Source organism: Bacillus sp. TH30 (assembly GCF_016650875.1).
In the GTDB taxonomy this organism is placed as follows: Bacteria; Bacillota; Bacilli; order Bacillales; family Bacillaceae_G; genus Bacillus_A; species Bacillus_A mycoides.
Window position 1 is genome coordinate 3,318,195 of record NZ_JAEKEY010000002.1, and the last position, 461,373, is coordinate 3,779,567.

At 36.5% G+C, this 461,373-nt stretch carries 480 protein-coding genes, 3 tRNA genes, 11 pseudogenes, 2 riboswitches and 11 other annotated features (2 of these 507 running past the window's edge); of the genes and pseudogenes, 386 read left to right on the top strand and 108 right to left on the bottom strand.

Features of this window, described 5'->3' with window-relative positions; translation table 11 throughout:
* Both JFU20_RS19260 and megL read left to right on the top strand, forming a co-directional pair.
* Nucleotides 1-672: the 3' portion of an RNA-guided endonuclease TnpB family protein gene (locus JFU20_RS19260; RefSeq protein WP_201038844.1), read on the top strand. The gene continues 441 nt to the left of window position 1, outside the view; the window shows 672 of its 1,113 coding nt (coding positions 442-1,113); its start codon lies beyond the left edge, outside the window; it ends in the stop codon at nt 670-672.
* A gap of 260 nt (nt 673-932) precedes the next feature.
* Nucleotides 933-2,111: a methionine gamma-lyase gene (gene megL, locus JFU20_RS19265; RefSeq protein ID WP_002015566.1), complete on the top strand. Its 1,179-nt coding sequence runs from the start codon at nt 933-935 to the stop codon at nt 2,109-2,111.
* A 199-nt stretch (nt 2,112-2,310) separates the two neighbouring features.
* Here megL and JFU20_RS19270 read toward each other — a convergent pair whose 3' ends face one another.
* Nucleotides 2,311-2,790 (bottom strand): GAF domain-containing protein, encoded by a 480-nt coding sequence (locus JFU20_RS19270; protein ID WP_002015565.1) that lies wholly within the window; start codon nt 2,788-2,790, stop codon nt 2,311-2,313.
* A gap of 147 nt (nt 2,791-2,937) precedes the next feature.
* On the opposite strand from JFU20_RS19270, the gene refZ reads away from it, so the two are divergent.
* Nucleotides 2,938-3,576: a forespore capture DNA-binding protein RefZ gene (refZ, locus tag JFU20_RS19275; RefSeq protein WP_002164973.1), complete on the top strand. Its 639-nt coding sequence runs from the start codon at nt 2,938-2,940 to the stop codon at nt 3,574-3,576.
* Nucleotides 3,577-3,587: 11 nt separating this feature from the next.
* On the opposite strand, the pseudogene JFU20_RS19280 reads toward refZ, so the two are convergent.
* Nucleotides 3,588-3,903 (bottom strand): annotated as a pseudogene (locus tag JFU20_RS19280) (EamA family transporter); the annotation flags it as partial.
* Between JFU20_RS19280 and JFU20_RS30215 the strand changes: the two are divergent.
* The 8 genes and pseudogenes from JFU20_RS30215 to JFU20_RS19320 form a co-directional block, all read left to right on the top strand.
* Nucleotides 3,892-4,432 (top strand): annotated as a pseudogene (locus JFU20_RS30215) (LysR family transcriptional regulator substrate-binding protein); the annotation flags it as partial. The pseudogenes JFU20_RS19280 and JFU20_RS30215 overlap by 12 nt on opposite strands.
* Nucleotides 4,433-4,680: 248 nt before the next feature.
* Nucleotides 4,681-6,390 (top strand): septation ring formation regulator EzrA, encoded by a 1,710-nt coding sequence (gene ezrA / locus JFU20_RS19290; RefSeq protein WP_002164974.1) that lies wholly within the window; start codon nt 4,681-4,683, stop codon nt 6,388-6,390.
* Between the two features lie 426 nt (nt 6,391-6,816).
* The gene (locus JFU20_RS19295) at nt 6,817-7,959 is read left to right on the top strand and encodes a cysteine desulfurase family protein (RefSeq protein ID WP_002015559.1); all 1,143 of its coding nucleotides are present in this window, start codon (nt 6,817-6,819) and stop codon (nt 7,957-7,959) included.
* 6 nt (nt 7,960-7,965) lie between these two features.
* Nucleotides 7,966-9,180 carry a tRNA uracil 4-sulfurtransferase ThiI gene (gene thiI / locus JFU20_RS19300; RefSeq protein ID WP_002067574.1) on the top strand — a complete coding sequence of 405 codons (1,215 nt, stop codon included), beginning with the start codon at nt 7,966-7,968 and terminating at the stop codon, nt 9,178-9,180.
* A gap of 79 nt (nt 9,181-9,259) precedes the next feature.
* Nucleotides 9,260-9,454, top strand: coding sequence for an alpha/beta-type small acid-soluble spore protein (locus JFU20_RS19305; RefSeq protein ID WP_000168891.1), 195 nt, complete (start codon nt 9,260-9,262; stop codon nt 9,452-9,454).
* A gap of 221 nt (nt 9,455-9,675) precedes the next feature.
* Entirely contained in the window at nt 9,676-11,262 is a 1,587-nt protein-coding gene (mbcS, locus tag JFU20_RS19310; protein WP_002015556.1) for an acyl-CoA synthetase MbcS, read from the top strand.
* A gap of 102 nt (nt 11,263-11,364) precedes the next feature.
* Nucleotides 11,365-11,796, top strand: a complete 432-nt coding sequence (locus JFU20_RS19315) for a VOC family protein (RefSeq protein ID WP_002015555.1) — start codon at nt 11,365-11,367, stop codon at nt 11,794-11,796.
* An 88-nt stretch (nt 11,797-11,884) separates the two neighbouring features.
* Nucleotides 11,885-13,453, top strand: a complete 1,569-nt coding sequence (locus JFU20_RS19320) for an amidohydrolase (RefSeq protein ID WP_002164975.1) — start codon at nt 11,885-11,887, stop codon at nt 13,451-13,453.
* A 261-nt stretch (nt 13,454-13,714) separates the two neighbouring features.
* Here JFU20_RS19320 and JFU20_RS19325 read toward each other — a convergent pair whose 3' ends face one another.
* On the bottom strand, nt 13,715-14,518 hold the full coding sequence (locus tag JFU20_RS19325) for an NAD kinase (RefSeq protein ID WP_002015552.1): 804 nt from the start codon (nt 14,516-14,518) through the stop codon (nt 13,715-13,717).
* A gap of 205 nt (nt 14,519-14,723) precedes the next feature.
* On the opposite strand from JFU20_RS19325, the gene JFU20_RS19330 reads away from it, so the two are divergent.
* The 5 genes from JFU20_RS19330 (at nt 14,724) to ackA (ending at nt 19,097) form a co-directional block, all read left to right on the top strand.
* Nucleotides 14,724-15,362 carry a DUF2953 domain-containing protein gene (locus JFU20_RS19330; RefSeq protein ID WP_002067581.1) on the top strand — a complete coding sequence of 213 codons (639 nt, stop codon included), beginning with the start codon at nt 14,724-14,726 and terminating at the stop codon, nt 15,360-15,362.
* Nucleotides 15,363-15,374: 12 nt separating this feature from the next.
* On the top strand, nt 15,375-15,770 hold the full coding sequence (gene ytfJ / locus JFU20_RS19335) for a GerW family sporulation protein (protein WP_000350005.1): 396 nt from the start codon (nt 15,375-15,377) through the stop codon (nt 15,768-15,770).
* Between the two features lie 135 nt (nt 15,771-15,905).
* A complete protein-coding gene (gene tpx / locus JFU20_RS19340; protein WP_002015549.1) occupies nt 15,906-16,406 on the top strand; it encodes a thiol peroxidase in 501 nt (166 codons plus the stop codon).
* A gap of 211 nt (nt 16,407-16,617) precedes the next feature.
* Nucleotides 16,618-17,604 (top strand): class I SAM-dependent methyltransferase, encoded by a 987-nt coding sequence (locus JFU20_RS19345; protein WP_002015548.1) that lies wholly within the window; start codon nt 16,618-16,620, stop codon nt 17,602-17,604.
* 299 nt (nt 17,605-17,903) lie between these two features.
* On the top strand, nt 17,904-19,097 hold the full coding sequence (gene ackA / locus JFU20_RS19350) for an acetate kinase (RefSeq protein WP_002015546.1): 1,194 nt from the start codon (nt 17,904-17,906) through the stop codon (nt 19,095-19,097).
* A gap of 27 nt (nt 19,098-19,124) precedes the next feature.
* Here ackA and JFU20_RS19355 read toward each other — a convergent pair whose 3' ends face one another.
* On the bottom strand, nt 19,125-19,559 hold the full coding sequence (locus tag JFU20_RS19355) for an NUDIX hydrolase (RefSeq protein ID WP_002164977.1): 435 nt from the start codon (nt 19,557-19,559) through the stop codon (nt 19,125-19,127).
* A gap of 71 nt (nt 19,560-19,630) precedes the next feature.
* Nucleotides 19,631-20,266 carry a DUF1796 family putative cysteine peptidase gene (locus JFU20_RS19360; protein WP_002164978.1) on the bottom strand — a complete coding sequence of 212 codons (636 nt, stop codon included), beginning with the start codon at nt 20,264-20,266 and terminating at the stop codon, nt 19,631-19,633.
* A 137-nt stretch (nt 20,267-20,403) separates the two neighbouring features.
* On the opposite strand from JFU20_RS19360, the gene JFU20_RS19365 reads away from it, so the two are divergent.
* Nucleotides 20,404-21,237: an EcsC family protein gene (locus JFU20_RS19365; protein WP_002112252.1), complete on the top strand. Its 834-nt coding sequence runs from the start codon at nt 20,404-20,406 to the stop codon at nt 21,235-21,237.
* Between the two features lie 31 nt (nt 21,238-21,268).
* Here the strand turns inward: JFU20_RS19365 and JFU20_RS19370 are convergent, their stop codons facing one another.
* Complete coding sequence (locus JFU20_RS19370; protein WP_002015542.1) at nt 21,269-21,931, bottom strand: YitT family protein; 663 nt, start codon at nt 21,929-21,931, stop codon at nt 21,269-21,271.
* An 855-nt stretch (nt 21,932-22,786) separates the two neighbouring features.
* Between JFU20_RS19370 and JFU20_RS19375 the strand changes: the two genes are divergently transcribed.
* The gene (locus JFU20_RS19375; RefSeq protein ID WP_002015541.1) at nt 22,787-22,981 is read left to right on the top strand and encodes a hypothetical protein; all 195 of its coding nucleotides are present in this window, start codon (nt 22,787-22,789) and stop codon (nt 22,979-22,981) included.
* A gap of 28 nt (nt 22,982-23,009) precedes the next feature.
* On the opposite strand, the gene JFU20_RS19380 is transcribed toward JFU20_RS19375, so the two are convergent.
* Nucleotides 23,010-23,327: a hypothetical protein gene (locus tag JFU20_RS19380; RefSeq protein WP_002015540.1), complete on the bottom strand. Its 318-nt coding sequence runs from the start codon at nt 23,325-23,327 to the stop codon at nt 23,010-23,012.
* A gap of 167 nt (nt 23,328-23,494) precedes the next feature.
* Here JFU20_RS19380 and JFU20_RS19385 point away from each other — a divergent pair.
* Both JFU20_RS19385 and argH read left to right on the top strand, forming a co-directional pair.
* A pseudogene (locus tag JFU20_RS19385) lies at nt 23,495-24,701 on the top strand (argininosuccinate synthase).
* The gene (gene argH, locus JFU20_RS19390; RefSeq protein WP_201038845.1) at nt 24,698-26,095 is read left to right on the top strand and encodes an argininosuccinate lyase; all 1,398 of its coding nucleotides are present in this window, start codon (nt 24,698-24,700) and stop codon (nt 26,093-26,095) included. The pseudogene JFU20_RS19385 and the gene argH overlap by 4 nt, the downstream one beginning before the upstream one ends.
* A 42-nt stretch (nt 26,096-26,137) precedes the next feature.
* Here argH and JFU20_RS19395 read toward each other — a convergent pair whose 3' ends face one another.
* Nucleotides 26,138-26,704: a DinB family protein gene (locus JFU20_RS19395; RefSeq protein WP_002015537.1), complete on the bottom strand. Its 567-nt coding sequence runs from the start codon at nt 26,702-26,704 to the stop codon at nt 26,138-26,140.
* A gap of 97 nt (nt 26,705-26,801) precedes the next feature.
* Nucleotides 26,802-26,981 (bottom strand): hypothetical protein, encoded by a 180-nt coding sequence (locus JFU20_RS19400; protein ID WP_002015536.1) that lies wholly within the window; start codon nt 26,979-26,981, stop codon nt 26,802-26,804.
* Between the two features lie 95 nt (nt 26,982-27,076).
* Between JFU20_RS19400 and JFU20_RS19405 the strand changes: the two genes are divergently transcribed.
* Nucleotides 27,077-27,781, top strand: a complete 705-nt coding sequence (locus tag JFU20_RS19405) for a hypothetical protein (protein WP_033715937.1) — start codon at nt 27,077-27,079, stop codon at nt 27,779-27,781.
* A 41-nt stretch (nt 27,782-27,822) separates the two neighbouring features.
* On the opposite strand, the gene JFU20_RS19410 is transcribed toward JFU20_RS19405, so the two are convergent.
* Nucleotides 27,823-28,281 (bottom strand): universal stress protein, encoded by a 459-nt coding sequence (locus JFU20_RS19410; protein ID WP_002164984.1) that lies wholly within the window; start codon nt 28,279-28,281, stop codon nt 27,823-27,825.
* A 147-nt stretch (nt 28,282-28,428) separates the two neighbouring features.
* Here JFU20_RS19410 and JFU20_RS19415 point away from each other — a divergent pair, with 147 nt between their 5' ends.
* Together JFU20_RS19415 and ald are read left to right on the top strand one after the other, a co-directional pair.
* A complete protein-coding gene (locus JFU20_RS19415; RefSeq protein WP_002015530.1) occupies nt 28,429-29,220 on the top strand; it encodes an SDR family oxidoreductase in 792 nt (263 codons plus the stop codon).
* A 213-nt stretch (nt 29,221-29,433) separates the two neighbouring features.
* Entirely contained in the window at nt 29,434-30,567 is a 1,134-nt protein-coding gene (gene ald / locus JFU20_RS19420; RefSeq protein ID WP_002015529.1) for an alanine dehydrogenase, read from the top strand.
* A gap of 51 nt (nt 30,568-30,618) precedes the next feature.
* On the opposite strand, the gene JFU20_RS19425 is transcribed toward ald, so the two are convergent.
* Together JFU20_RS19425 and JFU20_RS19430 are read right to left on the bottom strand one after the other, a co-directional pair.
* Nucleotides 30,619-31,044: a hypothetical protein gene (locus JFU20_RS19425; protein WP_002164985.1), complete on the bottom strand. Its 426-nt coding sequence runs from the start codon at nt 31,042-31,044 to the stop codon at nt 30,619-30,621.
* On the bottom strand, nt 31,041-31,304 hold the full coding sequence (locus tag JFU20_RS19430; protein WP_002015527.1) for a helix-turn-helix transcriptional regulator: 264 nt from the start codon (nt 31,302-31,304) through the stop codon (nt 31,041-31,043). Before JFU20_RS19430 ends, JFU20_RS19425 begins: the two co-directional genes overlap by 4 nt.
* Before the next feature lie 131 nt (nt 31,305-31,435).
* Between JFU20_RS19430 and JFU20_RS19435 the strand changes: the two genes are divergently transcribed.
* The 6 genes and pseudogenes from JFU20_RS19435 (at nt 31,436) to JFU20_RS19460 (ending at nt 33,941) form a co-directional block, all read left to right on the top strand.
* Nucleotides 31,436-31,858 carry a hypothetical protein gene (locus JFU20_RS19435; RefSeq protein ID WP_002164987.1) on the top strand — a complete coding sequence of 141 codons (423 nt, stop codon included), beginning with the start codon at nt 31,436-31,438 and terminating at the stop codon, nt 31,856-31,858.
* Between the two features lie 44 nt (nt 31,859-31,902).
* Entirely contained in the window at nt 31,903-32,235 is a 333-nt protein-coding gene (locus tag JFU20_RS19440; protein WP_002015525.1) for a cupin domain-containing protein, read from the top strand.
* Nucleotides 32,232-33,026: a GNAT family N-acetyltransferase gene (locus JFU20_RS19445; protein ID WP_002143366.1), complete on the top strand. Its 795-nt coding sequence runs from the start codon at nt 32,232-32,234 to the stop codon at nt 33,024-33,026. Before JFU20_RS19440 ends, JFU20_RS19445 begins: the two co-directional genes overlap by 4 nt.
* A gap of 3 nt (nt 33,027-33,029) precedes the next feature.
* Nucleotides 33,030-33,374 carry a DUF6176 family protein gene (locus JFU20_RS19450; protein ID WP_002034307.1) on the top strand — a complete coding sequence of 115 codons (345 nt, stop codon included), beginning with the start codon at nt 33,030-33,032 and terminating at the stop codon, nt 33,372-33,374.
* 50 nt (nt 33,375-33,424) lie between these two features.
* A pseudogene (locus JFU20_RS19455) lies at nt 33,425-33,671 on the top strand (anti sigma factor C-terminal domain-containing protein); the annotation flags it as partial.
* A 63-nt stretch (nt 33,672-33,734) separates the two neighbouring features.
* Nucleotides 33,735-33,941 (top strand): hypothetical protein, encoded by a 207-nt coding sequence (locus tag JFU20_RS19460; RefSeq protein WP_002164988.1) that lies wholly within the window; start codon nt 33,735-33,737, stop codon nt 33,939-33,941.
* A 13-nt stretch (nt 33,942-33,954) separates the two neighbouring features.
* On the opposite strand, the gene JFU20_RS19465 is transcribed toward JFU20_RS19460, so the two are convergent.
* Nucleotides 33,955-34,782, bottom strand: coding sequence for a DUF2785 domain-containing protein (locus JFU20_RS19465; RefSeq protein WP_002015521.1), 828 nt, complete (start codon nt 34,780-34,782; stop codon nt 33,955-33,957).
* Nucleotides 34,783-34,886: 104 nt separating this feature from the next.
* Between JFU20_RS19465 and JFU20_RS19470 the strand changes: the two genes are divergently transcribed.
* Entirely contained in the window at nt 34,887-35,261 is a 375-nt protein-coding gene (locus JFU20_RS19470; protein WP_113766078.1) for a DUF3221 domain-containing protein, read from the top strand.
* A 30-nt stretch (nt 35,262-35,291) separates the two neighbouring features.
* Here JFU20_RS19470 and pepQ (JFU20_RS19475) read toward each other — a convergent pair whose 3' ends face one another.
* The gene (gene pepQ / locus JFU20_RS19475) at nt 35,292-36,389 is read right to left on the bottom strand and encodes a Xaa-Pro dipeptidase (RefSeq protein WP_002015518.1); all 1,098 of its coding nucleotides are present in this window, start codon (nt 36,387-36,389) and stop codon (nt 35,292-35,294) included.
* A 149-nt stretch (nt 36,390-36,538) separates the two neighbouring features.
* Here pepQ (JFU20_RS19475) and JFU20_RS19480 point away from each other — a divergent pair, with 149 nt between their 5' ends.
* Entirely contained in the window at nt 36,539-37,222 is a 684-nt protein-coding gene (locus JFU20_RS19480; protein WP_201039237.1) for a metal-dependent hydrolase, read from the top strand.
* Between the two features lie 40 nt (nt 37,223-37,262).
* On the opposite strand, the gene JFU20_RS19485 is transcribed toward JFU20_RS19480, so the two are convergent.
* Nucleotides 37,263-37,421, bottom strand: a complete 159-nt coding sequence (locus tag JFU20_RS19485) for a hypothetical protein (protein ID WP_201038846.1) — start codon at nt 37,419-37,421, stop codon at nt 37,263-37,265.
* A gap of 247 nt (nt 37,422-37,668) precedes the next feature.
* On the opposite strand from JFU20_RS19485, the gene JFU20_RS19490 reads away from it, so the two are divergent.
* Together JFU20_RS19490 and JFU20_RS19495 are read left to right on the top strand one after the other, a co-directional pair.
* The gene (locus tag JFU20_RS19490) at nt 37,669-38,982 is read left to right on the top strand and encodes a DRTGG domain-containing protein (protein ID WP_002015514.1); all 1,314 of its coding nucleotides are present in this window, start codon (nt 37,669-37,671) and stop codon (nt 38,980-38,982) included.
* 215 nt (nt 38,983-39,197) lie between these two features.
* Nucleotides 39,198-39,461: a DUF3949 domain-containing protein gene (locus JFU20_RS19495; protein ID WP_002034294.1), complete on the top strand. Its 264-nt coding sequence runs from the start codon at nt 39,198-39,200 to the stop codon at nt 39,459-39,461.
* Between the two features lie 8 nt (nt 39,462-39,469).
* On the opposite strand, the gene JFU20_RS19500 is transcribed toward JFU20_RS19495, so the two are convergent.
* Nucleotides 39,470-39,775, bottom strand: a complete 306-nt coding sequence (locus JFU20_RS19500) for a YtpI family protein (protein WP_002088950.1) — start codon at nt 39,773-39,775, stop codon at nt 39,470-39,472.
* A 315-nt stretch (nt 39,776-40,090) separates the two neighbouring features.
* On the opposite strand from JFU20_RS19500, the gene JFU20_RS19505 reads away from it, so the two are divergent.
* Nucleotides 40,091-41,023: a DHH family phosphoesterase gene (locus JFU20_RS19505; protein WP_207198979.1), complete on the top strand. Its 933-nt coding sequence runs from the start codon at nt 40,091-40,093 to the stop codon at nt 41,021-41,023.
* A 52-nt stretch (nt 41,024-41,075) separates the two neighbouring features.
* Here JFU20_RS19505 and ytrI read toward each other — a convergent pair whose 3' ends face one another.
* Both ytrI and JFU20_RS19515 read right to left on the bottom strand, forming a co-directional pair.
* On the bottom strand, nt 41,076-41,579 hold the full coding sequence (ytrI, locus tag JFU20_RS19510) for a sporulation membrane protein YtrI (RefSeq protein WP_002088948.1): 504 nt from the start codon (nt 41,577-41,579) through the stop codon (nt 41,076-41,078).
* Nucleotides 41,576-41,989 (bottom strand): YtrH family sporulation protein, encoded by a 414-nt coding sequence (locus JFU20_RS19515; protein ID WP_002015507.1) that lies wholly within the window; start codon nt 41,987-41,989, stop codon nt 41,576-41,578. The genes ytrI and JFU20_RS19515 overlap by 4 nt, the downstream gene beginning before the upstream one ends.
* A 42-nt stretch (nt 41,990-42,031) precedes the next feature.
* On the opposite strand from JFU20_RS19515, the gene dnaE reads away from it, so the two are divergent.
* From dnaE to JFU20_RS19555, 8 genes are all read left to right on the top strand, one after another.
* Nucleotides 42,032-45,364: a DNA polymerase III subunit alpha gene (gene dnaE, locus JFU20_RS19520; protein ID WP_002129365.1), complete on the top strand. Its 3,333-nt coding sequence runs from the start codon at nt 42,032-42,034 to the stop codon at nt 45,362-45,364.
* Between the two features lie 133 nt (nt 45,365-45,497).
* Nucleotides 45,498-46,706 (top strand): NADP-dependent malic enzyme, encoded by a 1,209-nt coding sequence (gene ystJ / locus JFU20_RS19525; protein ID WP_161793975.1) that lies wholly within the window; start codon nt 45,498-45,500, stop codon nt 46,704-46,706.
* A gap of 14 nt (nt 46,707-46,720) precedes the next feature.
* Complete coding sequence (locus JFU20_RS19530) at nt 46,721-47,365, top strand: FadR/GntR family transcriptional regulator (protein WP_002015502.1); 645 nt, start codon at nt 46,721-46,723, stop codon at nt 47,363-47,365.
* 185 nt (nt 47,366-47,550) lie between these two features.
* A complete protein-coding gene (accD, locus tag JFU20_RS19535) occupies nt 47,551-48,420 on the top strand; it encodes an acetyl-CoA carboxylase, carboxyltransferase subunit beta (RefSeq protein ID WP_002015500.1) in 870 nt (289 codons plus the stop codon).
* Nucleotides 48,408-49,382 carry an acetyl-CoA carboxylase carboxyl transferase subunit alpha gene (gene accA / locus JFU20_RS19540; RefSeq protein ID WP_000818787.1) on the top strand — a complete coding sequence of 325 codons (975 nt, stop codon included), beginning with the start codon at nt 48,408-48,410 and terminating at the stop codon, nt 49,380-49,382. Before accD ends, accA begins: the two co-directional genes overlap by 13 nt.
* A 128-nt stretch (nt 49,383-49,510) precedes the next feature.
* A complete protein-coding gene (gene pfkA, locus JFU20_RS19545) occupies nt 49,511-50,470 on the top strand; it encodes a 6-phosphofructokinase (protein ID WP_002015498.1) in 960 nt (319 codons plus the stop codon).
* A gap of 53 nt (nt 50,471-50,523) precedes the next feature.
* The gene (gene pyk, locus JFU20_RS19550; RefSeq protein WP_002015497.1) at nt 50,524-52,281 is read left to right on the top strand and encodes a pyruvate kinase; all 1,758 of its coding nucleotides are present in this window, start codon (nt 50,524-50,526) and stop codon (nt 52,279-52,281) included.
* A gap of 231 nt (nt 52,282-52,512) precedes the next feature.
* The gene (locus tag JFU20_RS19555; protein ID WP_002015496.1) at nt 52,513-52,902 is read left to right on the top strand and encodes an FxsA family protein; all 390 of its coding nucleotides are present in this window, start codon (nt 52,513-52,515) and stop codon (nt 52,900-52,902) included.
* Between the two features lie 474 nt (nt 52,903-53,376).
* Here the strand turns inward: JFU20_RS19555 and ytvI are convergent, their stop codons facing one another.
* Nucleotides 53,377-54,495: a sporulation integral membrane protein YtvI gene (gene ytvI, locus JFU20_RS19560; RefSeq protein WP_002129361.1), complete on the bottom strand. Its 1,119-nt coding sequence runs from the start codon at nt 54,493-54,495 to the stop codon at nt 53,377-53,379.
* Between the two features lie 563 nt (nt 54,496-55,058).
* On the opposite strand from ytvI, the gene JFU20_RS19565 reads away from it, so the two are divergent.
* The 5 genes from JFU20_RS19565 to JFU20_RS19585 all read left to right on the top strand — a co-directional run bounded on the left by JFU20_RS19565 (nt 55,059) and on the right by JFU20_RS19585 (nt 60,156).
* Entirely contained in the window at nt 55,059-55,520 is a 462-nt protein-coding gene (locus JFU20_RS19565) for a DUF441 domain-containing protein (protein ID WP_000625507.1), read from the top strand.
* Nucleotides 55,521-55,939: 419 nt separating this feature from the next.
* The gene (gene citZ / locus JFU20_RS19570) at nt 55,940-57,055 is read left to right on the top strand and encodes a citrate synthase (RefSeq protein WP_012261808.1); all 1,116 of its coding nucleotides are present in this window, start codon (nt 55,940-55,942) and stop codon (nt 57,053-57,055) included.
* A gap of 160 nt (nt 57,056-57,215) precedes the next feature.
* Nucleotides 57,216-58,508, top strand: coding sequence for an NADP-dependent isocitrate dehydrogenase (gene icd / locus JFU20_RS19575; RefSeq protein WP_002088934.1), 1,293 nt, complete (start codon nt 57,216-57,218; stop codon nt 58,506-58,508).
* Nucleotides 58,509-58,527: 19 nt separating this feature from the next.
* Nucleotides 58,528-59,466, top strand: coding sequence for a malate dehydrogenase (mdh, locus tag JFU20_RS19580; RefSeq protein WP_002015490.1), 939 nt, complete (start codon nt 58,528-58,530; stop codon nt 59,464-59,466).
* A gap of 216 nt (nt 59,467-59,682) precedes the next feature.
* Complete coding sequence (locus JFU20_RS19585; RefSeq protein WP_002015489.1) at nt 59,683-60,156, top strand: MaoC/PaaZ C-terminal domain-containing protein; 474 nt, start codon at nt 59,683-59,685, stop codon at nt 60,154-60,156.
* A 54-nt stretch (nt 60,157-60,210) separates the two neighbouring features.
* Here the strand turns inward: JFU20_RS19585 and JFU20_RS30455 are convergent, their stop codons facing one another.
* A complete protein-coding gene (locus JFU20_RS30455) occupies nt 60,211-60,342 on the bottom strand; it encodes a hypothetical protein (RefSeq protein WP_002015487.1) in 132 nt (43 codons plus the stop codon).
* Between the two features lie 91 nt (nt 60,343-60,433).
* On the opposite strand from JFU20_RS30455, the gene JFU20_RS19590 reads away from it, so the two are divergent.
* The 19 genes from JFU20_RS19590 (at nt 60,434) to JFU20_RS19680 (ending at nt 80,860) form a co-directional block, all read left to right on the top strand.
* The gene (locus tag JFU20_RS19590; protein WP_002015485.1) at nt 60,434-60,670 is read left to right on the top strand and encodes a hypothetical protein; all 237 of its coding nucleotides are present in this window, start codon (nt 60,434-60,436) and stop codon (nt 60,668-60,670) included.
* Nucleotides 60,671-60,834: 164 nt separating this feature from the next.
* Entirely contained in the window at nt 60,835-61,554 is a 720-nt protein-coding gene (gene phoP / locus JFU20_RS19595) for a two-component system response regulator PhoP (protein WP_002015484.1), read from the top strand.
* Entirely contained in the window at nt 61,547-63,310 is a 1,764-nt protein-coding gene (phoR, locus tag JFU20_RS19600; RefSeq protein WP_002164994.1) for a sensory box histidine kinase PhoR, read from the top strand. The genes phoP and phoR overlap by 8 nt, the downstream gene beginning before the upstream one ends.
* A 284-nt stretch (nt 63,311-63,594) precedes the next feature.
* Nucleotides 63,595-66,228: a DNA polymerase I gene (gene polA / locus JFU20_RS19605; protein ID WP_002164995.1), complete on the top strand. Its 2,634-nt coding sequence runs from the start codon at nt 63,595-63,597 to the stop codon at nt 66,226-66,228.
* Between the two features lie 12 nt (nt 66,229-66,240).
* Nucleotides 66,241-67,071, top strand: a complete 831-nt coding sequence (mutM, locus tag JFU20_RS19610; RefSeq protein WP_002015480.1) for a DNA-formamidopyrimidine glycosylase — start codon at nt 66,241-66,243, stop codon at nt 67,069-67,071.
* 72 nt (nt 67,072-67,143) lie between these two features.
* A complete protein-coding gene (gene ytaF, locus JFU20_RS19615; RefSeq protein ID WP_002164996.1) occupies nt 67,144-67,776 on the top strand; it encodes a sporulation membrane protein YtaF in 633 nt (210 codons plus the stop codon).
* 51 nt (nt 67,777-67,827) lie between these two features.
* Nucleotides 67,828-68,430, top strand: a complete 603-nt coding sequence (gene coaE / locus JFU20_RS19620; protein ID WP_002164997.1) for a dephospho-CoA kinase — start codon at nt 67,828-67,830, stop codon at nt 68,428-68,430.
* Nucleotides 68,431-68,539: 109 nt separating this feature from the next.
* Nucleotides 68,540-69,568 carry a glyceraldehyde-3-phosphate dehydrogenase gene (locus tag JFU20_RS19625; RefSeq protein ID WP_002164998.1) on the top strand — a complete coding sequence of 343 codons (1,029 nt, stop codon included), beginning with the start codon at nt 68,540-68,542 and terminating at the stop codon, nt 69,566-69,568.
* Between the two features lie 385 nt (nt 69,569-69,953).
* Nucleotides 69,954-70,337 (top strand): adenosylmethionine decarboxylase, encoded by a 384-nt coding sequence (gene speD / locus JFU20_RS19630; RefSeq protein ID WP_002003660.1) that lies wholly within the window; start codon nt 69,954-69,956, stop codon nt 70,335-70,337.
* 196 nt (nt 70,338-70,533) lie between these two features.
* Nucleotides 70,534-70,995, top strand: coding sequence for a transcriptional regulator NrdR (gene nrdR, locus JFU20_RS19635; protein ID WP_001203686.1), 462 nt, complete (start codon nt 70,534-70,536; stop codon nt 70,993-70,995).
* Between the two features lie 145 nt (nt 70,996-71,140).
* Nucleotides 71,141-72,547, top strand: coding sequence for a replication initiation and membrane attachment family protein (locus tag JFU20_RS19640; protein ID WP_002015474.1), 1,407 nt, complete (start codon nt 71,141-71,143; stop codon nt 72,545-72,547).
* 33 nt (nt 72,548-72,580) lie between these two features.
* Nucleotides 72,581-73,519: a primosomal protein DnaI gene (gene dnaI, locus JFU20_RS19645; RefSeq protein WP_002015473.1), complete on the top strand. Its 939-nt coding sequence runs from the start codon at nt 72,581-72,583 to the stop codon at nt 73,517-73,519.
* Between the two features lie 389 nt (nt 73,520-73,908).
* Entirely contained in the window at nt 73,909-74,790 is an 882-nt protein-coding gene (ytxC, locus tag JFU20_RS19650; RefSeq protein WP_002164999.1) for a putative sporulation protein YtxC, read from the top strand.
* A 31-nt stretch (nt 74,791-74,821) separates the two neighbouring features.
* Nucleotides 74,822-75,049 (top strand) — a binding site (T-box leader).
* A gap of 48 nt (nt 75,050-75,097) precedes the next feature.
* Nucleotides 75,098-77,035 (top strand): threonine--tRNA ligase, encoded by a 1,938-nt coding sequence (gene thrS, locus JFU20_RS19655; protein ID WP_002165000.1) that lies wholly within the window; start codon nt 75,098-75,100, stop codon nt 77,033-77,035.
* Nucleotides 77,036-77,241: 206 nt separating this feature from the next.
* Nucleotides 77,242-77,362: a sequence feature (ribosomal protein L20 leader region), on the top strand.
* A gap of 63 nt (nt 77,363-77,425) precedes the next feature.
* Nucleotides 77,426-77,929 (top strand): translation initiation factor IF-3, encoded by a 504-nt coding sequence (gene infC / locus JFU20_RS19660; protein ID WP_002015470.1) that lies wholly within the window; start codon nt 77,426-77,428, stop codon nt 77,927-77,929.
* Between the two features lie 21 nt (nt 77,930-77,950).
* Entirely contained in the window at nt 77,951-78,151 is a 201-nt protein-coding gene (gene rpmI / locus JFU20_RS19665) for a 50S ribosomal protein L35 (RefSeq protein ID WP_001125945.1), read from the top strand.
* A gap of 38 nt (nt 78,152-78,189) precedes the next feature.
* Nucleotides 78,190-78,546 (top strand): 50S ribosomal protein L20, encoded by a 357-nt coding sequence (rplT, locus tag JFU20_RS19670; RefSeq protein WP_001138364.1) that lies wholly within the window; start codon nt 78,190-78,192, stop codon nt 78,544-78,546.
* 667 nt (nt 78,547-79,213) lie between these two features.
* A complete protein-coding gene (locus JFU20_RS19675; RefSeq protein ID WP_002015469.1) occupies nt 79,214-79,705 on the top strand; it encodes a dUTP diphosphatase in 492 nt (163 codons plus the stop codon).
* 69 nt (nt 79,706-79,774) lie between these two features.
* Nucleotides 79,775-80,860: a M42 family metallopeptidase gene (locus JFU20_RS19680; protein ID WP_002088917.1), complete on the top strand. Its 1,086-nt coding sequence runs from the start codon at nt 79,775-79,777 to the stop codon at nt 80,858-80,860.
* 41 nt (nt 80,861-80,901) lie between these two features.
* On the opposite strand, the gene JFU20_RS19685 is transcribed toward JFU20_RS19680, so the two are convergent.
* A complete protein-coding gene (locus JFU20_RS19685) occupies nt 80,902-81,519 on the bottom strand; it encodes a TetR/AcrR family transcriptional regulator (protein ID WP_002015467.1) in 618 nt (205 codons plus the stop codon).
* 296 nt (nt 81,520-81,815) lie between these two features.
* Here JFU20_RS19685 and JFU20_RS19690 point away from each other — a divergent pair, with 296 nt between their 5' ends.
* On the top strand, nt 81,816-82,469 hold the full coding sequence (locus JFU20_RS19690; protein WP_002129345.1) for an HlyD family secretion protein: 654 nt from the start codon (nt 81,816-81,818) through the stop codon (nt 82,467-82,469).
* A 12-nt stretch (nt 82,470-82,481) separates the two neighbouring features.
* The gene (locus JFU20_RS19695) at nt 82,482-84,275 is read left to right on the top strand and encodes a DHA2 family efflux MFS transporter permease subunit (RefSeq protein WP_002015465.1); all 1,794 of its coding nucleotides are present in this window, start codon (nt 82,482-82,484) and stop codon (nt 84,273-84,275) included.
* Nucleotides 84,276-84,296: 21 nt separating this feature from the next.
* On the opposite strand, the gene JFU20_RS19700 is transcribed toward JFU20_RS19695, so the two are convergent.
* From JFU20_RS19700 to sspI, 5 genes are all read right to left on the bottom strand, one after another.
* Complete coding sequence (locus tag JFU20_RS19700) at nt 84,297-84,653, bottom strand: hypothetical protein (protein ID WP_002015463.1); 357 nt, start codon at nt 84,651-84,653, stop codon at nt 84,297-84,299.
* 24 nt (nt 84,654-84,677) lie between these two features.
* Complete coding sequence (locus tag JFU20_RS19705) at nt 84,678-85,049, bottom strand: hypothetical protein (protein WP_002165001.1); 372 nt, start codon at nt 85,047-85,049, stop codon at nt 84,678-84,680.
* Between the two features lie 142 nt (nt 85,050-85,191).
* Nucleotides 85,192-85,905, bottom strand: coding sequence for a CPBP family intramembrane glutamic endopeptidase (locus tag JFU20_RS19710; RefSeq protein WP_002129340.1), 714 nt, complete (start codon nt 85,903-85,905; stop codon nt 85,192-85,194).
* A gap of 139 nt (nt 85,906-86,044) precedes the next feature.
* Nucleotides 86,045-86,602 (bottom strand): HD domain-containing protein, encoded by a 558-nt coding sequence (locus tag JFU20_RS19715; protein WP_002129339.1) that lies wholly within the window; start codon nt 86,600-86,602, stop codon nt 86,045-86,047.
* A gap of 178 nt (nt 86,603-86,780) precedes the next feature.
* Complete coding sequence (sspI, locus tag JFU20_RS19720) at nt 86,781-86,990, bottom strand: small acid-soluble spore protein SspI (RefSeq protein ID WP_201038848.1); 210 nt, start codon at nt 86,988-86,990, stop codon at nt 86,781-86,783.
* 82 nt (nt 86,991-87,072) lie between these two features.
* On the opposite strand from sspI, the gene JFU20_RS19725 reads away from it, so the two are divergent.
* From JFU20_RS19725 to JFU20_RS19745, 5 genes are all read left to right on the top strand, one after another.
* Nucleotides 87,073-87,870, top strand: coding sequence for a TrmH family RNA methyltransferase (locus tag JFU20_RS19725; RefSeq protein ID WP_002015458.1), 798 nt, complete (start codon nt 87,073-87,075; stop codon nt 87,868-87,870).
* A gap of 92 nt (nt 87,871-87,962) precedes the next feature.
* Nucleotides 87,963-88,191 (top strand) — a binding site (T-box leader).
* Between the two features lie 43 nt (nt 88,192-88,234).
* Nucleotides 88,235-89,269, top strand: a complete 1,035-nt coding sequence (pheS, locus tag JFU20_RS19730; RefSeq protein WP_002015457.1) for a phenylalanine--tRNA ligase subunit alpha — start codon at nt 88,235-88,237, stop codon at nt 89,267-89,269.
* Between the two features lie 18 nt (nt 89,270-89,287).
* The gene (gene pheT, locus JFU20_RS19735; protein ID WP_002015456.1) at nt 89,288-91,708 is read left to right on the top strand and encodes a phenylalanine--tRNA ligase subunit beta; all 2,421 of its coding nucleotides are present in this window, start codon (nt 89,288-89,290) and stop codon (nt 91,706-91,708) included.
* Nucleotides 91,709-91,862: 154 nt separating this feature from the next.
* Nucleotides 91,863-92,114: a binding site (T-box leader), on the top strand.
* A gap of 52 nt (nt 92,115-92,166) precedes the next feature.
* Nucleotides 92,167-93,558, top strand: a complete 1,392-nt coding sequence (gene asnS, locus JFU20_RS19740) for an asparagine--tRNA ligase (RefSeq protein ID WP_002015453.1) — start codon at nt 92,167-92,169, stop codon at nt 93,556-93,558.
* A 92-nt stretch (nt 93,559-93,650) separates the two neighbouring features.
* Complete coding sequence (locus JFU20_RS19745; RefSeq protein ID WP_000039594.1) at nt 93,651-93,785, top strand: YuzL family protein; 135 nt, start codon at nt 93,651-93,653, stop codon at nt 93,783-93,785.
* Nucleotides 93,786-93,827: 42 nt separating this feature from the next.
* Here the strand turns inward: JFU20_RS19745 and JFU20_RS19750 are convergent, their stop codons facing one another.
* From JFU20_RS19750 to rnhC, 3 genes and pseudogenes are all read right to left on the bottom strand, one after another.
* Nucleotides 93,828-94,079 (bottom strand): hypothetical protein, encoded by a 252-nt coding sequence (locus tag JFU20_RS19750; RefSeq protein WP_002165003.1) that lies wholly within the window; start codon nt 94,077-94,079, stop codon nt 93,828-93,830.
* 13 nt (nt 94,080-94,092) lie between these two features.
* Nucleotides 94,093-94,346, bottom strand: a pseudogene (locus JFU20_RS19755) (hypothetical protein).
* A 137-nt stretch (nt 94,347-94,483) separates the two neighbouring features.
* Entirely contained in the window at nt 94,484-95,419 is a 936-nt protein-coding gene (gene rnhC / locus JFU20_RS19760; RefSeq protein WP_002088903.1) for a ribonuclease HIII, read from the bottom strand.
* A 123-nt stretch (nt 95,420-95,542) separates the two neighbouring features.
* Between rnhC and zapA the strand changes: the two genes are divergently transcribed.
* The 13 genes from zapA (at nt 95,543) to srtB (ending at nt 111,533) form a co-directional block, all read left to right on the top strand.
* Nucleotides 95,543-95,812: a cell division protein ZapA gene (gene zapA, locus JFU20_RS19765; RefSeq protein WP_002112165.1), complete on the top strand. Its 270-nt coding sequence runs from the start codon at nt 95,543-95,545 to the stop codon at nt 95,810-95,812.
* Between the two features lies 1 nt (nt 95,813).
* Entirely contained in the window at nt 95,814-96,353 is a 540-nt protein-coding gene (locus JFU20_RS19770) for a CvpA family protein (RefSeq protein WP_002015450.1), read from the top strand.
* A 55-nt stretch (nt 96,354-96,408) separates the two neighbouring features.
* Nucleotides 96,409-98,127 carry a DNA polymerase/3'-5' exonuclease PolX gene (gene polX / locus JFU20_RS19775; RefSeq protein WP_002165004.1) on the top strand — a complete coding sequence of 573 codons (1,719 nt, stop codon included), beginning with the start codon at nt 96,409-96,411 and terminating at the stop codon, nt 98,125-98,127.
* A gap of 19 nt (nt 98,128-98,146) precedes the next feature.
* Nucleotides 98,147-100,507, top strand: a complete 2,361-nt coding sequence (locus tag JFU20_RS19780; protein ID WP_002165005.1) for an endonuclease MutS2 — start codon at nt 98,147-98,149, stop codon at nt 100,505-100,507.
* Between the two features lie 196 nt (nt 100,508-100,703).
* Nucleotides 100,704-101,393 (top strand): 23S rRNA pseudouridine(2604) synthase RluF, encoded by a 690-nt coding sequence (locus JFU20_RS19785; protein ID WP_002165006.1) that lies wholly within the window; start codon nt 100,704-100,706, stop codon nt 101,391-101,393.
* Nucleotides 101,394-101,500: 107 nt separating this feature from the next.
* Nucleotides 101,501-101,751: a binding site (T-box leader), on the top strand.
* Between the two features lie 113 nt (nt 101,752-101,864).
* Entirely contained in the window at nt 101,865-103,190 is a 1,326-nt protein-coding gene (brnQ6, locus tag JFU20_RS19790; protein WP_201038849.1) for a branched-chain amino acid transport system II carrier protein BrnQ6, read from the top strand.
* A 459-nt stretch (nt 103,191-103,649) separates the two neighbouring features.
* A complete protein-coding gene (isdC, locus tag JFU20_RS19795; RefSeq protein WP_201038850.1) occupies nt 103,650-104,384 on the top strand; it encodes a heme uptake protein IsdC in 735 nt (244 codons plus the stop codon).
* A gap of 23 nt (nt 104,385-104,407) precedes the next feature.
* Nucleotides 104,408-104,866 carry an NEAT domain-containing protein gene (locus tag JFU20_RS19800; protein ID WP_002167601.1) on the top strand — a complete coding sequence of 153 codons (459 nt, stop codon included), beginning with the start codon at nt 104,408-104,410 and terminating at the stop codon, nt 104,864-104,866.
* A 32-nt stretch (nt 104,867-104,898) separates the two neighbouring features.
* The gene (locus JFU20_RS19805) at nt 104,899-108,015 is read left to right on the top strand and encodes an NEAT domain-containing protein (RefSeq protein WP_201038851.1); all 3,117 of its coding nucleotides are present in this window, start codon (nt 104,899-104,901) and stop codon (nt 108,013-108,015) included.
* 69 nt (nt 108,016-108,084) lie between these two features.
* The gene (gene isdE, locus JFU20_RS19810; protein ID WP_201038852.1) at nt 108,085-108,966 is read left to right on the top strand and encodes a heme ABC transporter substrate-binding protein IsdE; all 882 of its coding nucleotides are present in this window, start codon (nt 108,085-108,087) and stop codon (nt 108,964-108,966) included.
* Nucleotides 108,967-108,993: 27 nt separating this feature from the next.
* A complete protein-coding gene (locus tag JFU20_RS19815; RefSeq protein ID WP_002034255.1) occupies nt 108,994-109,977 on the top strand; it encodes a FecCD family ABC transporter permease in 984 nt (327 codons plus the stop codon).
* Nucleotides 109,967-110,737: an ABC transporter ATP-binding protein gene (locus tag JFU20_RS19820; protein ID WP_002088890.1), complete on the top strand. Its 771-nt coding sequence runs from the start codon at nt 109,967-109,969 to the stop codon at nt 110,735-110,737. Before JFU20_RS19815 ends, JFU20_RS19820 begins: the two co-directional genes overlap by 11 nt.
* Before the next feature lie 31 nt (nt 110,738-110,768).
* Entirely contained in the window at nt 110,769-111,533 is a 765-nt protein-coding gene (gene srtB / locus JFU20_RS19825; protein WP_002129321.1) for a class B sortase, read from the top strand.
* 68 nt (nt 111,534-111,601) lie between these two features.
* Here srtB and isdG read toward each other — a convergent pair whose 3' ends face one another.
* Nucleotides 111,602-111,925: a heme oxygenase gene (isdG, locus tag JFU20_RS19830; protein WP_002015426.1), complete on the bottom strand. Its 324-nt coding sequence runs from the start codon at nt 111,923-111,925 to the stop codon at nt 111,602-111,604.
* A gap of 256 nt (nt 111,926-112,181) precedes the next feature.
* Here isdG and JFU20_RS19835 point away from each other — a divergent pair, with 256 nt between their 5' ends.
* Both JFU20_RS19835 and JFU20_RS19840 read left to right on the top strand, forming a co-directional pair.
* Complete coding sequence (locus JFU20_RS19835) at nt 112,182-113,972, top strand: cation:proton antiporter (protein WP_002165011.1); 1,791 nt, start codon at nt 112,182-112,184, stop codon at nt 113,970-113,972.
* Between the two features lie 90 nt (nt 113,973-114,062).
* Nucleotides 114,063-115,262, top strand: a complete 1,200-nt coding sequence (locus JFU20_RS19840; RefSeq protein WP_002015430.1) for a class I SAM-dependent rRNA methyltransferase — start codon at nt 114,063-114,065, stop codon at nt 115,260-115,262.
* Nucleotides 115,263-115,305: 43 nt separating this feature from the next.
* Here JFU20_RS19840 and JFU20_RS19845 read toward each other — a convergent pair whose 3' ends face one another.
* Together JFU20_RS19845 and JFU20_RS19850 are read right to left on the bottom strand one after the other, a co-directional pair.
* On the bottom strand, nt 115,306-115,500 hold the full coding sequence (locus JFU20_RS19845) for a YwbE family protein (RefSeq protein ID WP_001014315.1): 195 nt from the start codon (nt 115,498-115,500) through the stop codon (nt 115,306-115,308).
* Entirely contained in the window at nt 115,501-115,674 is a 174-nt protein-coding gene (locus JFU20_RS19850; protein ID WP_002015431.1) for a hypothetical protein, read from the bottom strand.
* A gap of 170 nt (nt 115,675-115,844) precedes the next feature.
* Here JFU20_RS19850 and JFU20_RS19855 point away from each other — a divergent pair, with 170 nt between their 5' ends.
* The 6 genes from JFU20_RS19855 to JFU20_RS19880 all read left to right on the top strand — a co-directional run bounded on the left by JFU20_RS19855 (nt 115,845) and on the right by JFU20_RS19880 (nt 120,216).
* On the top strand, nt 115,845-116,537 hold the full coding sequence (locus JFU20_RS19855; protein WP_002015432.1) for a response regulator transcription factor: 693 nt from the start codon (nt 115,845-115,847) through the stop codon (nt 116,535-116,537).
* A 1-nt stretch (nt 116,538) separates the two neighbouring features.
* Nucleotides 116,539-117,474 (top strand): HAMP domain-containing histidine kinase, encoded by a 936-nt coding sequence (locus JFU20_RS19860; protein WP_002015433.1) that lies wholly within the window; start codon nt 116,539-116,541, stop codon nt 117,472-117,474.
* Nucleotides 117,475-117,599: 125 nt separating this feature from the next.
* On the top strand, nt 117,600-118,523 hold the full coding sequence (locus JFU20_RS19865; RefSeq protein ID WP_201038853.1) for an ABC transporter ATP-binding protein: 924 nt from the start codon (nt 117,600-117,602) through the stop codon (nt 118,521-118,523).
* Nucleotides 118,516-118,677, top strand: a complete 162-nt coding sequence (locus JFU20_RS19870) for a hypothetical protein (protein WP_002143307.1) — start codon at nt 118,516-118,518, stop codon at nt 118,675-118,677. The genes JFU20_RS19865 and JFU20_RS19870 overlap by 8 nt, the downstream gene beginning before the upstream one ends.
* 34 nt (nt 118,678-118,711) lie before the next feature.
* Nucleotides 118,712-119,416, top strand: a complete 705-nt coding sequence (locus JFU20_RS19875; protein ID WP_002165013.1) for an ABC transporter permease — start codon at nt 118,712-118,714, stop codon at nt 119,414-119,416.
* A 104-nt stretch (nt 119,417-119,520) separates the two neighbouring features.
* Complete coding sequence (locus JFU20_RS19880; protein WP_002165014.1) at nt 119,521-120,216, top strand: ABC transporter permease; 696 nt, start codon at nt 119,521-119,523, stop codon at nt 120,214-120,216.
* A gap of 63 nt (nt 120,217-120,279) precedes the next feature.
* Here the strand turns inward: JFU20_RS19880 and JFU20_RS19885 are convergent, their stop codons facing one another.
* Both JFU20_RS19885 and JFU20_RS19890 read right to left on the bottom strand, forming a co-directional pair.
* On the bottom strand, nt 120,280-120,612 hold the full coding sequence (locus JFU20_RS19885; RefSeq protein WP_002165015.1) for a YfjL-like protein: 333 nt from the start codon (nt 120,610-120,612) through the stop codon (nt 120,280-120,282).
* Between the two features lie 134 nt (nt 120,613-120,746).
* Entirely contained in the window at nt 120,747-121,250 is a 504-nt protein-coding gene (locus tag JFU20_RS19890) for a DinB family protein (RefSeq protein ID WP_002015442.1), read from the bottom strand.
* A gap of 185 nt (nt 121,251-121,435) precedes the next feature.
* Between JFU20_RS19890 and JFU20_RS19895 the strand changes: the two are divergent.
* Nucleotides 121,436-121,989, top strand: a pseudogene (locus JFU20_RS19895) (sigma-70 family RNA polymerase sigma factor).
* Nucleotides 121,982-122,652: pseudogene (locus JFU20_RS19905) on the top strand (septation ring formation regulator EzrA). Before JFU20_RS19895 ends, JFU20_RS19905 begins: the two co-directional pseudogenes overlap by 8 nt.
* Nucleotides 122,653-122,692: 40 nt before the next feature.
* On the opposite strand, the pseudogene JFU20_RS19910 reads toward JFU20_RS19905, so the two are convergent.
* Nucleotides 122,693-123,121: pseudogene (locus JFU20_RS19910) on the bottom strand (ABC transporter substrate-binding protein); the annotation flags it as partial.
* Nucleotides 123,122-123,382: 261 nt separating this feature from the next.
* On the opposite strand from JFU20_RS19910, the gene JFU20_RS19915 reads away from it, so the two are divergent.
* The 8 genes from JFU20_RS19915 (at nt 123,383) to uvrC (ending at nt 132,490) form a co-directional block, all read left to right on the top strand.
* The gene (locus tag JFU20_RS19915) at nt 123,383-124,798 is read left to right on the top strand and encodes a BclA C-terminal domain-containing protein (protein ID WP_201038856.1); all 1,416 of its coding nucleotides are present in this window, start codon (nt 123,383-123,385) and stop codon (nt 124,796-124,798) included.
* A gap of 193 nt (nt 124,799-124,991) precedes the next feature.
* A complete protein-coding gene (locus JFU20_RS19920) occupies nt 124,992-126,677 on the top strand; it encodes a long-chain-fatty-acid--CoA ligase (protein ID WP_002165019.1) in 1,686 nt (561 codons plus the stop codon).
* Between the two features lie 106 nt (nt 126,678-126,783).
* Entirely contained in the window at nt 126,784-127,371 is a 588-nt protein-coding gene (locus tag JFU20_RS19925) for a fatty acid metabolism transcriptional regulator FadR (RefSeq protein ID WP_012261773.1), read from the top strand.
* An 11-nt stretch (nt 127,372-127,382) separates the two neighbouring features.
* Nucleotides 127,383-128,159, top strand: coding sequence for an enoyl-CoA hydratase (locus tag JFU20_RS19930; protein WP_002088868.1), 777 nt, complete (start codon nt 127,383-127,385; stop codon nt 128,157-128,159).
* A gap of 78 nt (nt 128,160-128,237) precedes the next feature.
* Entirely contained in the window at nt 128,238-129,011 is a 774-nt protein-coding gene (gene etfB / locus JFU20_RS19935; protein WP_002088867.1) for an electron transfer flavoprotein subunit beta, read from the top strand.
* 36 nt (nt 129,012-129,047) lie between these two features.
* A complete protein-coding gene (gene etfA, locus JFU20_RS19940; protein WP_002015402.1) occupies nt 129,048-130,025 on the top strand; it encodes an electron transfer flavoprotein subunit alpha in 978 nt (325 codons plus the stop codon).
* Nucleotides 130,026-130,236: 211 nt separating this feature from the next.
* Complete coding sequence (gene trxA / locus JFU20_RS19945; RefSeq protein ID WP_000974757.1) at nt 130,237-130,551, top strand: thioredoxin; 315 nt, start codon at nt 130,237-130,239, stop codon at nt 130,549-130,551.
* 154 nt (nt 130,552-130,705) lie between these two features.
* Complete coding sequence (gene uvrC, locus JFU20_RS19950) at nt 130,706-132,490, top strand: excinuclease ABC subunit C (RefSeq protein ID WP_002015404.1); 1,785 nt, start codon at nt 130,706-130,708, stop codon at nt 132,488-132,490.
* Between the two features lie 115 nt (nt 132,491-132,605).
* On the opposite strand, the gene JFU20_RS19955 is transcribed toward uvrC, so the two are convergent.
* A complete protein-coding gene (locus tag JFU20_RS19955; RefSeq protein ID WP_002015405.1) occupies nt 132,606-133,055 on the bottom strand; it encodes a YslB family protein in 450 nt (149 codons plus the stop codon).
* A gap of 296 nt (nt 133,056-133,351) precedes the next feature.
* Here JFU20_RS19955 and sdhC point away from each other — a divergent pair, with 296 nt between their 5' ends.
* The 4 genes from sdhC (at nt 133,352) to JFU20_RS19975 (ending at nt 137,076) form a co-directional block, all read left to right on the top strand.
* On the top strand, nt 133,352-133,978 hold the full coding sequence (gene sdhC, locus JFU20_RS19960; protein WP_002015407.1) for a succinate dehydrogenase cytochrome B558: 627 nt from the start codon (nt 133,352-133,354) through the stop codon (nt 133,976-133,978).
* A 13-nt stretch (nt 133,979-133,991) separates the two neighbouring features.
* Nucleotides 133,992-135,785: a succinate dehydrogenase flavoprotein subunit gene (gene sdhA, locus JFU20_RS19965; RefSeq protein WP_002165022.1), complete on the top strand. Its 1,794-nt coding sequence runs from the start codon at nt 133,992-133,994 to the stop codon at nt 135,783-135,785.
* Nucleotides 135,778-136,539, top strand: a complete 762-nt coding sequence (gene sdhB / locus JFU20_RS19970; protein ID WP_002088861.1) for a succinate dehydrogenase iron-sulfur subunit — start codon at nt 135,778-135,780, stop codon at nt 136,537-136,539. The genes sdhA and sdhB overlap by 8 nt, the downstream gene beginning before the upstream one ends.
* Before the next feature lie 93 nt (nt 136,540-136,632).
* Nucleotides 136,633-137,076, top strand: a complete 444-nt coding sequence (locus JFU20_RS19975; protein ID WP_002015410.1) for an acyl-CoA thioesterase — start codon at nt 136,633-136,635, stop codon at nt 137,074-137,076.
* Between the two features lie 36 nt (nt 137,077-137,112).
* Here the strand turns inward: JFU20_RS19975 and JFU20_RS19980 are convergent, their stop codons facing one another.
* Entirely contained in the window at nt 137,113-137,892 is a 780-nt protein-coding gene (locus JFU20_RS19980) for a M15 family metallopeptidase (RefSeq protein ID WP_201038857.1), read from the bottom strand.
* A gap of 264 nt (nt 137,893-138,156) precedes the next feature.
* Here JFU20_RS19980 and motA point away from each other — a divergent pair, with 264 nt between their 5' ends.
* Complete coding sequence (gene motA, locus JFU20_RS19985; RefSeq protein WP_002088856.1) at nt 138,157-138,951, top strand: flagellar motor stator protein MotA; 795 nt, start codon at nt 138,157-138,159, stop codon at nt 138,949-138,951.
* Nucleotides 138,941-139,726 (top strand): flagellar motor protein MotB, encoded by a 786-nt coding sequence (gene motB, locus JFU20_RS19990; RefSeq protein ID WP_002165023.1) that lies wholly within the window; start codon nt 138,941-138,943, stop codon nt 139,724-139,726. Before motA ends, motB begins: the two co-directional genes overlap by 11 nt.
* Nucleotides 139,727-139,754: 28 nt before the next feature.
* Here the strand turns inward: motB and JFU20_RS19995 are convergent, their stop codons facing one another.
* Entirely contained in the window at nt 139,755-140,582 is an 828-nt protein-coding gene (locus JFU20_RS19995) for a 5'-nucleotidase, lipoprotein e(P4) family (RefSeq protein ID WP_002015415.1), read from the bottom strand.
* A 351-nt stretch (nt 140,583-140,933) separates the two neighbouring features.
* Here JFU20_RS19995 and JFU20_RS20000 point away from each other — a divergent pair, with 351 nt between their 5' ends.
* From JFU20_RS20000 to JFU20_RS20010, 3 genes are all read left to right on the top strand, one after another.
* Nucleotides 140,934-141,818 carry an ABC transporter ATP-binding protein gene (locus JFU20_RS20000; protein ID WP_002015417.1) on the top strand — a complete coding sequence of 295 codons (885 nt, stop codon included), beginning with the start codon at nt 140,934-140,936 and terminating at the stop codon, nt 141,816-141,818.
* A 2-nt stretch (nt 141,819-141,820) separates the two neighbouring features.
* Nucleotides 141,821-143,047: an ABC transporter permease gene (locus JFU20_RS20005; protein ID WP_002015418.1), complete on the top strand. Its 1,227-nt coding sequence runs from the start codon at nt 141,821-141,823 to the stop codon at nt 143,045-143,047.
* A 272-nt stretch (nt 143,048-143,319) separates the two neighbouring features.
* The gene (locus tag JFU20_RS20010) at nt 143,320-143,751 is read left to right on the top strand and encodes an Rrf2 family transcriptional regulator (protein ID WP_002088848.1); all 432 of its coding nucleotides are present in this window, start codon (nt 143,320-143,322) and stop codon (nt 143,749-143,751) included.
* Nucleotides 143,752-143,810: 59 nt separating this feature from the next.
* Here the strand turns inward: JFU20_RS20010 and JFU20_RS20015 are convergent, their stop codons facing one another.
* Together JFU20_RS20015 and JFU20_RS20020 are read right to left on the bottom strand one after the other, a co-directional pair.
* The gene (locus tag JFU20_RS20015) at nt 143,811-144,476 is read right to left on the bottom strand and encodes an MIP/aquaporin family protein (RefSeq protein ID WP_002015331.1); all 666 of its coding nucleotides are present in this window, start codon (nt 144,474-144,476) and stop codon (nt 143,811-143,813) included.
* 142 nt (nt 144,477-144,618) lie between these two features.
* Entirely contained in the window at nt 144,619-145,584 is a 966-nt protein-coding gene (locus JFU20_RS20020; RefSeq protein ID WP_201038858.1) for a DMT family transporter, read from the bottom strand.
* 101 nt (nt 145,585-145,685) lie between these two features.
* Here JFU20_RS20020 and JFU20_RS20025 point away from each other — a divergent pair, with 101 nt between their 5' ends.
* Nucleotides 145,686-146,258, top strand: a complete 573-nt coding sequence (locus JFU20_RS20025) for a helix-turn-helix domain-containing protein (RefSeq protein WP_002015333.1) — start codon at nt 145,686-145,688, stop codon at nt 146,256-146,258.
* Nucleotides 146,259-146,352: 94 nt separating this feature from the next.
* Here the strand turns inward: JFU20_RS20025 and JFU20_RS20030 are convergent, their stop codons facing one another.
* Nucleotides 146,353-146,538: a PspC domain-containing protein gene (locus JFU20_RS20030; RefSeq protein ID WP_002112091.1), complete on the bottom strand. Its 186-nt coding sequence runs from the start codon at nt 146,536-146,538 to the stop codon at nt 146,353-146,355.
* A 213-nt stretch (nt 146,539-146,751) separates the two neighbouring features.
* Here JFU20_RS20030 and JFU20_RS20035 point away from each other — a divergent pair, with 213 nt between their 5' ends.
* From JFU20_RS20035 to JFU20_RS20080, 10 genes are all read left to right on the top strand, one after another.
* Nucleotides 146,752-147,993, top strand: coding sequence for an amidohydrolase family protein (locus tag JFU20_RS20035; protein WP_002165026.1), 1,242 nt, complete (start codon nt 146,752-146,754; stop codon nt 147,991-147,993).
* A gap of 112 nt (nt 147,994-148,105) precedes the next feature.
* Nucleotides 148,106-149,401: a purine/pyrimidine permease gene (locus JFU20_RS20040; protein WP_002015336.1), complete on the top strand. Its 1,296-nt coding sequence runs from the start codon at nt 148,106-148,108 to the stop codon at nt 149,399-149,401.
* Nucleotides 149,402-149,566: 165 nt separating this feature from the next.
* Nucleotides 149,567-149,791, top strand: a complete 225-nt coding sequence (gene gerE, locus JFU20_RS20045; protein ID WP_000659484.1) for a spore germination transcription factor GerE — start codon at nt 149,567-149,569, stop codon at nt 149,789-149,791.
* A 371-nt stretch (nt 149,792-150,162) separates the two neighbouring features.
* Nucleotides 150,163-150,987 (top strand): glutamate racemase, encoded by an 825-nt coding sequence (racE, locus tag JFU20_RS20050; RefSeq protein WP_003191613.1) that lies wholly within the window; start codon nt 150,163-150,165, stop codon nt 150,985-150,987.
* Nucleotides 150,988-151,117: 130 nt separating this feature from the next.
* Nucleotides 151,118-152,167 carry a GerMN domain-containing protein gene (locus JFU20_RS20055; protein ID WP_002015339.1) on the top strand — a complete coding sequence of 350 codons (1,050 nt, stop codon included), beginning with the start codon at nt 151,118-151,120 and terminating at the stop codon, nt 152,165-152,167.
* 131 nt (nt 152,168-152,298) lie between these two features.
* A complete protein-coding gene (gene rph, locus JFU20_RS20060) occupies nt 152,299-153,036 on the top strand; it encodes a ribonuclease PH (RefSeq protein WP_002015340.1) in 738 nt (245 codons plus the stop codon).
* Nucleotides 153,037-153,047: 11 nt separating this feature from the next.
* Entirely contained in the window at nt 153,048-153,656 is a 609-nt protein-coding gene (locus JFU20_RS20065) for an XTP/dITP diphosphatase (protein WP_002143277.1), read from the top strand.
* 13 nt (nt 153,657-153,669) lie between these two features.
* Nucleotides 153,670-154,173, top strand: a complete 504-nt coding sequence (locus tag JFU20_RS20070) for a metallophosphoesterase (RefSeq protein ID WP_002015342.1) — start codon at nt 153,670-153,672, stop codon at nt 154,171-154,173.
* 108 nt (nt 154,174-154,281) lie between these two features.
* Nucleotides 154,282-154,355 (top strand) — tRNA-Gly (locus JFU20_RS20075).
* Between the two features lies 1 nt (nt 154,356).
* Nucleotides 154,357-154,430: transfer RNA gene (locus JFU20_RS20080), tRNA-Arg, on the top strand.
* A 51-nt stretch (nt 154,431-154,481) separates the two neighbouring features.
* Here the strand turns inward: JFU20_RS20080 and JFU20_RS20085 are convergent.
* Nucleotides 154,482-155,096, bottom strand: coding sequence for a PH domain-containing protein (locus tag JFU20_RS20085; RefSeq protein ID WP_000473869.1), 615 nt, complete (start codon nt 155,094-155,096; stop codon nt 154,482-154,484).
* 315 nt (nt 155,097-155,411) lie between these two features.
* Here JFU20_RS20085 and JFU20_RS20090 point away from each other — a divergent pair, with 315 nt between their 5' ends.
* The 7 genes from JFU20_RS20090 to yihA all read left to right on the top strand — a co-directional run bounded on the left by JFU20_RS20090 (nt 155,412) and on the right by yihA (nt 164,855).
* Complete coding sequence (locus JFU20_RS20090) at nt 155,412-155,660, top strand: hypothetical protein (RefSeq protein WP_001983650.1); 249 nt, start codon at nt 155,412-155,414, stop codon at nt 155,658-155,660.
* 198 nt (nt 155,661-155,858) lie between these two features.
* Entirely contained in the window at nt 155,859-156,857 is a 999-nt protein-coding gene (locus tag JFU20_RS20095; RefSeq protein WP_002034206.1) for a hypothetical protein, read from the top strand.
* A gap of 310 nt (nt 156,858-157,167) precedes the next feature.
* Nucleotides 157,168-158,445, top strand: coding sequence for a trigger factor (gene tig, locus JFU20_RS20100; RefSeq protein ID WP_002015345.1), 1,278 nt, complete (start codon nt 157,168-157,170; stop codon nt 158,443-158,445).
* A 264-nt stretch (nt 158,446-158,709) separates the two neighbouring features.
* A complete protein-coding gene (gene clpX, locus JFU20_RS20105) occupies nt 158,710-159,969 on the top strand; it encodes an ATP-dependent protease ATP-binding subunit ClpX (RefSeq protein ID WP_000472285.1) in 1,260 nt (419 codons plus the stop codon).
* Nucleotides 159,970-160,075: 106 nt separating this feature from the next.
* Nucleotides 160,076-161,746, top strand: coding sequence for an ATP-dependent protease LonB (gene lonB, locus JFU20_RS20110; protein WP_002015346.1), 1,671 nt, complete (start codon nt 160,076-160,078; stop codon nt 161,744-161,746).
* A gap of 185 nt (nt 161,747-161,931) precedes the next feature.
* Entirely contained in the window at nt 161,932-164,262 is a 2,331-nt protein-coding gene (gene lon, locus JFU20_RS20115; RefSeq protein ID WP_002192456.1) for an endopeptidase La, read from the top strand.
* Nucleotides 164,259-164,855, top strand: coding sequence for a ribosome biogenesis GTP-binding protein YihA/YsxC (gene yihA, locus JFU20_RS20120; protein ID WP_002088829.1), 597 nt, complete (start codon nt 164,259-164,261; stop codon nt 164,853-164,855). The genes lon and yihA overlap by 4 nt, the downstream gene beginning before the upstream one ends.
* 35 nt (nt 164,856-164,890) lie before the next feature.
* Here the strand turns inward: yihA and JFU20_RS20125 are convergent, their stop codons facing one another.
* Both JFU20_RS20125 and JFU20_RS20130 read right to left on the bottom strand, forming a co-directional pair.
* The gene (locus JFU20_RS20125; protein ID WP_201038859.1) at nt 164,891-165,307 is read right to left on the bottom strand and encodes an organic hydroperoxide resistance protein; all 417 of its coding nucleotides are present in this window, start codon (nt 165,305-165,307) and stop codon (nt 164,891-164,893) included.
* A gap of 2 nt (nt 165,308-165,309) precedes the next feature.
* Entirely contained in the window at nt 165,310-165,762 is a 453-nt protein-coding gene (locus tag JFU20_RS20130; protein ID WP_002015350.1) for a MarR family winged helix-turn-helix transcriptional regulator, read from the bottom strand.
* A gap of 418 nt (nt 165,763-166,180) precedes the next feature.
* On the opposite strand from JFU20_RS20130, the gene hemA reads away from it, so the two are divergent.
* The 32 genes from hemA (at nt 166,181) to pheA (ending at nt 199,633) form a co-directional block, all read left to right on the top strand.
* Nucleotides 166,181-167,512 (top strand): glutamyl-tRNA reductase, encoded by a 1,332-nt coding sequence (gene hemA / locus JFU20_RS20135; RefSeq protein WP_002015353.1) that lies wholly within the window; start codon nt 166,181-166,183, stop codon nt 167,510-167,512.
* 17 nt (nt 167,513-167,529) lie between these two features.
* Nucleotides 167,530-168,363 carry a cytochrome c biogenesis protein gene (locus tag JFU20_RS20140; protein WP_002015354.1) on the top strand — a complete coding sequence of 278 codons (834 nt, stop codon included), beginning with the start codon at nt 167,530-167,532 and terminating at the stop codon, nt 168,361-168,363.
* 15 nt (nt 168,364-168,378) lie between these two features.
* The gene (gene hemC / locus JFU20_RS20145; protein ID WP_002015356.1) at nt 168,379-169,308 is read left to right on the top strand and encodes a hydroxymethylbilane synthase; all 930 of its coding nucleotides are present in this window, start codon (nt 168,379-168,381) and stop codon (nt 169,306-169,308) included.
* A gap of 2 nt (nt 169,309-169,310) precedes the next feature.
* A complete protein-coding gene (gene hemD / locus JFU20_RS20150; RefSeq protein ID WP_002015357.1) occupies nt 169,311-170,063 on the top strand; it encodes a uroporphyrinogen-III synthase in 753 nt (250 codons plus the stop codon).
* Between the two features lie 20 nt (nt 170,064-170,083).
* Nucleotides 170,084-171,073: a porphobilinogen synthase gene (hemB, locus tag JFU20_RS20155; protein ID WP_002015358.1), complete on the top strand. Its 990-nt coding sequence runs from the start codon at nt 170,084-170,086 to the stop codon at nt 171,071-171,073.
* On the top strand, nt 171,073-172,362 hold the full coding sequence (gene hemL, locus JFU20_RS20160) for a glutamate-1-semialdehyde 2,1-aminomutase (protein ID WP_201038860.1): 1,290 nt from the start codon (nt 171,073-171,075) through the stop codon (nt 172,360-172,362). Before hemB ends, hemL begins: the two co-directional genes overlap by 1 nt.
* Nucleotides 172,363-172,441: 79 nt before the next feature.
* Complete coding sequence (gene spoVID / locus JFU20_RS20165; RefSeq protein ID WP_002015360.1) at nt 172,442-173,449, top strand: stage VI sporulation protein D; 1,008 nt, start codon at nt 172,442-172,444, stop codon at nt 173,447-173,449.
* A 72-nt stretch (nt 173,450-173,521) separates the two neighbouring features.
* The gene (ysxE, locus tag JFU20_RS20170) at nt 173,522-174,547 is read left to right on the top strand and encodes a spore coat protein YsxE (protein ID WP_002165030.1); all 1,026 of its coding nucleotides are present in this window, start codon (nt 173,522-173,524) and stop codon (nt 174,545-174,547) included.
* Between the two features lie 134 nt (nt 174,548-174,681).
* Nucleotides 174,682-174,913: a binding site (T-box leader), on the top strand.
* Nucleotides 174,914-174,951: 38 nt separating this feature from the next.
* Nucleotides 174,952-177,597: a valine--tRNA ligase gene (locus tag JFU20_RS20175; RefSeq protein ID WP_002015363.1), complete on the top strand. Its 2,646-nt coding sequence runs from the start codon at nt 174,952-174,954 to the stop codon at nt 177,595-177,597.
* A 94-nt stretch (nt 177,598-177,691) separates the two neighbouring features.
* The gene (locus JFU20_RS20180; protein ID WP_002015364.1) at nt 177,692-178,993 is read left to right on the top strand and encodes a bifunctional folylpolyglutamate synthase/dihydrofolate synthase; all 1,302 of its coding nucleotides are present in this window, start codon (nt 177,692-177,694) and stop codon (nt 178,991-178,993) included.
* 164 nt (nt 178,994-179,157) lie between these two features.
* Complete coding sequence (locus JFU20_RS20185; RefSeq protein ID WP_002165031.1) at nt 179,158-180,120, top strand: hypothetical protein; 963 nt, start codon at nt 179,158-179,160, stop codon at nt 180,118-180,120.
* A 219-nt stretch (nt 180,121-180,339) separates the two neighbouring features.
* Complete coding sequence (locus JFU20_RS20190; RefSeq protein ID WP_002165032.1) at nt 180,340-180,915, top strand: Maf family protein; 576 nt, start codon at nt 180,340-180,342, stop codon at nt 180,913-180,915.
* 50 nt (nt 180,916-180,965) lie between these two features.
* Entirely contained in the window at nt 180,966-181,643 is a 678-nt protein-coding gene (radC, locus tag JFU20_RS20195; protein ID WP_002015368.1) for a DNA repair protein RadC, read from the top strand.
* 158 nt (nt 181,644-181,801) lie between these two features.
* Nucleotides 181,802-182,821: a cell shape-determining protein MreB gene (gene mreB, locus JFU20_RS20200; protein ID WP_002015369.1), complete on the top strand. Its 1,020-nt coding sequence runs from the start codon at nt 181,802-181,804 to the stop codon at nt 182,819-182,821.
* Between the two features lie 41 nt (nt 182,822-182,862).
* Complete coding sequence (gene mreC, locus JFU20_RS20205) at nt 182,863-183,714, top strand: rod shape-determining protein MreC (RefSeq protein WP_002138478.1); 852 nt, start codon at nt 182,863-182,865, stop codon at nt 183,712-183,714.
* Nucleotides 183,715-183,728: 14 nt separating this feature from the next.
* On the top strand, nt 183,729-184,274 hold the full coding sequence (gene mreD / locus JFU20_RS20210) for a rod shape-determining protein MreD (RefSeq protein WP_002015371.1): 546 nt from the start codon (nt 183,729-183,731) through the stop codon (nt 184,272-184,274).
* Nucleotides 184,275-184,309: 35 nt separating this feature from the next.
* Nucleotides 184,310-184,996, top strand: a complete 687-nt coding sequence (gene minC, locus JFU20_RS20215; protein ID WP_002015372.1) for a septum site-determining protein MinC — start codon at nt 184,310-184,312, stop codon at nt 184,994-184,996.
* A 2-nt stretch (nt 184,997-184,998) separates the two neighbouring features.
* Nucleotides 184,999-185,796, top strand: a complete 798-nt coding sequence (gene minD, locus JFU20_RS20220) for a septum site-determining protein MinD (protein WP_000503308.1) — start codon at nt 184,999-185,001, stop codon at nt 185,794-185,796.
* 133 nt (nt 185,797-185,929) lie between these two features.
* Complete coding sequence (locus JFU20_RS20225; protein WP_002165033.1) at nt 185,930-186,676, top strand: M23 family metallopeptidase; 747 nt, start codon at nt 185,930-185,932, stop codon at nt 186,674-186,676.
* A complete protein-coding gene (locus JFU20_RS20230; RefSeq protein ID WP_002088816.1) occupies nt 186,669-187,529 on the top strand; it encodes a M50 family metallopeptidase in 861 nt (286 codons plus the stop codon). The genes JFU20_RS20225 and JFU20_RS20230 overlap by 8 nt, the downstream gene beginning before the upstream one ends.
* Nucleotides 187,530-187,571: 42 nt before the next feature.
* Nucleotides 187,572-188,981 carry an Rne/Rng family ribonuclease gene (locus tag JFU20_RS20235; protein ID WP_002015376.1) on the top strand — a complete coding sequence of 470 codons (1,410 nt, stop codon included), beginning with the start codon at nt 187,572-187,574 and terminating at the stop codon, nt 188,979-188,981.
* A gap of 77 nt (nt 188,982-189,058) precedes the next feature.
* Nucleotides 189,059-189,137, top strand: a sequence feature (ribosomal protein L21 leader region).
* A 14-nt stretch (nt 189,138-189,151) separates the two neighbouring features.
* The gene (gene rplU, locus JFU20_RS20240) at nt 189,152-189,460 is read left to right on the top strand and encodes a 50S ribosomal protein L21 (protein WP_000270907.1); all 309 of its coding nucleotides are present in this window, start codon (nt 189,152-189,154) and stop codon (nt 189,458-189,460) included.
* Between the two features lie 11 nt (nt 189,461-189,471).
* Nucleotides 189,472-189,816, top strand: a complete 345-nt coding sequence (locus JFU20_RS20245) for a ribosomal-processing cysteine protease Prp (protein WP_002138477.1) — start codon at nt 189,472-189,474, stop codon at nt 189,814-189,816.
* Nucleotides 189,817-189,819: 3 nt separating this feature from the next.
* Nucleotides 189,820-190,110 (top strand): 50S ribosomal protein L27, encoded by a 291-nt coding sequence (gene rpmA, locus JFU20_RS20250; RefSeq protein ID WP_000944957.1) that lies wholly within the window; start codon nt 189,820-189,822, stop codon nt 190,108-190,110.
* 63 nt (nt 190,111-190,173) lie between these two features.
* Complete coding sequence (locus JFU20_RS20255) at nt 190,174-190,722, top strand: sporulation initiation phosphotransferase B (RefSeq protein WP_003191647.1); 549 nt, start codon at nt 190,174-190,176, stop codon at nt 190,720-190,722.
* Entirely contained in the window at nt 190,722-192,005 is a 1,284-nt protein-coding gene (gene obgE / locus JFU20_RS20260; protein WP_002015378.1) for a GTPase ObgE, read from the top strand. The genes JFU20_RS20255 and obgE overlap by 1 nt, the downstream gene beginning before the upstream one ends.
* Before the next feature lie 171 nt (nt 192,006-192,176).
* A complete protein-coding gene (locus tag JFU20_RS20265) occupies nt 192,177-192,884 on the top strand; it encodes a response regulator transcription factor (RefSeq protein WP_002034150.1) in 708 nt (235 codons plus the stop codon).
* Nucleotides 192,874-193,956 (top strand): HAMP domain-containing histidine kinase, encoded by a 1,083-nt coding sequence (locus JFU20_RS20270; RefSeq protein ID WP_201038861.1) that lies wholly within the window; start codon nt 192,874-192,876, stop codon nt 193,954-193,956. The genes JFU20_RS20265 and JFU20_RS20270 overlap by 11 nt, the downstream gene beginning before the upstream one ends.
* Nucleotides 193,957-194,049: 93 nt before the next feature.
* The gene (locus JFU20_RS20275) at nt 194,050-194,826 is read left to right on the top strand and encodes an ABC transporter ATP-binding protein (RefSeq protein ID WP_002190773.1); all 777 of its coding nucleotides are present in this window, start codon (nt 194,050-194,052) and stop codon (nt 194,824-194,826) included.
* Nucleotides 194,801-196,723: an ABC transporter permease gene (locus tag JFU20_RS20280; RefSeq protein ID WP_201038862.1), complete on the top strand. Its 1,923-nt coding sequence runs from the start codon at nt 194,801-194,803 to the stop codon at nt 196,721-196,723. Before JFU20_RS20275 ends, JFU20_RS20280 begins: the two co-directional genes overlap by 26 nt.
* 49 nt (nt 196,724-196,772) lie before the next feature.
* The gene (locus tag JFU20_RS20285; RefSeq protein WP_201038863.1) at nt 196,773-198,686 is read left to right on the top strand and encodes an ABC transporter permease; all 1,914 of its coding nucleotides are present in this window, start codon (nt 196,773-196,775) and stop codon (nt 198,684-198,686) included.
* A 95-nt stretch (nt 198,687-198,781) separates the two neighbouring features.
* The gene (gene pheA / locus JFU20_RS20290; protein ID WP_002015384.1) at nt 198,782-199,633 is read left to right on the top strand and encodes a prephenate dehydratase; all 852 of its coding nucleotides are present in this window, start codon (nt 198,782-198,784) and stop codon (nt 199,631-199,633) included.
* 102 nt (nt 199,634-199,735) lie between these two features.
* Here pheA and JFU20_RS20295 read toward each other — a convergent pair whose 3' ends face one another.
* The 3 genes from JFU20_RS20295 to JFU20_RS20305 all read right to left on the bottom strand — a co-directional run bounded on the left by JFU20_RS20295 (nt 199,736) and on the right by JFU20_RS20305 (nt 202,148).
* The gene (locus JFU20_RS20295; RefSeq protein WP_201038864.1) at nt 199,736-200,383 is read right to left on the bottom strand and encodes an MOSC domain-containing protein; all 648 of its coding nucleotides are present in this window, start codon (nt 200,381-200,383) and stop codon (nt 199,736-199,738) included.
* A gap of 80 nt (nt 200,384-200,463) precedes the next feature.
* Nucleotides 200,464-201,006: a transcription repressor NadR gene (locus JFU20_RS20300; protein ID WP_002015386.1), complete on the bottom strand. Its 543-nt coding sequence runs from the start codon at nt 201,004-201,006 to the stop codon at nt 200,464-200,466.
* Nucleotides 201,006-202,148: an IscS subfamily cysteine desulfurase gene (locus JFU20_RS20305; protein WP_002034158.1), complete on the bottom strand. Its 1,143-nt coding sequence runs from the start codon at nt 202,146-202,148 to the stop codon at nt 201,006-201,008. The genes JFU20_RS20300 and JFU20_RS20305 overlap by 1 nt, the downstream gene beginning before the upstream one ends.
* 153 nt (nt 202,149-202,301) lie before the next feature.
* Here JFU20_RS20305 and nadB point away from each other — a divergent pair, with 153 nt between their 5' ends.
* The 5 genes and pseudogenes from nadB (at nt 202,302) to JFU20_RS20330 (ending at nt 208,889) form a co-directional block, all read left to right on the top strand.
* Complete coding sequence (gene nadB / locus JFU20_RS20310; RefSeq protein WP_002015388.1) at nt 202,302-203,831, top strand: L-aspartate oxidase; 1,530 nt, start codon at nt 202,302-202,304, stop codon at nt 203,829-203,831.
* 19 nt (nt 203,832-203,850) lie between these two features.
* Nucleotides 203,851-204,684, top strand: coding sequence for a carboxylating nicotinate-nucleotide diphosphorylase (gene nadC / locus JFU20_RS20315; protein WP_002015390.1), 834 nt, complete (start codon nt 203,851-203,853; stop codon nt 204,682-204,684).
* Nucleotides 204,685-204,714: 30 nt separating this feature from the next.
* A complete protein-coding gene (gene nadA, locus JFU20_RS20320; protein ID WP_002015392.1) occupies nt 204,715-205,821 on the top strand; it encodes a quinolinate synthase NadA in 1,107 nt (368 codons plus the stop codon).
* Between the two features lie 224 nt (nt 205,822-206,045).
* Nucleotides 206,046-206,202 (top strand): annotated as a pseudogene (gene safA, locus JFU20_RS30765) (SafA/ExsA family spore coat assembly protein); the annotation flags it as partial.
* 2,039 nt (nt 206,203-208,241) lie between these two features.
* Nucleotides 208,242-208,889, top strand: coding sequence for a YhcN/YlaJ family sporulation lipoprotein (locus JFU20_RS20330; protein ID WP_002015328.1), 648 nt, complete (start codon nt 208,242-208,244; stop codon nt 208,887-208,889).
* A 32-nt stretch (nt 208,890-208,921) separates the two neighbouring features.
* Here JFU20_RS20330 and JFU20_RS20335 read toward each other — a convergent pair whose 3' ends face one another.
* Nucleotides 208,922-209,356: a hypothetical protein gene (locus JFU20_RS20335; RefSeq protein WP_002165040.1), complete on the bottom strand. Its 435-nt coding sequence runs from the start codon at nt 209,354-209,356 to the stop codon at nt 208,922-208,924.
* A 433-nt stretch (nt 209,357-209,789) separates the two neighbouring features.
* Here JFU20_RS20335 and JFU20_RS20340 point away from each other — a divergent pair, with 433 nt between their 5' ends.
* The gene (locus tag JFU20_RS20340; RefSeq protein ID WP_002015325.1) at nt 209,790-210,305 is read left to right on the top strand and encodes a BofC C-terminal domain-containing protein; all 516 of its coding nucleotides are present in this window, start codon (nt 209,790-209,792) and stop codon (nt 210,303-210,305) included.
* Nucleotides 210,306-210,316: 11 nt separating this feature from the next.
* Here the strand turns inward: JFU20_RS20340 and JFU20_RS20345 are convergent, their stop codons facing one another.
* Nucleotides 210,317-211,261, bottom strand: a complete 945-nt coding sequence (locus JFU20_RS20345) for an iron-hydroxamate ABC transporter substrate-binding protein (RefSeq protein WP_002015324.1) — start codon at nt 211,259-211,261, stop codon at nt 210,317-210,319.
* A 189-nt stretch (nt 211,262-211,450) separates the two neighbouring features.
* Between JFU20_RS20345 and ruvA the strand changes: the two genes are divergently transcribed.
* The 6 genes from ruvA to yajC are packed head-to-tail and all read left to right on the top strand — an operon-like array spanning nt 211,451 to nt 215,784.
* Nucleotides 211,451-212,068 (top strand): Holliday junction DNA helicase RuvA, encoded by a 618-nt coding sequence (gene ruvA, locus JFU20_RS20350; RefSeq protein WP_002088786.1) that lies wholly within the window; start codon nt 211,451-211,453, stop codon nt 212,066-212,068.
* Nucleotides 212,069-212,073: 5 nt separating this feature from the next.
* Nucleotides 212,074-213,075, top strand: coding sequence for a Holliday junction branch migration DNA helicase RuvB (gene ruvB / locus JFU20_RS20355; protein ID WP_000344470.1), 1,002 nt, complete (start codon nt 212,074-212,076; stop codon nt 213,073-213,075).
* Complete coding sequence (locus JFU20_RS20360; protein WP_000138161.1) at nt 213,072-213,272, top strand: DUF2905 domain-containing protein; 201 nt, start codon at nt 213,072-213,074, stop codon at nt 213,270-213,272. The genes ruvB and JFU20_RS20360 overlap by 4 nt, the downstream gene beginning before the upstream one ends.
* Before the next feature lie 19 nt (nt 213,273-213,291).
* Nucleotides 213,292-214,344, top strand: a complete 1,053-nt coding sequence (queA, locus tag JFU20_RS20365; protein WP_002088783.1) for a tRNA preQ1(34) S-adenosylmethionine ribosyltransferase-isomerase QueA — start codon at nt 213,292-213,294, stop codon at nt 214,342-214,344.
* 12 nt (nt 214,345-214,356) lie between these two features.
* Entirely contained in the window at nt 214,357-215,496 is a 1,140-nt protein-coding gene (gene tgt / locus JFU20_RS20370) for a tRNA guanosine(34) transglycosylase Tgt (RefSeq protein ID WP_002015319.1), read from the top strand.
* 27 nt (nt 215,497-215,523) lie between these two features.
* Nucleotides 215,524-215,784: a preprotein translocase subunit YajC gene (gene yajC, locus JFU20_RS20375; RefSeq protein ID WP_002034132.1), complete on the top strand. Its 261-nt coding sequence runs from the start codon at nt 215,524-215,526 to the stop codon at nt 215,782-215,784.
* A 38-nt stretch (nt 215,785-215,822) separates the two neighbouring features.
* Here yajC and JFU20_RS20380 read toward each other — a convergent pair whose 3' ends face one another.
* Entirely contained in the window at nt 215,823-216,206 is a 384-nt protein-coding gene (locus tag JFU20_RS20380) for a TIGR04086 family membrane protein (protein ID WP_002165041.1), read from the bottom strand.
* 103 nt (nt 216,207-216,309) lie between these two features.
* Here JFU20_RS20380 and JFU20_RS20385 point away from each other — a divergent pair, with 103 nt between their 5' ends.
* On the top strand, nt 216,310-216,966 hold the full coding sequence (locus tag JFU20_RS20385; RefSeq protein ID WP_002165042.1) for a DUF421 domain-containing protein: 657 nt from the start codon (nt 216,310-216,312) through the stop codon (nt 216,964-216,966).
* Between the two features lie 29 nt (nt 216,967-216,995).
* On the opposite strand, the gene spoVB is transcribed toward JFU20_RS20385, so the two are convergent.
* Nucleotides 216,996-218,555: a stage V sporulation protein B gene (spoVB, locus tag JFU20_RS20390; protein ID WP_002015313.1), complete on the bottom strand. Its 1,560-nt coding sequence runs from the start codon at nt 218,553-218,555 to the stop codon at nt 216,996-216,998.
* A 186-nt stretch (nt 218,556-218,741) separates the two neighbouring features.
* Between spoVB and JFU20_RS20395 the strand changes: the two genes are divergently transcribed.
* The 12 genes from JFU20_RS20395 (at nt 218,742) to JFU20_RS20450 (ending at nt 233,862) form a co-directional block, all read left to right on the top strand.
* Complete coding sequence (locus tag JFU20_RS20395; RefSeq protein ID WP_002112000.1) at nt 218,742-219,026, top strand: post-transcriptional regulator; 285 nt, start codon at nt 218,742-218,744, stop codon at nt 219,024-219,026.
* Between the two features lie 282 nt (nt 219,027-219,308).
* Entirely contained in the window at nt 219,309-221,573 is a 2,265-nt protein-coding gene (gene secDF, locus JFU20_RS20400) for a protein translocase subunit SecDF (protein WP_002015310.1), read from the top strand.
* Nucleotides 221,574-221,880: 307 nt separating this feature from the next.
* The gene (locus JFU20_RS20405; RefSeq protein WP_002015308.1) at nt 221,881-222,774 is read left to right on the top strand and encodes a cation diffusion facilitator family transporter; all 894 of its coding nucleotides are present in this window, start codon (nt 221,881-221,883) and stop codon (nt 222,772-222,774) included.
* Nucleotides 222,775-222,875: 101 nt separating this feature from the next.
* Nucleotides 222,876-225,197 carry a single-stranded-DNA-specific exonuclease RecJ gene (gene recJ, locus JFU20_RS20410; protein WP_002015306.1) on the top strand — a complete coding sequence of 774 codons (2,322 nt, stop codon included), beginning with the start codon at nt 222,876-222,878 and terminating at the stop codon, nt 225,195-225,197.
* Nucleotides 225,198-225,262: 65 nt separating this feature from the next.
* Nucleotides 225,263-225,775, top strand: a complete 513-nt coding sequence (locus JFU20_RS20415) for an adenine phosphoribosyltransferase (protein ID WP_002015305.1) — start codon at nt 225,263-225,265, stop codon at nt 225,773-225,775.
* Between the two features lie 211 nt (nt 225,776-225,986).
* A complete protein-coding gene (relA, locus tag JFU20_RS20420) occupies nt 225,987-228,170 on the top strand; it encodes a GTP diphosphokinase (protein WP_002015304.1) in 2,184 nt (727 codons plus the stop codon).
* 17 nt (nt 228,171-228,187) lie between these two features.
* Complete coding sequence (locus JFU20_RS20425) at nt 228,188-228,628, top strand: D-tyrosyl-tRNA(Tyr) deacylase (RefSeq protein ID WP_002015302.1); 441 nt, start codon at nt 228,188-228,190, stop codon at nt 228,626-228,628.
* Nucleotides 228,629-228,744: 116 nt separating this feature from the next.
* Nucleotides 228,745-229,077: a YrdB family protein gene (locus JFU20_RS20430; protein WP_002015301.1), complete on the top strand. Its 333-nt coding sequence runs from the start codon at nt 228,745-228,747 to the stop codon at nt 229,075-229,077.
* An 82-nt stretch (nt 229,078-229,159) separates the two neighbouring features.
* The gene (locus tag JFU20_RS20435; protein WP_002015300.1) at nt 229,160-229,336 is read left to right on the top strand and encodes a hypothetical protein; all 177 of its coding nucleotides are present in this window, start codon (nt 229,160-229,162) and stop codon (nt 229,334-229,336) included.
* A 54-nt stretch (nt 229,337-229,390) separates the two neighbouring features.
* Nucleotides 229,391-229,621: a binding site (T-box leader), on the top strand.
* A 69-nt stretch (nt 229,622-229,690) separates the two neighbouring features.
* Nucleotides 229,691-230,962, top strand: a complete 1,272-nt coding sequence (gene hisS, locus JFU20_RS20440) for a histidine--tRNA ligase (RefSeq protein ID WP_033710149.1) — start codon at nt 229,691-229,693, stop codon at nt 230,960-230,962.
* A gap of 12 nt (nt 230,963-230,974) precedes the next feature.
* On the top strand, nt 230,975-232,750 hold the full coding sequence (gene aspS, locus JFU20_RS20445; protein ID WP_002015297.1) for an aspartate--tRNA ligase: 1,776 nt from the start codon (nt 230,975-230,977) through the stop codon (nt 232,748-232,750).
* A gap of 344 nt (nt 232,751-233,094) precedes the next feature.
* A complete protein-coding gene (locus JFU20_RS20450; RefSeq protein WP_000903181.1) occupies nt 233,095-233,862 on the top strand; it encodes a tRNA threonylcarbamoyladenosine dehydratase in 768 nt (255 codons plus the stop codon).
* Between the two features lie 157 nt (nt 233,863-234,019).
* Here the strand turns inward: JFU20_RS20450 and JFU20_RS20455 are convergent, their stop codons facing one another.
* Both JFU20_RS20455 and JFU20_RS20460 read right to left on the bottom strand, forming a co-directional pair.
* Nucleotides 234,020-234,661, bottom strand: coding sequence for an RsfA family transcriptional regulator (locus tag JFU20_RS20455; RefSeq protein ID WP_002015296.1), 642 nt, complete (start codon nt 234,659-234,661; stop codon nt 234,020-234,022).
* Nucleotides 234,662-234,698: 37 nt separating this feature from the next.
* Entirely contained in the window at nt 234,699-235,985 is a 1,287-nt protein-coding gene (locus tag JFU20_RS20460; RefSeq protein WP_002015295.1) for a replication-associated recombination protein A, read from the bottom strand.
* A 394-nt stretch (nt 235,986-236,379) separates the two neighbouring features.
* Here JFU20_RS20460 and cymR point away from each other — a divergent pair, with 394 nt between their 5' ends.
* The 7 genes from cymR (at nt 236,380) to JFU20_RS20495 (ending at nt 242,786) form a co-directional block, all read left to right on the top strand.
* Entirely contained in the window at nt 236,380-236,796 is a 417-nt protein-coding gene (cymR, locus tag JFU20_RS20465; RefSeq protein WP_000704117.1) for a cysteine metabolism transcriptional regulator CymR, read from the top strand.
* 35 nt (nt 236,797-236,831) lie between these two features.
* Complete coding sequence (locus JFU20_RS20470) at nt 236,832-237,977, top strand: cysteine desulfurase family protein (protein WP_002015293.1); 1,146 nt, start codon at nt 236,832-236,834, stop codon at nt 237,975-237,977.
* 16 nt (nt 237,978-237,993) lie between these two features.
* A complete protein-coding gene (mnmA, locus tag JFU20_RS20475; RefSeq protein ID WP_002088752.1) occupies nt 237,994-239,109 on the top strand; it encodes a tRNA 2-thiouridine(34) synthase MnmA in 1,116 nt (371 codons plus the stop codon).
* A gap of 110 nt (nt 239,110-239,219) precedes the next feature.
* Nucleotides 239,220-239,879, top strand: a complete 660-nt coding sequence (locus tag JFU20_RS20480; RefSeq protein WP_002088750.1) for a tetratricopeptide repeat protein — start codon at nt 239,220-239,222, stop codon at nt 239,877-239,879.
* A 107-nt stretch (nt 239,880-239,986) separates the two neighbouring features.
* The gene (recD2, locus tag JFU20_RS20485) at nt 239,987-242,323 is read left to right on the top strand and encodes an SF1B family DNA helicase RecD2 (RefSeq protein WP_002015289.1); all 2,337 of its coding nucleotides are present in this window, start codon (nt 239,987-239,989) and stop codon (nt 242,321-242,323) included.
* Between the two features lie 127 nt (nt 242,324-242,450).
* Complete coding sequence (locus tag JFU20_RS20490) at nt 242,451-242,639, top strand: hypothetical protein (RefSeq protein WP_002015288.1); 189 nt, start codon at nt 242,451-242,453, stop codon at nt 242,637-242,639.
* An 18-nt stretch (nt 242,640-242,657) separates the two neighbouring features.
* Entirely contained in the window at nt 242,658-242,786 is a 129-nt protein-coding gene (locus JFU20_RS20495) for a YrzQ family protein (RefSeq protein ID WP_002015286.1), read from the top strand.
* A 36-nt stretch (nt 242,787-242,822) separates the two neighbouring features.
* Here JFU20_RS20495 and JFU20_RS20500 read toward each other — a convergent pair whose 3' ends face one another.
* Nucleotides 242,823-243,035 (bottom strand): hypothetical protein, encoded by a 213-nt coding sequence (locus JFU20_RS20500; protein ID WP_002015285.1) that lies wholly within the window; start codon nt 243,033-243,035, stop codon nt 242,823-242,825.
* A 176-nt stretch (nt 243,036-243,211) separates the two neighbouring features.
* On the opposite strand from JFU20_RS20500, the gene JFU20_RS20505 reads away from it, so the two are divergent.
* Nucleotides 243,212-244,279, top strand: a complete 1,068-nt coding sequence (locus JFU20_RS20505) for an AI-2E family transporter (RefSeq protein ID WP_002165045.1) — start codon at nt 243,212-243,214, stop codon at nt 244,277-244,279.
* 38 nt (nt 244,280-244,317) lie between these two features.
* Here JFU20_RS20505 and JFU20_RS20510 read toward each other — a convergent pair whose 3' ends face one another.
* Nucleotides 244,318-244,662, bottom strand: coding sequence for a PH domain-containing protein (locus tag JFU20_RS20510; protein ID WP_002165046.1), 345 nt, complete (start codon nt 244,660-244,662; stop codon nt 244,318-244,320).
* A gap of 211 nt (nt 244,663-244,873) precedes the next feature.
* Nucleotides 244,874-245,092: a binding site (T-box leader), on the top strand.
* A 41-nt stretch (nt 245,093-245,133) separates the two neighbouring features.
* On the opposite strand from JFU20_RS20510, the gene alaS reads away from it, so the two are divergent.
* The 12 genes from alaS to JFU20_RS20570 all read left to right on the top strand — a co-directional run bounded on the left by alaS (nt 245,134) and on the right by JFU20_RS20570 (nt 257,262).
* On the top strand, nt 245,134-247,776 hold the full coding sequence (alaS, locus tag JFU20_RS20515; protein ID WP_002015283.1) for an alanine--tRNA ligase: 2,643 nt from the start codon (nt 245,134-245,136) through the stop codon (nt 247,774-247,776).
* Nucleotides 247,777-247,859: 83 nt separating this feature from the next.
* Nucleotides 247,860-248,126: an IreB family regulatory phosphoprotein gene (locus JFU20_RS20520; RefSeq protein ID WP_000348591.1), complete on the top strand. Its 267-nt coding sequence runs from the start codon at nt 247,860-247,862 to the stop codon at nt 248,124-248,126.
* 3 nt (nt 248,127-248,129) lie between these two features.
* Nucleotides 248,130-248,543 (top strand): Holliday junction resolvase RuvX, encoded by a 414-nt coding sequence (ruvX, locus tag JFU20_RS20525; protein ID WP_001221204.1) that lies wholly within the window; start codon nt 248,130-248,132, stop codon nt 248,541-248,543.
* Between the two features lie 12 nt (nt 248,544-248,555).
* Nucleotides 248,556-248,834 (top strand): DUF1292 domain-containing protein, encoded by a 279-nt coding sequence (locus JFU20_RS20530; protein WP_002015279.1) that lies wholly within the window; start codon nt 248,556-248,558, stop codon nt 248,832-248,834.
* A gap of 241 nt (nt 248,835-249,075) precedes the next feature.
* A complete protein-coding gene (gene mltG, locus JFU20_RS20535; RefSeq protein WP_002015278.1) occupies nt 249,076-250,146 on the top strand; it encodes an endolytic transglycosylase MltG in 1,071 nt (356 codons plus the stop codon).
* 215 nt (nt 250,147-250,361) lie between these two features.
* The gene (locus JFU20_RS20540) at nt 250,362-251,003 is read left to right on the top strand and encodes an O-methyltransferase (protein ID WP_002129210.1); all 642 of its coding nucleotides are present in this window, start codon (nt 250,362-250,364) and stop codon (nt 251,001-251,003) included.
* 7 nt (nt 251,004-251,010) lie between these two features.
* Nucleotides 251,011-251,940, top strand: coding sequence for a peptidase U32 family protein (locus JFU20_RS20545; RefSeq protein ID WP_002015276.1), 930 nt, complete (start codon nt 251,011-251,013; stop codon nt 251,938-251,940).
* A gap of 18 nt (nt 251,941-251,958) precedes the next feature.
* A complete protein-coding gene (locus tag JFU20_RS20550) occupies nt 251,959-253,239 on the top strand; it encodes a peptidase U32 family protein (RefSeq protein WP_002015275.1) in 1,281 nt (426 codons plus the stop codon).
* Between the two features lie 17 nt (nt 253,240-253,256).
* Nucleotides 253,257-253,895 carry a uridine kinase gene (gene udk, locus JFU20_RS20555; RefSeq protein ID WP_002015274.1) on the top strand — a complete coding sequence of 213 codons (639 nt, stop codon included), beginning with the start codon at nt 253,257-253,259 and terminating at the stop codon, nt 253,893-253,895.
* 276 nt (nt 253,896-254,171) lie between these two features.
* On the top strand, nt 254,172-254,648 hold the full coding sequence (gene greA, locus JFU20_RS20560) for a transcription elongation factor GreA (RefSeq protein WP_078213491.1): 477 nt from the start codon (nt 254,172-254,174) through the stop codon (nt 254,646-254,648).
* A gap of 92 nt (nt 254,649-254,740) precedes the next feature.
* Entirely contained in the window at nt 254,741-256,495 is a 1,755-nt protein-coding gene (locus JFU20_RS20565) for a peptidoglycan D,D-transpeptidase FtsI family protein (protein ID WP_033715924.1), read from the top strand.
* A gap of 116 nt (nt 256,496-256,611) precedes the next feature.
* Nucleotides 256,612-257,262 (top strand): YrrS family protein, encoded by a 651-nt coding sequence (locus JFU20_RS20570; RefSeq protein ID WP_002138429.1) that lies wholly within the window; start codon nt 256,612-256,614, stop codon nt 257,260-257,262.
* 36 nt (nt 257,263-257,298) lie between these two features.
* Here JFU20_RS20570 and JFU20_RS20575 read toward each other — a convergent pair whose 3' ends face one another.
* A complete protein-coding gene (locus JFU20_RS20575) occupies nt 257,299-257,514 on the bottom strand; it encodes a YrzA family protein (protein ID WP_002015268.1) in 216 nt (71 codons plus the stop codon).
* 137 nt (nt 257,515-257,651) lie between these two features.
* Between JFU20_RS20575 and JFU20_RS20580 the strand changes: the two genes are divergently transcribed.
* The 4 genes from JFU20_RS20580 (at nt 257,652) to JFU20_RS20595 (ending at nt 261,143) form a co-directional block, all read left to right on the top strand.
* The gene (locus JFU20_RS20580; protein ID WP_002015267.1) at nt 257,652-258,290 is read left to right on the top strand and encodes a class I SAM-dependent DNA methyltransferase; all 639 of its coding nucleotides are present in this window, start codon (nt 257,652-257,654) and stop codon (nt 258,288-258,290) included.
* A 14-nt stretch (nt 258,291-258,304) separates the two neighbouring features.
* Nucleotides 258,305-259,000, top strand: coding sequence for a 5'-methylthioadenosine/S-adenosylhomocysteine nucleosidase (gene mtnN / locus JFU20_RS20585; protein WP_002015266.1), 696 nt, complete (start codon nt 258,305-258,307; stop codon nt 258,998-259,000).
* A gap of 82 nt (nt 259,001-259,082) precedes the next feature.
* A complete protein-coding gene (locus tag JFU20_RS20590) occupies nt 259,083-260,006 on the top strand; it encodes an O-acetylserine dependent cystathionine beta-synthase (RefSeq protein ID WP_002015265.1) in 924 nt (307 codons plus the stop codon).
* Between the two features lie 3 nt (nt 260,007-260,009).
* On the top strand, nt 260,010-261,143 hold the full coding sequence (locus JFU20_RS20595) for a bifunctional cystathionine gamma-lyase/homocysteine desulfhydrase (RefSeq protein WP_001201926.1): 1,134 nt from the start codon (nt 260,010-260,012) through the stop codon (nt 261,141-261,143).
* Between the two features lie 288 nt (nt 261,144-261,431).
* Here JFU20_RS20595 and JFU20_RS20600 read toward each other — a convergent pair whose 3' ends face one another.
* Nucleotides 261,432-262,787, bottom strand: coding sequence for an RNA-guided endonuclease TnpB family protein (locus JFU20_RS20600; RefSeq protein WP_002165049.1), 1,356 nt, complete (start codon nt 262,785-262,787; stop codon nt 261,432-261,434).
* Between the two features lie 597 nt (nt 262,788-263,384).
* Between JFU20_RS20600 and adhE the strand changes: the two genes are divergently transcribed.
* The 9 genes from adhE (at nt 263,385) to JFU20_RS20645 (ending at nt 271,474) form a co-directional block, all read left to right on the top strand.
* On the top strand, nt 263,385-265,988 hold the full coding sequence (gene adhE, locus JFU20_RS20605; RefSeq protein ID WP_201038866.1) for a bifunctional acetaldehyde-CoA/alcohol dehydrogenase: 2,604 nt from the start codon (nt 263,385-263,387) through the stop codon (nt 265,986-265,988).
* Between the two features lie 126 nt (nt 265,989-266,114).
* Complete coding sequence (locus tag JFU20_RS20610) at nt 266,115-266,351, top strand: YrhC family protein (RefSeq protein ID WP_002034123.1); 237 nt, start codon at nt 266,115-266,117, stop codon at nt 266,349-266,351.
* A 147-nt stretch (nt 266,352-266,498) separates the two neighbouring features.
* Entirely contained in the window at nt 266,499-267,446 is a 948-nt protein-coding gene (locus JFU20_RS20615) for an ABC transporter substrate-binding protein (protein ID WP_002015260.1), read from the top strand.
* Nucleotides 267,447-267,451: 5 nt separating this feature from the next.
* The gene (locus tag JFU20_RS20620) at nt 267,452-268,480 is read left to right on the top strand and encodes a FecCD family ABC transporter permease (RefSeq protein WP_002015259.1); all 1,029 of its coding nucleotides are present in this window, start codon (nt 267,452-267,454) and stop codon (nt 268,478-268,480) included.
* Nucleotides 268,467-269,285: an ABC transporter ATP-binding protein gene (locus JFU20_RS20625; RefSeq protein ID WP_002088736.1), complete on the top strand. Its 819-nt coding sequence runs from the start codon at nt 268,467-268,469 to the stop codon at nt 269,283-269,285. Before JFU20_RS20620 ends, JFU20_RS20625 begins: the two co-directional genes overlap by 14 nt.
* Complete coding sequence (locus tag JFU20_RS20630) at nt 269,252-269,647, top strand: ankyrin repeat domain-containing protein (RefSeq protein WP_002165053.1); 396 nt, start codon at nt 269,252-269,254, stop codon at nt 269,645-269,647. The genes JFU20_RS20625 and JFU20_RS20630 overlap by 34 nt, the downstream gene beginning before the upstream one ends.
* A gap of 294 nt (nt 269,648-269,941) precedes the next feature.
* Nucleotides 269,942-270,469 carry a GNAT family N-acetyltransferase gene (locus JFU20_RS20635; protein WP_002015253.1) on the top strand — a complete coding sequence of 176 codons (528 nt, stop codon included), beginning with the start codon at nt 269,942-269,944 and terminating at the stop codon, nt 270,467-270,469.
* Between the two features lie 58 nt (nt 270,470-270,527).
* Nucleotides 270,528-270,986 carry a GNAT family N-acetyltransferase gene (locus JFU20_RS20640; protein WP_002015252.1) on the top strand — a complete coding sequence of 153 codons (459 nt, stop codon included), beginning with the start codon at nt 270,528-270,530 and terminating at the stop codon, nt 270,984-270,986.
* Nucleotides 270,987-271,096: 110 nt separating this feature from the next.
* Nucleotides 271,097-271,474: a hotdog family protein gene (locus JFU20_RS20645; RefSeq protein ID WP_002015250.1), complete on the top strand. Its 378-nt coding sequence runs from the start codon at nt 271,097-271,099 to the stop codon at nt 271,472-271,474.
* Between the two features lie 39 nt (nt 271,475-271,513).
* Here the strand turns inward: JFU20_RS20645 and JFU20_RS20650 are convergent, their stop codons facing one another.
* The gene (locus tag JFU20_RS20650) at nt 271,514-272,059 is read right to left on the bottom strand and encodes a helix-turn-helix domain-containing protein (RefSeq protein ID WP_002015249.1); all 546 of its coding nucleotides are present in this window, start codon (nt 272,057-272,059) and stop codon (nt 271,514-271,516) included.
* A 154-nt stretch (nt 272,060-272,213) separates the two neighbouring features.
* Between JFU20_RS20650 and JFU20_RS20655 the strand changes: the two genes are divergently transcribed.
* Together JFU20_RS20655 and JFU20_RS20660 are read left to right on the top strand one after the other, a co-directional pair.
* A complete protein-coding gene (locus tag JFU20_RS20655) occupies nt 272,214-272,618 on the top strand; it encodes a DoxX family protein (protein ID WP_002015248.1) in 405 nt (134 codons plus the stop codon).
* A gap of 21 nt (nt 272,619-272,639) precedes the next feature.
* A complete protein-coding gene (locus JFU20_RS20660; protein WP_002015247.1) occupies nt 272,640-273,497 on the top strand; it encodes a VOC family protein in 858 nt (285 codons plus the stop codon).
* Nucleotides 273,498-273,513: 16 nt separating this feature from the next.
* On the opposite strand, the gene JFU20_RS20665 is transcribed toward JFU20_RS20660, so the two are convergent.
* The 3 genes from JFU20_RS20665 to JFU20_RS20675 form a co-directional block, all read right to left on the bottom strand.
* A complete protein-coding gene (locus tag JFU20_RS20665) occupies nt 273,514-273,828 on the bottom strand; it encodes a 4a-hydroxytetrahydrobiopterin dehydratase (RefSeq protein ID WP_002143198.1) in 315 nt (104 codons plus the stop codon).
* A complete protein-coding gene (locus tag JFU20_RS20670; protein WP_002015245.1) occupies nt 273,809-275,563 on the bottom strand; it encodes an aromatic amino acid hydroxylase in 1,755 nt (584 codons plus the stop codon). Before JFU20_RS20670 ends, JFU20_RS20665 begins: the two co-directional genes overlap by 20 nt.
* A 162-nt stretch (nt 275,564-275,725) precedes the next feature.
* Nucleotides 275,726-275,953, bottom strand: a binding site (T-box leader).
* 51 nt (nt 275,954-276,004) lie between these two features.
* Nucleotides 276,005-276,233: a binding site (T-box leader), on the bottom strand.
* A gap of 70 nt (nt 276,234-276,303) precedes the next feature.
* The gene (locus JFU20_RS20675) at nt 276,304-279,051 is read right to left on the bottom strand and encodes a S8 family serine peptidase (RefSeq protein ID WP_002165054.1); all 2,748 of its coding nucleotides are present in this window, start codon (nt 279,049-279,051) and stop codon (nt 276,304-276,306) included.
* A 230-nt stretch (nt 279,052-279,281) separates the two neighbouring features.
* Between JFU20_RS20675 and JFU20_RS20680 the strand changes: the two genes are divergently transcribed.
* Nucleotides 279,282-280,520 carry a TolB family protein gene (locus JFU20_RS20680; protein WP_033715921.1) on the top strand — a complete coding sequence of 413 codons (1,239 nt, stop codon included), beginning with the start codon at nt 279,282-279,284 and terminating at the stop codon, nt 280,518-280,520.
* 43 nt (nt 280,521-280,563) lie between these two features.
* On the opposite strand, the gene JFU20_RS20685 is transcribed toward JFU20_RS20680, so the two are convergent.
* Together JFU20_RS20685 and JFU20_RS20690 are read right to left on the bottom strand one after the other, a co-directional pair.
* Nucleotides 280,564-280,686 carry a DUF4023 domain-containing protein gene (locus JFU20_RS20685; protein WP_000071861.1) on the bottom strand — a complete coding sequence of 41 codons (123 nt, stop codon included), beginning with the start codon at nt 280,684-280,686 and terminating at the stop codon, nt 280,564-280,566.
* A gap of 72 nt (nt 280,687-280,758) precedes the next feature.
* On the bottom strand, nt 280,759-281,097 hold the full coding sequence (locus JFU20_RS20690) for a hypothetical protein (protein WP_002015241.1): 339 nt from the start codon (nt 281,095-281,097) through the stop codon (nt 280,759-280,761).
* A gap of 169 nt (nt 281,098-281,266) precedes the next feature.
* On the opposite strand from JFU20_RS20690, the gene JFU20_RS20695 reads away from it, so the two are divergent.
* From JFU20_RS20695 to JFU20_RS20705, 3 genes and pseudogenes are all read left to right on the top strand, one after another.
* The gene (locus tag JFU20_RS20695; RefSeq protein WP_002015239.1) at nt 281,267-281,842 is read left to right on the top strand and encodes a histidine phosphatase family protein; all 576 of its coding nucleotides are present in this window, start codon (nt 281,267-281,269) and stop codon (nt 281,840-281,842) included.
* Nucleotides 281,843-282,235: pseudogene (locus JFU20_RS20700) on the top strand (hypothetical protein); the annotation flags it as partial.
* Between the two features lie 216 nt (nt 282,236-282,451).
* Complete coding sequence (locus JFU20_RS20705; RefSeq protein WP_002015237.1) at nt 282,452-282,952, top strand: DoxX family protein; 501 nt, start codon at nt 282,452-282,454, stop codon at nt 282,950-282,952.
* 36 nt (nt 282,953-282,988) lie between these two features.
* Here JFU20_RS20705 and JFU20_RS20710 read toward each other — a convergent pair whose 3' ends face one another.
* Nucleotides 282,989-283,873: an alpha/beta fold hydrolase gene (locus JFU20_RS20710; RefSeq protein ID WP_016092341.1), complete on the bottom strand. Its 885-nt coding sequence runs from the start codon at nt 283,871-283,873 to the stop codon at nt 282,989-282,991.
* Nucleotides 283,874-283,888: 15 nt separating this feature from the next.
* On the bottom strand, nt 283,889-284,728 hold the full coding sequence (locus JFU20_RS20715; protein WP_033715919.1) for a GNAT family N-acetyltransferase: 840 nt from the start codon (nt 284,726-284,728) through the stop codon (nt 283,889-283,891).
* 269 nt (nt 284,729-284,997) lie between these two features.
* Between JFU20_RS20715 and JFU20_RS20720 the strand changes: the two genes are divergently transcribed.
* Both JFU20_RS20720 and JFU20_RS20725 read left to right on the top strand, forming a co-directional pair.
* Complete coding sequence (locus tag JFU20_RS20720; RefSeq protein WP_002015232.1) at nt 284,998-286,383, top strand: alkaline phosphatase; 1,386 nt, start codon at nt 284,998-285,000, stop codon at nt 286,381-286,383.
* Between the two features lie 54 nt (nt 286,384-286,437).
* Entirely contained in the window at nt 286,438-286,902 is a 465-nt protein-coding gene (locus JFU20_RS20725; RefSeq protein ID WP_002165057.1) for a hypothetical protein, read from the top strand.
* 75 nt (nt 286,903-286,977) lie between these two features.
* Here JFU20_RS20725 and JFU20_RS20730 read toward each other — a convergent pair whose 3' ends face one another.
* Nucleotides 286,978-287,628, bottom strand: coding sequence for a GTP pyrophosphokinase (locus tag JFU20_RS20730; protein ID WP_002015229.1), 651 nt, complete (start codon nt 287,626-287,628; stop codon nt 286,978-286,980).
* Nucleotides 287,629-287,932: 304 nt separating this feature from the next.
* Between JFU20_RS20730 and JFU20_RS20735 the strand changes: the two genes are divergently transcribed.
* The 3 genes from JFU20_RS20735 (at nt 287,933) to JFU20_RS20745 (ending at nt 291,406) form a co-directional block, all read left to right on the top strand.
* On the top strand, nt 287,933-289,429 hold the full coding sequence (locus tag JFU20_RS20735; RefSeq protein ID WP_002015228.1) for a YcdB/YcdC domain-containing protein: 1,497 nt from the start codon (nt 287,933-287,935) through the stop codon (nt 289,427-289,429).
* Nucleotides 289,430-289,612: 183 nt separating this feature from the next.
* Entirely contained in the window at nt 289,613-290,326 is a 714-nt protein-coding gene (gene sigK / locus JFU20_RS20740; protein WP_000051382.1) for an RNA polymerase sporulation sigma factor SigK, read from the top strand.
* Nucleotides 290,327-290,617: 291 nt separating this feature from the next.
* On the top strand, nt 290,618-291,406 hold the full coding sequence (locus JFU20_RS20745; protein ID WP_002129166.1) for a phosphatidylserine decarboxylase: 789 nt from the start codon (nt 290,618-290,620) through the stop codon (nt 291,404-291,406).
* A 152-nt stretch (nt 291,407-291,558) separates the two neighbouring features.
* Here the strand turns inward: JFU20_RS20745 and sda are convergent, their stop codons facing one another.
* Nucleotides 291,559-291,714, bottom strand: a complete 156-nt coding sequence (sda, locus tag JFU20_RS20750; RefSeq protein WP_002015226.1) for a sporulation histidine kinase inhibitor Sda — start codon at nt 291,712-291,714, stop codon at nt 291,559-291,561.
* A gap of 246 nt (nt 291,715-291,960) precedes the next feature.
* Between sda and JFU20_RS20755 the strand changes: the two genes are divergently transcribed.
* From JFU20_RS20755 to JFU20_RS20790, 8 genes are all read left to right on the top strand, one after another.
* Nucleotides 291,961-292,473 (top strand): YqeG family HAD IIIA-type phosphatase, encoded by a 513-nt coding sequence (locus tag JFU20_RS20755; protein WP_002015225.1) that lies wholly within the window; start codon nt 291,961-291,963, stop codon nt 292,471-292,473.
* Between the two features lie 3 nt (nt 292,474-292,476).
* Nucleotides 292,477-293,583: a ribosome biogenesis GTPase YqeH gene (gene yqeH, locus JFU20_RS20760; RefSeq protein WP_002015224.1), complete on the top strand. Its 1,107-nt coding sequence runs from the start codon at nt 292,477-292,479 to the stop codon at nt 293,581-293,583.
* A 15-nt stretch (nt 293,584-293,598) separates the two neighbouring features.
* Nucleotides 293,599-294,432: a shikimate dehydrogenase gene (aroE, locus tag JFU20_RS20765; RefSeq protein ID WP_002015222.1), complete on the top strand. Its 834-nt coding sequence runs from the start codon at nt 293,599-293,601 to the stop codon at nt 294,430-294,432.
* 4 nt (nt 294,433-294,436) lie between these two features.
* Nucleotides 294,437-294,730 carry a ribosome assembly RNA-binding protein YhbY gene (gene yhbY, locus JFU20_RS20770; RefSeq protein ID WP_002015220.1) on the top strand — a complete coding sequence of 98 codons (294 nt, stop codon included), beginning with the start codon at nt 294,437-294,439 and terminating at the stop codon, nt 294,728-294,730.
* Nucleotides 294,731-294,865: 135 nt separating this feature from the next.
* Nucleotides 294,866-295,435, top strand: a complete 570-nt coding sequence (locus tag JFU20_RS20775) for a nicotinate-nucleotide adenylyltransferase (protein WP_002015218.1) — start codon at nt 294,866-294,868, stop codon at nt 295,433-295,435.
* The gene (gene yqeK, locus JFU20_RS20780) at nt 295,425-295,994 is read left to right on the top strand and encodes a bis(5'-nucleosyl)-tetraphosphatase (symmetrical) YqeK (protein WP_002129163.1); all 570 of its coding nucleotides are present in this window, start codon (nt 295,425-295,427) and stop codon (nt 295,992-295,994) included. Before JFU20_RS20775 ends, yqeK begins: the two co-directional genes overlap by 11 nt.
* Nucleotides 295,991-296,347: a ribosome silencing factor gene (gene rsfS, locus JFU20_RS20785; RefSeq protein WP_000653209.1), complete on the top strand. Its 357-nt coding sequence runs from the start codon at nt 295,991-295,993 to the stop codon at nt 296,345-296,347. The genes yqeK and rsfS overlap by 4 nt, the downstream gene beginning before the upstream one ends.
* A complete protein-coding gene (locus tag JFU20_RS20790) occupies nt 296,344-297,093 on the top strand; it encodes a class I SAM-dependent DNA methyltransferase (protein ID WP_088040167.1) in 750 nt (249 codons plus the stop codon). The genes rsfS and JFU20_RS20790 overlap by 4 nt, the downstream gene beginning before the upstream one ends.
* Before the next feature lie 172 nt (nt 297,094-297,265).
* On the opposite strand, the gene comER is transcribed toward JFU20_RS20790, so the two are convergent.
* Complete coding sequence (gene comER / locus JFU20_RS20795; RefSeq protein WP_002015213.1) at nt 297,266-298,093, bottom strand: late competence protein ComER; 828 nt, start codon at nt 298,091-298,093, stop codon at nt 297,266-297,268.
* Between the two features lie 77 nt (nt 298,094-298,170).
* Between comER and JFU20_RS20800 the strand changes: the two genes are divergently transcribed.
* The 3 genes from JFU20_RS20800 to JFU20_RS20810 all read left to right on the top strand — a co-directional run bounded on the left by JFU20_RS20800 (nt 298,171) and on the right by JFU20_RS20810 (nt 301,727).
* The gene (locus tag JFU20_RS20800) at nt 298,171-298,770 is read left to right on the top strand and encodes a helix-hairpin-helix domain-containing protein (protein WP_002015211.1); all 600 of its coding nucleotides are present in this window, start codon (nt 298,171-298,173) and stop codon (nt 298,768-298,770) included.
* Between the two features lie 63 nt (nt 298,771-298,833).
* On the top strand, nt 298,834-299,391 hold the full coding sequence (locus tag JFU20_RS20805) for a ComE operon protein 2 (RefSeq protein ID WP_002088698.1): 558 nt from the start codon (nt 298,834-298,836) through the stop codon (nt 299,389-299,391).
* 14 nt (nt 299,392-299,405) lie between these two features.
* Nucleotides 299,406-301,727, top strand: a complete 2,322-nt coding sequence (locus JFU20_RS20810; RefSeq protein WP_201038867.1) for a DNA internalization-related competence protein ComEC/Rec2 — start codon at nt 299,406-299,408, stop codon at nt 301,725-301,727.
* Nucleotides 301,728-301,758: 31 nt separating this feature from the next.
* On the opposite strand, the gene JFU20_RS20815 is transcribed toward JFU20_RS20810, so the two are convergent.
* The gene (locus JFU20_RS20815; RefSeq protein ID WP_000997609.1) at nt 301,759-301,893 is read right to left on the bottom strand and encodes a YqzM family protein; all 135 of its coding nucleotides are present in this window, start codon (nt 301,891-301,893) and stop codon (nt 301,759-301,761) included.
* A 348-nt stretch (nt 301,894-302,241) separates the two neighbouring features.
* On the opposite strand from JFU20_RS20815, the gene holA reads away from it, so the two are divergent.
* The gene (holA, locus tag JFU20_RS20820) at nt 302,242-303,252 is read left to right on the top strand and encodes a DNA polymerase III subunit delta (RefSeq protein WP_002034073.1); all 1,011 of its coding nucleotides are present in this window, start codon (nt 302,242-302,244) and stop codon (nt 303,250-303,252) included.
* A gap of 84 nt (nt 303,253-303,336) precedes the next feature.
* On the opposite strand, the gene rpsT is transcribed toward holA, so the two are convergent.
* Nucleotides 303,337-303,594, bottom strand: a complete 258-nt coding sequence (rpsT, locus tag JFU20_RS20825; RefSeq protein ID WP_002088694.1) for a 30S ribosomal protein S20 — start codon at nt 303,592-303,594, stop codon at nt 303,337-303,339.
* 180 nt (nt 303,595-303,774) lie between these two features.
* Here rpsT and gpr point away from each other — a divergent pair, with 180 nt between their 5' ends.
* From gpr to JFU20_RS20985, 32 genes are all read left to right on the top strand, one after another.
* On the top strand, nt 303,775-304,878 hold the full coding sequence (gene gpr, locus JFU20_RS20830) for a GPR endopeptidase (protein WP_002088693.1): 1,104 nt from the start codon (nt 303,775-303,777) through the stop codon (nt 304,876-304,878).
* A gap of 20 nt (nt 304,879-304,898) precedes the next feature.
* Entirely contained in the window at nt 304,899-305,240 is a 342-nt protein-coding gene (locus JFU20_RS20835; RefSeq protein WP_002165060.1) for a DUF3679 domain-containing protein, read from the top strand.
* Between the two features lie 208 nt (nt 305,241-305,448).
* Nucleotides 305,449-307,272 (top strand): elongation factor 4, encoded by a 1,824-nt coding sequence (lepA, locus tag JFU20_RS20840; RefSeq protein WP_002015204.1) that lies wholly within the window; start codon nt 305,449-305,451, stop codon nt 307,270-307,272.
* 189 nt (nt 307,273-307,461) lie between these two features.
* Nucleotides 307,462-307,836: a winged helix-turn-helix transcriptional regulator gene (locus tag JFU20_RS20845; RefSeq protein WP_002015203.1), complete on the top strand. Its 375-nt coding sequence runs from the start codon at nt 307,462-307,464 to the stop codon at nt 307,834-307,836.
* 51 nt (nt 307,837-307,887) lie between these two features.
* A complete protein-coding gene (gene hemW, locus JFU20_RS20850; protein WP_002015202.1) occupies nt 307,888-309,027 on the top strand; it encodes a radical SAM family heme chaperone HemW in 1,140 nt (379 codons plus the stop codon).
* 133 nt (nt 309,028-309,160) lie between these two features.
* Nucleotides 309,161-310,177, top strand: coding sequence for a heat-inducible transcriptional repressor HrcA (gene hrcA / locus JFU20_RS20855; protein WP_002015201.1), 1,017 nt, complete (start codon nt 309,161-309,163; stop codon nt 310,175-310,177).
* A gap of 114 nt (nt 310,178-310,291) precedes the next feature.
* Nucleotides 310,292-310,858, top strand: coding sequence for a nucleotide exchange factor GrpE (gene grpE / locus JFU20_RS20860; RefSeq protein WP_002165061.1), 567 nt, complete (start codon nt 310,292-310,294; stop codon nt 310,856-310,858).
* A gap of 26 nt (nt 310,859-310,884) precedes the next feature.
* Nucleotides 310,885-312,720 (top strand): chaperone protein DnaK, encoded by a 1,836-nt coding sequence (gene dnaK / locus JFU20_RS20865; protein ID WP_002015198.1) that lies wholly within the window; start codon nt 310,885-310,887, stop codon nt 312,718-312,720.
* 202 nt (nt 312,721-312,922) lie between these two features.
* The gene (dnaJ, locus tag JFU20_RS20870; protein WP_002015197.1) at nt 312,923-314,029 is read left to right on the top strand and encodes a chaperone protein DnaJ; all 1,107 of its coding nucleotides are present in this window, start codon (nt 312,923-312,925) and stop codon (nt 314,027-314,029) included.
* A gap of 28 nt (nt 314,030-314,057) precedes the next feature.
* The gene (gene prmA / locus JFU20_RS20875) at nt 314,058-314,996 is read left to right on the top strand and encodes a 50S ribosomal protein L11 methyltransferase (RefSeq protein ID WP_002015196.1); all 939 of its coding nucleotides are present in this window, start codon (nt 314,058-314,060) and stop codon (nt 314,994-314,996) included.
* 145 nt (nt 314,997-315,141) lie between these two features.
* On the top strand, nt 315,142-315,891 hold the full coding sequence (locus JFU20_RS20880; protein WP_002015195.1) for a 16S rRNA (uracil(1498)-N(3))-methyltransferase: 750 nt from the start codon (nt 315,142-315,144) through the stop codon (nt 315,889-315,891).
* 6 nt (nt 315,892-315,897) lie between these two features.
* On the top strand, nt 315,898-317,250 hold the full coding sequence (mtaB, locus tag JFU20_RS20885; protein WP_002067163.1) for a tRNA (N(6)-L-threonylcarbamoyladenosine(37)-C(2))-methylthiotransferase MtaB: 1,353 nt from the start codon (nt 315,898-315,900) through the stop codon (nt 317,248-317,250).
* A gap of 395 nt (nt 317,251-317,645) precedes the next feature.
* Nucleotides 317,646-317,819, top strand: coding sequence for a 30S ribosomal protein S21 (rpsU, locus tag JFU20_RS20890; protein WP_000048061.1), 174 nt, complete (start codon nt 317,646-317,648; stop codon nt 317,817-317,819).
* 15 nt (nt 317,820-317,834) lie between these two features.
* The gene (locus tag JFU20_RS20895) at nt 317,835-318,278 is read left to right on the top strand and encodes a GatB/YqeY domain-containing protein (protein WP_000054578.1); all 444 of its coding nucleotides are present in this window, start codon (nt 317,835-317,837) and stop codon (nt 318,276-318,278) included.
* Nucleotides 318,279-318,385: 107 nt separating this feature from the next.
* Complete coding sequence (gene yqfC, locus JFU20_RS20900) at nt 318,386-318,679, top strand: sporulation protein YqfC (protein WP_002067170.1); 294 nt, start codon at nt 318,386-318,388, stop codon at nt 318,677-318,679.
* 249 nt (nt 318,680-318,928) lie between these two features.
* On the top strand, nt 318,929-320,128 hold the full coding sequence (gene yqfD, locus JFU20_RS20905) for a sporulation protein YqfD (RefSeq protein ID WP_201038868.1): 1,200 nt from the start codon (nt 318,929-318,931) through the stop codon (nt 320,126-320,128).
* A gap of 3 nt (nt 320,129-320,131) precedes the next feature.
* Nucleotides 320,132-321,091: a PhoH family protein gene (locus JFU20_RS20910; protein WP_002015189.1), complete on the top strand. Its 960-nt coding sequence runs from the start codon at nt 320,132-320,134 to the stop codon at nt 321,089-321,091.
* Nucleotides 321,092-321,287: 196 nt separating this feature from the next.
* Entirely contained in the window at nt 321,288-323,432 is a 2,145-nt protein-coding gene (locus JFU20_RS20915) for an HD family phosphohydrolase (RefSeq protein WP_201038869.1), read from the top strand.
* Nucleotides 323,429-323,899, top strand: coding sequence for an rRNA maturation RNase YbeY (ybeY, locus tag JFU20_RS20920; RefSeq protein WP_002088675.1), 471 nt, complete (start codon nt 323,429-323,431; stop codon nt 323,897-323,899). The genes JFU20_RS20915 and ybeY overlap by 4 nt, the downstream gene beginning before the upstream one ends.
* Entirely contained in the window at nt 323,896-324,249 is a 354-nt protein-coding gene (locus JFU20_RS20925; protein WP_002143170.1) for a diacylglycerol kinase family protein, read from the top strand. The genes ybeY and JFU20_RS20925 overlap by 4 nt, the downstream gene beginning before the upstream one ends.
* Nucleotides 324,250-324,348: 99 nt before the next feature.
* Nucleotides 324,349-324,747: a cytidine deaminase gene (locus JFU20_RS20930; protein ID WP_002015184.1), complete on the top strand. Its 399-nt coding sequence runs from the start codon at nt 324,349-324,351 to the stop codon at nt 324,745-324,747.
* Nucleotides 324,740-325,645: a GTPase Era gene (gene era / locus JFU20_RS20935; RefSeq protein WP_002088672.1), complete on the top strand. Its 906-nt coding sequence runs from the start codon at nt 324,740-324,742 to the stop codon at nt 325,643-325,645. Before JFU20_RS20930 ends, era begins: the two co-directional genes overlap by 8 nt.
* A gap of 176 nt (nt 325,646-325,821) precedes the next feature.
* Nucleotides 325,822-325,965 (top strand): YqzL family protein, encoded by a 144-nt coding sequence (locus tag JFU20_RS20940; protein ID WP_000883924.1) that lies wholly within the window; start codon nt 325,822-325,824, stop codon nt 325,963-325,965.
* A 33-nt stretch (nt 325,966-325,998) separates the two neighbouring features.
* On the top strand, nt 325,999-326,745 hold the full coding sequence (recO, locus tag JFU20_RS20945; protein ID WP_201038870.1) for a DNA repair protein RecO: 747 nt from the start codon (nt 325,999-326,001) through the stop codon (nt 326,743-326,745).
* A 106-nt stretch (nt 326,746-326,851) separates the two neighbouring features.
* Entirely contained in the window at nt 326,852-327,484 is a 633-nt protein-coding gene (ccpN, locus tag JFU20_RS20950; RefSeq protein ID WP_002015181.1) for a transcriptional regulator CcpN, read from the top strand.
* 29 nt (nt 327,485-327,513) lie between these two features.
* Complete coding sequence (locus JFU20_RS20955) at nt 327,514-328,326, top strand: pyruvate, water dikinase regulatory protein (RefSeq protein ID WP_002015180.1); 813 nt, start codon at nt 327,514-327,516, stop codon at nt 328,324-328,326.
* A 664-nt stretch (nt 328,327-328,990) separates the two neighbouring features.
* On the top strand, nt 328,991-329,134 hold the full coding sequence (locus tag JFU20_RS20960) for a hypothetical protein (RefSeq protein WP_162836445.1): 144 nt from the start codon (nt 328,991-328,993) through the stop codon (nt 329,132-329,134).
* 81 nt (nt 329,135-329,215) lie between these two features.
* Nucleotides 329,216-331,018, top strand: a complete 1,803-nt coding sequence (gene dnaG, locus JFU20_RS20965) for a DNA primase (protein WP_002015179.1) — start codon at nt 329,216-329,218, stop codon at nt 331,016-331,018.
* 59 nt (nt 331,019-331,077) lie between these two features.
* Nucleotides 331,078-332,205 carry an RNA polymerase sigma factor RpoD gene (rpoD, locus tag JFU20_RS20970; protein ID WP_000764062.1) on the top strand — a complete coding sequence of 376 codons (1,128 nt, stop codon included), beginning with the start codon at nt 331,078-331,080 and terminating at the stop codon, nt 332,203-332,205.
* Nucleotides 332,206-332,590: 385 nt separating this feature from the next.
* A complete protein-coding gene (gene cccA / locus JFU20_RS20975; protein WP_002129130.1) occupies nt 332,591-332,947 on the top strand; it encodes a cytochrome c550 in 357 nt (118 codons plus the stop codon).
* A 166-nt stretch (nt 332,948-333,113) separates the two neighbouring features.
* On the top strand, nt 333,114-333,821 hold the full coding sequence (locus JFU20_RS20980; protein WP_002034049.1) for a tRNA (adenine(22)-N(1))-methyltransferase: 708 nt from the start codon (nt 333,114-333,116) through the stop codon (nt 333,819-333,821).
* Nucleotides 333,818-334,939, top strand: coding sequence for a Nif3-like dinuclear metal center hexameric protein (locus JFU20_RS20985; RefSeq protein WP_002190694.1), 1,122 nt, complete (start codon nt 333,818-333,820; stop codon nt 334,937-334,939). Before JFU20_RS20980 ends, JFU20_RS20985 begins: the two co-directional genes overlap by 4 nt.
* 40 nt (nt 334,940-334,979) lie before the next feature.
* On the opposite strand, the gene JFU20_RS20990 is transcribed toward JFU20_RS20985, so the two are convergent.
* Together JFU20_RS20990 and vrrA are read right to left on the bottom strand one after the other, a co-directional pair.
* Complete coding sequence (locus tag JFU20_RS20990) at nt 334,980-335,930, bottom strand: 4-hydroxy-3-methylbut-2-enyl diphosphate reductase (protein ID WP_002015175.1); 951 nt, start codon at nt 335,928-335,930, stop codon at nt 334,980-334,982.
* Between the two features lie 89 nt (nt 335,931-336,019).
* The gene (vrrA, locus tag JFU20_RS20995; RefSeq protein WP_002184950.1) at nt 336,020-336,745 is read right to left on the bottom strand and encodes a VrrA/YqfQ family protein; all 726 of its coding nucleotides are present in this window, start codon (nt 336,743-336,745) and stop codon (nt 336,020-336,022) included.
* Between the two features lie 179 nt (nt 336,746-336,924).
* Between vrrA and JFU20_RS21000 the strand changes: the two genes are divergently transcribed.
* Nucleotides 336,925-338,235: a DEAD/DEAH box helicase gene (locus tag JFU20_RS21000; protein WP_002015172.1), complete on the top strand. Its 1,311-nt coding sequence runs from the start codon at nt 336,925-336,927 to the stop codon at nt 338,233-338,235.
* 250 nt (nt 338,236-338,485) lie between these two features.
* On the top strand, nt 338,486-339,382 hold the full coding sequence (locus JFU20_RS21005) for a deoxyribonuclease IV (protein WP_002088660.1): 897 nt from the start codon (nt 338,486-338,488) through the stop codon (nt 339,380-339,382).
* A 19-nt stretch (nt 339,383-339,401) separates the two neighbouring features.
* On the opposite strand, the gene JFU20_RS21010 is transcribed toward JFU20_RS21005, so the two are convergent.
* A complete protein-coding gene (locus JFU20_RS21010) occupies nt 339,402-339,656 on the bottom strand; it encodes a DUF2624 domain-containing protein (protein ID WP_002088657.1) in 255 nt (84 codons plus the stop codon).
* Between the two features lie 151 nt (nt 339,657-339,807).
* Here JFU20_RS21010 and JFU20_RS21015 point away from each other — a divergent pair, with 151 nt between their 5' ends.
* The 4 genes from JFU20_RS21015 (at nt 339,808) to JFU20_RS21030 (ending at nt 342,897) form a co-directional block, all read left to right on the top strand.
* The gene (locus JFU20_RS21015) at nt 339,808-340,686 is read left to right on the top strand and encodes a YitT family protein (RefSeq protein WP_002015168.1); all 879 of its coding nucleotides are present in this window, start codon (nt 339,808-339,810) and stop codon (nt 340,684-340,686) included.
* Nucleotides 340,687-340,866: 180 nt separating this feature from the next.
* Nucleotides 340,867-341,637, top strand: coding sequence for a metal ABC transporter ATP-binding protein (locus JFU20_RS21020; protein WP_002015167.1), 771 nt, complete (start codon nt 340,867-340,869; stop codon nt 341,635-341,637).
* Nucleotides 341,637-342,470 carry a metal ABC transporter permease gene (locus JFU20_RS21025; protein WP_002015165.1) on the top strand — a complete coding sequence of 278 codons (834 nt, stop codon included), beginning with the start codon at nt 341,637-341,639 and terminating at the stop codon, nt 342,468-342,470. Before JFU20_RS21020 ends, JFU20_RS21025 begins: the two co-directional genes overlap by 1 nt.
* A gap of 13 nt (nt 342,471-342,483) precedes the next feature.
* Nucleotides 342,484-342,897 (top strand): Fur family transcriptional regulator, encoded by a 414-nt coding sequence (locus tag JFU20_RS21030; RefSeq protein WP_002015164.1) that lies wholly within the window; start codon nt 342,484-342,486, stop codon nt 342,895-342,897.
* Between the two features lie 84 nt (nt 342,898-342,981).
* Here the strand turns inward: JFU20_RS21030 and ispG are convergent, their stop codons facing one another.
* From ispG to yqgB, 3 genes are all read right to left on the bottom strand, one after another.
* Nucleotides 342,982-344,091, bottom strand: coding sequence for a flavodoxin-dependent (E)-4-hydroxy-3-methylbut-2-enyl-diphosphate synthase (gene ispG, locus JFU20_RS21035; protein WP_162208025.1), 1,110 nt, complete (start codon nt 344,089-344,091; stop codon nt 342,982-342,984).
* Between the two features lie 165 nt (nt 344,092-344,256).
* Nucleotides 344,257-344,628, bottom strand: a complete 372-nt coding sequence (locus JFU20_RS21040) for a hypothetical protein (protein ID WP_002088653.1) — start codon at nt 344,626-344,628, stop codon at nt 344,257-344,259.
* Nucleotides 344,629-344,693: 65 nt separating this feature from the next.
* Entirely contained in the window at nt 344,694-345,461 is a 768-nt protein-coding gene (gene yqgB / locus JFU20_RS21045) for a protein YqgB (protein ID WP_002034056.1), read from the bottom strand.
* 239 nt (nt 345,462-345,700) lie between these two features.
* Here yqgB and JFU20_RS21050 point away from each other — a divergent pair.
* The 14 genes from JFU20_RS21050 (at nt 345,701) to glcK (ending at nt 360,116) form a co-directional block, all read left to right on the top strand.
* A tRNA-Ile gene (locus JFU20_RS21050) sits at nt 345,701-345,774 on the top strand.
* 223 nt (nt 345,775-345,997) lie between these two features.
* Nucleotides 345,998-346,609: a superoxide dismutase [Mn] gene (sodA, locus tag JFU20_RS21055; protein ID WP_001052029.1), complete on the top strand. Its 612-nt coding sequence runs from the start codon at nt 345,998-346,000 to the stop codon at nt 346,607-346,609.
* Nucleotides 346,610-346,731: 122 nt separating this feature from the next.
* Nucleotides 346,732-348,009 (top strand): MFS transporter, encoded by a 1,278-nt coding sequence (locus JFU20_RS21060; protein ID WP_201038871.1) that lies wholly within the window; start codon nt 346,732-346,734, stop codon nt 348,007-348,009.
* 109 nt (nt 348,010-348,118) lie between these two features.
* On the top strand, nt 348,119-350,245 hold the full coding sequence (locus tag JFU20_RS21065; RefSeq protein WP_201038872.1) for a peptidoglycan D,D-transpeptidase FtsI family protein: 2,127 nt from the start codon (nt 348,119-348,121) through the stop codon (nt 350,243-350,245).
* Between the two features lie 522 nt (nt 350,246-350,767).
* Nucleotides 350,768-351,685, top strand: coding sequence for a PstS family phosphate ABC transporter substrate-binding protein (locus JFU20_RS21070; RefSeq protein ID WP_002138359.1), 918 nt, complete (start codon nt 350,768-350,770; stop codon nt 351,683-351,685).
* Nucleotides 351,686-351,712: 27 nt separating this feature from the next.
* Nucleotides 351,713-352,663, top strand: coding sequence for a phosphate ABC transporter permease subunit PstC (gene pstC / locus JFU20_RS21075; RefSeq protein ID WP_002165065.1), 951 nt, complete (start codon nt 351,713-351,715; stop codon nt 352,661-352,663).
* A 1-nt stretch (nt 352,664) separates the two neighbouring features.
* Nucleotides 352,665-353,531 (top strand): phosphate ABC transporter permease PstA, encoded by an 867-nt coding sequence (pstA, locus tag JFU20_RS21080; RefSeq protein ID WP_002088645.1) that lies wholly within the window; start codon nt 352,665-352,667, stop codon nt 353,529-353,531.
* 28 nt (nt 353,532-353,559) lie between these two features.
* Nucleotides 353,560-354,375, top strand: coding sequence for a phosphate ABC transporter ATP-binding protein (pstB, locus tag JFU20_RS21085; RefSeq protein WP_002088644.1), 816 nt, complete (start codon nt 353,560-353,562; stop codon nt 354,373-354,375).
* Between the two features lie 172 nt (nt 354,376-354,547).
* Entirely contained in the window at nt 354,548-355,204 is a 657-nt protein-coding gene (phoU, locus tag JFU20_RS21090; protein WP_002015145.1) for a phosphate signaling complex protein PhoU, read from the top strand.
* Between the two features lie 345 nt (nt 355,205-355,549).
* On the top strand, nt 355,550-357,904 hold the full coding sequence (locus JFU20_RS21095) for a sugar phosphate nucleotidyltransferase (protein ID WP_002165066.1): 2,355 nt from the start codon (nt 355,550-355,552) through the stop codon (nt 357,902-357,904).
* A 70-nt stretch (nt 357,905-357,974) separates the two neighbouring features.
* Nucleotides 357,975-358,124, top strand: coding sequence for a 50S ribosomal protein L33 (gene rpmG / locus JFU20_RS21100; protein ID WP_001265616.1), 150 nt, complete (start codon nt 357,975-357,977; stop codon nt 358,122-358,124).
* Nucleotides 358,125-358,229: 105 nt separating this feature from the next.
* Entirely contained in the window at nt 358,230-358,808 is a 579-nt protein-coding gene (locus JFU20_RS21105; RefSeq protein ID WP_002015142.1) for a 5-formyltetrahydrofolate cyclo-ligase, read from the top strand.
* A gap of 104 nt (nt 358,809-358,912) precedes the next feature.
* Nucleotides 358,913-359,113: a YqgQ family protein gene (locus JFU20_RS21110; protein ID WP_002015140.1), complete on the top strand. Its 201-nt coding sequence runs from the start codon at nt 358,913-358,915 to the stop codon at nt 359,111-359,113.
* Between the two features lie 19 nt (nt 359,114-359,132).
* Nucleotides 359,133-360,116, top strand: coding sequence for a glucokinase (gene glcK, locus JFU20_RS21115; RefSeq protein ID WP_002015139.1), 984 nt, complete (start codon nt 359,133-359,135; stop codon nt 360,114-360,116).
* 80 nt (nt 360,117-360,196) lie between these two features.
* Here the strand turns inward: glcK and JFU20_RS21120 are convergent, their stop codons facing one another.
* On the bottom strand, nt 360,197-360,370 hold the full coding sequence (locus JFU20_RS21120; protein ID WP_002015138.1) for a DUF2759 domain-containing protein: 174 nt from the start codon (nt 360,368-360,370) through the stop codon (nt 360,197-360,199).
* A gap of 170 nt (nt 360,371-360,540) precedes the next feature.
* Between JFU20_RS21120 and JFU20_RS21125 the strand changes: the two genes are divergently transcribed.
* Both JFU20_RS21125 and JFU20_RS21130 read left to right on the top strand, forming a co-directional pair.
* Nucleotides 360,541-361,170, top strand: coding sequence for an MBL fold metallo-hydrolase (locus JFU20_RS21125; RefSeq protein ID WP_002015137.1), 630 nt, complete (start codon nt 360,541-360,543; stop codon nt 361,168-361,170).
* Nucleotides 361,171-361,179: 9 nt separating this feature from the next.
* Nucleotides 361,180-362,292, top strand: a complete 1,113-nt coding sequence (locus JFU20_RS21130) for a class I SAM-dependent methyltransferase (RefSeq protein WP_002015135.1) — start codon at nt 361,180-361,182, stop codon at nt 362,290-362,292.
* Nucleotides 362,293-362,443: 151 nt separating this feature from the next.
* On the opposite strand, the gene JFU20_RS21135 is transcribed toward JFU20_RS21130, so the two are convergent.
* The 4 genes from JFU20_RS21135 to JFU20_RS21150 form a co-directional block, all read right to left on the bottom strand.
* A complete protein-coding gene (locus JFU20_RS21135; RefSeq protein ID WP_000894375.1) occupies nt 362,444-362,734 on the bottom strand; it encodes an ArsR/SmtB family transcription factor in 291 nt (96 codons plus the stop codon).
* A gap of 433 nt (nt 362,735-363,167) precedes the next feature.
* A complete protein-coding gene (locus JFU20_RS21140; RefSeq protein WP_201038873.1) occupies nt 363,168-363,680 on the bottom strand; it encodes a cysteine hydrolase family protein in 513 nt (170 codons plus the stop codon).
* Nucleotides 363,681-363,851: 171 nt separating this feature from the next.
* On the bottom strand, nt 363,852-365,015 hold the full coding sequence (gene metC, locus JFU20_RS21145) for a cystathionine beta-lyase (RefSeq protein ID WP_002165069.1): 1,164 nt from the start codon (nt 365,013-365,015) through the stop codon (nt 363,852-363,854).
* Nucleotides 365,012-366,124 (bottom strand): methionine biosynthesis PLP-dependent protein, encoded by a 1,113-nt coding sequence (locus JFU20_RS21150; protein ID WP_002015129.1) that lies wholly within the window; start codon nt 366,122-366,124, stop codon nt 365,012-365,014. Before JFU20_RS21150 ends, metC begins: the two co-directional genes overlap by 4 nt.
* Nucleotides 366,125-366,213: 89 nt before the next feature.
* A riboswitch (SAM riboswitch) is annotated at nt 366,214-366,327 on the bottom strand.
* A 202-nt stretch (nt 366,328-366,529) separates the two neighbouring features.
* Nucleotides 366,530-366,639: riboswitch (SAM riboswitch) on the top strand.
* A 70-nt stretch (nt 366,640-366,709) separates the two neighbouring features.
* Here JFU20_RS21150 and JFU20_RS21155 point away from each other — a divergent pair.
* The 6 genes from JFU20_RS21155 to JFU20_RS21180 all read left to right on the top strand — a co-directional run bounded on the left by JFU20_RS21155 (nt 366,710) and on the right by JFU20_RS21180 (nt 374,427).
* Nucleotides 366,710-368,542, top strand: coding sequence for a bifunctional homocysteine S-methyltransferase/methylenetetrahydrofolate reductase (locus JFU20_RS21155; protein ID WP_002015127.1), 1,833 nt, complete (start codon nt 366,710-366,712; stop codon nt 368,540-368,542).
* Nucleotides 368,542-371,940 carry a methionine synthase gene (gene metH / locus JFU20_RS21160; protein ID WP_201038874.1) on the top strand — a complete coding sequence of 1,133 codons (3,399 nt, stop codon included), beginning with the start codon at nt 368,542-368,544 and terminating at the stop codon, nt 371,938-371,940. Before JFU20_RS21155 ends, metH begins: the two co-directional genes overlap by 1 nt.
* An 18-nt stretch (nt 371,941-371,958) precedes the next feature.
* A complete protein-coding gene (locus JFU20_RS21165; RefSeq protein WP_002015124.1) occupies nt 371,959-373,017 on the top strand; it encodes an undecaprenyldiphospho-muramoylpentapeptide beta-N-acetylglucosaminyltransferase in 1,059 nt (352 codons plus the stop codon).
* Nucleotides 373,018-373,112: 95 nt separating this feature from the next.
* On the top strand, nt 373,113-373,355 hold the full coding sequence (locus JFU20_RS21170) for a DUF3966 domain-containing protein (RefSeq protein ID WP_085960924.1): 243 nt from the start codon (nt 373,113-373,115) through the stop codon (nt 373,353-373,355).
* Between the two features lie 97 nt (nt 373,356-373,452).
* Nucleotides 373,453-373,830 carry a nucleoside 2-deoxyribosyltransferase gene (locus JFU20_RS21175; protein ID WP_002034029.1) on the top strand — a complete coding sequence of 126 codons (378 nt, stop codon included), beginning with the start codon at nt 373,453-373,455 and terminating at the stop codon, nt 373,828-373,830.
* A 108-nt stretch (nt 373,831-373,938) separates the two neighbouring features.
* Nucleotides 373,939-374,427: a hypothetical protein gene (locus JFU20_RS21180; RefSeq protein ID WP_002015119.1), complete on the top strand. Its 489-nt coding sequence runs from the start codon at nt 373,939-373,941 to the stop codon at nt 374,425-374,427.
* A 36-nt stretch (nt 374,428-374,463) separates the two neighbouring features.
* Here JFU20_RS21180 and JFU20_RS21185 read toward each other — a convergent pair whose 3' ends face one another.
* Entirely contained in the window at nt 374,464-374,775 is a 312-nt protein-coding gene (locus JFU20_RS21185; RefSeq protein ID WP_002165070.1) for a hypothetical protein, read from the bottom strand.
* A gap of 252 nt (nt 374,776-375,027) precedes the next feature.
* Between JFU20_RS21185 and JFU20_RS21190 the strand changes: the two genes are divergently transcribed.
* Both JFU20_RS21190 and JFU20_RS30220 read left to right on the top strand, forming a co-directional pair.
* On the top strand, nt 375,028-375,243 hold the full coding sequence (locus JFU20_RS21190) for a DUF3912 family protein (protein ID WP_002015115.1): 216 nt from the start codon (nt 375,028-375,030) through the stop codon (nt 375,241-375,243).
* Between the two features lie 87 nt (nt 375,244-375,330).
* Nucleotides 375,331-375,723, top strand: a pseudogene (locus tag JFU20_RS30220) (hypothetical protein).
* 80 nt (nt 375,724-375,803) lie between these two features.
* On the opposite strand, the gene JFU20_RS21205 reads toward JFU20_RS30220, so the two are convergent.
* The 3 genes from JFU20_RS21205 to JFU20_RS21215 form a co-directional block, all read right to left on the bottom strand.
* Nucleotides 375,804-377,198 carry an L-cystine transporter gene (locus tag JFU20_RS21205; RefSeq protein ID WP_002138338.1) on the bottom strand — a complete coding sequence of 465 codons (1,395 nt, stop codon included), beginning with the start codon at nt 377,196-377,198 and terminating at the stop codon, nt 375,804-375,806.
* Nucleotides 377,199-377,305: 107 nt separating this feature from the next.
* Complete coding sequence (locus JFU20_RS21210; protein WP_002015110.1) at nt 377,306-377,548, bottom strand: DUF2626 domain-containing protein; 243 nt, start codon at nt 377,546-377,548, stop codon at nt 377,306-377,308.
* 278 nt (nt 377,549-377,826) lie between these two features.
* Nucleotides 377,827-378,522 carry a helix-turn-helix transcriptional regulator gene (locus tag JFU20_RS21215; RefSeq protein WP_201038876.1) on the bottom strand — a complete coding sequence of 232 codons (696 nt, stop codon included), beginning with the start codon at nt 378,520-378,522 and terminating at the stop codon, nt 377,827-377,829.
* Between the two features lie 205 nt (nt 378,523-378,727).
* Between JFU20_RS21215 and comGA the strand changes: the two genes are divergently transcribed.
* The 10 genes from comGA (at nt 378,728) to JFU20_RS21265 (ending at nt 384,372) form a co-directional block, all read left to right on the top strand.
* Nucleotides 378,728-379,771, top strand: a complete 1,044-nt coding sequence (gene comGA / locus JFU20_RS21220; protein ID WP_201038877.1) for a competence type IV pilus ATPase ComGA — start codon at nt 378,728-378,730, stop codon at nt 379,769-379,771.
* The gene (comGB, locus tag JFU20_RS21225) at nt 379,758-380,795 is read left to right on the top strand and encodes a competence type IV pilus assembly protein ComGB (protein ID WP_002138336.1); all 1,038 of its coding nucleotides are present in this window, start codon (nt 379,758-379,760) and stop codon (nt 380,793-380,795) included. The genes comGA and comGB overlap by 14 nt, the downstream gene beginning before the upstream one ends.
* Nucleotides 380,796-380,806: 11 nt before the next feature.
* Nucleotides 380,807-381,106: a competence type IV pilus major pilin ComGC gene (comGC, locus tag JFU20_RS21230; protein ID WP_002088623.1), complete on the top strand. Its 300-nt coding sequence runs from the start codon at nt 380,807-380,809 to the stop codon at nt 381,104-381,106.
* On the top strand, nt 381,103-381,558 hold the full coding sequence (comGD, locus tag JFU20_RS21235; protein WP_002088622.1) for a competence type IV pilus minor pilin ComGD: 456 nt from the start codon (nt 381,103-381,105) through the stop codon (nt 381,556-381,558). The genes comGC and comGD overlap by 4 nt, the downstream gene beginning before the upstream one ends.
* On the top strand, nt 381,551-381,847 hold the full coding sequence (locus JFU20_RS21240) for a hypothetical protein (protein WP_002088621.1): 297 nt from the start codon (nt 381,551-381,553) through the stop codon (nt 381,845-381,847). The genes comGD and JFU20_RS21240 overlap by 8 nt, the downstream gene beginning before the upstream one ends.
* Nucleotides 381,831-382,292 carry a competence type IV pilus minor pilin ComGF gene (comGF, locus tag JFU20_RS21245; RefSeq protein ID WP_002088620.1) on the top strand — a complete coding sequence of 154 codons (462 nt, stop codon included), beginning with the start codon at nt 381,831-381,833 and terminating at the stop codon, nt 382,290-382,292. Before JFU20_RS21240 ends, comGF begins: the two co-directional genes overlap by 17 nt.
* A complete protein-coding gene (gene comGG, locus JFU20_RS21250; RefSeq protein ID WP_201038878.1) occupies nt 382,289-382,660 on the top strand; it encodes a competence type IV pilus minor pilin ComGG in 372 nt (123 codons plus the stop codon). Before comGF ends, comGG begins: the two co-directional genes overlap by 4 nt.
* A 173-nt stretch (nt 382,661-382,833) precedes the next feature.
* The gene (locus tag JFU20_RS21255) at nt 382,834-383,484 is read left to right on the top strand and encodes a 2OG-Fe(II) oxygenase (RefSeq protein WP_098167363.1); all 651 of its coding nucleotides are present in this window, start codon (nt 382,834-382,836) and stop codon (nt 383,482-383,484) included.
* Nucleotides 383,485-383,635: 151 nt separating this feature from the next.
* Complete coding sequence (locus JFU20_RS21260) at nt 383,636-384,133, top strand: shikimate kinase (protein ID WP_201038879.1); 498 nt, start codon at nt 383,636-383,638, stop codon at nt 384,131-384,133.
* Nucleotides 384,134-384,171: 38 nt separating this feature from the next.
* Complete coding sequence (locus JFU20_RS21265) at nt 384,172-384,372, top strand: YqzE family protein (protein ID WP_002015009.1); 201 nt, start codon at nt 384,172-384,174, stop codon at nt 384,370-384,372.
* Between the two features lie 66 nt (nt 384,373-384,438).
* On the opposite strand, the gene JFU20_RS21270 is transcribed toward JFU20_RS21265, so the two are convergent.
* The gene (locus JFU20_RS21270; protein ID WP_002015010.1) at nt 384,439-385,074 is read right to left on the bottom strand and encodes a VC0807 family protein; all 636 of its coding nucleotides are present in this window, start codon (nt 385,072-385,074) and stop codon (nt 384,439-384,441) included.
* A 317-nt stretch (nt 385,075-385,391) separates the two neighbouring features.
* On the opposite strand from JFU20_RS21270, the gene JFU20_RS21275 reads away from it, so the two are divergent.
* Nucleotides 385,392-385,619, top strand: coding sequence for a hypothetical protein (locus JFU20_RS21275; RefSeq protein WP_000032698.1), 228 nt, complete (start codon nt 385,392-385,394; stop codon nt 385,617-385,619).
* A 98-nt stretch (nt 385,620-385,717) separates the two neighbouring features.
* Nucleotides 385,718-385,849 (top strand): hypothetical protein, encoded by a 132-nt coding sequence (locus tag JFU20_RS30460; protein WP_002129080.1) that lies wholly within the window; start codon nt 385,718-385,720, stop codon nt 385,847-385,849.
* Nucleotides 385,850-385,898: 49 nt separating this feature from the next.
* On the opposite strand, the gene JFU20_RS21280 is transcribed toward JFU20_RS30460, so the two are convergent.
* Both JFU20_RS21280 and JFU20_RS21285 read right to left on the bottom strand, forming a co-directional pair.
* Nucleotides 385,899-386,693 (bottom strand): YqhG family protein, encoded by a 795-nt coding sequence (locus JFU20_RS21280; protein WP_201038880.1) that lies wholly within the window; start codon nt 386,691-386,693, stop codon nt 385,899-385,901.
* Nucleotides 386,680-388,362 carry a DEAD/DEAH box helicase gene (locus JFU20_RS21285; protein WP_016120803.1) on the bottom strand — a complete coding sequence of 561 codons (1,683 nt, stop codon included), beginning with the start codon at nt 388,360-388,362 and terminating at the stop codon, nt 386,680-386,682. The genes JFU20_RS21280 and JFU20_RS21285 overlap by 14 nt, the downstream gene beginning before the upstream one ends.
* Nucleotides 388,363-388,753: 391 nt before the next feature.
* Here JFU20_RS21285 and gcvT point away from each other — a divergent pair, with 391 nt between their 5' ends.
* The 12 genes from gcvT (at nt 388,754) to JFU20_RS21345 (ending at nt 397,804) form a co-directional block, all read left to right on the top strand.
* Complete coding sequence (gcvT, locus tag JFU20_RS21290) at nt 388,754-389,854, top strand: glycine cleavage system aminomethyltransferase GcvT (RefSeq protein WP_002034013.1); 1,101 nt, start codon at nt 388,754-388,756, stop codon at nt 389,852-389,854.
* A gap of 20 nt (nt 389,855-389,874) precedes the next feature.
* Nucleotides 389,875-391,218, top strand: a complete 1,344-nt coding sequence (gcvPA, locus tag JFU20_RS21295; protein WP_002015020.1) for an aminomethyl-transferring glycine dehydrogenase subunit 1 — start codon at nt 389,875-389,877, stop codon at nt 391,216-391,218.
* Entirely contained in the window at nt 391,215-392,690 is a 1,476-nt protein-coding gene (gcvPB, locus tag JFU20_RS21300; protein WP_002122485.1) for an aminomethyl-transferring glycine dehydrogenase subunit 2, read from the top strand. The genes gcvPA and gcvPB overlap by 4 nt, the downstream gene beginning before the upstream one ends.
* Nucleotides 392,691-392,974: 284 nt before the next feature.
* Nucleotides 392,975-393,178, top strand: a complete 204-nt coding sequence (locus JFU20_RS21305; protein WP_000262495.1) for a DUF3929 family protein — start codon at nt 392,975-392,977, stop codon at nt 393,176-393,178.
* Between the two features lie 70 nt (nt 393,179-393,248).
* Nucleotides 393,249-393,440 (top strand): hypothetical protein, encoded by a 192-nt coding sequence (locus JFU20_RS21310; RefSeq protein WP_002088608.1) that lies wholly within the window; start codon nt 393,249-393,251, stop codon nt 393,438-393,440.
* 118 nt (nt 393,441-393,558) lie between these two features.
* A complete protein-coding gene (locus JFU20_RS21315) occupies nt 393,559-393,933 on the top strand; it encodes a GntR family transcriptional regulator (protein ID WP_002184968.1) in 375 nt (124 codons plus the stop codon).
* A gap of 3 nt (nt 393,934-393,936) precedes the next feature.
* The gene (locus tag JFU20_RS21320; RefSeq protein WP_002015025.1) at nt 393,937-394,809 is read left to right on the top strand and encodes an ABC transporter ATP-binding protein; all 873 of its coding nucleotides are present in this window, start codon (nt 393,937-393,939) and stop codon (nt 394,807-394,809) included.
* The gene (locus JFU20_RS21325; RefSeq protein WP_002165078.1) at nt 394,790-395,458 is read left to right on the top strand and encodes an ABC-2 transporter permease; all 669 of its coding nucleotides are present in this window, start codon (nt 394,790-394,792) and stop codon (nt 395,456-395,458) included. The genes JFU20_RS21320 and JFU20_RS21325 overlap by 20 nt, the downstream gene beginning before the upstream one ends.
* A 14-nt stretch (nt 395,459-395,472) precedes the next feature.
* A complete protein-coding gene (locus tag JFU20_RS21330) occupies nt 395,473-396,105 on the top strand; it encodes an ABC-2 transporter permease (RefSeq protein WP_002165079.1) in 633 nt (210 codons plus the stop codon).
* Nucleotides 396,106-396,136: 31 nt separating this feature from the next.
* A complete protein-coding gene (locus JFU20_RS21335; protein WP_002165080.1) occupies nt 396,137-396,760 on the top strand; it encodes an ABC-2 transporter permease in 624 nt (207 codons plus the stop codon).
* Nucleotides 396,761-396,774: 14 nt separating this feature from the next.
* Complete coding sequence (locus JFU20_RS21340) at nt 396,775-397,371, top strand: ABC-2 transporter permease (protein WP_002015031.1); 597 nt, start codon at nt 396,775-396,777, stop codon at nt 397,369-397,371.
* A gap of 247 nt (nt 397,372-397,618) precedes the next feature.
* Nucleotides 397,619-397,804 (top strand): hypothetical protein, encoded by a 186-nt coding sequence (locus JFU20_RS21345; RefSeq protein WP_002143118.1) that lies wholly within the window; start codon nt 397,619-397,621, stop codon nt 397,802-397,804.
* A gap of 66 nt (nt 397,805-397,870) precedes the next feature.
* On the opposite strand, the gene JFU20_RS21350 is transcribed toward JFU20_RS21345, so the two are convergent.
* The 5 genes from JFU20_RS21350 to JFU20_RS21370 form a co-directional block, all read right to left on the bottom strand.
* Entirely contained in the window at nt 397,871-398,128 is a 258-nt protein-coding gene (locus tag JFU20_RS21350) for a DUF3975 family protein (RefSeq protein WP_002015032.1), read from the bottom strand.
* Between the two features lie 15 nt (nt 398,129-398,143).
* Complete coding sequence (locus tag JFU20_RS21355; protein ID WP_002015033.1) at nt 398,144-398,458, bottom strand: DMT family transporter; 315 nt, start codon at nt 398,456-398,458, stop codon at nt 398,144-398,146.
* Between the two features lies 1 nt (nt 398,459).
* Complete coding sequence (locus JFU20_RS21360) at nt 398,460-398,792, bottom strand: DMT family transporter (RefSeq protein ID WP_000312339.1); 333 nt, start codon at nt 398,790-398,792, stop codon at nt 398,460-398,462.
* Nucleotides 398,793-398,863: 71 nt separating this feature from the next.
* Nucleotides 398,864-399,445: a TetR/AcrR family transcriptional regulator gene (locus tag JFU20_RS21365; RefSeq protein WP_002015035.1), complete on the bottom strand. Its 582-nt coding sequence runs from the start codon at nt 399,443-399,445 to the stop codon at nt 398,864-398,866.
* A 97-nt stretch (nt 399,446-399,542) separates the two neighbouring features.
* Entirely contained in the window at nt 399,543-400,520 is a 978-nt protein-coding gene (locus JFU20_RS21370; RefSeq protein ID WP_201038881.1) for a LacI family DNA-binding transcriptional regulator, read from the bottom strand.
* 317 nt (nt 400,521-400,837) lie between these two features.
* On the opposite strand from JFU20_RS21370, the gene JFU20_RS21375 reads away from it, so the two are divergent.
* Nucleotides 400,838-401,374 (top strand): hypothetical protein, encoded by a 537-nt coding sequence (locus tag JFU20_RS21375; protein ID WP_002165082.1) that lies wholly within the window; start codon nt 400,838-400,840, stop codon nt 401,372-401,374.
* 37 nt (nt 401,375-401,411) lie between these two features.
* Here the strand turns inward: JFU20_RS21375 and JFU20_RS21380 are convergent, their stop codons facing one another.
* Complete coding sequence (locus JFU20_RS21380; RefSeq protein ID WP_002015038.1) at nt 401,412-401,795, bottom strand: rhodanese-like domain-containing protein; 384 nt, start codon at nt 401,793-401,795, stop codon at nt 401,412-401,414.
* A gap of 170 nt (nt 401,796-401,965) precedes the next feature.
* Here JFU20_RS21380 and JFU20_RS21385 point away from each other — a divergent pair, with 170 nt between their 5' ends.
* Nucleotides 401,966-402,802 carry a lipoate--protein ligase family protein gene (locus JFU20_RS21385; protein WP_002015039.1) on the top strand — a complete coding sequence of 279 codons (837 nt, stop codon included), beginning with the start codon at nt 401,966-401,968 and terminating at the stop codon, nt 402,800-402,802.
* A 28-nt stretch (nt 402,803-402,830) separates the two neighbouring features.
* On the opposite strand, the gene JFU20_RS21390 is transcribed toward JFU20_RS21385, so the two are convergent.
* The 3 genes from JFU20_RS21390 to JFU20_RS21400 all read right to left on the bottom strand — a co-directional run bounded on the left by JFU20_RS21390 (nt 402,831) and on the right by JFU20_RS21400 (nt 404,865).
* Nucleotides 402,831-403,670, bottom strand: coding sequence for a hypothetical protein (locus tag JFU20_RS21390; RefSeq protein WP_002015040.1), 840 nt, complete (start codon nt 403,668-403,670; stop codon nt 402,831-402,833).
* Nucleotides 403,671-403,870: 200 nt separating this feature from the next.
* On the bottom strand, nt 403,871-404,542 hold the full coding sequence (locus tag JFU20_RS21395; RefSeq protein WP_002015041.1) for a DUF1129 family protein: 672 nt from the start codon (nt 404,540-404,542) through the stop codon (nt 403,871-403,873).
* A 5-nt stretch (nt 404,543-404,547) separates the two neighbouring features.
* Nucleotides 404,548-404,865, bottom strand: coding sequence for a PadR family transcriptional regulator (locus JFU20_RS21400; RefSeq protein ID WP_000556081.1), 318 nt, complete (start codon nt 404,863-404,865; stop codon nt 404,548-404,550).
* A 156-nt stretch (nt 404,866-405,021) separates the two neighbouring features.
* On the opposite strand from JFU20_RS21400, the gene splB reads away from it, so the two are divergent.
* The 3 genes from splB (at nt 405,022) to JFU20_RS21415 (ending at nt 407,310) form a co-directional block, all read left to right on the top strand.
* Complete coding sequence (gene splB / locus JFU20_RS21405; protein WP_002015042.1) at nt 405,022-406,047, top strand: spore photoproduct lyase; 1,026 nt, start codon at nt 405,022-405,024, stop codon at nt 406,045-406,047.
* Nucleotides 406,048-406,180: 133 nt separating this feature from the next.
* Nucleotides 406,181-406,609: a transcriptional regulator MntR gene (mntR, locus tag JFU20_RS21410; protein ID WP_001143080.1), complete on the top strand. Its 429-nt coding sequence runs from the start codon at nt 406,181-406,183 to the stop codon at nt 406,607-406,609.
* A gap of 53 nt (nt 406,610-406,662) precedes the next feature.
* Nucleotides 406,663-407,310 (top strand): HAD family hydrolase, encoded by a 648-nt coding sequence (locus JFU20_RS21415; protein WP_201038882.1) that lies wholly within the window; start codon nt 406,663-406,665, stop codon nt 407,308-407,310.
* Between the two features lie 78 nt (nt 407,311-407,388).
* Here JFU20_RS21415 and JFU20_RS21420 read toward each other — a convergent pair whose 3' ends face one another.
* Nucleotides 407,389-407,790, bottom strand: coding sequence for an SA1362 family protein (locus tag JFU20_RS21420; protein WP_002015046.1), 402 nt, complete (start codon nt 407,788-407,790; stop codon nt 407,389-407,391).
* Between the two features lie 79 nt (nt 407,791-407,869).
* Nucleotides 407,870-408,790: a DUF1385 domain-containing protein gene (locus JFU20_RS21425; protein ID WP_002015047.1), complete on the bottom strand. Its 921-nt coding sequence runs from the start codon at nt 408,788-408,790 to the stop codon at nt 407,870-407,872.
* Between the two features lie 244 nt (nt 408,791-409,034).
* Here JFU20_RS21425 and JFU20_RS21430 point away from each other — a divergent pair, with 244 nt between their 5' ends.
* Genes JFU20_RS21430 through efp form a run of 4 tightly spaced genes read left to right on the top strand, consistent with a single transcriptional unit; the run spans nt 409,035 to nt 411,661 of the window.
* Nucleotides 409,035-409,520 carry a YqhR family membrane protein gene (locus tag JFU20_RS21430; RefSeq protein WP_002015048.1) on the top strand — a complete coding sequence of 162 codons (486 nt, stop codon included), beginning with the start codon at nt 409,035-409,037 and terminating at the stop codon, nt 409,518-409,520.
* A gap of 55 nt (nt 409,521-409,575) precedes the next feature.
* Complete coding sequence (gene aroQ / locus JFU20_RS21435) at nt 409,576-410,016, top strand: type II 3-dehydroquinate dehydratase (RefSeq protein ID WP_002015049.1); 441 nt, start codon at nt 409,576-409,578, stop codon at nt 410,014-410,016.
* Between the two features lie 4 nt (nt 410,017-410,020).
* The gene (pepQ, locus tag JFU20_RS21440) at nt 410,021-411,082 is read left to right on the top strand and encodes a Xaa-Pro dipeptidase (RefSeq protein ID WP_002015050.1); all 1,062 of its coding nucleotides are present in this window, start codon (nt 410,021-410,023) and stop codon (nt 411,080-411,082) included.
* A gap of 21 nt (nt 411,083-411,103) precedes the next feature.
* Nucleotides 411,104-411,661, top strand: a complete 558-nt coding sequence (efp, locus tag JFU20_RS21445) for an elongation factor P (protein WP_002015051.1) — start codon at nt 411,104-411,106, stop codon at nt 411,659-411,661.
* 35 nt (nt 411,662-411,696) lie between these two features.
* Here the strand turns inward: efp and JFU20_RS21450 are convergent, their stop codons facing one another.
* Both JFU20_RS21450 and JFU20_RS21455 read right to left on the bottom strand, forming a co-directional pair.
* Nucleotides 411,697-412,017: a hypothetical protein gene (locus tag JFU20_RS21450; protein WP_002015052.1), complete on the bottom strand. Its 321-nt coding sequence runs from the start codon at nt 412,015-412,017 to the stop codon at nt 411,697-411,699.
* The gene (locus tag JFU20_RS21455) at nt 411,998-412,579 is read right to left on the bottom strand and encodes a GNAT family N-acetyltransferase (RefSeq protein ID WP_002067098.1); all 582 of its coding nucleotides are present in this window, start codon (nt 412,577-412,579) and stop codon (nt 411,998-412,000) included. The genes JFU20_RS21450 and JFU20_RS21455 overlap by 20 nt, the downstream gene beginning before the upstream one ends.
* Nucleotides 412,580-412,757: 178 nt before the next feature.
* Here JFU20_RS21455 and JFU20_RS21460 point away from each other — a divergent pair, with 178 nt between their 5' ends.
* From JFU20_RS21460 to JFU20_RS21500, 9 genes are read left to right on the top strand one after another with little or no spacing between them, the layout of a single operon-like run.
* Nucleotides 412,758-413,039 (top strand): YqhV family protein, encoded by a 282-nt coding sequence (locus JFU20_RS21460; RefSeq protein ID WP_000816054.1) that lies wholly within the window; start codon nt 412,758-412,760, stop codon nt 413,037-413,039.
* 27 nt (nt 413,040-413,066) lie between these two features.
* A complete protein-coding gene (gene spoIIIAA / locus JFU20_RS21465; protein WP_002165083.1) occupies nt 413,067-413,993 on the top strand; it encodes a stage III sporulation protein AA in 927 nt (308 codons plus the stop codon).
* Nucleotides 413,987-414,502 carry a stage III sporulation protein SpoIIIAB gene (gene spoIIIAB / locus JFU20_RS21470; RefSeq protein ID WP_002088574.1) on the top strand — a complete coding sequence of 172 codons (516 nt, stop codon included), beginning with the start codon at nt 413,987-413,989 and terminating at the stop codon, nt 414,500-414,502. Before spoIIIAA ends, spoIIIAB begins: the two co-directional genes overlap by 7 nt.
* Nucleotides 414,503-414,516: 14 nt before the next feature.
* Entirely contained in the window at nt 414,517-414,720 is a 204-nt protein-coding gene (gene spoIIIAC, locus JFU20_RS21475; RefSeq protein WP_000020914.1) for a stage III sporulation protein AC, read from the top strand.
* 23 nt (nt 414,721-414,743) lie between these two features.
* Nucleotides 414,744-415,127: a stage III sporulation protein AD gene (spoIIIAD, locus tag JFU20_RS21480; RefSeq protein ID WP_078172833.1), complete on the top strand. Its 384-nt coding sequence runs from the start codon at nt 414,744-414,746 to the stop codon at nt 415,125-415,127.
* Between the two features lie 10 nt (nt 415,128-415,137).
* Nucleotides 415,138-416,310 (top strand): stage III sporulation protein AE, encoded by a 1,173-nt coding sequence (gene spoIIIAE / locus JFU20_RS21485; protein ID WP_201038883.1) that lies wholly within the window; start codon nt 415,138-415,140, stop codon nt 416,308-416,310.
* A gap of 12 nt (nt 416,311-416,322) precedes the next feature.
* On the top strand, nt 416,323-416,955 hold the full coding sequence (spoIIIAF, locus tag JFU20_RS21490) for a stage III sporulation protein AF (protein ID WP_002015059.1): 633 nt from the start codon (nt 416,323-416,325) through the stop codon (nt 416,953-416,955).
* The gene (gene spoIIIAG, locus JFU20_RS21495) at nt 416,945-417,607 is read left to right on the top strand and encodes a stage III sporulation protein AG (protein ID WP_002088572.1); all 663 of its coding nucleotides are present in this window, start codon (nt 416,945-416,947) and stop codon (nt 417,605-417,607) included. The genes spoIIIAF and spoIIIAG overlap by 11 nt, the downstream gene beginning before the upstream one ends.
* 15 nt (nt 417,608-417,622) lie before the next feature.
* Nucleotides 417,623-418,237 carry a SpoIIIAH-like family protein gene (locus tag JFU20_RS21500; RefSeq protein ID WP_201038884.1) on the top strand — a complete coding sequence of 205 codons (615 nt, stop codon included), beginning with the start codon at nt 417,623-417,625 and terminating at the stop codon, nt 418,235-418,237.
* 58 nt (nt 418,238-418,295) lie between these two features.
* On the opposite strand, the gene JFU20_RS21505 is transcribed toward JFU20_RS21500, so the two are convergent.
* Nucleotides 418,296-418,493 carry a hypothetical protein gene (locus JFU20_RS21505; protein ID WP_012261697.1) on the bottom strand — a complete coding sequence of 66 codons (198 nt, stop codon included), beginning with the start codon at nt 418,491-418,493 and terminating at the stop codon, nt 418,296-418,298.
* 471 nt (nt 418,494-418,964) lie between these two features.
* Here JFU20_RS21505 and accB point away from each other — a divergent pair, with 471 nt between their 5' ends.
* The 15 genes from accB to JFU20_RS21580 all read left to right on the top strand — a co-directional run bounded on the left by accB (nt 418,965) and on the right by JFU20_RS21580 (nt 434,359).
* On the top strand, nt 418,965-419,453 hold the full coding sequence (gene accB / locus JFU20_RS21510) for an acetyl-CoA carboxylase biotin carboxyl carrier protein (RefSeq protein WP_002192509.1): 489 nt from the start codon (nt 418,965-418,967) through the stop codon (nt 419,451-419,453).
* 16 nt (nt 419,454-419,469) lie between these two features.
* Nucleotides 419,470-420,822, top strand: coding sequence for an acetyl-CoA carboxylase biotin carboxylase subunit (gene accC, locus JFU20_RS21515; RefSeq protein ID WP_002015065.1), 1,353 nt, complete (start codon nt 419,470-419,472; stop codon nt 420,820-420,822).
* 22 nt (nt 420,823-420,844) lie between these two features.
* The gene (locus JFU20_RS21520) at nt 420,845-421,237 is read left to right on the top strand and encodes an Asp23/Gls24 family envelope stress response protein (protein ID WP_000807630.1); all 393 of its coding nucleotides are present in this window, start codon (nt 420,845-420,847) and stop codon (nt 421,235-421,237) included.
* 347 nt (nt 421,238-421,584) lie between these two features.
* Nucleotides 421,585-421,977, top strand: coding sequence for a N utilization substance protein NusB (gene nusB, locus JFU20_RS21525; RefSeq protein ID WP_002067080.1), 393 nt, complete (start codon nt 421,585-421,587; stop codon nt 421,975-421,977).
* Between the two features lie 23 nt (nt 421,978-422,000).
* Nucleotides 422,001-422,861, top strand: coding sequence for a bifunctional methylenetetrahydrofolate dehydrogenase/methenyltetrahydrofolate cyclohydrolase FolD (gene folD / locus JFU20_RS21530; protein WP_002067081.1), 861 nt, complete (start codon nt 422,001-422,003; stop codon nt 422,859-422,861).
* 26 nt (nt 422,862-422,887) lie between these two features.
* Nucleotides 422,888-424,246: an exodeoxyribonuclease VII large subunit gene (gene xseA, locus JFU20_RS21535; protein ID WP_002015068.1), complete on the top strand. Its 1,359-nt coding sequence runs from the start codon at nt 422,888-422,890 to the stop codon at nt 424,244-424,246.
* Entirely contained in the window at nt 424,236-424,466 is a 231-nt protein-coding gene (gene xseB, locus JFU20_RS21540; RefSeq protein WP_000428422.1) for an exodeoxyribonuclease VII small subunit, read from the top strand. The genes xseA and xseB overlap by 11 nt, the downstream gene beginning before the upstream one ends.
* On the top strand, nt 424,466-425,359 hold the full coding sequence (gene ispA, locus JFU20_RS21545; RefSeq protein ID WP_002015072.1) for a (2E,6E)-farnesyl diphosphate synthase: 894 nt from the start codon (nt 424,466-424,468) through the stop codon (nt 425,357-425,359). Before xseB ends, ispA begins: the two co-directional genes overlap by 1 nt.
* Before the next feature lie 308 nt (nt 425,360-425,667).
* Nucleotides 425,668-427,560 carry a 1-deoxy-D-xylulose-5-phosphate synthase gene (gene dxs / locus JFU20_RS21550; RefSeq protein WP_002165084.1) on the top strand — a complete coding sequence of 631 codons (1,893 nt, stop codon included), beginning with the start codon at nt 425,668-425,670 and terminating at the stop codon, nt 427,558-427,560.
* A 3-nt stretch (nt 427,561-427,563) separates the two neighbouring features.
* The gene (locus JFU20_RS21555; RefSeq protein WP_002015074.1) at nt 427,564-428,403 is read left to right on the top strand and encodes a TlyA family RNA methyltransferase; all 840 of its coding nucleotides are present in this window, start codon (nt 427,564-427,566) and stop codon (nt 428,401-428,403) included.
* A gap of 142 nt (nt 428,404-428,545) precedes the next feature.
* Nucleotides 428,546-428,995 (top strand): arginine repressor ArgR, encoded by a 450-nt coding sequence (gene argR / locus JFU20_RS21560; RefSeq protein ID WP_002015076.1) that lies wholly within the window; start codon nt 428,546-428,548, stop codon nt 428,993-428,995.
* A 270-nt stretch (nt 428,996-429,265) separates the two neighbouring features.
* Nucleotides 429,266-431,005, top strand: a complete 1,740-nt coding sequence (gene recN, locus JFU20_RS21565) for a DNA repair protein RecN (RefSeq protein WP_201038885.1) — start codon at nt 429,266-429,268, stop codon at nt 431,003-431,005.
* A gap of 119 nt (nt 431,006-431,124) precedes the next feature.
* Entirely contained in the window at nt 431,125-432,417 is a 1,293-nt protein-coding gene (spoIVB, locus tag JFU20_RS21570; protein ID WP_002015079.1) for a SpoIVB peptidase, read from the top strand.
* A 286-nt stretch (nt 432,418-432,703) separates the two neighbouring features.
* Nucleotides 432,704-433,498, top strand: a complete 795-nt coding sequence (gene spo0A / locus JFU20_RS21575; protein WP_002015081.1) for a sporulation transcription factor Spo0A — start codon at nt 432,704-432,706, stop codon at nt 433,496-433,498.
* A gap of 297 nt (nt 433,499-433,795) precedes the next feature.
* Nucleotides 433,796-434,359 carry a PRK06770 family protein gene (locus JFU20_RS21580; RefSeq protein ID WP_002033955.1) on the top strand — a complete coding sequence of 188 codons (564 nt, stop codon included), beginning with the start codon at nt 433,796-433,798 and terminating at the stop codon, nt 434,357-434,359.
* 240 nt (nt 434,360-434,599) lie between these two features.
* Here JFU20_RS21580 and JFU20_RS21585 read toward each other — a convergent pair whose 3' ends face one another.
* Nucleotides 434,600-434,746, bottom strand: a complete 147-nt coding sequence (locus tag JFU20_RS21585; protein ID WP_001247671.1) for a YycC family protein — start codon at nt 434,744-434,746, stop codon at nt 434,600-434,602.
* A gap of 50 nt (nt 434,747-434,796) precedes the next feature.
* Here JFU20_RS21585 and JFU20_RS21590 point away from each other — a divergent pair, with 50 nt between their 5' ends.
* Nucleotides 434,797-435,525 (top strand): glycerophosphodiester phosphodiesterase, encoded by a 729-nt coding sequence (locus JFU20_RS21590; RefSeq protein WP_201038886.1) that lies wholly within the window; start codon nt 434,797-434,799, stop codon nt 435,523-435,525.
* Between the two features lie 49 nt (nt 435,526-435,574).
* On the opposite strand, the gene JFU20_RS21595 is transcribed toward JFU20_RS21590, so the two are convergent.
* Nucleotides 435,575-435,808, bottom strand: coding sequence for a DUF2627 domain-containing protein (locus tag JFU20_RS21595; RefSeq protein ID WP_001190193.1), 234 nt, complete (start codon nt 435,806-435,808; stop codon nt 435,575-435,577).
* 137 nt (nt 435,809-435,945) lie between these two features.
* On the opposite strand from JFU20_RS21595, the gene JFU20_RS21600 reads away from it, so the two are divergent.
* The 19 genes from JFU20_RS21600 to JFU20_RS21690 all read left to right on the top strand — a co-directional run bounded on the left by JFU20_RS21600 (nt 435,946) and on the right by JFU20_RS21690 (nt 454,570).
* On the top strand, nt 435,946-438,018 hold the full coding sequence (locus tag JFU20_RS21600; RefSeq protein ID WP_201038887.1) for a sigma 54-interacting transcriptional regulator: 2,073 nt from the start codon (nt 435,946-435,948) through the stop codon (nt 438,016-438,018).
* 195 nt (nt 438,019-438,213) lie between these two features.
* Nucleotides 438,214-439,113: a phosphate butyryltransferase gene (gene yqiS / locus JFU20_RS21605; RefSeq protein ID WP_002033959.1), complete on the top strand. Its 900-nt coding sequence runs from the start codon at nt 438,214-438,216 to the stop codon at nt 439,111-439,113.
* A gap of 35 nt (nt 439,114-439,148) precedes the next feature.
* Nucleotides 439,149-440,249, top strand: a complete 1,101-nt coding sequence (locus JFU20_RS21610; protein ID WP_002015088.1) for a leucine dehydrogenase — start codon at nt 439,149-439,151, stop codon at nt 440,247-440,249.
* Between the two features lie 87 nt (nt 440,250-440,336).
* Nucleotides 440,337-441,440: a butyrate kinase gene (gene buk / locus JFU20_RS21615; protein WP_201038888.1), complete on the top strand. Its 1,104-nt coding sequence runs from the start codon at nt 440,337-440,339 to the stop codon at nt 441,438-441,440.
* A gap of 4 nt (nt 441,441-441,444) precedes the next feature.
* Nucleotides 441,445-442,866 (top strand): dihydrolipoyl dehydrogenase, encoded by a 1,422-nt coding sequence (gene lpdA, locus JFU20_RS21620; RefSeq protein WP_002015090.1) that lies wholly within the window; start codon nt 441,445-441,447, stop codon nt 442,864-442,866.
* Nucleotides 442,867-442,893: 27 nt separating this feature from the next.
* Nucleotides 442,894-443,895: a 3-methyl-2-oxobutanoate dehydrogenase subunit alpha gene (bfmBAA, locus tag JFU20_RS21625; RefSeq protein ID WP_002033961.1), complete on the top strand. Its 1,002-nt coding sequence runs from the start codon at nt 442,894-442,896 to the stop codon at nt 443,893-443,895.
* A gap of 13 nt (nt 443,896-443,908) precedes the next feature.
* Nucleotides 443,909-444,892: a 3-methyl-2-oxobutanoate dehydrogenase subunit beta gene (gene bfmBAB / locus JFU20_RS21630; protein ID WP_000290070.1), complete on the top strand. Its 984-nt coding sequence runs from the start codon at nt 443,909-443,911 to the stop codon at nt 444,890-444,892.
* Between the two features lie 15 nt (nt 444,893-444,907).
* Entirely contained in the window at nt 444,908-446,224 is a 1,317-nt protein-coding gene (locus JFU20_RS21635; RefSeq protein ID WP_201038889.1) for a dihydrolipoamide acetyltransferase family protein, read from the top strand.
* Nucleotides 446,225-446,564: 340 nt separating this feature from the next.
* A complete protein-coding gene (locus JFU20_RS21640) occupies nt 446,565-447,743 on the top strand; it encodes an FtsW/RodA/SpoVE family cell cycle protein (RefSeq protein WP_201038890.1) in 1,179 nt (392 codons plus the stop codon).
* Nucleotides 447,744-447,849: 106 nt separating this feature from the next.
* Entirely contained in the window at nt 447,850-448,554 is a 705-nt protein-coding gene (locus JFU20_RS21645) for a DUF421 domain-containing protein (RefSeq protein WP_002165088.1), read from the top strand.
* Between the two features lie 73 nt (nt 448,555-448,627).
* Nucleotides 448,628-449,092 carry an NUDIX hydrolase gene (locus JFU20_RS21650; protein ID WP_002015095.1) on the top strand — a complete coding sequence of 155 codons (465 nt, stop codon included), beginning with the start codon at nt 448,628-448,630 and terminating at the stop codon, nt 449,090-449,092.
* A 122-nt stretch (nt 449,093-449,214) separates the two neighbouring features.
* A complete protein-coding gene (locus tag JFU20_RS21655; RefSeq protein ID WP_201038891.1) occupies nt 449,215-449,622 on the top strand; it encodes a YjdF family protein in 408 nt (135 codons plus the stop codon).
* Nucleotides 449,623-449,765: 143 nt separating this feature from the next.
* Entirely contained in the window at nt 449,766-450,179 is a 414-nt protein-coding gene (locus tag JFU20_RS21660; protein WP_002015097.1) for a BrxA/BrxB family bacilliredoxin, read from the top strand.
* Nucleotides 450,180-450,429: 250 nt separating this feature from the next.
* Nucleotides 450,430-451,209 carry a transporter substrate-binding domain-containing protein gene (locus JFU20_RS21665; protein ID WP_201038892.1) on the top strand — a complete coding sequence of 260 codons (780 nt, stop codon included), beginning with the start codon at nt 450,430-450,432 and terminating at the stop codon, nt 451,207-451,209.
* A 36-nt stretch (nt 451,210-451,245) separates the two neighbouring features.
* Complete coding sequence (locus JFU20_RS21670) at nt 451,246-451,905, top strand: amino acid ABC transporter permease (RefSeq protein WP_002067073.1); 660 nt, start codon at nt 451,246-451,248, stop codon at nt 451,903-451,905.
* Nucleotides 451,898-452,620: an amino acid ABC transporter ATP-binding protein gene (locus tag JFU20_RS21675; RefSeq protein ID WP_002088545.1), complete on the top strand. Its 723-nt coding sequence runs from the start codon at nt 451,898-451,900 to the stop codon at nt 452,618-452,620. The genes JFU20_RS21670 and JFU20_RS21675 overlap by 8 nt, the downstream gene beginning before the upstream one ends.
* Before the next feature lie 100 nt (nt 452,621-452,720).
* Nucleotides 452,721-453,689, top strand: a complete 969-nt coding sequence (locus tag JFU20_RS21680) for an aromatic acid exporter family protein (RefSeq protein ID WP_002033971.1) — start codon at nt 452,721-452,723, stop codon at nt 453,687-453,689.
* Between the two features lie 16 nt (nt 453,690-453,705).
* On the top strand, nt 453,706-454,266 hold the full coding sequence (locus JFU20_RS21685; RefSeq protein WP_002165090.1) for a L,D-transpeptidase: 561 nt from the start codon (nt 453,706-453,708) through the stop codon (nt 454,264-454,266).
* A gap of 64 nt (nt 454,267-454,330) precedes the next feature.
* Nucleotides 454,331-454,570 (top strand): DUF3894 domain-containing protein, encoded by a 240-nt coding sequence (locus tag JFU20_RS21690; protein WP_002088543.1) that lies wholly within the window; start codon nt 454,331-454,333, stop codon nt 454,568-454,570.
* Nucleotides 454,571-454,660: 90 nt separating this feature from the next.
* On the opposite strand, the gene prli42 is transcribed toward JFU20_RS21690, so the two are convergent.
* Nucleotides 454,661-454,753 carry a stressosome-associated protein Prli42 gene (gene prli42 / locus JFU20_RS21695; protein WP_000549036.1) on the bottom strand — a complete coding sequence of 31 codons (93 nt, stop codon included), beginning with the start codon at nt 454,751-454,753 and terminating at the stop codon, nt 454,661-454,663.
* 188 nt (nt 454,754-454,941) lie between these two features.
* Here prli42 and JFU20_RS21700 point away from each other — a divergent pair, with 188 nt between their 5' ends.
* Both JFU20_RS21700 and JFU20_RS21705 read left to right on the top strand, forming a co-directional pair.
* Nucleotides 454,942-455,487: a GNAT family N-acetyltransferase gene (locus tag JFU20_RS21700; RefSeq protein WP_002015105.1), complete on the top strand. Its 546-nt coding sequence runs from the start codon at nt 454,942-454,944 to the stop codon at nt 455,485-455,487.
* Between the two features lie 127 nt (nt 455,488-455,614).
* Nucleotides 455,615-456,733 (top strand): tripeptidase T, encoded by a 1,119-nt coding sequence (locus tag JFU20_RS21705; RefSeq protein ID WP_002015107.1) that lies wholly within the window; start codon nt 455,615-455,617, stop codon nt 456,731-456,733.
* Between the two features lie 51 nt (nt 456,734-456,784).
* Here JFU20_RS21705 and JFU20_RS21710 read toward each other — a convergent pair whose 3' ends face one another.
* Entirely contained in the window at nt 456,785-456,985 is a 201-nt protein-coding gene (locus JFU20_RS21710; protein ID WP_002138267.1) for a hypothetical protein, read from the bottom strand.
* Nucleotides 456,986-457,129: 144 nt separating this feature from the next.
* On the opposite strand from JFU20_RS21710, the gene JFU20_RS21715 reads away from it, so the two are divergent.
* Complete coding sequence (locus JFU20_RS21715; protein ID WP_002088539.1) at nt 457,130-458,368, top strand: DNA polymerase IV; 1,239 nt, start codon at nt 457,130-457,132, stop codon at nt 458,366-458,368.
* Nucleotides 458,369-458,409: 41 nt separating this feature from the next.
* Here JFU20_RS21715 and JFU20_RS21720 read toward each other — a convergent pair whose 3' ends face one another.
* Together JFU20_RS21720 and mgtA are read right to left on the bottom strand one after the other, a co-directional pair.
* The gene (locus JFU20_RS21720; RefSeq protein ID WP_033710032.1) at nt 458,410-459,111 is read right to left on the bottom strand and encodes an MgtC/SapB family protein; all 702 of its coding nucleotides are present in this window, start codon (nt 459,109-459,111) and stop codon (nt 458,410-458,412) included.
* 230 nt (nt 459,112-459,341) lie between these two features.
* On the bottom strand, nt 459,342-461,373 hold the 3' portion of the coding sequence (gene mgtA, locus JFU20_RS21725; protein WP_002165091.1) for a magnesium-translocating P-type ATPase. Its footprint extends 674 nt past the window's final position; only the last 2,032 of its 2,706 coding nucleotides appear in the window; its start codon lies beyond the right edge, outside the window; its stop codon occupies nt 459,342-459,344.

Consider the following 461,373-nt stretch of genomic DNA (forward strand, 5'->3'; position numbering starts at 1 on the left):
AAACATATCATCAAATCATGCACGATTTCGATGACACCAACTGGTAAATATTACGTGTCTGTCTTGACTGAATATGAAAAAGAAATCGTTCAAAAAGAAGTAGAAAGTGTGATTGGATTAGACTTCGCAATGGCTGAATTGTACGTGAGTAGCGAAGATGAGAAAGCCAATTATCCTCGCTTTAATCGTCAGATGTTAGGTCAATTAGCAAGCGCACAACGAGTATTAGCAAGACGTGTGAAAGGTTCAGCACGCTTTAATAAACAACGCATCCGTGTAGCGAAGTTGCATGAAAAGGTCGCAAATCAACGTAAAAATTTCCTTCATCACAAGTCTAGAGAATTGGCCACTCATTTTGACGTTGTAGCAATAGAAGACTTAAATATAAAAGGAATGTCACGAGCACTTCGCTTGGGTAAAAGTGTTGCGGACAACGGTTGGAGGATGTTCACGACATTTTTAGCATATAAGCTACAAGAACAAGGAAAACAGCTTGTAAAAATAGATAAATGGTTTCCTTCTACAAAGATGTGTAGTCGTTGTGGAAACAGAAAAGAAATATCATTATCTGAACGCACGTATGAGTGTTCGTGTGGACTAACAATAAGTCGTGACTATAACGCAGCTATCAATATCAAAAAGGAAGCCATACGGTTATTAGCGTGGATATAAATAGTAAGAAACAACCTTTGGAACAAGGGGGATAGCTCGGCTGTCCTAAGACAAATTCGTTAGCTATCAAAAGTAACGAGTAACCGAGAAGCCCTCACTTCAAGTAAGCTCGCAAGAGATGCTAAGTGGTGGGTAGTTCACAACAATATAAAAGAAAAGATAGAAACACAAATAAAACGCTTACATAAAATGTAGTAAAGACGTTCATCAGATTTTTCCTGGTGGATATGTGGAAATAAAGACATAAGGGGGATGTTTTTATGAAAAAGAAACATATAGAGACAGCATTAATTCATCACGGATATGAATCAAATGAAAATAAAGGGAGTTTAACACCACCTTTATTTCAAACTTCTACATTTACGTTTGAGACAGCACAGCAAGGAGAAGCGAGTTTTGCGGGAGAAGATCCATCTTATATTTATTCAAGGCTTGGGAATCCAACTGTGAAATTATTTGAAGAACGTATGGCTGTTTTAGAAGGTGGAGAGGAAGCGCTGGCGTTCGGTTCAGGTATGGCAGCCATTTCAGCAACTTTAATTGGCTTTCTAAAGGCTGGAGATCATATTATTTGTTCAAATGGATTATATGGATGTACGTACGGTTTTTTAGAAGTGTTAGAAGAGAAATTTATGATTACTCATTCGTTTTGTGATATGGAGACAGAGACTGATATTGAAAATAAAATTCGTCCAAATACAAAGCTCATTTTCGTTGAAACACCGATTAATCCAACGATGAAATTAATTGATTTAGAAAAGGTGATCGGGGTAGCGAAGCGCAATGATTTGCTTGTTATTGTTGATAATACGTTTTGTTCACCTTATTTACAAAGACCTCTTGAACTTGGTTGTGACGCCGTCGTTCACAGTGCGACAAAATATATTGGTGGTCACGGGGATGTTGTAGCGGGTGTAACAATTTGTAGAACGAAAACGTTAGCTGACAAAATCCGTCCGATGCGAAAAGATATCGGCGGTATTATGGCGCCGTTTGACGCGTGGTTATTGTTACGCGGATTAAAAACATTAGCAGTAAGAATGGATCGTCATTGTGATAATGCGGAAAAAATTGTATCGTTTTTGAAAAATCATGAAGCAGTAGAAGGTGTTTGGTATCCGGAGGGAGAATTAGCATCTCGGCAAATGAAACGAGGTGGGGGCGTTATTTCTTTTTCAATTAAAGGTGGAAAAGAGGAAACACAGTCGTTTATCAATGACCTCCATTTTATTACAATTGCCGTAAGTTTAGGTGATACAGAAACGTTAATTCAGCATCCAGCGACGATGACACATGCAGCTATTCCGGCTGAACTAAGAAAAGAAATGGGTATTTTTGATAATTTAATACGCCTATCTGTCGGCTTAGAATCATGGGAAGATATCGTTTCTGATTTAGAACAGGCACTAAAGAAGATATCTACTGTTAGTAATCAATAAAGTGAAACTTTAATCAGTGGGGGTTTTGTCCATCCCCAGCTGATTATTAGCCCTCACCAATCGGGCTTTTACGGGCAGTTATCTCCCACTTAACTTCCTTGTATTCGCCGAATTTACTGCCCGTTAATGCGGGATAAAAAAGAGTGAGTTATCGGTCTCGTACGTTACGTACGTAATCGATAGCTCACTCTTTTTTTTATTAAATATGTTTTAGGAGTGTTTCCACAAACTTTTCTAAATAGTGCTGATCTACTTCATCGAAACGATTTTTTTCAGGACTATCAATATCAAGCACACCAATGATATTTCCTTCTTTCATAATCGGTACAACGATTTCAGAATTAGAGGCACTATCGCAAGCGATATGTCCTGGGAATAGGTGAACATCTGCTACAAGTTGCGTTGTTTTTGTTTCAGCTGCAACTCCGCAAACACCACGTCCGAACGGAATACGCACGCAAGCTGGCATCCCTTGGAATGGTCCAAGAACAAGCTGATTTCCTTCTGTTACATAAAAGCCAACCCAATTAACGCGATCTAAAAATTGATTTAATAGTGCGGACGCATTTGATAAGTTTGCGACTACGTTCGGTTCGCCAGTTAATAATGCATCCAGTTGTTTAATTACTGTCTCATATTGCTCTTCACGAGATCCTGCATAACTTTCTTTTGTAAACATGGAAACAACTCCCTTTTTAGCGAGATATGTAAAACGATAGCAAAATACGATGTATTTCACATGACTTTGTCGATAGAAAATTAAAGGAATTTGTCTTAAAAGTCAAGAAATTTAAACTATAGCTGTTCAGTGAGAGGAAGTGAGCGCATGAAACAGACGAAACAAAAAGTAATTGATGCGGCAATATCGTTGTTTAACACGAAAGGTTATGATGGAACGTCGGTGCGAGAAATTGCAAAGCGAGCGGATGTGAATGTAGCGAATATTTCATATTATTTTGCTGGAAAGCAAGGGTTATTAGAACAGCTTATTACTGATTTTTTAGAAGGATATATTCACGTAATTGAAACGTCATTTGAACAGAGAGAATATTTATCGGCTAAAGATGTGATGGTGCAAATGGTGCGCGGGATTTTACGATATCAATTTGATAATAGAGAACTGACACGTTTTTTTTATAGAGAGCTTTCGCTTGATACGACATTAATTCGTGAAGTGATGACCGTTTATTTTTCTAGAGAAAGATATTATATAGAGCAAATCATTAAACAAGGACAAATGAATCAAGAATTTAAAAAGGTATCTTTTACAATGTTTATGACGCAATTAAAAGGCATGATGAATATGCCGTTTTTATATCCACAATATATATCAGAGGTGCTACACTCATTTCCGTCTGAGACGTTTTTCTTAGAAATGTATACGAAGGAAATTGAGCAATGGATGGAACGAACATTATATAAAGCGAGTATGTATTATGAACTACCAAGAGCTGTTCATATGTGAAAAATCCCCACCTAACGAACTGAGGTGGGGATTTTTATATGTTGTTTTCTTTGCCATAAATTGTTGCATACTAGCGCAATAATTGTTAATGAGGCGCTGACAATTTCTATGTTATCGACAGTATAACTTTGAAACATAGAACCGATAAGTGCAAGTACAGGAACTAAATTCATAAATAATATGCCGTTAATAGATGAAATATATCGATTTCCCGTGTTCCAGCAAAATATAGCGATACCCCCCCGCAACAATCGACATATAAAGGAGTTCAAAACGAACGCTCATAACTGTATGTAGTGACGGTACAGAAATTATATTTGTGTAGGTATATTACCGAGTTTAGCGGCTCATTACATATCAAAGTGTAAAGACTTATTAGAGGATACATATGAAAGTATTAATAGAGTTATTTAAAGAGTGAAAAGTTGAAGCGATGTTCATCGATTCAGTAGTAGAAGGCGCTACATATATAAAAGAAATGCGGGAAGAAAAAATCGTTTGTGCTGTTTCAAATGATCATCCGTATAGAGTGAAAAAGGTAATTCGAATGGAAGAGTTGCAAAATGAACAGCTAATTGTATACCCAGAAATATGTGATGTAAGGAAAATGATTATGAATGTGTTTCAATGTATGGGCGCGAAACCAATAATTGCGGTTGAAACATCTTATGCAGAACCGATGATTGCGATGGTAGGAGCTGGACTTGGTATAACATTGCTTCTGGAAACCGCTTTACAGTAAGCTGTAATGCAAGGTAACGTGCGTGCGATTTCTGTAGAACCACCACTAATGCGAAAGATTTATTTCATCTCTCATATGAAAGAGAGCTCGTTATCCTGCATTAACTGCCCGTAAAAGCCTTACCTTTATTGCATTCATTTGAGGACGGATAATGGAATAAGTGGAATATTAAGAAATATTACAATCACATGTAAAGAAACATGAAATTTTAAAAAAAACTAGGTCAAAAACACGTCATTACATGGTATGATTAGAACATTGTTAGTTGTTAAATATAGGGGAATTCCCTTTTTATACATAATGCCTTCCATTTCATAAACGGAACGGACAAAAAAAGAGATATAACTAGGAGGCTTTTTTGCATGGATTCTATCCTGACGATCGTTATCATTGTAGTAAGCTCTATTCTAGTGCTGCTCATGATAGAGCTTGTGATAAGAAATCGTTCATATAAAGATATTGAAGCACTGGAGCAGTGGAAACAAGAGATAAAAGATAAACCTGTGGCAGATGAACTAAAGCGGGTAAAAGATTTAAATATGACAGGTCAAACAGAAGAGCTGTTTGGTAAATGGCGTGAAGAGTGGGATGAAATTGTATCAACAACTCTTCCGAAAGCTGAAAAAGATTTAGGGCAAGCGCGAAAATTCGCCTCGCAATTCTCCTTCCGCAAAGCAAAGCATGCGATGAAAGAATCCATAGGTGGTTTAGATGACGCTGATAATCGTATTACAGACATTTTAAATGAATTACAGCAACTGTTAGAAAGCCATGAGAAAAATAGCGCGGAAATTGAAGGGTTACGTGATACATATCGTAGTATGAAAAAGAGCGTTCTTGCTCATCGACACATGTATGGAGCAGCTGAGCAAAAAATTGAAGAGATGTTAGATGTTGAATCCGAGAAGTTCAAAACTTTTGAAGAGGCAACAGATAATGGTGATTATTTAAAAGCGAGAGAAATTGTTATTAGTTTAGAAGAAGGTTTAGCAAGTTTAGAAATCGTTATTCATCAAATTCCGGATTTATTGGTAGAGTGTCAAGCGACATTACCAGTTCAGCTGGAAGATTTATTACAAGGCCATGATGATATGATAAGACAAGGCTATGTATTAGAGTATTTGGAAATCCCTAAAGAAGTCCGCGATATGACGACACAACTACACACATGTTTAATGGATATACAGGAACTTCATATAACAGAAGCAGCAGAAAAAGTAGAGAACTTAAAAACTCGTTTAGACAGTTTTTATGATCAACTTGAACAAGAAGTGCATGCGAAACATTATGTGGAGCAAAAAACACTGTCTGTTTATGAAGATTTAGAAGAAATTCGTACAGAAACAATTGAAACGAAAATAGAAACACAACTTGTGAAACAAAGTTATCAATTACAAGACAAAGATATTGAGTCACAAAAAGTAATTGAAAAGCAAATGCATATTTTAATGAAACGTTTTGAAGTGTTACAAATACGCGTTGCTGAACAAGATATTGCATTCTCTATCATTCGTGAGGAACTAGAAGAGGTTTATGAGCAATGTGAAACTTTAAAAGTACTTCATGCAGAATATAAAGAAATGCTGCAAACGATGCGCAAAGAAGAATTTGAAGCACGTGAGAAATTACAAGAAATGCGAAATACAATTTTTGAGACGAAACGTTTTATGCAAAAGTCGAATTTACCAGGTCTTCCAGAGAGTATTATGGAAGATTTACAAAAAGGGCAAATGGCGATGCAAGCTGTATATGAGCAATTAGAAGTAAAGCCGTTAAATATGAATACTGTAAATAGCAGTTTAGAAGAAGCATACACAGTTGTGAATGGTGTATCTGAAATGACAGAAGAATTAATTGGACAAGCTTATTTAGTTGAAAAACTAATTCAATACGGTAACCGATACCGCAGTCATGATGAGAATCTTGCAGAAAGCTTAAATTATGCGGAGAAATTATTCCGGGAATATCAATACGATGCAGCTTTAGAACAAGCGGCTTCTATATTAGAGCAACTTGAACCTGGTGTTGTTCAAAAAATAGCTGAATATGTAGACAATGAGCAAACCCTTTAATAAAGGGTTTGTTTTTTTGTGTAATTTTGAAGTCGATGTTGCTATAATGAATAGCGGAATACAGTAAGGTTGTTCGTTTCAAAATAAAGTGAAACTTTAATCAGTGGGAGGGGGGCCATCCCCCCGCTGATTATTAGTTGAACCAATCGGGCATTTACGGGCAGTGGATTTCCCACCTAACTTCTTTGCTCCAGCTGAATTTTGAGGTGGGAGTCTTACTGCCCGTTAATGCGGGATAAAGTGAAACCATAAGTGATGGGGTTTCATCCACCACTGATTATTAATCTTCACCACTCAGTATGCCTGCAAATGGCCGGGGGAAATGTACACTTTTATATAAAAACGGAACCTTTGAGTAGTCTTAGCGTAATTACACGTATTTGTGATATGATTATATGATGTGATAGCGCTGAAAGGGGAAGAACGATGATCTATTTTGATAATAGTGCGACGACGAAGCCATATCCAGAAGCGCTTCAATCGTACGTAACGGTTGCAGGGAAATATTTTGGTAATCCTTCTTCTATTCATTCGCTTGGAGGAGAGGCAGAGCGTCTATTAACACAATCGAGAACGATTGCGGCACAGCTCCTTCACGTTAAACCTGCTGAAATTATTTTCACATCAGGTGGAACGGAAGGGAATAACCTTGCGATTAAAGGGATAGCGATGAGGAATCGTTCGCGCGGCAAACATATCATTACAACAAATATTGAACACGCGTCTGTGTTTGAAGCATATAAACAATTAGAAGATCTCGGTTTTGATGTAACGTATTTACCGGTTAACGAGCACGGTGTTGTATCGGTAGAAGATGTAAAACGAGCACTTCGTGAAGATACGATTCTTGTGTCAATTATTCACGTGAACAACGAGACTGGAGCGATTCAGCCCGTTACTGAAATTGGAACATTATTAACGAACTATCCGAAAATAAGATTCCACGTGGACCATGTACAAGGGATAGGAAAAGTACCACTTGATTTATACGCTTCTCATATTGACCTTTGTTCAATATCTGGACATAAATTTCATAGCGTAAAGGGGACAGGTCTTCTTTACGTACGTGATGGTGTAAGATTAGATCCAATCTTATCAGGTGGTCAACAAGAGCTCAAGTATCGTTCAGGTACAGAAAATTTACCTGGTATTGTAGCGATGGTGAAAGCACTTCGTATGACGATGGAACAAGTGAAAGAAAAGATAGTTCATTTGCAAAATTTACAAACAGAGCTGGTCCGTTTCTTTAAAGAGATGGAAACTGTAACGATTAATACATCACTTGAATATGCGGCACCGCACATTTTAAATGTATCATTTGTCGGTTTAAAACCAGAAGTAGTCGTTCATGCTTTAGAAGAGCATGGTGTATATGTATCGACGAAGTCTGCTTGTTCTTCAAAAGCAAATGAAGTGAGCAGAGTACTAGTGGCAATGGGAGTACCGCACGCCGCAGCTACAAGTGCGATTCGCATTAGTCTAGCACCAGACAACACGATGGAAGAAGTAAAACAATTTGAAGGTATTGTTAAAGAGACGATGCCAAAATTATATGAAGTGATGAGGTAAAGAAATATGATGACATATGAATATATTTTAGTTCGTTATGGAGAAATGACGACAAAAGGAAAGAACCGTTCTAAGTTTGTAAGTACGTTAAAAGATAATGTGAAATTCAAATTAAAAAAATTCCCAAACATTAAAATTGATGCAACACATGATCGTATGTACATTCAGTTAAATGGTGAAGACCATGAAGCAATTTCTGAAAGATTGAAAGATGTATTTGGTATTCATAAGTTTAACTTAGCAATGAAAGTACCATCAGAATTAGAAGATATTAAAAAAGGTGCATTAGCAGCTTTCTTACAAGTAAAAGGTGATGTGAAAACATTTAAAATTACAGTGCACCGCTCTGATAAGCGCTTCCCAATGAAGACGATGGAGTTACTTCCAGAAATCGGTGGGCACATTTTAGAAAATACAGAGGATATCACAGTAGATGTTCATAATCCAGATGTGAATGTACGTATAGAAATTCGCAGTGGTTACAGCTATATTATGTGTGGTGAGCACATGGGAGCTGGCGGTTTACCAGTTGGCGTTGGCGGAAAAGTAATGGTACTTCTTTCTGGTGGTATCGATAGCCCGGTAGCAACTTACTTAACGATGAAACGCGGCGTATCTGTGGAAGCAGTTCACTTCCATAGTCCACCTTTCACAAGCGAGCGCGCGAAACAAAAAGTAATCGATTTAGCACAAGAGTTAACGAAATACTGTAAACGTGTAACACTTCATCTTGTTCCATTTACTGAAGTGCAAAAAACGATTAATAAAGAAATTCCATCTAGCTATTCTATGACAGTTATGCGTCGTATGATGATGCGTATTACAGAGCGTATTGCAGAGGAGCGTAATGCACTTGCAATTACGACTGGTGAAAGTCTTGGACAAGTAGCGAGCCAAACGTTAGATAGTATGCATACGATTAACGAAGTGACAAACTATCCTGTTATTCGTCCGCTTATTACGATGGATAAATTAGAAATTATTAAAATTGCAAAAGAAATTGGAACGTATGATATTTCAATTCGTCCATATGAAGACTGCTGTACAGTATTTACACCAGCAAGTCCATCGACGAAACCGAAGCGTGAGAAAGCAAATCGTTTTGAAGCGAAGTACGATTTCGCGCCGTTAATTGAAGAGGCTGTAGCGAACAAAGAAACAATGGTATTACAAACAGTAGAAGTAGTGGCTGAAGAAGAAAAATTCGAAGAACTTTTCTAAACCCATAAATTACCACATTCAAATGTGCATGAAGTCATGTTGTTTATCACACTCTATACTCACAAGGAGGTGATACAACATGGCAAGCACAAATAAATTAGCAGTATCTGGTGCTCAAGCAGCATTAGATCAAATGAAATACGAAATCGCTCAAGAGTTTGGTGTTCAACTTGGAGCTGATGCAACATCTCGCGCTAACGGATCTGTTGGTGGCGAAATTACTAAACGTCTAGTTTCACTAGCTGAGCAACAATTAGGCGGTTACCAAAAATAATCCCATATACGATGGCTTAGAAAGAGCGGGTTCTCCCGCTCCTTCTTTTTGTCGTTTTCGTCGTTATTTGCCGGTGAATCGTTATGTTAAAAACATCGTCGCTATACATTCATACATCAATTCGACATAAATATAAAAAAATTGTCAAAAGAAGAGGGTTCAAAATTTACTGAAAATTCTTTATTATATAAGGGAGGCATAGAAATAAAGGAGGATGTTATATGAAGAGAGAGGAATTGTTAGCGCCGCCGTCTTATAATTTAGTTTCGGAAATAGAGAAATATACGAGTGATAAAGAGAAGCTTGCTTTAATTTGGCAAGATGATAAAGGGAATAGACGAGAGATTACATATTTTGAATTAATGCAAGGTGCGAATAGAATTGGAAACGCTTTTATAAAAAGTGGCTTACAAAAAGGGGACAAGCTCCTTATTATGATGCCGCGCTTAATTGAAGCTTACATGACGTATATTGCTGCGATTAAAGCAGGATTTGTCGTTATTCCAAGCTCAGAAATGTTGCGTAAAAAAGATATCGAGTATCGTATTGGGCACGGAGAAGTAAAGGCTATCGTAAGTTACGAACCGTATATTGGACAATTTGACGGCGTAGAAGCGGTGGAATCTCTTCAAAAATTCGTCCTGAGCGAGCGATCAGTAGATGGATGGACGAATTTAAAAACAGCATTAGAAACGGAAAGTGATACGCTAGAAATGGCGAAGACGGATAAAGAAGATATGGTCTTTTTATCTTATACGTCAGGGACGACAGGAAATCCAAAAGGAGTTGTTCATACGCATGCATGGGCATACGCTCATTTACGTACAAGCGCCCCGAACTGGCTCGGAATCGAAGAAGAAGATGTTGTATGGGCAACGGCTAGTCCAGGTTGGCAAAAATGGATTTGGAGCCCGTTTGTAGCGACTCTCGGTTCAGGTGCAACAGGATTTGTATACAATGGTAAGTTTGAACCAAAAACGTATTTAAATTTATTAGGCGATAATAAGGTGAATGTGCTTTGTTGTACGCCGACTGAGTATAGATTAATGGCAAAGGTAGAAAATTTAAGTGAGTACAATTTAGAAGCGTTACATAGCGCTGTATCGGCAGGTGAGCCGTTAAACAGGGAAGTCATTGAAACGTTCCAAAGGCATTTCGATATTACAGTAAGAGACGGCTATGGGCAAACGGAAAATACACTACTTGTTGGAATAATGAAAGGGATGGACATTAGACCAGGATCAATGGGAAAACCGACGCCAGGAAATCATGTTGATATCGTAAATGAGGAAGGTATTCCGGTGCAGGTAGGAGAAGTTGGCGATATTGCAGTTCACATTGAAACACCAGCCCTCTTTAAGCAATATTATAAAGATGATGAGCGCACAGCGATGCAATTCCGTGGTGATTATTATATTACGGGTGATAAAGCGAAAAAAGATGAAGAAGGCTATTTCTGGTTTGAAGGGCGCGGTGACGATATTATTATTAGCTCTGGCTATACAATCGGCCCGTTTGAAGTAGAAGATGCGCTTGTAAAACATCCTTACGTAAGAGAATGTGCGGTTGTCGCAAGCCCTGATGAAATTCGCGGAAGTGTCGTGAAGGCATTTATCGTATTAAGAGAGAATATAGACAAGAACGAAGAAACATTAATTCCAGTGCTCCAACAACACGTCAAAGAATTGACTGCACCATATAAATACCCTCGCAAAATTGAATTTGTAGATGAACTACCAAAAACGATTTCCGGAAAAATTCGCCGTATTGAACTTAGAAAACAAGAAATGGAGCTTCCTTCAAAATAATTTTGAAAATAGGGAAGTAAATAGTTGAATGAAATGTAAAACGATGATATTATAAAAACGAACACAAGTTCGATTTTATAAACTAAAAAAAGAGGTGTCCGTATGATTTTAGGTATTAATCCGTACTTAGTTTTAGATGGTAGTGGGCAAGAAGCTATACAGTTTTACAAAGAGGCGTTAGACGCAAAAGTAGAAGTAATGCAAACTTTTGGTGACATGCCTGAAAATCCAGAATACCCAATTCCAGCTGAAGCGAAAGAGCGCGTTTTACATGCTACTTTAAAAGTTGGTAATACGGACCTTATGATTTCTGATACATTCCCAGGTCAAGGGCATGCAATCGGATCTCAAGTAACAATCGCAATTCAAATTAATAATGCAGAAAAAGCGAAAGAAGTATTCGATAAGTTACAAGAAGGTGGAGAAGTTATTATGCCACTTCAAGAAACTTTCTGGAGCCCAGCATACGGACAAGTAAAAGATAAATTTAGCATTGAATGGCAAATTACAACGAATCCTACTGAACAAAATTAATTTTTGGAAAAGTACCATTTTTAATCGAAATGGTGCTTTTTTTATACGAATGAATTTCGTAGACTAAAGGGAAAAGGGGGATGAGTATATGGGAGAAATTTGGTATGGCGGCACCATTTACACTATGCGAGAAGAGAATGAAAAAGTAGAAGCTATTTACGTTGAAAATGGCGTCATTGTTCATATAGGGAATAAAGAAGAGTTAGAAAACCGATATTCAGAAGTGAAGTTATATGACTTAAAAGGGAAAACGATGATTCCAGGGCTGGTTGATAGCCATATGCATCTTATTGGGCATGGGGAGAGGTTGCTTCGTCTAGATCTATCGAATTGCAAATCTTATAGCGAAGTACTTACTCTTGTTCAGAAGCGCGTAGAAGAAGCGCCAAAAGGATCTTGGATTATCGGAGAAGGATGGAATGAAAATAATTTTACAGATACAAAACAAGTTCATGTACGTGATTTAGATGAAATCTCTAAAGAACATCCGATTTTATTAAAGCGTGTTTGTCGTCACGTGACATGGGTGAATTCATACATATTGCAAGAAGCGAACATAACAGAAGCGACGCAAGATCCAAAGGGCGGGAAAATTGGCCGTGATGCGTCAAATAATTTAACAGGACTTTTATATGAGCAAGGACAAGAGTTAATTAAACATGTTCAGCCCGAAATAGATGGAGTGTATTTGCAAAGTGCTCTGCAAACAGCGATTTCAGACTGCTGGCAATACGGACTCGTTGGCGGACATACGGAAGACTTAAATTATTATGGCGGCTTTCAAAAAACGTACAATGCGTTTTCACACGTTATAAAAGAAATGCGGTTTAAAGCGCATTTACTCGTTCACCATGAAGTAGCGAATGAACGAAAAGAATATGAAAATGAGCACTATATTGAATTTGGTGCGATGAAAATTTTTTCTGACGGCTCTTTTGGCGGAAGAACAGCTTTATTAAGTGAACCGTATGAAGATGCGAAGGAAACAAATGGAGTTGCCATTTTCTCACGTGAAGAGCTTGCAGGTTTAGTGAAAAAAGCACGAGATTTACATATGCCAGTTGCGATTCATACAATTGGTGATTTATCGCTTGAATATGTCATTGATGCGCTTGAATTACATCCACCAGCAGAAGGATTACGTGACCGTATTATTCATTGTCAGCTAGCTCGTGAAGAGTTGATTGAAAGAATGAAACAATTGCCAGCTATTATTGATATTCAACCAGTCTTTGTTTCATCGGATTTTCCATCAGTGATTGAAAAACTAGGAGACCATCGTCTTCGTTATGCGTATGCTTGGAAGACGTTACTGGATGCAGGATTACACTGTAATGGAGGCTCTGATGCTCCAATTGAACAAGTGAATCCGTTTTTAGGTATATATAGTGCTGTTACACGTAGAAGCTTTATTGATGGTGTATGTTATATCCCAGAAGAAAGATTAACGGTATATGAGGCTGTTTCTTTATTTACAACAGGAAGTGCGTATGCAATTGGAAAAGAAGGAAAGCGAGGACAAATTACAAAAGAATATGAAGCAGACTTTACGATATTAGACCGCAATATTTTTGAAATTGAGGCGGAAGAAATAAAAGAAGTACAGGCAGAAATGACCGTCATTGATGGGAAGATTGTTTATAGAAAAGACGTCTAAAAATTTGAGGGAGCGGCTCCGAAAATACATGTTGGTGATGCTTCCTCTTTTTAGGTAGGCTGATGATGTCGTAAATTGATATTTTGGGTAAAATCGTTGATATATTTTGACTTGTGATAGATACATTCGAAAAATCGTTGATATAATTTCATATACTGTTGTCCTGTTCCAAAATGTTTTGTGAAACAGCATCAAGTTGCATTTGATAAATAAAAAACCCTCGAATTATGGAAATCCCATAATTCGAGGGTTTTTTGATTACTATAAAAATGTTCTCTGTACTTTTTCCCAGAAAGAGTTGTTTTTTAATTTAACAGTTTTAATTTGTTTATCGCTTAAACGAACAACGGCTTTTTCCACTTGTTTAATGCTAAGTGCTTCGTTATCCATTCCGATAACAGGATAATCATTTCCATCTGGTTTAAGTGTTAAAGTTAACGTACGCTCGTGATTTAAAAGGAACGGTGACCCGAGTGTACGGTATGTGTTGTTATTTAAAGATGCTAGTTCGCTTACTTGGAAACATGGGATAAGTGGATCGACAACTGCACCATGTAATGATTTATTGTAAGCGGTACTTCCTGTTGGTGTGGAGATAACTAATCCATCACCTCTAAAGGTTTCGAAATGTAAATTGTCGACGTGTACATCTACGACAAATGTTTTAATGATACTAGAGCGTAATGTGAATTCATTTAAACAATGGAAAGATGTACCGTGATCTACATCTACTTTAATTGTTGGATATTTTCGCACTTCAATTTCGTTTTTTGTAATTTCTTGAAGGGCTGTATCAACGTGATCGATGTGGAAATCGCAGTAGAAAGAAATTTCATCTTTCGTAGAAATACCTGCGTATAAGCAATCTTCTCTAAAGCCGGTTTTACGAACGGCTTGTAAGAAAGTCCCATCATCTCCAACGCTGACGATAGCGTTTGCATTTTTTGGATGATCTAATATGGTAAATCCATTCTCCTCTAAAATACGATATACTGGTTTCATTTTTTCAACGAGCGTTACTTTGTCATCACCATAAAAGAAAAATAAATTGCGACGATTTGCCATTATGTATCCCTCCACTGCAGTTAAATTTTCTAGTCTTAGTGCTACATATCGTCAGAGTATGTTTCTGGATGATATGTTCAAATAGTATATTTCGATATAAATTGTCAAAATTCCTTTTTATTTTTAGAAAAATTTTTATATTCAATTTTATCAAAGGCTGTTTAATGATGAATAAACTTGTCGATAATGGGTATGGAGTGAAAGGATGGTACGAATGAAGTGGCTCGTAATTGGAATGATAATTCTTCTACTTTTTATTTTGCTTATACTATTATCGAAAATATCGCTTAAGGTGACGTTTTTATATTCAGAAATGGAAAAACAATGTTTATTTCAAGTGAAAATATGGATGATTCGATATACGTTTGATGTATTGGAAAGAATTGAAAAACAGCAGAAGAAGACAGGACAAAAAATTAAAAAAGCTGAAGAGGACGGCGGAATAGATAATAAAATTATGGCACAACTCGATAGTATAGGGGAACTGATAAAAAAGCTTCAAGACGTTCATACTATTGTTAAAGATTTTCTCAAAAGAGTGAAAATCAATGGTTGGAAATGGCATACGCAAATTGGAGCAGGCGACGCGGCTAGTACTGGAATTGTCACTGGATATGCATGGGGGACAAAAGGAATGGCTGCTGGAGTTGTAGGACAATATATGCATATTGTCGACGTACCAGAATTTGAAATTACTCCTGTTTTTCAAGGAAAGGGATTTGCATCAAGATGCGAGTTAACAGCATCTTTTCGTATATTCCGTACTGTAAAAACAGCGATAAAATTACTCATGTTTATGAGAAAGCAAAGATCTGGTATGACAGAAAAATCTGTTCAAGCATAGGGGGGATATAGAATGGACCATCCAATTCAAGGTTTAATGACAACCGCAATGCAGCATTTAAAACAAATGACTGATGTAAATACAATTGTTGGTGACCCAATTAAAGCGGCAGATGGAAGTGTAATTCTTACAGTTTCGAAAGTCAGTTTTGGATTTGCTGCTGGTGGAAGTGAATTTGGTAAAGTAGAACATTCAGGCCGTCATCCATTTGGCGGGGGAAGTGGTGGAGGAGTTTCTATTAATCCTGTTGCCTTTCTTGTTATAAATGGAGAAGGTGTGAAAGTATTACACTTAGATAAGCAAACACACGTCATCGATAAAATAATTGAATTAGCGCCACAAGCTGTTGATAAAGTGAAAGAAATGATGGATAAACGAAAAGAAGATGATCCTGAATTTCAAATTTAACGAATAAAGAAGCTGATCAGTGGATTAGCTTCTTTAATTTTTTTGTAAATAAAGCGATTTTATTTGCATTATCGATAGGGACAAACTATCATTTACATTGTACATATTTAGTTTAAAATAAGGGAGGATTTTTAAGTGGCAAATGTAACTTTTAAAGGTAACCCAATGACTTTAGTTGGAACAGAAGTTAAAGTTGGCGATCAAGCGCCTAACTTCCAAGTATTAGCAAATGACTTATCTCCAGTAAGTTTAGAAACATACAAAGGTGAAGTGAAATTAATTAGTGTTGTACCTTCAATCGACACAGGTGTATGTGATGCACAAACTCGTCGTTTTAACGAAGATGCAGCAGGTATTGAAAACGCGAAAGTATTAACAATTAGCGCTGATTTACCATTCGCTCAAAAACGCTGGTGTGCAGCAAACGGTTTAGAAAATGTTGTAACACTTTCTGATCACCGTGACCTTTCATTCGGTGAAGCTTACGGCTTAGTAATGAAAGAACTTCGTTTACTTGCTCGTGCAGTATTCGTAGTAGATAGCAATGACAAAGTAGTTTACGCAGAATACGTAGGCGAAGGTACAAGCCATCCAAACTATGAAGCAGCATTAGAAGCAGCTAAATCTGCGAAGTAATGTAAATGAAGACGACCTCTCATTAAAGTTTTACTTTAGAAGAGGTCGTCTTTTCTCATGTATTGTTAACTGAACCAATATATGAGAAAAGACGTTACATCATAAACAACTTGAAGGGGAGCTCTTTGCAAGAGGTCGCTTTTTCTTTTGGGAAAAATTTAGATTATGGTATGATATAAGTTATGTGTAAAAGAGAGAAGGAGGAATGTACGTGAGTCAGGCAGTAGAAACATTATTTTCTATTTTTGATTCTTCTACGGTAGTTTTACGTAAAGAATTAGATGTAACATATTTAGAGGCGCTTGTAGAAACAGGTGATAACTTGTTTGAAGGAGCGATTTTACAAGAGGAATTATCCGAATCAACAATTGAACGGTTGAATCGTGAATATAGTACGTTTAATGAAGAAACATATAAAGGGGAAGAAATTCGTAAAGCATTTCAGCTAGCCATTTTAAAAGGAATGAAAGAGGGCGTACAAGCGAATCACGAAATGACGCCAGATGCAGTTGGAATGTTCATGAGCTACTTATTCCATAAGTTTATGCAAGGTCAAAAAGAAATTACTGTTTTAGACCCTGCAATTGGAACTGGTAACTTAATGACTACATTGTTTAATAGCGCCAAAGAAGAACTAACAATGAGTGGATTTGGTGTAGAAGTGGATGAGGTGTTAATTAAACTTGCTTTAGTAAATGCAAATTTACAAAAGCATGCAATCGAATTCTTCCACCAAGATGGACTAGCACCACTTTATATTGATCCAGTTGATGCAGTCGTTTCAGATTTACCAATTGGTTATTATCCAAATGAAATTGTTGCAAGTGAATATACATTAAAAGCAAATGAAGGAATGTCATATGCACATCACTTATTTATTGAACAAAGTGTGAAACATACGAAAGAAGGCGGGTATTTATTCTTCTTAGTACCAAACTTCATTTTTGAAAGTGATCAAGCGCCAAAGCTACATGCATTCATTAAAGAGACATGTTTTATTCAAGGATTATTACAGCTTCCTGTTTCCATGTTTAAAAACGAGAAAAATGCAAAAAGTATATTTGTTCTCCAAAAGAAAGGCCAAGGTGTAACAATGCCGAAACAGGCACTACTAGTGGAATTACCGAAATTCTCTAACATGAAGGCTATGGAGAACATTATGGATCAATTGAATACTTGGTTTGCAACACATAAATAATACGATATATATGTAACAGGGTTAGTAATTAATGTAGTACAGTTTTATAGGATATGTAATGTTTTTTAATATATACAAGATTTAACTGAATTTTTTTGAAATCTGTAATATATTTTTTTTCTTGGTGTTACAATTTTTTCACTTGAAATATATGTCGGACGATGTTTAAATTAAAATCGTGAGTATAAAATTTACTAATGATGAAACGTTTTCATAATGAGTGAATTTAATTAGATAAAATCGAGCGGTTTGTGGAATGATCCACACAACTACCAAGAGAAAAAGGGGCGAAAGACTAGATGTCAAAAATCATCGCGATTAACGCAGGAAGCTCTTCGTTAAAGTTCCAATTATTTGAAATGCCAAGTGAAACAGTATTAACAAAAGGTTTAGTAGAACGTATCGGTTTAGAAGATAGTATCTTCACAATTACTGTAAATGGCGAAAAACAAAAAGAAATTACAAACATCCCAGATCATGCAGTAGCAGTTAACATGCTTCTTAAGAAATTAACTGAAAACGGAATCGTAAAATCTCTTGATGAGATTGGCGGTATCGGTCACCGTGTTGTACACGGCGGCGAAAAATTTGCTGATTCTGTTTTAATTGATGCTGAAGTATTAGCTGATATCGAAGAATTAAGCGATTTAGCACCACTTCACAACCCAGCAAACCTTGTTGGTATTAAAGCATTCCAAGAAGTACTACCAAACGTACCAGCAGTAGCAGTATTCGATACAGCATTCCACCAAACAATGCCGGAATCTGCATTCCTATACAGCTTACCATATGAGTACTATGAGAAATTTGGTATCCGTAAATACGGTTTCCACGGAACTTCTCATAAATATGTAACTGAGCGTGCGGCTGAATTATTAGGTCGTCCAATTGAAAGCTTAAGCCTACTTTCTTGTCACTTAGGTAACGGTGCAAGTATCGCAGCAGTAGAAGGCGGTAAGTCTATCGATACTTCTATGGGCTTCACTCCACTTGCTGGTGTAACAATGGGTACACGTTCTGGTAACATTGACCCTGCGTTAATTCCATACATCATGGAAAAAACAGGCCAAACTGTAGAAGAAGTAGTTAGCGTATTAAACAAGAAGAGTGGTATGTTAGGTCTTACTGGTTACTCTAGTGACCTACGTGACATCATTGCGAAAGAAGAAGAAGGCGACCACCGTGCGAAAGTAGCACTTGACGTGTTCGTGAGCCGTATCCATAAATACATCGGTTCTTACACAGCTCGTATGAAAGGCGTTGACGCTATCATCTTTACAGCTGGTGTAGGTGAAAACAGTGCAATTATTCGTGAGCGCGTATTAGAAGGCCTTGAGTACATGGGCGTATACTTCGACGTAAAACGCAATAACGTATTCGGTGAAGAAGCATTCATCAGCTTCCCACACTCTCCAGTAAAAATTATCGTAATTCCAACTGACGAAGAAGTTATGATTGCTCGTGACGTATTACGTCTTGGAGATATTGGTTAATATACTATATGAAAAAAAGACGAGATCCTATAGGATCTCGTCTTTTTTCTTTTGGATATATTTCAAAATTCCATCCGGATATAGTAATTTTTCTTTTTGAATGAATGCAGTGAGGGAAATCCATTTTGCATATGACAGTGTTTGTTCATCTGGTATATTCAGTATTTCCATTTCATATAGTGACATGTCTAATAAGCGTAAAGAATATAGCTGAATGATTTCATGACCAATTTTTCCATCTAGATGAAAGATGTTTTCTAAGCAGCCTAAATAATTGGTGATTTCCACTTCTGTGTGAAGCTCTTCTTGAAATTCGCGAATAACAGTATGTGCTGATTTTTCACCAAGTTCAATTGATCCGCCAAGAGGTCGGTAATATGTTTCATCACCTGTATGATATTCTTGTACGAGAAGGCGACCATGATGTATAGCAATGCCAAAAGCTTTTGCACGTGGATACATATATAATCACTCCTTATTTATTTTGTATAAGGATGATTATAAGGCAGGGTGTGATAAAAGGTGACGTGTATTTAAGCGTTTGGCCGAATTGTGATGCCATTAAATAAGTCATTCCAAAATGCTTCATTGTACTGGTATATATCCATCACTGGGCATTTTATAACACAAATATTTTGTAATCCCCAATCTTCTTGGGCGATAGTTGGTACATCGGCAGGAAGTAGTAAAAGGACGGAGAAGTTGTGTTTGACTATTTGAGATAAAATTTGTTCAAGAGAAAGTGCTTCTTCATATGTTCCTCCAGTTCGAATAAATAATATTGATTCTTCCATTTCAAGTGTAGTTAAAAAACGATTAATCCGATGCTCATAATTTAATTTAATATCTGTATAGGAAGGCCAAGAAGTTGGTGTGTTTACATCGGTTTTAAAATCATGGCAGGAGTCGATTTCATAAAGATTGTCTCTTAGTCGTAACTTAGCATCATCATCCCAAAATGAGATGAAAGACAAATTTTCTAATTCTAAAAAACGGTGAAAGCGATTTTGTAATAATAAATTCACTTTCTCTAATGAAGGACTTAGCATAAAATCAATAACACCAAAAAATGGTGATAATTCGAATTGAAATAATGCCCAAGCAGGCCAACAGTTTTGTCCTAAGCTGAATACTGCATTATAATTTTGTTTTATATTGGATAAATTCATGTGAGGCATCTCATCCTTTTTGCTAATATTTTATGTCATTAAAAAATGGTATGTGAATAGAGATAGACAAGCATATTTGCAAAGAAAAAGCGGAAATATGTTACAATAGGAAAAAATCGAACGAGGTGGTTGTTGTGATGCGATCGAAGCGAGAACAAGCCATTTTAGAAAATATAAAAGAGTGGGAAGGGCAATTAGTAGAGCAAGAAGCGACCGATTTTCAAAAGATGTTTGATAAGTGGTTGCATACTACAGTTGCAAAACTACCTGAGAAAAAACGAAAAGACTTTTTTACGAAAGCAGATGGATGGCTCTTTCATTTGCATGCACTTATTCAAAGTTCACAATCACAGTTAGATGCACGTAATCGTATTTTAGGAACATCGAGATTATTTGATGAATCAATTGAGCAACTTGAAGATTTGAAGGCGTTATCTATTGATCAATTAACATACATAGCAGAGCAGCAAACAGCACGTCATCGTCTATATTCATTCGTACAAGGCGGAGCAACAGGTGCTGGCGGTTTATTATTATTAACGGCTGATTTTCCGGTTATGATTGCGTTAAATGTGAAGGCTGTACAACTTATTGCGACATCATTTGGGCATGATGTGAACAAGCCGTATGAAATGATGCTTGCGTTAAAGGTATTCCATGCAGCATTATTGCCGGCGAGACTTCAGCAATACGCATGGTACAATTTACTGAGAGAACTTGAGCAAGAAGATTCATTTTTTTATGAAGGAGACGAAGAGGTGTTAAAGCCAGCTTCTACTGAGGTTGTGTTAAAACAAATTTTGAAGACATTTTCGATTTATGCTCTCCGTCGTAAATTATTCCAAGGCATTCCTGTACTTGGAATGGCAATTGGCTCTACAGTGAACTACCGCTTAACGAGGAATGTTACTGAATTTGCAAATAAGTTTTATCAAGTACGCTACATATTAGAAAAAGAAAAGAGAGCATGAAAAAAAGCGAGAGGCCGAAGCCTTTCGCTTTTTAGTTTGTCGCATGTTTTTTGGATATTGGAATAGAAACGGGTTGCTTTGCTGCTTTCTTTTCTGTTTTTGGATAGTAAATTAAATCCAATGTTTTTGCCTGTACGGCAATCGAAAGAATAGTAAAAGCAATTTCTGTCCAATTTAAATAATATAATGAAAGCGCAAGAACAATCGCGTCAAAGACGAAGAAAATTTGCCCAATTGTAAACCGAGTTCGTTTACTTAATATAATTGTTAAAATATCGTCTCCACCGGTTGCACCGCCAAATCGCAATATAAAACCGAGTCCAATACCAGCTAACGCACCGCCAACTACTGCAGCTACAAATAAATTATTTGATAAATCTACCGTAAAAGGAGAATAATTTTCCATAAGGGAATAAAATACTCCGAATGAAAGTGAACCTAAGAATGAATAGCCAACCATTTTTCTACCTAAAAATGAAGCACATAGTAAAATAATAGGGATATCCATTACTACAGTTGAAATAGATGGTGAAATATCATAAAAATTTTGGATGAATAGTGCAATACCTACAAAGCCACCTTCTGTTAAGTGGTTTTGGAAGTGAATGTGATATAGCGCTGCTGCTAATATAAATGAACCGATTAAAACCATAAAAACTTCTTTAATAATTTGTCGACTTTGGATGTTCCTCATCGTTATTCCTTCTTTCCGTAGTTAGTAGTCCTTTTGTGTTGTAAACTAACTACGAGCTCACATGTAGCTTTCAGTTAGTTTACGAAAAAAACTAACTACGCTATATGTCGCTGAAGAAATAACGAATAATCCTCTCGTCCATCAATTCTCCCTACCTTCGTTTTAGTTTAAGTCTTAAAGCGACTAAACAAAACGGGGAGTAGGATTCTTCATTTAGCAATCCTGCTCTTCTTTGTTTTGTTTAGCTAGTAACAATTAAGTCCTAAACAAAACGCTATGTGTAAGAAGAGTCTTTTTTTTGCCAAATTATCCTTCGGGCAATCATAATTTCCCCACTCTCGTATTTTTTTCGCTAGACTAAAGTATCTGAGCTGAAAAATACGCTACGTGTATGATTCGTCAATACGATGCCACATGCTCCTTCGAGCGATCATGATATCAAAATCCCTTCCTTCAAGATTTATATTATTATATCATACTTTCAAAAAATACATGCGGATGGAAACCGACAATAACCGGAGAGAATCTACAAAAAATGTTATGTTTAAATATTTTTGTAGAAAAGCCTAAGTTATTTCGTAGAACTGGACAACTTTTAGAAGTTTGTCCAATAAGTAAGAAAAGAAGGGTTTTTATTCAATTGTATTGTTCTCATCACTTTTATCTTTAAAAAATGCATCCCAGCTAATGATACTTAAAAAAGTTAAAGCGATAATAATGAAAGCTCGCATAAGTTTGAGACCTCCTTTTGTACATAGTATATGAATAATTTGTTTCGGAATGTGTCATTTTTTTACAAGCTCTAACTATTATGAGAGTATATTAATATAGATAGATGAGGGGGAGAATGGAGATATGCTAAAAGACATGTTTAAAAGAAAAGAATTAAAATGTGTTTCATGTCAGAAAAAGATTCAATATGAAGAAGAGCTAGTTGCTTTTGTGAAGTTGCCGAAAGAAAGAAGTGTATTAGTAGGCCCGTTTGATGTATGTTTAGCAAAAACGGCGCAAGAAATATATTGCAAAGCTTGTTACGACAAAAAAGCATGACCCGAATTAATTGAGGGGCATGCTTTTTTCATTGGTGTGCTTTTCCCTCAGATACGTTTTGGGTTAGACGATACCAAAGCCAAAGATCGTTAATAATTGAAGCAAGATCGGCAATTTCTGAATTTAGCTTGCAAGAAATTTCGAAGTCTTCTTCGTTATTTAAGTGGTGTTGTTTAGCGTTAATATGGTGCTCAAGTTCTTTTATGCGATCAGGTATTTTTCCGCGAACTTGCTCCCATTTTAATAAAATAGAATGCTGCGCTTGTTCAGAGATGTCTTCCCATTTTTTTTGTATGTTCGGTACTTCAATTCCTAGATGTTCATTGTATATAAAATACTTTTTCATAGACACCCCTCCATTTTCCTTTCTCTATTTTACATAAAAAAAGAAAGAAGTTCGACGAAATTGTTTGAAAAAATTTTATAAATTCCCCTTGATTCATTTTATGAAAGGTGATAAAGTTTGGATTATTATAAGAAAAGATGAATATTTATTCTTTAGGGGGATGCAAAATGGAGAAGAAAAAAGTTGTATTAGCATATTCCGGAGGTCTTGATACTTCCGTTGCAATTAAATGGTTACAAGAGAAGAATTATGATATTATCGCGCTTTGCTTAGATCTAGGGGAAGGTAAAGACTTAGCGTTTGTAAAAGAAAAAGCACTTTCAGTAGGTGCAATTAAATCATATATGATTGATGTTCAAGAAGAATATGCGAATGAATATGCATTGATAGCGATGCAAGCTCACACGTTATACGAAGGGAAATATCCTCTTGTCTCTGCATTATCTCGTCCGCTTATTGCAAAAAAACTAGTAGAAATTGCAGAGCAGGAAGGCGCAAGTGCAGTTGCACATGGATGTACAGGGAAAGGGAATGACCAAGTTCGTTTTGAAGTTTCTATTCAAGCGTTGAATCCATATTTAGAAGTTATTGCGCCTGTACGTGAATGGAAATGGTCACGTGAAGAAGAAATTGCATATGCAAAAGAAAATGATATACCGATTCCAATTAATTTAGATAGCCCGTTTTCAATCGATCAAAACTTATGGGGACGCAGCAACGAATGTGGAATTTTAGAAGATCTTTTGTTATTTCAAGCAGAAGACGGCATACGAGATGACGTTGGCATTAGAAGATACACCGAATAAACCAGAGTTTGTAGAAATCGGATTTGAAGCAGGAGTACCGACGACTTTAAACGGCACTGCATATTCACTTTCAGAACTAATTAAAACGTTAAATGCCTTAGCTGGCAAACATGGCGTTGGACGTATCGATCATGTAGAAAATCGCCTTGTCGGTATTAAATCTCGTGAAGTATATGAATGCCCAGCAGCAATGACATTAATAACAGCGCATAAAGAACTTGAAGATTTAACACTTGTGAAAGAGGTTGCTCATTTCAAACCGATGATTGAGCAAAAACTAACAGAATTAATTTATAACGGTTTATGGTTCTCACCTTTAAAACAAGCGCTCAATGCTTTCTTACAAGAAACGCAAAAAAATGTAACAGGTACAGTGCGTGTGAAATTATTTAAAGGTCATGCGATTGTAGAAGGGCGTAAATCTGAGTACTCTTTATACGATGAAAAATTAGCAACGTATACTGCCCAGGATGAATTTAATCATGATGCAGCAGTTGGATTCATTTCATTATTCGGTTTACCTACGAAAGTATACAGCCAAGTGAATCAAAAGAAGGTGGAAGCGTGAGCAAACTTTGGGGCGGACGTTTTACAGAAGAAGCGGAAGCGTGGGTAGAAGAATTCGGAGCTTCTATTTCCTTTGATAAGCAATTGGTTAGCCAAGATATAAAAGGGAGTATCGCACACGTAACGATGCTAGCAAAGCAAGGCATCGTTACGAAAGAAGAAGCTGAGAAAATAAAGATAGGGCTTCAATATTTACTAGAGGAAGCGAAACAAAATAAATTGAATTTCTCAGTCGAGGCTGAGGACATTCATTTAAATATTGAAAAAATGTTAATTGAAAGAATCGGTGAAGTAGGAGGGAAACTTCATACAGGCCGAAGCCGTAACGATCAAGTAGCGACAGATATGCATTTGTATTTAAAAGAAAAAGTAGAAGATATTATAAAAGCTACAAAACAATTGCAAACTGTTCTTGTTCATCAAGCGGAAAATAACATTGAAACAATTATGCCCGGCTATACGCACTTGCAACGTGCACAGCCGATTTCATTTGCGCATCATATTCTTGCTTACTTTTGGATGTTAGAGCGCGATGTGAATCGTTATGAAGATTCGTTAAAGCGTATTAACATTTCACCATTAGGAGCAGGAGCACTAGCTGGTACAACATTCCCGATTGACCGAGAGTATAGTGCGGAGCTTCTTGGATTTAATGGAATCTATGAAAATAGTTTAGATGCGGTAAGTGATCGTGATTTCATACTGGAGTTTTTAAGTAACTCATCTATGCTTATGATGCACTTATCACGCTTTTGCGAAGAACTTATTTTATGGAGTAGTCAAGAATTTCAATTTATTGAAATGAGCGATCAATACGCAACAGGAAGCAGTATTATGCCCCAGAAGAAAAATCCGGATATGGCGGAACTTATTCGTGGTAAAACTGGCAGAGTATACGGTAATTTATTCAGTTTACTTACAGTAATGAAAGGATTGCCGCTCGCTTACAATAAAGACTTACAAGAAGATAAAGAAGGAATGTTTGATACAGTGAAAACAGTAGAAGGATGCCTTCATATTATGGCAGGCATGCTTGAAACGATGACTGTAAACAAAGAAAAAATGGGGCAAGCTGTGACGCAAGACTTCTCTAACGCAACAGAAATTGCCGACTATTTAGCAAGCAAGGGACTGCCGTTCCGTCAAGCTCATGAAATTGTCGGGAAACTAGTTCTTCATTGTACGCAAAAAGGAATCTATTTATTAGATGTACCACTTGAAACGTATAAAGAAATGAGTCCGTTATTTGAAGAAGATTTATATGAAGTTCTTTCACCTTATGCAGCTGTAAAGCGTCGTAACAGTGCTGGTGGGACAGGGTTTGAGCAAATTGAAAAAGCTTTGGAGAAAGCGAAGGGGTTAGCAATAGAGTTTGTTGGAAGTTATATGATATAGAAGGTAAGGTGCTTTTTTAGAAAGTACCTTACCTTTTTGTATTTAGATTTTTAGGTATGTATCTATCATTTCATAATTGTTTTTCATAATCATAAAATGATGCTTCTCATGAATCGCTAATAGTTGGATAGATTGAATAAGGTTAGGGTAGTGAGCAATTGGATCTAAAAATACGATATGTCCTGCAATATTTTCTTCTATATTTTGAACTAGTTTTTTTATTTCATCTGTTTCACTTGAAAGTAATTCTTCTAATTCGTTTACATTCATAGAGTAATAGACTTTTTTTGAAGGGATTAAAATCCAAGGAGCTTTCATTCCTTTGCCGTGTTTTTCTTTATATTCGGCATAAATGTCATGTATGTCAGTTGCAAATGGGGCGTTTTTTCTTAGTTTGGCATAAGGAATAAGAGTGAAAGAGAATTTAATCGCTACTTTTAGCATTCTTGCAATTAAATATAAGTGATAAAAGTGTTCACCAATAGACCATTTTCCGTCCTCTTTCCTGTACCATAGTTGTTCGTGTGAAAGTGAATGAAGCTTAGGAAGGAACTGGTTTCTTTGCACATGTAATGTATGAAAATGTTTTGAAATATTTTCAGATTTCATATTTTGGTATCCTCCATTCTTTTTCCTAATTATAACATTTTTCGTATAGATTTAATTAAGCCTAGAACAATATGTTCTAGGCCTAAAGCTTCATCGATTAATCATACTTATGTCGACCTTCCGTAATTCGAATATACTCAATATCCATCAAATCTCTAAGTAATGCACCATTACTTACTTCCACACCATGTTTCTCTTTAAAATGTGTGCGGATCGTATCTAACATTTCGAGTTCTGTACCGTTCACATCTAAAATAATACGTTCATAATCATCCATGTAGCATCCTCCTTTTCTAAACACATATATTTTGTCCGTCTATTTCTAAAAAATGTATGTTAACCTAATGTTAGGAAATGAGAAAGGAATGGAAGATGAGACGTATTTATTTTGTAGGGTTAATTTTGTACACGCTAATTGTATTACACGTTGCATTCCCAGAAGTATTTTCATTTGAGAATATAACAACAATGCATATAGCAATCTTTATCTTTACTTTATTTGTAGTAGATTGCTGTACTTCTGTATGGCTGTCTAGAAAAAAGAAAGTACAAGAAGTAAAAGATAAAAAAGAAATAGAACGGAAAAAGAGAAAACGTTCATTTTGGATGACAACGTATTGTTTTTCTTTAGTGATTGCTGCTGCATTTTTTAGTGAGCATATTCCACTAGAAAGATTGGATATTGAATTTTGGGCAATTGTATTTGCATGTTATTTTTTCATGCACTTTCTTCCTTATATGAAAGAAAAGCGAGGAGAAGAGGAAGATCCGATTGAAGAAGAAGCGAGAGAAAAAGAGAGTAAGAGAATAGAAGAAGACATAAAGAAACTTGGCGAACAAAAGTGGTATTTAAAATCAAAAATTATATATGTTCTTTGCTTCATTACGCCGCCAATCGGTTATGTGTATGTTTTCTTACTTCGTAAAAAAATGACAGAAGATGCAAAGCAAACGTACTTAACTGTTGCCACGATAATGATGGCGCTATGGTCTTTGAAATTTCTTCCGCCGTATGTGTTGGCAGGTACCGTTGTTGTTGTGGCTTGTCTTGTATTTATAGTGAAGTTTGTGAAATGAAAAACACCAAGCCCATATGGACTTGGTGTTTTAATTATAAATTAAAGATCACCTTGCTCCTCATCACCACGAACAACAAGGACATCGCATTTCGCATAGCGAATAATATGTTCAGAGACGCTACCAATTAGGAAACGTTCTACAGCATTTAAACCAGTTGCACCACACATAATTAAATCCACTTTATTGTTTGGAGCGATTTCTTTTGAAATTTTAGATTTAGGATTACCAAATTCTAATACAGTTTCTACTTTTTCAAGACCAGCTTCAAGCGCAGTTTTTTTGTAGTCTTCTAATAAGTCTTCTGCAAATAGATTTGCACGTTCAGCAATTGCGCGGCTATAAGCCTCTACTGCTGAGTATGCTTTTACATCAACGATATGAGCAATTGTTAATGTTGCGTTGTTTCGTTTTGCAACTTGAATTGCTTTTTTAAAGGCTTTTTCTGCTTCTTTAGAACCGTCCACCGCAATTAAAATATTTGTATATGTATTATTCATAGTAAATTCCTCCCAATCATTTTTATTACCGTTTACAACTTTATTATAAAACAAATTTTGGTAATGTGCTTGTCGGAAACGTTACAGAATTTTGAAAACTTTGCCTTAATTCATTTTAGTTGTAATTGAAGCGAGAACTTGTTACATATGGAGTATAGCAATTTAAAAGGAGGCATGTTTGTGAGACACGCGCTCATTACAGCCGGTACGAAAGGTTTAGGAAAGCAAGTAACAGAAAAGTTATTGGATAAAGGATATTCAGTAACAGTAACATATCATAGCGATACAAGTGCTATGGAAACAATGAAAGAAACATATAAAAATATGGAAGAACGTCTACAGTTCGTGCAAGCTGATGTCACGAAAAAGGAAGATTTACATAAAATAGTAGAAGAAGCGATGAGCCGTTTTGGCAAAATTGACTTCTTAATTAATAATGCTGGTCCTTACGTATTTGAAAGGAAAAAATTAGTCGATTACGAAGAAGACGAATGGAATGAAATGATCCAGGGTAATTTAACAGCGGTGTTTCATTTATTAAAACTTGTCGTACCGATTATGAGAAACCAGCAATTTGGCCGTATTATTAACTATGGATTTCAAGGGGCAGATAGCGCGCCTGGATGGATTTATCGTTCAGCCTTTGCAGCTGCGAAAGTCGGACTTGTTTCTTTAACGAAAACAGTCGCATACGAAGAAGCTGAATACGGTATTACTGCGAATATGGTATGTCCTGGTGATATAATTGGTGAAATGAAAGAGGCAACGATTGAAGAAGCACGAAATCTGAAAGGTAGTAACACACCAATTGGTAGATCTGGAACAGGGGAAGATATCGCAAGAACCATTTCGTTTTTATGTGAGGACGATTCTGATATGATTACTGGCACGATTATTGAAGTAACAGGCGCTGTTGATGTTATTCATAGACATCGATAGAATTAAATAAAGTGAAGTTTCGAATAATTGGACAGTTTATCCTTTATACTGAGAGGTACGGATAATACTGTCCTTTCATGTAAGATTAAGTCTATCGGAAAACTTGTATTATTTTTTGTCAAATATTGAGATATTATGTTAGAATATAAGAGTATAGAAAGCGCTTTAAAAAATGATTCAGGGGTCATTTCATAACTCAAGGGGGAACTAATAATGCGTATCGGTATTCCAACAGAAATTAAAAACAATGAAAACCGCGTGGCAATGACGCCAGCGGGAGCTGTACATTTAGTACAAAATGGTCATGAAGTTTTTGTTCAAAAAGGATCAGGTGTAGGATCAGGCTTTACAGATGAAGAATACGTACAAGCTGGTGCGAAACTTGTTGAAACTGCTGAAGAAGCATGGAATCAAGATATGGTTATGAAGGTAAAAGAGCCAGTTGAAAGTGAATACGGTTATTTCCGCGAAGGTTTAATTTTATTCACATACTTACACTTAGCTCCAGAGCCAGAATTAACAAAAGCATTAATTGATAACAAAGTGGTATCAATTGCATACGAAACAGTACAATTAGACAATCGTTCTTTACCATTACTTGCACCAATGAGTGAAGTAGCTGGTCGTATGTCTGCGCAAATCGGTGCACAGTTCCTTGAGAAAAACAAAGGTGGTAAAGGTATTTTACTTGCAGGTGTTCCAGGGGTGAAACGCGGTAAAGTAACAATTATCGGCGGTGGTCAAGCTGGTACAAACGCAGCGAAAATTGCAGTAGGTTTAGGTGCAGATGTAACAATCATCGACTTAAGTGCAGAACGTCTTCGTCAATTAGATGACATTTTCGGAAACCAAGTAAAAACGTTAATGTCTAACCCGTATAACATTGCAGAAGCTGTAAGAGAATCTGATCTTGTAATCGGTGCAGTATTAATCCCAGGTGCAAAAGCGCCAAAACTTGTAACAGAAGAAATGATTCAATCAATGGAACCAGGTTCTGTCGTTGTAGATATCGCGATTGACCAAGGTGGTATTTTCGAAACAACTGACCGTATTACAACTCATGATAACCCAACTTATGAAAAACACGGCGTTGTTCACTATGCAGTTGCAAACATGCCAGGTGCGGTTCCACGTACATCAACTCTTGCATTAACAAACGTAACAGTACCATATGCAGTACAAATTGCTAACAAAGGCTACAAAGAAGCTTGCCTAGGCAACACTGCATTATTAAAAGGTATTAATACATTAGATGGCTACGTAACATTCGAAGCAGTTGCAGAAGCGCACAGCTTACAATATGCAGATGCAAAAGAGCTTCTTGAAAAAGCTCCTGCTTTATCATAATAGAAATAAAATAAAGACCTTTCCTTTGTAGGAAGGGTCTTTTTATTTAAACTAATTATCTAATTTCTTCACAATTTTCAAGCCGAACATCATTGTGAAGAAAAGAATTCCAAACAAGTAATACAGGGCATACTCTACTCGTATCGTCGAATTTTTGTCAGTAATATATAAAATAAATAGTATCGCAGAGCCAATTAAATGAGAGAGACCGAAAATTTGCGCCATAAGCTTTAAACTCATTTTCTCAATTCGTTCATCTATCTCAGGTAATGGGTATTTCTCGGACTCTTTCTTTTTCTTCTTAAAGAATATTCGTTTCACTACAAATAGTACCAAGGCTAAGAGTATGTATACGCCAGCGAATAGAAGGACAGAACGAATCTTTTCTTCATCACTACTATTGAAATAAAGGAAAATCGATCCTAACATTAAAATGGTAAGATGTGAAATGGATTCTTGATTAAAAGTATTTTTCATTCTTTTTCCTCCCCAGTTTTGTCTAATTGAAATAAATCTTCTACTTTACAGCCGAAAAACTCACATAATTTCAATGCTAATTCTAAACTTGGGTTGTATTTATTCTTCTCGATAGCGATGAGGGATTGTCTAGTGATTTGAACAGAGGAAGCTAATTGCTCTTGGGTGATGTCTCTAACGACGCGGAATTGTTTCACTTTATTTTTAATCAAATATACAAAGTCTCCTTTTTGTAAATTTGTTACTTTCATAATATCCATTTATAGGTAAAAAGCAAATAAAACTTTACAAAAAGTAAATAAAACTTTACGAGAAATATTGCTTGTTATGATGTTGTTTTTTGTGATAATTTGGAATTAAATGAAAAATGAAAGTCGATAGAGGAGATTCAATGGGGAGCAAAAAGAGTAAGAAAAAGCAAGCTAAAAGACAAAAGTATATAAAGAAAAAACAGGAACAGAACATACCTCTTTCAAAAAAAGTAGTCATTATGATAGAAAAAACATTTCGGTATATTTGTATGGCTCTGTATGTGATTTTTTGCGTGTTTTTATGTGGGATGGTTAAAAATTTTGGGATAACCCCTAATGTTATTGAAGGTATTTTTGGCGTTACACTTGTTATGGTAGAAGGATTCTTATTCTTTATATTATTTGATAAAGTGTGGCCTAGTCATGAAAGTAAAAAAGATAGAAAAAGAAGAAAAAAATCTTCATCCGATTCAAGCTCATCAAGCGGATTTGGTGATTACAGTAGCAACGATTGTAGCAGTTCAAGTGATGGTGGAGGAGATTGCGGAGGTGGAGGAGACTAAATTAGTTTTTCAGAAGAACGACTAATGAAAGGGTGGGACGAAAGATGGAAACTGTGAATTTATTAGAATTAACAAAGGACATTCAAGAACAACATAAAAACTTCGTCGTTTCAAATGTAAATAATCATTGCTTACGAATCGCCGTATTTACTGGTGAATATGATTGGCACTATCATTCTAATTCGGATGAATTATTTATTGTGCTAGAGGGAGAACTACTTATCGATTTTGAAGATGGAGAGACGGTGGTTTTAAAGCCAAATGATTCTATCTTAATTCCAGCATGCACGATCCATAGAACGAGAGCATTCAAGAGAACGGTAAATCTTTGTTTTGAAAATATAGAGGCGGATACGATTAAAGTGGAGCAATTATGAAAAAATTATCTGTAGCCCAGTATAGAAAAATCCTTCCGATTTTAGAAGGTCATACAAGGACAACAACCTTTGCTCATGCGGTATGTGATCAAATGATAGATGGTGAAGTTTTTGCAAACGAGAAGTTAACAGCAGGACTAATTCGTACAGCTAATGGTATCTATTATTTATTTGGTGATACGGATGATCAAAATTATAACGAATATTTATTTGCGTATTTAAAAATGGCTATTGAAAAAACAGAGAAACGATTTACACTGTTCACTTCGAGTGAAGAGTGGGAAATGATGATTGAAGAGTACTTTAGTAATGCATTTCGGAACATCCCACGAATGACATTTCAATTTCAAAGAGAAGTTTTTGAAGACAGAAGAATAGAATTAAACAAAAATACATATGAAATTAAACGTATTGATAAAAGTGATATAGAACGAAGTAATGAATTTACAGAGGATTATTACAAAGAATATTGGGGATCAAAAGAAGTATTTTTAAATAACGGCTTTGGTTTTTGTATAGAACAAGATGGGATGATTGTAGCCGAATGCGTCTCAATATTTAGAGGGAATGGTTTTGCTGAAATTGATATTGCAACACATGAAGCACATCAAGGGAAAGGGTTAGCTCAAGCTGTCGCAACACGTTTCATTGAACAGTGTATACAAAATCATATTACACCATGCTGGGATTGTAATGTAGATAATATTCCCTCGCAAAAATTAGCTAGTAAATTAAGCTTCCATAATCCAGTAGAATATGTTTTGTTTGTCCGCAAGAAAATGGGGGAATAAAAGATGAACGTAGAATTAACAAGATTCAAAGTCAAGCCAGGTAAAAGTCATCGCGTAGATGAATGGATGCAGCTTCTTAATGATAATATGAAAGAAGTGCTTTTGACATTAAACGACGAAAAGATGTATGTAGAGACAATTTTCCGGGAAATAAGAGATGGAGAAGAGTACTTATATTGGTATTCTGTGCAAGGAGAAGGCGGGGCTCTTGTCGAAAATTCTCATCATGAAATTGATAAAAAGCACTTAGCGTTTTGGTATGAATGTATTGATGAAGAAACACCGTCTGTTGATATGAAAACAGAAGTTGTTATGATTCAAGATGTTGTGAAGGAAGTAATGAAATAATAGAATAGTATGTTGGAGAGAAGCGCATCAAAATAGATGTGTTTTTTATTTTGAAAAACGATTTAACAATAAACTCAAAAGAATTTCTATACCAAATGAAGTCTTTAGCAAAAAAATAGTGAAGGTATACCAAGTGATTATTTTGAACAATATTATAAAGCAATAAAAAACACCAAACCAAAAGACCTACCAATATATGGTGTAGTCGTAACAGGAAAAATAGAGAATTTACAAGGTTTACAAGGAGCACCATATATTAAGGCGGCTGTAAGAGGCGTAACAGTTGAGAAATATTGATTACAATTAATTAATGTGAATAATCAGAAAATTTATGTTATAATATGGGAAAAGGAGGCTTATATGAGGCAAATACATGGAGCAATTTATATTTACATAACAATGTTTTTCGTAGGAGCATCTTATGGATTAGGGCATGTGTATTCGCATCCTATATTAACTTTTTTAAGCGGAGCATGTATGGTGTTTGCGCTTCTTGTCCACCTTTTCTCAGTTTGGATCGTGAAATTTCAAATTAATATTAGTGAAATAGAAGAAGGCACTTTTTGAGTGGCCTTCTTTTTTAATAATATTGGCGGAGCCCCTGCAGTAATTTTTCAATTTCGCATTCAGTTTCTTTACATATAGACATTGTGCGTAATCTGAAAAATAAACTACGTAAGAAAGATTTTATATTTCCGTGTAGAAATTCGTACGAGTCAATATGTAGTGTCGGTTTTTGAACTTGCAATTGAGCTACTAGATCACGAAGGGCTAATATGAGTACTTCTTCCGCTAGGCCATTTTGCAGCATTACGACAATTGGACAAACGATACGTTCATCTTCTTCATACTTGTAATAGATGGAATGGATACAAACTTTATTTAATAAAGTTGTTAGTATTTCTTCGTAATGTGAAGCTCCTAGTTTAGGATTATTAACAAGCGCTTCAAATGTATCGGAAGCATGAGCGATACTATGTGCCCAGCCATGGTCTTGCACATAGCCTCGTAAGTCATGTTCTTTGTTCATATATAGAATTAATTTATCTTTTACATTTAAAATATCAGCCTGTGATAAGAAATTATGTTTTGTATCAGCATCGATAATGAGTGCGATTAATAATGTTGTAAATGCACGGGTAAATACAGCATCGTCGTCATCTGAATGAATCTTGTAAAATAAATAGTTTTCATTGATGCTTTCTGATAATAGTTTCTGTAAGTGTGAGTGTGAAAGGTAGTCCTTTTTAATGAGATGATAAAAAGTAGAGTAAATGAGTTTGTCTCTTAAATAGCTATCAGTAACACCGATATGTTGAAGCATACTTGAACTTAAAGAATCAATATGAATTGTGTTATCTAGTATGTAATTATTATTACGAATTTCTTCTAACTGTTGTTGTAACATATAAACCTCCTATTTTAGAAAATTCTGTATATTAATAGTATAATAAGAGGAAGAAATAGACAAGAAATAAGTGCTTTTAAATGAACCGATATGGGGGAATCGTTATGAGGAAAGTCATGTTCTTCTTCATTAATATTTTATTTTTAGGTGTGTTTCTAATAATATTACCAGCGTGTACTACTAAAACAGTAGAGCAAGTAGAAGTAAAAGAAGAACCTAAAGAAGGGTATGTAATATTGAGAAATGGCACAATATTTTTTGACAGTGATAAAACTTTTAAAACAAAAGTAGAATTGCAAAATTATATGGAACAACAAATGAATAAAGAGCATCCATCAGATACAGTCTTGAGCTTTAAGGATAAAAACGCATATGATCAATTAAAAACAGGGGATAAAATAAATGTATGGTCTTCTCAGATACTTGAAAGTTATCCAGCAAAAATGATTGTAGAGAGACTTGAAATAGTAGAGAAATAGAAAAAGGTAGCGATCACGCTACCTTTTTTATTATTTCACAAATTGTAATTCTTTCGGGAATTTCGTTAAGATTTCTGATCCGTCTTTTGTGATGTAAATATCATCTTCAATACGAACGCCGCCTACGTTTGGTACGTAAATACCTGGCTCGATTGTGAAGACCATGCCTTCTCTTAATAGAGACTCATTGCCTTCTTTTACATCTGGATATTCGTGTACGCTAATTCCAAGTCCGTGACCAAGGCGGTGTGGGAAGAAGTCTCCATAACCTGCATCTGCGATAACAGAGCGAGCAGCGTTGTCAATTGCACCAAATGTAACGCCTGGTTTACATGCTTCAACTGCTTGTAGTTGTCCAGCAAGTACAGTGTTGTAAATGCGAGTTTGTTCTTCAGAAATATCACCAAATGCTACTGTACGTGTAATGTCAGAGCAATAACCTTCAATGATTACACCTAAATCAAATAGTACGAAATCACCGCGTTTCATTTTGTTTGCACCTGGAATACCGTGTGGAAGAGCAGAGTTTGCACCTGCTAATACCATCGTATCGAATGACATTTTATGGATGCCTTTTGTTTTTAATTCATGCTCAATAATTGCTAATACTTCTAGCTCGCTGCGATTTTCTTTAATTGCATTTACACCAACTTCAACAGCATAATCTGCCATTTTAGCTGCTTCACGTAAAATAGAAAGTTCTTTTTCATCTTTAATTAAGCGAAGCTCGCGAACTTTCTCTTCAGCTGATTTGAAAGCTGCATTTGGGAATAATTTTGTTAATTCTTCGTAGCGCTCTACGTTTAAATGTTCTTTTTCAATTGCAACTGCATTTGCATCAATACCACGATCTTTAATTGCTTTTGCAATCATATCCCATGGTTTGTCCGTATCAGTAAATCCGATAATTTCATGTGCCCAGCCAGCGTTACGCGCTTGGCCTTCTTCCATTTTAGGACAAATTAAAATAGGCTCTTTTTCTTGGAATACAAACATACCAAGTAGTCTTTCATGTGGTTCACAGTGGAAGTTTGTCATGTAGAAAACGTTTGGTGTAGAAGTTAAGAACGCAGCTTCTACGTTTTTTTCTTTTAGCCATTGCATTAAATTTTCTAATCTAGCATTCATCGATTGGCACCCCCGAGATATTTAATTACAAATATAACTTTACATCGGACGAAAGCGTTATGACAAGTAAATAGATGTTAGAAAAGACAGGGAATTAAGAAATCATGTAGAATAAAAAGTGTGAATGTGAATAGGGGAGGAATGTAATGATGAAAGTATCTTATCACGGGCATTCAGTTGTAAAGATTGAAACGAATGGCAAAGTTATTTTAATTGACCCATTTTTAATGGGAAATCCGAAAACAGATTTAAAGGCTGAAGATGTAAAAGTTGATGCGATTATTTTATCGCACGGACATGGTGATCATGTTGGGGATACAGTAGAGCTTGCGAAGAAAAATAATGCAGTTGTAGTAGCACCGTTTGAACTAGCAACATTTTTAGGATGGCAAGGTGTAAATACACATCCAATGCATATTGGTGGTTCACATGAATTTGACTTTGGAAAAGTGAAATTTACTCAAGCATTCCACGGCTCTAGTTATATTGATGAAGAAAATAAGACGATTACATATACAGGTATGCCAGCTGGTATTTTGTTTACAGCAGAGGAGAAAACGGTATATCATGCAGGAGATACTGCTTTATTCTCTGATATGAAGTTAATTGGAGAACTGAATAATATTGATTTAGCATTTTTACCAATTGGCGATAATTTCACAATGGGGCCAGAAGATGCTGTGTTAGCATCAAAATGGATAGAGGCGAAAACAGTTGTACCGATGCATTACAATACGTTCCCAGTTATTGAACAAGATCCATATCAATTTGTAGGAAAGCTACAAAATTGTACAGGGAAAGTATTAGAAGCTGGAGAAAGTATTACACTATAAAAAAGAAACCCTTCATTTGAAATGACAAGTGAAGGTTTTTTTATGTGTGTAGTACAGTTTTTAAAGTCTGTATTTGTTTAGCTGATTCTTCTTGTTTTGTACGTGGCTGTTCGGGTGTTTCATTCAACTCCATTGCAACTTTTTTTCCATCTATGAAAGCTAAAAATACAGCACCTACAACCTCTAAAAATTTTTTCATAATGTATTCGCTCCTTTGTTTCATTTCTTGTCTTAATTGTATATTGAAGCGTCTGGACAAACTATCGAACGAGATGACAATACCATTACATTGTTGTAATAGAATGACTGGTGGAATGTAAGGGGTATTTTGTTATAAAAAAAATGGTACAGGCATATAAAGAGAGAGTGTAACAGTTTTGAAAATATAGTATACTGAAAATACAACACATGAAGAATTTAGGGAAAAGAAAGTATGGTGAAACCATTTGGCTACCAAACATAATCAAATTTTAGAACATATTAATAGCCTGCCGGTAGGGCATAAAATTTCTGTGAGGCAAATTGCGAAAGATTTGAGTGTAAGTGAAGGGACAGCTTACCGTGCAATTAAAGACGCAGAAAATAAAGGATATGTTAGTACAATTGAACGTGTCGGAACAATTCGAATTGAACAAAAGAAGAAAGAGAATATCGAAAAACTGACATATGCAGAAGTCGTTAACATTGTCGATGGTCAAGTACTTGGAGGCAGAGAAGGACTACATAAAACATTAAATAAATTCGTAATCGGGGCTATGAAATTAGAAGCGATGATGCGCTATACAGAAGCAGGGAATTTACTTATCATCGGTAACCGTACGAACGCACATCAATTAGCATTAGAAACAGGGGCTGCTGTATTAATTACAGGTGGATTTGATACAGAAGAGCATGTGAAAAAGTTAGCAGATGAATTGAAATTGCCAATTATTTCGAGTAGTTATGATACATTTACGGTCGCAACGTTAATTAACCGTGCAATTTATGATCAACTTATTAAGAAAGAAATTGTACTAGTTGAAGATATTTTAACACCAATTGAAGAAACACTATATTTAAATCCTAGTGACATAGTGCAGAAATGGCATGAGTACAATGAAGAGACGATGCATGGACGTTATCCAATTGTGGATGAAAATAAAAAGGTGTTAGGTATCGTAACTTCGAAAGATATGATTGGTGTTGCGAAAGAAACACCGATTGATAAAGTTATGACGAAACACCCTATTACGGTAAACGGAAAAATGTCTGTCGCAGCTGCAGCACGTATGATGGTGTGGGAAGGTATTGAATTACTTCCTGTTGTGGAGGATGGAAATAAATTGCAAGGTATCATTAGTCGTCAAGATGTACTTCAGGCGCTGCAAATGATTCAGCGTCAACCACAAGTTGGTGAAACGATTGATGACATTGTAACGAATCAATTTATGACGCCGAAAGAAGCAAAAAATGAGCATTTATATCAATTTTCAGTGACACCACAAATGACGAATTCAATCGGGACGTTATCTTACGGTGTATTCACAACAATTGTGACAGAAGCAACAAACCGCGTCATTCGTGCGCAGAAGAAGAGCGATTCAATTGTTGAGAACTTAACAATTTATTTCGTAAAACCGGTTCAAATTGATAATGTTGTATCGGTTCATCCGAAAGTATTAGAAATTGGCCGTAAATTTGGTAAGGTTGATGTAGAAGTACATCATGAAGGTAATGTTGTCGGGAAAGCATTACTTATGGTGCAGTTAATCGATAAATAAAAAGGTGGAACAAATCGCTTTGGTTTGTTCCATCTTTTTTGTTTTATTGGGTTTGGAAGCTGTTGCTAAAGATGTGGAGGAGTTTTAGCTGGAAATATATATATATAAGGAGAGATGATTGTATAATTAGAAAAAACAGAATATTAATCCATTTAGAGTGTATACTATGATATAATTAGATTGTAAGATAATGGATGTCGGAAGGGGGATGCAATATGTCATCAGAATTACTCTTTTTTGGTGGTATCGCACTCTTTTATTTCCTTGTGATGATACCAATTCAATACTTATACTTACAAGGATTAAATGAAAAAAAGAAACGAACAGGATTATCTCAGCAAGAACTATACAAACAGATGTCTTTTGGAGAAGAACAATTACATTTTCACGTGCAAGGTAATCCCTTTAATATACCATCTGCGTTTGTTGCATATATGATTTTGAAAGTGAAGGGACGTAAAAAAGCATCACAATGTTGATGCTTTTTTTACGTTGTTTTATAAGATTCGGCTTCTTTGACTGCTAATGGTAGAAAATGTTTATATTGGCGGAATCCATTAAATGTACTCGCGCTGCCAAGTAAAATAAACAAAACACCAACGATAATGCGTGCAGTTGAAAGTTCTAAAAAGAATTGGTTTATCCCAAAGAATAGGACGAATAAGCCGAGTGCCATTGCGGATTTTCCTGAGAGCCAACCTTTCTCCATTGGACGGTTTGTACGAAAGAATTTTGTTTTATAGAAGAGGTACAACACAAATGAGATGATAATACAAAAGACGAATACTGGCATAATACACGCTCCCATCGATTGGTATAAAAATAACAATTTAGAAAAAAGAAAAATCTAAACTTTCTAACTTTTATTATAAAGCAATTGTTCGCATGTATGAAATGTTTTCCGTTATAATGGGGGATAAAGTGAAACTTTAATTAGTGTGGGGAGATCCCACGTGCTAATTATTAGCCCTCACCAATCGGGCTTTTACGTGCATCCAGGCTCCAAATTAATTTTGCCCCATTGTTTTTAATACTTTTGAGGTGGGAGTCTTACTACACGTTAATGCGGGATAAAATGAAGAAGTTGAATAAAAAGGAGATTATACATATGCATGAGCAAATTTTAGGAGCAATTAAAGAGTTTGATACAATTATTATTCATCGTCATGTACGTCCGGATCCAGATGCGTTAGGTTCTCAGTGCGGACTTGGTACAATTCTGCAAGAATCGTTTCCAGAGAAAAATATTTATATGGTTGGGTACAACGAGCCTTCTTTATCATTTTTACGAGTAATGGATGATATTGAAGATAGTGTATCTGAAGATGCACTTGTTATCGTTTGTGATACAGCAAATCAAGAGCGTGTTTGTGATCAGCGTTATGCAAAAGGAAAGATGTTAATTAAAATTGATCATCATCCGAATGAAGACCCGTACGGAGATATTACATGGGTGGATACGACAGCAAGTTCTACAAGTGAAATGATTTATGAATTTTACAGTTATGGAAAAGATAAAGGATTAACGATTTCAAAGGAAGCAGCTCGCCTTATTTTAGCGGGTATTGTTGGAGATACAGGTCGTTTCTTATTCCCAAATACAACAGCGAAAACACTTCGTTACGTAAGTGAGCTCGTTGACATGGATGTAAAATTCACAGATTTATACAATGAAATGTATAAAACGAAAGAAAAAATTGCTCGTTTAAACGGTTATATTTTACAAAACTTTACGATGGTAGAAGAAGGTGCAGCGTACATTAAATTAACGAAAGAGGTACTAGAAGAGTTTGATGTACTTTCTACTGAAGCATCTGGTGTTGTCGGAGCACTTGGTAATATTGATGGATTAAAGGCATGGGTTCTATTTTTAGAGGAAGATGATGTTATTCGTGTTCGTCTTCGTTCAAAAGGACCAGTTATTAATAAGTTAGCAATGCAATATAATGGCGGAGGACATCCGATGGCTTCTGGTGCAAAAGCATCTTCTTGGGAAGAAGCAGATCGCCTGTTTGCTGATTTACGTGAGCTGTGTAGATAAAAATTGTATGTTGAACGAAAGAGAAGGAGAGGCACTGAAGCCCTCCTTTTTTTTATTTTTCTTTCTCTATATCAATACTAATTTCAAGTACGGTATCAAAAGAGACTGTGTCTACTTTAAAGCGGTATATACGATCGTAATGTTTGTACGTTTTATTTTCGATGACTTTTTTGAGCAGGTCTTTATTTTTTGCGATGCTTTGAATGTTTTTCGTTAAAAGATGCTGGAGATCATTATGGATAGAAGTGGTCATGTTTTCAAGTGTAAGATTGTCTAAATCGTATTTTTTTCGATTTATAATTTTTATTTTGATTTCTTGAATTGTTAAGAGCCGTTTATTTTCTGTGTTCAATTTCTCTTGGTCTTCGAGAAGGACGTGGAGTTTTGCTTCTTGTTTTTCGATAATTTCTTTTTGTTCTGCTATTTTACTAGTTTGTTCTTCTTGAAAAACACCGTATATGTACAAAAAAACAAACCAGCTCAACACTCCTCCAACAGCAGCGCCAGCTAAAACTAAATACCACCTTTTGGCTGTATTGGCACTGGGTACTCTCATACATGTTCCTGTGTAAGCCATTTAATAATAATAAGACCAGTTTGCATACCGCCAGTTGCAAAAAAAATAAGGAGAATTTGTTTTACGATATCTTTCATATCTCCGCCAAAGAAGCTTCTTTCAAAGCTATAAAAGGTATCGAACGTTCCGCCAATTGCTGCAACGAGTGCCCAAATTCTTAAATTTTGGGCGAATTGATTAATATAAGTTAGAGTTGGTTTTCCGATGAGAAATGCACCAAACCCGCCAATTAATGAACCACCAAGTATAACTCCAAAGGCAATAAAATAACTAATAATAAGCAGAGAGAAAAAAGTATGTTCTCTTACATCCATCGTCATTCCCCTTTCTTCTTCATATATATGGACAAAGTATGAGAAGTATGTTTTGATTTCCGCTTTCCTCATCACCTATAATAAAAGTAGTCACATAGGTAAAGAGAGGGTACAACAGTGAAGTTTGTGCATTTACAATGTCAAACCGTTTTTAGTTTATTAAAAAGTGCTTGTAAAATTGATGAGCTTGTCATTCGGGCGAAAGAGCTTGGATTTTCATCGCTGGCCATTACAGATGAAAATGTTATGTATGGAGTTATTCCGTTTTATAAAGCATGCAAGAAAAATGGTATACAGCCTATTATCGGCTTAACAGCTTCTATTTTTAGTGAAGAAGAAGAAAGGTCTTATCCACTTGTCTTACTTGCTGAGAATGAAATAGGCTATCAAAATTTATTAAAGATCTCTAGCAGCATTATGACGAAGTCAAAAGAAGGTATCCCGAAGAAGTGGCTTGCTCATTATGCGAAAGGGTTAATTGCAATTTCACCAGGGAAAGACGGAGAGATTGAACAGCTATTATTAGAAGACAAAGAGAGTCAGGCTGAAGAAGTAGCTCATACGTATCAAAATATGTTCAGCAATTTTTATATAAGTTTGCAGCATCATGCAATTCAAGATGAACTGCTTTTACAAGAAAAACTGCCTGAATTTATTAATAAGGTAAACGTTCCAGTCGTTGCAACAAATGATGTTCGCTATATTAATCAAAGTGACGCACTTGTTCATGAATGTTTATTATCTGTTGAAGGCGGAACGAAAATGACTGATCCAGATAGACCGAGAATGAAAACGGATCAGTATTATTTAAAGTCATCGGATGAAATGGGAGCACTATTTTCTCATGCTGAGGAAGCGGTTCAAAATACAATAACAATCGCGGAACGTTGCCAAGTAGAAATTCCTTTCCATGTAAATCAATTACCGAAATTTCCTGTTCCATCTAACGAGACGAATGATACGTATTTGCGCCGTGTTTGTGAAGAAGGCTTGCAGAAACGCTATGGTACGCCGAAAGAAGCGCATATAGGACGTTTGGATCATGAATTAAATGTTATTTCTCGTATGGGATTTAGCGATTATTTCCTCATCGTATGGGACTTTATGAAATATGCACATGAAAATCATATTTTAACTGGGCCAGGCCGTGGATCGGCAGCGGGTTCACTCGTTTCTTACGTATTGGAAATTACAGATATTGATCCGATTGAATATGAATTATTATTTGAAAGGTTTTTAAACCCTGAACGTGTGACACTTCCAGATATTGATATTGATTTTCCAGATATAAGACGTGATGAGATGATTCGATATGTGAAAGATAAATATGGTCAGCTTCGTGTTGCTCAAATTGTAACGTTCGGAACTCTTGCAGCGAAAGCCGCAATTAGAGACATTGCTCGTGTAATGGGGCTCCTGCCAAGAGATATTGACATATTTTCAAAACTTATCCCATCAAAGCTTGGTATAACGTTAAGAGATGCATATGAGGAATCGCAATCGCTCCGTGAGTTTATACAAGGGAATCTGTTACATGAGCGTGTGTTTGAAATTGCAAAACGTGTAGAGGGATTACCGCGTCATACGTCTATTCATGCAGCTGGCGTTATTATGAGCCAAGAACCGTTAACGGGAAGTGTAGCGATTCAAGAAGGGCATAACGATGTTTATGTTACGCAATATCCAGCTGATGCATTAGAAGAACTTGGATTGCTCAAGATGGACTTTTTAGGCTTACGTAATTTAACGTTACTTGAAAATATTATAAAATTTATTGTTGAAAAAACTGGGAAACAAATTGATATAAGAAATTTACCTCTGCAAGATGAAAAGACGTTTCAATTGTTAGGAAGAGGGGATACAACAGGTGTATTCCAGCTTGAATCAGGTGGTATGCGAAATGTACTTCGTGGGTTAAAACCGAATGAATTTGAAGACATAGTCGCTGTTAACTCGTTATACAGACCAGGACCGATGGAACAAATTCCAACCTTTATTGAATCGAAGCATGGGAAAAGACAAATTGAATATTTACATCCGGATTTAAAGCCGATTTTAGAAAGAACATACGGCGTAATTGTATACCAAGAACAAATTATGCAAATCGCATCGAAGTTAGCTGGATTTTCGCTTGGAGAAGCGGATTTGCTGCGCCGTGCAGTGAGTAAAAAGAATCGTGATATTTTAGATCAAGAACGTAAGCATTTTGTTCAAGGTTGTTTGGAAAACGGATACGATGAGACATCTTCAGAACAAATTTATGATTTAATTGTAAGATTTGCGAATTACGGTTTTAACCGAAGTCACGCTGTAGCTTACAGTATGATCGGATATCAGCTTGCATATTTAAAAGCAAATTATACGCTGGAATTTATGACTGCGTTATTATCAAGTGCAATTGGAAATGAAGATAAGATTGTGCAGTATGTACGAGAAACGAAGCGGAAAGGTTTTCACGTTTTACCGCCGTCTCTTCAGAGAAGTGGTTACAACTTCCAAATAGAAGGGAATGCGATTCGATATAGTTTACTTTCGATTCGGAATATCGGAATGGCTACCGTGACGGCATTACTCGAAGAACGAGAGGAAAAAATGTTCGAAGATTTATTTGAGTTTTGTCTTCGTATGCCATCAAAATTTGTAACAGAGCGAAATTTAGAAGCGTTTGTCTGGTCTGGTTGTTTTGACGGTTTTGGTGTTTCGAGGACGACGTTATGGAGAAGTCTTAAAGGAGCGTTGGAGTATGCAAATCTTGCACGTGATTTTGATTTAGGGGATGCTGTTCCGAAATCAAAATACGTACAAGGAGAAGAGCTATCCTTTATTGAACAGTTAAATAAAGAGAAGGAAGCACTCGGTTTTTATTTATCTAGCTATCCGACAGCGCAGTATGCGGAACTAGGAAAAGAATTAGAAATTCCATCTCTTGCTCAGGCGATGCGACATAAGAAAAAAGTACAAAGAGCGATCGTATATATAACAAGTGTGAAAGTTATTCGTACGAAAAAGTTGCAAAAGATGGCGTTTATTACATTCTGTGATCAAAATGATGAAATGGAAGCCGTTATTTTTCCAGAAACGTATATACATTTTTCAGACAGGTTACAAGAAGGTGCAATCGTTTTAGTTGATGGTACGATCGAGCAAAGAAATCATAAGTTGCAATGGATCGTGAATGGACTATATCCGCTAGAAGAAATGGATGTTTATGAAGGGATGAAAGAAGCGTCTGTTTACGTGAAATTGCCGTCTCAATATGAAAAAAAGCTTGTAAATCAAGTTACGAAAATATTGTTTGATTATTCAGGTTTTACGAAAGTACTAATTTATTATGAAAAGGAACATAAAATGGTACAATTATCTCGAAGTTTATCGATTCATCCAAGTGAAGAATGTCTAGGGGCACTTCGTGAAATTGTCGGTGACGAAAATGTCGTTGTGAAAATATAATGGACAATCTCCCTACACTTCGATTATTATAGTAGTAGTGTTCGTGGTCAGACCACTTGGAGAAATTGATATCAGCAAGCATAATTTGAGGAGAGTGGATAGTTTGTCAACACTTCGTGAAGAAGCACTTCACATGCATAAAGTGCATCAAGGAAAATTAGAAACTGTATCAAAAGTAAAAGTAGAAAATGCAAAAGATTTAAGTCTTGCATATTCTCCAGGGGTTGCAGAGCCTTGTAAAGAAATTTATGACGATAAAAGTAAGGTATATGAATATACAATGAAGGGAAATATGGTAGCAGTTGTGACAGATGGAACGGCTGTACTTGGTCTTGGTAACATTGGACCTGAAGCATCTCTTCCAGTAATGGAAGGTAAAGCTGTATTATTCAAGAGCTTTGCTGGTGTAGATGCATTCCCGATTGCCTTAAATACAAACGATGTAGATAAAATTGTTGAAACTGTAAAATTAATGGAGCCAACTTTTGGCGGTGTAAACTTAGAAGATATCGCAGCGCCAAACTGCTTCGTTATTGAAGAACGTTTGAAAAAAGAGACAAACATTCCAATATTCCATGATGATCAACACGGAACAGCTATCGTAACAGTAGCAGGCCTTGTGAACGCGCTGAAGTTAGTTGGAAAGAAAATGTCTGACATTAAAGTTGTCGCAAATGGTGCAGGTGCAGCAGGTATTGCAATCATTAAACTTTTATATCGCTATGGTGTACGTGACGTTATTATGTGTGACCGTAAAGGTGCAATCTATGAAGGTCGTCCTGTCGGTATGAATCCGGTGAAAGATGAAGTTGCAAAATATACAAATAAGAGTCGTATAGAAGGTTCTTTAGCTGACGTTTTACAAGGTGCGGACGTATTCATTGGTGTATCTGCAGCAGGTGCATTAACTGAAGAGATGGTTCGTACAATGAATGACGATGCAATTATTTTTGCAATGGCGAATCCGGTTCCAGAAATTATGCCAGAATTGGCAAAAGCAGCGGGCGCAGCTGTTGTTGGAACAGGTCGTTCTGACTTCCCGAACCAAGTAAATAATGTACTAGCGTTCCCAGGTATTTTCCGCGGTGCACTTGATGTACATGCGACACAAATTAATGAAGAAATGAAGATGGCAGCTGTACAGGCCATTGCAGAGCTTGTATCAGAGGATGAGTTGAATGCAGATCATATCATTCCAGCGCCATTTGACGCGCGTGTAGCGCCTCAAGTAGCGGCTTACGTTGCGAAAGCAGCAATGGAGACAGGAGTAGCTCGCCGTCAAGTAGATCCAAATGAAGTCGCTGAGAAAACAAAACAATTAGCGCTGATTGGTAAAGAATAAGCGAGGAATTTCCATTGACATCATCAAATACAAAAGTATATCTCGAAATTGTAAAAAAAATCCGTTCCATTATGGAAGAGGATTGTTTAGTAGCAGGGGATCGTTTGCCATCTGAGCGTGAGTTAAGTTCACGCTTAAATGTTGGACGTTCCTCTGTAAGAGAAGCATTACGTGCGTTAGAACTGGTAGGATTAATTGAAACGAGACGTGGTGAGGGAACGTTTATTCGAAACTTTTACGATAACGGTCTTGTACAATTAATTGCTCCGTTCTTGCTGCAAGATGAGAAAACAATTCGTGATTTATTACAAACAAAACGATTGCTTGAGAAAGATATGATTCGACTTGTATGTAATTTACCGAAAGAAACGTTTTCTGAAGTGCTAAGTAAATTACACCAAGTGCTTGAAGAAAATGAAAGCTCAATTCCGGTGCTTCATCAAACGTTCTTTAAAACACTTATTGAACAATTCGATAATTATTTACTCTATCGCATTTGGATGATCGTAAATGATTACGTTGCAACTCTTTCTTGTGAAGTTTCAGGAGATTCTATCGAAATGTATAGAAAGCTTTATGCTACTTTGGAAGTGAAACAAGAAAATGATGCATTAAAAATTTACGATGAATTAGTAGAGAATATACAGTTTCACTCGTAATGTATAAAATTTGTCGAAATGACCATGACACGTTATGACAAACATTCTACCGCATAGCGGTTAAAGTTAAACGTAAAGAGAGAGGTTATTAGACAGATTGAGAAGATAAGGCTAACATCAAACATTGGTGTTAGCCCCATTTTCTTCTTACGCTAACCTTAGCTCTCAATGAAGGGGGTCAAATTGTGCTAAGAGATTTATTCGTGAAAAAGAAAAAGTACGCTGCAATACCTTCAGAACAAGTACGAAAAGATGTACCAGATGGCGTTATGACAAAATGTCCGAAATGCAAAAAAATCATGTATACGAAAGAGCTTCTTAAAAATTTAAAAGTATGCGTGAATTGTGGATATCATCATCCGATGAATGCATGGGAACGCCTTGATAGTATATTGGACGAAGGTTCATTTCGTGAGTATGACAAAGAGATGGTTTCACTAAATCCACTTGAGTTTCCGGGATATGAAGAGAAACTAGAAAACGATCGTAAGAAGACTAAATTGAATGAAGCGGTTGTAACTGGTGAAGGAACAATTGATGACATGCTTGTTGTTGTTGCAGTAATGGATTCTCGTTTTCGAATGGGCAGCATGGGCTCTGTTGTAGGAGAGAAAATTGCCCGTGCGGTTGAAAAGGCATACGACTTACAAGTTCCATTTATTATCTTTACTGCTTCGGGTGGTGCTCGTATGCAAGAAGGGATATTAAGTTTAATGCAAATGGCAAAAACAAGCGTAGCTTTGAAAAAGCATAGTAATGCAGGAGGGTTATTTATTTCTGTTATGACTCACCCAACGACGGGCGGGGTTTCAGCGAGTTTCGCTTCACTTGGTGATTACAATCTTGCAGAGCCAGGTGCACTTATCGGATTTGCTGGTAGACGCGTAATTGAACAAACAGTGCGTGAGAAACTACCGGAAGATTTCCAAACGGCAGAATTTTTATTAGAGCACGGTCAATTAGATGCTGTGGTGCATCGTGATGATATGAGAGAATCACTCCGTAAGATTTTAGAAGTTCATCAAGGGGGGGAAATGGCTGTATGGCAGAGCTAGAATTTGAAAAACCAGTTGTTGAGCTAAGAAATAAGATTCGTGAACTGAAAGACTATACGAAAAACAGCCAGATGGACTTCAGTGAGGAGATTCGTATTTTGGAAGACAAGCTAGAAAAACTAGAGGAAGATATATACGGCAATATGAAAGTATGGGACCGTGTTCAAATTGCTCGTCATGCAGAACGACCGACAACGCTCGATTATATTGAGCACTTATTTACTAATTTTTTTGAATGTCATGGAGATCGCCTATTTGGCGACGATGCAGCGATTGTCGGCGGCATTGCGAAATATAAGGGGATGCCCGTAACTGTAATTGGGCACCAACGCGGAAAAGATACGAAAGAAAATATTCGTCGTAATTTTGGGATGCCTCATCCAGAAGGATATCGAAAAGCACTGCGCCTAATGAAACAAGCGGAAAAGTTTAATCGTCCCATTATTTGTTTCATCGATACGAAGGGAGCTTATCCTGGTAAAGCAGCTGAAGAACGTGGACAAAGTGAGGCAATTGCCCGTAATTTATTTGAAATGGCGGGTTTAACTGTACCTGTTATTTGTATCGTTATCGGTGAAGGTGGTAGCGGTGGTGCGTTAGGTCTTGGAGTAGGAGATTACATTCATATGCTGGAAAATTCCACTTATTCTGTTATTACACCAGAGGGTGCGGCGGCGATTCTTTGGAAAGATGCTGGTAAAGCAAAAGAAGCTGCAGAAGCGATGAAAATTACAGCATTAGATTTGAAAGAATTAGGTGTAATTGACGAAATTATTCCAGAGGCAAAAGGCGGAGCACATCGTAATGTTTTGAAACAATCAGAAAATATAGATTTAATGCTTAAGAAAACTTTTGAACAATTAAGCGGAATTTCGAAAGATGAATTAATCGAAAAACGTTATGAAAAATATATGAAAATTGGGCAAGTTTCGTTTTCAAACGCTTCCATTGGGATAAAATAAGAAAAGCGTGCGTTCCTCTTCGCGAATGCACGTTTTTATTATGAAAAGACACATCTTCTCCATTGTGTTTTTGTATTTTTTCGTGTTATTTTATTATAAGGCAAATAATCTTTATGAGGTGAGTACAAATGAAACGTATTGGTGTATTAACAAGTGGTGGAGATTCACCTGGTATGAATGCTGCCATTCGTGCAGTTGTTCGTAAAGCGATTTTCCATGATATTGAAGTATATGGTATTTACCATGGATACGCTGGTTTAATTTCTGGTCATATTGAAAAATTAGAACTTGGTTCTGTTGGCGATATTATCCACCGTGGTGGTACAAAATTATATACAGCAAGATGTCCTGAGTTTAAAGACCCAGAAGTACGACTAAAAGGAATCGAGCAATTAAAGAAACATGGTATTGAAGGACTTGTCGTTATTGGTGGAGATGGTTCGTACCAAGGCGCAAAAAAATTAACTGAGCAAGGATTCCCATGTGTAGGTGTACCAGGTACAATCGACAATGATATCCCTGGAACAGACTTCACAATTGGTTTTGATACAGCTTTAAATACTGTTATTGATGCAATTGATAAAATCCGTGATACAGCTACATCTCATGAACGTACATATGTTATCGAAGTAATGGGACGTCACGCTGGAGATATCGCATTATGGGCTGGTTTAGCTGATGGTGCAGAAACTATCTTAATTCCAGAAGAAAAGTATGACATGGAAGATGTTATCTCTCGTCTGAAACGCGGTAGTGAACGTGGTAAAAAGCACAGTATTATCGTTGTAGCTGAAGGTGTTGGAAGTGCAATTGACATCGGTAAGCACATTGAAGAAGCAACAAGCTTTGATACTCGTGTAACTGTATTAGGTCACGTACAACGTGGTGGATCACCAAGTGCACAAGACCGTGTATTAGCTAGTCGTCTTGGCGCAAGAGCAGTTGAATTATTAATTGCTGGTAATGGTGGACGTTGTGTTGGTATTCAAAATAATAAACTTGTTGATCATGACATTATCGAAGCGTTAGCTCAAAAGCATACAATCGATAAAGATATGTATCAATTATCTAAAGAATTATCTATCTAATCGGCTTAATGCCTTGTATTTGGGAACGGTTTCATAATTTTCGGAGGTGCAATATGCGTAAAACTAAAATTGTATGTACTATAGGTCCTGCTAGTGAAAGTATTGAGAAATTAGAGCAATTAATGGAAGCGGGTATGAACGTTGCTCGTTTAAACTTCTCTCATGGTAGCCATGAAGAGCATGGAGCTCGTATTAAAAATATTCGTGAAGCTTCAAAGAAAACTGGTAAAACAGTTGGTATCTTACTTGATACAAAAGGTCCAGAAATCCGTACACATGACTTCGTAGACGGACAAGCTGAGCTTGTAACAGGTGCAGAAGTAATTCTTTCTACTGAACAAGTATTAGGAACTGCAGAGAAGTTCTCTGTATCTTATGCTGGTCTTTATGATGATGTTGATCCAGGTTCTCGTATTCTAATCGATGACGGTCTTATCGAACTAGAAGTAATCGAGAAAGCTGACGGAAACATCCGTACAAAAGTATTAAACAGCGGAACTGTAAAAAATAAAAAAGGTGTTAACGTACCAAACGTAAGCATTAAGCTTCCTGGTATCACTGAAAAAGACGTGCAAGATATCGTTTTCGGTATCGAGCAAAAAGTTGATTTCATCGCAGCATCTTTCGTACGTAAAGCATCTGACGTATTAGAAATTCGTGAATTATTAGAAGGGCATAACGCTCAATACATCCAAATCGTACCAAAAATCGAAAACCAAGAAGGTATCGACAACATCGATTCAATCTTAGAAGTTTCTGACGGTTTAATGGTTGCTCGTGGTGATATGGGTGTAGAAATTCCACCAGAAGAAGTACCATTAGTACAAAAACGTCTAATCAAAAAATGTAACGTATTAGGCAAACCAGTTATTACTGCAACACAAATGTTAGATTCTATGCAACGTAACCCACGTCCAACTCGTGCGGAAGCAAGTGACGTAGCAAACGCAATCTTCGATGGAACAGATGCAATCATGCTTTCAGGTGAAACTGCTGCGGGTCAATACCCTGTAGAAGCTGTAACAATGATGGCTAACATTGCGGTACGTGTTGAAAAATCATTACAATATGAAGATATGTTCAAAAAACGTATTAAAGAGTTCACACCAACAATTACAGATGCAATTAGCCAATCTGTTGCGCACACAGCACTTGCTCTTGATGTAGCTGCAATCGTAGCTCCAACAGAAAGTGGACATACTGCGAAAATGATCTCTAAATACCGTCCGAAATCTCCAATCGTAGCTGTAACATCTGACGAGCAAGTAGGACGTCGTCTTGCACTTGTTTGGGGTGTTCAAGCATTTATGTCTGAGAAACGTGCAGCTTCTACTGACGAAATGTTAGATACAGCAATTCAAACAGGTATGGATGCGGGTCTAATCGGACTTGGAGATACTGTAGTAATCACTGCTGGTGTTCCAGTTGCTGAAACTGGTACAACAAACTTAATGAAAATCCACGTTGTTGGTGAAAAAGTTGCTAAAGGGCAAGGAATCGGTCGTAAATCTGCAAAAGGTAAAGTAGTTGTAGCGAAAACAGCTGCTGAAGCTGTAGCGAACGTAAACAAAGGTGATATCCTTGTTACAACAAGCACAGATAAAGATATGATTCCTGCAATTGAAAAAGCTGCTGCTCTAGTTGTAGAAGAAGGCGGTCTAACAAGCCATGCAGCTGTTGTAGGTGTATCAATCGGTATTCCTGTTATCGTTGGTGTAAACGGCGTAACAACAACTTTAAAAAATGGCCAAGAAGTAACAGTTGATGCAGCACGCGGAATTGTTTATAATGGACATGCGGAAGTGCTATAAGAAGTAATACGGAGAGAAGGATCGGAGTCCTTCTCTTTTTTTTACACAAAAAAGGATAGAGATAGCTTTAAATACCTGAAATCGCTTTGAAAAACGTTTATTATAATGTTTAGTGGAAGAGGGTTATTTGTCCTTTATGAAGCTTGTATGAGCGTTTTAAGGGGCTTATAAGGGGTTTTGCAAGGGTGATACTTTCAAACCTTTTAAATGAAATATGAAGGAGTGTGAGCTATGAAGTGGTTACTGTTCTTACTTATTTTAGTGCCGGCGATTGAGATTACGGTGTTAATAGGGTCGAGTCATGTAATAGGTTTATGGTCTACGTTCGCTATGATTGTATTTACGGGTATTGTGGGTGTATATTTGGCGAAACGACAAGGGTTTAAAGTACTTAGAGAGATTCAATTTAGGCTAAATAGAGGAGAAATGCCGGGTGATGCGGTTCTAAATGGTATTTTTATATTCGTAGGAGGTATTCTTTTAGTACTGCCTGGATATGTGACGGATATAATAGGTTTTATCTTTGTTGTTCCTGTAACGAGGGCTTTATTGAAGCCGGCTGTTATGAAGTGGATTGATTGGAAATTTAGAAAGAGAACTACTATTATTGTTCAGAAATAACGCGTAGATTATAGCGATCTACGCGTTATTTTTTTATTTGCCACTTATAGTCAATTGTTAGCTTCCTGCTCGGGTTGGATTTTTGTTAGTTATTAAACGATAGGATGCAGAGGGTTCTTGTGAATGAAAAGTGTTACGTTAGGATGATGTTTTTTGCTTGTAGTAAGATTCGACTAGTGAGCAGAAGTTAGACAGGAAAAGAAAAATTACTGATTAAAGGGTTCATCTGCCTCGTTTTGTATATTTATTCGTTTACATAAAAAGTAATAAATGTAAGTAATAATTATAAATTATATAGAATAAAAATGTATTTTCGTCCTAAAATATGCGTTTTTATGCAAAAAAATAAGAGGATTATCCTTTTTTAGGAAATTCTCTTATAGATGTAGGTAGTACAAAAAAGTACAGTGAGTAATCAGTGGGAATTTCCCACTGATTACAGTTGATTTTTTATTGTGTATGAATTAGGAAATATTATTTTGATGGTGAACCCTTAATGAATTTCCATAAGTCGTGGAATACATGAGCTTTGTGTAATGTATTAAGTAGTACTAATATGACTGGACCGATGATTAATCCTAAAAAACCAAAGAGCTTAAAGCCGACAAATAGAGCGATGAGTGTCGCTAATGGATCTAGTCCAATATTAGATGAAAGTACTTTTGGCTCCATGATTTGTCTTTGGACAATCACGACGATGTATAGGATGAGAAGACCGATGGCGAATGCAGTATCGCCTGTGAAAAATACGTATATAACCCAAGGAACGAATACGGCTCCAGTTCCTAAATACGGGAGTAAATCTACAACCCCTGTAATAATCGCGATAGTAATTGCGTATGGCACGCGTAATATTAAAAGGCCGATTAGTACAATGATAGTTGTCATAGATACGAGTGTAAGTTGCGCTTTAACAAAACCAAACAAAGCTTTTCTTAAATCGACAAAAATAGTTTTTCCGTATCCATGCAAACGATTAGGTAGAAGTTTTCTTACTTTATGAGCAAGACGGTGCCAATCGTAACTAATGAAGAAGGTGGCTAATAAGACGAAGACAAGGACAGTTAAAGTTGTTGGTAATGCACTAATGAAATTTGTTAACCCACTTATAATGGCGGTTAAAAGTTCTTTCATTTGTGTCGTTGCTTCGGTGCCTAAGTTTTGAATGTTTTGTGTAATAGTGTATCGCTGTGGTTCTCCGAGATGATTAAATTTAGAGATTAAATCATCATAGAGAGGCATAATATGATTAAGTGCAAATTGTTGGGCGAATGCAACGATATCTGGAAACTTAACTGTAACAATTTGTAGTAAGTACGTTGTGGCAGATATTGCTTCAGTTACAAGGTATGTAACAAGTCCAACGATAGCTCCGAATACGAGAATTAAGCTAACGAGTACCGCTAATGCGCGAGGGAATTGTAGTTTTTGATTAAGGAAATTGACGACAGGATTAATCAAATAAGCGAATGCAAAAGCGATAATAAAAGGGTAGATAAGGCCTGACATGTACAGCAATGCATAGAACCCAACTACCGTTGCTACAATGACAAATATGAGTCGTAATATCATATATAGTAAGTTTCGGTTCAAAGATGTATACCTCCCATTCCAATTTGGATTATCCTAATTCGTTCAACTTATAACTAGTGAGATTCACTGATCAAAGTTTCACTTTACCCCGCTATTTGCGGGCAGTAAATCTCCTACCCGAAGTGCAGCTGGATCAAAGGAGTTAGATGGAGATAAACTGCCCGTAAATGCCCGATTGGTTCAACTAATAATCAGTGGAAAGTGCCCCACTGATCAAAGTTTCACTTTATGTTATAGTGGAATGATGGATTTTTCCTGCTTTTTCAATATATGAGTGACCGGAAAAGCTTGGTGTTGATGCTTCTACTATATGGTAAAAACTTCATTTTCTCTTCTTTTTATTTTACCTGTTTCTTAATAGAAAAGAAAGGAGAGACGACCGTTTTTAAAAATGTATACATGCTTAAATTTTTGATGGTTAGAGTTTCAGTTTTTCATTTTAAAATATGAAAAAAATGAAGTGGTTATTGTTGCATATACATCGATATAGCATGTATAACGATAGGTTTAAAGGTATTTTTGTTTGGAAGCGAGTTCATTATTTTCAGAAAGGAAGTGCAAACATGATTAGTCAGTCAACGTTATTTTTATTCATACTACTTATTATAGGACTTATTGCTAAAAACCAATCGCTTACTGTAGCTATTGGAGTGTTATTCTTATTGAAATTTACGTTTTTAGGAGATAAAGTCTTTCCTTATCTACAAACGAAAGGGATTAACCTTGGTGTAACAGTCATTACAATAGCAGTGCTCGTACCGATTGCGACAGGGGAAATAGGCTTTAAACAACTCGGAGAAGCAGCGAAATCGTATTATGCATGGATTGCTTTAGCCTCAGGTGTGGCGGTCGCTTTGTTAGCGAAAGGCGGCGTACAATTATTGACGACGGACCCACATATTACAACCGCACTTGTTTTTGGGACAATTATAGCTGTAGCTTTATTTAATGGAGTCGCTGTAGGTCCATTAATTGGGGCTGGAATTGCCTACGCAGTTATGAGTATTATACAGATGTTTAAATAAGGAATTTTATAGTAATATAAAATTTTTGAATTCTTTCTGTTCACAAAAGTCAGATAATTGTTTATAATAGGATTAGAAACTTTGAAAAGTTACATAACAGCAGAGACTTTACACCAGATAAAATAAAAACAACATAAAACAATTTTATAATGATATTGTTTTATGTTGTTTTTATCATAAACTCTTCGGAATTTATTTTCCTCACTAACTTGTTGTTCTGAGCGTGAGGATTCGGGGAGACATTCACGCTCATGCTTTCCATGTAAGCAATGGACAATAAGAGGGGAACATCGCAATAAATTTGCATGAACGTGCATTTTGCTTGCCTAAAGAGTGAACGAGCGTTCATAATTTATAAGGGGAGCAAATAGATATAAGGAGCAAGGTTGGGAGAATTTTCAGGAAAAGGAGAGAATGTCATGACTGTTATTCGAGGTTTAGAAGGGGTAGTAGCAACAACATCATCTGTGAGCTCTATTATTGATGATACATTAACTTATGTTGGGTATAATATTGATGATTTAGCTGAGAATGCTACGTTCGAAGAGGTAGTGTACTTATTATGGCACCGCAAGCTTCCTAACGAAAAAGAACTAGCGGAATTTAGTGGAACAGTATCTGAATACTATAAAGTACCAGGTGAGGTTTTAACATATTTGAAACAAGTAGATTTAAAAATCGCGCACCCGATGTCGGTTTTACGAACTGCGATTTCCATGCTATCATTATATGATGAGAGCGCTGAAATAATGGATGGAAAGTCTAATTATTTGAAAGCGGTTAAATTACAGGCTCAAGTCGGAACTTTAATTGCGGCTTATGCAAGAATTCGCAAAGGTTTAGATGTTGTTGAGCCAAGAAAAGATCTATCATTAGCTGCAAACTTCTTGTACATGTTAAATGATCGTGAGCCAAATGAAGTTGAAATTGAGGCTTTTGATAAGGCACTTGTACTTCATGCCGATCATGAGTTAAACGCTTCTACATTTACTGCACGTGTTTGCGTAGCTACACTTTCAGATGTGTATTCTGGTATTACAGCAGCAATCGGTGCATTAAAAGGTCCTCTTCACGGCGGGGCAAATGAAAATGTAATGAAGATGTTAACTGAAATTGGCGAAGAAGAAAATGTAGAATCATATATTCATAATGCTCTTCAAAATAAAGTGAAAATTATGGGATTTGGTCATCGCGTATATGAGCATGGTGATCCACGCGCGAAACACTTACGCGAAATGTCTAAGAGATTATGCGTGCTTTTAGGAGAAGACAAATGGTATAATATGTCTATCAAAATTGAAGACATTGTAACAAAAGAAAAAGGTCTTCCACCAAATGTTGATTTCTATTCAGCTTCTGTATACCATTGTTTAGGAATTGACCATGACTTATTTACACCTATCTTTGCAATTAGCCGTATGTCAGGCTGGTTAGCTCATATTCTAGAACAATATGAAAACAACCGTTTAATCCGTCCGCGTGCTGATTATGATGGACCGACACATCAAGTGTACGTTCCGCTAGCGCAACGATAAGCGAAAAACACTATTTTGATAGTGAAAATACGCTTTCAAAAGTCTGATTTTTTTGGGAAGATGTAATGATTAGAATATTTAAATTTGACTAACGGTTTGAACTGAGGGGTTATTCCCTCAGTTTCATACATATGAAATTTCAAACATGGGGGTTATCACATTGACGACAGGTGAAAAAATTACTGTAACTAATGGTGTTATGAATGTACCAAACAATCCGATTATTCCATTTATCGAAGGAGATGGAATTGGTCCTGATATTTGGGCTGCAGCATCTCGCGTAATAGAAGCAGCAGTTGAAAAAGCTTATGATGGTGAGAAGAAAATCGTTTGGAAAGAAGTGCTTGCAGGGGAAAAAGCATTCAACCAAACAGGCGAGTGGTTACCAGAAGAGACTTTAAATTTAATTCGTGAATATCTAATCGCAATTAAAGGTCCACTTACAACTCCAGTTGGTGGTGGTATTCGTTCTCTAAACGTTGCGCTTCGTCAAGAATTAGATTTATATGTATGTCTACGTCCAGTTCGTTACTTTGAAGGTGTTCCTTCACCTGTAAAACGTCCGGAAGATACTGATATGGTTATTTTCCGTGAAAATACAGAAGACATTTACGCTGGAATTGAATATGCACAAGGTTCTCCAGAAGCAGAAAAAGTTCTTGCTTTCTTAAAAGAAGCAATGGGTGTTAATAAAATCCGCTTCCCAGAAACATCAGGGATTGGTATTAAACCAATTTCAGAGGAAGGGACAAAGCGTCTTGTTCGCGCTGCAATTCAATATGCAATTAACGAAAAACGCTCTTCTGTTACATTAGTTCATAAAGGAAACATTATGAAATTTACAGAAGGTGCTTTCAAAAACTGGGGTTACGAAGTAGCTGAACAAGAATTCGGCGACAAAGTATTTACTTGGGCTGAATATGATCGCATTGTTGAAAAAGATGGAAAAGATGCAGCGAATAAAGCGATGGCAGACGCAGAAGTGGCTGGGAAAATCATCGTAAAAGATTCTATTGCAGACATCTTCTTACAACAAATTTTAACTCGTCCACGTGAGTTTGATGTTGTTGCAACAATGAACTTAAACGGAGACTACATCTCTGATGCACTTGCTGCACAAGTAGGTGGAATTGGTATTGCACCTGGTGCAAACATTAACTATGTGACTGGACATGCTATCTTTGAAGCTACACATGGTACAGCTCCAAAATATGCAGGTTTAGATAAAGTAAACCCATCTTCAGTTCTTCTTTCAGGTGTATTATTATTAGAGCACTTAGGATGGAACGAAGCTGCGAATTTAGTAACTGATTCAGTTGAGAAAACAATTGAATCAAAAGTAGTAACTTATGATTTCGCGCGCTTAATGGAAGGTGCAACAGAAGTAAAATGTTCTGAGTTTGCTAATGAACTTATTAAAAACATGGATGTAGCGATAATCAAAAACGCATAATTAAAGCGGGGGGTAAATTATGACAATCAAACGCAAGAAAGTTTCAGTCATCGGTGCAGGATTTACAGGAGCAACAACAGCATTCTTATTAGCACAAAAAGAACTTGCAGATGTTGTATTAGTGGACATTCCACAGCTGGAAAATCCAACAAAAGGGAAAGCGTTAGATATGTTAGAAGCGAGCCCAGTACAAGGTTTTGATGCTAACATTATTGGTACATCTGATTACGCAGATACTGCTAATTCTGACGTTGTCGTTATTACAGCAGGTATTGCGCGTAAGCCTGGTATGAGCCGTGATGACTTAGTAGCAACAAACTCTAAAATTATGAAAAGTATTACGCGCGACATTGCAAAACATTCACCAAATGCGATTATTCTTGTATTAACAAATCCAGTTGATGCAATGACATATTCTGTATTTAAAGAAGCAGGATTCCCGAAAGAGCGTGTTATCGGTCAATCGGGCGTATTAGATACAGCTCGTTTCCGTACATTTATTTCACAAGAGTTAAACCTTTCTGTGAAAGACATTACAGGATTTGTTCTTGGTGGACATGGTGACGATATGGTACCTCTTGTACGCTATTCCTATGCAGGTGGCATTCCGTTAGAAACATTAATTCCAAAAGAGCGTTTAGAAGCAATCGTAGAACGTACACGTAAAGGTGGCGGTGAGATTGTAGGCTTATTAGGAAACGGTAGTGCATATTATGCGCCAGCAGCTTCTTTAGTTGAAATGACAGAAGCGATCTTGAAAGATCAACGCCGTGTATTACCAGCTATTGCGTACCTTGAAGGTGAATATGGTTATAGTGACCTTTACTTAGGGGTACCAGTAATTCTAGGTGGTAACGGAATTGAAAAAATTATTGAATTAGAACTTCTTGCAGATGAGAAAGAAGCGTTAGATCGCTCTGTAGAATCTGTACGTAACGTTATGAAAGTTCTTGTTTAATAATTAAATATAAGTGGAAAAAGATTCGGGGCCCCGAATCTTTTTCTACTATATATTGAAATGTTTTTTTGAAATAATATGAAAACGCTATCATTCGGTGTATCCTATAATGAAACTATAGACTTATACTATACATTGCCCTCATCACAGTAAATTTCGGATAAGGTATCGCTTTTAGTAGGATAATAAGGTGAAAAAATCGGAGGGGGTTGTAACATGTTAAAGAAAAAAGTTCAAATTGGTCGTAGAATGGATGAAATTACAGTAGGAGAGAAATTATCTATCACTGAAAAAATTGAGGATAAAGATTTGTTATTGTACTTAGGGTTAACGAATGATGCCAATCCATTATATATTCAGCATGATTACGCATCCCAAACTCCGTATGAAAAGCCGATTGTCCCAAGCATTATGCTAACGGGGCTGATTACAACGGCGGTTACGAAATATTTACCAGGTCCAGGTAGTCATATTACTAGGAAGGACCTTACGTTCGTGAAACATGTTCACCATTATGAAACGTTACAAATCCACTTTGAAGTTGTGGCTGTTTCAGAGGAGGAACATACAATTGATATGCTTGTATTTGCTCATGATGAAAAAGGAGAAACTGTTGTAAAAGGTTCATTAACAGTAACACCACCTTTTAAATCTGTTTCCATTATGGAAAAAGCATTAGATAATTTTTAAAATATGAAAATATGAATAGCGCTAGCATACCTTTTATAAGGGGATAGCGCTATTTTAGTTGAAAAATCCTTCTTTGAACCCTTCAGCAAATTCTGAACAACCTGTTTTAATCGTATCCCAGCTAGGTACGTTAAAAGTAAGGAAACATGTTACTACTAAAGTTAAAATAGGTAGTAATATTCGCATAATAGCCCCCTTTTATCGGATTTATTTATATATTTAAATTAATAATATAATTATTGGTAATTGAAGTCAATTAAGGGGGAGTTTTTTTTAGATGAAGTGGAAAAGAGAAGACGTTATCTTTGAAACGATAAGAGAAGCTGAAGTATGGGCCGATTCAATCGTGAATGAAATGTACGGGAAAGTATTTGATGGATATGAAACACCAGATTATAAAATAGCGTATGCTCTTTCGTTTTTCCTAGCGCAAAATCGAGAGTTTATAGTTCATACGGAAGAAGAGTTTAAAAAAGATAGATTCATCTATAAAGTTTGGATAGCGACCGGATAGAGGGAATGAAGTTACGATTGCTTTTATTTTCCGAAACTCTAGTACAAACGAGCTCCATGAATAGACAATTATATTGAGGGAGACCTTGTTTTCTAGTATGATGAGAATAACGGGGAAAATACTAGGATGAAGAAGGTTTCAAGTCTATAACTTGGAGGAAAAGAATGAACAATCGTATTTTAGTAGTTGATGATGAGGAATTTATCTTAACTTTAATTGAATTTAATTTACAACAAGCTGGGTTTGAAGTTATTACAGCAATGGATGGAGAAATGGCGCTTCAAAAAGCGACTACAGAACGCCCAGATTTAATTATATTAGATTTAATGCTTCCAAAAATGGATGGTATGGAAGTTTGTAAAGAATTACGATTGCAGCGTATTATGACGCCGATTTTAATGTTAACAGCAAAAGATGATGAATTTGATAAGGTGCTAGGTCTTGAGCTTGGGGCTGATGATTATATGACGAAGCCATTTAGTCCAAGGGAAGTTGTTGCTCGTGTGAAGGCGATTTTGCGCCGTACGAAATTACAGCAGGAAGAACAAGTTTCAGAATCGCCAGATGAAGAGAGCATCAAAATTGCAGAACTTAAAATTTTACCGGAGTTTTATGAAGCGTACTTCCAAGGAAGGAAACTGGAATTAACACCGAAAGAATTTGAGTTACTTGTTTATCTTGCGAAAAATAAAAGTCGTGTATTAACTCGTGACCAATTATTAAGTGCTGTATGGAATTATGATTTTGCCGGTGATACAAGAATTGTTGATGTCCATATTAGCCATTTGCGCGATAAAATTGAACAAAATACGAAAAAACCGACGTACATTAAAACGATACGTGGTTTAGGTTATAAATTAGAGGAGCCAAAAGTGGATGAATAAGTTTCGTTCCAGGCTTCTTTTTACATTTGTTTCTCTTATCGTTTTTATTTTAGTTGGACTAGGTGTATTATTAGAAACTGTATTTGAAAACTACTATATAGATCATGCTAAAGAGAGAATGATAAAAGAGACACAGTATGTTGCGGTATTAGCAGAAGAGCAAGGGTTTGATGCTGTTTTAAAAAAGCCTTATGTATTTGAAAAGTTAGAAGAAAAAATACCAGCTTCTATTATATTTGTTGATGAAAAAAAGAAAGTTCAATATAGCGGAGGGCAACCATCTGAATTTAGTCAAGAGATGATTAAAGAACTTTCTTCCGAAACAGCAAAGAAAGAAAATAAAGTCATTACGAAAGAAACAGATCAAAAAAATGAATTTTATCATGCTGTGTTCGTCCAGGATGTAGAAGGGAAACAAGGATACATTTTGGTGAAAAGTACAATTGATACTTTGAGGGACGTTCACCAAAAAACGTGGGGATTATTAATTATCGGATTTGTTATCGCTTGTCTCGTAGTCGTATTTTTAGGTATGAAAATTACGGGGCAATATATTAGGCCGATTGAATCGGTTACGAAAGTTGCCATTGAATTAGCGAAGGGAAATTATAAAGCACGCGCTTATGAAAGTCATTCGGATGAAACAGGGATGCTGAGTAAAGCGATTAATATTTTAGCTCGTAATTTACAAGAGATGACTCTTGAGCAGGAAATGCAACAGGATCGTCTGCATACGTTAATTGAAAATATGGGAAGTGGAATGATTTTAATTGATAGCCGCGGTTATATAAACCTTGTAAACCGTTCTTATAAGGAAACTTTCCACGTAACAGATGAAGAATATTTAGATCGCTTATATTATGAATCGTTTCATCATACAGAAATTATTGAGCTTGTGGAAGAAATTTTTATGACAGAAGTGAAAGTGCGTAAACAAATGTTATTGCCGCTTGGAATTGAGCGAAAGCATTTCGAAGTATATGGAGCGCCAATTATTGGGACGAACCATGAATGGAAAGGTATTGTTCTTGTGTTCCATGACATAACAGAGTTAAAGAAATTAGAACAAATGAGAAAAGACTTTTTAGCGAATGTTTCTCATGAACTAAAGACGCCAATTACTTCTATTAAAGGTTTTTCAGAAACGCTCTTGGATGGGGCTATGGATAATAAAAAATTCTGCGAACATTTCTTACATATTATTTTAAAAGAAAGTGAACGCATGCAAGGATTAATTGAAGATTTATTAGACTTGTCAAAGATCGAGCAACAAGGGTTTAAACTAAATATGGGGACCGTTGATATGAAGGAACTTCTTGAAGATATTCATATGGTGCTTGATAATAAAGCGGGAGAAAAAGAAATCTCTTTACAAGTGAATGCATTGAAACGAGTTTCCGTTATTGGAGATCCAGGCCGCTTGAAACAAATCTTTATTAATTTAATTAATAACGCGATTGTATACACACCGGCTGGAGGCGTTGTTTCTGTTGAATTGGCAGAAGATAAATATAATGCTTATATAAAAGTATCTGATACTGGAATTGGTATTAGTAAAGAGGAAATCCCACGTATTTTTGAACGCTTTTACCGAGTGGATAAAGCAAGAAGTAGGAATACGGGTGGAACGGGTCTTGGTTTATCAATTGTAAAACATTTAGTTGAAGCGCATCAAGGTACGATTACGGTGGATAGTGAGGTTGGGGAAGGAACAACATTTACAGTTGTTTTACCAAAATCAGCTACTGAAAAATAGGATGAAGGATATTTACAATATATTAACAATGGCTTAATTAAATATTAATAAAGCTCTGTTAATATAATATATGAAAACCCCTTCATCCAAGGAGTAATTTTGGACGAGAGTAGTTATGCTATTCTCGTCACTTCCCTTTATGCCAATGTAAGTCTGTTTATATATGATAGAAAAAAACCGTTATTTTTCTTCTCTCTATTAGTCATGTTAATATAGAGAGAGGACAGGAACGGTTTTTTTCTGTGGGAAAAATCGTTTCAAATATGTATGGGGAGGTTTGTAGTTTGGAAAAAAAAGTCGTATTAGTAGATGGTAATAATATCGCGTATCGTGCTTTCTTTGCACTACCGCTTTTAAATAACGACAAAGGTATACATACGAACGCAATTTATGGTTTTACAATGATGTTAATGAGGATACTAGAGGAGGAAAAACCGACGCATATGCTTGTGGCGTTTGATGCGGGGAAAACAACATTCCGTCATAAAACGTATAGTGATTACAAGGGAGGGCGTCAAAAGACTCCACCTGAGTTATCAGAGCAATTCCCGTTTATTCGTGAGGTGCTTGATGCATTCAATGTACCGCGTTATGAGCTGGAAAATTATGAAGCGGATGACATTATGGGAACGTTAGCGAAAGAAGCGAGTGAGCAAGGGTTTCATGTTAAAGTTATTTCAGGAGATAAAGATTTACTGCAACTTGTTTCAGATAATACACTCGTATGTATTCCTCGCAAAGGGATTACGGAAGTAGATGAATATACGAAAGAAGCTTTATTTGAGAAATATAGCTTATCACCAAAGCAAATTATCGATATGAAAGGTTTAATGGGAGACCAATCGGATAACATTCCAGGTGTACCAGGTGTTGGTGAGAAGACAGCCATTAAATTATTAACGCAATTTGAAACAGTAGAAGCAGTATATGAAAACTTAGATCAAGTGAGTGGAAAGAAATTAAAAGAAAAGTTAGAAGCGAATAAAGAACAAGCTCTTATGAGTAAAGAACTTGCGACTATTATTACAGACGCACCGATTACTGTGCATGTAGATGATATGGAATATAAAGGGTATGAACCAAGCGATTTGATTCCAATGTTCGAGAATTTAGGATTTACATCCCTTTTAAATAAGTTAGGTGTTACGCCGGAGGAAACGGCTCCAGCTGAATTAGATGATATTACATTTGATATTGTAGAAGAAGTTACAGAAGAAATGCTTCAGCAAGATAGTGCGCTTATTGTTGAAGTGCAAGAAGATAATTATCATAAAGCCGATATTCAAGGTTTTGGTATTCAAAATGAAAATGGTTGTTACTTCATTCCAGCCGATGTTGCTCTTAAATCGGATGCTTTTAAAGAGTGGCTTGCAAATGGAGAAATGAGAAAACATACATTTGATGCGAAGCGTGCTATCGTTGCTCTCAAGTGGAAAGGTGTAGATATTCAAGGGATTGACTTTGATTTATTAATTGCCGCTTATTTACTTGATCCAGCCGATACAGATAAAGATTTCCGTACTGTAGCGAAAATGAAAGAAACGCATGCCGTAAAATCTGACGAAGAAGTTTACGGGAAAGGTGCGAAGCGTGCTGTTCCGGAGCTAGAGGTAGTAGCGGAGCATGTAGCTCGTAAAGTGCATGTATTATATGATGTAAAGCAAACGTTCTTAGAAGAATTAAAAAAGAACGAGCAATATGAATTATTTACGGAATTAGAATTACCACTTGCACGTGTATTAGCTGATATGGAAGTGAAAGGTGTAAAAGTTGATACGGAGCGTCTTCGTAATATGGGAGAAGAACTTGCAGGTAGATTAAAGGAAATGGAACAGGAAATTTATAAGCTTGCGGGAACAGAATTTAATATTAATTCACCGAAGCAACTTGGGGTTATTCTGTTTGAGAATTTAAACTTACCAGTTATTAAAAAGACGAAAACAGGTTATTCTACGTCGGCGGATGTATTAGATAAACTTATGGATCGTCATGAAATTATTCCAAATATTTTACATTACCGTCAATTAGGAAAGCTAAATTCAACTTACATTGAAGGTTTATTGAAAGTCGTACATGAAGATTCATCTAAAATCCATACTCGTTTTAATCAAGTGTTAACGCAAACAGGTCGATTAAGTTCAACAGATCCGAACTTACAAAATATCCCGATTCGCTTAGAAGAAGGAAGAAAGATTCGTCAGGCATTCGTTCCATCAGAAGAAGGATGGATCATGTACGCGGCTGATTATTCACAAATCGAACTTCGTGTGCTTGCTCACATTGCAAATGATCCAGGGTTAGTTGAAGCGTTCCAACATGACATGGATATTCATACGAAAACAGCTATGGATGTATTTGGTGTTGGGAAAGACGAAGTAACATCTAACATGAGACGACAAGCAAAAGCTGTTAACTTCGGAATTGTGTATGGTATTAGTGATTATGGTCTTTCGCAAAACTTAGGAATTACAAGAAAAGCAGCAGCGGAATTTATTGAAAAGTATTTAGAAAGTTTCCCTGGTGTACAAGAATACATGGATGAAATCGTAAAAGATGCGAAACAAAAAGGATATGTGGTTACATTATTAAATCGTCGCCGTTATATTCCGGAAATTACGAGTCGTAATTTCAATTTACGTAGCTTTGCTGAGCGTACAGCTATGAATACACCAATTCAAGGTAGTGCGGCTGATATTATTAAAAAAGCGATGATTATTATGGCAGATCGTCTAGAAGAAGAAGGATTACAAGCGCGTCTTCTTCTGCAAGTACACGATGAATTGATATTTGAAGCACCAAAAGAAGAAATTGAAAAATTAGAGAAGCTTGTACCTGAAGTAATGGAGCATGCAATTGAACTAGCCGTTCCATTGAAAGTTGATTATTCTTACGGTCCAACTTGGTACGATGCGAAATAAGGACGTGATGAAATGCCGGAATTACCAGAGGTTGAAAACGTTAGACGAACGCTTGAAAATCTTGTAACAGGAAAAACGATTGAAGATGTCGTTATTACTTATCCCAAAATAGTAAAACGACCGGATGATGCAGAAATTTTTAAAGAAATGCTAAGAGGCGAGACAATTGAAAATATAAAGCGAAGAGGTAAGTTTTTGCTTTTGTATGTAACGAACTATGTAATTGTTTCACATTTGCGCATGGAAGGTAAGTTTTTACTTCATCAAGAGGATGAGCCGATTGATAAACATACGCACGTCCGTTTCTTATTTACAGATGGAACTGAATTACATTATAAAGATGTGAGAAAGTTTGGTACGATGCATCTCTTTAAGAAAGGTGAAGAGTTGAATCAAATGCCTCTTGCTGACTTAGGCCCGGAGCCATTTGATGCTGAATTGACACCGCAGTATTTACAAGAAAGATTGCAAAAAACAAATCGTAAAATAAAAGTCGTATTATTAGATCAGCGTCTTTTAGTAGGGCTTGGAAATATATATGTAGATGAAGTGTTATTCCGTTCTCAAATTCACCCAGAACGAGAAGCTGCATCTTTAACAGAAGAAGAAATAGAAAGAATTTACGAGGCGATTGTTACAACGCTGGGCGAAGCTGTTAAGCGAGGCGGAAGTACAATTAGAACGTATATTAATTCACAAGGACAAATTGGTTCGTTCCAGGAACTTCTAAATGTATATGGGAAAAAAGGAGAACCGTGTGTGACTTGCGGTACGCTATTAGAAAAAACAGTTGTTGGCGGAAGGGGAACACATTACTGCCCAATTTGCCAACCTAGAATATAGAAAAGGGATAACATCGGATAGGCATTTGTCATATACATAGAGCAGAGCTATGTATAAGGGAGGAGCTTACCGATGTACCTTTATTTATCTCTTATTTTATTAGCTTTTACATTAAGCTTAGATAGCTGTAGTGTAGGGCTAACATACGGGTTAAGGAGCGTAAGAATTCCACTAAGATCAATTATAATTATCGGGATCTGTTCAGCAGCTGTAATGCTCGTTTCCATGGGAATTGGACATATGATCGCGAAAATATTTTCACCTGTTATCGCAACGCGTATCGGCGGATTTGTTCTTATTGGAATAGGTATTTGGGTATTATATCAATTTTTTCGAAGTGATAAAAAAGAAGAACCGAAGCAAGAGGAGAAGGTTTGGAAACTAGAAATTGCTTCGCTAGGGTTAGTGATTCAAATTTTGCGGAAGCCGACTGTTGCGGATTTTGATAAATCAGGAACTATCTCTGCAGGAGAAGCGTTACTTCTCGGTATCGCTCTTTCTATAGATTCGTTTGGTGCTGGAATTGGTGCATCTTTATTAGGTTATGCACCTGCTATGATGGCGATATTAGTCGCGGTTATGAGTTCTTTATTTTTATTTATTGGAATGAAGCTTGGTACGGTTTTGTCGAATATGAAATGGTTACAAAAATTTACATTCCTGCCTGGGGTATTACTCATTATTATTGGAATTTGGAAAATGTAAGTATGGGCGTGGAACATTAGTTTCGCGCCTTTTATTATAAGGGGGATTATGATGACAGTAGTAATTGGATTAACAGGAGGCATTGCAAGCGGAAAAAGTACGGTATCAGAAATGTTTCGTGAGCTAAGTATACCGGTTATTGACGCAGATGTTATTGCAAGAGAAGTTGTAGAACGAGGAAAACCAGCATATAACAAAATAGTAGAAGTATTTGGAACGGAAGTGTTACAAAAGGATGGAGAACTGGATCGGCCGAAATTAGGAAGTGTCGTTTTCCATAATGAAGAAAAACGATTGCAGTTAAATAAAATTGTTCATCCGGCAGTGCGTGAGGAAATGAATATGCAAAAGGAAATGTACATAAAAGAAGATGTGCAAGCGGTTGTGTTAGATATTCCTCTTTTATTTGAAAGTAAATTAACGAGTCTCGTTGATCGCGTTTTAGTTGTAGCAGTTACGCCGAATACACAATTAGACCGTTTAATGAAACGAAATAACTTTTCAGAAGAAGAAGCAACGGTGCGGATTCAATCTCAAATGCCATTAGAAGAAAAAGTGAAGAATGCAGATGAAGTGATAAATAATGATGGCACAATTATGGAAACGAAAACACAATTACAGGTAATTTTAAAGAAGTGGAACATTATTGATTAAAAAATTGTGAAATTAATGAAAATGCTTAGTGACATTCCTCCTTTTTGTGTTATACTAATATTGGGATTTGAGATAAATAGTATAACGCATTCAAGGGGGATAACATATTATGACTCGTGTGGCAATTAATGGATTTGGACGTATTGGGAGAATGGTGTTTCGTCAAGCAATAAAAGAAAGCGCATTCGAAATTGTAGCAATCAATGCAAGCTATCCGTCCGAAACGTTAGCACATTTAATTAAATATGATACAGTACACGGTAAGTTTGCCGGAACAGTGGAAGCATTTGAAGATCACTTATTAGTAGATGGGAAAATGATTCGCCTTTTAAACAACCGTGATCCAAAGGAATTGCCTTGGACAGATTTAGGTGTTGAAGTTGTAATTGAAGCAACTGGTAAATTTAATTCAAAAGAAAAAGCAATTCTTCACGTTGAAGCTGGAGCGAAAAAAGTTATTTTAACAGCGCCTGGTAAAAATGAAGATGTAACAATTGTAGTTGGTGTGAATGAAGACCAATTAGATATTACAAAACATACCGTTATTTCAAATGCATCTTGTACAACAAACTGTTTAGCACCTGTTGTAAAGGTGTTAGATGAGCAGTTTGGAATTGAAAACGGTTTAATGACAACTGTTCACGCTTATACAAATGACCAAAAAAATATTGATAACCCACATAAAGATTTAAGAAGAGCACGTGCTTGCGGACAGTCAATCATTCCTACAACGACGGGTGCTGCGAAAGCGCTTGCAAAAGTTCTTCCGCATTTAAATGGAAAACTTCATGGTATGGCGCTGCGTGTACCAACACCAAACGTGTCTCTTGTTGATTTAGTAGTAGACGTAAAACGTGATGTAACAGTTGAAGATATTAATGAAGCATTCAAAACTGTTGCAAACGGTGCGTTAAAAGGAATTGTAGAATTTTGTGAAGAGCCTTTAGTGTCTATCGACTTTAATACAAATACACACTCAGCTATTATTGATGGTTTATCTACAATGGTAATGGGTGATCGTAAAGTGAAAGTACTTGCTTGGTATGATAACGAGTGGGGTTACTCTCGTCGTGTTGTAGATCTTGTAACGTTAGTTGTTGATGAATTAGCGAAACAAGAAAATGTGCAACATATTTAAGTGAACGAGAGAGGGCAAGTGAAAATTTGCCCTCTTTTTTATTTTTTTCTGAAAAGGAAAAAAATTATATAAGTATATTTTTAAATAGTGGACATACCACGAAACGTTGGGATTACTGTATTCGTGAATCATTAATTTTTTTTAGGGAAAAGTAAAGAGGAAAATATGACAGAAAATCGAAAAAACTGTTGTTGCAAAATGAAAATAAACAAAGTATACTAACACTCGTAAACTTAAGAGCTGAGGTACGTAGTCACTACTTAAAGGGTTAGGACCTCTCTGGACTAACTTTCCCCCGTGGTAGTGGAGCAAGCCAAATTGCAAATTAGTTTTCAATTCGAACAGTTAGAATAAATTTACAAGGGGGAACTGTAGAATGGATACTATGGATACGATGGGTCGTCACGTGATTGCTGAACTTTGGGATTGCGATTTCGACAAGCTTAATGACATGCCGTATATTGAACAATTATTTGTGGATGCAGCACTAAGAGCTGGTGCTGAAGTACGTGAGGTTGCTTTTCATAAATTTGCACCACAAGGTGTAAGTGGAGTAGTAATTATCTCGGAATCACATTTAACAATTCATAGCTTTCCGGAGCACGGTTACGCAAGTATTGATGTTTATACTTGTGGGGATCGTATTGATCCAAATGTTGCTGCAGAATATATTGCAGAAGGTTTAAACGCGAAAACGCGTGAGAGCATCGAGCTTCCTCGAGGCACTGGTAGCTTCGAAATTAAGCAGAGAGAAACAAAAGCTCTTTAAAAAAGAACATAATTGATTTAAAATGTAAAGAGGTGTATAATGCACCTCTTTTTTAGTTTATATAAAATAGGATCACGATATGTAATAACTTAGAGTGGTCATTATAGAAGAATGAGTTATATAATATTGTATATATATTTTCACATGTAGGTGAGTAGCGAAAGAATAAAGATTATAGTGTAAAGGAGTGAATGAATTGCGTTGTCCATCCTGTTTTCATAATGGAACAAGAGTGTTAGATTCGCGTCCGGTAGACGAGGGGCGCTCTATTCGAAGAAGAAGAGAGTGTGAAAGTTGTTTAAGTCGCTTTACGACATTTGAAAGAGTAGAAGAATCACCTCTTATCGTTGTTAAAAAAGAAGGAACACGAGAAGAGTTTAATAAAGAGAAAATTTTACGCGGTTTAATTAAAGCGTGTGAAAAAAGACCTGTATCTTTAAGGCAGTTAGAGGAAGTAACACAAAGTGTGGAGCGTGAACTTCGTAACTTAGGTATATCAGAAGTGAAAAGTGATATGATTGGTGAAATTGTTATGGAAGAACTTCGTGATATTGATGATGTTGCTTACGTACGTTTTGCTTCTGTGTATCGTCAATTTAAAGATTTAAATGTATTTATTGAAGAATTAAAAGATATACTGCAAAAAGAGAGAGAGTAGAAGGAATCTCTTTATATACTGTAAGTAAACGAGATAAGAGAGCTAGAAGCGGAAGCTAATAGCTCTTTTTCGCTAATAAATTATATAATAAAGATAGAACGAGTGAAATGTAGGCTAGATTGGATGAGAGAAAGGAAAAGCAAGAATGGAAAAACAGTCATGGATGGAGCTATTGCCGATTGATCGTTATAAAGTAAGTGCGAAAGGGTTGTTACATAATTACGACCGGAAAGTATTAACGATGTTGTATCAGCCGTTAATAGGTAGTAGAGCTTTTAGCTTATACATGACACTATGGGGAGAGTTAGAGCAAGATCGTGTGTTTGGAAAAGAGAATACACATCACTCCCTTATGGTGACTATGCAAATGCAACTTCCTGAAATATATGGGGAACGAGTAAAGTTAGAAGCGATTGGTCTTTTAAATGTATATATTAAGAAAGAAAAAGATATTCGGATGTTTATATATGAATTGCAACCACCTTTATCTCCGAAGCAGTTTTTTGATGATATTGTTTTAAGTATCTTTTTATATAATCGCTTGAGTCGGACAAAATACAACCAAGTAAAGCAATATTTCTTAGAAGAAGAATTCGATTTTGCTTCTTATGAAAATGTTACGCGCTCCTTCAACGATATATTTGATTCGTTTAACCCAGGTCAGTTTGAATATGCGCAAGAAGAACTGCGTATCCCGAAAACGACAATTATGCCAAGTAACGAGAATGGGGATGCTCCGAAAGTTTGGAACGATTTCTTTGATTTCTCTTTATTTGTAGACGGACTATCAGCCCTTGTTCCTAAAAAGGCGATTACAGATCAAGTGAGAGAATGTGTTATTACACTCGCTTATGTGTACGGTGTGGATGTGTTATCGATGCAAAATATCGTTCTTGGCGCAGTGACAGAAGTGCAAACAATTGATATCGAAAGGCTTCGGAAGGGAGCACGCGATTGGTATCAATTCGAAAATGGTCAAGCGTTACCTGTATTAAGTGAAAGAGTGCAACCTCATGCTGCTCGTACAATGAAAGAGAAAGAGCCATCTACGCAAGAAGAGATGCTAATGAAACAGTTAGAGGAAATCTCGCCAAAACAACTATTGAAAGAGATTTCAGGCGGTGCAGAGGCGACGAAAGCGGACTTGCAAATCGTTGAGGATGTAATGATAAATCAAAAGTTAACGCCAGGGGTTGTGAATGTACTTATTTATTACGTTATGCTACGCTCAGATATGAAGCTTGCTAAAACGTATGTCGAGAAGATTGCTGGACATTGGGCGCGAAAAAAGGTCGGTACAGTAGGCGAGGCGATGGCGCTAGCGAAAGAAGAGAATCGTCAATATCAAGAGTGGGCTGAGACGAAGAAAAAAGGTCGTACAGCGAAGAAAACAGTGCGAAAAGAAATGGTACCAGATTGGCTTAAAGAAGAGTCGAAAGAAGAAGAGAAAGAACCTGTAAAAAATGACGTAAGTGCGAAAAAAGATGCAAGTACGTTAGAAGATGAACGGAAACGATTAGAAGAAGTATTGAAAAAATATAAGCGTGATTAATAAAAGAAAATGAACGCTCTTTGAGGTGAGAAAATGGAGCATATTCAAAATTCATTTACGAAATTAATGGAAAATAAAAACTTTAAAAATAGATATGAGGTCTTAAAGGCAGAAGTGATGGCGCACCCTCGTGTGAAAGAATTTATAGACGAACATAAAGGTGAAGTAACGACTTCTATGATTGAACGAAGTCTTGTGAAGTTATATGAATATATTGGACAAAGTGTAGGGTGTGCGGATTGTCCAGATTTAGGCTCATGTAAAAATATGCTACAAGGATATGAGCCGAAGCTCGTCATTCAAGGTAAGATGATTGATATTCAATACGATCGTTGTATTAGAAAAGTAGCATATGATGAGAGAAAAAAATATGAAAAACTCGTTCAAAGTGTATATATGCCAGTTGACATTTTGCAGGCAACTATGGAAAATTTAGACCCTTCAGATTTAGATGCACGTATTGATGCAATAGGTGCAACGAATGAATTTTTAAACACATACGAACCAGGTAAAAAAGCACAAGGTTTATATTTGTACGGTAAATTTGGTGTAGGGAAAACGTATCTTTTAGGGGCAATTGCAAATGAGCTTGCGCGAAAGAAAATTAGTTCGATGCTCGTATACTTCCCTGAATTTTTACGTGAAATCAAAAGTTCGATTCAAGATAATTCGATTAGCGGAAAGATTGATGCTGTCAAACGTGTACAAGTATTAATGTTAGATGATATCGGGGCAGAAGCGATGTCAAGTTTTGTACGTGATGATGTACTCGGTGCAATCTTGCAATTCCGTATGTTGGAAAACTTACCGACGTTCTTTACATCTAACTTTGATTTTAAACAGTTGGAACATCATTTAACGTATACACAGCGCGGTGAAGCAGAAGAGATGAAAGCGGCCCGTATTATGGAACGAATTAAATATTTAGCGAAGCCAATCCCAATTGGCGGGAAGAATCGTCGTAATAAGTAAAGAGCGAGCTGAGAAGCTTGCTCTTTTTTATCCCGCTATTGGCGGGCAGTAAGACTCCCACCTCAAAATTCGGCTGTAAAGCAAAGAAGTTAGGTGGGAGCCCTGCTGCCCGTAAAAGCCCGATTGGTGCGGGCTAATAATCAGTGGACGATGGACAAAACCTCCAATGATTAAAGTTTCACTTTATTTTAATCATTTTTTCAGAGTAGCTTGTATCATTTTTTTCTCCCTCCCTTAATATATATAAAATTAGCAAGCCATATCGAGTGGATGTTCTAACAATGGGAGATAGGTTTCTACTAAGAGTGAACTTCCATAGATCGGACTCTTATAGGATTTGTAACGTATAGATGCAATCCTTTAGAGCGGGGATAAAAGGGGGGACAAAAGTGATTGAAATTTGCTTCGAAGAAAAAAATGATGCTGTGTACGTATACAGACAACTAACGAAAAGAACAGAATCTTTATATAAGGAAACAAGTGTATATTTAAACGAACAAAAGGTTGTTATTCATATACCATTATGTGAATCAAATTATATTGAAAAGATTTTATTGCCAGTATTACTATATTTCATTATGAATGTGAAACAAAATGAATGGATTCATACCATTTTAAAGGAAAAGTTTTTTTATGAAGAACAAGAAGAGTGTCATCAAATATTGCATATGGCACATGAGATTTTAAAGGAAAGAAGAAAAGGAGTAGCTAGTGATTTAACACGTCAAAAATTTGAATCTTATATTGCGTCGTCTTTGAGTGATTGGCTTTGTGATCCGCTCTCATTCTCGTTTTCATCATACGTTCGTTTTCGTCTTCGTACATATAGGGAAATGGTAACTAAGCTTGCTGAAGTTGCAATTGATGAGTATAAGATGGAGCAGGAATACCAAATATTCATTGAGACACTTCGCCAACAAGTAAGTAGCCGGAAATCACGTTTGTCCTGTGTACATCTTATTTTTGATGAAAGTTTTATTTTCTATGATGATAAAGGTAGGCGTTTAAAACAGGAGAAATTGGTTCAATATATAGATGAAGAATTATTAAAGAAACAGGATGTATATATCGATACGAAAGTAATTGCACCACTTCTTTCTATTTCGCCGAAAAAGATTTATTTATATACGAAAGAACAAGATCATAATATGATTATTACTTTGCGAAATGTATTTCAGGAACGAGTGCAACTACATGGATTACATGAATTTGAGCGCAATGTGAAAAATTTAAAAAATAAAGGTAACGCCCTTGATTTTCTAAGTTTTTGAGCATATAATTACCTACATAAATGAAATATATTGAAATGTTATGATGAGGACATGGGTAGTTTTCTACGATTTTCAGAGAGGGAAGCCTTAGGGTGTGAGCTTCCTAGTACGGGATAATTACTTACCACCTCTAAACTTTAGCAGTGAACGTTTTTCTAGTAATTGCTAACGGACAACACCGTTATGTTGAACTTGAGCAATTAACAATAAGGTTAATTGGAACAAGGGTGGAACCACGAATTCAACACTCGTCCCTTTTTATGGGATGAGTGTTTTTTATTTTGAAAAAAAAGAGGAGTGACCAGTGATGGCAGATGTAGTTAAAATTACTTTCCCTGATGGAGCTGTGAAGGAGTTTCCAAAAGGAGTAACAACTGAAGAAATCGCAGCTTCTATTAGCCCAGGCTTAAAGAAAAAAGCTGTGGCTGGAAAATTAAACGATGAGATGATCGATCTTGTTACACCAATTGAAGAAGATGGTGCAGTTTCTATTATTACATTAGATTCTGAAGATGGCTTATATATTTTACGCCACTCAACAGCTCACCTTTTAGCACAAGCGTTAAAACGTTTATATAAAGATGTTAAGCTTGAGCTTGGCATTGGTCCAGTAATCGAAAATGGCTTCTACTACGATATTGATATGGAAGAAGCAATTACAGTTGAAGACTTCAAAAAAATCGAAAAAGAAATGCAAAAAATCGTGAACGAAAACTTAGAAATCGTTCGTCATGAAGTGCCACGTGCAGAAGCACTTCGTCGCTTTGAAGAAATCGGCGATGAGTTAAAATTAGATTTAATTAACGATCTTCCAGAAGATGCAGTTATTTCAATCTATGAGCAAGGCGAATTCTTCGACCTTTGCCGTGGTGTTCACCTTCCATCTACAGGGAAGATTAAAGTGTTTAAATTATTAAGTGTTGCTGGGGCTTACTGGCGCGGCGATAGCAATAATAAAATGTTACAACGTATTTACGGTACTGGATTCGTTAAGAAAGCAGAATTAGATGAGCACTTACGTATGCTTGAAGAAGCGAAAGAGCGCGATCACCGTAAATTAGGTAAAGAGTTAAAACTATTTACTAATAGCCAAAAAGTAGGACAAGGTTTACCACTTTGGTTACCAAAAGGTGCAACAATTCGCCGTATTATCGAGCGTTACATCGTTGATAAAGAAGCAAGCTTAGGCTATGATCACGTATACACTCCAGTATTAGGAAGTAGAGAGCTTTATGAAACTTCTGGTCACTGGAACCATTACCGTGATGGCATGTTCCCATCAATGGAAATGGATAATGAAGAGTTAGTTCTTCGTCCAATGAACTGCCCTCACCATATGATGGTTTATAAAAATGATATTCACAGCTACCGTGAATTACCAATCCGTATTGCGGAACTTGGAACAATGCACCGCTATGAAATGTCTGGAGCATTATCTGGATTACAACGTGTACGCGGAATGACTTTAAATGATGCGCACATTTTCGTTCGTCCAGATCAAATTAAAGAAGAATTAAAACGTGTTGTAAACTTAACGTTAGAAGTGTACAAAGATTTCGGTTTAGAAAACTATTCATTCCGTCTATCTTATCGTGACCCAGCAGATACTAAAAAGTATTATGCTGATGATGAGATGTGGGAAAAAGCACAAGGTATGTTAAAAGAAGCTATGGATGAAATGGGTCTTGATTACTATGAAGCTGAAGGTGAAGCGGCATTCTATGGTCCGAAACTTGACGTTCAAGTTCGTACTGCTCTTGGAAAAGACGAAACACTTTCAACTGTACAATTAGACTTCTTACTTCCAGAACGCTTTGAATTAACTTACGTTGGTGAAGACGGTAAACAACACCGTCCAGTTGTAATTCACCGTGGTGTTGTATCAACTATGGAACGTTTCGTAGCCTTCTTAATTGAAGAATACAAAGGCGCATTCCCAACTTGGTTAGCTCCAGTTCAGGCGCAAGTAATTCCAGTTTCTCCGCAAGTACATTTAGACTATGCGAAGAAAGTACAAGATGAATTACGACGTGCTGGTATCCGTGTTGAATTAGACACTCGTGAAGAGAAAATTGGTTACAAAATCCGTGAAGCACAAATGCAAAAGATTCCGTACATGCTTGTAGTAGGTGACAATGAAGTTACTGAAAATGGCGTTAACGTACGTAAATATGGTGAACAAAAATCAGAAACAATGGCATTAGATGCGTTTGTTGACATGATTAAGGTAGAAGGAAAACGATAAGAAAGAGCCGCGGTATACCGCGGCTTTTTTATGTATTATAAAAAAGAAAATCTAGAAAAAATAACCAAACAATACTTATCATAAAAAAGTATTGCAAGTATGCTGGTTGTTTGTTACAATATTTCTTGTTGTTAGTAAAACACATCGCGTCTTCTTGACAGACGTCATGTCCTATGATAAACTCATCAAGGATAATAGAATATGGTTTTGACAAGTAGAAGCACCCGCTTCTCACCTGATGGACGCATTCGCAGTTAGCAGGTAAATGTATTTCTTACTAAAGATATTACAAGTGTGGGTGCCGTGTGCCCGCACTTTTTTTGTTCGGGTTCTACAATTGCAAAACGTATTCTAAGAAAACCTTGGAGGTGGCTTACTATTAGCAAGGATATGATGATTAACGAGCAAATTCGTGCACGTGAAGTACGCTTAGTTGGCGCAAACGGCGATCAACTTGGAATCAAGTCTCGTAATGACGCTTTAGACTTAGCTGCAGGTCTTAATCTTGATTTAGTATTGGTTGCTCCAAATGCGAAACCACCAGTATGCCGCATTATGGACTACGGTAAATTCCGCTTTGAGCAACAGAAGAAAGAAAAAGAACAGCGCAAAAATCAAAAAGTAATTAGCATGAAAGAAGTTCGTTTAAGTCCAACAATTGATGAACATGACTTTAACACAAAACTTCGTAATGCTGTCAAGTTTTTAGAGAAAGGCGACAAGGTTAAAGCGTCAATTCGCTTTAAAGGACGTGCCATTACTCATAAAGAAATCGGTCAACGTGTTTTAGATCGCTTCTCAGAAGCTTGTGCTGAAGTTAGTACAATTGAATCTAAGCCTAAAATGGAAGGACGTAGTATGTTCTTAGTTTTAGCACCGAAAAACGATAAGTAATAGATAGAGGAGGAAATACCTATGCCTAAACAAAAAACTCATCGCGGCGCTGCAAAGCGTTTCAAAAAGACTGGATCTGGTAAACTGAAGCGTTCTCACGCTTACACAAGCCATTTATTCGCTAACAAATCTACAAAAGCTAAACGTAAACTACGTAAAGCTGGTGTAGTTAGCGCTGGTGACTTCAAACGCATTCGTCAAATGCTTGACAACTTAAAATAAGTTCGGCTGATATATAGAACAAACTAGGAGGTAATATTATGCCAAGAGTAAAAGGTGGTACAGTTACTCGTCAACGTCGTAAAAAAGTTATAAAATTAGCAAAAGGTTACTACGGTTCTAAGAGTACATTATTTAAGGTTGCTAACCAACAGGTTATGAAATCTCTAATGTATGCATTCCGTGACCGTCGTCAAAAGAAACGTGACTTCCGTAAATTATGGATTACACGTATCAACGCAGCAGCTCGTATGAATGGTCTTTCTTACAGCCGCTTAATGCACGGTTTAAAAAATGCTGGCATCGAAGTTAACCGCAAGATGCTTGCTGACTTAGCTGTTCATGACGAAAAAGCTTTCGCTGAATTAGCAACAGTTGCAAAAAACAACATTAACTAATTGTTTAAAACCTTAGAAGATTTTCTTCTAAGGTTTTTTTATTTACATTTATTGTAAAATCCTCCACTTATTATCGTTATTTCTTGCTCAAGTATATTAAGATGTGCTTGTAAGAAGTTTTGTAACGATAACGAGGAGGCTTTTACATGAAAGTAGGAAAGATTAACGGATGTGTCGTTATCGATATGACAAAATCAATATAAAAGCTATAGCGATATAAAAGAATATATATATAAAGTCAGGAGAATCCTCCTGACTTTTTTTATCCCGCATTAACGGGCAGTAAAACTCCCACCTCAAAATTCAGCTGGAGCAAAGAAGTTAGGTGGGAGATCAACTGCCCGTAAAAGCCCGATTGGTTCAACTAATAATAAGTGGGGATGAACAAAACCCCCCACTTATTAAAGTTTCACTTTATTTGAACTCATTCGTGAGAAGTGCATCTTTCCTAGCAGAAACGACACTGCTATAATGGAAAGATGATATGGAACTTTCATCAAGTGAACAATATATGAGTGATGATTGAAACGTATTTGCAAATTAAGGACAAGCTATCTTTATAAAGATGTAGGTAGCTGACTTGTTAATAAGAAACGAAAAATAATAATGAACTTTGAGATGAAACAACATTGTTGCGGAAAATGCGATGTTGGAGGAGGACAATAGAATGGACTTACTACAACTATTTAAATTACAAAAAGAATTAGATGACCGTATTGTGAAAGAACATGACTTACAACCGAAAAAATTGTTAAAAGAAAAAATGTTAGCTCTTCTTGTAGAAATTGGAGAACTTGCAAATGAAACACGTTGTTTTAAATATTGGAGCAATAAACCAGCTTCAGAACGTGAAGTAATATTAGAAGAATACGTAGATGGTTTACATTTTATTTTATCAATCGGAATCGATTTAGGAATTGATAAAAACTTCTTATTCTATAAATGTGCGCAAACGAATAAAACACAAGTGGAAATTTTCTTAGACACATATGCGAAAGTAATTCGTTTTACAGATCAACCTTCTATTACGAACTATATTGAACTATTTACAAGCTATCTTCGCCTTGGACAAGCGCTTGAATTTGAACAAGATGAAATTGAAAAAGCATATTTAGATAAAAATGAAGTAAATCATCAGCGTCAAACACAAGGATACTAATTTAATTTTTGAATATTTCAATTTCCTTTTGTATAATAAAGTGACTGAAGAAAAAGGAGGGTGTTGGCAATGATAAAATTAGACGAGACATTGACAATGCTAAAAGAATTAACAGACGCACGCGGTATTGCGGGTAACGAGCGCGAACCACGTGAAGTAATGAAGAAATATATTGAGCCGTTTGCAGATGAACTTTCTACTGACAATTTAGGAAGTTTAGTTGCGAAAAAAGTTGGGGAAGAAAACGGCCCGAAAATTATGGTTGCAGGTCATTTAGATGAAGTCGGCTTTATGATTACGCAAATTGATGACAAAGGCTTCCTTCGTTTCCAAACGGTGGGTGGCTGGTGGTCGCAAGTTATGCTTGCACAGCGCGTAACGATTGTAACGCGTAAAGGAGATGTAACAGGTGTAATTGGTTCAAAACCACCGCACATTTTACCTCCAGAAGCTCGTAAAAAGCCAGTTGAAATTAAAGACATGTTCATCGATATTGGTGCTTCTAGCCAAGAAGAAGCGATGGAGTGGGGCATACGACCAGGAGATCAAGTTGTACCGTACTTCGAATTCCAAGTGATGAAGAATGAAAAGATGTTACTTGCAAAAGCATGGGATAACCGAATTGGTTGTGCAATTGCAATTGACGTATTAAAACAATTAAAAGATGAAAAGCATCCAAATGTTGTATACGGCGTTGGTACTGTACAAGAAGAAGTTGGTCTTCGTGGTGCGAAAACATCTGCAAACTATATTAAGCCCGATATCGCATTCGCTGTAGATGTTGGTATTGCTGGGGATACACCAGGTGTAACAGCAAAAGAAGCACAAAGTAAAATGGGTGATGGACCGCAGATTATTTTATATGATGCTTCCGTTATTGGTCATACAGGTTTACGTGATTTCGTTGTTGATGTTGCTGATGAATTACAAATTCCATATCAGTATGATTCTGTAGCGGGCGGGGGAACGGATGCAGGAGCAATTCACATTTCTGTAAATGGTATCCCATCTATGGCAATTACGATTGCGACACGCTACATTCATTCTCATGCAGCGATGTTACATCGTGATGATTATGAAAACGCAGTGAAGTTAATTGTAGAAGTTATTAAACGTCTTGATAAAGAGGCTGTACATAACATTACATTTAATTAATAGAAAAAAGCGAAGGATAACCTCCTTCGCTTTTTCCATTTTTAAAACGGTCTTTCTAATCCTGCTGCAGTATGAGCTCCTAAAATAATTAAGCGAGTTAATTGCATTGCCATGAAATGTGGGGTATAAATCATGCCTCTTTTTAACCATGACATAATCATTCCGATATGAGCGCCTGTAACATAACTAATAAGAATATCACGAGGGACCATAAGGTCTTCATCATCTGGCTGGGAAATAGATAGGCTTAATGTTAAATGTGTTTGAATTGTTTTCATCATTTTATAAGAATAGTTTCCAGCTGCCTTATCGCCGAGCATAACGTTATAGAAATTAGTATTGTCTGCGATATGCTCAAACAAAGCTAAAAAAGTTGGATGCGGTGAATCAAAAGTGAGCTGAAAATCTTCTTTATTTCGATTTTGTGGTTTAATTACTGCAGCTAGTTTTTCTAACATTTCTTCTATGCTTTTTTCTAATAAATCATATTTATCATGGTAATGGCTATAAAATGTAGCACGATTTACAGGAGCGCGTTCCGCGATATGTTGCACAGTTACATTTTCGAAGCCCTTTTCGCCTACTAAAGCGACAAAAGCATCCTGTATGAGTTGTCTCGTTCGTTTTACACGTGGATCATTTGTATTTTTAATAGACATTTTTACTTCACCTCGTTTAATTTTTTAACCTTAAACAACACATGTATAGTGTAATGTTGTTTAAACAACATATAGGTTTAAATTGTTGGTTGTAGATTCGGGATAATTATTTATAATTATAAACGATAGTCCTTTAGAAATCAGCACCGCTAGGATGCAGACAAAACATAGTTTGCGTCGTAAAAGGTGTGCTTTTTTTGTTTAAAGGTTAATATAATTAACAATTAAACAATATAAACACTAAGGATATAAATAGTTTAGAAAAAAATTATATGCGATATAAGGAGAGGAATGCAATGAATCAGTTTCGAAGAATGGTAATTATCAACATTATCACATTAATTGTATTAGTTGGCGGCGGTATTGGCGGTTATTACTATTACAATCAAACAGAAAACTATTTAAAAACAGAAAATGCAAAGATTGACGGGAAAGTAATCCCAATTGCATCACCAGCAGCAGGTAAATTAACAGACTGGAAAGCTGAAGTAGGAAAAAACTACAATGAGAACGATAAATTAGGTGCGGTTACTGTAGCAGGAGCAAATGGTGAGCAAACAGTAGATGTAACAATTCCACAAAATGCAACAGTTGTACAATCAAATGCAACAACTAATGCGTTCGTTGGGGCAGGTAGCCCAATTGCTTATGCATTTGATATGAACAATTTATGGGTAACAGCAAATATTGAAGAAACAAATATTGATGATGTTCAAAAAGGCCAAACAGTAGATGTGTATGTAGATGCATACCCAGATACAACGTTAACAGGAAAAGTAGAACAAGTTGGATTAACAACGGCGAATACATTCTCGATGTTACCATCAAGTAACTCAACAGCGAACTATACGAAAGTAAAGCAAGTTGTACCAGTTAAAATTTCTTTAGATCATAGTAAATCAGTAAATATTGTTCCTGGAATGAATGTGTCAGTTCGTATTCATAAGTAAGGGGGAGATGAGATGTCCTCAATTGCAATTGTAGGATATGCACTATTTTGTATAATCGTCTTCTTCCTTATAAATCGTCTTTTACGAAAGAAAAAAACGAATGTGGGAGAAGAACAAGTCCCAGCCGTAAGTAAGATAGAAGTAATTCAAGCAGAAACAGTAGAGAAAGAACTTGAACAAAAACAAGAAACAGAAGCTTCTAACGTAGTGGAATTAGAAACAGGGAAGCAAGAGCAAGTAAAACAGGAAAAAGAAATGCTGAAGAGACAATTGCCGGTAGAGAATGTGAATGTAAAGGCAGTTGTAGCTGTACTAATTCTCGGTATGTTCGTTTCTATTTTAAACCAAACGATCATTAATGTTGCATTGCCTCCATTAATGAACGAATTTAACGTATCAACTTCAACAGCACAATGGTTAATTACAGGCTTCATGCTTGTAAACGGAATTTTAGTACCAATCAGTGCATTTTTAGTTTCACGATTTACGTATCGTAAATTATTCATAGCAGCAATGTTATTCTTCACTGTAGGATCTATCATTTGTGCTACATCAGGAAACTTTACAATGATGATGACGGGCCGCGTTATTCAAGCGGTTGGTGCGGGTATTTTAATGCCAGTTGGTATGAATATCTTCATGACATTATTCCCGCCTAATAAACGCGGAGCAGCTATGGGGTTACTTGGGGTAGCGATGATTTTAGCACCAGCTATCGGACCAACTGTAACAGGTTGGGTAATTGAAAACTATAGCTGGAACTTAATGTTCTATGGGATGTTTGTTATCGGTTTAATTATTACGTTCTTATCTTTTAAATTCTTTACACTAGCTCAGCCAGTGTCTAAAACAAAGTTAGATGTATTCGGTGTTATTAGTTCAAGTATTGGACTAGGTAGCTTACTGTACGGATTTAGTGAAGCTGGAAATAATGGCTGGACTAGTGCAGAAGTTGTTATAACACTTATCATCGGTGTCATTGGTTTAGCTGTATTTATTTGGAGAGAGTTAACAACAGACAATAAAATGCTTGATTTACAAGTGTTTAAATATCCGACGTTCACTTTCACATTAGTAATTAACGCGATTGTAACGATGGCCTTATTCGGAGGTATGTTATTACTTCCAGTATACTTGCAAAACATTCGCGGTTTTACACCGATGGAATCTGGTTTATTATTACTTCCAGGATCATTAATTATGGGGATCATGGGACCAGTTGCAGGTAAACTATTTGATAAGTATGGTATTCGTCCGTTAGCAATTGTCGGATTAGCCATTACAACATTTGCGACATATAAATTTACAACGTTATCGATGGATACACCGTATAGCGTTATTATGACGGATTATATTATACGCTCAATTGGTATGTCATTCATTATGATGCCAATTATGACAGCTGGTATGAATGCACTGCCGATGAAATTAATTTCTCACGGTACAGCAACGCAAAATACGTCAAGACAAGTAGCTGGTTCAATTGGAACAGCGATATTAATCACGCTTATGACGCAACAAACTACTGCTCACGTAGCGGATTACGGCAATATGTTAACAACGTCAAACCCGATTTTAGTTGATAAAGTACACGGTATGGGCCAAAGCTTAGCGGCATTAGCCGGATCAGCTCAAGCAGGAGATGCGATGAGTACACAACTATTATTCGGACAAATTTCAAAGCTATCTGCAATTAACGGTATTAACGATGCCTTCTTAATTGCAACAATATTAGCCGGTATTGCTTGGGTGTTATCGTTCTTCTTACCATCAGGCAATAAACCAAATAGAAAAGCAGGGAATTAATTCCCCTGCTTTTTTGTCTTTTTAAAGAGTGAGATATAAAAAATGATAACCAGTTACGGAGCACAGCCCTGTTATAAACAAAATTGTCCCCATAGAACGAATACTCGATATTTGCCCTCCGCTTATAATAGCTAATAGTCCAGCTAAAGAGAAGAAACACCAATATAAAGTTCCTGAAATTGGAACCATCCCCTCTAAATCTATTCCAAAACCTATACAAATGATAGGAACAAAGATAAGCGATATGCTAATCAAACCAGCTATAATAGTAAGTGATTTACGATATTTAATGCCAGCAATAATTAAAAAAATGCCAACGATGAATTGGCATAACATCAAAGTAAGAGCCAAAACCATCCAAGTTAATATTCCAAACACTTCTGTATTACCTCCGATAAAATATTATATATAGAATGAATCCCCTACAGACATAAGTACCCAGAAAATAACCCCTAATATGCCAGCGATAAAAATAATGAATCCCATATTACGTATACTTTTAATCTTTGCCTGTAATCCATTTAATCCTGCCAATAATCCAGTTAAAGAAAACAGTATCCAATATAAAGTAGTTGAAATAGGGAGGATCGTATCGCTATTCACCCCCATGCCCCAAAAAACAAAAGGTAGTGTGACAAAAGATAGGCTAAGTAGCCCCATTAAACCCACAAACAATTTAAGATGTTTAATGCTAGTAATAATTAAAAAAATACCACCGAAAAATCCGCATAAAACAAGAAGTGGCATATAAAAAATCCAAAGTAAGCTCGACATAAATAATCTCCTTCTATGGTGATGAGTTATATTTTACTACATGAGGTTTATTTTGGATATTATTAATAAATATGTATAAATTGATAGAAATGAGAAGTGATGATACAAATTAATAAAAGAGGTATCGCGATGACACCTCTTTCTAACTCAAGAATGCTAACATATTATTCATAATATGAAATAACATAGCTGGAATAATGGATTTTGTTTTTTTACATAAAATAGCCATTAATAATCCCATGAAGAAAGTAATTACCATTACTCCAAGTGAGTATGTATGAGCGATACCGAAGAAGAAGCTTGTTATGATGGCTGCAATCCAAAATGGAAAGCGCTCTGAGAAGAAGCGAAGTATAAAGCCACGGAAAATAAGTTCTTCAAAAATTGGTGTGAGTATAGCGAAGCCGAGAAGTAATAATATTTGATACTGCTTAAAAACGTCTAAGTTTAGTGCGGAAGATTGCTGCTTCGTTGCGTCTTGGAACACATAATTTAACAAGATGTAATTGAGTATAATGTTTATAGCGAAGAAAAGAAGTAAGTATACGTATGTACGCCATTCTTTAAGTACTTTAAAGTTAAAAGATTTTAGTAGTAATTTTTTTGCGGGTTCGAATTTAAAAATGAAGAATAACAACACGGCTAGTTGTAATATGATACTTGCAGTATTTGCAATAGATTCATACAGGGCAATTTGTTTTTTATCTGTAAGACCGGCTGTATAAATTGTTAAGGGCATTGCGAGGAACACAGTAATAAGTCCGGTTCCGAAAAAAGCGAATAAAACGGAGCTAATAAATTGTCCCCATGACATAGAGTATTTCTGTTCATTAGAAAGTTGTGTAGCGGGTTGCATTTGTAAAATCACCTCTCTATATTTGTATATTTAATTATAAAGTATTTTGCTTTTGAGTGTAACATTTAAATATTACATACAAAGGTGTATTTTTCGCAAAATAATAAAAGAGGTATCACCCTATAGTGATGCCTCTTTCTCATTGATAACTATGTTCTGCCTTGTCATTCAATTTCTTTTGCTCTATTTGTAATTCACGCTCTACCAATCGGTCTAATTGCTGAATTGCTTTCAATGCTTTTTCATAAGAAATCGTTCTATAATGATGCGCTCCGCCCGGTTCTTCATCTGCTTCGTCTGCCCATTTAATAATGTTTTGAAGAGATGTTCTTTCAATTTCTTGCTGTACTAAGAAAGAATCTGTATGAAGAAGAATAGCAATAGAAATTTCTTTTGCTAGTTTAGGATGTTCTCCTAATCTAATAAGCAATTTATGAGATCTTTCTGCCCCTTTAATGGCATGTATATCATTCTTTTTATACAAGTCATAGTCCCATTCGCCGCCTGTGTACCACGTATGATGTCCGATATCATGAAGGAAGCCAGCCTTTGTCGCAGCATCGACTGAGGCGTGATGCTTTTTGGCTAAGTGAAACGCATGGTAAGCGACAGCAATCGCGTGGACCATTCCAGAACGGTTTACATATTTTTGCGTAATGTGATGTTTAAAAATTTGTTCAAGCGTAATACGGTGCATAAAACATTCACTCCTTTTATCCAATGATGTATATGAAGAAAAATCGATCGGTTTAAATGTATTTTGAACATTGTACTCCATCGGGGTAGCGTTAGTAAAGTAGAAATGTTTAGGAGAAGAAAAAAATTTTTCGTAAAAAAAATCACCTTGGCTTATGCGAAGGTGATTTTCAAATTGCTTATTTTTTTAATCCTTGCTCCAGTGTTCCTAACATTTCGTGTTTTTCATTTTCATCAGCATTTTTCCAAATGACTTCGAATAAAACGCCAAGACCTGGAAGCATTTTTTCTTCACCGCTTTGAATTGCATCGACAATCGTTTCTTGTAATTGGTCTTGTGAATTTCCAGATACATTCGCTAATACCGCGCCGCGTAAATTAAAACCCATTATCTTCACCTCTTCTTCAGAATTGAAACTGACGTTAGTTTTTGTTCTTTTTTATGTAAATATGTATGAAAAATAGGCTATAATGATAAGACAAGAAGAGAGGGAAATACATATTATGAAAAACATTGATTCAGTACAAAACCCGCGTGTGAAGCAGTGGAAAAAGCTGCAGACGAAAAAAGAGCGCGATAACAAAGCTTTATTTTTTGTAGAAGGATTCCATTTAGTAGAGGAAGCGTTAAAGGCAGGAGTTGTAACAGAACTTATCGTTTCAGATCAGACAGATCTTCCGAAAGATTGGACAGTTAATGATGTTGAAATGTATATTGTGCCTGAAGCAATTGTAAAAGTACTTCGCGAAACAGAAACAACGCAAGGTGTATTTGCTGTTTGTGAGAAACATGAGAAAGAAGTAGCTCTTACTGATGGGAAATTTCTTTTATTAGACGGCCTTCAAGACCCAGGTAATTTGGGAACGATTATTCGTACAGCGGATGCAGCGGGTATTCATGCCGTTGTGCTTGGAGAAGGGTGCGTTGATGTTTATAATAGTAAAGTACTACGATCTACACAAGGTTCTATTTTCCACTTACCGGTTGTGAAAGGGAACTTAGAAGAATGGGTAGACAAGTTAAAAGAAAATAACGTCCCTGTATATGGAACAGCTCTTGAAAATGGAGTTCCATTTGGTGAAGTAACCCCGGCAGGAAGTTTTGCATTAATTGTAGGGAATGAAGGAAGCGGCGTACGCCAAGAAATTCTTGCGAAAAGTGATCAAAACTTGTATATTCCGATTTACGGCGGGGCAGAATCATTAAATGTTGCGGTTGCAGCAGGGATTTTAACGTATTATTTACAAAGCCCAGTTGCGAATCGATAAAAAACTTCTTATAATAAGTTGAAGTGCATGTTCATAAAAAAGTGGTGAAATGAGTATCGAACTTTTTTGAACATATAATAAAAGTATATTAATGAAAAACGTTGATAGAGAAGAGTAGCTTACAAAATCGCCATATAGGGAGAGAGTGCCGTAGACTGAAAGCATTCTTATGGTAGATGGAAGTGAATTCACCTCTGGAGTTGGCGCCAGGACCATTTATATGTAAAGGCGTTCCGGTCAGAATTGATCGTTATAACTAATGAGTGGGCAGACTTGTTCTGTCAATTTAGGGTGGTACCGCGAATTTACCTCGTCCCTTTTTGGGAGCGGGGTTTTTTTATTTTTAAAATTAGGAGGGTTCCAAATGGAAGCACGTTTAAAAGAGCTAAAGCAAAAAGCGTTAGAGCTTATTGAAGAAGCGAAAGAGCTAAAGGGCTTAAACGACGTACGCGTAGCGTATTTAGGGAAAAAAGGTCCAATTACAGAAGTATTACGCGGCATGGGAAAATTATCAGCAGAAGAGCGTCCACGTATGGGAGCATTAGTAAATGAAGTACGTGAAGCGATTCAAACGCGTCTAGAAGACAAAATTGGTAACTTAGAAAAAGCAGTAATTGAGGCGAAATTAGCTACTGAAACAATTGATGTTACACTGCCAGGTCGTCCTGTTGAAACAGGTTGTCACCATCCGTTAACAGCAGTTGTTGAACAAATTGAAGATGTATTCATCGGTATGGGTTATGAAGTAGCTGAAGGAACAGAAGTAGAAAAAGACTACTACAACTTCGAAGCATTAAACTTACCGAAAGATCACCCAGCGCGTGATATGCAAGATACATTCTACATTACAGAAGAAACGTTACTACGTACACATACATCTTCTGTGCAAGCACGTACGATGGAAAAGAATAAAGAAAAAGGACCGATTAAAATTATTTGTCCTGGTAAAGTGTATCGCCGCGATGACGATGATGCAACGCATTCACACCAATTCATGCAAATTGAAGGTCTTGTAATTGATAAAAATATTCGCATGAGTGACTTAAAAGGTACACTGCAAGTATTCGTGAAAAAGATGTTCGGTGAAGATCGTGAAATCCGTCTTCGTCCAAGTTTCTTCCCATTCACAGAGCCGTCTGTAGAGATGGATATTTCTTGTATGATGTGTCACGGTAAAGGTTGTGGCACTTGTAAAGGGACTGGCTGGATCGAAATTTTAGGAGCAGGTATGGTTCACCCGAACGTACTTGAAATGGCTGGTTATGATTCAAAAGAATATCAAGGTTTCGCATTCGGTATGGGCGCAGAGCGTATCGCAATGTTGAAATACGGCGTAGATGACATTCGTCATTTCTATACAAATGATGTACGTTTCTTACAGCAGTTCAAACGAGCGTAAGGGAAGGAGAGGATAAATATGTTCGTATCATATCGTTGGTTACAAGAGTATGTAGATATTAAAGATGTAACAGCACAAGAACTAGCAGACAAAATCACGAAAAGTGGTATTGAAGTAGAAGGTGTTGAAGTATTAAATAAAGGTGTAAAAGGTGTTGTAGTTGGTCACGTATTAGAATGTGAAAAACACCCAGAAGCTGATAAATTAAGCAAATGCTTAATCGATATCGGTGAAGAAGAACCGGTTCAAATTATTTGTGGAGCTGCTAACATTGCAAAAGGTTTAAAAGTACCAGTTGCAAAAGTTGGCGCTGTACTTCCTGGTAACTTCAAAATTAAAAAAGCAAAACTACGCGGGGAAGCTTCTCACGGTATGGTTTGTGCTCTTCAAGAGCTTGGTATTGATGGGAAATTCGTTGCGAAAGAATATGCAGACGGTATCTTCATCTTCCCAAGTGATGCTGAAGTTGGTGCAGATGCACTTGAAATTTTAAATTTAAATGATGAAGTACTTGAGCTTGGTTTAACACCAAACCGTGCAGATTGCTTAAACATGTTAGGTGTTGCATATGAAGTAGCTGCTATTTACGGCCGTGAAGTAAAACTTCCAGCTATCGACTTACAAGAAACAGCAGAAAAAACTTCTGATTACATTTCTGTAAGTGTAGAAGCGAAAGAAGAAAACCCATTATATATTGCAAAAATGGTGAAGAACGTAAAGATTGGTCCATCACCAATGTGGATGCAAACTCGTCTTATGGCAGCTGGCATTCGTCCAATTAGTAATGTAGTTGATATTACAAACTACATTTTAATGGAATACGGTCAACCGTTACATGCATTCGATTACGATAAATTAGGTTCAAAAGAAATCGTTGTTCGTCTTGCAAAAGAAGGCGAAAAGATTCAAACATTAGATGCTCAAGAACGTACGTTACAAAGCCACCATCTTGTAATTACAAACGGCACAAAAGCGTTAGCTGTTGCTGGTGTAATGGGCGGAGCGGATTCTGAAGTTGATAGCGAGACAGTAAACGTTCTAATTGAGTCTGCATACTTTGCAGGTCAAACAGTGCGTCGTACATCAAAAGACTTAGGTCTTCGTAGCGAATCAAGTGCACGTTTTGAAAAAGGAATCGACCCAACACGTACATTTGAAGCAATTCAACATGCAGCTGCTTTAATGGCAAAATACGCTGGTGGAGAAGCACTTGAAGGTGTAGTAGAAGCTGATAACTTACAAGTACAAGAACGTACAGTATCTGTTACAGCTGAAAAAGTAAACCGTGTATTAGGTACAGATATTTCTGCGAGTGAAATGGGTACAATGTTCACAAACTTAAAATTCCCATTCACAGAAGTAGAAGGAACATTCCATGTAAATGTACCAGCACGTCGTCCTGACATTACAATTTCAGAAGACTTAGTAGAAGAAGTAGGTCGTCTGTATGGTTATGATCGCATTCCAGTTACATTACCATCTGGAACAATGACACGTGGTAAATTAACATCAGCACAAACGAAACGTCGTAAAGTACGCCGCTTCCTAGAAGGTGCTGGTTTATATGAAGCAATCACATATTCATTAACAAGCGCTGACAAAGCGAAACAATATATGGTTGAGCCGAACGAAAAAGCTCCTGTAAATCTTGCGCTTCCAATGAGCGAAGAGCGTAGCCAACTTCGTTTAAGCTTAGTGCCACAATTGTTAGAAGCAGTTTCATACAATGTTGCACGTAAAAACGACAGCGTTGCATTATATGAAGTAGGTTCTATCTTCTTACCAACAGAAGCAGGAGAACTTCCGAAAGAAGAACAACATCTTGCAGGTGTTATGACAGGTCTTGCTCTTCACCATGCATGGCAAGGTGAGAAGAAAGTTGTAGACTTCTTCGTTGTTAAAGGTGTATTAGAAGGATTATTCGACGTACTTGGCGTGGCAAATCAAATCACTTATGCACCAGCAAAACGTGAAGGTATGCACCCAGGCCGTACAGCTGACATCGTATTAGATGGTGAAGCAATCGGATTCATCGGTCAATTGCACCCGGAAACAGAAAAACAATTAGATGTGAAAAATACATTCGTATTCGAATTATCTCTTGCAAAAGTATTCGGTGCAGACGCTGAGGAAACTTACTACTTAGCAATTCCACGTTTCCCATCTATGACACGTGATATGGCTGTTGTAGTAACAACAGAAACAAAAGCTGGTGAAATGAAGCAAGTCATTGCTGAAGCTGGCGGAGAACTTCTGAAAGACGTAGCACTATTCGACTTATACGAAGGTGAAAAAATGGAAGAAGGCAAGAAATCACTTGCATTCTCTATGAACTACTTCGATGCAGAACGTACATTAACAGACGAAGAAGTAACAGAAGCACATAACCGTGTATTAACAGCGGTAGAAGAGAAATTTGGTGCGGAGTTACGTAAGTAATAAAAGATTGCCGGATTAATTCCGGCAATCTTTTTTTATGATGCGATTGTCGAAAGGTATCGGTAAGTCGATATATTGCAAAAACCGCTGATATATTTTCTGGCATCTTGCATCTTTCTCTCGAATGTAGTACATTAATTTTAGTTTAACAAAACGAAAGACGATGATAAGGAAAAGTAGTATATACTATAATCCAAAGCGAGTCAGGGGCGGTGAGAGCCTGATGAGGCGGTATATGTGAAGAACACCTTGGAGTTGCTAACCGAAATTGAAACTTGTATTCAAGAGTAGACTTAGACGGGAATCCGGCCTGTTACAAACCGGGAAGTATGTATTACATACGAGTTAAAGTTGGTCTTTATGACAAATTGGGTGGTACCGCGAAGTTTAACCTTTCGTCCCTTTATGGATGAAAGGTTTTTTTGTATTTAAATATATCAGCAAAGGAGAATTTCACTATGGAAAACACATTAGTAAAAAGTCTGTATAGAGATACAGAAAAGTATGCAGATCAAACAGTACAAGTATCAGGGTGGATTCGTAACTTACGTGATTCAAAAGCATTTGGTTTCATCGAATTAAACGACGGTAGCTTCTTCAAAGGTGTTCAAATCGTTTTCGATACAGAATTAGAGAACTTCAAAGAAATTGCAAAACTTCCACTTAGCTCTTCAGTTAAAGTAGAAGGTAAAGTAATTGCAACGCCTGGAGCGAAGCAACCATTTGAAATTAAAGCAGAAAAAATTGATATCGAGGGCTTATCAGATTCTGATTACCCACTTCAAAAGAAGCGTCATACGTTTGAATATTTACGTACAATCGCTCACTTACGTCCAAGAACAAATGCATTCTCTGCAACGTTCCGTGTGCGTTCTATCGCAGCATTTGCGATTCACCAGTTCTTCCAAGAGCGTGGATTCGTACATGTTCACACACCAATCATCACTGGTAGTGATACAGAAGGTGCAGGCGAAATGTTCCGCGTAACAACGCAAGATTTAAACAACGTACCTAAAGGTGAAGACGGACAAGTTGACGAATCAAAAGACTTCTTCGGTAAAGAAACAAACTTAACAGTAAGTGGACAGCTGAATGCTGAAGCTTATGCGTTAGCATTCCGTGATGTGTACACATTCGGTCCTACATTCCGTGCAGAAAACTCAAACACAACTCGCCACGCAGCTGAGTTCTGGATGGTTGAGCCTGAGATTGCATTCGCTGAGTTAGGCGATGTAATGGATCTTACAGAAGATATGCTGAAATATGCAATGAAATACGTACTAGAGCATGCACCAGAAGAAATGGACTTCTTCAACAGCTTCGTTGATAAAACAGTTCTAGAGCGCATGAACAACGTAATCAACTCTGACTTCGGTCGCATCACTTATACAGAAGCAATTAAAGTACTTCAAGAATCAGGTGCTGAATTCAAATACCCAGTAGAATGGGGTATTGACTTACAAACAGAGCACGAAAGATACTTATCAGAAGAAATCTTCAAACGCCCTGTATTCGTAACTGACTATCCGAAAGACATTAAAGCATTCTACATGCGTATGAACGAAGATGGTAAAACAGTAGCAGCTACTGACCTTCTAGTTCCTGGCATCGGCGAATTAATCGGCGGAAGTCAACGTGAAGAAAGAATGGACGTTTTAGTAGACAGAATTAAAGAATTAGGTATGAACGAAGAGGACTACTGGTGGTACTTAGAACTTAGAAAATACGGCGGTACAAAACACGCTGGATTCGGTCTAGGTTTCGAGCGCTTCCTAATGTACATCACTGGCATGGCTAACATCCGTGACGTAATTCCATTCCCAAGAACTCCAGGTTCTTCTGAGTTCTAAAATATGAAAAAAGCGAGAGGGTTTCCTCTCGCTTTTTATTTTGAATAGTTTATTACCTCGTAGCAAAAAGTAACGCGAAGGGGTGAATATAAATGAGTAAAAAAGTGAAAAAAGATCATTCAAGATCAAGCCTAGGTTCTCCAGAAGTAGAAGGACAAGGAACGACGACACATGAAACAGGTTCTCATAAAGTATCTTCATCAAATAAGAAGCAGAAACGAAGCTAACATAAAAAAGGAGAGTCTTGGCGGCTCTCCTTTTTTTATGTATTACATCTTATTATCATTAATCTCTTTTGTAATTTTATCTATATCTTTGTCTAATCGATCTAAATAGAAAAACCATATTAAGCTTATGAGCACGTAATAGATGGCCATCACACAAAGACTATCAGATATATTTTCAAATGTGGATTTAGTAGTGAAAAAAGCTCCCCAAATGGTAGAAATAGTGAGGAAAGAAAGCGGCCCTACGAGGTGTACGAAAACATATAATAACTTTTTAACTTTTACAGCGTTCATATGAATTCCCTCCTTATGTAAACAATCTTTTTCTTCTAATCATAAATTCAAGTTCCTCACAGAAGTGTTGCAGCTTACTGGATTATGTATTAACAAGCGGGCATCGTGTTTCCCGATAAATCTTCGAATCCGAAAGTTTAATAAGAAAGATCGGCCATAGCGCTCTATTAAATCGTTGAACACTGGTTATTCACTTAGTAGCTGAATGTTTTCTCTAATTTCGAACTGTCTTTCGTGTGGATCACCTAGTAAAATATCTAGAATCATTTGTAGAAGTAGTAATAGGAACTCATATGTTTGAAAAATATGTATATTTTAATTATAACAAAAATACACAGGCGATAGTAGAGTGGACTAAAGCGAAACAAAAAACAGGAGTTTGTAGGCTCCTGTTTTTGTCGATACTATTTTAATAAGCGAAACGCCTTCTCTGTATTAGCAAAATGCACTTTCACAAATTCAGGTAGTCTTTCTTTACCGACTTTTTGAATTAATTTAGCAGCGGCAATATCAACTTGTTTACCAGCACCTTTCGGAAGTTGCATACCAGCTTTTTTGCTTAGTTCGTCAAATTGTTTTACGAATGAGTAACGAGCTAAAATGGAAGCGGCGGCTACTGCTAAATGGACACTTTCACCTTTTGTAGCGAAGTAAACATTTTCACGCTGTACCTGTTTTTGTTTCGCTAAATATTTATAGTATGTATCAGGCTGTGTAAATTGGTCGATTAAGATGCCTTCTGGTTTTGTAGGCGCGATTTTTGCCAATAAGTTTGTGATGGCTTTGTTATGCAGTAAAGCTTTTAGTTTACCTTGGTTGTTTCCTTTATCAAATAGCTCGTTATATTTTTCATTATGAAGAACGAGGGAGCTGTAAGGAACAACGTGAAGGAGTTGTTTTGCAATCTCAGCAATTTGAGCATCATTTAAGTTTTTGGAGTCTTTTACACCGAGTTCTTTTAAAAGTGGAATTTGCTTCGCATCCACATATACAGCAACAACTGTCATCGGTCCGAAGTAATCACCAGTACCTACTTCATCGGACCCTAAAATCGACATTGTACCAATAGAAGAAGGTGGTGCATATTGATGCGAATTGACCGATTTTTTTACAGCGGATTTTGGTGTTTGAGAGACAGTTTGCCAACGAGAAGCCTCTGCTTCAGCACGTCCACCTTGAAACATCACTTTTCCTGATTTATAAGCTGTAATTGTGCAAGATGGAACTTTTGCCATAAAGATACCGCCTTGCGGAATTTTCGGGCTAAGTGCTTGTTTGTATTGTTGTTTCATGTCTTCAATTACTGTAGAACTTGTTTGTATTACGATAGAATTTGACAAAATGTTCGCTCCTTTTTTATGTTGTTATTTTTATCATATCGGATTGTTCTTTCTGTTTCCATATTATGATGGTTCATGGTATGATAAACTTTAGGATTCTGTACGTGATTGGAGGCCGGTGAGTTGTCACAACAAAAGGGAAATAAAAGTCGAATTAATGTAGAAATATATGGTCAACAATATTCAGTTGTTGGCGATGAAAGTACAAGTCATATCCGCATGGTAGCAGCGATTGTGGATGATAAAATGCGCGAACTCAATGCCAAGAATCCTTCGCTTGATACGAGTAGACTAGCGGTATTGACGGCGGTAAACGTCATACACGATTACATAAAATTAAAAGAAGAACATGAGAAATTGAAAGAAAGTATGACACAAAAAGGAATTGAATAGCATGATTGATATTATTATCATTTTACTGCTTGTTATGGGATTCTTCCTCGGTTTACGCAGAGGATTTATTTTGCAACTTGTAAAGTTAACAAGCTTTATTATCGCATACCTCGTTGCATACTGGTATTGTAAAGATTTAGCGCCAGCACTTGCGAAAATTATTCCGTATCCATTTGATAAGAATGTTTCTGTTCCAGAATGGATAGATGCGAATAATATTGAGGGTGTCTTCTATCAAGCAATTGCGTTTATTGTATTATTTATTATTACAAAAATCGCACTTTCACTACTTGGTAATTTACTGAATATGTTTGCAGAAATCCCAGTTTTAAAGCAAGTCAATGCGGTTGCTGGGGCACTTCTTGGCTTTTTAGAAGTGTATATCATTCTGTTTGTCTTAATTATTGTTGGATCAATTCTTCCAATTGAACAAATACAAACACCATTACAAAAATCATCAATTAGCAAAATAATTGTAGACGATACACCGATTCTTTCTGAAAAGGTGAAGGAACTATGGCAGACAGGTAGCAGAGTGTAACTTCTCTTTTTTCGGAAAGAGAAGTTTTTTTCTATGAAAGAAAGGCGGGGCAATGATGAAAGTGAATAAAAAACAAGTTATCAAATTACTAGAGACAATCGGCCTGTTTATGGAACTGAAGGGCGCGAATCCATTTAAAATATCTGCATTCCGTAAAGCGGCGGCAGCACTAGAAAGTGATGACCGTAGTCTTTCTGAAATTGAAGATTTCACAAAGATTCCAGGTATCGGAAAAGGAACGGCAGCAGTTATTCAAGAATATATAGAATCGGGAACATCTGAAGTACTACAAGAACTTGAAAAAGAAGTACCAAGCAGTTTATTACCACTATTAAAACTACCAGGCCTTGGGGGGAAGAAGGTGGCCAAGTTATACAAAGAACTTGGTGTTGTTGATATGGAAACGTTAAAAGCAGTTTGTGAAGAAAATAAAGTACAAGCTTTAGCGGGATTCGGTAAGAAAACAGAAGAGAAAATATTAGAAGCAATTGATCAAGTAGGCTCTCGTCCAGAGAGGTTACCAATTGCGATGGTATTGCCTATTGCCGGGGAAATAGAGGAGAAATTGTCGAATGTTGCTGAAATAATTCGTTTTTCACGCGCTGGTAGTTTACGCCGTGTTCGTGAAACAGTGAAGGACTTAGATTTCATCATTGCAACGACGGAGCCAGCAGTAGTACGTGAACATTTACTACAATTTGATAAGATGATTGAAGTGATTGCAAGTGGAGATACGAAAGTGTCTGTTCGTCTTCAATATGAATATGATATTTCAATTGATTTCCGCTTAGTAAAACCAGAAGAGTTTATTACAACTCTTCACCATTTCACAGGATCAAAAGACCATAACGTAAAAATGCGCCAAATCGCGAAAGATAGAGGCGAGAAAATTAGTGAATATGGTGTGGAAATCTTAGAGACAGGTGAAGTGAAAACATTTGAAACAGAAGAAGCATTCTTCGCCCACTTTGGTCTTCCATTCATTCCACCAGAAGTGCGTGAAGATGGAAAAGAAATTGAATTAATTAAAGAGTATCCGAACTTAATTCAGTTCTCTGATATACAAGGTGATTTACATATGCATACAACGTGGAGTGACGGTGCCTTTTCAATCGAGGAAATGGTACAGGCATGCCGTGCTCGTGGGTATAAATTTATGGCAATTACTGATCACTCGCAATACTTGAAAGTAGCGAACGGTTTAACGAAAGAGCGTCTTCGTGAACAAGCGAAAGAAATTGAACGTATGAATGAAAAGTATCCAGACATTACAATTTTGCGCGGGATTGAAATGGACATTTTACCAGATGCGACACTTGATTTTGACGATGAAGTATTAGCAGAACTAGATTATGTCATTGGAGCCATTCACTCTAGCTTCTCACAAGACCGTGAAACGATTATGAAGCGTCTTCGCACTGCACTTGAGAATAAGCATGTCACAATGATTGCCCATCCGACAGGACGTCTTCTTGGGCGCCGTGAGGGTTACGATGTAGATACAGATTTATTAATCCAGCTCGCAAAAGAAACAAATACAGTTTTAGAATTAAATGCAAATCCAAACCGTCTAGATTTAAGCGCGAAATTATTAAAACAAGCACAAGATGCTGGTGTAAAAGTAGCGATTAATACGGATGCCCATACACTTGAAATGTTAGAAGATATGGAAACAGGTGTAGCAGCAGCGCGTAAAGGTTGGATTCAAAAAGATAACGTGATTAACACATGGGATATTGAACGTTTATTAGACTATATTAAACGTAATAAGTAATACAGGGGGGACCTGCAACATGTTAGAACGAACGTTGCGTGTATTAGAATACAATAAAGTAAAAGAACAATTACTTGAACATACAGCATCTTCACTTGGTCGTGATAAAGTGAAGAATTTAGTGCCAAGCACAGATTTTGAAGAGATTGTGGAACTGCAAGAAACAACGGATGAGGCAGCGAAAGTTATCCGTTTAAAAGGACATGTACCACTTGGAGGGATTTCTGATATTCGTTCAAATATTAAGCGTGCGAAAATTGGAAGTATGTTAAGTCCTCATGAATTAATTGAAATCGCAAGTACGATGTACGGTAGTCGCCAAATGAAACGTTTCATTGACGATATGATTGACAACGGTGTTGAGCTTCCAATTTTAGAAACACATGTCGCGCAAATTGTGTCTTTATATGATTTAGAAAAGAAGATTACAAATTGTATCGGTGACGGCGGTGAAGTAGTCGATAGCGCAAGTGACAAATTGCGTGGTATTCGTAACCAAATTCGTACTGCGGAAAGCCGTATTCGTGAGAAATTAGAAAACATGACGCGTTCTTCAAACGCGCAAAAAATGTTATCAGATGCAATTGTAACGATTCGTAACGAACGCTACGTAATCCCGGTAAAACAAGAATACCGCGGCGTATATGGTGGTATTGTTCACGATCAATCTGCTTCTGGACAAACGTTATTTATCGAACCGCAAGTAATCGTGGAATTAAATAACGCACTTCAAGAAGCACGTGTGAAAGAAAAACAAGAAGTAGAACGCATTTTAATGATGTTAACGGAAGAAGTAGCAGTGGAAGCTGATATTGTTTTATCAAACGTAGAAGTAGTTGCAAATCTTGATTTTATTTTTGCGAAAGCTCTTTATGCGAAGCGAATTAAAGCGACGAAGCCAATCGTAAATAATGAACGCTACATGGATTTAAAACAAGCACGCCATCCGCTTATTGATCCGGAAATTATCGTGCCAAATAACATTATGCTTGGTAAAGACTTTACAACAATCGTTATTACAGGACCGAATACAGGTGGTAAAACAGTTACACTTAAAACAGTCGGTATTTGTGTTTTAATGGCGCAATCTGGTCTTCATATTCCAGTAATGGATGAATCAGAGATATGTGTATTTAAAAACATCTTTGCTGATATCGGTGATGAGCAATCGATTGAACAAAATTTAAGTACATTCTCTTCTCATATGGTAAACATTGTAGATATTTTAGAAAAAGCTGATTTTGAAAGTTTAGTCCTATTTGATGAATTAGGTGCTGGGACAGATCCACAAGAAGGGGCTGCACTAGCGATTTCTATTTTAGATGAAGTATGTAACCGTGGTGCTCGCGTTGTTGCAACGACGCATTACCCAGAATTAAAAGCATATGGATACAATCGTGAGCAAGTTATTAATGCGAGCGTTGAGTTCGATGTGAATACATTAAGCCCAACGTACAAATTATTAATCGGTGTACCAGGACGTAGTAACGCCTTTGAAATTTCGAAGCGTCTTGGTTTGTCTGATCGCGTTATTGATCGCGCTCGTAACCATATTAGTACAGATACGAACAAAATCGAAAATATGATTGCAAAGCTAGAAGAAAGCCAAAAAAATGCAGAGCGCGAACGAAAAGAAGCGGAAGAGCATCGTAAGCAATCTGAAAAACTTCATCGTGAATTACAACGTCAAATTATTGAATTTAACGATGAGCGCGATGAAAAATTATTAAAAGCGCAAAAAGAAGGGGAAGAAAAAGTCGAAGCTGCAAAGAAAGAAGCAGAAGGCATTATTCAAGAACTTCGTCAATTGCGTAAAGCACAGCTTATAAACGTGAAAGACCATGAGCTTATTGAAGCAAAGAGCCGTCTAGAAGGTGCGGCGCCAGAGCTTGTGAAGAAACAAAAAGTAAACGTGAAAAACACAGCGCCAAAACAACAATTACGCGCAGGTGATGAAGTAAAAGTGTTAACGTTCGGTCAAAAAGGTCAATTGCTTGAAAAAGTAAGTGATACAGAGTGGAGCGTACAAATTGGTATTCTGAAGATGAAAGTGAAAGAATCCAATATGGAATACATTAATACACCGAAGCAAACTGAGAAAAAAGCAGTCGCAAGTGTGAAGGGTAGAGATTATCACGTGTCGTTAGAGCTAGACCTTCGCGGCGAACGTTATGAAGATGCAATGATGCGCGTTGAAAAATATTTAGACGATGCACAGCTTGCAAGCTATCCTCGTGTATCAATTATTCACGGCAAAGGAACAGGAGCGCTTCGCCAAGGTGTACAAGATTACTTGAAGAAACATCGCGGTGTGAAAACCTACCGCTACGGTGACATGGGCGAGGGAGGCCTAGGCGTAACAGTTGTCGAATTAAAATAGCAAACAACCAAACAAAAGGGGAAACCATTATATGTTTATGGACAAACTTGCAAAAGTATTGTTAGCTTGTTGCGGAATATTTTTGGTAATTGGGGTTATTTATTTAGTTGTTTTTGCGAAGTAAAGGAGCGTCAATCTTGGCATAATGATATTGCCATGGATTGACGCTTTTAATCTATAAGAAAAGGAATAAAACATGAAAATCAACCAATACATAAGCGAAGCAAAATCCTGCTCAAGACGTGAAACAGACCGTCTCATTAAAGCAGGACGTGCCTGTATTAACGGTGAAGTATGTACGCACGGTGCACTCGTTAATGAAGGTGATATTGTAACGATTGATGGGCAAGTTATTGCAAAAGAAGAGAAAGAAAAGGTGTATATTGCCTTCCATAAACCAGTTGGAATTACTTGTACAGCAGCCGATCATATTGAAGATAATATTATTGATTATATCAATTATCCAGAGCGAATCTTTCCTGTTGGACGATTAGATAAAGCATCGGAAGGACTCATTTTATTAACGAATGATGGCACGATTGCTAATCAAATTTTACACGGTGATCATGAGCACGAGAAAGAATATGTTGTCACTGTCGATAAGCCTTTTACAGATTGGTTTATTGATATGATGTCCAGCGGTGTAAAGATTAAAGATGGAATGACGAAGCCGTGTAAAGTAACGAGAGTCGATCAATCTACATTTCGCATCGTTTTAACGCAAGGAATGAACAGGCAAATTCGTAGAATGAGTCGTGCTTTCGGATTTACTGTAACAAAGCTAAAGCGAGTGCGCATTATGAATATAGAGCTAAATGAGCTTGAAGCTGGAAAATGGCGAGACATTACACCTAAGGAATTAGAAATATTAATAAGGCAGTTATAGGGAGGAAAGTTTTCTCCCTATATTTTTTTGTCAGAAAAAATAAAACTATTGATTTTTTAAAAAATAGCCCATATAATAAAAAACAACAAGTTTCGACAACATATTTTATAAAAGTAATGATGAGGACATGAGTTGTTTTTGACGATTTTCAGAGAGGGAAGCCTTAGGCTGTGAGCTTCCTAATACGGAAAGACAAACTTACCACCTCTAAACTTCAAGAGTGAACTGCAGATGCATTGTAATTCTTGGCGGATAAAACCGTTATCAATTTACACGAGCTATAAAATGAGCTTATTTCGTTATAAATTCATTTTATTAGAATAAGGGTGGAACCACGATTTCAACACTCGTCCCTTTGTTAGGGACGGGTGTTTTTTGCGTTCTTTTACGGGGAAGTATGCTTGAAAGAGGATATGTGACGGATTTTAATTCAGAATATTTTGTCAATAAAATAATTAGGAGGTAGTAGAAATGAAGTCATCTTTAAAGTTTTCTGAGATGTTTGCAATAAGCTTAATGTTATTTGCACTGTTTTTCGGTGCCGGTAATATGATTTTCCCACCAGCGTTAGGGCAAGGTGCTGGAACAGATGTATGGATCGCGTTATTTGGCTTTATCGTAACAGGTGTAGGACTGCCTTTATTAGGAGTTATTGTTATAGCTCTAAAGGGAGATATTAATGAATTAGCAAGACGTGTGCATCCTGTATTCGCGCTAATTTTCATTACTGCAATTTATTTATGTTTAGGCGTATTTGTTAGTGTGCCACGTACAGGGACTGTTGCTTATGAAATGAGTGTTGCACCGTTTTTACCAAGTGAGATAGCTGGTCAATCCTATCCACTTGTTATCTTTACATTTATTTTCTTTGCAGTAACTTTCTATTTAGCATTAAACCCATCGAAATTAGTAGGGCGTATTGGTAAAGTATTAACACCAATTTTATTAGCCGTTATAGCAATTATTGTAGCGAAAGCAATTATGACTCCAATGGGAGAGTTTGGTGCCCCTACAGAAGCATATAGTGCCCCGCTCTTTAAAGGTTTTATTGATGGATATTTAACTTTAGATGGACTTGCAGCACTTGTTTTCGGAAATGTTGTGATCAATGCTTTAAAAGCAAAAGGCATTACAAATAAGAACAGTATTGCAAAAGTAACAATCTTTGCAGGATTTATTGCAGCACTTGGCTTACTTCTTGTTTATTTAGCACTTGCTTACCTTGGAGCTTCTAGTGTTTCACTTGGAATGGGAGCAAACGGCGGAATTATTTTAACAAATGTTGTGAATCATTTATTTGGTAGCTACGGAACATTATTACTAGGTATCGCAATTACAGCAGCATGTTTAACAACTTCTGTCGGTATTGTTGCAGCTTGTGGAGAATATTTCTCTTCCTTATTACCAAAGCTTTCTTATCAAAAAGTCATTTTCATTTTCTCTGTATTAGCATTTATGGTAGCAAATCTTGGTTTAACTCAGTTAAACGCATTAGCATTACCAATCTTAATTGCAATTTACCCAATTGGTATCGTACTGATCGTATTATCACTTGTTGAAAATTACGTTCGTCTTCCATTAGCGATGTATGTAGGCGGTATTGTAGGATCATTTGCGATTAGCTTCTTTGATGGATTGCACAATGCAGATCTTCAAATTGCAGCACTAACACCTATTTTAGATAAAATTCCATTATATAGTGTAGGGATTGGTTGGTTAGTACCTGCTATAGTTGGTATTGTGATTGGATATGTAATTTCTTTATTTCAAAAGCAAGAAATTGCTGTAGAAAAATAAGGGAAAGAGGCTTTCTTTAAAAGAAAGCCTCTTTTTTTGTAGAAAAATTATATATAGAAGAATTAAGATATTAAAAAATTTATACGTAATATAGTTGACAAAAAAATTACCAGTAGGCTAAGATTGACTTAGTTGTGGAAATATTGGAAGGGAAGAGGTTTTCTATGACTATATCATTTTTGTAAGAAGAGGTGATAGAACGATAGAATTAGGCGGTTTATTTTTTTTGAAATTCGTTGAGAATGATAATCAATAAAATGATGAAAGAGTTTTATGTTTATTCTTATAGGAAAAATTGGTGGGATTATTTTTTTGCCTATCAATGAGAATGATAATCAATATATTTCTAACTACATATTGTTACTCGTTATAAAATAGAGATAGAAAGATTATTTTTTTCTTATATATTGAGAATAATTATCATTTTCAAAAAAGAAAAACAAGGAGGCAGTAAGGTAAATGAGAAAGTTTTCGGTATTACCCGCTTTTATTATGACATTCGTATGTATGCTAGCTTTTCTCGTAGTGCCATTCGGACAAGCTTCGGCAAATGTAGCTGACGGTACTTACGATATTAACTATGTCATACAAAAGGCAGAAAATGATTCAGCTTCAATGGCAAATGATTATTTTGAAAAACCAGCTAAGTTAATTGTAAAAAATGGTGAGATGAGAGTGCAAATTCCGATGAATCATAGTGCTTGGATTACAGAATTTAAAGCACCAGAGAACGGAAACTTTGTTGATGCAAAAGTTGTTAGTAAAGATGAATCTGCAGATAAAAGAACTGTAGAGTTTAAAATAGACGACTTATCTAAACCAGCAGCTGCAAAAATTCATGTTGTTGTACCGAATGTGAATTATGACCATAATTACACAATTCGCTTTGCGTTTGATGCAAATGTAAAAGCAGTAGGTGGAGAGAATAAGGCAACTGCTGCAACAAAAAATGAAGATCAAACTCAAAAAAATACACAAGTAAAAGAAGAAGTGAAGAAAGAAGAGAGCAAAGAAACAAACAAAGAAACAAGCAAAGAAACAAACAAAGATGTAAATAAAGGAACAAATGAAAGTGGGAAAGCTGAAAAAACAGATAACCCAAAAACAAGTGATGAAGCACGTATCGGATTATTTGCAGCATTACTTCTTATTTCAGGTGTTTTCTTAGTTCGTAAAGTGAAGTTAGGTAAATAAATCTTTGGAAGGGCGATGAATATATGTTTAAACAATTTAAAATGATTATTGCCGTATTTGCTGTCTTATTTACGTTTATAGCAACACTAGGGTTACAAGATGCAAAAGCTGCTACACAACTAGCTGATGGAAAATATAATATTGCTTTTACTGTATGGAAAGGCGATAAAGATGAATCATCTAGAATGAATAGTTATTTTGAAAGTCCGGCAACATTAACAGTTAAAGATGGAAAACAATATGTTTCATTCAAAGTGAAAGATAGTACTTCTATTAAAAGTTTACAAGTAGAAAAAAATGGTCAATTCGTAGAAGCTACTGTGTTAAGTGAAAATACAAAAGAGAATACTAGAGTTGTAGAATTTGAAGTTGCTGACTTGTCAAAAAAACTAAATGGCAAGGTGAAAATTAATATCCCAATTATTAATTATAACGCTTCATATGATATTCGTTTTGTATTTGATGGGAACAGCATTAAATAATTGGAAATTTTTAAAAAAGGAGAGTCATTCTATTGAACAGGTATTTTAAAATTGTTGTTGCAATGTTTCTAACGATTTTCACATTCGTATCAACGCTACAACCACTTGCAGTTCAAGCTGCTAGTCAACTAGCTGACGGTGAATACTCAATCGGTTTCAAAGTTCTTAAAGACACATCAGATGAAGAATCTATGATGAATCAATACTCTGTAAGTCCAGGAACTTTAAAAGTGAAGAATGGGAAAAAGAAAGTATCCTTTACGTTAGAACATAGTTCATGGATTACAAAGTTTGAAACCGAAAAAAGTGGTCAGTTTGTTGCGACAAATGTAATTAGTGAAGATCAAGAAAAAGATACAAGAGTCGTAGAATTTGATGTGGACGATGTAGAGAAGGTATTAAATGCGAAAGTAAAAGTAGACATTGATTTTTTAAATTATCATCATGACTATGATGTACGTATTGCATTTGATCAAAATAGTATTACACCGATTCATGTAGAACAACCAAATGAAAAAGAGGACCCAGCTAATAAGCCAGATCCAAATGAAAATCCGGATCCGAGTCAGAAGCCCGACCAAAAGCCTGACCCAGATCAACAACCAAATTCTAACACAATTAAAGATGGAGAGTACAGCATTCCATTTAAAGTGTTAAAAGATCAAACAGATGAAGAATCTAAGATGAATACTTACATGGTAAATCCAGGGGTATTAAAAGTAGAAAACGGTAAGAAAAAGGCAATTGTAACGTTAAAAAATAGCTCATTAATTAAAAATTTCCAAACGGAAAAAGATGGCGCATTTGCTGATGCAAAAGTAGTGAGTGAAGATAAAGAAAAAGATACAAGAGTAGTAGAGTTTGAAGTAGACGATTTATCTAAAAAACTAAATACAAAAGTATTTATTGAAGTGGCATCACAAGGTTACAAGCAAACACATAATGTACAACTTTTATTTGAACAAGATAAACTTGAACAAATTAAAAATGAAGAGAAACAACCGGAAGTAGAAAAACCAGATACTGAAACAATTAAAGATGGTGAGTACAGCGTTCCGTTTAAAGTGTTAAAAGATCAAACAGATGAAGAATCTAAGATGAATACTTACATGGTAAATCCAGGGGTATTAAAAGTAGAAAATGGTAAGAAAAAAGCAATTGTAACACTAAAAAGTAGCTCATTAATTAAAAATTTCCAAACGGAAAAAGATGGTGCGTTTGTTGATGCAAAAGTAGTGAGTGAAGATAAAGAAAAAGATACAAGAGTAGTAGAGTTTGAAGTAAACGACTTATCTAAAAAACTAAATACAAAAGTATTTATCGAAATGGCATCAAGAAACTATAAGCAAACACATGATGTGCAACTTTTATTTGAACAAGATAAGCTTGAACAAATTAAAAATGAAGAGAAACCAGAAGTAGAGAAACCGGAAGTAGAAAAACCAGATGGAAACAAAAATCCAGATGCTGAAACAATTAAAGATGGTGAATACAGTATCAATTTCAAAGCTTTAAAAGATCAAACAGAAGAAATTTCAATGATGAACACGTATACAAAGAGTCCAGGCGTGTTAAAAGTGAAAGATGGTAAAAAATATGTATCATTCACATTAACGAATAGCGCTTGGATTACAAAGTTTGAATTTGATAAAAATGGTTCGTTTGTTGATGCGAGTGTATTGAGTGAAGATACGAAAGCTGATACGCGTGTAGTGGAAGTGGAAGTAGCAGATTTATCGAAAAAATTGAACGCAAAAGTAAAAGTCGATATCGATTCAATGAATTATCATCATTTCTATGATATTCAATTTGCATTTGATAAAGATAGCATTAAACCGTTAGATAACCAAGGCGGAAACGATAACCAAGGCGGAAACGATAACCAAGGCGGAAACGATAACCAAGGCGGAAACGATAACCAAGGTGGAAACGATAACCAAGGTGGAAACGACAACCAAGGCGGAAATGATAACCAAGGTGGAAACGACAACCAAGGCGGAAACGACAACCAAGGCAATAATACAACAATTGATCCAAACGCTCTTAAAGACGGTGAATACAGCATTGGCTTTAAAGTATTAAAAGATCAAACAGATGAAATATCAATGATGAATACATACACAAAAAGCCCAGGTGTATTGAAAGTAAAAGATGGTAAGAAATATGTATCGTTTACATTAACAAATAGTACATGGATTACAAAGTTTGATTTTGAGAAGAATGGCTCGTTCGTTAATGCAAAAGTATTAAGTGAAAATAAAGAGCAAAATACAAGAGTAGTAGAAGTAGAAGTAAATGATTTGTCTAAAAAATTAAATGCAAAAGTAAAAGTAGATATTGATTCAATGAATTATCACCATTTCTACGATGTTCAATTTGTATTTGATCAAGATAGTATCAAAGCTTTAGGGAACCAAGGTGGAAACGATAACCAAGGCGGAAACGATAACCAAGGCGGAAATGACAATCAAGGTGGAAATAATACACCGAAAGTAATAGTTGATCCGAAAAATTTAGTAGATGGTCAATATGATATTACATTTAAAGTGTTAAAAAACAAAACAGAAGAACTTTCAAAGATGCATGACTATACTGTAAATCCAGCAAAATTAATCGTTAAAGATGGTAAAAAGTACATTGAGATGACGCTGAAAAATAGTGCGTGGATTACGAAATTCCAAACAGAAAACAATAGTCTTTTTGCTGATGCAAAAGTAGTAAGTGAAGATAAAAATGCAAATACGCGAGTAGTACAATTTGAAGTAGAAGATTTATTTAAAAAATTAAATGCAAAAGTGAAAGTAGACATTGATGAGATGAACTACCATCATTTCTACGATGTCCAAATTCAATTTGATACAAATAATATTGGTGCGTTAGGAACAATTAAAGAGGATCCAAAAAAAGATCAAAAAAATGATCCGAACAATCCAGTGATTACACCGAAAGTAGATAATGTAAAAAAAGTAGATAATCCTGATTTTAACCGAAATGCAGATGATAAGAAGAAAAAAGAAGATCAAAAAAATGATCCAAAAAAAGAGAAAAACTCAAAAACGGCAGATACAGCACAACTAGGTTTATACATGGTGCTATTGCTTGGGTCACTTGCTTTACTAGTTCGTAAATATAGAGCAGGAAGATTGTAATTTTTGGAGTCTTGATGCATGTTCGCATGCATCAAGACTTGTTTCATATTGTTTGGAAAGGAGTGGTGATTGAGAGTGAAGAAAATTGCTAGTGTACTAATGGCTATCATTCTATTAGTGAGTGTAGCTGGATGCTCGGCGCCCAAAAAAGAAGCAGCAAAACAGGTAAAGAGTGAGAGTAAAGAGAGAATTGTTGCAACGACAGTTGCTGTTACTGAAATTATGGATGCGTTAGAAGTAGATTTAATTGGTGTACCAACAAGTACTAAAGATTTACCAAAGAGATATAAAGGTTTACCTGAAGTTGGGAATCCGATGAGTCCTGATATGGAAAAGGTAAAATCATTAAAGCCGTCAGAAGTATTATCCGTGACAACACTTGAATATGAATTAAAGCCAGTTTTTGATGGTGTAGGTATGAAAGCAAACTTTTTAGATCTAACAAGTTTAAAAAATATGCAAAATTCCATTAGTAATTTAGGTAAGCAATATGGACGTGAAAAGCAGGCTGAAGCAGTTGTAACTAAGTTAGATAACAAGTTTGCAGAGATTCAAAAAGCAGTAAAGGGAAAGAAAGAACCGACAGTGCTTATTTTATTAGGTGTACCGGGGAGTTATTTAGTAGCAACAGAGTATTCTTACATTGGAGATTTAGTGAAACAATTAGGTGGTAAAAACATTGTACAAGGTGAACAAGTAGAGTATTTAGCTTCTAATACAGAGTATTTAAAAAAAGCTGATCCAGACATTATTTTACGAGCGGCACATGGTATGCCTGATGAAGTTGTAAAAATGTTTGATAAAGAATTTAAAACAAATGATATTTGGAAACACTTCGCTGCAGTTAAAAATAATCGTGTTTACGATTTAGAAGAGCGTTTATTTGGAACGACAGGAAATTTAGCAGCGACTGAAGCGCTAGATGAATTGAAAAAAATGATGTATCCGTGATGCATTTTAATATAAAGGAAGATTAGCATGAATAAAAAATTTTGGAGTTTCTTTATTGTTACTGTATTACTCATCATTATGACTTTGTTGTCAGCGACGAAAGGTAGTTTAGAAGTAGGTATTATTGACCTTGTACAAGGAATATTTACAGGGGCAAATGAAGATGTTGAAGTGATTAAAGATTTACGTTTCCCACGTATTATTATTGCACTATTTACTGGAGCAGCTCTTGCTGTTTCGGGCGTGCTCTTCCAAGCTGTCATGAAAAATCCACTTGCTGATGCTGGGGTAATCGGGATATCTTCAGGAGCAAGTTTTATGACACTTGTTATTATTACGCTATTCCCGCAATTCTTTTTCTGGACGCCGGTATTCGCCTTTCTAGGTGGTGCGTTTGCGTGTTATCTCGTTTATTCGTTTTCATGGAAATCAGGATTAAGTCCGCTTCGCATTATTTTAATTGGTATTGCCATTAATGCGATGTTCACTGGATTAAATGAATCGTTCATTACGATTTGTGGATACTTCATTAAGAGTATTAAGCAAACGACGACTTCTAATATAACGATGAAGACGTGGGGCGATGTAGAAATAATGGTTACTTATGGAACAATTGGTCTTATTCTTGCACTGTTTGTCGGAGCTTGGTGTAACTTATTATCTCTACAAGATAAGACTGCAAAAAACTTAGGCTTGCACGTGACGAGAGTTCGTCTTATTATTTCTGCCATTGCAGTACTCTTAGCGGCCGTATCAACAGCAATTGCAGGTGTTATCGCTTTCGTAGGATTACTCGTTCCGCACATTTCAAGACAACTAGTTGGTTCAGACCATAAAGCATTAATTCCATTTTCTGCTCTTGCAGGGGCGTTATTAATTTTGACGGCGGATACGATTGGAAGGTTAATTGTGCCACCTAACGAAATTCCAGCAGCGACGATTATGGCAGTTATTGGTGGACCATTCTTAATATTCTTGCTTAGAAAGAGTGATAAAGTTCATGGAAATTAAAAATGTAACCTTTTCGTACGATAATGTAACGGATCGATTAAAGTCGGTTAGTAGTGAAATAGAGATTGGTAAAATTACAACAATTATTGGACCAAACGGTTGCGGGAAATCAACATTACTTGGTGTGATGTCAAGAAATCACGATCCTCGTAGTGGAGAGGTAATACTTGATGGGAAGGCAATTAGCCAATATAAACCGAAAGAGTTTGCTAGAAAGTTAGCCGTTGTCCATCAACAAAATGAAGCACCGGCAGATATGACGGTAGAGAAATTAACAAGCTTTGGCCGTATGCCTCATAAAAATATATTTTCTTCGCAAACTGATGAAGATAGAGAAGCAATAGAAAGGGCTTTAGCATGTACGAATTTGCTAAGTAAACGTGATAAGGAAATTCATGCTTTATCTGGTGGAGAAAGACAGCGTGTTTGGATTGCCATGACGTTAGCTCAGAAGACGCCAATGCTCTTTTTAGATGAACCGACAACATATTTAGATATTTATTATCAACTTGAAATATTAGAGTTAGTAAAAGAATTAAATGAAGCACAAGGATTGACAATCGTTATGGTATTACACGATATTAATCAGGCGATTCGCTATAGTGATCATATCATTGTTATGAAAGACGGCGAAATTGTTACAAAAGGCAAGCCGAATGATGTTGTGACAGAAAGTATGATAAAGACGATATACGGTGTAGATGTCGTTGTAAAGCAAGATGAAGATACAGGATTGTATATGGTCCCAATGGGTATTTAAACATGCGAACAATCCGTTTTGAGGTGATAATTTGAGTAGCAAAAAAGAAAGGAAGAAGAATTCTTTTTTTCAACGAATACTTACAGTTGTTTTTTTAGGTACCTTTTTCTATTCAGTATATGAATTAGGTGATATTTTCATGGATTACTATGAAAATCGTAAAGTAATGGCCGAAGCACAAAACATTTATGAAAAAAGTCCGATGGAAGAGCAATCACAAGATGGGGAAGTACGTAAACAGTTCAAAGTTCTGCAGCAAATTAACCAAGAAATAGTTGGATGGATTACGATGGATGATACACAAATTAATTATCCAATCGTTCAAGCAAAAGACAATGATTACTATTTATTTCGAAATTATAAAGGTGAAGATATGAGAGCAGGAAGCATTTTTATGGACTATCGTAATGATGTGAAATCTCAAAATCGAAATACTATTTTATATGGTCACCGTATGAAAGATGGTTCTATGTTTGGAAGTTTAAAGAAAATGTTGGATGAAGATTTCTTCATGTCGCATCGTAAATTATATTACGATACATTATTTGAAGGATATGATCTTGAAGTGTTTTCGGTGTATACAACAACAACTGATTTTTATTACATTGAAACGGATTTTAGTAGTGATACGGAATACACATCATTTTTGGAGAAAATTCAAGAAAAATCGCTGTACAAAACGGATACAAAAGTGACAGAAAGTGATCAAATCGTAACACTTTCGACGTGTGACTATGCACTTGATCCAGAAGCGGGAAGATTAGTAGTACATGCGAAACTAGTAAAAAGACATTAAATAAAAAAAGTATAGAATATGAGAAGTGGTAACACTCTTCATATTCTATACTTTAAAAAGAAATATGCTTACTGTGCTGCAGCCATTGGCATACGTACAACTTTTACATCATAGTAAGCAATTTTATTATCAAGAATATAGTCTGGCATCCCGCCTTGATGTGAGTGAGCATCTTTAAATGCTGAGCTCTTTGTCCAACCTTGGAAATCTTCTTTTGCATTCCAGCGAGTGCTAATTGTTACTTCATCATAATCAACTGTATTTTGCGTTAAAAGAACTTCTAATCCTAAAAATCCTGACATTGTTTCGACTTTACCTACTTTATTAAAACGCTCAATTAATTTATGGCCATTTCCCTTTGTAATTTTAGTTGTATTTGTAACAATAATCATGTTTATTCCTCCTATAAATGTGTAGCCTTTATTTTCAAGAACTCATATACATTAAATGATAATGAAAATCATTATCATTGTCAATAGTAATTTTCATATAAATGTAGAATTAAGGATGAATTTACTATTATATAAATAATTTGACCATATAGTTAATGAAGTTATATATTATTAAAATAAAACAAAATAAGAAATATACACAAGCAAAGTATGGTTTATACCTTGCTTTCGCAATACTATGAACAAGGAGGGGATTATGGTCGAATCACTGTTACTTAGTATCGTTATTATTATTACACTAGGCATCGCCTCACAATGGACTGCATGGCGCTTCCAGCTCCCTGCTATTGTTGTTATGGCAGTTGCCGGATTATTAATTGGTCCAGTTTTCGGTATTATTAATCCAAAAGAGGTGCTTGGAGATGTTTTTAGTCCACTCGTATCACTTTCTGTTGCCATTATATTGTTTGAGGGTAGTTTAAGTTTAGATGTACGTGAACTGAGGGGACTATCAAAACCAGTATTTCGTATTGTTACGTTTGGTGCGTTTATTGCTTGGATTGCTGGCTCACTTGCAGCCCATTACGTCGCTGGATTAGATTGGGCGGTTGCATTTATTATTGGAGGACTTTTTATTGTGACAGGTCCAACTGTAATTATTCCGTTGTTACGCCAAGCACGATTAAAGCCAAGGACAGCTGCAATTTTAAAGTGGGAAGGGATTATCGTTGATCCGTTTGGAGCATTACTTGCTGTATTCGCCTTTCAAATTGTAAATTTCTTAACGAAAGAAAATGTACACTTACATACGTTACTATATTTCTTTGCAGGTTCGTTATTTGCAATGGTACTTGGGTATGCGTTTAGTATTTTTATGAGTTATATGATTTTAAAAGGGAAAGTACCAGAATATTTAAAGGCACCGATTTTGCTCGTTACGGTATTACTATGCTTCGGCATTGCAGATGAAGTCATGCATGAAACAGGTATGCTAGCCGTAACAGTAATGGGGATTACACTTGCACGGATGAAGAAATATATTTCTTCTATCGGTGATATTCGTCATTTTAACGAAAATATTTCCGTACTATTAACATCGACTGTTTTCATCATCTTAACAGCATCACTTCCAAGAACGACGATTATGGAGATTTTTAGCTGGCCTATTATTAGCTTCGTACTTATGATGATATTTGTTGTTCGTCCTTTATCAATTTGGGTATCGACAATCGGAACAGAGTTAACAAAATCAGAAAGGGCGCTAGTTGGTTGGATTGCGCCGCGAGGTATTGTTGCATTAACGGTTTCAAGTTACTTTGCGACGGAGTTATTACAAGAAGGGTATAAAGATGCTTCTATATTAACAGCACTTACATTTGCACTCGTAATTACGACCGTTTGTGCTCATGGATTTTCAATTGGATTTTTAGCAAAAAAATTAGGATTAGCCAATACACAGCCACCAGGTATTTTAATTTCAGGAGCTAGTACATTCTCAACTGCATTCGCTATGCATTGTAAAGAGATGGGGATTCCGAGCTTAATCGTAGATGTATCGGAAGAACATTTGCAATGCGCAAAGGTGAAAGGGCTTAATACATATAACGGCCAAGTACTCTCAGAGCAGTTGCAATTTGAAGTAGATATGAATCAGTATGAATACTTAATTTCAGTTACAGATACGGATTCTTACAATGTATTAGTCGCAAACACATATGTACCGCAGTTTGGACATCATAATACATTTTTACTTCCGATTCATGATGTGGAAAAGATTGAGCAAGAACGCATCTCTCTTTCGAAAAAAGCTCATTTACTGTTTGGTCAAAATGAAATTTATGAAGAGTTAGATAGAAAAATTGAAGAGGGTTATACATTTAAAACGATACAAGTTGAGGAAGAACAAAAAATTAATAAAGAAGAGAGCGATTCAGAGGATGTAATATTATTTATTCGTCACGATGATGGTAGTCTTACTTTTTCAACATTGTATAAATATATAGCGGTTATACCAGGAGATGAGCTAGTTGTACTAGCAAAGCAATAATATGGTATAGTGAAACGAGGCTTTTTTCAGTCTCGTTTTTTAAATGCTTCCTACTAATAGAAAGCATTCAAATGGAAAGGAAGACATTACATGCGATCTGAAGTAACTATAAAAATAAAACCGAAGTTTATAAAAGAAATTAAAGGTGGATATCCACTTATTTTAAAAGATGCAATTCAAAATTTAAATGATGTACGTGAAGAAGGGACAATCATCAACGTAGTGGATGAGAAGAACCAATTCATCGGAAAAGGCTATTATGGAAAACAAAATAAAGGATATGGATGGATTTTAACGAGAAAAGAGAAGGAGGAAGTGAATCAATCTTTCTTTGAAAGTAAAATCAAATCTGCTTTACATAAACGAAAAGATTTTTATAAATCAAATGATACAACAGCATTTCGTGCCCTGAATGGTGAAGGTGATGGCCTTGGCGGTTTAATCATCGATTATTATGACGGCTATTACGTAGTAAGCTGGTATAGTGAAGGGATTTATACTTTCCGAGATGAAATTATAGCAGCTCTTCAAAAAGTAGCAAATTTCAAAGGGATTTATGAGAAAAAGCGTTTTGATACGAAAGGGAAATACATTGAAGGTGATGATTTCGTCGCAGGAGAGCGCGGTGAGTTCCCACTTATCGTAAAAGAGAACGGTGTAAACTTTGCTGTATATTTAAATGACGGGGCGATGGTTGGTGTGTTTTTAGATCAGCGTAACGTTCGAAAACAAATTCGTGATAAATATGCAAAAGGAAGAACGGTTCTAAATATGTTCTCTTATACTGGGGCTTTCTCTGTATTTGCAGCGCTTGGCGGAGCGAGTAAAACAACGAGTGTGGACCTTGCAAATCGTAGTTTAAGTAAAACGATTGAGCAGTTTAGTGTAAATGAAATTGATTATGAAGCACAAGATATTATTGTAGAAGATGTATTTCTGTATTTCAAATATGCAGCTAAGAAAAAGATGAAATTTGATATGGTTGTACTTGATCCCCCAAGCTTTGCACGCTCGAAAAAATATACGTTCAGTGCGGCGAAAGATTATAAAAACTTATTAAAAGAAACAATTGCGATTACAGAAAATAACGGTATTATCGTTGCTTCTACAAATTGTAGCGCATTCGATATGAAAAAGTTTAATGGCTTTATCGATACAGCATTTAAAGAAATGAACGGTAAATATAAAATATTAGAAGAACATTCTTTACCAGAAGATTTCCGTACAATTGATCAATTTAAAGAGGGAGACTATTTAAAAGTAGTTTTCATCGAAAAAATTAAAGGTTAATGAAAATAAGAAAAGGAGCTCAAGTTTAAATGAGCTCCTTTTCTTATTGAATGATATTTTGGACTCTGCCAACTTGCCCGTCCTGCAATCGTACTTTAATGCCGTGCGGATGAGAGGGTGAGTTAGTTAAAATATCTTTTACAATTCCTCTTGTTAGCTTGCCTGTACGTTGATCTTGTTTTAATACAATATCAACTTCAAGGCCTGATGAAATGTTAGATCGTTTTTGCCCGTTCATTTATACACCTGTACGTCTACGTTGGTTGTTTGTTTTCTTCGTTTGTTGGTTTTGTAATTTTTTCGTTTCTTGACTTTGACTTCCATTATTTGAGCCGTTTCCATTTCCTTGCTTTTTCTTTGCAAGTTGTTCGCGCATTAAATCAGCTAAGCTTACTTTTTTGTTTTCTGACATGATAAGTCTCCTTTATATAAAGTTAATTATGAACAATAGTAGTGAATTTCATCATATCATTGTTAAGGAAGGAAGGGAAGTTGGTTTGAAAATTCATATAATTCTTTCCAGTATTCATTCGTTACGATACAATTAAAATGTTAATGTTTGTAAAAAAAGGGGATAGAAATATGTCACATCATATTTTATTAGTTGAAGATGATATCTCAATTCAGGAGATGGTTGAAACATATTTAGTAAAAGAAGGTTTTCAAGTTACAATCGCATCTGATGGAGAAGAAGGAGTTAACGCATTTTTAAAAGGTTCATTTGATTTGATTATCCTCGATATTATGATGCCAAAGTTAGATGGCTTAGAGGTTGTGCGAATCATTCGAGAAAAAAGTGCCGTTCCGATTTTAATGATGTCAGCGAAAGATACAGATGTTGATAAAGCTGTTGGATTAGGACTTGGAGCAGATGATTACATTTGTAAGCCATTTTCTATGATTGAATTGGCTGCACGTGTAAAAGCGGGGATTCGGAGGTCTACGAAATATTCGGCTACAGAAACAACAGAAAAGAGGATTCAGATTGGTGATTTAACAATCGATCCAATTAATTTTACGGTTGAAAAAAATGGGAAGCATCTCAAACTTACGTTAAAAGAATTTGAGATTTTAAAACTGTTCTTAAAGAATCAAAATCGTGTATTTACAAAAGCACAAATATATACGTTAGTTTGGAATGAAGAGTATTACGGTGACGATAACGTTATTAATGTTCATATGAGAAGATTACGTGAGAAAATTGAAAGTGATCCATCTAATCCAGAATATATTAAAACATTATGGGGCATCGGCTATAAGTTGGAAGTGATGTAGTATGGTTGTATTTTTAACAGTGGTGATTATTATATTGCTTATCGTTATTTATGTGCAATATAAAATTAGAAAAAATAGTAGTAGGAATTTACGCCACACGTATGAGAAGTTAAATCGAATTGTAAAAGAACAAACTGGTGAGAAGCTATTAATTATGACAGATGATCTAGAATTGCAAAAGTTATTAGTGGCGATTAATCATTTATTAGATGCAAAACAGAAAACGAATGCAGATCATGCGAAAGTGGAAATTTCGATGAGAAAAATGCTTTCAAATATTTCACATGATTTGAAAACACCACTAACAGTTATTCTTGGATATACCGAAATGTTAAATAAGGATAAAACGATAAATGAGGAAGAGCAGCAAATATTACTCGAAAAGGTGCATGTAAAAACACTAGAAGTGATGGAACTGATTCATAAGTTTTTTGATTTAGCAAAATTAGAATCCGGTGACAAAGCAATCGAGATGACAAAAGTAAATATGAATGAAGTTTGCCGCGAGAAGATTTTATCTTTTTATGATTTAGTGACGACGAAAGGATTTCAAGTTCATATTGATATACCAGAAAGAAATATATTTGCACTTGGAAATGTAGAAGTATTAGGTAGAGTATTGAATAATTTAATATCCAATGCAATTACATATGGAGACGATGGAAAGACACTTGGTGTGACGTTAAGAGATGATGAAACGAGTGTGTATATAGATGTATGGGATACAGGAAAAGGAATTGATGAATCTCATATTGATAAAGTGTTTGAGCGTATGTACACACTTGAAGATTCCAGAAATAGATTGTACCAAGGGAGCGGTTTAGGGTTAACGATTACGAAAAGACTTGTGGAAGCGATGGATGGAAAAATACATCTTTCTAGTAAGCCGTATGAAAAAACAATTTTTACTGTTGTATTAAAAAAGATGCTGTTTTAGCTTGTAGAGAAGTAGATTCTACAAGCTTTTTTTCAGCGTAAGGAATTTGTAAGGAACGGGTAAGAAAAAAGAGAATTCCGTTGTCTATTATAGAAGTATAAGGTAGTGCGAAAGGAGATAGTGACATGACATATATATTAAAAACGAATCAGTTAACGAAAGTGTTTAAAGGGAAAGAAGTAATTTCTAGCGTTAACATGCATGTGAAAAAAGGTGAGATATATGGTTTCTTAGGACCGAATGGTGCAGGTAAAACAACGATTATGAAAATGATCACAAACTTAATAAAACCGACGAGCGGTGATATTGAAATTTTTGGTGAGAAGCTAACGGATACATCTTATGAATTGTTAAAGCGCATGGGGACAATTATCGAATATCCAATTTTTTATGATAAATTAACGGCGAAGGAAAACCTAGAATTACATTGTGAATATATGGGGTATTACGATAAAAACGCAATTGATCATGCTTTACATTTAGTGAAGCTGCACGGTATAGATGATAAAAAAGTAAAAGATTTTTCATTAGGGATGAAGCAAAGACTTGGTATTGCAAGGGCGATTATGACGAAGCCAGAATTACTCATTTTAGATGAGCCAATTAACGGATTAGATCCAATTGGTATTAAAGAATTAAGAGATTTATTTAAAATGCTTTGCAAAGAATATGGTATTACGTTATTAGTCTCTAGTCATATTTTAGGCGAGATGGAACTAATGGCAGATACAATCGGTATGATTCAAAATGGAAAGCTAATAAAAGAAGTTTCAATGAAGAGTATTAACGGAAAACAAACAGAGTACATTGAAATTACTGTTCCTGATGTGAAGCGTGCAGCTTATATTTTAGAAGATAAACTCGCTATAAAAAATTACAAAATAACGAGTGGAAACATGATTCGTGTGTATGAATTGAAGGCGACGCAGCAAGCCATTTCAAAAGCACTCATTATGAACGATGTAGAAATTGAAAGTATTAATAAGAAACATAGTTCTTTAGAGGAGTATTTCTTAAATGTAATGGATGGAGAGGGCATTCATGCTTAATGGATTGTTAGTGAATATAGTAAGTGGATTGATCGTAATGTTCATAAGTGGGATTTTATATTATAGAAAACCTGAGCGGAAATGGATTTTAATTTTATTAGTGATAGGAATGTTAAGCGTAGTTACTGCTGGAATTAGAATGTTAGTAGCGTAGAGGCAGTTATATAAGGAATGGAGGCATGGTTTACATGTTTAAATTAATGAAGCTTGAATGGAAGAAACATCAATTATCTAGTTATTTTAAAAGTGTAGCAATTTGTATTATAGCAATTTTCACCGTAGTAAACCTCATGGCGTTGGGAGCGAAAGACGAGGTAGATGGGCTATTCTCTGACTTCACGCAACAAATGGTTTTAATAAACACTGTTATTAGGATAACATTCATTATTTTTAGTTCGGTCATTTTATCACGTTTAATAATTGATGAGTATAAGAACAAAACAATACAACTATTGTTTATGTACCCACTGCAAAGAAAAATGCTAATGAGGGCGAAATTAACAATTGTTTTTTGTTTTTGTTTTGTGAGCACGATTATCGCTACTTTCAGTATTAGTTTACTCGTATATTTTGTGAGTCCAATGATGGGGCTGATTGAAACGCCAGCTACGATAGGTGAAATAATAGCTATCGTTCCAGCTACTTTTATAAATGCATTTATGATATCTGGTATAAGTTTAATTCCTTTATTTTTTGGGATGAGAAAGAAATCGACACCGACAACAATTACTTCTGCAGTAATAATTGGGATGCTAATTAGTAGTAACTTTGGTTCTGGAAACGGTCAAGTAAGTATGTTTAATTTTATCGCTATCCCAATAGTGCTCTGTTTATTAGGGATTTTTATTAGTTATCTTTCATATCGTAAAATCGACAAGATTGATGTGGCGTGAAGCAAGCTTAAAACAACAACGAACTGGGGTATGAATAGTGAAAAAAATAATAGTAATTGCAATTTTAAGTTAATTTAAGTGGCTTACATGAAAGGAGGACTATCATGCTACGTCTTATGAAGCTAGAATTGAGGAAGTTTAAGCTTGGATGGTATGTGAAGAGAGCGGTTATTGCAAATATCGTTATACTGGCACTACTAATCTTCGTTAGTATCGTTGCTCAAATAGAAGGGGATCCAAAAATAAGGAATCCGCAGATAATTTTGTCGATGGCTAGTGCGTTAGTAAGAGCAACATTTATTATTTTTGGTGGCGTACTAATAGCCAAGTTAATAATTGATGAATATAAAAGTAAAACAATACTACTCATGTTTTCTTATCCAATTAACCGAAAGAAAATGATGGTTAGTAAGTTGGCTATTACAGCGACATTAACATTTATAACAGTTATTTTATCGAACATTTTAGTAGTAGGAATTTTCTTTGGGATAGATAGTTATTTTTCAATTCTTCCTAATTCATTCACAGTAGATCAATTGATTCAAGAAGGGATAAATCTTATTCCTTTAGCCATTGCCACGGCAGGAATAAGCTTAATTCCTCTATATTTCGGGATGCGTAAACGTTCTGTGCCAGCTACAATCGTTTCTTCTATTATCGTTGTATTAATCGCAATTAATAACCCGCCCATATTTCCTATAGCGACGTTTCTTCCTCTTCAATTCACATTTGCAGCGATTGGAGTTGCGATTGCATATTACGGAATTAAAAATATAGAGAAGGAAGATATAACAGTATGACAAGAATACGTAAAAAAGAGTTGGCGTTATACCAACTCTTTTTTGTATATGTATGCTTCGTTACTACTCTGTAAATTTATAGTGTTTGCTTAAATACTCTTGCACTCCTGGAGAAATGTTAAAGTTATTAGAACCTTTATATTCGATAGTAAACTCTCCATCTTCAATTGTTTCAAAGGCGATTGCATAGCTATCCATTTTAGAATCGTAAGAAGTATTTTTGACTTCTGCATCTAGATCAAAGTATTTTGTAATATATTCTTTTGATTCCGTAACTGCTGTTTGTTTTCCCCAAGGGGTACCATAACTTGTGAAATAAAGAGATACACCGATAACTCCAATGATAGAAGTTAGTAAGAGAGTTCTTATTGTTATTTTTTTGTTTTTTGTATTCAATTTAGTTCCCTCCAATTAATATGAATTTATCTTAACGTATTTTCTCATAAAATACCATTTAGTAGAAAATAGTTTCACATGAAACAAGTTACAGAAAAAGACAAGGTGCATAAACACCTTGTCTTTTTCTGTCGTTACATTTGGGGAGCTTCCATTCCAGTAGCAGCCCATTCTTCTTTTGCAGGACCATAAACGCCAGGGACTGTTAAGCCAGCTTGACGCATTAAAACAGTCATCTGTCCGCGGTGGTGATTTTGATGATTGATGAGTGTCATTAAAAATATAGAATTCGGCATAGGACGACCAAAGAAGTTATTAATAGTAGCTAAGTCTTTATCAGTCCACTCACTTTGAAGTGCTTCAATAAAAGCCGTATTCACTTTGCGATACCCATCTGCAATTGTTTTTGCTGAAGTTGGTACAGGATAATCTTTCGTTTCTCCTTCAAACTTAAGTCCTGTCCCTGATAGCATAATAGGAAGTGCTGTAACGATATGCCAAGCGACTCTCCCTAAAGTCCAGTGCCCAGGTGCAATTTCTTGTGATAAAGATTCATCGGTTAATGCATCGAGCATCTTCTGAGTAGACTCAGCCTCGTATGTCCATGATGTTAAAAAATCTTCAATAGTTTGGTACATAGTTATCCCTCCTGTTTTTCGCTCGTATATTAAATTCGTGAGAGATAATATAATCCCTGTTTCATAAGCGATACTTAATTAAGCATTGCTACAATATAAAAATAATTAGAGAATATTTGTAAAAGTGTCAGAAAACCGCTCTATTCATTCGTATATATAATGAATAGAGAATGGAGTAAAGAGTGGTGATAAGGGTGAAGGATATAGAAATAGTAGAAGGTCTTCGAAAACAAGACATGTTAGCGTTACATACAGTCATTGATCAATATGGAGATTTAATTTATAAGGTGGTTCATAGTGTTTTAGATACGGCACAGAGTAAGGTGCTAGTGGATGAATGTGTTGACGATATTTTATTAATCGTTTGGTACAACATTAATAGTTATGATGAAAATCGTGGGAAGTTTAGAAATTGGCTTATATCTGTTGCGAAATTTAAAGCCATTGATTATAAACGAAAAAGTAATAAGGTCTATCAATTACAAGAGTTTCAGCAAGACATATATGTAGAAGGAAAAAATGTTAATTTAAAAAAGAAGAGCTAGATTGTAATTTTTTCATTTTGATTAAAGAATTGAACGAAGAAGATAAGAAAATTTTTATAAAAAGGTATTTAGATGAATATAGTGTACAAGAAATAGCGCTTGAGTTCGGTATGACACGAGATACGGTGTATAGCAGGCTTTCAAGAGGGAGAAAAAAATTGAAGAAGATGTTGGGAGGGAATAGGGATGAATAAAGAAAAGTTCCTTCAGGAATTAAATAATTTGCAGTATAGTGATGATTTTGTAGATGACGATATAAATGATGAAAAAATAGATGAAAAGAAAATAAATCGTACAAAAGAAGTTGTAACAAAAAAATTTTAATGAAACGATGTCATGAGGTTGTAAAAGAAGGATTACAGGGAAGTGAAGAGATTTTATATAGTATGTTTGCTGAAAATCCTCGCGTGAAAAATTGGCAGACAGGAACAGCGATGAGCTTAGGGGTAGGCGTTCTTGCAATGAACTTCGGTATTAATAATATGCTAATCGTTACAAATGAACGATTGTACGTGTTTTTTGTCGATCGTTATTATAATGACGTTGATCTAAAGGTATGTTTATTAAATGAAATAGCTTCTATGAAAACAATATTAGACCGTAAAGGTGGAAGTGAATTTCTGTATATAAAGTATAAAAATAATAGAGAATACGTATTGTTAGGAAACGCTGATGATTACAGAGAGCTATTTCAAATAGTAGGTGGATTGAAAATGGCAAGCGGAATAGAACTAAGGTTACAGGATAAGAAATTAAAGAGACAGTTAACTTTAAAACGAAGTGTGTTTAATATAATCATGTATTCAATTGTTATATACTTTATTTACAAAGCTTATATTAATTTTATCCCGCATTAACGGACAGTAAAACCCCCACTGATTAAAGCTTCGCTTTTGCATCTGCAAAGTGATCGTTATTGCTTGTTGATGGATCGAACATAACTGTAGGAGCGATTTGCTCTAATTCGTTTTTAATTGCTTTACCACGGAATGAAGTTATGATAATTAAATCTGGTTTTAGACGGCTGATTTCCTCTAAGTTTGGTTGTTGAAGTGTCCCAACATCTACAACATCCTTACTCGGTTTTGTTTCTGTATTTACCCATGTATTATAATTCTTAATGTCTGCCATCCATACTGGCTGAACACCAAGTGCTAATAAGTCTTCTGAATATCCCCACTCAAGTACAACAACTTTTTTCGCTGATTTATCTAACTTCGTTTCCCCTTCAGCGTGTTTAATTGTTATAGCTTGATTTGTATTGTCCGCTTTTGTTTCTTTTTTCTCCTTTTTTTGTTGTTTGTATCTGATATACGATTTATACAAATTTTAATATATTGTATTGAAGTGCATACGTGTATCAAGGTTGAAGGAGCTGAAATTCCTTTAATGAGGAAGGCGAAAGTACAAGCGAAAGGAGAGCGTATTGCATGTAATATTTATTAGAATGTAAGGAAAAAAACTTTGTTTATAAAAGGTTTGTTCCAGAGCGGGTAGTTGATAAGGAAAATAAAAACTGATTTTTATTAGAAAGATATTTTTAATTAGTGGGCTTACTTAAAAGATTGAACACGAAGGAGGATCAACATGTCTTTATGGAGTAATAATGCAAATGGATATTGTGGATGTAATAATCAAAATGGTTTACATGTTGATTCGTGCTGTTTTAGTTGCGATGGGACAATTCCTAAGCTCGGTCCAACAGGCCCAACAGGCCCAACAGGAGCAACAGGAGCAACAGGAGCAACAGGAGCAACAGGAGCAACAGGAGCAACAGGAGCAACAGGAGCAACAGGAGCAACAGGAGCAACAGGAGCAACAGGAGCAACAGGAGCAACAGGAGCAACAGGAGCAACAGGAGCAACAGGAGCAACAGGAGCAACAGGAGCAACAGGAGCAACAGGAGCAACAGGAGCAACAGGAGCAACAGGAGCAACAGGAGCAACAGGAGCAACAGGAGCAACAGGAGCAACAGGAGCAACAGGAGCAACAGGAGCAACAGGAGCAACAGGAGCAACAGGAGCAACAGGAGCAACAGGAGCAACAGGAGCAACAGGAGCAACAGGAGCAACGGGAGCAACAGGAGCAACAGGTCCAACGGGAGTAACGGGAGTAACGGGAGCAACGGGAGCAACGGGAGCAACAGGAGCAACGGGAGCAACAGGAGCAACGGGAGCAGTGGGAGCAACGGGAGCAGTGGGAGCAACGGGAGCAACAGGCCCAACGGGAGCAACAGGTCCAACGGGAGTAACGGGAGTAACGGGAGTAACGGGAGTAACAGGCCCAACGGGAGCAACGGGAGCAACAGGAGCAACGGGAGCAACAGGAGTAACAGGCCCAACAGGCCCAACGGGAGCAACGGGAGCAACGGGAGCAACAGGAGCAACAGGAGTAACGGGAGCAACGGGAGCAACGGGAGCAACAGGAGCAACGGGAGCAACGGGAGTAACAGGAGCAACGGGAGCAACGGGAGCAACAGGAGCAACGGGAGCAACGGGAGCAACAGGTCCAACAGGTCCAACAGGCCCAACAGGAGCAACAGGAGTAACAGGAGCAACGGGTGAAACAGGAGCGACGGGAGTAACAGGTACAAGTATAACTGCGACGTATGCATTTGCGAATAATACATCAGGAGCGGCAATATCAGTGCTTCTTGGTGGGACAAATGTCCCACTTCCAAATAATCAGAATATCGGTCCAGGAATTACAGTTTCGGGGGGGAACACAGTATTTACGGCCGCAAATGCAGGGAATTATTATATTTCATATACAATTAATATAACGGCTTCATTATTAGTTAGTTCGCGAATTACAATTAATGGTGCACCGCTTGCTGGAACTATCAATTCCCCTGCATTAGCAACGACTTCATTTAGTGCGACAATTATTACGACTTTGGCAGCGGGTAGTGCAATTAGTTTGCAGTTGTTTGGATTGTTAGCTGTTGCCACATTATCAACGACTACACCTGGTGCAGTTTTAACGATTATAAGATTAAGCTAAGTAACGTGAACTCTCTTATTCTTTTAAAATGAGGAGAGTTTCTACATATAATAAGAAGTTAAGGAAGTAAAGCATAGTTATATAGAAGTCAGAATATTATGATTGTAACGATGTTACGACTATAATATAATGAAAACAACCATCATGAATGAACATTCATTTATTTTCACAAATATTGGAAGGAGGAATGAGAGTGGAAAAACCTTGGTTGCAGAGTTATCCAGAGGAAATCCCAGGTACGATTTCATATGATATTCAGCCACTTCATGGATATTTAGAGAAAATGGCTGCTCGTTATCCAGAAAAGAAAGCGCTTCACTTTTTAGGTAAAGATGTTACATTTTCAGATTTCCATGACAAGGTAAAGAAATTTGCGAATTACCTTCAAAGGCTTGGCATTGAAAAAGGCGATAGAGTTGCGATTATGTTACCGAATTGTCCGCAATCTGTAATTGGTTATTATGGTACTTTGCTTGCGGGGGGGGTTGTTGTACAAACGAATCCTCTTTATACAGAAAGAGAGCTTGAGTACCAACTTCATGACTCAGGGGCAAAAGTTATTCTTTGCCTGGATTTAGTGTTTCCGAGAGTTACTAATGTTCAAACGGCAACAAAGCTTGAGCATATTATCGTAACCCGTATTGCAGATTTTTTACCATTCCCTAAAAATTTACTTTATCCATTTGTACAAAAAAAGCAGGCAAATCTTGTTGTGAATGTGTCGGAAAGCGAAACGATTCATCTTTGGAAATCGGTAGAAAGAGAAAGTAATGCTGATGTTGAAGTTTCATGTGATCCTGAAAATGATCTAGCCCTTTTGCAGTATACAGGGGGAACGACAGGGTTTCCAAAAGGGGTTATGTTAACGCATAAAAACCTCGTTTCGAACACTTTAATGGGAGCGCATTGGTTATATAATTGTAAAGAAGGAGAAGAGGTAATTCTTGGTGTTCTTCCGTTTTTTCATGTGTACGGGATGACAGCTGTAATGAATTTAAGTATTATGCAAGGATATAAAATGGTGCTTATTCCGAAGTTTGATATGAAAATGGTTTTTGAAGCAATTAAGAAACATAAAGTTACACTATTTCCAGGAGCACCAACCATTTATATTGCTCTATTAAATAGTCCTCTTTTAAAAGAATATGATATTTCTTCAATTCAGGCTTGTATTAGTGGTTCTGCACCGCTTCCTGTAGAAGTGCAGGAGGAGTTTGAGAGAGTTACAGGTGGTAAATTAGTAGAGGGTTATGGATTAACGGAGTCATCGCCAGTTACACATGGGAATTTTTTGTGGGAAAAGCGTGTGCCGGGAAGTATTGGGGTACCGTGGCCGGATACAGAGGCAATCATCATGTCACTTGAAACAGGAGATTCATTACCTCCAGGTGAAATTGGTGAAATTGTTGTAAAGGGCCCACAAATTATGAAAGGGTATTGGAATAAGCCAGAAGAAACGGCAGCTGTACTGCAAGATGGCTGGCTCCATACAGGTGATGTAGGATACATGGATGAGGATGGCTTTTTCTATGTGAAAGATCGTAAGAAAGATATGATCGTTGCTAGTGGCTTTAACGTATATCCTCGTGAAGTAGAAGAAGTGTTATATGAACACGAAAAAGTGCAAGAAGTGGTAACAATCGGTGTTCCTGATCCGTATCGAGGGGAAACTGTAAAAGCGTTTGTTGTTTTGAAAGAAGGCGCTGAGTGTTCTGAAGAAGAATTAGATCAGTTTGCACGTAAATATTTAGCAGCTTACAAAGTTCCGAAGGTATATGAGTTTAGAAGTGAGTTGCCGAAGACGACAGTCGGAAAAATTTTACGCCGTGTCCTAATAGATGAAGAGAAGAGAAAGAATGAGGATGAGCAAACGGGCTAAGGCCCTTTCTTTTTGAAAAAATAGGATTGACACTTTTCTAAATAGTCAGTATTATAAGAATATGAATGACTATTCATTCAGTCATCTTCTTGAAGGGGACAGTAAAGTGAAGAAAAATAGACCGAAATACAATCAGATTATTGATGCTGCAGTCATTGTGATTGCGGAGAATGGATACCATCAAGCGCAAGTTTCTAAAATTGCAAAGCAAGCTGGGGTAGCTGATGGCACGATTTATTTATATTTTAAAAATAAAGAAGATATATTAATATCCTTATTCCAAGAGAAGATGGGAGAATTTGTTGAAACAATTCGTCAAAAAATAGCAGGAATTGAAAGCGCTGTAGCGAAGTTATTCATGTTGGTAGAAACGCACTTCTTGCTGTTGTCACAAAATGATCCTCTTGCTATCGTTACGCAATTAGAGCTAAGGCAGTCCAATCAAGACTTGCGCCTTAAAATAAATGAAGTATTAAAAGGCTACTTACAAGTTATGGATGAAATTTTAGAGACAGGTATAAAGCAAGGTGAATTTCAGGCGGATTTAAACGTTCGCGTGGCAAGACAAATGATCTTTGGAACAGTAGATGAAGTTGTGACCAATTGGGTAATGAGCGATCATAAGTATGATCTGGTCGCACTTTCAAAAACGGTACATGGGCTACTTATTGCAGCTTGTGGTTATCGTCAATAATGGGAGGGATCATGTTGAAATTCCTATCTGTAAAAGTTGAAGATCATATCGCGGTGGCGACGTTAAATCATGCGCCAGCTAATGCGATGTCTTCACAAGTTATGCATGACGTTACTGAATTAATCGATCAAGTGGAAAAGGATGATAACATTCGTGTTGTTGTTTTACATGGTGAAGGACGCTTCTTCTCAGCAGGGGCAGATATTAAAGAATTTACATCTGTTACTGAAGCTAAGCAAGCAACAGAGTTAGCACAGCTTGGACAAGTTACGTTTGAGCGTGTTGAAAAATGCTCAAAACCAGTTATTGCGGCAATTCATGGAGCGGCACTTGGTGGCGGCCTTGAGTTTGCTATGTCTTGCCACATGCGCTTTGTAACTGAAAGTACAAAGCTTGGTTTACCTGAATTAACACTTGGATTAATTCCTGGTTTTGCAGGTACACAGCGCTTACCACGTTATGTTGGTAAAGCGAAAGCTTGTGAAATGATGTTAACAAGTACACCAATTACTGGTGCAGAAGCATTACAATGGGGACTTGTTAACGGAGTGTTTTCTGAAGAATCCATTTTAGAAGATACGCTTAAAATTGCAAAACAGATTGCTGGAAAAAGCCCAGCAACAACTCGTGCTGTGCTAGAGTTATTACAAACGACAAAATCGTCTCATTATTATGAAGGTGTACAGCGTGAATCACAGATTTTTGGTGAAGTATTTACGAGTGAAGATGGAAGAGAAGGCGTAGCAGCGTTTTTAGAAAAGCGTAAGCCTTCATTTAGTGGTAGGTAGTCTAATTATTTTTTTAATAAAAATTAACAGAATTTTAAAATTGATAGAATCTTTCTGAAAAATAAGGGGGTAAATGGAATGAACATCTACGTACTCATGAAACGAACATTTGATACAGAAGAAAAAATCGTAATTAAAAACGGTGCAATTTACGATGGCGAAGCGGAATTCATCATCAACCCTTACGATGAATATGCGATTGAAGAAGCGATTCAAGTAAGAGATGCACAAGGTGGAGAAGTTACTGTTATAACAGTTGGTGGCGAGGATAGTGAAAAAGAACTTCGCACAGCATTAGCGATGGGCTGCGATAAAGCGGTACTAATTAACATTGAAGATGATGTTGAGAATGGTGACCAATTTACAACAGCAAAAGTGCTTGCTGAATATTTAAAAGATAAAGAAATCGATTTAATTTTAGGCGGGAACGTTGCGATTGACGGTGCATCTGGACAAGTTGGTCCACGAGTAGCTGAAGCGTTAAATATCCCATACGTAACGACGATTACGAAGCTTGAAATTGATGGTACAAATGTGAAGATTGAGCGTGATGTTGAAGGGGATACAGAAGTAATTGAATCATCATTACCTCTTCTAGTAACAGCGCAACAAGGTTTAAATGAACCGCGTTATCCATCGCTTCCAGGTATTATGAAAGCGAAGAAGAAGCCACTAGAAGAAGTAGAATTAGATGATTTAGATTTAGAAGAAGATGATGTGGAAGCAAAAACAAAAACAATTGAAATCTATTTGCCTCCTAAGAAAGATGCAGGAAAAGTGTTACAAGGCGAGCTGCAAGATCAAGTAAAAGAACTTGTATCGTTGCTCCATACAGAAGCGAAAGTAATCTAATAAAATACGAAATTATATATGCAGGAGGGAAAATCTATGGCTCGTAAAGTATTAGTAATGGGTGAAGTTCGTGATGGATCGCTACGTAACGTTTCGTTTGAAGCGGTAGCAGCAGCAAAAACAATTGCAGAAGGCGGTGAAGTGGTAGGTCTTCTAGTTGGAGACAGCGTTGCCTCTTTTGCAAATGAATTGATTCATTACGGTGCAGATCGCGTTGTGACAGTTGAAAATGATAAATTAAAATCATATACATCTGATGGATATGCACAAGCGTTTTTAGCTGTATATGCTGAAGAAAAGCCAGAAGGCATTGTATTTGGACATACGGCACTTGGTAAAGATTTATCACCAAAATTAGCAGCGAAATTAGAAGCTGGTTTAATTTCTGACGTAACGGCTTTAGAAGTTGAAGGTGGAAATGTTATCTTCACTCGTCCGATTTACTCTGGTAAAGCATTTGAGAAGAAGATTGTAACAGATGGTATATTATTTGCGACAGTGCGTCCAAATAATATTGCAACTCTTGAAAAAGACGAGTCTCGCACAGCTGACGTGTCTTCTATTACAGTTGATGTGAAAGATTTACGTACAATCATTCAAGATGTTGTCCGTAAAACTGCAGAAGGTGTTGATCTTTCTGAAGCGAAAGTTATTATAGCTGGTGGACGTGGTGTGAAGAGTGAAGAAGGATTTAAACCGTTAAAAGAATTAGCTGACGTACTAGGCGGCGCTGTTGGAGCATCTCGTGGTGCTTGTGATGCTGAGTACTGTGATTATTCATTACAAATTGGTCAAACAGGTAAAGTTGTTACACCAGACCTATACATTGCATGCGGGATTTCTGGTGCGATTCAGCATTTAGCTGGTATGTCTAATTCAAAAATAATTGTTGCGATTAATAAAGATCCAGAAGCTAGTATCTTCAAAGTAGCTGACTATGGTATTGTCGGTGATCTGTTTGAAGTATTACCTCTTTTAACAGAAGAGTTTAAAAAGTTAAAAGTACATTCATGATTTGAGTACCCTTGAGTTCCAAGTGAAGTACCCCTATATATAGAAAAAGGTGAGAGATCCCCTGTCTCTCATCTTTTTAGTATTTCATCCATATTTTTATATAGTATAAAGGAACATTTTTTTGTTACAATACATAACGATACATAATATTCGCCACGTATAAAAGTTAATGATATACTCTTGGTAGAATATACTTGAAGGAGGAAATAAAATGGCAATTATAAATGCAAATGACCAAAGCTTCGCAGCTGAAACTAGCGAAGGTGTTGTACTATTAGATTTCTGGGCGCCTTGGTGCGGACCTTGTAAAATGATCGCTCCTGTATTAGAGGAAATCGATTCAGAGTTAGGCGAGAAAGTAAAAGTAGTAAAAGTGGACGTTGATGAAAACCAAGAAACTGCTCGTCAATTCGAAGTAATGAGCATTCCAGCTCTTTTCGTATTAAAAGACGGTAAAGTGGTTGATCAAGCGTTAGGATATAAACCGAAAGAAGCGTTAGTAGAATTAGTTTCTAAACACTTCTAAAATAAAGAAGCTACCATTTGGTAGCTTTTTTTATTTTCTTTTTTACAACCTTTCCGTTACAATAAAAGAACGTATGTTGGGTGTTTTGGCATAGTATGTTTTTATGTGAAAATAAAAATGATAAGCATAAGCATGTAGAAATGGAGGGAGACGAGTGCACGAGCATTTAAAAGAGAAGTTAGCAATTTTGCCCGATCAACCTGGTTGTTATTTAATGAAGGATAAGCAGGGAACGGTTATATATGTCGGAAAAGCAAAGGTACTCAAAAATCGTGTGCGCTCGTACTTTACTGGTTCGCATGATGGGAAAACACTTCGGCTTGTTGGAGAAATTGTTGATTTTGAATATATTGTGACTTCCTCAAATTTGGAGGCTCTTATTTTAGAGTTAAATTTAATAAAAAAATATGATCCAAAATATAATATTCAATTAAAAGATGATAAAACATATCCTTTCATTAAAATTACAGCTGAAAAACAGCCGCGCTTACTCATTACGCGAAATGTAAAAAAGGATAAAGGAAAGTACTTTGGGCCTTATCCAAATGCGCAATCGGCACATGAAACAAAGAAATTATTAGATCGTATGTATCCACTTCGTAAATGTTCAAATATGCCAGATAAAGTTTGCTTGTATTATCATATGGGTCAATGTTTAGCACCTTGTGTGAAAGAAGTAACGGATGAGCAAAACAAAGAAATTGTTGATGAAATTATTAAATTCTTAAACGGTGGGCATAAAGAAATTCGTTCAGAATTAGAAACGAAGATGTATGAGGCTTCAGAAAAGCTAGAATTTGAACGGGCGAAAGAGTTGCGAGATCAAATTGCTCATATTGATGCAATTATGGAAAAGCAAAAGATGATTATGAGTGATTTAGTGGATCGTGATGTGTTTGGATATGCAGTTGATAAAGGGTGGATGTGTGTTCAAGTTTTCTTCGTTCGAAAAGGAAAGCTAATTGAACGTGATGTTTCTATGTTCCCGATTTATGATGAACCAGAAGAGGGGTTTTTAACTTTTATCGGTCAATTTTATGAAAACAGTAGTCATTTCAAGCCGAAGGAAATTGTTGTTCCAGGAAGTATAGATTCAGAATTAGTAGAGCGCTTTTTAGAAGTTGAAGCGACACAGCCGAAGCGTGGGAAGAAAAAAGATCTTGTGGAATTAGCAAATAAAAATGCAAAAATTGCACTAGAAGAGAAATTTCACTTAATTGAACGTGATGAAGAACGGACGATTAAAGCTGTTGATAATCTAGGGAAGCAACTAGGGATTGAAACACCATATCGTATTGAAGCGTTTGATAATTCAAATATTCAAGGGACAAATCCTGTTTCAGCAATGATTGCTTTTATCGATGGGAAACCAGCGAAGAAAGAATATCGGAAATATAAAATTAAAACGGTTCAAGGTCCTGATGATTACGAATCTATGAGGGAAGTTGTAAGACGCCGTTATACGAGGGCGCTTAAAGAGAATTTACCTTTACCAGATTTAATCATTATTGATGGTGGAAAAGGCCATCTGGCCGCTACAAGTGATGTTCTGGAGAATGAACTCGGATTATATATTCCAATGGCAGGGCTTGTAAAAGATGACAAACATAAAACATCACATTTAATCATTGGAGATCCGCCTGAACCTGTGATGCTTGAGAGGAATAGCCAAGAATTTTATTTATTGCAACGCATTCAAGATGAAGTGCATAGATTTGCAATTACATTCCATCGCCAGTTGCACGGGAAATCGGTCATTCAATCAGCATTGGATGATATTCCAGGAATCGGCGATAAACGAAAAAAGGTATTGCTAAAACATTTTGGTTCATTAAAAAAGATGAAAGAAGCTTCTATATCGGAATTTGTCGAAGCGGGTATGCCGAAAAATGTAGCGGAGACAATTTATACTTATTTAACAGATAAGAAGACGTTGTAGTTTACAACGTCTTCTGTTTTTTGGTATAATTTCTGAAGATTTAAAATAAACGAACCTAAATGAATATACAAAAAAGTCAACTAAACTTATATGTCTAGTTGACTGTAAGTAGATGCTACACTTCAATGAGATCTTTTATATCCCATTTAACAAGAAATGTAATAGAGTCTGAACGCTTTTTCTGTTCCTCATAGGACTCTGCAACGACGTTTCTTTGTCTTTGAATTTGCTCGGCGATAAATCCAGCTTCTAATTGATAAGATGAATGTCTTTTTTGTTTTTGACGCTCAGTAATAAGTGTACCTTTAAGTTGAAACTGCATTTCACGACGTTTATGTTCAATGATGCTTAAAGTGCCCCAACCAGCTTTTTCAAAAAACTGAATGACTTCTTCAATTGTTTCTAGCGGATATTTTCTCGCAAGGTTTCTACCGGCCCAGTATAAAATACCATCTAAATCGTTACCAATTAAATCAGGTAGTAATTCTTCACGTAGCAATTCATAAGCGAAGGCGTTCAATGAAACATCTTCTAAAGATGTTATATCGATTGTATTTTTGCTCACAATATTCCCCTCTTTCTATAGGGATTATTATATAACATTTTTCATTTATAAAAATAGATTTTTCTTTGGGGAAATCTGAATATATAAGAAAAAAAGAATTGGCAAATTATATGCAAATTATGTATACGTTTTCTTGACGCTTCGACAAAAATAGGGGTAAAATGAACTTGGTATTAAATTATGCTGAAATATTTTGAATAATTTTTTCAGTTTTTCTTATGCCAATAGTGAAAAAACATTATTGTTGTAAATTAATCTGAAAACAGCAGTCAAACATTCAAGGGGGTAATGGGGACATGAAAGGCCGCGAGTATACGTTTCGTAAGTGGCACTCATTAATGGGGGTCATTCCGGTTGGTGTCTTTTTGACGCAACATTTAATTGTAAACAACTTTGCAACAAGAGGAGCAGAGGCTTTTAACAAAGCTGCAGGCTTTATGGAGCTCCTTCCATTCCGGTATGCGCTAGAAATTTTCATCATCTTTTTACCTATACTGTACCATGCTATATATGGCTTATATATTGCATTTACAGCTAAGAACAATGCGGTATCTTACGGCTATTTCCGTAACTGGATGTTCGTCTTCCAACGAATTTCAGGTATCGTTACGCTGATCTTCATTTCTTGGCACGTCTGGGAAACTCGTATTCAAGCATTGTTAGGTAAAGAGGTAAACTATGATATGATGGCAGATATTTTAAACAACCCATTTATGTTTGGTTTCTATTTAGTTGGTGTTGTTTCAACAATTTTCCACTTTGCAAATGGACTATGGACATTCTGTATAAGCTGGGGAATTACAGTATCTCCACGTTCACAAAGAATCTCTACTTATGTAACATTAGCTATTTTCTTAGGTCTATCTTATGTAGGTGTGAGTGCATTATTAGCGTTCATCGATCCACAGCTAGCAAACCAGTAAGGAGTGGGAGAGCATGAAAGGGAAACTTATAGTAGTCGGCGGTGGCTTGGCCGGCTTAATGGCAACGATTAAAGCGGCAGAAGCAGGAGTAAATGTTGAACTATTTTCTTTAGTACCAGTAAAACGTTCACATTCTGTATGTGCCCAAGGTGGAATTAACGGTGCCGTAAATACAAAAGGTGAAGGGGATTCTCCATGGATCCACTTTGACGATACAATTTATGGTGGGGACTTCTTAGCGAACCAACCACCAGTTAAAGCGATGTGTGATGCAGCACCTGGTATTATTCATTTAATGGATCGCATGGGTGTTATGTTCAACCGTACGGAAGAAGGACTTCTGGATTTCCGTCGTTTCGGTGGAACACAACATCACCGTACAGCATTTGCTGGCGCAACAACTGGTCAACAATTACTATATGCATTAGATGAGCAAGTACGTCGTCATGAAGTAGCAGGACTTGTAACGAAATATGAAGGTTGGGATTTCTTACGAGCTGTTGTAGATGATGAAGGTGTGTGCCGAGGAATCGTCGCGCAAGACTTACAAACTATGGAGATAAAAAGTTTCCAAGCTGATGCCGTGATTATGGCAACAGGGGGCCCTGGTATCATCTTTGGAAAATCAACAAACTCTATTATTAATACAGGTACAGCAGCGTCTGCTGTATATCAACAAGGTGCATATTATGCGAACGGTGAGTTCATTCAAATTCATCCAACGGCAATTCCTGGAGACGATAAGTTACGTCTTATGAGTGAATCTGCACGTGGTGAAGGTGGACGTGTTTGGACGTATAAAGATGGTAAGCCATGGTACTTCTTAGAAGAAAAATATCCAGCTTACGGAAACCTTGTACCTCGTGATATTGCAACGCGTGAAATCTTTGATGTTTGCGTAGAGCAAAAACTAGGTATTAACGGTGAAAACATGGTGTACTTAGATCTTTCTCATAAAGATCCGAAAGAACTAGATATTAAACTTGGTGGAATTATTGAAATCTATGAGAAATTTACAGGTGATGATCCTCGTAAACTACCAATGAAAATCTTCCCAGCGGTTCACTATTCAATGGGCGGATTATGGGTTGATTATAAGCAAATGACAAGTATTCCAGGTTTATTTGCAGCAGGTGAGTGTGATTATTCTATGCACGGTGGTAACCGCCTTGGTGCGAACTCATTATTATCAGCAATTTACGGTGGTATGGTAGCAGGACCGAACGCAATTGAGTATATGAAAGGTCTTTCTAAATCATCTGATGCTGTTTCAACTACTGTATATGAGCAAAATGAATTAATCGAAACAGAGAAATTTAACAATATTTTAACGCTTGATGGTAACGAAAATGCATATGTTCTTCATAAAGAGCTTGGAGAATGGATGACAGATAACGTTACAGTAGTTCGTGAAAATAAAAAGTTACTAGAAACTGATGCGAAAATTGAAGAGTTAATGGCGCGTTACAAACGCATTAACATTAACGATACAGCAAGATGGAGTAACCAGGGTGCTTCATTTACACGCCAACTTGCAAATATGTTCGAGTTAGCACGTGTTATTACAATTGGCGCATATAACCGTAATGAAAGCCGCGGAGCGCATTACAAACCAGAATTCCCAAATCGTGATGATGCAAACTTCTTAAAAACTACGATGGCGAAATTTGAGGGAGAAGGAAAGGCACCAGCATTCCATTACGAAGAAGTGGATGTTTCATTAATTAAACCACGTAAACGTGACTATTCCTCAAAACATGATGTAGCTGCTAAGGGTGAAGAGAAGGGGGATAAGCAACATGTCTGAGAAAACAATCCGCCTCATCATTACGAGACAAGATGGACCAGATGCACAAGAGTTTGATCAAGAGTTTGAAATTCCATATCGTCCAAATATGAACATTATTTCGGCACTGATGGAAATTCGTCGTAATCCTGTTGATTCAAAAGGAAACCAGACGACTCCGATTGCATGGGATATGAACTGTTTAGAAGAAGTATGTGGTGCTTGTTCGATGGTGATTAACGGAAAACCACGTCAATCATGTACAGCTCTTATTGACCAGTTAGAGCAACCAATTCGCTTAAAGCCGATGAAGACATTCCCGATTGTACGTGATTTACAAGTTGACCGTAGCCGTATGTTTAACGCGTTAAAACGTGTTAAAGCTTGGATTCCAATCGACGGTACGTACGACCTAGGGCCAGGTCCAAGAATGCCAGAGAAAAAGCGTCAATGGGCATATGAACTTTCGAAATGTATGACATGTGGTGTTTGCTTAGAGTCATGTCCGAACGTAAACAGTAAGTCTGACTTTATTGGACCAGCACCGCTTTCACAAGCGCGTTTATTTAACTCGCATCCAACTGGTGAAATGCATAAAGCAGATCGCTTACGTGCAATTATGGGTGATGGAGGACTTGCAAACTGTGGTAACTCTCAAAACTGTGTGCAATCATGTCCGAAAGGTATTCCATTAACAACTTCAATTGCAGCATTAAACCGTGATACAACAATTCAATCGTTCAAAGATTTCTTTGGTAGCGACAATAACTATTAATAAATATTGCCTCTTCATGTTGAAGAGGCAATATTTATAACTTTATATTTCTGTTTATTCTGTTTATTTTAATGGCGAAAAGGAGAGGGAACGATGAAGAGAATTTCTTATATTGAAGACTTTGAGCAATGGGAAAGTGGTTTTTCATTTTATAATCCTGTCAAAGTTCGTTTTGGTGAAGTAGATATGTTTGGACATGTAAATAATGTCGTTGCTTTTACATATTTTGAAGAAGCGCGTATCGCATTGTTTAAAGAACTCGGATTTATGCAAGAATGGACACATGAATCATCAGAAACGATGATAGTCGTCGCAGATCTACAATGCAATTTTATTAAACAAATTTATTTTGATGAGCAGTTGAAAGTATATGTAAAGGCGGGAGCGGTTGGGAATTCCTCTTTAGATTTACACTATATGGTCAAAAATGCAGAAGGAGAAGTTTGTTTAGTTGGACGCGGTATGATGGTCCAAGCATCGAAAAAAACTGGAAGAGGCGAACCGTGGCCTGAAGAATGGAAGGAATTATTACAATAATAGAATAAAAGAAAAATAAGAGAGCGATTCGCTCTCTTATTTTTTGTCCTTCGTTGCCTCTTCTAATGTTAGGTGGTGCTTATATATGTATGTGGCATATGGATTGCCAACGTAGCGTAAGTGCCACGGTTCATATGAATATTCTGTTGTCTCTGTTTTATCCTCTAAATAACGAATGACAAATCCGAACTCATGGGCATGTTCTGCAACCCATTTTCCTTCTGCTGTCTTTCCGAAAATTGGTTCTAATTGGAATTTGGCAGATTTTGAGCTAATATCCATTGCTAGACCAGTTTGATGCTCACTTGTTCCAGGAATTGCACTTACCGAATCAGCCTCAGCTTTTCCTTGGCGTTTAATATATGTATTATGTAATGACTGTTGGCGTTTGTAAGAACGGTAACCTGAAACTGCTGTAAGTTCTAAACCTTCTTCTTTCGCTGCCTGGAACATTTTTTCAAGAGCGTCTGCAGCATTTTTGCGAAGTAATGTTTTCTCTTTATCTTTTGGACTAGTAAATGGTACGTTCGGTTTCGTTAAATCTTCTGGAATGTACCCATCTGGTAATTTACGATGTTTATTGACTAATACAAGAGCAGAATCTGGATTTGTTACAACGGAAAAATTATCATCTAGTTTCTTTGCATTATGATCAGCTTTTGGAAAAGCAGGAATCTCTTCTTTTGGATGGTTACTATGTTTTTGACTTTCGACAGCTTTCGCCTCATTTTGCAGTGGTGATTTAGAAGCAAAGTAAGCGAAAGATGTGATACCGATTACAATAGTAATGGCAGAAATAATTATTATCTTTTTCATGATACCTTGTAATCACTGTCCTTTCTTAATAAAATATGTATCGTTTTTATTATAAGTCTAGTTTATTGAAAAAGAAATATAAGAGTTATAACGTAATAGAAATGCAAAGAAAATGTCAGAAAATGTGTGAAAATGTAGTATTTTTTCATATAATTCATTTCTTATCTTTCATGAAGTGCATTTTTTATGTAATATATGTATATAAGAAGATGTAGCGATTATCGAGAATAAAAGACCTCTTGTATAGACTAGGAGTGAATGGGAATGGATTTTGCAACAATTATTGGAATCATTTTAGGAGTATTAGCGGTAGTCGTAGGGATGGTCGTCAAGGGCGCTGACATAACAGCTTTACTAAATCCTGCCGCAGCACTAATTATTTTCGTCGGTACATTTGCTGCAGTGTGTATTGCATTTCCGATGAATCAACTAAAAAAAGTTCCAAAATTATTTAAAGTTCTTTTTGGTTCAAATAAAAAAGATTTAAGTTATGAACAATTGCTAGAATTATTTGTTCATTGGACATCTGAGAGTAGAAAATACGGTATTTTGTCTTTAGAGCAACAATTAGATGAAATTGAAGATGAATTTCTTTTGCGTGGTATGAAATTTGTTATTGATGGTGTATCTGCAGAGGATTTAGAACAAATTTTAGAAGCCGAATTAGAAGCGATTGAAGAGAGACATGCAAAAGGGGCTGCTATTTTTTCGCAAGCTGGTACATATGCACCTACACTAGGGGTTTTAGGTGCTGTTATTGGTCTTGTAGCTGCACTTGGAAATTTAACTGATATTGAAAAGCTAGGGCATGCTATTTCAGGTGCGTTTATTGCAACGATTTTCGGTATTTTTTCAGGTTACGTATTATGGCATCCGTTTGCAAATAAATTAAAGCAAAAGTCTGCTGCTGAATTAGAGAAGAAACGTTTAATTATTGATTGTTTATTAATGTTACAAGAAGGTACATATCCGTTTATTATGAAAAACCGCATTTTAGGTGCGCTTTCTGCAACTGAGCGTAAGAAGCTAGAAAAAGGAGCGGAAAAAAATGCGGAGTAAGAAAAATAGAAGAGGCAAAAAGAAAAAACATGAAGAGCATATTGATGAAACTTGGTTAATTCCGTATTCTGATATGCTAACTTTGTTGTTTGCACTGTTTATTGTTTTATTTGCAATGAGTAGTATAGATGCTGCGAAATTTAAACAGATGGCAGTAGCTTTTCGAAGTGAACTAGCAGGTGGAACAGGAAATAAAGAGTTTTTAAGTGATCAAAAACCAAAGGAAGAAAAAGAATTATCGGCAAGTAGTTTGGAATCTGAGAAGATCAAAAAAGATGCTGAAGCTGAAGTGAAAAAGCAAGAAATGAATGAATTAAAAGCAGTACAAAAAGGTATTGATAAGTATATTGAGGAAAAGCAATTATCTTCTTCTTTTAAAACCGATTTAACTGAAAAAGGTTTAATGGTAACAATATTAGAAAATGTACTATTTGATTCAGGGAAAGCAGATGTGAAGTTGGAATCGTTAGGGATTGCAAAAGAGATGTCTAACCTACTTGTTTCCGCATCACCTCGTGAAATTACAGTGTCTGGTCATACAGATACTGTTCCTATCGCAAATGCTCAGTTTGCATCAAACTGGGAGTTAAGTACACAGCGTGCCGTTAATTTTATGCAGGTATTACTTCAAAATAAAGATTTGCAACCAGAAAAATTTAGTGCAATTGGTTACGGAGAATACCGTTCAATTGCACCAAATGATACACCAGAAGGAAAAGCAAAAAATAGACGTGTAGAAGTATTTATTTTACCTTTAACAAGAAATATGCAATAAAAGAGGATGGCGAAAGCCATCCTCTTTGTTATTTTGCATCAAATGATTTTAAATTGTCACGACGAATTTTATCTTTTTCTGCATCTGATTTTTTGAAATCATAGTCATATAAAGCGCCTTCCCAATCGCCATACATCGGATTAGGGAAAATGATGAATTTTTCACCAAATTGTGCTTTTGATTCTGCCACTGTTTCATTGCGATCTTTTACAGATTTCCCATCAAAACCAGTGAAATCAGATAAGTTGTCACCGAAGAATAGGACGATGTCATGTGTTTGAGAAACAAGTTCACGACGTTTTTCTTTCCCTTTTTCTTTCGGATCTTGTAATAAGATATGCTCTTTTGTTGCTTGTGGAGCACCAACGCGCTCAAGGTTTTTAATAGTTGCATCTAGTTGATTCGTTTTGCGATTTGAGATGTAGTAAATATCTACACCTTTAGACTCTGTATATTTTAAGAAATCAATCGCGCCTGGAAGAGCTTCAGCTTCAGCTTTATTAATCCAATCGTCCCATTTATAAGGATAGCCTTTTCCTGTTTTTACGCTCATTGCTTGATGGGGACTGTTATCTAAAACAGTTTCATCTAAATCAAGTACGATAGCAGGTTTTTTGTTTGTGCCTTTTGCAAGAGCTGCATCAAGCTTCAATTGACCAATATTGTATCCTTGGTAGTATAGTGCTTTCGTTTCACCAGCTGTTTGATACCATAAATCAGCCATCAATTGCTGGTCTGTTAATTTTACTTTTTCTTCTTTCGCCACTGTTTTCTCAGCTGTTCCTGAACATGCTACAAGCGATGTGGAAAGAACGGCTACAGATAATAAAGTGGTAATACCCCTCTTCATCTTCATATGTATCCTCCTTGATGTTAGTAAATCATTTAATATTATATATTAAAATATAATGCTTTTTATATTTTTTTATGAACATTTGCATATTGTCTTTTGTATATGTAGTAGTTTGTCCTATATTAGAAAGATGGGTTAAATAATAATAATTATTTTGACAAGTTTTATTGTCGTAATGACAATTATAATTGACAAAAACGGGATTTGTATTTACAATTTTAACTAAATGAAACAAATGATGGGTTAGGTGTAGTGATACATATAAGAGAATGAAATATAGTACTATATTTCATTCTGAACAATCATAGGCTTTAACAGAAGGTACGAATGATACTAAAGGGGAGGCTTTATACATTGAGTTTACAAATTCAAAAATTAACAAAAATGTTCGGAGAATCTAAAGCAGTTAATGGTTTGCAAATCTCGTTACCGAAAGGTGAAGTGTTAGGGTTACTTGGCCGAAATGGTGCAGGGAAAACAACGACAATTAAAATGTTACTAGGTTTATTAACGCCAAATGAAGGTTCTATTACGTGGGATGGCAAATCATTTGGTGATAGCGGGGTAACAATTGGATATTTACCAGAAGAAAGAGGATTATATACAAAAAGTAGAGTAATAGATCAGTTGCGATATTTTGGCAGATTAGAAGGAATGACGAAAAAAGAAGTGGATCTTGCAATTGATTACTGGTTAGAGCGCTTAGCAATCCCAGAATATAAATTCAAAACAGCAGGAGAACTTTCGAAAGGGAACCAGCAAAAAATTCAATTGATTGCTGCTCTTCTTCATGATCCAGAACTTCTTATTTTGGATGAACCATTTAGCGGACTTGATCCAGTTAATGCTGGAATGTTGGCTAGTATTATTGGAGAACAAGTACAGAGCGGAAAGACAATTATTTTATCTAGTCACCGTATGGAGCAAGTAGAGGCTTTTTGCCAACATGTATGTATTTTGAAAAAAGGCGAAGCGGTCGTAGAAGGACAGTTAAGTGATATTAAGAAAGAATACGGTTTCCGTAATTTAACTATTGAAGATACAGTAGAGAATGAAAAGGGATTAGAAGCTATACACGTTCCGTATGAAAAACAACAAGGCCTTCTTTATGTAAAAGTACAAGGCGATGCAGAAGCTCTAAAGATTTTGCAACAGTTGCAAGAGCAAGGTATTAGCTTACGACAATTTAAAATGTTAGAGCCGACGTTAAACGAAATCTTTGTAGAGAGGGCGAAATAAAGATGCGTAAATTTTCTCATGTATTTTCATTTTATTTTAAAGAAGCATTTTTATCTAAAAAATCATTAATTACGAGTGCGATTTTATTTTTAGTTGTGTTTGGGATTTTTGCATTTAATCATTTTACTTCAGGCGATGATAAAAATAAGGATAAAGATAAAATTGCAGTTGTAGTAGAGAGTTCCACATACAAAGTACAAAAAGAAGAGCTAAATAAGCTATTGCCATCAGCAAAAATAACGGTCGGTTCAAAAGATGATTTTGATAAACTGCATAAGCAAGTAGAAGAAGGCGATTTAGATGGTCTATTCCATGTGACGGAAAAGGATGGGACTCCAGCAGTTACATATATGTATAATGGATTTCCAAGCCAAGCAACTTCTGCGATTATGGCGGGTTATTTAAAACAACAATATACGAAGGTGACGATTGCAAAAAATAATGTTTCACCAGAAATTGCGCAGCAATTACAAGCAGAAATTCAAGTGAAGCAAGAAGCGATAAAAGATCGTACATCTTCTTTCGGAATTGCATATTTCTTTACATTTGCTTTGTATATGTTTATTGTAGCTTTCGGAAATACAATCGCAATGAATATTGCATCTGAAAAGGCGTCACGTGTAATGGAAGTAATGCTTCCGAAAGTAAAGCCTCTTACGATGATGTATGCGAAAATTTTGGCGGTTGTTTCAACGGCGTTATTACAACTTGTAATATTGGCGTGTGGTTATCTTATTCCTTATTTGTTAGGTTGGGTCGATTTAGAAAGTGCTTCATTACTTGGTGTTCCAATTGACTTTACAAAATTAGATGCAAAGGTTATAAGTATGTTTCTTGTTTATTTCATTACGGGGTATTTACTTTATGCGATGATGTACGCTGCGGCTGGAGCTGTTGTGTCTAAGACAGAGGATTTACAAGCTGTATCTTTCCCGATAATGATTTTGATCATGGCTGCATTCTTCATTAGTATTAAATCATTAAGTGATCCAAATAGTACTATTGTTGTTGTAAGTTCGTATGTTCCGTTTTTCACACCAATGGTTACCTTCTCGCGGATTGTAGCTGGTGAAGCAGGTATGTTAGAGATTACGATAACATTAGTAGTTTTATTGGCGACGATTGGTATATTAAATGCGATTACAAGCCGTATCTATGTAAACGGTGTAATGAATTACTCTGATAAAGTGAAGTTTAAAGATTTGGCGAAATTTATAAAGCGTCAATAATAGAGGGAAAGCATGATTTTCTAATGGAATCATGCTTTTTCTTTACCCCGCTATTTGTGGGCGGTAAAACTCCCATCTCAAAATTCAGCTGGAGCAAAGAAGTTAGATGGGAGATCAACTGCCCGTAAACGCCCGATTGGTGAAGGCAAATAATCAGTGGGGGATGAACAAAACCCCCACTGATTAAAGTTTCACTTTATGTATAAATTAAAAATAGTATATAATAATAAGAGTTGTCTTTTAATAGAATGAATAAAAAGGAGGGTGTGCAGATGGGAATTAGTAGTCGTTTTACAGTAGGTGTTCATATGTTAACGTTACTTGCAATAGATCGAAACTCTCGCTGTACCTCTGAATGGATTGCTGGTAGTGTGAATACAAATCCAGTTGTGATTCGTCGCATTACAGGAATGTTGAAGAGAGCAGGACTTGTTGATGTACAAGCTGGTAAAGGTGGTACGACACTTGCTCGTGATTTAGATGAAATTACATTACTTGATGTATATAAAGCTGTGGAAGTTGTAGAAGAAGGACATCTATTTTCTTTCCATGAAAATCCCAACATTGAATGTCCAGTAGGAGCTAATATTCAATCGGTATTAGAGATTATTTTAATACAATCGCAAGAAGCGATGGAAAACGTACTTGCAAATGTAACGGTTCAGCAGTTAGTTACAAATTTAAAGTCGAAAATTAAAGAATAAAAAAGCGAGCTTCCTCATGATGAGGGCTCGCCTTTTTTTATTCGGAAATATTGAAAATTCTATTTTTCAGTATTTAAAATAAACTTTCCTACAACAGCTGCTACGATACCACCAAGAATTGGGGCAACGATGAACACCCATAGTTGAGAAATTGCTTCTCCGCCAGCGAATAGAGCTGGTGCGATACTACGAGCTGGGTTAACAGATGTTCCAGTTAACGGAATACCTAATAAGTGAATTAATACTAATGTGAAACCAATTACTAATCCAGCTAAAGAAGAACTTCCCTTTTTACCTGTTACAGCAACGATAACTAAAACAAATACGAAAGTTAAAATGAATTCAACTAAAAATGCTCCTGATAAACCAAGAGTTCCAAAACTATTTTGTCCTAAATTATCTAAAGGTAATTTAGCAGATCGTAAAATTGTTACTAACGTTGCAGTTCCTAATAAACCACCTAAAATTTGAGCTAATAAATAATAGCTAAGTTCCATAGCGTTCATTCTTTTGTTAATGAACATAGCGATTGATACCGCTGGGTTAATATGACATCCAGAAATTGTTCCAATGCTATATGCCATAGCCACGATAGATAATCCGAAAGCCATAGCGATACCTAATGTTCCAATTCCTTCAATTCCGCCGCCAATGACAGCTACTCCAGTTCCGAATAATACAAGTACAAATGTACCAATAAATTCAGCAATTGCTTTTTTTAACATAATTTACCTCCTAATAATGCACATGAAACGTATTATAACATAGGTTTTAGTATAAACAGCCAATGAAATACTATTCTGATAAGGCGAAATAGGGAGACAATAAAAATAGATATGGTTCTATGAAGAAGAACCATATCTATTTTTATGCTGATTTTTTTTGTTTAATGACTGGAACAGAGCGGTTTAAAACACTATTTACGATCATTCCTAACATTATAATAATCATCCCAATCAGTGACAGACCACTAGGGAATGAGCCATCTAAGAAAATAATCTCACCAAGCACAGTAAAGACCATCGTTCCAGCTTGTGTTGCTTCAACAGCTCCAAGTAAAGCAAGATTGTCTTTTGCTAAGTCGGTAGCAAAGAAAAATGTCATCGTCGCAATAACTCCGGAACATAATGCTAATAAAAATCCTTGCATCATTTGACTTGATGATGGAATACCGGTAGTGGAAAATCCGTATATACCAAGTAGAATTGTAATAGGGAGACTCCCGATTGCCATTCCTAATACACGTTGGAATGTATCAAGACGCCCGCCAACAAGTTCCATCATTTTTCGGTTACCGAAGGGATATAAGAAAGCTGCTAAAACGACAGGTAAAAAACCAGAAATGAATTGAGTCATTGTAATATGACCTGCTTCAGTAGCTTGCATACAAAGTACACCAAGTAAAATAAATAAAGCGACGTATAAACTGCGCAGTGGAATTTTTCCACGTACAAGTTTTGTACCTGATTTTGTTTCTATTTTAATGAAGAATAATGGCGATAAAAGTAAACCTGCTAATATCGTAACTTGCCAAGTTCCAGCAACGAGCCAAGCTGGAGAAAAAACAGCTGCGAAACTTAATAAAGAATAGAAGCCGATGCCAGCGACCGAGCCCCACCCGATCCATACAAATGGATGTTTTTTTAATTCTTCCCATAAAACTCCTAAGTTTTTGCGAAATAAAACGATAAGGAATAAAATAGGGAGAGCAAATAGAAAACGGAAGGAAGCAGTCCAAGCCCAACTTGTTCCAGATACATTCATTGCTCTGTTAATAATAAAGGTTGCAGAAAAAAAGGCCGATGATAAAAGACCTAGTAGTATTGCGCGCATGAAGTATGGCACTCCTTTCGGAATTGAGTATTTATGTATAGTATAATATACTTAAAGTGAATAAAAGTAAACTATTTTATATTTTAAGGTGGTTTTTATATATGAAAGAAAATGAAGATATGCAAACGAAAGAAGTAATTCAGCAAGTAGGTCAGTTATTAAGACAAATTCGAAATGAACAAAAATTAAGTTTAGAAGATTTAGCCCAAAAGACAGGTGTTAGTAAATTAACGCTAGGAAAAATTGAAAGAGGTGAAACGAATCCGACATTAGCTGTCATCTGGAAAATTACGAAAGGGCTATCAATCCCTTTATCGAGATTGATGGTTGTTGGAGAGCCTGTAGCTGTTGCGCGCTGCGGAGAAGGCTTTGCAGTAGATGTAGGACAAGCGTGGCACTTAGAAACGATGTTCCGTTACACGAAAGAAACGGGGATGGAAATGCACCGAGCTTGTTTAAGAGCGAATAGTATATATGAACCTGAAGCTCATCATGAAGGAGCAATTGAGCTTGTAACAGTAATGAAAGGGAAAGTTTCTATTCAAGTGGAGAACGATGTGTACGTGCTAAATGAGTTTGATTCCATTCAATTTGAAGCGAATAAGAAACATAGTTATAAAAATGAAGAGGATGAAGTGGCGGTATTACATTTAACGATGAAATATTCTTCATGAAAAAACGCCTATAGAAAAAGATTCTATAGGCGTTTTTTCAATTTGTATGTTTTGCTTAAGTATAGTGAAAAGAGTATTGCTAATCAGGATAATATTAGTAAGAACGTGGCATGAGTAATAAACAAATGAGATAAACTAAAAAACCCGTTCCAAAACATAAAATAGCAATGACCCAAATAATACGAATGAGAGTAGAACTAATATCAAAATATTCTCCTAAACCACCGCATATACCAAATAACATTTTGTCAGTTTCGGATTTATATAACCTCTTCGACATATTATGATCCTCTCCTTTTCATATCACCGCTGTTATGTATGAGTGATACAGTGTACTTTTATTCTATATGGAAATTTATGAGAAGACCATTAGGTTATATTACATTTTTTTGTGAAGGGACAATATAGCGTATTAATTGTCTTAATTTTCAGTCGGTATTAAAATGAAAATGAGGGTGTGACGTATTTTCTAATATAAGGTGGGGAAATGGTAATGACATTATATTGGTTGACTAATGTAAAGCTTGAAACAGGTTATACATATGAAGAAGCGAAAATTTCACAAACGGAAACTGAGATATGCAGTCTTCTTATTGAAGATGGGCGAATTAAAAGAATTATATCGGGAATCGCCCAAGAGGAAGGAACGTTAACTTTTGATGCTAATCGTTTATTAGTTTTACCAGCTTTTGAAGAGATGCATATTCATATTGATAAAACATATTATAGTGGGCCTTGGAAAGCTTGTATGCCAGCAGAAAATATTTTTACACGTTTTAATGAAGAAAAAACGATTTTACCAAAGCAATTAGCAACTGCTCAAGACAGGGCGGAAAATATGCTAGAGTTATTGCTTCGAAATGGCGCAACAAATATTAGAACGCATTGTAATGTGGATCCGGTTATTGGACTTCGTAATTTAGAGGCAACGTTAGCGGCTTTAGGAACATATAAAGATCGGTTGTCTGGTAGAATAGTTGCATTTCCGCAACATGGATTATTGCGAAGTAATTCTATGCAACTTGTGAAAGATGCGATGCGTATGGGCGCACAATTAGTTGGCGGAGTGGACCCAGCTACAGTAGATAATGATATTGAAAAATCATTACATACGATTATGGACATTGCGGTAGAATTTAATGCGGATGTTGATATTCATTTGCACGATGCGAATAATCTTGGAACGTTTACAATGAAGAGATTAGCAAGTCTAACGGAAGAAGCAGGATGGCAAGGTCGTGTAACAATTAGTCATGCGCTTGGACTTGGTGGTGTTACTGATAAAGAAGCTGAAGAAGTGGCAGAAAGACTAGCAGCATTAAAGATTGATATCACTTCAACCGTTCCAATCGGTAAACAAGTAATCCCAATTCCATTATTAGATCGAAAAGGAGTTAAAGTTTCATTAGGAAATGATAGTATTACAGATCATTGGTCTCCGTTTGGCACAGGTGATATGCTTCAAAAGGCAAATCGATTGGCAGAACGATTTGGTTGGAGTGATGAAAGGTCTTTAGGGAAAGCTCTTCGTTTTATTACTGGAGGGAAAGAAACGTTAAATAATGAAGGGAAACGAGTGTGGCCGAATGTAGGGGATGAGGCAAGTTTTGTTTTAACGAATGCAACATGCGCCGCGGAAGCAGTGGCTCGTCAAACAGAGAAGCGTGTAGTTATGTATAAAGGGAATGTTGTTATAGGGGATTTAAATCAAGTGAAATCTGATAATCTTGTATAGAGGAATCGTTTAGATGTTTTGAGAAGGGTTCTAATTGTGAAAATAGAACCCTTCTTTTTTATTTAGTAGAAACAGGGAAGTACTATACTTCCTTATAAGGAAGCAAGAAGGGATGAAAAGTTTGGACAATCAACATAATCAAAATCATATTATGGGAACTTTGCAATGGTTTATTTTTTTATTAGCAAACTCAATCGCGCTACCAATTGTCGTTGGCGGATTATTTCATCTTACGACGGAAGAAGTATTTTATTTAATGCAGCGTACGTTTTTCGTAGTTGGTATATCTTCTTTTTTACAAGGATGGCTTGGACATAAGCTTCCGATTGCGGATGGACCAGCTGGATCTTGGGTTGGTGTATTTACCGTGCTTGCTTATGCAACTGTAGGGCAGGATCAATTACATAGTACATTGCAAATTTTAGAATTAGGAATGATGGTTGCGGGAGTTGTTTTAATAGGGCTAGGAGTAACGGGAGTTATCGGGCGTATTTTATTTTTATTTACGCCGCTCGTGACAGGGACGTTCTTACTTTTATTATGTTTACAATTAAGTGGTGTATTTTTAAAAGGAATGCTAGGAATTACAGCTACTGTTTCTCAAATTGATGGATTTACAGCATTAATTGCTTTTGGCATATTTTTATTCGTAGTCATACTCTCCAACTTCGGAAAAGGGTTTGTTAAAAGTTATGCGGTTTTAATAGGGTTAATTAGTGGCTGGATTATTTTTCTCATTGCAGGAAAAGTGACGATCCCATCTCAAGTAACTCATTTTGTGCAACTTCCACATATATTCGCGTGGGGAATTCCAAAATGGAATACAGGTATGGCTGTATCAAGTTTCGTTATGGTATGTATTTTAGTTTCAAATACAGTGGCAGCTATTATAGCAATCAATCAAGCTACGATTCATAAAGCGACTATTGAACAAAAACAGTTGAGAAATGGTACGTGGGTCGGAGGGATTTCGCATATGATTTCCTCTTTGTTTTCAACTGTAGGTGTCGTTCCATTACCAGCAACGGCAGGTTTCATACGTTTAACAAATCAAAAGTACATGCGTTCATTCTTATTTGCATGTGTACTATTAGTCGGTATGTCGCTGTTTCCAAGTATTATCCGCTACTTAGCCTCTCTGCCATCCGCGGTCGCATCTGCGGTTTTAATGGCTTCGTTCGTACAGTTAATTGGAATTGGATTTAATAATATAAAACAAGTGGAGCTCAGCGAAAGGAATGTAACGATTTTAGGAGTTGCTATATTATTTGGAAGTGGTGTTATGTTTTTACCATCTGGAGCACTCCAATCCTTGCCGTCTGTGATGCAATATATATTCGGAAATGGTTTGTTCGTAGGTACAGTTGTCAGCATATTACTAGAACAAATATGGCGTACTGAAAAGTAAGTGGATAAAAAGAGTGTACGCACTGTATAAAAGTCTAAAATAACATAAGAAATAAAGCCCATTTTCATTCACCACCTGCACATTTCGTTCATACAATATCTTGACTAAATAAACACCCAACTTACACATATACAGCTCTGGCTTAAGCAAGGAGGGTTATACCAGTTGAAGGAAAAAGCGTATCAATCTAAACCGTTACTCACAAAGAGAGAAAGAGAAGTATTTGAATTACTGGTTCAAGATAAAACAACGAAGGAAATTGCAGGTGAACTGTTTATAAGTGAAAAAACAGTACGTAATCATATCTCAAACGCAATGCAAAAGCTAGGGGTTAAAGGACGTTCACAAGCAGTTGTTGAGCTTCTTCGTATGGGAGAGCTCGAACTATAAGAAAGCAGCCGACTTTTATACAAAAGGTCGGCTATTTTTCTGTTTGTTTCATGCTCCATATGAATGATAAGGATGCTTCATACATAAATAGGTAAGGCTATAAAGAACGCGATAAATAAAATATAGAAATAAAACTCCCGCTATTAATAAAAGTAGCGGGAGTTTTATTTTGAATGAGCATTTTATATAGAAGAAACCGACTTTCATATAGAAGGTCGGTTATTTTTCTGTCTTGCAAATTATGAAAAAAAGGAGCAAAATAAAAAAGATCCTGATCTATATAGGTACAAATGAAAATTTTTATACAGGGGCACTTTAAGTTAGCGAACTTAAAGTGTGTAAAATATACTGATAAACATAAAAGATGATGAATGAGAAAACGGGTGATTAAGTTGAATAGAGCGATCGGTGTTATTGATTCAGGAGTGGGCGGTTTAACAGTAGCGAAGGAATTAATTCGTCAGTTGCCGAAAGAGCGTATTATATATTTAGGGGATACAGCACGTTGCCCTTATGGTCCGCGTTCTCGTGAAGAAGTGCGTCAATTTACGTGGGAAATGACGGAGCATTTATTAGATTTAAATATCAAAATGTTAGTTATTGCGTGTAATACAGCAACTGCGGTTGTATTAGAAGAAATGCAGAAACAATTACCAATTCCAGTAGTTGGAGTTATTCATCCAGGATCACGTACAGCTTTAAAAGTGACAAATACGTATCATGTTGGGATTATTGGAACGATTGGAACAGTAAAAAGTGGCGCCTATGAAGAGGCGTTAAAGTCTATTAATAACCGTGTTATGGTAGAAAGTTTAGCTTGCCCACCTTTCGTTGAGCTTGTAGAGAGTGGGAATTTCGAAAGTGAAATGGCGTATGAAGTTGTAAGAGAAACATTGCAACCGTTGAAAAGTACTGACATTGATACGCTTATTCTAGGATGTACGCATTATCCGATTTTAGGTCCTGTTATTAAAAAGGTAATGGGGGATCAAGTACAATTAATTAGTTCGGGTGATGAAACAGCGCGTGAGGTAAGCACGATTTTATACCATAGTAAGATGTTAAATGAGGGAGAAGAACAAAGTGATCATCTCTTCTTAACGACTGGTAAAATAGGTCTGTTTAAAGAAATTGCATCAAAGTGGTTCGGTCAGCCGATTGAAAATGTGAAGCATATCAATTTAGAAACAGAATAATAGTAGATTCATATAAGAGAACTCCTGAGAAATCAGGGGTTTTTTCTGTATAAGTAGCCATAGCTTGTTCTAAAATATGAAACAGCTCGTATACATAATAGTACAAACTTAGATTTTAGGGGGGAATGGCATGCCTAAATCCACTTTTAAATGGGTTGTTGGTGCTACTGTGAGTGCGATTTTATTATCAGGGTGTGGCTTGTTAAATCAAGAGAAAGCGACAGAACAAATTGATCCGCCAAAAAAAGTTACGTATACAGAAGGTGAAAAGAAAGAAACTGCTAAAAAAGATAAACAAGGGCAAACAGTAAATAGAGAGTTATACCTCGTTGATAAAAATGGATATGTCGTACCGCAAACTATTGCAATGCCTACTCCGAAAGCGAATGAAGTTGTACAGCAAACGTTAGAATATCTTGTGAAAGATGGACCAGTCACAAATTTATTACCAAATGGATTTCGAGCAGTCCTTCCAGCGAATACGACGATGACCTTGAATTTGAAAAAAGGCGGGACAGCAGTAATTGATTTCTCTAAAGAAATGAAAAATTATTCAAAAGAAGAAGAACGTCAAATTGTTGAATCAGTAGCGTGGACTTTGACTCAATTTACAGAAATAAAACAAGTGCAGTTCCAAATAAATGGTGAAAAGTTAGCGAAGATGCCTGTTGCGGGTACACCGCTTGGTGAAGGTGTAAGTCGTGCGAATGGAATTAACTTTGATGATGAACAAGTAGCAGATGTGACGCATACAAAACCGGTTACACTTTACTTTATGGCACAAAATAATAATAAGCAGCAATATTACGTACCGGTAACAAGGCGCGTTGCAGAAGGAAAAGAAAATGATTACTCGGCAATTGTGGATGAGCTTGTAAAAGGTCCGATTCAAGGATCGCTACTAAATGATTTTAATCCAGGAGCTAAGCTTATTACGAATCCAAAAGTGGAGAACGGAAATATTACATTAAACTTTAATGAAAATATATTTGTGAACCCAGACAAAAATATGATTTCAAATTATGTGTTGAAATCGTTAGTCTTATCTTTAACGGAAAAACAAGGTGTGAAAAATGTTTCTATTGAAGTGAATGGGAAAGCAAATCTTATGGATGAGAAAGGTGAAAAGTTAATAAAACCTGTTGATCGTCCACAAAACGTGAATACAGGTAGTTTTTAATCGTGAATAATTTGATATACTTATGTAAGAAAGGGGAATTGCTTTTTGAGTTCCCCTTCTTTTATTGTTATACATAGCGTACATTTAAATTTGGCTATACTAATGAGAGTATTTATGAGGGGGTTATTTTTATGCGAGTAGATGGTAGAGGAAAAGCAGAGCTACGCCATATACATATTCATACAAATTATTTAAAACATCCAGAGGGATCAGTACTAATTGAAGTTGGGGATACAAAGGTAATTTGTTCAGCGACAATTGAAGAGCGTGTACCGCCGTTTATGCGCGGAGAAGGAAAAGGCTGGGTAACAGCAGAATACTCAATGATTCCACGTGCGACAGAGCAACGTACAATCAGAGAGTCAAGTAAAGGGAAAGTAACAGGGCGCACAATGGAAATCCAGCGTTTAATTGGACGAGCATTACGTGCGGTTGTTGATTTAGAAGCGCTTGGCGAAAGAACAGTTTGGATTGACTGTGATGTAATTCAAGCGGATGGCGGAACGAGAACAGCTTCTATTACAGGTGCTTATGTAGCGATGGTATTAGCTTTTGAAAAATTATTGCAAGCAGAAAAAGTATCTAAAATTCCGGTGAAAGATTATTTAGCGGCAACGTCAGTAGGTGTTGTTGAAGAACAAGGTGTTGTTTTAGATTTAAATTATGCTGAAGATTCTAAAGCAGACGTTGATATGAACGTTATTATGACTGGAAAAGGTCAGTTTGTTGAAGTGCAAGGAACTGGAGAAGAAGCGACGTTTAGCAGAGCTGAATTAAATGAATTACTTGATGCTGCTGAACAAGGGATTTTCCAACTTGTTGAAAAGCAAAAAGAAGCGTTAGGTGACATCGTATCTCATATAGAGTAGAGGTGGAAAATATGAAGCAAGTTGTTGTAGCGACGAAAAATCTTGGGAAAGTACGTGAGTTTGCTGAGTTATTTGAGAGATTTGACTTAGAAGTGAAATCTTTACACGATTTTCCTCATATTGAAGAAGTCGAAGAAACTGGTGAAACATTTGAAGAAAACGCAATTTTGAAAGCGGACAGTCTTAGTAGACAGTTGAATTCCATCGTAATTGCGGATGACTCAGGTCTTATTGTAGATGCCTTAAACGGGAAACCAGGTGTATATTCAGCTCGTTTTGCTGGAGAGCCGAAAGATGACCAAGCGAATATCGATAAAGTGTTGCAAGAGTTAACTGACATCGATTTAGAAAAACGTACAGCTCGTTTTTACTGTGCACTAGCGGTTGCTTTCCCTGAGGCAGATAAAGAGCCGGTTATTGTAAACGGAACGTGTGAAGGGAAAATCTTAGAACAGCGCCGCGGGGAAAATGGTTTTGGATACGATCCGATTTTTTATGTAGAAGAATATAAAAAGGCAATGGCGGAGCTAAGCTCAGATGAGAAAAATGCCATTAGCCACCGCGGACGCGCTCTTCGTAAATTAGAAGAGAAAATCCCGGAATGGTTTTTAGAAGAATAAGGGAGAGAGATTGATGAAAGCTTTAATCGTAAGCGATAGTCATAGCTCTGTGAAGGAATTACAGCAGTTAAAAGAGAAATATGAAGGGAAAGTAGATGTCATGATTCATTGTGGTGATTCAGAGCTAACGCCTGCTCACGAAGAGCTACAAGGTTTCCAAGTTGTAAAAGGGAATTGTGATTATGCTAACTTTCAAGATGAAATTGTAACTGATGTAGATGGAATTCGTTTCTTAGTTGTACACGGTCATCGTCATAATGTGAAAATGACGTTACAAACGTTAGCGTATCATGCAGAAGAAGTAGGAGCACAAGTAGTGTGCTTTGGACATTCTCATGTATTAGGGGCAGAATTACTTGATGGGATTTTATTTATTAATCCAGGAAGTATTTTGCTCCCGCGCTCTCGTGTGGAAAAGACATTCGCTTTATTAGAAATGGATGAAAATCATATAGAAGTTCGTTTTGAAACATTAGACGGACAGCTAGTTGAACAAGCAGTTTTTAAAAGAGGATAATAAAAATTATCCTCTTTTAAAAAAGTGTTGACTTTATAAGTGGTTATGAATATAATAAATATTGTCGATAGGGCAACGGCGCTAACGAAGAAAAATTAAATAACATATGCGGGTGTAGTTTAGTGGTAAAACAAGAGCCTTCCAAGCTCTGGTCGAGAGTTCGATTCTCTTCACCCGCTCCATGTCCCAGTAGCTCAGCCGGATAGAGCATACGCCTTCTAAGCGTACGGTCGGGAGTTCGAATCTCTCCTGGGACGCTAAAAAAACCTTGTTATCTTTTGATAACAAGGTTTTTTGTTTGTTTTAAATTAGTTATTAATAAATTTTTCAAAGACAAAACCGTAATCTTTCACGTTATATTGCTTTTTCGTATCAACGAGCCAGTTAAAGGCGATCTCGTTCATCTCTTTAAACTGTTCTGCTAAATTTACTTGTGCATTTGAAATACGGCTGAAAGCGTTAGATGCCATATCTAAACTTTTATGTGCATACTGCAATGTAATGTCGTTGTCGTATGAAATTTCTTCGATTTTAAGAAGAGCCTTATATAAATCTTTTAATTCTTCAATATGTTTTTTATGAACATCAATTGAGTAATGCTCATCTCCCATTTGAAATTTAATTTCTACATCTAAATCAATCGTTCCTGCAGTTTCAAGTGCTACGTTTTTAATTTGATATTTACTATAGCTAAAGCGGCGTAATGTACGTTTTTTGCTTGTGGCACTTGTACCATCTAGGTGAATTAATCCTTTGTTTGTGAAACAATATTCATCTGATTTTGATTTAATAAGAAAGTAAATTTTCTCCCCATCTTCATGCATTACGTAATCATCAGCATCGACCTTATCGTAATCTTTTGGTGTGATAACGGAACCTACATCGCTTAATCCTAAAACGTCAGCTGCCATTTTTTTGAACATATATAATCCCCCTTGTAAATTAAATTCTTAATTGTACAAAAATATATTAACATGATTTTAAACTTATTTTTGAAATCTTACAACTCTGTAAGGTAAGTGTAAGGAAGTTCGATGGTAACAAATTACTAATCTTATATAATGAAGATAACAACGATAAATGAGGAGGAAGAGATGATGAAAGGATTAATCGTAACGGGTTTAACAGTAGCTTTTGGGTTTGTGGCGTATGAAAAGTTAACATATGTAATTGATGTTGTAAAACATTTAGTAGCGTAGAAAAAACTGCCATGAGAGGGAAAGGGAATGAGTGAATGAATGGAATGGTTATTTGGAATTATAGGTACTTGTAGTGTAGTTTTATTGTTCTTTGTCCCGAGTGGTATACTTAGTTCGACAACGAGTTTGTTCTTTTTAAGTTTGTTTGCTTGTACGATGCTTATTATTATGTTTTTAATGAAGCGAAGTAAACCAATCTTCTATTTTAGCATGATTGTTATGGCAATTATTGTTCTCCAAATTATTACCCTTGTTATATACCCCACAATTATAAAAGCTTTCCATTAATGATGAACCCTCTGCCGTCTGTTGCTGAGGGTTTTTGTTTGTGAAAAATGAATTTTATTTAGAAGTTTGTTGTTTTTTTGTTATGAAAATAGAATATTCCTATATTTCAAATAAATAATTTTGGAATGTTGTGTTCTCATTACGCATTTGATATATTTACTTTGAAGATCATTAAAATCTAGAAAAAGAGGCGGACGTATGGATAAAAAAGAAAATACGGTCGTATTGTTTCCGCAACTATCAGAACGCTATATTGATAAAGGTTTTTTAGCGTTGAAAGAGCGGGAATTCGAAGATGCATTGCGCTGCTTTGAAATATTACGTCAGTATAATGCAGAAACGGAACAAACAGAATTAGCTTCCGTTATTTGTTTGCTAGAATTAAAACGTATGGAAGAAGCGAAAGAAAAATGTGAGCAGTTGCTTGAAACAGGAGCTGTATTATTTGGTGATATTCTTGAAACGTATGTAACTATTTTAGTTCAAACAAATGATTATGAAGGTGTCATTGAAACTGTTGAGGAAGTTTTGCAAACGAAAGATATAATTCCTGAGCAAAAGGAAAAATTGGCGCAGCTTGCTTTGTTTGCGCAAGGGATGCTGAATGAAGAAGATACACCGCTAGTGGATTCGAATTTTGAATTAGAAGAATTTACCGATGGGCTTTTTGGAGAAAACTTTGGTCAAAAGCTAAGAGTGATCCAGAAACTTTCGTTAAAAGACCTGGATCTCGCACTTCCTACTTTAAAGAAATTTTTAATAGACGAAGATCAGCACCCTTATTTAAAAACTTCTATTTTGTATAAAATGGTAGAAAATCAAATAGAAGAAGAGATAGAAGTAGAGAAGTTTGGAAATACGATAAAGGTGATTCCAGCATTTACAGGTCATAATGAGGAGCAATCCGATAAAATTATACATAAATTCTCAAACCGATTAGAGCAAAATTATCCAGATATATTTAGTACGATGGTTACATACTGGAAAGAATTACAAATTAGTATTTTTCCGTTCCCTCTATTAATGGATAAAGTAGAAATTTGGGCTGCTGTCTTAGAGAGAATTGGAAGAAAGCGTTTCGGATTGGCTATTGATGAAGAAGAACTTATGACAGCGTACAATATTGAGTTTGAGGAATTTCATATTGCCTATCAATGGTTACTGCGCATTGAAAGAGAAGGGTATTTGCCCGTATAATTATGAAAAAGAATCGTTCAGTTATTGAAACGAGCACATTCTATGTTATAATGTAAGGGTTGCAAAAGGCAGAAATCTGCCTGTTTGTAAGAGAAGAGGAGTATAATTCTCTTACTTAATATGTTTCATATTAGTCTCGAACAAAATATACCGTAGTTGTCTTTTAGACAATTAGTAGATTGGAACATTGTATCTGAAAGCTTTTTGCTAGAGGGTTATTTGTACATTTGTTATTTCAAGAAAGAGATAATAAAAATTTTGATCTATAGAGGTATGTGCATACATTATTATAGTTGGAGGGAAAGAATAAATGTCTACAAAATGGGAAAAATTAGAAGGTAACGTTGGCGTTTTAACAATCGAAGTTGATGCTAAAGAAGTAAATAACTCTATCGACGCTGCATTCAAAAAAGTAGTAAAAACAATTAATGTACCAGGTTTCCGTAAAGGGAAAATGCCTCGTCCATTATTCGAACAACGCTTTGGTATTGAATCTTTATACCAAGATGCTTTAGATATCATCTTACCAAAAGCATACGGTGAAGCAATCGATGAAGCTGGTATCTTCCCAGTTGCTCATCCTGAGATTGACATCGAGAAATTCGAAAAAGGCCAAAACTTAATTTTCACTGCAAAAGTTACTGTAAAACCTGAAGTTAAATTAGGTGATTACAAAGGTTTAGCAGTAGAAAAAGTTGAAACAACTGTAACTGACGAGGATGTAGAGAACGAAGTAAAAGCTTTACAAGAGCGTCAAGCTGAACTAGTTGTTAAAGAAGACGGAACTGCTGCAGATGGTGATACAGCTGTAATCGACTTCGAAGGTTTCGTTGATGGCGAAGCATTTGAAGGCGGAAAAGGCGAAAACTATTCTCTTGCAATCGGTTCTGGTACTTTCATCCCAGGTTTCGAAGAGCAAGTAATTGGTCTTAAATCTGGTGATTCTAAAGAAGTTGAAGTATCATTCCCAGAAGAGTACCATGCTGCTGAATTAGCTGGTAAACCAGCAACATTCAAAGTAACAATTCACGAAATCAAAACAAAAGAACTTCCTGAGTTAAACGACGAGTTCGCTAAAGATGCTGACGAAGAAGTTGCAACTCTTGATGAATTAAAAACAAAACTTCGTACAAACTTAGAAGAAGGCAAAAAGCACGAAGCTGAGCACAAAGTACGTGACGAAGTAGTAGAATTAGCTGCTGCTAACGCTGAAATCGACATTCCAGAAGCTATGATCGACACTGAGTTAGATCGTATGGTTCGTGAATTCGAGCAACGTTTAAGCCAACAAGGTATGAACCTTGAGCTTTACTACCAATTCACAGGTACTGACGCTGACAAATTAAAAGAGCAAATGAAAGAGGATGCACAAAAACGTGTAAGAATCAATCTTGTTCTTGAAGCTATCATTGAAGCTGAAAACATCGAAGTTACTGAAGAAGAAGTAACTGCAGAAGTTGAAAAAATGGCTGAAATGTACGGTATGCCAGTAGACGCTATCAAGCAAGCTCTTGGAAGCGTAGACGCTTTATCTGAAGATCTTAAAGTGCGTAAAGCTGTAGACTTCTTAGTAGACAACGCTGCATAATAAAATAACAAGGCGCGATTTTAATCGTGCCTTGTTTTATAAATATAGAAATATATTTATAAAACTTTTCGATGAAGAAGGAAAAGTGCCTTTGTAAGTCGAATATACATATTTCAAAAGTTTTAAAATTTTTTTATTTGTACATAACTAGTCATATTATTTGTATTTCTCGCTACGTAGTGACATAATATGTATTTACATACGATACATTTATCGTGTACATACGAAGGCAAGAGGTTAGCACTTTGTAAGGGGTGTGAAAATATGTTTAAATTTAATGATGAAAAAGGTCAATTAAAATGTTCTTTCTGTGGTAAAACACAAACGCAAGTTCGAAAGTTAGTTGCAGGTCCAGGTGTTTACATTTGTGACGAGTGTATCGAGCTTTGTACTGAAATTGTACAAGAGGAGCTTGCGAAGGACGAAGAAGTAGAATTCAAAGATGTACCGAAACCGGTAGAAATTCGTGAAATCTTAGATGAGTATGTCATCGGACAAGATAACGCGAAAAAAGCACTAGCGGTAGCGGTATATAACCATTACAAACGCATTAATTCTAACAGCAAAATTGATGATGTAGAATTAGCGAAGAGTAATATTTCACTTATTGGGCCAACTGGTAGTGGTAAAACATTATTGGCACAAACATTAGCGCGTATTTTAAATGTTCCATTTGCAATCGCGGACGCAACATCTTTAACAGAAGCTGGATACGTTGGGGAAGATGTAGAAAACATCTTACTAAAACTAATTCAAGCGGCTGATTACGATGTAGAAAAAGCGGAAAAAGGAATTATTTATATTGATGAGATTGATAAAGTGGCACGTAAGTCCGAAAATCCATCAATTACACGTGATGTATCTGGTGAAGGTGTACAGCAGGCACTTCTGAAAATTCTAGAAGGTACTGTAGCGAGTGTTCCACCTCAAGGTGGTCGTAAGCACCCGCATCAAGAGTTTATTCAAATTGATACAACGAACATCCTATTCATTTGTGGTGGAGCGTTTGATGGCATCGAGCCTATTATTAAACGTCGCCTTGGTGAGAAAGTAATTGGATTTGGTGCTGAGAAGAAAAATGCTGATGTAAATGAGAAGCATGTTTTATCTCACGTTTTACCAGAGGATCTTTTAAGATTCGGTTTAATTCCGGAGTTTATCGGTCGTCTTCCAGTTATTGCGAACCTAGAGCCGCTTGATGAAGATGCTCTTGTAGATATTTTAACTAAACCGAAAAATGCACTTGTTAAGCAATTCCAAAAATTATTGGAGCTTGACGATGTTGAGTTAGAGTTTGAAGAAGGTGCACTAGTTGAGATTGCGAAAAAAGCAATTGAACGTAAAACAGGTGCTCGTGGACTTCGTTCTATTATTGAAGGCTTGATGCTTGATGTAATGTTCGAACTTCCATCTCGCAAAGATATCGAGAAGTGTATTCTTACGAAAGAAACAGTAGCTGATAATGAACCGCCGAAATTGGTGTTACAAGACGGTACTGTACTTGATACAAAAACATCTGCATAATGCGAAGAAGAAACAGCAATTTTTATAATTGCTGTTTTTCTTTATGTTTAGCACTATTCCTCCCAGGAAATACTAAAAGGTAAAACATAGCGGGAGGAAATGAATTATGAGCTGGACAAATATATTTTTACTTGTTCAACTTGTTTTTGGCGTAATTGTCGGATTGTATTTTTGGCATTTACTTCGAAATCAGCGAACACAAAAAGTTTCAATTGATCGAGAATCGAAAAAAGAATTAGAGCAGCTTCGTAAAATGCGTGAGGTTTCTTTAACAGAGCCGCTTGCGGAAAAGGTACGTCCTACATCCTTTATAGACATTGTAGGGCAAGAAGACGGGATTAAGTCGTTAAAAGCGGCTCTTTGTGGTCCTAATCCGCAACATGTGATCATATACGGTCCGCCAGGTGTCGGAAAGACAGCGGCAGCACGCCTTGTATTAGAAGAAGCGAAACGAAATCCGAAATCTCCATTTCGTACAAATGCAACATTTATCGAACTTGATGCGACGACAGCTAGGTTTGATGAGCGTGGTATTGCGGATCCATTAATTGGTTCAGTGCATGATCCTATTTATCAAGGAGCAGGTGCAATGGGACAAGCGGGTATCCCGCAACCGAAAAAAGGGGCTGTAACAGATGCGCATGGTGGTATTTTGTTCATTGATGAGATTGGTGAATTACATCCAATTCAAATGAATAAAATGCTAAAGGTGTTAGAAGATCGGAAAGTGTTTTTGGAAAGTGCGTATTATAGTGAAGAAAATTCGATGATTCCAACGTATATACATGATATTTTTCAAAAAGGTTTACCTGCAGATTTTCGCTTAGTTGGTGCAACGACACGTTCACCAGAGGAAATTCCTCCTGCAATTAGGTCGCGTTGTTTAGAAGTGTTCTTCCGTGAGTTAGATACAGAAGAAATTCAAAAAGTAGCGAAAAATGCAGCTGACAAAGTGGAGATGCAAGTAGGTGAGAACGGTATTGAAATGATTGGAATGTATGCAAGAAATGGGCGAGAAGCAATTAATCTCGTGCAAATTTCTGCTGGTATGGCGATAAATGAAGAACGACCTTTCATTAAAGATGAAGATATTGAGTGGGTTGTTCATTCTAGTCAGCTTACACCAAAGTACGAAAAACGTATTTATCCAATTCCGAGAATCGGTCTTGTGAACGGGCTTGCTGTATATGGGCCGAATACAGGTGCGTTATTAGAAATTGAGGTAACAGCTATTCCTGCGAAAGATAAAGGATCAGTAAATGTCACTGGAATTGTAGAAGAGGAAAGTATTGGAAATCAAACGAAATCAATCCGCCGTAAAAGTATGGCGAAAGGTTCTGTTGATAATGTGTTAACAGTACTTCGTTCTCTAGATGTGTTGCCAGAAGGGTATGATATACATATTAATTTTCCTGGTGGTATCCCGATTGATGGTCCTTCAGCAGGTATTGCTATGGCAACAGGTGTATATTCAGCAGTGCATCGTACGTATGTGAATAATGAAGTAGCGATGACAGGTGAGATAAGTATCCACGGAGAAGTGAAGCCTATTGGTGGTGTGTACGCAAAAATAAAAGCTGCGAAAAAAGCGGGAGCTAAGAAAGTCATCATTCCGGCTGAAAACATGCAACCATTTTTGTATACAATAAAGGGAATTGAGATCATTCCTGTTCGCAAATTAAAAGAAGTATTTGAATTAACATTTATGCAGGAAAATGTGCATCGTGAGCTTGATGCACATAATGATTTGGGCGAAACAGATGCACAATCAATGTGAGAATATACAATAATAAAAATTTGCCAGACTTCGTTTAAGTTTGTATGCTTAAGCGTAGTCTTTTTTCTTTTCGTGAGGCACAAAAAAACAGGGGATTTACAATTGCGAAGAATCTCTGCAATTGCATCTAGATGTATTGTAATATAAAATAGTTGAACAGGAGTTTAATTTATTATGGAGGTGCTATGTCTAGTATGAATACGAATGAAAGAATTGTGCCCCTCCTACCATTAAGAGGCATTCTCGTATATCCAACGATGGTTCTGCATCTTGATGTAGGACGTGATAAATCGATACAAGCACTAGAGCAGGCGGCAATGGATGAAAATATCATCTTTTTAGCAATGCAAAAAGAAATGAATATCGACGATCCGAAAGAAGATGACATATATAGTGTAGGTACAGTGGCGAAAGTGAAGCAAATGTTAAAATTGCCGAACGGTACGCTTCGTGTCCTTGTAGAAGGTTTACATAGAGCAGAAGTAGTAGAGTTTATCGAAGAAGAAAATGTGGTACAAGTTTCTATTAGAACAGTAACTGAAGAAGTAGAAGATGATTTGGAAGAGAAGGCTCTTATGCGTACGTTACTGGAGCATTTCGAACAATATATTAAAGTTTCGAAAAAAGTTTCAAATGAAACATTTGCAACGGTAGCTGATGTAGAAGAACCGGGAAGACTAGCTGATTTAATTGCTTCTCACTTACCGATTAAAACGAAGCAGAAACAAGAGATTTTAGAGATTGTATCTGTGAAAGAGCGACTACATACACTTATTTCAATTATTCAAGATGAACAAGAGTTACTTAGCCTAGAAAAGAAAATTGGACAAAAAGTGAAACGTTCAATGGAGCGCACGCAAAAAGAATATTTCTTACGTGAGCAAATGAAGGCGATTCAAACTGAACTTGGTGATAAAGAAGGCAAGGGCGGGGAAGTTGAAGAACTTCGTGAGAAAATTGAACAGTCGGGAATGCCTGAAGAAACAATGAAGGCTGCACTGAAAGAATTAGATCGTTATGAAAAATTACCTGTAAGTTCTGCTGAGAGTGGTGTCATTCATAATTATATTGATTGGTTATTAGCTCTCCCATGGACAACAGCAACAGAGGATATGATTGACCTCACTCATTCGGAAGAAATTTTAAATAAAGATCATTACGGTCTTGAAAAAGTGAAAGAGCGAGTACTTGAATATTTAGCTGTACAGAAGTTAACGAATTCATTAAAAGGCCCAATTCTTTGTCTAGTAGGACCTCCTGGGGTTGGGAAAACTTCGTTAGCACGTTCTATTGCAACATCGTTAAACCGTAATTTTGTACGTGTTTCTCTTGGTGGTGTGCGTGATGAATCTGAAATTCGTGGTCACCGTCGTACATATGTAGGAGCGATGCCAGGACGTATTATTCAAGGTATGAAAAAGGCGAAAACAGTTAATCCAGTCTTCTTATTAGATGAGATTGATAAAATGTCTAACGATTTCAGGGGAGACCCATCAGCGGCGTTACTTGAAGTGTTAGATCCAGAACAAAACCATAACTTCAGTGATCATTACATTGAAGAGCCATATGATTTATCGAAAGTTATGTTTGTTGCAACTGCTAATACACTTGCAAGTGTTCCGGGCCCATTGCTTGACCGTATGGAAATCATTTCGATTGCTGGTTATACAGAACTTGAAAAGGTGCACATTGCTCGTGAGCATTTATTGCCGAAACAATTAAAAGAGCACGGTTTGCGAAAAGGTAATTTGCAAGTACGTGATGAAGCGCTTCTTGAAATTATTCGTTATTATACACGCGAGGCTGGTGTTCGTACGTTAGAGCGTCAAATTGCAAAAGTTTGCCGTAAAGCAGCAAAAATTATCGTTACAGCAGAACGCAAGCGCATTGTTGTAACAGAGAAAAATATTGTTGATTTACTTGGTAAGCATATATTCCGTTATGGTCAAGCTGAAAAAACAGACCAAGTTGGTATGGCAACAGGTTTAGCTTACACAGCAGCGGGCGGCGATACACTTGCAATTGAAGTGTCTGTAGCGCCAGGAAAAGGGAAATTAATTTTAACAGGGAAACTTGGGGATGTTATGAAAGAATCCGCACAAGCCGCGTTTAGCTATATTCGTTCTCGTGCAGAAGAACTTCATATTGATCCGGATTTCCATGAGAAAAACGATATTCATATTCATGTTCCAGAAGGAGCAGTTCCAAAAGATGGACCGTCAGCAGGTATTACGATGGCAACGGCACTTATTTCTGCACTAACAGGTATTCCTGTAAGTAAAGAAGTTGGTATGACAGGTGAAATTACACTTCGTGGTCGTGTATTACCGATTGGTGGTTTGAAAGAAAAAACATTAAGTGCTCACCGCGCGGGATTAACAAAAATTATTTTACCGGCGGAAAATGAGAAAGATTTAGATGATATTCCAGAGAGCGTAAAAGAAAACCTTACGTTTGTGCTTGCATCTCATTTAGACGAAGTATTGGAGCACGCATTAGTAGGAGTGAAACAATGAAAGTAACAAAAGCAGATATTGTAATTAGTGCCGTTAAACCGGAACAATATCCAGACAGTGATTTACCAGAAATTGCCTTAGCAGGTCGTTCTAATGTCGGGAAGTCTTCCTTTATTAATAAAATTTTAAATCGTAAAAAGTTAGTACGTATTTCTTCTAAACCAGGAAAAACGCAAACGCTGAACTTTTTCTTAATCAATGAAATGATGCATTTTGTTGACGTTCCAGGTTATGGATATGCGAAAGTATCTAAAACAGAGCGCGCGGCATGGGGCAGAATGATTGAGACTTACTTTACAACACGTACGCAATTAGACGCAGCTGTATTAGTAGTTGATTTACGTCACCAACCAACAAAAGATGACATTATGATGTATGATTTCTTAAAGCATTATGAAATCCCAACAATTATTATTGCAACGAAAGCCGATAAAATTCCGAAAGGGAAATGGCAAAAGCATTTAAAAGTTGTAAAAGAAACGCTTGCTGTTGAAATTGGCGATGAAATCGTTCTATTCTCTTCTGAAACAGGACTTGGAAAAGAAGAAGCATGGAAAGCAATTCATAAAATGACAAAAACAAAAAACGCGTGACGAATGTCGCGCGTTTTTTTTTATTTACTAAACTTTTAGCGTACGTTTAATGTAACTTCAATATTTCCTCTTGTTGCTTTAGAGTAAGGACATACACCGTGAGCGGCTTCTACAAGTTCTTGTGCTTCGGCATGAGAAACACCAGCAACATGTACGTCAAGTACAGCAGATAGTCCGAAACCACCATCTGTATCTTTACCGATAGAAACGTGTGCAGTCACTTCTGTACTTCCCACCTTCATACGTTTTGTACGAATTACAAGTTGTAATGCACTATCAAAGCAAGCTGCATAACCAGCTGCAAATAATTGTTCTGGATTTGTTGCTTCTCCGCCTGCGCCACCTAGTGCTTTTGGCATTTTTACATCAAGATTTAATATGCCATCATCTGAAACTACCTTACCGTTTCTTCCACCTGTTGCTGTTACTGAAGCAGTATATAATTTATCCATGTTTATTCCCCTTTTCTGTCATTAATTTTTTTCATTGTTTCAATTAATGTGTTTAATTGGATTAATAAAGAATGATATTCTTGCTCTGTAATTCCTAAATTTGTAGCCATCGTTGTTGGTAATGAACAAGCTATTTCTTTTAAATCTTTACCTTGTTCTGTTAATTCAATACAAACTTTTCGCTCGTCTTCTTTTGAACGAACACGTTGTACAAGTTTTAATGATTCCATACGTTTTAACATAGGTGTTAAAGTACCAGAATCTAAAAATAGACGTTCTCCAATTTCTTTTACTGTTAGTCCGTCTTGTTCCCAGAGTACGAGTAAAGTAATGTACTGGGGATACGTAATGCCCATTTCTTCTAAATAGGGGCGGTAAAAACGGGTAACCTCTCTAGAACAAGCGTAAATAGAAAAACAAAGTTGGTTATCTAGATGCAAAGGATTTTCTTTCATAGGCAACTCCTTGTATTTTTTAAATTGTGCACAATTTAATTTTGTAAAACCAATATAACGAAAAAGAAATACAATGTCAAATGCATTGCATCGAGAAAGTGAGTACTATATTTTGGAACAATCATACATATTTTCCTTCATGATGAAAGAAGATAGAAAAGATGATGTTATAATTAATATGGAATAGTTTCCATCACTTGATTATGAGGACTTTTTTTGGTAACGTACAAATAGAGTTATTATTTTATAATTATTATAAAGTAGAAAGTTCTTTATTAATCTTACTGAAGCTCCTTTATTACATATGGAGAATAAATAAAAAATAATCAGTTGTTCACACGATTGTCAGATTCATAAGAGGAAAGTTGTATTATGATAGTAGATAAAGTGATAAAACGGGTGAAGGGGGACATGCTGCGTGCATATTCTTGTTGTTAGTGTAAATTATCGAACAGCCCCTGTAGAATTTCGTGAGAAACTCACATTTCAGGCAGCAGAGCTAGAGCAAGCAATGACTATATTACAAAACCAAAAGAGCGTGCTAGAAAATGTCATTGTATCAACTTGTAATCGCACTGAGATTTACGCTGTTGTCGATCAATTACACACGGGACGGTATTACATTAAGAAGTTTTTAGCTGATTGGTTTCAGCTTGAAATAGAAGAAGTCGCACCATACTTGTCTATTTTTGAACAAGATGGCGCAATAGATCATTTATTCCGCGTAACGTGCGGTTTGGATTCTATGGTTGTTGGAGAGACGCAAATTTTAGGTCAAATAAAAGATAGCTTTTTAGAAGCACAACAAGTAAAAGCGACAGGTACAATTTTTAATGAGTTGTTTAAGCAAGTGGTTACGTTAGCAAAACGTGCGCACTCAGAAACAACGATTGGTGAAAGTGCGATGTCTGTTAGTTATGCTGCTGTTGAGCTCGGAAAGAAAATATTTGGCGATTTAACAGATTGTCATGTACTTATTCTTGGTGCGGGTAAGATGGGTGAACTTGCACTGCAAAACTTATACGGAAGTGGAGCTCGTAAAGTAACGGTTATGAATAGGACGCTTACGAAAGCGGAAGTGATGGCTGAGAAATATATGGGACATGCAAAGCCTTTAAGTGAATTGCAATGTGCATTATTAGAAGCGGATATTTTAATTAGTTCAACGGGTGCATCAGAATATGTCATTACGAAAGAAATGATGACAAAAGTAGAGAGAATGCGCTCTGGTCGTCCGTTATTTATGGTTGATATTGCAGTACCACGTGATATTGATCCGGCGATTGATGAATTAGAAGGCTCTTTCTTATATGATATCGACGATCTGCAAGGTGTAGTTGAAGCAAACCGTGCTGAACGTTTAAAAGAAGCAGAGAAAATTCAATTTATGATTGAAGAAGAAATGGTTTTATTTAAAACGTGGTTAAGTACGCTTGGTGTTGTACCGTTAATATCAGCTCTTCGTGATAAAGCGCTAGCAATTCAAAGTGATACGATGGAAAGTCTTGAGCGAAAAATACCAAACCTTAGTGATCGTGAGAAAAAAGTAATTAGTAAACATACGAAAAGTATTATTAACCAATTGTTAAAAGACCCAATTTTAGTAGCTAAAGAATTAGCTGTTGAAGAGGGAGCTGGCGAAAAATTAGCTTTATTTGCGAAGATTTTTGATTTAGAAGTGGAAGAAGCGGGAAATACGGAAGAAGTAGAACATAAAAGAGCGTGGACACCATCCGTTCCATCTTTATAACTTGGAAGGATGATCGGATGAGTTTTTTAAATAACAGTATTATTTATCATATTGCAATTATTTTATATGCTTGTAGCATTAGTTTATATTTTATAGATTATTTCCAAAGTAACCGAAAGGCGAACCGCTTTGCTTTTTGGTTACTTTCGATTGTATGGGTTCTGCAGTCTATCTTTATGTTGCTTAGGGCTACAGATTCAGAAACGAATCCTATTTTAACTTTATTATCAGGGATTTATTTTTATGTTTGGTTATTGATTACGATGTCATTAGTCATTAATCGATTTATGCGTATTGACTTTTTAGTCTTTTTTACAAATGTTGTAGCATTTGGCGTAAGCGCTTTTTCTATTTTCACACCGCTCGGGAAGATGTCCCCAGTACTTGCAGAGCAATTAGTTTCAGAACTTGTATACGTGCATGTCGGTATGGCGATTATTTCTTATGCAACGTTTACTGTATCGTTTATTTTTTCTATTATGTATTTATTGCAATACCGACTATTAAAAAAGAAAAAGTGGAATGCGAGATTAAGAAGATTAGGGAATTTGCCGAAGCTTGAATCTATGTCTTACGGATTAAATTTATTTTCTGTTCCGTTTTTCTTATTAGCAATTATATTAGGATGCATATGGGGATATACAAAATTGGATAATTTCCATTGGTATGATACGAAAGTAATTGGGTCTTTTGTCGTTTTATTTGTATATTGCGTGGGCTTATATTTACGAGCAGCAGATGTGTTGCAAGGTAAGAAAATTGTGCAGTGGAATATCGGGGCATTTCTCGTAATGCTAGTTAACATTTTTCTATTAAGCAGTTTATCTAATTTCCACTTTTGGTATTTATAATGAGGAGAGAGAATTATGCGCAAAATTATTGTAGGTTCACGAAAGAGTAAACTAGCATTAACACAAACTAATTGGTTTATTGATCAATTAAAAGCGCTTGGTTTACCATATGAATTTGAAGTGAAAGAAATCGTCACAAAAGGTGATGTTATTTTAGATGTTACTCTTTCAAAAGTAGGCGGAAAAGGTTTATTTGTAAAGGAAATTGAACATGCGTTACTTACGAAAGAAATTGATATGGCTGTACATAGTATGAAAGATATGCCAGCTGTACTTCCAGATGGATTAATGATTGGTTGTACGCCAAAGCGCGTTGACCCTCGTGATGCTTTTATTTCTAAAAACGGAGAATCGTTTAAAGACTTAGCAGAAGGCGCGATCTTAGGAACGAGTAGTTTGAGACGTAGTGCACAACTACTAGCTGCGAGACCAGATTTACAAGTGAAATGGATTCGCGGGAATATCGATACACGCTTACGTAAGTTAAAAGATGAAGATTACGATGCAATTATTTTAGCGACAGCTGGATTACAGAGAATGGGCTGGGACGGAGAAGTTATTACAGAACATTTAGATGAAACGTTATGTGTACCAGCCGTAGGACAAGGTGCATTAGCGATTGAATGTCGTGAGGATGATACGGATTTACTTCAGTTGTTAGCGCATATTAATGATGCAGTAACAGAAAGAACAGTGGCTGCTGAACGAGTATTTCTTCATAAACTTGAAGGTGGATGCCAAGTTCCAATCGCTGGATATGCAACTCTTAAAGAAAATGATGCAATCGAATTAACAGCGCTTGTCGGTTCTATGGACGGTTCTGTTTTATTGAAAGAGATAGTAGTAGGTAATGATCCGAAGCAAGTTGGATTAGAGGCTGCGGACCGTTTAATTAAACAAGGAGCAAAAGAGCTCATCCTTGCTGCAAATAAGGAGCAACAATAAATATGAACGCTCTCGCTGGCAAAACAGTATTGATTACACGTGCCCAGCACCAAGCGAAACAAATGAGTGTAGCAGTGAAAGAAAGGAGCGGAATTCCATTGGAAATTCCGCTTTTGCGTATGGAAGGTACGTCTCATAGGCAAATTCAACACATAGCAGGGCAGCTACATTCGTATGACTGGGTTATTTTCACGAGTAAAAATGGTGTAGCTTTTTTTCTAGATAGTTTGAGAAAGAAGCTCCCCGGACCGATTAAAATTGCTGCAGTAGGCGTGAAAACAAAGTTAGAGTTAGAAAAGCGAGGCTATCAAGTAGAGTTTGTTCCCACTGCATTTGTTGCAGAAACATTTGCCGAAGAGTTTCTAAAAGAATTAAGTGGAAACGAGCGTATTTTATTTCCGAAAGGGAATTTAGCAAGAGATGTAATCCCGGTTAAACTTAGGGAGTTTGGTGTTTTTCTAGATGAGTTAATTGTATATGGTACGAAGGTGAATGTAGAGAAAAAACAAGAACTTATAACAGCATTGAAATTAGGGGAAGTAAATATTATTACATTTACGAGCCCTTCAACTGTTGATAGTTTTGTTCGTTTACTTGAGGGTACAAACTGGAGAGAATGGACGAAAAAATGTACAATTGCTTGTATAGGGCCTATTACGGAAAAAGAGGCGAACCTCTATTTTCCACATGTTATTGTGCCAAAAGAGTACACTGTAGAAGCATTACTACAATGCATTTGTGAATCTATAAAATAAAAGAATGGGGATAGAAATCTATGAATTCTTTACAATTTAATCGTCATCGTCGTTTAAGACAAAGCGGGGGCATGCGTGCGCTTGTACGTGAAACATTTTTACATACAGAAGATTTTATTTACCCTATTTTTGTATTAGAAGGAGAAAATACTCGTAATGAAGTTCCTTCTATGCCAGGCGTATATCAAATGTCTTTAGATTTATTGCAAGCTGAAATGCAAGAGGTCGTTGATTTAGGTATTCGTTCTGTTATTGTATTTGGTTTACCTGCTGAAAAGGACGAAGTTGGATCATCGGCATATTGTGAGCATGGAATTGTACAGCGTGCAATTAAGCAAATTAAAGATGAGTTCCCAGAGCTAGTAGTAGTTGCAGATACATGTTTATGTCAATTCACAAGCCATGGTCATTGCGGTGTTATTGAAGATGGCGTTATTTTAAATGATGAGTCTCTTGCAGCTCTTGCAAAAACAGCTGTAAGTCAAGCGAAAGCAGGGGCAGACATTATTGCACCATCTAACATGATGGACGGATTTGTAACAGCAATTCGCCATGCATTAGATGAAAATGGTTTCGCGCACGTACCAGTTATGTCGTACGCTGTGAAATATTCATCAGCATTTTACGGACCGTTCCGTGATGCAGCACACGGTGCACCGCAGTTTGGTGACCGTAAAACATATCAAATGGACCCAGCGAACCGTATGGAAGCATTCCGTGAAGCAGAATCAGATGTAATGGAAGGGGCCGACTTCTTAATTGTAAAGCCAGCTCTTTCTTATCTAGATATCGTTCGTGATGTGAAAAATAACTTTAACTTACCAGTCGTTGCTTATAACGTAAGTGGTGAATATTCGATGATTAAAGCAGCAGCACAAAATGGTTGGATTAATGAAAAAGAAGTTGTACTTGAGAAATTAATTAGCATGAAACGCGCAGGAGCAGACTTGATTATTACGTATCATGCAAAAGATGCAGCAAGATGGTTACAAGAAGGAGGCGCTAAATAATGAAAAAATTTGATAAGTCGATTGCGGCGTTTGAAGAAGCTCAAAATTTAATGCCTGGAGGCGTAAACAGCCCTGTTCGTGCTTTTAAGTCTGTTGGTATGAATCCGCTGTTTATGGAGCGCGGAAAAGGCTCTAAAGTATATGATATCGATGGGAATGAATACATCGATTACGTATTATCGTGGGGACCTTTAATTCATGGTCATGCGAATGATCGTGTTGTTGAGGCTTTAAAAGCTGTTGCTGAAAAAGGAACAAGCTTTGGTGCACCAACAGAAATTGAAAATAAATTAGCGCAGCTTGTTATCGAGCGTGTACCATCAATTGAGATTGTGCGTATGGTTAACTCTGGAACAGAGGCGACAATGAGTGCACTACGTTTAGCTCGTGGTTACACTGGACGTAACAAAATTTTAAAATTCATTGGTTGTTATCACGGTCATGGTGATTCTTTATTGATTAAAGCAGGTTCGGGTGTAGCAACGCTAGGTTTACCAGATAGCCCTGGTGTACCAGAAGGTGTAGCGAAAAATACGATTACCGTAGCATATAACGATTTAGAAAGTGTAAAATATGCTTTCGAACAATTCGGTGATGACATCGCTTGTATAATTGTAGAACCAGTGGCAGGGAATATGGGTGTTGTTCCCCCGCAACCAGGGTTTTTAGAAGGACTTCGTGAAGTGACAGAGCAAAGCGGTGCACTACTTATTTTTGATGAAGTAATGACAGGATTCCGTGTTGCTTATAATTGTGGACAAGGTTACTACGGTGTAACTCCTGACTTAACTTGTTTAGGTAAAGTAATCGGTGGTGGCTTGCCGGTAGGAGCATACGGTGGGAAGGCAGAGATTATGCGTCAAGTTGCACCAAGCGGACCGATTTACCAAGCTGGAACATTATCGGGTAATCCACTTGCAATGACAGCAGGTTATGAAACGTTAGTGCAGTTAACGCCAGAATCATATGTGGAATTTGAGCGTAAAGCAGAAATGTTAGAGGCTGGACTACGTAAGGCAGCTGAAAAGCATAATATCCCGCATCACATTAATCGTGCAGGTTCTATGATTGGTATTTTCTTTACAGATGAGCAAGTTATTAATTATGATGCAGCAAAATCTTCAAACTTAGAATTCTTTGCAGCTTACTATCGTGAAATGGTAGAACAAGGTGTATTTTTACCACCTTCTCAATTTGAAGGTTTATTCTTATCGACAGCACATAGTGATGCAGATATTGAGGCGACAATTGCGGCGGCCGAAATTGCAATATCAAAATTAAAAGCATAATTTCTTAGAGAAAATCGCTTTCCATTAGGGGAGCGATTTTTTTTATTCATAAAGTAGCCTTAGGGAACATAAATCTGTAATGACATATAGTTTGGGAGGGGGAAAAGAAGTGGCAACAGATCATTCATTACGATTTTCATTAAAAGAATCTGTTTGGTTCCAGAAGGGACAGGAAGTCGAAGAACTTTTGTCAATTTCGTTAGATCCAGACGTTGAGATAGAGGAGCTCGATCATGAAGTTATCGTGAGGGGGCAATTAGATTTAACGGGAGAGTACGTTGCAAGGCAAGATGATTCAGCTTATTCATTAAGAGAGCTATCACCAGCAAAGGCAATTGATTATGTAGAAACAAGGGCAGACGGGGTTAATGAGCTTGTCCATTCCTTTCCGCTCGAAATATCAATTCCAAGAAATCGAGTGAAAGTAATTGAAGAATTATATGTATCAATCGAGGAATTTGATTATGAATTAAAGGAAAATGGTTGCTTACAACTATTAGCGGATATATCTATTACAGGTTTATGTGACGAAGAAAGAACCGAGGATGAAGAGGAAGAGACGGTGTATGCCGAGTTGGAAGCTGATTCAGCTGAAGAAGATGAAAGTAGACCTGCGCCGCACGAAGAGGTACCAGCCTATAAAGAATCAGATGGATGGGAAGATTATGCATTTGAGCCGTTTCAGTTAGAAGAAAGAAAAGAGCAAGAAATAGAAGAAGAGGAATTAGAAGAACATGAACTTGTGGAGCGTGAAGAGGAGCAAGAAAAGACGCCACAATTTGAATTGTTCGGGCGGAAAAATTTCAAGAAAGAAAAAGCGAAAAAGCAGGAAGAGCCAGAGGAAGAAGCATATTCACAGCGAGATGAAAATGCACTTTATTTAACGAAATTATTTACGAAAGAACCAGAAGAAGAATTTACGAAGTTAAGAATGTACTTCGTACAAGAAGGAGATACAATTGAATCGGTTGCAGAACGTTATGAAACGACTGTACAAAGCTTATATCGTGTAAATCAATCAGAAGATATATATTTAACTACAGGGCAAATTATATATATTCCTGTTTCAAAAGCAACAGTGAAATAAGTGAGTGAGTTTTTTCACTCACCTCTTTTCTTTTCCTAGAAGCTATGTTTTGAATAAGAAAGGGTTATTCGTATGGATATTGAATTACGAAATCGCTATGAACCCATTGTGAGGCAATATAGATTGGACACTCAGCATATGGAAGAGCACGGAAGTGTAATGAAAATTTATACGAATCAAGGTCCGTATGCGTTAAAAAAAATACAAGATAGAAAATTAGAGCGGAATAATTTTTTACACCATATTCAATATTTGAAGGAGAAAGGTTTTTCGAATTATGTACCTATCTATCACACGACGGACGGGAATTATGTTTTAAGTGATGGGGCGTATAGCTATTATTTAATGCCTTGGTTAGAACGTGCGGAAGGAAATGGCGAAGATAATGATCAATACCATAAGATGTTTCAAACGCTCGGGACGTTGCATCAAAAAACGGTGAAAGAGGAGACTTATACAGAAGAAGATTTAGAAAAACATTATACAAATATATCCGACCGTTGGGAAAATGATGGTGAGATATTAGAAGAGTTTCTTGTAGAATCAGAAGCGAAGTGGTATATGTCTCCATTTGAATTACAATATTGTACGTATTATCACCACGTTATGAGAGCACGTGAGTTCGCAACGAAACAATTAAGTGAATGGCATGATGCAATGAAAGAAAAGGAAAAAACACGTACTACTTTCGTTCATGGAAATGTATCGCTTAATCACTTTTTATTTGATTATGAACGAAACGGTTATTTTATTAGTTTAGAAAAGTCTCAGTTTGCTACACCGGTACAGGATATCGTCAGCTTTTATTCAAGGTCTTTGAACACATATCCAATTGCGCGGAGCGACCGCTTTGAATGGTATCAAATGTATCAAAAAAATTTTCCATTTACGAAAGAGGAGCAGCTTCTTATGTTTGCGTATATGACGTACCCGTCGCATTTTATTCGGCAAATTCAGTCGTATACGAAAAGAAGAAAGAGTCGTAATGAAGAAAATGAGCTTCGCGGGGTAAAAATTCTGCAGCAATCGCATTGGCTCATTAGTAATACAGAATATTTCCTTTCGCAATTACAAGCTGCCCAGCAAGGGAACGGATAAAGAAGATAAGTAGGGAGAACCCTGCTTATCTTTTTTTATTAGTTTCATAAAGAGATAAAAGCCGTAGTTTCAAATTTATCTTGACGAATAAGGTTTCGTTTTTTACACTATTGTATATAATAATTAACAATCACATAAATGCATTGAAGGGGAAGAGTATAACATGAAACGTCTTCAGAGAGGGGAACCATTTGCTGGGAGGTTCTCTAGATAGTTATGTTAGAAGGTAGCCCTGGAGCATCTTTTCTGAACGGAATGATTCTTATTAGGAAAAGACGGATTTGTCCGTTATCAAATTAAGAGTATAAGCAAATTCTGAATTTGTTTGTAAATAAAGGTGGTACCGCGATGTCCCTCGTCCTTTTTTGGATGAGGGGCATTTTTTATTTTAAGGAGGGAAAATAATGTCAAATACGGAAAATAATTTACCAACTAAATATGATCATATGTCCGTTGAAGAAGGCCTTTACAAGTGGTGGCTTGAAGGCAAATATTTCGAAGCAACAGGAGATGAGAAGAAACAACCATATACAATTGTAATTCCACCTCCGAACGTAACTGGTAAGTTACACTTAGGTCACGCTTGGGATACGACGCTTCAAGATATTTTAACTCGTACAAAGCGTATGCAAGGTTACGATGTATTATGGCTTCCAGGAATGGACCATGCTGGTATCGCAACGCAAGCGAAAGTAGAAGGAAAACTTCGTGAAGAAGGTATTTCACGTTACGATCTTGGTCGTGAGAAATTCCTTGAAAAAGCTTGGGAATGGAAAGAAGAATACGCTTCTCACATTCGTCAACAATGGGGGAAAGTTGGTTTAGGACTAGACTATTCTCGTGAACGCTTCACATTAGACGAAGGTTTATCTAACGCTGTTAATAAAGTATTCGTTCAATTATATGAAAAAGACTTAATTTACCGCGGTGAGTATATCATCAACTGGGATCCAGCAACACGCACAGCTCTTTCTGATATTGAAGTAATTCATAAAGAAGTTCAAGGTGCATTCTACCATATGAACTATCCGTTAACAGACGGTTCTGGTCACATTCGCCTTGCAACTACTCGTCCAGAAACAATGCTTGGTGATACAGCGGTAGCAGTTCATCCAGAAGATGATCGCTACAAACATTTAATCGGAAAAACAGTTACACTTCCAATCGTAGGCCGAGAGATTCCGATTATTGCTGATGAATACGTAGAAAAAGACTTCGGAACAGGCGTTGTGAAAATTACACCAGCTCATGACCCGAATGACTTTGAAGTAGGTAACCGTCATGACTTACCACGTATTTTAGTAATGAACGAAGATGGAACGATGAACGAAAAAGCTGATAAGTATAACGGTATGGATCGTTTCGAATGCCGTAAAGAGTTAGTGAAAGACTTACAAGAAGCTGGCGTATTAGTAGAAATCGAGCCTCATATGCACTCAGTAGGTCATAGTGAGCGTAGCGGTGCAGTTGTTGAGCCTTATTTATCAACACAATGGTTCGTAAAAATGGCTCCACTTGCAGAAAAAGCGGTAGAACTTCAACAAAAAGAAGAAGAAAAAGTAACGTTCGTACCAGAGCGTTTTGAAAACACATACTTACGCTGGATGGAAAACATTCATGACTGGTGTATTTCTCGTCAATTATGGTGGGGACACCGCATTCCAGCTTGGTATCATAAAGAAACTGGTGAAGTATACGTAGGTACAGAAGCGCCAGCAGATCTTGAAAACTGGAATCAAGATAATGACGTGCTTGATACATGGTTCAGTTCAGCATTATGGCCATTCTCAACACTTGGCTGGCCGAATGAAGATGCAGCAGACTTTAAAAAGTTCTATTCAACAGATGCTTTAGTAACTGGTTATGATATCATCTTCTTCTGGGTATCTCGTATGATTTTCCAAGGTTTAGAGTTTACAGGAGAGCGTCCATTTAAAGATGTATTAATTCACGGTTTAGTTCGTGATGAGCAAGGACGTAAAATGAGTAAATCTCTTGGTAACGGTATTGATCCGATGGATGTTATCGAGAAGTACGGTGCAGATGCGATGCGTTACTTCTTATCAACAGGAAGTGCACCAGGTCAAGATTTACGTTTCAGCATGGAAAAAGTAGAATCTACTTGGAACTTCATTAATAAAATTTGGAACGCATCACGTTTCGTATTAATGAACATGGATGACATGAAGTATGAAGAAATCGATTTAACTGGTGAAAAATCAGTTGCAGATAAGTGGATTTTAACTCGCTTAAACGAAACAATCGAAAGTGTAACACGTAACATGGATAAATATGAGTTCGGTGAAGCTGGTCGTTCATTATACAACTTCATTTGGGATGATTTCTGTGACTGGTACATTGAGATGGCGAAACTTCCACTATACGGTGAAGATGAAGTAGCTAAGAAAACAACTCGTTCGATTTTAGCTTACGTATTAGACCAAACAATGCGTCTATTACATCCATTCATGCCATTTGTAACAGAGAAAATTTGGCAGCATTTACCGCATGAAGGCGAGTCTATTACAGTAGCAGCATGGCCAACAGTTCGTGAAGATTTACAAGATAAAGAAGCGGCAGCAGAAATGCACCTTCTAGTTGATATCATTCGCTCTGTTCGTAATATCCGTGCGGAAGTAAATACACCAATGAGCAAAAAAGTTCAAATGCAAATTAAAGCAAAAGACGAGGTAGTACTAGCTCAGCTTACGAAAAACAGTTCTTACATTGAGCGTTTCTGTAACCCAAGTGAACTAACAATTAAGATTGATTTACAAGCGCCAGAAAAAGCGATGACTGCAATCGTATCAGGTGCAGAGTTATTCTTACCATTAGCTGATCTTATCAATCTTGATGAAGAGAAAGCGCGTCTTGAAAAAGAACTTGAGAAGTTCGATAAAGAAGTAGAACGTGTACAGAAGAAACTTTCAAACCAAGGATTCGTAGCGAAAGCTCCTGCAGAAGTTATTGACGGAGAGCGTGCGAAAGAGCAAGATTATCTAGAAAAACGCGAAGCGGTTCGTCAACGTCTAGCTGATCTTGAGAAATAAAAATGTTTTTCAGAGACTCACTATATTGGTGAGTCTCTTTTCTTTGCGTATAATAGAATTACTAAGTTTGTCTTTTGAAAGGGGAATAGCAAACGTGATACATACATACGAAGAAGCGATAAACTGGATTCATAGCCGATTGAAATTTGGGATAAAACCAGGGCTAGAAAGAATGCAATGGATGTTAGAAGAACTCGGAAATCCAGAGCGTCATATAAAATGTGTTCATCTAGCCGGCACAAATGGAAAAGGTTCAACTTTAACATATATGCGCTACATGTTAGAAGGCGCGAAATATAAAGTAGGAACGTTTACATCGCCTTACATAGAAACATTCAATGAACGTATTAGTGTAAACGGAATACCGATTGCAGATGAAGAGATTGCGGAACTTGTAAATATGGTAAAGCCAGTCGTTGAAAAATTAGATGAGACGGACTTAGGAGAAGCGACTGAGTTTGAAATCATTACAGTAATGGCAATTTATTATTTCGGTAAAGTTAATTTCTGTGATGTCGTTTTATTTGAAACGGGGCTTGGGGGAAGATTTGATTCTACAAATGTTATTCATCCGGTTCTCACGATTATTACGAATATCGGCCACGATCATATGCATATTTTAGGCAATACACTAGGAGAAATTGCATATGAAAAGGCAGGGATTATTAAGTCTGGTGTTCCAGTTATTACTGGTGTGAAAAATGAAGAAGCATTGCAAGTAATTCAAAAGGTTGCTAAGGAAAATCATGCAAGCTTATATGAACTTGGAAAACAGTTTACAACACTACATAAACATTCTAATAAAGATGGGGAACACTTTGATTTTGATTGTCCATTTGCCTCGTTTGAAAATGTTCGGATTTCAATGAAAGGCATTCACCAAGTAGGCAATGCAGCACTAGCGCTTATGGCAGTAATGTATTTAAAAACATATTTATCATTTTTAATTAATGAAGAGGAGATGAAAGTTGGCTTACAAGAAGCATACTGGATTGGTCGATTTGAAAAGTTACAAAGTAATCCAGATATTATAATAGATGGTGCTCATAATCCAGAAGGTATTGAAAGTCTTGTAAAAACAGTAGGGGCACATTATAAAAAGAAGAATGTAATAGTTTTATTTACTGCTCTTGGTGACAAACAGTTACATAACATGGTAGGGCAATTAGAAAAAGTTGCTGATGAAATAATATTTACGACGTTTGCCTTTGATCGTGCCATTTCTGCTGACAAGCTTGCATCGTATTCACAACAAGAGTCAAAATTAGTTTTTGAAGATTGGAAAGAGGCAATTGATACAAAGGTTGACATGATAGGAGAACATGATGTTTTTATCATAACAGGTTCTTTGTATTTCATTTCCGAAGTTAGAAAATATATTCGCGAGAAAAACTAGATAGTCTTTGCTATCTAGTTTTTTGTTCTACAAATGAAGTCAAATGCATACATATAAGATAATAATATAGGGTTATTTGACGAATTCCTCTGACAAATATCTCGTTTTTTTGTGGAATGAATATGATATGATGCGGACAATGACAAGAGGTGAGGTGTGAGTGTATGGACAAGCAATCACGAACGATCTCGGTGAAAGTAAATGGAACAGAAGCGAAGTATGAGGAAAAAAAGAAGGATGAGTTTGACTGGATGATAGCAGAAAGTGAGAGACCGAAAAATGTAGTTCCGTTTCAAAAAGCGAAATCAGTATCTATGGAAAAATATCGAAAGAAGTGGAGCAATACAATAATCGCAATCGTTGCAACTGCAATAATTATCGGTACTGCATTTGGGATGGGTATGATTCATTTATTAACTGGACAAGGGACGACAGGAGAAGGTAAGGTAACGGCTTCGAAGCAGACAGGTAATGAGGAACAAAAGGTGGGTGGAACGGCAGAACAAACACCAACACCGAAAGAGGAAAAACCAAAACCACAGGTAGGAACGTCATTAGAACCAATGAAACTATTTTTCGTTCAAGGAGGGCTTTATTCCTCTGAAGAAAAAGGACAGGCTGCTATTGAAGAGTGGAAAAGTAATGGGGGCGTGGCTACTTTGAAACCGAGTGGTGATAAGTATGCGTTAGTTGTTGCTATTACGAGCGATGAACAGGCTGTTAATCAATTAATAGATCAGTATAAGCAAGATGGTGTTTCAGTTTTGAAAAAAAATTGGGATATTACAGATAAAGCATTGCTCAAAAATGATAAAGAAGTAGGAATGTTTTTAGCGAAAGTGCAGCCATTATATACTCATTTAGCAAAATATGTGTCCAGCGTACAAACTAGTGGAAAAAGTAATCCAAAAGATATAGAAGCGATTCAAAAAGAGTGGAAAGCTATTGAAAAGGAAGGGAAGAGTATGAAGCGTGAAGATGCGAAGAAGCTTTATACGTATACGTCAATAGCGGTGCAAACGATTAAGGAAGGGAAGAGCGATAAGGAATCTGTAGCTAAATTAAATCAAGTTATTATTGATGGTATACTTTCGTATGAAAAAATGGTTTCACAAAAAGTGAAATAATAGGATAATGAAATGACGAAGAAAGAAGTACATATACTTCTTTCTTTTCTTTTGAATTTAGAACAAAGTGCTTTCTGTATGGGCAGCATATAATCGTATTTAAAAAGAACTATTATTTTGTTTAGAGAAAATGATATTTCTAGAATTTGTGGGGAAACTATTCCTTTGATACGATTGATTTGAATTATTCTGCTTCATGTGAGAAGGGAAGGAGAAAATATGAGGAAAATTATTTTAGCTTCAGGGTCACCTAGGAGGAAGGAACTGCTTGAATTAGCAGATGTGCCATTTGAAATCGTTGTTAGTGAAGTAGAAGAGACAATTGGTGCATATTCATCACCTTCTGATATTGTTATGTCGCTTGCTTTGCAAAAAGCATCTGCTGTGGCAGAAAACCATAGTAATCACGTTGTACTAGGTGCAGATACAATTGTTACATATGATTCGCGTATTCTTGGAAAGCCGTCTAATGAGGCTGAGGCGAAAGAAATGTTACGATTATTATCGGGGAAAACACACGAAGTATACACAGGTGTTGCAATTATATCGAAAGAAAAAACGGTAACTTTTTATGAACGTACAGAAGTAACATTTTGGGGATTAACAGAAGAGGAAATAGACGTATACGTTGCATCGAAGGAACCACTTGATAAAGCAGGGAGCTATGGAATTCAAGGTAAAGGGTCTATTTTTGTTCAACATATTCAAGGGGACTACTACAGTGTAGTTGGCTTGCCAATTGCACGTCTTGTCCGTGAATTAAAACAGTTTGATAGCGATGTAACCCATGTGTAAAATTGCATGGGGTTTTCTTTAGGAGAAATCGTAAAAAAAGGGGTGGAGAGATGAACGGTATTCGTGATGTTGTGAGAGAAGAACAGCCACGGGAGCGTTTATTGTTAGAAGGAGCAGGAAGTTTATCGAATCGAGAACTTCTTGCAGTTTTACTCAGAACGGGTTCTAAAGAAGAAACGGTGTTAACGTTATCAGATAATATTCTACATCATTTTGACGGCTTACGAATGTTAAAGGATGCAACGTTAGAAGAGATGATGAGCATTCATGGTGTTGGGATTGCAAAGGCGTCGCAGCTTATGGCTGCTTTTGAATTAGGTAGAAGAATGGTACGTTTAGAATATCAAAATAGATATAGTATTCGAAGTCCAGAAGATTGTGCGAGTTATATGATGGAAGAGATGCGTTTTTTGCAACAGGAGCATTTTGTTTGTTTATATTTGAATACGAAAAATCAAGTTATACATAGGCAAACTATTTTTATTGGAAGTTTAAATACGTCGATTGTGCACCCAAGGGAAGTTTTTAAAGAAGCGTTCCGTCGGGCAGCAGCCTCTATTATATGTCTTCATAACCATCCCTCAGGAGATCCGGCGCCGAGCCGTGAAGATATTGAAGTTACAAAACGATTAGTAGAATGTGGTCGAATTATCGGAATTGAAGTACTTGATCATATCATAATAGGTGACCATAAATTCGTGAGTTTAAAGGAAAAAGGTCATATTTAAGACTATTCTTTTTACTTATTTTGTTTTATAATGTGATTTATGAGTTTTTTGTAGAAAATTATCTACAAAAAGGATGCAGATATAAAAAAACGTACTGTTTTTATAAATATAAAGTAAGAAAAATGAGTCCGTGAAAATAAGAAGGGAAGATAAATGATATGTTTGGATTTGGTGGATTTACTCGCGATCTTGGAATAGACTTAGGAACGGCGAACACGCTTGTATATGTGAAAGGGAAAGGTGTAGTTTTACGTGAACCTTCAGTAGTAGCATTACAAACTGATACGAAACAAATCGTTGCGGTAGGTAGCGATGCAAAACAAATGATTGGTCGTACACCAGGAAACGTAGTGGCACTTCGCCCTATGAAAGATGGTGTAATTGCTGATTACGAAACAACAGCAATAATGATGAAATACTACATTCAACAAGCTCAAAAATCAAATGGATTCTTCTCACGTAAACCATATGTAATGGTATGTGTACCATCTGGTATTACAGCTGTAGAAAGACGTGCAGTAATCGATGCGACTCGTCAAGCTGGTGCTCGTGATGCTTATCCAATCGAAGAGCCATTTGCAGCAGCAATTGGTGCAAACTTACCTGTTTGGGAGCCGACTGGTAGTATGGTTGTTGATATCGGTGGTGGTACAACAGAAGTTGCAATTATTTCTTTAGGTGGTATTGTAACAAGTCAATCAGTTCGTGTTGCTGGTGATGATATGGACGATTCAATCATTCAGTACATTAAGAAAAGCTACAACTTAATGATTGGTGAAAGAACAGCAGAAGCACTAAAATTAGAAATCGGTTCTGCAGGCGAGCCAGAAGGTATTGAGCCTATGGAAATTCGCGGTCGTGATTTAGTAAGTGGTTTACCTAAAACAGTACTAATTCAACCAGAAGAAATTGCAGATGCATTAAAAGATACAGTAGATGCAATTGTAGAATCAGTTAAAAATACGTTAGAAAAAACTCCACCTGAATTAGCAGCGGATATTATGGACCGCGGTATCGTATTAACGGGTGGCGGGGCATTACTACGTAACTTAGATAAAGTTATTAGTGAAGAAACAAATATGCCAGTTCTTGTTGCAGAGGATCCATTAGATTGCGTAGCAATTGGAACGGGTAAAGCATTAGACAATATCGACCTTTTCAAAACTGCTGCTCGATAATATTGCAAAATAAAAATCAATGAAATTAAGAGGGTGTGAACGTGCCACAGTTTTTCTTAAACAAAAGATTAATTGTTTTGTTAGTTAGTATTATTCTTCTCGTGGCATTGATTGGAATCTCATTGAAAGAACGGAACAGTTTATCATGGCCAGAGCAGTTTATAAAAGATACTGTCGGTGTTGTAGAACGTGTATTCCAAAAGCCAGCGAATTATGTTGCCGGATTCTTCGAGAACGTAGAAGATGTAAAGCGCACGTATGAAGAGAATAAAAAGCTGAAAGCAAAATTAGATTCTACCGCAGATTTATCTGCAGTAGTGAAAAATTTAGACGATGAGAATAAAAAACTACGAGAATTAACTGGTAAAGAAAAGTCCCGTGGTGATTATACGGAAGTACAAGCCAGTGTGGTTTCTCGTAATCCCGATAAATGGTACGATTTAGTTGGAATTGATAAAGGAGCACAGCAAGGGATCAAAAAAGATATGGCTGTTGTAACTCCGAAAGGTTTAGTTGGACGCGTAAAAAGTGTATCTCAGTTTACATCTTCAGTAGAGTTGTTAAGTTCGATGAGCCGAACAAACCGTGTTTCTGCTATTGTACAAGGACAAGAAAATATCTTTGGATTAATTGAAGGTTACGATAAAGAAAAACAACTACTTCTTTTCACAAAGATTAGCTCTGATGCAAAAGTAGAAAAAGATCAACTAGTTGTAACATCTGGACTTGGTGATATCTTCCCAAAAGGTCTTGCGATTGGGAAAATTGTTGATGTTCAGCCAGATCCATACGGTTTAACAAAAACAGCTTATGTAAAACCATCCGCTGATTTGAATGATGTAGAGCATATTATAGTTGCAAAACGTGATATGCCTACAGCGCCGTTAGAATAGGAGGGAGAGAAGAGATGATGACGATTTTAAAAAGAGCAGCTCTTCCTCTTTTGCTCCTTTTTGTTTTTTTATTTGAAAATATGTTCTCTACTGTTGTTCCAACAGACGTCTTTTGGAAAGGCAGTATAGCAGCACCGCATTTCTTTATAATTGTGTTATGTTTTATTACAGTGTACTATAGTCCGGTTCAAGGGATTTACTACGGACTATTATTTGGTTTCTTATTTGATACCGTATACACGGAACTTGTCGGTATATATATATTTGCTTATCCGATTTTAGCTTATTTAGTTTATAGTGTGATGAAAGTATTACAATTGAATTTATTTATTGTCGCTTCTATCGTACTGGCTGGCATTGCAGCATTAGAGTATTATGTGTATGGGTTTTTAACTTTGTTAGGACGTACTCACATGTCAGCATCTGTCTTTTTCACAGATCGTCTCCTTGCTACTTTATTGCTAAATGGAATTTTCTTATTAATAGTTTGTTTCCCACTGAGACGATATTTAGTGCGTCTTTCAAAAGCGATAGAAGAAAAAGAAAAAAGGATTTTCTAATTTTATGTCGAATTGAATCGGTGGGGTGAACTTTAGTGGAAGAAAAAAAGCAACAAAATGTAACGATAAAAGGGACAAAAGATGGAATAACACTTCATTTAGATGATTGCTGTTCATTCTCTGAGCTACTAAAAGAATTGGATGAAAAGCTTTCTACACATTACTATGAGAGTGACGGACGTTCTTTAATTGAAGTGCGTGTTAAAGTAGGAAATCGCTATTTAACAGAAGTACAACAAGAAGAGATTCGTACGTTAATTCGCAATAAGAAGAACCTTGTTGTAGAATCAATCGAAAGTGATGTTATAACAAAAGCAGAAGCAATAGCTTGGAAAGAAGAAACAGAAATTGTCCCTATTTCCAAAATTGTTCGCTCTGGACAAGTGTTACATGTAAAAGGCAATTTATTATTAATTGGAGATGTTAATCCAGGCGGAACGGTTATCGCTGGGGGGAATATTTTTGTCTTGGGATCATTAAGAGGAATTGCACATGCGGGGTATGATGGAGATTCAGAAGCTGTTATTGCTGCATCTATTATGAACCCTATGCAACTCCGAATTAGTGATGTGACAATGCGGGCTCCGGAAGAGAAAGAAGACGGAGCAGAGGCGGCAGAATGTGCGTACATTAATGAGAATAATCACATTGTTGTCGATCGCCTGCAACTTCTCACTCATCTTAGACCTAATTTAACAAAGTTAGAAAGGGGAATTGTATAGCTGTGGGAGAGGCAATAGTAATTACATCTGGAAAAGGCGGAGTAGGTAAAACTACAACGTCTGCGAACATTGGTACAGCCCTTGCGTTATCTGGAAAAAAAGTGTGTTTAATTGATACAGATATCGGTTTACGCAATTTAGACGTAGTAATGGGGCTAGAAAATCGTATTGTATTTGATCTTGTTGATGTCGTTGAAGGGCGTTGTCGTTTACCTCAGGCTCTTATTAAAGATAAGCGTTTTGATGATCTTTATTTATTACCTGCAGCACAAACGAGCGATAAATCGGCGGTAACACCTGAACAAATGGATGAATTAATACAAGTATTACGTCAAGATTATGATTACATATTAATTGATTGTCCTGCGGGGATTGAGCAGGGGTTTAAAAATGCAGTAGCAGGTGCGGATAAAGCAATCGTTGTAACAACACCAGAAGTATCCTCAATGCGTGATGCGGATCGTATTATCGGGCTTTTAGAGAAAGAGGATATTGAACCACCGAAACTTGTCATTAACCGTGTGCGTAGTCATATGCTTCATGAACAGGATATGTTAGACGTTGATGAAATCGTACGTACACTGTCAATCGAACTTCTTGGAGTTGTCGAGGATGATGATGAAGTTATTCGTGCTACGAATACAGGTGAACCTGTAGCGCTGCAACCTAGTGGGAAAGCAGCAATAGCTTATCGTAATATTGCAAGACGCTTGTTAGGTGAGAATGTACCATTACAAGCATTTGAACAAGAAAAAGTATCGGTATTTACAAAGATGAAAAATTTCTTTGGAATCCGTTAAAAGCACTTCGCATAAATGCGGAGTGCTTTCTTTTTTCTTCGCATGAATATCTTCCTTCTATAACTCATACATATGTACAAACTGTATATAACTGTTTCTATTTGAATAAGGCTAACGAAAGAAAGGAGACAGTATGAAGAATAGACGTGTGGAAGAAATTAAAAAGCGGATTGCGAAAAGGAAAGCAGAGCAAGAATTGCTAGAAGAAGAGCAGTATTTTGCGGGAGGAGATTTTGATAGCGAAACGGTCTTTATTGAAGAGGGGGAGAAGGAAATTCATCCTCTATTTCGAAAAGAAGTTTTTCTCTTCAAAGTTTTGCTATCAGCAATATTAGTTCTTTCGGTTGCTATTTTATTTAAGAACGCACCTTCTTCTTTTGATGGTACTAGAGCTGTTACAGAAAAAGTTATGCAAGAAGAATTTCAATTTGCTACTATATCGAAATGGTATGAAAATCAGTTTGGAAAACCTCTCGTGTTCTTTTCTCCAAATGAGAAAAAAGAAGAGGCTATTCAGCAAAAGGATTATGCGATTCCTGCCTCTGGAAAGGTGATGCAAGGATTTCAAAAAAACGGCCAGGGTGTATTTGTTCAAACGGCTACAAATGCAACGGTGGAGTCAGTAAATGAAGGTATAGTTGTTTTTGCGGGCAAGAAAGAGGAACTTGGAAATACAGTTCAAATTCAGCACGCTGATGGCACGGAGTCATGGTATGCAAATTTAAATGATATGTCAGTAAAATTATATGATTACGTTTCAAAGAAACAAAGAATTGGAATAGTGAGTAATGATGAAAACAATAAAAATGGAAAATTTTATTTTGCAATAAAAAAGAATGAAAAATTTATTGATCCAATTCAGGTGATTTCATTTGATTAAATATAGGGATGTTTTCACGAAAATTTCTGTGCATCCGTTATTTTGGGTTATTATTGTCATTGGTATTTTTACGGCGCGTTTTAAAGAGTTACTATTGTTATTTTGTATCGTTTTAGTTCATGAACTTGGGCATGCTTTTGCCGCAGCGTATTATAATTGGCGTATTAAACAAATTCAGCTTTTGCCGTTTGGTGGCGTAGTCGAGATGGAAGAACATGGGAATAAATCATTAAAAGAAGAATTAATTGTCGTTATGGCGGGGCCAATTCAGCATATATGGATGATTGCGGTCGCTTACATTTTGTATAAAGCGGGCTGGGTAACTGATGATTTGTACCATTTCTTTGTATGGAATAATGTCATTATTTTAGGGTTTAATTTATTGCCTATTTGGCCACTTGATGGCGGAAAAGTATTATTTAATGTATTATCATATCGTTTTCCCTATTTACAAGCACATGAAAAGATGATGAAATTGTCATGTGTTTTTTTTAGTGTAATATTAGGATGGCAGTTACTTTGGAATAGTAATAACATTATGATGTGGGTATTACTCGTTTTTCTAGCGATTTCTTTATATCAAGAATGGAAACAAAGACGGTACGCATTTATGCGTTTTTTATTAGAGCGTTATTATGGGAATAAAAGAGATATTGAAAAAATAGCACCTATTGAGGTGAAAACGGAAGATCATTTATATACGATTTTCACAAAATTTCGCAGAGGATATAAACACTCTATTATCGTCCATGGAAAATATAAAGAGCATTACACATTGGACGAAAATGAATTGTTGTATGCGTATTTTGCTGAAAAACGAACAACCTCATCTGTTGAAGAATTAATTGGTTAGTGTTGACGACGACACTAACCTTTTATATTGTAAGGAAAAGAAATGAAAAGTGAGGAAAGAATTTTGAAGACGTTATATATTAACTACACTGGTTCGGAAAAGCGTGTTGCGATAGAAGAGAAACAAAAAATTGTAGAGCTTTTATGGAAACGGAATGAAGAGCAGGAGATTGTCGGACATATTTATGTTGGGCGTATCGTAAGAACAATTGCTGGAATGAACGCAGCCTTTGTAAATATCGGATTAGAAAAACATGCATATCTTTCATTTGATGATGTACCATCTTCATATCGCATACATGAAGGACAGGCGATACTTGTACAAGTTGTGAAAGAGGCAATTGATACGAAGGGGCCAAAATTAACGGCGAAGATAGAAGTTACCGGAAAATATGTCGTTTACATGCCCTATGATGACATGCGCGCTGTTTCTCGGAAAATAAAAAATAATAAAAGAAGACAACAGTTACTGGGAATTGAAGTAGAAGGAACAGGTGGATACATTTTCCGTTCTGCTTCTGAAAAAGGAACGATCGATGAAATACAAGCTGAAATGCAAGGGTTGCAGCAGTTATATGAAGAGTTAAAAAGAAAAGAAGATCAAGGGAAGGCGCCCTTACTACTTCATCAACCAGCGACGTTTTTAGATCGTGTATTTCAGGAGAACCCAATTGAAACAATTGAAAAAATAGTTGTAGATACGAGAAGTATAGTAAAAGAATTAGAAGAAAAAGTAGGGAAAGAAAGAGTATCCTTTTATAATGAAAAATCTTCGATGTTTAACCACTTTGGAATAGATCGTGAAATCGAGAAAGCACTTCAAAAAATTGTTTGGCTACCAAATGGTGCCTATCTAATTGTAGAACAAATGGAGACGATGACTGTAATTGATGTGAATACAGGTAAATTTACTGGAAAACAAAATTTACAAGATACCGTATTTCGCACAAATGAAATGGCTGCTGAAGAGATTGCTCGTCAATTAAGACTTCGTGATATTGGCGGGATGATATTAATTGATTTTATTAATATGAAAAGACGGGAAGATAAAGAGAAGGTAAGAGAGCGTTTAATGATAGCTTTACAAGATGATCGCACATATACAAGAGTGCTTGGGTTTACAGAGTTAGGTATTTTAGAGATGACGCGTAAGCGCAAGAAACATTCGTTACGTGACGTATTATTAGAAGAGTGTGCGCCTTGTAAAGCGACAGGTTACGTTATATCTAATGAAACAATTGCGTATGAGCTAGAGAGAGAGCTTATTACTTATGGTAATATAGAGGATGAAGCTGTATTGATTGGTGCTTCAAAAAAAGTACAAAAACATTTTTCACAAAAAGAATTACAAAAAAATATTCCATTTGAAATTTATTTCAAAGATGATATTATCGAAAAGTACGCTATTATCCGTTTTGGAAGTAAGAAAGAAATTGTAGAACGGAAAAAATAGTTAGCAGAACATTCATTGACAATAGTCAATGAGTCATGGTAATATTTTTATGTTATAGTTTATAGCACCTAAACTGCTATATGCTACAACCGCACAAGACAGGTTCCCTAAAGACATTTTATGTCTACCTCGTTTTTGGCGAGTCTTAGTAATTAAGAGGAGGTGCAAGTATGTACGCAATTATCGAAACAGGTGGAAAACAAATTAAAGTTGAAGCTGGTCAAGCAATCTACATTGAAAAATTAGATGTTGAAGCTGGTGAAACTGTTACTTTTGACAAAGTTCTTTTCGTTGGTGGCGAAAACGTGAAAGTTGGTAGCCCAGTTGTAGAGGGTGCAACAGTTACTGCGAAAGTTGAAAAACAAGGTCGCGCTAAGAAAATCATCGTTTTCAAATACAAAGCGAAAAAGAACAATCGTAAGAAACAAGGTCATCGTCAACCTTACACTAAGCTAGTAGTTGAAGCTATCAACGCTTAATTCTGGTTAAGATGATTAAGATTACGATAAGTCGCACGAAACTAGGAAGTATCCGATCATTTAAAATGACTGGACATGCCAATTATGCGCCACATGGACAAGATCTTGTCTGTGCTGGAACTACAGCGGTTGTGTTTGGTTCTATAAATGCAGTGGAAGAACTTTGTAATGTGCAGGCAACTATTGAACTCGGAAGTGATGGCGGATTCTTGACGTATGAATTGCCTAATGATTTAGACGTTCATACAGCAGAAAAAGCACAAATACTTTTAGAAGGATTGGTTGTTTCACTTAAGACGATTGAACTTGATTACGGAAAGTATATCCGTTTAATAGAAAAAGTGCAGGAGGTGTAACGTATGTTAAGATTAGATCTTCAGTTTTTCGCATCTAAGAAAGGTGTAGGTAGTACAAAGAACGGTCGTGACTCTCAGTCAAAACGTCTTGGTGCTAAACGCGCAGATGGTCAAACGGTTTCAGGTGGTTCAATTCTTTACCGTCAACGCGGTACAAAAATTTATCCAGGTGTTAACGTTGGTCGTGGTGGCGATGACACTTTATACGCGAAAGTTGACGGCGTAGTACGCTTTGAGCGTCTTGGTCGTGACCGCAAACAAGTGAGCGTATATCCTGTTGCTCAAGAAGCATAAGAACTCACGGAAAACTCTAACCTGAGTGCAGGTTAGAGTTTTTCTATATTAAGGGGTATCTAAATGAATGAAAAATGGACAATTATAGATGCGTTGAGCCACTCGAGACATGATTGGCTCAATCGTTTGCAGATGGTTAAAGGAAATCTTTCCCTTGGAAAAGTGGAAGAGATTCATAGGCTCATCGATCGTTTTGTCCAAGAAGCGAGACAAGAATCCAATCTGATGGGGCTATCAATGCCTTTATTTTCAGAGTGGATTTTAACATATAATTGGAAACAGCAACCGTGCTTATTGGAGTACGAAGTATTAGGGGAATTACATAACTTATCTCATCTAGATGAGACTGTATGTACATGGACGAATCAGTTTTTCTTAATGCTTCAGCATAGTTTAGACGTATATGTTGAAAATTATGTTTGTATCACAATTGAAAGTGACGCGGAGAATGCTCGTTTCTTTTTTGATTTTCGTGGAAAGCTAACGAATGTAGAAGAACTACAAACGTGGCTTGCGAACGAAAACAATAAATGGTATTCCATTTCTTATACAGTACGAGACGAAGAAGTCTCAGTTATATTACAACTAATCGAAAAAAGTGTGGTGAAATAATGTTTGTAGATCAGGTCAAGATATATGTAAAAGGCGGCGACGGTGGTAACGGAATGGTTGCGTATCGTCGTGAGAAGTATGTACCTAAAGGTGGCCCAGCAGGTGGCGACGGTGGTAAAGGTGCAGATGTTGTTTTTGTTGTTGAGGAAGGCTTACGTACATTAATGGACTTCCGCTACCAACGTCATTTCAAAGCTGATCGCGGTCAGCACGGAATGAGTAAAGGTCAGCACGGTCGTAAATCTGAAGATTTAATCGTAAAGGTTCCACCAGGAACAATAGTGAAAGATGAAAAAACAGGTGAAATTCTTGCCGATTTAGTAACGCATGAACAAACAGCTGTAATCGCAAGAGGTGGCCGTGGTGGCCGTGGTAATTCACGTTTCGCAACAGCGACGAACCCAGCGCCAGAAATCGCTGAGAACGGGGAACCAGGTCAAGAACGTGATGTCACGCTAGAACTTAAAGTGCTAGCAGATGTTGGACTTGTTGGATTCCCAAGTGTAGGTAAATCTACATTATTATCTGTTGTATCATCAGCGCGTCCGAAAATTGCAGAATATCACTTTACAACAATCGTTCCGAATCTTGGTGTTGTTGAAACTGGTGATAATCGCAGCTTCGTTATGGCTGACCTTCCTGGACTAATTGAAGGCGCACACTCCGGCGTTGGACTTGGACACCAATTCTTACGTCATATCGAACGTACACGTGTAATTGTGCACGTTATCGATATGTCTGGTTTAGAAGGACGTGAGCCATATGAAGATTATGTCACAATCAATAATGAACTAAAAGAATACAATATGCGTTTAACTGAGCGTCCACAAGTTGTTGTTGCAAACAAAATGGATATGCCAGATGCAGAAGAAAACTTACAAGCATTTAAAGAGAAATTGGGAGACGAAGTGAAAATTTTCCCAATCTCAGCTGTAACGAAACAAGGTGTTCGTGACTTACTATTTGAAGTAGCGAACTTATTAGAAACAACACCAGAATTCCCAATGTACGATGATGTAGAAGAATCTGAAGCAAGTGTAATGTACAAATTTGAATCTGAATCTAATTTTGAAATTACACGCGAAAGTGATGGCACATTTGTTATTTCTGGTTATGACATTGAGAAAACATTCAAGATGACAGACTTCTCACGTGATGAATCTGTACGCCGATTTGCTCGTCAAATGCGTGGAATGGGTATTGATGAAGCCCTTCGTGCACGTGGTGCAACAGACGGAGATATTGTGAAAATTCTTGAATATCAATTTGAATTTATCGATTAAGACTGCCGAAATATGGCGGTCTTTTTTTTTGTTATTTGAGTCCAGTAAAAACCCAATTCGTATAGGCGAACCATAAGTCGATATAGGAAAAAATCCCCATTGATTAAAGTTTCAATTTATAATAGAAAAAGGAGTGATTTTAGAAGAATATTTTATGGGGAGAAAAGGAATATGTATAAAATATTAATTGTAGAAGATGATGAAAAAATTGCAGAGATATTAGAGGAGCATTTAGAAAGGTATGGATATCAATCTTTCAGAGTGAGCGATTTACGTCATATAAAAGATGAGTTTGTAAAAGTAAGTCCTCATCTTGTGTTACTTGATATTAATTTACCATACTTTGATGGCTTCTACTGGTGCCGCCAAATCCGCACTGTATCGAATGCGCCGATTATTTTTGTTTCTGCAAGAACAGGGGAAATGGATCAAGTAATGGCGATTGAAAATGGCGGAGATGATTACATTACGAAGCCATTCCATTTAGATATCGTAATGGCAAAGGTGAAAAGTGCACTCCGCCGCGGGTATGGTGAGTATGCTTTGGCCGCGGAAAGTGACTGCTTAGGTGTTAATGGATTGTTATTATTCCCATCACAGCACACAGTAGAGTGGAAAGGTCAACAAACGGAACTTACAAAAAATGAGTTTTATTTATTAGAATGTTTAATGAAACAAGCAAATCAATACGTGACACGTGAAGAGCTGTTAGAGGCTTTATGGGATGAAGTAGCTTTTGTTGATGATAATACATTAACCGTGAATGTAAAGCGTGTAAGGAAGAAACTTGAGGAGTTAGGCATTAAAAATGCAATTGTCACAAAGCGTGGGTACGGTTATGCTCTTCTTACTGAGTGGGGCGAAGGGCATGAAGGTTAAAAATTACCTCATAGACCGCTTTTCTTTAATTATTACTTATATTGTAAGCCTTTGTTTATTTGGACTCGTATTGCAGCTGCAAAGTCTCTTGGAAAAGAGATCAATTGATTGGGGTACGTGGTTATATGGGCTTTTATTAGGGACAGTTGTGTTTAGTGTATACCTTATTTACGATTACCGAAAACGAAGTGTGTTTTTAAAGAGAATAGAACAGTATATTGCCGGTGGACATACATTACATGACTCTTTACTTATTGATACTTCTTATACAGCAGAGCAAGAAATGGTTGTTGAAGCGTTTACGCTATTAAGGCAGCAATATATGAATGAAGTTCATAAGCAGCATGCAAAAGAGCAACAGCAAATGATTTTTATGAACCAGTGGATCCATCAAATGAAAACACCAGTATCCGTTATTGAATTATTGTTACAGAAATATGGTAAGGAACACCGTGAAGCAAGGGGAACGATTGAAAGTATTCGTGAAGAAAATAACCGTATTTTAAATGGGTTAGATTTAGCGTTACATATGGCAAGGTTAGATCAATTTTCGAAAGACTATAAAGTAGAAGTAGTAAATGTTATAGAGGTCATTCGAGATATTATTAATGAAAATCGGAAGTCGTTCATTCAATCTTCTGTATTTCCGAAAATGATGTTTGAAGAAGAGACTTGTATGATTGCGTCTGATAGAAAGTGGCTTAGTATCGCGATGAGCCAAATTGTTGTGAATGCAATTAAGTATACAAAAATTTCAGAAGCAGAGAAAAAAGAAATTCAATTTCAAATTGAAGAGAAAGATCAAAAGGTGTTATTACATATTAAGGACAATGGAATTGGTATTCCAGAGCAAGATGTAAAGCGTATATTTGATCCGTTCTTTACGGGAATAAACGGCCGTAAAACAAGGGAAGCGACAGGTATGGGTTTATATATTACGAAGGAAATTTGCGGTAATTTACATCATGGAGTGTATGTACAATCAACTGAAGGGGAAGGAACAACAGTTACGTTCCAATTTGCAAAAGATGAAGAATATCATACATTAATGAGAAAAATGACAAAACTGTAAGATAACAAAACGTTTTGTAAGGGAAATCACTCGTTTCTTTTTCTTATTTTTCTTATAGTAAATGTAAGAAGAAAACACGTAGGGGGATTAGAAATGAGTGTTCTTGAAGTAAAAGGGTTAACAAAGGTGTATCAATCAAAAGGTTCAGTAGCGACGACTGCTTTAAATGATATAAATTTTAAAATTGAAGAAGGCGAGTTTGTAGGGATTATGGGGCCTTCAGGAAGCGGGAAAACAACGCTTTTAAATTTATTAGCAACAATTGATAAGCAAACTTCAGGTCATGTGCTTGTAAATGGTGAAGAAATTAATCAAATGCGTGCTGCAAAATTGGCGGAATTTCGCCGTACACATCTAGGATTCATTTTCCAAGATTTCAACTTACTTGATACATTATCGATTAAAGAAAATATTATTTTGCCGCTTGTAATGGCGAAGAAATCTGTAAATGAAATCGATGCGAAAGTACTTGAAATTGCGAGGTTTTTAAACATCGAAGAAATTTTAAATAAAAAAGTATACGAAGTATCAGGTGGACAACAACAACGTGCAGCAGCTGCAAGGGCGATTATTCATGAACCAACATTAATTTTAGCGGATGAGCCAACAGGAAACTTAGATTCTAAGTCAGCGAAATCATTAATGGGAGCACTTCAAGATTTGCATGAGCAAAAGAAAGTAACGATTGCAATGGTAACACATGATCCAGTAGCCGCTAGTTATTGCGAACGTATCCTTTTCATACGTGATGGAGAGATTTTTTCAGAAATACATAAAGGAAGAACGAAGCAAGCCTTTTTCCAAGAAATTTTAGACGTACTTGCGATGCTAGGAGGAGAATATCATGAACTTTCGCCAGCTCGCGCTTAATAACGTAAAAGGAAATTGGCGTAATTATAAAGCGTTTCTTATTAGTAGTTGTTTATCGATTGTCGTATTTTTCATGTATGCTTCCTTCATTTATCATCCAGATGTCGTAAGCGGTAATATTAGTATGAAGACGATGATTACAAAAGGGTTAGAATCGATGAATTATATTGTAGTCATCTTCTCAGCACTCTTTATTTTATATGCGAATTCAACGTTTTTACGAGCAAGAAAAAAAGAATTTGGCTTATTAACGTTAATAGGTGGAACGAAGTCTCAGCTCGGCCGAATGATTATATTAGAGCAACTGATGTTAGGGAGTATTGCCATTGTAGTAGGTATTGGGATTGGAATGCTTTGTTCAAAACTTTTCTTCCAAGCACTCAGTGTCTTACTAAAAATTGATAAAACACTGCCGCTTGTGTGGAATGGAAAAGCAGTTCTTATTACAGTTGGCATATACTTTGTCCTCTTTTTAATACTATCATTGTTTAGTGTTTGGACAGTAGGCCGCTTGCAAATTATTGATTTATTAAGAGAGGCAAGAAAACAAAAAGTAGAACCTTTTGCATTTACATGGTTAGGGGTAGTTGGTATAGGCTGTATTATTGCTGCGTATATACTTTGTTTCCAAGTAACAATTATGAATTTCATTATGTATTTCTTACCAATTGTCGGACTGACAATTGGCGGAACGTATTTACTATTTACACAAGGAAGTACAGTCGTATTAAAAGCATTGCAAAAACGAAAACAATCTTTTTATACGTATCCCAATATGTTTGTACTTAGCAATCTTATTTATAAAATGAAAGATAATGCTCGTTTTCTATTTGTTATTTCTATTATTACGGCGGTTGTTTCTTCAGCGGTTGGTACGCTTTATGTATATTTTGAAAATATGAGTGCGAAAACGATAGAGCTTACACCGCATGCTATTTCATATGAGGAAAAGGGACTAAATACGCATAGCCTGATTAATGAAGAAAAAGAACAAGAGATTGTAAAAAAACATGGGTTTGAAGATGCACGAAAAGTAATTTACGTAAAACTACCTGCAACACAGAAAATAATGTTGTTTAACAGTGAACGTGAAGTACCAATGACGATTATTTCAGAAAAAGAATATAACGCGGAAGTACGTGAACAAAAGAAAGAGCAAATTACAGAGGTTCATAATGCACCAGGTAGTGCGACGATGGTTATGGTTGATGCAGCAAATGAACTTATGAAGATAGATCGTACGAAACCGTATGAATTTACAATCAACGGACAAATGCAGTCTGCTCGATTAAATGAGCCAACGTCATATTCTGTTTTTAATGATAGCGAATATCTCATTGTGAATGATCAAGATTTTGAGAAATACGAAAAGCTCGTACCAGATGAAGAAAAGATGAAATATTATGGTTATTATATTGAAGACTGGAAAAGTACGGAAGACCTTGTGCTAGATTTGAAAAAGGAAATTGCACCAGAAAAGCAAGGGGAATTGAGAAACGCAGTGTTCGCTTATAAAGATATAAGAGAAGGTGGAGTGATTACAATGTTCATCGGCTTCTTCGTAGCAGTACTGTTCTTCTTCTTTGCTTGTAGCATGACATACTTTAAATGGTTTAATGATAAAGAACAAGATCGTATTCAATTTAAGTCATTAAAAAGAATTGGTATGACAGATAAAGAAATTCGTAAAATTGCAATTCGACAAATGGGTGTTATCTTCTTTATCCCAATTTTAATCGGTACAATTCATAGTGGATTTGCTCTTCATACGTTAGGGAAAATGCTTTATATCGATTTATGGAAATCAGGTGCGATTGTAATAGGGGCTTATATTTTAGCTTCTGCCATTTACTTTATGATCGCGCAAAGAGGATATTTAAAACACGTGAAAAGCTAGGGAAACCTCTAGCTTTTTGCCTATGTAGTAAGGTACAGGAGGACGATAGATGAACATTCGGCAACTGGCGCTACAAAATATAAAGGGAAATTGGCGTAATTATAAAGTGTTTTTCTTAAGTAGTTGTTTTGCCATATTTGCTTCTTATGCATACATGTCTGTCATTGTACATCCGTATATGCAAGAGACGATGTGGTATCAAAATGTACGCTGGGGACTTATCATATGTAACGTTATAATTATTTCTTTTTTCGTCATATTTATTTTGTACTCTACTTCTATTTTCATAGAAGCACGTAAGAAAGAATTAGGGTTATATATGTTAATGGGAGCGACGAAGTCTAACGTAATAGGAGTGATTATGACCGAGCAAATATTGATCGGAATTTTCGCTAATATTTTCGGTATCGGGCTTGGCATGATTTTTTTAAAACTCTTTTTTATGGTGTTTAGCATGTTACTTCGCCTTCCGAAAGAACTCCCTGTCATATTTGACATGAGAGCGATTGGTGTAACGTTTGTTATATATATGCTCGTCTTTGTTCTGTTATCTTTTATAAGTGCTTTACGTATATGGAATATAAAAATCATACGGTTATTAAAAGAATTTCGAACAGATAAACGAGAGAGGAAAACATCAAAGTGGCTTTGTTTATTCGGTTTTGCTTGTTTAGGGACGGGATATGCGCTAGCGCTACAAGTGACGATGCAAACGATAGCATTATACTTTTTCCCTGTGTCTATACTTATTTTTTTTGGAACGTATTTTTCTTTTACACATGGTGTTAGCCAATTGTTAGAAGTGATAAAACGAAATAAAAAGATTATGTATACATATCCGTATTTATTTATAGTGAATCAATTGTCACATCGAATGAAGGAAAATAGTCGCTTTTTCTTTCTGTTGTCTATGGCAACAACGTTTGTCGTTACGGCGACAGGTACGGTGTTCTTATATTTTTCTAGCATGCAAGATATGTGGCGTGGCGGAGGAGTACACTCATTTTCATACATAGAAAAAGGCACTTCTGCTCATGAAGTTTTCGAGAAAGACAAGGTTGAAAACTTATTACATCAATATGGATATGATGATTTTCAATCTATGAGTTTTGTTGGAGTGTATGCATCCTTTCAGTCCAATAAGGGAGAAACAGAGGTAGCACCGCTTATAAAGGAAAGTGAATACAATCAAGAGGCAAGAAAACAAAAACAGAAAATGTATTATCCTAAAAAAGGAACAGTTACACTTGTCTATTATAATAAACGCAATTATCCAAATGTATATAATCAAAAAGAGATTCAATTGCAAGTAATGAATCAAGCGTATCCATTCGCATTTAACGGTCAGAAAGAAGGGGTACAATTTAACTATCACCCTTCATACATTAATGGTCTGTTTTTTGTCATGAATGATGAAGATTTTAACAGTATAGCAAATACAATTCCGGATTCTGAAAAAATGATATATAGAGGGTATACATTACCAAATATCGAAAATACGAAGGAATTAAACGAAGCTTTACGGAAACATATGAAACATGATACAAATGATGCGTTTCGAAGTAATATGGAATTATATGTGAATATGAAAGAAGGTGGTGATATTACTCTATTTATAGGCTCATTCATTAGCATATTATTCTTCCTTACGTCATGTAGCATCGTATATTTTAAATGGTTTCATAATATTGCATCCGATCGAAAGCAGTACGGGGCGCTCTCTAAACTTGGAATGACGAAAGAAGAAGTGTGGAAGATTTCTCGTTGGCAATTGTGTATGCTATTTTTTGCGCCAATTATAGTAGGGAGTATGCATAGTGCAGTTGCGTTATATACGTTTCATAATACTCTTTTTATGGACGGATCATTAAGAAAAGTGGGATTGTTTATTCTGTTTTACATTGCTGCATGTATCATCTATTTCTTCTTCGCTCAAAGAGAATACAAGAAACATTTAGACTAGCGAACGCTAGTCTTTTTTTAATATTCGAAATTCTCATAGAAGAATATAAAAAAGTATGGTATAACAGTAAGAAAACGAAAAAGAGGGAAAAGACGATGATTCGAGTAGGATATTTAGGACCAGAAGCGACATTTACAAATATGGCGGTGAGTCGTTTTTTTCCGGAAGCAGAGCATGTACCGTATCGAACGATTCCGGATTGTATTGATGCAGCTGCAAATGAAAATGTAGATTATGCGGTCGTACCGTTAGAGAACGCCATAGAAGGTTCAGTTAATATAACGGTTGATTATCTCGTACATGAGCAGCCACTTTCCATTGTAGGAGAAATTACAGTGCCAATTCAGCAGCATTTACTCGTACACCCGCAGTACGAAGAAGTGTGGAAAGAAGTATACGCTGTACATTCTCATCCGCATGCCATTGCACAGTGCCATAAATTTTTAAATGAGGAATTAAAAGGGGTAACCGTTCGCGATATGACATCAACAAGCGCTGCTGCGCAATATGTGAAAGAACATCCTGAAGAAAAAATTGCAGCTATTGCAAATGAAGCAGCGGCAGAAAAATACGGATTAACAATTGTAAGGCGTGATATTCATACGCATAAAAACAATCATACACGTTTCCTTGTTCTCCATAAGAAAAAGAAAGCAGTACTCCCAAATAACGGAGAAAACCGAGGAGAGAAAACGACGCTTATGATAACGTTACCTGCTGATTACGCAGGGGCACTATATCAAGTGTTATCAGCTTTCGCATGGAGAAAATTAAACTTATCAAAAATCGAATCTCGCCCGATGAAAACAGGTCTTGGAAATTACTTTTTCTTAATCGACGTAGATAAAGCATATGATGACGTATTATTGCCAGGCGTAATGATGGAACTTGAAGCACTCGGGTTTTCTGTTACTGTGCTGGGGAGTTATTCTTCTTATTGGTTGTAAGGGGAGTGTTTGTCGTATTTTGTAGTTAAGTCGATATAATTTCGGTCACTAGTATACCGTATGATAGATAAATAGAGTCCCACCTATAAAAGGTGGGATTTATTATTTTAACTTCGCAAGACGATCCTCTAACTGATCACGCCAAATCTCGGCTAGTTCTTGTACAGCAAGAACCTTCTCAATGCCATCTTTATCTTTCCTATTATGAAAATAAATTTCGTTAGAGAACAAAACAGATACATTGTTTGATGGACGCTCTAATAATGTAATTTTAGAATCTTGACGTACAGTACCTTCTTGAAGAACGCGGCATAAATAACCAGTATATCCAGTTGCTACAATACGTGGCAAAATACCAGGAATACCAAGGCGTTTTGAAATTGTGCTACAAGGTACTCTCGCTTGTGTAACTTGAATGATTGCTTCGCCTAGTTGATATGTATCTCCGATGCATGCATCACGCTCTAACATATTTGTTACGGTAATGTTTTCGCCAAATGTGGAAGCCGGAAGTGTAGTTTGAAATTCCTCTTCCCATAGTGCGTAATGCTCGTGTGGGTACACGCAAACTGCGCGATCAGGTCCCCCGTGGTGTTTTAAATCCGCTACATCATCACCACGGAATCCGTCTTTTGAGAGGAAGGCCTCTTCTGTAGGATCTTTACATATACCTGTTATCATTTCTTTATCTTCGCCATATTTCATTTGTTTCGGTTTACCGGTGCTAAAGTGAACGAGTTCAATTCCCATAGTTGACCCCCTTTACAATTGATTACAATATTATATCACTAAAAAAGCACAGAGAATGATAAAAAACTCTGTGCTTTACATTAATAAACGAGAAATCCAGCGCGGTCTAGTGCCTTGCAAGCGGCATCTAATTTCTCTTTAGAATCTGCTTCAATTGTATGTAAGTGAATACCATCTGTTAGTTGCGAAAGATAGGAAGCGTTTGTGTTTTCGATTTTTTGTAAATATTGCTCTACATCGAAGCGATTACTTACCATAATCGATGCTGTTAAGTCGCCATATACAGGATGCTCAACTTTTACGTCTTTAATTGTAACGCCGTGGTCAACTAACATAGTAAGTTCTTGACGTACTTCTGCCGGTTTATGTTGGCATACGATTACGCGTTCAAAAGCTTGTTGTCTTGTTTGTGGCTTTAAATATAAATACCCTTGTGCAGTCGCAATAATTGGTTCATTTCGTGCTTTTAGTAAGGAAATGTCTTGAACGATAACTTGCCTACTTACGTTTGTCTTTTTAGATAGCTCATTCCCCGATAACGGTTCATTTGCAGCAAGAAGCCACTCGAGGATGAGTTGTCGTCTTTCTTCGCCTAAAATCTTTTTTTGATCATTTTGTTTCATTATGATTTAACACCTCTATAAAATTGATTTCCAATTGTGTGTAGTGCATGAATAGTTGTATCAATTTGTTCTTTCGTTGTGTGATGTCCGAAAGAAAAGCGGACATATTGTTTTGCCTCTTCATACGTTTTTCCAATTGCAAGCATTGTTTTTGAAGGGTCTTGTTTACCGACTTGGCAAGCACTTCCAGTTGAAATGGCTATACCATGACGGTTACATTCTAACATTGTATACTGACCTTCTATTCCTTTTATTGTAACCCCAATAATATGTGGTAAACAAGAAGTAGAATGTCCTTTCACTTCAATTTCTAGAGGAAGTGTTTGTAATTGCTCTAAAAAATAAGATCGTAATTGTTTAAAACGAAAGCTCTCTTCCTTTTGATTCTTTAATATATGCTCTGCGGCTGTTAAAAAAGCAGCGATTCCAGGAACGTTCACTGTACCAGGGCGAAAGCCTTTTTCATGAGAAGTTCCCGGAAATACTTGTTCCCAGCGAACTTGCGGATTTATATAGCAAGCTCCAACTCCTTTTGGTCCGTATATTTTATGAGCTGAAACAGAGAGACTATCAATCTCCATCGCTTTAACGTCTATTGGAAGTTTACCAAACGTTTGAACACAATCCGAATGAAATAAAACATTATATTTTTTTAAAAGTGCTCCGATCTCTGCAATGTTTTGAACGGTCCCGATTTCAGAGTTTCCGTGCTGTATACTTGCTAGAGCAGTATCTTCTGTAATAGCTGCTTCTAAATCTACTAAATGAATTATCCCACTTTTATCAACAGGAATCTCAGTAATAGTATAACCTTGCGATTGTAAGGATTGAAAATAACTTCGAATCGATGCGTGTTCCATAGGTGTCGTAATAATGTGCTTTCCATTCCTAGCATTTAGAAGGGATTGAATCGCAAGGTAGTTAGATTCTGAACCGCCGCTTGTAAAGAATACACCTTGTTCCTTACCCCCGATCATTTCTGCAAATGTTTCTCTACAAACTTGTAATAAAGATGATGCGCTTCCGCCGATATCGTGTAAACTTTGTTCATTTCCAAAATATGTTTTTGCCGCTGCTATATATGTTTCTAAAGCTTCTTCGCTCATAGGGGTTGTCGCTGCATAATCTAGATATATCATCATGTAATTTCCTCTCTTCAGTAAGAGTGACATTTGTTTTCGTTTTTAGAATGGTAGTGAAAATAAGAATTGTAAAAAAACTCTTGTCATTATTTTAAAACTATGTAAATATAGGTGTCAAGACAGTTGAAAAGTGTAAAGTAGGAGGCAACAATTATGCCAAGTGCAGATGTCTTGATTATCGGAAGCGGCGTTGCAGCGCTTCGTGTTGCGAAAGAGCTTTGTCACGAAAAGAATGTGATAATTATCACAAAAAAAACAGGATGTAATAACAATACACATTTAGCTCAAGGAGGAATTGCAGCAGCTGTTGCTACATATGACGATCCGAGTGGGCATTTTGAAGATACATTAGTGGCAGGTTGCCATTATAACAACGAAGAAGCAGTTCGTTATTTAGTTGAAGAGGGACCGAAAGAAATAAGTAAGCTTATTACGAATGGAATGAAATTTGATGGGGATGAAAAAGGGATCCACCTTGGTAAAGAAGGGGCGCATCGAAAACGGCGCATTTTACATGCCGGAGGAGATGCAACTGGTAAAAATCTATTAGAGCATTTAATACAAGAAGTAGTTCCGAACGTTACTGTCGTTGAGCATGAAATGGTGCTCGATTTTATTATAGAAAATAATAAATGCATAGGAGCTTTAACGCGAAATAGTGAAGGGAAGCTGAAGCGTTACTATGCTGATAATACGGTGTTAGCATCAGGAGGAATAGGTGGTTTGTACGCCTTTACATCGAATGATGAGACAATTACAGGCGATGGACTTGCGATGATATATCGAGCTGGGGGAGAACTTGTTGATTTAGAATTTGTACAATTTCATCCGACGATGTTATACGTGGACGGGCGATGTTGTGGTCTCGTTTCTGAAGCAGTCCGTGGTGAAGGAGCTGTCCTTATAAATGCAAAAGGACAGCGTTTTATGATGGATATACATCCCGGGAAAGATCTCGCACCGCGTGATGTAGTGGCAAGGGCTATTCATGAACAACTTCTTGCGGGTGAAACAGTGTACTTAAACATCGAAACAATTCAAAACTTTGAACAACGTTTTCCAACCGTCTCATCATTATGTAAAAAGAATGGCGTTGATTTAAAAGGGAACCTTATTCCGGTCGTACCGGGTGCTCATTTTCATATGGGCGGCGTGAAGACGAATTGTGACGGAGAGACGTCCATTCCCAACTTATATGCAGTCGGTGAAGTGGCGTGTAATGGAGTTCATGGTGCGAATAGATTGGCGAGTAATTCATTATTAGAAGGTCTTGTGTTTGGAAGACGAATAGGAAAACACATTTTAGCTAGACCAGCAGAGGAAAGAAAAAATGTGCCGGAAGAGAGAGGGAAAAGTTTTATAGCTCTTAATGATTTACCGCTGAAAGAAGAAATACAAGAATACATGATGAAGCATGTTGGGATTGTGCGAACTGAGAAAAATTTATCATATGCTCAGAGATGGTTTAGTAGGTACGGTGTGCGAAATATGATATTACAATATGATGCACTTACAAATGAAGAGATAACGCTTATTAATATGTTAACAGTTTGTGAGCTTATAACAGTATCAGCTTTGCAAAGAGAAGACAGTATTGGTGGTCATTATCGCATTGATTATCCAGAAAGAAATAGCGTGAAAAAAGAGATTATCCGAGTGAGAAGAAAACTACAACTTGTTTAATAAGGGGAAGAGGGTTTTTATGAATACGTTAAAAGTTAAGGAAGCATTAAATCGATTTTTTCTAGAAGATATAGGAGAAAGAGATGTAACATCTCAGCTTATCTTTCCCGATAATGCACTTGCGAAAGGAACGTTTCTTGTAAAGGATACAGGGGTCTTTGCAGGACGCTTAGTAATTGAAGAAGGATTTAAATTAATTGATCAGAGAATTGAAGTTGAACTTCATAAAAAAGATGGAGATCTTGTAGAAAAAGGCGAAATAATTGCAACCGTGCAAGGCCCAATCGCATCATTATTAACGGCAGAGCGCGTTATATTAAACGTTATCCAGCGTATGAGCGGGATAGCGACGATGACACGTAAGGCGGTTTTTGCTTTAGATAGCAGTCATACACGCATTTGTGATACGAGAAAAACGATGCCAGGACTACGTATGTTTGATAAGTATGCGGTAGTATGCGGGGGCGGATTTAACCACAGATTCGGTTTATATGATGGTGTCATGATTAAAGACAATCATATTGCTTTTGCTGGCTCGATTACAAAAGCTGTTACATCGGTGAAAGAAAGATTGGGACATATGGTGAAAGTAGAAGTCGAAACAGAGACAGAGGCGCAAGTAAGAGAAGCGATAGAGGTGGGCGCAGATGTTATTATGTTCGATAATCGTACGCCAGAAGAGATTCGTGAGTTTTCAAAAATTGTACCAAGTGCCATCGTTACGGAGGCTTCAGGTGGTATTACAATTGAAGATTTATCAAAATACGGAAAAACCGGGGTAGATTATATTTCACTTGGAGCGTTAACACATTCAGTGAAAGCACTTGATATTAGTTTTAATATTGAGGCCTAATGAGGGTGGTTTAGAGGGGGAGAATCATAAATGGGTATTTTAGAGAAAGTTCAGCCAATCGAAGTAATGTTACCAGAGCATTATCAAACGATGTCTACATTAGAGATGGAAGAGCGTGTCCGTGAAATTAAAGAAAAAATGGGGGCATTACTATTTATTCCAGGACATCATTATCAAAAAGATGAAGTGGTGCAATTTTCAGATGCAGCAGGGGACTCACTGCAACTCGCGCAAGTTGCAGCGAGTAATAAAGAGGCAAAATATATTGTGTTTTGTGGTGTGCACTTTATGGCAGAAACGGCAGATATGTTAACGACAAATGATCAAATTGTCATCTTACCAGATATGCGTGCCGGCTGTTCTATGGCAGATATGGCAGATATTGAACAAACAGAAAGAGCGTGGAAAGGGCTCACGAAATTATTTGGGGATACGATGATTCCATTAACGTATGTAAATTCAACAGCTGCGATCAAAGCGTTTTGTGGTCGTAATGGAGGGGCAACAGTAACCTCTTCTAATGCAAAACAAATGGTGTCTTGGGCGTTTACACAAAAAGAGCGTCTCGTCTTTTTACCAGACCAACATTTAGGAAGAAATACAGCGTATGATTTAGGTATTCCGTTAGAAAAAATGGCAGTGTGGAACCCGCATACAGATTCATTAGAGTACGATGGAGATATAGAAGAAATTCAAGTGATTTTATGGAAAGGCCATTGTTCTGTTCATCAAAACTTCACTGTGAAAAATATTGAAAATGTGCGAAAAAATCATCCGGATATGAATATTATTGTTCACCCTGAATGTTGTTATGAAGTGGTTGCTGCTTCTGATTATGCAGGATCAACGAAATATATTATTGATATGATTGAAGCAGCTCCGGCGGGAAGTAAGTGGGCGATTGGTACAGAGATGAATTTAGTGAACCGAATTATTCAGCAACATCCAGATAAAGAAATTATTTCGCTAAATCCGTTTATGTGTCCTTGCTTAACGATGAACCGAATTGACTTACCTCACCTGTTATGGGCACTTGAGAACATAGAAAGAGGAGAACAAATTAACGTTATTCGTGTAGAGAAACAAGTAACAGAAGAGGCAGTTCTTGCATTAAATCGTATGTTAGAGCGCGTTTAAAGCAGCGGGATTTCCGTTGCTTTTTTTCGTACATATAATCATAACAAGGATGAAATAGGCATACATTGTGTTGAGGAAATCATTGCGGTTTTTCTATGCTTATTCGACTTCGAATCATATTGAAAATAGAAGAAGTGATAAAAGTAAAAGAAGTTAATGTTGTTTAGAAAGTGTTACTTCAAAGTGTTTTTACTTATAGATAAGTTATACAGGAGGGGGAAAATTTGAAAATTCATATCGTGCAAAAAGGGGAGACCCTTTGGAAAATTGCAAAAAAGTACGGAGTGGATTTTGAAACGCTAAAAAAAACAAATACACAGCTTAGTAATCCAGATCTAATTATGCCAGGGATGAAAATTAAAGTGCCATCGCATAGCGTTCATGTGAAACAACAAACTGGATCGGGTTCAGCGCCCCCGAAACAATATGTAAAAGAGGTGCAGCAAAAAGAGTTTGCATCAACACCAACGCCACTTGGAATAGAAGATGAAGATGAGATCACGTATCAATCAACACCTATTACACAACAACCAGCTATGCAACAAACGCAAAAAGAAATGCAGATAAAACCGCAAAAGGAAATACAGGTGAAGCCGCAAAAGGAAGTGCAAGTGAAGCCACAAAAAGAAGTGCAAAAAGAAATTCCGATTCAAAAAGAGAAGCCAGTTGAAAAGCCGCCTGTCATTCAAAAACCACCTGTTGTAGAGAAAGTAGAAAAACTAAAACCTACTACGAAAGAAAACACTAAATTTTCTATCAATGTGTTACCGCAGCCGCCGCAACCACCAATTAAAGCGAAAAAAGAATATAAAATTTCAGATGTAATAAAAAAGGGAAGCGAGTTAATTGCTCCTCAAATTAATAAAATGAAACCTAACAATGTCATTTCTCCGCAAACGAAAAAAGACAATATAGGAAACATAGTGTCACCGCAAGTGAAGAAAGAGAATGTAGGGAATATAGTGTCGCCGCAAGTGAAAAAAGAAAATGTAGGGAATATAGTGTCGCCGCAAGTGAAGAAAGAGAATGTAGGGAATATAGTGTCGCCGCAAGTGAAGAAAGAGAATGTAGGGAATATAGTGTCGCCGCAAGTGAAAAAAGAAAATGTAGGGAATATAGTGTCGCCGCAAGTGAAAAAAGAAAATGTAGGAAGCATAGTCTCGCCACAAGTGAAGAAAGAAAATATAGGAAGCATAGTCTCACCAAACGTATCAAAAGAAAGTGTTATTATCCCGCAAGTAATACCGCCTAATATTCAAGTACCGAATATAATGCCAATAATGGATAACAATCAACCACCAAATATAATGCCAATAATGGATAACAATCAACCACCAAATATAATGCCAATAATGGATAACAATCAACCACCAAATATAATGCCAATAATGGATAACAACCAAATGCCAAACATGATGCCGATAATGGATAACAACCAAATGCCAAATATGATGCCGATAATGGATAACAACCAAATGCCAAACATGATGCCGATAATGGATAACAACCAAATGCCAAATATGATGCCGATAATGGATAACAACCAAATGCCAAACATGATGCCGATAATGGATAACAACCAAATGCCAAACATGATGCCGATAATGGATAACAATCAAATGCCGAACATGATGCCAATAATGGATAACAATCAAATGCCGAACATGATGCCAATAATGGATAACAATCAAATGCCGAACATGATGCCGATAATGGATAACAACCAAATGCCAAACATGATGCCAATAATGGATAACAATCAAATGCCGAACATGATGCCGATAATGGATAACAATCAAATGCCGAACATGATGCCAATAATGGATAACAATCAAATGCCGAACATGATGCCAATAATGGATAACAATCAAATGCCAAACATGATGCCATATCAACAGCCAATGATGCCGCCATATCCGCAGTATCAGCAACAAAATCCATACAATCAAATGCCGTATCAACAAATGGCGCCGCAATATACTTCTATGCTAAATCCAAATATGATGCCAATGGATAATAATATGCCGCCACTCGTGCAAGGTGAAGAAGATTGTGGATGCGGAGGAGAGAGTAGGTTATATAGTCCGCAACCGGGTGGACCACAATACGCCAATCCTTTATATTATCAACCGACTCAGCCAGCATATGCACCGCAGCCAGGAACGATGTATTATCAGCCGGACCCACCAAACGTATTTGGAGAACCAGTTTCAGAAGAAGAGGACGAAGAGGAAGTTTAAAAAAAGGTGGGGTTATTCCCACCTTTTTTGTATTCGTGATAGTCAGGAATATGGTGAATTTACATTAAGTGCTAGAAAATTCCTAGTGAAATATTAACAGTGTAAAAAACCTCTCTGTTACTCATCATAAGGGGGAGCTTTTCGAAAGAGAAGTTCATTCTAACAGAGGGGGTTTTTGTATTGAATACGAAAGTAAAAGTTATTGCTGCTTCTTTGTTAGTTACCAGTGCATTAGCTGCATGTGGTACACCGAAAGATAATAATGCGATGGATGGACGTAACTACAATTACGAGCGTACATCTTATAATGATACACACCAGTATCGTGATAATGTAGCGCGTAACGATCGTTCTACAGATTATGTAACATATAGAAACGGTCGTAACGATACAGGATATAATAATTATTACCGTGATGTAAATTACAATGGGCAAATTGCTAATCCACATCCAACTCGTAATATTACAATGAACAATTCATACATTAACAATGATGGTAAAACTGCGGAGAAAATTACGAATCGTGTGAAACGTATGAATAACGTAGACCGAGTTTCTACAGTTGTATATGGAAACGATGTAGCGATTGCGGTAAAACCGCGTAATACAGCGACGAATGAAACAGCGATGGCGAACGAAATTCGTCAAGCTGTTGCGAATGAAGTTGGAAATAGAAACGTATATGTTTCTGTAAGAAATGACATGTTTACTCGTGTCGATGCAATGAGTACGCGTTTACGTAACGGCACAGCTACAAACGATTTTAATCGTGACATAACAAATATGTTCCGAGACATTCGTTACGGTCTGACTGGTACTATGCGATAACAAATTAAAGAGGAAGGGCTAGCCCTTCCTCTTTATTCATCGTCGTCTTGTAAACGACGTTTTTTTACAAAATAACTAACGGAGTAAGACGCTAAAAAGCATATGAAGAGAATACCACCTGTTAAAATAGCTTCAAATAGAGGTCTTTCTGGACTGAAAATGATATAAATAATAGCCATGATAATTCCTACAATAAGAGAGCGTAAAATAATTTTGTAATAAGGAGTTAACTTTATTTCCTTTTCGCTTTCTTCTACATCGATAGAAACGCTTAACTGTAAATAACTAAGTACAATACTTGTAAGAATAAATAATAACCACAATGGAGATTTCGTAATTTGATCCATTCCTTCTGTGAATCCGATATAGCCTAAAATTCCGATTATACCAATTGATTGAAAAAGAAAGGCAATACGTATATTTTTTAACGTTTGAAGTATGAGGCGTTCATCTTTAATTTTTTTCAAGGTATTCATCCCCTGTTTATATTTATAGTATTAATTGTAACATATACATTACATTAATCAATTTATAATTTACATAAATTTCAATTGGTTGAAAGAGGAAGAAAAATATATTTAGAAATATATTGCGCTTCTACCTTGTTAATGTTATATTAGCAAAGCGATGAGCTAATTTACGTAAGTCGAGAGATATGCTTAAGTGCTAAACACGCGAATGTGGTCGCCTGGTCTTTCGCCGTAAACGCATCAGACGCCTGCTTTGCAGGCGTCTTTCATTTTATATAAAAGTAAATGATACATGCAGATGAGGATTAACCCTTATCTGCATTTTTTATTTTCCTTAGAAATTTAATGCTATTGTTTATATGGATAAAACCCCCATTTCCGGAAAAGCTACAAATGAAAGTATGATTTTGCCTAGAAGAGGTGAACGGAAATGAAATGGATGCTAATTGCAGTGCAAGCTTTCGTTGTGATGTTTTGCTTAGCTTATGGATCCGATGTGAGGGCAGAAGTAGTAGAAAAAGAACCTCAAGTTACAATTTTATTAGAGCGCATGTATGTTGATGGAGAAGTAAGTGAGGAAATACTGACAGAAAAAGTAGCGGATTTAGAAAAGTTTTTGCAGCAATATAAAGAATGGCAACTTGTTGATCGTGATGATGTGCAAATCGTATTACAAAGGAAAGTTGATGATATTTCTCCTTTACTGAAAACGAGCGGTTATTTTGGTGTTTCAGAGGAAGGGATATTGCAAATTTTTAAAGGGGTACCGAAAAGTGATAACGCGATCCATTCCTTCTTTCAAATTGATATGAAAAAGCTTGAGAGTTATGAGCGAGCAAAACTAAAGCGTGGTATTCGTATTAAGTCAAAAGAAGGATTCGTGAAGACAATCGAAAAAATGAAGCAATACGCAGTGCAAAATAAGAAAAAAAGCAGCTCAGGGTGAGCTGCTTTTTCTTATTTATTCTTAGCTAAAATCTCTTTTGCGATTTCATCAATTAGCATATCTTTTCCGATTGGATTGAATGCTTTCGTATTGAAGATTTCATTCGATACTTCATATACGTGATTGTTTTTTACTGCTTTATTATCTTTCCAAACCGCACTGTTTTTATAGTCTTCGTACACTTTATCAGCTTCTCCGCCGAAGTTTACAATAAACATTTGATCAGGCTGGAATGCAACAAGGCCTTCTAGTGATACTTGTGCCATCGTTTGTTTTAAATCAGTGCCTTTTGTTGCTGGAAGTTTTAAGTCGTTAAAGATGATGTCACCATATCCGAAGCTACCGTATACACGGAAGTTTTGTGGTGTTACTGCAACGAACATAAAGTTCTCATCTTTTGTTTTCTCTTTAATTTTTTTAGATAAAGAGTCTGCTTTTTTATCGTAGTCTGCAATCCATTTGTCGGCTTTCTTTTCTTCGCCAAATAGTTTACCTACTTCTTTAAACTTACCGCGCCAGTCTTCTAGATTTGTTTCTAGAACAACTGTCGGTGCCACTTTTTCTAGTTGATCATAAATTTTCAATTGACGATTGTTTAAAATAATTAAGTCTGGTTTTAAAGCTGTAACAGCCTCTAGGTCAACTTTAGGTGCCCAGTACCAGCCGACTGCCTTTACCCCGTCTAGCTTGTCCGTTAAGTGATTTTGGATTTTATCTTTATATGTGTTTGCTGTGCCAACAGGTTTATGTCCAAGGATTAATAATTCCTCTGTTGATCCAGATAAATCCACAATTCTCTTTGGATTAGCTGGAATTGTTGCTTCCCCTTTAGCATGTTTTACAACTTTTGTTTTCGGTTGTTCTTTTGCTTTTTCTTCTTCTTTTTGAGAAGAACAGCCAACGATAGAAAGAACAACTAGCATAATAGTAAATAAAATAAATAGCTTTTGTTTCATCCTGATGTAACCCCTTTAATTAATATTGATAATCATTATCGACTTCTGTATATTAATGTTCTTTTTGTATTTATGTCAATAGAAAAAAACGGAAATTGTAAACGGGGAACATTTGTTGGGGCAGTCTCGCTTTTCTATTGTTAAATATGTTAAAATGGAATACATGATTTGAGAGGGAGAGATCGTATTTTGTTTGAATATGTTACAGGTTACGTGGAGTATGTAGGACCGGAATATGTCGTAATTGACCATAATGGAATTGGTTATCAAATTTTCACACCAAATCCGTATGTATTTCAAAGAAGTAAGCAAGAAATCCGTGTCTATACATATCACTATGTGAGAGAAGATATTATGGCACTTTACGGGTTTAAAACACGTGAAGAGCGTTTATTATTTACAAAATTGTTAGGTGTATCGGGGATTGGACCAAAAGGTGCTCTTGCAATTTTAGCTTCTGGTCAAACCGGACAGGTCGTTCAAGCGATTGAACATGAAGATGAGAAGTTCTTAGTGAAGTTCCCAGGCGTCGGAAAGAAAACAGCGCGCCAAATGATTTTAGATTTAAAAGGAAAACTAGCAGATGTTGTACCAGATGCGTTTGTTGATTTGTTCTCAGATACTGAAAGTTTTGATACGAAGAAAGGTTCATCAGTTGAACTTGATGAAGCACTGGAAGCACTGCGTGCACTTGGCTATGCAGAACGAGAAGTCTCTCGCGTTGTACCAGAGTTATTAAAAGAATCACTAACGACGGATCAATATATTAAAAAGGCACTTAGTCTTTTACTAAATGGTAAGAGGTGAGTATAATGGACGAACGTCTCCTTTCAGGGGAATCTGGATACGAAGATGCGGATTTAGAGTATTCATTACGGCCACAGACGCTCCGTCAGTATATTGGCCAAGATAAAGCGAAACATAATTTAGAAGTGTTTATTGAAGCGGCGAAAATGCGTGAAGAAACGTTAGATCACGTACTTTTATATGGCCCACCTGGACTTGGTAAAACGACGCTTGCGAATATTATTGCCAATGAAATGGGTGTTAACATTCGAACGACGTCAGGTCCTGCAATTGAAAGACCAGGAGATTTAGCAGCTGTATTAACAGCGCTTCAGCCTGGAGATGTATTATTTATTGATGAAATTCATCGTTTGCATAGATCTATTGAAGAAGTGTTATACCCAGCGATGGAAGACTTTTGCCTTGATATCGTTATTGGAAAAGGACCGTCAGCTCGCTCTGTACGTCTAGATTTACCTCCATTTACGCTAGTTGGGGCAACGACGCGTGCAGGTGCATTATCAGCACCACTTCGTGACCGTTTCGGTGTACTTTCACGATTAGAGTATTATACAGTAGATCAGCTTTCTGCGATTGTAGAACGTACAGCAGAAGTGTTTGAAGTTGAAATAGATTCGTTAGCAGCATTAGAAATTGCAAGACGTGCCCGTGGTACACCTCGTATTGCGAATCGTCTATTACGACGTGTGCGTGACTTCGCACAAGTTCGCAGTGACGGAACGATTGCGATGGAAATTACACAAATGGCGTTAGAACTATTACAAGTAGATAAATTAGGACTTGATCATATCGATCATAAATTACTGCTTGGTATTATTGAAAAGTTCCGCGGTGGTCCAGTTGGATTAGAAACTGTTTCGGCAACGATTGGGGAAGAATCGCATACGATTGAAGATGTGTATGAGCCGTATTTATTACAAATTGGCTTTTTACAAAGAACGCCAAGAGGCCGGATTGTAACACCGCTCGCATATGAGCATTTCGGAATGGAGATGCCAAAAGTATGACGGAGATGCCAAAGCTGCTTATTACAGCTGGTATTTTGCTCATTGTTGTTGGATTAGCTTGGAAGTTCATAGGAAGGCTTCCAGGCGATATTTTTGTGAAAAAAGGTAACGTTACCTTTTATTTTCCTATCATTACATGTATTGTGTTAAGTATTGCATTATCTTTCATTATGTATATAATAAATCGATTCAAATAAGAAATAGGTGGATACAGTTATGGATATTAATCTGTTTGATTTTCATTTACCAGAAGAACTCATTGCACAAATTCCGCTTGAAGAGCGTGAAACATCAAGATTGATGGTGTTAGACCGTGAAACAGGAGATATTGAGCATAAACATTTTACGGACATTCTTTCTTACTTACAAGAGGGGGATTGCTTAGTTTTAAATGAAACGAAAGTGATGCCAGCTCGCTTGCACGGTGTGAAAGAAGATACAGGTGCACACATTGAAGTGCTTCTTTTGAAACAAGAAGAAGGTGATAAGTGGGAAACGCTTATAAAGCCAGCGAAGCGTGTAAAAGAAGGAACTGTCATCTCTTTTGGTGAAGGAAAGTTAAAAGCAACTTGCATTGGAACAGCAGATCAAGGTGGGCGTCAACTTGAGTTTTCATATGACGGCATCTTTTATGAAATTTTAGACGAGCTTGGAGAAATGCCTCTTCCTCCGTATATTAAAGAGACGCTAGAAGATCGCGATCGTTATCAAACGGTATATGCGAAGGAAATCGGTTCAGCAGCAGCACCGACTGCTGGCCTTCACTTTACAGAAGAGTTACTTGAGAAATTGAAGCAAAAAGGCGTCGGGTTAGCATTCATTACACTCCATGTAGGACTTGGAACATTTAGACCAGTTTCTGCAGATACGATTGAAGAGCATCATATGCACGCAGAGTATTACCATATGTCTGAAGAGACTGCGGCGTTATTAAACCGCGTGAAAGAGAATGGCGGACGTATTATTACAGTAGGTACGACATCAACACGTACGTTAGAAACGATTGCGACAGATCATAGTGGTAAGCTTTGCGCCGCTTCTGGCTGGACAGATATTTTTATGTACCCAGGATATGAATTTAAAGCAATTGATGGTTTAATTACAAACTTCCATTTGCCGAAATCAACATTAATTATGCTTGTAAGTGCATTTTCAAATAGAGATAATGTACTTCATGCTTATAATGAAGCAGTAAAAGAAAAATATCGTTTCTTTAGTTTCGGTGATGCGATGTTCGTTGCATCTCACGCTAAAATGAGAAACAAATAAAAGGAGTAAATTATGACAGCAATTCGTTATGAATTTATTAAAACTTGTAAACAAACGGGTGCGCGTTTAGGTCGAGTGCACACGCCACACGGCTCATTTGATACACCGACATTTATGCCAGTTGGTACACTTGCAACAGTTAAAACAATGTCACCAGAAGAATTAAAAGCAATGGATTCTGGCATTATTTTAAGCAATACGTATCATTTATGGCTACGTCCAGGCCACGAAATTATTCGTGAAGCAGGTGGCTTGCATAAGTTTATGAACTGGGATCGTGCAATCTTAACGGATTCAGGTGGATTCCAAGTATTTAGCTTAAGTGATTTCCGACGCATTGAAGAGGAAGGTGTTCATTTCCGCAATCACTTAAATGGCGATAAATTATTCTTATCTCCAGAAAAAGCGATGGAAATCCAAAATGCATTAGGTTCAGATATCATGATGGCATTTGATGAGTGTCCACCGTTCCCTGCTACTTTTGAATACATGAAAAAGTCTGTAGAGCGTACAAGCCGCTGGGCAGAGCGTTGCCTAAAGGCGCATGAACGTCCACAAGATCAAGGTTTATTCGGTATTGTACAGGGCGGGGAGTTTGAAGAGCTTCGTCGTCAAAGTGCGAAAGATCTTGTTTCAATGGACTTCCCTGGCTATGCTATAGGCGGTCTATCTGTTGGTGAACCGAAGGATATTATGAATCGTGTTCTTGAGTTTACAACACCACTTCTTCCTGATGATAAACCACGTTACTTAATGGGTGTAGGTTCTCCTGACTCGTTAATTGATGGTGCGATTCGCGGTGTTGATATGTTTGACTGTGTACTTCCGACTCGTATCGCTCGAAATGGTACATGTATGACAAGTGAAGGCCGCTTAGTTGTGAAAAACGCGAAATTCGCTAGAGACTTCGGTCCGCTTGATCCGAACTGTGATTGCTACACATGTAAAAACTATTCTCGTGCGTACATTCGTCACTTAATGAAATGTGATGAAACGTTCGGAATTCGTTTAACGTCTTATCACAACCTTCATTTTCTGTTAAACTTAATGGAGCAGGTGAGACAAGCTATTCGTGAAGACCGTCTTGGCGATTTCCGCGAAGAGTTCTTTGAACAGTATGGCTTTAATAAACCGAATGCTAAAAACTTCTAATACATAATTTAAAAGGAGGAACACAAGATGAATGCAGGTATGATGAATATCGTTATGATTGTTGCGATGTTTGCGATTTTCTATTTCTTATTAATTCGCCCGCAACAAAAGCGTCAAAAAGCAGTTGCTCAAATGCAAAATGAAATCAAAAAAGGTGATGCTATCGTAACAATCGGTGGTTTACACGCTACAATCGAATCAGTGGATGAAACGAAAATTGTTGTTAAATCTGGTGGTTCACACTTAACTTTCGATCGCAATGCGATTCGTGAAGTTGTGAAAAACTAATGATGAAGGCCCTGCATGAAATGTGCAGGGCCTTTTTTTTAACTATTTTGTTTTGACATATTTACACCGAAAATACCTCCGAGTGTACTCGCACCCATTAATGCTAATTGGTAGAGTAACTGTGAGTTCGATAAAGTTTGAGAGAAGCCTAAATAGTTAACGAGAAAGACGAGAAGAGCGAATGTAAGGCCTGTTGTGAAACCTACTAGCCATCCTTTTCCTTGTGCCTTTTTACCAGCAATAAATCCAGACATAAGCATAGATAGAAGGGCTATTATAAAAATAATAATTACTAATGTCCCTTCATTAATATTCGTAAATTTTAATAAAAGAGCCATGATCATACTTGTAATAGATGCGAGGATTAATAGGGTAATAATACCGAAGCCGATTGCGCTCGATAATTTTTTCGTTCCATCCATTATGCATTCCCCCTTTTTAATACAAGCATATTTTCATTTTGTTTAAGTTAGACTAGTTTCTTTTTTGTAGGGGAGCCTATAAGTAAAAAAAGGGGATGTAGAAATGGAATGGGTATCAATAATCGGACGAACAATGCTTTTATATATAATCATTTTAATTATTTTTCGTCTTATGGGTAAACGTGAAATTGGAGAATTAAGTGTATTAGATTTGGTTGTATTCATTATGCTCGGTGAAATGGCTGTAGTGGCAATTGAAAATACAGATAAATCACTTTGGCATCAATTAGTTCCAATGACTTTTCTTATGTGTATACAAATCATTTTGTCGGTCATTTCTTTAAAGTTCCAGCGTTTTCGGCATTTAATAGAAGGGGAGCCTGCGATTCTTGTGAATGCAGGTAAAATTGATGAAAAAAAGATGCGGAAGCAGCGTTATAACATAGATGATTTATTGATGCAACTACGTGAGCAAGGAATCGGAGATGTGCGTGATGTAGAATACGCTATTTTAGAACCATCTGGAAAGTTATCTGTCTTTCAAAAACAAAAAAGTAAAAAGAGCAAAAATGATACACCAATTTTTACACTCCCACTAATTATTGATGGAGAAATTCAATACAATCATTTGCAAATGATCGAACATACAGATGAGTGGCTCGTTGAGAAACTGAATAACTTAGGTTATAAAGATGTGAAACAGATTTTATATTGTAGTTTTCAAAATGGACAGTTTTTCGTTGATTTGAAAGAAAATTAGAGGCTTACCATTTTGAATGGCAAGCCTGCTTATTTCAAAAATGAAAGTTTCCGAATGATAGGGAGACGACTTAATTCTTCTTTTCGAATGAGTTTGAAAACGAAGAGGAGAACGATATAAACGATTGTTGTTAAAGTGATTTCCCATAATGTTTGTATGCCAAGTGAATGAGAAAAAACGATATACTTATGAAGATAAAAACCGAAGGTACCAGCAATCCCGATAGCAATTCCGCCGAAAATATAGTCTTTTGCATAAATGGTAAATGCAATTTTCTTTAAAACAGTGGCGTAGTGAAGGAATGTTACGGTTACTATATTTGCTGCGATGGCGAGGGCAACCCCCATCATTTGGAACTCTGGGCGTGAAGCGAGTACAAAGATAACGATTAATTTTACGATAGCGCCAATGAATGTGTTCATCATAGCAGCGCGTGCTAAGTTTAAAGCTTGCAACACAGATGTAAGGGGGCTTTGAAAATAATGAAATAAAAAGCAAGGTGCAAGAAGCTGGATGAAAGCGGCCGCGTTGTCTGATCCGTACATGAGAGTTAAAACTGGAGAAGCAAATACATATAATATAACGACTGACCATCCGCCGGTTATTAAGGAAATTCGAAGTGCTTGTTGTAATCGGTGTTCTACTAATTTGTGTTGTCTCTTTGCCATTGCCTCGCTAATTGATGGGACGAGTGCTGTAGAAAGAGCATATGTAATAAAGGCTGGCAGTGATAGAAGTGGGAACGCATATCCGTTTAATATACCGTATTGCTGAGTTGCGACAGAAGCAGCAACGCCGGCGATCGCTAAGCTTTGCATAACGACGATAGGTTCAAAGAAATAAGAAACGGAACCAATTAAACGGCTTCCTGTAGTTGGTAAAGCAATGTCCATAAGGGAATAAAATGTATTTTTGCTCTCCTTTACAGTAGTGAAAAATCCAGAGCGTATAGATAAATGTTTTTCGCGTTGGAATAAAGTAAGTAAAAATAATAAAGATGCAACTTCGCCAAGAACAGCTGATAGCATAGCACCGGCTGCAGCATATTCTACGCCGTAAGGTAAAAATAACCGAATGCATACAGCGATAATTGTAATGCGGACAACTTGTTCTATGACTTGAGCGTAAGCGCTCGGCTTCATGTTTTGTTTCCCTTGGAAATAACCACGTAAAACGGAAGAAACTGCAATAACCGGGACGACAGGTAAAATAGCCATTAATGGATAGTAAGTTCTTTCATCTGTTAATAATGTTTTTGCTAAAATAGGTGTGAGTAGCATAATCCCAATTGTTAAAATGATACTAATAATGGATGTAACGGCTAGCGAGACAGTTAATATTTTTTTAACTCTTTGCTTATCGTTCACTGCTTCCGCTTCTGCTACAAATTTTGCGATTGCAACAGGAAGGCCAATTTGTGTTAATGTAATTGCTAAAATGAAGGTGGGGACAGCCATCATATAAAGGCCGACGCCTTCTTCGCCTAAAATACGTGCCATTACAATACGGTTAATAAATCCAAGGATTTTTGTAATAAAACCGGCTATCATTAAAATAAATGCGCCTTTTAAAAAGCTTTGTCTCGTCATACTCTTCTCCTACCTTCTCAAAATCAATGGAATGATTTACAATAATTTATATGCACGTATGAGACAAGAATGACAAGCATTTAAGAGAGTGAAGTATGAATGGTACTCTTGAAAGAAGTTATTACTGTCCATTAGAGCGGGATTAAAAGCGACTTTTCGTGCTGAAATAAGAAGGAGATGTTATATATGTTGGATAAAGAGGCTTTGGTAGAATCATACCGCGGACAGTTACAAGTCGTTTTAGAAAGTAAAGTAGAAGAGTTTCAAATGTTCGGTTACGACCGAGTGACAGATAATGATATTTGGAAGTTTCTCAAGGCGAAAAAGTGGAAAAAGATAGATAGTGATGTTAGGTTATATGAATTAGTAAATGATGTATTAAGAGTAAGTACTAATGAATATATGAATTATTTAACTGTTGAAGCATATCAAGCGCCACTTTGGTCGTTTGATGAATATGAAAATAAATAACCGACTGTAATTGGTTTGTTCTTCCTTTTGCAGTATAATGATAGGTATTGATAAAGAGGAATTAATTATGTCTAAGATTATATATAAAGGAGGTAGTGAAGAGGAAAAATAAATAATGAATAGTGTAGGTATTGTGAAAAGCTTACCGACACAGCTAGTGATGAACTAGCGGAAATACATGTATTTTATAGAAAGTAAGTCTACTAACTAGGCGTATGCACACGTTCGAAAATGAATCGTAAGAGATTTATTGAAAGTGTTAGTAGCAGAAAGAGGGTACATATGGCAAAGCGTGGTACAAGAATTGCCGCCTTTTTCCTCATCGTTTTATTAATTGGTGGAGTAATTGGTGCGGCAGGAAAAGACATAGCAAAAGGAATTAGTCTAGGACTAGACCTTCGCGGTGGTTTTGAAATTCTGTATGAAGTAAAACCAGCCAAAAAAGGTGATAAAATCGATCGTGATGCACTTGTAAGTACAGTAGGTGCTCTTGAAAATCGTGTCAATGTTCTTGGTGTAAGTGAGCCGAACATTCAAATCGAAGGGGAAGATCGAATTCGTGTACAGCTTGCTGGTGTACAAGATCAGCAAAAAGCACGTGAAATGTTATCAACACAAGCGAAACTAACATTCCGTGATGTGGATGATAACCTGCTTATGGACGGAGCGGATTTAAAAGGCGGCGGAGCGAAGCAAACATTTGATGAGCAAGGCCGTGCGAGCGTAGGTCTTACACTAAAAAGCGCTGAAAAATTCCGTGAAGTAACTGAAAAAATTTCAAAAATGCCACCACCAACGAATTTAATGGTAATTTGGCTTGATTTTGAAGAAGGAAAAGATTCATATAAAGCAGAATCAGCAAAACCGAATCCGAAGTTTTTATCAGCAGCAACAGTAAGCCAAGTATTTAACCAAGCTGAAGTATCTATCGTAGGTGGAAACTTTACAGTTGAAAGTGCGAAAGAACTTTCATCTTTATTAAATGCAGGTGCACTTCCTGTTGATTTAAAAGAAATGTATTCAACATCTGTTGGAGCGAAATTTGGTCAACAAGCATTAGAGCAAACGATTTTCGCTAGTGCGATTGGTATTGCTATTATCTTCTTATTCATGCTTGTATTCTACCGTTTACCAGGACTTGTAGCGGTTATTATGTTAGGTTTATACATTTTCGTTACATTACTTGTCTTTAACTGGATGCATGCAGTTCTTACGTTACCGGGTATTGCGGCATTAGTGCTCGGGGTTGGTATCGCAGTTGATGCGAATATCATTACGTACGAGAGATTGAAGGAAGAGCTTAAAATTGGTAAGTCGATGATGTCAGCATTCCGTGCTGGTAACCAACGTTCATTATCGACAATTTTAGATGCGAACATTACAACAATTGCAGCAGCTGGTGTATTATTCGCTTACGGTAATAGCTCTGTAAAAGGATTCGCAACAAGTTTAATCGTAAGTATTTTAGTTGGTTTCATTACGAACGTATTCGGTACTCGTTTCTTACTAGGTTTACTTGTAAAGAGCCGTTACTTTGATAAGAAACTATCTTACTTTGGTGTTAAGGAAAAGGATATTATTCCATTAACAAAAGGTGCAGTACATCCACCGACGAGATTTGATCGTATTAATTTCGTAAATATCGGTCATAAATTTTTCTTATTCTCAATTGTAGTTGTAATTGCTGGGGCAATTATATTACCGATTTTTAAAATGAATCTTGGTATTGACTTTGCAAGTGGTACACGTATTGACTTGCAATCAAAACAAGCAACTACTGTTTCTAATGTTCATAAAGATTTGAAAGAATTGAACATCGATGTGAAGGAAGAAGATATTGTACCGACCGGAGATGACAATAAAGGTTTCGCTGTTCGTACGTTAGGTGTGTTATCGAAAGATGAAATTGCGAAAACAAAAACATTCTTTAACGATAAATACGGTACAGAGCCAAACGTAAGTACAGTTTCGCCGACAATCGGTAAAGAGATTGCACGAAATGCATTCATCGCGGTTCTGATAGCTTCATTGGTTATCATCTTATACGTAAGTATTCGTTTCCGTCTTACGTACGCAGTATCTGCAGTAATCGCATTATTACATGATGCATTCGTTATGATTGTTATGTTTAGTCTTTTCCAGATAGAGGTAGACTTAACGTTTATCGCTGCGATATTAACGATTATTGGTTACTCTATCAATGACTCAATCGTTACATTCGATAGAAACCGTGAGTTATACAAACAGAAAAAACGAGTTCGCGACATAAAAGATTTAGAAGAAATCGTAAACTCAAGTATTCGTCAAACAATTGGTCGTTCAATTAATACAGTGTTAACAGTGTTATTCCCAGTAATCGCACTACTTATTTTTGGTAGTGAATCACTGCGTAACTTCTCACTTGCATTATTAATTGGATTAGTTGTAGGTACGTACTCTTCTATTTTCGTGGCTTCTCAAATTTGGTTAATGCTTGAAAACCGTCGTTTGAAAAGGGGAAAAAACAAGAAGAAGGTTGAGAAAGAAGAACCTGAACCGCAAGTATAAAAAAGATGATGTCTCATTATGAGGCATCTCTTTTTTCGTTTGTGGATACAATAAGATAGCAACTTTTGAAAGAATGAAATGGAATAAAGTGGTGATGTTATCGCTGATTTTGTTAAAATAAAGTGAAACTTTAATAAGTGGGGGTTTTGTTCATCCCCACTTATTATTAGCCTTCACCAATCGGGCTTTTACGGGCAGTTGATCTCCCACCTAACTTCCTTGTATTTGCCGGATTTTGAGGTGGAGGGCTTACTGCCCGCAAATAGCGGGATAAAAAGATAGGTTAAGAAAAGAAGGGATTTCAATTATGGAAAAAGATGAACGTTTTAAACAGGCCGAGTTTGGTGCTATTGTCGGAATCGTTGGTAATATTATATTAGCGATTGTAAAAGCGGTAATTGGTTATATTGGAAACAGTAAGGCACTTTTAGCGGATGCGGTGCATTCTGGATCAGATGTAATTGGCTCGTTAGCTGTACTTTTTGGATTACGAGCGGCAAAGCAACCGCCTGATGAAGATCATCCGTATGGTCATGGTAAAGCGGAATCGATTTCAGCGATTATTGTTGCGGTATTATTATTTATTGTTGGAATAGAGATAGCGATTTCGTCTATAAAAGCTTTTTCACAAGATTTAGAACCACCAAAAGGAATTACGATTTTTGCAGTTATTCTTTCGATTGTAGTGAAAGAAGGGATGTTTCAGTATAAATATCGATTAGGGAAGAGGATAAATAGTGATGCAATTATTGCAAATGCATATGAACATCGTTCGGATGTGTTTTCTTCAATTGCAGCTTTAATCGGCATTTGTGCAGCTATTATCGGCGGTAAGTTAGGTATAGATTGGCTTGTATATGCCGATCCAATTGCGGGATTATTTGTTTCAATTCTCGTTGCTAAGATGGCGTGGAGTATTGGAGCAGAAGCTATTCATGCAACGCTCGATCATGTTCTGCATGAAGAAGATGTTGTTCCGCTTAGGGAGGCAGTTTTTCAAGTGGAAGGTGTGAAAAAAATCGGCTCTTTATATGCAAGAGAACATGGCCACTATGTTATTGTTGATATTAAAGTATCTGTAGATCCATATATCACTGTAGAAGAAGGTCATCGCATCGGAAAACATGTAAAAGAAAAACTTATGAAACAAGATAACGTACAAAATGTTTTTGTACATATTAATCCGTATTCTCCAAATTAAACATAACAGATATTTAATTATATAGATATCGAATCGTAGTTTGCATTATATTGTCACCCCTTAATCTGTCTTGTATAATGGATAGGTTAAGGGGTGATTTCGTGTTACAACCGAAGACGCGTTGGAAAGAAAAAGAATATAATGAGGAACTAGTGAGTGAATTAGCAAATAAATTGCAACTATCACCTCTTGTGACTTCATTATTTCTTGGCAGAGGCTTAAATACAGAAGATAAGATTGTAGACTTTTTAAATACAGCAGATCAAGAATTTCATGATCCATTTTTACTTGAAGGAATGGATCGGACTGTAGAACGTGTGAAAAAAGCTATTGAAAATGGAGAACAAATATTAATATTTGGCGATTACGATGCGGACGGAGTAAGCAGTACGACTGTGTTATATCTTGCTCTCAAAGAATTAGGTGCAGAAGTAGAGTTTTATATTCCAAATCGTTTTACTGAAGGCTATGGGCCAAATGAAGAAGCGTTTCGTTGGGCGCACAGTGCAGGGTTCTCACTAATTATTACTGTCGATACTGGTATCGCAGCGGTACATGAAGCGAAGGTAGCGAAGGAACTTGGAATAGATCTTATTATTACAGATCATCATGAGCCACCACCAGAATTACCAGAGGCACTTGCGATTATTCATCCGAAATTAGAAGGCGGTGTTTATCCGTTTCATTATTTAGCGGGTGTTGGTGTTGCATTTAAAGTTGCACATGCACTTTTGGGTCGTGTACCAGAGCATTTGTTGGAAATTGCAGTAATCGGTACGGTAGCCGATTTAGTATCGCTTCATGGTGAAAATAGATTGTTAGTACAGCGTGGACTGAAGCATATGCGAATGACTCGGAATATCGGTTTAAAGGCGTTATTTAAAGTTGCTAACGTTTCGCAAAGCGAAATTACAGAAGAAAGCATCGGGTTCGCACTCGCACCTCGTATTAATGCAGTTGGTCGTTTGGAAGATGCAACACCTGCTGTACACCTTTTATTATCAGAAGATCCAGAGGAAGCGAAAGAGCTAGCTGAAGAAATTGATGAGCTGAACAAACTTCGAAAAGATATTGTAAAGCAAATTACTGAAGAAGCTATCGCTGAAGTCGAAAATAATTTCCCGCCAGAAGAAAATAAAGTATTAGTCCTTGCAAAAGAAGGTTGGAATCCAGGGGTAATTGGAATTGTCGCTTCTAAGTTAGTTGAACGTTTTTATCGTCCAACGATTGTATTAAGCATTGATCCTCATAAAGAAACAGCAAAGGGATCGGCTCGTAGTATTGCAGGATTTGATTTGTTTGCAAACCTTTCAGATTGCCGTGAATTGTTACCGCATTTCGGAGGTCATCCGATGGCAGCGGGAATGACGCTTAATATGAATGATGTGGATGAATTAAGACGCAGGTTAAATGAGCAAGCAGATGTAATTTTAACAGCAGAAGATTTTATTCCGATTACAGCAGTGGATGCATTTTGTAAAGTAGAGGATGTAACGCTTGCCGCGATTGAGGATATGCAAAAGTTAGCGCCATTTGGCGTAGGAAATCCGAAACCGCGTATTGCGGTGAAAGATGCCGACTTAGAAAGTATCCGTGCAATTGGATCTGATGGTTCGCATTTAAAAATGGCTCTTCGTGATGGACAAGCAACACTGGACACGATTGGATTTGGATTTGGTACTTATGCGAAAGAAATCTCTCCAGTTGCGAAGGTTTCTGTAGTAGGAGAAGTGTCCATTAATGAATGGAATAACTTTAAAAAGCCGCAATTAATGGTGCAAGATATTGCTGTAGAGGCATGGCAATTATTCGACTGGCGTAGTATGCGTAATGTAGAAGCAAATTTAGCAGAACTTCCGAAAGAAAAAATAACAATGGTGTATTTTTCTGAAGAGGTATTGAATAAATTTTCTTTAGAAGGCTATAAAGAACAGCTCGTGCATGCATCAGAGGTAGCTCATTTTGATGATCAATACATTGTGCTACTTGATTTGCCGAAAGGAACAGATGAATTAGGTGATGTATTTAAGGCTGGATTCCCAGCTCGAATTTACACGCTATTTTATCAAGAGAATAATCATTTATTTAGTACGGTCCCAACGAGGGAACATTTTAAATGGTACTATTCTTTCTTAAGCCAAAAAACACCATTTTCTTTAAGGCAATATGGGGAACAACTGTGTCGTCATAAAGGTTGGTCAAAAGATACAGTAAATTTCATGACACAGGTGTTTTTTGAGTTAGAATTTGTTACAATAAAAGACGGTGTCATTTTTATGGCAGATAAAAAACAAAAGCGTGATTTAATTGAATCGAACACATATCGTGAGAAAATGAACCACTTACAATTAGAGAAAGAATTGGTTTATAGCACATATCAGCAACTATATACATGGTTTGAAACGATTCGTGATCATAAATAAGTAGAACAGTTAGGGTAAAGGATTTGTATTTACAAACCTTTTATATCTGAGGAGGATTCAGAAATATGGATTTCAAGCAACATATCGCAATTGTACCAGATTATCCGAAAGAAGGTATTGTGTTTAAAGACATTACACCTTTAATGAACGACGGAAAAGCATATAAAGCAGCAACAGATGCAATCGTTGAGTATGCAAATAAAAGAGACATTGATGTTGTAGTAGGACCAGAAGCGCGTGGTTTTATTATTGGTTGCCCAGTTTCTTATGCATTAGAAGTAGGTTTCGCACCAGTTCGTAAATTAGGAAAATTACCACGTGAAGTAATTACAGTTGACTACGGTAAAGAATATGGAACGGATGTTTTAACAATCCATAAAGATGCAATTAAGCCAGGCCAACGTGTATTAATTACAGATGACTTATTAGCTACAGGTGGAACAATCGAAGCGACAATTAAACTAGTTGAAGAACTTGGTGGAGTTGTAGCAGGAATTGCATTTTTAGTAGAACTTACTTACTTAGATGGTCGTAAAATGTTAGATGGTTACGATGTATTAGTATTAGAAAAATACTAATCATTATATAGGTGAAACTACGGTGATAAAAAAGTACCCGTGAATCTCTTGGAGAGGAGCGGGTACTTTTGTATAATTGCACAAAAAAACATGGTGAAATGTCAGTAAAATCTTTTCCTTTTCACAATTCACAATCATTGGGTTATAATGATAGAATATAATTTATTCTATTCAATAAAGATAAAGTCAATTTTCAATAAAAGGTGATTCGATGGCAAATGAGCAAGTACTAACAGCTGAACAGGTACTCGAGAAAGCAAGTCAATATTTAGCGGATGGAGATATTGAGCTAGTGGCACGTGCCTATGAATATGCGCGTGATGCACATAGCGAACAATATAGAAAATCGGGTGAACCATATATTATTCACCCAATTCAAGTTGCAGGTATTTTAGTTGATTTACACATGGATCCGGCTACAGTATCGGCAGGTTTCTTACATGATGTAGTGGAAGATACAGAAATTACATTAGAAGACATTGAACGGGAATTTAATAAAGAAATCGCTATGCTTGTCGATGGTGTTACAAAGCTTGGAAAGATTAAATATAAATCCCATGAGCAGCAACAAGCAGAAAACCATCGCAAAATGTTTATCGCAATGGCTCAAGATATTCGAGTTATTTTAATTAAACTAGCTGATCGTCTTCATAACATGCGTACATTGAAACATTTGCCTCAAGAGAAGCAGCGTCGCATTGCGAATGAAACGTTAGAAATCTTTGCACCTTTAGCACATAGACTCGGAATTAGTACTATTAAATGGGAGTTAGAGGATACGTCACTTCGCTATTTAAACCCGCAGCAATATTATCGTATTGTGAATTTAATGAAGCGTAAACGTGCAGAGCGTGAAGAATATTTAGATGAAGTAATGACTGGCATTCGCGAGAAATTAAAAGAGGTTTCAATTCAACCTGAGATTTCTGGAAGACCAAAACATATTTACAGTATTTATCGTAAAATGGCATTGCAAAATAAACAATTCAATGAAATTTACGATTTACTAGCTGTACGTGTCGTTGTGAATAGTATTAAAGATTGCTATGCGGTGCTTGGAATTATTCATACGTGCTGGAAACCAATGCCAGGTCGTTTTAAAGATTATATTGCAATGCCGAAAGCAAATTTATATCAATCTCTTCATACGACTGTAATTGGACCAAAAGGTGATCCGCTAGAAGTGCAAATTCGTACGAAAGAAATGCATGAGATTGCAGAATTCGGAATCGCGGCACATTGGGCGTATAAAGAAGGTAAAGCAGCAGAAACAACGGGTACATTAGAGAAGAAACTAACTTGGTTCCGTCAAATATTAGAATGGCAAAATGAAGCTTCTAATGCAGAAGAATTTATGGAGTCATTAAAAATTGATTTATTCTCTGACATGGTATTCGTCTTTACACCAAAAGGCGATGTAATGGAATTACCACTTGGCTCTGTTCCAATTGATTTTTCGTATCGTGTCCATTCGGAAATTGGAAACAAGACAATTGGTGCAAAAGTAAATGGGAAAATGGTGACGCTTGATTATAAGTTGAAAACTGGTGACATCATTGAAATTTTAACATCGAAACATTCGTATGGTCCAAGTCAAGATTGGGTAAAGCTTGCTCAAACATCTCATGCGAAAAATAAAATACGTCAATTCTTTAAGAAACAACGTAGAGATGAAAATATTGAAAAAGGCCGTGAACTTGTTGAAAAAGAAGTGCGTGGCTTAGAGTATGAGATGAAAGAAGTATTAGCGCTTGATAATTTAAAACGTGTCGCTGAGAAGTTTAACTTTGCAAATGAAGAAGATATGTTTGCAGCAGTTGGATATAACGGAATTACAGCAGCGCAAATTGTTACGCGACTAACGGACAAGTTCCGTAAACAACGTGAAGAAGAAGACATCGTTGAAGTTAAAGAAGTTCGTAAACCGATGAAAATTCGAAAATGGGATTCTGGTGTAAAGGTAAGTGGTGCAGATAATTTGTTAATTCGTTTATCAAAATGCTGTAACCCAGTTCCAGGCGATGATATCGTTGGGTATATTACGAAAGGTCGAGGCGTATCAATTCACCGTTGCGATTGCGTCAATGTGCATACAGAAGAAGCGGTGGAGCGTTTACTAGAAGTAGATTGGGAAGGTAGTCCTGAAAAAGAAATTGAGTACAATGTTGATATTGAAATTTCAGGCTATGATCGTCGTGGTTTATTGAATGAAGTATTACAAGCTGTTACAGAAACGAAGACGTATATCTCAGCTGTTTCTGGTAGAAGTGATCGTAATAAGATGGCAACGATTAACATGTCGATTTCTATTCGAAACTTACAACACTTGAAAAAAGTAGTAGAGCGCATTAAACGTGTTCCAGAAATTTATGCCGTACGACGCATGATGCATTAATAGGGAGTGTAGAAAAGATGAGAGTTGTTTTACAACGATCAAAGGAAGCGTCTGTCACAGTAGATGGCGAGATTGTAGGGCAAATTCCATTCGGTTTAACATTACTAGTTGGCATTACGCATGAAGATACAGAAAAAGATGCAACTTATATCGCAGAAAAAATTGCAAACCTACGTATTTTTGAAGATGAGAGCGGAAAGATGAACCACTCTGTACTTGATATGAAGGGACAAGTTCTATCTATTTCGCAATTTACATTATACGGAGATTGCCGCAAGGGAAGACGTCCAAACTTTATGGATGCTGCGAAACCTGATTATGCAGAACATTTATATGATTTCTTTAATGAAGAAGTTCGTAAACAAGGACTGCATGTGGAGACAGGACAGTTCGGAGCAATGATGGACGTTTCTTTAATCAATGATGGTCCGGTGACCTTAATTGTAGAAAGTAAATAGTGTTGCCGGGGAAGAGAGGATTATAGGTCCTCTCTTTTTTCATACATTGTGGTATGTTTTGTTTAGTTACAATAGGATTTAATTTGAAGAGGAATAAAAGGAAAAGAAGGTGTAGCATGCTTCAAGAATTCAATATAGCTTTACGTTTTATGCTGGAGTTATGCATTCTTGGGATTGTTGGATACTGGGGGTTCCGAATAGGAGAAATACCTGTTGTAAAAATTACACTGGCTATTAGTCTTCCGATTGTTGTTGCTGTCATATGGGGGTTATTTGGAGCTCCATACGCAGAGTGGGAAGTGCGTGGTATATTGCATGTATTGTTAGAAATTATCGTGTTTGGAGTAGGTGTTGCAGCGTTGTATCATTTGAAGCACCCTTTACTTGCGAGTGGATTGGCTACCGTTATTATTGTTAATCGCATTCTTATGTTTATTTGGAATCAATAACTGTTTCGGCTATGTATAACTATCTCATCAATATGGAACAATAAAAAGTAAAACAACCATATTGAATGTGAGGGATATACGTATGCGTATGAATGAAAAAGGGCATTCTGTTACAAATGGTGCAAATCAACTGTTTAACGTAAATTTACATGATTTTATTTCAAAAGAACAAAACAATACTTCAATGGAGCTTGCTTCTGAGTTTGGAATTTCACTACAAGATGTAAAGCGCCTAAAGAAGCAAATTGAGCGCTCTTAGAGCACTTGACAATCCTACTCAACAAACGTATAGTAATTTTATATTTACATATGAATATAGCCGTTGATAGAGGAGAGTAAATGAGATACACATGGAAAGAGAAGAAATGTCCTAGGCTGAAAACATTTCTACATGATGACTGATTGAATGACACTCTGTAGGTTTCAACTTGAAAGGCTTATACGCTTAGTAGAGATGAACGCAAATTTAAGCGTTATTAAAAAAGTGGAAGCATACGTGCTTCAATTAGGGTGGCACCACGGGTATAATACTCTCGTCCCTACTGTTCAAACAGTAGAGGCGGGAGTTTTTTTATTTTTATTAAGATTAAAACAATTTGAGGAGGAACTGAATATGTCTATTCAAATCCCACGCGGAACGCAAGATATTCTTCCAGGTAGTGTTGAGTTATGGCAGTATATCGAAGGGCAAGCGCGCGACATTTGCCGTCGTTACAATTATAAAGAAATTCGTACACCAATGTTTGAGCACACAGAGCTATTTTTACGTGGTGTTGGTGATACGACAGATATCGTACAAAAAGAAATGTATTCATTCCAAGACCGTGGAGAGCGTAGTTTAACATTACGTCCAGAAGGTACTGCACCTGTTGTACGTTCTTACGTTGAAAACAAAATGTTCGGTGATGCAACACAACCAACAAAATTATACTATATCGGCCAAATGTTCCGTTATGAAAGACCACAAGCAGGTCGCTATCGTCAATTCGTACAATTCGGTATTGAAGCAATTGGTAGTAACGATCCAGCAATTGATGCAGAAGTAATTGCACTTGCTGTAGAGTTTTACCGCGGTATGGGCTTGAAAAATATTAAAGTTGTATTAAATAGCTTAGGTGATGCAGCGAGTCGTCAAGCACACCGTGATGCGTTAATTGCTCACTTTGAGCCGCGCATAGGAGAATTCTGTTCTGATTGCCAATCTCGCTTAGAAAAAAACCCTCTTCGTATTTTAGACTGTAAGAAGGACCGTAATCATGAATTAATGAGCACGGCACCATCTATTACAGAATACTTAAACGAAGATTCAGCAGTATACTACGACAAAGTACAAGAACTACTAACGACGATGGATGTTCCATTTGAGAAAGATCCGAATTTAGTACGTGGTTTAGACTACTACCAACACACTGTTTTTGAAATTATGAGTGAGGCAGAAGGTTTCGGTGCTATCACAACATTAAGTGGCGGTGGCCGTTATAACGGACTTGTACAAGAAATCGGTGGACCGGAAATGCCAGGTATCGGTTTTGCGATGAGTATTGAGCGTTTAATTATGGCGCTGAAGGCTGAAAATATTGAGTTACCAATTGAACATAGTATTGATTGTTACGTTGTAGCACTTGGTGAAAAAGCGAAAGACCGTGCTGCAAAAGTTGCGTTCGATCTTCGTAAAGCTGGATTATCAGTTGAAAAAGATTATTTAGATCGCAAAATGAAAGCACAATTTAAATCTGCAGATCGTTTAAATGCGAAATACGTAGCTGTATTAGGGGAAGATGAGCTAGATAAAGGCATCATTAACTTAAAAGATATGGCAACAGGCGGACAAGAAGAAGTAGCGTTAGATGTATTTGCTTCATATGTAGCAGAGAAATTAATATAGGGGGAACTTAAAGTGGCTGAAAGAACACATGCATGCGGGAAAGTAACAGTAGAAGCGGTTGGACAAACAGTTCAATTAAAAGGTTGGGTACAAAAACGCCGTGATTTAGGTGGATTAATCTTTATCGACTTACGTGACCGTACAGGTATCGTACAAGTTGTATTTAATCCAGAAACATCAAAAGAAGCGTTAGAAGTAGCAGAAACGATTCGTAGCGAATACGTATTGCACGTAGAAGGTACAGTTGTTGAACGTGGTGAAGGCGCAATTAATGATAATATGGCAACTGGTCGTATTGAAGTACAAGCATCGAAAGTAAATGTATTAAACGCAGCGAAAACAACGCCAATCATTATTGCTGATGATACAGATGCATCAGAAGATGTGCGTTTAAAATATCGTTACTTAGACTTACGTCGTCCTGCAATGTTCAACACATTCAAAATGCGTCATGACGTAACGAAAACAATTCGTAACTTCTTAGATACAGAAGAGTTCTTAGAAGTTGAAACACCAATTTTAACGAAGAGCACGCCAGAAGGAGCTCGCGACTATTTAGTACCAAGCCGTGTGCATGATGGTGAATTTTATGCATTACCTCAATCTCCGCAGCTATTTAAACAGCTTCTTATGGTCGGTGGATTTGAGCGTTACTATCAAGTAGCACGTTGTTTCCGTGACGAAGATTTACGTGCGGACCGTCAACCGGAATTCACGCAAATTGATATCGAGGCATCATTCTTAACACAAGATGAAATTTTAGAAATGATGGAGCGTATGATGACGAAAGTCATGAAGGATGCAAAAGGTGTAGAAGTTAGTGCACCATTCCCTCGTATGAAATATGCTGATGCAATGGCTCGTTTTGGTTCTGATAAGCCGGATACACGCTTTGAAATGGAACTAAAAGACCTATCTGAATTTGCAGTAGGTTGTGGATTTAAAGTATTTACAAGTGCTGTAGAAAACGGCGGACAAGTAAAAGCGATTAACGCAAAAGGTGCAGCGAGCAAATACTCTCGTAAAGACATCGATGCATTAACTGAATTCGCCAAAGTATACGGTGCAAAAGGTCTAGCTTGGCTTAAAGTTGAAGAAGACGGCTTAAAAGGACCGATTGCGAAATTCTTCGGTGAAGAAGAGGCAAACGTGTTAATGAGTACATTAGAAGCGGATGCTGGTGACTTATTACTATTCGTAGCAGATAAGAAAAGTGTTGTTGCAGATAGCTTAGGTGCACTTCGTTTACGTCTAGGTAAAGAACTTGAGTTAATTGACGAAAGTAAATTTAACTTCCTATGGGTAACTGATTGGCCACTTCTTGAGTACGATGAAGATGCAGATCGTTACTTCGCAGCTCACCACCCATTCACAATGCCATTCCGTGAAGACGTTGAGTTATTAGAAACAGCACCAGAAAAAGCACGTGCACAAGCATATGACCTTGTATTAAACGGTTATGAGCTTGGTGGTGGATCACTTCGTATTTACGAGCGTGACGTACAAGAAAAAATGTTCAAAGCACTTGGATTCTCACAAGAAGAAGCACAAGAACAATTCGGATTCTTATTAGAAGCATTCGAATACGGTACACCACCACACGGCGGAATCGCATTAGGTTTAGACCGTCTTGTTATGTTACTTGCAGGTCGTACGAATCTTCGTGATACAATTGCATTCCCGAAAACAGCAAGCGCAAGCTGCTTATTAACAGAAGCGCCAAGCCCAGTTGCAGAAGCTCAGCTTGAAGAGCTAAGCTTAAAATTGAGCTTGAAAGAAGAGAAGTAAGAATAGAGTCTAGATGGTTATACTATAGCCGTCTAGGCTTTTTTTGAGGGGAAGTTTAAAAAGTCCGGTTCAGATAACTGTCGCATCTCATCGTTACGTATGCTAGTCCGGTGCTCGAGTAGTACTCCTACACTGCGCTCCTCCTAGCATACGTGCCTCAATCTGCTAGGTTCTCTAAATCCTCCTTTTTAAACGTATACGTAAGAAAAAGGTCCGGTTTTACATTATGTTTTCCTTGTTTGAAATACGTATTTTTAGGAATTATATAACTTTTTCTATACAAATAGTCGGAAAAACGCTAGAATACATGGTAGACCATTTTTGTAATAGGAGTGTAGAGCTGAATGTTACATCAATTTTCACGTAATGAATTAGCCTTTGGAAAAGAAGGCCTTGAAATATTAAAAAACAGTACAGTCGGTATTTTAGGTATTGGCGGCGTAGGATCATTTTCGGCAGAAGCGTTAGCACGTTCTGGCGTAGGACGTCTCGTATTAGTTGACAAAGATGTTGTAGATATTACAAACGTAAACCGTCAAATTCACGCGTTAGTATCTACTGTAGGACGTTCAAAAGTAGAATTAATGAAAGAGCGTATTGCAGATATTAATCCAGAGTGTGAAGTAATTGGACTAGAGATGTTTTATACAGATGAAACATATGAAGAGTTCTTTAAACACGGTTTAGATTTCGTAGTAGATGCATCTGATACGATTACGTTCAAAATTCATTTAATTAAACAATGTTTACGTCGTAAAATCAAAATTATCTCATGTATGGGTGCGGCAAATAAAATGGACCCAACTCGTTTCCGTATTGCGGACATTTCTAAAACACATACAGATCCAATTGCGAAAGTAATTCGTACGAAGCTTCGTAAAGATGGTATTAAAAAAGGTGTAAAAGTTGTCTTCTCTGACGAAAACCCAATCGTAATTCGTGAAGAAGTACGTAAAGAAATCGTACCGGACGAAAATGCAAAAATTCGTAAAGCGAAATTACCACCTTCTTCAAATGCATTCGTACCATCTGTGGCAGGCTTAATTATGGCAAGTCACGTTGTACGTGAACGTATTAAAAACGTAGAAGTGAAGCGTGTAGGGCAAGAATAAAAAGAAAGCATATATCCATTTCGGATATATGCTTTTTGTATGTTTTAAAGAAATGTCGATGTCGAATCGTTAATATAATTTCATTTACTGTGGTACTTTTTCACTAAGGGAAAATAAACAGGGATGTCACTTAGTTGAAAAAGTGGCATCCCTGTTTTTAGTTTTCTGCAGAATATATAATATCTAAATTTCCATTTTGATCGGTTTTGAAAATCGGAGCAATTTGCTCTTCTTGTTCTTCGACCGAAACAAGTTTTCGAGCACGATCCATAATTCTAACAAGCATTGCATAATCTTCTTCGATTGCTTGTTGTTTTTTTGTGAGAACAGCTAATTTTGCTTCAAGTTCATTATTCGTTTTTTTCAGGGAAGTGAGCTGATCTTGTAATACGTCATTTTCAGTTTGTAACTTTGCGAGTGAAGGGTTATTGTGCTCCAAGTTTTGCAAAAATGAGATGACATTTTGCATTGTAAGATCTTGTTTATTTGGGACAATATCTTCTGAAAACTCGGCATCGATTACGAGCTGCCGAGTTTGTGTGAACTGCTCTTTTTCTATTTTAGCTTCCGAACGCTTTAATTCTTTACGTTGTTTTTTTGCGATTTGCACCGCATCTTCATAATATGGTCTTACTTCAGCATTCCATCTAAAGCCACAAGCTGCTGAAGTTCGGTTTAATGTATCACCAACTTCATCGAATGCTTTTATTTGTGTACTTCCGCTGCGAATATGTCGTAAAACAGTTTCTGCTAAAAGGAGATCGTCTTCTTTTGTCCATGCATCTTGACGTGTTTTCATAAGCGAACCCTCCGTAATGGTGACGTTTTCGCTTATATTACCCTTTATTCTTCGTTTTATGCGAACTTTGTAATCTTTCATAAACAGTAGAAAGTGCTTGTTCAAATTTTCCTGTCGTTTTCGGTTTATAATATTGCTTGTTTTTAATTTTATCAGGTAAGTATTGTTGTTGTACCCAACCGTTTGGGTGATCGTGTGGATATAAGTATCCGATGCCTCTTCCTAACGATTCGGCTCCTTTATAATGACTATCTTTTAAATGACTTGGAATATCGCCTGTTTGGCCATTACGTAAATCGTGTAGTGCGGCATCGAGTGCTTTATAGGCCGAGTTTGATTTCGGTGATAGACAAAGTTCAATAACAGCATTTGCAAGTGGTATGCGTGCCTCTGGGAAGCCGACCCGTTCAGCTGATTCAATCGCTGCAAGTGTACGTTGTCCAGCTTGTGGGCTAGCAAGTCCGATATCTTCATATGCCATAATAAGCAGACGTCTACCGATGCTTTGTAAGTCACCAGCTTCAATAAGACGTGCTAAATAATGAAGTGCGGCGTTCACATCACTTCCGCGTACTGATTTTTGAAAAGCAGATAAAACGTCATAGTGAGCATCGCCACCTTTGTCGTGAACGAAACTCTTTTTCTGTAAGCATTCTTCTGCGATTTCAAGTGTAATTTCCACGGCTTTGTCGTCAGTTGTAAAGCTAGATAAAACAGCTAGTTCAAGTGCATTATAAGCTGAGCGCATATCTCCGCCTGACGCATTTGCAAAGTGATGTAATGCTTCATCCGTAACAGTTACATCATATTCCCCAAGCCCTTTTTCTTTATCTTCAAGCGCTCGTTTTAAGCCAATTAAAATATCATCTTCTGTTAATGCGTGTAATTCGAAGATTTGACAACGACTTCGAATAGCAGAATTAATAGCATGGAACGGATTGCTTGTCGTTGCACCAATTAAAGTAAGAAGTCCGCTTTCTAAATGGGGTAATAGAAAGTCTTGCTTCGCTTTATCTAGCCTATGAACTTCATCCAAAATTAAAACGAGGTGCCGATGCATCTTCGCTTCTTGTACGACAACTTCCATATCTTTTTTATTATGAGTAACAGCGTTTAAGAGGCGAAACAGGGTTCCAGTACTTCCTGCAATTGCGCTGGCGATTGATGTTTTTCCTGTGCCTGGAGGACCGTATAAAATCATTGATTGAAAATGATTTGCTTGGACCATTCGCCATAAAATCTTGCCTTCACCAACTAAATGCTGTTGTCCGATAATTTCTTGAATATTTGTAGGGCGCATTCGATGTGCGAGTGGTTGTTTCATTTGATCCTCTCCCTTAATGTATAATCTCATTCTATCGTATCATTTTTTTTGATGAAATTTGAAATAGGATGCTGTTTTGTGGGGAAAATGAATATGAATATTCCTATTTTTCTTTCAATTGTAATAATTTCCGAGTTTTTCAATGTGATTTTATGTTATCATTTTGATACACAAGTTGAAATTTCTTATAATACTATATTATGCTATAATTTCATAGGATTTTAAATTGTGTTCTTTTATAAAGTGAAACTTTAATCAGTGGGGGTTTTGTTCATCCCCCACCTAACTTCTTTGCTCCAGCCGAATTTTGAGGTGGGAGTTTTACTGCCTGCAAATAGCTGGATAAATAAGATATAACCAATAGAAGTGAAAATTTGAAATGAGGTGCAAATAGATGAAGATTTCAACGAAAGGCCGCTACGGCTTAACAATTATGATCGACCTTGCAAAAAAGTTTGGTGAAGGCCCAATTTCATTAAAATCAATTGCACAGGCACATGATCTATCTGAGCATTACTTAGAGCAATTAATTTCACCACTTCGTAACGCTCGTCTTGTAAAGAGTACGCGTGGTGCATATGGTGGATATGTATTATCTGATCAGCCAGTCAACATTACAGCTGGAGATGTAATCCGTGTACTAGAGGGTCCAATTAGTGTTGTAGAAATGATAGAAGAAGAAGAACCAGCACAACGCCAATTATGGATGCGTGTTCGTGATGCAGTGCAAGAAGTATTAGATAGTACAACTTTAGAAGATTTAGTACGTTATGAGGAAGAAAATCACGGGGGCTATATGTTTTACATTTAATTCCTTGTGAAACGATTTGGAAAGAAGGAGATTTAATGGAACGCATTTACTTAGATCATGCTGCGACATCTCCGACTCACCCAGAAGTGGTCGAAAAGATGATTCCATATATGACAGAAACATTTGGAAACCCGTCTAGTATTCACTTTTATGGGCGTCAAACGCGCCATGCGGTAGATGAAGCGAGACGTGTGTGTGCACGTAGCATTCACGCGAGTCCAAATGAAATTATATTCACGAGCGGTGGTACAGAAGCTGATAATTTAGCGCTTATAGGTGTAGCGCGTGCGAATCGTCATAAAGGTAACCACGTTATTACAACGCAAATTGAACATCATGCGATTTTGCATACGTGTGAATTGTTAGAGCGTGAAGGATTTGAAGTGACGTATTTACCTGTTGATGAAACAGGGCGTGTTCAAGTTTCTGACATACAAAAGGCACTAACGGAAGAGACGATTCTTGTATCTATTATGTTCGGGAATAATGAAGTAGGGACAATACAACCAATTGTGGAAATAGGAAAGTTGTTAAAAGAGCATCAAGCTTATTTCCACACAGATGCTGTACAAGCTTACGGTTTAATAGAAATAGATGTGAAAGAGTTTGGTATTGATTTATTATCGATTTCCGCTCACAAAATTAACGGCCCAAAAGGTGTAGGGTTCCTATATGCTGGTGCAAATGTGAAATTTGAACCGTTATTAATAGGCGGAGAGCAAGAAAGAAAACGTCGTGCTGGTACTGAAAATGTACCTAGTATTGTTGGACTTCAACATGCAGTTTCGCTAGCTGAAAAAACTCGTGAGCAAAAAAATGCCCAATATGAAGAGTTTAAAGATATAATGGTATCTGTCTTCAAAAATAAGGACATTCATTTCGAGGTAAACGGAGACTTAGAATATCGCTTACCACATGTGTTTAATATAAATTTTACAGGAATGAATATTGAACCGTTTCTTGTAAACCTAGACTTAGCTGGTATTGCAGTATCAAGTGGTTCTGCTTGTACAGCTGGTTCGATTGATCCATCACATGTATTAGTGGCGATGTTCGGAAAAGACTCCGATCAAATACGTTCATCCGTACGCTTTAGTTTCGGACTTGGAAATACGAAAGAGCAAATTGAAAAAGCGGCGTACGAAACAGTGAAAATCGTGAAGCGATTAACACAAAATTAGCATGGGAGGTGACATGATGAACAAACTACCTCAAGAAACACGCGTTGTCATCGGGATGTCCGGTGGCGTCGATTCATCTGTAGCAGCTCTTTTATTAAAAGAGCAGGGTTATGATGTAATCGGAATTTTTATGAAAAACTGGGATGATACAGATGCAAATGGTGTCTGCACAGCAACAGAAGATTACAATGATGTAATTGAAGTGTGTAACCAAATCGGCATTCCGTATTATGCAGTAAACTTTGAAAAACAATACTGGGATAAAGTATTCACGTACTTTTTAGATGAGTACCGAGCTGGTCGTACACCAAACCCAGATGTAATGTGTAACAAAGAAATTAAATTTAAAGCATTTTTAGAGCATGCAATTGCACTTGGTGCTGATTATGTAGCAACAGGTCATTATGCACGCGTTGCTTATATGGACGGCGAATATAAAATGCTTCGCGGCGTTGATGACAATAAAGATCAAACATATTTCTTAAATCAATTAAGCCAAGAGCAACTATCAAAAACAATGTTCCCATTAGGTGAATTAAAGAAACCACAAATTCGCGAAATGGCGACAGAAGCTGGTTTAGCGACAGCGGCGAAGAAAGATAGTACTGGCATTTGCTTCATCGGTGAGCGTAACTTTAAAGATTTCTTAAGTAACTATTTACCGGCGCAACCAGGTGTGATGCAAACATTATCTGGTGAAGTGAAAGGGAAACATGATGGTTTAATGTATTATACAATTGGACAACGTCATGGCCTTGGTATTGGTGGTAATGGTGATCCGTGGTTTGCTGTGGGGAAAAACTTGAAAGAAAACATTTTATATGTTGATCAAGGATTCCATAACGAACTTCTATATGGTGATGAAGTTATTGCTACGAATGTAGGCTGGGTAAGTAATAAAGCGAAGGAAAAAGAATTTACGTGTACAGCGAAATTCCGTTATCGTCAAGCAGACAATAAAGTAACGGTTCAAATTGTTGATGAAAATACAGTTCGTATTCTTTGTGATGAGCCAATTCGTGCGATTACGCCAGGTCAAGCAGTTGTTTTCTATGATGGAGATGAGTGCTTAGGCGGCGCTACAATTGATGAAGTATATCATAGTGGTAAGAAATTAGATTATTTAGGATAACACGAGAAGCCTCTGCCGATTAGCGGTTAGAGGTTTCTTTTACATAAAGCGAATTTTTGTTCGCTTGGAAAATACATTCTTTGTTATAATTTGTTGTAGAGGTGAAGGATATGTCAAACAAACTTGAAACAGGTATTAAATATATGCAAGAAGGAAACTGGGAAGAAGCAGCTGAAAATTTCACAGAAGCAATCGAAGAAAATCCGAAAGATGCGCTTGGATACATTAACTTTGCGAATTTATTAGATGTATTAGGTGATAGTGAGCGAGCAATTTTATTTTATAAACGTGCATTAGAATTAGATGGTAAATCTGCGGCTGCTTATTATGGATTAGGAAACGTATATTACGGTCAAGAGCAATTTGCAGAGGCGAAGGCTGTATTTGAACAAGCGATGCAAGTGGGATTACAATCAGCTGACGTAACATTTATGTTAGGTATCACACATGTGCAACTTGGAAATGATCGTCTTGCACTTCCATTTTTACAAAGAGCGACGGAATTAGATGAAGGCGATGTAGAAGCTGTTTTCCAATGCGGACTTTGCTTCGCACGACTAGAACATATTCAAGAGGCAAAACCTTATTTTGAAAAGGTATTAGAAATGGATGAAGAGCATGCAGATGCGTATTATAATTTAGGTGTTGCGTACGTATTCGAGGAGAATAACGAGAAAGCTCTTACTTTATTTAAGAAAGCGACTGAAATTCAAGCAGACCACTTTTTAGCTGGTAATGGTATTCGTTTATTAGAGCAAGAAGCTGAATAAAGTGAAATTATAGTTTAATGCGCAGTTACCCCTCATCTAAAGATTGTGAAAGAGGTGGGGGATGTACTGCTCATTAAAGTGAAAAGAACTCGGAAAGGAGAGGAAATATGGGAAATCAACATGCAATGGATTTGTTTGAGGAAGAAAAAAAATTTATAAAAGCGCAAGTTCTTCATACCATTTTCCACAACGAAGAAAACCTCTATTCCGTTGTCAGTATGAAAGTCATTGAAACGAATGAAACATACGACGAAAAAAAAGTAATGATAAACGGTCATTTTCCCCGTATGCATGAAGATGAAGTGTTTACATTAACAGGTCATTTTAAAGACCACCCAAAGTATGGAAAACAATATTTAGTTGAAACGTTTAAAAAAGAACTGCCACAAACAAAAGCAGGTATGGTGCAATATTTAGCGAGCGATTTATTTAAAGGGATTGGAAAGCGTACAGCTGAAAAAATCGTGGACCATCTTGGTGAGCATGCGATTTCTAAAATTATGGATGATCCGGATGCGTTAAGTGGTGTTGTAAACAAGCAAAAAGCGCAGGAAATATATGAGACGATTATTGAGCATCAAGGGCTCGAGAAAGTGATGAGTTTTTTAAATGGTTACGGTTTTGGAACAAAACTTTCTATTAAAATTTATCAGCAATATAAAGAGATGACATTAGAAGTGATTCGTAATAATCCGTATAAACTTATTGAAGAAGTGGACGGAATTGGATTTGGAAGAGCAGATGATATAGGGCGTGCAATCGGAATAACGGGCAATCACGACGACCGTGTACGCGCAGGGTGTTTTTATACGTTAGAGAATATTTCATTACAACTCGGTCACGTGTATATGGAAAAAGGTCAGCTTGTAAGAGAAACGATGTCACTTTTAAATAATCAAGAAGGCAGAGTGACTGAGGAAGATATTGTAGGCTGCGTTGAAATGATGCAAAGCGAAGGGAAAGTCATTATAGAAGAAGAGCGAGTGTATTTAGCTTCTTTATTCTATTCTGAGAAAGGCGTTGTAAAGTCAATTCGTCGTCTTATGAATCAAGAAGAAACCCCTGCATTCCCTGAAGCAGAAGTGTTAAAAACATTAGGAGAAATTGAAGAACAGCTAAAGGTACAGTATGCACCGCTTCAGCAAGAAGCAGTTCAAACTGCACTTCATAAGCCGATGATGTTATTAACAGGTGGACCAGGGACGGGGAAAACAACAGTTATTAAAGGAATTGTTGAAATGTATGCGTCACTTCACGGAGTATCATTAAATCCGAATGAATATAGTGATGATAATCCATTTCCAATATTATTAACGGCCCCAACTGGAAGAGCGGCGAAGCGCATGAGTGAATCGACAGGACTTCCAGCTTGCACAATTCATCGTCTGCTTGGATGGACGCCAGAAGGGTCTTTTCAGCGCAATGAAACAGACCCTGTACAAGGGAAACTCCTTATTATTGATGAGTTTTCGATGGTAGATATTTGGCTTGCAAATCAGCTATTCAAGTCACTTCCGACAAATATTCAAGTTATCGTTGTAGGCGATGAAGATCAGTTGCCATCTGTAGGACCTGGACAAGTGTTAAAAGATTTATTGAATGCAGGTGCGGTTCCAACGGTCAAGCTTACAGAAATTTATCGTCAAGCGGAAGGGTCATCTGTTATTCAACTTGCCCATGCGATAAAAGACGGAACACTTCCACCAGATTTAGCGCAAAATAAAAAAGATCGTTCATTTATCAGCTGTGCAGGTGCTCAAATTGTTGAAGTTGTAAAAAAAGTATGTGAAAACGCGAAGACGAAAGGGTTTAGCGCAAGAGATGTACAAGTGTTGGCACCTATGTACCGCGGACCGGCAGGTATTAATGTGTTAAATGAAGCTCTCCAAGAAGTGTTCAATCCGAAAAAAGAAAAAAGTAAAGAAATTGCCTACGGTGACGTTGTATACCGCAGAGGTGATAAAGTACTTCAATTAGTCAATCAGCCGGAAAGCCAAGTATTTAATGGTGATATCGGAGAAATCGTTTCGGTGTTTTATGCGAAAGAAAACGTTGAGCAACAAGATATGATTATCGTTTCATTTGATGGGATTGAAGTAACGTATACAAAGCCAGATTTAAATCAAATTACACATGCATATTGCTGCTCGATTCATAAATCACAAGGTAGTGAATTTCCGATTGTTATTATGCCGATTGTAAAAAGCTATAACCGTATGTTACGTCGTAATTTAATTTACACGGGTATTACAAGGAGTAAGAAATTCCTTATTATTTGCGGGGAGGAAGCAGCGTTTCAATCCGGTGTAAATCGCCTTGATGATGCAATGCGTCAAACGACTTTAGCTGGCCGATTGCAAGAATCACAAGGAGAAGTGCAGATGGTGACGGTTAATGGTGAAGAAATGGACGTGGAAAACATTTCACCGTATGATTTCATGTAACAAGGTGAAATTATATAGTGAACCTTTCAAACGTATAACGTTGAAAGGTTCTAGCAATGTATAAATGAATGCAGTTTGGACATAATGGCGAATAGAATCTGGGAGACTGTAAGGAGATGAAAGCCATATGTTCAGTTGTCCAAATTGCAAAGGGAAAGACATCGGAAAAATAGGTGTCAACCAATTTTATTGCTGGAATTGTTATATCGAATTATCGGTTTCAAAGGGGAAAATCCATACACATCAAGTAGAGGAAGATGGTTCATTAAGCTCTCTTGATGATTTATTTGATGATAATGAAAGAACGATCGGATAACGAAAAGGGGGATTTACTTTGAATCTACGCAATTCATTAATCGCATTAGGTGTTGGAGCTGCAGCGTATCAATATGCTCGCAAACAAGATGTATTCTCAAAACGTAATGTGAAAAAAGCACGTAAGATGATTAAGTCTTATTTATAAGGCGTAAAAAACTCCCTTTATGATAAGGGAGTTTTTTTATGCGCTTGTATGCAAATATAAAAGTCCGATTTCAGAGAAGAGATAAGATAAACCGTAGCATCCAACGCCAAGCATTCCATAATGCCATAAGTGCTTAGCTCTTTCCTTTCGTGAGGAACGAATAAAGAAGCCTTTCCAAATACCAAACCCGATACAAATCCATTCAAGAAGCATAAAAAGTGCGGATAATGCAAGCATAAATAAGATCATTATGAGCCCTCCTGATTATATTTTGACATTTTGTATTTTCAGGGGTGGTTGTCCTTATTATGTTAAATATATGTACGTCTTTAAAAAACAGTATGGTCTGTATAAAAAGATTTTAAAACTTTTGCACATAACCTAACCTATTTATTTTCAAAATAAAGATGGAGGAGGTTTTTCGTGTGAAGAATCTTAAAATCATTTGGATATATCGTTTAGGATTATTGTTACTCGTTTTTCTTTGTTTGCTCGTCTTTTTAAAAATTAAGCCACTATGGGCACCAATTATTTTTGTATTTAAAGTGGCGATCACACCGTTCTTTATTGCTTGTTTTATTGCTTATTTATTACACCCTTTAATTGAAAAAATCCATAAGGAAGGAATGCCACGCACACTTGCTATTTTGCTCATTTATATTCTTTTCTTTGGCGGAATTGGCTATGGAATTTATAAAGGAACGCCAGTTGTTATTAAACAGTTACAAGAAATTAATGAACAATTTCCACAGTTTACAAAAATGTACGATTCTTGGATGGATGGAGTTACAGAACAAACAGCGAATTTCCCATCATTTATTCATGAAAAGGTGAAACAAATTTTTGGTGGTGTAGAAACGAAGATTCAAGTGCTTTTAAATAAAGTCATGAGCACAGCTCGTGGTGTACTGGATTCGTTACTCATTATTTTCTTAATTCCATTCATTGTATTTTACATATTAAAAGATTACGGTGAGTTTTATCATATATTTTGGAAATTAGTCCCGAGTAAGTGGCGTAGTACGGGTCAAATGCTTGCGAAAGAAATTGATAAATCACTCGGAAGTTATATTCGAGGGCAGTTATTTGTTTGCTTAGTATTAGGGGGAGTATCTGTTCTTTCTTTTTGGTTTATCGGCATGAAATATCCGTTATTACTCGGTATTATTATTGGGGTAACGGATATAATCCCGTACTTTGGTCCTATTTTAGGGGCGATTCCGACGTTGATGATTGCAGCAACGGTATCAACGAGTTTACTCATTAAGGCGGGAATTACGATTGCTATTTTGCAATTTTTGGAAAGTAACATTTTATCGCCTTACATCGTTGGTAAGTCGCTTCGTATGCATCCTGTGATCATTATGTTTGCATTACTAGTAGGGGGAGAAGTTGCGGGGATTGTAGGATTACTAATATCGGTTCCTATTTTAGCGGTCATTCGGACAGTGGTCGTTCATGTGAGGCCTCTTTGGAAAAAAGAAGATGTGTAATATGATAGCCCTCTACTTATAAAAGTAGAGGGCTATCATTATTTAGAGAGTTGCTCGTGTATTTGTTGAACGAGAGAGCTTACATCATTTGTTTGAATATGTTTTATTTTTTTCCGTTCATTATCGTACATAAATATAATTTGATTGCTGAAAAGACGCTTTTGCTCTTTTAGATTAGAAATGTTTGCAAAAGAGTACTCTTCAAATATTGGATTCCTACTTACATCTGGTCCATAAAAGAAGAGCCGTTTGTTCGTTAAAATTAACAGTCCTGGTCTTGCAACGGAACGATAAATAAATATATCTAATGAACATGCGGTGTAAAATAATATCGTTTCGTCAGTCGTTAATATGTTTTTAGCCTTGTTCAATAAAGTTGTCATTTTGCTCGCTCCTTTATTATTGATAATTTAATTATAACGAAAATATAATATTCTGAAAAGAATATAGAGGTAGTACAATTTATTAATAAATGCATAATATATTGAAAGGCTGTTAAGAATGAATAGCAGAATAACTATGGTTAATGCAATATAAATGATTATCTACATTGACAAACTTAAGAGAATTCTATTATATTTAGTCATATAATACATTAAATCAATGACGGAAAAAGTACGTTACAGTCCATTTATAGAGAGAAGCTTCCAATGGCTGAAAGAAGCTTTAAATGAAGGGTAACAGAAAGCTAATCCTGAGAGCAGCTAATCACTGCCGTCTTGCCACGTTACGGCACCATGAGGTGATGAATTGATTGTTATAATAATCAATTCATAATTAGGGTGGTATCGCGAGTTAACTCTCGTCCCTTTTATTAGGGGCGGGAGTTTTTTATATTTAAGGAGGAAAATACAATGAAACAACTAACAGGCGCACAAATTCGTCAAATGTTTTTAGACTTTTTCCAAGAAAAAGGACATGCAGTAGAACCAAGTGCATCACTAGTTCCTCATGAAGATCCATCTCTGTTATGGATTAATAGTGGTGTAGCGACATTAAAGAAATATTTTGATGGTCGTGTAATCCCACAAAATCCACGTATTACAAATGCACAAAAATCAATTCGTACAAACGATATTGAAAACGTTGGGAAAACGGCTCGTCACCATACATTCTTTGAAATGTTAGGGAACTTCTCAATCGGTGATTACTTCAAAGAAGAAGCAATTACTTGGGCTTGGGAATTTCTAACGAGCGACAAATGGATCGGATTCGATAAAGAATTACTATCTGTTACAATTCATCCGGAAGATGAAGAAGCATTCACAATTTGGAATGAGAAAATGGGTGTTCCAAAAGAACGCATCATCCGTTTAGAAGAGAACTTCTGGGATATCGGTGAAGGACCAAGTGGACCGAATACAGAAATTTTCTATGACCGCGGTGAATCTTACGGTAATGACTTTAGTGACCCAGAATTATATCCGGGCGGAGAAAACGAGCGTTACTTAGAAGTATGGAACCTTGTATTCTCTCAATTTAACCATAATCCAGACGGTTCATATACGCCACTTCCTAAGAAAAACATCGATACAGGAATGGGTCTAGAGCGTATGACATCTATCGTTCAAGATGTACCTACGAACTTTGATACAGACCTATTCATGCCGATGATTGGTGCAACAGAATCAATTTCTGGTGAAAAATATCGTAATGGCGATTTAGAAAAAGATATGGCGTTTAAAGTAATTGCTGACCATATCCGTACAGTAACATTCGCTGTTGGTGACGGTGCTCTTCCATCTAACGAAGGCCGTGGTTATGTATTACGTCGTTTATTACGCCGTGCTGTTCGTTATTCTAAGAAATTAAACATCAACCGTCCGTTCATGTTTGAATTAGTACCGGTTGTTGGAGAAGTAATGAAAGACTTCTATCCAGAAGTACTTGAAAAGAAAGATTTCATCGCAAAAGTTGTGAAGAATGAAGAAGAGCGTTTCCATGAAACACTTCATGATGGTGAATCAATTTTAGCTGAAGTAATTGCAAAAGCGAAAGAAGAAAAAACAACTGTTATTTCTGGCGTAGATGCGTTCCGCCTATACGACACGTACGGTTTCCCAATTGAATTAACAGAAGAATATGCAGAAGAAGCTGGTATGACAGTTGATCAAGCGGGCTTTGAAAATGAAATGGAGAAACAACGTGAGCGTGCACGTGCTGCTCGTCAAGACGTTGATTCTATGCAAGTTCAAGGTGGTGTACTTGGTGAAGTTAAAGTAGCGAGCGAATTCGTTGGTTACGGTACAGTTGCAACAGAAAGTAACGTTGTTGCCCTTGTGAAAAATGGTGAGTATACAGATAGCTTACAAGCAGGTGAAGAAGGACAATTAATGCTTGATGTAACGCCATTCTACGCTGAGAGCGGTGGGCAAATTGCAGACCGTGGTTACCTTCTTGCTGACGGCGTGAAAGTTGTTGTAAAAGACGTACAAAAAGCACCAAATGGTCAAAACTTACACAAAGTAGTTGTGGAAGAAGGTACATTAACGAAAGAAGCGGCTGTAAAAGCTCTTATCGATACGAAAAACCGTAGTAGCGTTGTGAAAAACCATACAGCAACTCACTTACTGCACCAAGCATTAAAAGATATACTTGGAACGCATGTTAACCAAGCGGGTTCTCTTGTAACATCTGAACGTTTACGTTTTGACTTCTCTCACTTCGGTCAAGTACAAGCTGATGAATTAGAAAAAATTGAGCGTATCGTAAACGAAAAAATTTGGGAAAGTATTGATGTTGCGATTTCTCAAAAAGCAATCGAAGAAGCGAAAGAAATGGGCGCAATGGCATTATTCGGTGAAAAATACGGCGATGTTGTACGCGTTGTGCAAGTAGGCGATTACAGCTTAGAGCTTTGCGGTGGTTGTCACGTTGATAACACAGCTTCTATCGGTATTTTCAAAATCGTTGCTGAGTCTGGTATCGGTGCAGGAACTCGTCGTATTGAGGCGGTAACTGGTAAGTCTGCATACGAATTAATGAACGATCAAGTAGGTTTATTAAAAGAAGCAGCAGGAAAAATGAAAACAAATCCAAAAGATATTTTAACAAGAGTTGATGGTTTATTTACTGAAGTAAAACAACTTCAAAAAGAAAACGAATCTCTTGCTGCGAAATTAAGCAATATCGAAGCTGGAAACTTAACTGATTCAGTAATGACAGTTGATGGCGTGAACGTATTAGCGGCGAAAGTAAATGTTGCAGATATGAACAACTTACGTACAATGATGGATGACCTTAAAAATAAATTAGAGTCTGCAGTTGTTGTATTAGCGTCTGTAAATGACGATAAGGTAAACATTTTAGCTGGCGTAACGAAAGATTTAATTAGTCAAGGTTACCATGCGGGTAAACTTGTGAAAGAAGTAGCTTCTCGTTGTGGAGGCGGCGGTGGTGGCCGTCCTGATATGGCACAAGCAGGCGGTAAAAACCCAGCACAAGTAGAGGAAGCTTTAGCGTTTGTACAAGAGTACGTTAAATCTGTTTCAAAATAAAGAGATAGTAGTGTACAATGGTAGGGAGAGGAGAAGAGAAGTTCTTCTCCCTATACTTACTACTTACAAGTGAGGTGCTTGAAATGGACGGTTTTGATAAGACAATGAAGTTTAGCATTCAAGATGAAAAACAGAGTGTCCATGTAAATGATGTACTTTTAACTGTGTATGATGCACTTCAAGAAAAAGGTTATAATCCGATTAACCAAATCGTCGGTTATTTATTAAGTGGAGATCCAGCATACATACCTCGCCATAAAGATGCACGAAGCATCGTTCGTAAGCTTGAACGTGATGAGATAATTGAAGAGCTTGTGAAGTCTTACTTGAAACATCATCGTGAGGAGTAGTTTATGCGGATATTAGGTTTAGATGTTGGTACTAAAACAGTCGGTGTTGCAATGAGCGATGAAATGGGCTGGACAGCACAAGGGCTGGAAACAATCAGGATTAACGAAGAACGAGGCCACTTTGGTTTTGACCGTATTTCTGAGTTGGTAAAACAGTACAATGTGGACAAAATAGTAGTAGGTTTACCTAAAAATATGAATGGTACAATCGGCCCTCGTGGTGAAGCGTGCCAGCAATTTGCAGAAAACCTGCGAAATCTGTTACAATTAGAAGTTGTAATGTGGGACGAGCGTTTGTCGACGATGGCAGCGGAACGTCTGCTCATTTCAGCTGATGTGAGCCGTAAGAAGCGAAAACAGGTAATCGATAAGATGGCTGCAGTCGTGATCTTACAAGGATTTTTAGATAGTAAATAAGAGGTGACCAAAATGGAAGAAAATCAAATTACAATTGTAGACGAAAAAGGAAACGAACATTTATGTGAAATTATTTTCACTTTTGATGCTGAAAAATTCGGCAAAAAATCTTACGTAGTCTTCTCTCCAATCGGTGAAGTAGACGAAGATGGAGACCAAATCTTCGATGCAATGGCATATGAGCAAAGTGAAGATGAGGGCGGAACATTACTTTCAATTGAATCTGAAGAAGAGTGGGAAATGGTACAAGAAATGTTTAACACTCTTGCTGATGAGCAAGAAGAAGAATAGTAATGGATAAAAAGGCGAACTGTGTACACAGTTCGCCTTTTTTGTATTCATATGCAAAATGACAGATTTTTTGTCGAAACTACTTAATTGTTTATAGTATAATAAGACGGGTTGTATGAAAAAAGGCTTTAAATAAGTAGCTGTCACCGATTATTTAGAAATGATTGGTTTTGCTTTATGTTTGTAGGGCATTGTATAGAGGAAGTGTATACGGTCTACAATTGAATAAGGAGGAAGAATTTTGGTAGAGAATCAAGTGAAGAAGAAGCGTAGACGCATTTTTTTAATTTCGATTATCGCACTGCTTTTAGTTTGTGGATCAGTCTATGCGTATATTTCATCTGCATTAGGGCCAGTTGATAGTGGAAATAAAAAAGAGATTGAGGTAGAGATTCCAAAGGGGTCATCTACAAGTAAAATCGGTGAGATTTTAGAAGAAAAAGGTGCTGTGAAAAGCAGTACAGTTTTTAGTTTTTATACGAAATTTAAGTCGAAAAGCTTACAAGCAGGTACATATTTATTAAATCCTTCGATGAGCGCCAACGATGTCATTGAACAAATGTCATCTGGCAACGTACATCGTCCGGCTCTTTATAAAGTGACGATTAAAGAAGGGGCGCAAGTAACTGAAATTGCTGAAGTGATTGCGGCAGAATTAAAGTGGAATAAAGATGATGTTGTGCGTCAATTAAACGATAAAGCATTTATCCAAAAAATGCAGCAAAAGTATCCGAAGCTATTAACGGATAAAATTTTTGATAGTAACATTAAATATCCACTAGAAGGATACTTATATCCAGCAACGTATTCTTTCTATAAAAAGGATACGAAATTAGAAGAAATTGTAATCCCGATGCTTGAGAAAACAAATGCAATTATTGTTCAAAATGAGGCGAAAATGAAAGCGAAGAACTGGGATGTTCATCAACTTCTCACGTTGTCTTCACTTATTGAAGAAGAGGCTACTGGCTTTACTGATCGCCAAAAAATCTCTAGTGTTTTCTATAATCGTTTAGCGAAAGGCATGCCGCTTCAAACGGATCCGACGGTATTATACGCGCTTGGAAAGCATAAACAACGTGTATTATACGAAGACTTGAAAGTAAACTCACCGTACAATACGTATGTTGTGAAAGGGTTGCCGGTTGGACCGATTGCAAACTCTGGTAAACATTCAGTGGAAGCAGCGTTAGATCCTGCGCAAACAGATTATTATTATTTCTTAGCTGCACCAAGTGGTGAAGTGTATTATGCGAAAACATTAGAAGAACATAATGCATTAAAGCAAAAATACATTACGAAAAAACAGTGAAATGGGGAGGGATAGCGAAAAGGGTCGCATATCCCTCTTTTTTGTGGTAAAATATATCGGGTTAAAAACTGGCAGAAGAATCGTTTTTAATATCAAAACGGGACGTACAAGCTAAGGGTGAAACTGGCTTGTATTTTTATTGCATTCTATGTGTGAAAAGACAAAGGTTGACGCGTCATAGAGGCACTTCTCCATGTAAATAAGGAGGACCAATTATGGAGGATACAGTTAACGAGTACCTATTATCATTTATTGATCCAAAAGATAAATTAATTCTTGAAATGGAAGAGTATGCAACTGAAAACCATGTGCCGATTATGGATCGACTTGGAATGGAATTTATGCTGCAATTTTTACGTTTAATTGGACCGGAAAGTATTTTAGAACTTGGAACAGCAATCGGTTATTCTAGTATTCGTATGATGCAAGCTATTCCGAACTCTCGCATTGTGACAGTAGAGCGCAATCGTGAACGATATGAAAAGGCACTTGAATATATAGAATGTTCCTCGGTAACAGACCGTATTTCTGTTATTTACGGTGATGCTTTAGAAACGGGCGAACAAGTGAAAGAACATGGAACATTTGATGTTATTTTTATTGATGCAGCGAAAGGGCAGTATCGTCGCTTTTTTGACTTATACGAACCGTTATTAAATCCTGGTGGCGTTATTATTTCAGATAACGTTATGTACCATGGTCTTGTGACGACAAAAGAGAAAATTGAAAATAGACGTACCCGTGGTTTGATTCGTCGTATTAAGACGTACAATGAATGGCTTATGAATCATGAAGGATATGATACAACGATTTTCCCAATTGGCGATGGAGTGGCTGTAAGTAAAAAGAGAGGGTGACAAAAGTATGAAGAAACCTGAATTGTTAGTAACGCCTAGAGCGGTGGCGGATATTGAACCTCTTGCGAAAGCAGGGGCAGATGCAGTAATGGTTGGTGAACAAAAGTTTGGTTTACGTTTGGCAGGAGAGTTTTCACGTGAAGATGTGAAACAAGCTGTAAACATTGCACATGAAAATGGTGTGAAAGTATACGTTGCAATGAATGCGATGTTCCACAATGATAAAGTAGAAGAATTAACGGACTATGTTGCCTTTTTAAATGAGGTAAATGTAGATGCGATTGTTTTCGGAGATCCAGCGGTATTAATGGCTGTTCGTGAAGTTGCACCAAATATGCAACTTCACTGGAATACAGAAACGACAGCAACAAACTGGTTTACTTGTAACTATTGGGGGCAAAGAGGAGCGAAACGCGCTGTATTAGCTCGTGAGCTTAGCTTAGATGAAATTGCTGAATTAAAAGAAAATGCTGAAGTGGAACTTGAAGTACAAATTCACGGTATGACTTGCATGTTCCAATCGAAGCGTTCACTAGTAGGAAACTACTTTGAGTATCAAGGGCGTAATCTCGACATCGAAAAGAAAAAGTATGAAGAGAATATGTTCTTATACGACCCGGAACGTAATAACAAATATCCAATTTATGAAGATGAAAATGGTACTCACATTATGAGTCCGAATGATATTTGTTTCATCGATGAGTTAGAGGAACTAATCGATGCTGAAGTCGATAGCTTAAAAATTGATGGTGTCCTAAAAAGTTCTGAGTACATTATTGAGGTAACGAAGAAATATCGTAAGGCGATTGATTTATGTGTAGAAGATCGTGATGCGTATTATGACGTGAAAGATGATTTATTTAAAGAGATAGAAGAAATACAACCGGTAAATCGTCCGTTAGATACAGGATTCTTCTTTAAAGAAACGGTTTACTAAACGAGGAGGGTGTAGGAAATGACTGTACAAGAAATTTCACGAGTGATCGATGGCAAACGCGTTATTGTGAAAAAACCTGAACTGTTAATCCCTGCGGGTAACTTAGAAAAATTAAAAGTAGCTATCCATTATGGGGCAGATGCTGTATATTTAGGTGGACAAGAATTTGGTCTTCGTTCTAATGCAGGTAACTTTACGCTGGAAGACATGGCAGAAGGCGTTGAATTTGCAAAGAAATATGGAGCAAAAATATACGTAACAACAAATATTTTTGCACATAATGAAAATATGGATGGGCTAGAGGAATATTTAAAAGGGATTGAAAAAGCTGGCGTAACGGGAATTATCGTTGCCGATCCGCTTATTATTGAGACATGTAAACGTGTGGCGCCTTCTGTTGAGGTGCATTTAAGTACACAACAATCACTATCCAACTGGAAAGCAGCACAGTATTGGAAAGAAGAAGGTTTACATCGTCTTGTATTAGCTCGTGAAGCAAGCTATGAAGAAATGAAAGAAATTAAAGAAAAAGTTGATGTTGAAATTGAAGCATTCGTCCATGGTGCAATGTGTATCGCGTATTCAGGGAGATGTACATTAAGTAACCATATGACAGCGCGTGACTCTAACCGTGGTGGTTGTTGTCAATCTTGCCGCTGGGATTATGATTTAGTTCAAACGGTATCACAACATAAAGATGCAAAAGAGCTTCCTCTATTCCAAGAAGAAGATGCTCACTTTGCGATGAGCCCAAAAGATTTAAATTTAATCTTATCAATTCCGAAAATGATTGAAATTGGAATTGATAGCTTAAAAGTTGAAGGACGTATGAAATCTATCCATTACGTAGCGACTGTAGCAACTGTATATCGTAAAGTAATTGATGCGTATTGTGCGGATCCGGATAACTTTGAGTTTAAACAAGAATGGTTAGATGAACTTGATAAATGTGCAAATCGTGATACAGCTCCTGCATTCTTTGAAGGGGTTCCAGGACATCAAGAGCAAATGTTTGGAAATCATAGTAAGAAAACAACGTATGATTTTGCTGGTTTAGTGTTAGATTATAATGAAGAAACGGGCATCGTAACGCTTGAGCAACGTAATCACTTCAAACCAGGACATGAAGTGGAGTTCTTTGGGCCAGAAATAGAAAACTTTACGCAGACGGTGGAGAAAATTTGGGATGAGGATGGAAACGAATTAGATGCAGCGAGACATCCGTTGCAAATCGTGAAATTCAAAGTGGATCAACCAGTGTATGTGAATAATATGATGCGCAAAAACATACTTCAATAAGAAAGAGTGGTAGTCGAATGGGGACGAATAAGCCTGTTGTAATTGGAATCGCTGGTGGTTCAGGATCAGGAAAAACAAGTGTAACGAAAGCGATTTTTGACCATTTTAAAGGTCATTCCATTTTAATCTTGGAGCAAGATTATTATTACAAAGATCAAAGCCATTTACCAATGGAAGAACGTTTAAAAACAAATTACGATCATCCGTTAGCGTTTGATAATGATTTGTTAATTGACCATTTGCAGCAGTTGCTTGCATATGAGCAAGTGGAAAAGCCTATATATGACTATACATTGCATACGCGTTCAGAAAAAATTATTCCAGTTGAGCCGAAAGATGTAATCATTTTAGAAGGAATTCTTATTTTAGAAGACCCACGTCTTTGTGAGTTAATGGATATTAAGGTGTTCGTTGATACAGATGCAGACCTTCGTATTTTACGCCGCATGCAGCGCGATATTGAAGAGCGCGGTCGTACAATGGATTCAGTTATCGATCAATACGTAAACGTTGTACGTCCAATGCATAATCAATTTATTGAGCCTTCTAAGAAATTCGCGGATATTATTATCCCTGAAGGTGGACAAAACCATGTTGCAATTGATATTATGGTTACAAAAATTGCAACAATTCTTGAACAAAAAGTAAATTTGTAATAGCATAGTAAAAGATATACGATAGGAAGGGATTTTTTCCCTTCTTATCGAATACAATGAAACATGAAACCTCACCTACCAATAGGTGAGGGCATATTTATATCAACTTTCCATACATACCTTCTTTATATAAGGAAGAATTGGAGAATAAGGGGTTGTATGTGACAACTCCACTAGTGCTACGTGTGCTAGAAACCTCCGCTATATAAGCGGAGGAGTTTTCATATGGAACTCCTCTTTTTTTCGGGGGATTGGTATATAAAAGGAGTGGAAAACATGGCAACAGAAAAAACATACCCTATGACGCAAGAGGGTAAGCAAAAACTAGAGAACGAAGTTGAACAATTAAAAACAGTAAGACGTAAAGAAGTTGTAGAGCGTATTAAGATCGCACGTAGCTTCGGAGATCTTTCTGAGAACTCTGAGTACGATGCAGCGAAAGATGAGCAAGCATTCGTAGAAGGACGTATTACACAACTTGAAAACATGATTCGTAATGCGGTTATCATTGAAGACAATGGTGAAGAGTCTACAGTTGTAACATTAGGTAAAACAGTAATATTTAAAGAGTTACCAGGTGGAGACGAAGAAGCGTACATAATCGTAGGTAGCGCAGAAGCCGATCCATTTGAAGGAAGAATTTCTAACGATTCTCCAATCGCAAAAAGCTTATTAGGTAAGCAAATTGGTGAGAAGGTAGCAATCCAAACACCAGGTGGAGAAATGCAAGTAGAGATTATCTCTGTAAAATAACGTAAAAAATCACTCGTGTAAAAACGAGTGATTTTTTATTTGTATAAAAGGTGAAACACCTCGTCTAAACTACAATAGACGAGGTGTTTTTTATGAAAATGAAACGGAGAATTATAATTGTTTTAATTTGTTTTATGGGTGTGATTTTTTTATTACTTTGTCGTTTAATCCAAATACAGATTATAGATACGGAATCATTTACTGACCGAAATATCAATCTGATTGAAAAAAGTGTTACGCAACGAACACAATCACTTACAGTAGATAATGGAAGAGGGCATTTTACAGATCGAAATGGTAAGGAAATTGGTGAAGAGAAATATCCAGTCTTAATTGTTTTTCCATTTTTACAAATAAAAAATGACATGTTAGAGAAAATTGCGCATATCATTGGTGTGTCGAGACAAGAGATAAGACTGCAAATGAAAAATAAGAATCAAGCATTTATATTACGAAGGGAGAATACCCCATTTCAATTAACGCTCGAGCAGATGAAGAAGGTAAATGAATTAGATATTTTAGGTATTGTAGCAGCAGAAGTTCGACTGAAGCAAATGGGAGAGGCAGATCATTTAATTGGTGATGTGGGAGAGAATGAACAGGAATTTCAAAAGCGTTATGGAGAAATGAAAAAAACGTCGAAACAAACGCCAATTGGTATTTCTGGATTGCAACAATCATTTGATGAATTTTTACTGACTGATGGAGAAGCGAAAGTACTATATCAAGTGGATCGACAAGGAGAACCGATTTTTGGGAAGCAGGCGAAATACACTTCACCAGGAAATCCATTTTATCCAGTTACTATTCAAACAACAATACATAAAACGTTGCAACGACGAGCAGAGAAGATTATAGATGAAAACGGAATAAAAAAAGGTGGATTAGTATTACTAGACATAAAGAATAGTGAAGTTGTAGCAATGGTAAGTAGGCCTTCTTTACAGATGAATGATAGGAGGATATATAAATCTACACTTGAAAATCAAATGTTAACTCCTCATTTTCCGGGGTCTGTTTTTAAAACAGTAGTTGCAGCAGCAGTAATTGATGAGAATTTGGTGCGGTTTAATCGTACATTTAACTGTAATACGGATTTATACGGTGAAAATCTTCCACAAGTTATGATGGGGTCATTAAACTTTAAGGAAAGCTTTGCTAGAAGCTGTAATCGAACGTTTGCCGCATTAGGTGATGAACTAATGCAAAAGGATAGGGAAGTATTAGAAACGTATTTAGAGGCCTTAGGAGCAAGTGAGAAGGTAGGTTGGAAAGGTTCAGTATTTCATACACCAGAATTTGAGCAATTGCCAGAAGAAAAGAGTGCTATTATTTGGGGAAGCGAAGAAAATAAAGATAGTAGAAAAGCGATTGCTCAAACGATGGTCGGACAAAAAGATGTACGTGTGTCACCTCTAGCTATAGCGAATATGATGGCGACAATTGCTAGAGGTGGAGAGAAGATGGAAGTGAAAGCTGTGAAAAAAATAGTGTATAAAAATGGAACCGACTTTTTTACATTTGAAAATCATAAATTAAATGGGAAACAGCTTTCTTATGAAACGATGAAAAAATTACAACAGTTGTTAAGAGCCGTTGTAACGATGGAGAAAGGAACGGGAACCGCATTCCGTTCGTTGCCACTAACTGTCGCTGGAAAATCTGGGACGGCACAAACAGGAAAAGGAGAGAGGGTGAATCGCTGGTTTGCAGGTTATTTTCCATATGAAAACCCAAGATATGCTTTAGTTGTAGTTGATATAGAAACAGATAGTAATGAAAATGTAGTCACACCAGTTTTTGCAGAAATGGTAGAGGCAATTCATCAATTAGAAATTGAAAAGTAATCTTGCAATTATTTATGAAATGTTTTCATTTCGTGAAAATATTATTGTAAATGTTCAACCTTTCTAGATTTAATGTTACAATAGCAAGTATGAAAAACTGCATGGAGGTTTGAAGAATGGCAGGAGGATCTAGATTCCAACAGAAACAACAAAAACGTCGTCAAAACGGTGTTTTAAATATTGCAATCGCTATTGTATTAGTAGCAGTAGCTATTGTAGCATATCAATTGTTTGTTCCTGACACAAAAGAGCAAGCGTCTTCTAATGATAAAAAGGTAGCTCAGCAAACAACAAAAGAGAATAAAGCTGAGAAAGCTAAAGGTAAAGAAGAGCCGAAGAAGAATGAGCAAGATAAGACAGAGGCTAAGAAGAAGGAAGAAGAAGAGAAGCAAAAGGCTGAGGAAGAAAAGAAAAAAGCTGAAGAAGAAGCGAAAGCTAACGAGAAAGCACCAGCTGAAAAAACACAGTCACAGGCAACAGATGCTTATACGAAATCTTCTTGGAAGCCAGTAGGTACAGAGCAAGGTGCAACACCTGCGATGACGTTTAAAAAAGGTACAGCAGATTGGAATGAGATGAATCAAGCGATTTCAGCTGCAATTGACGTTCCAGTAAATCAATTAGTTATCCATAGAATTGGAAATAACGGTAAGAATAAAGCTTACGGTAACGTACAAGATAAACAATCAGGTAAAAAATATTATGTAAATATTGATTGGGTAGACAATGAGGGCTGGAAACCAGTACTCGTTCAAACTCTAAACTAAAAAAAGAGAGGCTCTTAAGAGCCTCTCTTTTTTTAGTTAGCGTAATTTCTTTAATTTAAAATGAACAACCGCACTATAATAAGGTCTTTTGCTTTCAGGATCCATAATCATTTGGTGAGAAATATGATGAACTTCGAGCATAAGTGCTTTATTATTATCAATTTGTTCGTTAATTTTTTTTTCTAGAGAAACTAAGTTTGCAGCCTCGAAAAATTCTACTTTATCTTCTAACATTTCAAAGGTAAATGACACGAAGATGCCCCCTCTCCTATGATAATCACCTATAGTGTAACAAAGAAAAGAAGGAAATACTACGTACATTTCAATTGACATTTTTAGAAAGAGAGAATATCATACTGATAAAACCGATAAGAAAAAGGGGAATTTTTATGGGAACAGAATTTAATGGTTTATTTGATGAATGGGCTCATACGTACGACTCATTTGTACAAGGCGAAGATATACAATATAAAGAAGTTTTCGCCCATTATGAGGACATTTTAGAGGATGTAGTTAACAAGTCATTTGGCAACGTATTAGAATTCGGTGTTGGTACTGGCAATTTAACAAATAAATTATTACTTGCTGGTCGCACAGTTTACGGTATAGAACCGTCACGCGAAATGCGTACTATTGCAAAAGAGAAATTACCAAAAGAATTTTCAATTACAGAAGGTGATTTTCTATCATTTGAAGTCCCGAATTCAATCGATACTATTGTGAGCACTTACGCATTTCATCATTTAATAGATGAAGAAAAAGACGTAGCAATTGCGAAGTATAGTCAATTGCTAAACAAAGGTGGTAAAATAGTGTTTGCTGATACGATATTTGCAGATCAAGATGCATATGATAAAACTGTCGAAGTAGCAAAACAAAGAGGTTTTCATCAGTTAGCAAACGATTTGCAAACAGAATACTATACACGTATTCCGATCATGCAATCTATTTTTGAAAACAATGGCTTCCACGTAACGTTTACGAGATTAAATCATTTCGTTTGGGTAATGGAGGCAACTAAGCAATAGAAAGAGGGATTAGATTGAGAATTGCTGTAATTGGAGCAATGGAAGAAGAAGTACGTATTTTACGTGACAAACTAGAACAAGCAGAAACAGAAACTGTTGCAGGTTGTGAATTTACGAAAGGGCTATTGGCAGGACATGAAGTAATCTTGCTAAAGTCTGGTATTGGTAAAGTAAATGCAGCGATGTCAACGACAATTTTATTAGAAAAATATAAGCCTGAAAAAGTAATTAATACTGGTTCAGCTGGTGGATTCCATCACTCTCTAAATGTTGGTGATGTAGTTATTTCAACAGAAGTTCGTCACCATGACGTAGATGTAACAGCATTTAACTACGAATATGGTCAAGTGCCAGGAATGCCACCTGGATTTAAAGCTGATGAGGCATTAGTTGCATTAGCTGAGAAATGTATGCAGGCAGAAGAAAATATTCAAGTCGTAAAAGGTATGATTGCAACAGGTGATTCATTTATGAGTGATCCGAACCGTGTTGCAGCAATTCGTGATAAATTTGAAGATCTTTATGCAGTAGAAATGGAAGCAGCAGCTGTTGCGCAAGTATGCCACCAATATGAAGTCCCGTTTGTTATTATTCGCGCACTTTCTGATATTGCTGGTAAAGAATCAAATGTTTCATTTGATCAATTTTTAGATCAAGCAGCTCTTCATTCTACAAACTTTATCGTAAAAGTACTAGAAGAGTTAAAGTAATGTAACAAAAAGGCAACTGTTTCATATAAAGAAAATACATACAGTTGCCTTTTCTTTATTGGCAAATAAGGGGGAGAACACGATGAATGTATATCGTGGCGTTCATGAATTGATTGGTCATACACCAATTGTAGAAATTACGCGTTTTTCACTTCCAGAAGGAGTCCGTTTATTTGCAAAGCTTGAATTTTACAACCCAGGCGGAAGCGTTAAGGATCGTTTAGGAAGAGAATTAATCGAAGATGCGTTAGAAAAAGGGCTTGTTACCCAGGGCGGAACAATTATTGAACCGACGGCTGGAAATACTGGCATTGGACTGGCACTTGCAGCGTTACAACATGATTTACGCGTCATCGTTTGTGTACCAGAGAAATTTAGTGTTGAAAAGCAAGAATTAATGAAGGCGCTAGGTGCAACGGTTGTGCATACACCGACTGAGCAAGGAATGACCGGCGCAATTGCAAAAGCGAAAGAGTTAGTAAATGAAATACCGAATTCATACTCTCCAAGTCAGTTTGCGAATGAAGCAAACCCTCGCGCTTATTTTAAAACGCTAGGACCTGAACTTTGGTCGGCACTGAATGGAGAGATTAACATATTTGTTGCAGGGGCAGGAACTGGCGGTACGTTTATGGGAACTGCATCTTATTTGAAAGAGAAAAATATTGATATTAAAACGGTTATTGTAGAACCAGAAGGCTCTATTTTAAATGGTGGTAAAGCTGGTTCACATGAAACAGAAGGTATTGGTCTTGAATTCATTCCACCATTTTTGAAAACATCTTATTTTGATGAAATTCATACGATTTCTGATCGAAATGCATTTTTACGAGTGAAAGAATTAGCGCAAAAAGAAGGACTTCTCGTTGGAAGCTCTTCAGGAGCAGCATTTCATGCGAGCTTACTTGAGGCAGAGAAAGCAACACCAGGTACAAATATTGTAACGATTTTTCCTGATAGTAGTGAGCGCTATTTAAGCAAAGACATATACAAAGGATGGGAATAAAAAATGAGAGCAAAGACAAAGTTAATTCATGGTATTCGCATAGGAGAACCTTCAACTGGATCTGTAAACGTACCGATCTATCAAACAAGTACGTACAAACAAGAAGCAGTTGGTAAGCATCAAGGATATGAATATTCACGTACAGGCAACCCAACACGTGCAGCTTTAGAAGAAATGATTGCTGTATTAGAAAACGGTCATGCTGGATTTGCATTTGGCTCAGGAATGGCTGCTATTACAGCGACAATTATGTTGTTCTCAAAAGGTGATCATGTCATTTTAACAGATGATGTTTATGGCGGAACGTACCGTGTTATTACGAAAGTATTAAACCGCTTCGGTATTGAGCATACATTTGTAGATACAACAAACCTAGAGGAAGTTGTAGAAGCAATTCGCCCAAATACGAAAGCAATTTATGTAGAAACACCAACGAATCCATTACTAAAGATTACTGATATTAAGAAAATATCTACTCTTGCTAAAGAAAACGATTTATTAACGATTATTGATAACACATTCATGACGCCATATTGGCAGTCGCCGATTTCTTTAGGAGCAGATATTGTGCTTCATAGTGCAACGAAATATTTAGGAGGACATAGTGACGTAGTTGCAGGCCTAGTCGTTGTAAATAGCCCACAACTAGCAGAAGACCTTCATTTCGTGCAAAACTCAACAGGAGGTATTCTTGGACCACAAGATAGCTTCCTACTACTTCGCGGTTTGAAAACGTTAGGAATTCGTATGGAAGAGCATGAAATAAATTCACGCGCAATTGCTGAGTTTTTAAATAACCATCCAAAAGTAAATAAAGTATATTATCCAGGTCTTGAATCACATCAAAATCACGAATTAGCAACAGAACAGGCGAATGGATTTGGTGCAATCATCTCATTTGATGTAGATAGTGAGGAAACGTTAAATAGAGTACTTGAGAAGTTACAGTACTTCACACTTGCTGAAAGTTTAGGAGCAGTAGAAAGTTTAATTTCTATCCCGTCTCAAATGACACATGCATCAATCCCAGCAGATCGCCGTAAAGAATTAGGAATTACAGATACATTAATTCGAATCTCTGTTGGTATTGAAGATGGAGAAGATTTAATTGAAGATTTGGCACAAGCACTAGCATAGTCAACTACCCCCGCTGAGATGAAGCGTTTCAGTGGGGGCTTTGAGTTAGAACTCTAGGTCTTTTCGTCTATCGCTAGACAGTTTGACGCTCTAGAATGCATGCCACCTTACGGTAACACCCCAAGTAAGTTTTTGGTTGGTACTGGCAACGAACTATTGTTTTCCCACTTGCACCACCCTTTCGAAAAAGAGCAATTCTTCCTTATGGAAGAAGCCACCACTCAGATTACCCCGGCGTGTGCTACAAGCCCCGAAAAGTCGAGTACACATGGATGGTTGACACACCCACTAAGCTATGCACGAAGCAACAGCCTTACGTTTTTGCACTTCTAATAGAATCGGCGTTTTCACTTTGAGATTTTCATCTAATTGTACAACTCTTGATTTTTTCAATGTATTCAGCGCACCATTAATATCAGCATGGATACATGTTCCTGTTTTACTTTGGTACAGACCACGAGTGATTCGTTTGCCACTAAAGCGATAATGTGTCCTATCATCCTTAGACCAAACTGGAACCCTATCTTTATCAAGAAAACTAGCTTTTGAAGTATAGCTTTCTTCTTGTTTTAAAAATCGGATGCCTTCTTTTACACATTTATTCTCAATTGCTGCAATCAGTTTATGAAATGGGATTTGCACAAATTTTTGATTATTCTTTTTCCCCATATCAGATTTTTGTTTCCAACCAGCGTTATACCCTACGACAACCGTATCTATGTTGCATGCTTTCACTTTTTTGAACAACAGGCCTACAGTTTGTGAAATGTAACCATTTATTTGTCTTTCTCGTTTATGCCAAAGTGCAGCCATTTTATTCGTTACAATACGTTTTGAAATTCCATTGTCCATATTTTTCTGTTGTAGATTACGTATCATTTTGTTGAAGTATTGGTTAATAGATTTTAATTTTTTCCCATCAATTAAGAATGTATCACCTGTATTTGTTACACAACTTAATAATCTGTCTACACCTAAATCGCAACTCAAAGCGTTACTAGTAGTCGTGGATTGTTTCTTCATTTGAGAAACGTGCATCTCATATGTATAATGCACCTCAAAGAACCGACCTTTTTGCTTCGGTACAATCTCAATGTAGGAGATTTTTTTATTTCTTACATTTTTAGGCATACGTATTTTAATGGAACCGAATTTTTTTCTGAATGCAACATTCATCGGAATCATCCAATACCCGTTATCATCCACTTTTGGAACTTGATAGATTTCAATGATTCGTTTGTCAGTTGGACCAGAGTAATTCGGAAACCTAGGACGACCTGCGAATGTTTCAGGTTTTTTCTTCCACTGTTCCAGTGCTTTAAAAAAGCTCTTCACTTCTGTAAATAAGGCTCTACGAATCGCTTGAACAGAGTTTGATTGAATGCCCGAGTAATTCATATCGGCTTGCATAGCAGTGTCCACTTCTTTTACAGTAGCCATTTTATTATGTTTCAAATAACTTTGTTTAATCGTGTACAATCCAACATTTCGCAATGCTTTTGAACTATGTGACATGCGCTGAAGTAAACGGTATTCTTTTGCAGTAAAGCAAGCTCGTCCAATATTTTGTTTTTGAGTGAATCGTTGCAGGTTTTCTCTTTTCTTTAGTTTACGTAATACTTTCACTGCTTTCTTTTTAGCCATTGTTTTCACCACCTTTCTTAGAAGGTTCATTACTTTTAACAAATCAATATTTGGAACTAAACGGAACAAAATGTGAACATGGTCTTCATCGTAATTCCTTTTGGTTCAAGTAACCGAATGATTATTATTATCCAATTTCGTTGTCTTAAGATATATTCCCTCCTTATCTACGACAGATTATATCGTAAGACAAAAGGAAACAAATATTCGCCCCGGGAAAATTGTTATGACCGAAACAAAAGAGTTTAGCCTACCTTCTGACGGCAATTCATCTCCATCTGAATTGTTGGGTTTCACCCGTAGCACAAATTAGATGGAGCCTTCTTGCCGAAAAGGATAAAAAATGCACTGCTAATATAGAGCAGTGCATTTTATTATATTAATTTGTGAAATGTTTCACAAATTAGACATACACAAATGAAATGATTTCATGTATATTGAATTCATGAAATGTTATTCACGAACAAACTTGTGAAATATTTCACAAGTGATGGGATTCATGTAGGAAGGTAACTCTATTTTTTTACGCTAATCGGGACTTTTTATGACCTATAGGGACTTATAAAGTCCAGGGTAGCAGAATAGGAGGAAATTTACATGGTAGTCAAAGAGAAAGTTGTAAATGAAATGCAAGAGGTAAAAGAGATGATTGATTCGTTAGTAGATAACGGTCAAAAAGCTTTACAAGCATTAGAAGGTTTTACACAAGAGCAAATTGACAACATTGTTCATGAAATGGCGCTTGCGGGTGTCGATCAACATATGCCGCTTGCGAAGTTGGCTGTTGAAGAAACGGGCCGTGGCGTATATGAAGATAAATGCATTAAAAATATTTTTGCCACTGAATATATTTGGCATAGTATAAAGAAAGATAAAACGGTAGGAATTATTCATGAAGATCCTCATGAAGAAATAATAGAAATCGCAGAACCTGTCGGTGTAGTAGCTGGGGTAACGCCAGTAACGAACCCAACATCGACAACAATGTTTAAAGCATTAATCGCGATAAAAACGAGAAATCCAATTATTTTCGCATTTCATCCTTCTGCACAAAACTGTTCCGTTGCAGCGGCAAAAACAGTATATGATGGAGCAGTGAAAGCTGGTGCACCAAAGCATTGTATTCAATGGATTGAAAGACCTTCTGTGGAAGCAACGAAACAATTAATGAACCATGATGGTGTCGCACTCGTTCTAGCAACTGGAGGGGCTGGTATGGTGAAATCGGCTTATTCTACTGGTAAACCCGCGCTAGGTGTAGGGCCAGGTAATGTACCATGTTATATAGAGAAATCGGCACATGTAAAACGTGCTGTTAATGATTTGATTTTATCGAAAACATTTGATAACGGTATGATTTGTGCGTCAGAACAAGCCATCATTATAGATAAGGAAATCTATAATGATGTTAAAGCAGAAATGATTGCAAATAATTGTTATTTTGTAACAGAGGAAGAGAGAAAGAAATTAGAAAAGCTTGTTATTAATGAAAATACATGTGCAGTAAATAGTGATATTGTTGGGAAATCAGCACAGTATATTGCTGAATTAGTAGGAATTACTGTACCTGAACATACAAAAATGCTTGTAGCTGAAATTAAAGGTATTGGAGCAGCGTATCCACTATCTCGTGAGAAACTGAGCCCAGTGTTAGCTTGTGTAAAAGCAAATTCATTAGAAGAAGGATTTACATATTGCGAAGAAATGTTAGAGCTTGGTGGCCTAGGGCATTCAGCGGTTATCCATTCTACAAATAAAGAAGTACAAAAACAATTTGGGTTACGTATGAAAGCCTGCCGTCTCATTGTAAATGCACCTTCATCACAAGGTGGAATTGGTGATATATATAATGGATTTATTCCATCACTTACGCTTGGTTGTGGCTCCTACGGGAAAAACTCAGTTTCCCAAAACGTAACGGCGACTCATTTATTAAATATAAAAAGGTTGGCAAATAGAAAAAAGAATATGCAGTGGTTCAAATTACCACCAAAAATTTATTTTGAAAAACATGCGACAGCATATTTAGCAAACATGCCTAACATTTCCCGCGCATTTATTGTAACGGATCCAGGGATGGTTGAGCACGGTTATGTAGATACAGTTACGCACTATTTACGTAAGCATGCAAATGATGTGAAAGTTGAAGTTTTCTTTGAAGTTGAGCCAGATCCATCAGATGAAACTGTATTTAAAGGTGCGGACATGATGAAAAGTTTTAAACCAGATGTAATTATCGCGCTTGGTGGCGGTTCAGCTATGGATGCAGCAAAAGGGATGTGGCTATTCTATGAGCACCCAGAAACGACATTCTATGGAATAAAACAGAAGTTTTTAGATGTAAGAAAACGTACATGTAAGTATCCGAACTTGGGAAATAAAGCACAATTTGTTGCCATTCCAACAACATCAGGGACGGGATCAGAAGTGACGCCATTTGCGGTTATTACAGATAAGAAAAATAATATTAAATACCCGCTTGCGGATTATGAATTAACACCAGATGTAGCGATTGTTGATCCGCAATTTGTAATGACAGTACCACCTCATGTGACGGCAGATACTGGTATGGACGTATTAACACATGCAATTGAAGCGTATGTGTCTGTTCTGGCAAATGACTATACTGATGGTTTAGCATTAAAAGCAATTGATCTCGTATTTAAATATTTACCGAGAGCATATAAAAATGGAAATGATGAAGAAGCACGAGAAAAAATGCATAATGCTTCCGCAATCGCAGGGATGGCATTTGCAAATGCTTTCCTAGGTATTAATCATAGTTTAGCACATAAAATTGGACCGGAATTCCATATTCCGCATGGACGTGCGAATGCAATTCTTATGCCGCACGTAGTTCGCTATAATGCTATTAAGCCAAGAAAACACGCATTGTTCCCAAAATATGAGCACTTTGTGGCTGATGAACGCTATGCACATATTGCGAGAATGCTAGGGCTTCCAGCAAGCTCAACAGCGGAAGGTGTGGAATCACTCGTCCAAGCAATTATTGAGCTTGGAAAAAGCTTAAATATAAATATGAGTATTGCAGGACAAGGAGTTGCTAAAGACCAATTTGAAGGGGTTGTTGGATTATTAGCAGAAAGAGCTTTTGAAGATCAATGTACAACAGCTAATCCAAAATTACCGCTCATTTCAGAGCTGAAAGAAATCTATATGGAAGCATATAAAGGCGTATAATAGATAAAAAAGAGCCGCGAGTAAGCGGCTCTTTTTTACTTTGGAAAACATCTCCCAGATTGGTTCTATTTACTTGTCTTTAAGCTTGATAGAATGTGATAAAGTGAGGATGGGAGTGATAAGCAGATGAAAGAATTACAAGAAAAAATAGCAGATTATACCCGGTTTGCACAAGTGCTTTTAGCTATAAGTACATTTTTAATGATCGGTTTATTAATTCCAAGTGGAATAAAAAGTATGGTACAGTCTTTTGTTATGATGGGGAGTATTATTGTATTTTTAGTTCTTGCTTTTTTCTTCTTTAAGCGTGTTAGAACGATGCGTGATCAATTAGAGGAGAGCGAATATGAAGAAAATTGTTAAATAGGGCGCTACGAAAAGAAGAAATCTTTTTGTAGCGTTTTTTCATTTTTGTAGAAAATGTATGCGTTTCATATTGACAATGATAATCCTTATCAATTAAAGTAGAATAGTAGTTAATGATTATTATTATCAATTAGAGGTGAAAGAATGAACAAATCTATTACGCTGTTCACAGCGATCTTATCTATTTTTTTCTTATTAATAGGTTGCAGTGCAAAAGAAAACGAAAAAGCATCCGCAACAAAAACAGACAAAGGAACAGACAAAATCGAAATTACCGATCTCTCAGACAGAAAGATAACATTCAATAAAGTTCCTGAAAGTTTTGCTACGTTGAGTATGGGAGACATGGATATTATTCATGCTTTAGGTGGAAAAATAGTAGGTCGTCCTGATACAAAATTAACTCTCCCAGAGGAATTAAAGAAAGCACAAGTAATCGGGAATGCACATCAACCGAATTTTGAGCAAATTGCTAGTTTAAAACCGGATGTACTTGTTGCTAACAATGGATTCCAAAAGAACATTCCAACGGTCGAAGGACAAGGAACAAAAGTAATCATTTCTTCAGCCAACTCTGTAAAAGATATTCAAAAGGGTATTGAAATGTATGGAACAGTAATGAAGAAAGAAGATAAAGCAAAAGAGCTTAACCAAAAAATTAATGATCAAATGAAGAAATATGAGAAAAAGAGTGATGTTAAAGCGTTGCTAGTTTATGGAGCACCAGGCACTTATTTAGCAGCATTACCAACATCTCTATCAGGGGATATTTTAGAAAAAACAGGCGGGAAAAATATCGCAGCTAGTTTTCCAGAAATGAAAGAGTATCCGCAATATGCACAGCTAAGTGTAGAACGTATTATTGAAGCAAATCCAGATGTGATTTATTTAATTACACATGGAGATCCCAATAGTGTGAAAAAAGCATTTGAAGGCGAAATGATGAAAAATGAAGCATGGAAAAATTTAGATGCAGTAAAACAAAATCGTGTAGTTATTTTACCACCAGATTTATTTGGATCAAATCCTGGGACAAAAGTTACAGAAGCGATGGACTTTATGTATAAAAGTATACAAGATGTAAGGAAATGATAAGTATGGAGAGTAGTGAAATAGTAAGAGAAAAGGAACATCCTTTTGCGAGAAAAAGGTGGATAATAACAGTTACTTTAGTCGTATTAACTGTTCTAGGTCTTTTTTATGGCCTTTTTGCAGGGAGCTTATCTTTTTCTTTACGAGACATTATAGAAGGTATACAAGATGAAGGTTCGACAGTTCATCGAATTGTATGGGATCTTCGTATACCGAGAGTGCTCGTTGGTTTTATAGTAGGAACGTGTTTAGCTGCATCAGGAGCATTATTGCAAGGGGTTATGAGAAATCCTCTTGCAGATCCTGGAATTATCGGAGTTTCATCAGGAGCAGGTCTTGTAGCAATTATAATCATGATTTTATTTCCTCAACATATGGCATTCTTGCCACTAGGAGCGTTTTTAGGAGCTTTTATTACAGCAATGGTCATTTACGCACTATCATGGCAAAAGGGGGCGCCACCTTCACGAATTGTATTAGTAGGTGTTTCAATAAACGCCTTAATTGGTGCAGCGACTTCAGCGCTAATGTTATTACATAGCGACAAAGTACAATCAGTTTTACCGTGGTTAGCTGGTGGTATTGGTGGTGTTAGTTGGGCACATTTAAATATGATTATTTACTATGCGATATTCGCTATTATATTAGCTTTCTTCGGTATTAAACATATTCGAGTATTAATGCTTGGGGATGAAATGGCAAAATTATTAGGGTATAACGTGGAAAGAAGTCGGTTTTATTTAATAGTAGTAAGTACAATGTTAGCTGGAATAGCAGTTAGTGTTTCTGGTCTTATTGGATTTGTCGGTCTTGTTGTACCGCATATGTTACGTTTATTAGTTGGAAATGACTATAAATATTTACTGCCATTATCATGCCTTGGCGGTGGGATATTACTTGTTTTTGCGGATGCGATAGCTCGAAGTTGGTTCGATCCAATCGAATTGCCTGTTGGTATTTTATTGTCCTTCTTAGGTGGTCCGTTCTTCTTATATTTAATCCATAGAGGAGGAAAACAACGTGATTTCCGTTAACAAAGTGTTTTACGCACATTCTGAAAGATTTCAAATGCAAAATATGAATGTACATATTAAAGCTGGAGAAATCGTTAGTTTAATCGGTCCGAATGGATCGGGGAAATCTACTTTGCTTCGTTTAATAGCACGGCTACTTAAACAAAGCGAAGGAGACATCATTTTAGATGGGGAAAATATTTATACGATGAAGAGTGCAGATGTAGCGAAGCAATTAGCGATGTTACCACAAATGCACGATCATCAATTAGATTTAACAGTGAAAGAACTAATAGAGTTCGGAAGAGGTCCTCATAAATCATGGAGTAGTCGCTTAAATAAAGAAGATGAAGAAATTGTTGATTGGGCATTGTCTGTTACAAAGCTTGAAGGGTATGAATATCGTCTTTTACAATCCTTATCAGGAGGAGAAAGGCAACGTGCTTGGATTGCAATGACGCTTGCACAACGCACAAATGTCTTACTATTAGATGAACCAACAACCTTTTTAGATATCGTCCATCAGTTAGAAGTAATGGAACTTGTTAAACGATTAAACGAAGAGTTTGGTATGACGATTGTAATGGTTTTACATGATATTAATCAAGCGGCTCAATATAGCGATCGTTTACTCGTATTAAAACAAGGGAAGATTCAGTATGATGGCGTACCAGAAGAAGTACTATGTCATCAAATGTTTCAGCGTGTATTTGGAATTGAAGTTGATATATTCCAAGGGAGTGACAAGCCATTTTTTACACCGAAACGAATTTGTGAAAAGGGAGAAGAGAGATGCAAACAGAAGAGCGTATTACCACTGAGTTAGTAAGGGAATTTGTTATGGCAGCTCACGGAGATCTAGAAAGAGTACAGGAGCTTTTGGCCGAATCACCAAGCTTACTTCATGCTTCTTATAATTGGGGTGGCTCAGATTGGGAAAGTGCCTTAGGAGCAGCGGCCCATGTAGGCCGTAAAGATATTGCTCTTTATTTACTGGAAAAGGGAGCTCGGATGGATATTTTTGCAGCAGCTATGCTGGGTGAACTTGAAGTCGTACAAGCCATTTTAGTAGCACAACCAGAAGCATTACGTGCATCTGGCCCACATGGCATCTCTCTTCTTCAACATGCACGAATGGGTGGAGAAAAAGCTCAGCGTGTATTTGAGTACTTAACAGTGCTTTCTTAATGACCGCAAAGTTCTTATGTGCGGTAAACTTTCCACTCAAAGGATTGGAAGGTTTACCGCCCGTTAGAACGGGATAAGTATCTAGTATATTTGAAAATCCTACACCCCCTCAATTGTAGTTTTCTTTATACTAGTTATGATATGGATGCAGTAGACACTCTTTTGTCTACTGCTTTTTTTTGATATAATACACTTTTATAAGATTGAATTTTCTTTCTTTTTGGTGAATTTCTTGATATGAATTATTCAACACTTACGTAGTTTGAAATATGTTGTTATGTAATGAGGTTCAAAATGATGGGAGTGAATAAAAGAGTGTTCCATACAGATCGCTTACAATTTCGCAAATATACAATGGATGATTTACCATTTTATGCTTCTTTATGGGGGGATGAGAAGGTAATGCGCTATATTGGAAATGGAACGTTAAAAACATTTATGCAATGTAAAAAAAGTTTGGAGGAGAGGGTACTTCCAAATTATAAAAACGGTCTCGGTTTATTTGTAATGATTGAAAAGGAAACAGGGATAAGAATTGGTCATGCAGGACTTGTCAAGCAGAAGGTAGATGGAAAAGAGGAAATTGAGATTGGCTATTGGCTACTTCCTAAGTATTGGGGGAAAGGGTATGCGAAAGAGGCTGCGGCGGCATTTCGAGACTATGGTTTTCAAGCATTACAAATGAATAAATTAATTTCACTTATTAATCCGAACCACCCAGCTTCAATATTTGTTGCTAGAAAAACAGGGCTTAGTTATGAGAAAACAACTTCATTTCATGAGATGGATGTTCTCGTTTATTCCATTAAGCGGGTTGGATGAAAAAAGGTGAATTGCATTTTTTGGAGAATGGTATATAAAAAATAAAGGGAGGGATTACATGTATATTTATCATAATGGACTAATTATTCGTGAAGGAACGAATGGAGTGCCAGCATATGCGATTAAGACATTATTTGAAGATGCTGGCTGGAGTAATGATAATATCCCTTCTTGGCAAATTGAAAAGTTTACGATTGCATTTGAAAATTCAACATGGGCTTTCACAATTTGGGATGAAGAAGAAATGGTCGCGATGGTTAGAGTGATTTCTGATCAAATCATGGTTGCTAACATAGTAAATTTAGTTGTGAAGTGTGAGTATAGGGGGAAAGGGTTAGGTAAGAAACTTGTAGCTCTTTGTTTACAAAAGCTTCCGCATGGCGATTGGTTTGCGCATACGTCCGCTAACAATTTTGATTTTTATAGAAGTTGTGATTTTGAAGTAAGAGAGTTATCAAGAAATGGAACATGTGCGTACTATGGGTATCAAGTGGCAAAAAAGGAAGGGCATCGATAACTTATAAGGTAATAAAGAAAAAGGATTGCTATTTTAATAATATAAACTGAACTGAGACTCATTTTGTGATAAGATAAAAGAAAATTCAGTTTATTAAACGGGGGATAAAAATGAATGTAAAAGTTGGGGATATATTTAAATACGAAAGAAGATTTACCGAGGAAGAAGTTTTTGAATTTGCAAATATTACAGGCGATAAAGGTAGACATCATATGGAATATGATGAGAATGGACGATTAATGGTCCATGGTTTATTGACTGCTAGCATTGGGACGAAAGTAGGCGAAGAGTTACATTACATAGCGAGGGAATTAGTAAGTGAGTTTATTAGACCAGTTTTTACAGGGGATACGGTTACTTGTGAATTAACTTTAACAAATATTGAGCAAATGGAAGGATATAAAAAAGTTTCAATTGAGTCAGTTTATCGCAATCAACATGAAAAGACCGTACTAGTTGGGACGAGTTATGGAATTATAAGGGAATAAAAAAGAAGCCTGTTACGAAACAGGCTTCTTTTTTATCGTTTAGTAAACACGTTTTCGATTTTCCGCATGACTAGAGATAAGTAATAATGCAGATTCTTCACCTATATTGCGAACAATATGAGGAACGCATGCATTCCAAGAGAAAGAATCACCTTCTTCTACAATCGCAATATCTTCTCCATGTTGAACTTCTAGTTTTCCGCGTAATACAAGATGACACTCTTCACCTTCATGAGCATTTGGTGAGTTTTCTTTCGGGAATCCGGCAGAAATTTCTACTAGAGATAGGCGGAGACCACCTTGCTCCGCAACATGCTCAATTCTTTGTTCATCTTTTCCATACACACTGTATTTACGCTCTTCTTTTTTTACAATTTTTAAACGATCTTTTTGTTCTAACAATAAATATGGAAGGGGAACATTTAAAAAATTAGCGATCATTTCTAAAGTTGAGATAGATGGTGATGTTTTATTGTTTTCAACCTGACTCATAAAGCCTTTAGAAAGACCTGTTCCTTCACAAATTTGGGCAATCGTAATTCCTCTACGTTGACGAATTTCACGAATCGCAGAACCGATATTCATAAAATCATGCTCCTTTTTGTAAACAACTATTTGTATCATAGCAAAAAAAATATTTTTTCTCATGAAAAATGAATTGACGAATAAAAATAATTAGTGTATGTTTTGTAATGTAAATAAAAGTTTTGTATAACAAAACTATAAAGGAGAGAAAGAAATGAATCAACATATTGGTAACTTAATTATTCGTATCGTGTTAGGGGTAACGTTCTTTATGCACGGTTTAACAAAATTCCAATCAGGAATTGACAATATTGCAGGGTGGTTTACAAGCATTGGTTTACCAGGAGGACTTGCATACGGTGTAGCAACAGTTGAATTAGTTGGAGGTCTATTGTTAATTCTAGGTTTAGGCGTAAGGTATATTGGCTTATTATTTGCACTTGTTATGGTTGGAGCGATTGTGAAAGTAAAATGGTCAGCTGGTTTGTTAGGAGACGGGAAAAATCCTGGATTTGAGTTAGAACTTGCATTATTAGCGATGGGTGCTTACTTATTTGTTGCGAAAGCTAATGGTTTTGTAGATAATTTCTTAAAAGAGAAAATGTTAAAGAAGAATTAATTAAAATGGGGGTATAACAAAATGGGCTTTCCACTTCATCCCGAAACAACACTTGGGGTTGTTCATTTATATGTATCAAATTTAAAGAAATCGCTAGAGTTTTATACAGAAGTATTGCGTATGAAGGTACTGGAAGAAAAAAGTACAATTGTTACGTTTGGTAATGAGGACAATGAGCCACTTCTCATAATAGAAGAAAAGGAAGACGCTCTTCCGAAGCAAAGAGGTCGAACTGGTTTATATCACTATGCAATTTTATTACCAAACAGACAAGACTTAGCAAATATTCTTCGTCATTTTGTTGAGAGAGTACATCCATTACATGGTGGGGCTGACCATTACTTTAGTGAAGCTCTTTATTTAGCTGATCCAGATGGAAACGGGATTGAAATTTATCATGATCGCCAAAAAGAAGTTTGGCATGATGAAAATGGAGAGTTACCATTTGTTAGTAACCCGTTAGACGGCGAAGGATTATTACAGCAAGGAAGTACATGGAATGGGTTCCCGGCTGGTACTGTGATGGGGCACATTCATTTACATGTAGCTGACTTAGAAGAAGCGAAACGTTTCTATGTTGATGGCCTTGGTTTTGATGTAACGATTCCAGCTCGTAATGGAGCGTTGTTCGTATCAGCAGGTGGTTATCATCACCATATCGGTTTAAATACATGGCAGGGTGAAGGTATACCACCACAAATGCCAAATTCCGTTGGTTTGAAATATTTCACAATTGTACTAGCAGATGAAAAACAAAAAGAGCAAGTGTGTGAAAGTTTAAAATATATTGGCGTAGTTGCTACGTATAAAGATGGAATATTACAGGCCAAGGATCCGTTTGGACATTGTATACATTTTAAAGTGAAAGGAGAAGCCTAAAAAGGCTTCTCTTTTTTCACTTTCTTATAATAGCTTTTTCATTTTGTAAAAATAGGTCATCAAATTGCTTTGCAAGGTCAAAATCTAGTTTCGTTAAACCTTTTGCATTCCATGATGACAAAGTAATAATGACTGCTTTATACTGGATAAGGATAAATGGGTGGTGATTATGTTCTTCTGATAGTTTGGCGGCTTCAGAGACAAATTCGACTCCTTTTAAGTAGTCGGAAAACATATATTTTCTTTCAATCCATTTTTCATCTTTCACTGTCCATTTATCCAGCTTTGTTAATTCCTCTTGTACTTCTTCATTAGTTAATCGTAGCATCATTTTTCACATCCTTTACCTGCAGTAACGCAAGACCATTGTTAATAAGACGTGTTACAGATTCTTCAGTTGTGAAAGTAGAAAGTTGTTGTAATAATGCTGCTGATGCTTCGTGACCTTTGTTATGTTCTAAAAGCAATTCTAAAATTTCAAGACGAAGCAACCATTCTTTCGGATGAAATTTATTTAATACTTCTTGAATAGCTATTAATTGATCAGTATGAGTATCGTGTAAAATACTATCGTTACGTATATCTCGAACTGTTTGATACATACGTTCAAGCTTATTCAGTACAAGTGGATCAGGCGTTTCTTGTACTTCTTCATTCATCGGGAAAAATGCAGCCGCATCTGCCGCTCCTGGGAATACAGAAGTGATTTGTGAGCCGACAGCCATATCAAATGCTCCCCATGAAGGATCAAATAATAAGCGATCTTTATGAGTAACTGCACAATTTATAAAGGAGATAAGAGCAATTTTTTTATCATTCTTTACAATGTCTGTTACTGTTCCTTTTACATGAATGCCACTTGCAAAAGTAAATTCTGCACTGCTTCCAATTGTAATGCCTAATGATTGTAATTGTTCTTCTGTACAATTTTCTAATGCAATATCTCCATCTAGTAATCCGATTGGTGTCCCGAATCCATCGCTGTGCACAGATGTAGAATGATTTGCTAGTTGTTTATTATGAATTGCTAATGCAGTTGGTGAGCTTGTTCGTGTGTAAATAACTTCACCAGTATCATTTTTAATTGTCTCTGTAAATGTACCCGTAATTTGTAATCCACTACTTAGCTCAGTTGTAGCATGATTTTCGGAGCGGATTGCTTTTTCTAATCCTTCTGTTCCACCTGTTTTAAATGCCATCGTTGTAGAGAACTGCTCAAGGGCCTCAGTCAATTCTTCAAATGATTCACAAACAAATAGCTGTGGTTGCATTTTTGTTACATCATAAGTTGTCCCGGTGCAAGCTTCAATTGAGAATGGGACTTTCTTTACAGCGTTTGTTAAGCAATGCTTACTTTCACCGACAGAGGAAAGGAGACCAGCACCGTAAATTTTAGGATCATTTATATTGCCGATTAAGCCGTATTCCACTGTCCACCAGAATAAACGTGAAATTTGTTCTGCTTCTGATAAACCAGAAACTAAGTTTTGTTTTTCGATTACAGCATTTTCAGCAACTGCAACTTCTTCAGGTGTAGAAGTAGGGCTTTCTTTTACGATCGTTAATGTACGAACGGCTTCAAAAGCATCATGTTCTTCTTTTGTGGAGAAAGCTTTCGCTCCAATTTGTCCAAAGCGTTTCACATATTTTGCATATGTAGAATCAAGCAAAATCGGTGCGTGGCCTGCAGCTTCATGAACGATATCAGGAGCGGGTGTATACTCGATATTTTCTACTTTACGAATATCTGTTGCGATTGGTAGTAATCCATGCCCCTGAAAATCGAAGAATGCGACGCCGGGAATAAGTCCGTCAATCGTTACGGCACCCCAGCCGCTTGGTGCTAAACAGTCATTCATTTCTTCTACTTTTGGAATTGCATCTATATTAATACCAGATGATTGTAGTCCGTTAACATAGGATGGATGAGCAACATCTTTTAAGAAGCTATGGTTTTGTCTCATAATGTAACGCCAAACAGCGTGATTCACCGGTGTGTATTGATCATAATGCTGTGTGGATACGAATGGTTTTAAATGTGATGGAATTTCTGTTTTCTTTGTCATTTAGACGTCCTCCTTTTTCTCTATAAAAATGAATACCAGTTTTGTATAGCTTGTACCACCTCCTTTTAGAATTGTAAGCGCTTATAAAATTTTATCATAACATTCGAAATTCTTTAACAACTGTTTGCGTGAGAAATAGAAAAATCCCCTATCGGAAAATCCGATAGGGGCGAAAAAATCGCGGTACCACCCTATTTGTAAGTGAAAATATACTTACATCTCAACTAATGATAACGGAAAAATTCCGTCTTTTCCTTCATGCATAAAAGCACTACGAAAAAGAAGCTCCAGAATTGTAATTCGTACTTATATATGTGCTAATTCCCACCGACCATTAGCTCTCTGAAACAGGGATACAAGATACTACTGCGATTCTTTCAACGCGTATATATGAAGTTATTTAAAAGGGAAGGACGCAAAAAAGCCCCTATCGGAAAATCCGATAGGGACGATAAAAATCGCGGTACCACCCTATTTGTAAACAATTAATTGTTTACCACTTACTTTAAGATAACGGAAAGATCCGTCTTTCTCTTCATGCATAAAAAGCATTACGGGAAAGAAGCTCCAGAATTGTAATTCACGCTTGTATATGTACTGATTCGCACCAACCATCAGTTCTCTGAGACAGGGATATAAGTCGCTACTAGTATTCCTTCAAAGCCGATATATAATTCGTTCAACTAAACTATGTTTTGTATTATAAAACTATATTTAAAAGCTTGTCAACAATAATTTTATTATTTCACTTCTAAATCAACATTTAAATTAGATGTATTTCCAGCTGCATCGGTTGCTACAATATGAATTGTATTCTTTCCTTGTTGTAATTGACTACGATCGAAATAAATTTCATAGTTTTTCTCCCAAGGATTTAGGTATGCACTTTCCCATGCTCCATTTCCGTTAATTTCATACTGTATCGTTACGGGATGTCCTGGAGCAACCCATCCGGATTCTGCCATCCAATCCAAAAGTATATCATCTACTTTACCTCTAATTACGAGGTTTTCTTGATCTACTTCAGACGATAATTTCGGTGCGGTACGATCGACAAACACAGCTCCTGTCTGTTTCGTTTCTCCACCAGAATTAGAAGCAACAGCTTCGATTTGGTATAAGCCATCAGGTAGAGGTGATCCATCAGTTTTCGTACCATTCCATTTGAAAGATTTATAACCTGGTGTTTCATTCTTACCTTGATGAACGATTCCTTTATATGTTACTCGGTCTTTCGTAATTAAATTAGCATGAAACGTTACATCCTCAACTGGTGTAACTAAATAGTAATTGATAAGGTTGTCATCTAGTATTCTGTCATTATTTGGACTGAAAGTAGAATTAACGATTTCAAGACCATCAATACGTTTGTATTCTTTCGGATCAATACTAAACGTAAATGGAATACGCATTTCTTCAGTCTTACCTTGCTCTTTCACATATAGATTTCCCGTATATACACCTTGTGGTAAGGAGCTATCTACAGTAATAGTAAAAGGCTTTTCGATGTTACTATTAGGTTTCACACTAATAGAAGAAGAGAAAGAAGTCTGGACTTTTGTTTTTGTATCTAGTAATTCAATGCGAGTTGAAAAGTTTTTCTTTTTGTTAGAAAGATTTTGTAATGTAATATTTTGTGTTAACTTCACTTTGCCGCTATTAGGTTTAATAAGACCGAAACTTACATTGTTAGGTTTCACTAATGCATCTGTTTGGGCTGCTTTTGGAATGTTAATTAAACCAGATCCTTGTGCCATGACAGGATATGTATTTTCATTGACATCCTTTAATGTTTTTGCAGTGTTGGCAAGAGCTGCTTTCAATTGTTCTGTCGTCCAATCAGGATGCATTTGACGCAGCAGGGCAACGGCTCCCGCTACTTGTGGCGCAGCCATACTTGTTCCGTTGTGAGATTCATAGCCACCTCTTGGTACTGTACTAGTAATTTTCACTCCAGGTGCAACTATATCAGGCTTTATGAGCCAACTTCCTTGTGATGGTCCTCTTGAACTGAAGTTACCAATAAGTTCGGTTTGGCTTGGTTGTCCAATTTTTATATTTTTCTTTCGTTTTGTAATTAAATTTTTCAACTCTTCACCATTTGTATTTGATAGTTGCATAACTGGAAGAGCTACATCTTCACGTCCAAAATATTCGGGCATAATATTAATTTCTTTTTCGTTAGAAATTAGTAGCACGCCGAGAGCGCCAGCTTGTTTCGCTTGTTCTGCTTTTACTAACGTGCTCGAAGTTCCTTGTAAAACAAGGGCGAACTTCCCGTTCACATCTTGTTTAGCGTAATCGCTTGGATTACCGTAGCCAACATATACAAGCTGAGCATCGTTTCCTACTTGGAAATCTACTTTTGATAAAGGTAATCCTTGGTAAGATTTATTGGAACCAGCTACTTGGAATGTTGGAAATGGAATAGAAACTGTAGATGCTCCAACAGAGATGACACTACTTGCGTTACCAGGAGCGTCAACAGACCAAGGTTTTGGTCCATCATTTCCATTTGAGACGACCGCAGTAACACCAAGTTTTGCTGCGCGTTCTAACGTCATTGTTACAGGTTGATCAGGTACATTCAAATCTTGACCAAGAGATAGATTTAAAACATCGGCACCATCTTGAATAGCGCGCTCAATACCTTGAATAATATCTTCGGTCGTACCAGTACCACCATCATTCATGACACGGTAAGCGAGTATAGAAGCATTCGGAGCAATCCCCTTTATTTTTCCGTTACCAGCAATAATTCCAGCAACATGGGTACCGTGGACGTTTCCATCCATCGGATCATTATCTTCATCGACTGTATCATAGCCACCGATATAATTTGCTTGTAAATCAGGATGGGTATAGTCGACACCTGAATCGATAATAGCGACTTTCATTCCTTTTCCATCAAGGGGTTTGCCAGTTGGATCTTTTAACTTCCAAGCTTCAGGTGCACCAACTGTAGGGCCTCCAACGTTTGGTGTTTCTTGATCTGCTAGGCTTTTTGATGTTTCATGTAACTTATATGTTAAGTTCGGATAAATTGCTTTTACTTCAGGTAAAGAAGCTAAAGCAGTAATTTGATCTCCTGGGATAGAAATAGAAAATCCAGAAAATAATGTACTATATGTTTCTTTTATCGTTGCCTTCGGTGCTTTTTCTTTAATTTTCTTTGTTGTATCCTCTTGTGCCTTTTTTAGTTGCGCATGGTATGATTGCACATTGCTATTTTTTAGATCCGGAGCATGCTGAATGTTACTTTGTGAAGCTAGTGGAGCATGCTGTAATTCTACAATGACTGAAATTTCTTTTGATGTTTTTGTTTCAACATTTTGCGCGATTTTGTTTTCTCCCCATTGTTCAATATTCGCTTTTAACTGTGGACTAAATTGCTTCTCTTTTTGCAGTGACTCAGCATGGGCACTTAAAGCTCCAAAACTCGAAAAGACGAGCGCCATACTTAATAGTGTAGATGTAGTTTTTTTCATTGAAACGCCCCCTAATAAAAAAAGTGCCAATATTCCGAAAATAAATATTACATTTTTGTCGTTAATTATAGGAACGGATGTTGGCTAAACTATACATTCGACATAATTCCTACCAATCCTCTTTGAATTGAAAATTTCTTGGGGAATTTTTTGGGATTATGTCGAATGGATATTTTTCACATATTGTAAGTGGAAAGTGAGGAATGCTATGAGGGAAATGGGGGTGCTATATGAAAAGGTTTATAGTAAGTGGAATCGTGATTCTGTGCCTTTTTTTCTGTTCAAGTTCTATTACTAGCGCAGAAAACAATGGAGTGAAAGTTGCCTTTATTCGTAATCATAATCTATGGATTAAATTCGGTGAAAAAGAAAAACAAATTACAAAAGGAGAGTACATAACAGGGCCGAAATGGTCACATAATGGAGAATGGCTTGCATATGCAAAAGGAAAGAAGCGAAATCATTTTGAACTGTATCGGCTGAAAGATGGCAAGAAAGTTACACCATCTCAATCAGCAACATCGAATTATCAATGGTCACCAACAGAGAATATAATTGCATTTGTATTTGCACGTACATTAAATATATTTGATGTTGAAAAAAAGAAAGCAGATTTTGAAAATGTAGCCAATGGTGCAGGTGACTATGCATGGTATCCTGATGGTAAGAAGTTTCTTGTATCATCAGAAGCGTACTTGCTTCCAACAGGATGGACAGGTGCTCAGTTATATGAAATACAAAAGGATGCAAATATGAATCCTCATAAGATGAAACATTTATATGCACTACCGAATGAGCATGATGACTTTTTAGCATTAGTTGGAAGTGGATTTAAGTGGTCGCCAGATCAAAAATGGATTTCTTTTTTTGCAGTACCAACAGCTTCTTTGTCAGCGGATAGTAATACACTTTGCTTAATTCGATCAGACGGCAGTCGTTTTGAAACAGTAGATCAAATGTTATTAAACACACAATGGTTCAAATGGGCGCCATCAAAAAATATATTAGCCTATATTGAAGGAAGCGGGAGAGTTGCTTTAGAGAATAAGCATTTAAAAATAAAAGAATTGCCGGCTCTCCAGCAAAATACATTTACTCCAAAAGGCTATGTTGATTGGGATTTCACATGGAAGAACGATAATGTAATTATCGTTTCAAGGGCAAAGGAAGCAGAGCTATCGGTCCCTCTAGAAAAAAGACCACTACCATCTTTATATGAAGTAAATAGTATAAACGATGAACAAAATCAAATTACAAAGCCATCAAATAGCCAAGGTGATTATAACCCTATTTTTATTAAGAAGAGCAACCAATTAATGTGGATCCGTTCAAATCGTAAGAAAGCTGATGTATGGCTTGCTCATAGCGATGGGAAATATGAAAAGAAGTGGATTGAAAATATAGATGTGCCAGAGTGGTATTATGAGAAATGGGATTGGGAAGATGTCGTTTCGGTTAAAGACAAGTAAAAAAACCTGCCTAAAATATAATTTTCAGGCAGGTTTTTCAATGTTATTTATGTGTTTTATTTGGCTTTTTTTTCGCAGGGTTTCCGTTCCCTTGGCGCTTTCTGTTTTGTTCATCTTTTGCTTGTTTTTCATGTAATGTATCTAAAAAATCATTTGAGTTACTCATTTTTATATCTCTCCTTTTTTCATTGCGTCCTAGTTACTATAACCATTTAGGAGGATAATCATGAGATAAAAGTTAAGCGCTTAGTTTTCTTCGGTAGTATAAGTAAAATAGTCCATACGTAATGAATAACATAAGTAAAACTTGTAACTCTACATTTTCTTTTAAAATAGTTGCGACAGAAGATGGTAAGTAAGGTGATGTATCGCTCGTTCCTAAACCTAACCATTTGTTTAAGAGGTTAATGATACAAAATATGAAAACACCAGACCAGCTTGCGATAATTGCTTTTTGTTTAATTTTTGTTTCACGCTCATCATCTGTAATCCAAGGATTAGCAGTTTTATCACTAGTAAAAAAGCCATTTATGTATCCCCATATGATCATTCCCATAAAGACGATAATCCATTTCATATTTGTAATCCTCCTCTTCTTGTAAAAAGTATTTTACATATATAATTGTAATATTTTTCAAACGTTAGTGTCAAATACTTTTTACATTCTGCTTTTTAAAATAGCAGGAGTAAAGAAAAAAATAGGGAAGAAATATGTGAGACTATTTCCTAGTGAGAGGAAGAGGAGAATGAAACTTATTTTTGTTCGGCATGGTGAAGGTGAACATACGAAAGATTTACCATTAAGTTTACAAGCAGTGAATCCGCCATTGACGGGCGTGGGAAAGAAGCAGGCTAAATTGCTTCAGTGCGATGTACCATTACAAGAAAAGGATATATTAATCGCTAGTCCTACACTTCGAACTTTACAAACTGCGACAATATGGAGTGCGGAAGTTGCTTGTCAAAAAATTGTTCACCCATATATATCCCCGCGTATTTTTCCTTATCGGGAATCCGCCAAAACATTACCGTGCGATCAATTGTTAGATCGAAAGATAATACAAAATTTATTTCCACATTTTTCATTAGAAGAAAGTAGAAATGAATTGTTATGGAATGAGGGAGTCAATATCATCTTGGAGATGGAATTTCAGCAAATAGTAGATGAATTTCTGCACTGGTGCTATCAGTTAAAAGCAGAAAAAATTTGTATCGTTGCACACGATGGAACAATTACAGCGTATAGGCAATATTTACAGAAAGTCGCTTTAACTAGAGCTGATTTTTTGAAAGAAACGGGTATATATGAAATGGACTTATAGGAGAGGAAATTTGTAATGGCAGAGTTAGGAGAAGATGTGTACGACTTAAATGAGCCGAGAGTATACTTTAGCGTAGCGGAAATTAAGTAATATGCAAAATTGCATATTACACATATTGTAAATGGTTGGTATAAGTTTGGGGAGTTGAAACTAGTAGAATCCTTTTTACATAGTGGTGTAAAATCATATGTTGGATTGATAGATTATGTAGATGGAAATGTAGCACTTATGTTTACAATACGCCTATTTTACGGGCTTATTAACCATGACAAAACGTTAGAAGAAGTTGTTCGAGAAGCGAGATTAACCGATGAGGAGACATGTACATTTCGAGTATATAAACAATATGAAACGGATTTATTCTATATTCGAATGAATGCGTTTCACATTTAACTCACAGTTTTTTTACATTTTCTTCAATGAAAATGATTATCACCTGTGGTATGATATGTTCAAGTTTTTACAGGTAATAAAAGTTACTATATAAACGTTAGTATTTAATGTTTTTTATGTATGTCACAAATTATTCACGATTAACGTTTTAAAAGTAAGTAACTAATGTTATTATATTATCTGTAACTGATTTAATTACAACTTTAGGAGGAAGATATGATTATTCAATTTTTAAGAGAAAACAAAGCAGTTTCTTTTGTATTAGCGATAATTCGAGTGTATCTTGGTTACACATGGGTAATGGCTGGAATCGGTAAACTACAAGGGAAAGGCTTCGATGCAACTGGTTATTTACAAGGTGCAATTGAAAAATCTAAAGGAGCACAACCAGCTGTTCAATCTTGGTGGGCATCATTTTTACAAGATTTTGCAATTCCAAACGTTGATTTATTTAATACACTTGTGACGTGGGGAGAAATTTTAGTCGGAATTGGTTTAATTGTAGGCTGTTTAACAAAAACAGCGGTCTTTTTCGGTCTTGTAATGAACTTTTCCTATATGTTTAGTGGGTCAATTGGTGTAAACCCTGAAATGGTTATCTTATCCATGTTCGTTCTTGTTTCTGGTATGAATGCTGGAAAACTTGGAATTGATGGCTTAGTTATTCCAAAAGTACTAGGATCAAAAATTCAAAAACGCCAAAAGCAAGCTGCTTAATATATGAAAACGGGTATCTCAAAATGAGATACCCGTTTATTTTTCAGCACTTATAGGATTTTTCTCGAAGAAATCTTTTACATACCCTACAAATTCTTGTGGCTCTTGACGAAATGGAGCATGATAACCTTTTTCAATAATATGGAAAGTGCTATTTTTTAAGAATTGATGATAAGTTTCTCCTTCTTTCCAAGAAACGCTATTATCATTTCTTCCCCATATAATTAAAATTGGTTGCTTGATTTCAGTTGCATTGATTTTAAGACGCCTAGGCCATAATTTCATTTTATTATAATGCTCTTCATCATTACGCTTGAATTTAACTTTGCTCTCATCATAATCTGCAATAGAAGAAACGGCACTTAAATCAGTCGACAACTTTGGTTTTGGTGAACCTTGTTTATTAACGAACGTATGAGGGCCGCCTGTAGCATCAGTTAAAATGAGGTGGGTAACCGCTTCGGGGTATAAATATGTTAAATTAAGAGAAATTTCTCCGCCCATAGAATGTCCCAGTATTGCGAATGAGTCATACCCTAGTTTTTTCATTAACTTATAATACAAATTTGCATGAGTTGGGAAAGAATAATAAAAATCCATCGGTTTAGAGGAACGTCCGAATCCTAAAGCATCAACAGAAATAATCGTATGATCTTTTGCTAAATCTGAGTAAACCTTTTGAAAACCATCGGATGATCCTCCAAATCCATGGATCATAAGTAAAGGTGGTTTTTCATCACCAATCTTTTTAAAGTAAATCGTTTGACCATCTATCTCTACCATTTTTTCCTCGGTAGCTAGTTTCGCTGTAATTGTATTTTTAACTTGTTTTACTTGTTCTACTGGCTTTTCTGCTGCACTACATCCTACTAATAGTGTAAGAGTAAGACAACCTACCATAAAATAGCTAAATCGCTTCAATTAGGTGTCCCCTTTCTAACATAACGCTGCATCTATCATAGCAAATAGTATATTACGATTTCCAGGAAGTTGATTACCATTCTTTATCATAAGAGGTGAAAGGAGCGTTTCTTGGAAATTTTCTGTTTGAAGAAATTGACGGAAAATGAATTGTGAGTGCGGAACATCAATGCGTATTGTCCCATTCCACGAGTTACAAATTATTTTTAATAACTGAATAGCGTCTTTTTCTTTTTTTGAAATAAGTGGAGTGATACATAGTACATCTCCTTTTTGTATGCATAAAGCAAAAGCATCTATTTGATTAGCCCGCTCTATTTTAAAGGAGTAAGTTGCTCTCGATAGTAGTGATAAATAAAGATTAGAACGATCTGCACCAGTCGCAGTTTGATCAAGAAAAATGAGAGATTGAAGATCGGCTTGCTGAATTTGTTTTATGGGAAAAGAATTTGTACTTATATGAGCCGCTTGTTTTTCGAAACGATGAATTGTTGTTATTGATTGAAATCCATAAGATTCATATAAGGATTCGCCAGCTTTTGTTGCAATGAGCGTAATAGGGAGCGATGGATAAGTTACTTTTAAGCTATTGTTTAACAAAATACGGCCAATTCCTTTTCTTTGAAAATCAGGATGCACGATTAACATACCGATAGAAGAAAATCCAGGGGCAAACGAAAAGACCCCGCCCGCTGCAATAAGTTTATTCTCATGTACATAGCCAAAAATTGTGCCAATGGAAAGGTACATATGGAATTGCTCTTTCATAAAACTCTCATGCTGTAACCACCCGACTGATTTGCAAAGAGAGAGTAAATCTGGAATGGAAGATTCGTCTAGTTTTACTGTTTTCATAAAGTTCACCATATTTCTATTTAAATTAGAAAAAATAAGAATAATATTACGAAATGTAAAATAATAGGTTCGTATTAAAAGAAATCCAACATGTTTATATTTATCTTTGTAAAGGGGAGTATGCTTGATATGAAAAGACAAACTTATACAAATTATAACTTAAATTTACATAAGTTAACAAAAAATTTACATATAACTCATTTTCTCTTAACAGTCTTCTATTAAATTTGATAGTGGGAAATGAATAACCTAATTAGGGGGACAAGACAGTGAAAAAGTTTGTAAAAAAAGCATGGCCATTTGCAGTTGTGGCGTCGTTAGCAGTTACTTCGGTAGCAACATGGAATTTTACGCGTTCTAGTGAGGTTAATGCAGATGAGAACGGAAACAATGCAAAAATTAAAAATGTCATTGTATTAATTGGGGACGGTATGGGGCCTTCATATATGACAGCTCATCGTTATATGAAAGATAATCCAAAAACATTTGAGATGGAATCTACAGAATTTGATAAGCATCTTGTAGGAACACAAAAAACATATCCAGAAGATGAACATGAAAATATTACAGACTCTGCATCGGCAGCTACTGCGATGTCAGCAGGTATAAAAACATATAACGCAGCTATTGCAGTAGATAATGATAAAGCTGAAGTGAAAACAGTATTGGAGCAAGCGAAAGAAAAAGGGAAGTCAACGGGACTCGTTGCAACTTCTGAAATTACGCATGCAACACCAGCTGCATTCGGTGCACATGATATTAGTCGTAAAAATATGGACGCAATTGCAAATGATTACTTTGATGAAAAAATTAAAGGTAAGCATAAAATAGATGTTATGCTTGGCGGGGGCGTAAATAACTTTGTTAGAAAAGACCGCAATCTTACAGAAGAATTTAAGAAGTCTGGTTATAGTTATGTAACAGATCGTAATCAATTATTAAATGATAAAAGCGATCAAGTTCTTGGCTTATTTGCACCAGGTGGTTTAGACAAAATGATTGACCGTACTGACAAAACACCTTCATTAGAAGAGATGACAAATGCAGCGATTGAGCGCTTGAACAAAAATAAAGACGGTTTCTTCTTAATGGTCGAAGGTAGTCAAATTGATTGGGCTGGACATGATAATGATATTGTCGGTGCAATGAGTGAAATGGAAGACTTCGAAAAAGCGTTTAAAGCAGCAATTGAGTTTGCGAAAAAAGATAAGAACACATTAGTTGTTGCAACTGCAGACCATGCTACTGGCGGATTATCTTTAGGTGCGAATGGTGAGTATAACTTTAAAGTAGATCCGATTAAAGCTGCGAAACGTACGCCAGACTTTATGGCAAATGAGATTGTAAAAGGTGCAAATGTAGAAGAAACATTGAAAAAGTATATTGATCTACAATTAACACCAGAAGAAATTAAAGCTGTAAATGATATAGCTCCATCAAAAGATGTAACAAAGATTGATAATGCAATTGAAGATATCTTCAATAAGCGTTCGGTTACAGGTTGGACAACGGGTGGACATACAGGTGAAGATGTGAACGTATATGCATTCGGACCAGGTAAATACTTATTCTCTGGCGTTCAAGAGAATACAAATATAGCTAAACGTGTCTTTGACATCGTTGGCGGTGGCGATCCGAATAAAGGAAGACGCTAATTATAAATGAAAGTGAGGCGAAATGCCTCACTTTTCTTTTTAGGAGATGGAAAGATGAGCGTTTTTTTAGGGAAATTAAGATTCCTTCTAGTATTCGTATTATTGCTAGTTGGATGTCAATCTCAAGAGAATAATATAGAACAAAAATCTGCTGGGAAAACTGAGGAAAAGGTACATATAACGAAAGAAGAAGAGAAATCCATTCAAGGTGTTATTGAGGCATTTGTACGGACAACGAATGAAAAAAATCTTGCTGAACATATGGAGTTATTTTCAAAGAAGATGCCTAGTGCTGAAGACTTAAAAACACAAAAGGAAGCGGCATTTCAAAAGGGAAATAAGAAAATAGAGTTAGAACATATGAATATGAAAGCTCTTAAAGGTGGGCTTGTTATTGTTGAAACGGAGGAAAAAGAAGTAGATGGAGGGGTTACTCTTCAGAAGAAAATGCAGTACGCACTTGGAAAAGAAGAAGAAGGGTGGAAGATTGAAGAGGTTCGTACGATAGAGAAGAAATAAAGTGAAACTTTAATCAGTGGGAGTCTTACTGCCCGCAAATAGCGGGATAAAAAGGTTCTCATAGGAGAGAACCTTTTAAAGTGGTAATAAAATTTGATTTGAACATGCTTCAATGTCATCAATATCTTGACGGATTGTTGCCATCTTATTATCGAGGTCTTCAGCTTTCATAGCAGCGTCATGTAGTTCATCTTTCAAATAGTCAGGTATATTTCCTTCATATTTGTAGTAAAGCTTATGTTCTAAACTTGCCCAAAAGTCCATGGCAAGTGTACGTAATTGAATTTCTGCAAAGACATCTTTCGTACCAGAATTTAGTGACAATGGATATTTAATAATCATATGCAAACTTTTATAGCCATTTCCTTTTGGATTAGCAATATAATCTTTTACTTCTACAATTTCCATATCTCCACGATTTTCAATAACTTCTTTTAAATGATAAATATCTTCTACAAAGCAACATGTAATACGGATGCCAATAATATCTTGTAATTGTGTTTGAGCATTTTCAACTGTTGGTGATAAGTTTTTACGCTCAAGCTTCCTAATGATACTTTCGGGTTGTTTAAGTCTTGTTTTTATATGTTCAAACGGGTTGTAGTCTTCTAAAAATTGAGCTTCCCGGTTCATAATTTCAAATTTAGTTTTTAACTCTTCTAAAGCGAATGTATAAGGTAATACAAAAGCTTTCCAGTAGTTAACTGTTGATTGGTTATATTCCATTTATATACACACCTTTTCTTATTTACAAGTGAAGTTGTTATTATACTAAACACCAAATCATGTAGGCGCAAGCAGCAAATGATGAGATCATAAAGCGATATTTAGTTTTCATCTTTTCAACCCCTTTCAAATGAAATTATATATGAATAAACGTCATTGTTAGTAATTTCACTATGTACAATTCCTATAGTAATAGATTCATGTGAAATTCGTATGAACTAATTGTTTCAGCTTTTTGTCTTTTTGCTAATGGTTTTTGGTTTTGTTTGTTATAATTACCTTAAATTGTAATAAAGGAGAGGGTATGATGAATCCAAAAGATAAAGAAAGAAAAGAGAAAGTGGCTCATATTATTGAAATTCCAGATGAATATAGGCTTGTTGTAGATGATCAAGAAGGAGTGGATGATCCTCATCATTTATTATGGTGGGGGCATAAAGAGGATGAGGAGAAACAGATACAAATTTCATTAAATAGGCATACGGGTAATTTATTTGAATTCAGGATAGATGATGAAAATTATTTTTCGAGTGATAAAGAAGCGATAGAGGAGAATAAGGCAAGAGAGATTGCAAATGTATTTATAAAAAAACATGTGGAAAAAGGATTAGAATTTTATACATATGTGTCAGTTAAGGATGACTGGCGTGGTTGGAAAGAAATAAATTATATGCAGGAAGTGAATGGATATCCATTGCCGAATACAGGATGTGTTGTGCGAATTCATCCTTCAGGTAATGTTGTGCATTTTCATTACAATGGACAAAAAGCTATAGAGAAAAAACCGTTATGGCCAATTGAAATTGTTGAGGAGAACGTCGTTTTAGAAACTTTGAGAGCTAGACAAGATATGAGACTTGTATTTGTGGATTTAACACATTCTTCATGTAAATATGAAAATGGTGAGGAAGTAAAAGGCTATCATCTTGTATATGAACCAGAACCTAGTCATGCGTTTATTGATGCAAGTACAGGTAAAGATTTGTTTGACCCAGATCATTATAAATTGCCTCCAACTGTAGCTGTTGAAAAACCGAAAAAAGGTAGTCAACAAGATGATATATTCGATTTATTTGACTGGGATAAAGAAAGTTTTACAAAAGTGGCTGAGACAGAAAATGAAGATGGAATAAGGATGAAATTTGTTTCGAAAGAGGAATTACAAAAACAGAAAGAAGAAAAGAATCCATATTTAATGAATGAATTCTTTAAAAAGCATTTACCGATGTTAAAATATAATAATTTAGTTGGCATTACGATTGATAAATCAACCAATGAATTAATTGGTTTTATAAAACTGGCAGACGATAAAGAAGTAAAACAAATACTGTCTAGAGAGGAATGTTTACAAAAAGCACTTCAATTTTTAGAACATGTTATTCCAGATGTTACACAATATCTTCGCCTTTGGGATGAACGTGACGAAGATGAAGGGATTGAAAGATTTGTCTTTTCAGTATATGTGAATGAAATTCCGGTAGAGTATAGGGAATTCATGGTCAACATTAATACAGAAAATGGTGCTGTGATGCACTACTCGGGAAAACCTAGCAATATAATAGAAGAGTTACTTGCACATGAAACAGCACCAAAAGTAACAAAAGAAAAAGCGTTAGAAATATATAAAGAGGTCATTCGAGTAAAATTAGAATGGTGTATAGATCATGATGCAGAGGAAATGAAATATAAACTGCTGTATAAACAAACGAGGAGTGAAAATCATAAAGAATCCGTCGATTGTAGTCGGAAAATTCGTTACATAGATGCGCATACTGGAGAGAAAATTTGGAGTGAATATTAGTAAAAGCCAATCGATACGTTTCGATTGGCTTTTACTATGTTTATAGAAAAATTTAATGATTAGCGTTGAGTGATTTAAGAATGCCATTAAGTTAAGAGTTCCATATTTACATCGTACAGACACAAACAACCTCATGCCCACATACACATAGTAAAGACCACTATTTTGGCGGAGGTGAAAGGTTTGAGTCTATTCGCCGCAATTGGATATATGGTTCGAGAAGTGTTTGTATTTGTTTCTTATGTGAAGAACAATGCGTTCCCGCAGCCGTTATCATCAGATGATGAGAGAAAGTACTTAGAGTTAATGGAGCAAGGTGATGCTCAAGCGAGAAATCTTTTAATTGAACATAATTTACGGCTTGTAGCTCATATTGTTAAGAAATTCGAAAACACTGGTGAAGATGCAGAAGATTTAATTTCAATTGGTACCATTGGGCTTATTAAAGCGATTGAAAGCTATTCAGCAGGGAAAGGAACTAAGCTTGCAACATATGCAGCACGCTGTATCGAAAATGAAATTTTGATGCATTTACGTGTGCTAAAGAAAACGAAAAAAGACGTTTCACTTCATGATCCGATTGGGCAAGATAAAGAGGGTAATGAAATATCACTTATTGATATATTAAAATCAGAATCTGAAGATGTAATTGATATGATTCAGCTTAGTATGGAGTTAGAAAAAATTAAAGAGTATATCGATATTTTGGACGAACGAGAGAAAGAAGTAATTGTGAAGCGTTTTGGACTTGGGCTTGATAAAGAGAAAACACAGAGGGAGATTGCGAAGGCACTCGGTATTTCAAGAAGCTACGTATCGCGAATTGAAAAGCGTGCTTTAATGAAAATGTTCCATGAATTTGTGCGGGCTGAGAAAGAGAAAAAAGCAAAAGAATAATGTGTATTGTAAGCAGCTACACTTTAAAAGTGGCTGCTTTTCTTTCGGGAAAACGGAAAGAAAACGAGCTGTTCTAAGAAGAAATACATGTTCACTGTTGAAAATGGCGGGTTCTATCTGTAATATTAGAAGGTGCTAAACAATTTAAGAATAAAAATTATACTTAGTTTTTCTTCGTGTATAACGAGACGGCTCCATTCTATATGTGGGAATAAGAACCAATTTTACATATGATATAGAGAGAAAAGAAGGGGAAACTAAAGTTATAGGCTGATTAGGAGGTTTCGTAATTTGCGACGGACATTATATCGACTTATGATCGAACTTACAAATGGTCGTTTTACTTCTTATATATTACGTAAATTTGCACAATCTCGTTTGAGCTCTATCATTATTCCATCGTATGTGAAAGTTTTTCAAATTAATCAAGATGAGATGGAAAAGGGTTTGAAGGAATATGGAACATTGCATGATTTATTTACACGTAGGCTAAAAGAAGGAAAGCGTAGTATTGATACTGATGCATCGAGTATCGTTAGTCCTGTTGATGGTGTTTTTGCTGATCAAGGTCCTATTGAGGATACAAAAACATTCGATATAAAAGGAAAGCGTTATTCAATTGTGGATATGCTAGGTAATGAAGAGCGTGCAAAGCGATATGCAGGCGGTACATATATGGTGATTTATTTGAGTCCAAGTCATTATCATCGCATTCATAGCCCGCTTTCTGGCTCTGTGACTGAAAGATTTGTACTCGGTAGAAAATCATATCCGGTAAATGCAGCGGGTATGGAGTATGGGAAAGAACCATTGTCAAAAAATTATCGCTCTGTTACAGAAGTAAATAGTGACGGCGAACATATGGCACTTGTAAAAGTAGGTGCTATGTTTGTTAATAGTATCGAGCTCCTTCATGAAAGAAGTACTGTTCAAAAAGGTGAAGAGATGGCATACTTTACATTTGGCTCAACAGTTGTTTTATTATTTGAAAAAGATATGATTAAAGCAGTGCAGGAATTGACAAGTGGGCAAGAGCTGCGTCTTGGTGAAAAAATTGCAACCCGAGTATCTCATAAGTAAAGAAAAGGTTTTATAATATACTTATGAAGCTCTAATTAAGAAATGTGGACAAAGATGCTTAATGAAGAAATCCCCTAGATGGGAGTACTTGTTTATTCGAGAGCCATCGCAGGATGGCTCTTTTTACAGGTCAATCAGCAATCTATATGTACTCAAGAAGATTTGACGAGCTTGTCCTCTAACGAGCGTCTAATAATTTCTTGTTTTATAAGTAAAATGAAGTCGGGATTTAATTTTAGTTCTTTTGCTTTATAATAAGACTCAGTGAGTAAATCAGTAGATAACTGTTCCATATGTTTTGTTTTCAAGGTGAGTCACCTCCTAATAATATAAGGATTGATTCGTTGTTGCATTTAATGTACCAAAAAAATATGACAGTCACAAACAAGAGGTTATCCACATAACTCAGTGGATAAAATGTGGATAGATTGTTAGTAAATTCCAAATTGACTGAAAAATTAACGTGGAAAGTGTGTACAAGTTTATCCACAGGTTATCTATCGAAAAATGTTGTCGAAAAATTTTATGAAAAATCCTCAAAGAGGTGAAAGAAATTGAAGTTATTTTTACCAAATGAATATGTGAAAAATATATATCATATTCAACCAGAAGATTTGAAAAAACGTGGAATTAAAGGAGTTATTACTGATTTAGATAACACTTTAATTGAATGGGATCGTCCAAACGCAACGCCACAGCTTGAAGAGTGGTTTTTGAAAATGAAAGAAAATGATATTCAAGTAACGGTCGTTTCAAATAACAACGAGCAACGCGTTAAAGACTTCGCTGACCCATTAGGTATTCCGTTTATTCATAGTGCGCGCAAACCGTTTGTTCGCGCATTTAAGCGTGCGATACATGAGATGCACCTGCAGCCAGATGAAGTTGTAGTAATTGGAGATCAGTTACTAACGGATGTGCTCGGCGGGAATCGTGTGGGACTTCATACAATTTTAGTTGTACCGGTAGCGCAAACGGACGGATTGGTGACACGATTTAATCGGAAAATTGAACGAAGAATTATGAGAAACATGAAGAAAAAAGGCTTAATTAACTGGGAGGAATAAAGTTTGACTGAAACAATTAAATGTATTGGTTGCGGTGTAGAAATTCAAACAGAAAATAAAAATGAAGTAGGATACGCTCCTGTATCATCTTTAGAAAAAGAACAAGTAATTTGCCAACGTTGTTTTCGTTTGAAACATTATAACGAAATTCAAGATGTATCTTTAACAGATGATGATTTCCTTCGTATTTTGAACGGAATTGGACAATCAGACGCACTAGTGGTTAAAATCGTAGATATTTTCGATTTCAATGGTAGCTGGTTACCGGGCTTACATCGTTTTGTAGGGAACAATAAAGTATTACTTGTAGGGAATAAGGCTGACTTAATTCCAAAGTCAGTTAAGCATGATAAAGTAAAACATTGGATGCGCTATAGTGCAAAGCAACTTGGTTTAAAACCAGAAGATGTCTTTTTAATTAGTGCAGCTAAAGGACAAGGAATCGCTGAACTTGCTGATGCAATTGAGCATTACCGCGAGGGTAAAGATGTTTATGTTGTTGGATGTACGAATGTTGGTAAATCAACATTTATTAATCGTATGATTAAAGAGTTTAGTGATGAGACTGAGAATGTAATTACAACATCACATTTCCCAGGAACAACGCTTGATTTAATTGATATCCCATTAGACGAAACGTCATCTTTATACGATACACCAGGTATTATTAATCATCATCAAATGGCGCATTATGTTGGGAAACAAAGCTTAAAGCTTATTACACCGACTACAGAAGTTAAGCCAATGGTATTCCAATTAAATGAAGAACAAACATTATTCTTTGGTGGATTAGCACGATTTGATTATGTAAGTGGGGGCCGTCGTGCATTCACTTGTCATTTCTCAAACCGTTTAACAATCCATCGTACAAAGCTTGAAAAGGCTGATGAATTGTACGAAAAACACGCTGGAGAATTATTGAATCCACCGACACCAGAAGAATTAGAAAATATGCCTAAGTTTGTGAAATATGAATTTAATATTCGTGAGCCGAAAACGGATGTTGTATTCTCTGGATTGGGCTGGGTTACTGTAAATGAATCAGGAGCGAAAATTGTTGCTCATGTACCAAAAGGAGTAAGTGTTTCATTACGTAAATCTTTAATTTAATATGGAGAGGGATTTATGAAACAATTATATGGTGTAATCGGAAATCCAATTGGACATTCATTATCACCCGTTATGCATAACGATGCATTTGAACACTTGAATATGGATGCCCATTACCATGCGTTTCTTGTAGAAGAAGAAGCGCTAGGGGAAGCAGTAAAAGGTTTGAAAGCATTAGGTATTTCAGGATTTAATGTAACGACTCCGCACAAAGTTGCAATTATGGAGTACTTGGATGAGATTGCCCCGTTAGCAAGGCAAATCGGTGCGGTAAATACAGTAGTTCATCGAGATGGAAAATTGATTGGGTATAATACAGATGGAATTGGTTTTGTTCGTGCCCTGCAGTCAATTAGTGAAGATCCACTTCAAGAGAAACGTATTTTATTAATCGGTGCAGGTGGTGCTAGCCGAGCTATTTACTTCTCGCTTGCCGATGTAGGTGTGAAAGAAATTGATATTGCTAATCGTACGAGAGATAAGGCGAAAAACCTTATCTCTGGGTGCATGGCAAATGTTAATTCGCATGCTCTATCGTTAGAATGTGCAGCAGAAAATCAAGGGGAATATGATATTATCATCCAAACAACAACGATAGGTATGCATCCACATGTTGAGTATACGCCGCTGGAAATTCGTTCATTGAAACAAGGAACGATTGTTTCTGATATTATTTATAATCCATTTGAGACGAAAATTTTAGGCGATGCAAAAGAACAAGGTGCAATAATTCAAAATGGAATCGATATGTTCGTTTATCAAGGTGCACTTGCGTTTGAAATGTGGACAGGGTGTGTGCCGAATATTGATAGAATGAAACAATTAGTAATGAGAGAGCTTGGAGGCTAATTATATGTTAACAGGAAAACAAAAAAGATTTTTACGTGCAAAGGCACATCATTTAACACCGATTTTTCAAGTTGGAAAAGGTGGCGTGAATGAAAATATGGTGAAACAAATTGGAGAAGCATTAGAAGTTCGTGAACTATTTAAAGTGAGCGTATTACAAAACTGTGAATTTGATCGTAGTGAAGTTGCAGAAGAGCTTGCACAAGGTGCACGAGCTGAAATCGTTCAAGTAATCGGGAGCACAATTGTTTTATACAAAGAATCAAGAGAAAATAAGCAGATTAAGCTTCCTCGATAAAAGATATACGTGAGTTATTTCGTAATGGACGCTTGATATGTAGAAAGCGAAACCAATTGAACTTTTATTAACAGTGGGCTCTCTTCGAATTTGTATGGGGAGAGTTGCTGTATGTAAAAGGAAGGAGCGTTTCTTTTGAGAAAAATTGGCATTATTGGTGGCACGTTTGATCCACCTCATAATGGGCATTTGTTAATTGCAAATGAAGTGTATCATGCTTTAGGGTTGGAAGAGGTATGGTTTTTGCCGAATCAAGTTCCACCGCACAAGCAAGGACGTAACATTACGAGTGTGAAAAGTCGATTAAATATGCTGCAAATAGCGATTGAGGAAGAAGCATACTTTTCAATTTGTTTAGAAGAGCTAGACAGAGAAGGCCCATCTTATACGTACGATACTATGGTACAATTAACGGAGAAGTATCCGGATGTGCAGTTTCACTTTATTATTGGCGGAGACATGGTTGAGTATTTGCCGAAGTGGTATAACATTGAAAAGTTACTTAAGCTTGTGACTTTCGTTGGAGTTGCAAGACCAGGTTATACATTACATACGCCTTATGATATCGTAAAAGTGGAAATTCCGGAGTTTGCAGTTTCTTCTTCTCTGTTACGTGAGAGATATATGACGAAGAAAACGTGCAAATATTTACTCCCCGAAAAAGTACAGGTATATATCGAGAGGAATGGGTTGTATGAATCGTGAGGAAGCACTTAGTATTGTCAAACAACAAATGCATGAAAAACGTTATATACACACGGTTGGTGTAATGGAAACAGCGATTGAACTTGCTAGGTTATATGGTGTAGATGAGAAAAAGGCAGAGACGGCTGCTATATTTCACGATTATGCAAAATGTAGAGCGATTCCAGAAATGGAAGAGATTATTAAGGGAGAAGCTTTGCCAAAGGACCTACTGCACTATAACAAAGAGTTATGGCATGCACCTGTTGGGGCATACTTAGTAGAAAAAGAAGTAGGCATTACTGATCCTGAAATTCTACAAGCTATTACATATCATACAAGTGGTCATGAAAAAATGACAATGTTAGATAAAGTTATTTATGTAGCAGATTACATTGAACCAGGACGTAAGTTTCCTGGTGTGGAAGAAGCGAGGAAACTCGCATATAAAGATATAAATCAAGCTTTACTGTTTGCTTTAAAGCGAACAATTCAATTTTTAATGGAAAAAGATCAAACGATTTATCCATTAACATTCCAAACATACAATGAAGTTATCAAGGAGGAAATTAATAAATGAAAGATAAAGAGTTATTAGTATTAGCGGCAAAAGCAGCTGATGATAAGAGAGCAGAAGATATGGTTGTACTAAATATGCAAGGTATTTCACCGATTGCAGACTATTTTATTATTTGTCACGGAAATTCAGACAAGCAAGTACAAGCAATTGCACGTGAAATTAAAGCGAAGGCACATGAGTTCGAAATTAACGTACAACGTATGGAAGGCTTTGATGAAGCGCGTTGGGTTTTAGTAGACCTTGGTGATGTGGTTGCTCATGTATTCCATAAAGATGAGCGTAATCACTATAATTTAGAGCGTCTATGGGGCGATGTGCCGCGTGAAGATATTGCAGATGAGCTAGATCAATGAAATACGAACAATTTGCTTTGCTGTATGACGAACTGATGAATGATGTCCCTTATGATAAATGGGTGGAATTCACAGAGGAAAGTTTACAACAGGCATCTATGAAAGAGGCAAGAATCCTTGACGTAGCATGTGGAACTGGTAACGTAACACTTCCGCTTGTGCGAAAAGGTTATGACTTAATTGGTGTAGATCTTTCGGAAGAAATGTTAACTGTCGCGCAGCAAAAATTGGGGGGAGAAGGCTATTTTATTCCTTTTTACCAACAAGACATGAGAGAACTCGATGTTCCTGGTGAATTTGATTGTGTGACAATCTTTTGTGACTCATTAAATTATGTATTGCAAGAAGATGGAGTGCAAGAAACATTTGGAAGAGTTTTCCACCATTTACGTCAGGATGGCTTGTTTTTATTCGATGTACACTCTTTATATAAAATACATCACGTATTTCAAAATGAAACATATACAGTGAACGGCGAAGAAATATCACTTATTTGGAACTGCTTCCCTGGAGAAGAATCAGATAGTGTGGAACATGATTTGACATTCTTTGTACAAGATTCAGAAGAAGATGTGTATCATCGTTTTGACGAATGTCACGTGCAACGTGCGTATTCGGTTGAAGTGTTAACAAAATGGCTTGAAGAAGCTGGGTTTACAGTGCTTCGCGTCACAGGTGACTTTGAACGAATTGAAGTGACAGAACAAACAGAGCGCATCTTTTTTATGGCGAAGAAGAATGGATAAAAGAAAAGCAACCGATAAGGTTGCTTTTGTTTTATAGAAAAGATGTAGTTTTAGTTCTAGAAAAATAAAAAGATGATATGTGTAAAGTGTAAAAATGCTAGTTTTAGTGAAAATTTAGTTTGAAAAAGATAAGTATTAATAAAAAGGGTTTGGGATTACGATGGCGTATTTATTATGTGTGTTTATTGAATTGCTGCTCAACGCATTTTAAATCTTCATCAAATTTCTCATGTGTCCGTTCGATTAATTTATGAAACATATCCCCAACGTGCTCTTCTAAAATACGAATACCTTCTCCTGTAACACCGCCTTTAACGCATACCTTTTCTTGTAAAGTAGGTAATGTGAAAATTTCTTTTTCAAGTAATTTCCCCATTCCAATGACCATTTCACTTACTAAAGTAGTGGCTTCTTCATGTGTAATATTTGTTTTATCTACAGCAGCGTTAATGAAACATTGTAATAAATAACTAAAAAAAGCAGGGCCGCAGCTTGCTATATCAGATGAAACGCGCGTTATATCTTCTTCTATAACAAGGGGAGTAGAAATGTTTTTGAATAGACGAAGTAGTTTTTGTTGCCATTCTAGAGAGCAGTTATTTCCAAATGTAAATAGTGATGCGCCGGATAAGGCGCGGTTTGTGATGCTTGGAATGATACGAGCGACGTGGCAAGGTATAAGTGTTTCTAATTGTGATGGAGATATGGGGCTTGTGATAGAAACTAAGCAATCTTCGTCTGAAAAATGGTCAGCGTATTTTTGTAGAATAGGGTATATATCTATCGGTTTTACGCAAATGAAAATAAGCTGGGATTGTTCGATTACCTCTTGGATTGTTTTGGCTATATGAACAGAAGGGTATTTTTCTTTTATATGATATGCTTTGGCAGGCGTCCGATTAATAATAGTAAGGCACGAAGGTTTGACAGCACGGGTTTCTAAAAATGCATCGATTAGTATATTCCCCATGTTCCCTGTCCCTATAATTCCTATGTTCAATGTTTCATCCCTCCTTCGTAACAGCTTTCTCCTAAACAATATGAATGATGTTATAAATTTATGATTAGAGGTGTAAAATGATGTGGGATTTTCCGAAAAAATGGTTGGGATTAGTGGTTATTATTGGCACTTTGATTTTTCTTTTTTTCTGGAAAACGAATCAGCAAACAGAGCGATCGCTCGTTACAACGGAAGTTCAAGTGAAAGATGTGGAGAAAAAAAGTAAACCGAAAGTATTGGATGCAAAGGAGCAGAAAAAAATAATTATAATTGATGTGAAAGGGGCGGTTTTTAAAGAGGGTGTGTATGAAATGAAGGAAGGGGACCGGGTGAAGGAGGCGGTTGAAAAAGCTGGTGGTTTGTTGCCGGATGCAGATGTGAAGAAAGTGAATTTGGCGCAAATGGTCCAAGACCAAATGCTTCTTTATGTTCCTAACAAGAATGAGCCAGTACAAGAAGGGGCTACTTTTTCAAAAAGCGAGGGTAAAGTGCAAATAAATACAGCTTCTAAAGAGCAACTTGAAAAAATAACAGGCATTGGTTCTCGGAAAGCGGAAAGTATTTTGAAATATCGAGAAGAACATGGTCTGTTTCAGAAAATAGAAGATTTATTAGAAATTGATGGGATTGGTGCGAAGTCTTTAGAGAAAATAAAAGATCAAATTATTATTCCATAAAAGATTGACGAAGTTTTTCTTTTTTCGCTACACTACAAGTAGACAAAAAAGAAGGTGAAAAATATGGAACGAATTTCATGGGATCAATATTTTATGACGCAAAGCCATCTACTATCTTTACGTAGTACATGTACAAGGCTTGCGGTAGGAGCGACAATCGTTCGTGATAAACGAATTATTGCTGGTGGATATAACGGTTCAATTAAAGGTGGTGTGCATTGTATAGACGATGGTTGCTATGTCATTGATAATCATTGCGTTCGTACAATTCATGCTGAAATGAATGCTTTATTGCAATGTGCGAAATTTGGTGCAAAAACAGAGGAAGCGGAAATTTATGTCACACATTTTCCTTGTTTGCAGTGCTGTAAGGCGATTATTCAAAGTGGTGTTACAGCGGTTTATTATGCACAGGACTATAAAAATCATCCGTATGCCGTAGAGTTATTTGAACAAGCGAGTGTAACAGTAAAGCACGTTCCGCTAGAATACGATATTACATCGCTAGAGGAACAAGAGCGTCATTTACAGCTAAAGGAATTATTCGCAGCTTTAGAAAAAGATAATTTATCAATGGAAGAATTACAGCGTGTATTCACTAAAGCGAAAATGATGCTATAAGGAGTGAGTATGAGTTGAATGGGCAATGGGGCTATGTTGCAATCTCGTTTATAATTGGGATTGCAATTACCTTTTCCGCATCGCATTTGTTGGCTGCTTGTTGTTTCGTTTGTTATGTTTTATTTTGTTTATATCGTACTTCGCGTAAAACCTTCATATTTTGTATAATAGCGTGTTTTAGTGGTGTTATGTACACCACGTATGTTCAGAGTCTAAATAAGCCGCTAGGGGAGTCCTATGAAGTTACACGAGGGGTCGTGCAAAATACACCTCTAATTAATGGAGATCGTCTCTCTTTTCAAATTGAAGATCAGAATAAGAACTTAGTGCAGTTAAATTATAAAATACAATCTGCTTCGGAAAAGAAGCAGTTGCAACAATTACATGTAGGTATATCGTGTACATTTAAAGGGGAGGTGAAAGAACCACAAACTGCCCGGAATTTTCATGTTTTTGATTATCGTAATTATTTATATCAGCAAAAAATACATTTTATATTTGATGTGACATACATTTCTGAATGTCACAAAACATCGTTGTCACTCGTGCAATGGATTTTCCTTCTCAGGCAACAAACAATCTCGAAAGTTACAGAAATGTTCCCGGAACAATCAGGTGCATTTATGAACGCATTATTATTTGGAGATCGACAACAAATGACGTTTGAAGTAGAAGAGCAATATCAACAATTTGGTCTTATACATTTGTTAGCAATTTCAGGATCGCATATCGTACTATTAATGGTTATAATGTATTTTGTTTTGCTAAGAAGTGGTGTGACGAAAGAGATAGCAACAGTATGTCTTATAGTTTGCATTCCTCTGTATATGATCATAGCTGGGGCGTCGCCATCTGTTGTGAGGGCTTCTATAACAGGAGTTTTATTATTGGTAGCTTTCATATGCTCTGTTCGCTTATCTAGTCTAGACGCCTTAAGTATAACGGCTATATGTATGCTTATATACGATCCGTATCTTATTTTCAACATTGGATTTCAATTTTCATTTGTAGGTAGTTTTTCTTTACTACTATCTGCGCCGATATTATTAGGGCGTAGTAATGGGATAGTTCGAAATTCTATTTACATTTCTATAATTTCACAGCTCGCTAGTACCCCCATCTTGTTATATCATTTTGGTTATTTTTCTCCTTATAGCATTTTCCTCAATCTTATATATGTTCCTTTTCTATCCATTATTGTATTGCCGTGTAGCATCATTATTCTTATATGTATGCCGGTTATTCCATTTTTCGCAAAAGGAATTGCATATGTACTTTCACTATGTTTAACCATTTCTAATGATTTTCTAAGTTACTGTGAAAGTTTCCCTTTCATCCGACTTACTTTTGGTCAAACTCCTTTATTTCTTGTGGCTATATATTGTTTTAGTATCGTTAGTATATTTGTGATTTGGGAAAGGGTAATAACGAAAAAAATTTTGTGCATAGTTGTGGGTGTGTTTCTTTTTATTAGTACTTGTCATTATGTATATCCATATTTTCGCGAAAGTGGGAGTGTTACATTTCTTGATGTTGGACAGGGAGATGCGATATTAATTCGTCTTCCGTACGATAAAGAGGTTTATCTTATTGATACAGGAGGAGCCCTTCCTGTCAAGAAGGAAGCGTGGCAACAGAAAAAGCATGAATTTTCTGTTGGGCATGATATTCTTGTTCCTTTTTTACAAAAAGAAGGTATAAAAACGATTGATAAATTAATTGTAACGCACGGAGATGCGGATCATATAGGTGCTGCGCTAGATTTGCTGTCATCTATTATTGTAAAAGAAGTTGTATTTGGGAGAAAGGAACAAGATACTGTATTGGAAAAAGTGGTGAAGAAAAAGGCGTTAGAAAAGAGCATGAAGATAAGTGTAGTAGGAGAAGGGGAAGGTTGGAGGGTAAATGAAGCGGAATTTTTCGTATTAGCTCCAAAGGGGAAAGAAAAGGGAGGAAATGACTCTTCGATTGTACTATGGGCCAGACTAGGGGGACTAACATGGCTATTTACGGGTGATCTAGAAGAAGAAGGAGAAAAGTTTATAGTATCAACATATCCTGATTTGCGGGCTAATATTTTAAAAGTTGCCCACCATGGGAGTAAAACATCGTCTGCAGATCCATTTTTAAGCCTTGTACAGCCTGCTGTAGCGATTATTTCTGTGGGGGAGCGTAATAGGTATGGGCACCCGCATAAGGAAGTTATAGAGCGTTTTAAGAAGATGGGTATTGATATATGGCGTACGGATAAGCAAGGTGCTATTTCCTATGTTTTTAATGGAGAAAAAGGAACCTTTCAAAGTAAAATCACATACGATGAAACACATAGAAGATGAAAAAAAGAAGACTGCCGTTAAGCAGCAGCCTTTAAGAACCGATGAATTTAATAACAGTTGCAATAATGAAAAGTGTTGCGAAAAAACCAAATGAGACGATAAATCCTACCCCTGAATCAATAGCGTCATTGCGTTTACTTTGAACGTTTTGTTCAAAATCATTCATTTAGAATCCCTCCCCAACATTCCATTTTAGTATAAAATATTGTCAGAAAAAAATCTACAATTTCCATATGAAGTGAAATAGAGTATTTGTATACTTTTTCTAGTTAGTTAAGTAGCGTGAATTTTTCATTTCCAATCATGTTAACAGTTGGCACTTATACTAAGATTATTATTGTAAATAATAAAGGGAAGGTGATTACCGCACACCAATAAGAAATCCGGGGCTTATTGCGTGGCGTTTTATATAAATAAAGGGGCGGGTTATAAAGACCGTCCCTTTGTACTTGTAAAACAAAAGCTAGGGCATTAGTATAAATATATATTGCCAAGTTAGGGAGTAGGAAAAAATATGAGTGATATACATAAGAAGATTAAAAAGAAACAGTTCGCTCCGTTGTATGTACTGTATGGAACGGAAGCTTATTTTATAAATGAAACGATAAAGCTTATTACAACGGAAGCGCTTGAAGAGGAAGATCGAGAGTTTAATGTTGTGACATACGATTTGGAAGAAGCGTATTTAGAAGATGTAGTTGAGGATGCGCATACGCTTCCTTTTTTTGGAGAGCGTAAAGTTATATTAATAAAATCACCACTATTTTTAACGGCACAAAAAGAAAAATTAGAACAAAATATAAAAATTTTAGAAGAATATATTGGGGAGCCATCTCCTTTTTCTATTCTTGTTTTTGTTGCGCCTTATGAAAAATTAGACGAACGAAAAAAAATTACAAAACTATTAAAGAAAACAGCGGATGTAATAGAAGCAAATGCGATGCAAGTGCAGGATGTTCAGAAGTGGATTGTTTCTCGTGCGGATGAGGTGCATGTGCATATTGATAATGCAGCTGTTAGTTTATTGTTAGAGCTTGTGGGAAGTAATGTAACAATGTTGGCGAAGGAAATGGACAAGTTAACGTTATACGTCGGTATGGGCGGAGAAATTACGCCAAAGCTTGTCACGGAACTTGTGCCGAAATCTGTTGAGCAAAACGTGTTTGCTTTAACAGAAAAAGTGGTGAAAAAAGATATCGCTGGTGCGATGCAAATTTTAGACGGATTATTTACACAGCAGGAAGAACCGATTAAACTGCTCGCTTTATTAGTAAGTCAGTTCCGCTTGCTACATCAAGTGAAAGAGTTGCAACAGCGTGGTTACGGACAAAATCAAATCGCGTCCCATATTGGTGTACATCCGTACCGGGTAAAGTTGGCGATGAATCAAACGAAGTTTTTCTCTTTTGAAGAATTAAAAAAAGTTATTATAGAATTGGCGGAAGCTGATTATAGTATGAAGACTGGAAAGATGGATAAGAAACTTGTGCTTGAGTTTTTCTTAATGCGGTTAAATCATATGTAGTGACACAAAAAAGTTCACGTACTTAGTACGTGAACTTTTTTGTGTATATAAAAAACGATCCGAATGGATCGTTTTTTAAACGCCTTACGCGTTTACTTGTTTCGCTAAGCGAGATTTTTGACGAGCTGCAGCGTTTTGGTGGATAAGACCTTTACGAGCTGCTTTGTCAAGTTTTTTAGAAGCAGTTTTGAAAGCTTCTTTAGCATTTTCAAGATCGTTATTAGTAACTAAAGTTTCTACAGTTTTAACAGCAGTACGCATGTCAGACTTGATAGAAGCGTTATGTGAACGACGCTCTTCGCTAAGTTTAGCGCGTTTGATAGCAGATTTGATGTTTGCCATACTTTTCACCTCCCTGGTGCAATCGAATGACTCGATTCTTACATAGAACAAGTGATATTTTATCAAACGGTGAAGAGAATTGCAATAGTATATCAATGAAATTTCACGTAAAGGAAAGAATGACCTAATATAACTTGGGGAAATCTAACGATATTTACTATGAATTACGGAGGAGATACGATGAAAGAACCATTAGATTTAAGTAAATATAGTGTTAGAACTGACCTTGCTGTAGAGGCGCACCAAATGCTACAAGAGCGCCAAGAAGAACAAAAAGGGATACAGGGAGTTATTGTAAAAGAGAGAGAAGAAGAGGGAGTTACAATTACAAAAGTAACTATTGATGAAATTGCATCTGAGTCGATGGGGAAAAAACCTGGAAGTTATTTAACTCTTGAGGTGCAAGGCATACGACAACAAGATACGGAACTTCAGCAAAAGGTAGAGCGTATTTTTGCAAAAGAATTTTCTTATTTCTTAGAAGAGGTTGGAGTTTCAAAAGAAGCGAGTTGTTTAATCGTAGGTCTTGGGAATTGGAATGTAACGCCGGATGCACTCGGACCGATAGTTGTAGAGAACGTATTGGTGACGAGACATTTGTTTAAATTGCAGCCTGAAAGTGTGGAAGAAGGGTTTAGACCTGTTAGTGCTATTCGTCCAGGGGTAATGGGAATTACAGGGATTGAAACGAGCGATGTCATTTACGGAATTATTGAGAAGACAAAACCAGACTTTGTCATCGCAATTGATGCATTAGCTGCGCGTTCTATTGAACGAGTAAATAGTACGATACAAATTTCTGATACAGGAATTCATCCAGGATCTGGTGTTGGGAATAAGCGTAAGGAACTAAGTAAAGAAACATTAGGTATTCCTGTTATCGCAATTGGTGTGCCAACTGTGGTAGATGCTGTTTCGATTACGAGTGATACAATTGATTTTATTTTGAAACATTTTGGCCGGGAACTGAAAGAAGGAAACAAACCGTCACGCTCTTTATTGCCAGCAGGTTTTACATTTGGAGAAAAGAAAAAATTAACAGAAGAAGATATGCCAGATGAAAAGAGTCGAAATATGTTTTTAGGAGCTATTGGTACGTTAGAAGAAGAAGAAAAGAGAAAGTTAATTTATGAAGTGTTATCTCCTCTTGGTCATAATTTAATGGTAACTCCAAAAGAAGTAGATGCGTTTATTGAGGATATGGCAAATGTAATAGCCAGCGGTTTAAATGCAGCGCTGCATCATCAGATTGATCAGGATAATACAGGGGCATATACACATTGATGGAAAGAGGCAGAAATAGCTTGAGTCAATTTACGCTGTTATGTATATGCGGTACAGTCTTATCTTTGCTTATGATGATAGCTGGAGTGGGACTCGCTAATCATGGTCTAAAAAGTATGAAGGGATATCGTCAGCTGTCATATGAACAAATTGCTCATATGACAGGAACAGAAGGCGATGGGGCTGAATCGGAAATTTCGGGAGAGACGTTTTCGACTATTGAAAAACAAAAACAGTTAGAAAGCTTAAGAAGTTTTAATGTTGTAGAAGGTATCGGTATGGCGATAGCAAGTGTTGCTCGTGATATGACAAAGTTTGGAACAGATATAGTTGTTGGGGCAATAAAAGGAATTTTTAGTTAAGGGTAGCAGGAAGGATGGTTGTCTTATGTTTGTAAGAGAGCTGTCTTTTAATTTGAAAAAGGTTTGTCTCTTATGGTTTGTTCGCATAAGATATAGATAGAGTGATTTGTATTGTAAGCAGCACGAGTTTTCATTGAATCTTTGCTGCTCTATTGATATAATCAGTGCTAGTGTATATTGGCGAGACTATTAGGAGTTGAGAACATAGATGAATAAAGAAGAAAGAGCAAAAAGACAGTCCAAAATTCGTAACTTCTCCATCATTGCTCACATTGACCACGGGAAATCAACGTTGGCAGACCGTATTTTGGAGAAAACAAACGCGTTGGCACAGCGCGAAATGAAGGCGCAATTGCTTGACTCTATGGAGTTGGAGCGTGAGCGTGGTATTACAATTAAATTAAATGCAGTACAACTAACGTATAAAGCGAAAGACGGTGAAGAGTATATTCTTCACTTAATCGATACTCCAGGACACGTCGACTTTACGTACGAAGTATCTCGTAGTTTAGCGGCTTGTGAAGGTGCAATTCTTGTAGTGGATGCAGCGCAAGGAATTGAGGCGCAAACATTAGCGAACGTATATTTAGCGCTTGATAATAATTTAGAAATCTTACCAGTTATTAATAAAATCGACTTACCAAGTGCAGACCCAGAACGCGTACGTCAAGAGGTAGAAGATGTAATTGGTTTAGATGCATCGGAAGCTGTACTTGCTTCAGCGAAAGCTGGCATTGGTATTGAAGAAATTTTAGAACAAATCGTTGAAAAGGTACCAGCTCCAACAGGTGATTCAGAAGAGCCGTTACAATGTATGATTTTCGATTCTTTATATGATCCGTACCGTGGTGTAATTGCATATATCCGTGTTGTAAATGGAACGGTAAAAGTTGGCGATAAAGTACGTATGATGGCAACTGGAAAAGAATTTGAAGTAACAGAAGTAGGTGTGTTTACACCGAAAACGACGCAACGTGACGAGTTAACGGTAGGTGATGTAGGTTTCTTGGCAGCATCTATTAAAAACGTAGGTGATACACGCGTAGGTGATACGATCACACATGCGAAACGTCCGGCTGCAGAGCCGTTAAAAGGGTATCGAAAATTAAACCCAATGGTATTCTGTGGTTTATATCCAATCGATTCTGCACGTTATAACGACTTACGTGATGCTTTAGAAAAACTAGAATTGAATGATTCTGCTCTTGAATTTGAGCCTGAAACATCTCAAGCTTTAGGTTTTGGTTTCCGTTGTGGTTTCTTAGGGCTTCTTCACATGGAGATTATTCAAGAACGTATTGAACGTGAATTCAAGATTGACTTAATTACAACAGCGCCAAGTGTTATTTATAAAGTGTATTTAACAAACGGTGAAGATTTTATTGTTGATAATCCATCTAATATGCCAGATCCACAGACTATCGATCGTGTAGAAGAGCCGTTTGTGAAGGCTGCAATTATGGTTCCGAATGACTATGTTGGAGCTGTAATGGAAATTTGCCAAGGGAAACGTGGAACGTTTATTGATATGCAATATTTAGATGAAACACGTGTTACATTGACATATGAAATCCCGTTATCAGAAATCGTATATGATTTCTTCGATCAATTGAAATCAAATACGAAAGGATATGCATCATTTGACTACGAGTTAATTGGTTATAAACCATCTAAACTTGTGAAAATGGATATTCTTTTAAATAATGAACAAGTGGATGCTTTATCATTTATTGTACATCGTGATTCAGCGTATGACCGTGGTAAAGTAATTGTAGAGAAATTAAAGAAATTAATTCCAAGACAACAGTTTGAAGTGCCAATTCAGGCGACTATCGGAAATAAAGTTGTATCTCGTTCTACAATTAAGGCGATGCGTAAAAACGTACTTGCAAAATGTTACGGTGGTGACATTTCTCGTAAGCGTAAACTTCTTGATAAGCAAAAAGAAGGTAAAAAACGTATGAAGTCTGTTGGTTCTGTAGAAGTGCCGCAAGAAGCATTCATGGCTGTACTGAAAATGGATGATAACTAATGGAGTGAACTATAATTAGTGGAGATTTTTCTATTCTTCGCTAATTATTAGCCCGCACCAATCGTGATAAAAGTAGAAGCCGTTCGTTCGGCTTCTTTTTTATATGCTACTTTTTAGACATCTTATCATCTCTCATTTACAATAGTGAGAGAGCTTTTTAGTGATTGATATAGAGTTAGGAGACTATTAATGTCCGAAAATATTCGAAAAGATATTCGAGAGAAAATACAAAAAGGTAATTTTAATTGCGAAAAGGAACTGACGCTTTCTATAATTAGTGGGAAGTGGAAAGTTGTGATATTGTGGCACTTAGGTGTGGAAGGTCCGCATCGTTTTAGTGAATTGCAACGTCTGTTCCCGAGCATTTCTCATAAAGTGTTGTCAAATCAATTGAAAGAGTTAATGGAGGACGGGATTGTTGATCGGACGGTATACCCGGAAATTCCTCCGCGTGTTGAGTACTATATGACGGAATTAGGTATGTCGCTTTTACCGATCGTTGAAATGATGTATGATTGGGGAAAAATGCGAATGGAACAAATCCGTAATACAGTAGAGAAGTAAAGAATCCTCCGGAGTGCGGAGGTTTTCTTTTTAGAAAGGTAGGAGTTATATTTGGTACAAGCTGCATATATTCATATTCCATTTTGTCAGCATATTTGTCACTATTGTGATTTTAATAAAGTATTTATTGAACGCCAACCGGTTGATCAATACTTACAATATTTAGAGAAAGAAATAATAAATACGGTTCAAAAAGTACCGTTTGAAAGTATGAAAACGATTTTTGTTGGCGGAGGAACTCCGACAGCTTTAAATATGGAGCAAACAAAAAAACTACTCGACATCATTAACCGCCGTTTACGTCCATTTGCGCCGAATTGTGAATTAACATTTGAAGCGAATCCAGGTGATTTACCGAAAGAGAAGTTGAACGTATTGCTAGAAGGTGGAGTAAACCGAATTAGTTTTGGTGTGCAAACGTTTCGTGATGAGCTACTTGAGAAGATTGGACGCAGGCATACGAGAGAAGATGCATTCGTAGCAATTCGAGAAGCGCAGGAAGTTGGTTTTACAAATATTAATGTAGATTTAATTTATGCTCTGCCAGGACAGACGATAGAAGATGTAAAGGAAACATTAGACATTGCCTTTACGCTTGGTGTACAACATTTCTCGGCATATTCCTTAATTGTGGAACCGAAAACTGTATTTTATAACTTAATGAATAAAGGGAAATTAAGACTTCCAGGTGAAGACCATGAAGCGAAAATGTACGAAATGGTAATGGATGAAATGGAGAAACATGGTTATAACCAGTATGAGATTAGTAACTTCTCAAAAGGTAATAATGAAAGTAGACACAATCTCACATACTGGAATAATGAAGAGTATTATGGATTTGGAGCTGGAGCGCATAGCTATGTGAACGGGGAACGAATTCAAAATGTAGGTCCGCTCAAGCAATATTTCACTAAAATTGATGAGACAGGATTTCCATATTTAGATGTTCACCCAGTGACAGAGAAAGAAAAAATGGAAGAAGAGTTGTTCTTAGGACTTCGAAAAACAAAAGGTGTTTCTAAGTTAGAATTCCAAAAGAAATTTAATGTGGAGATGGACCATGTTTTTGCAAAGCAGTTACAAAGTAATCAAGAACAAGGATTACTTGAAAACAGAGATGGACATGTTTGTTTAACGAGGAAAGGGAAACTATTAGGGAATGAAGTATTTCAGTCATTTTTGATTGATTAATTAAATGTGCCATAAGCGCGAAAATTTTTTGTTATTTCGTGACGTTTCCGTTGACAATTGAATGTCAATTTTGGTAAGTTATTAATAGATTTAGCACTCGAAGACAAAGAGTGCTAACAGAGGTGATGATGAGATGCTTACGGAACGTCAGCTCTTAATTTTACAAACAATTGTTGATGACTTTATTGGATCAGCGCAACCAGTTGGTTCGAGGACGTTGGCTAAGAAAGATGAAATTACGTTTAGTTCAGCTACTATTCGAAATGAAATGGCTGATTTAGAAGAACTAGGATTTATTGAAAAAACGCATAGTTCTTCTGGGCGTGTTCCTTCTGAAAAAGGATACCGATTTTATGTAGACCATCTTTTAGCGCCGCAAAACTTACCGACCGATGAAATTGTACAAATTAAAGATTTATTTGCTGAAAGAATTTTTGAAGCAGAAAAAATTGCACAACAATCAGCTCAAATTTTATCAGAGCTTACGAATTATACGGCCATTGTTCTTGGTCCCAAATTGAGCACAAATAAACTTAAAAATGTACAAATTGTACCGCTTGATCGTCAAACAGCAGTCGCTATTATTGTAACAGATACAGGGCATGTGCAAAGTAAAACGATTACCGTTCCGGAATCTGTTGATTTATCAGATTTAGAAAAAATGGTTAATATTTTAAATGAAAAGCTATCTGGTATACCTATGGCAGAACTTCATAATAAAATCTTTAAAGAGATTGTTACAGTCTTGCGTGGGTATGTTCATAATTACGATAGTGCAATAAAAATGTTAGATGGTACATTTCAAGTCCCTTTATCGGAAAAGATATACTTTGGAGGAAAAGCAAATATGCTTTCGCAACCAGAGTTCCATGACATTCACAAAGTAAGATCTTTGCTGACGATGATTGATAATGAGGCTGCGTTTTATGACATTTTGCGTCATAAACAAGTCGGAATTCAAGTGAAAATTGGTAGAGAAAATTCTTCTACGGCAATGGAGGATTGCAGTTTGATTTCTGCAACGTATTCGATTGGAGAAGAGCAACTTGGAACAATTGCAATTTTAGGTCCGACGAGAATGCAATACTCTCGTGTAATTAGTTTACTGCAGTTATTTACAAGACAATTTACAGACGGACTTAAAAAGTAAATGAGAGTAATACATTCGCTCAAGTGATGAAATTTTCATTGCTGTGTGTAATATATAATGCTTAGGTAATCATGCTAAACATGATACCTAATACCTTTTAAGGAGGTGAAAATTGTGGAAGAGCGTAACGAACAAGTGGTAGAAGAAGTGAAAGAAGCGCAAGTTGAAGAAGCTGTCACGCCAGAAAACAGTGAAAAAACTGTAGAAGAAAAAAGTGAGGCTGCTCTTTTACAAGAAAAAGTAGATGAGTTACAAGCGAAACTAACGGAAACGGAAGGTCGCACATTACGTCTACAAGCTGATTTTGAAAATTATAAGCGCCGTGTCCAAATGGATAAACAGGCTGCTGATAAATATAGAGCACAAAGTCTAGTTTCAGATATTTTGCCAGCTCTTGATAATTTTGAAAGAGCGATGCAAGTGGAAGCGACTGACGAGCAAACGCAATCCTTGTTACAAGGTATGGAAATGGTGCATCGTCAATTGCTAGAAGCGTTGACTAAGGAAGGTGTTGAAGCGATTGAAGCTGTTGGTAAACAGTTTGATCCGAATGAACACCAAGCTATTATGCAAGTGGAAGACAGTGAATTTGAATCAAACGCGGTAGTTGAAGAATTCCAAAAAGGTTATAAACTAAAAGACCGTGTGATTCGCCCATCAATGGTAAAAGTAAATCAATAATTTACATAAAAGTAGGAGGATTCGCCATGAGTAAAATTATCGGTATTGACTTAGGTACAACAAACTCTTGTGTAGCTGTTATGGAAGGTGGAGAACCAAAGGTTATCCCAAATCCAGAAGGAAATCGTACAACACCTTCTGTTGTAGCTTTCAAAAATGAAGAGCGTCAAGTTGGGGAAGTTGCGAAGCGTCAAGCAATTACAAACCCAAATACAATCATGTCTGTTAAACGTCATATGGGTACAGACTACAAAGTAGAAGTTGAAGGTAAAGATTTTACACCTCAAGAAATTTCTGCAATCATTTTACAAAACTTAAAAGCTTCTGCTGAAGCATACTTAGGTGAAACAGTAACGAAAGCTGTTATTACAGTACCTGCATACTTCAACGATGCAGAGCGTCAAGCAACGAAAGATGCTGGTCGTATCGCTGGTTTAGAAGTTGAGCGTATTATTAACGAACCAACAGCCGCAGCACTTGCTTACGGTTTAGAAAAACAAGATGAAGAGCAAAAAATCTTAGTATATGACTTAGGTGGCGGTACATTTGACGTATCTATCCTTGAGTTAGCAGATGGCACATTCGAAGTTATTTCAACTGCTGGTGACAACCGTCTTGGTGGAGATGACTTTGACCAAGTTATCATCGATCATTTAGTAGCTGAATTCAAAAAAGAAAATAGCATTGATTTAAGCCAAGATAAAATGGCACTTCAACGTCTGAAAGATGCAGCTGAAAAAGCGAAGAAAGATCTTTCTGGTGTAACACAAACACAAATTTCATTACCATTCATTAGTGCTGGAGCTGCTGGCCCATTACACTTAGAATTAACGTTAACAAGAGCTAAATTCGAAGAAATTTCAGCTGGTCTTGTTGAAAGAACATTAGAGCCAACTCGTCGTGCATTAAAAGACGCTGGTTTTGCTCCAAGCGAATTAGATAAAGTTATCCTTGTTGGTGGATCTACTCGTATCCCAGCTGTACAAGAAGCAATTAAACGTGAAACTGGTAAAGAGCCATACAAAGGTGTAAACCCAGATGAAGTTGTAGCATTAGGTGCTGCAGTTCAAGGTGGCGTACTTACTGGTGATGTAGAGGGCGTTCTATTATTAGACGTAACTCCACTTTCTTTAGGTATCGAAACTATGGGCGGTGTGTTCACGAAACTAATCGAGCGTAACACTACAATTCCGACAAGTAAGTCACAAGTATTCTCAACAGCTGCTGATAACCAACCAGCGGTAGACATTCACGTACTACAAGGTGAGCGTCCAATGTCAGCTGACAACAAAACGTTAGGTCGTTTCCAATTAACAGACCTTCCGCCAGCACCACGTGGAATTCCACAAATCGAAGTAACATTCGATATTGATGCGAACGGTATCGTTAACGTACGTGCAAAAGACTTAGGTACAAGCAAAGAGCAAACTATTACAATCCAATCTTCTTCAGGTCTTTCTGATGAAGAAGTAGATCGTATGGTACAAGAAGCTGAATCAAATGCTGATGCTGACCAAAAACGTAAGGAAGAAGTTGAACTTCGTAACGAAGCTGACCAACTTGTATTCCAAACAGACAAAGTTGTAAAAGATTTAGAAGGTAAAGTAGATGCAGCTGAAGTAGCGAAAGCAACGGAAGCGAAAGAAGCATTACAAGCGGCAATCGAGAAAAACGAACTTGAAGAAATCCGTGTGAAAAAAGATGCTCTTCAAGAAATCGTACAACAATTAACTGTTAAATTATACGAGCAAGCTCAAGCGGCTGCAGGGCAAGCAGAAGGTGCACAAGGAGCACAAGACGCTGGCGCGAAAAAAGATAATGTAGTAGACGCTGAGTTTGAAGAAGTAAAAGAAGACAAGTAATACAGTGAAATAAAATAAGTAAGATGACAAAAAGTCAAAGTCAAGCGTGCCTTGGCTTTGGCTTTTTTCACGAATAAGAAGAAATGTGTGAGGATCTTAAGTTTTTTATTTTGCATACTGTAAGTGAGGAAACTTTGTTGCAAAGCACTTTCTTTCGGTGTTAAAATTACGTTTATGTGAAAGATTCGGGGGTTGTAAATTTATGAATAAACGAGACTATTATGAGGTCCTTGGACTTAGCCAGGGCGCTTCAAAAGATGAAATTAAAAAAGCGTATCGTCGTTTGGCTAAAAAATATCATCCAGACGTAAGTAAAGAAGAAAATGCAATTGAAAAGTTTAAAGAAGTACAAGAAGCATACGAAGTATTAAGTGACGATCAAAAACGCGCGCAGTATGATCAATTTGGTCACGCTGGTCCGAATCAAGGTTTCGGTGGCGGAGGAGACTTCGGCGGTGGCTTCGGTTTCGAAGATATCTTTAGTTCATTCTTTGGCGGCGGTGGCGGAAGACGTCGTGATCCAAATGCTCCACGTCAAGGTGCTGATTTACAATATCAAGTTACTTTAGAGTTTGAAGAAGCTATTTTTGGTAAAGAATTAAACGTTGAGATTCCAGTGGAGGATCCATGTGATACTTGTAAGGGTAGTGGAGCGAAACCAGGGACTTCAAAAGAAACATGTAAACATTGTTCAGGATCAGGGCAAGTAAGTGTAGAACAAAATACACCATTTGGGCGTATTGTAAACCGTCAAGCTTGTGGACATTGTTCAGGAACAGGTCAAATGATTAAAGAGAAATGTACGACATGCCATGGTTCTGGTAAAGTTCGTAAACGTAAAAAAATCAATGTTAAAATTCCAGCGGGTATCGATAATGGTCAACAAATTCGTGTATCTGGAAAAGGTGAAGCAGGCGTAAATGGCGGACCGGCAGGTGACTTATATGTTGTTGTTCATGTGAGAAATCATGAATTCTTTGAACGCGAAGGGGATCACATTATTTGCGAAATGCCAATAACATTTGCGCAAATGGCACTTGGTGCGGAAGTAGAAGTTCCTACCGTTCATGGCAAAGTGAAGCTGAAAATTCCAGCAGGAACACAAACAGGAACAGAATTCCGCTTAAAAGGAAAAGGTGCTCCGAACGTACGTGGATATGGTCAAGGAGATCAATATGTAGTCGTTCGTGTTGTTGTGCCGACGAAATTAACTTCACATCAAAAAGATTTATTGCGTGAATTTGCAGGGCAAGAAGAGCAGGATGATAGCTTATTCAGAAAGCTTAAACGTGCTTTTAAAGGGGAATAATGGAAATGAAAAATGGAGTTGGTAAATTGTGAAATGGTCAGAAATTAGTATTCATACAACAGAAGAAGCAGTAGAAGCTGTCTCTCATATTTTGCATGAAGCAGGCGCTAGCGGGGTTGCGATTGAGGACCCAGCGGAGTTGACGAAAGAGCGCAAGCAACAATACGGTGAGATTTATGCACTTAACCCAGATGAATATCCAAGTGAGGGTGTTTTGGTAAAAGCATATTTCCCACAAACGGATTCTTTACACGAAACGGTTGCAGGTGTAAAATCATCTATTGATGCACTACCATCTTTCGACATCGAAATTGGTAAAGGAACTATTACAATTAATGAAGTCGATGAGGAAGATTGGGCTACTGCTTGGAAGAAGTATTATCATCCAGTTCAAATTTCTGATACATTCACAATTGTGCCGACGTGGGAAGAGTATACACCGTCTTCTCCAGATGAAAAAATTATTGAATTAGATCCAGGTATGGCGTTTGGTACAGGGACACATCCAACAACGACGATGTGTATTCGTGCGTTAGAAAAAACGGTTCAGCCAGGTGATACTGTGATTGATGTGGGGACAGGTTCGGGGGTACTTAGTATTGCTGCGGCAAAATTAGGTGCGGCTTCTGTTCAAGCGTATGATTTAGACCCAGTTGCAGTTGAAAGTGCAGAAATGAATGTGCGCTTAAATAAAACAGATGACATTGTCAATGTTGGACAGAATAGTCTATTAGAAGGTATTGAAGGTCCGGTTGATTTAATCGTAGCAAATTTACTAGCGGAAATTATTCTTCTATTCCCTGAAGATGCAGCGAGAGTTGTGAAGCCAGGTGGATTATTTATTACATCTGGTATTATTGGGGCGAAAGAAAAAATAATTTCTAAAGCGTTAGAAACAGCTGGATTTTCAATTGAAGAAGTACTTCGAATGGAAGATTGGGTAGCAATTATTGCACGAAATGCGTAATATAGATTTTAGTCTATAAAGAACAGGGGAGTCTCTCACCGTATAAGGTGAGGGACTTGCCGTTTGTTATATGAAAATGATAACGTTTCGTTCTTTTCGTAAGTGTTGACTTACGAAAGGAACGAAACTCTACTAAGGTGATTATATGCAACGTTATTTTGTAGAAGAGAAATATGTAAATGAGACAAGTATTCGCATAATGGGTGATGATGTCCATCACATCGCAAGAGTGATGCGTATGTCAGCTGGTGACCACATTTATTGCTGTGTAAATGGTAAAACAGCAGAGTGTTCAATTGCTGAAATTACCAGTGAATTTGTGGATACCACTATTGTAGAATGGGTAGAGGCGTCAAGCGAACTTCCTGTGTTCGTGACGATTGCAAGTGGACTGCCGAAAGGAGACAAGCTAGAGTTAATTTTTCAAAAAGGAACTGAGCTTGGGGCAGCTGCATTTTTACCATTTCAAGCATCTCGATCTATTGTAAAGTGGGATGCGAAAAAAGCAGATAAAAAAGTTGAGCGTTTGAAAAAAATTGTAAAAGAAGCTGCGGAACAATCGCATAGAAGTGAAATTCCAGAAGTACACGTTCCTTCATCATTTAAACAACTGCTGTCGATGAGTAGCGAGTATGATGTTTGCCTTGTTGCGTATGAAGAAGAAGCGAAACAAGGTGAGAAATCTAATTTTGCGAAAGCTTTAGCGACGATTAAACCAGGCCAAAAGCTGCTGATTGTATTTGGACCAGAAGGCGGTTTAGCGGAGGAAGAGATAACCGCACTTCGTGAACATAAATTTGTACCATGTAGTTTAGGACCAAGAATTTTAAGAACAGAAACGGCTCCGCTTTATGCGTTAAGTGCCGCTTCTTATCATTTTGAATTGATGGGGTGATAATCAATGGCAACTGTTGCGTTCCACACGTTAGGTTGTAAAGTAAACCACTATGAAACAGAAGCGATTTGGCAATTGTTTAAACAAGGTGGTTATGAAAGAACTGAATATGAAAAAAAATCGGATGTATACGTTATTAACACATGTACAGTAACGAATACTGGAGATAAAAAAAGCCGTCAAGTAATTAGACGTGCTGTACGTCAAAATCCAGATGCGGTAATTTGTGTAACTGGATGTTATGCACAAACATCTCCAGCGGAAATTATGGCGATTCCAGGTGTAGATATTGTTGTTGGTACGCAAGATCGTGAGAAGATGTTAGGATACATCGAAGAATTCCGTAAAGAGCGTCAACCGATTAATGCTGTCCGCAATATTATGAAAACACGTGTATATGAAGAGCTCGATGTACCATATTTCACGGACCGTACACGTGCATCTTTAAAAATACAAGAAGGTTGTAATAACTTCTGTACATTTTGCATCATTCCTTGGGCGCGTGGTTTAATGCGTTCTCGTGATGGAAAAGAAGTTATTAAACAAGCGCAGCAATTAGTAGATGCGGGCTATAAAGAAATCGTATTAACAGGTATTCATACAGGTGGATACGGTGAAGATATAAAAGAGTATAACTTAGCTGGATTACTGCGCGATATGGAAGCGGAAGTAGGCGGATTGAAACGCCTTCGTATTTCTTCTATTGAGGCGAGTCAAATTTCTGATGAAGTAATTGAAGTGTTAGATAAATCAGAAGTAGTTGTACGTCACTTGCATATTCCATTACAGTCAGGATCTAATACTGTATTGAAACGTATGCGCCGTAAGTATACGATGGAATTTTTCCAAGAGCGTTTAGATCGTTTGAAAGAAGCGTTACCAGGTCTTGCGATTACATCAGACGTAATTGTTGGATTCCCAGGCGAAACAGAAGAGGAATTCATGGAAACGTACAATTTCATTAAAGAGAATCGTTTCTCTGAATTACACGTTTTCCCTTATTCGAAACGTACAGGTACTCCAGCAGCACGTATGGAAGATCAAGTTCCTGAAGACGTGAAGAACGATCGTGTTCACCGTCTAATTGAGCTATCAAATCAATTAGCGAAAGAGTATGCTTCTAAATTTGAAGGTGAAGTACTTGAAATCATTCCGGAAGAGACATTTAAAGATGGTGACCGTGAAGGTTTATATGTAGGTTATACAGATAACTACTTAAAAATTGTGTTTGAAGGATCTGAAGAATTGATTGGTAAGCTAGTAAAAGTGAAAATTACAAAAGCTGGTTATCCATATAACGAAGCGCAGTTTGTTCGTGTTCTTGAAGATGATGTAAAAAAAGAATCAGCAAGCGCATAAAATGAAACTTTAATCAGTGGGGGGTGTTCATCCCCGCTGATTATCAGCCTGACCCCCGCCTAAGTTCTTTGCTTTCGCTGAATTTTGAGGTGGGGGTCTTACTGTCCTGGCAAATAGCGGGATAAAAAAGCATGCAAACGGAAACGATTTGCATGCTTTCTTGTATTAAAAAAGGTGTAATGATAAAAAATATAGTTGTCTTCAGGGGAAAAGGATAATAGCTATCTACATAGCTTTTGAACGGGTAAGGGCATCTATTCTTCTTTTATTCTGCCAAATAGTTGACCTGAAGTGATAAAATGTATTATAATCGTAAAAGACATGCTGAAGAAGGGTTTCTTTTTGCATGCTGAAATTAGTATGTAAGTGTGATGTTTCGGAGGGAGGGAAAGAGAATGTCAAAAACAGTCGTTCGTAAAAACGAGTCTTTGGAGGATGCACTTCGCCGTTTTAAAAGATCGGTTTCTAAAACTGGTACACTTGCTGAAGCAAGAAAGCGCGAGTTTTATGAAAAGCCAAGTGTAAAACGTAAGAAGAAATCTGAAGCGGCAAGAAAGCGTAAGTTCTAAGAGAGGGTGTAAGTTATGAGTCTTCTCGGTCGTTTAAACGATGATATGAAACAAGCGATGAAGAATAAACAAAAAGAAAAATTAACCGTTATTCGTATGGTTAAGGCTGCTTTACAAAATGAAGGTATTAAACTGCAACATACTCTTACTGAAGAAGAGGAATTAACAGTTTTAGCTCGTGAAGTAAAACAGTATAAGGACTCCCTCCTTGAATTTAAAAAAGCTGGTCGTGAAGACCTTGTTGATAAACTGCAAAGTGAAATTCAGATTTTAAGCGCATATTTGCCGGAGCAATTAACAGAAGAAGAACTAGCGGATATAATTAAGCAAGTTATTTCTGAAGTTGGTGCTACATCTAAAGCAGATATGGGTAAAGTGATGACTGCTGTTATGCCGAAAGTAAAAGGTAAAACAGACGGATCACTTGTGAATAAGCTGGTTATCCAGCTATTAGCATAAAAAAGCGTCTCATTTCGTATGAGACGTTTTTTTATGCTTTTTTCAGTTTGGACGTGATATTACAAGCTCTTTTTTCATACATATGGGATGAGAGGGGGTCTTTTGAGATGAAAAAAATAGAACAAATGAAGAATTGGTTAACGAAGCAAATAGACCTGCCAGTGGATGTGTTAATGGATCTACCTCGGATCACGCTTGTTGGGCAAGTACATATCTATATAGAAAATCATCGAGGATTATTAGTGTTTTCAGATAAAGAGGTAAGATTGCTATTGAAACATGGTCAATTATTAATTAAAGGTCAATCCTTTGTTATTAAAACAATCCTTCCAGAAGAACTGTTGCTTGAAGGGATTATTGAACAAGTGACGTTTTTAGAAAATGAAAAGAAAGAGGAGTGAGGAGAAACTTCCGTTTGTGAAGTTTTTCTTCGTTACCTTGTATTAACAGGCGGTAACGTTCTGGCCTCAATATTCGGTTCGTACAAAGAGGATAGGTGGGAATTGAGTTCCACGTAAAAAATTGGCTCGTGAAGGTTAATAATTAGTGAGGATCAAGGAATCTGCTAATTAAAATTTTAGTACGAGCTAGTTTGATAATCGAATTGAAAAGTAGTGTATCTACTTTTAGAAAGGTAGTGGAGATAGTCGATGAAAAATAAATGGTTTATAAAATGGCTTGGGTATGTAAAGGTGCGAATTGAAGGTAGAGGAGCGGAACGCTTTGTTAACGAGTGTGTGCGGAAGAAAGTACTCGTTTGGGATGTAAAGAAGATAGCTGATGAAACGTTAGTTTTTTGTATGTTATTACGAGATGTGAAAAAGATAAAACCAATTTATAGAAAAAATGAATGTAAATTATATTTTATTGGACGTTACGGTTTTCCTTTTTGGAATAAGCGTGTAATTAAAAATAGTGGATTTTTAATTGGGTTTTTAATATTTTTTTTCGGAATGATCGCATTGTCAAATATGGTGTGGAAAATTGAAATTACAGGAGCAAAACCTGAAACAGAATATATATTGATGAAAGAATTGGACAAAATGGGTATAAAAAAAGGTAAATTACAATTCCAAATGCCGAGTGTAGAAGATGTTCAACGTCATTTGACAGACAATATTAATGCGATTACTTGGGCGGGATTAGAAATAAGAGGGACAACATATCATTTTAAGATTGTTGAAAAAAATGAGCCGAAAAAAGAAAGTGAACAACAGCCACAAAACTTAGTAGCAAAAAAAGAAGGGATTATTACAAAAACATTTGTGGAAGTTGGGAAGCCGGTTGTCATGAAAAATGACCATGTGGAAAAGGGGCAACTTCTCGTATCCGGGATGTATGGTAATGAGGAGAATCCGACAGTTGTTTCGGCTAAAGGGATTGTATATGGAGAAACGTGGTATAAATCTGAGGTGGATGTTCCGTTAAAGACACAATTTCAAGTGTATACTGGTAATTCATACAATGAACATTTCCTTAAATTTGGGAGTACTAAAATAAAAATATGGGGATTTCTACAGGATAAGTATAAGCGCTCTCGTACTGAAAGTGTAAAACATGATGTGAAATTATTTGGATTTACATTACCAATTGCATACGAGAAAGATATTGTACGAGAAGAGGAAGAAGCGAACCGAGAATATACCGAAAAACAAGCAATGAAAGTAGCGAAAGAAATGGCAGAAAAAGAACTGAAGAAAAAATTGGATGAACATGCTATGATTGTAAGTGATAACATTTTGAGTAAAGAGGTTGAGGCGGATCACCTAAAGGTCACATTACATTATACAGTGATTGAAAATATTGCAGAGCCACAACCAATATCTGAATCCGATATTCAAGGAGACTGAGTAATGGCAGAACAATTAGTAGAAATGAACCAACAATTGGAAAATCCCAACGAAGCAATTGCTCTTTTTGGGGTAAATGATGCTCATTTAAAAGTAATTGAACGAGAACTTAGTGTATCGATTGTGACTAGAGGAGAATCTGTTCGTGTATCTGGGGCAGATGAAACTGTGGTGCTCGTAGAAAAAATCTTACAACAGTTACTTGTTGTTATCCGTAAAGGTGTATCAATTTCGGAAAGAGATGTTGCGTATGCGATTCAGCTTGGGCAACAAGGGAAAATTGCTCAATTCGAAGAATTATATGAAGAGGAAATTTTTAAAACGGCAAAAGGTAAATCCATTCGTGTGAAAACGATGGGGCAAAGACGATATATTCATGCAATGAAAAAGAATGATATTGTATTTGGGATAGGACCTGCTGGGACAGGAAAAACATACTTAGCCGTAGTAATGGCTGTGAGAGCTTTAAAGCAAGGGTATGTAAAGAAAATTATTTTAACAAGACCTGCTGTAGAAGCTGGAGAGAGCTTAGGGTTTTTGCCAGGTGATTTGAAAGAAAAAGTAGATCCGTATTTACGTCCACTATATGATGCGTTACATGATATTCTTGGACAAGAATATACACAACGTATGATGGAACGTGGTGTAATTGAAATTGCACCTCTTGCTTATATGAGAGGGCGTACTCTGGATGATTCATTTGTTATATTAGATGAGGCGCAAAATACAACTGGTGTTCAAATAAAAATGTTTTTAACACGATTAGGTTTTAGTTCTAAAATGGTTATTACGGGGGATCCCTCACAGGTAGACTTGCCAAAAGGGGTAAAGTCAGGTCTTTCTATTGCTGCTAATATTTTATCTGGTGTATCAGGTCTTTCGTTCATAACATTGGAACAAACGGACGTTGTGAGACACCCATTAGTGCAACGTATTATTGAGGCATATGATAAAATGGAATGATCCTATTTGTCAGGATCATTTCTTTTTGTATGATAAGGTTGGCGAATGACATATTTTTTACTATCATTAAAGACGAGGGAAATAAACTATAGGTGATAGTGGATAAAAATGTTGTCCAAAAAGTATCGTTACCTAGAAGAAATGAAAGCTATAAATAGTTTCACTTTATTTCTGGAGAGGAGAAGGTATTGAAATCATGTCAAGATCTCAAGAAATTTCTAAGTGGTTTCGTAATTTACAACATTCGAAAAAACTAAGTTGGATTTCTTACGTTTTATTAGGGGCAGTGCTGTTTTTTGCACTTATGAATAATGTAAAACCAGAGCAATTAGATGTTACAACATATTCTATTGCGAAAAAAACAATCCATTCTCCTATTAAAATTGAAGATAAAGTTACAACGGACAAAAAGAAAAAAGAAGCCGCTACAAAAGTTGAAGATCAATATACATATAAAAGTGAGTATAAACAAAATAAAGTGGATATTGTGAATGACGTCTTTGCTAAAGTAGATGAAGTGATACAAGAGATTAAAGCGGTTGGACCGGATGAGCAAAAAAAGATTACTGATGCTGAAAAAGTGGACAAGTTGAAAAAAAAATTGCCTACTGATTTAACGAAAGAATTATCTGATTCAAACTTACTAAACTTAATTAATGCAGATTCGAACCAATTAGTATTAGCGAAAGATGCAACAGTTACAGCTATTAATAGTATCATGACTGAGCATGTTAAAATGGATGAATTGAAGGATGCGAAGGAACGATATGTAAGTGAGATGAATAGTGTTAATGTTGATAATGGTTTAAAGGAATCTATTAAGGCGTTAGGGAAATATGCGATTTCTGCAAACTATTTTTATGATCCGACCTTAACAAAAGAGAAGAGAAAAGCGGAAGAAGATTTAGTTCCACCTGTTTATATTCTTCAAGGGCAAGTCCTTGTTAGAGAAGGTGAAACGATTTCAAGTGATATGTACAATCAGTTGAAATTAGTTGGCCTGTTAGAAAAAGGGAACAGTTTTCAACCCTATGTTGGGTTAGCGGTACTCATTGGTGTGCTATTGTACTTTATGCATAAGCAGTTTGAAGTGTTTTTACAGCGGAAAAGAGAAGATAGGCCGTATGTCTTAGCGTATATTACAATTTTGTCTATCACGATTGTTTTAATGAAAATCATTAGTTTGTTTCAAAAGCTTGAGTATGCAGGAATCGCGTATGTTGTTCCAGTTGCAATGGGAACAATACTTGTAAAATTAATGATTGGTGATCGATTTGTATTTTTAACGAGTATGATCTTTTCTGTATGCGGAAGTATTATGTTTAATGAAGGTGTAACGAGTACACTGAATTATAGTGTGGGGATTTATGTTTTATTAAGTTCATTATCAGTTAGTATTTTCTTGAGAGAAAAAAATCGTCGTACGATGATTTTACAAGCTGGTATACTCGTTTCTGTATTGAATGTAGTCGTATTAGCGGCTTTGCTATTATTACGTAACGGGAATTTTTCGCCTCTTGAAATTGGGGTGCAATTATTAATGGCTGCTATTTCGGGTATTATCTCTTCTGTTCTAGCTATGGGGATTTTACCGTATTTAGAAAGTGGTCTTGGGATTGTATCGAGTATGAAATTGATGGAACTTTCAAGTCCGAATCACCCGCTTTTGCGTAAGATTTTATTAGAAGCACCAGGTACATATCACCATAGTGTAATGGTAGCTAATCTCTCAGAAGCTGCTTGTGAAGCAGTTGGAGCAAATGGAGTATTAGCGCGTGTAGGGGCGTATTATCATGATGTAGGGAAAACGGTACAACCACAGTTTTTTATTGAAAACCAAATGGGTATTGAAAACCCGCATGATAGATTAGACCCTGTAACGAGCAAAGATATTATAATTGCTCATGTAACCGATGGGGTGAGAATGTTAGAAGAACACCATATACCTCAAGAAATTATCGATATTGCTGGACAGCATCATGGTACAACGTTACTTAAATATTTTTATTATAATGCGATTAAAGAAGATAAAGAGAAATATACGGAGGAAATGTTCCGCTATCCAGGATCAAAAGCAACTTCTAAAGAGTCGGCGATCGTTGGTATTGCTGATAGTGTGGAAGCGGCGGTACGTTCGATGAACCATCCAACACCAGATCAGATTAATAATTTAGTGCAAAATATTATTAAAGATCGCCTGCAAGATGGTCAATTTAGTGAATGTGATTTGACATTTAAGGAACTACAAATCGTTGGAAAAACGTTATGTGAAACGTTAAATGGTATTTTCCATTCCCGTATTACATATCCGGAACCGCCGGAAGAAAAGGAGAAAGAATGAGTTTATTAATTGATTTTATTGATGAAACAGAAGAAGTGAAAGACGAATATATAAGTTTGATTCGAGGTTTAGTAGAGAAAGCAGCCCAAATGGAGAACATAGAAGAAGGCGCAGAATTATCGGTTACATTTGTAGATAATGAACGTATTCGTGAAATAAACCGTGATTACCGAGATAAGGATCAGCCTACGGACGTTATTTCTTTTGCTATGGAAGAAATGGGAGAAGGCGAAATGGAAATTGTCGGTGCAGAGATGCCGCGTATGTTAGGAGATCTTATTATTTCTATTCCAAGAGCAAAAGAACAAGCTGAAGAATATGGACATTCTTTTGATCGAGAACTTGGGTTTTTAGCACTACATGGCTTTTTGCATTTGCTTGGTTATGATCATATGACAGAAGAAGATGAGAAAGAAATGTTTGGAAGACAAAAAGAAATTTTAGAGGCCTTTGGATTAGGACGATGAAAACAGGAAAACTTTTAGATAGTTTTGGATATGCTATAGCTGGTATATACTTTTGTCTTCGTCATGAACGAAATATGAAAATTCATTATTTAGCCGCAGTCATCGTTATATGCTGCGGCTTTTATTTCCATATTACAACAATGGAATGGATTGTTGTACTTATTGTGATAGGGATTGTAATGAGTTTAGAGATGGTGAATACGGCTATTGAAAAAACAGTAGACTTAGCAACCGTCGATATTCATCCGGTTGCAAAAATTGCAAAGGATGTTGCAGCAGGGGCAGTTTTATTATTTGCAATTATAGCTGCTGTAATTGGTGCTATTATCTTTTTACCGTATATGGTATAGTTGCATTCCGAAGCTTTTATTAAGCTTTGGGAGCGCCGTGAAGGCCTTTAATGAAAGAGTGTATCTATTCACATCTATGAACGGAAAGGATGCGGGAATATGAATAGCAAACAATTAATTCAAGAAGCAACCGAAGCGCGTAAACGAGCGTACGTACCATATTCTAAATTTCAAGTAGGTGCAGCTTTACTAACTCAGGATGGAAAAATATATCGTGGATGTAATGTTGAAAATGCATCATATGGTTTATGTAACTGTGCAGAACGAACAGCGTTATTTAAGGCAATTTCTGAAGGGGATAACGAGTTTGTAGCTATTGCAGTCGTAGCGGATACAAAGCGTCCAGTACCTCCTTGTGGAGCATGTCGACAAGTTATGATAGAATTATGTAAACAGGATACGAAAGTATACCTATCAAACTTACATGGTGATGTTCAAGAGACAACAGTCGGAGAATTGTTACCAGGAGCATTTTTAGCGGAGGATTTACATGAATAGAAAAGGTTATAAATCAGGTTTTGTCTCTATTATTGGCAGACCGAATGTTGGGAAATCTACATTTTTAAATCGTATTATTGGCCAAAAAATTGCTATTATGAGCGATAAGCCACAAACAACTCGTAATAAAATTCAAGGTGTATATACAGAAAATGATTCACAAGTAGTTTTCATTGATACACCAGGAATACATAAACCTAAACATAAACTAGGCGATTTCATGGTGAAGATGGCTCAAACGACATTAAAAGAAGTTGATATTGTTTTGTTTATGGTCAATGCAACTGAAGGATATGGTCGTGGTGAGGAATTTATTATTGAGAAATTACAAGAAACGAAACAACCGGTATTTTTGGTAATTAATAAAATTGACCAACTTCATCCAGAGCAATTGCTGGAGTTGATTGATCAATATCGTAAATTATATGAGTTCGCGGAGATTGTGCCAATTTCTGCATTGGACGGTAATAACGTTGAAGCGTTAATCGGAGCAATTAAAAAGTATTTACCAGAAGGACCGCAATATTACCCGGATAATCAAGTAACGGATCATCCAGAGCGATTTATTATTTCAGAGCTTATTCGTGAAAAAGTATTACATTTAACACGTGAAGAAGTACCACATTCTGTAGCGGTTGTTATTGATGCAATTCAAAAGCGTGAGGGCGGAGCGGTTTATATAAACGCAACGATTGTTGTTGAACGTGCATCACAAAAAGGAATTATTATAGGTAAGCAAGGGAAGATGTTAAAAGAAGTCGGTAAGAGAGCTCGTTTTGACATTGAAGCACTTCTTGGTTCTAAAGTATTTTTAGAAGTATGGGTGAAAGTGCAAAAAGATTGGCGTAATAAGATGTCACAGCTTCGTGACCTTGGTTTCCGTGAAGACGAGTATTAATATGAAGTAAAGTTGTGATCAGTGGATGTTTTGTTCATCCGCTGATTATTGGTTTTTATGAACCTTGATAAATTAGGAAAAATTTTTCTCACATGAAAATGAACAAAATGGGTCAACTTAATAACAACAAAAGAAATTGGTTTATAGGCTACGCTTATTGAGAAAGGTGGATTCTTATGCTAGATTTTACCTGGAAGTTTTTCTCCAAAACAGGAAGCATTGAAACGTATTTGCTTTTGAAAGAAATGGAAAAAGACGTAAACGATGAGATGGATCAACATGAAGAGGAGTTAGCGCATCTAGACTCTCCAATTTCTTGACCCGTTTTGTTCAAACCTTGGATGGTGACGAACATGTTTCAAAAAGTTGAGGGCATTGTTATCCGTACGACAGATTACGGAGAAACAAATAAGATTGTTACAATATACTCACGGGAATTTGGTAAGGTAAGTGCAATGGCAAGAGGGGCGAAAAAGCCGAAGAGTCGGTTAGCAGCTATTTCGCAACTTATGACACATGGTCATTTTCTTATTCAAATGGGATCTGGACTTGGAACTTTGCAACAAGGCGAGATTATTTCATCTATGAAAGAAATTCGCGAGGATATATTTTTAACTGCTTATGCATCATTTATTATTGAATTAACCGATAAAGCAACAGAAGATAAGAAGCATAATCCATATTTATTTGAAATGTTATATCAAACGTTGCATTATATGTGTGAGGGTGTTGATCCAGAAGTATTATCATTAATTTATCAAACGAAAATGCTTCCGGTATTAGGGATGCGCCCGTACTTTGATACATGTGCTATTTGTCATCAAGAAACAGATTTTGTCGCCTTCTCTGTCCGGGAAGGCGGTTTTCTGTGCTCGCGTCATGCGGAGCAAGATCCGTATCGCATTCCGGTGGGAGAGGCTGTTCATAAATTATTACGTCTCTTTTTTCACTTTGATTTACACCGGCTCGGTAATGTATCGGTGAAGGGTAGTACAAAAAAACAAATGCGCACAGTATTGAATACATATTATGACGAATATTGTGGGATTTATTTGAAAACAAGGCGTTTCTTGGAACAACTTGATAAGTTTCAAATATAAAAAGGGCCGTATACGGTCCTTTTTACATACTTTCTTTTTCGAATAGCATATTTAGTATATAATATTTAAGAGATAGTATAACTTTTTTCGTTGTGCATTAAAGGTGGTGATTATCATAGAGCTGAATAAACGGCAAGAGCATATCATTCAGATTGTAAAAGATCACGGTCCTATTACAGGGGAGTCAATTGCTGGGCAATTGGGTTTAACACGTGCAACGCTAAGACCAGACTTAGCAATTTTAACGATGGCTGGTTATTTAGAAGCGCGTCCACGTGTAGGTTATTTTTATACGGGTAAAACCGGGGGACAGCTATTATCTGAAGCTGTTAAGAAAATTAAAGTGCAAGATTATCAATCTAGACCGGCTGTAATTGATAAAAATGTATCAGTATACGATGCAATCTGTACTATGTTTCTAGAGGACGTTGGTACATTATTTGTTGTAGATCAAGCTACTTTATTAGTTGGCGTTGTATCTCGTAAAGATTTATTACGAGCTAGCTTAGGAAAGCAGGATTTAACCTCTCTTCCGGTTAATATTATCATGACAAGGATGCCAAACATTGCGATGTGTCGCAGGGAGGATTCTTTATATGATATTGCGATGGAATTAATAGAAAGACAGATTGATGCGATGCCGGTTGTGAAGGATACGAAACAAGGTTTAGAAGTGATTGGACGAATTACAAAAACAAATATTACACGTGCGTTTGTAAATTTAGTAAATAACGAATAAGTGTAATTTGTTTAAAGTGAGGTAATGTAATGGATAATAAAATCGTATATGTCGTATCTGACTCTGTAGGAGAAACGGCTGATTTGGTTGTTAGAGCGGCAATGGGACAGTTCCCATTCGCTCCTGATATTAGGCGTGTACCGTATGTAGAAGATACAGGGACATTAAAAGAAGTAATCTCGATTGCCAAGAGCAATCAAGCGCTTATTTGTTTTACGTTAGTAAAGCCTGATATGCGTCAATATTTATTGACAGAAGCGGCAAAAGAAGGAGTAGAGGCATACGATATTATCGGACCTCTTATCGATCAAATTGAAGAAATTACAGGGCAAGTACCAAGGTATGAGCCAGGTGTCGTTCGAAGATTAGATGAAGAGTACTTTAAAAAAATTGAAGCGATTGAATTTGCAGTTAAGTATGATGATGGTAGAGATGCACGTGGTATTTTAAAAGCTGATATCGTGTTGATTGGAATTTCACGTACATCAAAAACACCACTTTCACAATATTTAGCGCATAACAAACGTTTGAAAGTTGCTAATGTACCACTTGTACCGGAAGTGGATCCGCCTGAGGAATTATATCAAGTGGCAAAAGAGAAATGTTTCGGTTTGAAAATTATACCAGATAAGTTAAATCATATTCGAAAAGAACGATTGAAATCACTTGGATTAAGTGATGGAGCAACATATGCAAATATTAATCGTATTCAAGAAGAAATTGATCATTTTGAGGAAGTAATTAGTAAAATAAATTGTCAAGTGATTGATGTATCAAATAAGGCAATTGAAGAAACAGCAAATATTATTGTGAATGCAGTGCAAAACCAAAAAATGTTTTAGCACATTTACCAAAGGTGAATGTGCTTTTTTCGCTCGTGAGAAGGCGTTAGAGGAAGATGCGAAGTAGAGCATGAACTTTCGGCTTAGTAATAGAATATAGCGGAATGGTTATACTTATATTCTTCTGTTTTTTAATTATGCTAAAGGAACGATTTCGTTATCTTTAAGTGTAAGATGAAAATTAAAGGGATATGTAGCGTAGTTGAAGAAAATATATTATAATAAAAAATTGTGATAAAAACCTATATTTTACGTTTAGACTTTAATTTTTCAGAATAAACTAGGGATAGGATTTTCGAAAAAGACATGTATTTACGTTAAATCGACAAAATCTAGACAAGAAAACGCACATTATGGAAGGATTCACAGAAGGGATGTAGAATACAGAAATATGCAAAACATCAGATAAGATATTATTTGATGCAGATGCGTATCCCGTGAAGAATGCAATTGTGCAAGTTGGAACAAAATTTTATGTCGAAATTTTGTTTGTCGTATCCTATGCTCATCGTTCAAGAAAACAGCAAGGTAATTGGGTCTATGTAGATTCTGAGCAAGATGAAGTTGATTGTTATATTTATTAACATGCAAAAGCTACAGATCTCATGATCATACAGGCTATAGTGCTTCTTGCTAGTCTTCTTGTGAAAAAGGAGTATATGTATTGTCTCCAGGAGATACATTTGTAACAGATGAGCAAATGTATACAATTTTATATAGTAGTATGTATCTGCGAATTTACGCAGACTGGGGACTTATACGAAAGGTCCAAAATCGTTTACACAATGTGATCGACAGTACTTTCTAACAAATTTAGAAAAATATTGTCGAATTATAAAGGAATCTTTTAATTTATATCGAATACAAAATACGACACGGAGATGGAGTTATGGGGAACAGAATTCCTGAAGAAGTTGTTGAACAGATTCGGACATCATCCGATATTGTAGAAGTGATTGGTGAGTATGTTCAACTTAGAAAGCAGGGGCGTAACTATTTCGGCCTTTGTCCATTTCATGGTGAGAATTCTCCTTCATTCTCTGTTTCATCTGATAAGCAAATTTTTCATTGTTTCGGATGTGGAGAAGGTGGAAATGTATTTTCTTTTCTTATGAAAATGGAAGGACTTGCTTTCACAGAGGCTGTTCAAAAGCTTGGCGAAAGAAATGGAATTGCAGTTGCAGAATATACATCAGGGCAAGGACAACAACAACAAGAAGACATATCTGATGACACTGTCATCATGCAACAGGCTCATGAACTTTTGAAAAAGTATTATCATCATTTATTAGTAAATACAGAAGAAGGAAATGAAGCACTTTCATATTTATTAAAACGTGGTATTACAAAAGAGATGATTGAGAAATTTGAAATTGGTTATGCATCACAAGCTTGGGATGCAGCAACGAAAATTTTACAAAAAAGAGGTTTGTCGCTATCTAGTATGGAACAGGCTGGCCTTCTTGTAAGAAGTGAGAAGGATGGCAGTCATTATGACCGCTTCCGCGGAAGAGTTATGTTTCCGATTTATACTTTACAAGGTAAGGTGATAGCGTTTAGTGGAAGGGCATTAGGAGATGACACTCCGAAATATTTGAATAGTCCTGAAACACCGATTTTTTACAAAAGTAAGCTGTTGTATAATTTCCACCAAGCAAGGCCGTTTATTAGAAAACGTGGGCAGGTTGTCCTTTTTGAAGGTTATGCCGATGTACTAGCCGCGGTGAAAAGTGGTGTGGAAGAAGCTGTTGCGACAATGGGAACAGCTTTAACTGAAGAACAAGCGAAACTTCTGCGACGTAACGTTGAAACTGTTGTTCTTTGCTATGATGGTGATAAAGCAGGGCGAGAAGCGACGATGAAAGCAGGGCAATTACTATTGCAAGTTGGTTGCCAAGTGAAAGTTACATCCTTGCCAGATAAGCTTGACCCTGATGAATATGTGCAACAATATGGGACAACCGCTTTTGAAAATCTTGTGAAATCAAGTATAAGTTTTGTTGGTTTCAAAATAAATTATTTGCGTTTAGGGAAAAATTTGCAAGATGAGTCTGGCAAAGAAGAATATGTAAAAAGTGTTTTAAAAGAGTTATCATTGCTACAGGATGCGATGCAGGCGGAATCCTATTTAAAATCATTATCGCAAGAATTTTCGTATTCAATGGAAACACTTTTGAATCAATTGCACCAATATCGCAAAGAACAAAAGGTACAGCAAAAACAAATAAAGCAGGTTTCTAAGCCATCTCAAATTGTTCAAACGAAACCGAAATTAACAGGTTTTGAAAGGGCAGAAAGAGAAATTATTTACCATATGTTGCAAAGTGCAGAAGTGACAGTGCGTATGGAACCTCATATAGAAGATTTTTATACAGAAGAACATAAAGGGATTTTATATGAACTATACGCATATTATGAAAAGGGAAATGAACCTTCAGTCGGAACATTTTTAAGTTGGCTCTCTGATGAAAAGTTGAAAAATATTATTACTGATATTTCGACGGATGAATTTATTAATCCAGAGTACACAGAAGAAGCGTTACAAGGTCATTTGGAGGCGCTAAGACGCCATAAAGAAAAACTTGAAAAGATGGAAATTATCTTTAAAGTAAAACAAATGGAAAAAACAGATCCTGTAGAGGCTGCTAAATATTATGTGGCATATTTACAAAGTCAAAAAGCAAGAAAATAGCTTTTTCGATAAAGTTTTAGTATAATGAATGTTTGTATCTCGCGTAAGGAGGGGAACAGATGGCTGATAAACCAGCTCGTTCTAAACAAATTGAAACTGAAATGACCCTTGAGCAAGTGAAAGAACAACTCACTGAGCTCGGAAAAAAACGTGGCGTTCTTACATATGAAGAGATTGCAGAACGCATGAATGGATTTGAAATTGAATCCGATCAAATGGATGAATACTATGAATATTTAGGTGAACAAGGGATTGACTTAGTTGGTGACAATGACAACGACGAAGGTCCTAATAATCGTCAAATTACAAAAACGGAAGAAGAATTTGACCTTAATGATTTAAGTGTGCCGCCAGGTGTGAAAATCAATGACCCTGTTCGTATGTACTTAAAAGAAATTGGTCGTGTAGACTTACTATCTGCTGAAGAAGAAATTCGACTTGCGACACGTATTGAAGAAGGCGATGAAGAAGCAAAACGCCGTCTTGCAGAAGCAAACTTACGTCTTGTAGTAAGTATTGCAAAGCGCTACGTGGGCCGTGGTATGCTTTTCTTAGACTTAATCCAAGAAGGAAATATGGGTCTAATTAAGGCAGTTGAAAAGTTCGACTACCGTAAAGGTTTTAAATTTAGTACGTATGCAACTTGGTGGATTCGCCAAGCTATTACACGTGCGATTGCAGACCAAGCGCGAACAATTCGTATTCCAGTTCATATGGTTGAAACAATTAATAAGTTAATCCGTGTACAACGTCAATTATTACAAGATTTAGGACGCGAACCATCTCCTGAAGAGATTGGTGAAGAAATGGATCTTGCTCCAGAAAAAGTACGCGAAATCTTAAAGATTGCACAGGAGCCAGTTTCTCTTGAAACACCAATTGGTGAAGAAGACGACTCCCATTTAGGTGACTTTATCGAAGACCAAGAAGCAACATCGCCTGCGGACCATGCAGCGTATGAATTGCTAAAAGAACAATTAGAAGATGTGTTAGATACACTAACAGATCGTGAAGAAAATGTTCTGCGTCTTCGTTTTGGTTTAGATGATGGACGAACTCGTACGCTTGAAGAAGTTGGGAAAGTATTCGGCGTAACGAGAGAACGTATTCGTCAAATTGAAGCGAAAGCACTTCGCAAATTAAGACATCCAAGCCGTAGTAAGCGTCTTAAGGATTTCTTAGAATAGGCTACCTTTAAGTTTACTTCACTTTTGTGAAGTAAACTTTTTTATTTTGTTAATTTTTGTTAAAATTTATCTATCGGCAACGATTACAATTTCTTGTAATTTATTTTACAGAATTGTCTTTTGATTTGCAAATGCTCATTTTTCGATTTTTCGATTTATTTTGTTTATTATATACAAAATAATATGTAGAAAAGTAAAAAATATGATGAGAAACGTTAGTAATTATCGAAATAATATGCGATATAATAGTGAAAATCAATAAAATGAATTTACGGAATATTTTTAACAAGTAGTAGTTTACTCTTTTCTGATAGGGCGTTTTCAAGTACAATATAAATGACTGAATCATCTAACTATTTAGCGGTATAGAGGGGGGAGAAGAGATATGAAACGTAATCCGTTGATTCCGTTCGCTCTTATTGCAGCATTAGGTATTATCGTTATGTTTGTATTTTCATTTCAGGGGCTAAATAAATCTAAAGAGTTAGCTGATGCAAAAAATGGTGGGAAACCAGCACAAACAGCATCAAAGCCAGAGGATATTGTAAAGCAAAGCTGTACGAGCTGTCATGGTGATCAGTTACAAGGAGCGGTAGGCCCTAATTTACAAAAAATTGGTGGGAAACTTTCAAAAGATGAAATTAAAGAAGTTATTTCAAAAGGAAAAGGAAATATGCCGCCAAATATAGTTCCAGCTGATCAAGCGGCAAAAGTAGCTGATTGGTTATCGAAGAAAAAATAAAGTATAGAAAAACAAGCCTTTTGCTTTTTGCAAAAGGCTTGTTTTTCTATACTATCTAAAATACGATTAGTAATAGAGAATTGAAGTATTGTTATGGACTTGCAACAACTACTATAAATTCATTATCATGGAGACAGACTGAGAAGAGAAGGAGTAATGGAAATACATGAATGAAGTAAAGCTTTCGAAACGATTAGAAGAAGTTGTGAGGGAGATTCCTGTAGGCTCTACAGTAGCTGATATTGGATCGGATCATGCGTATTTACCGTGTTATACAATTATAAATAATATTGCTACAAAAGCAGTTGCAGGAGAGGTTGTAGATGGACCGTTTCGCTCTGCACAAGCAACTGTAGCTGAAAGTGGCTTACAAGATAAAGTAGACGTTCGTAAAGGGAATGGATTAGCTGTTATAGTGCCAGGAGAAGTAGATGTTATTACGATTGCTGGTATGGGTGGAGCGTTAATTCGTGACATTTTAGAAAGTGGTAAAGAAAAATTAGAAGGTGTAACACGTTTAATCTTACAGCCGAATATTGCAGCACACCATATCCGTGAATGGTTTATTGAAAATGGATGGGAGCTTATCCGTGAGAAAATTGTAATAGAAGACGGAAAGATTTACGAGATTTTAGTCGGAGAGCGAGGAGATACAGCAGTACCTTACTCTGGAAATAAACAAGCTGAATTGTTTATGGGTCCATTTTTAATAAAAGAAAAAAGTGAAGCTTTTATTGAAAAGTGGGAAGGGGAATTGAAAAACTTCCAAAATATTTTAAAACAGTTAGAACGTGCAGCAGAGTCTGAAGAGACAAAAGCGAAGCGTGCAGAAGTAGAAGCGAAAATGAAAATGATAGGAGAGGTTTTATCATGAGTAAAATTCCGAATGGTCATGAAATTATTTCTTTGTTTGAAGGTATGTATCCGAAGCATTTAGCGATGGAAGGGGATAAGATTGGCTTACAGATTGGAGCGCTTAATAAACCTGTCCAGCACGTATTAATCGCGTTAGATGTAACTGAGGAAGTTGTGGACGAGGCGATCCAATTAGGAGCGAATATCATTATAGCGCACCATCCTTTAATCTTTAATCCATTAAAAGCGATTCATACAGATAAGGCGTACGGAAGAATTATTGAAATGTGTATTAAAAATGATATTGCGGTTTATGCCGCACATACAAATGTAGATATTGCTAAGGGCGGGGTAAATGATTTACTTGCTGATGCGTTAGGGTTACAAAATACAGAAGTATTAGCTCCTACATATGCAGAAGAAATGAAAAAAATTGTTGTATTTGTTCCAGTAACCCATGCAGAAGAAGTGCGCAAAGCTCTTGGAGATGCGGATGCAGGTCATATCGGTAATTATAGCCACTGTACGTTCGGTAGCGAAGGGGTAGGTACGTTTATCCCTCAAGAAGGTACAAATCCTTATATCGGAGAAACTGGGCAGTTAGAACGTGTGGAAGAGATACGTGTCGAAACGATTATTCCAGCTTCATTACAAAGAAAAGTTATTAAAGCGATGTTGGCAGCCCATCCATATGAAGAAGTGGCATATGATGTATATCCGCTTGATAATAAAGGTGAAACATTAGGTCTTGGTAAAATAGGGTATTTACAAGAAGAAATGACGCTTGAGCAGTTTGCTTTACATGTGAAACAATCATTACATGTAAAGGGTGCAAGAGTTGTTGGAAAGTTAGATGATAAGGTGCGTAAAGTAGCTGTACTTGGTGGTGACGGTAATAAATATATAAACCAAGCGAAATTTAAAGGAGCAGATGTATATGTAACAGGTGATATGTATTATCATGTTGCTCACGATGCGATGATGATTGGTTTAAATATAGTCGATCCAGGACATAACGTTGAAAAAGTAATGAAGCAAGGTGTACAAAAACAATTGCAAGAAAAAGTAGATGTGAAAAAATTCAATGTACACATTCACGCTTCGCAGTTACATACAGATCCATTCACATTTGTATAAGAAAAATAAAAACCGTTGCTCATGTAGGCAACGGTTTTTATTATTGTTCTTTTTTCACTTTTACACGAGGTAGTATCTTTTGAAGTGGTACTTTTCGAATTCTGTCCCATGTAGCTGGATTCATTGGGTCATATTGATCTAAGAAAGCAATAACTTCTTTTGTAATTGGCGTTGGAGTAGAAGCACCTGCTGTAACAGCTACGTTTTCTACACCTTGTAGCCATTCTAATTGGATTTCACTTACGTCTGCAACGCGGTATGCTGTCGTACCAGCGATTTCTTGTGATACTTGTGCTAAACGGTTTGAGTTGTTACTTTTCGGATCACCGACAACAATTGTTAAATCTGCAACATCAGCTTGTTTAGCGACAGCTTCTTGGCGAACTTGAGTTGCTAAACAAATTTCCTTGTGGAATTCTGCTGTTGGGAATTTTTTCTGAATGTCCTCCATTAAATGTTGAACATCCCATTGACTCATTGTTGTTTGATTCGTAACTAAAATTTTATCCGTTGGAATTTCTAGTGTTTTTAAATCATCAGCTTTTTCGATAAGATGAACGATATCAGGTGCGATACCAACTGCGCCTTCTGGTTCTGGATGATTTTTTTTGCCGATATAAATGACATGGTATCCTTCAGCTTTCTTTGCTTCGATAAGGTCATGTGTTTTTGTAACATCTGGACAAGTTGCATCAATTGTCGTTAAACCTTTTTCTTTTGCACGTTGTTTAACTTCTGGAGAAACACCGTGTGCAGTGAAAATAACAGTACCAGAATCGATTTTATCTAAAATTTCTAATCGACTTGGACCGTCTAATGTAATGATGCCATCCTCTTCGAAAGCATCTGTGACATGCTTATTGTGAACAATCATACCTAAAATATAAATGGGTCTCGGTAATGATTTATCTAATGCGGCGTTACGTGCAATAACCATTGCGTCAACAACACCATAGCAATAACCACGAGGGGAAATTTTAACAATCTTCATGTGAGTAATCCTCTCCTTCTAAACAAGGGATACTTTTGTGCATAGTCCATTACATTATAAAGGAGGAGTGGATAGAAAACAAAGGATTGTTACACATATAGTTTTGGTTTTGTTGCTGATTGTTGAACGGGTTCTTTCGGAACCTCTTTTTCTATTACCGGTTCAAGCACTATTTTTTTTCGTTTCCTTTTTGGAGGTGGAGGAGGTGGAGTTGCTACCTCAACCTGTTCTGTTGCATCTTCAGTTTGATTTTCTTCCGTACTTTTTCCAGAGGTGAGGATTTTAACAATGCTTGGTAGACTACGCATAATGGGACCGTACTGTTCGACAACAGGACCGACAGATTGCACGACTTGAGATACTTTTTCGATATTATTTATCATATTAGTTGGGTTCGAAATTAAATTTGAAAAAAAACTACCGATGCCGCTGCTAGATGCCGCTGCAGTTGTAGCTGACGCAGCACCACGTGTATCATTTGATTCATACATTTGAGGTGGTATCATCTGCTCTGGATATTGCTGCATGTATGGTTGATATTGTTGTGTATATTGTTGTGTATATTGTTGTTGGTATGGCTGTTGCTGTTGATATTGGGGCGGCGGTTGTTGGTGCATCATCGGTGGCCCTTCCATTTGTCGATAAGGAGGGACCATTTGCATGAAAGGTTCGGTTGGATCGTGTTTTTTAAAGAGTTTAGCAAGGAAACCTTTCTTTTTTTGAGCCATCGGTGGTAGTTGTGGAATCGGATATGGTGTGTAAGATTGTTGTCCTCGATTCGGATACATTTGTCTTATAGGGGATTTCGGAAACATGTGGGAAATCCTCCTTTCTTCAGTTAGGTATATACACATACAATATGCAATGGAAGGAAAGAAGGTTAGTTTTTGAGATAAAAACCTAAACTAAAGATGGATTTTACTTGTAGATTTCGATATAATGTAGACTTGACTGATTTGTGCGCAGTAGAAATTTTAGAAAGAAGGTGTAACTTATGACACTACAAACTTTTACACAGTATGATTTTAAACCATTTTTAATAGATGCAGTTCGTGAACTACGCTTTACAGAGCCAACAGGAATTCAAAAGAAAATTTTCCCGGTCGTGAAAAAAGGTGTGAGTATAATTGGACAATCCCAAACTGGTTCTGGGAAAACACATGCATACTTACTTCCTACATTAAACAGAATTGATGCAAGTCGTGAAGAGGTACAACTTGTTATTACAGCGCCTACTCGTGAGTTAGCACAACAAATTTACGAAGAAATTGTGAAACTAACAAAGTTCTGTGCGGAAGATCAAATGATTACAGCACGCTGTTTAATTGGTGGAACTGATAAACAACGATCAATTGAAAAGTTGAAAAAACAACCTCATATTGTAGTTGGAACGCCAGGACGTATTAAAGATTTAGTAGAAGAAAAGGCGCTATTTGTCTATAAAGCGGATACTATTATTGTCGATGAAGCGGACTTAATGCTTGATATGGGATTCATTCAAGATGTAGATAAAATTGCGGCACGTATGCCTAAAAATCTGCAAATGTTAGTTTTCTCTGCAACAATTCCTCAAAAATTAAAACCATTTTTGAAGAAATATATGGAGAATCCAGAACATATTCATATTAATCCGAAGCAAGTTGCAGCAGGAAATATTGATCATTACCTTGTGCCTTCAAGACACCGTAATAAAACTGAATTAGTGAAAAATATGCTACTTCAATTTAAACCATATTTAGCAATTGTCTTTACAAACACAAAGAAGAAGGCTGACGAAGTAGCCGATGGATTAGCAGAACGTGGATTAAAAGTAGGGCGTATACACGGTGATTTATCACCACGTGATCGTAGAAAAATGATGAAACAAGTTCGTGATTTAGAGTTCCAATACATTGTCGCAACAGATTTGGCGGCACGCGGTATTGATATTGAAGGAATTAGCCATGTTATTAACTATGAACTTCCACCAGATTTAGATTTCTTCGTTCACCGTGTTGGAAGAACTGCACGTGCGGGTCATTCAGGTATTGCAGTGACGATTTATGATCCAGCAAATGAAGAAGCGTTAGATAGTTTGGAAAAACAACGTCATATCGAGTTTAAACATGTAGATTTACGCGGAGATGAATGGGCGGATTTAGGTGACCGTCGTCGTCGTAAGAGCCGTAAAAAACCAAGTGATGGACTAGATGTTATGGCAACAAAAGTTGTTAAGAAGCCGAAAAAAGTAAAACCAAACTATAAACGAAAACTTGCAACAGAACGTGACAAAGTGAAGAAAAAATATAGCAATAAAAAAAGATAAGGGATTTCCCTTATTTTTTTTTATCTCACTGCTTGAGAGAAAGTCGATTAATGTAGACTAATAATTAGTGAGGGGTAGAAAAAACGTTGACTAAAGTTTCGCTTTATTGGGTTAATTTAAGTGTAGAGTTCAGATTATTTGAATAGTCTGTTTGATTTATGTAGTGCCTTTTGTGTGAACAAACAATTCGCTACATATTTCTACAAATTATGCTATCATTATATCTATTGTATATTGAAGAGGTGATTGTATGTTAAAGATTGGATCTCATGTTTCTATGAGTGGTAAGAAAATGTTATTAGCAGCAAGTGAAGAGGCTGTTTCATACGGTGCAACGACGTTTATGATTTATACAGGTGCACCGCAAAATACACGAAGAAAACCAATTGAAGAATTGAACATAGAAGCAGGAAGAAAACATATGGAACTAAACGGTATTGAAGAAATTATCGTACATGCGCCATACATTATTAATCTTGGGAATACGACGAAGCCAGAAACATTCCAATTAGGTGTAGACTTCCTTCGCATGGAAATTGAAAGAACATCGGCATTAGGTGTAGCGAAACAAATCGTTCTTCACCCAGGTGCGCACGTTGGTGCAGGAGCGGATGCTGGTATTCAACAAATTATTAAAGGGCTTAATGAAGTATTAACGCCAGAGCAGACGGTTAACATTGCGTTAGAAACGATGGCAGGAAAGGGAACGGAATGCGGTCGTAGCTTTGAAGAAATTGCGAAAATTATTGATGGTGTGAAATATAATGAAAAACTATCTGTATGTTTTGATACGTGTCATACGCATGATGCAGGTTATGACCTTGTAAATGATTTTGACGGTGTGTTAAACGAATTTGATAAAATTGTTGGGATAAATCGTTTACAAGTACTTCATATTAACGATAGCAAAAATGTACGCGGAGCTGGAAAAGACCGTCATGAAAATATTGGTTTTGGTCATATTGGCTATAAGGCATTGCATCACATTGTGCATCACCCACAACTTACGCACGTACCAAAAATTCTTGAAACGCCGTATGTAGGTGAAGATAAAAAAGATAAGAAGCCACCATATAAATTAGAAATCGAAATGCTGAAAAATGGTACTTTTGATGAAGGAATTCTTGAAAAAATTAAAGCGCAATAAGGAGGGGATTTTCCCCTCCTTATTTTAATAGCTGCTGAAATAAAATATTTACTTGTTGGGCAGTGGCAGGAGTAGTTACTTTAGCGATTTGTTTTAACAAATCTAGTCGCTCGGTATTATCGTAAATGTTAATGTTTTTCCCTTTCATAAGTAAAACGATTTTATCAGCTTGTGCAGTTGTGATTGGAACTTCGTATTCTTTACTATATTTCAATAGTTCTTTTGTAGAAATATGATTTAATTTTTTGTTCACAATTTGTTTAATGAGGTTCATCGTGTTGTCCTCCTTCACACGTTCTTCTATCGAAATATATGTACGCATAGCTTGTACATATTCGTATCAAGGTGCATTTTTTCAATGAGGAAAAGAAGCTTATGTTATAATATAAGAACAAAACTATAGATAAAGAGTATAAGGAGGACTTATGGAAAAAAAGCAACATCGAAAAGAAAGTGTTATTCATCTTGTATATCGTTTAGTTATGATTGTCTTTGGGGCAGCGTGTGCGGCGGTAGCGATTGAACTGTTTTTAATGCCAAATAAAATTATTGATGGTGGAATTATTGGTATTTCTCTTATATTAGATTATCTTACTCCTAATATTTGGTGGTTAAGCTTTTCTACTTTAGTTGTTATCCTCAACATTCCTTTTATGTACTCCGGGTATAAGCAAATTGGAAAAACATTCATGTTATCTTCAGCATTTGGAATTGTAGCTTTAGCATTTATTGAATCAACGTTGCATGCTATCCCGCCATTTACAACAGAGCCGATTTTAGCAACAGTTTTCGGCGGTCTTATTTTAGGGATTGGTGTAGGACTTGTTATTCGTCATGGTGGATCGTTAGACGGGACCGAGATTATGGGAATTCTATTAACGAAGAAATTACCGTTTTCTGTTGGTGAATTCGTAATGTTTGTGAACTTATTCATTTTTGCATGGGCAGCATTTGTTTTTGGTGTTGAACAAGCGATGTATTCTGTTATGACGTACTATATCGCATTCAAAACAATTGATACGGTAATTCAAGGATTAGACGAAACGAAAGCAGTTTTAATAGTATCGGATCAATATGAGGAAGTATCAAATGCGATTTTACACCGCCTTGGTCGTGGAACAACAAAACTTGTTGCTAAAGGTGGCTATACAGATAAAGAAAAAGAAGTTATTTATGCAGTTGTAACACGTCTGGAAGTGACGAAGTTAAAATCAATTGTGCATGAAATTGATGAAAACGCATTTGTTACGATTATGAATACACAAGAGACAAATGGTGGTAAGTTTAAATCAGCAATTCACTAAAAAGTTAATTGTAATATCTTTTGAAAGCAGAGAATTATTCTCTGCTTTTTGTTATAATAATAAGGTTTCTTGAAATAAAGAATATATTTTAGGCAGATTGGTTTACAACTATAATAAGCTGTACTATAATTCAAATAGAGATAAATCGGAATCATTCTGAATTAAAATAGGTGAGATGCTATGAATAATATATTGGAAATAGAAGGATTAACGTTTCGGTATGAAGATCGCAACGTGTTAGAAGATATTAATTTGCAAGTTCCGAAGGGAGCTTTTTTAGGTTTAGTTGGACCGAATGGTTCAGGGAAATCGACTTTACTTAAATGCTTATTGGGTGTTTTAAAACCAAAGCAAGGAAGTATTAGATTGTTTGGCATTGATAGTAAGAAATTTAAAGAGTGGAATAAAGTTGGTTATGTATCCCAAAAGGCAAGTAGCTTTAACTCAGGTTTCCCGGCAACTGTTTTCGAGGTTGTTTCAATGGGGCTCGTTTCGAAAAAAGGGCTTTTTCGCTTTTTTACGAAAGACGATAATGCGAAAGTAGAAAAAGCGATTGCTGATGTAGGTATGAGCGAGTTTCGAGGTCGCAACATTGGAGAACTTTCTGGTGGACAACAACAGCGTGTATTTATTGCTCGTGCACTTGTAAGTGATCCGGAATTGCTTATTTTGGACGAGCCTACTGTTGGGATTGATGTGAAGAATGTGGCAAGTTTTTATGAGATACTAGAGGATTTAAACAAAAGATTGGGAATTACGTTAATTCTTGTTACACACGATATGGGTGCTGTAACAGAGAAGGTGACGCATGTTGCATGTTTGAATCAGCATTTACATTTCCATGGGAATGTAGAGAAATTCCGAGAGTTAGAAGATGCAGAAATGTCGATTTTATATGGACATCATGTTCATCGCTTAGAACATGAACATGGGCATCACGGGAGGATATAATGATACAGGATTTTTTACAATATGATTTTTTACGTAATTCCTTATACGCTGGTATTTTAATAGGGCTTGTCGCACCACTTATCGGCGTGTTCGTTGTAATTCGCCGCATGTCGCTTATTGCGGATGCATTAAGTCATGTGACGTTATCAGGAATTGCAGCAAGTTTATTACTTGAAAAGACAATCTTTACCGGTGGGTTTTTAAACCCTTTATATATGGGGATGTTTTTTTCAATCGGTGGAGCATTGCTAATTGAAAAATTACGTACTGTATATAAACATTATCAAGAGTTAGCAATCCCGATTATACTTTCAGCGGGGATGGGGATTGGAGTTATCTTCATCTCACTTGCTAATGGATTCAATACGGATTTATTTAGTTATTTATTTGGTAGTGTAAGTGCTGTAACAAGTGCGGATTTAATTATTATTGGTATAGTAGCAATTGTTGTTATTGCGACGATTGTTTTATTATACAAAGAGTTGTTTTTACTATCATTTGATGAGGAATACGCTGTATCAACCGGTTTAAGTGCAAAGTGGATTCACTTTATCTTCATTATATTAGTTGCTCTTGTAATTGCGGTATCAATGCGTGTTGTAGGTGTTCTTCTCGTATCATCTTTAATGACGTTACCAGTTGCAGCAAGTATTCGTATTGCAAAAGGATTTAAACAAACAATTTTCTTTTCCATTTTATTTGGTGAAATTGCAGTAATTGGTGGAATGTTTGCTTCGTATCAACTTGATTTAGCTCCAGGTGGTACAATTGTTATGATAGCGGTTCTTATTTTAATTGGTGCAATTTTATGGAAAAAGAAAAAAACTGCATAAAGTAGGGATAGGTATGAATCTAACAGAAGCTTTACGCCTAATGAAGGAAAAGGGATACAAACATACAGGGAAAAGGGAAGAAATGCTGAGATTATTCGCAGCTCATAATCGTTATTTAACTGCGAAAGATGTTTTAGAGCATATGAAGGGTGATTATCCAGGACTTAGTTTTGATACGATTTATCGTAACTTAACGGTTTTTGCTGAAGTCGGTGTTTTAGAGCAAACGGAATTAAATGGTGAAAAGCATTTCCGTTTTACATGCTCCATTATGGAACATCATCATCATTTCATTTGTTTAGATTGTGGTGGTACAAAAGAGATTAATTCCTGCCCGATGGATTTTATGAATAAAGATTTTAAAGGTTATGAGGTAACGGGGCATAAGTTTGAAATATATGGTCGTTGCCCAAAATGTGCAAAATGAGAGGGCTCGTCAGTTATATAACTGACGAGTTTTTAATTTGAATGTAAAAAAAGGTTGCTCACAAAAATTGTGGCAACCTTCTTTTTATTGTTCTTGTTTTTCTTTTTCTTTTTCTTTTTCTCGTTCGGCAGCCATTTCAGCAGCGATTACATCAATTTCTTTTTTCAGTTCTTCTACCATTGTTTCTTCTGGTACTTTACGAACGACTTGCCCTTTACGGAATAATAAACCTTCTCCGCGTGCACCGGCAATACCGATGTCAGCTTCACGAGCTTCACCAGGACCGTTTACGGCACAGCCGAGTACTGCAACCTTAATTGGAACTTTAAGTGTGGAGATGTATTCTTCGACTTCATTAGCAATGCTAATTAGGTCGATTTCAATACGACCACAAGTTGGACAAGAAATAAGTGTTGCGGCATTAGATGCAAGACCGAATGATTTTAATAGTTCACGTGCAACTTTTACTTCTTCAACTGGATCAGCGCTTAAAGAGATACGAAGTGTATTTCCGATGCCTTTACTTAAAATTGCTCCAAGACCGGCGGCGCTTTTTACAGTCCCAGCAAACAATGTTCCTGATTCTGTAATACCTAAATGTAATGGATAATCAAAAGCGCGAGCAGCTTTTTCGTATGCTTCAATTGCTAAGTTAACATCAGAGGCTTTCATTGATACGATAATATCGTGGAAATCTAAGTCCTCTAAAATTTTAATATGGTGCAGTGCGCTCTCGACCATACCATCAGCAGTTGGATATCCATACTTTTCTAAAATATGACGTTCTAATGAGCCGGCATTTACACCGATACGGATTGGAATGCCACGCTCTTTCGCTGCATTTACAACAGCTTCTACTTTATGGCGACGTCCAATGTTACCTGGATTGATACGTACTTTATCAATGCCGCCTTCGATTGCTTTTAAAGCAAGGCGGTAATCAAAATGAATATCAGCAACAAGTGGAATGTTGATTTGTTTTTTAATATCAGCAATAGCATTTGCTGCGCGTTCGTCTGGAACAGCAACACGAACAACTTGACAGCCAGCTTCTTCTAAACGTTTAATTTCAGCAACTGTAGCCTCAACATCATGCGTTTTTGTTGTCGTCATACTTTGTATAATTAATTCATTGTTACCGCCAATTGTTAAATTACCGACTTTAACTGGACGTGTTTTTGTGCGTTGAGTCATTTCATTCACGAATTGATCGCTCTCCTTATAAAAGAAGTTTCTTATTTTAGTCCCTTACATCAATGATAGTATGTGTGAGAAAGGGCTATAGAAACCAAAGTACTCGGTTTCACTTTTACTATTGTATCAGCGCCTTTATGTAATTGACAAGGATTAAGTGATTGCTTATTGATATAAGGGGAATTTATAAGACTTTCCAACTTGGATTTTTGTAGCAGATGTATTTTTATTTAATTGCTTAAAATCATCAATTACTTTTTCAATAGAAGGAATTTTTTTCTTATTAATCGCTTCTGTAATAGAAAGAACTGTATCGCCAGTTTTTACTTCGATTGCTTTATAAGCTGTATCCGTTTCTTTTTCTTTTTCTGTTTCTTTCTCTTTATTTTGTTTTGTATCTGTATTTTCTTTTTTTATCGTTTGGGCAGCAGATGTTTTTTTGTATGAACTTAACATCGGTAAAGTACCGATTTTTATGTCGTAATAAAATATATAACCGAGGACAAGCACGAATAAGAGTACACCTAATCTCTTCATATCCTTCACTCCTTTGCTAGGAATATATGCTTGTCCAAAAAAAAAATGCCTATTTAGGCATTTTTTTATAGTTCTTGTTTTTCTTTCGGCTTTGGAACTTCTTTAATTGTTAAGTATAGAACGATTAAAACAACTGCAATGTAAATGAATGTTGCGCCAGGTACGTTTATTTTGAATAAATCCATAATCATAAAGAAGATTGTTGGAATTGTGTAGCTGTAAGCAGTTAATGTCCAAACTTGTTTATAAGATAATTTGCGTTGACCGCTCATCGCAGAACCGATGAAGGCAAGCAATGTAACTCCTACAAAGGTAATAAATAATTGGAACAAGTACAGTAAGAACCCAATAACGAATAATAAGATTGGATAAATACTGTCAAATAACGAAATGAAATCTTGTAAATCTTTTTTCTCAAGAGATGCGCCTAATAAGTCATTATAGGAGTATGTTTGTGTTTGACCATTCCCCATGGAGACTACTTTATCTTTTAAAACAAATAAACCTGTTTTATTTTGATATTTTTCTAAGTCTGTTGAATTTGGATCAAATACGAAAAGGGCATTTCCATCTTCTTTTTCGATAGGTTGATCAATATCAGCTGTTAGCTCGCCATTTTCAATTTTAAAATCAGGTAAATCTTTTTCGATTACTTTATTTACCATGTTAACACCATCTTGAATAACGCTACCGTACAAGAAAGTTCTTGGAATAGTAGTGATTAGGCAAAGAAGCATAATATACAAAATGGTTTTACCGATTTTTTGAAAACGGAAAAGCGCCATATCTTTAGGCGAATATACGCTTTTTGCTAGCTGTGTAAAAATGGACATAGATTCACTTCCTTTATGTATGTATAAAATCATTGTAACGTACGAATCTAGAGAAGCTCAAGATATATTATATTTACATATAGTAGAGAGGACTAAATTCCTTCTTATTAATTTACTTCTTTTAGTAGAGAAAAATACAATTGACACTTTTCTTTCGTATATGGTAAATTTATCTTACATTTTTCAAACGATATATCCGATTGGAATTTAGTTGTTTTTAATGGTACATACATAATCGTGGACCCTTAGCTCAGTTGGTTAGAGCAGACGGCTCATAACCGTCCGGTCGTAGGTTCGAGTCCTACAGGGTCCATATCCATTTCATATGTTTATTATATCAGCAGGAAGCTTCCTTGTAGAAGGAAGCTTTTTTTCGGAATATATGAGCATTTTAATTGAAAAGAAGTGGGAATTTTGCTACTTTAATGATAGCAAGACAAAGCGATTTATTTGTTTGCACCCTATGGCAATTAGGGTAGAATGAAGTTGTAGGTCACATATGTAGTGACAATACATAAACCGGGAGGAATATAACAATGGCAAAACACGAATTACCAAATTTACCTTATGCGTATGATGCTTTAGAACCTCACTTTGATAAAGAAACAATGAACATCCATCATACAAAACATCACAACACGTATATTACAAACTTAAACGCTGCTTTAGAAGGTCATGCAGAATTAGCTGACAAAAGTGTTGAAGAATTAGTTGCAAACTTAAACGAAGTACCTGAAGCAATCCGTACAGCAGTACGTAACAATGGTGGCGGACATGCTAACCATACATTCTTCTGGACAATCCTATCTCCAAACGGCGGGGGACAACCAGTAGGCGAACTTGCAACTGCGATTGAAGCGAAATTCGGTAGCTTCGATGCATTCAAAGCAGAATTCGCAAAAGCTGGCGCAACTCGCTTCGGTTCTGGTTGGGCTTGGTTAGTAGTAAACAATGGTGAGTTAGAAGTAACAAGCACTCCAAACCAAGATTCTCCTCTAACTGAAGGTAAAACTCCAGTTATCGGTTTAGATGTTTGGGAGCATGCTTACTACTTAAATTACCAAAACCGTCGTCCTGACTACATCGGTGCATTCTGGAACGTTGTAGATTGGAACGTTGCTGAAAAACTTTACCAAGAAGCAAAATAATTAAAGTTAATACAGCTAGAAAAAAGCTAGGGAGTTTTCTCCTAGCTTTTTTCTATGTTCTCCTTTTACATAATTGAGCTTGTCTTTGGAAGACTAGAACATGAAGTAAAGGAGAGTTGTGTATGAAGTGGAAACATGTAATCGGTGATGTTGAAGTGAATCGGGATTTAGTATTATTGCTCGTTATAGGAGGTTTATACACGCTCGCAATTTCTTTATCGAATACGTTTGTAAACATTTATTTATGGAAGCAAACACAAAATTATGTGAATCTGGGCTTGTATAATTTGGCCAGCGTTGTATTGCAGCCTCTAACATTTCTTGTGGGCGGGAAATTAGCGAAACGTATTGATCGCTCGATTTTATTGAGAATCGGTGTAGGCACGTTAGCTGTTTTTTTTATCGTCGTTTTAGTAGCGGGAAAAAGTGCATCTCACTATATTTTATTAATGGGAGCCCTTTTAGGAGTTGGTTATGGTTTTTATTGGCTCGCTTTTAACTTGTTGACATTTGAGATTACAGAACCAGAAACAAGAGATTTTTTTAACGGTTTTCTAGGACTTCTTACATCGTTCTCTGGAATGATTGGACCGATAGCAGCAGGATATACAATTTCACGTATGGAAAAATGGAGTGGTTATACTGTCGTTTTCTTCCTCTCGTTAATGCTATTTGCGGTTGCAGTCGTTCTAAGCTTTTTTTTATCGAAGAGGGAATGTGAAGGACGCTATGAAATTGTGCAAGTATTGAAAGAGCGGCAAGTTGATGAAAACTGGGGAAGAATTACGCGCGCTCATTTCTTCCAAGGTTTGAGAGAGGGAACGTTTATTTTCGTCATTTCGGTATATGTCTATTTAGCATCTGGTAGCGAGTTAGCACTAGGGAAATATAGTTTAGTGAATTCTGCAGTATCATTTGTATGCTATTATTTAGTTGCTCGTATGTTAAAGAAAGAATGGCGAAAAAAAGCAATTTTACTTGGTGGCATTATTTTATATGCGGTCGTATTTTTAGTTATTTTTAATGTTACATATACGAAATTACTTATTTATGCAGCATGTATTGCGGTTGCATATCCGATTTTACTCGTTCCGTACGGCTCAATGACATACGATGTAATTGGTAGAGCAAAACAGGCGAGAGAATGGCGTGTAGAATATATAGTGGTCAGGGAATTATGGTTAAATGCCGGAAGAATTTGTTCCATTTTAAGTTTTTTATGTGCTGTCATATTTTTTCCGCCTGAAAAAAGTTTACCTTTCTTACTATGTATTTTAGGAGCTGGACATTTTCTTATTTATTTTGCAATTAAAAATGTCAAATATGATGAGGGGAATGTGAACAAAACCAGTGTTGTAGCGCAAGGAAGCACACAGAATCAAACTGAACCAGAAGGTTAACTTATCGCGTGTTTTATGCTAGAATAGAAAAAGATGTAAGACAGCAGTGAGGGCACCTGTATGAAGGTGTCCCTTTCACATTACATAGCTGTTGGTAGAGGGGGTTTGTATGAGCAAGAAGCAGAAACAACAAAAGAAAAAGACCCACGTTCCTTTTCGGTTAAACGTGTTGTTTTTTTGCGTGTTTTTAATGTTCTCCGCGGTTATTGTAAGGCTTGGATACGTACAAATTGTTCGTGGTGAGGAATATAAAAATGAAGTTGAGAAAAAAGAAAACTCAACGATAAGTAATCCTGTACCACGCGGGAAAATATTTGATCGTAATGGAGAAGCGGTCGTAGATAATGAGCCTATTCGTACAATTACATTTACAAAAATGAAGGGATCAACTGCAGCAGATCGCTTAGAGACGGCGAAAAAGTTAGCAGATTTAATTGAAGTCCCAACAGATAAGTTAACAGATCGCGATAAGAAAGATTATTGGCTTGCTTTACATAAAGAAGAAGCAGAAGCAAAAATCACAAAAAAAGATCGTGAAGAGTTTAAAGCGAATAAAATTGACGATAAAGAACTAGATGAACGTCAACGAAATCGTGTAACAGAAGAAGAGATTAATCAACTGTCAGCAAAAGATTTAGAAATATTGGCGATCAAAAGTAAGATGGAAAGCGGATATGCAATGACGCCGCAAATCGTTAAAAAAAATGCAACACCGGAAGAATACGCGATTATTAGTGAAAATTTAGCGAAATTACCAGGTGTAGATACAAATGTTGACTGGGAGCGAAAATATAAGTATGACGATATGTTCCGAAGTGTACTTGGTGGTGTAACTTCTTCTGATGAAGGGTTACCGAGAGAAAGATTAGATCACTATCTTGTTCGTGATTATAATCGTAACGATCGCGTAGGAAAAAGTTACCTTGAGCAACAGTACGAAGATAGTTTACACGGCACAAAAGCTGAAGTTAGAAATGTTACAGATAAAGACGGTAATATTTTAGAAACTATTAATGTGTCACAAGGACAACGAGGTAACGATCTGAATTTAACGATTGATATGAAATTACAAAAGCGCGTAGAAGAAATTCTTACAAAAAACTTAATGAGATTTAAAGGGAGCGAGCCTCTTTTAGACCGTGCATTCGTTGTAATGATGAACCCGAAAAATGGTGAAGTTTTATCTATGGCGGGGAAACAATTAGTAAATAAAGACGGCGAAACGAAAGTAGAGGATTTTGCATTAGGAACGATGACAAGTTCTTATCCGATGGGTTCAACTGTAAAAGGCGCGACAGTACTTACGGGATATGAAACTGGTGCGATTCAGCCTGGAGCTGTACAGTATGATGAACCGATTAAATTAAAAGGGACACCTACGAAGTCATCTTGGAAAACGATGGGGTATATTAATGACCTGACAGCGTTAAAAATGTCTTCTAACGTTTATATGTTTAAAACAGCGATGAATATCGCTGGGGTTCCATATGTACGAGGCGGTACGTTAGATATTCCGAAAAGTGCGTTCGATACTATGCGTTACTATTTTGGTCAGTTTGGACTTGGTGTGAAAACAGGAATTGATTTGCCAAATGAAACTGCTGGTCAAATAGGTAAAGGAAATCAACCAGGTTTCTTATTAGATTTATCAATCGGGCAGTATGATACGTATACACCGCTTCAATTAGCGCAATATATTTCGACGATTGCAAATGGTGGATATCGTATGCAACCCCAAGTTGTAAAGGAAATTCGTCAGCCATCGGCGAAGCCAGAGGAAGTTGGAAAAGTTGTTCAATCCATGGAACCGAAAGTATTAAATCGTGTTGATATGCCTGAATCACAAATTAAACGTGTTCAAGAAGGATTTAGACAAGTGTTTAACGATACAGGTGGTACAGCTACAAAATACTTTGCAGGTGCACCGTATAAAGCCGCTGGGAAAACAGGTACAGCTCAAACTGTATATGGTGGAGATAAAGAGATTGGTAGAAATGCAAAGGGTGAGCGTGTTGAAACATATAACTTAACATTAGTAGGTTATGCGCCACTTGAAGATCCAGAAGTAGCATTTTCTGTTGTTGTGCCATGGGTACATGATGATAAAACAGGGATTAATGGATATATCAGTCGTGAAATAATGGACGCTTACTTTGATTTGAAAAAACAAGCATTAACTGGTGAAGCTCCGCAAGATGAAAAAGCGAAAAAAAATAAAAATCAAGATGATGAATAAAAAAGTTGTAAAAAAAGCACACTATCTGAAAAGATAGTGTGCTTTTTTTTATGCCTTACGCATATGGTTTAGTAAATGTGGACAAGCATAAAATATTGAAAAAACATGTAGTTTCAAAAACGATGAACACAACAAGATTAGTGCATACGCTCTAAGTTTGTTGTGTGTGATAGGCGATAGCAGTTTTATCCCGCGTTTGAGGGCGGTAAAACTCCCACCTCAAAATTCAGCTGGAGCAAAGAAGTTAGGTGGGAGCCCTGCTGCCCGTAAACGCCCGATTGGTGAGGGCTAATAATCAGTGGGGGGATGAACAAAACCCCCACTGATTAAAGTTTCGCTTTATGGATGATTAGAAAATTTCCTGCATCTAAAGTACAAAAGTGAAAATAAAGTATGTGTATACAGTTGTTTTTGTGGGACTTTACAAAACTTTTACAAATAATTAAAACCGAATTAATAGTTTAGCAGTATTCTTATATCTGTAATCCTGTTATTTCCGGTTACTTCTAGGAGGAAGAACACGTGAAATGGATGAGCGCATCGATTAAAGTTTTGACATTATCGACATGTTTCCTTTGTTTTAATATGTCTACTGCATTCGCTACAAATGAAATGGGAGAAGTGAGAGTTGATGGATCCTCAACGGTTTTCCCCATTATAGAGGCAGTAGCAGAGGAATATACAAAGGCCCATCCAAACGTGAAAATTTCTATTAGTATTTCTGGGACAGGGGGAGGATTTAATCGTTTCAGTAAAGGAGAAGTAGATATAAACAATGCTTCGAGATTGATGAAACCGGTAGAAGAAAATGCAATGCAGAAAAAATCCATTCAATTTACACCATTTGAGGTTGCTTATGACGGTCTAACGATTGTTGTGAATCGTCAAAATACGTGGGTAAACAATATGACGATAGACGAGTTACGTCTATTATGGAGTGAAAATGGAAGATTGAAACGATGGTCACAAATTCATTCATCATGGCCTCGTGAACAAGTTAAATTTTATGCGCCAGGCGTAGACTCTGGTACTTATGATTATTTCCAAAATGTTGTCTTACAAAATAATCGCCTTGTAAAAACGGTTTCTTTGTCTGAAGACGATCAAGTTATTATGCAAGGGGTAATGAATGATAAAAATGCCATTGCTTTTGTAGGATATGCTTATTATATGGCCAATCGAGATAAGGTAAAAGCAATACAGGTGGATGGTGTATTTCCAACGAAAGAGACCATTCAGTCGGGTACGTATAAGCCATTATCTAGGCCGCTATTTACGTATGTGAATCATGCATCTATCAGAAATAAAATTAATGTAGCAAATTATGTTGAGTTTATGATTAAGCATGTTGGAAGCCTTGCTGAAGAGGTCGGATATGTAAAATTACCAAAAGAAAAATATAATGAACAGCTGCGAATGTTAACAGAAATAAAAAGGTAATGTCAGGGTGGAAAGGGGTTTTCATCTTTGGCTCATAATGACAAAAGTCAAATTACATTTTCTGTACAACATTTGATTGAGAGAAATACAAATAGAAGAAAAAAAACGCAGCGAATCAATCGAATTGTTCCGTTAATACTAAAAGCCATTGCTAGCGTGTCCATTGTAACGACACTTGGAATTATTATTACGTTGGCAAATGAAACAATCATGTTTTTTCAAAAGATATCATTGTATTCTTTTTTGACAGAGAAGGAATGGTTACCTTTTTTTGAAGATCCAAAATTCGGTATATTACCACTTATATGTGGAACAATCCTTGTAACAGCAATTGCCATGTTCGTAGCAATTCCTATTGGTTTAGGTTGTGCCGTGTTTTTAAGCGAATACGCTTCGAATGGCGCTCGGAAAATATTAAAACCGTTGTTAGAGCTACTAGCAGGCATCCCGACAATTGTATATGGTTTTTTCGCGTTAACAGTTGTCACACCACTTTTACAACGGGTTATACCAGATTTGCAGTTTTTTAATGCTATTAGTCCAGGTATTGTTATAGGGTTTATGATGATACCGACGATTGCGTCTCTCTCTGAAGATGCGATGAGAGCTGTAGCGAAAGGAATTAAAGAAGCCTCATTAGCGCTAGGAGCAACTCGTTTTGAGATGGTAAAACAAGTGGTGTTTCCATCGGCTTTTACGGGCATAATGGCAGCGATTATATTAGCAGCTTCCAGGGCAATTGGTGAAACGATGATTGTTGTTATTGCAGCTGGATCAACACCTAATGTATCGATAGATCCGACTCATTCTATTCAAACATTAACAGCCTATATTGTACAAGTGAGTTTAGGTGATGCTCCGCACGGAACGATTACTTATTACAGCATGTATGCTGTAGGTGCAACGTTATTTATGTTTACTTTTCTTATGAATATCATTTCGCAATATATTATGCGCCGTTTTAGGAGGTTGACATAATATGCGAATGTTAAACCATAAGAACATACAAGAAAATATGGCATCGCGTTTTTTAAAGGATCGGATTTACAAGTGTTTGTTTTATATAGCAATTTTGTTTTCAGTAGTAATACTTTTTATATTGCTTTTTCAAATTTTTGAAAAAGGTATAAGTTATCTTTCAATAGATTTCTTTACAAACTTCGCCTCACGTAATCCGAGAGAAGCTGGGATTGTCGCTGCTTTGTCAGGAACAATACTATTTATGAGCATTGTTATACCAGTCTCTTTTATATTTGGAGTCGGAACAGCTCTTTATTTAGAGCATTATGCGAAGGAGTCCGTTTTTAAAAAGTTAATTGAATTAAATAATCAAACATTAGCAGGGGTACCTTCCGTTGTGTTTGGTTTACTCGGATTAACTATTTTCGTATATGCTCTCCATTTGGGAGAGAGCATAATGGCAGCGGCACTGACGATGAGTTTACTCGTCTTACCAACTGTTGTTGTAGCTAGTCAAGAAGCGATTCGAACTGTGCCGAGCTCATTACTAGAGGCTTCTTACGGATTAGGTGCTACGAAATGGCAAACGATGTATCAAATTGTATTGCCAGTCGCTTTGCCAGGGATTGTAACGGGATGTACGTTAGCGGTATCGAGAGCAATTGGGGAGGCAGCACCATTATTAGTTATTGGGGCCCTTGCCTTTGCAAATTATGTTCCGTTCAGTATGTTTGATAGATTTACGGTTTTACCAATTCAAATTTTTAATTGGATGAGTAGACCACAAGAAGAATTTCAGTATGTAGCAGCAGCTGGGATGATTGTTTTGCTAGGATTGTTGCTCTTTATAAATATATTTGTCTTATGGTTACGAAATCGAAAATAAGTTGGAAGTGGATGAAAGGGGAATTCAAATGGTAGCAACAGTAGTAAATGTACAGGTGAAAAATGAGAAAAAGATTGAGACAGCACCAAAAAAAATAGTATTTGATACGAAAAATTTAAATTTATGGTACGGAGAAGACCATGCTTTAAAAGATATCAACTTAAGTATTCATGAGAATGAAGTAACAGCGATTATCGGTCCAAGTGGTTGTGGGAAATCAACATACTTAAAAACGCTAAATCGTATGGTAGAGTTAGTGCCTATCGTTCGAACTACGGGCGTTATCGAATATAGAGAACGAAACATATTTGATAAATCATATCCGGTTGAAGAATTACGTACGCATGTGGGTATGGTGTTCCAAAAGCCAAATCCATTCCCAAAATCTATTTATGAAAATGTAGCATATGGTCCGAAAATCCATGGTGTTCGTGACAAAAAAACACTTGATGAAATTGTTGAAAATAGCTTGCGCGGCGCAGCTATTTGGGATGAGTTAAAAGATCGTTTGCATGATAATGCATACGGTTTATCTGGTGGTCAGCAACAACGTCTATGCATTGCACGCTGCTTAGCGATTGAGCCAGACGTAATTTTAATGGATGAGCCAACATCGGCGCTAGATCCAATTTCAACATCAAAAGTAGAAGAATTAATTCAGGAGTTAAAGAAAGATTTTAGTATTGTTATCGTAACGCACAACATGCAACAAGCAGCACGAATTTCAGATAAAACTGCTTTCTTCTTAAGTGGAGAAGTTGTGGAATATACAGATACGAACAAATTATTTACAACACCTGCAGATAAGCGTACAGAAGACTACATTACAGGACGATTTGGTTGATATCGCTAGCAAGGCTAAGAGTAAATGCCCTCTTAACAGAGAGCATTTCTCATTTTCACCTCATTTTAAATAGGGGAGTAATATTTCTCTTTTCTCAAGGCTTAATAAACATACAAGAGGCTGGGTAGGGGATTTATATAAAAGGGCACATAATATTGAGGGGGAAGAAACAATGGTAAGAGAACAGTTTCAATGTGATTTAAAAACGTTACAGCAAAAGGTGATCGAGCTTGGTGAGTTAGCAAGTGGAGCTTTATTGATTGCTATGGAAGGTCTTCACAACAGGGATGTAGAGAAAGCGTTAGAAGTCATTGATGGGGATTATCGCATGGATAATTTAGAAGAGGAAATAAATGACCTTGCGCTTATGCTTATTACAAAGCAGCAGCCTGTAGCAAGTGATTTAAGAAGAATTTTCATTTCAATTAAAACAGCGACAGATTTAGAACGTATTGCAGACCATGCTGTTAATATTGCGAAATCAACAATTCGTCTTGGTGAAAAAGAAGTGGTTGTTAGTTTGCATAATCTTGAGGAAATGTTTGAGATTGCTCATAAGATGTTAAATTTAGCATTAGAAGCATATGAGCAAGAAAATTTAACTTTTGCTAAACAAATTGCTGAAATGGATGATTCAGTTGATGAAATTTATGGGAAGGCGATTCGTGAATTTATTTCATCTATCCCTGGACAACCAGAAGCGATTACACAAATTACACAACTATCCTTTGTTGCAAGATATATTGAGCGTGTAGCAGACCATGTTACAAATATTGCCGAGAATGTATTTTATGTAGTAAAAGGAAAGCATTATTTATTGAATGAGTAGGGGGAAAAGTAGGTGATGAGAAATCACCTACTTTTTTTAGTCAAAACATGACAAAAAAAGCTCGTTGTTTCCTTTAGTCTATGATGATAAGATGTATCATAATTAATGGGAAAATAAGTACATATATGTTAGTTACGTCTTATTAATTATTTTACCAAGTTAATGGTAAGCGCTTTCTTTTTGACGGGAGTTAAAAGGTACATTTATTTATAAAGTGAGGCTTTAATTAGTGGGGCTGTCTCTCGCTGATTGTTAGATCATATCAAACCGGACTTTTACTGCAGTTAATGTGGGGTAAATGATATACGGAGTTCTTGAACATTATATAAGTGGAGGCTGAAGTATATGAAGGGGGTTATTTTAGCTGGAGGAAAAGGGAGACGCCTTAGACCATTAACATGTAATACTCCAAAACCGATGTTACCATTGTTAGAAAAACCAGTTCTTGAATATAATATTGAATTATTACGTCAGCATGGTATTCGTGAAATTGCAATTACAGTTCAATATATGAGTACTGCCATTAAGCAATACTTTGGTGATGGTAGTAAGTGGGGAGTTAACTTGTATTATTTTGAAGATTCTCCTCCGCTTGGAACAGCAGGGAGTATTAAGCAAGCGGAAAGTTTTTTAGATGAAACATTTGTTGTTATTAGTGGGGATGCACTAACTGACTTTCAATTATCAGAAGGAATTGCATTTCATGAACAGAAGAAGAGAATGGTAACGATGTTTGTGAAAGAAGTAGAAAACCCACTTTCATTTGGGTTAGTTGTAATGAATAAAGAACAAGAAATTATACGATATATAGAAAAGCCGAGCTGGAATGAGGTAGTTTCTAATATTGTGAATACAGGTATTTATATAATGGAGCCAGAAATCTTTTCTTACATACCATCCATGGAATTTTCGGATTTCAGTCATGATGTGTTTCCGTTATTGGCAAATAAAAATGCTTTATTTGCATATTTATCAGAAGACTATTGGCTAGATATTGGTACATTTGATCAATATCGGCAAGCTCAATTCGATTTGTTGACGAAAAAATTGAAGGTGCCTATTCCATATACAGAAGTATTACCAATGGTGTGGATGGGAGAAGGTGTAACGATAGGAAAAGGGACGAAAATTCATGGTCCTTCTTTTATTGGGGAAGGAGCAATGATTGGTGCAGGGGCTGTAATTGAACCGTACTCTATTATCGGGAAAAATAGTATCGTTTCAAGTTATTCTCATCTTCAAAAAAGCATCATTTTTGCAAACTCTCATATAGGGAAAAATTGTGAGTTGTTAGAAACAACAATAGGAGATCATACAATGGTCGAAGATGATGTTACACTTTTTCAAAAAAGTATTGTAGCGGATCATTGTCATATAGGGAAAAGTACAGTAATTAAGCAAAAAGGAAAAATATGGCCATATAAGGAGATAGATAGTCATTCGATAGTAGGTTCTGCCGGTGTTAAAGAGAGTGAAAAGAGTGCAGGATGGTTACAAAAAAGCCGGATTGTAGGAAGGGGTAATGTTGAAATTACTCCTCAATTTATTGTGAAAGTTGCAATGGCTTATGGATCTCTTTTTGCTAAAGGAGAGAGTATATTGATTGGAAGTCAGGAAAATATAGAAACAACTTCCTTTAAAAATTTATTCCTCCATGCCATTCATGGCAGCGGGATTCATACGATGGAATGTAAAGAAATGAATGAATCGCTTTTTCAGTATGCCATTCATAATTTGCAATGTGCAGGTGGAGTTTTCGTTCAAGTGGAAAGCGAAAGAGGAATTGTTATACAACTGTATGGCAAGGAGGGCTCGTTTTTAACGTATAAGCAGCAAAAAGCAATAGAACAAGTATATATGTCTGAGTCGTTTTATTACGCTTCTGAGAAAGAAATGGGGCGAAATAAGCTAGTTCACGTTTCTGTAAATAATTATGTAGAAGCTGTGTTAGAGCGTATTGATATTAAAACGATACAAAAACAGAAGTTTCATCTTCTTATTAATAAGAGAAATGATATGTTACAACATTTACTTATGATCTTTCTACAAAGGCTTGGATGCACAGTTACATGGATTTACGCGAGTGAACAAAAAGATCATGTGAAAGCTCTGATGAAATCGAGTAAAGCAAATATGGCGCTTATGTTTTCTGAACACGGAAATCGCTTCGAATTATATGACACTCACAGTAATATTTACCAAGGAACAGATTTTGAAGAAGTAGATATTCCAGATTTATTACTCGAATCAGCAGATAATGTTTACCCAATGTCTTTGAAATTAGGGGAATGTTATCTCCTCTTTTATATGCATAACGAAAAAAACTCTTTTCAATTAAGATGGAAACGAGATATTTTATATCGAATTGGAAAATTATTTGAATTAATAGCGTTGCAAGGAAAAACATTACTTAGCATAGCAGAGCAATCACCGCCACTGTATCTACTTTATGATGAAGTTGTATGTTCATGGAAGGAAAAAGGGAAAGTAATGAGGAAATTATTGGCCGATATGGAAAGAAAAGAAGAAGGTATATTTGAAGGGATACAGTTCAAATATACCGAAAAAGAGTGGTCTTATATCGTTTCTGATACAAAACAACCAAAAATTTTGGTGTATTCACATGCTAGAAACCCAGTAATAGCAAGGGAAAACATGAAAAATCTTATAGAAAAAATTAGACAATATCAAAAGGTGTAGAATTTTTATTTTAAAAGTGGTATTATAGTATAGTCTGATTTAAGTTATTAGTGACTGGAGGGAAATAAGAATGCGTGTGAATATTACTCTAGCATGTACAGAATGCGGAGATCGTAACTATATCTCAAAGAAAAATAAACGTAACAACGCTGAGCGTATCGAGCTTAAAAAGTATTGCAAGCGTGACAAGAAGTCTACGTTACACCGTGAAACAAAGTAAGCAGTAGGAATATTTTCCTACTGTTTCTTTTTTTTATGCGATTCCTACGTAAAAGTGATACACTATCTTCGTAGAGTAAAGTGTCACTGCAAGGGGGAAAAGTGTGTGAAAGAAGAGAAAATACGTTTACGCAAACAAATAATAGAACACATGAATTCTTTATCTGAAGAACAGTATACAACTTTATCGGAACAAATTGCAGTTTCGGTGTATGGACAAAAAGAGTGGGTTGAAGCTAAAACAATTGGAATCACTCTCTCGATGGAGCATGAAGTGAATACATATCCGATTATCGAAAAAGCTTGGGAAGAAGGAAAGAAAATTGTTGTTCCGAAGTGTAATAAAGGGACAAGAACGATGTCTTTTCGACAAATTAGTAATTTAAATCAATTAGAAACAGTATATATGAATTTACGTGAACCGATTCCAGCACTTACGGAAGAAGTGAATGCGTGTGAAATTGATCTTCTTATCGTGCCAGGAGTAGCTTATACACGCCGAGGAGAACGGATTGGATATGGCGGTGGCTACTATGATCGTTATCTCGTGCACTATAAAGGGAAAACGCTATCATTAGCTTATGATTTTCAAATTGTAAAACATATTCCGGTAGAGCCATTTGATAAAAATGTAGAAAAAATTATTACAGAAAAAGGAACAATGGTTATAAATGGGCTTGTATAGACAAATAAAAATTGACGAGACTTTTTCTTCTTGATTATAATAAAATATGTGAACGTTTTCTTATTATAATTTTTTTATAGTAAGTGAGCATAAAGGGTGATGAAATGATATCCATTTATGATATTCAGCAATTGCTAAAGAAATTTGGCACGATTATTTATACGGGTGATCGAATCGCTGATTTACAATTAATGCAAGATGAATTGCGTGAATTAAATCAATCACAGCTAATCGATCCACAAGACTATCAAACAGCTTTATTTTTGTTGAAGCAAGAAATTCAAAAAGAGATAAATAAGAAATAGATAAAGGTAGGTACGTAACATGGAAGAGAAATGGTTAGTTGGTGTTGACCTTGGTGGTACAACGATTAAATTAGCATTTATTAATGTGTACGGTGAAATTTTACATAAGTGGGAAATCCCTACGAATACAAATGAACAAGGAAAACATATTACACTTGATGTAGCGAAAGCTATTGATAAAAAGTTAGAAGAATTAGGTGAATTAAAAAGTAAGCTAATTGGTATTGGTATGGGAGCTCCTGGTCCTGTACATGTGGCATCTGGAATGATTTATGAAGCGGTTAATTTAGGATGGAAAAATTATCCGTTAAAAGATTTACTAGAAGTAGAAACGGGATTACCTGTTGTTATTGATAATGATGCAAACTTAGCGGCGCTTGGTGAAATGTGGAAAGGTGCCGGTGAAGGAGCAAAAGATTTAATTTGTATGACACTTGGCACTGGTGTTGGTGGTGGTGTTATCGCCAATGGTGAGATTGTACATGGTATAAGCGGTGCTGCTGGTGAGATTGGACATATTACAGTTGTTACAGAGAACGCTTTTCCATGTAATTGCGGGAAGTCGGGTTGTTTAGAAACGGTAGCCTCTGCAACAGGTATTGTGCGTGTTGCTATGCAACAAATACAAGAGACAGCTAAAGAAAGTGTTTTACGTTCTATGTTAGCAGAAGAAGGGCTTATTACATCAAAAGATGTGTTTGAAGCGCTTGGACAAGGTGACGAACTAGCAGGTGAAGTAGTGGAAAAAGTAGCTTCTTATTTAGGATTAGCTGTAGCGAACCTTGCTAGTACGTTGAACCCAGAGAAAATCGTAATTGGTGGTGGCGTATCTAAAGCTGGAGACGCACTATTAGAGCCAATTCAACGTTATTTCGAGCAATATGCTTTCTCTCGTGCTGTAAAGAGCACAAAGTTAGCAATTGCAATACTTGGTAATGATGCAGGTGTAATTGGAGGAGCGTGGCTTGTAAAAAAGCACAAATACGAGGCGAAGATGATATAAGTTGTGAATAATGAAAAGAGGAAGGGGCCCCCTTCCTCTTTTTATGCAAGATCTTGTTGGAGAATAAAAATGTAAATGGATTAAGCTGTTGGTGGGTACCCATTATATAGAACAGTCATGATTGTAAACCATCCGAAAACAAGTACGGTTGCAATAGCGAAGCCGCCCGCGAATAAGTTTTTTTCGCGAAGTGTTCTAAGCGTAGCAAATACAGCTAACAGAGTGACTAGCGTAAAAATAATAACAAGGCCCATACAATATCCTCCTCTGTCTACTCATTCCTTAGAATGAGTTTTTAGAATATTTACTCTTTTATATTGTACATGTTTTAAAAATGATTGTCGAGATAACACGCCTTCTTTTCCTAAGAGAAAGAAATGTTGTATCATTAAAAGTAAATTAAATAACTGGAGGAGATTTTCATATGAAATGGATACAAATGCCTTTAGGCCCATTACAAACAAATGCTTATATTTTAACGAATGATCAAAATGAGTGTATTATTTTTGATCCTGGTCATGAAGGAGAGAAACTTGTTACATATTTACAGGAAGCGCAGTTAAAGCCACTTGCGGTTTTATTAACACATGCTCATTTCGATCATATCGGTGCTGTTGATGCGGTGAGAGACGCTTTTCATATTCCTGTATACGTACATAAAGAAGAAGCGGATTGGTTAGGCGATGCAACTGTGAATGGCTCGCAAATTTTTATGATGAACCGCAGTATTACAGCAAAACCAGCAGATCATATTATTGACGAAGAGGGTACATTAACGATCGGTTCTTTTAGTTTTGAAATTTTTGAGACACCAGGACATTCTCCAGGAAGTATTTCTTATTATAGTAAAGAAGCGAATGCTGTATTTTCTGGAGATGTATTGTTCCAAATGAGTATTGGAAGAACGGATTTACCTGGTGGAAGTTTTGCTGAATTAATTGGAAGTATTGAAGAGAAATTATTTGTATTACCAGATGAAACAGCGGTGCTATGTGGACACGGTCCAGAAACAAGCATTGGTTTTGAAAAAGAAAATAATCCATTTTTACAATAAGGAGTCATTATGGGGATGGAGCTCAATTTAAGAGAATGGATGGGAAAAGAAAAGGATCATTCGATTTCATATAGTACGTATATGAACCTCGTATTATATGCAGAGGAACATGGGTATTATATGAGAGAACGTGAAAAAATTGGAAGACAGGGAGATTTTTTTACGAGTAGCAATGTATCTTCTGTATTTGCGAAGACTTTTGCTAAGTTTTTTATTCGGCTTGTTGAAAAGGGAGAAGTTTCTCCAAATATTTGTGAGATTGGTGGGGGAACAGGAAAGTTTGCCTATGATGTTTTACGAGAATGGAAACAATTATCTCCGGAAACCTTTATCAATTTAAACTATTCAATTATTGAAGTGAGCCCTTTTCATAGAAGGCTACAACAGGAGAGGCTTTGCTTATTTGATAATGTGTCGTATTATACATCTTATATTGAAATGGGAGAGTCTTTCGAAGGAATTATTTTTTCGAATGAATTATTTGATGCGTTTCCTGTTGAGATAGTTGAGAAAAGAAATGGAATTTTGTATGAAGTACGTATCACGTATACAGATGAGGGAAACCTTACAGAAGTATTTAGACCGATAGAGAAAAGAGTCGGTCGTTACTTATTGAAATATAACATTCATATTGCTGAGGGACAGCGCTTTGAAGTGCCTATTGCAATGGAAGAGTATATAGAAGAGATTGCGAAATGGTTTCAGAAAGGTATATGTATTACAGTTGATTATGGATATACAAAAGAAGAATGGATGCATCCTGCACATCGTGAAGGAAGTTTAAGAGGATATTATAAGCACAAGCTAATTCGTAATCCTCTTGCATATCCAGGAGAAATGGACCTTACTACGCATGTTCATTGGGATGAGTTGAAGATGAATTTTGAGCTGCAAGGAATTAATACGATATGGCATAGGAAGCAATCAGAGTTTTTGTTAGCAGCAGGAATATTAGATCAGCTTACTAGCCATCAAGATACCAACCCTTTTTCTGAAACTCAAAAACTAAATAGAGCTATTCGCTCTATGATTTTGAACGGAGGATTAGGTAATGCTTTCGATGTTGTTATACACACAAAAGATATGAAGAATTTACTTTTGAATCAATATTTAACGATATGAAAAAAAACAAGACACAGTATTTTCTGTGTCTTGTTTTTTAATACGACTTTTAATTATGTAGCATTGTATATTTTCTCTCATGATATATATTTATATTAAAGATATGAGATGAAAAATATAGAATACACTCTTTTTCTCTGTCTATAGGTCCCTAACCTAATAATACGCGAACGAGTTGAATAATTGTTTCGTTTTCTACTTTGTAGTAAATTTCCAATCCTTTTCTTTCACTAGAAACGATTTTAGCACTTTTTAACTTTGCTAAATGCTGTGAAATTGTAGATTGTGGCATGTTTAAGCCTGTGTACATTGTAGAAACGTTGCTTGGGCCACGTTCAATTAATCCCTTTACAATACATAAGCGAACAGGATGAGCAAGCACTTTCAATAATTCTGCATTGCTTTCATATAGTTCTATTTCTTTTTGAAAGGTTTCTAACATGTTCTTTTCCACCTCCGTGTGAGCTGTTATACCATACTATACATACCAAAAAATCAAAGAAAAGAAAACAGTTGTTGCAGAAAAAAAGTCCTAAAGTAAAGAAATTGTAAGAAAAGAGACCCTGATGTAAATAAAATAGATAAATTTGCACAGTTTTGTAAAATGACATTTTTGAGTGAAAATTTTGATGCGTTTCAAAAATTGAAAGATATAGATATATTCGTAACACAATTTTATCATGATTTTCTTATTCTTTCAAATGAATATACAAAATTTTTAAAATAATATGACAAAGGAATTATAATGTTATATATAGAATATATAACAGGTTAAAAGAAAAGAAGCTGATTATGATCAGCTTCATTATGATGATAATGAAATGTTTGGATGTAACTGATACATCTTAGAATAATCAAGTCATTAGTCATTTATTCTAGAGTTCATCTTTTATCAACTTTAAAAATCTGTGATTCCATATATTCTCATAAAAATTAATTGTCTCTTTTGCGGACATAAATGGATTATTTAACGTAGAGGTTGTTTTCTGTACCATGAAGTTTTCGTATCCCAGTCCATGGGCAAATTTAATCGTAGCATCCATACAGTACTCTGTTTGGGCACCACAAAATTCAATACGATGTACAGATAATTGGTCTAAAATCTCTTTTAAGTTCGTTTTATAAAATGAATTTGCATGTGTTTTTCTTACAAAAAAATCTTGTTCTTGAACATCTAGATCGGTATGAATAGCCCAAAGTTCTTTTTCGGGTACCAAATCATCATCACAATGTTGAACAAAAATGATTGGTTTATTTGATTTTCTGTATGAAGAAATTCTTTTATTTACTTTTGTAAGTAAATTTTGTAAATCGAATAAATACTCTTCGCTATAACATACCCCATTTTGTAAATCGATAACGATTAAAATATCTGCACAAGTATCCATTATTTTTACCCCTTTTTTATTTCTTAATATATCAATTAATCCATTACTTGGAAATAGATAATGCATTTTTATTTTTTTATGGACTATAACAGAAAGAGAAACATTAAAATGAATATGCTAGACAGCATAAAAAGAAGATATAAAAACTTAATTTCATATCTTCTTTTCTCTCTATGCATTAATAGGTTCTTCTACATAAGAAAGAGCATTTTCGAAATCGGATATTAAATCGTTAACATTTTCAAGACCAACCGATAAACGAAGTAATGAATTGGAAATCCCTCTTTCATCACGTGCTTCCTGTGATAAAGCTGCATGTGACATTTTTGCTGGATATGAAAGAATAGATTCAACAGCTCCTAGACTAACCGCAAAAACGGGTAGTTTAACTTTTGATAAAAATTGGCGCAGTGCATCTTCGGATTGTAAGGTGAAAGATAAAACAGCCCCAGCTGATGTTGCTTGAGTTTGTTGAATACTATAGCCAAGATGTGATTGTAATCCAGGGTAATAGACATTTTGAACTTTAGAGTGCTCTTGTAAAAAATGTGCGATTTTGTTGGCACCTGCAGCTGAATGTTCGAGACGTACATGCAATGTTTTAATGCCGCGAAGCACGAGAGAACAATCTTGCGGTCCTAAAATAGCGCCGAATGCATTTTGTAAAAATCCAAGTTTTTGAGCGAGTTCGGCATCTTTTACAACTGCTAATCCGGCAGTAACATCACTATGACCGGCAATGAATTTTGTGGCACTATGAAGAACGACATCGGCGCCAAGGTCAAGTGGCTTCTGGAATAGTGGTGTCAAAAATGTATTATCAACAAATGTAAGAGCACCAATAGATTTTGCGAGTTTAGAAACCTCGCGAATATCTGTCACTTTTAAAAGTGGGTTAGATGGTGTTTCTACATAAAAGAGCTTCGTATTCGGTTTGATATTTTGTTTTATTGCCTCTAAATTGGTCATATCAACAAATGTATGTGAAACACCGTAACGAGAGAGAACTTCAGTTATAATTCGGTAAGTGCCTCCATATACATCTTCTGAAATAAGAACATGGTCACCTTGTGAAAGAAGGAGAAATGCAGTAGAAATGGCTGCAATGCCTGATGCAAAGGCAAATCCTTTTGTCCCGCCTTCTAATAAAGCAATGATATCTTCAAGAGCTTCACGTGTTGGATTTCCAGATCTACTATAGTCATACTTTCCAAAAGCATCTACATCAAACTGATGGAATGTTGATGTGTTATAGATGGGAACGTTAACAGCTCCTGTGTGTGAGTCATGCTTGTATTGATTATGCAGTAAAAGCGTATCTATGGAATAACTCATATTCTTACACCTTCTTTTACAAGTTTAATTGCTTGCTTTAAGTCTCGAATTAAGTCGTTGCTATTTTCGATGCCGACTGAAAAACGGAGAAGACGATTACAAACACCACGTGCTGTTCGAACATCTTCTGGAATATCGGCATGAGTTTGCGTTGCTGGATAAGTCATTAAACTTTCGACACCGCCAAGACTTTCAGCAAATGTAATTAAGGATAAAGATTGTAAGAAAGGATTAATCCAAGTTTCATCTTGAAGGCGAAATGAAATCATACCACCTCTTCCTGGATAAAATACATCTGTCACACCATCTTCATCATTTAAATAAGCAACAATTGCATGAGCGTTTTCTTCATGCTGTTTCATGCGAAGTGCTAAAGTCTTCATGCCTCGAATTAATAGCCATGAATCAAACGGGCTTAAGACAGCACCAGAGGCATTATGATAATGAGCAAGCTCCTCGCAAAGAGATTTCCCTTTCGCAACGACAAGTCCGCTTAGTACATCGTTATGACCGCCTAAATATTTAGTTGCGCTATGAAGGACGATGTTTGCACCTTCTGTTAATGGTTGCTGTATATAAGGTGTATAGAACGTGTTATCTACAATAAGAAGTAGTCCGTGCCTTTTCGCTACACTTGCTACACTTACGATATCAGTTACTTGCATTAATGGATTAGTCGGTGTTTCTATGAAAATAGCCTTCGTTTGAGATGTGATTGCTTGCTCAATTTGTTTAATAGATTGTGTATCTACGTATCTACATCGAATATTCCACTTGTCTTCATGTTCGGAAAATAGACGATATGTTCCCCCGTATAAGTCTTCAGATACGATAAGCTCATCTCCGGAACGGAATAGTGAAAGGACAAGGAGAACAGCCGCCATTCCTGAACTACAGGCATACCCTTGCTCACCGCTTTCTAAGTCTGCAATTGCCTGTTCTAAAAGACCGCGAGTCGGATTTCCAGTTCTTGAATAGTCAAAGCCAGTAGATTTACCAATTCCTTCGTGACGATAAGCAGTTGAGAAATAAACAGGTGGATTAACAGTTCCTGTTGTAGCTTCGCTACGGTTCCCGATTTGTGCTAGTTTTGTTTCGATTGTTGACATGTGAAAATTCCCCCTTTTTAAAGTGAACGACTAAGTGAAAATAAAAAAAGCCTTCTAAGAAGAAGGCTTTCGGATTGAATAGAGTCTTCTTCTCATCTGTCAAATCTTTCACAATTTGCTGGAATTAGCACCTTATTAACGAATGAATGTTAATGGTTGCTGAGGCGTCAAAGGGCCAGTCCCTCTACCTCTCTAGATAAGAATGTTCGTATGAAATTTTATTATGGTTTTAACTTTACAACAAAAGATAATTGAATTGCAACTTTATTTTAAATAATTTTTATTTTTCCGCAAGTGTCATTGACTTTTATTTTAGTGCGTGCTAAATTTATAAAAAATTAACAAACATTGTTAAAAGGGGAACGTATTTCCTTTTAGCTACATAAATAAAATAATAAAGACAAACTCTTATTGAGAGCGGTGGAGGGAAAGGCCCTGTGAAACCCGGCAACCTTCAAACTAAATGTTTGAAACGGTGCTAAAACCTGCAAAACGTGTGTTTTGCATAATAAGAGGAGGAACAATTATGTCCCCCTCTTCAAAGTGAAGAGGGGGTTTTTATATTGATAGAAATGAGGGAGATTCGTGAAATTACTAGATTTATTATCAAAAGGAATTGTAATAGGTGATGGTGCGGTTGGAACGTTATTACATTCGCATGGTTTACAAAGTAGTTTTGAAGAATTGAATTTGTCTGATCCGGACTTAATTATATCGATCCATAAACAATATGTAGCTGCTGGAGCGGATGTTATTCAAACGAATACGTATGGTGCGAATGAAGCGAAACTCCGCATGTATGGTCTAGAAAATCAAGTTGTCCAAATTAATAAAGCGGCAGTGAATATTGCGAAAGCATCAGTAACAGATCGGAATGCAATTTTAGGGACAATTGGAGGTATGAAACATATTGGTGCTGTTACAACGACTGATATAGAGCGAGAATTTATGTTACTTGAGCAGGCAGGTGCTTTACTAGAAGAACAGGTTGATGGATTACTATTAGAAACTTTTTATGATGAATTTGAATTATTGCATGCGGTTAAAGTATTGCGTAAACAAACGAATATTCCGATTGTTGCTCAGTTAGCGTTACATGAGGCAGGTACGACTCAAAATGGGAATGATGTCAATGAAATATTAAAACGGCTTTTAGATTACGGTGCCAATGTTGTTGGGTTGAACTGTCAACTAGGCCCGCTTCACATGACGGAAGCTTTCAAAATGATATCGATTCCTCAAAATGGCTATTTATCAGCATATCCGAATGCAGGTCTCCCGAATTATGTGGAAGGGCGTTACGTATATGAGGGAAGTCCAGCGTATTTTGAAGAAATGACACCGAAATTTATTGAACAAGGTATTCGTTTATTAGGTGGTTGTTGTGGTACTACCCCGGAACATATTGAAGGAATGAAACGTGCTATTGCAAATGTTGCACCTGTAATAGCAAAGGAGACGATTCAAAGGCCTAAAGTGGTCCATACACATGAGAAGCGTTCGAGAGCTCATGTTACTCTAGCAGAAAAGGCAAAGAAACAAACGACAGTTGTAGTGGAATTAGATCCACCGAAAACGTTAGACACGCAGCGTTTTTTTGAAGGGGCAAGAGCACTGAAAAGGGCTGGAGCGGATGCTATTACTCTAGCAGATAATTCATTAGCATCTCCTCGTGTTTCGAATATGGCTATGGGTGCATTATTAACGAAGCATGATATTCCAGTATTGACGCATTTAACGTGTAGAGACCATAACGTCATTGGACTACAGTCTCACTTACTTGGATTATCAGCATTAGGTATGGAGGAAGTGCTAGCTTTAACTGGTGATCCAGCGCGCGTTGGTGATTTCCCAGGTGCAACTTCTGTATATGATTTGTCATCGATAGAGCTCATTAAAATGATTAAAGAGATGAACGACGGACGCTCTATTTTAGGGAAATCAATTGGTCCGGCAACAAGATTTTCTGTTGGAGGTGCATTCAATCCTCATGTAAGGCATTTAAAAGCAGCGGTCAAGCGAATGGAACGAAAAATTGATGCTGGTGCTGAATATTTCTTAACGCAGCCGATATATGATGTTGCTTTAATAGAAGAAGTATATGAAGCGACAAAGCATTTGGAACAACCTATCTTTATTGGAATTATGCCGTTAGTAAGTAAGCGGAACGCAGATTTTCTTCATTTTGAAGTGCCGGGTATTACTCTCCCTGAAGAGATAAGACAAAGAATGGATGGACATGAAACGAAAGAGGCAGCCATAGAGGAAGGGATTCGTATTTCACAAGAGTTGATCGATGCGGCGATGAAATACTTTAACGGTATTTATCTTATTACACCGTTTTTAAAATATGAAATTACAGAACATCTCGTGAAATATGTGAGAGAAAAGCAAGAAGTGAAAGAAGGTATTAATTGATGAAACGAATAGACGAGAGATTACAACATGAAATTTTAATATTAGATGGTGCAATGGGAACGATGATCCAGCAAGAAGACTTAACAGCGGAAGATTTTGGAGGAGAAGAATACGAAGGTTGTAATGAATATTTAGTAAAAACAAGACCGGATGTTATTTTAAATATTCATAAAGTCTACATTGAAGCTGGAGCAGATATTATTGAAACGAATACGTTTGGTGCAACAAATATTGTATTAAGTGATTATGCATTGTCTCATTTAGATGAAGAGTTAAACGAAAGGGCAGCGCTTTTGGCGAAGCAAGCGGTTAAAGAAAGTGGGAAAGAAGTGTATGTTGCGGGAGCGATGGGACCAACGACGAAAGCGATTAGTGTTACAGGTGGTGTGACTTTTGAAGAGTTAATTGAAGCCTATACAAGGCAAGCGAGAGGACTATTAAGAGGAGAAGTTGATGTATTACTCGTTGAAACGAGTCAAGATATGCGTAATGTGAAAGCTGCGTACATTGGAATTCAATCGGCGTTTGAAGAACTAAACAAAATAGTACCTATTATGATTTCTGGAACAATTGAACCGATGGGAACGACTTTAGCGGGTCAAACGATCGAAGCCTTTTATTTATCGGTAGAGCATATGAAGCCATTATCGGTTGGATTAAACTGTGCTACTGGTCCAGAATTTATGAGGGAACATATACGTTCCCTATCTGATTTATCGGAGTGTTATATTTCGTGTTATCCAAACGCTGGTCTTCCTGATGAAGATGGGCATTATCACGAATCTCCAGCGTCACTTGCTGAAAAAGTAAAACGTTTTGCTGAAGAAGGATGGATTAATATTATTGGTGGTTGTTGTGGCACAACACCAGAACATATACGTGTAATGAAATCGGCGCTTGCCTCGATTAATCCTCGTGAGCATCATGAAAGGGTTGGACATGGAATTAGTGGACTAGAAGCGTTGCAATACGATGATTCTATGAGGCCTTTATTTGTTGGAGAAAGAACGAATGTAATTGGATCGCGTAAGTTTAAAAGATTAGTAGCAGAAGGGAAATTTGAAGAGGCTGCTGAAGTGGCAAGAGCGCAAGTGAAGAAAAATGCTCATATTATTGATATTTGTATGGCAGACCCTGATCGTGATGAAATAGAAGATATGGAAAGATTCTTGGCAGAAGTTACGAAAGTGTTAAAAGTACCGATTATGATTGATTCAACAGATGAAAATGTTATGGCGAAAGCTCTTACTTATATTCAAGGAAAAGGTGTTATCAATTCTATTAATTTAGAGGATGGAGAAGAACGTTTTGAAAAAGTGACACCCCTTCTTCGGAAATACGGTGCTGCGATAGTTGTAGGGACAATTGATGAAGATGGTATGGCAGTTAGTGCAGAAAGAAAGATAGAGATTGCTAAAAGAAGCTATGAATTACTAACGAAAAAGTATGGTATACGCCCATCTGATATTATTTTTGATGCGCTTGTGTTTCCTGTAGGAACAGGTGATGAAGAATATATAGGTTCAGCGGCAGCGACTATAGAAGGAATTCGTCTTATTAAAGAAGCGTTACCAGAATGTTTAACGATTCTAGGTGTGAGTAATATATCTTTTGGTTTACCACCAGCTGGACGTGAAGTATTAAACTCTGTCTTTCTATATCATGCAACGAAAGCAGGATTAGATTATGCGATTGTTAATACGGAAAAATTAGAACGCTATGCGTTAATTCCAGAAGAAGAAAAACGTCTTGCGGATGCATTATTATTTGGAACGACGAAAGAGACGTTAGAAAAATTTACAAACTTTTATCGTGTTGCCAAAAAGAAAGATGTCGTTATACAAGAAACGCTAACACTTGATGAACGACTGGCAAATTATATTGTAGAAGGTACGAAGCAAGGACTACAAGAAGATCTAAGTCTCGCGCTTACAGAAGGACGAAAACCTCTGGATATTATTAACGGGCCGCTTATGACAGGAATGGATGAGGTGGGGCGATTATTTAATGGTAATGAGCTTATCGTTGCTGAAGTATTGCAAAGTGCTGAAAGTATGAAAGCTGCCGTAAGTTATTTAGAGCCACATATGGAATCTAGTGAGAGTGCAAAAAAAGGGAAAGTATTATTAGCGACTGTTAAAGGAGACGTACATGATATTGGGAAAAACCTTGTTGAAATTATTTTATCAAATAACGGATATGAAATTATTAATTTAGGAATTAATGTTCGTTCGGATCGAATTGTTCAAGAAGTACAAGAAAAGAAACCTGATATTATTGGCCTTTCTGGTTTGTTAGTAAAATCAGCGCAACAAATGGTAACGACTGCTGAAGATTTAAAAGCAGCGAATATTGATATTCCAATTGTTGTAGGTGGTGCAGCACTAACGAGGAAATTTACAGATAATCGTATTTCTCCATCTTATAAAGGGCTCGTATGTTATGCAAGTGATGCAATGACAGGTCTTGATATTATTAACAAATTACAAAAAGAAGAAGAACGTGAAAAGATGAAGCGAGATAAAAAGGAACGCCATCTTCATATTGTTAAACAAGAGGAGAAAAAAATAGAAATTCCCGCAGTTATTGAGCCGTTGCCAAAAGCAACTGTTATGATACCAGATTCGACGAAACGAGTTGTATTACGGGATGTTCCTGCCCTTCATCTTGCACCGTTTTTAAATAGACAAATGTTAATTGGACACCATCTTGGGTTAAAAGGAAACGTAAAAAAACTCTTGCAAGAAGGGGATAAAAGAGCACATGAGCTAAATGATTTAATTGATGAATTATTACAAGAAGGACAATCTTGGTTACGCCCAAAAGCGGTGTATCAATTTTTCCCGGCGCAAAGTGATGGACAAAATATAATTATATACGATCCGGAAGATCACACACGTATTATAGAGCGATTTGAATTTCCGAGACAAGGGAAAGCACCATACCGTACTTTAGGAGATTATATACGCCCGATTGGAGATGAGATGGATTATGTCGCTTTCTTATCTGTTACCGTTGGAGAAGGGGTTCGAGATATTGCAGAGGAATGGAAGGCGAAGGGAGATTATTTACGCAGTCATGCGATTCAGTCGTTAGCACTTGAATTAGCAGAAGGACTTGCTGAAAAAACACATATGCTCATTCGTGATCGTTGGGGAATTCCAGATTCACCTGAACTGACGATGGAAGAGAGATTCCGTACAAAATATAGAGGAATACGCGTATCATTTGGTTATCCAGCATGCCCAGAACTTGCTGATCAAGAAAAATTATTTCGCTTAATTCATCCAGAAGAAATAGGTATTTCATTAACAGAAGGATTTATGATGGAGCCAGAAGCGTCTGTAACGGCTATGGTATTTTCTCACCCTGAGGCAAGGTATTTTAGTGTACTATAGTGTAGAAGGGGGAGACGTATGAAAAAAATAGTCTTTACAGGTGGCGGTTCGGCCGGGCATGTAACACCTAATTTAGCAATTATTCCACATTTACAAAAGCAGAACTGGGATATCTCTTATATTGGTTCTCATCAAGGGATTGAGAAAACGATTATAGAAAAAGAAGGAATCCCATACCATAGTATTGCAAGCGGGAAGCTACGTCGTTATTTTGATTTGAAAAATATAAAAGATCCTTTTCTCGTGATGAAGGGTGTTATGGATGCGTACGTAACAATTCGTAAACTAAAACCGGATGTTATTTTTTCAAAAGGTGGTTTCGTATCCGTACCAGTCGTAATAGGAGGGTGGCTAAATAGGGTGCCAGTTTTATTACATGAATCTGATATGACACCTGGACTAGCAAATAAAATTGCGCTCCTTTTTGCCTCGAAAATATTTGTTACATTTGAAGAAGCAGCGAAACATTTACCGAAAGAAAAAGTAATATATACAGGATCGCCTGTACGTGAAGACGTACTAAGAGGAAATCTTGAAAAAGGTTTAAAGTTTCTAGGGTTTTCCCGGAAGAAATCAGTTATTACTGTTATGGGAGGAAGTTTAGGCGCAAAGAAAATTAATGAAACGGTTCGATCGGCACTTCCAGATCTTCTGAAAAATTATCAAATTGTACATCTTTGTGGAAAAGGAAATCTTGATGAATCCTTACAAAATAAAGAAGGATATAGACAATTTGAATATGTACATGAAGAGTTGCCGGATATATTAGCAGCAACAGATTTTGTTATTTCACGTGCGGGATCCAACGCGATTTTTGAATTTTTAACAATGCAAAAGCCGATGGTTTTAATTCCGTTATCGAAATTTGCAAGCCGTGGAGATCAAATTTTAAATGCTGAATCCTTTAAAAGACAAGGGTATGCATCGGTATTATATGAAGAGGATGTAACGGTGAACTCACTTATAAAGTATATAGAAGAGCTATCTCATAATAATGAGACGTATAAAACAGCATTAAAAAAATATAATGGCAAAGAAGCGATTAAAACTATCATTCAACATATTTCAGAGGCATGATTAAACAATCATGTCTTTTTTAGTAGGATGAAAGATTCCAAGAATTGATATTTTTATGTTACAATAACAAATGGTTAATAGGGAAATTCCAATTGATTAAGCGTGAAAATACGAATGGATTAGGAGTGACTGTGTTGGAGCTAAGTCTCTATGAAAATACTGCACTTATTATATGCTTTGTGTTGTACGTTGGTAGTGTTATTGTTTATATTTCACGGAAATTTTCACAAGAACGAGAGCTTGAAAAATCAGAAATAACAGCTGAACTAGAAATGTTAGCTGATGAAAGTTATAAAAAACAAAAAATAAAAGAAGATCATGAGGCACCCCATCATTGAAACGCAAATAAGTTCTAAGGATGGGGATTTTTTTTGAAAAAATCCCATTAACGCTAAAAAAGGAGTTTCCCCATACATATTTAAGGAGTGAATATAAATGAAATTTTATATTGCTTCAGGATTTCAAAATAAACATCTTGTTCGTTTCGTATCAAGCCAGTTGAAAGAAGTTGGATGGCAGCATACATATGATTGGACGAAAAATGAAAGAGCAACCAATAGAGAACAATTGCAAAAGATTGGTGAAGAAGAACAAGAAGCGATACGAGAAGCTGATGTTTTCTTACTCATACTAGAGGGTGGGAATGGAAGTCATACAGAATTAGGGATGGCAATTGCTTTAGAAAAGAAAATTTATATATATCACAAGGGCAATGAGTTGCAAACGACATTCTACCATTTACGAGAAGTTGATATTTTCGAAGGCGAAATTGAGGGGCTTGTCTCATATATATTGAATAAAGTGGAATGTTAGACGTGGGAATGCAGCGAGAAATATTTCTTGCAAAAAAAGAGTGAAGGTTACCATTAGGCTATTTTGGGCACAGTTATTATAAGTAAAGCATATAAAGGAGTTATAAATATGAAATTAGAAAATGGATGGGAAACAAGTTTTTTAGAGGTTGTACAAAACAGTGAATTTAAGAAAGATGCAATTCTTAGTCAATTGCTTTTTGCGGATAGTGAAGAAGTAGAAGAGCTTGTTGATGATTACGGTTATGAAGAGATTATTGAACGCGAACATGATGATGAGTTAGCAGGAATTTTAGGAGAAGAACTTTTCAGTGAGCTGGAGCGAAACGTATTCTTATCTCCACAGCCAGAAGAAAAACTTATTTCATTCGTAAATGGATTAGGTTTTCATGTGTTAGATTGGATTGTGCTTCTTGAAACAGAATTTGGCATTGATAGCGCAAACTTCACATCGGATGCAGTGAAAATGTTAGAAAAGCGCTTTAGACAGTTTCCCTATATAGAAGAGAAGACAATTTTTGATATGACGTTTGAAGAAGCGATGGATGTATTAGAATCTGTTACAGGATTACAGCTGAAGGGGAAAATGAACGTATAATGAAAAAGAACGTGATAGCTTCACGTTCTTTTTTTTTTACATAATAATAATTTTATCATCTAGCTTTGTTTGTCCAGTAAGAAGTGCATTTAAATACTCTACTTTTCGTATGCAAGCTTGTATATGTCTTTCAACCTCTTGTAACTCTGCTTGGTGATGCGTTTCAATTGGATGAATTTGTACGTTAAATTTTTCGAATTGACTACTATATGTTATTTCTGCATAGCCGCTCATAATATCGGTTTCGTTATGAAATAAAAATTGCTTCGTTTCTTCACAGAATGATACATCCTGAAAGCCATATACTTTTAATGCTTCAATTACTTTGTTAATCATGTTTATATTCATTTTTTAACCCTCTTTACGAAGTTCTACTTTTATATTATAACATAAAAAATTACGTAGAAAGCGCTTCCAAGTGTATTTTATTATAAACTTTACGTTTCAATCATAAAAATGAAACAAAGAAAAAATAATTGTAAAGAAGGAAGGACTCTTTTATTGTTTCGTCATATATATAGAGAAATAGTGCAATGAAAGGAAATTTTCCGAGGTGGAGATTGTATTTCCAATTTGAGCGCAGTAAAAGAGGTGAGAATCTTGAACTTTGATATTGTAGGACAAAAAGCATATATAAAAGATGGGCCGCATCGGAACCGAATTGGAACTGTAAAGAAAAATGAAAAACAATTAGAATCCCATTTTGCTATTGTAATTGGAGAACAAAGTATTGATGTAGAGCTAAAGGATATCGTGTTAGTTGGAGTAGATGTAGGACAATTTCATACATGGTGCGAGCAAAATGGTTATTTGTGAAAGGGACGGGCTGTGAGATAATGAAATATATTTGAGAAAAGAGAATATGTTATTGTATTCTCTTTTTCTATGTTTAAGGAGGCGGAAATGAAATATAAAGCACAGGAGCTTACATTGGAGTTGAAAGAGAAGATTCAATGTATGGAGAATGGAATAGCGCGAATATCACTTGGATTTTTTAAAGCGTATTCGCATTTATACATAGGGGAAAATATGAAATTAGATATGGGATTTGAATGAGAAAAAGAGAATCCCTTTGAAATAGGATATTATTCATCAGTTTCTATAGCGGTATTAGATGAAGAAGGAGAGATGATTGAATTTTACATTATTCCAATTTAGAGATGCGAAAATACTTTTTTAGGGATGCCAACTCAGTCGAGAGTTTGGGGGAGTAAGAAAGTAGGGGAACTTGTTGATGAATCTTGTTATGAGATTGAGGAAGAGTTAAAAGAGCAACTAGAAGAATACTTGGAGTGATAACTTTCAAGAGAAGATGTATAGAGATGGAACATAATAAAAAAGACGCTAACAGTATAAATTGTTAGCGTCCTTTTTTATTATGAAGCAATCTCACCAGTTTTTACATCATCTTGATTGTACGTATCCTGATCTAATTCACCAAGCCATTTACTAGAAATAAGACCAGCTGTCATAGAACCACTTACGTTAAGAGCTGTACGACCCATATCGATTAATGGTTCAACTGAGATAACAAGAGCGACAATGCCGATTGGTAAGTTCATTGTAGATAGTACGATTAACGCTGCGAATGTTGCACCGCCACCAACACCGGCAACACCGAATGAGCTAATAGCAACGACAGCGATTAAAGTTAAAATGAATTGTGGTTGTAATGGATCAATTCCTACAGTTGGAGCGACCATCATAGCAAGCATTGCTGGATAAATACCTGCGCAACCGTTTTGACCGATAGATACCCCAAAGGATGCAGCGAAGTTAGCGATTCCTTCAGAAATACCAAGCTTTTCTTTTTGAGCTTCAATATTTAATGGCATTGCACCAGCACTAGAGCGAGATGTGAATGCAAATGTTAATACAGGGAACACTTTTTTCAAATATTGAATTGGATTTAAACCAGATAATGCGATTAATAATAAGTGAATGATAAACATTACGATAAGAGCTACGTAAGATGCTAACACGAAGTTACCAAGTTTTAAAATAGCGTTAATATCGCTACCAGCAACTGTCTTTGCCATAAGAGCTAATACGCCGTATGGAGTAAGACGTAAAATTAATGTTACCATACGCATTACGATTGCATATACAGCATCAAGCATTTTCTTAAATAGCTCTGCTTGTTCTGGATATTTTCGTTTTACACCTATAAAGGCAATCCCGATAAAGGCTGCAAATATTACAACAGAAATTGTTGATGTTGGACGAGCACCTGTTAAATCAAGAAAAGGATTCGTAGGCAACAGTTCTAACAATTTGTCTGGAATTGTTGTCTTTTCAATAGAAGTAAATCTTTCTTCTACTAATTTCAGACGAGCAGATTCTGCATCACCTTGTTGTAAACCTGTTGCTGATACATCAAATCCTGCGCTTGCAGCTATACCGACAGCTGCGGCAATTCCTGTAGTAAGAATTAAAATTCCGATAATAAGACCACTGATTTTACCAAGGTTTTTCGTTAATTGTAATTTTGTAAATGCTGAAATAATAGATACTAAAATAAGTGGCATAACGATCATTTGAAGTAATTTCACATAACCGTTACCAATTAAACTAAACCAGGTATTTGATTCGATAATTACTTTAGAAGTAGGTTCATAAATAAATTGTAATATAAGACCAAAGATAATTCCGACTCCTAAAGCAGTAAATACACGTTTATTAAAAGATACATGCTTACGTTGCATATAATACAATACGCCAACTAAAATGAGCATGACTGTGATGTTAATCCCGACAAGCAGTGTATTCATGTTGATTCCCCCTAATTCCAATGTGTTATATAGAATATAAGGTAATAAAACCTATAAGTCAACTAGGGAATTACGGAATTAAAAAAAAGATGGCAATTTGCCATCTCTTAATGCCCAGCTCCAGGGACAAGTAAAAATGTTGTGTACCATGTAAATCCGATGAAGAAAACGGTTAAATATGCCCCGAATACGTATATATACATACGCTCTGTTAATTTTAAATAACTTAAAAGTACGAAGAATCCTGTTTGTCCTAAAAATAGTAGTGCGGTCGAATGCATATCCCCTACGTAAAACATAACCGAGAAAATTCCAGTCCAAAAGCCGAGAACGCGAAACATGCGCTCCATGCCATCTCCCTCCTTTTCTAAAAAAAGTAAAACCTCTTTTCATTATAGTTCATTTTTCTAACTATTGTAAATATTCATTCATATAAAAAGAAGCCAATTATAATATTGACTTCTTCTTAGTTGAAAAACTAAATTTGAACTTTATCCCGCTATTTGTGGGCAGTAAAACTCCCATCTCAAAATTCGGCAAATGCGAGGAAATTAGGTGGGAGATAACTGCCCGTAAAAGCCCGATTGGTTCAATTAATAATCAGTGGGGGAAGAACACCCCACACTGATTAAAGTTTCACTTTATAGTTACAAGATTTGCAGCCATCTAGTAGACTATCGTTTCGTGTTAATTCCACGTTCGGGAATAGGATCTCAAAAATCCCCTTCATCATATCTCCGTGCATGTTACAAATTTCAGTTGGATGATGCGCAGCAACTTCTTTAAACGGACAATTGTGTACATCATAGAAAATTTTTGTGCCATCCGTACTTATTTCAAAAGCAGGAGATAAACCAGCTGTTGAGAATGCTTCTTTTGCGATTTGCATTTTTTGTTCTATCGTCAATGCTTCTGCACTTACATTTAAGCGATGCATATGCTGTTGCATTAATTCTTTGCCGAAGTGTTTTCCTGTTTCATATAGCGCTTTTTCACCGGCGCTACCTAAGCTTAGTAGTGAATTAAATGCTATCTGTGCTAATAATTGATAATCGCGAAATGGGAATTGTAACTGGATGACATCTTGAGACAAGACGTATAGTCTGCTTGGTCTGCCGCCTTTCCCAGTTTTTTTTGTTTCTGATTTGAGCATATTAACATCTTCTAATTTAGATAAATGTAAACGCGCTACGTTTGGATGAATGTTAAACTCATCTGCAATTTCTTGTACAGTTACGTAATTATGCTTTTGCGAAATATATTTATAAATGTAATAACGAGTAGGGTCAGATAACACACCTGTAATTTTTAAAGCTTGTTCCATGAGGATCTCCACCTTTATCACTTTATCCAAGATATTAACATTATAATACAGATAAACTTCTATATAGGTAATTTCAGACAATAGTTCAGAAATTGTTCATAATTTCACAAACATATTTTTCCTTTTTATCTTAGTGAAAATACAAAATCTCTAATTTTTCTTGAGCATTTTTTCATGATATATACATAGTGAGGAGGGAAACTTGATGAATAGTGTCGAGCTTTTTGCAAATATGATTATGAAAGAAGCTTGTGGGGTGCAAGCATCAGACTTACATATTGTGCCCAGGCAAAAGGATGTGGCGATTCAATTACGTATAGGGAAAGATTTAATTACGAAACGGTGTATTGGAAAGGAATTTGGAGAAAAGCTTGTTTCGCACTTTAAGTTTTTAGCATCAATGGATATAGGAGAGAGGAGAAAGCCTCAAAATGGTTCGTTGTACTTACAAATTGATGGACAAGAAGTGTATTTACGCCTTTCAACACTTCCAACAGTATATCAAGAAAGTCTCGTTATTCGCCTCCATTTACAAGCATCTGCTCAGCCGTTGTCTCACCTTTCGTTATTTCCAAGTTCAGCGGAAAAATTACTCTCTTTTTTAAAGCATTCGCATGGGTTACTCGTATTTACTGGGCCGACTGGTTCTGGAAAAACAACAACAATGTATGCGTTATTAGAAGTAGCTAGAAAATGGCAAACACGTCGCATCATTACACTGGAAGATCCAGTTGAGCAAAGAAAAGACGGTTTATTACAAATTCAAATAAATGAAAAAGCTGGTATCACATATAAAACGGGATTAAAGGCTATTTTGCGTCATGATCCAGATATTATTTTAGTTGGCGAAATTCGTGATGAAGAAACAGCAAAAGTAGCTGTAAGGGCCAGTTTGACGGGACATTTAGTAATGACAACCTTGCATACAAATGATGCGAAAGGAGCGATACTACGATTTATGGATTATGGTATTACAAGGCAAGAAATTGAACAATCATTATTAGCAGTAGCTGCTCAGCGGCTCGTCGAATTAAAATGTCCATTTTGCAGAGGGAAGTGTGCAACTTTATGTAAATCAATGAGGAAAGTGAGACAGGCAAGCATTTATGAACTGTTATATGGATATGAATTAAAACAAGCGATTAAAGAAGCAAGTGGAGAACATGTTACGTATCACTATAAAACGTTGGAATCGTCGGTTCGAAAAGGGTATGCTTTAGGCTTTTTAGAAGAAGATGTATATGTTTAAGAGAAAATGGAGTTTAAGTGATCAAGCATTATTATGTAAAAGATTAAGTGATTTATTAGAGAAAGGTTACTCACTTTTGCAGGCGTTAGAATTTTTGCAGTTGCAACTACCATTAGGAAAGAAATTACAGTTACAGCGTATGATCGAGGGATTGAAAAATGGACAAAGTTTGCACGCTTCTTTTCACCAATTAATGTTTCACTCTGAGATGTTAAGTTATTTGTTTTATGCAGAGCGACATGGTGACATTTCTTTTGCTTTGCAACAAGGAAGCGTACTTCTTTACAAGAAAGATAAATATAGGAAAGATATGATGAAAGTAATGCGATATCCTATGTTTTTATCATTTTTTTTAATGATTATGCTTTCTGTTTTTAACCTCATTTTATTGCCTCAGTTTGAAATGATGTATAGTTCTTTACGTTCTACAGCACCACCACTTACGGAGCAAATTTTAGTTGCAATTAAATTATTACCCTACTTCATTTATATGATTGTTCTTATCGTTATAACGGGATTTAGTATATATATATTTTATTTCCGAAAACTTCCGCCTACTCAAAAGGTAAAGATTATGATCCGTATTCCCCTTATGAAAACATTTCTTATTTTAAATCATTCGCATTATTTTTCCACTCAATTAAGTGGTTTATTACACGGTGGATTGTCCGTACACGAAGCATTAACAATAATGATGAAGCAAAAGTATCATCCGTTCTTTCAGTATGAAGCAGACCGAATTGAGCGGCAATTAATTGCAGGAGAACCGTTACAATCTATTATTGATAAAAGCGGTTATTATGAGAAAGAACTTTCTTATATCATTACGCATGGACAAGCAAACGGTAATTTAGCAAATGAGCTTGGTGATTACAGTGAGCTCATTATTGAAAAGGTAGAACAAAAAATTAAACGTATGTTATTTGTGATTCAACCCATTTTATTTACATGTCTTGGGGTTATAGTCATTTTGATGTACTTAGCGATGATTATGCCGATGTTTCAAATGATGAATTCTATATAGGGGGCATTTACATGCAGAATGAGGAGGGTTTTACTCTTTTAGAAATGTTATTAGTTATGGTTGTCATAACTGTATTATTACTATTAATTATTCCAAATGTAGTTACACAGCGCTCATCCGTCCAAGGAAAAGGATGTGCAGCCTATGTGAAATCTATAGAAGCACAAATACAAGCATATCACTTGCAACATAATAAGATTCCATCAATAGAGGAACTTGAAACAGGAAAGTATATTACTTCAAAAACTTGTCCGAAAGGTGAACCAATCCATATTTCCGATGATGGTACGGTATCAGCTGGGAAATCGTGAAGCAAAAAGGTTTTACTCTTTTAGAAATGCTACTTGTCTTATTTGCTATTTCTGTACTGAGTGTTGTTACGCATTTTAACGTTACTTCATTACATGAAAAACAAAAAGTTGAGCAGTTTTTGAAACAGTTTTCAAATGATATTTTGTATATGCAGCAGTTAGCGATTAAGCGTCAAAAACATTATACGTTACGCTGGTTTAAAGAGAAACATATGTATTATATTTCGGAATCGGAGACAGACCTATTAATTGTTAAGAGAGAATATGATAAAGATGTCCAAATGGATTTGCATACCTTTCCAAATCCAATGACATATAATCCGAGCGGGAATATTAATAGGGGTGGTACGATTTTACTTTCCTATCGAGGTTATAAATATGAGATTGTATTTCAGCTTGGAAGAGGGAGATTTACGTATCGTGAAGTGTCAAAAAGGATCAGTAATGGTTGAAATGGTTGTAGCGTTAAGTTTAATAATGATGGCGGCATCATTATTGCTCCCGCAAACATTATTAATTATGCAAGAAAGAAAAAATATAAAAATGAGCTATAAAGCATTAATATTATTAAAAAAAGAAGCGGCCTTATTTAAGTATGAGAATGAGGAAAAGCGAGTAAAAGAGCAAGTCATAAAAGGAATTGTATATTACACATATTGGAGAGGAGATGAAGTTTGTACGATGTGGAAAGATATGAGAGGAAAAGCGATGGAGCAATGCCTTTATGCAAAGGAAAAATAAAAAAGAAGCGGGATTTACATTAATAGAAATGATTGCATGTTTGTTGCTTTTATCAATGTTCTTTTTACTTTTACCGCGTCTTCATATTATGGGGATAGAAAATACACATTCAAAAGGATTAAATGACTGGGAGTGGGATGTGTTTTTAGGACAAATGCAATTAGAGTTTCGTGAAGTATTAAGTGGGAGGAAGATAGAGCTAGAAAACGGTGGGAATATTTTACGCTTCCAACTTCGTAATGGTGATCAGGTGACGTATGAAAAGTTGAATAGTAATTTAATAAGAAAAGTAAATATGCGCGGAAGGGAATTTATATTACAAAGGATTGAAGCGATTTCGTATAAATTAACACCTCATTTGTTATATATATATGTGAAAGATATAAGTGGTGAAATATATGAAGGCGTGGCTGTGCGCTATAGTGAAATTGAGATAGAAACATGAGAAAACAAGATGGATTTGTAATGCCAGGAACAATTATTTTTCTTATTTTATTCATTTCATTTTCGATGTACGAAACGAATATGTTACTTTCGGATAAAAAATTTTATTCTGAAATAGAACAAAGTTTTTTCATGGAGGAACTTGTTGATCGAGCTATTTCAGATATAAAAAGAGACTTACAGCAAAAAGAAAAAGAGGATGTTTTTTTATTTCAGTATGAAAGAGGAGAAGTGAGTGGAAAGTACGTCTTTGAAAATGATGTTATTATCATTTCGTTGCAATGTGTTACAAAACAGAGAGTTTTCTATACAGTGAGCTTTCGGTATAGGGAAAAGGATAATAAAATATTTGATTGGGTAGAAGGATAATATGTAAAATATATGGAGAAGAACCATGAGTTTCTATTGTGGAGGGAGTCAATTTCTTTGAGGAAAGGGATAAGAACGATGTTCAAAAGTTTAAATTTTCTCAAAAAAGAGAAAGGTAGAAAGAATATGATATATTCATGCTATCCAATCATTTTTTCTAGGGAGATAAGAAAATGACAAATAACAATCAAATAGGTGAAAGTAAGGAACAAACTATTTTTGATCATAAAGGAAATACGATTATGACAGAGGATAGGGAAATACAAATTATTTCAAAATTCGAAGAACCTCTTATTGTTGTATTAGCAAATGTATTAAGTGATGAAGAGTGCGCTGAATTGATTGAATTGTCTAAAAGCAATATGAAACGTTCTAAAGTTGGTTCATCACGTGATGTAAATGATATTCGAACGAGTAGTGGTGCATTTTTGGAAGAGAATGAACTTACTTCGAAGATTGAAAAACGAATTTCATCTATCACGAATGTTCCTGTAGCGCATGGAGAAGGATTGCACATTTTAAATTATGAAGTGGATCAAGAATATAAAGCGCACTATGATTATTTTGCAGAACATAGCAGGTCAGCTGCTAATAATCGTATAAGTACTCTTGTGATGTACTTAAATGATGTAGAAGAAGGCGGAGAAACATTCTTTCCGAAATTAAATCTTTCTGTACACCCTAGAAAGGGAATGGCAGTATACTTTGAGTACTTTTATCAAGATCAATCACTAAATGAGCTTACGTTACATGGAGGGGCACCTGTTACGAAGGGTGAGAAATGGATTGCAACGCAGTGGGTGAGAAGAGGTACTTATAAGTAAAAGTGAGCCAGCTTGTTTGATTACGAAAAAATAGTGAGTATGTTACGTTTTGTTCTTCATAGCATAAGAAGAACAAAACGTTTTTTTATTAAATAAAGTAACATTTTTCGTTATAATAACAAATAATAACGGATGATTGAGAGGAACGAAAATGAAATCTATATACATAACTGGCTATATGGGAGCTGGGAAAACAACAATTGGAAAAGTGTTAAGTAAAGAACTTCATATGGATGTTGTAGATACAGACCAAAAAATTGAAGAGAAGCAAGAGAAGGCAATTCGTGATATTTTTGCCGAAGAAGGCGAAATGACTTTTCGGGAATATGAAAGTGAAATGTTACGTTCACTACCGGTTCAGAATGTAATTATTACAACGGGTGGAGGGATTATTGAACGAGCGGAAAATCGAAAGTGGATGAAGGAAAATGGAACTGTTGTGTATTTATATTGCGATCCACATGTAATTGCAGAAAGGCTTCGTGAAGATACGACACGTCCACTATTTCAGAAGAAAGATATAGATGCATTTATAACGAAATTTGAATCGCGCCGAGCTTATTATGAAGAGGCTGATATTCATATCGATACGACAAATAAGTCGGTAAAGCAAATTATGAATGAATTAAAGCAAAAGATTAATGAATAAAAAAGTGGACATACTAATCAAGTAGAGGTGATGATAATATGTCTACTAATGATTATGTACGCTTTGTGACACAGCAATTTGTGTCATATATGGATGCTCCAAAAGAGGATCGAAAACAACAGAAACAACAACGTCGTGCGGAGAAAGAGCCATTCTTAAATAAATGGTTTGGTGTTATGCCACTGAGCGCTGCTTTGTTTTATCGAAATGTAAAAAATAAAAGAAAAAAATCAAGCTAACTTTTTCGTAATATGTCTGGCAAAATAAAGATCCCCTAGTGCAACAAGCTGCTAGGGGATCTTTATTTATTGTTGCACAGATTCTTTTTCTTCAGTAACCGCATGTATCTTATTATTTACCCATACAAACCCTATTCCGATGCAAATAGAAATACCCCAGCCAACAGCGGTCATAATAGCTCTCATTTCACCATATCCATCTACACCGAAAACAGAGATGAAATAGATTTTCAAGAAGCTTTTTAATATAAATTGAAGGCCGAAAAATAGTGTTAAATATTGCAGTGCTGGATATATACGACTATCACGATAAAGCTCACGACTTTTATCACGATCATGACCTTGCAGTGCTGAAATATCCGCTGCGAAATATAACATAAGTGGTTTTTTTATAAAGATTGTACATATAACGATGCAGCCAAGTACGATATGATAATATGCATCATTCCATAGCATTCGTTCCGCTGATCCAGATATTAAGTCTACCGTTGTATTAGAAATGAGTGTAATTAAAATAAAGAACCCTGTAACGTTAAACTGTTTTTCTTTTTTAAAGGTATACAGTGTATAAATAATCCCCGGAACAGAGGAAATTAACATTGCGTAATAAGGATCGATATAAGGTTTTGCAAATTTCCAAATGAGGAATGGGAATACGAGATAAAAGACAAGATCTAATATAGCTTTTTTATTTTGATTCATACAAATCCTCCTTAAGTCATACATATATTTTATAATATAATTTCTGAAAATTGTATAAGGTTTAATAAAAAAAGAAAAGTAGATGATTAGTAGATTAAAAAAATTGTCCCTAGCGTAGTAAGTTTTTTTAGTATATAATAAAGGAAACGCTTTCATTTTTTTGATTTGTTCACAAAATGGATGGAAAATCACATATTTACTATTGATATGTTACTTTATAATGAAACTAATTAAATATACATGCATACAATATTGTGAAATAAATAACATAAATAATCTATATAAATGTAAACGTTATCAAAAGAGAGGTGGAGACAATGAGTAAATTTTTCTTCAATCATAATCCAGCAACATTAGAGGATGGAAGACTGGTTAAGTATGCTGAAATTATTTATGGAGAAGGTGGCCGTTCTGTATTAGAAAATTTAATGGTGAAGGCATCTATCAGATTACGTGATCGTTATCCGAATAAATCTGACGAACAGATCTCGAACCTCGTAAATCAAGGCATCCATGATATGTTTCAAAAATACGTGAATGAGTAAGAGCAGCTACTGGCTGCTCTTATTTTTTTGTATAAGGATTGTGCCTCTAGCTGAAAATAAAGATGCATTTTGAAACATGCAAAAAGGAGGCGAAAAAGATGAGTAATGGAATTGGTCGTTCAAAAGAGAATCTTCCAACTGATGCAAACCATGTAAGTGCAAAGGATCGTGCATATCAGAAACGTATGACAGAGAAAAAACAGCAAGGGCGTAATGAAGATAGAGAATAGGCTGGGAACATATCTTAAAAGAAGCTCCTTCAATCTGAAGGAGCTTTCTTTAAGATAGAAAATGATTTGCGGTAACATAAAAGAGACCACCGTTTATAATTTGTATTGTAATGCGTGGTTCGTATTGTTCTTGTAATGCTTGCTTTTCAATTTCATAGCTCTCTGGAAGTTCATCGCTATCTTCGTAAAATCGATTTAAAAGGTCTAAATCGTGATTCCAACGCACTCTCGCTTCTTTTGCCCACGTGTGGTCATCTTCAGCGATTATACTTTTTAAAGCATCCTCTATACGTTGTAAGCCACTTTGTGGCTTAATGATAGGTGAGAGGGTAAAACAAAAGTCAGGTATTTTCGGTGTGAGTTTGATCTCTGCTAAAGTGTCATGAAAGTTTGCAATCATTGTCCCGGAAATAAGATGAATACCGATGGAATGAAGTATGTCTTTTTTTCGGTCGCATTGATAAGATACTTTTATATTTACACCAAGCCAAGGATGAAGGGGGGTATGAGTTGCCCCGATATGTTTCACTTCCTCATATAAACGTATGTATGAACCTAGTTCTTTTGTTGTTTCAAATATTTGATGCAAACGGGGTGAACCGTAATGAATAAGTTCACCGTCGTTTTCTTCGTTTTCTGGATTTGTAATAAGAGTAAGGCGCATCGGGTTCGGAACGCCTCCTGTTTTTTCAAGATAGTGCCAATAGAAAGGGCGGTTCATTAATAATTTATCCATTTCAATTGTTAACTGCACGTCTAATAGGTGAGGGGAACGTTCTAAAATTTCGCAGTTATTCGCCTCAAAAAAGTTATATAAGTAATTATGAATTTCATTTTGCTGCATAGTCTTGCACCTCTGCTTCATTGCGCTTCGCAAAATCGATAATAGATGTTAAATTTTCCATCTTGATTCGAATTTCACCTTCGCTTTTTGAATGCGCGAAAATTTCTTGAATATGCGCATCAATATTTTTCATGTTGATTCTCGTTAAAATTTCATCGAGTTCACCGATTACACGTTCAAATAAATTAATTTTTTCATATAGTAGTTTTAAAATGTGCTCTTCAACAGTGTGCTTTGTTGCTAAGTTATAAATATGAACATCATTTTTTTGTCCAAGACGGTGAATACGTCCAATCCTTTGCTCGAGTCGCATTGGATTCCACGGTAAGTCGTAATTAATCATATGGCTACAAAATTGTAAGTTAATTCCTTCACCACCAGCTTCGGTCGCAATTAATACTTGGGCATGATTTTGGAAAAGCTCCTTCATCCAATCTTTCTTCCCGCGCTTAAATCCACCGCGAAATGGAACAGAGGAAATGCCATGTTGTTGTAAGAACCATTGTAAATACATTTGTGAAGCTCTATATTCAGTGAAGATAATGACTTTATCGTCAACTTCTTTTATAAGCTCTAGTGCTTTATTTGCTTTGGAGTTGAACGGAATATGATTAATTTTGTCCATCAGCACATCAATATGTGGGTCCTTTATGTAGTGCTCATTTTCTTTCTGTCTTTTTTCTACATGTTTTTTTAGTGAATAGTAAACAGCTTCACGACTACTACATGCTTCCCGTTTTAAAGTTAAGGATGAGAAAGCAGATGTGACGGCATCTTGTCCACGCCAATTTTCAATTTCATTATACAAAGCTTGTTCTTCTTCATTGAATTCAACGAAGATTGTTCGTACATGCCTCTTCGGCCAATCAATGCCAGTGTTATTGCGTCTATTTCGAACCATTACTTTATTGATAAGAGCTTTTAAATCTTCATCGGATTCAGTGGAACGATTTTTGGAAGCGTAATATTCTTCAAAATTAGATTGATTGCCTAAATGACCTGGTTTTAATAAAGAAACGAGGTTGAAGATTTCATCGATTTTATTTTGAACAGGAGTTGCAGTTAGTAATAAACAAAACTTCTTTTTTAATCGCTGTGCAAATTCATAGTTTTTTGTTTTATTATTTTTTAGTTTATGTGCTTCATCGATAATAATAAGGTCATACTCTAGGTTTAAAACGATATCGCGATGCGGTGAACGTTTCGCAGTATCGATTGATGAAACGATGACATCAGCTTGTTCCCAAGAATAACTTTTCTTTTGAGCGACCGCAGGAATAAAAAATTTTGTGTTTAGTTCATACGCCCACTGAGATACGAGAGAAGCTGGAACGAGAATGAGTACCTTTTTTACAAGTCCTCGAACCATATATTCTTTTAAAATAAGTCCAGCTTCAATCGTTTTTCCAAGTCCGACTTCGTCTGCTAGAATCGCTTTACCATTCATTTGTTCAATGACATTTTGAGCGACCTCTAATTGATGTGGAAGCGGCGTGAAATGTGATAAATGTTTCGGTGCTTGCAATCCATCAAAAGTAGGGACGAGTAACGATTTCTCTGTTTTATAAGCTAAATGATATAAATCCCAATTTGTCCAAGGACCATCTTCATCAATTCTTTTTAAAAAATTGTTTTGCCACGTTCGATCTACGGAAATATCGACATTCATTAAGACTCTCCCACCTTTTATAAACTAAAGTGATTATTTAAAAAATCTTTATTATAAGCCTCGTAATAAGGCGCTATCACAATTACTAAAAGTTAAAGAATAGGCAATGATAAAGGGCTAAATTTCAAAATTTGTATTTAATAAGATTAAGAATGAAAAATTCTAAATTATTTTTTATGCTAGAATATTGATGAAATATAGCGAATAATGTTAGGATAATGGTGTGAAATGTGTGGAATCTTTCGTATTTTATCCAAGAAAGTAACTTTTTATTTACGCTTTCATAAAAAAATATACTGAGATTCCGTATAACCTTATCTTTTCAGAATGAAAATGTTTAGATATGGGAAGCAACTTTTATTGATTTGTCAGAGCATAAGGGGGAAAGAGCATGATTACATTACAACGTACACCGTTATTTGATGTATACGCGAAGTATGGTGGGAAAACAGTCGACTTCGGTGGTTGGGAATTACCAGTTCAATTTTCAAGCATTAAAGAGGAACATGAAGCTGTACGTACAGGAGCAGGTTTGTTCGATGTATCTCATATGGGAGAAGTAGAGGTAAAAGGTGTAGATAGTTTAGCATTTTTACAACGTGTTGTTACAAATGACGTATCTACCTTAAAGGTAGGGGGCGCACAATATACAGCTATGTGCTATGAAAATGGTGGCACAGTAGATGACTTATTAATCTACAAACGTGGTGAAGAAGACTATTTATTAGTAATCAATGCATCAAATATCGAGAAAGATTACGAATGGTTAGCTAGCCATGTAATTGGCGATGCGAAAGTAGTCAATGTTTCTAGTGAAGTTGCGCAGCTTGCAATTCAAGGACCAAAAGCAGAAGGCATTTTACAAAAAGTTGTGTCAGAAGATTTGAAAGAAATTAAGTTCTTTAAATTTAAAAATAATATTCTTGTAGATGGAATTCCTGCACTTGTATCTCGTACAGGTTACACAGGTGAAGATGGATTCGAAATTTACTGTAAGAGTGAAGATGCAGCAAAACTTTGGGAGAAACTTCTTGAAGTGGGAGCAGAAGAGGGCTTAAAACCATGTGGCTTAGGTGCTCGTGATACACTTCGCTTCGAAGCAACACTTCCGTTATACGGACAAGAGTTATCAAAAGATATTACACCGATTGAAGCGGGAATTGGCTTTGCGGTAAAACCAAATAAAGAAGCAGATTTCTTTGGAAAAGAAACGTTAAAAGAGCAAAAAGAAAACGGTGCATCTCGTAAATTAGTCGGCATCGAAGTAATCGAACGCGGTATTCCTCGTACGCATTACCCTGTATTTATAGGAGAAGAAAAAATCGGGGAAGTAACGAGTGGTACACAATCTCCAACGTTAAAGAAAAGCATTGGTTTAGCACTAATTGATGTAAAATACGCAGCAGTTGATACAGAAGTAGAAATTGAAATTCGTAATAAACGCGTCAAAGCAGTAGTTGTTCCAACACCATTTTATAAACGTTCAAAGTAACGGGGAGAGGGGTAGATTTCATGTTGCATCGTTATCTTCCAATGACAGAAGAAGACAAAAAAGAAATGTTACAAACAATCGGCGTTCAAACGATTGATGAGTTATTCTCTGATATTCCAGAGAGTGTTCGTTTTAAAGGGGATTTAAAAATTAAAGAAGCAAAATCAGAGCCAGAGCTTTTAAAAGAGCTATCTCAAATGGCTAGCAAAAATGCGAACTTAAAAGAATATGCTTCTTTCTTAGGAGCAGGTGTATACGATCATTACGCTCCAGTAATTGTTGATCATGTTATTTCTCGTTCAGAGTTTTATACAGCTTACACACCATACCAACCAGAAATTTCACAAGGGGAATTACAAGCAATTTTTGAATTCCAAACAATGATTTGTGAATTAACAGGAATGGATGTAGCAAACTCTTCTATGTATGACGGAGGTACAGCTTTAGCTGAAGCGGCAATGCTAGCAGCTGGTCATACTCGCAAAAAGAAAATTCTTGTTTCAGCGGCAGTTCATCCAGAATCAAGAGCGGTACTTGAAACATATGCAAAAGGTCAAAATCTTGAAGTTGTTGAAATTGATCATAAAAACGGTGTAACAGATTTAGAAGTATTACAAAGTGAAGTAGATGATACAGTTGCTTGTGTAATCGTTCAATATCCAAACTTCTTCGGACAAGTGGAAAAGTTAGCTGATATCGAAAAAATCGTTCATCAACAAAAATCATTATTTATCGTTTCTTCAAATCCATTATCATTAGGCGCATTAACACCGCCAGGAAAATTCGGTGCTGATGTTGTAATCGGTGATGCACAACCATTCGGTATCCCAACGCAGTTTGGTGGACCGCACTGTGGTTACTTTGCAACAACGAAAGCATTTATGCGTAAAATTCCAGGACGTCTTGTCGGACAAACTGTAGATTCAGATGGTAAACGTGGATTTGTATTAACGTTACAAGCACGTGAACAGCATATTCGTCGTGATAAAGCGACGTCTAACATTTGTTCAAACCAAGCGTTAAATGCATTAGCAGCTTCTGTTGCAATGACGGCACTTGGCAAACAAGGTGTAAAAGAAATGGCACGTCAAAACATTTCTAAAGCACAATATGCAAAACGTCAATTTGAAGCGAAAGGTTTCACAGTAACGTTCGCTGGACCATTCTTTAATGAATTTGTTGTAGATTGTAAACGTCCAGTTAAAGAAATAAATGATGTATTAATACAAAAGAATATTATCGGTGGTTACGACCTAGGCCGTGATTATAAAGAGCATGAAAACCATATGCTTGTAGCGGTAACAGAGCTTCGTACAAAAGAGGAAATTGACACACTTGTAAACGAAATGGGGGCTATCCAATGAAGAACCAAGACCAAGCACTTATTTTTGAAGTGACTAAAGAAGGACGCGTAGGATATAGCTTACCCAAATTAGATGTAGAAGAAGTAAAATTAGAAGATGTGTTTGAGAGTGATTATATTCGAGTAGAAGATGCAGAGCTTCCAGAAGTATCTGAACTTGATATTATGCGCCATTACACAGCGCTTTCAAACCGTAACCACGGTGTGGATTCTGGATTCTATCCACTTGGGTCTTGTACGATGAAATATAATCCGAAAATTAATGAAAACGTAGCTCGTTTCGCAGGCTTTGCAAATATTCATCCACTTCAAGATGAAAAAACAGTGCAAGGTGCAATGGAATTAATGTATGACTTACAAGAACATTTAATTGAAATTACAGGTATGGATACTGTTACGTTACAACCAGCAGCTGGTGCACACGGAGAATGGACAGGATTAATGTTGATTCGTGCATATCATGAAGCGAACGGTGACTTTAACCGTACGAAAGTAATTGTTCCTGACTCTGCTCACGGAACAAACCCGGCGTCTGCAACAGTAGCTGGTTTTGAAACAATTACGGTGAAATCAAATGAACATGGTCTTGTTGACTTAGATGATTTAAAACGTGTTGTAAACGAAGAAACAGCAGCACTTATGTTAACAAATCCAAATACATTAGGCCTATTCGAAGAAAATATTTTAGAAATGGCAGAAATCGTCCATAACGCAGGCGGTAAATTATACTATGATGGTGCAAACTTAAATGCGGTATTAAGCCAAGCACGCCCAGGAGATATGGGATTTGACGTTGTGCATTTAAATCTTCATAAAACATTTACAGGTCCGCATGGCGGCGGTGGCCCAGGTTCTGGTCCAGTAGGTGTGAAAGCTGATTTAATTCCGTACTTACCAAAACCGATTTTAGAGAAAACAGAAAATGGCTATCACTTCAACTATGATCGTCCAGAAGCAATTGGGCGTGTGAAACCATTCTATGGTAACTTCGGAATTAACGTTCGTGCATACACATATATTCGTTCTATGGGCCCAGATGGCTTGCGTGCAGTAACTGAGTATGCTGTATTAAATGCGAACTATATGATGAGAAGATTAGCACCATTCTATGATCTTCCGTTCGATAGACATTGCAAGCATGAATTTGTATTATCAGGTCGTCGTCAAAAGAAACTTGGTGTACGTACATTAGATATTGCAAAACGTCTGCTTGATTTCGGTTACCATCCACCAACAATTTACTTCCCATTAAATGTGGAAGAATGTATTATGATTGAGCCAACAGAAACAGAATCAAAAGAAACATTAGATGGTTTCATTGATAAGATGATTCAAATTGCTAAAGAGGTAGAAGAAAATCCAGAAGTTGTACAAGAAGCACCACATACAACAGTAATAAAACGTTTAGATGAAACATTGGCTGCTCGTAAACCAGTTTTACGTTATGAAAAGCTAGCACCTGTACAAGTGTGATTGCAAAAAAAAGAACTCGCTACATGCGGGTTCTTTTTTTTGCAACATTGGTGCAGCTAGAATGAAAAAAATGTTAAAAATTTATATTTTTTGTTTCATATTGCTGTAAAGATGCGGTTTTATAGGTGATTTTGTTGAAAAAGTCGGTTTGATAAAAGTATTTATTTTTGTTAGAATTTTATTGAAATTAAGAAGATGTGATGAGGTAGAAATTACTCATTTTTATGTATATGTGAAAAAACGAGCAAGACGGGGGTGGAAGCGTGGGATATCGATGTTATAGAATGGTATACCATTTAGAAAATGGAGAAACAATTAAAGATGTAAAAGAATTTTGTTACCGAGACCAAGGGAAAGTGTTAGAAAGAGTAGCACACCGTGTAATGGATAATAGAGAAGTGACAGCGATTGATAAACAAGGAACAATCATTTCAATAGCGTGTGAGGACATTGTAAAGGTAGAACTTGATTACATAACAGAAAGTTAACCTTGAGTCATATCGAATTATTCGATACAATATACTGTTGAATGGTGAAGAGAGAAGAGAGGAGTTTATCATGGGTAATACACGACACTTTTATATGTTTATTTTAGCGTTTGTTCTTGTTGTGGCGTTAACGATTTATTTAATTGTTGATAGCAGCTGGTACAATACAGTTCATCCAGCATTCCTTCTTTTTATGTATGTAGGAATTGCGGTTGTTAGTTTCGGAATGAGAGACGAAATGTTAGATCGCTTTGAAAAGTGATACATATACGAAAGACCAACAGGAAAATGTTGGTCTTTTTTTCTTGCCAAAAATAGGATGTTGTGTATATACTGTATATATAAGGTATACACAGTATATACACACACTGGAGGAAAACATGAATATTATTATTTCGAATTCTTCCCAAGACCCTATTTATGTGCAAATAAGAAAACAATTAAGCCAGCTTATTTTAAATGGTGGTTTAAAGGGTGGAGACCAATTACCGTCTATTCGTAGCTTAGCGAAGGAATTACAAGTTAGTGTAATTACAACGAAGCGTGCGTACGAGGAGCTTGAAAAAGAAGGATATATAGAAACTGTTGCTGGGAAGGGGACTTATGTTTCACGTAAAAATAATGAACTACTAAAAGAACAGCGGCTACGTCTATTGGAAAGTAAAGCGGAAGGGATTGTGAATGAAAGTAAAGCGTTGCAGCTTTCACTTGAAGATTTACAGCAGATGATTGCGTGTTTATATGAGGGGGAATAAGGGATGTTAGAGCTAAAAAACGTTTGTAAAAGTTATCAAGATTTTGCAGTGAAAAATGTAAGTTTTACATTACCACGAGGATATATTATGGGATTTGTTGGACCAAATGGAGCCGGGAAAAGTACGACAATCAAAATGATTATGAATTTAATTAGAAAAGATAGCGGCGATATAAAAGTTTTTGGCAAGGACAATAAGAAAGCCGAAAAGGAAATAAAACAAAATATCGGTTTTGTATATGATGAAAATCATTATTACGAAGATTTAACGTGTGAACAAATGAAGCGTATTATTGCACCGTTATATAAAAAGTGGGACGAAAAGCAGTATCAATCGTATATGCAGAGATTACAAGTTCCAACGTATAAAAAGATTAAAGAGTTATCCAAAGGGATGAAAATGAAATTTGCGATTGCAATCGCACTTTCACACCATGCGGAATTCATTATTATGGATGAACCAACAGCAGGGTTAGATCCAGTTGTTCGAAGTGAATTGCTTGATATGCTGCAAGAAATTGTGATGGAGGATGAAGTATCTGTCTTATTTTCCACACACATTACTACAGACTTAGAACGCATCGCGGATTACATTACGTTCATCAATGATGGAGAAATTATATTTACTGGTGAGAAAGATGAATTAATGGAGAACTACGTAATCGTAAAGGGAAGCAATGATTTATTAGATCGAGAAGGAAAAGAACTATTTGTTGGATTACGAAAAAATAAGTTTGGTTTCGAAGGTTTAGCGAAGGATAAACAAGCAATTGTAGACTGGTTTGGAAATGAGGTTGTACTAGAAAAGCCTACATTAGATGACATCATCGTATACACTGCGAAAGGGAGAGGTGCCTATGCGTCAGCTCATCTATAAAGATTTGTTCTTTTTTCGGATAACTTGGTTAGTGAATCTTGTTGTACCCCTTGTGTTATTTATGTTAGAGCCAAGTGGTGAATTGTTATTTTCGATGAGTTGTCTATTTATAACCCTTTCCTCTGTTATGACGTTAATCGTTATGGATGAAAGGAATAAAAGTGACATTATTATAAATAGTTTACCAGTAAGTCGAAAGGAAATCATTATTGCTAGATATATTTCCTGTGCAATATATATTGTAAGTGGCGTGCTCTCTACTATGTTAGTTGTTTTTCTTATAAGAGGCATTGTGGTCATTGGTGATATCGGTGCATATCATCCTAATCTATACATTGAAATTCCGTGGTATGAAGTAATAAATGGAGTTGTTTACGCCGTATTTTTGGTTGTCACGTTTTTCCCTAGTTATTATGGTACAAAATCGAAGGTAGTAAGAAGTATAGTATCAGCAGCATCAATAGGAGTGGGGGGAATCCTTTGGATATTTATTAGTGATGGGCTAAATGAAACAGCACCTTCATTCATTGAGTGGATTATGAATCCAATGCATATTGGTGTATTTATACTTGGAGGAATTATATTAGCTAGTGTTTATATCATTTCTATGTTTCTTACAATTAAAATTTATGAAACGCGTGATTTATAGAGAGGGGAATTCATATGCAACAGTTGATTTTGAAGGAGTTTTTCTTACAGAAGAAGATGTTTCCTTTCTATTTTTTAATACCTATTTTATCTGTTTTTAGAAATTCCGTAGAACCGATGGGGATTGCAATAGGATTATTTATAACATGTAGTATGATTATATATATTTCTTTTTATTATGACGAGAAAAGTAAAGCAGAAAAAGTATTAGTGAGCTTGCCTATAATGAGAAAAGAGATAGTTATAGCTAAATATATTTCAAGCACATTATTTATTATAGTCGGTTTGAGTATAACTTCTATAGTCGTAATATTAGGAAATATTTTGTTGAACAGAGATATAGTTATGCCTGGATATGCAGTGTTTTCAGCAATAGTAGCAACTTTAATTTATTGTGTAGTAACGATACCTGCTAATTACATTGGGGGATATAAAGCTATTACTGTCTTGAATGTGATTATGCTATTTCCTTTAATGGGTATGATTGGTCTTATGTGCAATATTTTTGGTGATAAAACAATTATGTTAAAAGTACTCCACTCTCAAGAGGCTACACTAGCAATGGGTGTTCTTGGTATCGGAGTGTTAGTAAGTATAGTCATATCAATGTTTCTCTCAATGAAAATGTTTCAGGAGGCAGAGTTATAGAAGGGACATTTTCATATTAGGAGGGTAAAACATGATCAAGCAATTAGTCTTAAAAGATATAGTGTTGCAAAGAAAGTTAGGGTTTGTTTATCTTATATGTTTGTTTTTCCTTGCTATTGTTGATTTTCGTAGTGATAGCTTCCTTATGACGATTAGCGTATCTATACCTTTTCTTGGCATGGTACTGTCAATGAGTTATGAGTGGAAAAATAAAAGTGAAATAATAGTAAATAGTTTACCGTTTGAGCGTAAAGATATTGTCATAGCCAAATACATATTTGTAAGTATTTTAGTTGCTTTAGGTGGGATTTTCTCACTTGTAGTTGGTTTAATCCAGTTACAAAATGAACATATAACTGTATTTATGCTATGGGGAGAGATTCTTGGCGGAATAACGGGAGGATTGGTTTATAGCATAATTGTACTCCCAATCGAATTTTCAGTAGGATATAGCAGTGCAAAACAAATTGCTCCGTTCGCCGGACTTGCGTTGGGGTATTTAAGTGGACTGATTGTAAGTAAAGTGTGGTTAGATATAGAGAATGCCTGGAGCACGAGTCTAGTCGTAAATGTTTGTTTTATAGCTGGGCTGCTTCTTTTATATATCATGTCTATGTTATTCTCAATTAATTTGTATAGTGAGCGTGATTTGTAAGAGAGAGGAGAATAGTGTTGAAACAACTAATTTTAAAAGATTTCATCATTCAATGGAAATTTTTAATTTGGTACATATTGTATCCTGTTTTCTTTTATATGGCTTTAACAGATACGGAAAATCTGTTCATAATTATGTCAGTAATTATTACAATTGGGGCAACAGTAAAAACATTTGAAGCAGATAGTAAAAATGAGAGTGAAGTTATAGTAAGTAGTTTGCCAATATTCAGGAAACAAATTGTGTATGCGAAATATATAGTAGCAATTATTATTCTTTTTATAAGCGTAACGGTCGGTTGTTTCACGATGGGAATGAAGAATGGGGTTAACCTATTTGAATTTATTGAAACGACAATGGTTGCTAGTATTAGCTTTATTTTAGTGTATTTAAGCTTTGTTTTACCGATATCGTTTTGGCTAGGGTATAAAAAAACTATTTTTATTACGATAGTAATATTCATGGCGCCGATTGTTATTTTAGAAACTTTGTTTCAAATCAACCTGGAACAAATTCAACTATACAACTGCGTGTTATTCGTTAGTTCAATTTGCATGTTCATAGTATCTATCTTCGTTTCAGTGAAATTGTATGAGAAGAGAGAATTTTAAAAGGTGCCTCGTAAAAGGCACCTTCTTCAATAACGGCAATACGAGAGCAAAAGTTTATAAACAGAAAGGCTATTAGGCACATCTTTCGGAGTATGTAATATAAAGCTGAAAACGATAACGAAAATGAGAAAGAGGAAAAATAAAAATAGGATCTGCTTATGTATAGAATTTTGCATATAACCCACTCCTTTTTTAGGTAGTATGTCCAAAAGAAAGAAGGATATGAAAAATTTTAGGAGGGAGAATGATGAACAAAAGAAAGTGGTTATATAGAATTGGGGTACTTTTATTTTCAATTGGTCTCATAATAGCAAATTTTTACTCGGATATACCACCGCCATTTCCTAATTTGCATAAAGGGATTGGTATAAGTATTGTCATAGCTGGTCTGCTTTGTCTGATCGCATCAAATTTCTATAGAAAATCAGAATGAATATAAAGTGAAACTTTAATCAGTGGGGGTCTTACTGCCCGCGAATAGCGGGATAAAAAAGGACAGTTACTTCTTTTCAGAAGAACTGTCCTTTTTAAATAACTCGTTCCATAGCTTGGCGATACTCCATATAATCACGATTGTAATGGAGGCAATAATTGACCAAGCGATAGATGCAATTTCAAGTGCCATGTTAGGAAGGAATGTAAGAATGGATAATACTTTATGAAACAGCCATTCTATTATATGAAAACTTATTTGTAATAGAATGACGATCCCAAGTGTGATCCATGTTAAGATTTGTTTTCCTTTTTCTTTCCACATGACATTCACCTCACGTTAGCCTAATAATTTTAAGCCAACAGCACCGCATAGAATGCAGCTTAAGAAGGCAAGGCGACGCCAATCCGCTGACTCGCGGAAAATAAGAATACCGAGAAGTGCACTTCCGGCAGTTCCGATTCCAGTCCAAATTGCGTAAGCAGTTCCCATCGGTAATGTGTTCATTGCAAGAGATAAGAAGAAGAAGCTTACGCCAAAGTTAGCGATTAAAATAACTTTTGGTGCCCAGCCTTTCTTTTCAGTGGCTACTTTCATAAAGAGTACACCAACAATTTCACAAATACCAGCTAGAATTAAAAATACCCAAGCCATTTTATGCGGCCTCCTTCGCTTCTTTTTCTTCTGTTACTCGTTTTAAACCAATTACTCCGAAGAAGATTAAACCGATTAATAAAACTTTTACGATAGAGAAAGGTTCTCCGAAGATGAAAATCTCTGTAAGAACGATTCCACCAGCTCCAATTCCTGTAAAGACTGCGTATACAGTGCCGACAGGTAAATCTTTATATGCTCTAAATAATAAGACGAAACTAATTGTAATTAATAGAGCAACACCAGCCCACTCAAGTGGTGCCTCCGCTTTTTTTAGTCCAATCACCCAAAAAATTTCAATAATACCAGCTATGATTACATAAATCCATGCCATATGTCATTTCTCCTTCCTACCAGTCGTTAGGTAAAGGGCTTAAAAACGACGCATTGCAAAGGAGCAATCCGTCAGTTTGAAAGTCCGCGCCAAAATACTTTCCAAGAAGCTTCTAAACGTGTCTCAAAACGATTTAAACCTGCGTATAGTAGTTCAACCATAAGGCCGTCAAGTAAGCATAAAAAAGCCTCCAAAGCGTCTTTTACTTCAATGTTATGCAGTTCATCTTGTTCGCTTGCTCTTTTAAACACAGGGAATAAAAGTTTTCCGACATTTTCAATGTGTACATTCGCTTTATCAATAATTTGTTCGCGAAATGCATCCGGCGGAAAATAAGAAGTTCGTAACCAAAACATTGATTCTTCACTTTCACCAAATCGTTTTGCATAGCCTTTTAACAAATTTAAGAGCAATTCTTCAGTAGACGAATTTGAAAATTTTTCGATATCGTCTGTGAAGCTTTGCAAATCTTTTTGAAGAGCGGATTCTAAGCATGTAAAATATAGCTCTTCTTTTCCTTTAAAGTGTGCGTAAATCGATGGTTTTTTAATCCCAACTTCTTGAGCAATATTTGCTAATGAAGTTCCTTCATAGCCGTAGCGTGCGAAATGAGAAAGTGCTACAGCTTTAATGCGGTTTGCTGTCATTTCCATCCCCTACCTACCGTTCGTTAGGTTAATTATATGAGATGAAAAATATAAAGTCAATAGGTGAAGGGATAAAAAAGAGCGCTATAGTTAACGCTCTTTTTTAGACTGTTTCTCGCTCAATTAAATGGAATGAAAGTTCTTCTGTACTGCCGATAATTTGCTCGCTTTGAATTTGTTTATAGAATAAAGAAAAAGCATGTGAGCCCATTGTGAGACCGGGATGTTCAATAGTTGTAATTTCTAATGCTTTTGAAATTTCATGGTTATCAAATCCCAGGATAGCGAGGTCTTCAGGTATGCGAATGCCATGTTTTTTTGCCTCTGTTAATAAACCAGCAGCAACTTGATCGTTCGCTGTAACAATAGCGGTTGGGCGATTTTTCATATTTAAAATGCGATGGAGTACTTGTGCCCCGTCCTGCATCGTATAACATTGATGAAAAACCCAATCAGGGTGCACTGTTTTTCCTTCTTGACGAAGAGTATCGGCGAAAGCTTTTTCACGCTCGATTGAATTAGCACTTGTTTTTCTTGCTAAACAAATGCCGATTTTTTCATGACCTTTACTGAGTAAATAGGAAGTACCAAGGCGGAATCCTTCGTAATGATCTACATAGACAGATGAAATGAGGGGATGTTTCATTTTTTCACATGAAATAATAGGGGCAAATTTTGCGAACGGTTCAATTTGTTCCCATGAACTCGTGCGAGAGCAAATAATCATCCCGTCAAATTGCTTCATTTTCATCATTTCAAGAACGCGAATTTCTTCAATACTATCGTAATTCGTTTGGCATAAATTAATATGATATCCAGCTGCTAACGCTTCGTTTCCGATTCCTTCAATGATCGTGCTAAAGTACGGAAGATTAATAAAAGGTAGCATAACGCCAATTGTATATGTTTTACCCTTTATTAAATGGATAGCATTTATATTTTTTGCATAGTTCAATTCTTCAACTGCATCTAAAACACGCTTACGTTTTTCCTCTTTTACGTAAGGATGATTATTAAGGACACGAGAAACAGTTGATATAGATACACCAGCAGTTTTTGCAATTTGTTTTATATTGGCCATATGTATCACCTCTTTCCTTAATTATAAGGGGAAAATAATAAGAATGAAAAAAATCTTGACCTGAAAAGCTTTTCACAATCTATGTTATAAGCATGACTTCTGTTGTTCGCGTAACCTTTTTATTTGGGCGTAAGAATAGTGGGGTCTTTTTTGTATGTCTGCAAAGAATTTTTGTCAGAATGTGTGAGAATAACGTGGAAAGTTTTCGGAGGAGGCGTTTGATAACGAAGCGAATAGTAGAGAGTATAAACGCTTCACTCGTTAAGAGAGCGGTATGAAAGGGCGGAAACAAATTGAAAAAAGGAATCATTTGTTTCGTGTTTTCTAGTGTAATACTTAGCTCATGTTCATTTCAGCAAACGATGCAAGAAGAAAAAACATTTGTAGGAACAACAGGAGGGGCTAAGGACCGTGTTACTGATCCGATTCCGCTAAAGGAACTTCCAAAATATTTTCCGGCGAAGTTTAAAGTTCCAACGTTTTTACCTTATGACATTACGAGTGATGTGCAGGGAGAGGTAAGAACGATGGGAAAGAAGAATGCTGTCTTAACGATTAAATATAAGCAACAAGAGAAAGGAAGGCACGATTATATAGAATTAACAGTGGCCAACTTTTCTTACAGTTTTCCATACCTCGTAGAAGAAAATCGATTTCAAGAACAAATGAAATTGAATAATGGAGCACCTGCTTATTTTAAAAATAAGGATGATTACGAGCGAGGGGACGAATTTGCTACGCTTATATGGAAAGAGAAGGGGATTGAATATCAGCTATTATATCGTAATGTAGATGAGAAAGCTGAAGATGTGATTAAACAAAATCTGCTGTACATTGCGAACAATATGGAATGAAAAAACTAGCTGCACTGTGCAGCTAGTTTTTTGTATATTATTTCTTTTTAATTTTTCCTGACCAAGATTTAAATCCACCTTTTAATTGGTAGAAATCTGTGTAGCCTTGTTTTTTTAAGTATTGAGCTGCACGACCTGTACGGAATCCGCTTTGGCAATATAAATAAACCGGTTGATCTTGGCGAAGTTCTTTGTGGCGAAGGCGAATTTGTGATAATGGAATGTTACGCGCACCTAAAATATGTCCCGCGTTAAATTCATCCGCTTCGCGAATATCGATAAGCTGTGCTTTACGGTAGCCAGCGCGAAATTCATCTTCTGAAAGTGTTTTAATTAATTTTTTCTGATAGAAATACATCCATACAGTGTAGCCGATGAATGCTGCAATTGCGGCTAGTATAATAATCAAGTTTGTTGACACGATTCTATCGCTCCCTTTTTTCTTATCCTACTTTCAATATTATAATGCCCATATGTATTTATGCAACAGATTCATTTGTATATAAGAAGAAATTTCGTATTCTTTCACAAATTTTGTCGAATTTGGTAGACTAGAGAATGTGAAAAATAATTGGTTATATGAGGTGCAGGATGGGAAAAGAAAAATGGTGTTATATTAACTCTGGTCAATGTTCACCAGCATTTAATATGGCGTTAGATGAATGTTTATTAAATTGGCAAAGTGCAAAGAAAATGTCACCAACAATTCGTTTTTATGAATGGGAAGTACCAACATTAACAGTCGGGTATTTCCAGCGTGTTGAAAAAGATATAAATATGGATGTAGTTAACGAAAAGAAATATGGATTCGTTCGTCGTCAAACAGGCGGCAGGGGTGTACTACATGACAAAGAATTAACGTACAGTGTTATTGTGTCTGAAGATCATCCGAATATGCCAAAAACAGTTACAGAAGCATACCGAATTATTTCGCAAGGCTTATTGGACGGTTTTAAGGCATTAGGATTAGAAGCGTATTATGCAGTTCCGAAAACAGAAGCGGATCGTGAGAATTTAAAAAATCCGCGTTCAGGAGTATGTTTTGATGCACCATCTTGGTATGAGATTGTAGTTGAAGGAAGAAAAATCGCGGGTAGTGCCCAAACACGTCAAAAAGGTGTTATCTTACAACACGGTTCTATTCCGTTAGAAATAGATTTAGATGAGTTATACGACCTATTTTTATTCCCAAATGAGCGAGTAAAAGAGCGTATGAAAAACATGTTTTCTTCTAAAGCGGTAGCGATTAATGAATTAACAGACCGCACATTTACGATTGAACAGTTAATTAAAGCGTTTGAAACTGGATTTGAAAAAGGTTTAGATATAGAGCTTGTGCCGTATGAACTAACAGAAGAACAGCTTCATGAAGTTCAAACTTTAGCAAAAGAGAAGTATGAAAGTAATGAATGGAATTATAAAAAATAAGGAGATGGCGACCGCCATCTCCTTATTTTTATAGTAAATTAAGTACTTTTTCTACTTTGATTCCTTTATCTTGTAAAGAACGAAGGCGATTTACAACGTCCATAATTTCTTTGTCGAATGTAACGCTAATACCTTGGCTTTGTAGCTCTTTTTTTAATCCTTCAATAGAATCATCTATGTCGATGCCAAGCTCGTAATCTTGACAAACTTCAATTGTCTTTTTCACAAGTTTAACATAATTTTCTTGTAGTTTTGTATTTGTTTCAGTCAAAGCAGGTTGCTTCGGTTTTACAGGAGTAACCGGTGCTGTCTCTTGCTTTGTAACTGGAGTAGGTACTGCTTTTTTCACAGGTGCTGGAGTAGATAGTTCTATAGCTGCTTCAACACTTACTGACTTCGGCGCTGGTACCGGAGTAGGTTTAGGTGCAGCAGGTGTTTCTACTCGCGTAATAGGCTTTGGAGCAGGTGTAACTGCTTTTGGAGCTTCTACAACTACTTCTTTTTTCGGAGTAGCTTCTACAACTGTTTCTTCTTGCTCAGCAGCTTCTTTATTTTCTTTGCTCCACATAACGCGTTCAACTTCTAGAGAAACATTGTTTTTGTTCATCGCTGTTAATGTAACTTTACCAACCTCAGCGTTCCCAGTGAAATCAACAATTTTATAAATAACACTCTTGTTCCAATCCACGTTTCCGCTCAAAAATAATTCTTCGTTACATTTTGGCGTTAAGCCCTCGATTTTAATTTCTGCGTTTACACCGTTTTCACTATATACCATAATTAGCGAAGCATTTACATCTTCGTCTGCTAACATTAGTTCACGTACCATTTTGCCGGTGCGTACTTGCGTTTTCTTCTTAACTGACATCAAATTTCTCCTCTCAAAAATTCAATAATAATAAAAAAATCGTATAACGAAAAATAATTGCTCACGAAGATTTATGATACCGATAATAAAAGCATCACGTCAACAATTAACTTTAATTATTTTGCATTTTTCTTATTTTCTTTATGAAATTTTTCAATTTGTAAAATTATACAGAAGAAAAACAGCCGTTTGAAGGGCTGCTAAAAATTTGATTTTTTGTATAGTAATTTATATAAAATAAAAAATAGGATAGCGATTAAGGCGTTTTGCCAAAAGGTTAGATGATAAATGAGATAAGGTTGTTTTTTAAAATAGACATTTAAAAATACAGCTGAACAAAATGGAGTAGCAAATGCGAATCCAAATAGAATCCTTCTTTTCCAATTCATCTTTTGATTAAAGGAATAGCGCTTTAATAAATATAAAATGAAAAGTATACCTAGTATAATAAGTGAAACGAACAAAGTGGTTCCAGGGATGCTAAAAGCTGGGCTTAATTGTTCGATATTCTTCCCAAAGATTAAAATGAAAGTCGAAACAAGTGCATCTATTCCAAACTGTATAGCAAGAAGTAAGCTAATAACAAAACCGATTAAAGAAGTTTGTTCTAGCTTTGTTTGGGTTGGTAAAGCTGATATAAGTTCATCGCAGTAAGATCGTAAATCATTTCCGAAAATATCATAAGCATTTTTATTTTCTGCTTGTGCTTCGATGAGATGATCTAATATTTCTAATAAAAGTTCTTCTAATTTTTGTTCGGGTACGTTAGATAACCGAAGATATACTAGCATATCACCGTAAGCAGCTTCGTTTTCAGGTGTTAGAAGTTCGCGTTTTTTATTGTTCAATTCAACCATGTCTTTCGCCTTCATCCCTATCACTCCCCTTGTAATAAGTTATTTACCGTCGTTGAAACCATTCCCCAACTTTTTTTAAATTCTTCAAGCTGTTCTAATCCTTTATCGGTTACGTGATAATATTTTCGTTTTGGACCGAGTGAGGAAGCTTTTAATGTTCCTTCAATAAGTTTCTCTTTTTGCATGCGTAACAATAAAGGATAGATGCTTCCTTCACTTACGAATGTAAAGCCGTGTTTATTTAATTTTGTACTTAGTTCATATCCGTACACTTCTTCTTGTGAAATGATATATAGAATGCAACCTTCTAGTACACCTTTTAACATTTGGCTGTGCATGATTTCACCACCTTTTATCCAGGTAACTTGCCTTGCAAGGTAGCTGTTATCCGAATTATAACAGTCAGTAACTTGCAACGCAAGTTACTGAAGTGGAAAACTTTAATCTGTGTTAATTTTCATGTGCTTCCCATACTAACGAGAGGAGGGAAGCACATGAAACCATTTATGCCAAAACTCGTTTACTTTGAACCGAGGGCACTCGAATATCCGCTTGGAAAAGAGCTTTATGAGAAATTTACGAAGATGGGATTGGAAATTCGTGAAACGACATCACACAATCAAATTAGAAATTTTCCAGGCGAAAATGAATTGCAAAAGTATCGTAATGCAAAAGCAACACTTGTCGTTGGGGTGAGGAAGACGTTAAAGTTCGATACATCAAAACCGTCAGCTGAATATGCAATCCCGCTTGCAACAGGATGTATGGGGCATTGTCATTATTGTTATTTGCAAACGACACTTGGGAGCAAACCTTACGTAAGGGTGTATGTGAATCTAGATGAAATATTTGAGAAGGCAAAGCAATATATGGATGAAAGGGCCCCTGAAATAACAAGATTTGAAGCGGCGTGTACATCAGACATCGTTGGAATTGATCATTTGACACATGCATTAAAGCGGGCGATAGAGTTTATCGGAGAAAGTGAACATGGACGTTTACGTTTCGTTACGAAATATTCGCATGTTGATCATTTATTAGATGCAAAGCATAATGGGAAAACGCGTTTTCGATTTAGCATTAATTCACGTTATGTTATTAAAAACTTTGAACCAGGGACATCGCCATTTGAAGAGCGAATTGAGGCTGCTCGTAAAGTAGCGGGGGCTAATTATCCTCTTGGCTTTATTGTTGCGCCAATCTATATGCATGAAGGGTGGGAAGAAGGGTACCGTGAATTGTTTGAACGATTGTACAATGCGTTAAAAGACATGACGATACCAAATTTAACGTTCGAATTAATTCAACATCGTTTTACGAAACCAGCCAAAAAAGTCATTCAAGAACGTTATCCGAATACGAAACTTGAAATGGATGAAGAGAAGCGGAAATATAAATGGGGACGATACGGTATTGGGAAATATGTATATCAAAAGGATGATGTGGAAGTATTAGAAGAAACAATACGAGGTTATATATATGAGTATTTTCCCGATGCAGAAATTCAATATTTTACATAAGGGGAATCTAGATTCTTTTTTTGTTTTATATATTTAGGCTCGTTTCCACCTTGTCACGTTATTCTTTCTGGTGTATCATTTTATTGATTGCTTCGTACGGAATAAGCAAAATGAAATTGGATGGAGGAAACCGATGCCTACCCCTAGTATGGAAGATTATATTGAACAAATTTATTTGTTGATTGATGAAAAGGGTTATGCCCGTGTATCTGATATTGCTGAAGCGCTTAGTGTACATCCATCCTCTGTAACAAAAATGGTACAAAAATTAGACAAAGACGAATATCTAATTTATGAAAAATATAGAGGGCTTGTATTAACATCAAAAGGTAAAAAAATCGGAGAACGTCTCGTATATCGTCATGAATTGTTAGAACAGTTTATGCGCATTATCGGTGTGGATGAAAGCAAAATTTATAATGATGTAGAAGGAATTGAACATCATTTAAGTTGGGAATCAATTGACCGTATCGGTGATTTAGTACAATACTTTGAACAAGATGAAGTTCGAGTAGAAACACTTCGTGGTGTTCAAAAAGCAAATGAAGAGAAAAGTAATTAAGGGGAACGTGTGGCGTTTCCTTTTTTATTTCAATCGAAAAGGACGGGAGAATCATGAAAGCGATTATTTTTGATTTTGATGGATTAATTGTGGACACAGAAACAATATGGTTTCACTCTTTCAGAGATGCTGTTCGTGAATACGGCGGCGAGTTACCTTTAGAGGAATTTGCAAAATGTATTGGAACGACAGATGAAGTGCTTTATGCATATTTAAAAGAGCAATTAAAAGAAAAATTTAACGAGCATGCATTAAAGGGAAAAGTAACAACTTTACATAAAGAGAAAATGAAAATACCAAAAGCGCGTGACGGGGTAAAAGAATATTTAGAAGAAGCGAAAGAACTTGGATTGAAAATCGCATTAGCCTCTAGCTCATCTAGGGAGTGGGTCGTTCGTTTTTTAGAAGAGCTACAAATTAGAGATTATTTTGAAGTGATTAAAACGCGAGAAGATGTAGAGAAGGTAAAACCAGATCCAGCTCTTTATAAAGTTACGATAGGAGAATTAGGAATTGAACCATCAGAAGCTGTTGTGTTTGAAGATTCATTAAATGGATTGAAAGCAGCGGTGGCAGCAGGATTAAAATGTGTCGTCGTACCTAATGATGTGACAAGAAATTTACAATTTGAAAACCATCACCTTCGTATCGAAAGTATGAAAGATAAAAGTTTGAAAGAAGTACTTCAACATATAAAGTGAAACTTTAATCAGTCGGGGCTTTTCTCATCCCCACTGATTATTTGCCCATACTAATTGAGATAAAAAAGACCGTATTTCCTAAAAGGAAGCACGGTCTTTCTTTTTGTTTTTTTTACCTTCAATGACAGTTAAATGAGATTGTTTTCTTTTTCTTTTCAACGATGGAGAATTACCCTTTTTCCCCTTGTCATCAGAAGCATTTCGTTTCAAGAAAGAATTACTTAGGGGTGCTACATTTTGTTTCCCGTGTTTGCGGTTCGATTGTTTCGCTGCACGCTTATATGAGCTTTGCGAATTTGCAGAACCACTAGAGTTTGTAAACATTTTGTAGAGTAAGTAAAAGATACCGACGACAGCTAACATGATACCAATGTTTTTCAATACTTCCATTGGATTTGTAATAACAGATGAAACAAGGCCGAATATTGCCAATCCGATAATAAGCACAAATATAGCGAATGTAAACGAACGACCGTTCATAAGGGACACCTCCTAAAAACATATATTAAAATTAGTATATTAACGATGAGGAAAGGAGTTGAACACCATTTTTAAATAATTATTGTTTGTTTTCTAAACGTAATAATTCTTCAAACGATGCGATTGCAACTTCCGCTTGATCATCTGTTGGTTCTTTCGTTGTTAATAGTTGCAGCCATAATCCTGGATATCCAAGTACTCGTAAAACAGGGACATCTCGTAATCGATTGGTAAATTGTAATACTTCAAAAGAAATACCGAGAACAACTGGAATTAATAAAATTCGGTTTACTACCCTTGCCCAAAGCGGATCTGTAGGGACGAGGAAATAGACAAACATTCCAATAATGACTGTAAATATAATAAAGCTACTGCCACAGCGATAATGGAGGCGAGTTTGCTTTTGAACATTTTCTACAGTCAGTGGAAGATTATTCTCATAAGCATTGATTACTTTATGTTCCGCACCGTGGTACTGAAATACCCGCTTAATAAGTGGGGTTAAAGAAATGAAGTATATATAGCTCAATAATAGCATGAGCTTAATGACACTTTCGACAATGATTTGCCCTGTATGAGATGGGAAAATCGGTCTCGTTAATTCAGCTAAAAGTGCAGGAACTGCTGTGAAAATTACTTTACCGAATATGAACGATAAAACGCCAACTGCTGCAACTCCTAATACCATCGTTAATTTTGATTGTTCTTCTTTTTTATTTGCAAGTTGTTCATCTTCTTCTGGGTGGACATCAAATCGTTCTGAAGCAAAGTTTAAATGTTTCGCTCCATTCGCACTTGCATCCACAATAGCGGCAATACCTCGTAAAAATGGAATTTTCTTTAGTAGAGACAATGCTTTATTACGAACGCGTGGTAAACGATAAAATTCAATCGATTTATCTTTACGACGAACCGCTGTAACAGTATATTCTCTACCACCAAACATAACTCCTTCTATGACTGCCTGCCCGCCATATATTTGTTTTGACTCTTCTGCCATGTTAACACCAACCTGTATTTGTTTCTCTCTTATGTAGAAAAAGAGGCAATTGTCATACTTGGTTTTGTCATCTTGAAATAAGACAATCACCGAGTTTCCTTTATTTTATCGACAAATACAGGCAGATGACAAGGGAAAATGTTACGAGAGTCGGACATTTCTTATTCTTTTTATAGACAAATTTTGCAGGATTTAAACATGCCTCAAAATAGTTTCGGGCATACTAGTGAGCGGAGGTGTCAATGTGAATCAAGAACAATCAACAATAAGAAACTTTGTACAAATTGGTTTATTTGGTGGCTTATTTTGGGGAGGTATATGGTATTTCCTTCATATATTCTCATTTACAGAAGCTGGACCTAACTATTTACTTTTACCGTTTGCATTTGGAGATTGGAAAGAAGGGGTTTGGGGAAATGTACTAGGTATCGTTTGTATGGGACTTCTTTCAATTTTAGTGGCATTTCTCTATAAAGCCCTTTTTAAAAAGTTTGAAGGAGTATTCCCTGGCGTACTATACGGTTTGTTTTGGTGGGCATTATTATTTTTGGGGATGGGGCTAATGGCACCTGTTATTAAAAGTGCACTCCATTTACCGAAAGAAACAATTGTAACGACAATATGTATCTTTATATTATATGGTGTTTTTATTTCGTATTCTGTAGCATTCGAATCGAATAATACAAATAGAGGAGAAGGGGTCGAGAAGACAAACTATTCAAATAAGTGATTCCTATGTTAAAATGTCGTATAGACATTTTTTAATATTAAGGAGTTTTAAGAAAATGAAAAAGTTACTCCTCGTAAATGGTCCTAACCTAAATCGCCTTGGCGTTAGGGAAGTAAATGTATACGGAAAAGGAACGTTAGCGACGCTTGAAACAGATATGAAACACGAAGCAGAGAAAATGGGAGTGGAGTTAGAATGTTTCCAATCGAATCATGAAGGTGCTATTATCGATCGTCTTCATGAGGCTGAAGATATATATGAAGGGATCATTTTAAATCCTGGAGCATTTACGCATTATAGCTATGCGATTCGAGATGCAATTGCGAGCATTTCGATTCCTGTTATTGAAGTACATATTTCTAACATTCACCAGCGTGAATCGTTCCGTCACGAATCTGTGACGGCGGCTGTTTGTGCGGGACAAATTGTTGGATTTGGTTTTTATGGCTATAAGTTAGCGTTATTTGCATTAATGGAGAAATTGAGGGAGGCATAAAGTAATGGAAAAGATCGAGAGATTAAGAAGTGCGTTTGATGAGGCTGGTATTGACGGTATCGTATTAACGAATGAACATAGCCGTAGATATATGGCGAATTTCACAGGAACAGCTGGTGTTGTACTAATTTCAAAAGAGCGTGCTCTATTTATTACAGATTTCCGTTATGTAGAGCAAGCTAGTAAGCAAGCGGTTGGATACGAAATAGTGCAGCATGCAGGATTAATTCTTGATGAAGTTGCGAAACAAGTTAAAGAACTTGGAATTCAAAAGCTAGGATTTGAGCAAGATACTCTTACATATAGCTCTTACGTAACGCATAATGAAGCGATCGAAGCTGAATTCATCCCAACTTCTGGGCTTGTAGAAAAGTTACGCTTGATAAAGACTGATTCAGAGATTAAGATATTAAAGGAAGCTGCACAGATTGCAGATGCTGCCTTTGAGCATATTCTATCATTCATTCGCCCGGGAGTATCTGAAATTGAAGTGTCAAATGAACTTGAATTTTTCATGAGAAAACAAGGAGCAACATCTTCTTCGTTTGATATTATCGTTGCTTCAGGTCTTCGTTCGGCATTACCGCACGGCGTGGCATCTGAAAAAGTGATAGAAAAAGGAGATTTCGTTACATTAGACTTCGGCGCTTATTACAAAGGATATTGCTCTGATATTACTCGTACGATTGCAGTCGGTGAACCATCTGATAAATTAAAAGAAATTTATAATATCGTTTTAGAAGCACAACTACGTGGTGTGAACGGTATTAAAGCTGGTTTAACGGGTCGTGAGGCTGATGCATTAACGCGTGATTACATAACGGAAAAAGGATATGGTGAATACTTCGGACACTCTACTGGTCATGGAATCGGTCTTGAAATCCATGAAGCACCAGGTTTAGCGTTCCGTTCTGATACAGTACTTGAACCAGGTATGGCTGTAACAGTAGAACCAGGTATTTATATTCCAGGTGTTGGCGGGGTACGTATTGAAGATGATATCATTGTAACAAGTGAAGGTAATGAAGTAATAACGAAATCACCAAAAGAACTTATTATTTTGTAATACACAGGAGGATTTTTTTACATGATTTCAGTAAACGATTTTCGTACAGGTTTAACAATTTCAGTGGACAATGCCCTTTGGCAAGTAATGGATTTCCAACACGTAAAGCCAGGTAAAGGTGCTGCATTCGTTCGCTCTAAACTACGTAACCTTCGCACAGGATCTGTTCAAGAGAAAACATTCCGTGCAGGTGAAAAAGTAGAAAAAGCACACATCGAAAACCGTCGTATGCAATACTTATACGCGAGCGGTGAGTCTCACGTATTTATGGATAACGAAACTTATGAGCAAATCGAACTTGGCGAAAACCAAATCGAGCGCGAATTAAAATTCTTAAAAGAAAACATGGGAGTATCTATTATGACATACCAAGATGAAGTACTTGGTGTTGAACTTCCGAACACAGTTGAATTAGCAGTGTCAGAAACAGAGCCTGGTATTAAAGGTGACACAGCTTCTAACGTAACAAAACCAGCTAAATTAGAAACTGGTCTTGTTGTACAAGTACCAATCTTCATTAACGAAGGCGAAATGCTTATCATCAACACTGGTGAAGGTAAATACGTTTCTCGTGCATAGTAGAAAAGCACTCGTGATTATCACGAGTGCTTTTTTTATAGGAAGTAGGGAAGATAGTAAATTGCGGTTATAACAAAACTAACTGTGACGAGTGAAAGGGTACCCATAATATATGGAGTCAAAACAATTTGAAACGGGCGTATTTCACCAGTTTCAATACCGGTAAAAGTTTTATTCGTTACATGATCCATATTGTTATTTCTAAAGTTACTCATAATAATTAACCACGTAATTGCAAATATTGCTAGACTGCCAAGGAAAAAGCTCTCCATAAATGACCAGCCAACCATTTTTGAAAAAAGATAAATAATAGCTAATTCTACTACAATTGTTAAACTAATTTTCAATCCCTTCATATTTTCCCCCCTCATTTTGTACTTTCAACCAATTTGAAAATTTTTCGCATGATACAACATGCAGTACGCAAGGTGATTTTACTTCTTTTTCTAAAGCAGCATGTACGTCTAGAAATTGTTTTTCCACATGTAATGAAATGTAAGGTAGTTTCTCTTGTGCTTTTAAAGAGCGAATGTTAGTCGTTTTAGCACCGGCAAATACGTATGTAAGTTGCAAGTCTAAAAAAGCGATTTTAAAGATCTCTTTTTTAGCAGATTCGTTATATCCTCTTCCCCAATATTGATAGCCGAGCCAACTTCCAATATGTGAGTGCTTTTTTTCGTAATTAATATGTTTAAGTGTCGTGAGGCCAATTATTTCATTTTCCTCACTTACAATCACTCTTGATAAGGAGTGTTTTTTTCGTTCCTCTCCAATTGCAAAAAGAATGAACGCCTTTGTATCTTCCACTGATTCTACTTTTATCCCTAATGCATTTTTTACATGTGGATTGCTTGATAGCTCAAAAATCACATTTGCATATCGTAAATCGAGCGGTAATAAAGTAACTTGCTTCATCATCTATGCTCCTTTTCTATTAAATATACCATAAATTAATTGGAATATTCAGTTTTAAATCAAGTCGATAGAGAAAAATTATGTTTTTACTTCTGAAATAGACAACCTCTGCATATGGTTGTACAAATATATTCTTTTTCAGAATAAGGAAGTAGTAACTGTTATGGGAGAAGGTGGGAGAATGAAACAGTGGCTAGCGGCAATGGAAACATCCGTGCTTGTTATGGGGTTACTTCGGTTGTTTTCAGGAAGCGCGGAAATATTCGCCGCTTTGCTTATGCTTTACGTGAATGATGCAAAGAAAGCATTGTTTATAAATGGTATGTTGGCGTTTGTTGGACCGACCGTATTAATTTTAACAATGACAATTGGCATAGCGAGTGTAGCAAGTGAGATTTCTTTCTTGAAACTCTTTTTTCTAGCACTTGGAATTGGCTGCATTTTTATCGCGTTGTTGAAATAGTAAGTCGAGTATAGTGGGGAGAAGCTTATGAAAGAAGTATTAGAAGTTTTACCGAAAACGATGAAACAGTTAGTTGAAGGTTGTAAGCAATACGATACTCTAGAGGAAATTCGCGTTCGAATTGGAAGGCCACTAGAGTGTATTGCACATGGAGAAGTGTTTTTCTATGACTATATCGCTACAGCGGAAGATGCAATCCATTTATTGAATAAATTAAGTCAATTCTCAATTTATACGATGGAAGAGGAATTGAAACGTGGATATGTGACACTACGAGGAGGACATAGAATTGGCCTAGCTGGAAAAGTCATTACAGAAAAAAGTACAGTGAAAATGATTCGGGATGTCTCTTCTTTTAATATTCGTATTGCCCGTCAAAAAATAGGGATTGCTGAGCCGCTTCTGCCATATCTTTATGAATCGCGATGGTTAAACACGATGGTAATCGGCCCACCGCAAACGGGGAAAACAACACTTTTAAGAGATGTAGCACGCTGTATGAGTCAAGGTGTAAGTGCTTCGAAAATTCCTTCATGTAAAGTGGGGATTGTTGATGAACGATCAGAAATTGCGGGCTGTGTGAAAGGAATCCCGCAATATGACTTTGGCGTGCGAGTAGATGTATTAGACGCTTGTCCAAAAGCTGAAGGAATGATGATGATGATTCGTTCTATGAGCCCAGACGTATTAATCGTAGATGAAATTGGACGTAAAGAAGATAGTGAAGCGATTATGGAGGCGGTACATGCAGGTGTTCAGCTTTTTATAAGTGCACATGGATTTTCTTATGATGATGTTGTGAAACGTCCATCGTTACAGGCGGTGCTGGAACTTGGTGTATTTGATAGGTTTGTGGAATTATCAAAAGCGAGAGGGCCAGGAACGGTTATGCAAGTGAAAGATAAATATGGAAAATCAGTATTACCTCATAGAAAGGCTCAAGGCGTATGGTGAAAATATTTGGTGCGGTATTAATAGTTGCTGTTAGCACTTTTTTCGGATTTTCATACGCTAAAAGGTACAGTGAGAGACCGCGGCAACTTAGGTTATTGAAGGCAGCATTGCAATCATTAGAAGCTGAAATTATGTATGGACACACGCCGTTATCTGAGGCTGCAGAGCGTTTAGTCAAACAAATGCCGAAGCCGTTAAATTGGATATTTCAAAGCTTTTCGAAACGGCTAGAGGACGGGGAGCAAACAGTTAGAGAAGCTTGGATTGATAGTTTGAAGGAGAACTGGACGTTAACGGCGTTTAAACAAACCGAGTATGAAATCTTACAACAATTTGGTGAAACACTTGGACAACATGATCGTGAATCACAGCAAAAACATATTCGCTTATGTATTACACATTTGGAGAGAGAAGAAGGAGAAGCGAAAGCATTACAACTACAATATGAAAAAATGATAAAGAGTTTAGGGGTACTAGCAGGGCTACTTATCGTAATTTTACTGCTATAGGGGGGAGAAAGGCGATGTCCATTGATGTTGGATTAATATTTCAAATCGCCGGAATCGGCATTGTTTTAGCTTTCATTCATACTGTACTAAAAGAATTAAAGCGAGAGGATATTGCAAATTGGGTTATCCTTGTCGGTTTTGTCGTTATTTTGTTTCATGTTGCATTTTTAATTAATACTCTATTCGACAAGATTAAAAGTGTCTTTCTCTTCCAGTAAAGGAGGCGGTTCGAATCGAAATTATACAAATTGTCGGATTAGGCCTCGTTGCTACATTTTTAGCTGCTGTTTTAAATCAGCATAAGTCTAGTATTACATCGTTATTTATTGTGTTCATTGGTAGCATGATGTTTCTTCTCTTAATCGATCAAATTCATTCTATTTTACAAATGATTGAGAGAGTGGCGAGTGAAGCGAAGGTTAGCAACGTATATGTAGAAACGTTATTGAAAATTATAGGGATTGCTTATATCGCTGAGTTTGGTGCGCAAATTACAAAGGATGCTGGTCAAGGTGCAATCGCTTCGAAAATTGAATTAGCTGGGAAAATCTTAATTCTCGTCATGGCAATTCCTATTTTGACGGTTGTAATTGAAACAATTCTTGGTTTTTTACCTACGGGATAAGGGGGAGTGAATGTTGAGGAAGTTTGGAGCTAAGCTATTATTTGCTTGCTTCCTTTTCTTTTCTTTACCGATTGTTGTACAAGCTTCTCCTATAGAAACAAACGTCGTTGATCAACAATTGGATAAGCTCGGAATTGAAGATGTGAAGCAATTTTGGGACGGGCTTGTTACAAAGTATGGAGGCTATTTACCAGAGAGTCAAAAAGGAAGCTTTATGGAGTTTGTAAAGGGAGAAAAAGAGTTCTCCATAAAAGAGTGGATGATAGGTCTACTAAAATATTTATTTCATGAGCTTGTTGCAAATGGAAAGTTACTCGGAACGCTCATTATGCTCACGATTTTCAGTGCATTGTTGCAATCGTTGCAATCTGCTTTTTCAAAGAGTAGCTTGAGTAAAATCGCTGATGCAGTCGTATACATGGTACTTATTATTTTCGCTTTAAATAGTTTTTATGTAGTTATGACATATGCAAGAGAGACGATACAAACAATGGTAGATTTTATACTAGCGTTGTTACCAATTTTACTTGCACTCGTAGCAACAGGCGGCGGTGTTGTTTCTGTATCATTTTTTCATCCAATCATCATTTTCTTAATGAATACGAGTGGGCTTCTTATGAACTATATCGTTCTACCACTTTTATTACTTGCAACTATATTAAGTATTGTAAGCACGATGAGTGATCAATATAAAGTTACGAAATTGTCCAAGCTTTTGCAAAACGTTAGTGTTGGGATTATTGGTATCTTTTTGACGGTTTTTTTAGGCGTATTATCTGTACAGGGAACAGCGTCAGCCGTTGCTGATGGTATAGCTGTGAAAACGGCTAAATTTGTAACAGGAAACTTCATTCCTGTAGTAGGAAGGATGTTTACTGAGGCGGCGGATACTGTTATTAGTGCATCTGGATTATTAAAAAACACAGTCGGAATTATCGGGCTCGTTATTTTATGCTTAATTGTCGCTTTCCCAGCGATTCAAATTTTTTGTATCGCGTTTATTTATAAATTCGCAGCAGCAGTATTGCAACCAGTAGGCGGAGGAGCAATTATTCAATGTTTAGATATCATTGGACGAAGTATCATTTACGTATTTGCTTGCTTAGCTATCGTATCATTTATGTTCTTTTTAAGTATCACAATTATTATTGCTGCCGGGAACATTACTCTCATGATGCGGTAGGAGGTGAAGAGTATGCAATTTGTTACAGAGTGGATTAGAAATATTATCGTTTTTTTACTCTTAGCGACAATGCTTCATCTTATTCTTCCAAATTCAAATTTGCAAAAGTACGTTAAATTCGTTGTAAGTCTATTGTTAGTCGTATTAATTTTAACGCCTCTATTTAAGTTGTTACAAACAGATGTAAATGAAGTTATCGCAAATTTCAATGAGGAAAAGTACGTAGCAGATGGATCTGTAAAAAATTCGATAGATTCGAAGAAAAAAGAAATACAAGCTCTAACACGTGCATATAGTTTAGAAGAGATGGCTACCAAAATGAAAAAAGACGTAGGAAAAGAGTTTGAGAAAAAGTATGGTATGACAGTCTCTGAAATACAAATAGTCGCAGTGGAACATGCAGAAGAAGTAAAGTCAGCGAAAGATATTCAATCTGTTGTTGTGACGTTGAAAGAAAAAGAACGTAGTAAAAATGATGCAATCGAAACAGTAAAGCCAATTGAAATTAATATGAAAGAACCTCCAAAAAAAATAGAAGAAACGAATGTAGAAATGAAAGATTTCTTTTCAAGCAGGTGGCAACTAGAGGATAAACAAATCCAAGTTCAGATGGAAGGGAGGACAGGTAGCGTAAATGGACAATAAAGATAAAAATTCGAGGTTCTCATTTTTTCGAAACCTATTAAATGGGGATGGAAAAGAAAGTAATGAGAAGGGAAAAAAGGTAACACCTAAGTTTTTGCTTGTCCTACTCATACTTGGGATTGCGCTTATGTTTTCTAGTAATTTCTTATCACCTAAAAAAGAAGAAGTGCCTGTGTTTAAAGAAAAGACAAGTCAAAGCCAAGATAAAGATGTACCAACTTTCGGTCAAAAAAACAATGATAATATGTCAAATGTAGAAAAATACGAAAAAGCGTATGAACAAGAATTGAAAGCTTCTTTAGAAGAGATAGCCGGAGTAAAAGATGTAACTATTAAAGTGAACTTAGATTCATCTGAAGAAAAAATACTCGAGAAAAATACAGTAAAACGTTCACAAACGACAGGTGAAACTGATAAAGCAGGCGGGAAAAGGGAAGTAGAAGACGAGTCTCTTGATGAAAAGACAGTCATTATACGTGAAGGTGATAAAGAAACTCCAATTGTTTTGCGAACAGAGAAACCGAAAGTACGAGGTGTTCTGGTCGTAGCAAAGGGAGTGGATAATATACAAATAAAAGCAATGGTAAAAGAAGCTGTGACGCGATTATTAGATGTACCAGCTCATCGCGTTTCAGTATCACCGAAAAATTGATAGGGAGGAAATAAAGTGTTAAAAAAACAAACGGTTTGGCTATTAACGATGTTAAGTTTAGTGGTTGTACTATCTGTTTATTACGTAACAACTCCTGATAAAATGAATACAGCAGCACCGGCAACGGGTGAAAAGATGGGACAAGAAAAGCAAGGTGTTGATAAAGCAGTTACAAAAGAAACAACGAAAGAAACTACAAATAAAGAAACAGACAAAAAAGAGAATGGCAAAAAAGAAACAAGTAAAAAAGAGGCTAGCGTAACAGTTCAATCAAGCGATGAGAATTTTACAGCGCTACGTATGCAAATGGAAGATCAGCGTAGTGTAGAGAAAGAAAAGTTGCAAAATGTAATGAAGTCATCAAAATCTTCAGCAGAAGAAAAGAGTAAAGCGAAAGATAATCTTGATGCAATCACTACGATGGAAACGAAGCAACAATTACTTGAGACAGTGATTAAATCTCAAGGCGGATATAAGGATGCTCTTGTAAGAGCTGATGGAACGGACATTAAAGTAACAGTTAAATCGGCAAAGCATTCACAAAAAGAAGCGAATAAAATTATTCAGCTCGTAAGAAGTGAAGGTGGTTCAAAAGATGTAGGTGTGAAATTTGATCCATCAGTAAAATAAATTGAAATTATAATAGGTGTTGCTGCTTCAAATTAGATAAAAGAATAATAGAAAAAAGCTATCGTTTTCGATAGCTTTTTTCTATTTCATCTTTGCAGTTGTATTTAGTATTTTCAATTGGAAACGGGGAAATACGCTGTGAGTAAAAGATTAATGGTTCGTGATGATGGTGATTAGTTTTTCCAGATTTGACGTGAATGAAGAGGACCAATGTCCAAATCACTACGGCAGGCAAGAACAGGATGAGCCATATCATATGTCCGCACCTCACTACAATAAATTTGCTACACTTTGAACATACTATTCTTTTATGAAGGAAGAATGAACGGCGCGTAAACAAAAAAAAAATATTTGGTAAAAATATGTTTTTTTACCGTAGATAAAATGAAGAATGCTGAGGGAATTACGTTTTTACACTTTGCAGTTTTGAAAAAGTAAAGAATGTTTTTTAGGAAGTGGTCTTGCCAATTTTGTGTGAAACTTGGTATTATTACTAGGTAATAATTTTTTGGCGGAATAATATTTTTACAGGAGTTTCGATTTATAATAAAGAAATATAAATTGGAATGTTTAAAAAATTTAGCGTAAGATGGGAATAGTAAATATTTCTATTAGTAAATGTCATAGGAATAAATTTTCTAATAGAATACATCGTATTTTTACAGTAAATCAGTTTGATGCCAATCTGTAAAAACGGGACAAACAAGAGTATGGGAGTGGATTTTACATGTTTAAAATTCAAGAAGTTCGTGAATTAATTAAATTAATTGATAGCTCTAATATTGATGAATTTGAATACAAAAAAGACGGTACAGCAATCAAAATGAAAAAACGTGGTAATGAAGTTGTTGCTGTGCAAGCACCGGTAACGAAACAGGTAGTACAACCAGCAGCATCTGTTGAAGTAGAAACAGCAGTAGCGGCAGCGCAAGTAGAAGCGCCAAAACAAGAAGAGAAGACAGCTGTTCAAAATGAAAACCTACATAAAATCACATCACCGATGGTAGGGACATTTTATTCCTCTTCTTCGCCTGATACACCTCAATATGTAAGTGTTGGGGACAGAGTATCGAAAGATTCTATCGTATGTATTGTTGAGGCTATGAAATTATTTAACGAAATTGACGCAGATGTAGAGGGCGAAATTGTTGAGATTCTTGTTAATAACGGACAGCTTGTTGAGTATGGACAACCGCTATTTCTTGTAAAAGCGTAATAAGGGAGTCTTTGTGATGATAAAAAAAGTATTAATAGCCAATCGTGGGGAAATTGCTGTACGAATTATTCGTGCTTGTAAAGAAATGGATATTGAAACAGTTGCAATTTATTCAGAAGCAGACAAAGAGTCACTTCATGTGCAAATTGCAGATGAAGCGTATTGTGTTGGACCAACGATTTCAAAAGAAAGCTATTTAAATTTGACGAACATTATTAGTGTTGCGAAATTAACAGGTTGTGATGCAATTCATCCGGGATATGGATTTTTAGCAGAGAATGCAGATTTTGCAGAATTATGCCGTGAGTGTAACTTGATTTTTATCGGTCCAAGCCCAGAAGCCATTTCAAAGATGGGCACAAAAGACGTTGCACGTGATACAATGAAAGAAGCAGGGGTTCCGATTGTACCAGGTTCACAAGGGATTATTAAAAATACCGAAGAAGCGATCGAGCTTGCTAATCAACTTGGATATCCAGTTATCATTAAAGCGACTGCAGGTGGCGGCGGAAAAGGTATTCGTGTTGCGCGCCATGAAGAAGAGCTTGTAAAAGGAATTCAAATTACACAGCAAGAAGCCAGTACCGCTTTTGGGAACCCTGGTGTATACTTGGAGAAGTACGTTGAAGATTTCCGCCATGTTGAGATTCAAATAATGGCAGATACACATGGAAATGCCATTCATTTAGGAGAGCGTGATTGTACAATTCAGCGCCGTCTGCAAAAACTATTAGAAGAAAGTCCATCACCTGCACTTGATGAGAATATTCGCAAGCAAATGGGTGAGGCAGCAGTTAAAGCGGCGGTAGCGGTTGATTATACAGGTGCTGGTACGGTTGAGTTTATTTATGAATATAAAACGAAAAGCTTTTATTTCATGGAGATGAATACGAGAATCCAAGTTGAACATCCAGTTACTGAAATGGTAACAGGGATGGATTTAATTAAAGAACAAATTCTTGTTGCTTCTGGAGAAAAGTTATCGTTACAGCAAGAAGAAGTACAATTTAATGGTTGGGCAATGGAATGTCGAATTAATGCGGAAAACCCTGCCAAAAAATTTATGCCATCTCCAGGTAAAGTAGAAATGTACTTACCACCAGGCGGATTTGGTATTCGCGTCGATTCAGCTGTATATCCGGGATATTCAATACCACCTTTCTATGATTCGATGGTTGCTAAATTAATTGTTCACGGAAAAACACGTGAAGAGGCAATTGCAAAAATGAAGCGAGCGCTCAGTGAGTTTGTCATTGAAGGCGTACATACAACAATCCCGTTCCATTTGCAATTGCTAGAGCATCCTGATTTTGTAAAAGGTGAGTTTAACACGAAATTTTTGGAAGAGCATGAACTTGTGACGCAGTGATACATTAAAGGAGGTTTTTTTCATGGCTGAACATATGTTAGATATGGGTCAAGATACAACTCTTGGAAAAGTAGAAATTGCACCAGAAGTAATCGAAGTAATTGCAGGTATTGCAGCTGCTGAAGTAGAAGGTGTAGCTGCAATGCGTGGTAATTTTGCTACAGATGTTGTTGAGAAGTTAGGTAAGAAAAATCATGGTAAAGGTGTAAAGGTTGAATTAGCAAACGAAGATATTATTGTTGACCTTTATGTTGTGATGTATTTTGGTGTAGCGATTCCGGTTGTTGCACAAAAAATTCAAGACAATATTCGCCAAGCACTCTTTACAATGACAGGACTTGAGCCAAAAGAAGTGAACGTTCACATCGTTGGCGTAACATTCGAAACACAAAAAACAGAAATCGAACCAGTGTAAGAGTGGAAAAAGGTGCCTAGTAAAATAGGCATCTTTTTTATCGTTTCATTTCTTCACAAATTAAAACCCTCTAATTATTATACTATTTCAAAAAAAAGAAAAATAAAACGGTATGTTTCATTTTTCCAAAAAACGTACATTGTGATAAGATATGGAACTTGAAGTTAATCTTTTTATTATTTTTCAGCCTTGTACCCCGTGTGTGAAACGATAAATTGTGTTATTATCATTGTATTATAAGGTTGGAAAATCAATGAAAACTGCACGAGTAAGTGAATTGACGGCTTATAAATTATAATAATATAACAAAACATAAGGAAAGACTTGAAGTATAAAGGAGAGTTACAATGAAACGTAGGACGGCTAGAGAAAGAGCAATGCAAGCATTATACCAAATGGATATTACAGGTGAATTAGAACCGAAAGTAGCGGTGGAAAATACGCTAGATGAAGGCGAAGAAACAAATGAGTTTCTAGAATCACTTGTTGTAGGATTTGTAGACAACAAAGAAGAGATTGACGCAGCAATTCGTCAAAATTTAAAAAAGTGGAAGCTTGAGCGTATTAGTATTGTTGATCGCAGTATTTTACGTGTAGCTGTGTGTGAGATGAAATACATGGAAGAAATTCCGCACAATGTAACAATTAACGAAGCAATTGAAATCGCAAAAACATTTGGGGATGAGGAATCTCGTCGTTTTATTAACGGCGTTTTATCTAATATAAAAGATACACTGTAATTTCTTTAAGGGGGAAACTTAAAATGGTAGCAGTAATCATCAAAGGAAATGAAGTTGCGGAGAAAAAACGAGCACAATTAAAAGAAAAAGTTGTGAAGTTAAAAGAGCAAGGGATTGTACCAGGATTAGCAGTTATTTTAGTTGGAGAAGATCCAGCATCTCGTTCTTATGTAAAAGGAAAAGAAAAAGGCTGTGAGCAAGTAGGAATCTATTCAGAGCTAATTGAACTTCCTGAAACGATTACTGAGGAGCGTTTGCTTGCTGAAATCGATCGCTTAAATGGAGACGACCGCATTAATGGCATATTGGTACAATTACCTTTACCAAAACATATTGAAGAAAAAGCTATCATTGAAAGAATTTCACCGGAAAAGGATGTAGATGGATTTCACCCAATCAGCGTAGGACGTATGATGACGGGACAAGACACATTCCTTCCATGTACACCGCATGGCATTTTAGAATTAGTAAAAGAAACGAATCTTGATATTTCTGGAAAGCATGTTGTTGTAATTGGAAGAAGTAATATTGTTGGTAAACCAGTGGGGCAACTGTTTTTAAATGAAAATGCAACTGTCACATATTGTCATTCTAAGACGCAAAATATAAAAGAATTATCGAAGTTAGCTGATATTTTAATCGTAGCCGTTGGACGACCGAAAATGGTAACAGCTGACTATATTAAAGAGGGTGCGGTTGTAATTGATGTTGGTGTTAACCGTTTAGAAACAGGCAAACTTTGTGGTGATGTTGATTTTGACAATGTATTAGACGTTGCAGGTTACATTACGCCTGTGCCAAAAGGAGTCGGCCCAATGACTATTACAATGCTTCTTCACAACACTGTGGAGTCTGCAAAGCGTGCAGGTGTTGTTTGTCAATAATTTGAATCGGCTATGAGGAGAGAGAAATGGAGAAACAATATTTAACCGTTACAGCATTAACACGCTATATTAAAACAAAAATAGAGTATGATCCGCATTTACAGTCTGTTTGGTTAAAAGGAGAAATTTCCAACTTTAAATATCATAGTCGTGGTCATATGTATTTTACATTGAAAGATGAAAATGCAAGAATTGCAGCGGTTATGTTTGCGGGTCATAATCGTAACATTAAATTCAGACCGGAAAATGGAATGAAAGTACTTGTAAAAGGAAAGATTTCTGTTTATGAGGCGAGTGGCTCTTATCAAATTTATATTCAAGACATGCAGCCTGACGGAATTGGAAACTTGCATTTAGCTTATGAGCAATTAAAAGTTCGTTTAGAGGAAGAGGGCTTGTTTTCTCAAGTTTATAAAAAAATAATTCCTCCGTATGCTAAAACAATAGGTGTAATCACGTCGCCAACAGGAGCAGCAATTCGTGATATTATAACAACAATTAAACGTCGTTATCCAATTGGAAATGTTATTGTGTTTCCTGTACTTGTACAAGGGGAGTCAGCAGCTCCCTCGATTGTACAAGCAATTCGTACAGCGAATGAAATGGGAGATATTGATGTTTTAATTGTTGGACGTGGTGGAGGCTCTATTGAAGAATTATGGGCCTTTAATGAGGAAGTAGTTGCAAGAGAAATTTTCACAAGTGAGATTCCGATTATTTCGGCTGTAGGCCATGAAACAGATTTTACAATCGCAGATTTTGTCGCGGATTTACGTGCACCAACACCGACTGCAGCAGCTGAGTTGGCGGTACCTAATACTATAGAGTTACAAGAAAAGGTATTACAAAGAACTCTGAGATTGCAAAGAGCAATGAGAGAGAGAGTACATAAAAAAGAAGAAAAACTGCAAGTGTTACAAAAATCTTATGCGTTCCGTTATCCAAGACAAGTGTACGAGCAAAAAGAAGAGCAGTTAGACAGGGCTCTTGAACAACTTGTTTTAGCAAAAGAGCGTTATATAGATAAAAAAGTAAATCAATTAAAGCAACTTTCATTTTATTTAGAAAAGCACCACCCATCTCAAAAAATTATACAAACGAAAACGGCAATTGAAACGTTGCAAAAGCAGTTGCAACGTGAAATGCAAACATTACTTCAAACGAAGGAGTTCGTATTTGTGAGAGCGGCTCAAAAGCTTGAGGTATTAAGCCCGCTTAAAGTAATGATGAGAGGGTATGGGCTTGTATACGATGAAGAGAAACAAGTATTAAAAAGCGTGAAAGATGTTAGCCTTGGAGATGCTGTTTCGGTTCAATTACAAGATGGAATACTAGATTGTAGCGTATCAAGCATAGAGGAGCGTGAATTGAATAATGGAAAATAAGTTAAGCTTTGAAGAAGCAATTTCGCAGCTTGAGCATCTCGTTTCTAAGCTTGAACAAGGTGATGTACCTTTAGAGGAAGCAATTTCTTATTTTAAGGAAGGCATGGAATTATCTAAGCTTTGTGATGAGAAATTGAAAGATGTACAAGAACAAATGGCAGTTATCCTTGGGGAAGATGGAGAGCTTAAACCGTTTACTGCTTTAGGAGATGAAGCATAGTGACACATATAGCTTTTGATGCTTTTTTGAAAGAGAGTAAAACTTTCGTAGAAGAAAAGCTTGTAAGCTATGCAAATGAATTACAATGTCCAAATGTGCTTCGTGAAGCGATGGCATATTCTTTGGAAGCGGGTGGGAAACGTCTCCGCCCGTTACTTTTATTTGCAACGTTACAAGCGTTTGGGAAAGAAAGAAATCTTGGAGTGGGTGCAGCTTGTGCCCTTGAAATGATTCATACATATTCGTTAATTCATGATGATTTACCTTGTATGGATGATGATGATCTAAGACGAGGAAAGCCTACTAATCATAAAGTATTTGGTGAAGCAATGGCAGTTTTAGCGGGAGATGGTTTGTTGACATATGCTTTTCAAGTTATTATGGCATATGAGCAAAAAGAAATCTCTGCTGAAAAAAAAGTAAGACTTGTACTTGAGCTTGCGAAAGCAGCAGGACCTGAAGGAATGGTTGCTGGACAAGTGGCAGATATGGAAGCTGAAGGAAAACGACTTACAATTAATGAATTAGAGTACATTCATAATCATAAGACAGGTAAACTGCTTGAGTTTGCTGTACTTGCAGGAGCGATACTTTCTGATGCTACAGAAGAGCAAGAAGAGAAGTTACTTGCATTTGCGAAATATATCGGTCTAGCTTTCCAAATTAGAGATGATATTTTGGATGTAGAAGGAACAGAAGAAGAGATTGGAAAACCGATTGGTAGTGATGCTTCCAACGAGAAGAGCACATATACGACGTTATTTACTGTAGATAGAGCAAAATCTATTTTAGAGGAGAAAATTGCAAAAGCAAAAGATTCTATTAGCTCCTTACAATTACAAGATGAATACTTACTATCTATTTGTGATTTAATCGCAAAACGTAATAACTAATATAACAGCGTTTCCATTTGTTGAGTCATTCATCATTTTATGATATAAATGTAGGAAAAGGTTTTTCTTTTCTTGTTATTGGCAAAAATATATGTAGATTACATTGCCGTTATCACTTCGTGTTAGCGGCTATTTTTTTCATCACGTAAAGAAATATGATGTATAATATGATAAGTGAAAAAATGGAAGTGTTTTCTGAAAGCAGGACAAGATAAAAAGAATAGAAAAGATAATTTCTTGTGTTGTGTAAATGTTTCTTATAATATTTGACATGTTGACAGATTATGAAATGAAAGTGAGTGATCCATGTGGATCTAACGCAAATTCAAAACCCTAGTTTTTTGAAAGATATGTCTATCAGTGAACTAGAGGGATTGAGTGAGGATATTCGTAAGTTTTTAATTGAAGAGCTCTCTCAAACAGGTGGACATATTGCACCTAATTTAGGTGTAGTAGAACTCACAATTGCTCTGCATAAATTATTTGATAGTCCGAAAGATAAGTTTTTATGGGACGTAGGACATCAATCCTATGTACATAAAATTTTAACAGGGCGTGCGAAAGAATTCGGCACATTAAGGCAATACCAAGGTCTATGTGGTTTTCCAAAACGCTGCGAGAGTGAGCATGATGTTTGGGAAACTGGTCATAGTTCGACGTCGTTATCTGCTGCAATGGGAATGGCTCTAGCACGTGATTTAAAGAAAACGGAAGAATACGTTATACCAATCATTGGCGATGGTGCATTAACAGGCGGAATGGCTTTAGAGGCATTGAACCACATTGGGCATGAAAAAACGGACATGATTGTTATTTTGAATGACAATGAAATGTCAATTGCACCAAACGTCGGTGCACTTCATAATGTACTTGGTCGTTTACGTACCGCAGGGAAGTACCATTGGGTAAAAGATGAACTAGAGTATATATTGAAGAAAATCCCAGCAGTCGGCGGGAAAGTTGCTGCGACAGCAGAGAAAATAAAAGATAGTCTAAAATATTTACTAGTATCAGGCGTCTTTTTTGAAGAATTAGGCTTTACATATTTAGGTCCGGTCGATGGGCATGATTATGAAAAGTTATTCGAAACGTTGCAATATGCAAAGAAAACAAAAGGCCCAGTACTTGTTCATGTTATTACGAAAAAAGGAAAAGGTTATAAACCAGCTGAAAGTGACGTTATTGGAACTTGGCATGGAACAGGATCATATAAAATTGAGTCAGGTGACTTCGTTAAACCGAAGGAAGTTGCACCAGCATGGAGTGCTGTTGTTAGTGAAACAGTGCTTAAGCTAGCGAGAACGGATGAACGTATCGTTGCAATTACGCCTGCAATGCCTGTTGGATCGAAACTTGAGAAATTCCAAAAAGAATTTCCGAATCGCATGATTGATGTAGGTATTGCAGAGCAGCATGCTACAACAATGGCAGCTGGTATGGCAACACAAGGGATGAAGCCGTTCTTAGCAATTTATTCAACATTTTTACAAAGAGCATATGACCAAGTTGTTCATGATATTTGTCGCCAGAATTTAAATGTTTTCATTGGAATAGATCGCTCTGGATTAGTAGGAGCAGACGGTGAAACGCATCAAGGTGTATTTGACATCGCGTTTTTACGTCACTTGCCGAATATGGTGCTTATGATGCCGAAAGATGAAAATGAAGGTCAACATTTAGTATATACAGCGATGCAATACGAAGATGGACCGATTGCTTTACGTTATGCACGCGGAAATGGACTTGGCGTTCAAATGGATGAAGAATTAAAGGCGATTCCAATCGGTACATGGGAAACGTTAAAAGAAGGCACACAAGCAGCAATTTTAACGTTTGGTACGACAATCCCGATGGCAATGGAAGCAGCTGAGCGTCTTGAACAAGCTGGAGTATCAGTGAAAGTAGTGAATGCTCGCTTTATTAAGCCGATGGACGAAGCATATTTACATGAGCTTTTAGGGAAAAATATACCGATTTTAACGATTGAAGAGGCTTGTTTAATCGGTGGCTTTGGAACGGGAGTAGTTGAATTTGCTTCTGAGAACGGATACCATAGTGCTTTAATTGAACGAATGGGTATTCCTGATCGCTTCATAGAGCATGGTAGTGTAACAAAACTGTTAGAAGAAATTGGTTTAACAACAGATGCTGTTGTAGACCGTATTCATACAATGATTCCATCAAAACAAAAAAGGGCGTAACAAATGAGCGTAAAAAAAGAAAGAGTAGATGTACTATTAGTAGAGCGAGGACTTATAGAAACGCGTGAGAAGGCTAAACGTGCTGTTATGGCAGGTCTTGTATATGCGAATGAAATGAGACTCGATAAGCCAGGGGAGAAAATCTCACAAGATACGGAGATTACGGTGAAAGGGCAAGTCATGCCGTATGTAAGCCGTGGTGGTTATAAGCTTGAAAAGGCATTAGAAACATTTCAACTTGATTTACAAGATAAGGTTATGATAGATATTGGTTCATCAACTGGTGGTTTTACAGACTGTGCGCTTCAAAATGGGGCGAAGTTATCCTACGCATTAGATGTAGGATATAATCAACTTGCGTGGAAATTGCGTCAAGATGAGCGTGTTGTTGTGATGGAACGAACGAACTTCCGTTACGTGACACCGGCAGATTTAGAGCGTGGTTTACCGCAGTTTGCAAGTATTGATGTTTCATTTATATCATTAAGGCTTATATTGCCGGTTTTAAAAACAATGCTTATGCCAAATGGTGATGTAGCTGCATTGATTAAACCTCAGTTTGAAGCTGGACGAGAACAAGTCGGGAAAAAAGGCATTGTTCGTGATAGAAAAGTACATGAAGCTGTCGTGGAAATGATTGTCGATTTTGCTCTTAAGGAAGGCTATAATATCGAAGGTTTAACATTCTCACCAATTACAGGCGGGGATGGAAATATTGAATTTTTAATTCATCTAAAGTGGCACGGTGAGCGTGAGAATGGCGAAAATCATTCTCCGGTTTCTATTGAGCAAGTTGTTACAGAAGCACATGATGTTCTAAAACAAAAAGGGAAAGGGGAATAACATATGTTGTTCCTCTTTTTGTTGTAATCGTATAATGATTGTAAAAACAATTGTGTACAAGTAATGGATTATACGGTAACATAAATAAATGAAGTATACCAATGTTTAAACTATGGTAAGAGATAGTGTGAGGTGCAAATGTATGAATAAAGGTCAGCGCCATATTAAAATCAGGGAAATTATTGCTAACAAAGAAATTGAAACACAAGATGAACTAGTTGATATTTTACGTAATGTGGGGTTTAATGTAACGCAAGCAACAGTATCGCGCGATATTAAAGAACTGCACTTAGTGAAGGTGCCATTACATGATGGCCGCTATAAATATAGCTTGCCAGCAGATCAACGATTTAATCCGTTGCAAAAATTAAAACGAAATCTAGTGGATTCATTTGTGAAATTAGACACGGCAGGACATATGCTTGTGCTAAAAACATTGCCTGGTAACGCTCATTCACTTGGGGCACTCATTGATCATTTAGAGTGGGATGAGATCGTCGGAACCATTTGTGGTGATGATACTTGCTTAATTATTTGCCGTACACCTGAAGATACAGGTGTTGTCTCTGATCGTTTCTTAAATATGCTTTAACAGAAAAATCTTGTTTACTTTCCTCTGTAAAGTGGAAAGTAAACAAGATATTTTTATTGGCGAAAAATACGGATTTTCAAATACAATACATTATTTTTTTTGAATGAAGTTAGAAAATAGGTGGATTGACCCGTAAAACGAATGTTTGGTACAATGGAGCGGGTTAGAAGAGTAATTTATACATACAAACATATAGTATAACTATTTGAATGAAGAATACTGAGAAAAGCCCTTAATAGGGGATTAGTTTATAACGAGGTGAATGGGGCATTGTTATCGGAATTATCGATCAGAAACTTTGCTATTATTGAGGCATTAAATATTTCTTTTCAAAAAGGTTTAACCGTTTTAAGTGGTGAAACAGGAGCTGGAAAATCCATTATTATTGATGCAATTAGTTTGCTTGTTGGTGGCCGTGGTTCAGCAGAATTTGTTCGATATGGAACAGAAAAGGCTGAGATAGAGGGCTTATTCTATGTAGAAGATGACAAGCATCCATGTATCGCAAAGGCAGAAGAGTTAGATATAGAAATAGAAGATGGCATGATTATTTTGAAGCGTGACATCGCTGCGAACGGAAAAAGTGTCTGTCGTGTAAATGGGAAACTTGTTACACTCAGCATATTAAAAGAGATTGGAAAAACGCTAGTTGATATTCATGGACAGCATGAAACACAAGATTTAATGAATGAAGAGCGTCATATGTTTATGCTTGATCATTTTGATGGAAATCGCATTGTTAAACAATTGGGCATATATCAAAATGTATATACAGACTATGAGAAGTTAAAAAAACAGCTGAAATCTTTAAGTGAAAATGAACAACAAATGGCCCATCGTCTAGATTTAATTCAATTCCAACATGAAGAAATTCGTAAGGCGGATTTAAAAATGGATGAAGAATATGAATTGACTGAGGAACGATTAAAAATCTCCAATTTTGAAAAGATTTATAAAGCATTAGGAGATGCGTATCGTTCGTTAAGTGGAGACGGACAGGGATTAGATCACGTAAGAAATGCAATGGGACAAATGGAGAGTATTACGCACTTAGATGAAGCGTATCAAGAAAATCATGATTCTATTGCAAATAGTTATTACTTATTAGAAGAAGTTGCATACCAGCTTAGAGAAAAATTAGATATGATGGAATATGATCCGAAACGTCTAGATGAAATTGAAACACGTTTGAATGAAATCCGTATGTTAAAGAGAAAGTATGGAAATACTGTAGAAGAGATTTTAGCGTATGCTGATAAAATTGAACAAGAAATTTTTACGATTGAAAATAAAGACGTACATATTGAAACGACGAGAAAGCAGTTAACGAAATTAGAAGGTGTTATTATAAAAGAAGCAACGTTGTTAAGTACTATGCGTCATGAGCTTGCAGATCATCTTACAAGCGCTATTCATCAAGAATTAAAAGAACTATATATGGAAAAAACGAAATTTGAAGTAAGAATTATGAAGAGGGTAGGAAATGTAGAAGAACCTCTCGTGGAAGGAACACCGGTAAAACTTACGGCGGATGGCTACGATCATGTGGAATTTTATATTTCAACGAATCCGGGTGAACCGTTAAAGCCACTTTCAAAGGTCGCTTCTGGCGGAGAGTTATCTCGTATTATTTTAGCTTTAAAAAGCATTTTTTCTAAGCATCAAGGTGTTGCATCTGTTATTTTTGATGAAGTGGATACGGGTGTGAGTGGTCGGGTTGCACAGGCTATTGCGGAAAAAATTTATCGTGTATCAGTAAACTCGCAAGTACTTTGTATTACGCACTTACCTCAAGTAGCTTCAATGGCGGACTCTCATTTATTTATTAGAAAACAAGTGGCGAATGATCGTACGATTACATCGGTTACTGTGTTAAGTACGGATGAAAAAGTAACAGAAATTGCTCGAATGATTTCTGGTGTTGAAATTACAGATTTAACGACAGAGCATGCGAAAGAGTTACTTACGCAAGCGCATCATTTCAAACAGACAGCAGAGGCTATCCAGTAATGGATAGCTTTTTTTTCTCAAATGACGATTTCTTAATTCTTCCGGTTATAAATAAAGCGCTGCAAGGAGAGATTAAAAAGTGAAGCCAAGAGGCTGAATGTGGGGTAGGAGCGAGGAGAGTGAACAAATTGAAATTAGAAAGATTTCGAAAAATAATAGGTCTTTGTCTCCTTGTTTCTCTAGTTTTTATTGGATGTTTTAAACCGCTTCGAACGTTTATTTCATCTCCGAAGCAACTTGTTGTTTTTGAAGGACAACAATCAGAAATAGCATCATTACCAGTTTTTAAGGCTGCATCTACAAATCGTAATGTATTTACTGTAAGTTCAAATGAACAAGAACTTATGGTAAATTCTCACCAAAATGGTGAAGCTGATATGGTGTTTCAACTTGCTGGTTTTCCAGTGAAAAAAGTAAATGTGAAAGTATTAAAAGATTTTAAAGTTATTCCAGGTGGACAATCGATTGGTGTAAAATTGAACACAAAAGGTGTACTTGTTGTAGGCCATCATTTAATTCAAACTGAAAAGGGTAAAGTATCTCCTGGTGAAACAGCTGGTGTACAGATTGGAGATATGATTACTGAAATCAATGGTAAAACAATTGAAAGAATGAGTGATGTAGCACCATTTATTCATAATAGTGGAGAAACAGGTGAACCGCTTAATCTTGTTTTATTAAGAGATGGAAAATATATTCGTGCTAAGCTAACACCACAAAAAGACAATGGTGAATCCTCTTACCGAATTGGACTGTATATTCGTGATTCAGCAGCTGGTATCGGAACGATGACATTTGTACATCCAGATTCTATGAAATATGGAGCGCTTGGTCATGTAATTTCCGATAATGATACAAAAAAGCCAATCCAAGTAGAAGATGGACAAATTATGCGTTCGACAGTAACGTCTATTGAAAGAGGAAGTCACGGGAACCCGGGAGAAAAATTAGCAAGATTTTCACCGGATCGTGAAGTGATTGGTAATATTACAATAAATAGCCCGTATGGTATTTTTGGGAAATTAAACACAGATATGACAAACGGCATAATGGATAAAGCAATGCCTATCGCATTATCCCATCAAGTAAAAGAAGGGCCAGCGAAAATATTAACAGTTATTGATCAAGATAAGGTGGAAGCGTTTGATATTGAAGTTGTTAGTACGGTACCACAAAAGTTCCCGGCTACAAAAGGTATGGTTATAAAAGTGACAGATAAACGTTTACTAGCAAAAACGGGTGGTATTGTACAAGGAATGAGTGGAAGTCCGATTGTACAAAATGGGAAAGTAATTGGTGCGGTTACACATGTATTTGTAAATGATCCAACGTCAGGATACGGTGTTCATATTGAATGGATGTTACATGAGGCTGGAATTAATATTTATGATCAAGAGAAAAAAGCGAGCTAATACATATTAGCTCGCTTTTCTTTTGAAAAATTCGTTGAAATTTTGTAAAAGCTCCGCAAGAGCTGTTTTTTGTTGTAAGATATAAGCAAAGGGTTGAACGTTTCGCTGTAATTCTATGATGGAATGTGTTGCGAAAGTAAAAAAATGAACGATAAACATATTTTTTTGTGATTTTATCGGAAAGTAAGAAACTTTAAAGGGAATTTTCACACAATTGTCGAACAATTCATGTAGCCTAGAAGCTTACACATGTCGGAAGAATCGATTCGGTAAGGGAGGAAAAACTGTGGAGAAAATTAAAGTATGTCTTGTGGATGATAATAAAGAATTGGTATCGATGCTAGAGAGTTATGTTGCTGCCCAAGATGATATGGAAGTTATCGGAATTGCTTACAATGGTCAAGAATGTTTAAACTTATTGAAAGAAAAGCAGCCTGATATACTCGTTTTAGACATTATTATGCCACATTTAGATGGTCTAGCTGTGCTAGAGAAAATGCGACATATTGAAAGGTTAAGACAACCTAGCGTTATTATGTTGACGGCATTCGGACAAGAAGATGTGACGAAAAAAGCGGTTGATTTAGGGGCATCATATTTCATATTAAAACCATTTGATATGGAGAATTTAACAAGTCATATTCGTCAAGTTAGTGGTAAGGAAAGTGCTACTATTAAACGTCCATTACCATCTTTCCGATCAGCAACAACGATCGATGGAAAACCGAAAAACTTAGATGCGAGTATTACAAGTATCATTCATGAAATTGGTGTACCCGCTCATATTAAAGGGTACATGTACTTACGAGAAGCAATCTCTATGGTGTACAATGATATCGAATTACTAGGATCTATTACGAAAGTATTATATCCAGATATTGCAAAGAAATATAATACAACAGCAAGCCGTGTTGAGCGCGCAATCCGTCACGCAATTGAAGTAGCTTGGAGCCGTGGGAATATTGATTCTATTTCGTCCTTATTTGGTTATACAGTATCTATGTCAAAAGCAAAACCTACGAATTCCGAGTTCATCGCAATGGTTGCGGATAAGCTAAGACTTGAACATAAGGCTAGCTGAGAGGAAAAGTAGTAAGGGATTTAAGTTTTAGTAGAGCTTAATAATTCTTGAAATTTATACTCGATATCAATTTTAAAACCAATAAACTTTTATTTAATGACCAATGAATTTTAGAATTCGTTGGTCTTTTTATTTTGTTGAGAAAAAGAGGGAGAAGTGATATCGATTTTATCAAAATTATTTGGGTAGATAAAAAGGGTTGTTTGATATTATGGAAAATAAAACCTGTTTTTAGTAATATTACATATAAGTGAGTTTTTTAAGGTAATTAAATAGGTATACAGAGGGAGAAGGGAAATGAAAAACAAAATATTAACTTGGCTAGGAATAGTAGCAGCTATGGGAGTTCTTGCTGTTGCAGTTACATTTGGAATGTTAGAGCTTGCCGATAATCCAGTAGATAAAGAAGTGAGTGCTCAAATAGATAAAAAAGAAGACCCAACGATAGTAGGTAGAGAGGTAGATGGAGTCTTTGTTGATGTGTATGTTACTGAAAATTCTACTGAAAGCGAAGTCATTACAGCGATGTATCACATGACTCATCAAAAAGTAGTGGCGGAACGAAAATCGGGATCCATCCCAATGATTCAAAATAACGCTGAAAAATTAAAAAAAATCATAAATAAGAGTAGTTTTGCGAAGAAAAATGAGCTTGTAGCAATTGCTGATAGATGGGCGAAAAAAGATTTTAGTAAAATTGTAGAAGATCACAATTTTTTCTCGGATGCTCAAGAGGGTAATGTTTGTAAAGCCACTAGAGCGATGGATGCGGTAGAAGAGCAACATTATATTTTAACTACATTCGGGGAGGAAAAAGCGAAAGAACTATACGAATCAGGGGATACTCCGCACGTTCAATAAAAAATAATATGAAGGGCTTCTAGTTTTTTTATTACCTTGCTTTAAGGGGGTAATGGTGACTTGTGAATAAATATTCTGCTTTCTTTATGACTTGTAACAAAAAAGAAGATATATAATTCATTATTAAATGATGAAGTGAAGGCTAAATCGCATCGTAGTACATCTGTTAAAGGATTTTAGCGGGGAAGTCATCCATGATATAATAGATGATAATAAAAAGCCCTGCAAAACAGGACTATATTATTCTTCGTCTTTATTTTGTTTTTCTAATTCAACTAACTTTTGGATTAAAATATGCTGTGGCATATGCATAAGTTGTTCAAGTGGAACACCTAACGCTTTTGATAGGCGGACTGCAGTGTCTGGAGAAATTTGTAATGGTCTCATAGAAGTACCTCCTTTTTCGTATAGTATAGCATAAGATTGGGGGAGTGAGGATGACTCTTATATTTGCGCATCGTGGTGCGGCGGGAACGTATCCGGAAAATACAATGATTTCATTTGAAGCAGCAGAGGCTTTCGGGGCAGACGGAATTGAACTCGATGTTCAATTCACGAAAGATGGAAAAGTTGTCGTTATTCATGATGAAAAGGTGGATCGGACAACAAATGGAAAAGGTGCGATTCGAAATTATTTATATGAGGATTTATGTAAGTTGGATGCGAGTTATAAATTCGGTGACAAAGTAGGTTTTTGCAAAATACCTCTTCTAGAAGAGGTGTTAGAATGGCTCGCAAAAACGAAATTGCTACTCAATATTGAACTGAAAAATAATAAAATCCCATACAGAGGTTTAGAAGAAGAGGTTATAACACTTGTACGTAAGTTTAGTCTAGAGGATCGTGTTATATTTTCTTCGTTTAATCACTACAGTATGAAAAAATGTCATTTGATGGCTCCTGATATTCAAACAGCTATTTTGTATCGTGAAGGTTTGCATAGCCCGTGGGCATATGCAAAAAAGATGGGTGCTACTGCAGTACATCCGAATTATCGTTATCTTCAAGATGCTATCGCTGAATTAACGATGGAAAGTGGTGTGGAGGTTCGTCCTTACACGATAAATGAAGAAACGCTTATGCGTAAATATTTTGATATGAATATATCAGCGATTATTACTGATTATCCTGAAACAGCAAGAACTTTATTACCGATAAAAAAATGAGACCTAATATAATGGTCTCATTTTTTTATCGGTATGTGAAAACTTTGTCTTATCTTCTGAAGCGTGCTTGTACTTTATTTCTCTTACGATCTCTGTGTAAGACGAAGCCGCCGAAAATATAAAACCCGAGTGCGAAGCAAAGAGCGCCGATTAAAAATTGTAACCATAATATAGGGATTGGGGAGAACAAAATCCCAAATACAGTATCTCTCATTAGTTTAATACCAAGCACGGCTAATGAAATGGGGATGAGTGCTAATAATAGAGCGAGGTAACGCTGCATACATAACGCTCCTTTTCAGATTATTTTGTGTATTTTAATGATGTTATATGGAATGGGGGTTTGTCAAGAGGTTGCTGAACGAGTAAGATAAGAATGTGAAAAATTTTGCAGAGATACTTCGAGAGGAAGTGTAATGTATGAAACAAAATGTGTTAATTGTTGGAGCAGGTGAAGGTGGGAGTACACTGCTGAGTCTGTTGCAAAATTCGAATATATTTCAAATTATAGGGGTTATTGATATTAATCCAATTGCGAAAGGATTACAAATCGCAAAGGAATATGGGGTTCCGATTGGTGATAATGTAACTCCGTTTCTTTCTATGCATATTGATGTAATGTTTGATATGACAGGTGATTATGATTTACATAAAGTTTTATTGGGAAGCAAGCATAAAGACACCCTTCTTATACCAGGGGATATTGCAAAAATTGTTACGAGACTAGCGCATGAGAAGGAAAGCTTAATTGGAAAGCTAGAAGAACAGACGCAACAAGGGAATTTAATTTTAAATTCAACGCATGACGGTATGATTGTTATAGACCAAGAGGGACAAGTTCGTCTGTTTAATAAAAGCGCAGAGCGTATTACTGGATATAAAAAAGAGGAAGCGATAGGGAAATATATTTTAGAAGTTATTCCAACGAGTAAGTTGCTTCGTATTATACGCACGAAAAAAATAGAAGTGAATCATGAGCTGACGTTAGAGAATGAAAAAAAGATTATTACAACGCGTATTCCGATATTAAAAGAAGGTGGAGAGGTTCAAGGGGCATTTGCGATTTTTAAAGACATTACAGAAGTTGTAGATTTAGCAGAAGAAGTTACAGACTTAAAAGAAATTCAAACGCTACTTGAGGCGATTATTAACTCATCTGAGGAAGCAATTTCGGTTGTTGATGAGAAAGGAAGAGGACTAGTTATAAACCCTGCTTATACGAAGTTAACGGGTTTGACTGAAGAAGAAATTATTGGGAAGCCGGCTACAACTGATATTGTGGAAGGTGAAAGTATGCATATGAAAGTACTTCGGACGCGCCGAGCGGTACGAGGAATACATATGAAGATTGGGCAAAAAAAGCGAGATGTAATTGTAAACGTAGCACCGGTTATTGTCGATGGAATATTGAAAGGGAGCGTCGGGGTAATTCGCGATGTATCAGAAATTCAAAAGTTAACAAATGAATTGAATAGGGCAAGACAAATTATTCGAACGTTAGAAGCAAAATATTCATTTGATGATATTGTTGGTGATTCAGATGAAACGACGGCAGCTATTGAACAAGCAAAACTTGGAGCGAATACACCGGCAACAGTATTGCTTAGAGGGGAATCTGGTACGGGGAAAGAGTTATTTGCACACGCTATTCATAACAGTAGTAATCGAAAATACAATAAGTTTGTACGAGTAAACTGTGCTGCTATTTCTGAGACCTTATTAGAAAGTGAATTATTCGGTTATGAGGAAGGCGCGTTTTCTGGAGCGAAAAGAGGCGGGAAACGAGGATTCTTTGAAGAAGCGAATAATGGAAGTGTTTTTTTAGATGAAATCGGAGAGTTATCTGCAAATACGCAAGCGAAGCTCCTTCGTGTGCTACAAGAAAAAGAAATTGTGAAAGTAGGGGGAACGAAAGCGATACCTATTAATGTCCGGGTAATTGCAGCAACACATGTGAATTTAGAAAAGGGCATTCTAGAAGGAGAGTTCAGAGAGGACTTATATTATCGTTTAAATAAAATCCCGATTCAAATTCCTTCCCTTCGTCAGCGTAAAGGAGATATACCAGCGATTGCAGAAAGGTTAATTCAAAAAATTAATCAAGATTATGGTCGTAATGTAGAAGGACTCACCGATTCAGCCGTTTCGTATTTACAATCATATGAATGGCCAGGGAATGTTAGGGAACTTGAAAATATTTTAGGACGAGCTATTATCTTTATGAATTATAACGAAATATATATTGATGTACATCATTTACCGCCTTTACATAAAGAAGAACAAGTAGAGACGAAACAAAATAATTTATTACCTGAATTAGAAGAGAAGGCCCTTGAACACCTAGTGACAGAATTTGAGGGGAATATTATCCGTGAATATTTAGAGAAATTTGATGGGAACAAAACGAAGACTGCAAAAGCGTTAGGAATTTCAGTTCGAAACTTATATTACAAGCTAGAAAAGTATGACTGTGCAAAAAATAGCATGCAATAAATTGCGTACCGTGCAATTTATTGCGTGGTATACAAAAAGCGACAAAACGAGACAGAATATTTCGTTGTTTTCCAAAGTATTGATTTTACTGCATTTTGAATGCGTTTTCATTATTGGTAAGACCACTTTTGAAAGTTGGCACGGTATTTGCTTAATGAATAGACGAGGGACGACGGAAAGGGTTGATTACAAAATATGAAGTTAGAACACTTAATTGATCAAGCAGCAGGACAGCCTAAAAAAACTGTGGCTGTAGCAGTAGCTGAAGATCATGAAGTAATTGAAGCTGTAGCGAAAGCAATCAAGTTACAACTAGCTCAATTTCGTCTATATGGAAATCAAGAGAAAATAATAGGGATGCTACAAGAGCATGGATTACAAACTTCAGAACATATTGAAGTGATTGCAGCAGCGTCAAGTGCTGAGGCTGCAGAACTTTCTGTTAAATCTGTAAGCAATGGCGAAGCAGATGTGCTAATGAAGGGGAACATCCCAACAGCAAATATTTTGAAAGCTGTATTAAATAAAGAGTGGGGACTTCGTAAGGGCAGCGTGCTTTCACATGTTGCAGCGTTTGAAGTTCCAAATTACGATCGTCTTATTTTTGTTACAGACGCAGCGATGAACATTGCACCTGATGTAACACAAAAAGCTGCTATTATACAAAATACTGTAGAAGTTGCCCAGGCAATAGGAATTGATTTGCCAAAGGTAGCGCCAATTGCAGCGGTAGAGGTTGTTAATCCTGCGATGCAAGCGACAATTGATGCAGCGATGTTAACTCAAATGAATCGCCGCGGACAAATTAAAAATTGTGTCGTTGATGGACCACTTGCTTTAGATAATGCAGTATCACAAATTGCAGCAGAACATAAAGGCATAGTAAGTGATGTAGCAGGTAAGGCAGACATTTTACTCGTCCCAACGATTGAAGCTGGAAATGTGCTATATAAATCACTCGTCTATTTTGCAAATGCAAAGGTAGGAGCGATGATTGCTGGCGCTAAAGCACCGATTGTTTTAACATCACGTGCTGATTCAGCAGAAACAAAAGTATATTCATTAGCATTGGCAGTTGCGACTGCTTCAAAATAAACCAAATAGGGTAAAACAATTAGGGGGAAACGACAATGACATTAGAAATCTTCGAATACTTAGAAAAATATGATTATGAGCAAGTGGTATTTTGTCAAGATAAAGAATCTGGTTTAAAAGCAATCATTGCAATCCATGATACAACACTTGGACCAGCTCTTGGTGGAACAAGAATGTGGACATATGATTCTGAAGAAGCGGCGATTGAAGATGCATTGCGTCTTGCAAAAGGGATGACATACAAAAATGCAGCAGCTGGTTTAAACTTAGGTGGTGCAAAAACAGTAATTATCGGTGATCCACGTAAAGATAAAAGCGAAGCGATGTTCCGTGCATTAGGACGCTACATTCAAGGACTAAACGGACGTTACATTACAGCTGAAGATGTTGGTACAACAGTAGATGATATGGATATTATCCATGAAGAAACTGATTTTGTAACAGGGATTTCACCATCATTCGGTTCTTCTGGTAACCCATCTCCAGTAACTGCATACGGTGTTTACCGTGGTATGAAAGCAGCTGCAAAAGAAGCATTTGGTACAGATAACCTAGAAGGAAGAGTAATTTCTATTCAAGGTGTTGGTAATGTAGCATATCACCTATGCAAACATTTACACGCTGAAGGAGCAAAATTAATCGTTACAGATATTAATAAAGAAGCTGTACAACGTGCAGTAGAAGAATTCGGTGCAACAGCAGTTGAGCCAAATGAAATTTACGGTGTTGAATGTGATATTTACGCACCATGTGCATTAGGCGCAACAGTTAATGATGAAACTATTCCACAACTTAAAGCAAAAGTAATCGCAGGTTCTGCAAATAACCAATTAAAAGAAGATCGTCACGGCGACCTTATTCATGAAATGGGTATTGTATACGCACCAGACTATGTTATTAATGCAGGTGGCGTAATTAACGTAGCAGACGAATTATATGGATACAATAGAGAACGTGCATTAAAACGTGTTGAGTCTATTTATGACACAATTGCAAAAGTAATCGAAATTTCAAAACGCGATGGCATAGCAACTTATGTAGCAGCGGATCGTCTAGCTGAAGAGCGCATTGCAAGCTTGAAAAACTCTCGTAGCACGTACTTACGCAACGGTCACGACATTATTAGCCGTCGCTAATCATTCATATATAACTTTTACAAAAGGTGTGGTTACCTCTTATGAGGTTTCCACTTCCTTTTAAATTTATTAGTGGAGGTAGCAACATTGTCTGTAAATCGAATTCTTGTTATTAACCCAGGTAGTACATCCACAAAGATTGGTGTTTTTGATAATGAAAGACCCGTTCTAGAAGAAACTATTCGTCATGACGTAGAACAGATTGGAAAATATAAGCGAATTATCGACCAATATGAGTTTCGTAAAGAAACGATTTTAGAAGTTCTACATTCTCATGGTATTAACATTTCAAAATTAAACGCTGTTTGTGGGCGTGGTGGATTACTTCGTCCAATTGAAGGCGGTACGTATACAGTAAACGATGCGATGTTAGAAGATTTAAAAAATGGGTTTAGCGGTCATCACGCTTCAAACCTTGGAGGCATTTTAGCATATGAAATTGCTTCTGGATTAAACATTCCTGCATTCATTGTGGATCCTGTCGTTGTAGATGAGATGGAGCCAATTGCTCGTATAAGTGGTATTGCTGGTATGGAACGCAAAAGTATTTTTCATGCATTAAATCAAAAAGCAGTTGCTCGTAAAGTGGCTGAAGAATTAAACCACAAATACGAGGATTTAAATTTATTAGTTACACATATGGGCGGTGGTATTACAGTTGGTGCTCATAAAAAAGGAAAAGTTATCGATGTGAATAATGGCTTAAACGGAGAAGGACCATTTAGTCCAGAGCGTGCTGGTACAGTACCAGTAGGACAATTAGTTGAAATGTGTTTTTCTGGTGAGTATTACCGAGACGAAATGGTTAAAAAACTTGTCGGACAAGGTGGACTTGTAAGTCTTATCGGTACAAACGATGCAATTAAAGTAGAACAAATGGTTGAAAAAGGTGATCCTGAAGCAACTCTTATTTATAAAGCAATGGCGTATCAAGTTGCAAAAGAGATTGGCGGAGCTAGTGCTGTACTTCACGGGAAAATCGATGCAATCGTATTAACTGGTGGACTTGCGTACAGTAAAATTCTTGTCGATGAAATAAAAGAACGTGTTCACTGGATTGCAGATGTTATCGTACATCCAGGAGAAGATGAATTACAAGCGTTAGCAGAAGGAGCACTTCGTGTATTACGTGAAGAAGAAGCTCCAAAAGAATATATTGTACGAGAAAAACAAACAGTAGCTAGGGGTTGAGATAATGGCAAGAGAATATGATTTAGTCATCGTTGGCGGCGGTACTGGTGGATATGTTGCTGCTATTCGTGCATCACAACTAGGGTTAAAAACTGCACTTGTTGAAAAAGAAAATCTTGGTGGTACTTGTTTACACAAAGGATGTATTCCTAGTAAAGCTCTTTTACGTAGTGCGGAAGTATACGCAACTGCTAAAAAAGGAGAAGAGTTCGGAGTTATTGCAAGTAATGTAGAACTAAACTTTGCTAAAGTACAAGAGCGTAAAGAGAAGATTGTAACGCAGCTTCATAAAGGCGTTCAGCATTTAATGAAACAAGGTAAAATTGATGTGTTTGAAGGTATTGGCCGTATTCTTGGCCCATCTATTTTCTCTCCAATGCCAGGTACAATTTCAGTTGAACTTGCAAGTGGAGAAGAGAATGAAATGTTAATTCCAAAAAATGTGCTTGTTGCAACAGGTTCTCGTCCAAATTCATTACCAGGATTAGAGTTAGACGGAGAGTATGTAATGTCTTCGGATCATGCCCTAAAAATGGAAACGCTTCCTAGCTCAATCATTATCGTTGGTGGCGGTGTAATTGGTATTGAGTGGGCATCTATGCTTGCTGACTTCGGTGTAGAAGTTACTGTATTAGAATATGCGAAAAACATATTACCACTAGAAGATAATGACGTTTCAAAAGAAATGCAACGTCTATTCAAGAAAAAAGGTATTAAAGTGGTAACTGGTGCAAAAGTATTACCAGAAACATTGGTAAAAGATAATGGAGTAACAATTCAAGCTGAACATAACGGTGAGAACAAAGCATTTAAAGCAGAAAAAATGCTTGTATCTGTAGGAAGACAAGCGAATACGCAAAATATGGGCTTAGAGAACACAGATATTGTTGTGGAAAAAGGATACATTCAAACAAATGAGTTTTATCAAACGAAGGAATCTCATATTTACGCAATTGGAGATGTAATCGGTGGCTTGCAACTTGCTCACGTTGCTTCTCATGAAGGAATTGTTGCAGTAGAACATATCGCTGGTAAAGAAGTTGCACCAATTGATTATTCTATGGTATCAAAATGCGTATATAGTAGTCCAGAAGTTGCTTCTGTCGGCTTAACAGAACAAGAAGCAAAAGAAAAAGGCTATAAGTTAAAAGTCGGTAAGTTCTCATTCCGTGCAATCGGAAAGGCACTTGTATACGGAGAATCAGACGGTTTTGTAAAACTTGTAGTTGATGAAGAAACAAATGACATTCTCGGTGTTCATATGATCGGACCACATGTAACAGATATGATTTCTGAAGCTGGTCTTGCAAGAGTACTTGATGCAACACCTTGGGAAGTAGCACATACAATTCATCCGCATCCATCATTATCTGAGGCGATTGGTGAAGCTGCACTTGCTGTAGATGGAAGAGCGTTACACGCATAAAAATGTGGATTTAGGAGGTTATGAAAAATGGCAGAAGTAAAAGAAAAGCGCCATGAAGAGCTTGGCTTAAGTGATGAGCAAGTATTAGAAATGTTCCGTACGATGTTACTTGCACGTAAAATTGACGAACGTATGTGGTTATTAAACCGTGCAGGTAAAATTCCATTCGTAATTTCTTGTCAAGGACAAGAGGCTGCACAAGTTGGAGCGGCGTTCGCTCTTGATAGAGAGAAAGATTATGCATTACCATACTACCGTGATATGGGTGTTGTACTAGCGTTTGGTATGACAGCTAAAGAGCTTATGTTGTCTGCTTTCGCAAAAGCTGGAGATCCAAACTCTGGTGGTCGTCAAATGCCTGGTCACTTCGGTCAAAAGAAAAACCGTATTGTTACAGGATCATCACCAGTAACAACGCAAGTACCACATGCAGTTGGTATTGCACTAGCTGGAAAAATGGAGAAGAAAGATTTAGTAACGTTCGTTACATTCGGAGAAGGCTCTTCAAACCAAGGTGACTTCCATGAAGGAGCAAACTTTGCTGGTGTACACAAACTACCTGTTATTTTCATGTGTGAAAATAACAAATATGCAATCTCTATTCCAGTTGAAAAACAATTAGCATGTAAAAACGTATCAGATCGTGCAATTGGTTACGGCATGCCTGGATATACAATAGACGGAAACGATCCGCTTGCAGTATATAAAGCTGTAAAAGAAGCAGCAGACCGCGGTCGTCGTGGTGAAGGTCCGACTTTAATTGAAGCAGTATCATATCGTTTAACAGCACATTCTAGTGACGACGATGATCGTGTTTATCGTGATAAAGAAGAGGTAGAAGAAGCGAAGAAAAAAGATTCAATTATAACATTTGCAGCTTATTTAAAAGAAGTTGGTGTGTTAACTGAGGAATTTGAAAAACAAATGCTAGACGAAATTATGCATATCGTAAATGAAGCAACAGAATATGCAGAAAATGCTCCGTATGCAGCACCTGAAGATGCATTGAAGCACGTATACGCAGAATAGGGGGGAACGTTTCATGGCTGTAATGTCTTATATTGATGCTATTACATTAGCAATGCGCGAAGAAATGGAACGCGATGAGAAAGTATTCGTTTTAGGAGAAGATGTTGGTAAAAAAGGTGGCGTGTTTAAAGCGACACACGGTTTGTATGATCAATTTGGTGAAGATCGTGCGCTTGATGCACCGCTTGCAGAATCTGCAATTGCTGGGGTAGCAATTGGTGCGGCAATGTATGGTATGCGTCCAATCGCTGAAATGCAGTTTGCTGATTTCATCATGCCAGCAGTAAACCAAATTGTTTCTGAGGCAGCAAAAATTCGTTATCGTTCTAACAACGATTGGACTTGTCCAGTTACAATTCGTGCGCCATTCGGCGGGGGTGTTCACGGTGCATTGTATCATTCACAATCTGTAGAAGCGATGTTTGCAAACCAACCAGGTTTAAAAATTGTTATCCCTTCTACACCATATGATGCAAAAGGCTTATTAAAAGCTGCAATTCGTGATGAAGATCCAGTATTATTCTTTGAGCATAAGCGTGCATATCGCTTAATTAAAGGTGAAGTGCCAGAAGATGACTATGTATTACCAATCGGAAAAGCAGATGTAAAACGCGAAGGTGATGATATTACTGTTATCACTTACGGATTATGTGTTCACTTTGCTCTTCAAGCAGCTGAGAAGTTAGCACAAGATGGAATCTCTGCACACATTCTTGATTTAAGAACGGTATATCCGTTAGATAAAGAAGCTATTATTGAAGCGGCTTCTAAAACAGGTAAAGTTCTTCTTGTAACAGAAGACAATAAAGAAGGAAGTATTATAAGTGAAGTGGCAGCTATTATCGCTGAAAATTGCCTGTTTGATTTAGATGCACCAATTGCACGTCTTGCAGGCCCAGACGTTCCAGCAATGCCATATGCACCAACAATGGAAAAATTCTTTATGGTAAATCCAGATAAAGTTGAAAAAGCAATGCGTGAACTTGCGGAATTTTAATCGGGGGGACTATACATGGCTGTAGAAAATATTACAATGCCTCAGCTCGGGGAGAGCGTTACAGAGGGTACAATTAGTAAGTGGCTCGTTAATGTTGGCGATCACGTAAATAAGTATGATCCGCTTGCAGAAGTAATGACGGACAAAGTAAATGCCGAAGTACCATCTTCTTTCACTGGTATTGTGAAAGAGTTAATAGCTGGCGAAGGTGAAACGTTAGCTGTAGGTGAAGTTGTTTGTGTCATTCAAGTAGAAGGCGCAGATGAAGTAGCAGCAACAACTGTAGAGGAAAAAACGAAAGAAGAACCAAAGGCAGATATAATTACGCCTGAAAAAGCACCGAAAGCAAAACAACCAACTGATGGAAAACCACGTTTTTCACCAGCTGTTTTAAAACTTGCAGGTGAGCATAATGTTGATTTAGATTTAGTAGAAGGTACGGGAGCAAATGGCCGTATCACTCGTAAAGATATTTTAAAGCTAGTGGAATCTGGAAATATTCCGCAAGCAGGTGCGAAGAAAGAGGAAGCGGTAGCAGCAGTAGTAGAAGCGCGTCCAGAAGCACCAAAAGCAGCGCCAGTAGCACAAAAAGTAGAAGCTGCAAAACCAGTTTCTGTACCAACAATGCCTGGAGATATCGAGATTCCGGTAACAGGTGTGCGTAAAGCAATTGCAGCAAATATGTTACGCAGTAAACATGAGGCACCTCATGCTTGGATGATGATTGAAGTAGATGTGACAAACCTTGTATCATATCGTAACTCAATTAAAGGCGATTTCAAAAAGCGTGAAGGCTTTAACTTAACGTTCTTTGCTTTCTTCGTAAAAGCAGTAGCACAAGCGTTAAAAGAGTATCCTCAAATCAATTCAATGTGGGCTGGCGATAAGATCGTTCAGAAGAAAGATATTAACCTTTCTATCGCTGTTGCAACAGAGGATGAACTATTTGTACCAGTAATTAAACACGCGGACGAGAAGACGATTAAAGGTATCGCTCGTGAAATTACAGAGCTTGCAGGAAAAGTACGTACGAAATCGTTAAAAGCGGACGAAATGCAAGGCGGAACATTTACAATTAATAACACAGGATCATTCGGTTCTGTTCAATCTATGGGTATTATTAATTACCCACAAGCGGCTATTTTACAAGTTGAATCAATTGTAAAACGCCCAGTAATTATGGATAACGGTATGTTCGGTGCTCGCGACATGGTTAACTTATGTTTATCACTTGACCACCGTGTACTAGATGGCCTAATTTGTGGTAAGTTCTTAGGACGTGTAAAAGAAATTCTAGAAAATACGTCAGAAAATAATACATCTGTATATTAATAAAAAGCTCGCTTATGCGAGCTTTTTATCATCTTATTTCTTCATTTGCATCCTACTATATGTACAACACTTTTCCCGGCAATCTTACAATGAACGAGTATGTATTAGAAATTTACGAAAATACATTGCTGATATATGGTATATAGATATAAAATAAGAAAAGAATAATTTTTTTGGCAAATCTTACTGACGAAACTGTAGTATAATATATTGTATTGTATGAAAAAGAGAGTTATTCTATATAAGTGTTTTATAGATAATGTGTAATCAGTCGTCAAAACATGAAGAATGTTGACTCCTGGTTTTTTATTTTGCTGTAACAATGTTTCAGGAGGATGTCATGAAAAGAAGTACCGAGTTTCTAAAAAGTTTAGATGTAAAATTAATTTTAATTTTGTGTGCATTTTGTGTTATAAGTATAACTGCTATATATAGCAGTCAGCAAACCGGACAGTATGGAGATGCAAACTTTGCTATGAAGCAGGGAGTTAACTACATAATTGGGGTTGTATTGTTACTTCTTGTTGCTAGCATCGACTTAGATCAGTTGCAAAAATTGTCTTGGCCGCTTTATATTGCTGGGTTTGCTTCACTTATTCTTTTGAAAGTATTACCACCATCAGGTTTCACACCTGAAAAGTTAGGGGCAAAAAGGTGGTTCGTTTTTCCAGTACTTGGACAAATTCAGCCATCCGAGTTTTTCAAAATCGCATTGCTTCTTGTAGTAGCAAGTATAGCAGTGAAACATAATGCACAGTATATGGCAAGGACATTCCAAACGGATTTACAATTAGTAGGTAAAATTGTGCTAGTATCCCTCCCGCCTATGGCTGTTGTATATAGCCAACCGGATACAGGGATGGTGTTCTTATATGCTGCTGCAATTGCATGTATTTTATTTATGTCAGGTATTCAGAAGAAATTGATAGCGTTATGTACAGTTATTCCAGTCACCATATTATCGGCGTTAATATTTATTTACGTAAGGTATGAGGATTTCTTCTTTAATAAGTTAGTTACGTTACTAAAACCTCACCAACAATCACGTATTTTAGGTTGGTTAGATCCATTTGAACATACAGATCAAGGTTATCAAACACAGCAATCGATTTTAGCTGTAGGTAGTGGAGGTATGGAAGGGAAAGGATTCGGTGAAGGGAACGTCTATATCCCGGAGAAACACACTGACTTTATTTTCGCTACAATTGCCGAAGAAGGTGGATTTATAGTAGCCGCGTTAGTTGTGTTCTTGTTCCTATTACTGCTATATCGAACAATTATTATCGGTTATTCTGCTGATAATTTATTCGGTACATTATTATGTGCTGGGTCTATTGGTATATTAACAGTTCAAATATTCCAAAATATTGGTATGATCGTCGGATTAATGCCTGTAAAAGGGATTGCATTACCTTTCTTATCGTATGGGGGAAGTTCCTTATTCTCGAATATGATTATGATGGGGCTCATATTGTCCGTACGGAAAACGTATAAAAAATATATGTTTTCAGTTAAGTAAAAAAGCTAGTTCGTGTAAAAACGAACTAGCTTTTTTACATATATGCTCTTAAACGTTGCAAACTAAAACAGAATAGCAGTTTGAGACGGGTAAGGAGTGCAAAGTGATGCATATGCATATTTTTGAAGGGGCACGGCATCTATCTAATAGTGAATGGGTTATTCGAGCTATCATAGCATACATATTTTTAATATTAGTTGCGAAAGCGATGGGACAAAGGTCCATCGCACAACTTCGTTTTTTAGATGTCGTATTAGTATTATTGCTTGGTGGGAATATTTCTAACGCATTATCTGATGAAAAAGTGGGGTTACTCGGCTCGATGATTACAACGTTCATACTCGTTGTACTTCACATTATAAGCTCAGTCTTAATGTTGAAATGGGATAGATGGAGACGCTTTTTAGAGCCAGCACCTATTATTCTTATACACAATGGTTCCATTGATTTTAGCAATTTGAAAAAAGCGAGAATTACGGTGGAATATTTATTTTCGGAACTTCGTATGCGAAATGTGAGCGATATTCAAACGATTAAATTAGCATTGTGGGAAGCGAATGGTGTTGTTTCTATATTTCAGTATCCAGAATATGAAGCAGTTTCGCGGCTTGATCTGAAAGTGGCGGGAAGAAGATCTCCAGTTTCTTTTGTATTAGTAAAGGATGGGAGGATTCAGCAAGATGTTCTAGCTTTAGTAGGAAAAACAGAAGAGTGGGCGAGAGAATTTCTAGAGAAGAGTGCAGAAATCGAATCCATTATGTTAGCTACAGTAGATGAAGCGCATAAAATAAATGTTTTGTTAAAAAAATGAAAAATAGACGCATTTTGTCGTTTCGTACATATGATACAATAGTGTGGACAACGAAAAAATGGGAGGTGTTTCCATGGGATATGTAGAGGAATTACGAAAAGTAGTTGGTCATCGCCCTTTAATTTTAGTTGGTGCTGTTGTACTCGTTATAAATGAAAGTGGATATGTATTATTACAGCAAAGAACAGAGCCTTACGGAAAATGGGGGTTGCCTGGCGGGCTAATGGAGCTTGGTGAATCACCAGAAGAAACAGCTTACCGTGAAGTATATGAAGAGACAGGAATAGAAGTGAAGAACCTGCGATTAATTAATGTGTTTTCTGGAGCGAATTATTTTACAAAACTAGCAAATGGTGATGAATTTCAATCCGTAACGACAGCCTATTATACCGAGGAATATGAAGGGGAGTTTGTTATGAATAAAGAAGAAGCGGTTCAGCTTACATTCTTCCCGGTAACAGAGCTACCTGATTATATTGTAGGATCGCATAAAAAAATGATTGTTGAATATATAAAAATTATGGGAAATAAGATATAATATACAATGAAAGAGATACAAAAACACAGTTCTGGTCGGTAGTCCAGACGCATGATTTCATGTCAGTAACCTTCCCCTCCGGGATGTCCAGTATTTCTAATTTTTTAAAGGAGGGGCTGTCAATGGATTTGACAGTATATCACGATGGTCAATTTTTCGTAGGAATTATTACGCATAAAGAAAAAGGAAAATTGTATGGAGCAAGGTATATTTTTGGAATGGAACCTTCAGATGAAGAAGTACTTATATTTGTGAATGGTCCAATGTTAGCATATTTCCAGCACGTTGCAAAATGCGGTGTGGAAGTGAAAGAAAAACAGCGTCCCCAAAATATAAAACGTATCATACGACAAGCGGCAAAAGAAGTAAATGTAAAACGTTTTACTAAGGCACAAGAAGCGATTAGTTTATCTTATGAATTGTATAAACAAGAAAAGAAAGTGCAGTCTAAAGAGAAGCGAGAAGCTGAAAAACAAAGAAGACGTTTAATTAAAGTACAAAAAGCAAAGCAAAAGCATCGTGGCCATTAAAAAAAGGTGTTAGAGCAAGGGCTCTAACACCTTTTCTATGCCTAAATACAAGTAAACTTACTTGTATTTCATAAACATTAACTGGTAAGATACAAATAGGTAGAATTAGAGGAGGGAAAAGATTGATTAACTTTAACTTTTTTATGAATGATGTTGTCCGTCAAGCGCGTGAAGAGATTGTCTCTGCGGGATATACAGAATTGACGACACCAGAAGCAGTCGAAGAAGCATTTAAAAGAAATGGTACAACACTTGTAATGGTAAACTCTGTATGTGGTTGTGCAGGTGGCATTGCTCGTCCTGCTGCTGCACATTCCGTACATTATGATAAACGCCCTAACCACCTTGTAACGGTATTTGCGGGTCAAGATAAAGAAGCAACAGCAAGAGCTCGTGAATATTTTGAAGGATATCCACCTTCATCTCCATCATTTGCGTTATTGAAAGATGGAAAAATTGTAACGATGGTAGAACGTCATGAAATTGAAGGTCATGAACCAATGCAAGTAATTGCAAAACTACAATCTTATTTCGAAGATAATTGCGAAGAACTATAAGGAAGAGAAAAAGGCGGTACGTCCACGATCAAGTGGGTGTACCGCCTTTTTTATTTAGTTTTTAAAATAATTAAACATGCAGGAAGTTTTTAATTTATGCATGTTTTTATGCATTGATAACAGCTTTGATACTGTTTTTATATTTATTTTTATTTTAAATATTGCATAAAAATGAAAGTGCTGATACAATACAAACATCGAATAAATATTCTATTAAACTTTTAAATATACATTATTAGGGGGAAGAAAGATGAAGAAGTTATTATCAATATCATTTGCACTTATTTTAATTGTAAGTATGTTCAGTGCTTGTAGTAATGGGGCAGAAAAGGCGAATGGCGAAAATAAAAAAGTACTCGTTATGGGGACTTCAGCAGACTATAAACCGTATGAATACGTGGAAGCTTCAAAAAGTGATGAAATTATCGGCTTTGATGTTGATATTGCAAAATATATCGGAAAAGAACTTGGGTATGAAGTAAAAGTGAAAGATATGGATTTTGGCGGATTATTAGCATCTCTTAGCTCAGGAAAAGTTGATTTCGTTATGGCAGGTATGACGCCAACTGCAGAGCGTAAAAATAATGCTGATTTCACAGATATTTATTTTGTTGCTAAAAATATGATCGTTTCAAAAAAGGGCTCTAATATTAAATCGTTAGAAGATTTAAAAGGGAAAAAAGTAGGGGTACAAACAGGGTCAATTCAAGAAGAAAAGGCAAAAGAATTTCAGAAACAAGTCGATTTCAAAGCTGAGGGACGTGACCGTATACCAGAAATCGTACAAGAAATTAAAGCTGGTCGTTTTGACGCTGCAATTATAGAAGACACAGTTGCAAAAAAATATTTAGAAAAAATGAAAGAACTACAAGGAATTGAAATTCAAGAAGCACCAGAAGAAGTAGGTGCAGCAATTGCTCTTCCGAAAAATAGTGATAAAACAGAAGAATTTAATAAAGTAATTAAGAAAATGCAAGAAAATGGAGAAATGGATAAATTAGTGAAGAAATGGTTTGGCAGCGGAAAATAAGCTGCCTTTCACTTTTCTGTGAGGGGAATGAAAAGGATGAATCTAGATTTTTCGGCAATTACGCCTTCAATACCATATATATTAAAGGGATTAGAAGTTACATTGAAAATTGTAGCTGCATCAGCTGTGGTAGGATTTATTTTAGGAACGTTATTAGCACTTTGCAAAATTGCTAGAATACGAGTATTAAATATTGCAGCAGATATTTATACGTCAATATTTCGTGGCACACCGCTAGTATTACAATTAATGATTATTTATTTCGGTGTTCCGCAAATGATGGGTTATGAGATACCAGCCTTTTTAGCAGCTGTACTTGCATTTAGCCTAAATTCAGGTGCATATATGTCAGAAGTAATTCGTGCCGGCATTCAAGCAGTCGATAAAGGACAAACAGAAGCAGCAATGGCTTTAGGTATTCCGTACAGTAAAATGATGAGAAATATTATTTTTCCTCAAGCTTTAAAAAATATATTACCAGCACTTGTGAATGAGTTTGCGACACTTACGAAAGAGTCGGCTGTAGTAACCGTAATAGGAGCGACTGATTTAATGCGCCGTGCTTATATTGTAGGTGGTGAAACATTTAAATATCTTGAGCCATTACTTTTTGTTGGACTTATTTATTATATATTAGTAATTATTCTTACATTAGTCGGGAAAGCCATTGAAGGGAGAATGAAGAAAAGTGATTAAAATTGACAACCTTCATAAATCATTTGGGAAAAATGAAGTATTAAAAGGAATTACAACAACGATTGAGAAAGGAGAGGTTGTTGCAATTATTGGACCGTCTGGATCTGGAAAGTCAACGTTTTTACGCTGTATGAATGTATTAGAAGCGCCGACAGATGGTCACATTTGGATTGGAACGGAAGAAGTAACGAATCCGAAAACAAATATTATGCACGTTCGTGAAAATGTCGGAATGGTATTTCAACATTTTCATTTATTCCCTCATATGACTGTATTAGAAAATATTACGTATGCTCCTATCAATGTAAAAGAAGTAACGAAGCAAGAAGCTGAAAAAAAAGCTGAGAAACTTCTAGAAAAAGTGGGGTTATTAGATAAGAAAGATGCATATCCAAATCGTCTTTCAGGAGGACAAAAGCAACGTGTAGCAATTGCAAGAGCGTTAGCGATGGAACCGGAAGTTATGTTATTTGATGAACCGACCTCTGCGCTAGATCCAGAAATGGTGAAAGAAGTGTTAGAAGTTATGAAATCATTAGTTACGACAGGAATGACGATGGCAATCGTTACACATGAAATGGGATTTGCAAAAGAAGTAGCAGACCGTGTTCTCTTTTTAGATGGTGGAAAGCTCGTAGAAGATAGTAATCCGGAAGAGTTTTTTACAGCACCAAAAAGTGACCGTGCAAAAGAATTTTTGCAAAAGATATTGTAATATGTGAAGGGTACGTGAATAATAGGTAGAAAAGGATGACATTGCGTCATCCTTTTTTTATACTATTTTTAAATACATTTATACATATAGGAGTAATGATATGTTTAAAATTGGATATAGAACAGTGAAAACAGCGCTTGGAACGGGAGCGGCAGTTTTTATTGCTCAGTTATTAGGATTAGAATTTTATAGTTCAGCTGGTATTTTAGTCATTTTATGTGTGCAAAATACGAAACGAAAATCCGTTCAAGTATCGTTGCACCGTTTTTTAGCTTGTGTATTATCGATGGTATTTGCGTTTTGTATTTTTGAAACGATTGGTTATACACCACTTGCGATTAGCGTATTACTGCTTACCTTTATTCCAACTGCAGTTATGTGCAAAATTCAAGAAGGGATTGTCACGAGTTCGGTTATCGTTATGCATCTGTATTCATTAAAGCAAATTACATGGTCTATAGTTGGTAATGAAATTGCTATATTAACGATTGGAATTAGTGTCGCTTTATTAGTAAACATGTACATGCCAAGCAGTGAGAATAAACTGAAAGAGTATCAAGGAAAAATAGAAGAGCATTTTAGAACGATTTTGTTTGAAATGGTCGTTTATTTACGGAATCGAGATAGTAATTGGAGTGGGGCCGAATTAATTGAAACAGAAATGATGCTGAAAGAAGCGAAAGATTTATCATTTAAAAAACTTGAGAATGAATTTATGCGTGAAGATGACTATTATTATCGGTATTTTGATATGCGTATGCAACAATTTGAAATTTTGGAGCGCATGATACCATTAGCTGCATCACTATCTTGGACGTATGAACAAGCTGATATGATTGCAGACGTAATTGAAAATATAGGGAATTCTATTCGACCTGAAAGTACAGGGGTCATTTCGTTAAGACAACTTCAAGAAATGCGAGAAGTATTTAGAGAAATGCCTTTACCAGTCTCGCGAGAAGAATTTGAAATACGTGCAAAACTTGTTCAACTTGTTTATGAGATGGAGCAATATTTACTCATTAAAAGTCGTTTTAAGGGAAAGGATAATATAAAAGAACTTATTTAGAAGGTAGGAACTATATATGCCGTATCTTCTTTCTTTATTATTATGTCTTTCTCTATCACCGATCTGGCCTCTTGGTGATAACCCACGTGCTGGAGATCCTTTTATAATTGTAAATAAAGCAACGAATAAACTAGCTTACATCGATGATGGGAAGATCCAAAAGGTTTTTCCAGTAGCGACAGGGAAAACAAATGAATTAACCCCGGAAGGAACCTTTGACATTGTATTGAAGGCGAAGGATCCCTATTATATTGCGAAGGATATTCCTGGGGGCTCTCCCAAAAATCCACTTGGATCGAGATGGATGGGATTTAATGCAAGAGGCACGGATGGAAGTAAGTATGGGATACACGGGACAAACCAACCTAGTTCAATTGGAAAATATATTTCGCAAGGATGTATAAGAATGAAGAAACATGATGTGGAATATTTGTTTGATCGTATTCCAATTGGAACGAAAGTATCGATTGTGAAATCGAAAAAAACATTTCAGCAATTGGCGAAGGAAAAAGGGGCCATAGTATTTGGAAAAGTCAACGAAACGCTTGGCTTTTTCTTTTATTATAAGTTGTCTTGACATGTGTACATAACCATGCGTTAATGAGAATATATAAAGATAATTGAGTAAAGGGGTTGCTCATATGTATTTAAATCCAAAAATTTCTTACATGCAGTTTTGTGTTGGTTTTCTATTTGTTATTACATTCATATTGGCAACTTTTAATATATGTTCTTACGTTGTAGCGATTGTATTTATGGCATTACTCAATCTTACTTTTGTTATTGGGGCATTTCAGCAGAAACAATATACAAGTTTTGTAATAGCACTTGTAATGGCCTTTTCCTTTAGCATTGTAGCAATTGTAATATATATAAAATAAAATGTTCATTACAAGATAGACTATCTCGATTTCGAGATGGTCTATTTTGTATGTGTAAGCAGTAAAAAAAGGACGAGTGAATCGTCCTTTTTACCAAAACATACTTGCGCCAGTAAGTAATGTTGTTACAAGCATAGAAATTAGCATTATATAAACCATAATTTTTTGAGCTTTTTTATGCATCGTTAAACCTCCTTGCAAATCAGTACAATTTCATTGTAACGAGAAATGAAATTGTGGACAAGGGGAGAGAAAGGACAAAATTCGGGAAGGGGGTGCAAAATATTACAGGAAATTTGAGCATACGTAGAGAATATGTTAAAAGATAGATTATTAATTTTTTGTTATGCAAGCTGAAGAATGGAGATACAATGATGAAAATATACGAGACAGATCGTTTACATTTAAGAGAAATTGATGAGTCGTATGCGGAAAAAGTTCTTCAATATTACGACAAAAATCGTGAATTTTTAAAAGCGTGGGAAGAGTATAGACCGGAGGGGTTTTTCACGTTAGATTATCAAAAGAAAAAGTTACAAAAGGATAGAAAAGAGTTCGCGGAAGGCAAGATTATCAGGCTTTGGATTTTTAAAAAGGGTGATGATACAAAAATTATTGGATGTATTTCATTTAATCTAATTGTTCGCGGAATTTATCAATCTTGTGTACTCGGTTATAAATTAGATAAGGAAGAATTGAATAAAGGTTACACAACAGAAGCGCTTAGAAAAGCAATTCAAGTTACCTTTGAAGAATTTCATTTACATCGTATAGAAGCACCAATTATGCCACGAAATTTAGCATCTATACAAGTAGTGACGAAGATAGGATTTCAATATGAAGGTGTATCTCGAAAAATGCTAATGGTAAATGGCATCTGGGAAGATCATATGCGCTGGGTATTGTTAAACGAGTAATAGAAGGCAGATGGGTATCTAGATGTGTTAACCATCTGTTTTTTGTCTTGTATTTCGAAACTTTTGCGAAATTCTGTTATAATTAATGTTGTTACATACATAATGGTAGTGCAGGAGGCGCAGTCTTATGATTAATCAAGAACGTTTAGTAAATGAATTTATGGAGTTAGTACAAGTAGATTCTGAAACAAAATTTGAAGCAGAAATTTGCAAAGTGTTAACAGAGAAATTTACTGCTTTAGGTGTAGAAGTATTTGAGGATGACACGATGGGTGTGACTGGTCATGGTGCAGGTAACTTAATTTGTACTTTACCAGCAACAAAAGACGGTGTTGATACAATTTATTTCACTTCTCATATGGATACAGTAGTTCCTGGTAATGGAATTAAGCCTTCTATTAAAGATGGATATATCGTATCAGATGGTACTACAATTTTAGGAGCCGATGACAAAGCTGGATTAGCATCTATGTTTGAAGCAATTCGTGTCTTAAAAGAGAAAAACATTCCTCATGGTAAAATTGAATTTATTATTACAGTTGGAGAAGAATCTGGTCTTATTGGCGCAAAAGCGTTAGATCGCGAGCGCATTACAGCAAAATATGGTTATGCATTAGATAGTGATGGAAAAGTTGGTGAAATTGTAGTTGCAGCGCCAACACAAGCGAAAGTGAATGCGATTATTCGCGGGAAAACAGCTCATGCTGGCGTAGCACCAGAAAAAGGTGTATCTGCAATTACTATCGCAGCAAAAGCAATCGCAAAGATGCCACTTGGTCGTATCGATTCTGAAACAACTGCAAATATTGGACGTTTTGAAGGTGGTACACAAACAAATATCGTTTGCGATCATGTTCAAATCTTTGCAGAAGCTCGTTCTTTAATAAATGAGAAAATGGAAGCACAAGTTGCAAAAATGAAAGAAGCATTTGAAACAACTGCAAAAGAAATGGGTGGTCATGCAGACGTTGAAGTAAACGTTATGTATCCAGGATTTAAGTTTGCTGCTGGCGATCACGTTGTAGAAGTTGCGAAACGTGCAGCTGAAAACATTGGTCGTACGCCTTCTCTTCACCAAAGTGGTGGCGGAAGTGATGCGAACGTAATCGCAGGACATGGTATCCCAACAGTTAACTTAGCAGTTGGTTATGAAGAAATTCATACAACAAATGAAAAAATTCCTGTTGAAGAATTAGCGAAAACAGCAGAATTAGTTGTAGCTATTATCGAAGAAGTAGCGAAGTAAGTAATAAAGTCAAAAAGACGTGTGAACCAATTATGGTTTACACGTCTTTTTTTATTTTGATTCAATTGCTTTCACAAGGCGGATAAGCCAATATAGGAAAATCCATGGCAGTATATAGGTTGTTACGATACTTAGTAAACGTGGAAGGAGCCCTGCTACGTTTATATCAAAAATAGGAAGTAATAAATAATTAATTAAGAGGACTAATATAATAATGAGAAATGTATAGTTGAGTTTACTATTTGATTTCACAATAGATCACCCCTTTTACAATAATATCCATATTTAATATAAACTATAGCAAAAATAAGGATAAAAAAAGAATAAGTAATTATTATATTGTACATGAATTTGATATAATGAAAGAACAAACGTTCTTTGGAAGGGATGAGTATAATGCGAGAAATGTATCCGAAAAATGGACGTGTTATTTTACATGTAGATATGAATTGTTTTTTCGCATCTGTTGAAATTGCTCATGACCCATCATTACAAGGAAAGCCATTAGCGATTGCGGGGAATGAAAAAGAGAGAAAAGGGATTATCATAACATGTAGTTATGAGGCGAGAGAATATGGAATACGTACGACGATGCCTCTATGGGAAGCGAAGCGATTATGCCCGCAATTAGTTGTGAGGCACCCTAATTTTACATTATATCGAGAAGCTTCATTTCAAATGTTTCAAATTCTTTCCCGTTTTACAGAAAAAATACAACCGTTTTCTATAGATGAAGGGTATTTAGATATTACAGATTGCTATGCGCTCGGTTCGCCTCTTGAAATAGCGAAGATGATTCAACAAGCGTTACTAACAGAGTTACAGCTTCCATGTAGCATTGGGATTGCCCCAAACCTTTTCCTAGCAAAGACTGCTTCAGATATGAAAAAACCTCTTGGAATTACAGTACTTCGAAAACGTGATATCCCAGAAATTATTTGGCCACGATCAGTTGCAGAGATGCATGGAATCGGAGAGAAAACAGCTGAAAAACTAAAAGACATTCATATACATACAATTGAACAGTTAGCAAAAGGAGACGAGCATATCATTCGCGCTAAAATTGGAAAGCACGGTGTTGATTTACAAAAACGTGCAAAAGGTATGGATGACAGGGAAGTTGATCCGAATCAAATGGGGCAACATAAAAGCGTTGGAAATTCGATGACTTTCTCAAAGGATATGGACGAAGAAAAAGAATTACTTGATATGTTAGAAAGATTATCGAAATCAGTAAGCAAAAGGCTACAAAAACGAACTCTCGTTAGTTATAACATTCAAATTATGATTAAATACCATGATCGTCGCACGGTAACACGGAGTAAACAATTGAAAAATGCAATATGGGAAGAACGGGTTATTTTCCAAGCAGCATCACGTTTATGGAAGCAACACTGGGATGGTGATTCTGTTCGTCTGTTAGGTGTTACAGCTACTGAATTAGAGTGGAAGACAGAATCAGTGAAACAGTTAGATTTGTTTTCATTCGAAGAAGATGCGAAAGAAGAGCCGTTACTTGCTGTTATTGATCAAATTAATGAAAAGTATGGAACACCTCTTTTACAGAGAGGTAGTCAATTATTGCGTAAGCAAGAAAAGTCGTTTCAGCAAAAGTTAGAAAATAAGTTTATGTAGAAGGTGTCATGAAGTAGTAAATATCATGGCACCTTTCATATTTAACTCGCTTCTAAATCTAAAGAAGTCTTCCACCCAGCAGCAGTAACACCAGATTCTAATAACATTCTACTTACTATTTTTTCAATTAAGATAGCCGCATTTGTCTTGCAATGTAATGTAGCCTGTATACATACTTTTTGATTAGAATCTACATCTTCACTATATAACTCTTTTAAACCGAGACCTTCTGTGCTTACCATGTGCATGAGTAAAAAACGAATATGTGCTTCATTTTCTTCGGAACAAGTAAGGGAAAGTAAGTAGTTTGTTTGTTCAGGGGATTCTTCTTTTGATTTCTTGTTCATAAAGAGAGCGATTGGGCGAAGTAGTATATTTGCTAGTAAAACGCCGGCTGCGCCTAATATAGCTGCAACGAGAAAACCAGCGCCTGTAAGAGTACCGACAGCAGCAGCGCACCATAAAGTAGCCGCAGTATTTAGTCCTCTAATACTAAAACCGTCACGGATAATCACACCGCCTCCTAAAAAGCCAATCCCACTAACAACTTGAGCAGCGATACGTGAGGGGCTAGCATCATGATCAAGCATGACGGATAATAAAACAAATATACAGGCACCAAGTGATACGAGAGCATTTGTCCGCAGCCCGGCCATCCGGTGTCTCCATTGTCTTTCCATTCCGATGCCAGCACCTACAATAATTGCGATAAATAATCTTAATACAATGTCATACCATACCATCATGGTCACCTCCATACATATAAGTACGTGTTATGTTTTTTAAGAATGAGTGGGGAGTACCCACTCATTCTCATTTTTATCCAGCTATTTGCCGGGCGGTAAGACCCCTAGCTCAAAATTCAGCGAAAGCAAAGAAGTTAGGTGGGGGATCAACTGCCCGTAAAAGCCCGATTGGTGAAGGCTAATAATCAGTGGGGGATGAACAAAACCCCACTGATTAAAGTTTCACTTTATAACCAGCTATGAAACTTTTTAATATAAACTTTTTTCAGGAATTGTGTTAAGAAAGCATAGCCTAATAGTATTCCTACTAACCAAGGGAAATAGCTAAGTGGTAATGCTTGTAAACCAACGGCCGCACCAAGTGGTGAGAATGGAATATAAATTCCGATTGCCATAATACAAGCGGTTAATAAAAGTACTGGTGTTGATGCAGTACTTTGAATAAAAGGAATCTTCTGTGTTCTTATCATGTGAACGATTAAAGTTTGTGTGAGCAATCCAACGACAAACCAACCAGATTGGAATAATGATTGTTCGCTAGGTGTATTTGCACCGAATACATTCCACATGACTACGTATGTGATAATATCAAATATGGAGCTAATTGGACCGATACAAATAATGAAGTTCCGTAAGTTTGCAGTATCCCATTTTCTCGGTTTTTCTAAAAACTCTTTATCCATTTTGTCCCATGGAATAGACAGCTGTGAAATATCATAAAGCAAGTTTTGAATTAGTAGATGAATGGCAAGCATCGGTAAAAAGGGAATAAAAGCACTCGCTACTAACACACTAAATACATTTCCGAAGTTAGAGCTAGCTGTCATTTTAATATATTTTAAAATATTTCCGAACGTAGTGCGTCCTTCTAAAATACCAGCTTCTAGTATAGTTAAACTTTTTTCAAGAAGAATAATATCGGAAGACTCTTTTGCGATATCAGTTGCAGTATCAACAGATATTCCAACGTCAGCATCACGTAGTGCAACTGCGTCGTTAATACCATCGCCCATATAACCTACTGTATGACCGTTCCCTTGTAAGACGCGAATAATGCGAGATTTTTGCATTGGATTTAGTTTTGCGAACACTGTTGTTTCTTCGGCTAGTTTTGCTAATGCTTTATCTGGTAAAGAATCGATCTCGTAGCCAAGGATAGGCTCTCCAATATTTAATCCCACTTCTTTACAAACCTTTTTTGTAACAATTTCATTATCACCAGTTAAAATTTTTACTTGTACACCATGTTTCTGTAATGCTTGAATGGCAGCAGCTGCAGATGGTTTCGGTGGATCTAAAAAGCCAATGTATCCAGCGAGAGTCATATTAGTTTCATCTTTTACCGCGTACTCTTTATCATTTGTTTTTCTATCTTTTTTATAGGCTACAGCAATTACTCGCATACCTTCACCATTCAATGTTTTGCTTAGTTGTTTAACATTTGAACGTATTTCTTCGGTAAGTGGAACAATTTGTCCATCCATTTCAGTGTAGTTGCAAATGGATAAAATTTCTTCTACCGCTCCTTTACAAACCATTGTATGTTCACCTGAAATGTCTTTGACGATGACGGACATACGGCGGCGAGAAAAATCAAATGGAATCTCATCTAGTTTTTGAAACATTGAAGGGTCGAACTTTTGCTTTTCTTCTGTATGCTCAATAACAGCTTTATCTATTAAATTTTTCAATCCAGTTTGATAGAAGCTATTTAAATAGGCAAAGTGTAATACACGATCGCATTTATTACCGTTAGGATCTAAATGTCGGACAAGCACAACTTTATCCTCTGTCAACGTCCCAGTTTTATCGGTACAAAGAATGTTCATCGCACCTAAGTTTTGAATAGAATTCAGTTGTTTTACAATTACTTTTTGCTTAGACATGTTAACGGCACCTTTAGCTAAATTAGCAGTTACAATCATTGGTAACATTTCAGGTGTAAGACCAACCGCAACGGCAATAGCAAAAAAGAAAGCTTCTTGCCAATCTCCTTTTGTGAATCCATTAATGAGAAGGACAATAGGTGCCATAATAAGCATGAATGTGATTAAGAGCCAACTTACTTTGTTTACACCTTTATCAAAGCTTGTTTCTGCACGTTTTCCGATCACTTTTTTTGCTAAAGAGCCGAAATACGTATCGGTACTTGTTGAGACGACAATAGCTTTTGCGCTACCACTTACAATATTCGTGCCCATAAAGCAAAGATTTTCCATATCGAGCGGATTGTAATTTTTTTTCATGTTTTTCGGTAAC

Coding starts and splice junctions, on each gene's coding strand:
- motB (WP_002165023.1), top strand. CDS start 138,941: ATGCGGAGTAAGAAAAATAGAAGAGGCAAAAAGAAAAAACATGAAGAG.
- JFU20_RS21555 (WP_002015074.1), top strand. CDS start 427,564: ATGAGCGTAAAAAAAGAAAGAGTAGATGTACTATTAGTAGAGCGAGGA.
- JFU20_RS21120 (WP_002015138.1), bottom strand. CDS start 360,370: ATGGGCCTTGTTATTATTTTTACGCTAGTCACTCTGTTAGCTGTATTT.
- JFU20_RS21355 (WP_002015033.1), bottom strand. CDS start 398,458: ATGGCTTGGGTATTTTTAATTCTAGCTGGTATTTGTGAAATTGTTGGT.
- JFU20_RS20800 (WP_002015211.1), top strand. CDS start 298,171: ATGATGTGGGATTTTCCGAAAAAATGGTTGGGATTAGTGGTTATTATT.
- JFU20_RS20185 (WP_002165031.1), top strand. CDS start 179,158: ATGGACAAGCAATCACGAACGATCTCGGTGAAAGTAAATGGAACAGAA.
- efp (WP_002015051.1), top strand. CDS start 411,104: ATGATTTCAGTAAACGATTTTCGTACAGGTTTAACAATTTCAGTGGAC.
- JFU20_RS21660 (WP_002015097.1), top strand. CDS start 449,766: ATGAATGATGTTGTCCGTCAAGCGCGTGAAGAGATTGTCTCTGCGGGA.
- polX (WP_002165004.1), top strand. CDS start 96,409: ATGAAAGTGAATAAAAAACAAGTTATCAAATTACTAGAGACAATCGGC.
- JFU20_RS19850 (WP_002015431.1), bottom strand. CDS start 115,674: ATGTCAGAAAACAAAAAAGTAAGCTTAGCTGATTTAATGCGCGAACAA.
- JFU20_RS21505 (WP_012261697.1), bottom strand. CDS start 418,493: ATGATATGGCTCATCCTGTTCTTGCCTGCCGTAGTGATTTGGACATTG.
- JFU20_RS20340 (WP_002015325.1), top strand. CDS start 209,790: ATGAAATGGATGCTAATTGCAGTGCAAGCTTTCGTTGTGATGTTTTGC.
- JFU20_RS19395 (WP_002015537.1), bottom strand. CDS start 26,704: ATGAAATCTGAAAATATTTCAAAACATTTTCATACATTACATGTGCAA.
- thrS (WP_002165000.1), top strand. CDS start 75,098: ATGGCAGATGTAGTTAAAATTACTTTCCCTGATGGAGCTGTGAAGGAG.
- yqfC (WP_002067170.1), top strand. CDS start 318,386: ATGAAAAAAATAGAACAAATGAAGAATTGGTTAACGAAGCAAATAGAC.
- JFU20_RS21280 (WP_201038880.1), bottom strand. CDS start 386,693: ATGCAGCAAAATGAAATTCATAATTACTTATATAACTTTTTTGAGGCG.
- JFU20_RS21420 (WP_002015046.1), bottom strand. CDS start 407,790: ATGAACGGTCGTTCGTTTACATTCGCTATATTTGTGCTTATTATCGGA.
- JFU20_RS20235 (WP_002015376.1), top strand. CDS start 187,572: ATGAAAAGTGAGGAAAGAATTTTGAAGACGTTATATATTAACTACACT.
- JFU20_RS20725 (WP_002165057.1), top strand. CDS start 286,438: ATGAGCGTTTTTTTAGGGAAATTAAGATTCCTTCTAGTATTCGTATTA.
- JFU20_RS20140 (WP_002015354.1), top strand. CDS start 167,530: ATGAGTTTTTTAAATAACAGTATTATTTATCATATTGCAATTATTTTA.
- JFU20_RS20415 (WP_002015305.1), top strand. CDS start 225,263: ATGGATTTCAAGCAACATATCGCAATTGTACCAGATTATCCGAAAGAA.
- JFU20_RS20030 (WP_002112091.1), bottom strand. CDS start 146,538: ATGTCGAAGAGGTTATATAAATCCGAAACTGACAAAATGTTATTTGGT.
- JFU20_RS20565 (WP_033715924.1), top strand. CDS start 254,741: ATGAAAATGAAACGGAGAATTATAATTGTTTTAATTTGTTTTATGGGT.
- JFU20_RS20895 (WP_000054578.1), top strand. CDS start 317,835: ATGAGTCTTCTCGGTCGTTTAAACGATGATATGAAACAAGCGATGAAG.
- JFU20_RS21700 (WP_002015105.1), top strand. CDS start 454,942: ATGATGAAAATATACGAGACAGATCGTTTACATTTAAGAGAAATTGAT.
- pstB (WP_002088644.1), top strand. CDS start 353,560: ATGGTAGCAACAGTAGTAAATGTACAGGTGAAAAATGAGAAAAAGATT.
- obgE (WP_002015378.1), top strand. CDS start 190,722: ATGTTTGTAGATCAGGTCAAGATATATGTAAAAGGCGGCGACGGTGGT.
- JFU20_RS21385 (WP_002015039.1), top strand. CDS start 401,966: ATGGGAAAAGAAAAATGGTGTTATATTAACTCTGGTCAATGTTCACCA.
- comGG (WP_201038878.1), top strand. CDS start 382,289: ATGAGAAAACAAGATGGATTTGTAATGCCAGGAACAATTATTTTTCTT.
- JFU20_RS20845 (WP_002015203.1), top strand. CDS start 307,462: ATGTCCGAAAATATTCGAAAAGATATTCGAGAGAAAATACAAAAAGGT.
- JFU20_RS21350 (WP_002015032.1), bottom strand. CDS start 398,128: ATGTGGAAAGAAAAAGGAAAACAAATCTTAACATGGATCACACTTGGG.
- JFU20_RS19375 (WP_002015541.1), top strand. CDS start 22,787: ATGCTAAAAGACATGTTTAAAAGAAAAGAATTAAAATGTGTTTCATGT.
- JFU20_RS21215 (WP_201038876.1), bottom strand. CDS start 378,522: ATGGAACAAGCTTTAAAAATTACAGGTGTGTTATCTGACCCTACTCGT.
- JFU20_RS21015 (WP_002015168.1), top strand. CDS start 339,808: ATGGAAAAAAAGCAACATCGAAAAGAAAGTGTTATTCATCTTGTATAT.
- nusB (WP_002067080.1), top strand. CDS start 421,585: ATGAAACGTAGGACGGCTAGAGAAAGAGCAATGCAAGCATTATACCAA.
- pfkA (WP_002015498.1), top strand. CDS start 49,511: ATGAAACGTATTGGTGTATTAACAAGTGGTGGAGATTCACCTGGTATG.
- JFU20_RS21265 (WP_002015009.1), top strand. CDS start 384,172: ATGTCTACTAATGATTATGTACGCTTTGTGACACAGCAATTTGTGTCA.
- JFU20_RS21130 (WP_002015135.1), top strand. CDS start 361,180: ATGGGGATGGAGCTCAATTTAAGAGAATGGATGGGAAAAGAAAAGGAT.
- JFU20_RS19705 (WP_002165001.1), bottom strand. CDS start 85,049: ATGTCGAGCTTACTTTGGATTTTTTATATGCCACTTCTTGTTTTATGC.
- JFU20_RS21610 (WP_002015088.1), top strand. CDS start 439,149: ATGACATTAGAAATCTTCGAATACTTAGAAAAATATGATTATGAGCAA.
- JFU20_RS20715 (WP_033715919.1), bottom strand. CDS start 284,728: ATGAAAACAGTAAAACTAGACGAATCTTCCATTCCAGATTTACTCTCT.
- metC (WP_002165069.1), bottom strand. CDS start 365,015: ATGAGTTATTCCATAGATACGCTTTTACTGCATAATCAATACAAGCAT.
- JFU20_RS20630 (WP_002165053.1), top strand. CDS start 269,252: ATGCAAACAGAAGAGCGTATTACCACTGAGTTAGTAAGGGAATTTGTT.
- JFU20_RS20570 (WP_002138429.1), top strand. CDS start 256,612: ATGGCAGGAGGATCTAGATTCCAACAGAAACAACAAAAACGTCGTCAA.
- JFU20_RS19870 (WP_002143307.1), top strand. CDS start 118,516: ATGCTTAATGGATTGTTAGTGAATATAGTAAGTGGATTGATCGTAATG.
- JFU20_RS21065 (WP_201038872.1), top strand. CDS start 348,119: ATGAGCAAGAAGCAGAAACAACAAAAGAAAAAGACCCACGTTCCTTTT.
- JFU20_RS19695 (WP_002015465.1), top strand. CDS start 82,482: ATGTCCTCAATTGCAATTGTAGGATATGCACTATTTTGTATAATCGTC.
- megL (WP_002015566.1), top strand. CDS start 933: ATGAAAAAGAAACATATAGAGACAGCATTAATTCATCACGGATATGAA.
- ysxE (WP_002165030.1), top strand. CDS start 173,522: ATGGATATTGAATTACGAAATCGCTATGAACCCATTGTGAGGCAATAT.
- secDF (WP_002015310.1), top strand. CDS start 219,309: ATGGCAAAGCGTGGTACAAGAATTGCCGCCTTTTTCCTCATCGTTTTA.
- gpr (WP_002088693.1), top strand. CDS start 303,775: ATGAAAGAACCATTAGATTTAAGTAAATATAGTGTTAGAACTGACCTT.
- pheS (WP_002015457.1), top strand. CDS start 88,235: ATGGAAGCACGTTTAAAAGAGCTAAAGCAAAAAGCGTTAGAGCTTATT.
- JFU20_RS20300 (WP_002015386.1), bottom strand. CDS start 201,006: ATGAAACAAAATGATCAAAAAAAGATTTTAGGCGAAGAAAGACGACAA.
- JFU20_RS20640 (WP_002015252.1), top strand. CDS start 270,528: ATGTATATTTATCATAATGGACTAATTATTCGTGAAGGAACGAATGGA.
- pyk (WP_002015497.1), top strand. CDS start 50,524: ATGCGTAAAACTAAAATTGTATGTACTATAGGTCCTGCTAGTGAAAGT.
- JFU20_RS19640 (WP_002015474.1), top strand. CDS start 71,141: ATGGAAAAACAGTCATGGATGGAGCTATTGCCGATTGATCGTTATAAA.
- JFU20_RS19360 (WP_002164978.1), bottom strand. CDS start 20,266: ATGAATTTATCCAATATAAAACAAAATTATAATGCAGTATTCAGCTTA.
- JFU20_RS21635 (WP_201038889.1), top strand. CDS start 444,908: ATGGCTGTAGAAAATATTACAATGCCTCAGCTCGGGGAGAGCGTTACA.
- yqgB (WP_002034056.1), bottom strand. CDS start 345,461: ATGTCCATTTTTACACAGCTAGCAAAAAGCGTATATTCGCCTAAAGAT.
- gcvPA (WP_002015020.1), top strand. CDS start 389,875: ATGTTGCATCGTTATCTTCCAATGACAGAAGAAGACAAAAAAGAAATG.
- JFU20_RS20590 (WP_002015265.1), top strand. CDS start 259,083: ATGAATGTATATCGTGGCGTTCATGAATTGATTGGTCATACACCAATT.
- lonB (WP_002015346.1), top strand. CDS start 160,076: ATGAGCTGGACAAATATATTTTTACTTGTTCAACTTGTTTTTGGCGTA.
- JFU20_RS19855 (WP_002015432.1), top strand. CDS start 115,845: ATGTCACATCATATTTTATTAGTTGAAGATGATATCTCAATTCAGGAG.
- comGA (WP_201038877.1), top strand. CDS start 378,728: ATGAATAGTGTCGAGCTTTTTGCAAATATGATTATGAAAGAAGCTTGT.
- pstA (WP_002088645.1), top strand. CDS start 352,665: ATGCGAATGTTAAACCATAAGAACATACAAGAAAATATGGCATCGCGT.
- JFU20_RS20615 (WP_002015260.1), top strand. CDS start 266,499: ATGAACAAATCTATTACGCTGTTCACAGCGATCTTATCTATTTTTTTC.
- JFU20_RS20910 (WP_002015189.1), top strand. CDS start 320,132: ATGGCAGAACAATTAGTAGAAATGAACCAACAATTGGAAAATCCCAAC.
- queA (WP_002088783.1), top strand. CDS start 213,292: ATGGATATTAATCTGTTTGATTTTCATTTACCAGAAGAACTCATTGCA.
- JFU20_RS20065 (WP_002143277.1), top strand. CDS start 153,048: ATGAAGCAAGTTGTTGTAGCGACGAAAAATCTTGGGAAAGTACGTGAG.
- pepQ (WP_002015050.1), top strand. CDS start 410,021: ATGGAAAAGATCGAGAGATTAAGAAGTGCGTTTGATGAGGCTGGTATT.
- JFU20_RS21000 (WP_002015172.1), top strand. CDS start 336,925: ATGACACTACAAACTTTTACACAGTATGATTTTAAACCATTTTTAATA.
- tig (WP_002015345.1), top strand. CDS start 157,168: ATGTCTACAAAATGGGAAAAATTAGAAGGTAACGTTGGCGTTTTAACA.
- JFU20_RS20085 (WP_000473869.1), bottom strand. CDS start 155,096: ATGTTCAAAAAAATGGCAGCTGACGTTTTAGGATTAAGCGATGTAGGT.
- JFU20_RS20090 (WP_001983650.1), top strand. CDS start 155,412: ATGGAATGGTTATTTGGAATTATAGGTACTTGTAGTGTAGTTTTATTG.
- rph (WP_002015340.1), top strand. CDS start 152,299: ATGCGAGTAGATGGTAGAGGAAAAGCAGAGCTACGCCATATACATATT.
- JFU20_RS21205 (WP_002138338.1), bottom strand. CDS start 377,198: ATGAATACACTGCTTGTCGGGATTAACATCACAGTCATGCTCATTTTA.
- JFU20_RS20385 (WP_002165042.1), top strand. CDS start 216,310: ATGGAATGGGTATCAATAATCGGACGAACAATGCTTTTATATATAATC.
- spoIIIAF (WP_002015059.1), top strand. CDS start 416,323: ATGCAATTTGTTACAGAGTGGATTAGAAATATTATCGTTTTTTTACTC.
- etfA (WP_002015402.1), top strand. CDS start 129,048: ATGGCTCGTAAAGTATTAGTAATGGGTGAAGTTCGTGATGGATCGCTA.
- JFU20_RS21150 (WP_002015129.1), bottom strand. CDS start 366,124: ATGTCAACAATCGAAACAAAACTAGCACAAATCGGGAACCGTAGCGAA.
- mreD (WP_002015371.1), top strand. CDS start 183,729: ATGATGACGATTTTAAAAAGAGCAGCTCTTCCTCTTTTGCTCCTTTTT.
- glcK (WP_002015139.1), top strand. CDS start 359,133: ATGGAAGAGAAATGGTTAGTTGGTGTTGACCTTGGTGGTACAACGATT.
- JFU20_RS20270 (WP_201038861.1), top strand. CDS start 192,874: ATGAAGGTTAAAAATTACCTCATAGACCGCTTTTCTTTAATTATTACT.
- JFU20_RS21345 (WP_002143118.1), top strand. CDS start 397,619: ATGAACAAAAGAAAGTGGTTATATAGAATTGGGGTACTTTTATTTTCA.
- JFU20_RS19305 (WP_000168891.1), top strand. CDS start 9,260: ATGGCAAGCACAAATAAATTAGCAGTATCTGGTGCTCAAGCAGCATTA.
- JFU20_RS20130 (WP_002015350.1), bottom strand. CDS start 165,762: ATGAAAGAAAATCCTTTGCATCTAGATAACCAACTTTGTTTTTCTATT.
- JFU20_RS20705 (WP_002015237.1), top strand. CDS start 282,452: ATGATTATTCAATTTTTAAGAGAAAACAAAGCAGTTTCTTTTGTATTA.
- JFU20_RS20490 (WP_002015288.1), top strand. CDS start 242,451: ATGTTCAGTTGTCCAAATTGCAAAGGGAAAGACATCGGAAAAATAGGT.
- JFU20_RS20280 (WP_201038862.1), top strand. CDS start 194,801: ATGAACTTTCGCCAGCTCGCGCTTAATAACGTAAAAGGAAATTGGCGT.
- vrrA (WP_002184950.1), bottom strand. CDS start 336,745: ATGTTTCCGAAATCCCCTATAAGACAAATGTATCCGAATCGAGGACAA.
- JFU20_RS19495 (WP_002034294.1), top strand. CDS start 39,198: ATGTCATCAGAATTACTCTTTTTTGGTGGTATCGCACTCTTTTATTTC.
- JFU20_RS20695 (WP_002015239.1), top strand. CDS start 281,267: ATGAAACTTATTTTTGTTCGGCATGGTGAAGGTGAACATACGAAAGAT.
- JFU20_RS19355 (WP_002164977.1), bottom strand. CDS start 19,559: ATGTATCCACGTGCAAAAGCTTTTGGCATTGCTATACATCATGGTCGC.
- JFU20_RS21095 (WP_002165066.1), top strand. CDS start 355,550: ATGAAGGGGGTTATTTTAGCTGGAGGAAAAGGGAGACGCCTTAGACCA.
- cccA (WP_002129130.1), top strand. CDS start 332,591: ATGAAACGTAATCCGTTGATTCCGTTCGCTCTTATTGCAGCATTAGGT.
- JFU20_RS20190 (WP_002165032.1), top strand. CDS start 180,340: ATGAGGAAAATTATTTTAGCTTCAGGGTCACCTAGGAGGAAGGAACTG.
- infC (WP_002015470.1), top strand. CDS start 77,426: ATGATGATTAACGAGCAAATTCGTGCACGTGAAGTACGCTTAGTTGGC.
- ispG (WP_162208025.1), bottom strand. CDS start 344,091: ATGACTCAACGCACAAAAACACGTCCAGTTAAAGTCGGTAATTTAACA.
- JFU20_RS20635 (WP_002015253.1), top strand. CDS start 269,942: ATGATGGGAGTGAATAAAAGAGTGTTCCATACAGATCGCTTACAATTT.
- JFU20_RS19565 (WP_000625507.1), top strand. CDS start 55,059: ATGATTAGTCAGTCAACGTTATTTTTATTCATACTACTTATTATAGGA.
- JFU20_RS20530 (WP_002015279.1), top strand. CDS start 248,556: ATGGAAGAAAATCAAATTACAATTGTAGACGAAAAAGGAAACGAACAT.
- yqeK (WP_002129163.1), top strand. CDS start 295,425: ATGAATCGTGAGGAAGCACTTAGTATTGTCAAACAACAAATGCATGAA.
- JFU20_RS20380 (WP_002165041.1), bottom strand. CDS start 216,206: ATGGATGGAACGAAAAAATTATCGAGCGCAATCGGCTTCGGTATTATT.
- JFU20_RS21415 (WP_201038882.1), top strand. CDS start 406,663: ATGAAAGCGATTATTTTTGATTTTGATGGATTAATTGTGGACACAGAA.
- JFU20_RS30455 (WP_002015487.1), bottom strand. CDS start 60,342: ATGCGAATATTACTACCTATTTTAACTTTAGTAGTAACATGTTTCCTT.
- mbcS (WP_002015556.1), top strand. CDS start 9,676: ATGAAGAGAGAGGAATTGTTAGCGCCGCCGTCTTATAATTTAGTTTCG.
- JFU20_RS20655 (WP_002015248.1), top strand. CDS start 272,214: ATGAATCAACATATTGGTAACTTAATTATTCGTATCGTGTTAGGGGTA.
- JFU20_RS20305 (WP_002034158.1), bottom strand. CDS start 202,148: ATGATGATATATCTAGATTATGCAGCGACAACCCCTATGAGCGAAGAA.
- JFU20_RS20175 (WP_002015363.1), top strand. CDS start 174,952: ATGTCAAATACGGAAAATAATTTACCAACTAAATATGATCATATGTCC.
- trxA (WP_000974757.1), top strand. CDS start 130,237: ATGGCAATTATAAATGCAAATGACCAAAGCTTCGCAGCTGAAACTAGC.
- JFU20_RS21360 (WP_000312339.1), bottom strand. CDS start 398,792: ATGGCATGGATTTATGTAATCATAGCTGGTATTATTGAAATTTTTTGG.
- refZ (WP_002164973.1), top strand. CDS start 2,938: ATGAAACAGACGAAACAAAAAGTAATTGATGCGGCAATATCGTTGTTT.
- JFU20_RS21585 (WP_001247671.1), bottom strand. CDS start 434,746: ATGAGACCATTACAAATTTCTCCAGACACTGCAGTCCGCCTATCAAAA.
- ystJ (WP_161793975.1), top strand. CDS start 45,498: ATGCATAAAGTGCATCAAGGAAAATTAGAAACTGTATCAAAAGTAAAA.
- JFU20_RS21285 (WP_016120803.1), bottom strand. CDS start 388,362: ATGAATGTCGATATTTCCGTAGATCGAACGTGGCAAAACAATTTTTTA.
- JFU20_RS19840 (WP_002015430.1), top strand. CDS start 114,063: ATGCGATCTGAAGTAACTATAAAAATAAAACCGAAGTTTATAAAAGAA.
- JFU20_RS19400 (WP_002015536.1), bottom strand. CDS start 26,981: ATGGATGATTATGAACGTATTATTTTAGATGTGAACGGTACAGAACTC.
- JFU20_RS19880 (WP_002165014.1), top strand. CDS start 119,521: ATGCTACGTCTTATGAAGCTAGAATTGAGGAAGTTTAAGCTTGGATGG.
- phoR (WP_002164994.1), top strand. CDS start 61,547: ATGAATAAGTTTCGTTCCAGGCTTCTTTTTACATTTGTTTCTCTTATC.
- JFU20_RS21685 (WP_002165090.1), top strand. CDS start 453,706: ATGCCGTATCTTCTTTCTTTATTATTATGTCTTTCTCTATCACCGATC.
- JFU20_RS20015 (WP_002015331.1), bottom strand. CDS start 144,476: ATGTTAAAAAAAGCAATTGCTGAATTTATTGGTACATTTGTACTTGTA.
- holA (WP_002034073.1), top strand. CDS start 302,242: ATGAGTGATATACATAAGAAGATTAAAAAGAAACAGTTCGCTCCGTTG.
- aroQ (WP_002015049.1), top strand. CDS start 409,576: ATGAAAAAGTTACTCCTCGTAAATGGTCCTAACCTAAATCGCCTTGGC.
- ackA (WP_002015546.1), top strand. CDS start 17,904: ATGTCAAAAATCATCGCGATTAACGCAGGAAGCTCTTCGTTAAAGTTC.
- speD (WP_002003660.1), top strand. CDS start 69,954: ATGGATACGATGGGTCGTCACGTGATTGCTGAACTTTGGGATTGCGAT.
- JFU20_RS21365 (WP_002015035.1), bottom strand. CDS start 399,445: ATGGAAATGACAGCAAACCGCATTAAAGCTGTAGCACTTTCTCATTTC.
- accB (WP_002192509.1), top strand. CDS start 418,965: ATGTTTAAAATTCAAGAAGTTCGTGAATTAATTAAATTAATTGATAGC.
- isdC (WP_201038850.1), top strand. CDS start 103,650: ATGAGAAAGTTTTCGGTATTACCCGCTTTTATTATGACATTCGTATGT.
- JFU20_RS21640 (WP_201038890.1), top strand. CDS start 446,565: ATGAAAAGAAGTACCGAGTTTCTAAAAAGTTTAGATGTAAAATTAATT.
- radC (WP_002015368.1), top strand. CDS start 180,966: ATGAACGGTATTCGTGATGTTGTGAGAGAAGAACAGCCACGGGAGCGT.
- JFU20_RS20660 (WP_002015247.1), top strand. CDS start 272,640: ATGGGCTTTCCACTTCATCCCGAAACAACACTTGGGGTTGTTCATTTA.
- JFU20_RS20670 (WP_002015245.1), bottom strand. CDS start 275,563: ATGACAAAGAAAACAGAAATTCCATCACATTTAAAACCATTCGTATCC.
- JFU20_RS20620 (WP_002015259.1), top strand. CDS start 267,452: ATGGAGAGTAGTGAAATAGTAAGAGAAAAGGAACATCCTTTTGCGAGA.
- JFU20_RS20675 (WP_002165054.1), bottom strand. CDS start 279,051: ATGAAAAAAACTACATCTACACTATTAAGTATGGCGCTCGTCTTTTCG.
- JFU20_RS21665 (WP_201038892.1), top strand. CDS start 450,430: ATGAAGAAGTTATTATCAATATCATTTGCACTTATTTTAATTGTAAGT.
- dnaG (WP_002015179.1), top strand. CDS start 329,216: ATGGGGAACAGAATTCCTGAAGAAGTTGTTGAACAGATTCGGACATCA.
- JFU20_RS19430 (WP_002015527.1), bottom strand. CDS start 31,304: ATGGATATTATGAAAGTAACAAATTTACAAAAAGGAGACTTTGTATAT.
- JFU20_RS21680 (WP_002033971.1), top strand. CDS start 452,721: ATGTTTAAAATTGGATATAGAACAGTGAAAACAGCGCTTGGAACGGGA.
- JFU20_RS19685 (WP_002015467.1), bottom strand. CDS start 81,519: ATGTCTATTAAAAATACAAATGATCCACGTGTAAAACGAACGAGACAA.
- splB (WP_002015042.1), top strand. CDS start 405,022: ATGAAACCATTTATGCCAAAACTCGTTTACTTTGAACCGAGGGCACTC.
- gcvPB (WP_002122485.1), top strand. CDS start 391,215: ATGAAGAACCAAGACCAAGCACTTATTTTTGAAGTGACTAAAGAAGGA.
- rpoD (WP_000764062.1), top strand. CDS start 331,078: ATGGCTGATAAACCAGCTCGTTCTAAACAAATTGAAACTGAAATGACC.
- ruvB (WP_000344470.1), top strand. CDS start 212,074: ATGGACGAACGTCTCCTTTCAGGGGAATCTGGATACGAAGATGCGGAT.
- JFU20_RS21010 (WP_002088657.1), bottom strand. CDS start 339,656: ATGAACCTCATTAAACAAATTGTGAACAAAAAATTAAATCATATTTCT.
- spoIIIAA (WP_002165083.1), top strand. CDS start 413,067: ATGAAAGAAGTATTAGAAGTTTTACCGAAAACGATGAAACAGTTAGTT.
- JFU20_RS21460 (WP_000816054.1), top strand. CDS start 412,758: ATGAAACAGTGGCTAGCGGCAATGGAAACATCCGTGCTTGTTATGGGG.
- JFU20_RS20395 (WP_002112000.1), top strand. CDS start 218,742: ATGTTGGATAAAGAGGCTTTGGTAGAATCATACCGCGGACAGTTACAA.
- JFU20_RS21650 (WP_002015095.1), top strand. CDS start 448,628: ATGGGATATGTAGAGGAATTACGAAAAGTAGTTGGTCATCGCCCTTTA.
- thiI (WP_002067574.1), top strand. CDS start 7,966: ATGATGACATATGAATATATTTTAGTTCGTTATGGAGAAATGACGACA.
- accC (WP_002015065.1), top strand. CDS start 419,470: ATGATAAAAAAAGTATTAATAGCCAATCGTGGGGAAATTGCTGTACGA.
- JFU20_RS19815 (WP_002034255.1), top strand. CDS start 108,994: ATGAATAAAAAATTTTGGAGTTTCTTTATTGTTACTGTATTACTCATC.
- JFU20_RS19690 (WP_002129345.1), top strand. CDS start 81,816: ATGAATCAGTTTCGAAGAATGGTAATTATCAACATTATCACATTAATT.
- ytrI (WP_002088948.1), bottom strand. CDS start 41,579: ATGAGAGTACCCAGTGCCAATACAGCCAAAAGGTGGTATTTAGTTTTA.
- JFU20_RS21240 (WP_002088621.1), top strand. CDS start 381,551: ATGGTTGAAATGGTTGTAGCGTTAAGTTTAATAATGATGGCGGCATCA.
- JFU20_RS20580 (WP_002015267.1), top strand. CDS start 257,652: ATGGGAACAGAATTTAATGGTTTATTTGATGAATGGGCTCATACGTAC.
- JFU20_RS20600 (WP_002165049.1), bottom strand. CDS start 262,787: ATGGCTAAAAAGAAAGCAGTGAAAGTATTACGTAAACTAAAGAAAAGA.
- alaS (WP_002015283.1), top strand. CDS start 245,134: ATGAAACAACTAACAGGCGCACAAATTCGTCAAATGTTTTTAGACTTT.
- JFU20_RS20645 (WP_002015250.1), top strand. CDS start 271,097: ATGAATGTAAAAGTTGGGGATATATTTAAATACGAAAGAAGATTTACC.
- yihA (WP_002088829.1), top strand. CDS start 164,259: ATGAAAGTAACAAAAGCAGATATTGTAATTAGTGCCGTTAAACCGGAA.
- JFU20_RS21715 (WP_002088539.1), top strand. CDS start 457,130: ATGCGAGAAATGTATCCGAAAAATGGACGTGTTATTTTACATGTAGAT.
- recO (WP_201038870.1), top strand. CDS start 325,999: ATGTTTCAAAAAGTTGAGGGCATTGTTATCCGTACGACAGATTACGGA.
- sdhB (WP_002088861.1), top strand. CDS start 135,778: ATGTCTGAGAAAACAATCCGCCTCATCATTACGAGACAAGATGGACCA.
- phoU (WP_002015145.1), top strand. CDS start 354,548: ATGGTAAGAGAACAGTTTCAATGTGATTTAAAAACGTTACAGCAAAAG.
- JFU20_RS20035 (WP_002165026.1), top strand. CDS start 146,752: ATGACATTATATTGGTTGACTAATGTAAAGCTTGAAACAGGTTATACA.
- JFU20_RS20595 (WP_001201926.1), top strand. CDS start 260,010: ATGAGAGCAAAGACAAAGTTAATTCATGGTATTCGCATAGGAGAACCT.
- era (WP_002088672.1), top strand. CDS start 324,740: ATGAATAGAAAAGGTTATAAATCAGGTTTTGTCTCTATTATTGGCAGA.
- JFU20_RS21030 (WP_002015164.1), top strand. CDS start 342,484: ATGAATCTAACAGAAGCTTTACGCCTAATGAAGGAAAAGGGATACAAA.
- tgt (WP_002015319.1), top strand. CDS start 214,357: ATGACAGCAATTCGTTATGAATTTATTAAAACTTGTAAACAAACGGGT.
- JFU20_RS19425 (WP_002164985.1), bottom strand. CDS start 31,044: ATGAAAAATACTTTTAATCAAGAATCCATTTCACATCTTACCATTTTA.
- JFU20_RS21325 (WP_002165078.1), top strand. CDS start 394,790: ATGCGTCAGCTCATCTATAAAGATTTGTTCTTTTTTCGGATAACTTGG.
- JFU20_RS20925 (WP_002143170.1), top strand. CDS start 323,896: ATGAAAACAGGAAAACTTTTAGATAGTTTTGGATATGCTATAGCTGGT.
- mdh (WP_002015490.1), top strand. CDS start 58,528: ATGACAATCAAACGCAAGAAAGTTTCAGTCATCGGTGCAGGATTTACA.
- JFU20_RS21690 (WP_002088543.1), top strand. CDS start 454,331: ATGTATTTAAATCCAAAAATTTCTTACATGCAGTTTTGTGTTGGTTTT.
- JFU20_RS21395 (WP_002015041.1), bottom strand. CDS start 404,542: ATGAAGGCGAAAGACATGGTTGAATTGAACAATAAAAAACGCGAACTT.
- JFU20_RS20680 (WP_033715921.1), top strand. CDS start 279,282: ATGAAAAGGTTTATAGTAAGTGGAATCGTGATTCTGTGCCTTTTTTTC.
- JFU20_RS21390 (WP_002015040.1), bottom strand. CDS start 403,670: ATGTCAGTTAAGAAGAAAACGCAAGTACGCACCGGCAAAATGGTACGT.
- comGF (WP_002088620.1), top strand. CDS start 381,831: ATGCAAAGGAAAAATAAAAAAGAAGCGGGATTTACATTAATAGAAATG.
- JFU20_RS20665 (WP_002143198.1), bottom strand. CDS start 273,828: ATGATGCTACGATTAACTAATGAAGAAGTACAAGAGGAATTAACAAAG.
- JFU20_RS20985 (WP_002190694.1), top strand. CDS start 333,818: ATGAGTAAAATTCCGAATGGTCATGAAATTATTTCTTTGTTTGAAGGT.
- JFU20_RS20540 (WP_002129210.1), top strand. CDS start 250,362: ATGGAGGATACAGTTAACGAGTACCTATTATCATTTATTGATCCAAAA.
- JFU20_RS19745 (WP_000039594.1), top strand. CDS start 93,651: ATGAGTAAAAAAGTGAAAAAAGATCATTCAAGATCAAGCCTAGGTTCT.
- sdhA (WP_002165022.1), top strand. CDS start 133,992: ATGAAAGGGAAACTTATAGTAGTCGGCGGTGGCTTGGCCGGCTTAATG.
- mtaB (WP_002067163.1), top strand. CDS start 315,898: ATGGCAACTGTTGCGTTCCACACGTTAGGTTGTAAAGTAAACCACTAT.
- JFU20_RS19915 (WP_201038856.1), top strand. CDS start 123,383: ATGTCTTTATGGAGTAATAATGCAAATGGATATTGTGGATGTAATAAT.
- JFU20_RS20005 (WP_002015418.1), top strand. CDS start 141,821: ATGCGTAAATTTTCTCATGTATTTTCATTTTATTTTAAAGAAGCATTT.
- JFU20_RS20930 (WP_002015184.1), top strand. CDS start 324,349: ATGAATAGCAAACAATTAATTCAAGAAGCAACCGAAGCGCGTAAACGA.
- JFU20_RS21305 (WP_000262495.1), top strand. CDS start 392,975: ATGGTATACCATTTAGAAAATGGAGAAACAATTAAAGATGTAAAAGAA.
- JFU20_RS21310 (WP_002088608.1), top strand. CDS start 393,249: ATGGGTAATACACGACACTTTTATATGTTTATTTTAGCGTTTGTTCTT.
- JFU20_RS20245 (WP_002138477.1), top strand. CDS start 189,472: ATGATTAAGATTACGATAAGTCGCACGAAACTAGGAAGTATCCGATCA.
- brnQ6 (WP_201038849.1), top strand. CDS start 101,865: ATGAAGTCATCTTTAAAGTTTTCTGAGATGTTTGCAATAAGCTTAATG.
- comGB (WP_002138336.1), top strand. CDS start 379,758: ATGTATATGTTTAAGAGAAAATGGAGTTTAAGTGATCAAGCATTATTA.
- cymR (WP_000704117.1), top strand. CDS start 236,380: ATGAAGATTTCAACGAAAGGCCGCTACGGCTTAACAATTATGATCGAC.
- JFU20_RS20010 (WP_002088848.1), top strand. CDS start 143,320: ATGGGAATTAGTAGTCGTTTTACAGTAGGTGTTCATATGTTAACGTTA.
- JFU20_RS19715 (WP_002129339.1), bottom strand. CDS start 86,602: ATGCACCGTATTACGCTTGAACAAATTTTTAAACATCACATTACGCAA.
- JFU20_RS20735 (WP_002015228.1), top strand. CDS start 287,933: ATGATGAATCCAAAAGATAAAGAAAGAAAAGAGAAAGTGGCTCATATT.
- JFU20_RS19725 (WP_002015458.1), top strand. CDS start 87,073: ATGATAAGACAAGAAGAGAGGGAAATACATATTATGAAAAACATTGAT.
- JFU20_RS20040 (WP_002015336.1), top strand. CDS start 148,106: ATGAAAAGTTTGGACAATCAACATAATCAAAATCATATTATGGGAACT.
- JFU20_RS20690 (WP_002015241.1), bottom strand. CDS start 281,097: ATGAAATGGATTATCGTCTTTATGGGAATGATCATATGGGGATACATA.
- JFU20_RS21060 (WP_201038871.1), top strand. CDS start 346,732: ATGAAGTGGAAACATGTAATCGGTGATGTTGAAGTGAATCGGGATTTA.
- JFU20_RS21140 (WP_201038873.1), bottom strand. CDS start 363,680: ATGGATACTTGTGCAGATATTTTAATCGTTATCGATTTACAAAATGGG.
- JFU20_RS20285 (WP_201038863.1), top strand. CDS start 196,773: ATGAACATTCGGCAACTGGCGCTACAAAATATAAAGGGAAATTGGCGT.
- hemB (WP_002015358.1), top strand. CDS start 170,084: ATGAATTCTTTACAATTTAATCGTCATCGTCGTTTAAGACAAAGCGGG.
- JFU20_RS20990 (WP_002015175.1), bottom strand. CDS start 335,930: ATGAAGATTGTTAAAATTTCCCCTCGTGGTTATTGCTATGGTGTTGTT.
- JFU20_RS20345 (WP_002015324.1), bottom strand. CDS start 211,261: ATGAAACAAAAGCTATTTATTTTATTTACTATTATGCTAGTTGTTCTT.
- sodA (WP_001052029.1), top strand. CDS start 345,998: ATGGCAAAACACGAATTACCAAATTTACCTTATGCGTATGATGCTTTA.
- racE (WP_003191613.1), top strand. CDS start 150,163: ATGAGAAAACGGGTGATTAAGTTGAATAGAGCGATCGGTGTTATTGAT.
- JFU20_RS19380 (WP_002015540.1), bottom strand. CDS start 23,327: ATGAAAAAGTATTTTATATACAATGAACATCTAGGAATTGAAGTACCG.
- JFU20_RS21185 (WP_002165070.1), bottom strand. CDS start 374,775: ATGAATATAAACATGATTAACAAAGTAATTGAAGCATTAAAAGTATAT.
- yhbY (WP_002015220.1), top strand. CDS start 294,437: ATGTTAACAGGAAAACAAAAAAGATTTTTACGTGCAAAGGCACATCAT.
- JFU20_RS19370 (WP_002015542.1), bottom strand. CDS start 21,931: ATGAGGAACATCCAAAGTCGACAAATTATTAAAGAAGTTTTTATGGTT.
- JFU20_RS21135 (WP_000894375.1), bottom strand. CDS start 362,734: ATGTTAGAAACCTTTCAAAAAGAAATAGAACTATATGAAAGCAATGCA.
- JFU20_RS21645 (WP_002165088.1), top strand. CDS start 447,850: ATGCATATGCATATTTTTGAAGGGGCACGGCATCTATCTAATAGTGAA.
- JFU20_RS20955 (WP_002015180.1), top strand. CDS start 327,514: ATGGATAATAAAATCGTATATGTCGTATCTGACTCTGTAGGAGAAACG.
- JFU20_RS20225 (WP_002165033.1), top strand. CDS start 185,930: ATGAAGAATAGACGTGTGGAAGAAATTAAAAAGCGGATTGCGAAAAGG.
- JFU20_RS19440 (WP_002015525.1), top strand. CDS start 31,903: ATGGAAACTGTGAATTTATTAGAATTAACAAAGGACATTCAAGAACAA.
- asnS (WP_002015453.1), top strand. CDS start 92,167: ATGGAAAACACATTAGTAAAAAGTCTGTATAGAGATACAGAAAAGTAT.
- JFU20_RS19445 (WP_002143366.1), top strand. CDS start 32,232: ATGAAAAAATTATCTGTAGCCCAGTATAGAAAAATCCTTCCGATTTTA.
- JFU20_RS20980 (WP_002034049.1), top strand. CDS start 333,114: ATGAATGAAGTAAAGCTTTCGAAACGATTAGAAGAAGTTGTGAGGGAG.
- JFU20_RS20025 (WP_002015333.1), top strand. CDS start 145,686: ATGAAAGAAAATGAAGATATGCAAACGAAAGAAGTAATTCAGCAAGTA.
- JFU20_RS21425 (WP_002015047.1), bottom strand. CDS start 408,790: ATGGCAGAAGAGTCAAAACAAATATATGGCGGGCAGGCAGTCATAGAA.
- JFU20_RS19980 (WP_201038857.1), bottom strand. CDS start 137,892: ATGAAAAAGATAATAATTATTTCTGCCATTACTATTGTAATCGGTATC.
- JFU20_RS19780 (WP_002165005.1), top strand. CDS start 98,147: ATGTTAGAACGAACGTTGCGTGTATTAGAATACAATAAAGTAAAAGAA.
- JFU20_RS21180 (WP_002015119.1), top strand. CDS start 373,939: ATGAAATTAGAAAATGGATGGGAAACAAGTTTTTTAGAGGTTGTACAA.
- JFU20_RS21005 (WP_002088660.1), top strand. CDS start 338,486: ATGTTAAAGATTGGATCTCATGTTTCTATGAGTGGTAAGAAAATGTTA.
- JFU20_RS20915 (WP_201038869.1), top strand. CDS start 321,288: ATGTCAAGATCTCAAGAAATTTCTAAGTGGTTTCGTAATTTACAACAT.
- JFU20_RS19680 (WP_002088917.1), top strand. CDS start 79,775: ATGATAAAATTAGACGAGACATTGACAATGCTAAAAGAATTAACAGAC.
- JFU20_RS21175 (WP_002034029.1), top strand. CDS start 373,453: ATGAAATTTTATATTGCTTCAGGATTTCAAAATAAACATCTTGTTCGT.
- JFU20_RS19625 (WP_002164998.1), top strand. CDS start 68,540: ATGACTCGTGTGGCAATTAATGGATTTGGACGTATTGGGAGAATGGTG.
- JFU20_RS20520 (WP_000348591.1), top strand. CDS start 247,860: ATGGACGGTTTTGATAAGACAATGAAGTTTAGCATTCAAGATGAAAAA.
- yqiS (WP_002033959.1), top strand. CDS start 438,214: ATGAAGTTAGAACACTTAATTGATCAAGCAGCAGGACAGCCTAAAAAA.
- comGC (WP_002088623.1), top strand. CDS start 380,807: ATGCAGAATGAGGAGGGTTTTACTCTTTTAGAAATGTTATTAGTTATG.
- JFU20_RS20295 (WP_201038864.1), bottom strand. CDS start 200,383: ATGGGAATTGAACTCGTTCACTTTAGCACCGGTAAACCGAAACAAATG.
- JFU20_RS19785 (WP_002165006.1), top strand. CDS start 100,704: ATGAAAATCAACCAATACATAAGCGAAGCAAAATCCTGCTCAAGACGT.
- JFU20_RS19585 (WP_002015489.1), top strand. CDS start 59,683: ATGTTAAAGAAAAAAGTTCAAATTGGTCGTAGAATGGATGAAATTACA.
- JFU20_RS19590 (WP_002015485.1), top strand. CDS start 60,434: ATGAAGTGGAAAAGAGAAGACGTTATCTTTGAAACGATAAGAGAAGCT.
- JFU20_RS21255 (WP_098167363.1), top strand. CDS start 382,834: ATGACAAATAACAATCAAATAGGTGAAAGTAAGGAACAAACTATTTTT.
- JFU20_RS19480 (WP_201039237.1), top strand. CDS start 36,539: ATGAAAGTATCTTATCACGGGCATTCAGTTGTAAAGATTGAAACGAAT.
- JFU20_RS21125 (WP_002015137.1), top strand. CDS start 360,541: ATGAAATGGATACAAATGCCTTTAGGCCCATTACAAACAAATGCTTAT.
- dnaK (WP_002015198.1), top strand. CDS start 310,885: ATGAGTAAAATTATCGGTATTGACTTAGGTACAACAAACTCTTGTGTA.
- nadB (WP_002015388.1), top strand. CDS start 202,302: ATGCCAAGTGCAGATGTCTTGATTATCGGAAGCGGCGTTGCAGCGCTT.
- JFU20_RS20425 (WP_002015302.1), top strand. CDS start 228,188: ATGAGAGTTGTTTTACAACGATCAAAGGAAGCGTCTGTCACAGTAGAT.
- JFU20_RS19450 (WP_002034307.1), top strand. CDS start 33,030: ATGAACGTAGAATTAACAAGATTCAAAGTCAAGCCAGGTAAAAGTCAT.
- JFU20_RS20880 (WP_002015195.1), top strand. CDS start 315,142: ATGCAACGTTATTTTGTAGAAGAGAAATATGTAAATGAGACAAGTATT.
- JFU20_RS19505 (WP_207198979.1), top strand. CDS start 40,091: ATGCATGAGCAAATTTTAGGAGCAATTAAAGAGTTTGATACAATTATT.
- JFU20_RS19415 (WP_002015530.1), top strand. CDS start 28,429: ATGGAGTATAGCAATTTAAAAGGAGGCATGTTTGTGAGACACGCGCTC.
- JFU20_RS20405 (WP_002015308.1), top strand. CDS start 221,881: ATGGAAAAAGATGAACGTTTTAAACAGGCCGAGTTTGGTGCTATTGTC.
- JFU20_RS21590 (WP_201038886.1), top strand. CDS start 434,797: ATGACTCTTATATTTGCGCATCGTGGTGCGGCGGGAACGTATCCGGAA.
- JFU20_RS30460 (WP_002129080.1), top strand. CDS start 385,718: ATGAGTAATGGAATTGGTCGTTCAAAAGAGAATCTTCCAACTGATGCA.
- JFU20_RS20460 (WP_002015295.1), bottom strand. CDS start 235,985: ATGAAACAACCACTCGCACATCGAATGCGCCCTACAAATATTCAAGAA.
- lepA (WP_002015204.1), top strand. CDS start 305,449: ATGAATAAAGAAGAAAGAGCAAAAAGACAGTCCAAAATTCGTAACTTC.
- accA (WP_000818787.1), top strand. CDS start 48,408: ATGGCAGAGCTAGAATTTGAAAAACCAGTTGTTGAGCTAAGAAATAAG.
- JFU20_RS19930 (WP_002088868.1), top strand. CDS start 127,383: ATGTTGAAATTCCTATCTGTAAAAGTTGAAGATCATATCGCGGTGGCG.
- argR (WP_002015076.1), top strand. CDS start 428,546: ATGAATAAAGGTCAGCGCCATATTAAAATCAGGGAAATTATTGCTAAC.
- lon (WP_002192456.1), top strand. CDS start 161,932: ATGTCTAGTATGAATACGAATGAAAGAATTGTGCCCCTCCTACCATTA.
- rpsU (WP_000048061.1), top strand. CDS start 317,646: ATGTCAAAAACAGTCGTTCGTAAAAACGAGTCTTTGGAGGATGCACTT.
- JFU20_RS19365 (WP_002112252.1), top strand. CDS start 20,404: ATGCGATCGAAGCGAGAACAAGCCATTTTAGAAAATATAAAAGAGTGG.
- mnmA (WP_002088752.1), top strand. CDS start 237,994: ATGAACAAACTACCTCAAGAAACACGCGTTGTCATCGGGATGTCCGGT.
- JFU20_RS20275 (WP_002190773.1), top strand. CDS start 194,050: ATGAGTGTTCTTGAAGTAAAAGGGTTAACAAAGGTGTATCAATCAAAA.
- JFU20_RS19890 (WP_002015442.1), bottom strand. CDS start 121,250: ATGTACCAAACTATTGAAGATTTTTTAACATCATGGACATACGAGGCT.
- recD2 (WP_002015289.1), top strand. CDS start 239,987: ATGGGAAATCAACATGCAATGGATTTGTTTGAGGAAGAAAAAAAATTT.
- pheT (WP_002015456.1), top strand. CDS start 89,288: ATGTTCGTATCATATCGTTGGTTACAAGAGTATGTAGATATTAAAGAT.
- bfmBAB (WP_000290070.1), top strand. CDS start 443,909: ATGGCTGTAATGTCTTATATTGATGCTATTACATTAGCAATGCGCGAA.
- spoIIIAG (WP_002088572.1), top strand. CDS start 416,945: ATGGACAATAAAGATAAAAATTCGAGGTTCTCATTTTTTCGAAACCTA.
- yqfD (WP_201038868.1), top strand. CDS start 318,929: ATGAAAAATAAATGGTTTATAAAATGGCTTGGGTATGTAAAGGTGCGA.
- rsfS (WP_000653209.1), top strand. CDS start 295,991: ATGAAAGATAAAGAGTTATTAGTATTAGCGGCAAAAGCAGCTGATGAT.
- JFU20_RS19500 (WP_002088950.1), bottom strand. CDS start 39,775: ATGCCAGTATTCGTCTTTTGTATTATCATCTCATTTGTGTTGTACCTC.
- JFU20_RS20070 (WP_002015342.1), top strand. CDS start 153,670: ATGAAAGCTTTAATCGTAAGCGATAGTCATAGCTCTGTGAAGGAATTA.
- JFU20_RS20265 (WP_002034150.1), top strand. CDS start 192,177: ATGTATAAAATATTAATTGTAGAAGATGATGAAAAAATTGCAGAGATA.
- JFU20_RS21705 (WP_002015107.1), top strand. CDS start 455,615: ATGATTAATCAAGAACGTTTAGTAAATGAATTTATGGAGTTAGTACAA.
- ybeY (WP_002088675.1), top strand. CDS start 323,429: ATGAGTTTATTAATTGATTTTATTGATGAAACAGAAGAAGTGAAAGAC.
- JFU20_RS20790 (WP_088040167.1), top strand. CDS start 296,344: ATGAAATACGAACAATTTGCTTTGCTGTATGACGAACTGATGAATGAT.
- ytfJ (WP_000350005.1), top strand. CDS start 15,375: ATGGACCATCCAATTCAAGGTTTAATGACAACCGCAATGCAGCATTTA.
- JFU20_RS21025 (WP_002015165.1), top strand. CDS start 341,637: ATGATACAGGATTTTTTACAATATGATTTTTTACGTAATTCCTTATAC.
- JFU20_RS20815 (WP_000997609.1), bottom strand. CDS start 301,893: ATGAATGATTTTGAACAAAACGTTCAAAGTAAACGCAATGACGCTATT.
- ald (WP_002015529.1), top strand. CDS start 29,434: ATGCGTATCGGTATTCCAACAGAAATTAAAAACAATGAAAACCGCGTG.
- spoVB (WP_002015313.1), bottom strand. CDS start 218,555: ATGACGAGACAAAGCTTTTTAAAAGGCGCATTTATTTTAATGATAGCC.
- JFU20_RS20685 (WP_000071861.1), bottom strand. CDS start 280,686: ATGAGTAACTCAAATGATTTTTTAGATACATTACATGAAAAACAAGCA.
- JFU20_RS19465 (WP_002015521.1), bottom strand. CDS start 34,782: ATGTTACAACAACAGTTAGAAGAAATTCGTAATAATAATTACATACTA.
- mutM (WP_002015480.1), top strand. CDS start 66,241: ATGCCGGAATTACCAGAGGTTGAAAACGTTAGACGAACGCTTGAAAAT.
- JFU20_RS19875 (WP_002165013.1), top strand. CDS start 118,712: ATGTTTAAATTAATGAAGCTTGAATGGAAGAAACATCAATTATCTAGT.
- JFU20_RS20455 (WP_002015296.1), bottom strand. CDS start 234,661: ATGAAAACACGTCAAGATGCATGGACAAAAGAAGACGATCTCCTTTTA.
- JFU20_RS21275 (WP_000032698.1), top strand. CDS start 385,392: ATGAGTAAATTTTTCTTCAATCATAATCCAGCAACATTAGAGGATGGA.
- JFU20_RS19820 (WP_002088890.1), top strand. CDS start 109,967: ATGGAAATTAAAAATGTAACCTTTTCGTACGATAATGTAACGGATCGA.
- adhE (WP_201038866.1), top strand. CDS start 263,385: ATGGTAGTCAAAGAGAAAGTTGTAAATGAAATGCAAGAGGTAAAAGAG.
- rplT (WP_001138364.1), top strand. CDS start 78,190: ATGCCAAGAGTAAAAGGTGGTACAGTTACTCGTCAACGTCGTAAAAAA.
- rpmA (WP_000944957.1), top strand. CDS start 189,820: ATGTTAAGATTAGATCTTCAGTTTTTCGCATCTAAGAAAGGTGTAGGT.
- ruvX (WP_001221204.1), top strand. CDS start 248,130: ATGCGGATATTAGGTTTAGATGTTGGTACTAAAACAGTCGGTGTTGCA.
- JFU20_RS21455 (WP_002067098.1), bottom strand. CDS start 412,579: ATGATGAAGCAAGTTACTTTATTACCGCTCGATTTACGATATGCAAAT.
- JFU20_RS21110 (WP_002015140.1), top strand. CDS start 358,913: ATGATATCCATTTATGATATTCAGCAATTGCTAAAGAAATTTGGCACG.
- JFU20_RS20360 (WP_000138161.1), top strand. CDS start 213,072: ATGACGGAGATGCCAAAGCTGCTTATTACAGCTGGTATTTTGCTCATT.
- rplU (WP_000270907.1), top strand. CDS start 189,152: ATGTACGCAATTATCGAAACAGGTGGAAAACAAATTAAAGTTGAAGCT.
- JFU20_RS19710 (WP_002129340.1), bottom strand. CDS start 85,905: ATGCAACCCGCTACACAACTTTCTAATGAACAGAAATACTCTATGTCA.
- JFU20_RS19325 (WP_002015552.1), bottom strand. CDS start 14,518: ATGGCAAATCGTCGCAATTTATTTTTCTTTTATGGTGATGACAAAGTA.
- hemL (WP_201038860.1), top strand. CDS start 171,073: ATGAAAAAATTTGATAAGTCGATTGCGGCGTTTGAAGAAGCTCAAAAT.
- JFU20_RS21335 (WP_002165080.1), top strand. CDS start 396,137: ATGATCAAGCAATTAGTCTTAAAAGATATAGTGTTGCAAAGAAAGTTA.
- pheA (WP_002015384.1), top strand. CDS start 198,782: ATGATTCGAGTAGGATATTTAGGACCAGAAGCGACATTTACAAATATG.
- isdG (WP_002015426.1), bottom strand. CDS start 111,925: ATGATTATTGTTACAAATACAACTAAAATTACAAAGGGAAATGGCCAT.
- greA (WP_078213491.1), top strand. CDS start 254,172: ATGGCAACAGAAAAAACATACCCTATGACGCAAGAGGGTAAGCAAAAA.
- JFU20_RS20550 (WP_002015275.1), top strand. CDS start 251,959: ATGACTGTACAAGAAATTTCACGAGTGATCGATGGCAAACGCGTTATT.
- dnaJ (WP_002015197.1), top strand. CDS start 312,923: ATGAATAAACGAGACTATTATGAGGTCCTTGGACTTAGCCAGGGCGCT.
- JFU20_RS19800 (WP_002167601.1), top strand. CDS start 104,408: ATGTTTAAACAATTTAAAATGATTATTGCCGTATTTGCTGTCTTATTT.
- JFU20_RS20730 (WP_002015229.1), bottom strand. CDS start 287,628: ATGGAATATAACCAATCAACAGTTAACTACTGGAAAGCTTTTGTATTA.
- folD (WP_002067081.1), top strand. CDS start 422,001: ATGGTAGCAGTAATCATCAAAGGAAATGAAGTTGCGGAGAAAAAACGA.
- JFU20_RS19750 (WP_002165003.1), bottom strand. CDS start 94,079: ATGAACGCTGTAAAAGTTAAAAAGTTATTATATGTTTTCGTACACCTC.
- pepQ (WP_002015518.1), bottom strand. CDS start 36,389: ATGAATGCTAGATTAGAAAATTTAATGCAATGGCTAAAAGAAAAAAAC.
- JFU20_RS19975 (WP_002015410.1), top strand. CDS start 136,633: ATGAAGAGAATTTCTTATATTGAAGACTTTGAGCAATGGGAAAGTGGT.
- metH (WP_201038874.1), top strand. CDS start 368,542: ATGAAACGAATAGACGAGAGATTACAACATGAAATTTTAATATTAGAT.
- relA (WP_002015304.1), top strand. CDS start 225,987: ATGGCAAATGAGCAAGTACTAACAGCTGAACAGGTACTCGAGAAAGCA.
- spoIIIAC (WP_000020914.1), top strand. CDS start 414,517: ATGTCCATTGATGTTGGATTAATATTTCAAATCGCCGGAATCGGCATT.
- nadC (WP_002015390.1), top strand. CDS start 203,851: ATGAATACGTTAAAAGTTAAGGAAGCATTAAATCGATTTTTTCTAGAA.
- JFU20_RS21450 (WP_002015052.1), bottom strand. CDS start 412,017: ATGAAGGGATTGAAAATTAGTTTAACAATTGTAGTAGAATTAGCTATT.
- rpmG (WP_001265616.1), top strand. CDS start 357,975: ATGCGTGTGAATATTACTCTAGCATGTACAGAATGCGGAGATCGTAAC.
- JFU20_RS21040 (WP_002088653.1), bottom strand. CDS start 344,628: ATGAAGAGATTAGGTGTACTCTTATTCGTGCTTGTCCTCGGTTATATA.
- lpdA (WP_002015090.1), top strand. CDS start 441,445: ATGGCAAGAGAATATGATTTAGTCATCGTTGGCGGCGGTACTGGTGGA.
- JFU20_RS20255 (WP_003191647.1), top strand. CDS start 190,174: ATGAATGAAAAATGGACAATTATAGATGCGTTGAGCCACTCGAGACAT.
- rpmI (WP_001125945.1), top strand. CDS start 77,951: ATGCCTAAACAAAAAACTCATCGCGGCGCTGCAAAGCGTTTCAAAAAG.
- JFU20_RS21210 (WP_002015110.1), bottom strand. CDS start 377,548: ATGGAGCGCATGTTTCGCGTTCTCGGCTTTTGGACTGGAATTTTCTCG.
- JFU20_RS20610 (WP_002034123.1), top strand. CDS start 266,115: ATGAAAGAATTACAAGAAAAAATAGCAGATTATACCCGGTTTGCACAA.
- JFU20_RS21595 (WP_001190193.1), bottom strand. CDS start 435,808: ATGCAGCGTTACCTCGCTCTATTATTAGCACTCATCCCCATTTCATTA.
- JFU20_RS20430 (WP_002015301.1), top strand. CDS start 228,745: ATGCTTCAAGAATTCAATATAGCTTTACGTTTTATGCTGGAGTTATGC.
- JFU20_RS19845 (WP_001014315.1), bottom strand. CDS start 115,500: ATGAACGGGCAAAAACGATCTAACATTTCATCAGGCCTTGAAGTTGAT.
- JFU20_RS19270 (WP_002015565.1), bottom strand. CDS start 2,790: ATGTTTACAAAAGAAAGTTATGCAGGATCTCGTGAAGAGCAATATGAG.
- JFU20_RS19555 (WP_002015496.1), top strand. CDS start 52,513: ATGAAGTGGTTACTGTTCTTACTTATTTTAGTGCCGGCGATTGAGATT.
- JFU20_RS21370 (WP_201038881.1), bottom strand. CDS start 400,520: ATGGCCAATATAAAACAAATTGCAAAAACTGCTGGTGTATCTATATCA.
- JFU20_RS19330 (WP_002067581.1), top strand. CDS start 14,724: ATGGTACGAATGAAGTGGCTCGTAATTGGAATGATAATTCTTCTACTT.
- JFU20_RS20545 (WP_002015276.1), top strand. CDS start 251,011: ATGAAGAAACCTGAATTGTTAGTAACGCCTAGAGCGGTGGCGGATATT.
- JFU20_RS19770 (WP_002015450.1), top strand. CDS start 95,814: ATGATTGATATTATTATCATTTTACTGCTTGTTATGGGATTCTTCCTC.
- spoIIIAE (WP_201038883.1), top strand. CDS start 415,138: ATGTTGAGGAAGTTTGGAGCTAAGCTATTATTTGCTTGCTTCCTTTTC.
- JFU20_RS19315 (WP_002015555.1), top strand. CDS start 11,365: ATGATTTTAGGTATTAATCCGTACTTAGTTTTAGATGGTAGTGGGCAA.
- dnaI (WP_002015473.1), top strand. CDS start 72,581: ATGGAGCATATTCAAAATTCATTTACGAAATTAATGGAAAATAAAAAC.
- JFU20_RS21320 (WP_002015025.1), top strand. CDS start 393,937: ATGTTAGAGCTAAAAAACGTTTGTAAAAGTTATCAAGATTTTGCAGTG.
- gcvT (WP_002034013.1), top strand. CDS start 388,754: ATGATTACATTACAACGTACACCGTTATTTGATGTATACGCGAAGTAT.
- JFU20_RS19435 (WP_002164987.1), top strand. CDS start 31,436: ATGGGGAGCAAAAAGAGTAAGAAAAAGCAAGCTAAAAGACAAAAGTAT.
- nadA (WP_002015392.1), top strand. CDS start 204,715: ATGGGTATTTTAGAGAAAGTTCAGCCAATCGAAGTAATGTTACCAGAG.
- JFU20_RS20500 (WP_002015285.1), bottom strand. CDS start 243,035: ATGATCTTATTTATGCTTGCATTATCCGCACTTTTTATGCTTCTTGAA.
- JFU20_RS19675 (WP_002015469.1), top strand. CDS start 79,214: ATGGACTTACTACAACTATTTAAATTACAAAAAGAATTAGATGACCGT.
- JFU20_RS20480 (WP_002088750.1), top strand. CDS start 239,220: ATGTCAAACAAACTTGAAACAGGTATTAAATATATGCAAGAAGGAAAC.
- clpX (WP_000472285.1), top strand. CDS start 158,710: ATGTTTAAATTTAATGATGAAAAAGGTCAATTAAAATGTTCTTTCTGT.
- ytaF (WP_002164996.1), top strand. CDS start 67,144: ATGTACCTTTATTTATCTCTTATTTTATTAGCTTTTACATTAAGCTTA.
- JFU20_RS20510 (WP_002165046.1), bottom strand. CDS start 244,662: ATGACAACTTTATTGAACAAGGCTAAAAACATATTAACGACTGACGAA.
- JFU20_RS20470 (WP_002015293.1), top strand. CDS start 236,832: ATGGAACGCATTTACTTAGATCATGCTGCGACATCTCCGACTCACCCA.
- JFU20_RS21580 (WP_002033955.1), top strand. CDS start 433,796: ATGAAAAACAAAATATTAACTTGGCTAGGAATAGTAGCAGCTATGGGA.
- JFU20_RS19835 (WP_002165011.1), top strand. CDS start 112,182: ATGGTCGAATCACTGTTACTTAGTATCGTTATTATTATTACACTAGGC.
- hisS (WP_033710149.1), top strand. CDS start 229,691: ATGTCTATTCAAATCCCACGCGGAACGCAAGATATTCTTCCAGGTAGT.
- phoP (WP_002015484.1), top strand. CDS start 60,835: ATGAACAATCGTATTTTAGTAGTTGATGATGAGGAATTTATCTTAACT.
- hemC (WP_002015356.1), top strand. CDS start 168,379: ATGCGCAAAATTATTGTAGGTTCACGAAAGAGTAAACTAGCATTAACA.
- rpsT (WP_002088694.1), bottom strand. CDS start 303,594: ATGGCAAACATCAAATCTGCTATCAAACGCGCTAAACTTAGCGAAGAG.
- prli42 (WP_000549036.1), bottom strand. CDS start 454,753: ATGCATAAAAAAGCTCAAAAAATTATGGTTTATATAATGCTAATTTCT.
- JFU20_RS19485 (WP_201038846.1), bottom strand. CDS start 37,421: ATGAAAAAATTTTTAGAGGTTGTAGGTGCTGTATTTTTAGCTTTCATA.
- JFU20_RS19470 (WP_113766078.1), top strand. CDS start 34,887: ATGAGGAAAGTCATGTTCTTCTTCATTAATATTTTATTTTTAGGTGTG.
- JFU20_RS21655 (WP_201038891.1), top strand. CDS start 449,215: ATGGATTTGACAGTATATCACGATGGTCAATTTTTCGTAGGAATTATT.
- JFU20_RS20650 (WP_002015249.1), bottom strand. CDS start 272,059: ATGAATATCGGTTCTGCGATTCGTGAAATTCGTCAACGTAGAGGAATT.
- motA (WP_002088856.1), top strand. CDS start 138,157: ATGGATTTTGCAACAATTATTGGAATCATTTTAGGAGTATTAGCGGTA.
- yajC (WP_002034132.1), top strand. CDS start 215,524: ATGAATGCAGGTATGATGAATATCGTTATGATTGTTGCGATGTTTGCG.
- JFU20_RS19320 (WP_002164975.1), top strand. CDS start 11,885: ATGGGAGAAATTTGGTATGGCGGCACCATTTACACTATGCGAGAAGAG.
- xseA (WP_002015068.1), top strand. CDS start 422,888: ATGGAGAAACAATATTTAACCGTTACAGCATTAACACGCTATATTAAA.
- mntR (WP_001143080.1), top strand. CDS start 406,181: ATGCCTACCCCTAGTATGGAAGATTATATTGAACAAATTTATTTGTTG.
- mreB (WP_002015369.1), top strand. CDS start 181,802: ATGTTTGGATTTGGTGGATTTACTCGCGATCTTGGAATAGACTTAGGA.
- JFU20_RS20940 (WP_000883924.1), top strand. CDS start 325,822: ATGCTAGATTTTACCTGGAAGTTTTTCTCCAAAACAGGAAGCATTGAA.
- bfmBAA (WP_002033961.1), top strand. CDS start 442,894: ATGGCAGAAGTAAAAGAAAAGCGCCATGAAGAGCTTGGCTTAAGTGAT.
- aroE (WP_002015222.1), top strand. CDS start 293,599: ATGAAACAATTATATGGTGTAATCGGAAATCCAATTGGACATTCATTA.
- JFU20_RS19460 (WP_002164988.1), top strand. CDS start 33,735: ATGAGGCAAATACATGGAGCAATTTATATTTACATAACAATGTTTTTC.
- JFU20_RS19295 (WP_002015559.1), top strand. CDS start 6,817: ATGATCTATTTTGATAATAGTGCGACGACGAAGCCATATCCAGAAGCG.
- JFU20_RS21260 (WP_201038879.1), top strand. CDS start 383,636: ATGAAATCTATATACATAACTGGCTATATGGGAGCTGGGAAAACAACA.
- hemD (WP_002015357.1), top strand. CDS start 169,311: ATGAACGCTCTCGCTGGCAAAACAGTATTGATTACACGTGCCCAGCAC.
- JFU20_RS20055 (WP_002015339.1), top strand. CDS start 151,118: ATGCCTAAATCCACTTTTAAATGGGTTGTTGGTGCTACTGTGAGTGCG.
- coaE (WP_002164997.1), top strand. CDS start 67,828: ATGACAGTAGTAATTGGATTAACAGGAGGCATTGCAAGCGGAAAAAGT.
- JFU20_RS19995 (WP_002015415.1), bottom strand. CDS start 140,582: ATGAAGATGAAGAGGGGTATTACCACTTTATTATCTGTAGCCGTTCTT.
- JFU20_RS20805 (WP_002088698.1), top strand. CDS start 298,834: ATGGAACGAATTTCATGGGATCAATATTTTATGACGCAAAGCCATCTA.
- sspI (WP_201038848.1), bottom strand. CDS start 86,990: ATGGGTTTTAATTTACGCGGCGCGGTATTAGCGAATGTATCTGGAAAT.
- spoIIIAB (WP_002088574.1), top strand. CDS start 413,987: ATGGTGAAAATATTTGGTGCGGTATTAATAGTTGCTGTTAGCACTTTT.
- JFU20_RS21400 (WP_000556081.1), bottom strand. CDS start 404,865: ATGCACAGCCAAATGTTAAAAGGTGTACTAGAAGGTTGCATTCTATAT.
- spoVID (WP_002015360.1), top strand. CDS start 172,442: ATGACATATAGTTTGGGAGGGGGAAAAGAAGTGGCAACAGATCATTCA.
- JFU20_RS19405 (WP_033715937.1), top strand. CDS start 27,077: ATGAGACGTATTTATTTTGTAGGGTTAATTTTGTACACGCTAATTGTA.
- JFU20_RS21600 (WP_201038887.1), top strand. CDS start 435,946: ATGAAACAAAATGTGTTAATTGTTGGAGCAGGTGAAGGTGGGAGTACA.
- JFU20_RS21315 (WP_002184968.1), top strand. CDS start 393,559: ATGAATATTATTATTTCGAATTCTTCCCAAGACCCTATTTATGTGCAA.
- JFU20_RS21165 (WP_002015124.1), top strand. CDS start 371,959: ATGAAAAAAATAGTCTTTACAGGTGGCGGTTCGGCCGGGCATGTAACA.
- etfB (WP_002088867.1), top strand. CDS start 128,238: ATGAACATCTACGTACTCATGAAACGAACATTTGATACAGAAGAAAAA.
- hrcA (WP_002015201.1), top strand. CDS start 309,161: ATGCTTACGGAACGTCAGCTCTTAATTTTACAAACAATTGTTGATGAC.
- JFU20_RS19865 (WP_201038853.1), top strand. CDS start 117,600: ATGACATATATATTAAAAACGAATCAGTTAACGAAAGTGTTTAAAGGG.
- JFU20_RS21330 (WP_002165079.1), top strand. CDS start 395,473: ATGCAACAGTTGATTTTGAAGGAGTTTTTCTTACAGAAGAAGATGTTT.
- udk (WP_002015274.1), top strand. CDS start 253,257: ATGGGGACGAATAAGCCTGTTGTAATTGGAATCGCTGGTGGTTCAGGA.
- JFU20_RS21020 (WP_002015167.1), top strand. CDS start 340,867: ATGAATAATATATTGGAAATAGAAGGATTAACGTTTCGGTATGAAGAT.
- JFU20_RS21720 (WP_033710032.1), bottom strand. CDS start 459,111: ATGGTATGGTATGACATTGTATTAAGATTATTTATCGCAATTATTGTA.
- JFU20_RS20020 (WP_201038858.1), bottom strand. CDS start 145,584: ATGCGCGCAATACTACTAGGTCTTTTATCATCGGCCTTTTTTTCTGCA.
- JFU20_RS19410 (WP_002164984.1), bottom strand. CDS start 28,281: ATGAATAATACATATACAAATATTTTAATTGCGGTGGACGGTTCTAAA.
- JFU20_RS20435 (WP_002015300.1), top strand. CDS start 229,160: ATGCGTATGAATGAAAAAGGGCATTCTGTTACAAATGGTGCAAATCAA.
- xseB (WP_000428422.1), top strand. CDS start 424,236: ATGGAAAATAAGTTAAGCTTTGAAGAAGCAATTTCGCAGCTTGAGCAT.
- sdhC (WP_002015407.1), top strand. CDS start 133,352: ATGAAAGGCCGCGAGTATACGTTTCGTAAGTGGCACTCATTAATGGGG.
- JFU20_RS20125 (WP_201038859.1), bottom strand. CDS start 165,307: ATGGATAAATTATATACTGCTTCAGTAACAGCAACAGGTGGAAGAAAC.
- JFU20_RS19860 (WP_002015433.1), top strand. CDS start 116,539: ATGGTTGTATTTTTAACAGTGGTGATTATTATATTGCTTATCGTTATT.
- JFU20_RS20450 (WP_000903181.1), top strand. CDS start 233,095: ATGTTACATCAATTTTCACGTAATGAATTAGCCTTTGGAAAAGAAGGC.
- JFU20_RS21270 (WP_002015010.1), bottom strand. CDS start 385,074: ATGAATCAAAATAAAAAAGCTATATTAGATCTTGTCTTTTATCTCGTA.
- citZ (WP_012261808.1), top strand. CDS start 55,940: ATGACTGTTATTCGAGGTTTAGAAGGGGTAGTAGCAACAACATCATCT.
- JFU20_RS20095 (WP_002034206.1), top strand. CDS start 155,859: ATGGATAAAAAAGAAAATACGGTCGTATTGTTTCCGCAACTATCAGAA.
- JFU20_RS21520 (WP_000807630.1), top strand. CDS start 420,845: ATGGCTGAACATATGTTAGATATGGGTCAAGATACAACTCTTGGAAAA.
- JFU20_RS21670 (WP_002067073.1), top strand. CDS start 451,246: ATGAATCTAGATTTTTCGGCAATTACGCCTTCAATACCATATATATTA.
- ezrA (WP_002164974.1), top strand. CDS start 4,681: ATGGATTCTATCCTGACGATCGTTATCATTGTAGTAAGCTCTATTCTA.